This is a genomic window from Thalassospira australica, assembly GCF_044790785.1.
In the GTDB taxonomy this organism is placed as follows: Bacteria; Pseudomonadota; Alphaproteobacteria; order Rhodospirillales; family Thalassospiraceae; genus Thalassospira; species Thalassospira australica_A.
On sequence record NZ_CP085258.1, the window covers coordinates 1,595,594 to 2,056,966 of the forward strand.

General features: G+C 54.7%; 436 protein-coding genes, 11 tRNA genes, 1 pseudogene and 2 riboswitches (1 of these 450 running past the window's edge). Of the genes and pseudogenes, 260 read left to right on the plus strand and 188 right to left on the minus strand.

The features are described 5' to 3' along the window. Window positions 1–119 precede the first annotated feature (119 nt). From LG297_RS07610 to LG297_RS07640, 7 genes are all read left to right on the plus strand, one after another. The gene (locus LG297_RS07610; protein WP_404426323.1) at window positions 120–674 is read left to right on the plus strand and encodes a sugar O-acetyltransferase; all 555 of its coding nucleotides are present in this window, start codon (window positions 120–122) and stop codon (window positions 672–674) included. Between the two features lie 189 nt (window positions 675–863). After that, window positions 864–1,904 carry a LacI family DNA-binding transcriptional regulator gene (locus LG297_RS07615; protein WP_404426324.1) on the plus strand — a complete coding sequence of 347 codons (1,041 nt, stop codon included), beginning with the start codon at window positions 864–866 and terminating at the stop codon, window positions 1,902–1,904. Window positions 1,905–1,915: 11 nt separating this feature from the next. After that, window positions 1,916–2,920: an ABC transporter substrate-binding protein gene (locus tag LG297_RS07620; RefSeq protein ID WP_404426325.1), complete on the plus strand. Its 1,005-nt coding sequence runs from the start codon at window positions 1,916–1,918 to the stop codon at window positions 2,918–2,920. Further along, window positions 2,921–3,838, plus strand: coding sequence for an ABC transporter permease (locus LG297_RS07625; protein WP_404426326.1), 918 nt, complete (start codon window positions 2,921–2,923; stop codon window positions 3,836–3,838). It begins immediately after the preceding gene. A gap of 2 nt (window positions 3,839–3,840) precedes the next feature. After that, on the plus strand, window positions 3,841–4,659 hold the full coding sequence (locus LG297_RS07630) for an ABC transporter permease (RefSeq protein ID WP_404426327.1): 819 nt from the start codon (window positions 3,841–3,843) through the stop codon (window positions 4,657–4,659). Beyond that, complete coding sequence (locus LG297_RS07635) at window positions 4,656–5,732, plus strand: ABC transporter ATP-binding protein (RefSeq protein WP_404426328.1); 1,077 nt, start codon at window positions 4,656–4,658, stop codon at window positions 5,730–5,732. Before LG297_RS07630 ends, LG297_RS07635 begins: the two co-directional genes overlap by 4 nt. Before the next feature lie 25 nt (window positions 5,733–5,757). Beyond that, window positions 5,758–6,588 (plus strand): phosphodiesterase, encoded by an 831-nt coding sequence (locus LG297_RS07640; RefSeq protein WP_404426329.1) that lies wholly within the window; start codon window positions 5,758–5,760, stop codon window positions 6,586–6,588. A gap of 24 nt (window positions 6,589–6,612) precedes the next feature. Here the strand turns inward: LG297_RS07640 and LG297_RS07645 are convergent, their stop codons facing one another. After that, window positions 6,613–7,803 (minus strand): FAD-dependent oxidoreductase, encoded by a 1,191-nt coding sequence (locus LG297_RS07645; protein ID WP_404426330.1) that lies wholly within the window; start codon window positions 7,801–7,803, stop codon window positions 6,613–6,615. Between the two features lie 218 nt (window positions 7,804–8,021). On the opposite strand from LG297_RS07645, the gene LG297_RS07650 reads away from it, so the two are divergent. The 4 genes from LG297_RS07650 (at window position 8,022) to LG297_RS07665 (ending at window position 9,577) form a co-directional block, all read left to right on the plus strand. Continuing rightward, window positions 8,022–8,360 carry a DMT family transporter gene (locus LG297_RS07650; RefSeq protein ID WP_404426331.1) on the plus strand — a complete coding sequence of 113 codons (339 nt, stop codon included), beginning with the start codon at window positions 8,022–8,024 and terminating at the stop codon, window positions 8,358–8,360. Window positions 8,361–8,522: 162 nt separating this feature from the next. Further along, window positions 8,523–8,930, plus strand: coding sequence for a hypothetical protein (locus tag LG297_RS07655; protein ID WP_404426332.1), 408 nt, complete (start codon window positions 8,523–8,525; stop codon window positions 8,928–8,930). 46 nt (window positions 8,931–8,976) lie between these two features. Next, the gene (locus LG297_RS07660) at window positions 8,977–9,333 is read left to right on the plus strand and encodes a hypothetical protein (RefSeq protein WP_404426333.1); all 357 of its coding nucleotides are present in this window, start codon (window positions 8,977–8,979) and stop codon (window positions 9,331–9,333) included. A gap of 76 nt (window positions 9,334–9,409) precedes the next feature. Then, window positions 9,410–9,577: a DUF3309 family protein gene (locus LG297_RS07665; protein WP_097050541.1), complete on the plus strand. Its 168-nt coding sequence runs from the start codon at window positions 9,410–9,412 to the stop codon at window positions 9,575–9,577. Between the two features lie 3 nt (window positions 9,578–9,580). Here LG297_RS07665 and LG297_RS07670 read toward each other — a convergent pair whose 3' ends face one another. Continuing rightward, complete coding sequence (locus tag LG297_RS07670; RefSeq protein WP_404426334.1) at window positions 9,581–10,531, minus strand: NAD-dependent epimerase/dehydratase family protein; 951 nt, start codon at window positions 10,529–10,531, stop codon at window positions 9,581–9,583. A 110-nt stretch (window positions 10,532–10,641) separates the two neighbouring features. Between LG297_RS07670 and LG297_RS07675 the strand changes: the two genes are divergently transcribed. Both LG297_RS07675 and LG297_RS07680 read left to right on the plus strand, forming a co-directional pair. After that, window positions 10,642–11,004: an ArsR/SmtB family transcription factor gene (locus tag LG297_RS07675; protein ID WP_404426335.1), complete on the plus strand. Its 363-nt coding sequence runs from the start codon at window positions 10,642–10,644 to the stop codon at window positions 11,002–11,004. Beyond that, window positions 10,994–11,455, plus strand: a complete 462-nt coding sequence (locus tag LG297_RS07680; protein ID WP_404426336.1) for an SRPBCC family protein — start codon at window positions 10,994–10,996, stop codon at window positions 11,453–11,455. The genes LG297_RS07675 and LG297_RS07680 overlap by 11 nt, the downstream gene beginning before the upstream one ends. Before the next feature lie 255 nt (window positions 11,456–11,710). On the opposite strand, the gene LG297_RS07685 is transcribed toward LG297_RS07680, so the two are convergent. Continuing rightward, window positions 11,711–12,175, minus strand: a complete 465-nt coding sequence (locus tag LG297_RS07685; RefSeq protein ID WP_037987824.1) for a RidA family protein — start codon at window positions 12,173–12,175, stop codon at window positions 11,711–11,713. Between the two features lie 228 nt (window positions 12,176–12,403). On the opposite strand from LG297_RS07685, the gene LG297_RS07690 reads away from it, so the two are divergent. Together LG297_RS07690 and LG297_RS07695 are read left to right on the plus strand one after the other, a co-directional pair. Next, window positions 12,404–13,306 carry a DMT family transporter gene (locus tag LG297_RS07690; protein WP_404426337.1) on the plus strand — a complete coding sequence of 301 codons (903 nt, stop codon included), beginning with the start codon at window positions 12,404–12,406 and terminating at the stop codon, window positions 13,304–13,306. Window positions 13,307–13,401: 95 nt separating this feature from the next. Continuing rightward, window positions 13,402–14,022, plus strand: coding sequence for a TetR/AcrR family transcriptional regulator (locus LG297_RS07695; RefSeq protein ID WP_404426338.1), 621 nt, complete (start codon window positions 13,402–13,404; stop codon window positions 14,020–14,022). Between the two features lie 15 nt (window positions 14,023–14,037). On the opposite strand, the gene LG297_RS07700 is transcribed toward LG297_RS07695, so the two are convergent. Then, a complete protein-coding gene (locus LG297_RS07700; RefSeq protein WP_404426339.1) occupies window positions 14,038–14,460 on the minus strand; it encodes a secondary thiamine-phosphate synthase enzyme YjbQ in 423 nt (140 codons plus the stop codon). Window positions 14,461–14,637: 177 nt separating this feature from the next. On the opposite strand from LG297_RS07700, the gene LG297_RS07705 reads away from it, so the two are divergent. From LG297_RS07705 to LG297_RS07720, 4 genes are all read left to right on the plus strand, one after another. After that, on the plus strand, window positions 14,638–14,970 hold the full coding sequence (locus LG297_RS07705) for a hypothetical protein (protein WP_404426340.1): 333 nt from the start codon (window positions 14,638–14,640) through the stop codon (window positions 14,968–14,970). Between the two features lie 123 nt (window positions 14,971–15,093). Continuing rightward, window positions 15,094–15,660, plus strand: a complete 567-nt coding sequence (locus LG297_RS07710) for a plastocyanin/azurin family copper-binding protein (protein WP_404426341.1) — start codon at window positions 15,094–15,096, stop codon at window positions 15,658–15,660. A gap of 89 nt (window positions 15,661–15,749) precedes the next feature. Then, complete coding sequence (locus LG297_RS07715; RefSeq protein ID WP_404426342.1) at window positions 15,750–17,456, plus strand: copper resistance system multicopper oxidase; 1,707 nt, start codon at window positions 15,750–15,752, stop codon at window positions 17,454–17,456. 6 nt (window positions 17,457–17,462) lie between these two features. Continuing rightward, the gene (locus LG297_RS07720; RefSeq protein WP_404426343.1) at window positions 17,463–18,188 is read left to right on the plus strand and encodes a copper resistance protein B; all 726 of its coding nucleotides are present in this window, start codon (window positions 17,463–17,465) and stop codon (window positions 18,186–18,188) included. Window positions 18,189–18,246: 58 nt separating this feature from the next. Here LG297_RS07720 and LG297_RS07725 read toward each other — a convergent pair whose 3' ends face one another. From LG297_RS07725 to LG297_RS07745, 5 genes are all read right to left on the minus strand, one after another. After that, window positions 18,247–19,104: a DODA-type extradiol aromatic ring-opening family dioxygenase gene (locus LG297_RS07725; RefSeq protein ID WP_404426344.1), complete on the minus strand. Its 858-nt coding sequence runs from the start codon at window positions 19,102–19,104 to the stop codon at window positions 18,247–18,249. A gap of 153 nt (window positions 19,105–19,257) precedes the next feature. Further along, window positions 19,258–19,470, minus strand: coding sequence for a DUF3185 family protein (locus LG297_RS07730; RefSeq protein WP_404426345.1), 213 nt, complete (start codon window positions 19,468–19,470; stop codon window positions 19,258–19,260). Window positions 19,471–19,652: 182 nt separating this feature from the next. Next, complete coding sequence (locus LG297_RS07735) at window positions 19,653–21,536, minus strand: autotransporter outer membrane beta-barrel domain-containing protein (protein ID WP_404426346.1); 1,884 nt, start codon at window positions 21,534–21,536, stop codon at window positions 19,653–19,655. A 179-nt stretch (window positions 21,537–21,715) separates the two neighbouring features. Then, window positions 21,716–22,297, minus strand: coding sequence for an isochorismatase family protein (locus LG297_RS07740; protein ID WP_404426347.1), 582 nt, complete (start codon window positions 22,295–22,297; stop codon window positions 21,716–21,718). 64 nt (window positions 22,298–22,361) lie between these two features. Continuing rightward, a complete protein-coding gene (locus LG297_RS07745) occupies window positions 22,362–23,279 on the minus strand; it encodes a LysR family transcriptional regulator (protein WP_404426348.1) in 918 nt (305 codons plus the stop codon). 105 nt (window positions 23,280–23,384) lie between these two features. On the opposite strand from LG297_RS07745, the gene wrbA reads away from it, so the two are divergent. Continuing rightward, window positions 23,385–24,020 carry an NAD(P)H:quinone oxidoreductase gene (gene wrbA, locus LG297_RS07750; RefSeq protein WP_404426349.1) on the plus strand — a complete coding sequence of 212 codons (636 nt, stop codon included), beginning with the start codon at window positions 23,385–23,387 and terminating at the stop codon, window positions 24,018–24,020. After that, window positions 24,017–25,225, plus strand: a complete 1,209-nt coding sequence (locus LG297_RS07755) for a CynX/NimT family MFS transporter (RefSeq protein ID WP_404426350.1) — start codon at window positions 24,017–24,019, stop codon at window positions 25,223–25,225. The genes wrbA and LG297_RS07755 overlap by 4 nt, the downstream gene beginning before the upstream one ends. A gap of 90 nt (window positions 25,226–25,315) precedes the next feature. Here LG297_RS07755 and LG297_RS07760 read toward each other — a convergent pair whose 3' ends face one another. The 3 genes from LG297_RS07760 to LG297_RS07770 all read right to left on the minus strand — a co-directional run bounded on the left by LG297_RS07760 (window position 25,316) and on the right by LG297_RS07770 (window position 31,688). Next, window positions 25,316–29,032 carry a vitamin B12-dependent ribonucleotide reductase gene (locus tag LG297_RS07760; RefSeq protein WP_404426351.1) on the minus strand — a complete coding sequence of 1,239 codons (3,717 nt, stop codon included), beginning with the start codon at window positions 29,030–29,032 and terminating at the stop codon, window positions 25,316–25,318. Between the two features lie 854 nt (window positions 29,033–29,886). After that, window positions 29,887–31,065 (minus strand): M20 aminoacylase family protein, encoded by a 1,179-nt coding sequence (locus LG297_RS07765; RefSeq protein WP_404426352.1) that lies wholly within the window; start codon window positions 31,063–31,065, stop codon window positions 29,887–29,889. A 5-nt stretch (window positions 31,066–31,070) separates the two neighbouring features. Further along, window positions 31,071–31,688 (minus strand): GntR family transcriptional regulator, encoded by a 618-nt coding sequence (locus LG297_RS07770; RefSeq protein WP_404426353.1) that lies wholly within the window; start codon window positions 31,686–31,688, stop codon window positions 31,071–31,073. Window positions 31,689–32,154: 466 nt separating this feature from the next. Here LG297_RS07770 and LG297_RS07775 point away from each other — a divergent pair, with 466 nt between their 5' ends. The 7 genes from LG297_RS07775 (at window position 32,155) to LG297_RS07805 (ending at window position 36,242) form a co-directional block, all read left to right on the plus strand. Continuing rightward, window positions 32,155–32,517: an NADH:ubiquinone oxidoreductase subunit NDUFA12 gene (locus LG297_RS07775; RefSeq protein WP_404426354.1), complete on the plus strand. Its 363-nt coding sequence runs from the start codon at window positions 32,155–32,157 to the stop codon at window positions 32,515–32,517. 147 nt (window positions 32,518–32,664) lie between these two features. Beyond that, window positions 32,665–33,141: an outer membrane lipid asymmetry maintenance protein MlaD gene (gene mlaD / locus LG297_RS07780; protein WP_404426355.1), complete on the plus strand. Its 477-nt coding sequence runs from the start codon at window positions 32,665–32,667 to the stop codon at window positions 33,139–33,141. 145 nt (window positions 33,142–33,286) lie between these two features. Beyond that, window positions 33,287–33,532: a hypothetical protein gene (locus LG297_RS07785; RefSeq protein ID WP_404426356.1), complete on the plus strand. Its 246-nt coding sequence runs from the start codon at window positions 33,287–33,289 to the stop codon at window positions 33,530–33,532. A gap of 6 nt (window positions 33,533–33,538) precedes the next feature. Then, window positions 33,539–34,045, plus strand: a complete 507-nt coding sequence (locus tag LG297_RS07790) for a DUF2155 domain-containing protein (RefSeq protein ID WP_404426357.1) — start codon at window positions 33,539–33,541, stop codon at window positions 34,043–34,045. A 399-nt stretch (window positions 34,046–34,444) separates the two neighbouring features. After that, window positions 34,445–35,038 (plus strand): YceI family protein, encoded by a 594-nt coding sequence (locus LG297_RS07795; RefSeq protein WP_404426358.1) that lies wholly within the window; start codon window positions 34,445–34,447, stop codon window positions 35,036–35,038. A gap of 71 nt (window positions 35,039–35,109) precedes the next feature. Further along, window positions 35,110–35,664, plus strand: a complete 555-nt coding sequence (locus LG297_RS07800) for a cytochrome b (protein ID WP_404426359.1) — start codon at window positions 35,110–35,112, stop codon at window positions 35,662–35,664. A 2-nt stretch (window positions 35,665–35,666) separates the two neighbouring features. Then, a complete protein-coding gene (locus LG297_RS07805; RefSeq protein ID WP_404426360.1) occupies window positions 35,667–36,242 on the plus strand; it encodes a YceI family protein in 576 nt (191 codons plus the stop codon). A gap of 93 nt (window positions 36,243–36,335) precedes the next feature. On the opposite strand, the gene LG297_RS07810 is transcribed toward LG297_RS07805, so the two are convergent. Together LG297_RS07810 and LG297_RS07815 are read right to left on the minus strand one after the other, a co-directional pair. Then, entirely contained in the window at window positions 36,336–38,036 is a 1,701-nt protein-coding gene (locus LG297_RS07810) for a methyl-accepting chemotaxis protein (RefSeq protein WP_404426361.1), read from the minus strand. A 217-nt stretch (window positions 38,037–38,253) separates the two neighbouring features. Further along, window positions 38,254–38,952, minus strand: a complete 699-nt coding sequence (locus tag LG297_RS07815) for an alpha/beta hydrolase (protein WP_404426362.1) — start codon at window positions 38,950–38,952, stop codon at window positions 38,254–38,256. 589 nt (window positions 38,953–39,541) lie between these two features. Between LG297_RS07815 and LG297_RS07820 the strand changes: the two genes are divergently transcribed. Beyond that, entirely contained in the window at window positions 39,542–40,891 is a 1,350-nt protein-coding gene (locus LG297_RS07820; protein ID WP_404426363.1) for an MATE family efflux transporter, read from the plus strand. 32 nt (window positions 40,892–40,923) lie between these two features. On the opposite strand, the gene LG297_RS07825 is transcribed toward LG297_RS07820, so the two are convergent. Then, window positions 40,924–41,400, minus strand: coding sequence for an Lrp/AsnC family transcriptional regulator (locus LG297_RS07825; protein WP_007091953.1), 477 nt, complete (start codon window positions 41,398–41,400; stop codon window positions 40,924–40,926). Window positions 41,401–41,869: 469 nt separating this feature from the next. On the opposite strand from LG297_RS07825, the gene LG297_RS07830 reads away from it, so the two are divergent. Both LG297_RS07830 and LG297_RS07835 read left to right on the plus strand, forming a co-directional pair. Further along, complete coding sequence (locus LG297_RS07830; RefSeq protein ID WP_223305055.1) at window positions 41,870–42,367, plus strand: GNAT family N-acetyltransferase; 498 nt, start codon at window positions 41,870–41,872, stop codon at window positions 42,365–42,367. Between the two features lie 4 nt (window positions 42,368–42,371). Further along, on the plus strand, window positions 42,372–42,818 hold the full coding sequence (locus LG297_RS07835) for an Rrf2 family transcriptional regulator (RefSeq protein ID WP_404426364.1): 447 nt from the start codon (window positions 42,372–42,374) through the stop codon (window positions 42,816–42,818). An 86-nt stretch (window positions 42,819–42,904) separates the two neighbouring features. Here the strand turns inward: LG297_RS07835 and LG297_RS07840 are convergent, their stop codons facing one another. After that, window positions 42,905–44,869, minus strand: coding sequence for a DEAD/DEAH box helicase (locus LG297_RS07840; RefSeq protein ID WP_404426365.1), 1,965 nt, complete (start codon window positions 44,867–44,869; stop codon window positions 42,905–42,907). A gap of 214 nt (window positions 44,870–45,083) precedes the next feature. Here LG297_RS07840 and LG297_RS07845 point away from each other — a divergent pair, with 214 nt between their 5' ends. Next, window positions 45,084–45,644, plus strand: coding sequence for an isochorismatase family protein (locus LG297_RS07845; RefSeq protein WP_404426366.1), 561 nt, complete (start codon window positions 45,084–45,086; stop codon window positions 45,642–45,644). Continuing rightward, entirely contained in the window at window positions 45,641–46,378 is a 738-nt protein-coding gene (locus LG297_RS07850; protein WP_404426367.1) for an alpha/beta fold hydrolase, read from the plus strand. Before LG297_RS07845 ends, LG297_RS07850 begins: the two co-directional genes overlap by 4 nt. Here LG297_RS07850 and LG297_RS07855 read toward each other — a convergent pair. The 3 genes from LG297_RS07855 to LG297_RS07865 form a co-directional block, all read right to left on the minus strand. Continuing rightward, window positions 46,371–47,372, minus strand: coding sequence for a substrate-binding periplasmic protein (locus LG297_RS07855; protein ID WP_404426368.1), 1,002 nt, complete (start codon window positions 47,370–47,372; stop codon window positions 46,371–46,373). The two genes, LG297_RS07850 and LG297_RS07855, sit on opposite strands and share 8 nt — an antisense overlap. A 165-nt stretch (window positions 47,373–47,537) precedes the next feature. Continuing rightward, complete coding sequence (locus LG297_RS07860) at window positions 47,538–48,131, minus strand: hypothetical protein (protein WP_404426369.1); 594 nt, start codon at window positions 48,129–48,131, stop codon at window positions 47,538–47,540. Between the two features lie 172 nt (window positions 48,132–48,303). After that, on the minus strand, window positions 48,304–48,843 hold the full coding sequence (locus tag LG297_RS07865; protein WP_404426370.1) for a TetR/AcrR family transcriptional regulator: 540 nt from the start codon (window positions 48,841–48,843) through the stop codon (window positions 48,304–48,306). Between the two features lie 81 nt (window positions 48,844–48,924). Between LG297_RS07865 and LG297_RS07870 the strand changes: the two genes are divergently transcribed. Beyond that, entirely contained in the window at window positions 48,925–49,458 is a 534-nt protein-coding gene (locus LG297_RS07870) for a dihydrofolate reductase family protein (RefSeq protein ID WP_404426371.1), read from the plus strand. 24 nt (window positions 49,459–49,482) lie between these two features. On the opposite strand, the gene LG297_RS07875 is transcribed toward LG297_RS07870, so the two are convergent. Further along, window positions 49,483–50,403, minus strand: a complete 921-nt coding sequence (locus tag LG297_RS07875) for a glutaminase (RefSeq protein ID WP_404426372.1) — start codon at window positions 50,401–50,403, stop codon at window positions 49,483–49,485. 99 nt (window positions 50,404–50,502) lie between these two features. Continuing rightward, window positions 50,503–52,485 (minus strand): DNA topoisomerase IV subunit B, encoded by a 1,983-nt coding sequence (gene parE, locus LG297_RS07880; protein ID WP_404426373.1) that lies wholly within the window; start codon window positions 52,483–52,485, stop codon window positions 50,503–50,505. 272 nt (window positions 52,486–52,757) lie between these two features. Here parE and LG297_RS07885 point away from each other — a divergent pair, with 272 nt between their 5' ends. Continuing rightward, window positions 52,758–53,183, plus strand: coding sequence for an acyl-CoA thioesterase (locus LG297_RS07885; protein WP_404426374.1), 426 nt, complete (start codon window positions 52,758–52,760; stop codon window positions 53,181–53,183). A gap of 63 nt (window positions 53,184–53,246) precedes the next feature. Here LG297_RS07885 and LG297_RS07890 read toward each other — a convergent pair whose 3' ends face one another. The 10 genes from LG297_RS07890 to LG297_RS07935 form a co-directional block, all read right to left on the minus strand. After that, the gene (locus LG297_RS07890) at window positions 53,247–53,996 is read right to left on the minus strand and encodes an SDR family oxidoreductase (RefSeq protein WP_404426375.1); all 750 of its coding nucleotides are present in this window, start codon (window positions 53,994–53,996) and stop codon (window positions 53,247–53,249) included. Between the two features lie 166 nt (window positions 53,997–54,162). Further along, window positions 54,163–55,104 (minus strand): AraC family transcriptional regulator, encoded by a 942-nt coding sequence (locus tag LG297_RS07895; protein WP_404426376.1) that lies wholly within the window; start codon window positions 55,102–55,104, stop codon window positions 54,163–54,165. Window positions 55,105–55,186: 82 nt separating this feature from the next. Then, a complete protein-coding gene (locus LG297_RS07900; RefSeq protein ID WP_404426377.1) occupies window positions 55,187–56,209 on the minus strand; it encodes a dipeptidase in 1,023 nt (340 codons plus the stop codon). A 30-nt stretch (window positions 56,210–56,239) separates the two neighbouring features. Next, the gene (locus LG297_RS07905) at window positions 56,240–57,004 is read right to left on the minus strand and encodes an ABC transporter ATP-binding protein (RefSeq protein ID WP_404426935.1); all 765 of its coding nucleotides are present in this window, start codon (window positions 57,002–57,004) and stop codon (window positions 56,240–56,242) included. Between the two features lie 15 nt (window positions 57,005–57,019). Next, window positions 57,020–57,862: an ABC transporter ATP-binding protein gene (locus LG297_RS07910; RefSeq protein WP_404426378.1), complete on the minus strand. Its 843-nt coding sequence runs from the start codon at window positions 57,860–57,862 to the stop codon at window positions 57,020–57,022. Window positions 57,863–57,864: 2 nt separating this feature from the next. After that, on the minus strand, window positions 57,865–58,788 hold the full coding sequence (nikC, locus tag LG297_RS07915; RefSeq protein WP_404426379.1) for a nickel transporter permease: 924 nt from the start codon (window positions 58,786–58,788) through the stop codon (window positions 57,865–57,867). 6 nt (window positions 58,789–58,794) lie between these two features. Further along, the gene (locus tag LG297_RS07920) at window positions 58,795–59,862 is read right to left on the minus strand and encodes an ABC transporter permease (protein ID WP_404426380.1); all 1,068 of its coding nucleotides are present in this window, start codon (window positions 59,860–59,862) and stop codon (window positions 58,795–58,797) included. 15 nt (window positions 59,863–59,877) lie between these two features. Next, entirely contained in the window at window positions 59,878–61,467 is a 1,590-nt protein-coding gene (locus LG297_RS07925; protein WP_404426381.1) for an ABC transporter substrate-binding protein, read from the minus strand. A gap of 286 nt (window positions 61,468–61,753) precedes the next feature. Next, a tRNA-Asp gene (locus LG297_RS07930) sits at window positions 61,754–61,830 on the minus strand. 305 nt (window positions 61,831–62,135) lie between these two features. After that, window positions 62,136–62,212, minus strand: a tRNA-Asp gene (locus LG297_RS07935). Window positions 62,213–62,470: 258 nt separating this feature from the next. Between LG297_RS07935 and LG297_RS07940 the strand changes: the two genes are divergently transcribed. Then, entirely contained in the window at window positions 62,471–62,821 is a 351-nt protein-coding gene (locus LG297_RS07940) for a hypothetical protein (protein ID WP_404426382.1), read from the plus strand. Between the two features lie 34 nt (window positions 62,822–62,855). Here the strand turns inward: LG297_RS07940 and LG297_RS07945 are convergent, their stop codons facing one another. The 3 genes from LG297_RS07945 to LG297_RS07955 all read right to left on the minus strand — a co-directional run bounded on the left by LG297_RS07945 (window position 62,856) and on the right by LG297_RS07955 (window position 64,670). Continuing rightward, the gene (locus tag LG297_RS07945) at window positions 62,856–63,404 is read right to left on the minus strand and encodes a transcriptional regulator (protein WP_404426383.1); all 549 of its coding nucleotides are present in this window, start codon (window positions 63,402–63,404) and stop codon (window positions 62,856–62,858) included. After that, window positions 63,401–63,898: a response regulator gene (locus LG297_RS07950; RefSeq protein ID WP_404426384.1), complete on the minus strand. Its 498-nt coding sequence runs from the start codon at window positions 63,896–63,898 to the stop codon at window positions 63,401–63,403. Before LG297_RS07950 ends, LG297_RS07945 begins: the two co-directional genes overlap by 4 nt. A gap of 277 nt (window positions 63,899–64,175) precedes the next feature. Next, complete coding sequence (locus LG297_RS07955; protein ID WP_404426385.1) at window positions 64,176–64,670, minus strand: deoxycytidylate deaminase; 495 nt, start codon at window positions 64,668–64,670, stop codon at window positions 64,176–64,178. A 299-nt stretch (window positions 64,671–64,969) separates the two neighbouring features. Between LG297_RS07955 and pyk the strand changes: the two genes are divergently transcribed. The 3 genes from pyk to LG297_RS07970 all read left to right on the plus strand — a co-directional run bounded on the left by pyk (window position 64,970) and on the right by LG297_RS07970 (window position 69,138). Next, window positions 64,970–66,394, plus strand: coding sequence for a pyruvate kinase (gene pyk, locus LG297_RS07960; RefSeq protein ID WP_404426386.1), 1,425 nt, complete (start codon window positions 64,970–64,972; stop codon window positions 66,392–66,394). A 324-nt stretch (window positions 66,395–66,718) separates the two neighbouring features. Further along, window positions 66,719–68,194 (plus strand): DUF2336 domain-containing protein, encoded by a 1,476-nt coding sequence (locus tag LG297_RS07965; RefSeq protein WP_404426387.1) that lies wholly within the window; start codon window positions 66,719–66,721, stop codon window positions 68,192–68,194. 5 nt (window positions 68,195–68,199) lie between these two features. Beyond that, on the plus strand, window positions 68,200–69,138 hold the full coding sequence (locus tag LG297_RS07970; protein WP_404426388.1) for a hypothetical protein: 939 nt from the start codon (window positions 68,200–68,202) through the stop codon (window positions 69,136–69,138). A gap of 25 nt (window positions 69,139–69,163) precedes the next feature. Here the strand turns inward: LG297_RS07970 and LG297_RS07975 are convergent, their stop codons facing one another. The 3 genes from LG297_RS07975 to LG297_RS07985 form a co-directional block, all read right to left on the minus strand. Beyond that, on the minus strand, window positions 69,164–69,478 hold the full coding sequence (locus LG297_RS07975; protein ID WP_404426389.1) for a ribbon-helix-helix domain-containing protein: 315 nt from the start codon (window positions 69,476–69,478) through the stop codon (window positions 69,164–69,166). A gap of 102 nt (window positions 69,479–69,580) precedes the next feature. Beyond that, entirely contained in the window at window positions 69,581–70,162 is a 582-nt protein-coding gene (locus LG297_RS07980; protein ID WP_404426390.1) for a DJ-1/PfpI family protein, read from the minus strand. Window positions 70,163–70,341: 179 nt separating this feature from the next. Continuing rightward, window positions 70,342–71,337: a mechanosensitive ion channel domain-containing protein gene (locus tag LG297_RS07985; protein ID WP_404426391.1), complete on the minus strand. Its 996-nt coding sequence runs from the start codon at window positions 71,335–71,337 to the stop codon at window positions 70,342–70,344. A gap of 261 nt (window positions 71,338–71,598) precedes the next feature. On the opposite strand from LG297_RS07985, the gene LG297_RS07990 reads away from it, so the two are divergent. Both LG297_RS07990 and LG297_RS07995 read left to right on the plus strand, forming a co-directional pair. Next, window positions 71,599–72,501 carry an OmpA family protein gene (locus LG297_RS07990; RefSeq protein ID WP_404426392.1) on the plus strand — a complete coding sequence of 301 codons (903 nt, stop codon included), beginning with the start codon at window positions 71,599–71,601 and terminating at the stop codon, window positions 72,499–72,501. Window positions 72,502–72,675: 174 nt separating this feature from the next. Beyond that, the gene (locus tag LG297_RS07995) at window positions 72,676–73,317 is read left to right on the plus strand and encodes a hypothetical protein (protein ID WP_404426393.1); all 642 of its coding nucleotides are present in this window, start codon (window positions 72,676–72,678) and stop codon (window positions 73,315–73,317) included. Between the two features lie 85 nt (window positions 73,318–73,402). On the opposite strand, the gene LG297_RS08000 is transcribed toward LG297_RS07995, so the two are convergent. Further along, window positions 73,403–73,846 carry a CoA-binding protein gene (locus tag LG297_RS08000; protein WP_404426394.1) on the minus strand — a complete coding sequence of 148 codons (444 nt, stop codon included), beginning with the start codon at window positions 73,844–73,846 and terminating at the stop codon, window positions 73,403–73,405. A gap of 207 nt (window positions 73,847–74,053) precedes the next feature. On the opposite strand from LG297_RS08000, the gene LG297_RS08005 reads away from it, so the two are divergent. Beyond that, a complete protein-coding gene (locus LG297_RS08005; RefSeq protein ID WP_404426395.1) occupies window positions 74,054–74,935 on the plus strand; it encodes a sulfite oxidase heme-binding subunit YedZ in 882 nt (293 codons plus the stop codon). Here the strand turns inward: LG297_RS08005 and LG297_RS08010 are convergent. After that, window positions 74,907–75,542 (minus strand): LysE family translocator, encoded by a 636-nt coding sequence (locus tag LG297_RS08010; RefSeq protein WP_404426396.1) that lies wholly within the window; start codon window positions 75,540–75,542, stop codon window positions 74,907–74,909. The genes LG297_RS08005 and LG297_RS08010 overlap by 29 nt on opposite strands. 87 nt (window positions 75,543–75,629) lie before the next feature. Continuing rightward, complete coding sequence (locus tag LG297_RS08015; RefSeq protein ID WP_404426397.1) at window positions 75,630–76,439, minus strand: enoyl-CoA hydratase; 810 nt, start codon at window positions 76,437–76,439, stop codon at window positions 75,630–75,632. Window positions 76,440–76,593: 154 nt separating this feature from the next. Between LG297_RS08015 and LG297_RS08020 the strand changes: the two genes are divergently transcribed. From LG297_RS08020 to rpsI, 6 genes are all read left to right on the plus strand, one after another. Next, entirely contained in the window at window positions 76,594–77,496 is a 903-nt protein-coding gene (locus tag LG297_RS08020; protein WP_404426398.1) for a hypothetical protein, read from the plus strand. 214 nt (window positions 77,497–77,710) lie between these two features. After that, window positions 77,711–78,061, plus strand: coding sequence for a hypothetical protein (locus LG297_RS08025; protein WP_404426399.1), 351 nt, complete (start codon window positions 77,711–77,713; stop codon window positions 78,059–78,061). Between the two features lie 154 nt (window positions 78,062–78,215). Further along, complete coding sequence (locus tag LG297_RS08030; RefSeq protein ID WP_404426400.1) at window positions 78,216–78,998, plus strand: hypothetical protein; 783 nt, start codon at window positions 78,216–78,218, stop codon at window positions 78,996–78,998. 132 nt (window positions 78,999–79,130) lie between these two features. Beyond that, entirely contained in the window at window positions 79,131–79,589 is a 459-nt protein-coding gene (locus tag LG297_RS08035) for a PaaI family thioesterase (RefSeq protein WP_404426401.1), read from the plus strand. Between the two features lie 160 nt (window positions 79,590–79,749). Then, complete coding sequence (gene rplM, locus LG297_RS08040; RefSeq protein WP_007091636.1) at window positions 79,750–80,217, plus strand: 50S ribosomal protein L13; 468 nt, start codon at window positions 79,750–79,752, stop codon at window positions 80,215–80,217. Next, complete coding sequence (gene rpsI / locus LG297_RS08045) at window positions 80,217–80,702, plus strand: 30S ribosomal protein S9 (protein ID WP_007091635.1); 486 nt, start codon at window positions 80,217–80,219, stop codon at window positions 80,700–80,702. Before rplM ends, rpsI begins: the two co-directional genes overlap by 1 nt. A gap of 188 nt (window positions 80,703–80,890) precedes the next feature. Here the strand turns inward: rpsI and LG297_RS08050 are convergent, their stop codons facing one another. After that, entirely contained in the window at window positions 80,891–82,054 is a 1,164-nt protein-coding gene (locus LG297_RS08050) for an alpha-hydroxy acid oxidase (protein ID WP_354377098.1), read from the minus strand. A 387-nt stretch (window positions 82,055–82,441) separates the two neighbouring features. On the opposite strand from LG297_RS08050, the gene LG297_RS08055 reads away from it, so the two are divergent. From LG297_RS08055 to argC, 3 genes are all read left to right on the plus strand, one after another. Next, window positions 82,442–83,335, plus strand: coding sequence for a GNAT family N-acetyltransferase (locus LG297_RS08055; RefSeq protein WP_404426402.1), 894 nt, complete (start codon window positions 82,442–82,444; stop codon window positions 83,333–83,335). 27 nt (window positions 83,336–83,362) lie between these two features. After that, on the plus strand, window positions 83,363–84,691 hold the full coding sequence (locus LG297_RS08060; RefSeq protein WP_404426403.1) for a hypothetical protein: 1,329 nt from the start codon (window positions 83,363–83,365) through the stop codon (window positions 84,689–84,691). Between the two features lie 172 nt (window positions 84,692–84,863). After that, the gene (gene argC / locus LG297_RS08065; RefSeq protein WP_404426404.1) at window positions 84,864–85,910 is read left to right on the plus strand and encodes an N-acetyl-gamma-glutamyl-phosphate reductase; all 1,047 of its coding nucleotides are present in this window, start codon (window positions 84,864–84,866) and stop codon (window positions 85,908–85,910) included. Between the two features lie 55 nt (window positions 85,911–85,965). On the opposite strand, the gene LG297_RS08070 is transcribed toward argC, so the two are convergent. Beyond that, window positions 85,966–87,372 (minus strand): PLP-dependent aminotransferase family protein, encoded by a 1,407-nt coding sequence (locus LG297_RS08070; protein ID WP_404426405.1) that lies wholly within the window; start codon window positions 87,370–87,372, stop codon window positions 85,966–85,968. Between the two features lie 109 nt (window positions 87,373–87,481). Between LG297_RS08070 and LG297_RS08075 the strand changes: the two genes are divergently transcribed. Continuing rightward, on the plus strand, window positions 87,482–88,357 hold the full coding sequence (locus LG297_RS08075; protein WP_404426406.1) for a DMT family transporter: 876 nt from the start codon (window positions 87,482–87,484) through the stop codon (window positions 88,355–88,357). A gap of 15 nt (window positions 88,358–88,372) precedes the next feature. Here LG297_RS08075 and LG297_RS08080 read toward each other — a convergent pair whose 3' ends face one another. Continuing rightward, window positions 88,373–89,227: a substrate-binding periplasmic protein gene (locus LG297_RS08080; protein ID WP_404426407.1), complete on the minus strand. Its 855-nt coding sequence runs from the start codon at window positions 89,225–89,227 to the stop codon at window positions 88,373–88,375. 142 nt (window positions 89,228–89,369) lie between these two features. Between LG297_RS08080 and LG297_RS08085 the strand changes: the two genes are divergently transcribed. The 3 genes from LG297_RS08085 to LG297_RS08095 all read left to right on the plus strand — a co-directional run bounded on the left by LG297_RS08085 (window position 89,370) and on the right by LG297_RS08095 (window position 92,356). Beyond that, window positions 89,370–89,903 carry a gamma carbonic anhydrase family protein gene (locus LG297_RS08085; RefSeq protein WP_404426936.1) on the plus strand — a complete coding sequence of 178 codons (534 nt, stop codon included), beginning with the start codon at window positions 89,370–89,372 and terminating at the stop codon, window positions 89,901–89,903. Between the two features lie 137 nt (window positions 89,904–90,040). Further along, window positions 90,041–90,940 carry a DMT family transporter gene (locus tag LG297_RS08090; protein ID WP_404426408.1) on the plus strand — a complete coding sequence of 300 codons (900 nt, stop codon included), beginning with the start codon at window positions 90,041–90,043 and terminating at the stop codon, window positions 90,938–90,940. Between the two features lie 195 nt (window positions 90,941–91,135). Further along, window positions 91,136–92,356 carry a cytochrome-c peroxidase gene (locus LG297_RS08095; protein WP_404426409.1) on the plus strand — a complete coding sequence of 407 codons (1,221 nt, stop codon included), beginning with the start codon at window positions 91,136–91,138 and terminating at the stop codon, window positions 92,354–92,356. A 2-nt stretch (window positions 92,357–92,358) separates the two neighbouring features. Here LG297_RS08095 and LG297_RS08100 read toward each other — a convergent pair whose 3' ends face one another. Both LG297_RS08100 and LG297_RS08105 read right to left on the minus strand, forming a co-directional pair. Beyond that, window positions 92,359–93,234, minus strand: coding sequence for an NAD(P)-dependent oxidoreductase (locus tag LG297_RS08100; RefSeq protein WP_404426410.1), 876 nt, complete (start codon window positions 93,232–93,234; stop codon window positions 92,359–92,361). 71 nt (window positions 93,235–93,305) lie between these two features. Continuing rightward, entirely contained in the window at window positions 93,306–95,108 is a 1,803-nt protein-coding gene (locus tag LG297_RS08105) for a PHA/PHB synthase family protein (RefSeq protein WP_404426411.1), read from the minus strand. Between the two features lie 325 nt (window positions 95,109–95,433). Between LG297_RS08105 and LG297_RS08110 the strand changes: the two genes are divergently transcribed. The 5 genes from LG297_RS08110 (at window position 95,434) to LG297_RS08130 (ending at window position 102,178) form a co-directional block, all read left to right on the plus strand. Continuing rightward, entirely contained in the window at window positions 95,434–96,846 is a 1,413-nt protein-coding gene (locus tag LG297_RS08110) for an OmpA family protein (RefSeq protein ID WP_404426412.1), read from the plus strand. Between the two features lie 137 nt (window positions 96,847–96,983). Continuing rightward, window positions 96,984–98,225 carry an LL-diaminopimelate aminotransferase gene (locus tag LG297_RS08115; protein WP_404426413.1) on the plus strand — a complete coding sequence of 414 codons (1,242 nt, stop codon included), beginning with the start codon at window positions 96,984–96,986 and terminating at the stop codon, window positions 98,223–98,225. Window positions 98,226–98,349: 124 nt separating this feature from the next. After that, window positions 98,350–99,654: a homoserine dehydrogenase gene (locus tag LG297_RS08120; protein ID WP_404426414.1), complete on the plus strand. Its 1,305-nt coding sequence runs from the start codon at window positions 98,350–98,352 to the stop codon at window positions 99,652–99,654. Window positions 99,655–99,791: 137 nt separating this feature from the next. Beyond that, window positions 99,792–100,751, plus strand: a complete 960-nt coding sequence (gene glpX / locus LG297_RS08125; RefSeq protein WP_404426415.1) for a class II fructose-bisphosphatase — start codon at window positions 99,792–99,794, stop codon at window positions 100,749–100,751. A gap of 134 nt (window positions 100,752–100,885) precedes the next feature. Next, entirely contained in the window at window positions 100,886–102,178 is a 1,293-nt protein-coding gene (locus LG297_RS08130) for an Hsp70 family protein (protein ID WP_404426416.1), read from the plus strand. Window positions 102,179–102,192: 14 nt separating this feature from the next. Here the strand turns inward: LG297_RS08130 and LG297_RS08135 are convergent, their stop codons facing one another. Beyond that, window positions 102,193–102,510 carry a hypothetical protein gene (locus tag LG297_RS08135; RefSeq protein ID WP_404426417.1) on the minus strand — a complete coding sequence of 106 codons (318 nt, stop codon included), beginning with the start codon at window positions 102,508–102,510 and terminating at the stop codon, window positions 102,193–102,195. A gap of 203 nt (window positions 102,511–102,713) precedes the next feature. Here LG297_RS08135 and LG297_RS08140 point away from each other — a divergent pair, with 203 nt between their 5' ends. Together LG297_RS08140 and recJ are read left to right on the plus strand one after the other, a co-directional pair. Next, the gene (locus LG297_RS08140; protein WP_404426418.1) at window positions 102,714–103,250 is read left to right on the plus strand and encodes a peroxiredoxin; all 537 of its coding nucleotides are present in this window, start codon (window positions 102,714–102,716) and stop codon (window positions 103,248–103,250) included. A gap of 83 nt (window positions 103,251–103,333) precedes the next feature. Beyond that, entirely contained in the window at window positions 103,334–105,130 is a 1,797-nt protein-coding gene (recJ, locus tag LG297_RS08145) for a single-stranded-DNA-specific exonuclease RecJ (RefSeq protein WP_404426419.1), read from the plus strand. A gap of 40 nt (window positions 105,131–105,170) precedes the next feature. Here the strand turns inward: recJ and LG297_RS08150 are convergent, their stop codons facing one another. Continuing rightward, window positions 105,171–105,698 carry a hypothetical protein gene (locus LG297_RS08150; RefSeq protein WP_404426420.1) on the minus strand — a complete coding sequence of 176 codons (528 nt, stop codon included), beginning with the start codon at window positions 105,696–105,698 and terminating at the stop codon, window positions 105,171–105,173. Between the two features lie 474 nt (window positions 105,699–106,172). On the opposite strand from LG297_RS08150, the gene LG297_RS08155 reads away from it, so the two are divergent. From LG297_RS08155 to LG297_RS08175, 5 genes are all read left to right on the plus strand, one after another. Then, window positions 106,173–107,051, plus strand: a complete 879-nt coding sequence (locus LG297_RS08155; protein ID WP_404426421.1) for a substrate-binding periplasmic protein — start codon at window positions 106,173–106,175, stop codon at window positions 107,049–107,051. Window positions 107,052–107,198: 147 nt separating this feature from the next. After that, window positions 107,199–108,452 (plus strand): MFS transporter, encoded by a 1,254-nt coding sequence (locus tag LG297_RS08160; protein WP_404426422.1) that lies wholly within the window; start codon window positions 107,199–107,201, stop codon window positions 108,450–108,452. Between the two features lie 264 nt (window positions 108,453–108,716). Further along, a tRNA-Glu gene (locus LG297_RS08165) sits at window positions 108,717–108,792 on the plus strand. A gap of 32 nt (window positions 108,793–108,824) precedes the next feature. Beyond that, window positions 108,825–108,900 (plus strand) — tRNA-Glu (locus LG297_RS08170). A 38-nt stretch (window positions 108,901–108,938) separates the two neighbouring features. Next, window positions 108,939–109,014: transfer RNA gene (locus tag LG297_RS08175), tRNA-Glu, on the plus strand. 89 nt (window positions 109,015–109,103) lie between these two features. On the opposite strand, the gene LG297_RS08180 is transcribed toward LG297_RS08175, so the two are convergent. Both LG297_RS08180 and LG297_RS08185 read right to left on the minus strand, forming a co-directional pair. Continuing rightward, a complete protein-coding gene (locus LG297_RS08180) occupies window positions 109,104–110,474 on the minus strand; it encodes a DNA polymerase IV (protein WP_404426423.1) in 1,371 nt (456 codons plus the stop codon). Window positions 110,475–110,566: 92 nt separating this feature from the next. Beyond that, a complete protein-coding gene (locus LG297_RS08185) occupies window positions 110,567–111,817 on the minus strand; it encodes an EAL domain-containing protein (protein ID WP_404426424.1) in 1,251 nt (416 codons plus the stop codon). Window positions 111,818–112,139: 322 nt separating this feature from the next. Between LG297_RS08185 and LG297_RS08190 the strand changes: the two genes are divergently transcribed. The 3 genes from LG297_RS08190 to LG297_RS08200 all read left to right on the plus strand — a co-directional run bounded on the left by LG297_RS08190 (window position 112,140) and on the right by LG297_RS08200 (window position 115,245). Beyond that, window positions 112,140–113,552: a tetratricopeptide repeat protein gene (locus tag LG297_RS08190; protein ID WP_404426425.1), complete on the plus strand. Its 1,413-nt coding sequence runs from the start codon at window positions 112,140–112,142 to the stop codon at window positions 113,550–113,552. Between the two features lie 23 nt (window positions 113,553–113,575). After that, the gene (locus LG297_RS08195) at window positions 113,576–114,322 is read left to right on the plus strand and encodes an S-adenosyl-l-methionine hydroxide adenosyltransferase family protein (protein ID WP_404426426.1); all 747 of its coding nucleotides are present in this window, start codon (window positions 113,576–113,578) and stop codon (window positions 114,320–114,322) included. 98 nt (window positions 114,323–114,420) lie between these two features. Continuing rightward, window positions 114,421–115,245, plus strand: a complete 825-nt coding sequence (locus LG297_RS08200; protein WP_404426427.1) for an MBL fold metallo-hydrolase — start codon at window positions 114,421–114,423, stop codon at window positions 115,243–115,245. A 26-nt stretch (window positions 115,246–115,271) separates the two neighbouring features. Here the strand turns inward: LG297_RS08200 and LG297_RS08205 are convergent, their stop codons facing one another. From LG297_RS08205 to LG297_RS08215, 3 genes are all read right to left on the minus strand, one after another. Next, on the minus strand, window positions 115,272–115,964 hold the full coding sequence (locus LG297_RS08205; RefSeq protein ID WP_404426428.1) for a flagellar motor protein MotB: 693 nt from the start codon (window positions 115,962–115,964) through the stop codon (window positions 115,272–115,274). A 36-nt stretch (window positions 115,965–116,000) separates the two neighbouring features. After that, window positions 116,001–116,795: a motility protein A gene (locus LG297_RS08210; protein WP_404426429.1), complete on the minus strand. Its 795-nt coding sequence runs from the start codon at window positions 116,793–116,795 to the stop codon at window positions 116,001–116,003. Between the two features lie 279 nt (window positions 116,796–117,074). Further along, window positions 117,075–118,787 (minus strand): methyl-accepting chemotaxis protein, encoded by a 1,713-nt coding sequence (locus tag LG297_RS08215; protein WP_404426430.1) that lies wholly within the window; start codon window positions 118,785–118,787, stop codon window positions 117,075–117,077. A 261-nt stretch (window positions 118,788–119,048) separates the two neighbouring features. Here LG297_RS08215 and LG297_RS08220 point away from each other — a divergent pair, with 261 nt between their 5' ends. From LG297_RS08220 to LG297_RS08245, 6 genes are all read left to right on the plus strand, one after another. Beyond that, a complete protein-coding gene (locus tag LG297_RS08220) occupies window positions 119,049–119,315 on the plus strand; it encodes a hypothetical protein (RefSeq protein WP_404426431.1) in 267 nt (88 codons plus the stop codon). Window positions 119,316–119,399: 84 nt separating this feature from the next. Further along, window positions 119,400–119,552, plus strand: a complete 153-nt coding sequence (locus LG297_RS08225) for a hypothetical protein (protein ID WP_404426432.1) — start codon at window positions 119,400–119,402, stop codon at window positions 119,550–119,552. A 1-nt stretch (window position 119,553) separates the two neighbouring features. Next, window positions 119,554–119,775 (plus strand): hypothetical protein, encoded by a 222-nt coding sequence (locus LG297_RS08230; RefSeq protein WP_404426433.1) that lies wholly within the window; start codon window positions 119,554–119,556, stop codon window positions 119,773–119,775. A gap of 135 nt (window positions 119,776–119,910) precedes the next feature. Next, complete coding sequence (locus tag LG297_RS08235; RefSeq protein WP_404426434.1) at window positions 119,911–120,438, plus strand: adenine phosphoribosyltransferase; 528 nt, start codon at window positions 119,911–119,913, stop codon at window positions 120,436–120,438. 125 nt (window positions 120,439–120,563) lie between these two features. Beyond that, window positions 120,564–121,010, plus strand: coding sequence for a hypothetical protein (locus tag LG297_RS08240; protein ID WP_404426435.1), 447 nt, complete (start codon window positions 120,564–120,566; stop codon window positions 121,008–121,010). A gap of 114 nt (window positions 121,011–121,124) precedes the next feature. Continuing rightward, a complete protein-coding gene (locus LG297_RS08245) occupies window positions 121,125–121,667 on the plus strand; it encodes a Panacea domain-containing protein (protein ID WP_404426436.1) in 543 nt (180 codons plus the stop codon). A 29-nt stretch (window positions 121,668–121,696) separates the two neighbouring features. Here the strand turns inward: LG297_RS08245 and LG297_RS08250 are convergent, their stop codons facing one another. Both LG297_RS08250 and LG297_RS08255 read right to left on the minus strand, forming a co-directional pair. Then, window positions 121,697–122,797 (minus strand): ChaN family lipoprotein, encoded by a 1,101-nt coding sequence (locus LG297_RS08250; protein WP_404426437.1) that lies wholly within the window; start codon window positions 122,795–122,797, stop codon window positions 121,697–121,699. A 14-nt stretch (window positions 122,798–122,811) separates the two neighbouring features. Next, window positions 122,812–123,993 (minus strand): trans-sulfuration enzyme family protein, encoded by a 1,182-nt coding sequence (locus LG297_RS08255; RefSeq protein WP_404426438.1) that lies wholly within the window; start codon window positions 123,991–123,993, stop codon window positions 122,812–122,814. A gap of 69 nt (window positions 123,994–124,062) precedes the next feature. Here LG297_RS08255 and LG297_RS08260 point away from each other — a divergent pair, with 69 nt between their 5' ends. After that, window positions 124,063–125,385 (plus strand): NAD(P)/FAD-dependent oxidoreductase, encoded by a 1,323-nt coding sequence (locus LG297_RS08260; RefSeq protein WP_404426439.1) that lies wholly within the window; start codon window positions 124,063–124,065, stop codon window positions 125,383–125,385. A 2-nt stretch (window positions 125,386–125,387) separates the two neighbouring features. Here the strand turns inward: LG297_RS08260 and LG297_RS08265 are convergent, their stop codons facing one another. The 5 genes from LG297_RS08265 to LG297_RS08285 form a co-directional block, all read right to left on the minus strand. After that, window positions 125,388–126,431, minus strand: a complete 1,044-nt coding sequence (locus LG297_RS08265) for an MBL fold metallo-hydrolase (RefSeq protein WP_404426440.1) — start codon at window positions 126,429–126,431, stop codon at window positions 125,388–125,390. Between the two features lie 136 nt (window positions 126,432–126,567). Then, window positions 126,568–127,521: an ABC transporter substrate-binding protein gene (locus LG297_RS08270; RefSeq protein ID WP_404426441.1), complete on the minus strand. Its 954-nt coding sequence runs from the start codon at window positions 127,519–127,521 to the stop codon at window positions 126,568–126,570. 75 nt (window positions 127,522–127,596) lie between these two features. Next, complete coding sequence (locus tag LG297_RS08275) at window positions 127,597–128,400, minus strand: ABC transporter permease (protein ID WP_404426442.1); 804 nt, start codon at window positions 128,398–128,400, stop codon at window positions 127,597–127,599. Then, window positions 128,397–129,221: an ABC transporter ATP-binding protein gene (locus LG297_RS08280; RefSeq protein ID WP_404426443.1), complete on the minus strand. Its 825-nt coding sequence runs from the start codon at window positions 129,219–129,221 to the stop codon at window positions 128,397–128,399. The genes LG297_RS08275 and LG297_RS08280 overlap by 4 nt, the downstream gene beginning before the upstream one ends. Continuing rightward, window positions 129,212–129,323, minus strand: a riboswitch (TPP riboswitch). (Overlaps the previous gene by 10 nt.) Before the next feature lie 743 nt (window positions 129,324–130,066). Then, window positions 130,067–131,443: a CoA transferase gene (locus LG297_RS08285; protein ID WP_404426444.1), complete on the minus strand. Its 1,377-nt coding sequence runs from the start codon at window positions 131,441–131,443 to the stop codon at window positions 130,067–130,069. 100 nt (window positions 131,444–131,543) lie between these two features. Between LG297_RS08285 and LG297_RS08290 the strand changes: the two genes are divergently transcribed. From LG297_RS08290 to LG297_RS08320, 7 genes are all read left to right on the plus strand, one after another. After that, window positions 131,544–132,689: a citrate/2-methylcitrate synthase gene (locus LG297_RS08290; RefSeq protein ID WP_404426445.1), complete on the plus strand. Its 1,146-nt coding sequence runs from the start codon at window positions 131,544–131,546 to the stop codon at window positions 132,687–132,689. A gap of 107 nt (window positions 132,690–132,796) precedes the next feature. Then, the gene (locus LG297_RS08295) at window positions 132,797–132,985 is read left to right on the plus strand and encodes a DUF3008 family protein (RefSeq protein ID WP_404426446.1); all 189 of its coding nucleotides are present in this window, start codon (window positions 132,797–132,799) and stop codon (window positions 132,983–132,985) included. Between the two features lie 135 nt (window positions 132,986–133,120). Next, window positions 133,121–134,278 (plus strand): acetoin utilization protein AcuC, encoded by a 1,158-nt coding sequence (locus LG297_RS08300; protein ID WP_404426937.1) that lies wholly within the window; start codon window positions 133,121–133,123, stop codon window positions 134,276–134,278. Further along, entirely contained in the window at window positions 134,275–134,721 is a 447-nt protein-coding gene (locus LG297_RS08305) for a DUF192 domain-containing protein (RefSeq protein WP_404426447.1), read from the plus strand. The genes LG297_RS08300 and LG297_RS08305 overlap by 4 nt, the downstream gene beginning before the upstream one ends. Window positions 134,722–134,903: 182 nt before the next feature. Continuing rightward, window positions 134,904–134,980, plus strand: a tRNA-Pro gene (locus LG297_RS08310). 127 nt (window positions 134,981–135,107) lie between these two features. Next, window positions 135,108–135,401 carry an ETC complex I subunit gene (locus LG297_RS08315; protein WP_062951849.1) on the plus strand — a complete coding sequence of 98 codons (294 nt, stop codon included), beginning with the start codon at window positions 135,108–135,110 and terminating at the stop codon, window positions 135,399–135,401. Window positions 135,402–135,547: 146 nt separating this feature from the next. Further along, window positions 135,548–135,624: transfer RNA gene (locus LG297_RS08320), tRNA-Arg, on the plus strand. 3 nt (window positions 135,625–135,627) lie between these two features. Here LG297_RS08320 and LG297_RS08325 read toward each other — a convergent pair. The 7 genes from LG297_RS08325 to hisI form a co-directional block, all read right to left on the minus strand. After that, complete coding sequence (locus LG297_RS08325; protein ID WP_404426448.1) at window positions 135,628–136,278, minus strand: hypothetical protein; 651 nt, start codon at window positions 136,276–136,278, stop codon at window positions 135,628–135,630. Window positions 136,279–136,293: 15 nt separating this feature from the next. After that, on the minus strand, window positions 136,294–136,617 hold the full coding sequence (locus LG297_RS08330) for a HigA family addiction module antitoxin (RefSeq protein ID WP_404426449.1): 324 nt from the start codon (window positions 136,615–136,617) through the stop codon (window positions 136,294–136,296). Next, window positions 136,617–136,895, minus strand: a complete 279-nt coding sequence (locus LG297_RS08335) for a type II toxin-antitoxin system RelE/ParE family toxin (protein ID WP_404426450.1) — start codon at window positions 136,893–136,895, stop codon at window positions 136,617–136,619. The genes LG297_RS08330 and LG297_RS08335 overlap by 1 nt, the downstream gene beginning before the upstream one ends. A 192-nt stretch (window positions 136,896–137,087) precedes the next feature. Continuing rightward, window positions 137,088–137,726: a YitT family protein gene (locus tag LG297_RS08340; RefSeq protein ID WP_404426451.1), complete on the minus strand. Its 639-nt coding sequence runs from the start codon at window positions 137,724–137,726 to the stop codon at window positions 137,088–137,090. A 227-nt stretch (window positions 137,727–137,953) separates the two neighbouring features. Next, window positions 137,954–138,784, minus strand: a complete 831-nt coding sequence (locus LG297_RS08345) for an aldo/keto reductase (protein WP_404426452.1) — start codon at window positions 138,782–138,784, stop codon at window positions 137,954–137,956. A gap of 567 nt (window positions 138,785–139,351) precedes the next feature. Continuing rightward, the gene (locus LG297_RS08350) at window positions 139,352–140,476 is read right to left on the minus strand and encodes a CobW family GTP-binding protein (RefSeq protein WP_404426453.1); all 1,125 of its coding nucleotides are present in this window, start codon (window positions 140,474–140,476) and stop codon (window positions 139,352–139,354) included. 7 nt (window positions 140,477–140,483) lie between these two features. Next, window positions 140,484–140,894: a phosphoribosyl-AMP cyclohydrolase gene (hisI, locus tag LG297_RS08355; protein WP_404426454.1), complete on the minus strand. Its 411-nt coding sequence runs from the start codon at window positions 140,892–140,894 to the stop codon at window positions 140,484–140,486. Between the two features lie 134 nt (window positions 140,895–141,028). Between hisI and LG297_RS08360 the strand changes: the two genes are divergently transcribed. From LG297_RS08360 to LG297_RS08385, 6 genes are all read left to right on the plus strand, one after another. Further along, complete coding sequence (locus LG297_RS08360) at window positions 141,029–141,505, plus strand: Fur family transcriptional regulator (RefSeq protein WP_404426455.1); 477 nt, start codon at window positions 141,029–141,031, stop codon at window positions 141,503–141,505. Beyond that, entirely contained in the window at window positions 141,486–142,343 is an 858-nt protein-coding gene (znuC, locus tag LG297_RS08365; protein ID WP_404426456.1) for a zinc ABC transporter ATP-binding protein ZnuC, read from the plus strand. Before LG297_RS08360 ends, znuC begins: the two co-directional genes overlap by 20 nt. Then, complete coding sequence (locus LG297_RS08370) at window positions 142,328–143,143, plus strand: iron chelate uptake ABC transporter family permease subunit (RefSeq protein ID WP_404426457.1); 816 nt, start codon at window positions 142,328–142,330, stop codon at window positions 143,141–143,143. The genes znuC and LG297_RS08370 overlap by 16 nt, the downstream gene beginning before the upstream one ends. 77 nt (window positions 143,144–143,220) lie before the next feature. Further along, entirely contained in the window at window positions 143,221–144,222 is a 1,002-nt protein-coding gene (locus LG297_RS08375) for a homoserine dehydrogenase (protein ID WP_404426458.1), read from the plus strand. A gap of 78 nt (window positions 144,223–144,300) precedes the next feature. Then, window positions 144,301–144,531, plus strand: coding sequence for a type II toxin-antitoxin system HicA family toxin (locus LG297_RS08380; protein ID WP_244205018.1), 231 nt, complete (start codon window positions 144,301–144,303; stop codon window positions 144,529–144,531). After that, window positions 144,528–144,878, plus strand: a complete 351-nt coding sequence (locus LG297_RS08385) for a type II toxin-antitoxin system HicB family antitoxin (protein ID WP_404426459.1) — start codon at window positions 144,528–144,530, stop codon at window positions 144,876–144,878. Before LG297_RS08380 ends, LG297_RS08385 begins: the two co-directional genes overlap by 4 nt. A 23-nt stretch (window positions 144,879–144,901) precedes the next feature. On the opposite strand, the gene metC is transcribed toward LG297_RS08385, so the two are convergent. After that, window positions 144,902–146,086: a cystathionine beta-lyase gene (metC, locus tag LG297_RS08390; RefSeq protein WP_404426460.1), complete on the minus strand. Its 1,185-nt coding sequence runs from the start codon at window positions 146,084–146,086 to the stop codon at window positions 144,902–144,904. 224 nt (window positions 146,087–146,310) lie between these two features. On the opposite strand from metC, the gene LG297_RS08395 reads away from it, so the two are divergent. Further along, a complete protein-coding gene (locus tag LG297_RS08395; protein ID WP_404426461.1) occupies window positions 146,311–147,267 on the plus strand; it encodes a threonine/serine dehydratase in 957 nt (318 codons plus the stop codon). Between the two features lie 127 nt (window positions 147,268–147,394). On the opposite strand, the gene rpmF is transcribed toward LG297_RS08395, so the two are convergent. The 5 genes from rpmF to LG297_RS08420 form a co-directional block, all read right to left on the minus strand. Further along, window positions 147,395–147,574, minus strand: a complete 180-nt coding sequence (gene rpmF, locus LG297_RS08400) for a 50S ribosomal protein L32 (protein WP_062951864.1) — start codon at window positions 147,572–147,574, stop codon at window positions 147,395–147,397. Window positions 147,575–147,615: 41 nt separating this feature from the next. After that, the gene (locus tag LG297_RS08405; RefSeq protein WP_404426462.1) at window positions 147,616–148,290 is read right to left on the minus strand and encodes a GNAT family N-acetyltransferase; all 675 of its coding nucleotides are present in this window, start codon (window positions 148,288–148,290) and stop codon (window positions 147,616–147,618) included. After that, window positions 148,287–148,844, minus strand: a complete 558-nt coding sequence (locus LG297_RS08410; RefSeq protein ID WP_404426463.1) for a GNAT family N-acetyltransferase — start codon at window positions 148,842–148,844, stop codon at window positions 148,287–148,289. The genes LG297_RS08405 and LG297_RS08410 overlap by 4 nt, the downstream gene beginning before the upstream one ends. Window positions 148,845–148,863: 19 nt before the next feature. Beyond that, window positions 148,864–149,721, minus strand: a complete 858-nt coding sequence (locus LG297_RS08415) for a sulfurtransferase (RefSeq protein WP_404426464.1) — start codon at window positions 149,719–149,721, stop codon at window positions 148,864–148,866. Between the two features lie 180 nt (window positions 149,722–149,901). Continuing rightward, window positions 149,902–150,612, minus strand: coding sequence for an alanyl-tRNA editing protein (locus LG297_RS08420; protein ID WP_404426465.1), 711 nt, complete (start codon window positions 150,610–150,612; stop codon window positions 149,902–149,904). 282 nt (window positions 150,613–150,894) lie between these two features. Here LG297_RS08420 and LG297_RS08425 point away from each other — a divergent pair, with 282 nt between their 5' ends. From LG297_RS08425 to LG297_RS08435, 3 genes are all read left to right on the plus strand, one after another. Beyond that, complete coding sequence (locus LG297_RS08425) at window positions 150,895–151,635, plus strand: hypothetical protein (RefSeq protein WP_404426466.1); 741 nt, start codon at window positions 150,895–150,897, stop codon at window positions 151,633–151,635. Window positions 151,636–151,719: 84 nt separating this feature from the next. Beyond that, entirely contained in the window at window positions 151,720–152,241 is a 522-nt protein-coding gene (locus LG297_RS08430; RefSeq protein ID WP_404426467.1) for a hypothetical protein, read from the plus strand. A 368-nt stretch (window positions 152,242–152,609) separates the two neighbouring features. Next, window positions 152,610–152,897: a tyrosyl-tRNA synthetase gene (locus LG297_RS08435; RefSeq protein ID WP_404426468.1), complete on the plus strand. Its 288-nt coding sequence runs from the start codon at window positions 152,610–152,612 to the stop codon at window positions 152,895–152,897. Window positions 152,898–152,977: 80 nt separating this feature from the next. Here the strand turns inward: LG297_RS08435 and LG297_RS08440 are convergent, their stop codons facing one another. Continuing rightward, a complete protein-coding gene (locus LG297_RS08440) occupies window positions 152,978–154,081 on the minus strand; it encodes a PA0069 family radical SAM protein (protein ID WP_404426469.1) in 1,104 nt (367 codons plus the stop codon). A gap of 212 nt (window positions 154,082–154,293) precedes the next feature. Between LG297_RS08440 and rfbB the strand changes: the two genes are divergently transcribed. Next, a complete protein-coding gene (rfbB, locus tag LG297_RS08445) occupies window positions 154,294–155,349 on the plus strand; it encodes a dTDP-glucose 4,6-dehydratase (protein WP_404426938.1) in 1,056 nt (351 codons plus the stop codon). Window positions 155,350–155,458: 109 nt separating this feature from the next. Further along, window positions 155,459–156,091 carry a LysE family translocator gene (locus tag LG297_RS08450; RefSeq protein ID WP_404426470.1) on the plus strand — a complete coding sequence of 211 codons (633 nt, stop codon included), beginning with the start codon at window positions 155,459–155,461 and terminating at the stop codon, window positions 156,089–156,091. A 23-nt stretch (window positions 156,092–156,114) separates the two neighbouring features. On the opposite strand, the gene LG297_RS08455 is transcribed toward LG297_RS08450, so the two are convergent. From LG297_RS08455 to LG297_RS08470, 4 genes are all read right to left on the minus strand, one after another. Continuing rightward, window positions 156,115–156,300, minus strand: coding sequence for a hypothetical protein (locus LG297_RS08455; protein ID WP_404426471.1), 186 nt, complete (start codon window positions 156,298–156,300; stop codon window positions 156,115–156,117). A gap of 4 nt (window positions 156,301–156,304) precedes the next feature. Further along, window positions 156,305–157,876: an L-lactate permease gene (locus LG297_RS08460; RefSeq protein ID WP_404426472.1), complete on the minus strand. Its 1,572-nt coding sequence runs from the start codon at window positions 157,874–157,876 to the stop codon at window positions 156,305–156,307. Between the two features lie 201 nt (window positions 157,877–158,077). Further along, window positions 158,078–159,094: an LLM class flavin-dependent oxidoreductase gene (locus LG297_RS08465; protein WP_404426473.1), complete on the minus strand. Its 1,017-nt coding sequence runs from the start codon at window positions 159,092–159,094 to the stop codon at window positions 158,078–158,080. Between the two features lie 136 nt (window positions 159,095–159,230). Then, window positions 159,231–160,148, minus strand: a complete 918-nt coding sequence (locus LG297_RS08470) for a LysR family transcriptional regulator (protein ID WP_404426474.1) — start codon at window positions 160,146–160,148, stop codon at window positions 159,231–159,233. A 109-nt stretch (window positions 160,149–160,257) separates the two neighbouring features. Here LG297_RS08470 and LG297_RS08475 point away from each other — a divergent pair, with 109 nt between their 5' ends. Next, a complete protein-coding gene (locus LG297_RS08475; protein ID WP_404426475.1) occupies window positions 160,258–161,538 on the plus strand; it encodes an MFS transporter in 1,281 nt (426 codons plus the stop codon). 65 nt (window positions 161,539–161,603) lie between these two features. Here LG297_RS08475 and LG297_RS08480 read toward each other — a convergent pair whose 3' ends face one another. Next, window positions 161,604–162,602 carry a cysteine synthase A gene (locus LG297_RS08480; protein WP_404426476.1) on the minus strand — a complete coding sequence of 333 codons (999 nt, stop codon included), beginning with the start codon at window positions 162,600–162,602 and terminating at the stop codon, window positions 161,604–161,606. Between the two features lie 130 nt (window positions 162,603–162,732). Continuing rightward, window positions 162,733–163,362 carry an NUDIX domain-containing protein gene (locus LG297_RS08485; protein WP_404426477.1) on the minus strand — a complete coding sequence of 210 codons (630 nt, stop codon included), beginning with the start codon at window positions 163,360–163,362 and terminating at the stop codon, window positions 162,733–162,735. Between the two features lie 276 nt (window positions 163,363–163,638). Here LG297_RS08485 and LG297_RS08490 point away from each other — a divergent pair, with 276 nt between their 5' ends. Continuing rightward, complete coding sequence (locus tag LG297_RS08490) at window positions 163,639–163,914, plus strand: alanine-zipper protein (RefSeq protein WP_404426478.1); 276 nt, start codon at window positions 163,639–163,641, stop codon at window positions 163,912–163,914. 75 nt (window positions 163,915–163,989) lie between these two features. Here the strand turns inward: LG297_RS08490 and LG297_RS08495 are convergent, their stop codons facing one another. Continuing rightward, window positions 163,990–164,868: a L,D-transpeptidase family protein gene (locus tag LG297_RS08495; RefSeq protein ID WP_404426479.1), complete on the minus strand. Its 879-nt coding sequence runs from the start codon at window positions 164,866–164,868 to the stop codon at window positions 163,990–163,992. Between LG297_RS08495 and LG297_RS08500 the strand changes: the two genes are divergently transcribed. From LG297_RS08500 to LG297_RS08520, 5 genes are all read left to right on the plus strand, one after another. Further along, window positions 164,867–165,085: a hypothetical protein gene (locus LG297_RS08500; RefSeq protein WP_404426480.1), complete on the plus strand. Its 219-nt coding sequence runs from the start codon at window positions 164,867–164,869 to the stop codon at window positions 165,083–165,085. The genes LG297_RS08495 and LG297_RS08500 overlap by 2 nt on opposite strands. 22 nt (window positions 165,086–165,107) lie before the next feature. Further along, on the plus strand, window positions 165,108–165,641 hold the full coding sequence (locus tag LG297_RS08505) for an Hsp20/alpha crystallin family protein (protein ID WP_404426481.1): 534 nt from the start codon (window positions 165,108–165,110) through the stop codon (window positions 165,639–165,641). 500 nt (window positions 165,642–166,141) lie between these two features. Beyond that, window positions 166,142–167,716 (plus strand): diguanylate cyclase, encoded by a 1,575-nt coding sequence (locus LG297_RS08510; protein ID WP_404426482.1) that lies wholly within the window; start codon window positions 166,142–166,144, stop codon window positions 167,714–167,716. Window positions 167,717–167,763: 47 nt separating this feature from the next. Continuing rightward, window positions 167,764–168,273, plus strand: a complete 510-nt coding sequence (locus tag LG297_RS08515) for a GNAT family N-acetyltransferase (protein ID WP_404426483.1) — start codon at window positions 167,764–167,766, stop codon at window positions 168,271–168,273. 133 nt (window positions 168,274–168,406) lie between these two features. Continuing rightward, entirely contained in the window at window positions 168,407–169,867 is a 1,461-nt protein-coding gene (locus tag LG297_RS08520; RefSeq protein WP_404426484.1) for an aminoacyl-histidine dipeptidase, read from the plus strand. A 58-nt stretch (window positions 169,868–169,925) separates the two neighbouring features. Here LG297_RS08520 and LG297_RS08525 read toward each other — a convergent pair whose 3' ends face one another. Beyond that, window positions 169,926–171,278 carry a DnaJ domain-containing protein gene (locus LG297_RS08525; protein WP_404426485.1) on the minus strand — a complete coding sequence of 451 codons (1,353 nt, stop codon included), beginning with the start codon at window positions 171,276–171,278 and terminating at the stop codon, window positions 169,926–169,928. A gap of 185 nt (window positions 171,279–171,463) precedes the next feature. On the opposite strand from LG297_RS08525, the gene LG297_RS08530 reads away from it, so the two are divergent. Further along, window positions 171,464–172,510, plus strand: coding sequence for a methyltransferase domain-containing protein (locus LG297_RS08530; RefSeq protein ID WP_404426486.1), 1,047 nt, complete (start codon window positions 171,464–171,466; stop codon window positions 172,508–172,510). Between the two features lie 150 nt (window positions 172,511–172,660). Beyond that, the gene (gene ykgO, locus LG297_RS08535) at window positions 172,661–172,786 is read left to right on the plus strand and encodes a type B 50S ribosomal protein L36 (RefSeq protein ID WP_007090004.1); all 126 of its coding nucleotides are present in this window, start codon (window positions 172,661–172,663) and stop codon (window positions 172,784–172,786) included. 92 nt (window positions 172,787–172,878) lie between these two features. Here ykgO and LG297_RS08540 read toward each other — a convergent pair whose 3' ends face one another. The 3 genes from LG297_RS08540 to LG297_RS08550 all read right to left on the minus strand — a co-directional run bounded on the left by LG297_RS08540 (window position 172,879) and on the right by LG297_RS08550 (window position 177,145). Beyond that, a complete protein-coding gene (locus LG297_RS08540; RefSeq protein ID WP_404426487.1) occupies window positions 172,879–174,720 on the minus strand; it encodes an adenylate/guanylate cyclase domain-containing protein in 1,842 nt (613 codons plus the stop codon). Window positions 174,721–174,817: 97 nt separating this feature from the next. Then, on the minus strand, window positions 174,818–176,662 hold the full coding sequence (locus tag LG297_RS08545) for an adenylate/guanylate cyclase domain-containing protein (protein WP_404426488.1): 1,845 nt from the start codon (window positions 176,660–176,662) through the stop codon (window positions 174,818–174,820). 45 nt (window positions 176,663–176,707) lie between these two features. Beyond that, window positions 176,708–177,145 carry an Lrp/AsnC family transcriptional regulator gene (locus LG297_RS08550; RefSeq protein ID WP_404426489.1) on the minus strand — a complete coding sequence of 146 codons (438 nt, stop codon included), beginning with the start codon at window positions 177,143–177,145 and terminating at the stop codon, window positions 176,708–176,710. A 176-nt stretch (window positions 177,146–177,321) separates the two neighbouring features. On the opposite strand from LG297_RS08550, the gene LG297_RS08555 reads away from it, so the two are divergent. From LG297_RS08555 to LG297_RS08570, 4 genes are all read left to right on the plus strand, one after another. After that, window positions 177,322–178,404 (plus strand): saccharopine dehydrogenase C-terminal domain-containing protein, encoded by a 1,083-nt coding sequence (locus LG297_RS08555; protein ID WP_404426490.1) that lies wholly within the window; start codon window positions 177,322–177,324, stop codon window positions 178,402–178,404. Window positions 178,405–178,591: 187 nt separating this feature from the next. After that, a complete protein-coding gene (locus tag LG297_RS08560) occupies window positions 178,592–181,003 on the plus strand; it encodes a tetratricopeptide repeat protein (RefSeq protein WP_404426491.1) in 2,412 nt (803 codons plus the stop codon). Window positions 181,004–181,144: 141 nt separating this feature from the next. Continuing rightward, the gene (locus LG297_RS08565; RefSeq protein WP_404426492.1) at window positions 181,145–182,371 is read left to right on the plus strand and encodes an HlyD family secretion protein; all 1,227 of its coding nucleotides are present in this window, start codon (window positions 181,145–181,147) and stop codon (window positions 182,369–182,371) included. Continuing rightward, a complete protein-coding gene (locus tag LG297_RS08570) occupies window positions 182,368–184,377 on the plus strand; it encodes a glycosyltransferase (RefSeq protein ID WP_404426493.1) in 2,010 nt (669 codons plus the stop codon). Before LG297_RS08565 ends, LG297_RS08570 begins: the two co-directional genes overlap by 4 nt. On the opposite strand, the gene LG297_RS08575 is transcribed toward LG297_RS08570, so the two are convergent. The 3 genes from LG297_RS08575 to LG297_RS08585 form a co-directional block, all read right to left on the minus strand. Continuing rightward, window positions 184,372–184,878: a universal stress protein gene (locus LG297_RS08575; protein WP_404426494.1), complete on the minus strand. Its 507-nt coding sequence runs from the start codon at window positions 184,876–184,878 to the stop codon at window positions 184,372–184,374. The two genes, LG297_RS08570 and LG297_RS08575, sit on opposite strands and share 6 nt — an antisense overlap. A 238-nt stretch (window positions 184,879–185,116) precedes the next feature. Then, a complete protein-coding gene (locus LG297_RS08580; RefSeq protein WP_404426495.1) occupies window positions 185,117–185,875 on the minus strand; it encodes a TIGR02186 family protein in 759 nt (252 codons plus the stop codon). Further along, window positions 185,875–186,798: a sulfite exporter TauE/SafE family protein gene (locus LG297_RS08585; RefSeq protein WP_404426496.1), complete on the minus strand. Its 924-nt coding sequence runs from the start codon at window positions 186,796–186,798 to the stop codon at window positions 185,875–185,877. Before LG297_RS08585 ends, LG297_RS08580 begins: the two co-directional genes overlap by 1 nt. Before the next feature lie 119 nt (window positions 186,799–186,917). Between LG297_RS08585 and LG297_RS08590 the strand changes: the two genes are divergently transcribed. Together LG297_RS08590 and LG297_RS08595 are read left to right on the plus strand one after the other, a co-directional pair. Further along, a complete protein-coding gene (locus LG297_RS08590; RefSeq protein ID WP_404426497.1) occupies window positions 186,918–187,172 on the plus strand; it encodes a sulfurtransferase TusA family protein in 255 nt (84 codons plus the stop codon). A gap of 47 nt (window positions 187,173–187,219) precedes the next feature. Next, window positions 187,220–187,702, plus strand: coding sequence for a GNAT family N-acetyltransferase (locus tag LG297_RS08595; RefSeq protein ID WP_404426498.1), 483 nt, complete (start codon window positions 187,220–187,222; stop codon window positions 187,700–187,702). Between the two features lie 24 nt (window positions 187,703–187,726). Here LG297_RS08595 and LG297_RS08600 read toward each other — a convergent pair whose 3' ends face one another. From LG297_RS08600 to LG297_RS08615, 4 genes are all read right to left on the minus strand, one after another. Beyond that, window positions 187,727–189,097, minus strand: a complete 1,371-nt coding sequence (locus tag LG297_RS08600) for a DUF2336 domain-containing protein (protein ID WP_404426499.1) — start codon at window positions 189,095–189,097, stop codon at window positions 187,727–187,729. Next, complete coding sequence (locus LG297_RS08605; RefSeq protein WP_404426500.1) at window positions 189,094–190,833, minus strand: diguanylate cyclase domain-containing protein; 1,740 nt, start codon at window positions 190,831–190,833, stop codon at window positions 189,094–189,096. The genes LG297_RS08600 and LG297_RS08605 overlap by 4 nt, the downstream gene beginning before the upstream one ends. Next, complete coding sequence (locus tag LG297_RS08610) at window positions 190,830–192,668, minus strand: EAL domain-containing protein (protein ID WP_404426501.1); 1,839 nt, start codon at window positions 192,666–192,668, stop codon at window positions 190,830–190,832. Before LG297_RS08610 ends, LG297_RS08605 begins: the two co-directional genes overlap by 4 nt. A 185-nt stretch (window positions 192,669–192,853) precedes the next feature. Next, complete coding sequence (locus LG297_RS08615) at window positions 192,854–193,540, minus strand: GGDEF domain-containing protein (protein WP_404426502.1); 687 nt, start codon at window positions 193,538–193,540, stop codon at window positions 192,854–192,856. A gap of 149 nt (window positions 193,541–193,689) precedes the next feature. Here LG297_RS08615 and LG297_RS08620 point away from each other — a divergent pair, with 149 nt between their 5' ends. Both LG297_RS08620 and LG297_RS08625 read left to right on the plus strand, forming a co-directional pair. Next, entirely contained in the window at window positions 193,690–194,007 is a 318-nt protein-coding gene (locus tag LG297_RS08620) for a DUF5818 domain-containing protein (protein ID WP_404426503.1), read from the plus strand. A gap of 107 nt (window positions 194,008–194,114) precedes the next feature. Continuing rightward, a complete protein-coding gene (locus LG297_RS08625; RefSeq protein ID WP_404426504.1) occupies window positions 194,115–194,348 on the plus strand; it encodes a hypothetical protein in 234 nt (77 codons plus the stop codon). A 259-nt stretch (window positions 194,349–194,607) separates the two neighbouring features. Here LG297_RS08625 and LG297_RS08630 read toward each other — a convergent pair whose 3' ends face one another. The 10 genes from LG297_RS08630 to LG297_RS08675 all read right to left on the minus strand — a co-directional run bounded on the left by LG297_RS08630 (window position 194,608) and on the right by LG297_RS08675 (window position 205,785). Then, window positions 194,608–195,273 carry an SDR family oxidoreductase gene (locus LG297_RS08630; RefSeq protein WP_404426505.1) on the minus strand — a complete coding sequence of 222 codons (666 nt, stop codon included), beginning with the start codon at window positions 195,271–195,273 and terminating at the stop codon, window positions 194,608–194,610. A 42-nt stretch (window positions 195,274–195,315) separates the two neighbouring features. Beyond that, on the minus strand, window positions 195,316–196,482 hold the full coding sequence (locus tag LG297_RS08635) for a CynX/NimT family MFS transporter (protein WP_404426506.1): 1,167 nt from the start codon (window positions 196,480–196,482) through the stop codon (window positions 195,316–195,318). Between the two features lie 176 nt (window positions 196,483–196,658). Further along, window positions 196,659–197,399 (minus strand): SDR family oxidoreductase, encoded by a 741-nt coding sequence (locus LG297_RS08640; RefSeq protein ID WP_404426507.1) that lies wholly within the window; start codon window positions 197,397–197,399, stop codon window positions 196,659–196,661. A gap of 100 nt (window positions 197,400–197,499) precedes the next feature. Next, on the minus strand, window positions 197,500–198,648 hold the full coding sequence (locus LG297_RS08645) for an alkene reductase (RefSeq protein WP_404426508.1): 1,149 nt from the start codon (window positions 198,646–198,648) through the stop codon (window positions 197,500–197,502). A gap of 140 nt (window positions 198,649–198,788) precedes the next feature. Continuing rightward, the gene (locus LG297_RS08650; protein ID WP_404426509.1) at window positions 198,789–200,252 is read right to left on the minus strand and encodes an aldehyde dehydrogenase family protein; all 1,464 of its coding nucleotides are present in this window, start codon (window positions 200,250–200,252) and stop codon (window positions 198,789–198,791) included. Between the two features lie 140 nt (window positions 200,253–200,392). Continuing rightward, window positions 200,393–200,695 (minus strand): DUF1330 domain-containing protein, encoded by a 303-nt coding sequence (locus LG297_RS08655; protein ID WP_404426510.1) that lies wholly within the window; start codon window positions 200,693–200,695, stop codon window positions 200,393–200,395. Next, window positions 200,692–201,378 carry a type 1 glutamine amidotransferase domain-containing protein gene (locus tag LG297_RS08660; RefSeq protein ID WP_404426511.1) on the minus strand — a complete coding sequence of 229 codons (687 nt, stop codon included), beginning with the start codon at window positions 201,376–201,378 and terminating at the stop codon, window positions 200,692–200,694. The genes LG297_RS08655 and LG297_RS08660 overlap by 4 nt, the downstream gene beginning before the upstream one ends. A gap of 153 nt (window positions 201,379–201,531) precedes the next feature. Continuing rightward, complete coding sequence (locus LG297_RS08665) at window positions 201,532–202,137, minus strand: TetR/AcrR family transcriptional regulator (protein WP_404426512.1); 606 nt, start codon at window positions 202,135–202,137, stop codon at window positions 201,532–201,534. 492 nt (window positions 202,138–202,629) lie between these two features. Beyond that, a complete protein-coding gene (locus tag LG297_RS08670; RefSeq protein ID WP_404426513.1) occupies window positions 202,630–203,400 on the minus strand; it encodes an SPOR domain-containing protein in 771 nt (256 codons plus the stop codon). Continuing rightward, window positions 203,401–205,785, minus strand: a complete 2,385-nt coding sequence (locus tag LG297_RS08675) for a Lon protease family protein (protein WP_404426514.1) — start codon at window positions 205,783–205,785, stop codon at window positions 203,401–203,403. Between the two features lie 227 nt (window positions 205,786–206,012). Here LG297_RS08675 and LG297_RS08680 point away from each other — a divergent pair, with 227 nt between their 5' ends. Next, window positions 206,013–206,897, plus strand: a complete 885-nt coding sequence (locus tag LG297_RS08680; protein ID WP_404426515.1) for a hypothetical protein — start codon at window positions 206,013–206,015, stop codon at window positions 206,895–206,897. A 25-nt stretch (window positions 206,898–206,922) separates the two neighbouring features. Here LG297_RS08680 and LG297_RS08685 read toward each other — a convergent pair whose 3' ends face one another. Beyond that, the gene (locus tag LG297_RS08685) at window positions 206,923–208,365 is read right to left on the minus strand and encodes a PLP-dependent aminotransferase family protein (RefSeq protein ID WP_404426516.1); all 1,443 of its coding nucleotides are present in this window, start codon (window positions 208,363–208,365) and stop codon (window positions 206,923–206,925) included. Between the two features lie 139 nt (window positions 208,366–208,504). On the opposite strand from LG297_RS08685, the gene LG297_RS08690 reads away from it, so the two are divergent. The 10 genes from LG297_RS08690 (at window position 208,505) to LG297_RS08735 (ending at window position 221,109) form a co-directional block, all read left to right on the plus strand. Next, window positions 208,505–208,729 carry a DUF1127 domain-containing protein gene (locus tag LG297_RS08690; RefSeq protein ID WP_404426517.1) on the plus strand — a complete coding sequence of 75 codons (225 nt, stop codon included), beginning with the start codon at window positions 208,505–208,507 and terminating at the stop codon, window positions 208,727–208,729. A gap of 116 nt (window positions 208,730–208,845) precedes the next feature. Next, entirely contained in the window at window positions 208,846–209,814 is a 969-nt protein-coding gene (locus LG297_RS08695) for a threonine dehydratase (RefSeq protein ID WP_404426518.1), read from the plus strand. After that, on the plus strand, window positions 209,811–211,244 hold the full coding sequence (locus tag LG297_RS08700; protein WP_404426519.1) for a pyridoxal phosphate-dependent decarboxylase family protein: 1,434 nt from the start codon (window positions 209,811–209,813) through the stop codon (window positions 211,242–211,244). The genes LG297_RS08695 and LG297_RS08700 overlap by 4 nt, the downstream gene beginning before the upstream one ends. A 45-nt stretch (window positions 211,245–211,289) precedes the next feature. Continuing rightward, on the plus strand, window positions 211,290–212,117 hold the full coding sequence (locus LG297_RS08705) for a PhzF family phenazine biosynthesis protein (protein WP_404426520.1): 828 nt from the start codon (window positions 211,290–211,292) through the stop codon (window positions 212,115–212,117). A 279-nt stretch (window positions 212,118–212,396) separates the two neighbouring features. Beyond that, window positions 212,397–214,268: an SLC13 family permease gene (locus tag LG297_RS08710; RefSeq protein ID WP_404426521.1), complete on the plus strand. Its 1,872-nt coding sequence runs from the start codon at window positions 212,397–212,399 to the stop codon at window positions 214,266–214,268. Between the two features lie 161 nt (window positions 214,269–214,429). Next, window positions 214,430–215,635: a phosphoserine transaminase gene (locus tag LG297_RS08715; protein WP_404426522.1), complete on the plus strand. Its 1,206-nt coding sequence runs from the start codon at window positions 214,430–214,432 to the stop codon at window positions 215,633–215,635. Window positions 215,636–215,778: 143 nt separating this feature from the next. Further along, window positions 215,779–216,945 (plus strand): ATP phosphoribosyltransferase regulatory subunit, encoded by a 1,167-nt coding sequence (locus LG297_RS08720; RefSeq protein ID WP_404426523.1) that lies wholly within the window; start codon window positions 215,779–215,781, stop codon window positions 216,943–216,945. Window positions 216,946–216,981: 36 nt separating this feature from the next. Continuing rightward, window positions 216,982–218,277, plus strand: coding sequence for an adenylosuccinate synthase (locus tag LG297_RS08725; RefSeq protein WP_404426524.1), 1,296 nt, complete (start codon window positions 216,982–216,984; stop codon window positions 218,275–218,277). A gap of 225 nt (window positions 218,278–218,502) precedes the next feature. Next, window positions 218,503–220,623, plus strand: coding sequence for a protein kinase family protein (locus LG297_RS08730; protein WP_404426525.1), 2,121 nt, complete (start codon window positions 218,503–218,505; stop codon window positions 220,621–220,623). A gap of 9 nt (window positions 220,624–220,632) precedes the next feature. Then, window positions 220,633–221,109, plus strand: a complete 477-nt coding sequence (locus tag LG297_RS08735) for a hypothetical protein (protein WP_404426526.1) — start codon at window positions 220,633–220,635, stop codon at window positions 221,107–221,109. 116 nt (window positions 221,110–221,225) lie between these two features. On the opposite strand, the gene rpoH is transcribed toward LG297_RS08735, so the two are convergent. Both rpoH and LG297_RS08745 read right to left on the minus strand, forming a co-directional pair. Beyond that, a complete protein-coding gene (rpoH, locus tag LG297_RS08740) occupies window positions 221,226–222,092 on the minus strand; it encodes an RNA polymerase sigma factor RpoH (protein WP_404426527.1) in 867 nt (288 codons plus the stop codon). A 111-nt stretch (window positions 222,093–222,203) separates the two neighbouring features. Beyond that, window positions 222,204–223,205 carry an RluA family pseudouridine synthase gene (locus tag LG297_RS08745; RefSeq protein WP_404426528.1) on the minus strand — a complete coding sequence of 334 codons (1,002 nt, stop codon included), beginning with the start codon at window positions 223,203–223,205 and terminating at the stop codon, window positions 222,204–222,206. 192 nt (window positions 223,206–223,397) lie between these two features. Here LG297_RS08745 and LG297_RS08750 point away from each other — a divergent pair, with 192 nt between their 5' ends. Both LG297_RS08750 and LG297_RS08755 read left to right on the plus strand, forming a co-directional pair. Continuing rightward, window positions 223,398–223,763 (plus strand): hypothetical protein, encoded by a 366-nt coding sequence (locus LG297_RS08750; protein WP_404426529.1) that lies wholly within the window; start codon window positions 223,398–223,400, stop codon window positions 223,761–223,763. A 34-nt stretch (window positions 223,764–223,797) separates the two neighbouring features. Further along, a complete protein-coding gene (locus LG297_RS08755; RefSeq protein WP_404426530.1) occupies window positions 223,798–224,250 on the plus strand; it encodes a Mov34/MPN/PAD-1 family protein in 453 nt (150 codons plus the stop codon). Here LG297_RS08755 and LG297_RS08760 read toward each other — a convergent pair whose 3' ends face one another. Further along, on the minus strand, window positions 224,251–225,444 hold the full coding sequence (locus LG297_RS08760) for a glycosyltransferase (RefSeq protein ID WP_404426531.1): 1,194 nt from the start codon (window positions 225,442–225,444) through the stop codon (window positions 224,251–224,253). After that, window positions 225,441–225,941, minus strand: a complete 501-nt coding sequence (locus LG297_RS08765) for a MarR family winged helix-turn-helix transcriptional regulator (RefSeq protein ID WP_404426532.1) — start codon at window positions 225,939–225,941, stop codon at window positions 225,441–225,443. Before LG297_RS08765 ends, LG297_RS08760 begins: the two co-directional genes overlap by 4 nt. Before the next feature lie 326 nt (window positions 225,942–226,267). Here LG297_RS08765 and LG297_RS08770 point away from each other — a divergent pair, with 326 nt between their 5' ends. The 16 genes from LG297_RS08770 to rfbC all read left to right on the plus strand — a co-directional run bounded on the left by LG297_RS08770 (window position 226,268) and on the right by rfbC (window position 246,728). After that, the gene (locus tag LG297_RS08770) at window positions 226,268–228,055 is read left to right on the plus strand and encodes a type I secretion system permease/ATPase (protein ID WP_404426533.1); all 1,788 of its coding nucleotides are present in this window, start codon (window positions 226,268–226,270) and stop codon (window positions 228,053–228,055) included. Then, a complete protein-coding gene (locus LG297_RS08775) occupies window positions 228,052–229,434 on the plus strand; it encodes an HlyD family type I secretion periplasmic adaptor subunit (RefSeq protein ID WP_404426534.1) in 1,383 nt (460 codons plus the stop codon). The genes LG297_RS08770 and LG297_RS08775 overlap by 4 nt, the downstream gene beginning before the upstream one ends. 332 nt (window positions 229,435–229,766) lie before the next feature. Then, a complete protein-coding gene (locus LG297_RS08780; RefSeq protein WP_404426535.1) occupies window positions 229,767–230,561 on the plus strand; it encodes a calcium-binding protein in 795 nt (264 codons plus the stop codon). Window positions 230,562–230,631: 70 nt separating this feature from the next. Next, the gene (locus LG297_RS08785) at window positions 230,632–232,884 is read left to right on the plus strand and encodes a glycosyltransferase (protein ID WP_404426536.1); all 2,253 of its coding nucleotides are present in this window, start codon (window positions 230,632–230,634) and stop codon (window positions 232,882–232,884) included. Beyond that, window positions 232,881–233,726: a class I SAM-dependent methyltransferase gene (locus LG297_RS08790; protein ID WP_404426537.1), complete on the plus strand. Its 846-nt coding sequence runs from the start codon at window positions 232,881–232,883 to the stop codon at window positions 233,724–233,726. The genes LG297_RS08785 and LG297_RS08790 overlap by 4 nt, the downstream gene beginning before the upstream one ends. Further along, entirely contained in the window at window positions 233,723–234,985 is a 1,263-nt protein-coding gene (locus LG297_RS08795; RefSeq protein WP_404426538.1) for a glycosyltransferase family 4 protein, read from the plus strand. The genes LG297_RS08790 and LG297_RS08795 overlap by 4 nt, the downstream gene beginning before the upstream one ends. 21 nt (window positions 234,986–235,006) lie before the next feature. Continuing rightward, on the plus strand, window positions 235,007–235,789 hold the full coding sequence (locus tag LG297_RS08800; RefSeq protein WP_404426539.1) for a hypothetical protein: 783 nt from the start codon (window positions 235,007–235,009) through the stop codon (window positions 235,787–235,789). Between the two features lie 11 nt (window positions 235,790–235,800). Next, on the plus strand, window positions 235,801–236,730 hold the full coding sequence (gene rfbD, locus LG297_RS08805) for a dTDP-4-dehydrorhamnose reductase (protein ID WP_404426540.1): 930 nt from the start codon (window positions 235,801–235,803) through the stop codon (window positions 236,728–236,730). Continuing rightward, window positions 236,727–237,698: a glucose-1-phosphate thymidylyltransferase RfbA gene (gene rfbA / locus LG297_RS08810; RefSeq protein WP_404426541.1), complete on the plus strand. Its 972-nt coding sequence runs from the start codon at window positions 236,727–236,729 to the stop codon at window positions 237,696–237,698. The genes rfbD and rfbA overlap by 4 nt, the downstream gene beginning before the upstream one ends. Continuing rightward, the gene (locus LG297_RS08815; protein ID WP_404426542.1) at window positions 237,691–239,883 is read left to right on the plus strand and encodes a glycosyltransferase family 2 protein; all 2,193 of its coding nucleotides are present in this window, start codon (window positions 237,691–237,693) and stop codon (window positions 239,881–239,883) included. The genes rfbA and LG297_RS08815 overlap by 8 nt, the downstream gene beginning before the upstream one ends. Beyond that, the gene (locus LG297_RS08820; RefSeq protein WP_404426543.1) at window positions 239,870–241,192 is read left to right on the plus strand and encodes a glycosyltransferase family 4 protein; all 1,323 of its coding nucleotides are present in this window, start codon (window positions 239,870–239,872) and stop codon (window positions 241,190–241,192) included. Before LG297_RS08815 ends, LG297_RS08820 begins: the two co-directional genes overlap by 14 nt. A 36-nt stretch (window positions 241,193–241,228) precedes the next feature. Then, on the plus strand, window positions 241,229–242,419 hold the full coding sequence (locus tag LG297_RS08825; protein ID WP_404426544.1) for a polysaccharide pyruvyl transferase family protein: 1,191 nt from the start codon (window positions 241,229–241,231) through the stop codon (window positions 242,417–242,419). 98 nt (window positions 242,420–242,517) lie between these two features. Further along, a complete protein-coding gene (galE, locus tag LG297_RS08830; protein WP_404426545.1) occupies window positions 242,518–243,516 on the plus strand; it encodes a UDP-glucose 4-epimerase GalE in 999 nt (332 codons plus the stop codon). Window positions 243,517–243,610: 94 nt separating this feature from the next. Then, window positions 243,611–244,816: a polysaccharide pyruvyl transferase family protein gene (locus tag LG297_RS08835; protein WP_404426546.1), complete on the plus strand. Its 1,206-nt coding sequence runs from the start codon at window positions 243,611–243,613 to the stop codon at window positions 244,814–244,816. 82 nt (window positions 244,817–244,898) lie between these two features. Then, entirely contained in the window at window positions 244,899–246,089 is a 1,191-nt protein-coding gene (locus tag LG297_RS08840) for a hypothetical protein (protein WP_404426547.1), read from the plus strand. Window positions 246,090–246,101: 12 nt separating this feature from the next. Further along, entirely contained in the window at window positions 246,102–246,728 is a 627-nt protein-coding gene (gene rfbC / locus LG297_RS08845; RefSeq protein ID WP_404426548.1) for a dTDP-4-dehydrorhamnose 3,5-epimerase, read from the plus strand. Here rfbC and LG297_RS08850 read toward each other — a convergent pair. The 6 genes from LG297_RS08850 to proV all read right to left on the minus strand — a co-directional run bounded on the left by LG297_RS08850 (window position 246,701) and on the right by proV (window position 253,397). Next, entirely contained in the window at window positions 246,701–247,729 is a 1,029-nt protein-coding gene (locus LG297_RS08850; protein ID WP_404426549.1) for an HD-GYP domain-containing protein, read from the minus strand. The two genes, rfbC and LG297_RS08850, sit on opposite strands and share 28 nt — an antisense overlap. Before the next feature lie 192 nt (window positions 247,730–247,921). After that, window positions 247,922–248,941: a glycine betaine/L-proline ABC transporter ATP-binding protein gene (locus tag LG297_RS08855; protein ID WP_404426550.1), complete on the minus strand. Its 1,020-nt coding sequence runs from the start codon at window positions 248,939–248,941 to the stop codon at window positions 247,922–247,924. Further along, window positions 248,938–249,804 (minus strand): ABC transporter permease, encoded by an 867-nt coding sequence (locus tag LG297_RS08860; protein ID WP_404426551.1) that lies wholly within the window; start codon window positions 249,802–249,804, stop codon window positions 248,938–248,940. The genes LG297_RS08855 and LG297_RS08860 overlap by 4 nt, the downstream gene beginning before the upstream one ends. A gap of 205 nt (window positions 249,805–250,009) precedes the next feature. Then, a complete protein-coding gene (gene proX / locus LG297_RS08865) occupies window positions 250,010–251,026 on the minus strand; it encodes a glycine betaine/L-proline ABC transporter substrate-binding protein ProX (protein ID WP_404426552.1) in 1,017 nt (338 codons plus the stop codon). A 63-nt stretch (window positions 251,027–251,089) separates the two neighbouring features. Next, window positions 251,090–252,199, minus strand: a complete 1,110-nt coding sequence (gene proW / locus LG297_RS08870) for a glycine betaine/L-proline ABC transporter permease ProW (RefSeq protein WP_404426553.1) — start codon at window positions 252,197–252,199, stop codon at window positions 251,090–251,092. Beyond that, complete coding sequence (proV, locus tag LG297_RS08875; RefSeq protein ID WP_404426554.1) at window positions 252,192–253,397, minus strand: glycine betaine/L-proline ABC transporter ATP-binding protein ProV; 1,206 nt, start codon at window positions 253,395–253,397, stop codon at window positions 252,192–252,194. The genes proW and proV overlap by 8 nt, the downstream gene beginning before the upstream one ends. 239 nt (window positions 253,398–253,636) lie before the next feature. Between proV and LG297_RS08880 the strand changes: the two genes are divergently transcribed. Continuing rightward, a complete protein-coding gene (locus LG297_RS08880) occupies window positions 253,637–254,131 on the plus strand; it encodes a MarR family winged helix-turn-helix transcriptional regulator (RefSeq protein WP_404426555.1) in 495 nt (164 codons plus the stop codon). Between the two features lie 117 nt (window positions 254,132–254,248). Here the strand turns inward: LG297_RS08880 and LG297_RS08885 are convergent, their stop codons facing one another. After that, window positions 254,249–255,253, minus strand: a complete 1,005-nt coding sequence (locus tag LG297_RS08885) for an ABC transporter substrate-binding protein (protein ID WP_404426556.1) — start codon at window positions 255,251–255,253, stop codon at window positions 254,249–254,251. 384 nt (window positions 255,254–255,637) lie between these two features. Here LG297_RS08885 and LG297_RS08890 point away from each other — a divergent pair, with 384 nt between their 5' ends. The 17 genes from LG297_RS08890 to LG297_RS08970 all read left to right on the plus strand — a co-directional run bounded on the left by LG297_RS08890 (window position 255,638) and on the right by LG297_RS08970 (window position 276,692). Next, window positions 255,638–256,471 (plus strand): 3'-5' exonuclease, encoded by an 834-nt coding sequence (locus tag LG297_RS08890; RefSeq protein WP_404426557.1) that lies wholly within the window; start codon window positions 255,638–255,640, stop codon window positions 256,469–256,471. Window positions 256,472–256,664: 193 nt separating this feature from the next. Next, complete coding sequence (locus LG297_RS08895; protein WP_404426558.1) at window positions 256,665–257,681, plus strand: Fe(3+) ABC transporter substrate-binding protein; 1,017 nt, start codon at window positions 256,665–256,667, stop codon at window positions 257,679–257,681. Between the two features lie 226 nt (window positions 257,682–257,907). Then, entirely contained in the window at window positions 257,908–258,930 is a 1,023-nt protein-coding gene (locus LG297_RS08900) for a Fe(3+) ABC transporter substrate-binding protein (protein WP_404426559.1), read from the plus strand. Window positions 258,931–258,942: 12 nt separating this feature from the next. Continuing rightward, window positions 258,943–260,712: an ABC transporter permease gene (locus LG297_RS08905; RefSeq protein WP_404426560.1), complete on the plus strand. Its 1,770-nt coding sequence runs from the start codon at window positions 258,943–258,945 to the stop codon at window positions 260,710–260,712. A gap of 63 nt (window positions 260,713–260,775) precedes the next feature. Then, entirely contained in the window at window positions 260,776–262,080 is a 1,305-nt protein-coding gene (gene glp, locus LG297_RS08910) for a gephyrin-like molybdotransferase Glp (protein ID WP_404426561.1), read from the plus strand. A gap of 77 nt (window positions 262,081–262,157) precedes the next feature. Beyond that, window positions 262,158–263,738, plus strand: coding sequence for an MBL fold metallo-hydrolase (locus LG297_RS08915; protein WP_404426562.1), 1,581 nt, complete (start codon window positions 262,158–262,160; stop codon window positions 263,736–263,738). 126 nt (window positions 263,739–263,864) lie between these two features. Next, window positions 263,865–265,067 (plus strand): glycosyltransferase family protein, encoded by a 1,203-nt coding sequence (locus LG297_RS08920; protein ID WP_404426563.1) that lies wholly within the window; start codon window positions 263,865–263,867, stop codon window positions 265,065–265,067. Between the two features lie 21 nt (window positions 265,068–265,088). After that, window positions 265,089–266,357, plus strand: a complete 1,269-nt coding sequence (locus LG297_RS08925; RefSeq protein WP_404426564.1) for a glycosyltransferase family 4 protein — start codon at window positions 265,089–265,091, stop codon at window positions 266,355–266,357. A 74-nt stretch (window positions 266,358–266,431) separates the two neighbouring features. Continuing rightward, window positions 266,432–267,514, plus strand: coding sequence for a glycosyltransferase family 4 protein (locus LG297_RS08930; protein WP_404426565.1), 1,083 nt, complete (start codon window positions 266,432–266,434; stop codon window positions 267,512–267,514). Further along, window positions 267,507–268,112, plus strand: a complete 606-nt coding sequence (locus LG297_RS08935; protein WP_404426566.1) for a histidine phosphatase family protein — start codon at window positions 267,507–267,509, stop codon at window positions 268,110–268,112. Before LG297_RS08930 ends, LG297_RS08935 begins: the two co-directional genes overlap by 8 nt. After that, window positions 268,109–269,236, plus strand: a complete 1,128-nt coding sequence (locus LG297_RS08940) for a glycosyltransferase family protein (protein ID WP_404426567.1) — start codon at window positions 268,109–268,111, stop codon at window positions 269,234–269,236. The genes LG297_RS08935 and LG297_RS08940 overlap by 4 nt, the downstream gene beginning before the upstream one ends. Then, the gene (locus tag LG297_RS08945) at window positions 269,233–269,991 is read left to right on the plus strand and encodes a polysaccharide deacetylase family protein (RefSeq protein WP_404426568.1); all 759 of its coding nucleotides are present in this window, start codon (window positions 269,233–269,235) and stop codon (window positions 269,989–269,991) included. The genes LG297_RS08940 and LG297_RS08945 overlap by 4 nt, the downstream gene beginning before the upstream one ends. Continuing rightward, window positions 269,982–270,596, plus strand: coding sequence for a hypothetical protein (locus tag LG297_RS08950; RefSeq protein WP_404426569.1), 615 nt, complete (start codon window positions 269,982–269,984; stop codon window positions 270,594–270,596). Before LG297_RS08945 ends, LG297_RS08950 begins: the two co-directional genes overlap by 10 nt. After that, window positions 270,593–272,512 carry a dipeptide ABC transporter ATP-binding protein gene (locus tag LG297_RS08955; RefSeq protein WP_404426570.1) on the plus strand — a complete coding sequence of 640 codons (1,920 nt, stop codon included), beginning with the start codon at window positions 270,593–270,595 and terminating at the stop codon, window positions 272,510–272,512. The genes LG297_RS08950 and LG297_RS08955 overlap by 4 nt, the downstream gene beginning before the upstream one ends. Further along, window positions 272,509–274,449: an ABC transporter substrate-binding protein gene (locus tag LG297_RS08960; RefSeq protein WP_404426571.1), complete on the plus strand. Its 1,941-nt coding sequence runs from the start codon at window positions 272,509–272,511 to the stop codon at window positions 274,447–274,449. The genes LG297_RS08955 and LG297_RS08960 overlap by 4 nt, the downstream gene beginning before the upstream one ends. Before the next feature lie 78 nt (window positions 274,450–274,527). Further along, the gene (locus tag LG297_RS08965) at window positions 274,528–275,526 is read left to right on the plus strand and encodes an ABC transporter permease (RefSeq protein WP_404426572.1); all 999 of its coding nucleotides are present in this window, start codon (window positions 274,528–274,530) and stop codon (window positions 275,524–275,526) included. Beyond that, window positions 275,523–276,692 carry an ABC transporter permease gene (locus LG297_RS08970; protein ID WP_404426573.1) on the plus strand — a complete coding sequence of 390 codons (1,170 nt, stop codon included), beginning with the start codon at window positions 275,523–275,525 and terminating at the stop codon, window positions 276,690–276,692. Before LG297_RS08965 ends, LG297_RS08970 begins: the two co-directional genes overlap by 4 nt. Before the next feature lie 52 nt (window positions 276,693–276,744). Here LG297_RS08970 and LG297_RS08975 read toward each other — a convergent pair whose 3' ends face one another. From LG297_RS08975 to dusA, 5 genes are all read right to left on the minus strand, one after another. After that, window positions 276,745–277,926: an MFS transporter gene (locus tag LG297_RS08975; protein ID WP_404426574.1), complete on the minus strand. Its 1,182-nt coding sequence runs from the start codon at window positions 277,924–277,926 to the stop codon at window positions 276,745–276,747. Window positions 277,927–278,022: 96 nt separating this feature from the next. Further along, window positions 278,023–278,880 carry a class I SAM-dependent methyltransferase gene (locus LG297_RS08980; RefSeq protein WP_404426575.1) on the minus strand — a complete coding sequence of 286 codons (858 nt, stop codon included), beginning with the start codon at window positions 278,878–278,880 and terminating at the stop codon, window positions 278,023–278,025. 22 nt (window positions 278,881–278,902) lie between these two features. Then, a complete protein-coding gene (locus LG297_RS08985) occupies window positions 278,903–280,099 on the minus strand; it encodes a 3-phenylpropionate MFS transporter (RefSeq protein ID WP_404426576.1) in 1,197 nt (398 codons plus the stop codon). Continuing rightward, a complete protein-coding gene (gene mnmC, locus LG297_RS08990) occupies window positions 280,096–282,129 on the minus strand; it encodes a bifunctional tRNA (5-methylaminomethyl-2-thiouridine)(34)-methyltransferase MnmD/FAD-dependent 5-carboxymethylaminomethyl-2-thiouridine(34) oxidoreductase MnmC (protein ID WP_404426577.1) in 2,034 nt (677 codons plus the stop codon). The genes LG297_RS08985 and mnmC overlap by 4 nt, the downstream gene beginning before the upstream one ends. Then, entirely contained in the window at window positions 282,126–283,121 is a 996-nt protein-coding gene (gene dusA, locus LG297_RS08995) for a tRNA dihydrouridine(20/20a) synthase DusA (protein WP_404426578.1), read from the minus strand. Before dusA ends, mnmC begins: the two co-directional genes overlap by 4 nt. A gap of 142 nt (window positions 283,122–283,263) precedes the next feature. Between dusA and LG297_RS09000 the strand changes: the two genes are divergently transcribed. Further along, window positions 283,264–283,617, plus strand: coding sequence for an ArsC/Spx/MgsR family protein (locus LG297_RS09000; RefSeq protein ID WP_404426579.1), 354 nt, complete (start codon window positions 283,264–283,266; stop codon window positions 283,615–283,617). After that, window positions 283,614–284,309 (plus strand): HAD family hydrolase, encoded by a 696-nt coding sequence (locus LG297_RS09005; protein ID WP_404426580.1) that lies wholly within the window; start codon window positions 283,614–283,616, stop codon window positions 284,307–284,309. The genes LG297_RS09000 and LG297_RS09005 overlap by 4 nt, the downstream gene beginning before the upstream one ends. A 56-nt stretch (window positions 284,310–284,365) precedes the next feature. On the opposite strand, the gene ggt is transcribed toward LG297_RS09005, so the two are convergent. Together ggt and LG297_RS09015 are read right to left on the minus strand one after the other, a co-directional pair. Further along, a complete protein-coding gene (gene ggt / locus LG297_RS09010; protein WP_404426581.1) occupies window positions 284,366–286,141 on the minus strand; it encodes a gamma-glutamyltransferase in 1,776 nt (591 codons plus the stop codon). 148 nt (window positions 286,142–286,289) lie between these two features. Next, window positions 286,290–287,126: an alpha/beta hydrolase gene (locus LG297_RS09015; RefSeq protein ID WP_404426582.1), complete on the minus strand. Its 837-nt coding sequence runs from the start codon at window positions 287,124–287,126 to the stop codon at window positions 286,290–286,292. Window positions 287,127–287,392: 266 nt separating this feature from the next. Here LG297_RS09015 and LG297_RS09020 point away from each other — a divergent pair, with 266 nt between their 5' ends. Both LG297_RS09020 and LG297_RS09025 read left to right on the plus strand, forming a co-directional pair. Further along, window positions 287,393–288,073 carry a Crp/Fnr family transcriptional regulator gene (locus tag LG297_RS09020; protein ID WP_404426583.1) on the plus strand — a complete coding sequence of 227 codons (681 nt, stop codon included), beginning with the start codon at window positions 287,393–287,395 and terminating at the stop codon, window positions 288,071–288,073. A gap of 269 nt (window positions 288,074–288,342) precedes the next feature. Continuing rightward, window positions 288,343–288,720, plus strand: coding sequence for a DUF423 domain-containing protein (locus LG297_RS09025; RefSeq protein ID WP_404426584.1), 378 nt, complete (start codon window positions 288,343–288,345; stop codon window positions 288,718–288,720). Between the two features lie 96 nt (window positions 288,721–288,816). Here LG297_RS09025 and rpmG read toward each other — a convergent pair whose 3' ends face one another. From rpmG to LG297_RS09040, 3 genes are all read right to left on the minus strand, one after another. Then, window positions 288,817–288,984, minus strand: a complete 168-nt coding sequence (gene rpmG, locus LG297_RS09030) for a 50S ribosomal protein L33 (RefSeq protein WP_007089918.1) — start codon at window positions 288,982–288,984, stop codon at window positions 288,817–288,819. Window positions 288,985–289,078: 94 nt separating this feature from the next. Continuing rightward, window positions 289,079–290,695 (minus strand): S41 family peptidase, encoded by a 1,617-nt coding sequence (locus LG297_RS09035; RefSeq protein WP_404426585.1) that lies wholly within the window; start codon window positions 290,693–290,695, stop codon window positions 289,079–289,081. A gap of 74 nt (window positions 290,696–290,769) precedes the next feature. Further along, window positions 290,770–291,207 (minus strand): DUF983 domain-containing protein, encoded by a 438-nt coding sequence (locus tag LG297_RS09040; RefSeq protein WP_404426586.1) that lies wholly within the window; start codon window positions 291,205–291,207, stop codon window positions 290,770–290,772. Between the two features lie 137 nt (window positions 291,208–291,344). Here LG297_RS09040 and LG297_RS09045 point away from each other — a divergent pair, with 137 nt between their 5' ends. Next, entirely contained in the window at window positions 291,345–292,127 is a 783-nt protein-coding gene (locus LG297_RS09045; protein WP_404426587.1) for an Hpt domain-containing protein, read from the plus strand. Window positions 292,128–292,187: 60 nt separating this feature from the next. On the opposite strand, the gene rnr is transcribed toward LG297_RS09045, so the two are convergent. From rnr to LG297_RS09080, 7 genes are all read right to left on the minus strand, one after another. Continuing rightward, a complete protein-coding gene (gene rnr, locus LG297_RS09050; RefSeq protein WP_404426588.1) occupies window positions 292,188–294,617 on the minus strand; it encodes a ribonuclease R in 2,430 nt (809 codons plus the stop codon). A 48-nt stretch (window positions 294,618–294,665) separates the two neighbouring features. After that, on the minus strand, window positions 294,666–297,317 hold the full coding sequence (gene topA, locus LG297_RS09055) for a type I DNA topoisomerase (RefSeq protein WP_404426589.1): 2,652 nt from the start codon (window positions 297,315–297,317) through the stop codon (window positions 294,666–294,668). A gap of 166 nt (window positions 297,318–297,483) precedes the next feature. Next, window positions 297,484–298,797, minus strand: a complete 1,314-nt coding sequence (gene dprA, locus LG297_RS09060; RefSeq protein ID WP_404426590.1) for a DNA-processing protein DprA — start codon at window positions 298,795–298,797, stop codon at window positions 297,484–297,486. Window positions 298,798–298,816: 19 nt separating this feature from the next. After that, window positions 298,817–299,464, minus strand: coding sequence for a glycerol-3-phosphate 1-O-acyltransferase PlsY (plsY, locus tag LG297_RS09065; protein ID WP_404426591.1), 648 nt, complete (start codon window positions 299,462–299,464; stop codon window positions 298,817–298,819). Between the two features lies 1 nt (window position 299,465). Continuing rightward, complete coding sequence (locus LG297_RS09070; protein ID WP_404426592.1) at window positions 299,466–300,803, minus strand: dihydroorotase family protein; 1,338 nt, start codon at window positions 300,801–300,803, stop codon at window positions 299,466–299,468. Further along, on the minus strand, window positions 300,800–301,759 hold the full coding sequence (locus LG297_RS09075) for an aspartate carbamoyltransferase catalytic subunit (protein ID WP_404426939.1): 960 nt from the start codon (window positions 301,757–301,759) through the stop codon (window positions 300,800–300,802). Before LG297_RS09075 ends, LG297_RS09070 begins: the two co-directional genes overlap by 4 nt. A 140-nt stretch (window positions 301,760–301,899) precedes the next feature. Beyond that, window positions 301,900–302,823 carry an AEC family transporter gene (locus tag LG297_RS09080; RefSeq protein ID WP_404426593.1) on the minus strand — a complete coding sequence of 308 codons (924 nt, stop codon included), beginning with the start codon at window positions 302,821–302,823 and terminating at the stop codon, window positions 301,900–301,902. A 251-nt stretch (window positions 302,824–303,074) separates the two neighbouring features. On the opposite strand from LG297_RS09080, the gene LG297_RS09085 reads away from it, so the two are divergent. Continuing rightward, window positions 303,075–303,902, plus strand: coding sequence for a VOC family protein (locus LG297_RS09085; protein ID WP_404426594.1), 828 nt, complete (start codon window positions 303,075–303,077; stop codon window positions 303,900–303,902). Window positions 303,903–303,959: 57 nt separating this feature from the next. Here the strand turns inward: LG297_RS09085 and ruvX are convergent, their stop codons facing one another. Then, window positions 303,960–304,487, minus strand: a complete 528-nt coding sequence (ruvX, locus tag LG297_RS09090) for a Holliday junction resolvase RuvX (RefSeq protein WP_404426595.1) — start codon at window positions 304,485–304,487, stop codon at window positions 303,960–303,962. Between the two features lie 282 nt (window positions 304,488–304,769). Between ruvX and gatC the strand changes: the two genes are divergently transcribed. Genes gatC through gatB form a run of 3 tightly spaced genes read left to right on the plus strand, consistent with a single transcriptional unit; the run spans window position 304,770 to window position 307,996 of the window. Further along, the gene (gene gatC, locus LG297_RS09095) at window positions 304,770–305,060 is read left to right on the plus strand and encodes an Asp-tRNA(Asn)/Glu-tRNA(Gln) amidotransferase subunit GatC (protein WP_007089905.1); all 291 of its coding nucleotides are present in this window, start codon (window positions 304,770–304,772) and stop codon (window positions 305,058–305,060) included. After that, a complete protein-coding gene (gene gatA / locus LG297_RS09100) occupies window positions 305,060–306,538 on the plus strand; it encodes an Asp-tRNA(Asn)/Glu-tRNA(Gln) amidotransferase subunit GatA (protein ID WP_404426596.1) in 1,479 nt (492 codons plus the stop codon). Before gatC ends, gatA begins: the two co-directional genes overlap by 1 nt. A gap of 3 nt (window positions 306,539–306,541) precedes the next feature. Beyond that, on the plus strand, window positions 306,542–307,996 hold the full coding sequence (gene gatB, locus LG297_RS09105) for an Asp-tRNA(Asn)/Glu-tRNA(Gln) amidotransferase subunit GatB (protein WP_404426597.1): 1,455 nt from the start codon (window positions 306,542–306,544) through the stop codon (window positions 307,994–307,996). A gap of 72 nt (window positions 307,997–308,068) precedes the next feature. Here the strand turns inward: gatB and LG297_RS09110 are convergent, their stop codons facing one another. After that, window positions 308,069–308,827 (minus strand): AraC family transcriptional regulator, encoded by a 759-nt coding sequence (locus LG297_RS09110; protein WP_404426598.1) that lies wholly within the window; start codon window positions 308,825–308,827, stop codon window positions 308,069–308,071. Window positions 308,828–308,962: 135 nt separating this feature from the next. Here LG297_RS09110 and LG297_RS09115 point away from each other — a divergent pair, with 135 nt between their 5' ends. Then, window positions 308,963–310,168 (plus strand): MFS transporter, encoded by a 1,206-nt coding sequence (locus tag LG297_RS09115; RefSeq protein ID WP_404426599.1) that lies wholly within the window; start codon window positions 308,963–308,965, stop codon window positions 310,166–310,168. 64 nt (window positions 310,169–310,232) lie between these two features. Here the strand turns inward: LG297_RS09115 and LG297_RS09120 are convergent, their stop codons facing one another. Together LG297_RS09120 and LG297_RS09125 are read right to left on the minus strand one after the other, a co-directional pair. Continuing rightward, window positions 310,233–310,433 (minus strand): heavy-metal-associated domain-containing protein, encoded by a 201-nt coding sequence (locus LG297_RS09120; RefSeq protein ID WP_404426600.1) that lies wholly within the window; start codon window positions 310,431–310,433, stop codon window positions 310,233–310,235. Between the two features lie 70 nt (window positions 310,434–310,503). After that, a complete protein-coding gene (locus tag LG297_RS09125) occupies window positions 310,504–310,896 on the minus strand; it encodes a type 1 glutamine amidotransferase domain-containing protein (RefSeq protein WP_404426940.1) in 393 nt (130 codons plus the stop codon). Between LG297_RS09125 and LG297_RS09130 the strand changes: the two genes are divergently transcribed. Further along, complete coding sequence (locus tag LG297_RS09130) at window positions 310,783–311,436, plus strand: LysR substrate-binding domain-containing protein (RefSeq protein ID WP_404426601.1); 654 nt, start codon at window positions 310,783–310,785, stop codon at window positions 311,434–311,436. The genes LG297_RS09125 and LG297_RS09130 overlap by 114 nt on opposite strands. Before the next feature lie 78 nt (window positions 311,437–311,514). Next, entirely contained in the window at window positions 311,515–312,093 is a 579-nt protein-coding gene (locus LG297_RS09135) for a thymidine kinase (RefSeq protein ID WP_404426602.1), read from the plus strand. A 59-nt stretch (window positions 312,094–312,152) separates the two neighbouring features. On the opposite strand, the gene LG297_RS09140 is transcribed toward LG297_RS09135, so the two are convergent. Further along, complete coding sequence (locus tag LG297_RS09140; protein WP_404426603.1) at window positions 312,153–312,779, minus strand: LysE/ArgO family amino acid transporter; 627 nt, start codon at window positions 312,777–312,779, stop codon at window positions 312,153–312,155. Window positions 312,780–313,099: 320 nt separating this feature from the next. Here LG297_RS09140 and LG297_RS09145 point away from each other — a divergent pair, with 320 nt between their 5' ends. From LG297_RS09145 to LG297_RS09175, 7 genes are all read left to right on the plus strand, one after another. Continuing rightward, the gene (locus LG297_RS09145) at window positions 313,100–313,999 is read left to right on the plus strand and encodes a LysR family transcriptional regulator ArgP (protein WP_404426604.1); all 900 of its coding nucleotides are present in this window, start codon (window positions 313,100–313,102) and stop codon (window positions 313,997–313,999) included. A gap of 149 nt (window positions 314,000–314,148) precedes the next feature. Further along, window positions 314,149–315,435, plus strand: a complete 1,287-nt coding sequence (locus LG297_RS09150; RefSeq protein WP_404426605.1) for a paraquat-inducible protein A — start codon at window positions 314,149–314,151, stop codon at window positions 315,433–315,435. Further along, window positions 315,432–317,117 carry an intermembrane transport protein PqiB gene (locus LG297_RS09155; protein ID WP_404426607.1) on the plus strand — a complete coding sequence of 562 codons (1,686 nt, stop codon included), beginning with the start codon at window positions 315,432–315,434 and terminating at the stop codon, window positions 317,115–317,117. Before LG297_RS09150 ends, LG297_RS09155 begins: the two co-directional genes overlap by 4 nt. Further along, entirely contained in the window at window positions 317,114–317,710 is a 597-nt protein-coding gene (locus LG297_RS09160; protein ID WP_404426608.1) for a membrane integrity-associated transporter subunit PqiC, read from the plus strand. Before LG297_RS09155 ends, LG297_RS09160 begins: the two co-directional genes overlap by 4 nt. Window positions 317,711–317,970: 260 nt before the next feature. Next, on the plus strand, window positions 317,971–319,659 hold the full coding sequence (locus LG297_RS09165; protein ID WP_404426609.1) for a hypothetical protein: 1,689 nt from the start codon (window positions 317,971–317,973) through the stop codon (window positions 319,657–319,659). Window positions 319,660–319,823: 164 nt separating this feature from the next. Next, the gene (locus LG297_RS09170; protein ID WP_404426610.1) at window positions 319,824–320,855 is read left to right on the plus strand and encodes a GlxA family transcriptional regulator; all 1,032 of its coding nucleotides are present in this window, start codon (window positions 319,824–319,826) and stop codon (window positions 320,853–320,855) included. 52 nt (window positions 320,856–320,907) lie between these two features. Next, a complete protein-coding gene (locus LG297_RS09175; RefSeq protein ID WP_404426611.1) occupies window positions 320,908–322,083 on the plus strand; it encodes an MFS transporter in 1,176 nt (391 codons plus the stop codon). Window positions 322,084–322,228: 145 nt separating this feature from the next. On the opposite strand, the gene LG297_RS09180 is transcribed toward LG297_RS09175, so the two are convergent. Continuing rightward, the gene (locus LG297_RS09180) at window positions 322,229–322,450 is read right to left on the minus strand and encodes a hypothetical protein (RefSeq protein WP_404426612.1); all 222 of its coding nucleotides are present in this window, start codon (window positions 322,448–322,450) and stop codon (window positions 322,229–322,231) included. Between the two features lie 278 nt (window positions 322,451–322,728). Here LG297_RS09180 and LG297_RS09185 point away from each other — a divergent pair. Both LG297_RS09185 and LG297_RS09190 read left to right on the plus strand, forming a co-directional pair. Continuing rightward, window positions 322,729–322,821 (plus strand) — tRNA-Ser (locus tag LG297_RS09185). A gap of 149 nt (window positions 322,822–322,970) precedes the next feature. After that, window positions 322,971–323,438, plus strand: coding sequence for a hypothetical protein (locus tag LG297_RS09190; RefSeq protein WP_404426613.1), 468 nt, complete (start codon window positions 322,971–322,973; stop codon window positions 323,436–323,438). Window positions 323,439–323,527: 89 nt separating this feature from the next. Here LG297_RS09190 and LG297_RS09195 read toward each other — a convergent pair whose 3' ends face one another. Together LG297_RS09195 and LG297_RS09200 are read right to left on the minus strand one after the other, a co-directional pair. Then, window positions 323,528–323,770, minus strand: a complete 243-nt coding sequence (locus tag LG297_RS09195) for an Lrp/AsnC ligand binding domain-containing protein (protein ID WP_007089884.1) — start codon at window positions 323,768–323,770, stop codon at window positions 323,528–323,530. A gap of 97 nt (window positions 323,771–323,867) precedes the next feature. Then, complete coding sequence (locus tag LG297_RS09200) at window positions 323,868–324,743, minus strand: MurR/RpiR family transcriptional regulator (protein ID WP_404426941.1); 876 nt, start codon at window positions 324,741–324,743, stop codon at window positions 323,868–323,870. 507 nt (window positions 324,744–325,250) lie between these two features. On the opposite strand from LG297_RS09200, the gene LG297_RS09205 reads away from it, so the two are divergent. From LG297_RS09205 to LG297_RS09235, 7 genes are all read left to right on the plus strand, one after another. Further along, entirely contained in the window at window positions 325,251–325,760 is a 510-nt protein-coding gene (locus LG297_RS09205) for a TRAP transporter small permease subunit (RefSeq protein WP_404426614.1), read from the plus strand. Next, window positions 325,757–327,082, plus strand: a complete 1,326-nt coding sequence (locus LG297_RS09210; RefSeq protein ID WP_404426615.1) for a TRAP transporter large permease subunit — start codon at window positions 325,757–325,759, stop codon at window positions 327,080–327,082. Before LG297_RS09205 ends, LG297_RS09210 begins: the two co-directional genes overlap by 4 nt. A gap of 170 nt (window positions 327,083–327,252) precedes the next feature. After that, entirely contained in the window at window positions 327,253–328,305 is a 1,053-nt protein-coding gene (locus LG297_RS09215; RefSeq protein ID WP_007089880.1) for a TRAP transporter substrate-binding protein, read from the plus strand. Between the two features lie 255 nt (window positions 328,306–328,560). Then, window positions 328,561–329,928, plus strand: a complete 1,368-nt coding sequence (locus LG297_RS09220) for a glutamine synthetase family protein (RefSeq protein ID WP_404426616.1) — start codon at window positions 328,561–328,563, stop codon at window positions 329,926–329,928. 84 nt (window positions 329,929–330,012) lie between these two features. Next, window positions 330,013–331,404 carry an aldehyde dehydrogenase family protein gene (locus LG297_RS09225; protein ID WP_404426617.1) on the plus strand — a complete coding sequence of 464 codons (1,392 nt, stop codon included), beginning with the start codon at window positions 330,013–330,015 and terminating at the stop codon, window positions 331,402–331,404. Between the two features lie 29 nt (window positions 331,405–331,433). After that, window positions 331,434–332,603, plus strand: coding sequence for an iron-containing alcohol dehydrogenase (locus LG297_RS09230; protein WP_404426618.1), 1,170 nt, complete (start codon window positions 331,434–331,436; stop codon window positions 332,601–332,603). Between the two features lie 46 nt (window positions 332,604–332,649). Further along, window positions 332,650–333,507, plus strand: a complete 858-nt coding sequence (locus LG297_RS09235; protein WP_404426619.1) for a type 1 glutamine amidotransferase — start codon at window positions 332,650–332,652, stop codon at window positions 333,505–333,507. Here the strand turns inward: LG297_RS09235 and LG297_RS09240 are convergent. Further along, window positions 333,504–334,454, minus strand: a complete 951-nt coding sequence (locus LG297_RS09240; RefSeq protein ID WP_404426620.1) for a carbohydrate kinase family protein — start codon at window positions 334,452–334,454, stop codon at window positions 333,504–333,506. The two genes, LG297_RS09235 and LG297_RS09240, sit on opposite strands and share 4 nt — an antisense overlap. Window positions 334,455–334,600: 146 nt before the next feature. Further along, a complete protein-coding gene (locus LG297_RS09245; RefSeq protein ID WP_404426621.1) occupies window positions 334,601–336,196 on the minus strand; it encodes a bifunctional metallophosphatase/5'-nucleotidase in 1,596 nt (531 codons plus the stop codon). A 601-nt stretch (window positions 336,197–336,797) separates the two neighbouring features. Between LG297_RS09245 and LG297_RS09250 the strand changes: the two genes are divergently transcribed. Genes LG297_RS09250 through deoA form a run of 8 tightly spaced genes read left to right on the plus strand, consistent with a single transcriptional unit; the run spans window position 336,798 to window position 345,214 of the window. Continuing rightward, window positions 336,798–337,793 (plus strand): BMP family protein, encoded by a 996-nt coding sequence (locus LG297_RS09250; protein ID WP_404426622.1) that lies wholly within the window; start codon window positions 336,798–336,800, stop codon window positions 337,791–337,793. Between the two features lie 49 nt (window positions 337,794–337,842). Continuing rightward, window positions 337,843–339,417: an ABC transporter ATP-binding protein gene (locus LG297_RS09255; RefSeq protein ID WP_404426942.1), complete on the plus strand. Its 1,575-nt coding sequence runs from the start codon at window positions 337,843–337,845 to the stop codon at window positions 339,415–339,417. After that, a complete protein-coding gene (locus LG297_RS09260; RefSeq protein ID WP_404426623.1) occupies window positions 339,414–340,532 on the plus strand; it encodes an ABC transporter permease in 1,119 nt (372 codons plus the stop codon). Before LG297_RS09255 ends, LG297_RS09260 begins: the two co-directional genes overlap by 4 nt. After that, a complete protein-coding gene (locus LG297_RS09265) occupies window positions 340,532–341,503 on the plus strand; it encodes an ABC transporter permease (RefSeq protein ID WP_404426624.1) in 972 nt (323 codons plus the stop codon). The genes LG297_RS09260 and LG297_RS09265 overlap by 1 nt, the downstream gene beginning before the upstream one ends. A 51-nt stretch (window positions 341,504–341,554) precedes the next feature. Continuing rightward, the gene (locus tag LG297_RS09270; RefSeq protein ID WP_404426625.1) at window positions 341,555–342,565 is read left to right on the plus strand and encodes a BMP family protein; all 1,011 of its coding nucleotides are present in this window, start codon (window positions 341,555–341,557) and stop codon (window positions 342,563–342,565) included. A gap of 27 nt (window positions 342,566–342,592) precedes the next feature. Beyond that, the gene (gene cdd, locus LG297_RS09275) at window positions 342,593–343,012 is read left to right on the plus strand and encodes a cytidine deaminase (RefSeq protein ID WP_404426626.1); all 420 of its coding nucleotides are present in this window, start codon (window positions 342,593–342,595) and stop codon (window positions 343,010–343,012) included. After that, window positions 343,009–343,815, plus strand: coding sequence for a purine-nucleoside phosphorylase (locus tag LG297_RS09280; RefSeq protein ID WP_404426627.1), 807 nt, complete (start codon window positions 343,009–343,011; stop codon window positions 343,813–343,815). Before cdd ends, LG297_RS09280 begins: the two co-directional genes overlap by 4 nt. A 58-nt stretch (window positions 343,816–343,873) precedes the next feature. Beyond that, complete coding sequence (deoA, locus tag LG297_RS09285) at window positions 343,874–345,214, plus strand: thymidine phosphorylase (RefSeq protein ID WP_404426628.1); 1,341 nt, start codon at window positions 343,874–343,876, stop codon at window positions 345,212–345,214. A 71-nt stretch (window positions 345,215–345,285) separates the two neighbouring features. Here the strand turns inward: deoA and LG297_RS09290 are convergent, their stop codons facing one another. The 6 genes from LG297_RS09290 to LG297_RS09315 all read right to left on the minus strand — a co-directional run bounded on the left by LG297_RS09290 (window position 345,286) and on the right by LG297_RS09315 (window position 351,502). Continuing rightward, entirely contained in the window at window positions 345,286–346,890 is a 1,605-nt protein-coding gene (locus tag LG297_RS09290) for a GMC family oxidoreductase (protein ID WP_404426629.1), read from the minus strand. Between the two features lie 9 nt (window positions 346,891–346,899). After that, a complete protein-coding gene (locus tag LG297_RS09295; RefSeq protein ID WP_404426630.1) occupies window positions 346,900–347,886 on the minus strand; it encodes a branched-chain amino acid ABC transporter permease in 987 nt (328 codons plus the stop codon). A gap of 1 nt (window position 347,887) precedes the next feature. Beyond that, on the minus strand, window positions 347,888–348,769 hold the full coding sequence (locus LG297_RS09300) for a branched-chain amino acid ABC transporter permease (RefSeq protein ID WP_404426943.1): 882 nt from the start codon (window positions 348,767–348,769) through the stop codon (window positions 347,888–347,890). 10 nt (window positions 348,770–348,779) lie between these two features. Then, on the minus strand, window positions 348,780–349,490 hold the full coding sequence (locus tag LG297_RS09305; protein WP_404426631.1) for an ABC transporter ATP-binding protein: 711 nt from the start codon (window positions 349,488–349,490) through the stop codon (window positions 348,780–348,782). Then, window positions 349,483–350,226: an ABC transporter ATP-binding protein gene (locus LG297_RS09310; protein WP_404426632.1), complete on the minus strand. Its 744-nt coding sequence runs from the start codon at window positions 350,224–350,226 to the stop codon at window positions 349,483–349,485. The genes LG297_RS09305 and LG297_RS09310 overlap by 8 nt, the downstream gene beginning before the upstream one ends. A gap of 64 nt (window positions 350,227–350,290) precedes the next feature. Then, window positions 350,291–351,502, minus strand: a complete 1,212-nt coding sequence (locus tag LG297_RS09315) for an ABC transporter substrate-binding protein (protein ID WP_404426633.1) — start codon at window positions 351,500–351,502, stop codon at window positions 350,291–350,293. A gap of 300 nt (window positions 351,503–351,802) precedes the next feature. On the opposite strand from LG297_RS09315, the gene LG297_RS09320 reads away from it, so the two are divergent. Next, window positions 351,803–352,717, plus strand: a complete 915-nt coding sequence (locus LG297_RS09320; RefSeq protein WP_404426634.1) for a LysR family transcriptional regulator — start codon at window positions 351,803–351,805, stop codon at window positions 352,715–352,717. A gap of 126 nt (window positions 352,718–352,843) precedes the next feature. After that, on the plus strand, window positions 352,844–353,608 hold the full coding sequence (locus LG297_RS09325; RefSeq protein ID WP_404426635.1) for a DeoR/GlpR family DNA-binding transcription regulator: 765 nt from the start codon (window positions 352,844–352,846) through the stop codon (window positions 353,606–353,608). A gap of 16 nt (window positions 353,609–353,624) precedes the next feature. Here the strand turns inward: LG297_RS09325 and LG297_RS09330 are convergent, their stop codons facing one another. The 6 genes from LG297_RS09330 to LG297_RS09355 form a co-directional block, all read right to left on the minus strand. After that, window positions 353,625–354,449 carry an ABC transporter ATP-binding protein gene (locus LG297_RS09330; protein ID WP_404426636.1) on the minus strand — a complete coding sequence of 275 codons (825 nt, stop codon included), beginning with the start codon at window positions 354,447–354,449 and terminating at the stop codon, window positions 353,625–353,627. Between the two features lie 146 nt (window positions 354,450–354,595). After that, window positions 354,596–355,381 (minus strand): amino acid ABC transporter ATP-binding protein, encoded by a 786-nt coding sequence (locus tag LG297_RS09335; RefSeq protein ID WP_404426637.1) that lies wholly within the window; start codon window positions 355,379–355,381, stop codon window positions 354,596–354,598. 18 nt (window positions 355,382–355,399) lie between these two features. Beyond that, complete coding sequence (locus LG297_RS09340; protein WP_404426638.1) at window positions 355,400–356,503, minus strand: amino acid ABC transporter permease; 1,104 nt, start codon at window positions 356,501–356,503, stop codon at window positions 355,400–355,402. Between the two features lies 1 nt (window position 356,504). Further along, window positions 356,505–357,704, minus strand: a complete 1,200-nt coding sequence (locus LG297_RS09345) for an amino acid ABC transporter permease (RefSeq protein ID WP_404426639.1) — start codon at window positions 357,702–357,704, stop codon at window positions 356,505–356,507. A 115-nt stretch (window positions 357,705–357,819) separates the two neighbouring features. Beyond that, a complete protein-coding gene (locus LG297_RS09350) occupies window positions 357,820–358,839 on the minus strand; it encodes an amino acid ABC transporter substrate-binding protein (RefSeq protein ID WP_404426640.1) in 1,020 nt (339 codons plus the stop codon). A gap of 531 nt (window positions 358,840–359,370) precedes the next feature. Continuing rightward, complete coding sequence (locus LG297_RS09355; protein WP_404426641.1) at window positions 359,371–361,323, minus strand: acetoacetate--CoA ligase; 1,953 nt, start codon at window positions 361,321–361,323, stop codon at window positions 359,371–359,373. 418 nt (window positions 361,324–361,741) lie between these two features. Between LG297_RS09355 and moaB the strand changes: the two genes are divergently transcribed. The 5 genes from moaB (at window position 361,742) to LG297_RS09380 (ending at window position 366,236) form a co-directional block, all read left to right on the plus strand. After that, window positions 361,742–362,272: a molybdenum cofactor biosynthesis protein B gene (gene moaB, locus LG297_RS09360; protein ID WP_404426642.1), complete on the plus strand. Its 531-nt coding sequence runs from the start codon at window positions 361,742–361,744 to the stop codon at window positions 362,270–362,272. A gap of 52 nt (window positions 362,273–362,324) precedes the next feature. After that, complete coding sequence (locus LG297_RS09365) at window positions 362,325–363,095, plus strand: sulfite exporter TauE/SafE family protein (RefSeq protein WP_404426643.1); 771 nt, start codon at window positions 362,325–362,327, stop codon at window positions 363,093–363,095. Between the two features lie 234 nt (window positions 363,096–363,329). Further along, window positions 363,330–364,391 carry a methyl-accepting chemotaxis protein gene (locus tag LG297_RS09370; RefSeq protein WP_404426644.1) on the plus strand — a complete coding sequence of 354 codons (1,062 nt, stop codon included), beginning with the start codon at window positions 363,330–363,332 and terminating at the stop codon, window positions 364,389–364,391. A 205-nt stretch (window positions 364,392–364,596) separates the two neighbouring features. Then, complete coding sequence (locus tag LG297_RS09375; protein WP_404426645.1) at window positions 364,597–365,403, plus strand: hypothetical protein; 807 nt, start codon at window positions 364,597–364,599, stop codon at window positions 365,401–365,403. Window positions 365,404–365,474: 71 nt separating this feature from the next. Then, window positions 365,475–366,236, plus strand: coding sequence for an IclR family transcriptional regulator (locus tag LG297_RS09380; protein ID WP_404426646.1), 762 nt, complete (start codon window positions 365,475–365,477; stop codon window positions 366,234–366,236). 130 nt (window positions 366,237–366,366) lie between these two features. Here the strand turns inward: LG297_RS09380 and msrA are convergent, their stop codons facing one another. The 6 genes from msrA to thrS all read right to left on the minus strand — a co-directional run bounded on the left by msrA (window position 366,367) and on the right by thrS (window position 372,189). Next, entirely contained in the window at window positions 366,367–367,011 is a 645-nt protein-coding gene (gene msrA, locus LG297_RS09385; RefSeq protein ID WP_404426647.1) for a peptide-methionine (S)-S-oxide reductase MsrA, read from the minus strand. A gap of 134 nt (window positions 367,012–367,145) precedes the next feature. Next, window positions 367,146–367,334, minus strand: coding sequence for a hypothetical protein (locus tag LG297_RS09390; protein ID WP_404426648.1), 189 nt, complete (start codon window positions 367,332–367,334; stop codon window positions 367,146–367,148). A 228-nt stretch (window positions 367,335–367,562) separates the two neighbouring features. Then, window positions 367,563–368,879, minus strand: coding sequence for an SPOR domain-containing protein (locus LG297_RS09395; RefSeq protein WP_404426649.1), 1,317 nt, complete (start codon window positions 368,877–368,879; stop codon window positions 367,563–367,565). A gap of 165 nt (window positions 368,880–369,044) precedes the next feature. After that, complete coding sequence (locus tag LG297_RS09400; RefSeq protein WP_404426650.1) at window positions 369,045–369,434, minus strand: hypothetical protein; 390 nt, start codon at window positions 369,432–369,434, stop codon at window positions 369,045–369,047. Window positions 369,435–369,550: 116 nt separating this feature from the next. Continuing rightward, entirely contained in the window at window positions 369,551–369,868 is a 318-nt protein-coding gene (locus tag LG297_RS09405; protein WP_404426944.1) for a tetratricopeptide repeat protein, read from the minus strand. A 383-nt stretch (window positions 369,869–370,251) separates the two neighbouring features. After that, window positions 370,252–372,189: a threonine--tRNA ligase gene (gene thrS / locus LG297_RS09410; RefSeq protein ID WP_404426651.1), complete on the minus strand. Its 1,938-nt coding sequence runs from the start codon at window positions 372,187–372,189 to the stop codon at window positions 370,252–370,254. Between the two features lie 122 nt (window positions 372,190–372,311). On the opposite strand from thrS, the gene LG297_RS09415 reads away from it, so the two are divergent. Both LG297_RS09415 and LG297_RS09420 read left to right on the plus strand, forming a co-directional pair. Next, a complete protein-coding gene (locus tag LG297_RS09415) occupies window positions 372,312–372,530 on the plus strand; it encodes a hypothetical protein (RefSeq protein ID WP_404426652.1) in 219 nt (72 codons plus the stop codon). Between the two features lie 45 nt (window positions 372,531–372,575). Then, on the plus strand, window positions 372,576–373,763 hold the full coding sequence (locus LG297_RS09420; protein WP_404426653.1) for an MFS transporter: 1,188 nt from the start codon (window positions 372,576–372,578) through the stop codon (window positions 373,761–373,763). 51 nt (window positions 373,764–373,814) lie between these two features. On the opposite strand, the gene LG297_RS09425 is transcribed toward LG297_RS09420, so the two are convergent. Beyond that, window positions 373,815–374,492 carry a DUF599 domain-containing protein gene (locus tag LG297_RS09425; RefSeq protein WP_404426655.1) on the minus strand — a complete coding sequence of 226 codons (678 nt, stop codon included), beginning with the start codon at window positions 374,490–374,492 and terminating at the stop codon, window positions 373,815–373,817. 217 nt (window positions 374,493–374,709) lie between these two features. On the opposite strand from LG297_RS09425, the gene LG297_RS09430 reads away from it, so the two are divergent. The 3 genes from LG297_RS09430 to LG297_RS09440 all read left to right on the plus strand — a co-directional run bounded on the left by LG297_RS09430 (window position 374,710) and on the right by LG297_RS09440 (window position 376,429). Next, window positions 374,710–375,195: a hypothetical protein gene (locus tag LG297_RS09430; protein ID WP_404426656.1), complete on the plus strand. Its 486-nt coding sequence runs from the start codon at window positions 374,710–374,712 to the stop codon at window positions 375,193–375,195. Between the two features lie 89 nt (window positions 375,196–375,284). Then, window positions 375,285–376,079, plus strand: a complete 795-nt coding sequence (locus LG297_RS09435; protein ID WP_404426657.1) for a peptidoglycan DD-metalloendopeptidase family protein — start codon at window positions 375,285–375,287, stop codon at window positions 376,077–376,079. After that, a complete protein-coding gene (locus tag LG297_RS09440) occupies window positions 376,079–376,429 on the plus strand; it encodes a DUF1491 family protein (protein ID WP_404426658.1) in 351 nt (116 codons plus the stop codon). The genes LG297_RS09435 and LG297_RS09440 overlap by 1 nt, the downstream gene beginning before the upstream one ends. Before the next feature lie 79 nt (window positions 376,430–376,508). Here LG297_RS09440 and LG297_RS09445 read toward each other — a convergent pair whose 3' ends face one another. Continuing rightward, window positions 376,509–376,850 carry a peptidylprolyl isomerase gene (locus tag LG297_RS09445; protein ID WP_404426945.1) on the minus strand — a complete coding sequence of 114 codons (342 nt, stop codon included), beginning with the start codon at window positions 376,848–376,850 and terminating at the stop codon, window positions 376,509–376,511. 176 nt (window positions 376,851–377,026) lie between these two features. On the opposite strand from LG297_RS09445, the gene yaaA reads away from it, so the two are divergent. Both yaaA and LG297_RS09455 read left to right on the plus strand, forming a co-directional pair. Next, a complete protein-coding gene (gene yaaA / locus LG297_RS09450) occupies window positions 377,027–377,800 on the plus strand; it encodes a peroxide stress protein YaaA (protein ID WP_404426659.1) in 774 nt (257 codons plus the stop codon). Between the two features lie 21 nt (window positions 377,801–377,821). Continuing rightward, window positions 377,822–378,886 carry a glycosyl transferase family protein gene (locus LG297_RS09455; protein ID WP_404426660.1) on the plus strand — a complete coding sequence of 355 codons (1,065 nt, stop codon included), beginning with the start codon at window positions 377,822–377,824 and terminating at the stop codon, window positions 378,884–378,886. Between the two features lie 62 nt (window positions 378,887–378,948). Here the strand turns inward: LG297_RS09455 and LG297_RS09460 are convergent, their stop codons facing one another. From LG297_RS09460 to LG297_RS09495, 8 genes are all read right to left on the minus strand, one after another. Then, window positions 378,949–379,491: a DUF924 family protein gene (locus LG297_RS09460; protein ID WP_404426661.1), complete on the minus strand. Its 543-nt coding sequence runs from the start codon at window positions 379,489–379,491 to the stop codon at window positions 378,949–378,951. A gap of 60 nt (window positions 379,492–379,551) precedes the next feature. Then, a complete protein-coding gene (locus tag LG297_RS09465) occupies window positions 379,552–380,211 on the minus strand; it encodes an energy-coupling factor ABC transporter ATP-binding protein (protein WP_404426662.1) in 660 nt (219 codons plus the stop codon). Beyond that, complete coding sequence (gene cbiQ / locus LG297_RS09470; RefSeq protein WP_404426663.1) at window positions 380,193–380,969, minus strand: cobalt ECF transporter T component CbiQ; 777 nt, start codon at window positions 380,967–380,969, stop codon at window positions 380,193–380,195. Before cbiQ ends, LG297_RS09465 begins: the two co-directional genes overlap by 19 nt. Next, a complete protein-coding gene (locus LG297_RS09475) occupies window positions 380,966–381,634 on the minus strand; it encodes a hypothetical protein (protein ID WP_404426664.1) in 669 nt (222 codons plus the stop codon). The genes cbiQ and LG297_RS09475 overlap by 4 nt, the downstream gene beginning before the upstream one ends. Before the next feature lie 3 nt (window positions 381,635–381,637). Next, window positions 381,638–382,261, minus strand: a complete 624-nt coding sequence (gene cbiM / locus LG297_RS09480; RefSeq protein WP_404426665.1) for a cobalt transporter CbiM — start codon at window positions 382,259–382,261, stop codon at window positions 381,638–381,640. Window positions 382,262–382,468: 207 nt separating this feature from the next. Next, a complete protein-coding gene (locus LG297_RS09485) occupies window positions 382,469–383,254 on the minus strand; it encodes a DUF4198 domain-containing protein (RefSeq protein WP_404426666.1) in 786 nt (261 codons plus the stop codon). A gap of 167 nt (window positions 383,255–383,421) precedes the next feature. Next, the gene (gene secD / locus LG297_RS09490; RefSeq protein WP_404426667.1) at window positions 383,422–385,986 is read right to left on the minus strand and encodes a protein translocase subunit SecD; all 2,565 of its coding nucleotides are present in this window, start codon (window positions 385,984–385,986) and stop codon (window positions 383,422–383,424) included. Window positions 385,987–386,100: 114 nt separating this feature from the next. Next, on the minus strand, window positions 386,101–386,544 hold the full coding sequence (locus LG297_RS09495; RefSeq protein WP_404426668.1) for a hypothetical protein: 444 nt from the start codon (window positions 386,542–386,544) through the stop codon (window positions 386,101–386,103). 112 nt (window positions 386,545–386,656) lie between these two features. Between LG297_RS09495 and LG297_RS09500 the strand changes: the two genes are divergently transcribed. Then, entirely contained in the window at window positions 386,657–388,159 is a 1,503-nt protein-coding gene (locus LG297_RS09500; protein WP_404426669.1) for a hypothetical protein, read from the plus strand. 127 nt (window positions 388,160–388,286) lie between these two features. Continuing rightward, complete coding sequence (locus LG297_RS09505; RefSeq protein WP_404426670.1) at window positions 388,287–388,724, plus strand: MerR family DNA-binding transcriptional regulator; 438 nt, start codon at window positions 388,287–388,289, stop codon at window positions 388,722–388,724. Window positions 388,725–388,803: 79 nt separating this feature from the next. On the opposite strand, the gene LG297_RS09510 is transcribed toward LG297_RS09505, so the two are convergent. Both LG297_RS09510 and LG297_RS09515 read right to left on the minus strand, forming a co-directional pair. Continuing rightward, the gene (locus LG297_RS09510; protein WP_404426671.1) at window positions 388,804–391,494 is read right to left on the minus strand and encodes a bifunctional acetate--CoA ligase family protein/GNAT family N-acetyltransferase; all 2,691 of its coding nucleotides are present in this window, start codon (window positions 391,492–391,494) and stop codon (window positions 388,804–388,806) included. A 541-nt stretch (window positions 391,495–392,035) separates the two neighbouring features. Beyond that, the gene (locus LG297_RS09515; RefSeq protein WP_404426672.1) at window positions 392,036–392,845 is read right to left on the minus strand and encodes a DUF899 domain-containing protein; all 810 of its coding nucleotides are present in this window, start codon (window positions 392,843–392,845) and stop codon (window positions 392,036–392,038) included. A gap of 97 nt (window positions 392,846–392,942) precedes the next feature. Between LG297_RS09515 and LG297_RS09520 the strand changes: the two genes are divergently transcribed. Then, entirely contained in the window at window positions 392,943–394,181 is a 1,239-nt protein-coding gene (locus tag LG297_RS09520) for a hypothetical protein (RefSeq protein ID WP_404426673.1), read from the plus strand. Window positions 394,182–394,227: 46 nt separating this feature from the next. Further along, window positions 394,228–394,863 carry a hypothetical protein gene (locus tag LG297_RS09525; protein WP_404426674.1) on the plus strand — a complete coding sequence of 212 codons (636 nt, stop codon included), beginning with the start codon at window positions 394,228–394,230 and terminating at the stop codon, window positions 394,861–394,863. 3 nt (window positions 394,864–394,866) lie between these two features. Here the strand turns inward: LG297_RS09525 and LG297_RS09530 are convergent, their stop codons facing one another. The 6 genes from LG297_RS09530 to LG297_RS09555 form a co-directional block, all read right to left on the minus strand. Next, a complete protein-coding gene (locus LG297_RS09530) occupies window positions 394,867–395,184 on the minus strand; it encodes a hypothetical protein (RefSeq protein WP_404426675.1) in 318 nt (105 codons plus the stop codon). 83 nt (window positions 395,185–395,267) lie between these two features. Continuing rightward, window positions 395,268–395,343: transfer RNA gene (locus LG297_RS09535), tRNA-Asn, on the minus strand. A gap of 169 nt (window positions 395,344–395,512) precedes the next feature. Then, entirely contained in the window at window positions 395,513–396,436 is a 924-nt protein-coding gene (locus LG297_RS09540) for an aldo/keto reductase family oxidoreductase (protein WP_404426676.1), read from the minus strand. Window positions 396,437–396,540: 104 nt separating this feature from the next. After that, a tRNA-Asn gene (locus LG297_RS09545) sits at window positions 396,541–396,616 on the minus strand. Between the two features lie 4 nt (window positions 396,617–396,620). Beyond that, window positions 396,621–396,694, minus strand: a tRNA-Cys gene (locus LG297_RS09550). A gap of 160 nt (window positions 396,695–396,854) precedes the next feature. Next, window positions 396,855–399,296, minus strand: a complete 2,442-nt coding sequence (locus tag LG297_RS09555) for a methyl-accepting chemotaxis protein (protein WP_404426677.1) — start codon at window positions 399,294–399,296, stop codon at window positions 396,855–396,857. Between the two features lie 455 nt (window positions 399,297–399,751). Here LG297_RS09555 and LG297_RS09560 point away from each other — a divergent pair, with 455 nt between their 5' ends. The 11 genes from LG297_RS09560 (at window position 399,752) to ribB (ending at window position 411,825) form a co-directional block, all read left to right on the plus strand. Continuing rightward, on the plus strand, window positions 399,752–400,405 hold the full coding sequence (locus tag LG297_RS09560) for a protein-L-isoaspartate O-methyltransferase (RefSeq protein ID WP_404426678.1): 654 nt from the start codon (window positions 399,752–399,754) through the stop codon (window positions 400,403–400,405). Between the two features lie 68 nt (window positions 400,406–400,473). Further along, window positions 400,474–400,797: a rhodanese-like domain-containing protein gene (locus LG297_RS09565; protein ID WP_404426679.1), complete on the plus strand. Its 324-nt coding sequence runs from the start codon at window positions 400,474–400,476 to the stop codon at window positions 400,795–400,797. Between the two features lie 143 nt (window positions 400,798–400,940). Then, complete coding sequence (locus LG297_RS09570; protein WP_404426680.1) at window positions 400,941–402,293, plus strand: TolC family outer membrane protein; 1,353 nt, start codon at window positions 400,941–400,943, stop codon at window positions 402,291–402,293. 112 nt (window positions 402,294–402,405) lie between these two features. Next, complete coding sequence (locus tag LG297_RS09575) at window positions 402,406–403,014, plus strand: DUF2497 domain-containing protein (RefSeq protein WP_404426681.1); 609 nt, start codon at window positions 402,406–402,408, stop codon at window positions 403,012–403,014. Window positions 403,015–403,107: 93 nt separating this feature from the next. Beyond that, a complete protein-coding gene (locus LG297_RS09580; protein ID WP_404426682.1) occupies window positions 403,108–405,774 on the plus strand; it encodes a valine--tRNA ligase in 2,667 nt (888 codons plus the stop codon). A gap of 185 nt (window positions 405,775–405,959) precedes the next feature. Then, a complete protein-coding gene (pabB, locus tag LG297_RS09585) occupies window positions 405,960–407,357 on the plus strand; it encodes an aminodeoxychorismate synthase component I (RefSeq protein WP_404426683.1) in 1,398 nt (465 codons plus the stop codon). A 195-nt stretch (window positions 407,358–407,552) separates the two neighbouring features. Continuing rightward, window positions 407,553–407,876, plus strand: coding sequence for a putative quinol monooxygenase (locus tag LG297_RS09590; RefSeq protein ID WP_404426684.1), 324 nt, complete (start codon window positions 407,553–407,555; stop codon window positions 407,874–407,876). Window positions 407,877–407,979: 103 nt separating this feature from the next. Then, window positions 407,980–408,573 carry an anthranilate synthase component II gene (locus LG297_RS09595; RefSeq protein ID WP_404426685.1) on the plus strand — a complete coding sequence of 198 codons (594 nt, stop codon included), beginning with the start codon at window positions 407,980–407,982 and terminating at the stop codon, window positions 408,571–408,573. Continuing rightward, entirely contained in the window at window positions 408,573–409,436 is an 864-nt protein-coding gene (locus tag LG297_RS09600) for an aminotransferase class IV (RefSeq protein ID WP_404426686.1), read from the plus strand. Before LG297_RS09595 ends, LG297_RS09600 begins: the two co-directional genes overlap by 1 nt. A gap of 57 nt (window positions 409,437–409,493) precedes the next feature. Next, window positions 409,494–410,771 (plus strand): EAL domain-containing protein, encoded by a 1,278-nt coding sequence (locus LG297_RS09605; RefSeq protein ID WP_404426687.1) that lies wholly within the window; start codon window positions 409,494–409,496, stop codon window positions 410,769–410,771. A gap of 116 nt (window positions 410,772–410,887) precedes the next feature. Beyond that, window positions 410,888–411,037, plus strand: a riboswitch (FMN riboswitch). Between the two features lie 119 nt (window positions 411,038–411,156). Next, window positions 411,157–411,825: a 3,4-dihydroxy-2-butanone-4-phosphate synthase gene (gene ribB / locus LG297_RS09610; protein WP_404426688.1), complete on the plus strand. Its 669-nt coding sequence runs from the start codon at window positions 411,157–411,159 to the stop codon at window positions 411,823–411,825. 243 nt (window positions 411,826–412,068) lie between these two features. Here ribB and xth read toward each other — a convergent pair whose 3' ends face one another. Next, window positions 412,069–412,848 carry an exodeoxyribonuclease III gene (xth, locus tag LG297_RS09615; protein WP_404426689.1) on the minus strand — a complete coding sequence of 260 codons (780 nt, stop codon included), beginning with the start codon at window positions 412,846–412,848 and terminating at the stop codon, window positions 412,069–412,071. Window positions 412,849–412,972: 124 nt separating this feature from the next. Next, entirely contained in the window at window positions 412,973–413,314 is a 342-nt protein-coding gene (erpA, locus tag LG297_RS09620; RefSeq protein WP_404426690.1) for an iron-sulfur cluster insertion protein ErpA, read from the minus strand. Window positions 413,315–413,571: 257 nt separating this feature from the next. Between erpA and argS the strand changes: the two genes are divergently transcribed. The 14 genes and pseudogenes from argS (at window position 413,572) to LG297_RS09690 (ending at window position 426,558) form a co-directional block, all read left to right on the plus strand. After that, on the plus strand, window positions 413,572–415,323 hold the full coding sequence (argS, locus tag LG297_RS09625; RefSeq protein ID WP_404426691.1) for an arginine--tRNA ligase: 1,752 nt from the start codon (window positions 413,572–413,574) through the stop codon (window positions 415,321–415,323). A 5-nt stretch (window positions 415,324–415,328) separates the two neighbouring features. Continuing rightward, a complete protein-coding gene (locus tag LG297_RS09630; protein ID WP_404426692.1) occupies window positions 415,329–416,165 on the plus strand; it encodes an SPOR domain-containing protein in 837 nt (278 codons plus the stop codon). Beyond that, window positions 416,152–417,213: a beta-N-acetylhexosaminidase gene (gene nagZ / locus LG297_RS09635; RefSeq protein ID WP_404426693.1), complete on the plus strand. Its 1,062-nt coding sequence runs from the start codon at window positions 416,152–416,154 to the stop codon at window positions 417,211–417,213. Before LG297_RS09630 ends, nagZ begins: the two co-directional genes overlap by 14 nt. A gap of 20 nt (window positions 417,214–417,233) precedes the next feature. After that, window positions 417,234–417,920, plus strand: a complete 687-nt coding sequence (locus tag LG297_RS09640) for a site-2 protease family protein (RefSeq protein ID WP_404426694.1) — start codon at window positions 417,234–417,236, stop codon at window positions 417,918–417,920. 23 nt (window positions 417,921–417,943) lie between these two features. Next, the gene (locus tag LG297_RS09645) at window positions 417,944–418,852 is read left to right on the plus strand and encodes a segregation and condensation protein A (protein ID WP_404426695.1); all 909 of its coding nucleotides are present in this window, start codon (window positions 417,944–417,946) and stop codon (window positions 418,850–418,852) included. Continuing rightward, complete coding sequence (gene scpB / locus LG297_RS09650; RefSeq protein ID WP_404426696.1) at window positions 418,842–419,612, plus strand: SMC-Scp complex subunit ScpB; 771 nt, start codon at window positions 418,842–418,844, stop codon at window positions 419,610–419,612. The genes LG297_RS09645 and scpB overlap by 11 nt, the downstream gene beginning before the upstream one ends. Before the next feature lie 135 nt (window positions 419,613–419,747). Further along, window positions 419,748–420,791, plus strand: a complete 1,044-nt coding sequence (locus LG297_RS09655) for an ABC transporter ATP-binding protein (RefSeq protein WP_404426697.1) — start codon at window positions 419,748–419,750, stop codon at window positions 420,789–420,791. A 166-nt stretch (window positions 420,792–420,957) separates the two neighbouring features. After that, the gene (tatA, locus tag LG297_RS09660; protein ID WP_007089633.1) at window positions 420,958–421,188 is read left to right on the plus strand and encodes a twin-arginine translocase TatA/TatE family subunit; all 231 of its coding nucleotides are present in this window, start codon (window positions 420,958–420,960) and stop codon (window positions 421,186–421,188) included. Between the two features lie 35 nt (window positions 421,189–421,223). Next, window positions 421,224–421,616 carry a Sec-independent protein translocase protein TatB gene (tatB, locus tag LG297_RS09665; protein ID WP_404426698.1) on the plus strand — a complete coding sequence of 131 codons (393 nt, stop codon included), beginning with the start codon at window positions 421,224–421,226 and terminating at the stop codon, window positions 421,614–421,616. A gap of 2 nt (window positions 421,617–421,618) precedes the next feature. Next, window positions 421,619–422,380 (plus strand): annotated as a pseudogene (gene tatC / locus LG297_RS09670) (twin-arginine translocase subunit TatC); the annotation flags it as partial. A 328-nt stretch (window positions 422,381–422,708) separates the two neighbouring features. Beyond that, entirely contained in the window at window positions 422,709–423,986 is a 1,278-nt protein-coding gene (serS, locus tag LG297_RS09675; RefSeq protein ID WP_404426699.1) for a serine--tRNA ligase, read from the plus strand. Window positions 423,987–423,997: 11 nt separating this feature from the next. Continuing rightward, complete coding sequence (gene surE, locus LG297_RS09680) at window positions 423,998–424,765, plus strand: 5'/3'-nucleotidase SurE (protein WP_404426700.1); 768 nt, start codon at window positions 423,998–424,000, stop codon at window positions 424,763–424,765. After that, window positions 424,762–425,415, plus strand: a complete 654-nt coding sequence (locus LG297_RS09685) for a protein-L-isoaspartate(D-aspartate) O-methyltransferase (RefSeq protein ID WP_404426701.1) — start codon at window positions 424,762–424,764, stop codon at window positions 425,413–425,415. The genes surE and LG297_RS09685 overlap by 4 nt, the downstream gene beginning before the upstream one ends. Window positions 425,416–425,559: 144 nt before the next feature. Further along, window positions 425,560–426,558 carry a peptidoglycan DD-metalloendopeptidase family protein gene (locus LG297_RS09690; protein ID WP_404426702.1) on the plus strand — a complete coding sequence of 333 codons (999 nt, stop codon included), beginning with the start codon at window positions 425,560–425,562 and terminating at the stop codon, window positions 426,556–426,558. Window positions 426,559–426,616: 58 nt separating this feature from the next. Here the strand turns inward: LG297_RS09690 and LG297_RS09695 are convergent, their stop codons facing one another. Beyond that, window positions 426,617–427,480, minus strand: coding sequence for an ATP-binding protein (locus LG297_RS09695; protein ID WP_404426703.1), 864 nt, complete (start codon window positions 427,478–427,480; stop codon window positions 426,617–426,619). Between the two features lie 236 nt (window positions 427,481–427,716). Here LG297_RS09695 and yajC point away from each other — a divergent pair, with 236 nt between their 5' ends. The 4 genes from yajC (at window position 427,717) to LG297_RS09715 (ending at window position 431,259) form a co-directional block, all read left to right on the plus strand. Then, window positions 427,717–428,085, plus strand: a complete 369-nt coding sequence (yajC, locus tag LG297_RS09700; protein ID WP_404426704.1) for a preprotein translocase subunit YajC — start codon at window positions 427,717–427,719, stop codon at window positions 428,083–428,085. A gap of 134 nt (window positions 428,086–428,219) precedes the next feature. After that, window positions 428,220–429,794 (plus strand): protein translocase subunit SecD, encoded by a 1,575-nt coding sequence (gene secD, locus LG297_RS09705; protein ID WP_404426705.1) that lies wholly within the window; start codon window positions 428,220–428,222, stop codon window positions 429,792–429,794. A 19-nt stretch (window positions 429,795–429,813) separates the two neighbouring features. Then, window positions 429,814–430,743 carry a protein translocase subunit SecF gene (secF, locus tag LG297_RS09710; protein ID WP_404426706.1) on the plus strand — a complete coding sequence of 310 codons (930 nt, stop codon included), beginning with the start codon at window positions 429,814–429,816 and terminating at the stop codon, window positions 430,741–430,743. Between the two features lie 135 nt (window positions 430,744–430,878). After that, window positions 430,879–431,259, plus strand: coding sequence for an Mth938-like domain-containing protein (locus LG297_RS09715; RefSeq protein ID WP_404426707.1), 381 nt, complete (start codon window positions 430,879–430,881; stop codon window positions 431,257–431,259). Window positions 431,260–431,268: 9 nt separating this feature from the next. Here the strand turns inward: LG297_RS09715 and LG297_RS09720 are convergent, their stop codons facing one another. Further along, window positions 431,269–432,627: an amine oxidase gene (locus LG297_RS09720; protein ID WP_404426708.1), complete on the minus strand. Its 1,359-nt coding sequence runs from the start codon at window positions 432,625–432,627 to the stop codon at window positions 431,269–431,271. A 125-nt stretch (window positions 432,628–432,752) separates the two neighbouring features. On the opposite strand from LG297_RS09720, the gene LG297_RS09725 reads away from it, so the two are divergent. From LG297_RS09725 to LG297_RS09735, 3 genes are all read left to right on the plus strand, one after another. Further along, window positions 432,753–433,586: a mechanosensitive ion channel domain-containing protein gene (locus tag LG297_RS09725; RefSeq protein ID WP_404426709.1), complete on the plus strand. Its 834-nt coding sequence runs from the start codon at window positions 432,753–432,755 to the stop codon at window positions 433,584–433,586. A gap of 6 nt (window positions 433,587–433,592) precedes the next feature. Then, complete coding sequence (locus LG297_RS09730) at window positions 433,593–434,438, plus strand: phytoene/squalene synthase family protein (RefSeq protein ID WP_404426710.1); 846 nt, start codon at window positions 433,593–433,595, stop codon at window positions 434,436–434,438. A gap of 130 nt (window positions 434,439–434,568) precedes the next feature. Further along, window positions 434,569–435,138 carry a hypothetical protein gene (locus LG297_RS09735; RefSeq protein ID WP_404426711.1) on the plus strand — a complete coding sequence of 190 codons (570 nt, stop codon included), beginning with the start codon at window positions 434,569–434,571 and terminating at the stop codon, window positions 435,136–435,138. Between the two features lie 36 nt (window positions 435,139–435,174). On the opposite strand, the gene trmFO is transcribed toward LG297_RS09735, so the two are convergent. Further along, window positions 435,175–436,521: a methylenetetrahydrofolate--tRNA-(uracil(54)-C(5))-methyltransferase (FADH(2)-oxidizing) TrmFO gene (gene trmFO / locus LG297_RS09740; RefSeq protein ID WP_404426712.1), complete on the minus strand. Its 1,347-nt coding sequence runs from the start codon at window positions 436,519–436,521 to the stop codon at window positions 435,175–435,177. Window positions 436,522–436,708: 187 nt separating this feature from the next. Here trmFO and LG297_RS09745 point away from each other — a divergent pair, with 187 nt between their 5' ends. After that, on the plus strand, window positions 436,709–437,680 hold the full coding sequence (locus tag LG297_RS09745; RefSeq protein WP_404426713.1) for a hypothetical protein: 972 nt from the start codon (window positions 436,709–436,711) through the stop codon (window positions 437,678–437,680). A 28-nt stretch (window positions 437,681–437,708) separates the two neighbouring features. On the opposite strand, the gene uvrA is transcribed toward LG297_RS09745, so the two are convergent. From uvrA to LG297_RS09780, 7 genes are all read right to left on the minus strand, one after another. Further along, entirely contained in the window at window positions 437,709–440,537 is a 2,829-nt protein-coding gene (gene uvrA / locus LG297_RS09750; protein WP_404426714.1) for an excinuclease ABC subunit UvrA, read from the minus strand. A gap of 190 nt (window positions 440,538–440,727) precedes the next feature. Next, window positions 440,728–441,807: a class II fructose-bisphosphate aldolase gene (fbaA, locus tag LG297_RS09755; protein WP_404426715.1), complete on the minus strand. Its 1,080-nt coding sequence runs from the start codon at window positions 441,805–441,807 to the stop codon at window positions 440,728–440,730. 20 nt (window positions 441,808–441,827) lie between these two features. After that, complete coding sequence (locus LG297_RS09760) at window positions 441,828–442,895, minus strand: Gfo/Idh/MocA family protein (protein ID WP_404426716.1); 1,068 nt, start codon at window positions 442,893–442,895, stop codon at window positions 441,828–441,830. A gap of 43 nt (window positions 442,896–442,938) precedes the next feature. Beyond that, window positions 442,939–444,075 (minus strand): N-acetylglucosamine-6-phosphate deacetylase, encoded by a 1,137-nt coding sequence (gene nagA, locus LG297_RS09765; protein ID WP_404426717.1) that lies wholly within the window; start codon window positions 444,073–444,075, stop codon window positions 442,939–442,941. Continuing rightward, window positions 444,075–445,118, minus strand: coding sequence for an SIS domain-containing protein (locus LG297_RS09770; protein WP_404426718.1), 1,044 nt, complete (start codon window positions 445,116–445,118; stop codon window positions 444,075–444,077). Before LG297_RS09770 ends, nagA begins: the two co-directional genes overlap by 1 nt. A gap of 48 nt (window positions 445,119–445,166) precedes the next feature. Beyond that, the gene (locus LG297_RS09775) at window positions 445,167–445,928 is read right to left on the minus strand and encodes a GntR family transcriptional regulator (protein ID WP_404426719.1); all 762 of its coding nucleotides are present in this window, start codon (window positions 445,926–445,928) and stop codon (window positions 445,167–445,169) included. Further along, entirely contained in the window at window positions 445,925–446,818 is an 894-nt protein-coding gene (locus LG297_RS09780; protein ID WP_404426720.1) for a BadF/BadG/BcrA/BcrD ATPase family protein, read from the minus strand. The genes LG297_RS09775 and LG297_RS09780 overlap by 4 nt, the downstream gene beginning before the upstream one ends. A gap of 265 nt (window positions 446,819–447,083) precedes the next feature. Between LG297_RS09780 and LG297_RS09785 the strand changes: the two genes are divergently transcribed. From LG297_RS09785 to LG297_RS09845, 13 genes are all read left to right on the plus strand, one after another. After that, a complete protein-coding gene (locus LG297_RS09785; RefSeq protein ID WP_404426721.1) occupies window positions 447,084–447,971 on the plus strand; it encodes an N-acetylmuramic acid 6-phosphate etherase in 888 nt (295 codons plus the stop codon). A gap of 47 nt (window positions 447,972–448,018) precedes the next feature. Then, the gene (locus LG297_RS09790) at window positions 448,019–449,281 is read left to right on the plus strand and encodes an ABC transporter substrate-binding protein (protein WP_404426722.1); all 1,263 of its coding nucleotides are present in this window, start codon (window positions 448,019–448,021) and stop codon (window positions 449,279–449,281) included. 187 nt (window positions 449,282–449,468) lie between these two features. Then, a complete protein-coding gene (locus tag LG297_RS09795) occupies window positions 449,469–450,407 on the plus strand; it encodes a carbohydrate ABC transporter permease (RefSeq protein WP_404426723.1) in 939 nt (312 codons plus the stop codon). Between the two features lie 15 nt (window positions 450,408–450,422). Then, window positions 450,423–451,271: a carbohydrate ABC transporter permease gene (locus LG297_RS09800; RefSeq protein WP_404426724.1), complete on the plus strand. Its 849-nt coding sequence runs from the start codon at window positions 450,423–450,425 to the stop codon at window positions 451,269–451,271. A 27-nt stretch (window positions 451,272–451,298) separates the two neighbouring features. Further along, window positions 451,299–452,417, plus strand: coding sequence for an ABC transporter ATP-binding protein (locus tag LG297_RS09805; protein WP_404426725.1), 1,119 nt, complete (start codon window positions 451,299–451,301; stop codon window positions 452,415–452,417). A 304-nt stretch (window positions 452,418–452,721) separates the two neighbouring features. Continuing rightward, a complete protein-coding gene (locus LG297_RS09810; protein ID WP_404426726.1) occupies window positions 452,722–453,810 on the plus strand; it encodes an extracellular solute-binding protein in 1,089 nt (362 codons plus the stop codon). Between the two features lie 132 nt (window positions 453,811–453,942). Continuing rightward, window positions 453,943–455,055 carry an ABC transporter ATP-binding protein gene (locus LG297_RS09815; protein ID WP_404426727.1) on the plus strand — a complete coding sequence of 371 codons (1,113 nt, stop codon included), beginning with the start codon at window positions 453,943–453,945 and terminating at the stop codon, window positions 455,053–455,055. After that, entirely contained in the window at window positions 455,052–455,933 is an 882-nt protein-coding gene (locus LG297_RS09820; RefSeq protein WP_404426728.1) for an ABC transporter permease, read from the plus strand. Before LG297_RS09815 ends, LG297_RS09820 begins: the two co-directional genes overlap by 4 nt. Window positions 455,934–455,946: 13 nt before the next feature. Then, window positions 455,947–456,807: an ABC transporter permease gene (locus LG297_RS09825; RefSeq protein ID WP_404426729.1), complete on the plus strand. Its 861-nt coding sequence runs from the start codon at window positions 455,947–455,949 to the stop codon at window positions 456,805–456,807. Between the two features lie 445 nt (window positions 456,808–457,252). After that, the gene (locus LG297_RS09830) at window positions 457,253–458,551 is read left to right on the plus strand and encodes an extracellular solute-binding protein (RefSeq protein ID WP_404426730.1); all 1,299 of its coding nucleotides are present in this window, start codon (window positions 457,253–457,255) and stop codon (window positions 458,549–458,551) included. 80 nt (window positions 458,552–458,631) lie between these two features. Next, complete coding sequence (locus LG297_RS09835) at window positions 458,632–459,510, plus strand: ABC transporter permease subunit (RefSeq protein ID WP_404426731.1); 879 nt, start codon at window positions 458,632–458,634, stop codon at window positions 459,508–459,510. 11 nt (window positions 459,511–459,521) lie between these two features. Further along, a complete protein-coding gene (gene ugpE, locus LG297_RS09840; RefSeq protein WP_404426732.1) occupies window positions 459,522–460,376 on the plus strand; it encodes a sn-glycerol-3-phosphate ABC transporter permease UgpE in 855 nt (284 codons plus the stop codon). Window positions 460,377–460,439: 63 nt separating this feature from the next. Further along, window positions 460,440–461,373, plus strand: partial view of a sn-glycerol-3-phosphate import ATP-binding protein UgpC gene (locus LG297_RS09845; protein WP_404426733.1) — the 5' portion only. It continues 137 nt past the right edge of the window; the window shows 934 of its 1,071 coding nt (coding positions 1–934); it begins with the start codon at window positions 460,440–460,442; its stop codon lies beyond the right edge, outside the window.

The window sequence follows — 461,373 nt, forward strand, 5'->3', positions numbered from 1 at the left end:
ATGAACCTGTCATAAAAGCCCGCATATGCCCCCACATATGCGGGTTTCTTTTGTTTGCGCGAGATGCGGGCGGGGCGTAATCTGGGGCCCGCCATCGTCAACAACGTCGCCGGATGAAAATGCCCCAAAGCGAGCTTGAAAAAATGAAATCCGGGCAGTGGTATAGCTGCCTTGACCCGGAGCTTGATGCGATGCGCGCACGCGCCCATGAGGCGGTGCATGAACACAGCATGATGAGCCCGTCGGAGCGCGGCAATATCGCGCCGAAGCTGCGCACGCTGTTTGCATCCTGTGCCGAAGACGTTCGGATCGAAACGCGGTTTCATTGTGCATACGGGGTCAATATCCACCTTGGGCGCGAGGTGTTCATCAATGTCGGCTGCACGATCCTTGATACGGCTTCGGTGAGTATTGGTGATCATTCAATGCTGGGCCCGAATGTGCAGATTTACTGCGCGCAGCATCACAAGGACCCGGAGCTTCGCCGGCAGCATCTTGAAATCGCCCTGCCGGTGACGATTGGCAGGAATGTCTGGATTGGCGGTGGTGCCATCATCCTGGCCGGGGTCAGCATTGGCGATGATGCGATTGTCGGGGCGGGTGCGGTGGTGACGCGCGATGTTGCGCCGGGGGTCACGGTGGTCGGCAATCCGGCGCGCGTGATCGGCGGATAGGCCCTTTTCTGGTATGAAAACGCGCCCGATGCGGCGCGCCAGTCGCGAAAATCCGGTGCAATCGGGCAAAGCGGGAAGTGTCGGTTTTCCGCCGATGTAAACGTTTCAAATGTTCATAAAACGGCAATAAATGCGTTATCAGACTGACTTGTAACTTGCCTATGGTGGGGGCGTTACAGGAGTTCTGGTATGTCGTCAAAACCCACCATGCGCGATGTGGCGCGCAAGTCCGGTCTTTCGATTGCGACGGTATCGCGCGTGATCAATTTCCCCGGCGAGGTTCCGGCGGAAACCGCCGAAATCGTCAATACGGCGATGCGGTATCTGAATTACCGGCCCAACATCAATGGCCGCCGGTTGAAGATGAGCCAGACCCGCACGGTCGGCGTTCTGGTGCCGACCCTTGCCAACCCGGTATTTGCCACATCGGTGCAGGGGATCGAGCAGGAAGCCAATCAAGAAGGTTTGACCGTCCTTCTGACATCCTCGAATTATGATCCCGAACGCGAAATGGGGGCGGTTTCAGCCCTTTTGAACAATCGCGTCGACGGGTTGATCCTGACGCTCGCCAATGCGGATAACAATCCGGTGGTGGATTTGCTGCTGGCGGAGAAAATCCCGTTCGTGTTGCTGTTTAACCAGCCCGAACGCGCCGATATCGCCGCGATCAGTGTTGATAACGCAAAGTCCGCCTTTGACATCACCAATGCGATGATTGCCAAGGGGCACCGGTCGCTTGTGATGGTGGCAGGCCAGTTTGAAAGTTCGGACCGGTCGCGCCAGCGCTATGACGGGTTTTGCCGGGCGCTGGATCAGGCCGGGATTGAGAAAAAGCATCTGGTGCAGGTGCGGTTTGGCGAGACCGATCTGGTGGAGCCATTGCGCGATTTGCTGTTGGGGCCGGATGCGGTCACGGGGATTGTCTGTTCGACCGACATGCTGGCGATTGCCGCGATCAGCGCGTGCCGGGCGCATGGGTTATCGGTGCCCGGTGATGTTTCGGTTGGCGGTATTGACGGAATTTCGGTGGGTGGGCTGATCACGCCAAAGCTGTGTTCGGCAGTTCAACCCACCCAGGAGATGGGCCGGCAGGCGCTTGCATTCCTGCGCGGCCTGATCAAGGGGCAGACAAACCCGCAGAGTTTGTTGCTGCCTCATCATCTAAGCGACGGGGACTCCATTGGAACATTCCGCGGGGATTCCCGACGCCGTTCATCAACCCGAGTATAGGAAGATCAAAAGTGCGTTTCAAACAACTTGTCATGGGTGCGGCGTTTGCTGTTGCGGCTGCGCAGCCCGCCTTCGCCGAAGATGTTGCGATTTGCTATAACTGTCCGCCGGAATGGGCCGATTGGGGCGGGCAGCTCAAGAACATTGCGCACGACCTTAAGATCGATGTGCCGCAGGACAACAAGAATTCCGGTCAGACTTTGTCGCAGCTTCTGGCGGAAAAGGATAATCCGGTTGCCGATGTTGCCTATTACGGGGTTTCGTTTGGCATCACGGCCAAAGAGGAAGGCGTTGTTGCCGATTACAAACCGGCCAATTTCGACAAGATCCCGGCGGGCCTGAAAGATGAAAACGGCGCGTGGTTTGCCATTCATTCCGGCACAATCGGGCTTTTTGTCAATACCGAGGCCCTTGGCGGGGCGCCGGTTCCGCAAAGCTGGTCGGACCTTCTGAAGCCGGAATACAAGGGCATGGTCGGCTATCTTGACCCGTCAAGCGCGTTTGTCGGTTATGCCGGTGCGGTTGCGATCAACCGGGCGATGGGCGGGTCGCTTGACGATTTCACGCCGGGGATCGCGTTTTTCAAGAAGCTGAAAGCAAACGATCCGATCGTGCCGAAACAGACCGCCTATGCGCGGGTTCTGTCGGGCGAAATTCCGATCCTGATCGATTATGATTTCAACGCGTACCGTGCGAAATACAAGGACGAGGCCAATGTTGCCTTTGTCATCCCGACCGAGGGTACGGTTGCGGTTCCCTATGTCATGAGTCTGGTGAAAAACGGGCCGCATGCGGAGAATGGCAAAAAGGTTCTGGATTATGTGATGTCGGACGCGGGGCAGGCCCATTGGGCCAATGCGTTCCTGCGCCCGGTGATTGCATCGGCGATGTCGCCGGAAGCATCGGAAAAGTTCCTTCCGGCAGCGGAATATGAGCGTTCCCAGCCGGTCGATTACGCCAAAATGGCCGAAGTTCAGGCCGGTTTTGGCGAGCGTTATCTGTCCGAGGTGCGGTAAGTGTCGTCGGTTGAACATATCAAAGAGGGGCGTTCGCGCCCTTCTTTCCCATGGGCTTTATCCTCTTTATTCGGGCGGGCAACACCGGGGGCGGGAAGCCCGGCCATTCTGGCATTGTTGATGTTGCCCGGCCTGATCATTGTCGCGGCGTTTTTCATCATTCCGATGGCGCTGGTGGCGATGCGGGTGGCGGATGGCCCCGACGGGCTTGCGACCTATTTCGTGATCCTGACCCATGATCGGTATCTGGCAAGCCTGATCCAGACGCTTGTGATGTCGGGGGGGGTGACGGTGACGGCCCTTGTGCTGTGCGGGGTTTGCGGGCTGTTTCTGGTGCGTAACCGGTTTGCCGGGCGCAATGTGATTACCGCCCTTTTGACCCTGCCGCTCTCGTTTCCGGGGACGGTGGTTGGTTTCATGGTGATCATGCTGGCGGGACGGCAGGGTGTGATCGGATCGATCACGGATGCGCTTTGGGGCGAGAAGATCGTCTTTGCCTATGAGATCACCGGGTTGTTTGTTGGCTATCTTTATTTTTCGATCCCGCGGGTGATTTTGGCCGTCATGGCATCGGCCGAGAAGCTTGATCCGCAGCTTGAAGAAGCGGCCCGGTCGCTGGGCGCGCCGACATGGCGGGTGGTCCGGGATGTGATCCTGCCGGGGCTTATGCCCGGTCTTGTGTCGTCGGGTGCGATCTGCTTTGCGACCGCGATGGGCGCGTTTGGTACGGCCTTTACACTGGCAACCGATATCGATGTTCTGCCGATGGTGATCTATACCGAATTTACCCGAAACGCCAATATCGCGGTGGCAGCGGCGCTCAGCATCGCGTTGGGCGCGATGACATGGGCGGTTCTGGCCGCGGTGCGGGTTTTCGTTGGCAATGGTGCGACATCAGGCACCGGCGGGGGAGCGTGATCATGCGGCGTGACTGGAAATTTTACAGCCAGCTTGGTCTGACGATTGTGCTGTGCCTGTTTATCGTGGTGCCGGTGGTGATGTCGGCCCTGGCCGGGGTGACGGTCAATGTGTTCAAGGGGCTATCGTCGGGATTGACCCTGCGCTGGGTGTTTGAGGTCTGGGACCTTTATGCGCAAAGCATCCTGCTGTCGCTTGGCATTGCGATGGCGTGCCTTGTGGTGACGTTGGTCGCCGGTGTGCCGCTGGCTTATGTGCTGGTGCGACGGCCCAGCCGGATGATGCGGCTGTTTGAGGAATTGCTCACACTTCCGGTTGCCATTCCGGGGCTGGCATTGGCGCTGGCGTTGCTGATTACCTATGGCGGGGTTGGCGGGTATCGGTCGAGCTGGCTTTTCATCCTGACCGGGCATGTTCTGTTTACCCTGCCTTTCATGGTGCGCTCGGTCGCAGCCGTGATGGCGGCGATGGATATGAAGATGCTTGAAGAAGGGGCGGCAAGCCTTGGGGCCGGGTTCTGGCGGCGGTTCTTTGGCGTCATCGTGCCCAATGCCAAGCCGGGTATTCTGGCCGGTGCGCTGATGGTGGTGACGCTATCCATCGGGGAATTCAACCTGACCTGGATGCTGCATACGCCGCTTACCAAAACATTGCCGGTCGGCCTTGCCGATGCCTATGCCTCCATGCGCCTTGAGATCGGCAGTGCCTATACCCTGATTTTCTTTGTTTTGATCATGCCGTTGCTGATTGCGATGCAGGCACTTGCCAACCGGGGCAATCGCGCATCCAAGCGCATCGATACGGCGGAGGATACGTTATGAGTACGCAGATCAGACTTCGCAATTGTGCGAAAACCTTTGCCGATGGCACACGCGCCTTGGCCCCCTTTGACCTGACGATCGAGGGCGGGGAAACGATTGTTCTGCTGGGCCCGTCGGGATGCGGCAAGACGACGATTTTGCGCATGATTGCCGGGTTGGAATTTCCCGATGCGGGCGGTGTGATCAGCTTTGACGGGGATGATGTCACCCGCCAGTCGATTGAAAAACGCCGGGTCGGTATGGTGTTTCAGTCCTATGCCCTGTTTCCCAATATGACGGTGGCGCAAAACGTTGCCTATGGGCTTAAGGTGCATGGGGTGGCGCGCGCGGAACGCGATGCGCGCGTCGATGCGATGCTGGAAATGATGCATATCGATATGCTGGCGGATCGGCGGATTGATCAGCTTTCGGGCGGGCAGCGCCAGCGGGTGGCATTGGCGCGCGCGATTGCGGTGCAGCCGCGTGTCTTGTTGCTCGACGAACCCCTGACCGCGCTGGATGCGAAACTGCGTGTAAGGTTGCGCACCGAGATCAATGCGCTTCTGCGCAAGCTTGGCATTACCGCGGTTTATGTCACCCACGATCAGGAAGAAGCCATGGCGCTGGGTGACCGGATTGTCGTGATGCAAAAGGGCGAGATCGCGCAGATCGGCACCCCGCGCGAGATTTATCGCAAGCCGCAAAACCCGTTTGTTGCCGATTTCGTCGGGGCGGCCAACCGGATGACAGGGCAGATGCGCGACGGGCGATTGCATATCGGCGCCCACGTTTTTGATGCGGTCGATGCGTTTGATCCGCGCCATGGGGCGATTATCGATCAGGGCCCGGTGGAGCTTTATTTCCGGGCGGACGGGCTTTCGCCCTGTGATCTGAGCGAGGCGCATTTTACCGGCCGGGTCGAGGCGGTTTCGTATCTGGGCGAACGGTTGCGTTTGACCGTGTCGGGGATCGGCCCGCAGGCGGTGACAATCGATACCCATGCCGATGACGTGATTGAAGCCGGGGCCGATGTGCATTGCCGGGTCAATGCCGACCGGCTGACGGTTTTTCCCGCTGTTGCGGCCCATTCATAAGAACACAAGAAAGAAATCAAAGAAAATGCTGATTGCACAATTGACCGACCTGCATATCGGGGCGGGCCGCAGGCTTGCCTATCGCAAGGTGGATACCGCAGGCGCGCTTGAAAAGGCGGTTGCCCATGTCATGGCGATGGTGCCGCGCCCGGATGTGGTGCTGTTTACCGGCGATATCGGGGATCTTGGAAGCCGGGACGAATATGAACTTGTGGCCGATATCCTTGCCAAACTGACGATCCCGTATTTCATGGTGCCGGGGAACCATGACCGCCGCCAGCCGCTTTGTGATGCCTTCCCTGATGCCACCCCGGTTGGGGCCGATACCGGGTTTGTGAATTATGTGGTCGACGATTTTCCGCTGCGCCTGATTGCGCTGGATACGCTTGACGAAGGTAAGCCGGGTGGGGTTTTGGGGGCGGCACAGCTTGACTGGTTGCGCGATGTGCTTCTGGACGGGGATGGTCGCGATTGCGCGATTTTCATGCATCATCCGCCGATCCGGACCGGGATTGCCCATATGGACGCGCAAAATCTGGGCGCGGGGGCGGATGAGTTGGCGGCAATCGTTTCGGTGCATCGCGACCGGATCAAGGCGATTTTCTGTGGTCATGTGCACCGCCCGATCCATACGATCTGGGCCGGGGTGCCGTTGATGATCGGCCCGTCGGTTGCCCATCAGGTGGCGTTTGATTTACGCGCCGATGGACCATCGGCCTTTGTCATGGAGCCGCCCGCGATGCATCTGCATGTGTGGGATGCCGGGCAGCACAGCCTGATGACGCATCTGGCCTATCTTGACCGGTATGACGGACCGCATCCGTTTTTCGGGCCGGATGGGAAGCTGATTGTTTGAATGGTTGAACCGGGTGGGGCTAAGTTATTTCCCCACCCCGACCTTGATTGCGAGTTTGCGAAGCGGGCCGATGCGGTTGATCGCGGTCAGCCCGGCATAGCGCAGGTCGCGCAGTGTTTTGGGTTCGAACATGGATGCGCGGTTGAGCAAATCAATGCCACCAACCCGTGCGAGCGTTTTGGGGAGCTGTTTGCGTTCGTAGGATTTCAGAAGCGTGGTGGCCCCGATGTCATCGCCCTTGAGCCGTGCCTTTGCCATCAGGTCGGCCAGGGTTTCGATGTCATGGAGGCTCATGTTAAGCCCCTGCGCGCCAATCGGCGGGACGACGTGGGCGGCCTCGGCGACCAGCGCAAGCCTTGCCGAAATCAGGCGCGACGGGACCTGGGATATCATCGGCCAGACCGCGCGCGGGCTTGCGACCTTGAGCGGCCCGAACAGATGTATCGTGTCGTGGGTGATTTCAGCCGAAAGGGTGGCGTCATCCATATTGTAGAGTTGTTCGGCGCGGTTGGCGGGGGCCATCCAGACCACGGACGAGCAGGGTTTGCCATCGAGATCGGGCATCGGGACCAGGGTCAGCGGCCCGCCGGTGCGGTGGATTTCGGTCGAGATATTGTCATGCGGTTTGTCGTGGGTGACGACAAAGACCAATGCACTTTGATCATAGGCCCAGCGGCGATGTTTGATCCCGGCAAAGTCGCGAAGCGATGAATTGCGGCCATCGGCGGCCACGACCAGCTTGGCGCGGACGGTTTCACCGCCGGATAATGTGGCCTCGCCATAACGCGCGGTGCCGATGAAGCCGGTGACTTTGGTGGCAAAGCGGAAATCGACATTGGGTAGCGTTTCAAGTTTTGCCATCAGCGAAACACGGGCGGCCTTGTTCGACACGTTCCAGCCAAAGAAGCCCTGCGTGGTTTCAGCGCCGTCAAAATCGGCGGTTTCACGCGGGGTCATTTCATTGCCCCCGGCATCGACGATGCGCATGACGCGAAGTTCGGCACCCGTCGGTTTGATCGCGTCCCAGACGCCGGCCTTTTTAAGGGTTTCGATACCGGGTTGCAGGAAGGCGGTGGTGCGAAGGTCCGTTCCCTCGCCAATGTCGGCGGGGGCGGGATCGACGATCATGACCTTATGCCCGTCGGCAGCAAAGCGGGCCGCCGCACTCATGCCGGCGATGCCGCCGCCTGCAATCAGAATATCGGTTTCGATCATGTCTTTATCCCTGTTTTATTCGGGCTTCGAATGCGGATGCAGTGTCGCATGTTGGTGGTTGGGCCGCAATGTGCCCGCAATGTGCCTTGGCCCGGAATTATACGCAATGGCTTTGCGATGCGATTTGATGCAGATCGCGGGGCGTGGAAATATATGCATGCCAGTGGCTTGCCCCGCGTGGCGGTTTTGGCCATGTTGGGCGCACAAAATCTTTGACCGTGAAAGGGTTGGTTATGGTGGCGTGGATGTATCTGTTGGGCGCGATCTGCCTTGAAGTGGTCGGGACGGTGTCGCTTAAACTGTCGAACGGTTTTACCGACTGGCGGTTTGCGGTTTTGACCCTGTCGCTTTATGGCGTCAGTTTCTGGGTGCTTTCGCTGACCCTTCGCACCATACCGGTCAGCACCGCCTATGCGGTGTGGTCGGGCCTTGGCACGGCGGCGGTCGCGGTGATCGGCGTGATGTTTTTCAAGGAACCGATGAGCGCGTTCAAGGCGGTTTTCCTGTTGATGATCATTGGCGGGGTCGTCGGGCTTAATGCGGTGGGCAAGCATTAGAACCTTTTCATTCTAAAGGGAAAAGGCACTGGACCTAACCTGTATCAGTAAGAAGATCGCGGTTTTGGGCTAGACTGCCCGATATATGCTTTTTCCCAGCCCGGAGCATATCGGGGCGCGTCGACCCGGCGCACCCGAAACCTGCTGGTTAAGGGGCTTGCCATGACACATGCGCCATCGACCATCGGTCTGGACACGAAATACGACCAATTCCTGCAAACATCTGTCGGTGACGACAAAAAGGGAACCAGTGTTACGGTTCTGTCGATGCTTGCACGGCTTGGCCTTGATCCGTGGCAGGAAGCATCCGACCTTGCCGCGTTGCCCAAAAAATCCGCGTGGGACCGGCTTGACGGGCTGGCGGCGCGCTTTACCGATGTGCCGTCCCTGATTGCCGAACGGGCCGATGCCGTGACGCGGATGATTGCCTCCCTGCCTGGCGGGGAGAGGCACGACAATATCGGGCAGGCCGACGCGCCCGCGCCCGGCATTCTGGGCGGTCGCCTTTATCTGATCATCGCCATCGCGTTTCTTGTTGTCCATGTCAGCATACTCTGGTTCGGAAAGTAGGCAGCAGGGCGGGCACTATTCCGAAATTTTCGCATAAGGCCGTTTGATGACAGACAAGGACGATCTCTGGGCGCTGGAAAAGCGTTTCTGGACCGAGGGGGCGAGTGATGCCCATCACCTGACGGCGAAGGGCGCGGTTGCGGTTCTGCCCTATCCCGCCGGGATTCTGGTGAACGAAGCGATATGGCGCAACAATGCGGTGGCGCAAAGATGGCGGACGGTCGCGTTTGGCGATCTGGCGATCACGCGCAAGGGCGATGTTGCGGTTCTGGCCTATAGCGTGTCGGCAGAACGGGCCGATGTGCCGATTTACGAGGCGCTTTGCAGTTCGACCTATCTGAACGATGACGGCGTCTGGCTGCGGTTGTCGCATCAGCAAACGCCGTCCGGGCCGCATGATTAGGGTTCGGACCCTAAAGGTAGCGGTCGCGTTCTGATTTGCCTTTCAGATTATTTTCAACATAGCGGGAGACGACCAAATGTCGTTAGTCGGTACCATTCTTGTCGTATTGCTCGTGATTTTCCTGCTTGGCGGGGTCAGCGGACGTTTTGGCGGATATGGCTATGGCTACGGTCATGGCAGTATCGGTTTGCTTGGCGTCGTGCTGATTATTGTCATCGCACTGGTTCTGCTGGGCCGGATCTGATCCCTAGGCTGCTGCGGAAACCCCGCAGCAGCTTTGCAGGTCGCGCGTGATATCGGTATGGCGCGGCTGCCAGCCCAGTTCGCGGATCGCCTTTTGACTGGTCATTCGGTGGCTGTGCGCCAGACCACGCGCCCATTCGCCGTATTCGCGGGCGGCGTCATCGGGGCTGATAGGCTCGATCCGGCAATCGGCCCGGCCAAAGGTTTGGCCGATCTGACGGGCAAGGTCGCCGGTCGCGATACCTTCGATGCCAACCCCGATATAGCTTTGGCGGCGTTCGCCGTTTTCAAGCACCAGCCGGTAAAGGTCGGCCAGATCATCGGCATGGATCAGCGGCCAGATGACCGAACCATCCCCGACAATCCGGACGCGGTTTTCATCGCGCGCCGTGCGTGCCATGTCATGAAGCGCCCCGCCCGGCAAGGTCGGGCGTGTCCGAGACGGCGGATCGGTGCGATAGACGGTGGCGGGATAGATCACCATGCCATACAGGGCCGGATCGGACAGGATTTTGGTCAGGCCTGCGATCATCCAGTCAAAGCCCGCAACCGGGGCAAAGGGCGTTTTTTCATCATGGATGGCGTCATCGGATGTGGTGGCGGGGTAAAGCCAGCTTCCGCCGGTATAGATGAAGCGCGGCAGGGCGGGGGCCTTTGGCCCGGACTGGCGATGCAGGGTGCGGAGCAATTCGATCAGCATCCCGGCATCAACCGCGCCCATATCAGCCGAAAAATCACAGGCGGCATGAATGACGGCATCGACCACGGGCAGTTTATCGCACCACGGGCCGGGATTGTGAATATCGCCGCGGATCGGCCATGCCCCCATGACGGCAAGATTGGCGGCACTGTTTTCGCTTCGTGCCAGGGCAAAAACATGATGCCCGGCCAAAACCAGATTGCGCACGATGGCCACCCCGATCAGGCCGCTTCCGCCCAAAATAAAAACACGCATCGCAATTCTCCTGAATTCGTGATGCACTAGGTCATAGAACCTCAAGTAAGGGTAAGGTCAAGGGGGAATTTTTAGGGAAAAACAGTTTGCCAAACGGAGAACTATTTATTATGGTTCGCCAAATGGAAAACTATCAATCATCGCTTGATGCGGCCTTTCATGCGCTTGCCGATCCGACACGCAGGGCGGTGCTAAGCCGACTGACGAAAGGACCGGCATCGGTCAAGGAACTGGCGGAACCCTTTGACATGGGGTTGCCGTCTTTCATGAAACATCTGCGTGTTCTGGAATGTGATGGCCTGATCCGTTCGGAAAAAGTCGGGCGTGTGCGCACGTGCCGGATCAATGCCGAGAGACTGGCGGCGGCCGAAACGTGGCTTTCCGAACAGCGGAAACTTTGGCAGGCGCAGGCCGACCGCCTTGCCGATTATGTCGAAATCCAAATGACCGGGAGATCCGAAGATGGCAGTTAATCAGTCCGAACTGACGGTCGAGCGTTTCATCAAGGCATCGCCCGCAACCGTCTGGAAAGCATGGAGCACGCCCGAGCATCTTGAAAAATGGTGGATACCGGCCCCGATGGAATGCAGGGTGATCAAGCTGGACCTGCGCGCCGGAGGCGGGTTTGAGACACAGATGCGCCAGGGGGACGAAGATTTTCAGCCCCATGTCGAAGGCTGTTTTCTGGAAGCTGTTCCTGAAAGCCGGCTTGTCTGGACGACGGTTCTGCGCGAGGGATGGCGCCCCATCGAGCCGTGGCTGGCATTGACCGCGATCATCACCTTTACGCCAGAGGGCAGCGGAACACGGTACCGGGCGCATGTGTTGCACCGAAATACCGAAGATTCCCTGAAACATCAGGAGATGGGATTCTTTGACGGTTGGGGCACCGTGATTGAGCAGTTGGCGAAAACTGTCGAGTAACGAAAAAAGCCGGGCATGTGCCCGGCTTAATTTTGGTCCGAAGCCACGATCCACAAAGCAGCGTGGGATATGGATTCCCGCCTGCGCGGGAATGACGGTTTTGGGCAGGGCGCTTTCCATCCGTTCGTCACTCCCGCGCAGGCGGGAGTCCATGGGGCTGCGGGTTCTGTCGCGGGGTTTGAGGCTGTGGCACAACTGACTGGATTCCCGCTTTCGCGGGAATGACGGTTGTGGTTTGGCGGATGGATCGGGTCGTTATGCGACTTCGAAGATGCCGTCGATTTCGACCGCAACGCCGAGCGGCAGGGACGCAACGCCAACCGCGGAGCGGGCGTGTTTGCCGGCATCACCGAAAACTTCGACCATGGTGTCGGATGCGCCGTTGACGACCTTGGGCTGATCGGTGAAGGCGGGGTCGGAATTAACGAACGCGTTCAGTTTGACAACGCGTTTGACATTATCGAGATCGCCAATGGCGGCACGGACCTGTGCAATCAGGTTGAGCGCGCAGAGGCGGGCGGCTTTCTGGCCGTCTTCGACCTGATAATCGCGGCCAAGTTTGCCAATGAATTTCAGTTCGCCGTTTTCCATGGTGATCTGACCCGAAACATGCACAAGATTGCCCGAACGGACATAGGGCACGTAATTGGCAACCGGGGCGTTTGCCTGGGGCAGGGTGATGCCGAGTTCGGCAAGGCGGGCGTCGATTTTTCCGGCCATGGATTTGATCCTCGTGATTGGGTGTGGCGAAAACGGTTCCAACTTATCGGCGTTGGCGCGCAAACAAAACCATTTCTTTTGTGTGAAATGGCATGGTGCGGTGGGACCGTCCATAAGCAATGCTGATCGATTGATGAGAAATTTGGATTTGTCATAGACCCCAATCCGTCGCACAAGAAAGCCAAGTCGTAAACGGGTGGCATAAAACAATCAGAGGAAGCGGACGAAATGGGATCAGGACGGTTTAAAATTGCCGATTTGCACGGTGCGTGGCTTGTGCTGATCGGGGTTCTGATCATCAGTCCCGATGCGCTTTTAGTAAGGCTGGTCAAGGCCGACGACATGACGACCGCGTTCTGGCGGTTGCTGATCCTTGGGTCCACACTTGCCCTGATCGCGTTCTGGCGCGGGGTGCGGCGTCGCCAGTCATTGCGCCATGCGATGATGCCGACCCGTGATGAAATGCTGGCCGGGCTGTTTTATGGCGGCACAAGTGCGTGCTTTATCCTGTCGATCCGCAATACCGATGCGGCCAATACATTGGTGATCATTGCCGCAACCCCGTTATTATCCGCCCTGATTGCGGTATTTGTGTTCAAGCGTGTTCTGGCCGCGCGGACATGGATTGCGTCGGTTGTGGTGTTTGTGTCGCTTGCGGCGATTGTCGGGGCGGGGTTTGGCGGGGCCAATACGCTTGGCGATATTCTGGCCCTTGGGACGGCGATCTGCATGGCGTGTTATTTCAATGTGGTGGGCACGCGCATTCATATCGATGCGGTGCGTGCGATGATGGTGGGTGCGTTTCTGGCGACATTGGTAATGGTACCCAATGCCAGCCCGATGGCGCTTGAGCCGCTTGATCCGCTGTGGCTGATCCTGCTGGGCTGTGTGGTGTTGCCGCTGTCGTTCCTGTTCATTACCGCCGGTGCCAAGAAAATCCCGGCCGCCGAGGCGGGGCTGATCATGCTGAACGAGGCGATTTTCGGATCGCTTCTGGTGTGGCTGGTGGTCGATGAGGTGCCAAGCCGCACGACATTGATTTGCGGATCAATCGTGATCGCGACGCTGGCGGTACACAGTTACCTTGGGCTGCGCCAAAGTCGCAGGCTTCGCGCCGCAGAGGCGCGTTAGGGCGGTAATCCGCAGAACAGGCAATTGACAGCGAGTGGTATCGGGTTTAGTTGAGTTTACTCAATGAGTGTGCTCAATTTAATAAGGGATGTCTTATGAACAGCCGTGCCACCAGACGCGAACAGACACGTGAAAACATTCTGATCGCGGCGCGCAAATGCTTTGACGCGCATGGCTATGACGGGGCGTCAACGCGTGAAATCGCCAAAGAAGCCGGTGTTGCCGAGGGTACGATCTTCAGTCATTTCCCGACCAAGGAAGAATTGCTGATTTCAAGTGTTGGCGAACATCTGGCGGACGCGATCAGGCAGGGGCTGCATACGATGGAGCCTGAATGGTGCTTTGTCGACAAGCTGATGCATATTGCCGCCATCCGGTTTGCCCAGATCGCGCTGCAACCCGGCCTTTGGCAGGTGATTTTGCAGCAGTTGGTGTTTTCGCCGCGCAAGGGGGCGGTCAAGGAACTGATGCGCGGCAGCGGGATGATCGAGGCGGTGATGCGTCTGATCGAGGATGCGCAGCTTGACGGGGAACTGAACCCGGCAATTGAACCCGAGGCGATCCACAAGACTGTCATCGCCCTGTTTTTATTCACCATCCACGAACATGTCGGGGCGGAGAATTACGATTGCGAAGACATGTGCGCGACCTTGCGCGGCCTGCTTGACACCCAGATCAAGGGCATCTGGCTGCGTCGGCCGGAAATGGCGGCGTAAGGCGGCAAACCGGGCTTATTCCCCGATCAGATGCAGGGTGATCTGGCGGTGATGCGGGGCGTGGCGATGTTCAAACAGGTAAATCCCCTGCCACGTACCAAGGACGGCACGGCCATGCGCAACCGGGATGGTGAGTGACACATCGGTCAGCGCAGCCCGGATGTGGGCCGGCATATCGTCGGGGCCTTCGGCGGTGTGGCGATAGAGGCTGGGGTTTTCCTGTACCAGCCTTGCAAAGAAGGTTTCAAGGTCAAGCACCACATCGGGATCGGCGTTTTCCTGGATCGTCAGGCTAGCGGATGTATGGCGGCAATAGATCGTCACCTGACCGGTTTTGATGCCGGTTTGTTGCAGCCATGACTGGACCTGATCGGTGATTTCAAACAGGCCCTGACCGGTGGTGGCGATTTCAAGGGTTGTCTGGTTTTGCGACAGCATGGGGCATTCCGTCTTGCGAGGTTGATGTCTGAAAATGATCGTAATCGCCGGGGTGAACAATAACAAGGGCACCTAATCTTTTGAAATATAAGGATATGCGGCGTGCCGCAATATTGCCACTTGACGTTGCCCGTTGCCGGGCATAACGATTTGGGCGTTAGATTTTGATCGGAAGCCATGTTACGTTTCATTTCCTGCACACTTGTGATCCTGATGAGCCTGACAGTTTTGCTGTCGGTCAGCGGGAACGTGCGGGCGCATTCCGGCCATGACGGCAACAGCCATCATGGCATGGTCAGCGATATGGATGACATGTCCAAGCCGTTTTCCCACTATCCGTTTTCATCCCATGCCGATATTTGCGGCATGACGGTCTGCGGGCCGTTTGTCGAGGAACTGGTCGATCTGGTATCGGTCACGCTTGTGGTTTCACAAGCTGCATTCTGGATCACGGAGCGTTCGTTCGTTTCGATTGAGGCAGATGGCAGCTACAAGCCGCCGCGCGCCTGAAAATAATCCCGTCTTTGTCTTAAATGCCGTCATCTGGTCGTCCGTTTCGGGGATCAGTGCAGCTTGCGCAGATGTTTGTGCAGCAACGGCAATCATTCTGACGACTATTTTCAGGAGCATGATATGCCCAACGTCAAATCGAATTTTCTTACCCGTATTGCCGTTTCAAGCGCGATTGCAGGTGTCCTGCTGAGCGCACCGCTTGCCTTTGCAAGCCCGGGACATGGTCAGGGCCATGGTTCGGTCGCCCCGGAAATCGGTGCGCCGGGAAATGCCGCCGATGTTACCCGCACCATCAAGGTTGTTATGGAAGACAATTTCTTTGATGCGGAAACCATCGAAGTCCGTGCCGGTGAAACCATCCTTTTCCAGATTGAAAACAAGGGTGAGTTTGTTCACGAGTTCAATATCGGCACGGCCGCCATGCATGCCAGCCATCAGAAAGAAATGATGATGATGATGGAACATGGCGCGCTTGATGTGGACAAGATCCATATGGACAAGATGAAAATGGATATGGGGAACGGTATGACCATGGAACATGACGACCCCAACAGCGTCCTGCTTGAACCCGGCCAGACCGCCGAGATCATCTGGACGTTCCCAGCGGATGCGGAGCTTGAATTCGCCTGCAACGTACCGGGCCACTATGAAAGCGGCATGATGGGCAAAGTCCGTCTGAAGTCATAAGCCGGTCGGTTCGAGGTGCGAGAGGCGGGGCGGTGCCTTGCCGTCCCTGAGGCCTCTGGCGTTTCCGCAAGTTTTTGGGAATCCATGAAATGAAAATCAACTATGTCAAAGGCGTCCTTGCCGGGGCGCTGGCGATGGTTGCCCTGTCGACGGGAAGTCAGGCGGCGACCTATGACCTGACGGTCGATTATGTCACCATCGATACCGGAGATACCAAGACAAAGGGTATCGGCTATAACGGGGCATCCCCCGGACCAACACTTCGTTTCAAGGAAGGCGAAGAGGCGGTGATCAATGTCACCAACAATCTGAAAGAGGCAACCTCGATCCATTGGCATGGTCTTATCCTGCCCTATCAGATGGATGGTGTGCCGGGCATCAGTTTCCCCGGGATCGAACCGGGCGAGACATTCACCTATCGCATTCCGGTCAAACAAAGCGGCACATACTGGTTCCACAGCCATTCCGGTTTTCAGGAGCCGGACGGAGCCTATGGTTCGATCATCATCGAGCCGGAAAAGCGCGAACCGTTCAAATTCGACCGCGAATATGTGGTGGTCCTGAAAGACAAGCATCCCCATTCGGGTGATCGCATTCTGCGCAATCTGAAAATGATGCCGGACTATTACAACCGCAAACAGCGGACCCTTGGCGACTTCATTGATGATGTATCGAAGGACGGTCTGGGTGCGACGTTGTCAGAACGCGGCGACTGGGGTTCCATGCGGATGATGCGGACCGACATCGAGGATGTGCAGGGTTTTGTCGGCCTGATCAATGGCATGTCACCCGATCAGAACTGGACCGGATTGTTCAAGCCCGAAGAACGGGTGCGGCTTCGTTTCATCAATGCGTCGGCGATGACCTATTTCGATGTCCGGATGCCGGGGCTTGAAATGACCGTGGTACAGGCAGATGGCAATAATGTGCAGCCGGTCAAGGTTGACGAGTTCCGCATTGCGGTTGCCGAAACCTATGACGTGATTGTCCAGCCAAAGGATGACAGGGCCTATCCGATTTTGGCGGAATCCATGGGGCGGTCGGGCCATGCCTTTGCCACCCTGGCCCCGCGCGAAGGAATGCGGGCCGAGATGCCGGAATTGCGCACGGAATCACCGATGCTGACCATGGCCGATATGGGCATGGCGCATGGGGATATGGGCCATGGCGATATGGCGGGCATGGATCATGGTGCTGCTGCCACCGACAGCGGATCGCAAGGGTCGATGCCCGGAATGGATCATTCGAATATGCCTGGAATGGATCATTCCAGTATGGATATGGACGAGAAGGCCGATCCGTTCTATGCGGCGGGCAGTGGTCTTGTTCCGGCGGCAGCCAATGGCGGCAAGTTCCTGTCCTATAGCGATCTGAAAGCGCAGAAACCGCTTTATGCAGAACGTCCGGCCACCCGCGAGATCGAGCTTCGCCTGACCGGAAACATGGAACGGTATAGCTGGTCGATCAATGGTGTGAAATACGAAGATGCCGAGCCGATCCGCCTGAAATACGGGGAACGGGTCCGCTTCAAATTCGTCAATGAAACCATGATGACCCATCCGATGCATCTTCATGGCATGTGGTCGATCCTTGATACGGGGCAGGGTAAATGGAACCCGGTCAAACACACGCTCAGCATCAATCCGGGCACCACGGTTTATTCCGAAACCGAGGTTGATGAACCGGGCGAATGGGCATTCCACTGTCATCTGAGTTTCCATATGGCAACCGGCATGTTCCGCAAGGTCGTGGTCGAAGGCGGCCCGACAGTCACACAGCTTGAGAGCGGGAGTTGATCCATCATGAAAAAACTTGATCTGATGATGATCGGCGGGGGTGTCGCATTGGCACTCGGCCCGTTCGCGCGTGCCGGTATGGCGATGGATGCCAGTATTTATTACGGCTTTCAGGCCGAACAGTTTGAATATCGTGTCGGTGACGAAAGCGAAAAGCGCCTTGTCTGGGATGCGGATGCCTTTGTGGGCACGGACGAACTTAAACTGCGCTGGCAGGGGGAGGGCGAACGTGACCTTGATGCGGATAGTTACGAGAAACTTGAAAACCGGTTTGTCCTGCAAACCCCGATCAGCGACTTTTTCGATGCCAAGGGGGGCGTGCGTGTTGATACCCCCGAGGGGGCGGATCGCTGGTATGGCACGGTCGGTATTGTCGGACTGGCCCCGCAATGGTTTGAAGTCGATGCCGATCTATTTGTCAGCGAGACGGGCGATGGTTCAGCAAGGCTTGATGTCGAATATGAAGGGCTTCTGACCAACCGTTTGATCCTGACACCATCGTTCGAGATCAATGCGGCCTTCTCGGAAGACCGCGAGATCGAAGTCGGCAAGGGGATTTCCAGCGCCGAGATCGGTTTGCGACTGAGCTATGACCTGATTGATCGCGCCATCGTGCCCTATGTCGGTGTGGCCTATGAACGGAAGTTCGGGGATACCGCCGATTTCGCCAAACATGATGGCGAGGATTATGAGGCAACCTATATCGTCACGGGTATTCGCCTGATGTTCTAGACAAAAGGCCGGGAGGTGACGTCTCCCGGCCTTCTTGTTCTGGTCTGAATATGTCCGTTCAGGCCGCTTGCTGGATGCTTTGGGGATCGTCAAAGCGAAGTGCGGTCATGGCAAGGTTGCCGAACTCAAAACTGTCATGCAGGGTTTCGGGCACGAAGTCGTCGCCCGCCGCCCCCACCGCAGCCCCAAGTGCGATATAAAACGGCATCAGGTGATCGTCTTCGGGATGGGCCAGGGCGGCGTGCGGGGCCTGTGCGCGGTAATCGAGCAGGGCATCAATATCGCGGGTGGCCAGTTTGCCCAGCATCCAGTTGGTGAATTCCTGCGCCCACGGATCAATCGCACCCTCGTTACGGTCAAGGGCGCGCAGATTATGGGTCATCGCCCCGCTGCCAATCACCAGAACGCCAAGATCGCGCAAGCCGCGCAGCTTTTTACCCAGTTCATAATGGTCCGCCGGGCTGCCGTGACCCAGCATGGAGAGCTGAAACACCGGGATATCGGCGCCGGGGCGGGCGATGATCAACGGCATCCATGCGCCGTGATCAAGGCCGCGTTCGGCATCGGTTTTTGCCCCGATCAGACCGGCGATTTCACACGCCAGTGCCGGATCGCCCGCAACATCGTAATGCAGGTCATAAAGCGGTTTGGGGAAGCCGTAAAAATCGTGGATGGTTTCCGGGCGCGCGGCGGTCGAGATGGTCGGCGTGGCGGTTTGCCAATGGGCCGAGACAATCAGGATGGCACGCGCGCCGTCGAACTGCCCCCCAAGATCGCGGGCAAAGAAATCGAATGCCGGGGTGCTTTGGCGTGCGACCAGCATCGGGGATCCGTGCGAGATGAAGATCGGCGCAAGGTTGCCCTGCGGGGTGGTCGAAACAGGGTTGGCAACGGGACTGGTCATGGTGGCGGTCATGGTGGGGCACCTCGACATTCAAACAATATTGATTGCGAATATGTGCCTGTCCTGAGCGCATGACCAGCCCCGGTTCGTCAACAGTGTGTTGCCATTGTCAACGCCACGCGCGGTGTGGCGCGACACCGGCAACACACCGGTCAGGAGAGGAAATCAGCGTGCCTTGGCACCAAACAGCATCAGGACAAAGCCCCCGATGGCCGCCGCAGCGCCACCGATCAGATACCAGACGGTTTCATCGGTATAACGGCCAAGGAAGGTTTCGGACAACTGATCAGCGGCACTTTCGGATGCGTTGAAGCCAACGATCAAAAGGGCAATGCCGATGATACAAATGACGATGCCTGCGATACGAGTGATGGGCATGGGGGCTCCTGTTATTTTTGTTCAGGTTTGCGCGTGTCCCGAAATCGGGACTTGTGTAACTGAGATCACAACGCGGCTTTCGGCAAGTTGTTCCCGCGGGTAAATAATTGATCTGGCTGGATGTATGGTGAAATGCAAAACCCCCGGCCAGTGACCGGGAGCTTCTTGTTGCGTGCCAGAGATCAGAAAGGCATCGATATCTGGATTTCGAGCCTGCTGGTGTCGGTATCGTCATCTTCATTGGCAACCGACATCATATGGCTGAGCGCAAGTTCGCTGCTAAGCCTGCCGGTATCAAAACCAAATCCGGTGCGGATGCGCTGATTGCCATATTCGTTGAGGTTGCTGGAGAAGAACGGTTTGATGATCCCGATGGAGCGACCGTCATCGCCAACAAGTTCAAAGCCGTAAACGAGGGTGCCGCCGATGGTGTATTCGGTGTAATCGGCGCGCCCGGCAAGATAGTTGCCTTCAAGCGCGGCATTCAAGCCGGTCGTGGTATCGGACAGTCGCACACCGCCGCCGATATTGAACGCGGTTTTGTCATTGTTGATTTCATCGGTGAAATCATGGATCAGGCCGGTTTCAATAAAAGGCGAGATGATCAGGCCTTGGGTCGGGGTGAAATCATAGGCGGCCTCGATGGCCGGTCTGATCTGCCGGGTGTTAGACCGGGTTGTCGCATTGGTTGTGCCGTCGCTTTCGGTATAGGTATCGACCGTCTTGCGTGCGGTGATAAAGGCCAGCGACGGGGTCAGGGATGCGGGCAGGGTCTTGGCAGGGCGGACCAGATAGGATGTGGTCAGGGCGGCATACCACATATCGGAGTCCGTATTGCCCGACACCGCATCGTTATCGCGGGTGACATCAATGTCGCCCATGCCATATCCTGCTTCGGCAACGATGGAGAGGTTTGCGAGCGGGCGGTAGATGACATAGGGCGATGCGACCCAACCGGTTTCCTGATAGCTGCCAGTGTTAAAGGCGGTGGTCAGGTTGGTATCGTTATAGCCAAGTGACAGGCCCGCAATCAGGGCATCGGCAAAGCGATAATCCAGCCCGACATTATAGCCCCAGACATCACCGTCATAGCGGCTGTCATTGGTGCCATTGACATAGTCGTTATTGACCGAGGTAAAGGAGCCGTGGCCCCAAACCGTAAAGGGGGTTACGGTATCAAAGGCCGAGCGTCCATCAATGCCGCCAGCCCCGCCCACATCGCCCTGATCTGTCGGGCCAAGGCCCAGCATATCCATACCCTGGCCGGTGGAACTGTCAAAGCTGCCCATCATGGCGATGCGGTGCAGTGCATCATCGCGGTCGGTGATGCTGTTGCTGCTGCGATCATCATCATTATCGGTGCTGGTGGTGTCGATCAGGCTGGTGCGATGGGGGCCGGTTTCGCCTGTTAACGTGGTTGGGCCCGGTACGTTGTCCGTATTGGGATTGTTGGTCGGGCTGATCGCCGATGAGACCCGTGATGCGATATTCTGTTGAATGACCGCGGTTTGGGAGCGCGAGACGGCATTGATAACGGCGGAGGTGGTGCTGGCGGAGGATTTTGATTCTTCTTCGTCTTCTGTCTCCGCGACCGGTTCTGTTCCGGCAACGCAGGTTGCGGTCATGTTGTATCTTGCGGTCGTGCCCGAGGCATTAATGAAAAGCTTGCCACTTGTAGTATCTGCCGGGATCTGGATGGTGAGGGTGACAGTATCGCCGGTGGTGGTGCTGCCCGCTGTGGCGGAGCGTGAATTGGCGGCGTTTATATTGTCCGTATAGGTATAGGTGTAGTTGTTTGGTGATTGGCCGGTTACGTGTGTGAAGGTGACCTTGGCGACCTCCCAAGCGCTAAAAACTTCGTTGGAGGTCACTATGGCGCTGGTGCTGCTAATTGTAAGGTTCCAAAAACCGCAACCGACGCTAATGGCGAAGGCGCTGTTGGCAAAGGGCAGGGATAACCCCGTCAGGGCCAGCGCACAAAGCCCTTTTTTCACAACAGATTTGCACGCGGCGAGGTGCGAACGATCAGATCGTTCCTGTTTGAAGGTGCTTCTGATCTTATTCATTGTTTGCCATGCCCATATCCCTTTTGCCCGGTGCCGATGGATCGGTCCGTTGCAAGAGCTTTAGGGGCGGCGTATGGGGAGAGCTATGCTTAAAGGGAGGATTGTGTCGTTTTCTGACACTAAATGGATAGGTGTTGCGCAAAGTGGATAGAGGGCCCGGTTTTCGGGCCGCATTATCGTTATGCGGGCAGGGCGGCGATCACGTCATCCGTGGTCGACAGCGTGCAATATTCCGATCCCAGAACGGTGGCAAACAGGTCAAACACGGTTTGCGCATCGTGACGCACACCCTTGGCGTCGGTCACGTCAATCGCGGTGGTCGCATCAAGCGGCAGGATGACATCAAAGCCCAGACAATGGGCGACGCGGATCGAGGCATCCATCGAATTGTGGATGACGACACCGGTAAAGATCAGGCGGGTAATGCCATGATCATGCAGGTATTTTTCAAGATCGGTGGCGATGAAGGCGCAGTTGACGTTTTTGGCAATCACCGGTTCACCGGGCAGCGGGGCGACTTCGGGTTTGATCGCGTTGCCCGGACCATCGGTGTGATAGGTCGAGGCGGGATTGGGTTCGTCATGGCGGATATGGATCACCGGCAGGTTGGTCGCGCGAAAGGCGGCCAGCAGATCGACGATTTTATCGACGTAGCCGGGATTGTTTTTTGACGCCCATTTCGGATCGTCGATGGCCTTTTGCACATCCAGGATGATGAGGGCGGTATTGGCGGTGATTGGCGGCGTGATGGCGTTTGACACAGGTTTTCCATTAAATCGGGGCGGCAGATTTACCGGCCCAGATTATCGGGAAAGCGGCGGTAACTCAAAGATTTGATTGCGTTCGCGCCAGTATTTCGTGTCGCAACAGGCGGGCGGCGGGGCCCATTGCCTGATCGGTGCGATGGAGCAGATAACAGTGCAGCAGCGTTTCGCCGTCCTTTCCAAACGAGGCGGCAGGCACGCGGATCAGGCGGCCGTCTTCGAGGTCCTGCGATATGCGCCAGAACGGCATGCGGCCCCAGCCAAGCCCGGCCAGAATAAGACTGTGTTTCACATCCAGACTGCCAACCCGCCAGGTGCCGGGCGATAAAACGCCGATATCGGTTCCGTCGGAAAGCGGGCTCGGGTCTTCGATGACGATTTGCAGATGCTCGGCCAGGGCGGTTTTGGGCAGAAGGGTGTCGCCCCGGATGGCATGGGCCAAGGGATGTGTTGCGGCAGCCACGGCAATCATCGCGGTTGTGCCGACGGCCTCGGCCTCGATATGCGGGTTGCGGAATTCTTCGCCGACCGTAATGGCGAGATGGCATTTCTTCTGATCAAGGGCAGAGACCGGACCACCAAGTGGCAGGACCGACAGATTGACCGAAACGGTGGGAAAGGCGTTTCGCATCGCCGAAAGGGCGGCACCGATTTCGGGCAGGGGAAACAGCGTATCCACCACGATGCGCAATTCGAGTTCCACGCCCTGTTCCATGCCGCGTGCGCGGGCGCGCAATGCATCGGTTTTCAGAAGAACGGCGCGGGCATCCGACAGCAGGGCCTGGCCTTCGACGGTCAGGATCGGGCGGTGCCCGGATCGGTCAAAAAGGCAAATCCCCAGTTCGGTTTCAAGATTGCCGATGGCGTGGCTGATCGCGGATTGCACGCGGCCAAGCCGTTTTGCCGCGGCCCGGAAGCTCCCGGTTTCGGCAACAGCGATCAAAACGCGCATCTGATCAAGGGTCAATCCATCCAGCATGATCGATATTTTAGAACATTTTGATCGTTCTTTTGCCACTTATTTCGAACGGGTGGCTGTGCGATGGAAGGAGACCTTTTCGCAACAGTTTGAAAGAGACCGGTCATGACAAGGGTTCTGGTGCTTTATTATTCGTCCTATGGCCATATGGAAATCATGGCCAATGCGGTTGCCGAGGGTGCGCGCAAAACCGGGGCGATTGTTGATATCAAACGCGTGCCCGAAATTGTGCCCGAAACAGTGGCAGAGAATGCCGGATACAAACTGGATCAGGCAGCGCCGGTCGCGAAGGTTTCCGATCTGGCCGATTATGACGCGATCATTTTTGGCACGCCGACCCGGTTTGGCAATATGGCAAGCCAGATGAAAAACTTCCTTGATCAGGCGGGCGGGGTCTGGGCGCAGGACAAGCTTGTCGGCAAGGTTGGCAGTGTTTTTACATCGACCGGCAGCCAGCATGGCGGGCAGGAAACAACGATTTTATCGACCCATATCCCGTTATTGCATTTCGGGATGGTGATTGTCGGATTGCCTTATACCTTCAAGGGGCAGGGGCGGATGGACGAAGTTACCGGCTGTTCGCCATACGGGGCATCGACCATTGCCGATGACGGACAGGGCGGGGATCGCAGCCCGTCAGAAAACGAGTTGGACGGAGCCCGTTTCCAGGGGGAGCATGTGGCCCGGACCGCAATTGCCCTGTCCGAAGGGCGGCATCTGCTTAAAGCCCGAAGTGCATGATGAACATGATCGGTGACCGGCCGCGAACAGTGGCAATTGGCCGTTTCGTTGTGCCGGTGATTGTCGGTGCGGGCATCGTATCGGCATTCCAGGTCGGCAAGGTGCCGGTCGTAATGACGGCCTTGCAGGATGACCTTGGCGTCGGGCTGGCGAGTGCATCCTGGCTGTTATCGGCCTTTGCGCTTGTCGGCGCACTGGCGGCGGCACCGCTTGGCCTGCTGGTGGGCCGGTTTGGCGCAAAAGGCATGGCGTTGTCGGGGCTTTTGATGCAGGCCATCGGATCGGCGATTGGCGGGTTGAGCGATGTTTTCAATATCATCCTTGCATCAAGGGTGCTTGAGGGTATCGGTTTTCTGTTGCTGATTGTTGCCGCCCCGACATTGATCACGGCGGCCACGCGCGATGGCGGGCGCGAGAAAGCCATGGCGCTTTGGGCGACTTTCATGCCGGTCGGCATTTGTCTTGTCATGCTGGCGGCCCCGGTTCTGGGGCTGATCGGGTGGCGCGGATTGTGGCTTGGCAATGCGGTGCTTCTGGCGGGATATGCCGTTTTATTACGCGGATATATGCGGGCCATTCCCGATGCCGAACCAAGCGATGGCGTTGATAACCGTTCGATTGCTGATGACCTTGGCTGGGCATTGCGGTCCGGTGCGCCGTGGATATTGGGGGGCATTTTTGCCGCCTACACGGCGTGCTATTTTGCCGTGTTCGGATTTTTGCCGATGCTTTTATCCAGGGGCATGCAAATCGGACCGGAACTTTCGGGTGTCCTGGGCGCGGTGATTGTGTTGGCCGGGGCGGCGGGGAACATCGTTTGCGGTGTGATGCTGGCGCGGGGATATCAGGCGCAGCGTATCCTGATGACGGCATTTGCGATCATGACGGTTTGCAGTGCCGGTGTTCTGATCGACGGGATTTCGGTTCTGGTGCCGTTTCCTGCGGCCTTGATCTTTTCATTCGTCGGCGGGTTCATCCCGGTTGTGGTTTTTGATGCCGCCGGACGATCCGCACCGCGAAGCGCGCTTGTCGCGGTGACCATCGGTTTTGCCATGCAGGGCAATAATATCGGACTGATGGTCGGCCCGGCGATTGCGGGATCGATGGCCGAGCAGTTTGGCTGGGGCAGTATCGGCATCCTGATTGCCGGGATTGCCTGTGGCGCGGTTTTGCTGGGGCGCGGTCTTTTGGGACGAATGCGTTAGGTTCGCAAGCAGACGGGAAAAACAAAATCGGCCGGGAAATTAATCCCGGCCGGTTTTTGTTAAGTCGGTTTTGCGGTCGTGCCGGGGCTCTTACGAGCAGCCCGTGGTGCTTCCGCAAGAGTCGCATTTCAGGCAGGTGCCGTTGCGGACCAAGGTGAAGTTGCCGCATTCAGGGCATCCGTCACCTTCGTAGCCTTTCATGCGGGCTTCGCGGATGCGGTCCAGTTTGGCATCCGTTGCCGACATGACTTCTTCGCTGGCGTTCAGGATCGCGGTTTCGCTGCTGGTCGGGGCAGCGGTGGTTGCGATGCTGGCGGTTTCGGCCTGATGGCTGTGGCCGTGGTCATGCGAGTGGGCATGATCGGTGCCGGTGGCCTTCATCACCACGCGTTCTTCGACCGGCGCACCGCCATCGACAACGTAAAGGTTGCGACGGACGAAGCCGCTGGATGCGACCTTGCGGATGGTTTCGATCGCGCGGTCTTCGGCCTTGGCTTCCTCGCCAAGGTCGCCTTCGGCCACACCCTTGCCAACGGCGTCCGGCAGAACGTCGGACGGCTGGACATGGGCGAGGTCGTTACGACCCAGATAGGAAATCGCCAGTTCGCGGAACATGTAATCAAGGATCGAGGTTGCCATTTTGATGGCGTCGTTCCCGGAAACCATGCCCGACGGCTCGAAGCGGGTGAAGGTGAAGGCTTCGACATATTCCTCCAGCGGCACGCCGTATTGCAGGCCGATGGAAACCGCGATGGCGAAGTTGTTCATCAATGAGCGGAAAGCAGCGCCTTCCTTGTGCATGTCGATGAAGATTTCGCCAAGTTTGCCGTCTTCATATTCACCGGTGCGCAGATAGACCTTGTGCCCGCCGACGGTGGCCTTCTGGGTATACCCCTTGCGGCGCGACGGCAGCGAACGACGGTCGCCACGAATGACGCGTTCGATGATTTTTTCGACGATCTGTTCGGAAACAGCGGCCGCCTTGGTTGCGGTCGGCTGATCGGCGTAATCGTCTTCTTCGACGAGGGCCGCATTCAGCGGCTGGCTGAGTTTCGAGCCATCACGATAGAGCGCGTTTGCCTTGAGGCAGAGACGCCAGGACAGCATATAGGCGTCCTTGCAATCCTGGATCGAGGCATTGTTCGGCATGTTGATGGTTTTCGAAATCGCACCGGAGATGAACGGCTGTGCCGCGGCCATCATGCGGATGTGGCTTTCGGCCGACAGGTAACGTTTGCCGATACGGCCACACGGGTTGGCGCAATCGAATACCGGAAGGTCTTCGTCACGCAGATGCGGGGCCTGTTCAAGCGTCATCGCGCCGCAAACATAGGTGTTTGCCAGTTCGATCTGCTTTTTGTCGAAGCCAAGGGCAGCCAGCATGTCAAAGTCCATGCTGTTGAGCGCCTTGCTATCAAGGCCGAGCTGCTTGACGCAGTATTCTTCGCCAAAGGTGTATTTGTTGAAGACGAATTTGATGTCGAATGCGTTGGCAAGGGCGCCTTCGATTTTCGAAATCGCGTCATCGTCAAAGCCCTTGGCCTTGAGATCGTCATGGGTGATGGAGGGCGAACCCACCAGGGTGCCATGACCGACCGCGTATTTTTCAATGTCGCGGATCTGGCGTTCGGTATAGCCGAGCGTTGCCAGTGCGACCGGAACGGTGCGGTTGATGATTTTGAAGTAACCGCCGCCGGCAAGCTTTTTGAACTTCACAAGGGCGAAGTCCGGCTCGATCCCGGTGGTGTCGCAATCCATGACCAGACCGATTGTGCCGGTCGGGGCGATAACGGTGGTCTGTGCGTTGCGGTAACCGTGCTTTTCGCCCAGTTCCAGCGCCTTGTCCCAAGCCGCACGGGCGGCAACCGGAAGTTCGGCATAGGGGCTGTCGGCGGCAACCAGCGGCACCGGATTGATCGACAGGCCTTCGTAGCCTTCCTGTTCGCCATGCGCGGCACGACGATGGTTGCGCATGACACGCAGCATTTCCTTGGCGTTATCGGCATAGCCCGGGAAGGCACCGAGTTCGGACGCCATTTCGGCCGAGGTCGCATAGGAAACGCCACACATGATCGCGGTCAGGGACGCGCCAATCGCACGGCCTTCGTCGCTGTCATAGGGGATGCCCATGCTCATGAGCAGGCCGCCAATGTTGGCATAGCCAAGGCCAAGCGTGCGGTAACGATAGGACAGTTCGGCGATACGATCCGACGGGAACTGCGCCATCAGAACCGAGATTTCCAGAACGACAGTCCAGAGACGCACGGCATGTTCATATGCCGCGACGTCAACGCCACCGTCGTCAGAACGGAAATTCATCAGGTTGAGCGAGGCCAGGTTACAGGCCGTATCGTCAAGGAACATATATTCCGAGCACGGGTTGGACGCATTGATGCGACCCGAATTCGGGCAGGTGTGCCATTCATTGATCGTGGTGTCGTACTGGATACCCGGATCGGCGCACGCCCATGCGGCTTCGCCGACCTTGTCCCACAATTCGCGGGCGGGAAGGGTTTTGGAAACCTTGCCATCGGTACGGCGGATCAGTTCCCAGTCGCCATTATCGAGAACAGCCTGAAGGAAGTCGTTCGAGACGCGAACCGAGTTGTTCGAGTTCTGACCCGAAACGGTCAGGTATGCCTCGGAGTCCCAATCGGTATCATAGGTCTTGAAGCTGATTTCGGTGAAGCCCTGACGGGCGAATTCGATGATCTTGTTGATATAGCTGTCCGGGATCATCACCGCACGGGCGGCCAGCACGGCTTCTTTGAGCTGCGGGTTGGCACGCGGCAGGAAGCGATCCTCGGAATCGGCGGAGCCGTCCCAGTTGGTGCAGGCCGCGAGAACCTCGGTCAGGTGCTTTTCTGCCAGTTTCGAACCGGCGACGAGGGCCGCGACCTTCTGTTCTTCGACGACTTTCCAGTCAATATAGTTTTCGATGTCCGGGTGGTTGATATCAACCACGACCATTTTGGCCGCACGGCGCGTGGTGCCGCCCGACTTGATGGCACCGGCTGCGCGATCCCCGATTTTAAGGAAGCTCATGAGGCCGGAAGAACGGCCGCCACCCGAGAGGGTTTCGCCTTCGCCGCGCACGTTCGAGAAGTTCGAACCGGTGCCCGAACCGAATTTGAACAGGCGTGCTTCACGGGTCCAGAGATCCATGATGCCGCCCTCGTTCACGAGGTCATCGGAAACCGACTGGATGAAGCAGGCATGGGGTTGCGGATGTTCGTAAGCACTGGCCGATTTGGTCAGTTCGCCGGTTTTGAAATCAACATAGGAGTGACCCTGTGCCGGGCCATCAATGCCGTATGCCCAATGCAGACCGGTATTGAACCATTGCGGCGAGTTCGGCGCGCCCATCTGGTGGGAGAGCTGATAGCGCATTTCATCGAAGAAGGCCTGGGCATCGGATTCGGCATCGAAATAGCCGCCTTTCCAGCCCCAATAGGTCCAGGTGCCCGCGAGGCGGTCAAAGACCTGGGTGGCGCTGGTTTCGCTGGTGTAGCGGGACTCGGATGGCATTTTTTCGAGCTTGGCCTTGTCGGGCGCCTGACGCCAGAGCCAGGACGGAACGTCCTTTTCCTTGACCGGTTTCAGCGCGACCGGAACACCCGCCTTTCGGAAGTATTTCTGCGCAAGGACGTCACTTGCCACCTGCGACCAGGATGACGGGACGTCGATATCTTTCATTTCAAAGACCACCGATCCATCGGGGTTTTTGATGACGCAGGATGACTTACGAAAATCGATGTCTGCGTAAGGGCTGACACCTTCCTGGGTGAACTTTCTGCTGATCCGCATGGTCTGCTCCGTTATTGGTCAGACTTGATGTCGTGCGCATAAGCACCAACACGGCCTGAACATTATATAGTTTGCTCAACGCTCATACGCTGCCCCCTGGCCTTTATAAAATGGCCATGTTTGGGCGAACGGAATTCTGTAATCTCTGGTGGTGGTCCCCCCTTGGAACCATCCGGTCCGTGGCCAAGACTATAAGGCCAAAATTTCGGGGTAGTCCACTAAACTTTGTGGTTGACAGCGATTTTTATCACTACATGTAGTGGTTCAATCGATGTCGCGCATATTTGATGTTTGAAAAATCTCGTTAAGATTGTTTAAACGCGCCGCAAGCCCGCAGAATACTGCGCCTTTGCCGATGGGGTTGCCATCGCGAGCCCGTAAGACTCGGACTACATCTTGTGCCGGGACGAGATGACCCCCACAACGCAAAACAAAGCTAACGCCGTTTGCATCTGAAATCCAGCGCCAAGCACAAACATTCCTGTCCCGGCGATGTTGGTAACACGGAAAAGTCTGATAACATTTTGATATTTATATGAAAATGGATGTTTTCGGGCGGCGCGAATTTTCAAGCGGACAGGCCTTCGGTTTGGCCGGGATGGTTTGCCATGCTGTGGATAAACAGGTGGACAAGGCCGCGTGACGATTGTGTTGCAATGAGTCGGGCATACACAAGTGGTTGTGGGTTGTTTTGGCCGCCATTTCGCGGAGTCATACCCCATATTGTGTGGCGGCTGGTATAGACATCCGCAGTCCGAGTTTTTCTGAGGGATCAGGCTTATTGGTCCAAAGCGGCTTACGTTTGAGTGACAGCAGCTTTGGACCAGAGATGGTGACGAGAATTTGAGGCCGTTTTATAGAATCTGATTATGTCTCGCCTCGGCGAGGGAGGCAAAGTAAGACGCTCCGTAAGGTAACGCTTCGTCGTTGAAATCGAACCACGCGCTGTGAAGTATGCGGCCATTGTCATCTGGCCCGTTGCCAATCCAGCCATAACATCCGGGGCGATCTTCGAGCATGAAGGCAAAGTCCTCGACAATCATTGTTTGTGGCGGGTTGGTTTCGACCTTATTGAACACGGATGACCCGGCGGCTTCTGCTGTTTCTGCCGCAGATTGCGAATTGACGAGAGTGGGATATTGCTGCGTATAGGAGACTTGGCAGTCTGCGCCGGTCGATGTCGCGATTCCGCCGACGATGCGGCGTATTGCGGGTTCGGCTGCGGAGCGCGCTTGCGGAGAAAAGGCCCTTACGGTGCCGCGGATTGTAACTTCGTTAGGTAGGACATTGTAAGCATCGCCGCCGTGGATTTGTGTGGCGCTCACCACAAGAGCATCCAGAGGGTCGATGTTGCGTGCGGAGATTTGCTGAAGGGCGACAAGGATATGCCCGGCTGTCAAGACAACATCGACGCCTTTTTGAGGCTGGGCGGCGTGCATACCGGTAGATGAAATCACAATTTCAAAACTGTCACCCGACGCCATCATTGGCCCTGCTTTGACGGCGAATGTACCGATGCTCATACCCGGCCAATTGTGCAAACCGTATATTTCATCGCAATGGAATTTCTCGAACAAGCCTTCGCTGATCATGCGTGCAGCACCACCATCGTTACCCCCCATTTCCTCGGCGGGCTGGAAGATGAAAACAACACGGCCTTCAAAATTTCGGGTTTCGGCGAGATAACGGGCTGCGCCAAGAAGCATTGTGGTATGTCCGTCATGCCCGCAAGCATGCATGACGCCCTTGTTTACCGAGCGATGTATAAAATCATTCCGTTCTTCAATTGCAAGCGCATCCATATCTGCCCGAAGCCCGATAGAGCGCGCGCTTTTCCGGTTTCCGTAAAGAATGCCAACGACACCTGTTCCACCAATGTTTTCAGTCACGTCGATTCCATAGGAGCGGAGCTTTTCAGCCACAAATCTGGCGGTTTCATACTCCTGATACGAAAGTTCCGGATTGGCGTGAAGATGGTGCCGCCATTGGGTCATTTCGTCGTGAAAGTCGGCGATCCTATTGATGATGGGCATTGTTGTTATTCCCTGTTGCGGATGTCGTTATAGGCAAGCCGCAGATGCTCGCCCAGTATTGAGAGTGCGGTGGACTGGTCGCTATCTCGACAGGCTTGAAGGAGTGCGCGGTGTTCGGTTGCGGATTTTTCAGGGCGAATAATAATAGAACTCGCGATCACTTCTGCGAGGGCAGATGCTCTATTAAGTTGTTCGATGGTTTTTAGCAGCGTCTGCCGGTTCGACGGACGGTACAGGGCGGAGTGAAATTCCCAGTTCAGTTCAGAAAGATCAGATGGCTTCTGTTCTGCCTCCGCTTTGTCGAGCGCGATCTCGGCCTTGGCGAAATCAAGTTTAGTCAGATGCGGAAAGGCCGATTTGAGAGCAAGCGGTTCCAGTAGAAGCCGCATGTCGAACAAATCCTCGACCATTCCCTGATCGACCTTTGCTACTTTTGCTCCTTTGTAGCCCGTTGTCTCAACCAGCCCTTCCTCGGCAAGTGATTGCAGTGCATGGCGCAGCGGTGTGCGGCTTACATTTAGTTGTTCGGACAATGCTTCCTGCCGGAGCGGTTGACCCGGATGAAAGGAGCCATTGAGAATCAGAGTCTTGATTTGATCGGCAATCAGTTTTGCTTGTGTCATAAATTGTATCCTAAATTATAATTGTATCCAATATTGAATTTGGTCAAAAATGTCAACGTGTATTTGGAGTTCAGATATCTGGCGGTTGGACCGCTATGGACTGTAAGGGGCGCCGAATACTTTGTGATGCTGCTTTTTCCGTTGAGATGTTTTAGCCATGACGATGTTTTTCGGTATCGTGCAGGTGAAGAACTTATGTATACATATGAGGTGTTGGAGGCCGATGAGGCGGGGCTCTATCGGGTTGGTATGGATCAGAAGGGGAAATGCGGTGTTCGTTGCTGTCTGAAACATTGACTTTGCGCGAACATCACGACATATAGGGTCCTTATTGACCGCCGGACACAGGCCGCAAAATCAGGTCACGGACGCAAACACCGGTTTGCAAATAACCGGTTTGCACATACGGGCCTTTTGTCTGCGTGCCGCCAAAGGCGGAAGAACCAGATCTGGAGAGAGACCACACATGGCCACCGTCGGGACCCGCATTTTTACCGCGCTGTATGGCAAACGCGTCGGCGAAGACCGTTTTGGAAATGTCTATTACACCGAAAAGAAAGCTGCCAATGGGCGCCGTGCGAAACGCTGGGTGATCTATAAAGGTCTTAGCGAAGGGTCGAAGGTTCCGGCTGAATGGCATGCCTGGCTGCATTACACGATTGATGCGCCGCTGTCGGAAAAGGCCGAAGACCGTTACGAGTGGCAGAAAGAACATCTGCCGAACCTGACGGGGACCAAGCATGCCTATCGCCCGAAAGGCCATGAGTATAGCGGTGGCAAGCGCGCGAAAGCGACCGGTGACTATCAGGCATGGTCGCCGGAAGGCTGATCTGACTAAAATGTATTCTGCATCCGGGCGCGACATTATTGTTGGCGCCCGGTTGTGTTTTTGCCCTGTTGTGTCCGAGCCGGTTGTTTTTTCACACCGCACAGGACAATATGCAGATCAACAAGATATCAGATACGGATAAGGTCCATGAACAACAGACTGATCGAAACCCTTGCCGGGGCAGCCGTTATCGCAGTGGCGATCGGCTTTGCGGCCTATTCCTATTCCCGGGCGGGCATCGAGTCTGTGGACGGATACGAACTTTCGGCGAACTTCAATCGCATTGACGGTCTTTCGGTCGGGAACGATGTGCGGATTTCGGGCGTCAAGGTCGGCTCTGTCACCGGGCAGGAACTTGATCCGAAATCCTATATGGCAATCGTTAAAATGACGGTGCGCGGCGACATCGAATTGCCCGCCGACAGTTCGGCCAAGATCGCGTCCGACGGGTTGCTGGGCGGCAAGTTTGTCGCACTTGAGCCGGGCGGGGATATCGACATGCTGGCCCCGGGCGGCGAGATCGAATACACGCAAGGATCGGTCAATCTGGAAGAATTGATCGGGCAGGTGATTTATTCGTCCGGCGGTGGATCGGGTGGCAATTCTTCGGACAGTCCCCAATAGGGTCGCCTGCCGGGCAAACCGGCCATGATTTTGCCGGTTTTACCGGTCAGTTTCCCGGAATGTCGCCGGAACAGATCTGGCAGCTTGCGTGAAGCGATATCGACACCGATATCATGAGAAGATCGAAAGGCAGCGGAGCCGCTTGATGAGCAAGACCAACAGCACAGACAGGAATTTCCCCACATGGCAGGACCCGGAAGGGGCCCCGCTTTCGTGTGTGGAGAAAATCAAGGTTCTGAACGAGAATTTCGGCGAACTGCGTGAAATGATGCAGGACGCAATGGAAGACGCGTTGCTGATGGGCTGCGATGAAGAACAGTTCCGTCAGGTGATGCGCAGCGTTGTCGAAGAGCTGCAAAATCCCTATGGCAAGCCAGACGATCAGGACTGATTATTCATGAAAACCAAGATAGTGTTTGGCGCTGCGGTGGCTGCGTTCGTTTCCGCGGCGGCATTGCCGGTTGCGATCACATCGGCCTTTGCGCTTGATTATCAGCCTGCCAAAATCGCCCAGCTTCAGGGACTTGATAAAATCACTGCCCGCATTTCGACCTTCGAGGTGCCGGTCGGGCAGGCGGTAAAATTCGGCACGCTGTCGATCCGGGTCGATGCCTGTTACCGCACCCCGCCGGAAGAGCGCCCGGAAAGTGCCAGTTTCCTTGAAATCACAGACCTGCGCGACAGTGTTGACAATAACGTCGCACAGAATGCCGACAGCAGCACGGGCGGCGATGTTGATGGCGTGGATGACGAACTGTTTTCCGGCTGGATGTTCGCATCCTCGCCGGGGCTTTCGGCCCTTGAACATCCGGTTTATGACGTCTGGGTCAAGGAATGCCTGAATTCCGGCGATGCGCCGCCATCCGACGGATCCGAACAGGGGCAGGCCGCACCGGCCGAGTAAGCCGGGCCATTTCACACATGCATTGTTTCCGGTTTCTTGCCATTGATGGCAGGGAAGCCGACAGCGGGTTGAAAACCGGTAGAACACAATGATTTGTGACTGCCGGTTTTTTATCGGTTTGACGTTACGTCAGGCTGAGGATTCGCCGTACCTGTTTTTGGCAGTTTTCAGGCCTTTGACGGCAATGCGGGCGAGAACTGTTCGATTTTTATTCCAATATCACTGCGTTCTCATTTTGGATAAAATAAGGCGAAAGTGCCCGTTATTGTTTCCGCTGGAGAAAATGTGTGTTGCGTTCGGTTCGGCTTGAGGCAAAAGAGGACAAATGTCATTGTTTTTCCAGTTTTGTTGCGACGCGGCATTTCGCGTCGGGCGATTTTGCAACAAGGGATGTGAACAATGTTTACTTCGATTAAGAAGGCTGGCCTTGTGCTGGCGATTGCAGCGGGTCTTTCGGGGGCGGCGGTATCGGCACAGGCAGCGGAGAATTACAAACTCGATCCGACGCATACCAGCGTGATTTTCATCGTCAACCATCTTGGTTTTTCCAATTTTCAGGGCCGTTTTGGCGGGACGAGTGGCGAACTGACGCTGGATCGTGAAAACCCGTCGGCGTCGTCGGCGACCATCACCATTGATCTGAACCAGGTCGATACCGGTGTCGAGGGCCTCGACAATCATATGAAAACGGCTGATTTCCTTGATGTTGAAAACCACCCGACCGCGACGTTCAAAAGCACCTCGGTCGAGATGACCGGCGAGACGACCGCCAAAATCACCGGCGATCTGACCCTGCTTGGCGAAACCAAGCCGCTGGTTCTGGACGTGACGCTGACCGGTGAGGGCGACCACCCGATGACCGGCGATCATGTGCTTGGCTTCGGGGCGACCGGCACCGTGACCCGTTCGGAATATGGCATGGGCTATCTGGCTCCGGCGGTCAGCGACGAGGTCGAATTGCAGATTTCAACCGAGTTCCTGCTGCAGAAATAATTATCCGGCCAAACCGGCGGTGGTATATAACGGCCCCGCCGGTTTGACTGTTTTTTCAGAAAGGATCACATATGGCGCTTCGCAGTACGCAAACGGGTTTTGGTCCGGTGACCAAGGGCTTTCACTGGCTGATGGCGATCCTGTTTGCCACAATGTTTGCGATTGGCTGGTATATGGATCTTTTGCCGCTGGGACTGGAAAAGCTGGCGTGGATATCGCGCCATAAATCGATTGGCGTGACGATCCTTTTTCTTGCTGTTTTGCGCATTATCTGGCGTTTGGCCGAACAGACACCGGCGGGACTGGGTGAAAAGGCATGGGAACGTCAGGCGGCGAAACTGGCGCATTTTGCGCTTTATGCCGTGATGCTGGCGATGCCGCTAAGCGGGTGGCTGATGTCGTCGGCGGCGAATTTTTCCGTCAGTGTCTTTGGCCTGTTCACGCTGCCCGATCTGGTTGCACCGGACAAGGTGCTTTATGAACAGCTTCGCTTTACCCACTGGATATTGTCCTGGGTGATTGTCGGTCTTGTCGGGGTGCATGTTGCCGCCGCATTCAAACATCATTTCATCAATCGCGATGCGACGCTCCGCCGGATGCTTCCGGGGGCGGGGAAAGGAAATTGATCATGACGCATTCTTTCAAGAAACTTATGCGGGTTTCGGCGATTGTGCCGGTCCTTGCCATTACGGCCCCGGCCTTTGCCGCCGATCCATGGCAGGTCAAACCGGATGACAGCGATATCGAATTTTCCGGCACCCAGCTTGGCGCGGATTTTGACGGAGAGTTCGAGAAATTTACCGCCGAAATCAGTTTTTCGCCGGACGATCTTGCCGGATCGAAGGTCAGTGTTCTGATTGATATCGCATCGGCCAATACCGAAAATGCCGACCGCGACAGCCAGATTGTTTCGCCGGACTGGTTTGATGCCGCCCAGTGGCCGACCGCGAAGTTTGAAACCAAATCCATTACGGAAACCGCACCGGGCCAGTATGAGGCGGTGGCCGATCTGACGATCCGTGATGTGACGAAGGAAGTTATTCTGCCCTTCACGGTTGAAATCGAGGGCAATGAAGCGGAAGCCGAAGGGACGCTTCGCATCAAGCGGACCGATTTTGGCGTCGGGCAGGGCCAATGGAGCGATACCAGCCAGGTCGGTGACGATGTGACCATCCATATCGATATTGATGCGACCCGGTCGTGATGCCGATAGCGCGATAGTCTGATGATAGTCTGATGAACGAAAAACAGCCGCCCGGATGGAGCGGCTGTTTTCATTTGAGCGGAGCTGTCGATATCAGGCAGAGGCGTTTTTGCGCAGATCGGCAAGGAAGCTTTCGACGGCTTCGTCAAGGGCGACGGCCTCTGTCACGAGTTTTTCGGCTGACTGAGCCAACTGGGTGGTGCCCGATGATACCTTGCCCGCATTGTCATTGACGGTTTCGATCCGTTCGGACACTTCGCGCGTGCCATTGGCGGCTTCTTCGACGTTGCGGGCGATTTCGCCGATGGCGGCGTGCTGTTCCTCGACCGCGGCTGCAATCGCGGTTGAACTGTCGGCGACCTTGGCGATGGTTTCGGAAATCCGGCGGATGGCGTCAACTGCCTCGCCGGTTTCGTTCTGGACCGAGAGGATTTGCTGGTTGATTTCCTCGGTCGCCTTGGCGGTCTGGTTGGCAAGGTTTTTGACCTCGCTTGCGACGACGGCAAAGCCCTTGCCGGCATCGCCTGCGCGGGCGGCCTCGATTGTGGCGTTCAGGGCCAGAAGGTTGGTCTGTTCGGCGATGTCGCCGATCAGTTTGGCAACGTCGCCGATTTTTTGCGCCGCGTCGGCAAGGCCGGTGACGGTTTCATTGGTGCGGGTGGCTTCGTCATTGGCCTGATTGGCGATATCGGCGGAACGTGCGATCTGCTGGGCGATTTCATCGGATGAGGCGGTCAGTTCCTCGGTCGCGGCCGAGACGGTCTGAACGTTGCTCGATGTCTGGGCGGTGGCGGTTGCGACCGCGCCCGACAGTTTGCTGTTCATATCGGTGGCCGACTGCATGTTGGCGGTGGCCTTTTTCATTTCGGTGATCGATGCCGAAATCGACTGGATCAGGCCCTTGACCCGGCTTTCAAGCGCGCCGGCCATTTCAAGGATTTCCTTGCGCCGGTTTTGTTCGCTTTCGACTTCGAGCTTTTTCTGGCGTTCCTGCAATTGACGGTTTTCACGCGCCTGTTCGCGGAAGGCAACGACGGTGCGCGCCATGTCGCCAACTTCGTCACCGCGCTGCTGACCTTCGATTTCGCCGTCAAGATTGCCCCCGGCAATGTGGATCATGCGGTCGGAAAGTTTGCGCAGGCCGTTCGTGATGTCGCGCCCGACCCAGAAGCCGATCAGCATCAGAAGGGCAATGATCGCCACACTTAACGAGATGAACCAGATCGCCGAATCCCAGAAGGCAACGTCAACATCGTCGATATAGATGCCGGTGCCAAGAATGGCACCCCACGGCAGGGGATGCGCAAAGGAGATTTTTTCGAATGTCAGTTCCTTTGGCTCGCCGGGTTTGGGCCATTGATAGGACGAGAAGCCGCCATTCGGGTTGCTGCCGGCTTCGACCAGATCACGGATGAAATAAGCACCTGCCGGGTCCTGGACAGAGGTGAAATCCTTGCCGACCAGTGCCGGATTGGCACCGTGCATGACCATGATGTTATCCTTGGTCAGGGCAAAGAAGTAACCGATATCACCATCATATTTGCCGGTAGAAACGACCTTGTAAAAGGCGTCAATCGCGGCTTGCTGATCAAGCGTGCCCTCCTTGACCTGATTTTGAAAATCGTTGGCCTGCGATACGACATATTCGGTGATGGCGCGGATTTTTTCCTTGCGGTCTTCGAGCAGGGTGGTGCGCAAACCCATAAGTTCGAAGAATGAAATGACGATCAGGCCAATCAGGGCCACGATGGACAAACCGGCAATCTTGTAGCCGATTTTGATTTTCTGCAGCATGTAATGATTTCTCCCGACCCAAGCCAAATGTATAGATGCCCCGGCAATCTGATTGCAGGGCTTTCTGCCGCTGTCCAGACAGATTTCCTATACTTTGGGATGGGGAGGTGGTCTTTCAATAAGGTGCTGAAAAAATCCTGTAACATCACATACGAAAAACACCTGCCTTCGATGTGAGGGCAGGTGTCTGGCGAGGTGTCGGAATTGCGGGGCGTTTTCAGCCAAGATGTGATTGCAGGAACTTCATCGCCAGCAGAATGCCTTCTTCGTCGATGCCGTGTTGCAGGCCAGGGCGTTCATGCAGGGTGACGTCAAAGCTGTTGGCCGTCAGGGTATCATGTGCCATGTGGGATGCCTCGATCGGGACGACGGGATCGGCGGTGCCATGAACCAGAAGCACTGGTGGTCTGGTTTTGATCGCACTTGCAAAGGCTTCGTCGCCCAGAAGCGCACCCGAGAAACCGACGACACCGGCAAGGGCCGGATCGCGGTGCGGGGCGGTTTGCAAGGCCATCATCGTGCCCTGCGAAAAGCCGATCAGGGCAAGTTTGCTGGCCGGAAGGCCATGTTCGACCAGAAGGGTATCGATGAAGCGGTCGATATAGGCGGCGTTTTTCGCCGCTCCCTCGGCCATGGCGCGAAGCGCGCCGGACATGGTTTCGGGCTGCCGACGGAGAAATTCCGGATCATATTCGGCCAGACTGAACCATTGCCGCCCGAACGGCGACATTTCACACGGGAACGGCGCATTGGGCGAATAAAATGCGGTGTCGGGCAGGGCGCGGGCAAAATGCGGTGCCAGCCCGATCAGGTCATTGCCATCGGCGCCATAGCCATGCAGCAGGATCACGATGCTTTTGGTCGTACCCGATGCGGCCGGCAGCATCGGGCCGTTCAATGCGGTTTCGGCGGTCATGTCAGATCCCTTCGTTTGTCCTTGTCCCTGATTAGCAATGCTGCGTCGCAACGGCCAGTCTTTTTATTACGACCGAACGGTATCGCAGTGTATGGGGCATTTGTCGGACAAAAGCAGGCCGGAGGCCAAAATAAATGGCAATGACGGGTGCGGAACCCGATACCGCCTTCCTGTGGATAAGTTTGTGGATGATTGGGCCAGTAGGGAAAATATCCATCAGAATCAGCAGCCCGATATGCGTGTTTCCGTTCCGCGCCTTATGCATCGGCATAGGTATGAGGATAGTAATTATGACCATTCGGATGGAATTTGCGGTGCAAAAAATATTGCGGTTTCACAGTTGTTTGCCAGGAAATGTGAAAAAACCATGACATACAATTGCAAAACATGCCGGTTTTGGGCAAGTGCCGCGATTGCGAAAAAATAACCTGAAAGGTGAAGAAGCCGTAAGGGTTATTCCCCGATGTGGATTCTTTGATGCATAACAGTTCCAAAGGTGCCTTTTGTACCGGTATAAACTGTGGCACAAGAAATTCTCCGGCCTGTCCGGAATTCGCCCCATCCGATCAGACGATTTTCCGAGGCCCCGATGAGTTCCCCTGTGAGCCGCACGCGCCGCTGGTTCGGCAAGGGGGATCGACGTGTTCTGGCGTTGACCCTGCCGATTATTCTGTCCAATGCCACCGTTCCGTTGTTGGGCGCGGTTGATACGGCTGTGGTTGGCCATCTGGACAGCCCGCATTATATCGGGGCGGTTGCGGTCGGGGCGCTGATTTTTTCCTATGTGTTCTGGAGCTTTGGCTTTTTGCGCATGGCGACCACCGGGCTTGCCGCGCAGGCCGACGGGCGGCGCGACCCGAACGGGGTCAGGGCGGTGTTTGCCCGTGCGGCCCTGATTGCGGTGACGGCGGGGCTTGCGGTTATGGTGCTGCAATGGCCGATCATCGAGCTTGCGATGGCGTTGATCCGGCCGACCGCGGCGGTCGAGGCGGCAGCACGGGATTATTTCCATGTGCGCATCTGGGCATCGCCCGCGACATTGATGCAATACTGCATGCTGGGCTGGTTGCTGGCGATGCGCGACGCGCGGGCGGTGTTTATTTTCCAGGTGGTGTTAAACAGCCTGAACATGGTTCTGGATATCCTGTTTGTCCAGGGCTTCGGCTGGGACGTCAAGGGAGTGGCCGGGGCCACGGTGATTGCCGATTATTCCGGTGTGATGCTGGGCTGGTTTTTGATGCAGCCGCATCTGAGGCGGCTTGGCGGGACGTGGCGGGGGATTGGCATTTTTGATCGCAGGCAACTGGCACGCCTGATGAAAATCAACGGCGATATCTTTGTGCGCACGATGGCGCTGACATCGGCCTTTGCAATTTTCACCAGTTTCTCGGCACGTTTTGGCGAGGTGACACTGGCGGCCAATGCGGTTTTGCAAAACTTCCTGATGTTTGGCTCGTTTGCGCTGGACGGTTTTGCCCATGCGGCGGAAACGCTTGTCGGGCAGGCATACGGGGCGGAACGGCGCAAGCAGTTCCTTTGGGCAGTACGCAAGACCACGATATGGGCGATTGTATCGGCGGTGGTGATGGCGGCGATCTTCGGCCTTGCCGGACCGTGGATCATTGATGGCCTGACGTCGATCCCCGAAGTCCGCGATGCATCCTACAGCTATCTGTTATGGGCGGTGATGTTGCCGATTACCGGGGTGCTTGGTTTTCAGTTTGACGGGGTATTTCTGGGCGCGATGCAGACCAAGCACTGGCGCAACATGATGCTGTTGTCGGTGGCGATCTATGCCGGGATGGCATGGGGGGCGGTGATGGCAGACAGCAACCATTTGCTGTGGGCGTCGTTTAACGCGTTCTTCCTGCTGCGCGGGGCGACGTTGGCGGTGCTGTTCCCGACGATCATTCCCGCAGGTCGCAAGGCGACGGCCTAGGGTGGCAAGGCCGGACGCCGAAAAACCGGCGGTTATGCCTCCGGCACGGGCAGGGTGGTGCTGTTTTTGACTTCGTGCAGGGTGAAGCTTGATTTGATGTTGGCGACACCGGGCAGCTTCATCATGACGTCGGACAGGAAGCGCTGATAGGCGGCCGGGTCCTGCACGACGATGCGCATCATGTAATCCTGATTGCCGACCATGGCATAGCAATCAACGATTTCCGGGTGGGATTGCACCGCAGTTTCAAAGCGGCGCAGTGACGGCTCGTCATGCTGTGTCAGGGACACGGTTACAAAGACATTCACACCCAGACGCAGATGTGACGGGGCCAGCAGGGCGACATATTTGCGGATCACACCGCTTTCTTCGAGCTTGCGCAGGCGGCGCAGGCAGGGAGACACGGAAAGACCAACTTTGTCGGCCAGTTCGACCATCGAGATGCGCCCGTCTTCCTGAATCTCGCGAAGAATTTTGCGATCAATTGCGTCGAAACCGTTGCGCGCCATGGCGTGCCCCACTCCTTATACCCGATAGATGTTGCTGCAATTCCGGTCCATTTCGCGCCGGGTCGAACTTTGCGAAAGTTACCCGTTTACGCAAAATTTATGCTGGGCGATAAGCCATGACTTCGCGTTCCTGTCAATCCTTGCGTGATCGGGGCGTGATCTTTTTACGGTAACAAATTGTGATTTCGAAGCCGTATCAAAAGGCCCCGAAATTCCCGGTTGCCGGGCAGGGCTAAACAGTCCGGTTTGCAGTGCGAAAAGCGTTAGGACTTGCGCAGAACAAATATCGGGGTTATGTCGTTCAAATCCTTGTGTTGCTTTGCTTTGTGAGCAGATGCAGCGGAACTTATCATTGCCGCGCGCCGTGATGACAGTGTAGTATAATCGTACCAATTTACGTATTTTACTCCTGTCAGGAGCTGGGGGGTTGGGGTTTTGCCAACCTGCAGGATAAGAAAGGCATTACGTGGTGGACGCTGCGCAAGATACACCGGGATATAACCTGGTCTCGATTGGCGAGCATAAAATCAATATTCGTCCGGCGGTCAAGGATGACCTTGCCAATGTGGTCGCTCTTGACGACCGCACAACGGGCCTTCGCAAGCCGGAATATTGGGATGACCTGTTCACCCGTTATGGCAATCGCAAGGATTCCCGGTTTTTCCTGATTGCCGAAGAAGGCGATACATTGCTGGGCTGCATTTTCGGGGAAGTCCGGTCGTGGGAATTCAATTCGGTCCCGTGTGGCTGGGTCGGTACTGTCAGTGTCGAGCCGAATTTGCGCATGGGCGGGATCGGCAGCATTCTTTACAAGGAAATCTGCCGCTGTTTCCGCAAGGCCGGTGTGACCAAGATCCGCACCATGATCCCGCGCGATGCGACCGACCTTATGTCGTTCTTCCGGGCACAGGGCATGATGGCCGGACCCTTTATCCAGCTTGAAACCGATATGGACGAAGGGGTGTAACGCCATGATGTCTTTGCAAAAGGCGACCCTGTTCGCGCTGTATGCCGTGCTGGAACTGGCCGAGGATACCGACCGGCAGCTTTCGGCGTCCGAAATTGCCGAGAGATACAATATTTCGACCAACCATCTGGCGAAGGTCCTGCGCGATCTGGGCCGGGCGGGGCTGGTTGAATCGGTTCGCGGGGCCGGTGGCGGTTATCGTTTCTGCGGCAATGCCAAGCGCACGACCCTGCTTGATGTTGTGCGGCTGTTTGAAGAAGTCGGGGCTGGCCCGGCAAGCGGCATTGTGCAGGAAACCAATGCGGGTGTTGCCCTGTCGCTGGTGATGGACGAGATCGAGGAAATCACCCATGCGACGCTGCTGTCGATTTCGATTGAAACCATGCTGAAACTGATGCGTAAGCGCCGCCCGGAAAAACCAAGTTCGACCGGATTGTTCCGCGCGGTGTAATTCACCCTTTGCGATTGTCGCACCAAAATCAAAAGGCCGTCAGAGCAATCTGACGGCCTTTTGCGCATTCGATGATCCAGTAGGGATCAGCCTTCGCTGCCGGTCGTTTCGGCGTCCGCGGTTTCGGTTTTGGCAGCCTTTTTCGGCGCCGGTTTTTTGCGCGGACGGCGCGCGGCTTTCGGTTTTTCTTCCTTGGCAGGCGCGTCGGCTGCTTCCGGTGCCGGTGTCGGTGCAGGTGTTGCCGCCGGAGCTACAGAGGCAGCGGCTGCCTCGTCCTTGGCTTCCGGTGCCGGGCTTGCCTTTTTCGTGGCTGATCTTGCGGTTCTGGTCCGGGCCGGTTTGGCGCGGGCAGGTTTCGCCGCATCCGTTTTTTCCGAGGCAGGTTTTTCCGAAGCAGGCTTTTCCGTGGCGGCCTTTTCAGCCGTTACTTTTTGAGCGGGGGCCTTTGAGGATGTTTTTCTGGCCGGTGCCTTTTTTTCGACCTCGTCAGCGCGCGGTTTGCCGAGGCTTGAGGCCGGAACCGGGGTCAGCAGGAAGGCCGGAACATGATCAGCAAAGCCGATGACCGGCTTGTCGTCACGATCATGACGGTCATAACGATCATCGCGGTCGCGACGCGAGGAACGACCCGCAGAACGATCCTGGCGATCAGAACGTTCAGGACGGTTCGAACGTTCGTTGCGCGGTTTTGAGTCATGCTGCGGCGCGCTGTCACGCGGTTGCTGGGTCGGACGTGCGTCCTGCTGTTTTGTTTCCGGCGCGGCAGGGGCACTGGCCGAGGCACTGGCAGCCTTGTTATCGCGTTCGGAACGGTTGTCGCGGTTATTGTTGCGTGCCGGACGATCATTGCGCGGGGAGGCGTCGCGCACCGGTGCCTTGCGGCTTTTCTTCGTGCGGCGTTTTTTGCCGGTGAAGTCGAGTTCAAGCGTCTCGATGCCTTCAAGCTCGGTCAGCGGAATATCCATGTTGATGGACTTGTTGATCGCAGCAACCAGTTTGCCGTCTTCGGGCACGGCCAGCATGAAGGCCTTGCCTGCGCGACCGGCACGACCGGTACGACCGGTACGGTGGACGTAATCCTCGGCGTTGAAGGGCACGTCGAAGTTAAAGACGTGCGATACATCGGCAACGTCGATACCGCGCGCGGCAACGTCCGAGCAGATCAGCAGGGTGATTTCGCCCGACTTGAATTTATCAAGCGTTTCTGTGCGTTCGCTCTGGACCAGATCGCCATGCATGCGACCGGCATTGAAGCCGTGCTTGGTCAGCGATTTGAACAGGATATCGACGTCTTTTTTACGGTTGCAGAACACAAAGGCGTTCTTGACGTTTTCCTGACGGATAAGTTTGCGAAGGGCTTCGCGTTTGTCCATTTCATCCATGACAAGGAGTTTGTGTTCCACCGTGGTCGCCATGGTCGAGGGCGGGGAAACGGTGATTTCCTTGGGATTGGACAGGAATTTGTCGGCAAGGCGACGGATTTCCTTGGGCATGGTCGCCGAGAAGAAAAGCGTCTGGCGCTGCTTGGGCAGCATGTTGACGATTTTTTCAATGTCGGGGATGAAGCCCATATCAAGCATGCGGTCGGCTTCGTCGATCACCAGCAGTTTGCAGTCCGACAGAAGCAGTTTGCCGCGTTCAAAGGTATCGATCAGGCGACCCGGGGTCGCGATGATGACGTCGGCACCCTTTTCAAGGATTTTCTGCTGTTCGACGAAGGATTCCCCGCCGATGATCAGAGCCTTGGACAGCGACATGTATTTGCCGTAGGTGTCGAAGTTTGCTGCTACCTGGGTCGCGAGTTCGCGGGTCGGTTCGAGAATGATCGAACGGGGCATCCGCATGCGCGCACGGCCATGATGCAGGATATCAAGCATCGGCAGGGTAAAGCTGGCTGTCTTGCCCGTACCTGTCTGTGCGCAGCCCAGAATGTCACGTGCCATCAGGACGGACGGAATGGCCTGGCTCTGAATGGGGGTCGGGGTATCATAGCCGGCGTCTGCGACGGCTTTGAGGATATCTTCGCTCAGACCGAGATCGGCGAAATTCATATGGTTCGTTTTCCCGCAATAGAATGCGTTATGATGTGATTATCGCTGCGATAAAGCAGCTTGCGTCGTAAAGCGAAGCCTTAATTAAGTCAAGAAAAACGCCTCAAAAAAGGGTTAAAGAGGCAAATTAACCCGGTGCGAGAGGCTTGTTTGCCACAGGCCGGAAGCGTAATCTGGTGAAATACATAATGAAACGGGGAGAAAAACGGTGTTGATGGATGCATCACGTGCAAGTCTGGTGATTATCGATGTTCAGGAGAAACTTTATCCGGCCTGTCAGGACCCGGAACAGACGGTTGCGAATTGCTGCTTTCTTGTCAAATGCGCCAACCGTTTGAATGTTCCCGTCATTGTCACCGAACAATATCCCAAGGGCCTTGGCCATACGGCGGCCCCGATCCTTGATCTGATGATGAAGGCATCCGATACGACCGATGGCGGTAATGTTGTTTCCAAGGTCAGTTTTTCAAGCGTGCCTGCCGACGGTTTTATGGAAAAGATCGAGGAAACGCCGGGGCGCGACCAGATCGTCATTGCCGGGATGGAAACCCATGTTTGTGTGCTTCAGACCGTGATGGAACTGATTGATCGCGGGCGCGAGGTTTATGTGGTGGCCGATGCGGTATCATCGCGCAGCATCCATGACAAGATTTTCGGCCTGGAACGCATGCGCGATGCCGGGGCGAAAATCGTGACGCGGGAAAGCGTGATGTTTGAATGGTTGCGGGTGGCGGGGACCCCGGAATTCAAGGAATTGAGCGCGCTGATCAAATGACGGCCAATCCCCATACGGCCATTCCGGTTGTCTTTCTTTCGGGGATGCTGGCCGATCAGCGGATGTGGCAGCCGGTGATCGCGCAAATGGAAGCGCGCGCCCGTATTGGTGCGGTCCCGGCGATCACGCCGATTATCCCGGCACTTGATACCAAGGACGATGTGCAGGCCATGGCAAGGGATGTCCTTGAACAGGTGCCGGATCGTTTTGCGTTGGTCGGGATGTCGATGGGCGGGTATGTCGCGTTTGAAATCCTGCGCATGGCGCGGGAACGGGTATCGCACCTGATGCTGGTTAATACGCGTGCGACCGGGGATGATCGGGCAATGCGCAGGCGGCGTTTGTTACTGGCGCGGCTTTCCGGTGTGCATCTGCCGTTTCAGGGGGTGAATGACGCGATGCTTGATGACATGCTCCATCCCGATCACCGGCATGATCCGGAACTGATCAGCCTGCTTTCGGATATGGCGGAGGATCTGGGCGAGGATGTTTTCAAACGACAGATCACGGCCGTTGCCAACCGCCCGGACAGCATGGCGCTGTTATCGGAACTTGATATGCCCTGCACCGTGATAGTCGGGGAAGCTGATCGGGTGATCAGCCCGGCATCGCATCATGACATGGCGGGGCGTATTCCCGGTGCGCGCATGATCAAGGTTGCCGGGGCCGGGCATTATGTCCCGCTCGAACAACCCGGTATCCTTGCCGATGCGCTGCGCGATCTTGTCATTTAGAGTTTGATATCCCGGTGCCGGAAGATGTGAGCGTATCGCCCAAAACCATTTCGATGGTATTTTCATCAACCAGATATTGCGCATAAAGTGTTGCAAGTGCGCCGCTGCTGCGTTGTTTGGCAAGGTAGCTGTTAAAGCGGTGCATCAGGCGGGCATTGGCGGGGCTTGTCGGCAATGCAAGGCGGTTGAGCGTCTTCATCAGCGGTGTGCGGTGGATCGACAATGCGGCAATTTCATCATCGGTCAAACCGGCGATCTGTTTTAGCGACGCCTTTTGCGCATAGCCGCAATAGATCAGGACAGCATCGACACGTCCGGCCAGCAACAGGGCAATCGACTGGCGGATCGAGTTGACATATGTGACGTCAAAGCGCCCCTCGTCGTGAAAACGGGCCAGTTGATCATGCAATTGCAGCCCCCGCGCCATCGAGACCTGCAAACCGTCAAGATCGGCGGGGCGTCTGATCGCCAGATTGCGGTGATCAAGGGTTATGGCATGCAGGCTTGTGGTGCTGATCACGTCCGACAGGATGGCCGGGGTGCTTGCGGTGTTGCCGGAAATGCCGATGAAGCCGACCGGGTTGTTCTGGCTGTCTTCCAGTGCGCGTTTCAGCGGCAAATAGCGAAACGTCATGTCGATCTGCTGGCGTTTGCTGAAATCCTGAAGCAGGTCATAAAGCACCCCCCTGACATGACCATCAAGCTGATAGCTTTGCGGGTAGGCTTCCTGATCGGCAAGGATGGTCAGGTTCAGATCATACGCGTTGACCGGATCGGGGCGGGGGTCAGCGGCCTTTGCCAGCGAACCCGACGCACCGGCCAATGAGACGAGCATGACAAGGCCGGTAAAAACCATGCAGCGCAGATCTGGCAGGATCACAGTCCATGCAGAAAGGAAAGGCGGTTTGCGGTTAACCCTGTTTTTCATTTCCGCATCACCAGCCAGTGCCAAAGGCAACCAGACGGGCGCGCGCACTTTTCCGATACGTGCCATTGCTGGCAACGGTTGTTCCCCATTCGAGCAGTCTTCCCTGTTTTTACCGGCATTTATTTTTATGCCTGATGCCTACCCTTATGAGTAGTTAGAGACAGGTTGCCCGGAATAGAGATCAAGAGCAAGTGTGATGGTCGCGGAATTATACCAAATGCTATTTCGGATTCAGCAACCCGGACGGACCATGCCGCAACCACGATCATTATCGTCGGGGATGTCACGCGGGAAAAGCTGAATGATGATGCTGGCGCCGTTTCGCATAACCTGTTGTTCAAAATCATCTTTTACGAAATTCGCGCGCAGTTGCGAGATCGGCTTTTCGCCTGCGCAAAAGGCGATGCGAACCGGGACTTTGGTTGCATCTGCGGGATAGTCGGTAGTCTCGGGCGCAGTGCAGATTTTTTCGTTCATTGTCGTTTGGGACGGGCTGACGGCAACGACCACCCGATAGCCGTCACGCAGGGTTTGATTCGGGCCGGTTCTGGTGGCGTCTGTGATGAAATCAAGGCGCGGCGGAAATCCGTGACCGGACAGGGCCGACGCCCATGTTTCGGGCAAGACAGATGATTGCCGGTCATGGATTTCGAGCATCATGATTTGGCTTGGCGCGCCGTAGATCTTGAAGGCCTGGACATCGTTGACCTGATAGGTCGGCGGTTCAATCGTTGTGATATTTCCGCAGCCCGCCACAGAAGCCAGCCCGGCGGCCAGAATTGCGCCTGACAGGTTGCGTGCGCAGGCAGAGGACCGGATTCTCATGGGGGGCTCCTTGTCTCAGGTTCTTCATGGCCGCTTTAACCGCCCGGCATGGGACAATATAACGGGCATGGCCAGAATGCGTTTAAAGATCAATTGTTTGATAATCATATGTATGTCGCGCGTTGCGACACCGCCAGATCGCCAGCTTGTTATTCTGCCCTGATGTTTGCGGCTAAAAAACGGATATTCCGATGGCGCGCGTCATCCATTCCCGCAAGGCCGTCCGGATGGCGTGATCGGCGGGCTGATCACGTGTAAATGCCCACCATGTCTGTGCCCCTTGCCAGATGTTTGCCATTTGCCAGCCAAGCCGTCTGCCTTCTTCGGGATTTTCTGAGAGGCGGCGACCAAGTATTTCGGCAAGGCGGTGCCCCCAGGCGGCCCCGCGTTCGCGAAGTATCGGATTGCGGATATCTTCGCGGAGCAAAAGAAGGCCGTCAGTGGCATCGCGTTCTGCCGTTTCGGGCGGCATCAGTCGCATCAAAAGGGCGATGGCACCGTCCGGTGTTAGTGGTTCCTGCATGTCCGCAGCAGCGGTTTCAGCATCAAGCTGGTCCCATGCGCGTAGCAGAATGGCCAGAACCAGCGCATCACGATTGCCGTATCGCTGTACCAGTGTTGCGGGGGACAGGCCGCACGATTTTGCCGCGCGCGCAAAAGTCAGCCCGGCCGGGCCGGTTTCCAGCAAGGTTTCAAAAAGGGTGTCGAGCACCTGGTTATCGGGAATCGTCTTGTTTCTTGCCATAAATATTTATAAACGTATGTTTATTTATAAATCAATGGAGATTTCATCATGGCCAGAATTCTTGGATATATCGCCAGCAGCCTTGACGGAATGATTGCGGATCGGGACGACAATCTTGACTGGCTTTTTGCATATGACGGGATGGACCTTGGGGACCATGATTATAACAAGTTTCTCGAGCGCATTCGCACGGTTGTGATGGGGCGGGATACTTATGATTTCATTGCCCGGCAGCCATCCGGCTGGGCATATGGTGGGCAGCGTGTGATGGTTGTGACATCGCGCCCGATTGAGAATCCTGTTGCGGAAATTGAAGTGCGCAGTGATGTCGATGCCCTGGTTGAGGAGCTTCGCGCGCTTGATGACGGGGATGTCTGGATGATGGGCGGCGGGCAGTTGCAGATGGCGTTTCTGGAACGCGGGGCACTGGACGAAATCGAAATTTATGTCATGCCCGAAATGCTTGGCGGGGGAAGGCCGCTTTTTCCGATGACGGGATTTCGCGCCAGCCCGATGCTGATCAGCGCGCAGACACTTGATCGCGGATGTGTGCGGTTGCACTACCGGTTCCAGGCGACCTAATGCCGGGCAGGCGTTTTGCCCGGTTCAGAAAACCGACCGGCCAATAGCGCGGATCAGCATTTCAAGCGCCCTGATACCGGCGGCGGAATTGCCGCGTGCATCAAGACGCGGCGACCAGACGCAGACGGAGAACTCGCCGGGAATGACGCCGATGATGCCACCACCAACGCCGCTTTTGGCGGGGATGCCGACGGTAAAGGCAAAATCGCCCACCCCGTCATACATCCCGCAAGTCAGCATCAGGGCATTGATGCGGCTGGTTTCTTCGGGCGCGATCACGGTGCGGCCATCAATGCCGATACCCTTGTTGGCGAGGAAGAAGGCCGCACGCGCCATTTCACGGGCCGTCATCGCGACCGAGCATTGCTTGAAATAGGCGCGCACGACGTCCTCGACCGGGTTGTCGAGCTTGCCAAAACTTTTCATCAGATAGGCAATTGCGCGGTTGCGATCACCGTGCTGATCTTCGGACAGATAGACATCGTTATCGACGCGAATGCCGGGATTGCCACAAAGCTGCCCAAGGAATTCCGCAACCGAGCGGTCCGGATTGGCGTAGCGTGATGCGATCAGGTCGGCAACGCGGATCGCCCCGGCATTGATGAAGGGATTGCGCGGGATGCCATGTTCCTGTTCAAGCTGGATCAGGGAATTGAAGGCCGAGCCGGATGGCTCGCGCCGGACGGCTTTCCATAAATCATCACCATGCGCGCGCTGGGCCAGCACAAGGGCAAAGACCTTGGAAATGCTTTGGATGGAAAAGGGCAGGTCGGCCTCGCCAATGGCAAGTTCGTCTCCGCCTGCGGTGCGCAGGACCATGGCAAAATGATCGTCGGGGACGCTGGCAAGGGCCGGGATATAGTCGACCTTGCGGGCGTCGGCAAAATCGGCCTGCCTGATCGCGTCCGAGATATCCTGGAGGATGGCGGCATAATTGTGGGTCATTATGTGTCCGCTTTGCTTGGGTGTTATTTTTGGCAGGCCGTCAGGGACAAAAAACCCGGCGCAATGCACCGGGTTTGATGATGTGAAACTCTATGCCGATCAGACGTCGATATCCTCGACAAAGCGGGCATGTTCCTGAATGAACTGGAAGCGCAATTCCGGCTTTTTGCCCATCAGGCGATTGACCAGATCCTTGGTCTGGCCGCGCGCATCGGGTTCGGCGGCGTCGGGCAGGCAGACGCGCAGCAATGTGCGTTTTTTCGGGGCCATTGTGGTTTCGCGAAGCTGCTGGGGGGGCATTTCGCCGAGACCCTTAAATCGGGAAATCTCGACCTTGCCACGGTTCTTGAATTCGGTATCGAGCAGGACCTCTTTTTCCGCGTCATCCATCGCATAGACGGATTTGCCACCCTGTGTCAGGCGGTAAAGCGGTGGCATGGCAAGATACAGATTGCCGTTTTCAATCAGTCCCGTCATTTCCTGATAGAAGAAGGTCATCAGAAGGGAGGCGATATGTGCGCCATCGACGTCAGCATCGGTCATGATGATGACGCGTTCATAGCGCAGATCGGCAAGCCGGAAATCGGACCCGGAACCGCAGCCAAAGGCTTCGATCATGTCCTTGATTTCCTGGTTGGCCATCATCTTTTCGTAGGTCGCCGATGCCACGTTCAGGATTTTACCGCGCAGCGGCAGAACAGCCTGCGTTTCGCGGTCGCGTGCCTGTTTGGCGGAACCGCCTGCCGAGTCACCCTCGACCAGGAAAATTTCAGTGCCAGCCGCGATGGAACGTGAACAGTCGGCAAGCTTGCCTGGAAGGCGCAGGCGACGGGTGGCCGACTGGCGTTTGGTTTCTTTCTTTTCCTTGCGGCGCTGGCGTTCTTCGGCGCGCAGGATGATGCGTTCGAGCAGGCGTTTGGCATTTTCGGTATCACCGGTCAGCCAGTGATCGAAATGGTCTCGAACGGCGGTTTCAACCAGCTTCGTTGCCGATGCGGTGCCAAGCTTTTCCTTGGTCTGGCCCTGGAATTGCGGATCGGGAATAAAGACCGACAGCATGATGCAGCCACCGCCAAAGACGTCTTCGGCGGTGATGGCGGCGGCCTTTTTCTGACCGACCATGTCGCCATAGGTCTTGATCGCCTTGGTCAGGGCATAGCGGAAACCGGCTTCGTGGGTGCCGCCAAGCGGGGTCGGAACGGTGTTACAATAGGAATGGAAGTATCCTTCGCCGCCATCCGGCCATGCAATCGCCCATTCAACGCGACCGGCACTTTCGGAAAACTTGGCTTCGCCTGCGAACGGGCGTTCGGTGATCAGATCACGACCTTCGATGGTCATGTTCAGGTAATCGAGAATTCCGTTGGGGAATTTCAGGACTTCCTGCTGCGGGGTCGGATCATCGCTTGTCAGAAGCGAGGGATCGACCGACCAGCGGATTTCAACGCCCTTGAACAGATAGGCCTTGGACCGCGCCATACGGAAAATCGTGGCGGGTTTCAGCTTTGCCCGGTTGCCGAAAATCTCTGGATCCGGGCGGAAGATGACCGTGGTGCCACGGCGGTTATTGACCGCACCGCCATCCTGAAGCGGACCAAGCGGGGTGCCTTTGGAATATTCCTGAAACACCAGTTTGCGATCGCGCGCGACTTCGACACGGAACATATCGGTCAGCGCGTTCACCACAGACATACCCACCCCGTGCAGACCGCCGGAGGTTTCATATGCCTTGCCCGAAAACTTGCCGCCCGAATGCAGGGTGGTAAGGATGACTTCGAGGGCGGATTTATCAGGGAATTTCGGATGCGGATCGGTCGGGATACCACGACCGTTATCGCGCACCATGACGGTATTGTCGGTTCTGAGTTCCAGCTCGATCCAGTCGGCATGGCCGGCGACGGCCTCGTCCATCGAGTTATCGAGGATTTCGGCAACCAGGTGATGCAGTGCGGCATCGTCCGTGCCCCCGATATACATACCGGGACGGCGGCGCACAGGCTCCAGGCCTTCGAGAACTTCGATATCCTTGGCGGAATAGGCGTTTGTGGTCGATTGGTTTGAATCTTCGAAAAGGTCGGTCATGCCCCGGAACGCAACTTCTTTATTATGTTAAAACAAGGTCCAACGCCGTATATCTGTTGATCGATTTTACGAAGTTCTGACCCTAGGCTTAACGAGTATCATATGTTTTCAGATGCGGCCCATAAAAATGTTTTTTGGGCGTGAATGCAAGCAGTGGTCTTGCCAGAGATCATAATTTCGTTGTGGCAGCGCAGAAAACGGTGCCAGACTTGTCGCGAAAACCGAGACCGTCAGGTCCAATAAAAATATCGGCTCAGACAGGAGTAAGCCCGATGGCGAATGAGAGTGAGATCACACACGGTACCGACAACACCATGCCGCGCGGCGACATGTGCACCCGAACCCTTGCCATGCCCGCCGACACCAACCCGAGCGGCGATATTTTCGGCGGCTGGCTGATGTCGCAGATGGACATCGCGGGCGGCGTCATGGCAAGCCAGATTGCCGAGGGGCGCGTTGCCACGGTGGCGGTTGACGGCATGACGTTCCATCGTCCGGTCTATGTCGGCGATGTGGTGTGCGTGTATGGCGATATCGAACGGATCGGCAATACATCGATGGTGCTGCATCTTGAAAGCTGGGTACTGCGCAAAAACCAGCCGCCGCGCATCAAGGTGACCGAGGCAACCTTTACCTTTGTCGCGATTGACGCCGAAGGCCGCCCGCGCCCGGTGCGCAAGGACGAGGTCGCGGTTTAAGCCGAGGTCAATAGCGCAAAAAGCCCTTGCGGGGGAACCGCAAGGGCCATTGAACGTTGTCGGTTACCATTCCTGCTGCGTGGGCATGATAAACATTTCTGCCATGTTTACATGAGCCGGAGCTTCGAGGGCATAGAGAATGGTATTGGCGATATCCTCGCCCTCGAGGAACGTCATTTGTTTGCGCAGATCTTCCATCTGCTGGCGCGCGACGGGATCGCTGATTTGTTCGTACAACTCGGTCGATACGGCACCGGGTTGAATGCAGGTCACGCGTATATTGTGTTTTTTGCCGATCTCCATGCGCAGTCCGTCCGAAAAGGCGGTAACGGCGTGCTTCGTTGCACAATAAACCGTTAGTCCCTTGAATACTTTACGTCCTGCAATTGAAGACGTGTTGAATACGTGACCGGACTTTTGCGCGATCATATATGGCAGGGCGGCGGCCGTGGTATTGAGCAGCCCCTTCATGTTGACATCCACCATGCGATGCCATTCATCGATCTTGAAATCATCAACCTCTGAAAGTGGCATCAGGCCGGCATTATTGAACAAGATATCAATCGTTGTGCCTTCTGCGACGAGATGAGCGACCGCGTTTTCGACGGATTTGATATCGGTCACATCCATCTCGAGCACGATGGCTTTGCCGCCGTCTTCTTCGATCTGGCTTTTCAATTCTTCCAGCCGATCAAGTCGTCGGGCGGCGATTCCGACTGTGACGCCAGCGTTTGCTAGCTTACGTGCTGTTGCGGCACCAATGCCACTGGACGCGCCGGTAATCAGGGCAACTTTGCCTTCAAGGTTGGCCATTTTGAACTCCTGTCATTTGAAATAGGCCAGCCAGAACCAATCATCAGATCTGGCGGGTATGTTCGACAGGAGCAATCTAGTCTTTCTGCAAAATGCGATCTTTTGGCGGATTGCGCAAACTATTGTGATATTGCGATAATTTTATCCAACCTTTGGCGATGGTTGATTAATTCGTACGGTATTGCCGGGGCGTTAGTCCTGTTTCCCGTTTAAAAACCTGAGAAAAATGGCCGGGATTTTCATAACCAACCGTAAGAGCGATCTCGATGATGCTCATCTCCGTTTCCAGCAAAAGAAGTTGAGATTTTGCTATTTTTTGACGGATGAAGTATCGCGATGGGGAAATGCCGGTTGTTTTTTTGAACAGCCTCGTAAAGTGAAAAGGGCTTAGGCCTGCCTCTTTGGCACATTCTTCCAGATCGAATTTTTTGTCCAAGTGGGCTTTCAGATAGGCTTGGACCCTGCTGAGCTTGAAAGTGGGTAATCTTGAATCGCTAAGTGTTTTACCGGAATCCGAAAGGCCGTATTTCCGAACGAGATGAACAGCGATGCTTTGAGCAATCCCGGCTATATAGAGCGAACTTTTTGAGTATGGTGCACGAATTTCCTGAGAAAGCAGCATGAGGAGATTACCGATGATTTCGTCGCGTTCCCCAGATACTTCGCGAAGGGAGATCTGCTTTGCGGTTAATCCGAGTATTTCGGAGGCTGCGGCTTCCAGAAGAGGGATCGACAGATACACATGCATGACTTGGAAGGGGTGTTCGTCCCGAGCCTTCCAGCGCATTTCATAGGGTGTTGACGAATAGGTGAGAAAAAAATCCCCGGCACTTACGTCCGAGGATACCCATTCTCCGTCAAGTTCTCGTTCCGCAACAGTTGCTGCACCGCTTAGGACCCAAACAAGCATTGGTTCTGCTACTGCAGGAACCAGAAACGGTTTTCTGAGGCTCCGGTGGGAAAATATCTGGATCTGGATGTCTTTCCACGTACCGGCTTCTTCACGCAACAAGGTGTCTTCCTGCAGGAAAGACATTATCCCCTGTGGTGATGTCCGCGCGGGAAGGTCGATGTTTTCAGGCGACGAAAAATTATCATTTTCTGTCATTTACACAGGATACCAATTGATACCGGATAGCGGTGCTGGCTTCTGGAAGATCAGTTACCAGGATCGCTCCATGTCAACAGAATTACCAGCTTTCCCTCGCGACCCGGACAAAGTTTTCACCCATGATCTTGTCGACATCGTCAGGTTTGTAGCCCCCGGCGATCAGGGCGTCGGCAAGGGCGGGGAGTTTTTTCGGATCAAACACTGCGGCACCACCGGCACCGGGGCCATAGCCGCGTTCGGCGGGCCAGTAAAAGGCGCGGTCAACACCATCGGGGAAGTCGTTGGTCCCCGCGACACTGGGCATTGTATCAAGGCCGATGCCGACATGGTCCACGCCGACCAGTTTTACCGCATAGTCGATATGGCGGATCATGTCGGGGACTTCGGGGGCGTTGGGCGATTTGATGAAGCGCTGGAAGCCGCAAATGCCGATCACCCCGCCGGTATCGGCACAGGCTTTTATCTGTTCATCATCAACGCAGCGTTCATGCCCGCCCAAAACCTTGGGGTTGGCGTGGCTGAACACGACCGGTTTGGTCGATGCCTTCATGATATCAAGGCTGCTTTGGCGGCCGGTATGCGAGCAATCCATGATCATGCCGCTGTTATTGACGGCCCGGACCATCGCATATCCCAGCGCGGTCAGCGGGATATCATCATCATGGCAACCACCCGCCACCGAATTGTTGCGGTTATAGGCAAAGTGGATCTGCTTTACGCCCAGTTTGGCAAAGACCGGGGCCATTTCGGGCATGTCCTGCAACATGACCGAGCCTTCGAGGTCGAAACCAACCCCAAGCACGCCCTTTGATTTGGCGATTGCCAGATCATCAAAGCATTCGATCTGCATGTATTTGTCGGGGTTGGCGGCAATTTTCGCACGGAAGGCGGCAATCACGCGCAGGATATGGGCAACGGAATTCATATCCATGCCGACATTGACACAGACATAATCGACATGGCCTGCGACATAGTTATCGAGCAGGGTAATCGGTGTTTTGGGATCAAGCGGCAGACAGGCATGCGCATCCCACGTGAAGTTCGGGCGGTAGTGAATGTCGTCGGTATTTGGCCCGGCGGAAGTCTTGGTGGTGACGTTCATGATGTCCCTTGTTCTTGTGGCTTTGCGCGACTAGTCCCAATCCACGAAGCTGTCGATGATGGCACGGTCATATCCCCCGGCGGCCCTGAAAAGCTGCTGTGAATAGGGGTTTTCCAGTTTGCCTTCGGCAAGCTCGGTGGCGGTGGCGCGTTCGACGATGCGACCGTGGTTCATGATCGCGATATCGTCGCACATATGGGCGACCACGGCGAGATCGTGACTGACCATGATATAGGTAAGCCCCAGATCATTGCGCAACCGGGTCAGCAGGTTGAGCACTTCGGCCTGGATCGAGACATCAAGTGCCGATGTCGGTTCATCGAGCAGCAGGATTTTCGGTTCGAGAATGAGCGCGCGGGCAATCGCGACACGCTGGCGCTGCCCGCCGGAAAGCTGATGGGGGTAGCGGAAGCGGAAGGAATTATCGAGCCCGACCTGTTTAAGCGCCTCGACCACGCGGGCATCGGAATTGCCAAGCCCGTGAATATTGACCGGCTCGGTCAGGATGCGGTCGATGGTGTGACGCGGGTGAAGGGATCCGAACGGGTCCTGAAAGACCATTTGCGCCAGACGGTAAAATGTCTTGTCGCGCTTTTGGGTTAGTTCCTTGTTGTTGACGACAATGTTGCCTTCCCAGTCATCGACAAGACCGGTGATGGTTCGAAGGACGGTAGATTTGCCCGATCCGGACTCGCCCACCAGACCGAACGATCCGTTGGCCGGGACCGAAATATCGACATCCTTGAGCACGTGGTTGTCGTCAAACCAGGCATTGAGTTTGGTGATTTCAATCATGGCAGTCATTTTGTCTCAGGCCTCCGCCCAGCTGGCTTCGCGGCTCAGGATGGGGAGTTCGTCGTGATTGCCATCCATTTTCGGCAGGCAGTTCAGAAGGCCCTGCGTATAGGGGTGTTTGGCCTGATCCAGTTCGGATGCGCGGATTTCTTCGACGACATGGCCCTGATACATCACCAGAACCCGGTCGCAGAAGCTTGAGACCAGATGCAGGTCGTGGCTGATAAAAACCAGCGCCATGCCGCGTTCACGCACCAGATCATCAAGAATCGCCATCACCTGAAGCTGTACCGTGACATCAAGGGCCGATGTCGGTTCATCGGCAATCAGGATTTCCGGATCGGGGATCAGCATCATGGCGATCATGACGCGTTGGCCCATCCCGCCCGATACTTCGTGCGGGTAGGATTTGAATACGCGTTCGGGATCGCGGATTTTGACCGCCACCAGCATATCAAGGGCGCGGCGTTTGGCTTCTTGCGCGTTGACCTTGTGATGTTCGCGGTAGGCCTCGATGATCTGGTCACCGATGGTCATGACAGGGTTTAGCGAATATTTCGGGTCCTGCATGATCATGGAAATACGCGCACCGCGGACCTTGCGCCAATCGCGTTTGGACAGGTTGCGCAGGTCCAGATCATGGAACTGCATCTGATCGGCGGTGATTTTGCCGTTCGCCGCCGTCAGACCCAGAATGGCGCGCCCGGTCTGGGATTTGCCCGAACCGGATTCGCCGACAATCCCCAGCCGTTCCCGGCCTAGATCGAACGACACACCACGCACGGCATGGACCGGCCCCTTGGAGGTGGAAAAGGTAATGGCGAGGTTTTTGACAGACAGAAGGGGTTCGTTCGTCATGATCAGTCACCCCCACGTGGATCAAGAACATCGCGCAGGCCATCGCCCAGCAGGTTGAAGCCAAGGCTGACGATAAAGATCGCAAGGCCCGGCACGGTCGATACCCACCATTGTTCCAGAAGGAACTGGCGGCCTTCGGACACCATCGCCCCCCATTCGGGCATCGGCGGCTGTGCACCAAGGCCAAGGAAGCCAAGACCCGCTGCAATCAGGATCATGCCGGCCATATCAAGGGTGACGCGGACCACAAGCGAGCTTATGCACATCGGGGTAATATGGCCCAGGATCAGGCCCATATTCGAGACACCCTGCAAACGGGCAGCTTCGATATAGTCGGATTTACGGACCGTGATGGTTTCGGCGCGCGCAATGCGGGCATAGGGCGGCCACGCGGTCAGTGCGATGGCCAGAACCGCATTTTCGATCCCCGGACCGATGGCAGAAACAAATGCCAGGGCCAGGATCAATTTGGGAAAAGCCAGAAAGATATCGGTGATGCGCATCAGTGTTGCATCAATCCAGCCGCCAAAGAACCCGGCGGCTGTGCCGACCAGAAGCCCGACGGGGGCCGCGGTAATCACCACAAGGGCAACGATCATCAGGGTATATTGCGCGCCGTAAATCAGGCGCGACAGGATATCGCGGCCCAACTGGTCCGTACCAAACCAGTGTTCGGCACTTGGTGATTTGATGCGGTTGGCAAGGTCCGCGGCCAGCGGATCATAGGGGGCCAGAAGCGGGGCAAAGATGGTGACGAGGATCAGGGCCAGTACGATCGACAGGCCGATCATGGCGAGCCTGTTTTCAGTGAATTTAAGCCAACCCAGCCACGCCCGGCCGCATTTTGCCTGCCAGCGTGATTGCGGGGTGTCGGATGTCAGCCATTGTTTCAGGCCGGGTTTTGCAGTGTTGCTTGAGATATTCATGGTGACCTATCTCCGTGCGCGCGGGTCAAGCAGGCGATAGAGCACATCGGACAGCATATTGACCCCGATGAACACCGCACCCACGACGACGGTACCGCCCAGAACCGCATTCATGTCGGCCTTGAGCAGCGAATTGGTGATGTAAAGCCCCAGTCCCGGCCAGGCAAAGATGATTTCGGTCAGAACCGATCCTTCTAGAAGGTTGGCATAGGACAGCGCAATCACGGTAACCAGCGGCACCATCACATTGCCAAGGGCGTGACGCCAGATGATCCGGGTTTCCGAGATGCCCTTGACCCGTGCGGTCAGGATGTATTCCTGACTGAGCTGTTCGAGCATGAAAGAGCGCGTCATGCGCGCGATATAGGCCAGCGAGAAATAGGCCAGGATCGAGGCGGGCAGAATAATGTGCGAAACCGCATTCCAGAACAGGTCCATATCACCTTCGATCAGGGTATCGATCAGCATCAGGCCGGTGGTCGGTTCGATGAAGTCGATATAAAACGAATCAAGTCGTCCCGGACCCGCGACCCAGTCGAGTTTCAGGTAAAACACCAGAAGCCCCATCAGACCCAGCCAGAAGATCGGCATCGAATATCCGGCAAGTCCGATGATGCGTACGATATGATCGGGCCATTTGCCTTTGTTGATTGCGGCAAAAACACCGGCGGGAACCCCAAGGAAAACACCGATGATGGTGGCAAGGGTTGCCAGTTCCAGGGTTGCCGGGAAGACGCGTTTGATGTCTTCGAGGACCGGGTTGGCGGTGAGCACGGATCGACCAAAGTCGCCTTGCAGGACGTTGCCGATATAGACAAAGAACTGTTGCCATAAAGGCAGGTTCAGTCCCATTTCCTCGCGGGCACGGTCATAGGTGCTTTGCGATGCATGATCGCCAACGGCAGCCAGAACCGGATCGATCGGCAGTACACGTCCGATCAGGAAGGTGACCAGCAAAAGTCCGAAAAAGGTTATGGCGAGCGAGAAAAGAATACGCACAAGGCTTCCGCCCGTGCGGGAAAAGAGACGGGCGCGCGTGCGCCCGTCCCGTGATTTTCGCGTAGCTGCGGTCATTCGACCGTTGCCTCCCTAGTCCTTGGTGACAAAACGATAATAGTTGTTATCGAACGACGGACCGAGGACGAGATTGTTCACATTGTCCCGCATCGCGGCGATTTCGGTTTCCTGGAACATGATCACAAACGGGCCGTTTTCAAGAACCTTCTTCTGAAGGTCCATATACATTGCGGCACGTTTTGCATCGTCGCGTTCAAGGGTCGCGGCATCGGTTTCGGCTGTCAAAGGACCTGCATCCCAAGAGTTGCGCCATGCCAGCGGTTTGGCAGATGCATCGTCGGAATTGTCCGGGTTCCACGCGAAAGTGGAAGCATTGGTGTGCGGGTCCTGATAATCCGGGCCCCAGCGGCCGATATAGATATCGTGCTGACGGGCGCGGTATTTGGTCAGGGTCTGGCCACCGTCACCCGGAATGATTTCCAGATTGATACCGGCCTGTGCCCAGGTCGCCTGGATCGACTGTGCCATCGCCATGATGGCGGTGGTGTTACGTGTATCCATGGTCACCTTGAAGCCGTCTTCCAGTCCTGCTTCTGCAAGGATGGATTTCGCCTTTTCGACGTCAAGCGAATAGGGGTTCTCGTTATAGGCGCCAAGGAAACCTTCGGGCAGGAATGCCTGATGGATTTGTGCGCGACCGGCCATGATGGTTTCGGTGATGCCCTCATAGTCGACCAGATATTTCAGGGCCTCGCGAACTTCGGGTTTCGAGAGGAATTCGTTTTTCTGCGACAGGCCAAGATACCAGAGTGCGCCTTTGCCTTTGGACAGAAGCTTGATGTTTTCGTCATCCTTAACCGAGGCGAGCTGATCGGCTTCGAGGTTACGCGCGATATCGATATCGCCCTTTTCCAGCAGCAATTGCTGTGACGCGGCCTCCTTGACGTTGCGGATGATGACGCGCTTCATCGCTGGTGCGCCGTCCCAGTATTCCTCGTTCGCCGTCAGGCTGAGGCTTTCGCCCGGGCTCCATTTGTTCAGAGCGAACGGGCCGGAACCGGCATAGTTGGTTTTCAGCCATTCATGACCAAGGTCGCCGTCCTTTTCATGGGCAAGCACTTCTTTCTTGTCGACAACAGCGCCAACGCCGGCGGTCAGGCAATAGAGCACGAAGCTTGGCGCATAGGGCTGGTCGACCTCCATGACCAGCGTGCTTTCGTCGGTCGCGCGAATCTTCTCCTTGACATTATCGGGGGTAAAGCCGAACTGGCCAAGAATGAAGGCCGGGGATTGATCAAGAAGGACGACGCGTTGCAGCGAAAAGGCAGCGTCTTCGGCGGTCAGGTCATTGCCCGATGCGAATTTGATGCCGTCGCGAATCTTGAAGGTAAAGGTCAGGCCGTCTTCGGAGACTTCCCAGCTTTCGGCGATCACGCCATGGATTTTCGATACATCGTCATTATCGAAGCCAATCAGGCGGTCATATGTGTTGCCGGCATATTCGGCACCCGAAAATTCAAAAATCTGTGCCGGATCGAGTGTGATGATGTCGTCAATGGCAAAAGCCATGACAAGTGCGTTTTTCGGTGTTTCGGCCTGTGCTGCCATTGGGATGGTAGCCAGTGCGGTTCCCAGAACCAGCCCTGCGATCAGTTTGCGCATTTTGCGCCTCCCGTTTTGTTGCTTGTTGGATCACGGGCCATTCTAAGTGGGGCGACCTGCGTGATCTTCGACTAGAACATGCAGAGCGAAGCATAAATTATACGATTAATCAATGACCAGACGGTCAGGAATGCCTAAAAAGCACGCAAGATATTGTGTGGTATCTTGCCTGTTCGCGTATCGGTTGTAATGATCGGATCGGGAATGGGGGAGATGAGAAGGGGCTCTGATTTCCGGCATAAAAAAAGCCACTATGAAAGCGACTTTCCGTACTCTTTAAAAAGAGTGGCGCGAGTGACGGGACTTGAACCCGCGGCCTCCGGCGTGACAGGCCGGCGCTCTAACCAACTGAGCTACACCCGCTTGGTGTGGCGCGGTTTATATAAGGGGTGGTTCGGTCTGGCAAGGGCTTTTTTTCAAAAAAATGAACCCGCTATACCGGGGATTGGCGGCGGGGAGACAAAGCCCTTGAAAACAGGGTGCCGTGATGCGCATCCGGCGATGTTTTGTTCGTGCGATACGTGATTTTGCGACGGGATCAATGACGGAAAAGCGGGAGGGCGTTACCGGTCGAGCACCTGCATGGTGATGATGATCCGGGGGCAGAAACAAAAAAACGCCAGCGGTAAACCGTGGCGTCTTTTTTGTACTTTCCATTGGGTGGAAAGTGGCGCGAGTGACGGGACTTGAACCCGCGGCCTCCGGCGTGACAGGCCGGCGCTCTAACCAACTGAGCTACACCCGCTTGGTGTGTGGCGCGGTTTCTAACAGCAGGTCCGTGGGGGCGCAAGACCTTTTTTAACCGGTTTTGCCACTTTTTTGAATGTCGATACCATGGCGCGTTTTTAGGCGTGCAAAATATATCCTTTCGGTCATGGCAGAAGCGTATCTTTGCCGGTTTGATGCTGATCAAAGTGCAAACGCGTTAGCAGATGTAAAACTTTGGGATGATTCAAAACAGGGCGGGGCCCTGAAACGGGACAACCGAAAGCGGGGACGCTGCATGACCGATACGATCCTTGCCGTGCTTGACGATATTGATTCTGGTTTGGCAGCCCGTCTTGCTTCTGCCAAGGCGGCAGGAGAGGTGCCGTCTACAGACCAGGCAGACGACATAATGCTATGCGACCTCAGGATGCTGCGCAGTCTTGTGCTGCTTTGGAGCGGGCAGAATGCGGCATTAACCGGCGACAGTGACAATGTGCGGCGTTGGATGACAGACCGTTTGCCTGATATCAGCCAGCGTCTGGAACGGATTGATACCCGTGTCGGGCAGGCCCTTGCGGCCAAGAGATGTCATCCCGGCAAAATTGCACCATTATCGGCCGTGAACTGCAATATGGATGCGCTGTGATCGGGGATGTTGACTGCCGCACAGGGAAAACCCGTTATTCGCGCGGCAGTTCGTAACGTTCGGCAAGCTTGGTCAGGGCGGCAACGGTTGCCTGTTCAACGGTTGTTCCGAACCCGGTGACGCGGCTTGCGAGAATAACGTACAGAGAATCAATATGGAGCTGGATCACCAGAAGCTGCTTCATATTGGCGGTGGTTCGGTCGGCAACAAAGATTTCAAGCGATTTTGCGATCTGCGTCATCAGCGGATACTGGAACGTGCCGCCAAGAGCCTTGACCGAATAGGCGAGGTCGGCGCTGTTTTCCAGCGCGGTTGGTGCCTTTGAATTGTTGCTGACAGCATCGACTACAATGTTCCGGCAATCGGCCAGTTCCTTGCCGATATCGCGAACGAAAGTCTCGTTGCTGCGCTGAACGACTTTTTCGAGCTCTTCGAGCTGTTCGGGCGACAGATTGATGTCAAAGCCCTTGACGAAATTGACCGCACGCCGCTTCAGATCGGTCTGAGGCGGAATGATCTGGGCTTTTTTCTTTTTCTTTTCGGGCGTCACGATTGCTCCGGTCCCCCAATCATAGTGGGTCATTCGTCATCCGGGCTCCGTCTGTCGGGCCCATCAAAATCAACCTGTCTGCGGCGGCGATCCGGGCCGAAATAGGAACCGGTATTCACAAAATGCCGTGGACGGGTAATGACCGATACCAGCCGACTATAAAGTGCCTTGGCATTGAACGGTTTGGCAAGAAATTCTGTAATGCCGAGGTCACGGGCGGTTGTCACATAACGTGTTTCCGAATGTGCCGTCAACATGATCACCGGAATGAAGCGGTTGGGCGAATTGACCGAATTCCTCAGAACATCAAGGAATTCAAGGCCATCCATCCCGCGCAGGCGCCATTCGGTGACGATGATATCAATTTGCTGGGTTCGCAAAATCTCGAACGCATCGTTCGGGGATCGGACACGCTGAACGGCTGTCGCACCAAGATACGAAAGTGTATCGAAAACTACCTGGGCCGAAATCTTGTCGCCGTCGACGACCAGAAAACTGATTTTACTGAAATCGATCTTTGCGCTCATCCGGCCTTCTATCCTGTGCGTCGTCACGATCCCGGTCCTTGTTTGCGGTCAGGGCCTTTTCTGCGTGATGATCGTACTACCGTGGTCCTAAATGCTTATACCTTTGTCTGAGAAGCAGCAAGGCCAAAGCGGTCATCTGTCGGCAACAAAATCTGACAAATACTGACGCGTAACCTTGTGCAGACATTGAACAAACGACGATTATGTTCTTTTTGTTCATGCGCGTAATACCACGGAGCACCGTATATTGGGCGCACCGGAAAAAATAAAAGGGGTCTTATGAATGATCCGGAATTGTTTCGGCAAGCGGCTCTGTCGTGCCTTCGTTATCAATGACCTGAACCGCGACGCCGGCCTCGCCAAACATTTCGGTCGAGATGGCCATATCCTGTTGCCAGCGTTCCAGAAAATCAGGGGTCAGTTTGTTTTTGTCGACAAAAACCTCGGCGATGCCGGCCTGAATGATCGCCCGTGCGCAATCGCAGCAGGGGAAATGCGTCACATACAGTGCGCAGCCGTCAAGCGACGTGCCTGTGTAGCTGGCGTTATAGATCGCATTGCGTTCGGCATGTTCGGTGTAGGCATATTTTTCGGGGCGTTGATGGCGGCTTTCGATATTGTCATCGACACCGCGCGGAAAGCCGTTATAGCCAACGGCACGGATTTCCTTTTTCGGGCCGATCACAACGGCACCGACCTGGGTGCTGCGGTCCTTTGACCATTCGGCAATATGGGATGCCAGTCCCAGGAAACGATGGTGCCATTTGCTCATTTTGCCGGTCCCCGATTTGTACATGTGGCGCGGCTTGCAAATGCACCGGTCTTGCAGGCAGACGGGCAGGGCATTCGATGCTGCGCTGCTTCTTTAAAGAAGTGACGGCTTGTAATTGTCCAGTGAAAAATCACATTTTTGTAAAGGCATTTGGCGAAAAGCCCCTGTTCAAACAGGGTTCGATTGACTATTAAGGGGTTACCCCCAGAAAAAGATCAGGACGTCTCGACGCCTCGCCGGGAAAACATGGCCGAAGCGAAGGGACCCAATGGAAACCAAAAAACAAGAGGTAATAGCCGATGCGCCGTCAACGTAAGGCGAAGATCATCGCAACCCTGGGGCCAGCGAGCTCGCATCCGGAAACTCTGGAAAAGATCGTCAAGGCGGGTGTGGATGTATTCCGGCTGAATTTCTCGCATGGTGAGCATGCGGAGCATCAGGCGCGTTTTGAAACAATCCGCGAAGTCGAGGCCAAGCTTGGCCGTCCGATTGGCGTGCTGATGGATCTGCAGGGCCCGAAGATCAGGTGCGGTACTTTTGCCGACGAAAAGATCGAACTCGAAGCCGGTGCGACATTCCGTTTCGATATGGATAAAAAGCCGGGCGATACGACCCGCGTTTCATTGCCGCATCCCGAAGTTTTTGCCGCACTCAAGCCAGGGGCGAACCTGTTGCTTGACGATGGCAAGCTGCGCATGCGGGTGGAAAAATGCGATAGCAAGTCGGCCGAATGTACCGTCATTACCGGCGGGCCGCTGTCAAACCGCAAGGGCGTTAACCTGCCCGACGTGATGCTGCCGATGTCCCCCCTGACCGAGAAGGATCGCATCGATCTGGATTACGGTCTGGAGATGGGCGTTGATTTCGTCGCACTGTCCTTTGTGCAGCGTCCCGAAGACGTTGCCGAGGCACGCAAGATCATCAATGGTCGTGCGGCAATTGTCTCGAAACTCGAAAAACCGCAGGCGATTGAACATCTTGATGAAATCGTCGCCCTTTCGGACATCATCATGGTCGCCCGTGGCGATCTTGGCGTCGAATGCCCGCCGGAAGATGTGCCGATTTTGCAGAAACGCATCATCAAGGCCTGCCGCGAGGCGGGCAAGCCGGTGATTGTCGCGACCCAGATGCTTGACTCGATGGTGACCAATCCGGCACCGACCCGTGCCGAAGCATCCGACGTTGCGACCGCCATTTATGACGGTGCCGATGCGGTAATGCTGTCGGCCGAAAGTGCGGTCGGAAAATATCCGATTGAAACCGTCAGCATCATGGACCGGATCATGATCCGGGTTGAGCAGGACGAGCTTTATTATCGTATGCGCGATGCCAATCGCCCCGATCCCGAGCACAATTCCCCCGACGCCATCAGTGCGGCAGCCCGTCAGGTGGCCGGTACGATTGGTGCCAAGGCGGTTGTGACCTATACCACGTCGGGGTCGACGTCGCTTCGTGCGGCGCGTGAACGCCCGGAAGTTCCGATTCTGGGGCTGACACCGAAAATCCAGACGGCACGTCGCATGACGCTGTGCTGGGGCGTGCATGCGGTGTTTACCCGTGATGCGACCAATTTTGCCGAGATGGTTGGTATTGCCTGTGAAGTTGCCAAGCGTGAAGAATTTGCGACAACAGGCGATGCGCTGGTGATCACCGCCGGTGTACCGTTCGGCACACCCGGTGCGACCAATATCCTGCGGATTGCGTGGTTGTCGTCAAAGGATTGACCAATCACTGTATGATGACATGAGACGGGCGGCATATTGTCGCCCGTTTTTTTGTGATGATGTGCTGTTCACGCGCTATCCGGCTGTATTGTTAATGTTTTTTTGAGTGTTTGCCATAATAGTACAGAGTGTTCTGGTCCGTATTCTTGGTAATTTGCAGGAAGCGGCCATGACCATGAGTTTAAAAGTTTTTTGGCTCTTGTATTGTTGTTTGGGTTGGATTGCTTTGCTATAAGCAATCCAAGACCAGATAAAAAACGTCGGTGTTGCAAGGGGTTGACGCCGATATGCCGTAAGGCAGGGGACAGGGGAATTACTGCGATAATGCTGAACTGGATGTTCAATCGGCAGAAATCGAAGGATGACGGTGCGCTTGATGACAAGTCGGCGGCCAAACTTCGTGATCTGGCGGAAACGGTTCGCAGCATAGCGCCAGATGAATTTGGTGCAGCCGAGCAGGCAAATTCGCGGGCCAACCGAATTCCGCGCAAAAAAGATTCTGATGACCTGACAGCCGAAAGCGGTATCGATTATGCCGCGCGCCTGTCGGCCGATCTTGCCGAAGATGACGAAGATGAAGATAGCCGACCGGATTTTGACAGCGACGTCCGCATGGATGTTGCACGCCGCCTGCGGCGCCATCTGAGCGAGCTTAGCCCGTCCGAGCGCCTTGATATGGTCGAGGAGTTCGTGACGGCAATTGGCAATATGGCCGATTGTTATCGCCCGCAGGTCATTGCCCTGATCGAGCAGGAACTGAGCCATACACCTTATATGACCCGTCAGGCTGCAATGCGCCTGCGTCAGGATATTGCGGCGATTGGCCGGGTGTCGCTTGGCGAATATGTCGAACTTTTAAGCGATGCCGACTTCCTTGATATTCTGCGTGGGCGGGGTGAATTCGTTCAGACCGCAGCCGAAAAGCTTGAAGCCGAACAGGAAGCCGCAGCACAGGCGCGTCTTGCCCGGGATCGTTCGGAAAAGGAAAAGGGCGGATTGCTGAACCGCTTGCTTTCATCGGATGACGCGCCGCGCAATGTGGTTGCCCTGACCCCGAAATTCGGCAGCAAGAAAGAAGCCACCAGCAAGACGCCACGTGACGAAATGGCTGATGGCCGTAACAAGATTTCGCGTCAGGCGCAGCGCCGTATCGCACATTTCATTCTGGCGTCACTGTTTGATACCCTGGTTGAACGTGGCCGCATGCGCGCCGAAGTGGCGCGCGCCATGCGCCAGTCGGTACGTCAGCGCATTGAGAAGGCAAAGCTCGAAAACCGTATTCCAAACCGTATGGCACAGGCCCCGTCCGAACGCGATCTTGACGATGCGATGCATGATGAGGCTGGCGAGCAGGGTGGTGTTGCCGAGCCGGTGACCATCGATCATTACATTCTTGATGCACTATCGCGTAACGAAGACGCGATGGTGGTTCAGAGCCTGGCGCATTATGCGCAGATGCCTGCCGCAATCGTTTCCAAAATCCTTGATTCGGGAAGTGCGCGCGCGATTACGGCACTGGCCTGGCGTGCAGGCATGAGCGCCCCGTCGGCGGTTGTCCTTCAGATGAGTGCCGCAATCCCCGAAGACAGCATCGAGCGTCCGGCTGCGGGCGGTCGTTATGCCATGGCATCGACGGATATGGACTGGTATATCGATTTCTTCAACGAGCTTCAGCCGTCCGGGCCGCGTGGCCGTGCTGCTGCGGGTACGACAAGTACCGCGTCGTCACGCAGTCCTGAAAAGTCCGGTCGTACACGCCGTCTGCCGGATGATCGACCCCAGGGGCCGAAGGGAGAATAAACGGGATGCGCAAGGATCTCGGGATCTCCTATGACGGGCTGAAATATGCTCTTTCCATCAAGGATCATTATCGCAGTGGAGAACCGCTTACGGTTACCGGGGCGGGGGAACAGCAGCGCCTTTTGATGCCGGAACATCTGCTGAGCAATGATCTGGCCTTGATGCAGTATGACGATCCGCTGGCGCTGGCGGTGATTGCGACCAAGGACCCGGAAAGCCCGATGGCATTGGCCGCAGCCATCCGCATGGGGCCGCATGCCAAGTGCAAGGAACTGATTACCGGGGTTTTTGAAGTCGTATCGGATGCGACAAAGCATGAACTGGTTGCCGATTGCGCAAAGCTTTTGTCGCGCAATGCGTTCAGCCCCGAAGCGTTCCAGCTGGTGCGCAACCGTGCGACCAATCATGTCGTTGAAATTCGCGAAGCCTATCGCCGGGCGATGGCGGGCAATTTGCGCGCGCTTCTGGATGGGAAGATGGCAGCGCGCGAGTTTGTCGAGGAATTCATTGAACTGGCATCACATGGCAATCTGCGGATTGATATCTATCGCCGTCTGGTCATGAAGCTGATCCGGTCCGATGCGGTGCGGCCCAGTGTCAAATTCATGCTGCTTGAACGGCTTGATAAATTCCCGCAGATGGTCAAGTTGCAGATTGTCAAAGAAGTCAATTCTGCCCCGGATACGCCGGAATATCAGACTTTGAAGCAGGAACTGCGCTGGATATACGAAAGCAAGGCACGGGCGAAAACCGGCACCGGAATGCAGGAAACATCGAAAAACTGGTTTGGTGGTTCATCGCTGGATTATGGTGCTGCTGCCGGTTTGCAAAGCCGAAATGCGATCATCCGACCGCAGCAACCGACCCTGAGACGGCCAAGCGTTCCGTCAACGCAGCCCAGTGGCGGTTTCAGCACACGAGAAATTTCGTCCTGGCTGAACTGACCGGCAGCAACACCGAAGAACCTGATCAGCCCGCCAGACGTCTGGCGGGTTTTGTCGTTTCCGGCGTAACCGCAATACCGGCCTGATGTTCGAGATAGACGGTACAGACCACGCGCAGAAGCGATGCGAAATTGGGAATATCGCCGCGCTGGCTGACGACCTCGTCATGCAGTCTGCCCAGAAATTGCGGGGTGCTGAAACCTTCGCCGGCGGCGATTTCATCAAGGATCTGCCAGAAGCGCTGTTCAAGGCGGACACTGGTGACCAGGCCATTGATGCGAAGCGAGCGGCTGACGGATTGATAAAGTTCGGGATCGGTGCCGGAATAGATCTGACACATGATGACGACCTCTCCTGTTTGTGCCACCGGCGATATAACGCCGGTGGCCGGTTACAGGTTCATGGTCCGGCATCTGGTCCGGAAAGGCAATTGCCGATTGTTCTAGTGGCTGATTTCCGTACCGAGCAGGGTCAGGAAACCGGCCAGCCATTTCGGATGGGCGGGCCATGCCGGGGCGGTAACGAGATTACCGTCGATGCAGGCGTCATCAATCGCGATTTCGGCATAAGTGCCACCGGCAAGGCGAACTTCGGGGGCGCAGGCCGGGTAGGCCGATACGCGACGGTCCTTGATGATGTCGGCAGCAGCCAGTATTTGTGCGCCGTGACAGACGGCTGCAATCGGTTTGTCGGCATCGTTGAAGTCACGCACCAGACGAATGACATCCTCGTTCAGGCGCAGATATTCGGGCGCACGACCGCCAGGGATCAGAAGGGCGTCGTAATCCTCGACCCGGGCTTTCGCGAAATCGGCATTCAGCGCAAAATTGTGGCCGCGTTTTTCGCTGTAAGTCTGGTCGCCTTCAAAATCGTGAATCGCGGTGGCAACCGTATCGCCGGCTTTTTTATCCGGGCAGACGGCATCCACCGAATGACCGACAGCAAGCAGGGTCTGGAATGGCACCATGGTTTCATAGTCTTCGGCATAGTCGCCGACCAGCATCAGGATTTTTTTCGCTGACATTATTTTATCCTCCCGTGTGTTGTGATCGTGAAACTATAGACCATCGCAGGGGGCGGGGGGTAACAGCGGGCTACTACGCCGGAAAATGGATCAAGATGCATGTGACAAAACAGGGAATAGGCCCGAAAAAAGGCGGCCCGAAAAGGACCGCCTTTGGCAGATCAAATTTTTATGACAAATCAGCTTTTGGTCGGTGTCGGTTTGCTGGTAGCAGGTTTTTTGGCTGTTGTTGATTTGGTTGCCGGTTTTGCCGCCGTGCTGCGCGTGGCAGGCTTTTTCGCCGGTCCAGCTTTCGCCGGTGTGGATTTGGCTGATGTGGATTTGGCTGGTGCAGCGGTCGAGGCCGTTTCAGCGCCTTCCTTGATATGCAGGTCGCGCTGCGGGAAGGGAATCGAGAAACCCGCAGCTTCAAGTTCGGTTTTCGAACGACGGCTGAGGTCCCAGAAAGTTGCCCAGAAGTCGGGGGTGTTGGTCCAGCCGCGCGCTGTCAGGTCGACCGAGCTTTCACCAAGGGTGGCGACGAAGCTCATGGGTTCCGGGTCCTTGAGGACGCGCGGGTCGCTTGCGACCAGATTTTTCAGGAAATCGAGAGCGGCATCGACATCATCATCGTAGGAAATGCCGACCTTGATATCCAGACGGCGGGTCGGGTTGCGCGAATAGTTTTTGATCGCGCTGTTCCAGATTTGCGAATTCGGCGCCGAAATAAACACCCCGTCTGCGGTTTTAAACAGGGTGGTGAACAAGGTGATTTCAACCACTGTGCCCGAAACCGAACCGGCTTCGACGAATTCGTCCACCTTTAACGGACGCAGGACCAGAATCATTACACCGGCGGCAATATTGGACAATGTGCCCTGCAGAGCCAAACCGATGGCCAGACCGGCGGCACCGAGGACTGCGATGATGCTGGCTGTCTGTACGCCGAAGTTTGACAGAACGGCGATCAGGACAAAAATCAGAACGGTGTAGCGGACAATGCTTGCAGCAAGCGGTTTAAGTGTCGAATCGACAAATTTGGCATTGCGCAGTGCATGTCGAACAAGTGCGGATGCACGTCCTGCAACCCACCAACCGACAATAAGGATGAGAATTGCACCGACAATATCCATGCCAAAGCCAAGTGCAAAAGCTTTGAACATTTCTGCAATCGTATCGATTTCGGTCCCGATCATTTTTCCCTCTTTTGTTCTAGCCCTGAATATTCGCTATCCTTGAATATTCAGCTAACATAGGTTGTGGTCTTTGGTATCCATACTAGTGTATGGTATGTCAGCATCGCAGGTTTAATTGATCTTGAAAAGAAGCCCATGATACCCAAGTGACGGTAATGCCATGGAACTTTTCGTGTTTTAGTGCGTTTTGCGACATAATATGACCATCATTGGTGATATTGTAGGTTACTGAATAACAACCTGAACTATAGGGGCAAAAACATGCAGCTTCGTCCGTCTTTTGTTTGTGCTATCGGGGGCATCGCCCTTCTTAGCGCGTGTAGCAGTGTCGACAACTCGGGTACGGCCGTCATGTACGGTGGTAACCCGCTGACCTATGGCAGCTCTGTCAACAATGCCGTGACCGGTGCCGAGCCGACCACCGCATTTGGCAAGGCGCTTAAAGCTGAATATATCGCCTATGCACAGCGTGAAGCTGATGAATGGTACGATTTCTTCGATGCCGACTTCTTTGCGAAAAAAGCAGGTAAAGTCGCAGAAAATGAAACCATCCTTCCGGAAGATCCGGCCAACTGGCGTTTTGACGCCGAAGAAGTTGCACAGAAACGCGCTGTTCGTGATGAACTGATCGCGCTTCTTGACGATGGCAAACGTGAAGAAAAACCGGACACTGCCGCAATTGCGCAGGCCCGTTACGATTGCTGGATCGAGGAAAGCGAAGAAGGTTGGCAGACCGATCTGATCAGCCAGTGCTGGAAAGATTTCGAAGCCGCGATGACCGAACTCCGTGCCGAGCCTGAAATGGCAGCAGCAGAGCCGGAGCCGGTTGCAGCAGCACCGCGCCTGTTCACCATCTTCTTCGACTTTGACAGCACCGCGATCACGCCGGTTTCCGAGCGTGTTCTTGATGCCGCTGCCGAGCAGTGGGCTTCGAGCATGAGCAACGTTACCGTCGTTGGCCATACCGATGCGTCTGGCCCGGCAAGCTACAATATGGGTCTGTCCGAGCGTCGTGCGGATGCTGCCCTGTCCGAACTGGGCAGCCGTGGCGTTTCGGCCGACAAGGTTGAGACCGAAGCTGTTGGCGAGAGCGAATTGCTGATCCCGACTCCGGATGGTGTTCGTGAACCGCGTAACCGTCGTGTGACGATCTCGATCGACTAATTCGCGGTCATTTACCAAATCTTTGGCAACGGGGTGGCATATTGTCACCCCGTTGTTTTTTATGGATAGTTGATCGAATACAGGATCGCCCGTGTGAATAACGGTTGAAATCGGATGCAATACATCTAATTGTCTGCGGGATATCCCAGCCGCGAAAGGGAGAGACGGGGGAAAATGATCAGAAATTTGTGCCGTTCATTGCGCGGTGCCGGTATCTGCGCAATGGCCATCGTTGTAATGGCAGGAAGTTTTGCCCGGACAGGGGCTGCAGCAGATATCACACCGCCAGTACCGTTTGAAAAGTTTTATGCTGCCGAGCGCGGTGACGGCAAATATCTTCGTTTCAATGCATTTTCAGGCGAGATTCCCGGCAAACGGATCAAGGCGCTTTTGCGATCCGGGCAGGTGATTGGTGACCGTATTCTTCTTGCCGAAGATGTCGCGGTTTATTTCCCGGATGGTTATATCGTGCAGTCGCAGGTCCGGTTCGGCAAATATGTCCCGCGTCCGGGCTTGATTGCCGGTGCGGTCGCGAAACGCGATCATCTGATTGAAAATCCGCGCTATGGCCTTGTTGCCCAGTTTGACCAGATTCTTGGCAAAGAATGCGCGCGTACCGAATACGCCAATGGCTTTGCCGCCCTTCGGATCAAGTCGGACGGTGTTATGTCGCTGGTGATGGAAACTGCCGGTCTTTACGATCCGCTGGTGGATGAAGAAACCACCACCTATACGGTGACCAGCGCGGTGCAGCCGGACTTTATCGGCAATCAGGGGCTGGTTCCAGACCTTATGAGCAGGTGTGCCCGCGGCTGAATTTCAGTCAGCCGAGATCAAAAAAAGGGGAGGCACTGCGACGGGCAGTGCCTTTTTCTTTTGGCGCAGTTTAAAATCCGGTTGGTCAGGCGACTTTCCAATCCGGTGCAAACAGACGCGGGATTTCAATTGCCGGGCAACGGTTCATGACAACATCCAGCCCGGCTTCCTGTGCGCGGGTTGCGGCATTGATATTGATCACGCCAAGCTGCATCCAGACCGATTTGGCACCAATGGCAATTGCCTCGTCGATCACGCCACCGGCATCCTCGCTATTGCGAAAAATATCGACCATATCGACCGGTTCGGTAATGTCGGCCAGGGTGGCGACGACTTTCTGGCCATGGATTTCACCGCCCGCCTGACCGGGATTGACCGGAATCACGTGATAACCGCGTGACAAAAGGAATTTCATTACACCATTCGATGGCCGTTCCGGTTTGGGGCTGGCACCGACCAGCGCGATGGTCCGGGTGCGTTCAAGCAGGGCCTGTGTGGCATTGTCATCGGGATTGTTGAAATTGCTCATGTGATCTGCCTTTGGTTTGCAATGCGGCATCGTTATGTCTTTATGATACATAAGACGCTGATGTCTTACCGCAATCTTCTGATGTCCGGATTGTGCGATGCCGGGCGGCTCGCAGAAAGTTGATGGCAAATTTAACTGACGGATCAAACGAAACAGGGTTGAGTAGGGATATGTTGCCCATTGCCCCAAACACCGAAGGTGTCCCGTATGTTTCCATGGCTTGATCCGTCTGGCAGGTTTTCGGCTTTTAAGCTGACCGTGTTTGTGCTGCTGCTTGTGCCGGGCTGTTTCATTCTTTGGCCGGTGATTGTCGAAGCAGGCGCAACCATACCGGTCAAGGAAGCGATCCTTGAAAGCGGGGACTGGGCGATCAGAATGTTGCTGATATCGCTTTTGATCACCCCGTTGCGTCGGATTACCCGGGCAAGCAAATTGGTGCAAATCCGCCGCCAGGTCGGTCTGGCAGCATTGGGATATGCGGTAATGCATCTGCTGCTATATATGCTGAGCCAGTCGTGGGATGTGCTGCGCGTGGCCAACGAAATTCTGGTACGGATTTACCTGACCATCGGCTTTGTCGCGCTGACGGGGCTTGTCATTCTAGGCGTGACGTCAACCAAAGCGGCCATGCGCAGGCTTGGTAAGAACTGGACCCGCTTGCACAAGATCAGCTATGGCATCGGTATTCTTGCGGCACTTCATTTCTTCATGCAGTCCAAAATCGATGTCAGCGAAGCGACCCTGATGTCGGGCTTCTTTGTTGCCCTGATGCTGTATCGCGTGGCGCATGCGCGCGACTGGTCGCTGCGATCACCGCTTGTTCTGGTATCGATCGCGGTTCTGGCCGGGCTGGCAACGGCAGGGATCGAATATGCGTGGTACGGGCTTGCGACCGGTGTGCCGCCCTCTGCGGTCTTTGCCGCCAATCTTGACTTCATGTGGCCGTTGCGCCCGGCATGGAATGTTTTGCTGAGCGGGTTGTTCGTTGCAGTCATCAGTCTGTTCGGGCGTGATGCGATCGGCCGGGAATGGCTTGGCCAGATCGCATCGACCCTGTTTGTCAGGCCGCAGCGCTCGCGCGGCGGGTAAGGGCGGTCAGGAGACCGGCACCGATCATCACCGCACCGCCTGTACGCGTCAGGCGGCGCAGGGCAGTTGGTTTGCGGAATTTTTCGCGCAGGGCACCGGCCATAATCGCCCAGATCGCAACATTGACCGCCGCCAGCGAGACGAAGGTTGCGGTCATGATGACGAATTGCGGAACGAGCGGCATCGATGCATTAACGAACTGCGGCACAAAGGCGATAAAGAATATAATGCCCTTCGGGTTGAGGGCCGTCACGATATAGGCCTGCAGGAACATGCGTGACGGCCGGTTGCGTTTGGCATCCGGGTTATCTTCTAGCGATCCGGGCTTTTCGCGCCACATCTTGATGCCAAGATAAATCAGGTAAGCGGCCCCGCACAGTTTCAGTACGGTAAAGGCGTTTGCCGATGCGGCCAGCAGGGCACCGGCGCCGGCCAGCGAAATCGTCATCGCCGTCAGATCGCCAAGGGCCACGCCGGGTACGGTCGCCCATGCGGTCTGGCGTCCTTTACCGAGGGCATAGCTTACCACAAGCATGATGGTCGGGCCGGGAATGGCCAGCACGATGGAGCAGGCCAGAACGAAGGCCAACCAAATTTCAAGGTTCATCACGATACTCCCAGAGTTAAGTTTCCTGCTGTTATGAAGCCGCAGCCCCGGTTGGAAGTCGAGGGCAAAGTAGCCCGATACCGGCGATTATTCATGCCGCCAGTCGGGATGGCGTTTTTCAACAAATGCACCGATGCCTTCGCGGGCGTCATGTTTTTGCATGTTGTCGGTCATGACCCCGGATGCATAATCATAGGCGTCTGCCAGCGGCATTTCGAGCTGCCGATAAAACGCTTCCTTGCCAAGCCTGACGGTCATGCCCGATCTGGCGGCGATGCGGTTTGCAAGATCGCTGGTGGTGGCTATCAGGTCATCGTCTTCGACCACATCGGAAATCAATCCCATCTGCCACGCGGTTTCTGCATCAATCGAATCCCCGGTCAATAGCATGCGCATTGCATGCTTGCGCGATACATTGCGGCTGAGTGCGACCATCGGGGTCGAGCAGAACAGGCCGATATTGACCCCGGGTGTGGCGAATTTGGCAAATGTTCCGGCAACAGCAAGATCGCAGCTTGCCACCAACTGGCAACCGGCGGCGGTCGCCATGGCATGAACACGGGCAATCACCGGCTGGGGCAGGGTGACGATGCGCATCATCAGGGCACTGCATTGGGAAAACAGGGCAGCGTGACCGTCACAGGCCGAAATCCCGTTCATTTCCTTAAGGTCATGACCGGCGCAAAAGGCCGGACCGTTTGCGGCAAGGATGACGCAGCGAACGGATTTATCGGCCGCAATGTCATCAAGTACAGTGTGAAGGGCTGTCATCATCGCACCAGAGAGGGCATTGCGGTTTTGCGGAGCATTCAGGGTCACGATTGCAACCGGTCCGGTATCCTCGCGTAGAACGATGGCGGTTTGATCTGTGTTGCTGTCGGGTGAGATGCTGGTCATTTCGGCCTCCCTGTGATGGCGCGCACTGCATGTTTTTTACTTTTGCGTCAGTATATTGTCGTTGTAGAATTTCACGTCCCGGTTTTGTTGAAAACCAAAAAAGCATTATAATGGTTGATGCCGGTGTGACGGTCCCTTGTGAGGACGGTTGGGAATGAGCAACGACGAAAGACGCAAACCGCAACGGGCTCCTGGTCGTTTTGTGACCAGCAGGCAAATTGTCGAAAAGCAAAAACCGGTATCGCCGGTCGCCAAGACGAAAATGAAACGCTATGACCGCAAAGAGGTCATAGATTGGGACATGGAACGTCAACGAGCAGAAGCACGTGCCCGGTTGTTAAGCCGTGGCTTTGACGTGCCGGAAATCCTGCAACCCAAGCGCCCCGAAGCCGATCCCGATAACCCGGATGCCGGCAATATTGATACGGACGTGATGCGTGACATTTCCGGATCAGCCATGGCAGGGCCAAAACCGGCGGCCCCGAAAAAGGTGAGGCCGGTGACGCAGGCCGATATTCGCAGCAATGACAATCCGGGCGACCGGCCCAAACCGAACCGCCATTTCCTTGTCAGCAATGCGGCCCTGCAGCAGGCACGACCGGTTGTTGTGGGCCCGAATACCGCGCAGACTGTTTCGCAGGAGGGTCATGATACGCAAGGCAGCCCATACCGAGAATATCTTGACAGCCTTGGCGATGGCGCGAAAACCAGTCTTGATGCGCATAACGACATTACCGGGCGTGTGGATGACCTGAAATCCGCAAGCCAAACCGGATCGGGGAATATTGATTTGCCCGATAACCGCAGCAACTGGCTTAGTCAGGAAGAAGCCCGGCGTCGCAATTCGGTTCACAACTCTCCGGCGCACGCTGCACGCGCGAGCAGCCCGAAATCCGCCAAACAGCGCAGGGCCGATAAAAAGGTGGCGGAACGCGGAAACGCATTGGTGCTTGATAAAATCCTGCCAAAACTTGGGGCCTATATGGTGGCAGCCATTGCTGTTGGCTATATTCTGGTGCTGGTTTATACCGAACTTGGCAAACTGATTGGCAGTTAGAATCAAGAAAAACAATCGTCGATAGAATATCAATTTCTGAATCTTGCCTCAAACATGCCCAAATATAAGGGTTTATTATTAACTGTTGCACATTGAAACGTGCGGCAGAGGACCGGACGATGTGCGGTTATTGTCCGGGTTTCGAATTGCATAGCGGGGAGAACGCAAGACGAGGGGGAAGGTCCTTGTATCGGCTGGCAAGGGATGCCGGGCAATGCAAGGCCACCAGGATGTGGCATTAACCCTTGTTGCAGGAGACGGCGAAGGTAGCGCCGTAGTCGCCATGGAAAGTGACGTAAAAGGTCAGGAAGACCGCCACCCGGTTTATCTTCCGGAAAACCGGTATCGTTGGGCGTCCAACGATGAAGTGGACAAGCCCACAGTGGTTCTGCGCGGTCCGGTGCGTCCGCATTTCATAAGCAGGACATTCCCACGTAAAAAAGACAATCGTGACTGGATGGAGAAATATCTGCCGACCCTTGGGGCGGTGGCGATTGCTTCAGTTTCGGTGTTGTCGGTTCTGGCACTGGTCTACTACGAATTGATGCTTATCATTCGGGGGTAGGCCGGTTTCCCGAAAGTATTGGATTCCTGATAAAGAGGCGGCTGATAGTCCTTTATAGTCGTTGTTTTAATTGCCTGAGTGACCTTTGATATATGTCGTAAGACGACTGCAGCTGTCTTCGTTCCTGTAAGTGACATGGGCGGAGATCCGGATTATGAGAATCGGCAAATCTGACGGACAAGGGCGGGGGATTACATCGGTCCCGGCCATTCCATCGACCGGGTTGCGTCCGTCGCATCCCGGCGCAGGCAAAGACGCGTTCGAAAACAAGCTGCGCAGTGGGCAGGACCGTCCGGCAAACCGGCTGTCATCGTCATCATCACTATCTGCGGGTGAGTTGGAAAAGATCATAGACTGGGCGCGCGAGCGTCTGCGCAAGGATGATGGCGCGCAGGTTGTCCCCGCAAGTGCGGTAAGCTGGGGGATCAGCAGCGATCATCTTGGGCACCTTATTATTGCGCCAAAGTCAAATCCGGCCAATGACCGGGACAAGAATAGTGCCGGGTTCAAGGTTGCGGATTTTGCCGCTGGTCGCGTCAGGGAGCCGGACAGATCAGCCCTGACACGCATCGCGGCAGAGCATGTTTTTTCGTCCGAGGAAGTGGCAGATCATATTGCCTTTTTGACCGGGCGCATTCGCATCGGGCAAGAGGCGCGCGAAGCAGATCTGGCAAAACAGCAGAACGGAAAACGCGAGCGTATCGCAGATTTGCCACCAGTACACTATCGCTGGCTGAGCAACGAGGAAGCCCGGGGCAGGGTAGCTGTAATGGCACCGATGCCACAATCGCAAACGCCCCGCCCGGCTGTGCAGGCCAGGCCACGTCGCGGTTTGGCAAAATGGTTGCCCTCTATCGGGGCGACGTTGATTGCCGGTGTGATGATCTGTTCTGTATTGCTTCTGGCTGCACATGAACTGGCGATCATTTTGGGCTGAATCATTTTCCAACATCCATGATGCGCTTTAACTGTGTTGAAAATATTGACGTTAACGTAAACGTTATGTCAGGCTGTCGATCAAAGGGAACAGCGCCATCCGTGCAAGGCTGGCGACAGGGAGGAACCCGATATGAGAGCCATGCCGCCCCGCACGGGCATAACACTGGCGGATTTCGACGCCATTATGCGCGAAAAGGTCCCGTTTGTCGGGGATATGAACGTACGAACCGAAGAGCTTTCGGGGGACCGTGCCCTGTTGCGCTTGCCGTTCAATGAACGCCACATCCGGCCGGGCAATGTGATCTGTGGCCCGGCGATCTTTGCGCTGGCCGATATCGCGCTTTATGCGGTGGCGTGGCTTGTGGTACCCAAGGCCGATCTGGCGGTGACGACCGAGGCGACCGTGCATTTCCTTTCCGGGGCAAAGCCGGGCGATTTGCTGGCGGAGGCGAAAATCCTCAAGGCGGGCAAGCGGCTTCTGATTGCGGAATGTCATATCCGATCTGTCGTTGATGGTGCACTTTGCGCGCATGTCATCGGGACCTATGCGATGCCGCCCGAAAAGGGAGCAGAGCCAAAACCGGTATGAAAATGCTGAAAATCAGTGTGGTAAAATAATACCTATTGATTTAAGTCGTTGAAATAAAATGAAATATTCCTATTGCTTTCCTGTTTAATGCTGGCATACTGCGCCGACTTTCAACGAGGGGCGATTCCCTCCGTGGAACCCAGTTTTCGAGTATTAAATTATGAAAACCTTCACTGCGACACCGAGTGACATCGAGCGCAAATGGTTTGTAGTCGACGCAGAAGACGTCGTACTCGGCCGTCTTGCAGCCGTTGTTGCCAACCGTCTTCGTGGTAAACACAAAGCGATGTTTACCCCGCACATGGATTGTGGCGATCACATCGTCATCGTCAATGCCGAAAAAGTCAAACTGACCGGCCGTAAACTTCAGAACAAGAAGTTCTACTGGCACACCGGTTATCCGGGCGGTATCAAAGAACGCACCATGGACAAGCTGCTGAATGGCGAGCATCCGGAACGTGTGATCATCAAAGCTGTCGAGCGTATGATGTCCCGTGGTCCGCTGCGCAGCCAGGTTCTTTCCAAGCTGCACGTCTATGCCGGTACCGAGCATCCGCATGATGCACAGAAGCCGGAAGTTCTCGATCTTGCCGCAATGAACGACAAGAATAAGCGGAGTGCTAAGTAATGGCCGACACCAAAACTCTTGAAGATCTCAAGGATCTCGCACAGGGCGGTGAAGCTGCTGCTGCAGAAGGCACCCTGCCGGAACCGAAGATCGACGCACAGGGCCGTTCCTATGCAACCGGTCGTCGTAAGAACGCAATTGCACGCGTCTGGATCAAACCGGGCTCGGGTAAAGTTACCGTCAATGGCCGCGAATTCGAAGATTACTTCGCACGTCCGGTTCTGCGCATGGTGATCAACCAGCCGTTCGGCGTTGCCAATCGCAAAGACCAGTTCGACGTCGTTTGCACCGTTACCGGTGGTGGTCTTTCCGGTCAGGCCGGTGCCGTTCGTCACGGTATCTCGCGCGCGCTGACCCTGTTCGAGCCGGCACTGCGTCCGTCGCTCAAGGCAGGCGGCTTCCTGACCCGTGACTCCCGTGCTGTTGAACGTAAAAAATACGGTCGCGCCAAAGCACGTCGTAGCTTCCAGTTCTCGAAACGTTAATTCGTTTCCAGACATCTGGTTCGATTTGTTATCGGAAAAGCGTCACCTTCGGGTGGCGCTTTTTCTTTTTGCGGGTTTGCGGTCGGTAGGGGGCTAGCTTCCCAACAGAACCAAATAAAAAACGGCGTCTTCTGGTGCTGAAGACGCCGCTTTTATTTGATCTTGAAAGACGTAATGTCTCAGTCGCGTTATTGCCAGCGGTCCGAGAAATCGCGCGGGATCATCAGAATATCGCGATCGACCTTGGTCACGTCAGTATGGCCGCAAAGCGCCATGGAAACTTCGAGTTCCTTGTGAATGATCTCAAGCGCCTTGGTCACACCAGCTTCGCCCATTGCGCCCAGACCGTAAACATAGGCGCGCCCGATATAGGTGCCCTTGGCACCCAGTGCCAGTGCTTTCAGTACATCCTGGCCAGAGCGGATCCCACTATCAAGATGGACCTCGATCTTGTCACCGACGGCATCCATGATGGCTGGCAATGCACGGATTGAGGACAGGGCACCATCAAGCTGGCGTCCGCCATGGTTGGAAACAATGATGGCATCTGCACCAACGTTAAGTGCTTCCAGGGCATCACGCGGATCAATGATCCCCTTGATGATCAAGGGCCCATCCCACATTTTGCGGAACTCGCGAATACGGTCCCAATCAAGTGATTCATCGAACGCTTCGGCGGTCCAGGTGCTTAGTGATGAGGGGTCGGCAACCCCCTTGGCATGGCCGACGATGTTACCAAAGAAGCGGCGTTTGGTGCCAAGCATACCCAGCCCCCACTGCACCTTTGTCATCATGTTGGCGACTGATTTGACGGTCAGCTTGGGTGGGGCGGACAGGCCGTTCTTCAAATCCTTGTGACGTTGCCCCAGCATTTGAAGATCCACCGTTATGACCGCGGCCGAGCACTTGGCTGCTTTCGCCCGGTCAAACAGCCGCTTCATGAAATCGTCGTCTTTGAGTGTGTAAACCTGTAACCAGAAGGGCTTTGATGTGTTCTCGGCAACGTCTTCTATCGAACAGATCGACATGGTTGACAATGTGTAAGGGACGCCGAACTTCTCCGCCGCGCGGGCAGCCTTGATTTCGCCGTCTGCACATTGCATGCCGGTCAGTCCGACGGGGGCAAGGGCGACAGGCATGGCTACATCCTGACCGATCATCCGGCTTTTGGTTGAGCGCCCGGCCATGTCGATCGCGACCCGTTGACGGAGGTGAATATCCTGAAAGTCGGTGGTGTTTTCACGGAATGTTTGCTCGGTCCAGCTTCCGGATTCTGCGTAATCGTAAAACATGCGCGGTGCGCGACGTTTATAGATACGTTTCAGGTCTTCGACGCAGGTAATCACTGGCATGAGGTCAACTCCGAATAAAATGCGCTCGGTAATGGTAATACCAGTTTCGGAGGTTATCGCAAACCGAATTGAAAATCAGCTTCTTGCGGGGGCCAAACTGTTTCCGTATTCCGGAATCAGGGTGATGTTGTAGTCGCAAAAGAATTTTAAAAAGAAGGATCGAAAATTCGGAAGGTTATGATAATAAGAATCCATCAAAGAAAGATTTTTTGAATTTAAGGTGACATCCAATGGTTGGAACAATGCGACGAGCTTTCAAGACATAAGTGTTTGAACCTCTGTTGGATTACCTTGCGATATGTGAAGGACCGCTAATGGAGCGGTCTTTTTTTATGCCAATTCGGAAGGTTGGCAATTACCTGAAGCCCAAAGAAAGGGACCCCCGATATGCAGTACAGAAAGCTGCAAGATGACGATCTTCATGCCCTTGACGCATTTCTCGCGACCCATGCCGAAACCAGCATGGTCCTGCGCAGCAATTTGCGAAAAACCGGCATGAACCGACGTCATCATCCGCTTTCGGGCTGCTATTACGGCGAAGTTTCCGGTGATGGTGCGGTGACGGCGGTTTTGGCGATATTCGGCAATGGTAATGTCTTTGTGCAAACCGGCGGGAAACCCGTGCCGCGTGGTTTGATTCATCTGTTCCACGCCGAAAATGCGCAGGCGGTGGCCGGTTTCTATGGTCCGGCCGATCAGGCGCAAAGCGTGATCGAGATGCTTGGGCTTGGTGATGCGCAATTCGCAATAAATGCATGCGATGCTTTTTATCGTCTTGATCTTGCCCATCTGATCCTGCCGCAAAATGTGCGGTCGGACAGTTTCCAGATGGTGGATGCCGAACGGATTGATCGCAATACGCTGCTGCGCTGGCTGCGCGCCTACGAAATCGAGGCGCTGGGCAGGGAGGATACGCCAGCGCTTGATAGCCGGATCGCCAGTCGCCTTGTCCATGCGCTTAATGACCGCAACATGTGGGTGCTTGTGGTGGATGGCGTGCCGGTCAGCCTTTCGGGGTTCAACGCCGAACTGCCCGACATGGTCCAGATCGGTCCGGTCTGGACGCCGCCCGAACAGCGCAGCAATGGCTATGCGCGCATTCTTGTGGCGAAAACGCTTCTGGCGGCACGAGCGCGTGGCGTGACCCATGCGGTGTTGTCAACAGATAGCCCGGCGGCGGCAAGGGCATATGAGGCCATCGGGTTTGAGGGGGACGGCGCCTATCGCTTGGCGTTGCTGACGAGCCCGGTTAAGCTGACCGCACAGCTTTCATGTCAATGAGGTGCGCCCGTGACCGGGCCTGAGAGATTGCTGCGCTTTAAACAAATCCTGCTGCCGGTCCTTGGACTGGTGGCAGGGCTATTTGCCGGTACAATGCCGGTTCATGCAGCCGCACAGAATTTATCCCAGGTCCTGTATCGTTTTGAAGACAGGCCGCTGGTTTTGGGGAAATATGGCGCGGTTGCCGATTTTCAGGGTCGGTTGTTTGTGGCCGCGGCAAGTTGCAAGCGCGGTAGCACGTCGGCCTATGGGGCGACGGATGGCATCGTCGGGGCCAAGACGCGTCAGGCGATCATGGATTTACAGCCCTGTCTTGACCCGGCTGTCAAATCGGAAATCGGGGCTGCGACCCCCGGTGCGATTACGGTCGGTTTATGGAAGTTGCTGATGCCGGCAGAACAGCCATTTCCCGATGCGATTACGCGTGCCAATCATCTGACCTTTGCACTTGAAGGCACGGATTATGATGCCATCCAGTTCAATTTCTGCCAGTCGCGCAACCCGCGCAGTGGCAAGCGGTATCTGGAAGGTGATCCGTGGTGTTATACCAACGATCCCAATGCCTATCTGACATGGGGGCCGCGCGGGGCAACCGCCGGGGCCGGGGCGGAAATCCAGCAAATTGTCTTTGCCGCCGAACGGGCCAATCCCGGCTTGCTCAATGCCGTCTTTGGTCCGCATACGGATGCGATGCACCGGTTGGCGCTGGGCAACAATCAAAGTGCATTTGATATCCTGTGTGCGATCTGGATTGATCCGGATCGTCGGGCCGATTTTACCGCCCGGTTTGCACGGTACGGGGCACTGCCCGAGGTGCAGCGTGCCTATCGCCGGGTATATGATGCGGCCAATGCCGATGGCGGTAAAATCGCGCGGTTTTTCAAGATTTATGCTGCCTTAAAGCCCGTTATCGGGCGTGACCCGACCGAGATTGATCTGGCCTATTTCATCGATATGGCGACGCATGGCATGGCACCACCCGGCAATGTTTCCGACCTGTCGGCAAAGATGGTCAAGTTCGCCAGCCGGACGCGTAATGGACCAAGCCCCGGTGAATTGCGCCGCCAACTGGCGGCATGGTTGCCATCCCAGCATAAATATAATGACCGGATCGCACGCGATGCGATTTTTCTGATCGATGATCCCGAAATCACGTTATCGGATACCCATCGCCGTATTTGGCAGCAACGATCCGGGCTCAAGGCCAGCGATTTTGGCCTGTCGGATCATCGATATGTATCGGGCTATCCGGTGGCAGCCCCGACGGGGTTCGAGCAGATCGAGAGGTTTTATACCGTTCTGCCCGAGGATAAGCGCGCCTGTCCGGCCAATGTCCGCAAATCTCGACGACCGTGATTATCGGTTGCCAATGTGATGCATGTCATCGCTGCATGGGTCATGATCCCGCGATGCAGGGGAAAAGCCGCCTAAAGGCTTGCATCTGCGGGGCTTGTTTGCCAACATCCGCCCGTTAATCGCGCCCGCTGACCATAAAGGTTAGGGTGAGCCTAAAGGAGCAGGATTTGAAATGAGCGACGTTAAGGTCAAAGTCGGAATTCTCGGTGCCAGTGGATATACCGGGGCGGAACTGGTTCGTATTCTTGCGCACCATGCCGCTTCTGAAATCACCCTGCTGACCGCCGACCGACGCGCCGGACGTCCGTTCGGGGAGGTTTTCCCGCATCTTGCCCATCTGAAATTGCCGACCATGATCCGGATCGAGGATGCGGACTGGTCTATGGTAGATGTTATTTTCTGTGCTTTGCCACATGGCACGACGCAGGAAGTGATTGCCGGTTTGCCGGATCATGTCAAAGTTGTCGATCTGTCGGCCGATTTTCGTTTGTTCGATGCCGCGACCTACAAGGAATGGTACGGCGCAGAGCATGCCGCACAGGATTTGCAGAAGGATGTGGTTTACGGCCTGACTGAACTGCACCGTGAAAAGATCAAAAAGGCGCGCGTTGTTGCCAATCCGGGTTGTTATCCGACCCCGGTGCAGCTCTCGCTGACGCCGCTTCTGGAGCAGAAGCTGGTGCAGTCGGACGACATCATCATTGATGCAAAATCCGGTGTGACCGGTGCAGGTCGTTCGCCCAAGGAAGGCATCCTGTATGCCGAGGTCACCGAAGGCATTCATGCCTATGGCACCGGCGGACATCGCCATGCACCCGAGATCGAGCAGGGCCTTGGCTGGGCCGCAGGGCAGGATGTTGTGGTGAACTTTTCGCCGCATCTGATGCCGATGAGCCGCGGTATCCTTGAAAGCATCTATGTCAAAATGACCGATGGCACCAAGGCCGAAGACATTCAGGCCGCCCTTGAAAAACGTTATGCCGACGAGCCGTTTGTACGTGTTCTGCCGTTTGGCACAACCCCGCAGACCCGTCACGTGCGCGGGTCGAACTATGTTCTGATCGGGGTGGTCAAGGATCGCGTGCCGGGCCGTGTGATCATTGTTGCGGTCGAGGATAACCTTGTGAAAGGCGCATCGGGACAGGCGGTTCAGAACATGAATGTCATGCTGGGCCTGCCGGAAATCATGGGGCTTGAGATCGAGCCGCTGTTCCCGTAATCGCGCAAAAGCATCATGTCAAAAGGGGCGTGTCCGATCTGGATGCGCCCCTTTTTCATGGCCGCATCGCGCGTTCGAGAACGGTGAAAACACGGTCGTCCTCGCATTGCGCGATGTTAAAGCGCATCAGGTTTCCGGCCGATTGCGAGATGCTGAAAACATTGCCGGGTGCCAGAACCACCCCTTCGGTCAGCGCATTGCGGGCAAGTGTCGCGGCATCAATGGGGTCGGGCAGGCGACACCACAGGAAAATCCCGGCATCGGGTCTGATCACCGGTGTGATGCCAAGTGAACCAAGCCGGGCTTCGGTAACGGACATGGCTCGGATCAGCCGGTCGCGCAGGGTGTCCATATGTTTTCGATAGGTGCCGTCCTTCAGGACCGAGAAAATCAGTTCGGCCGAAAAATTCGGACTTGAAAAGCCGGTTGCGATCTTGAGGTCCGTCAGGCCTTCGATCCAGTCCGGGCTTGCCGCGATATAGCCGCACCGCACCGACGCCGAAAGCGTTTTGGAAAAGCTTCCGATATGGACAACCCGGTCAAGCCCGCCAAGTGCTGCCAGCCGTGGGGCAGGTGTGTTTTCGAAATCGGCAAAAATATCGTCTTCGATGATGATCAGGTCATGTTCTTCGGCAATGTTTAAAACGCGGTGGGCCACCATCGGCGACAGAGATGCGCCTGTCGGATTGTGCAGTCCAGAATTGGTAATGTAGAGACGCGGCTTGTGTTCCGCGGCAATCCGGGCAAAGGCGTCGATATCAGGCCCGGTGGCGGTAAAGGGCACGCCGATAATGTTGGCGCGATGTGCGCGCAGCAATGCCTGAAAATTGAAATAGCACGGATCATCGATCAGCACCGTATCGCCCGGTTCGATCAGGAACCGGCACAGCATATCAATCGCCTGGGTCCCGGACTCGGTCAACAGAATCTGGCCGGGATCGGCATTGATGCCATAGGTGCCCATTCGGCGCGACAGGAGTTGGCGCAGGGCGGACAGGCCAAGCGGTGTGCCGTAATCGACGAGCGTGGCATCATCAGCGCGTGACAGATTGCGAAGCGCGCGTCTGATGGCGGTTTCAGGCATCCAGTCCGCCGGAAGCCAGCCGCAACCGGGTTTGATCATATCCGGCCGGGCATCAAGTGACTGGCGCGAAACCCAGAACGGATCGATGGCCCGATCCAGTTTCGGGCCGATTTGGGCAATCGAAAGCGGTGCGGTATGACCCGACACATAAAACCCCGATCCGCGGCGGGCCTCGATCATGCCTTCGGCCACCAGTCGGTCATAAGCTTCGACCACGGTTGAATTTGAAACCTTCATCTGTCGCGCAAGCCCCCGGATCGAGGGCAACCGATCCCCGGCAAGCAGATTACGCGCCCCAATCCGGTCGTGGATTGCGGCCATGACGCGAGCGACAAGCGTTCCGTTGTCCGACTGTTTTGACGATCCGTCAGGTGCCACTGTATTGCTCCTGTAATCAGTACAGTTTGTTTGAATTGTACTTTATTGTGTCTGGTCGATGTGCGGCTGGCAAGCGATAGATAAACCTTCGAACATGACGGAGGTTTCGATGGCAATTGGAGTACAACGGACAAGTGGCGGCTGGATCAGCGGGATGATCGGCATCCTGATTTTCAGCGGGTCGTTACCCGCCACCCGGATTGCCGTCATGGATTTTGATCCCCTGTTTCTGACCGTTGCGCGCGCGGCAATTGCAGGTTTGCTGGCGGCGATTTTGTTGCTGGCATCGCGAACCGCCCGGCCGCAGGCATCGGACTGGATGTCGTTGCTGGTGGTGGCGGGCGGGGTTGTTGTCGGCTTTCCGTTACTGACCGCCCTTGCGCTTGAACATATCACTTCGGCCAGATCGATTGTGTTTATCGGTTTGCTGCCGCTGGCGACGGCAATTTTCGGTGTGCTGCGCGGTGGTGAGCGCCCAAAGGCCGTGTTCTGGCTGTTTTCGGTTCTTGGCAGTGCGCTTGTCGCCGGGTTTGCCGCAATGGAAAGCAATGCGGGATCGTTGCGTGGCGATCTTTATATGCTGGGGGCGATCATCGTTTGCGGGCTTGGCTATGCCGAGGGTGCGAAACTGTCGCGTCGTCTTGGTGGGTGGCAGGTAATCTGCTGGGCGCTGGTGATTTCGCTGGTGCCGATGCTTGCCCTGTGCGTTGCGACCTTGCCCGATAGCTTTGCCGGGATTGGCGGGCCTGCGTGGTTTGGTCTTGGTTATGTCTCGCTGTTTAGCATGCTGATCGGTTTTTTCTTCTGGTATCGTGGGTTGGCCCTGGGTGGGATCGCTGCGGTCGGGCAGTTGCAATTGCTGCAACCGTTCTTTGGTTTGCTGCTGGCAGGGTTGCTTCTGGCCGAGCCGGTTGGTGGCCTGATGATCGTGGTGACAGTCGGCGTGGTTGCCTGTGTTGCCGGGGCCAAACGATTTGCCCGATAGATTGTAAGAAACCAGCTATTCTGTCGGTTGCGGCCCGTCCGGATATTTCGCATCGTCACTGGCGGGCCAGTATCGGGCATGGACCCGGGCGATAAAACCTTCTTCACGCAGGTCCGTGACGATTTTCGATATCTGGTCGGTCTGGCTCATCAGCGGGGAATTGCGCGATACCGCAATATGGATGTCATTGTGATGGTCGGGGCGAAATGCGGCCTTCTCGATCATATCGCCAAGATCGTTGCGCCGGATTTCAAAATCGACATTGGCGTCCGAGCCGACAATGACATCGACACGGTTTGCCTCCAACATGCGCAACAACAGCATTTCGCTGCTGGCTTCGAATTTGTTCAGGGATCTGTCGCTGTCGAACGGCTCGAAATAGCGGGAATCAACGACGGACCCGATAGCAAGTGTCGACAGGTCTTCATATCGGAAAATATCGGTCTGCCCATCCTGACGGACATAAAATACCGGGCTGACGCGGCTGTAGGCAGGTTTGATGTAGAACGCGAATTTTTCACGTTCTGCGGTGTAGGCAAAGCTTGAAAGAACGTCGATATCGCCTTCTTCAAGCATTTTAAGGCATCGCCGCCAAGGGCATGGGTGAAGCACCAGAACCTTGCCCATTCGGTGCGACAGTTCGGTCAGGATACCCATGTCGATCCCGTGTTGTCCCGATGCGTCTTCGATTACAAACGGTTCCCATATCGAAAAGGCGGCATGCAATTGTCCGGGGCGACCGGGGGCTGACTGCGCGCGGGCATCCCTGGCGATTGTGACACCCCATATGATAATGAGCGCAGCCAGCAGAATGAAGCCGACAAGCTGCCTGGGGGCTTGGGAGCAGTCAGATTTCCGGTTTGCGGGCATGATCACGATTTGGATGAGAACGGGGTTTCCATATCCACATGTTAGAATTTAAACTAACAAGTCAAGATGCCGCGATTTTCCCGGTAACGGGCAAGTGCAGCGCCAGTGAAAACCGATCCCACAATTGAAAGGTCGCCAGACCATGATCCTGACCTATCGCGGGGTGCGCCCCACCATTGATGAAACGGCTTTTATCGCGCCGAATGCAACAATCATCGGCGATGTTGAAATCGGGGCGGAAACCGGGATCTGGTTTGGCTGTGTCATTCGGGGCGATGTCCATGAAATACGCATCGGATCGCGCACCAATATTCAGGACCTGACCATGGTGCATGTCGCCAAGGGAAAGTTCGGCACCTATATCGGCGATGATGTGACGATTGGCCATTCCGCCGTCATCCACGCCTGCACGCTTGAAGACAGAAGTTTCGTCGGCATGAGCGCCACGGTGATGGATGGCTGCGTGATTGAACAGGGGGCGATGCTGGGAGCAGGTGCGCTTTTGGCGCCGGGGAAACGCATCCCGGCGGGCGAACTTTGGGCCGGTGTTCCGGCGCGCAAAGTGCGTGACCTGACGCAGGAGGAAATCGAATTTTTCAAGGTATCGGCAGACCGTTATGCCGATCTGGCGCAGGAATATCGTGTGACAATTCCCAACGATCTTAAATCCGGCTGACAATCGGGATTGCCGAACGTGAAGGATCATCTTGCCTGCGAGGGGATGCTGCGCTAGCAAGCAATTCATAGACCCATAAAACCATATGAACAGGCCGCGCGCCACCACGCCCGGCGACCAGGAAGCGGAACCGGGAAATGATGCGTTGGCAGGCGAATGCCGTAATCGTCTTTGTGGCCCTGATCTGGGGCACGACTTTTGTCGTCCAGCAAACCGGCATGGACAATATCGGCCCGCAATATTTTACCGGTGTGCGGTTCCTTTTGGGGACGCTTGTCGTGTTGCCGTTTGCCCTTCGTGAATTGCGCAGAATGAAGCGCGAAGGACGGGCGCTTTCGAGGGCCGACAAGCTAGGCCTGATCTTTACCGGTATTTCGATGTATCTGGCGAGCATTCTGCAGCAGATCGGCATCATGGATACCACCGTAACCAATGCTGCCTTTCTGACAGCGTTTTATGTGCCGTTGGTGCCGGTTCTGGCGTTCATGGTGTTTCGGGCAAAGCCGCATTGGTCGGTCTGGCCGGGCGGGATGATGTGTGTTTTGGGCACGTATCTTCTGAGTGGTGGTAACCTGTCGGCTCTTGGGGCCGGTGATTTCTGGGTGATGGGAAGTGCGCTGTTCTGGGCCGTTCAGGTGGTGATGATCGGTGTGATGGTGACACGGACCAACGCCCCGGCACTGGTCGCCACGGTTCAGTTTTTTATTACCGGTCTGCTTGGCATGGCGATGGGCGGGATGCTGGAAACCTTCAGCTTTGCCGATATCCATAATGCCGGGTTTGAAATCCTCTATGCCGGGATCATGTCAGCCGGAATTGCCTTTACCCTTCAAGCCGTTGCACAAAATTATACCGAGGCTGCAGATGCCGCGATCATCATGAGTGCCGAGGCGGTATCTGCGGCAATTGCCGGGGCCTTCTTCCTTGGTGAACGTCTGGCGCCTGCCGAATATGCCGGTTGCGGGGTGATCCTTGCCGCGATTATCGGTGTGCAGTTGGTTCCCATGATGGGACGGCGTCCGAAGATTGCGATCTGACCGGAATTATCGGGCCGGGACCATTGACCTTTGTCAAGGCAGGGTGCAATTACATTGTTGTAAGTGATTATTGGTCGCGATGATGTGGCCAGTATTGAATGCCGGATATCGACGATGCCTGTCTTGCCGCTTGTTATCAGTTCCCCTGTCCGAAGGTTTCTCCGTCCTGGTTGTGTTTTCGCAACCATGATGCTGATGACCGTTGCCAGCGGTGGCTGGGTTGGCATCGCACGGGCGGCGGATGGCATCACATCGCAGAAATCGCCTGCTGCATTACTGGCCGAACTGGCAAGCAATACATCGCCGTTTGCCGATAAGGCAGCCTTGGGAGAGGCACTTTATTTCGATACCAATCTGTCAAAAAACAGAAGCCAGGCCTGTGCGAGTTGCCATGAACCGACAACCGCATTCCGCGATCCGCGTAGCGAGATAGCCAAGGGCGCCTTTTCGCTTGGTGATGACGGGGCATCGCTTGGTGATCGCAATACACCCATGGCAGCCTATGCGAAATTCGCACCTGATTTCCATTTCAAGGAAGACGGTACGCCGGTCGGCGGGCAGTTCTGGGACGGGCGGGCAAAGGATTTGGCCGAACAGGCAGGGGCCCCGCCGCTAAATCCGGTTGAAATGGGGATGCCGGACAAGACAACCGTGGTTGCGCGCCTGCAGGAAGATGACGATTACGTTGAGAGCTTCAAGGCGCTGTTTGGCGATGATGTCTGGCGCGATACGAATGGGGCCTACGGGGCGATGACTGATGCGATTGCCGCGTTCGAGCGCACCGATCAGTTTTCACCGTTTGATTCGAAATATGACCGCTTCCTGCGCGGGGAATACAAAATGACGCCGCAGGAAGAACTGGGTCGTGTGCTTTTCTTCTCGCAGCAATTCACCAATTGCAATGTGTGTCATCAGTTAAAAACCTCGCCGACGGCAGAGGGCGAGACATTCACCAATTACGAATATCACAATATCGGTGTGCCGCGGAATTTTGCCGTTCGTACGGAAAATGGCAAAGACCCGGATTTTACCGATAACGGCCTTTTGGATAATCCGGCGATTGATGATGTTGCGCACAAGGGCAAATACAAAACGCCGGGGCTTCGCAACGTTGCCGTAACCGGGCCGTATATGCATAACGGTGTGTTTGCCGATCTTCGTACCGTGATCAAGTTTTACAACAAATACAACAGCCGTGCGAAATCGGCCCAGTTGAACCCGGAAACCAAACAGCCGTGGGGCGATGCCGAAGTTCCCGAGACCATTTCCCTTAAAGAGCTGGAGCAGGGGGATGCCCTTGATACCAAGCGCATAGATGCGCTGGTGGCGTTTCTTAAAACCCTGACCGATGCGCGTTACGAACCGCTTCTGGCCGAGCAGGAAGAAGCGGCCATCGCGGCAAAGAAGAAAAAATAGGCTTACCTGCCGCGGATGGTTTCGAGCACCGCACTTTGTGCAAGGTCGCCAAGCCCGGCTTCGATGGCGCGGTCAAACATTTCGGTCGCGGACCGTCCAACCGGCAGATCAAGACCAAGTTCATCGGCAAGCCACATGGCATAACCGGCATCCTTGGCGCGTAACGCGGTGGTGAAATGGATGCCTTCGTTATGGTTGCCGCTGATCATGCCGGGCATGGTCATGACACCGGTGCGGCTGGCGACGGCGCCATTGGCAAATGTTTCGGCAACCAGATTTCCATCCAGCCCGGCTTTTTGGGCGACTGCAACCAGTTCGGCGGCAGCCGCGATGTGAACCGCGCCCAAAAGATTGTTCATCAGCTTGTAAACCGTGCCCGATCCGATCGGTCCAAAATGCACGATCCGGTTTGCGACGGCTTCCATGATCGGGCGGGCCTGTTTAAGGACAGCATTATCTGCACCGATCAGAAACATGGTTTCGCCCGCGGCAACCTGTGCCGGAACGGCGGTGACCGGTGCATCGATATAAAGGTAGCCTGCGGTCATGATCTTTGCCGACAGCTCCAGAACGAAACCGTGCGAAAGCGTGGAACATTCGATGGCAACTGCGCCCGGCATCATGGCACCCAGCGCACCGTTTTTGCCCAGCCAAACGGTTTCAGATGCAATATCGTCGGCCATGAAGGATATGACAGCGTCAACGTCGCTTGCGGCCTCGGCCGGTGTTGCGCAGGCAATCGCCCCCTTGGCAACAAGCGGATCAACTTTGGCTGGGCTGCGATTCCAGACCTTGACCGGATAACCCTGTTCCAGCAGTCGGGAAATCATTGCAGATGCCATGCGGCCGGCACCAAGGAAACCGATTTTCTGTGTCATGGTAATATCCTTCGGGCAAAGAAACGGCCCGCCACCTCGGGCGGGCCGGAAATTCCAGTTGTGACGGATGATCAGGAAAGCTGCACTTTGACATATTCACCCGGTGCCGGGCCAAGCACCTTGAGCTTGCCATCGCCGGGGTTACGCGCTGCGACCTGCTCGCCCGAACGGCGGCTGATCCAGTTTTGCCAATCGGTCCACCATGATCCTTCATGCTGGACCGCCTTGGCGAGCCAGTCATCGGGATTGGCGGGATTGCGGTTATAAGTCCAATAGCAATATTTCTTGGCTGCAGGCGGATTGACCACACCGGCAATATGGCCCGATGCCGAAAGGACGAATTTCACCTGGCCTGACATCAGTTGCGTTCCGGCATATGTTGCCTGCCATGGGGCGATGTGATCCTCGCGGGTGGACAGGAAATAGACCGGGATTTTGATATCGCGCAGGTCGATCTTTTCGCCCAGGATCGTAATGCCGCCGGGTTCACGCAGCAGGTTGCTGTTATACATATTGCGCAGATAGAAGCTGTGCATGGCTTTTGGCATCCGGGTCGAATCGGAATTCCAGTACAGCAGATCGAACGGGAAGGGGTCCTTGCCCAGCATGTAGTTGTTGACGACAAACGACCAGATCAGATCATTGGCACGCAGCATGTTGAACGACATCGCCATATCGCGACCGTCAAGATAGCCTTCTTTCGACATGCGGTTTTCAAGGCTTTCGATCTGTTTGTCATCGACAAAGACCGACAGTTCCCCTGATTTTTCAAAATCGATCAGGGTGGTGAAGAAGGTCGCGGACTTGATGCGTTCGTCCCCCTTCTTCGCCATGTAAGCCAGTGTGGAAGCCAAAAGCGTCCCGCCAAGGCAATAGCCGATCGCGTTGATGTCGTTCTCGCCGGTCGCCTGTTCGATCATATCAAGGGCGGCAAGAACGCCGTCTCGTGCGTAATCCTCAAAGCTTTCTTCGGCCAGTTTGCTGTCCGGGTTGACCCATGACAGCACGAACACCGTGTGTCCCTGTTCGACAGCCCATTTGATGAAGGAATTTTCAGGTCGCAGATCAAGAATGTAATATTTGTTGATCCATGGCGGCACGATTACCAGCGGGCGTTTGGCGACCTTGTCGGTTGTCGGCTTGTATTGCAGCAATTCCATCAGTTGTGTCTTGCCGATTACCGATCCCTCGGTGGTGGCGACATTCTCGCCGATTTTAAAGGCGTCCAGATCGGTCATTTTGATCTGAAGCTTGCCCTTGCCGCGTTCCAGATCATCCAGAAGGTTGCCAAGACCCTTAAGAAGGTTTTCGCCACCACTTTCGATGGTGGCGCGCAGGACTTCCGGGTTGGTCATCATGAAGTTGGTCGGTGAAATCGCATCGGCGAACTGGCGGGTATAAAATTCGACCTTCTGGGCGGTTTTGTCGTCCAGCCCGTCGACATCATGCACAACATTCTGCATCCATTGCGACGACAGCAGATAGGATTGCTTGATGAAATCGAAAAGTTCATTGTTTTCCCATGCCTCGTCGCGGAAACGGCGATCCCCTTTTTGCGGGGAGACAACGGGCTCGGATTCCTGACCCATCATCCGCATCGTGGTGTTATGCCAAAGCGTATAATATTGCTGCCACAAATCCATTTGAGCTTCGACCAGCTTGGCCGGATTTTGCATCATATGGGTGGTCAGTTCGACAAAGGCCGAGCCGATATTAAGCGGATCGGGGTCGGAAATTTCCGGGTCTTCTGCCTGCTTGGTCAGAAAATCAGAGACAAGTCTTTGACTTCTCTCGGCGATTTCTGCCATTGCTGTTGACAGTTCCTCGGGATCGGGAAGACGAATTTCGGTTTCTTTGGCCTGTTGATCGTTCATGGCGCATTCCCTTATGATACCGCCGCCGGTGCATCGGAACATAAAGCAGGAAATTTGATCTTTGCGATATCGCAATCCTTTTCCCGTTTTATGATCCAATGCCCTCAAACGGCGTGTCGGGTTGAAACTCTGCTTGATCCCAAGCTTATCATGGTCTTAGCCTAGCCCGCTGATGAGGGGTAATACAAGAATTATAAGGTGACGGATTTGTCGCAATCTTCAACGGCAACGTCGCATAAAACATAGTTTGGAGCAGCGAAATCAAATGGGCGTTCTGAAATCGACGACATGGCGGTGGTCGGAGCACGGATCCGCGAAAGTTAAATTGCGGCCCTTGCTGCATGCCGGGTCGGCGCTTGCTGTTGTGCTGATGCTGGGCGCCTGTTCATCGGTCCCGGATGCAATCAATCCGGTCGAGTGGGGAAAATCGATTGGGGATGCGTTTGACGGCGACGATGAAGCTGCTGCCAAGTCGGATCAACCGATTCCGGGGGAAGACGAGGATTATCCGCGTCTTGCCAATACACCAGCCAAGCCGGTTGTAACCGGCGATGCGGAACGTGACGCGCTGGTTGCCGGGCTTGCTGCGGATCGTGCCAATGCGCAATATACCCAGTCGGGCCGCCGTCAAAGCACCCCGCCGGTCAATGCGCTTCAGCCCGAAGCACCGGAAAATGAGGATGCGGATCAGCCGGTCATCACCCCGGCACCAACCGCATCGGTAAGCAGCAGTGCGATGGCCGAACCGGAAGTACAGGCAGCCGAAGCTCAATCGACTGCAACCGAGGCACGGGAAACAGTCGAGTCAACGGCAAAGTCAGCTGAAACCAAAGCTGCTGCTACTGCAGGTGCTGCCGGAGCTGCGACCAGAAGCGCTGTAACCTCGGCACAGTCGGGTTCAAGAATTGCGGATGAATGGAGTGCCAAGGCACCGGCTTCCGGCCCGATACCGACCCCGGCACCGGTACCGGAAAAACCGGATGTTCTGAAATCTGATGCAGCAAAAGCTGGCGCTGCGGGTGCTGCGGGTGCGGCCACGGCGACATCCGGAAATGATAATGAGCCGACCGAGTCTGCGGAAGCATCCCGAACTATGCAGAATAACGATCCGGTAATGAATCAGTACAACAGGCGCCTTGCCGAAGGTGAGGGCGTGTTTGCCAACGACCCGACACCGGGCTCCAGCCCTGCTGCGCAGACAGAAGCCTTCGATTATTCGGTTTATTCCGATAACGGGTCGGTGATTGTCGATGAAAGCCAGCTTGGCGGTGGCGGCAATGCCTATTTGTCCGATTCTGCCATGCCCTATGCTGAAACCGCGAACGAAGTTCTGGCGGCCCGCCTTGGCGTGCGTTCTGTCGATACGCTGGGACCAAGTGTGAATGGTGTCCAGATTGCCCAGATCCAGTTCGGACATGGTTCATCGAACCTGTCGGGCACGGATAACAATGTTCTGAACCAGGTTGCCCAGGCGTGGCGTCAGACCGGCGGCATCCTGCGCATTATCGGTCACGCATCGATGCGTACCGCGAATATGAGCCTTGAAGAACATATGGCGATCAACCGTCAGGTTTCCGAACGGCGTGCCTCGGCGGTAGTGTCGCAGCTTGTGTCTCTCGGTGTTAACCCTGATGCGATCTTTGTCGGGGCCGATGGATCGGCTGATCCGCGCTATTATGAAGGCGTTCCCGACGGTGAAGCCGGAAACCGCCGTGTTGAAATCTTTATGGATTATTGATCCTAAAAAAGGTACATCCTTCGAATTGTACGGCGCGCCACCCGCATTTTGTCGTGTGGCGCGCAATTTTTATCAATTCGACGATCCGGTTTTCGCAGAAAATTCGAAAATCGGCGAAGTGACGAGGATGTAGGATAATGTCCCAGGAATTCCACCGCATAAAACGTCTCCCGCCATACGTATTTGCAGAAGTAAATGCGATGAAAGCGGCAGCACGGCGAGCGGGAGAGGACATTATCGATTTCGGGATGGGCAACCCGGACCCGGCCACGCCACAACATATCGTCGACAAGCTGGTTGAAACGGTCCAGAACCCTCGCACGCATGGTTATTCCATGTCGCGCGGCATTCCCGGCCTGCGCAAGGCGCTGGCGGCTTATTACGGGCGGCGCTTCGGTGTGGATATCGACCCGGAAACCGAAACCGTTGTGACGCTGGGCTCCAAGGAAGGGCTTGCCAACCTTGCCGCGGCCATCACAAGCCCGGGCGACATCATTCTGGTGCCCAACCCGTCCTATCCGATCCATGCATTCGGTTTCATCATTGCCGGGGCGGCATTGCGCCATATTCCGATTGGCCATGACGAGCAGGGCGAATTCAACGCCGAAAGCTTTATGGAGCAGCTTCATCGTGCGGTGAAACATTCGGTCCCGAAACCGAGTGCGGTGGTCCTGAACTTCCCGGCCAACCCGACATCGCTGGTGGTTGACCTTGATTTCTATAAGGAAGTTGTCGATTTCTGCCGGGCGCAGGAAATCTATATCCTGTCGGATATCGCCTATTCGGAAATCTATTTTGATGGCAATCCGCCACCGTCGATCCTTCAGGTCGAAGGTGCGAAAGATATCGCCGTTGAATTCTATTCCCTGTCGAAAACCTATTCGATGGCGGGATGGCGTATCGGTTTTGCGACTGGCAATAAAAAGCTGATCAATGCGCTGACGCGTATCAAATCATACCTTGATTACGGTGCGTTTACCCCGATCCAGGTGGCGGCAACCGCGGCATTGAACGGCCCGCAGGATTGTGTCGAGGAATTCCGTAACCTGTATCGTGACCGTCGCGATATCTTTATCGAAGGCATGCAAAGTGCCGGATGGAACATTCCGGTCCCGGCGGCGACCATGTTTGCCTGGGCTCCGATTCCCAAGGCATTTGAAGAACTGGGATCGCTTGATTTCTCCAAGCTTCTTTTGCAGGAAGCAGGTGTCGCCGTGGCCCCCGGTCTTGGCTTTGGCGAATATGGTGATCGCCATGTGCGTATCGCGCTTGTTGAAAACAAGCATCGCATTCGGCAGGCCAACCGCAACATCAAGGCATTCTTCCAGAAATATCCCGATGCAGAATCTGCACGTGAACTGTTGAAGAAATCTGTCTGATATTCGATAAAGCATTCTATGTTTCGCCCGGGACATGTCCCGGGCGAAGTTTTGTGTGCGCACCGGATGTTGTAAAAGACTCCGTCACCTATGCGCAAATCCAACCACGGCATGAGGAGTTATCGTGCAAAACGTCGTAAAGATCGGTGTGGCAGGCCTTGGTACGGTCGGTGCCGGAACCGTTAAACTGCTGAGTGAACACCGGGATAATCTGACGGACCGTTCCGGTTCGCCGATGATTGTCACAGCAGTATCGGCGCGCGATCGAACTCGGGACCGTGGTTTTTCGACCGAAGGCATTACCTGGTACGAAGACGCCCGCGATCTTGCAACGGACAAGAATGTCGATGTGGTTGTCGAAACCATCGGCGGTTCGGACGGCATTGCCTATGACGTCTGCAAGGCAGCACTTGAAAACGGCAAACATGTTGTGACCGCGAACAAGGCGCTGATCGCGCTGCATGGCGTCGAACTGGCTCATATTGCGGACGCAAACAACGTTACCATCGCATATGAAGCCGCCGTTGCAGGCGGCATTCCGGTGATCAAGGCACTGCGCGAAGGTTTGGCAGGCAATGTCATTTCACGTGTGACCGGCATTCTGAACGGAACGTGCAACTATATCCTGACCACCATGCGCGAACAGGGCCGCGACTTTGCCGATGTTCTGGCCGAGGCGCAAAAACTTGGCTACGCCGAAGCCGATCCGACATTCGATGTCGATGGCATCGATGCCGCCCACAAGCTTGCGATCCTGACCAGCCTTGCCTTTGGGGTCGAGGTGGACTTTGACGCGATTGCCGTTGAAGGCATCCGCAGCGTTTCCGCACTTGATATCCAACTGGCCGAAGAACTTGGCTATCGCATCAAATTGCTGGCGATTGCCAAACAGACGCCGGAAGGAATCGAACAGCGCGTTTCACCGGTTCTTGTGGATCGCAATACCCAGATTTCAAAGGTCGAAGGCGTGTTTAACGCCGTCGTGCTGGAAGGCGATTATGTCGGACCGGTCGTCCTGCAGGGACGCGGTGCGGGGGAACGCCCGACGGCATCGGCCGTGGTTGCCGATCTTGTCGATATTGCAGCCGGGCGGAATGCACCGGTGTTCGGTGTTCCGGCAGATCGCCTGAAAAAGAACGTGCGTGCGTCGCTCGAAAAGCATGTCGGGCCTTATTACCTGCGTCTGATGGTATGGGATCGCCCCGGTGTGATGGCCGAGGTCACCGCGACCCTCGCCAAGCATGGAGTGTCGATGGCGTCCATGATCCAGCATGGCCGGGCCGAGACCGAAGGCGGGGTTGTTCCGGTGGTGTTTGTCACCCATGAAACCACCGAAGCGGCGATGTCCGGTGCGCTTTCCGATATTTCGGCATTCGAAAGCAATTCGCAGCCACCGGTCCTGATGCGGATCGAAGGATTTACTTCGTAACAAAACAAAAAAAAGACATATGCGCCTCGCAGGTATAATACCGCGAGGCGTAATTATAAGTCCCGGACCAAACGGGACGCGCCGGGAAACAAAGAGACGGGGCCCCCAGACCCCGCGTTAACGACGAGGATGAAGTTATGGATCGAAATCTCGCGCTTGAAACCGTTCGTGTTACCGAAGCCGCGGCACTTGCCTGTTCCGGGCTTATGGGGCGCGGTGATGAAAAGGCCGCCGATCAGGCCGCAGTCGACGCGATGCGCAATGCCCTTAACAGCATGGATATTCGCGGTACCGTCGTGATCGGCGAGGGTGAACGCGACGAAGCACCGATGCTGTTTATTGGCGAAGAAGTCGGTTCGGGTGAAGGCCCGGAAATCGATATCGCACTTGATCCGCTTGAAGGCACGACCATCTGCGCGACCGGCGGTCCGAACTCTTTGGCTGTTGTTGCCATGGCAGAAAAGGGCGGGTTCCTGAACGCGCCGGACACCTATATGGACAAGATCGCCGTTGGTGGTGGACTGCCAGATGACGTTGTCGATCTTGATGCCAGCCCGGCCGAAAACCTGAAAAGCCTGGCGGCGGCAAAGGGCTGCGATGTTTCCGATCTGGTGGTTTGTATCCTTGATCGTCCGCGTCATCAGGAGATCATCGCCAAAACCCGCGAAGCCGGTGCGCGCATCATGCTGATCGGGGACGGTGACGTTGCCGGTGTTATCGCAACCTCGCAGAAAACATCGGGTATTGATCTGTATATGGGAACCGGTGGTGCGCCCGAAGGTGTTCTTGCGGCCGCCGCCCTTCGTTGCATCGGTGGGCAGTTCCAGGGACGTTTGGTCTTCCGCAATGATGACGAAATCGCGCGCGCCAAAAAATGGGGCATCGAAGACCTGACCCGTAAATACAAACTGACCGAACTTGCCAAGGGCAATGTCATGTTTGCCGCAACCGGTGTGACCGATGGTGCGATGTTGCGTGGTGTACGTCGTTTTGCCAATGGTGCGGAAACCGAAAGCATTGTGATGCGGTCGCAGTCGGGCACGGTTCGCTATGTCCGCGCGGTTCACGATTTCAGCCGGAAAATCTGGTACAAGTAATTCGCCAAAGCGGATCGCGAAAACGGGGGAGTGCCTTTGCGCTCCCTTTTTTCGTTTATCGCTTGCGGGCTTGGGCTGTCCGGGTTACATCCTCCGCCCCCTTGAAAATGAAACGCCTTTGCCGGAGCCGCCATATGTCCGAGATTATCGCCCTTGATTTTGGTACGACCAATTCGGTGCTTGCCGTGGCCGACAGCAACGGCAATGTGCAATCGGCAACGTTCGAGGTTGGACAGAACAGCTTCGATACCTATCGAACCATCCTGTATTTCTGGGAAGAACAGAAGCTGACCACGCCAGGTGCGCCGATCAGTCTGCAAAGCTGTTCCGGGCCGTTTGCCATGGCCGAATATCTGAAGGAAAGCCAAGATTGCCGACTGATCCAGTCGATCAAATCCTATCTGGCGTCCAAGGATTTCGAAGGCACCGAGATTTTCGGCAATGTCTATACGATCGAAGATCTGATCGCAACGTTCCTGACCCAGATACATCATCACGCGCAATACAGCCTTGGGGGCCTTGGCTATCGGGTGATTTCCGGGCGTCCGGTCGCGTTTGCCGGAACAAATCCCGATAACGATTATGCCGAAATGCGCCTTCGGGCTGCCTATGAACAGGCCGGGTTCGAGGTCGAGGCCATGGTGTTCGAACCCTTGGCGGCAAGCTATTACTACGGCCGTCAGCTTGACAAACCCGAAACCGTTCTGGTCGCCGACTTTGGCGGCGGGACCAGCGACTTTTCGGTGATCCGCTTTACACCGGGCATGGGCATTCGCGGGGTAAAGGCGCTATCGCATACCGGTCTTGGCATTGCGGGCGACAGTTTTGATTACCGCATCATTCAGAAAGCCATCTGGCCGCGTCTTGGTTTTGGCAGCGAATATCGCACGATGGGGGCGGCATTGCCGGTCCCGCGCCAGTACTACACGGCGTTTTCGCGCTGGCATTACCTATCTATGATGCGCCAGCCCAAGGTGATCAACGAAATCCGAAGCCTGATCCGGACTGCCGAACAGCCCGACGATATCGAAGATCTGGTGACGATCATCGAAGAAGAACTTGGGTTCCATCTGTATCAGGCGGTGTCAAAAGCCAAGGCAGAGCTTTCAAGCGAGCAAAGCACGATCCTGCAATTCAACCATGCCGGTGTCGAGATCGAGGAACGCCTGACACGTGCCGATTTCGAAGCCGCGATTGCGCCTGATATCGCCGATATCGAAAAGGCCGCCAAGCTGTGTCTTGAACAGGCCGGCATTCAGCCGCACGAGGTTTCGCGCGTTTTCATGACTGGTGGTACTTCTTATGTCCCGGCCGTGCGTCGCCTGTTTGAAGAGGGTTTTGGCAAGGAACGGGTCGAAATAGGCCAGCCGTTCCTGTCGGTTGCGCACGGTCTCGCATTGATTGCAGCCGATGAAGGCATTGTTTGATCAAGTCTTGCGTTCTAGCAACTGAAACTGCCCTGGCATTGGGTTTCAAGCAGGATGACGGCGACCGTGATCAGGACAAACCCGATCACGCCAAGCCCGTAAAGCCAAAGTGATTTCGGGTGATTTTTTAAAATCCATGGCAGGATGCCGCCCATCAGGCACAGTACCGGAAATGACAGAACGGCAAAAAACAGAAACCAGGTCAGGTTGTTTTCGTCCGATCCCGGTGCATCGAATATCATCGGCGAAAACATGACAAGCGGGGCTGCCATCAGTGCGCCCAGAATGGAAAGGACAGTCAGTCCTATCCGCAATCCTTTTCTATGATCCATTGCGCGTACCCGTTTTTTGTTTATCCCGGCAGTCTGCACAGCTTTGGCGTGTATGCAAGCGATTGCGGGCAGGCGCATGTTTTTCACAATGCGAAATCGTCGCTTCTTTTGTCGCCGATTGATCACGCCTATCTTCAGAATATGAAGGGTTGGGTATTGTCCGACCTATCAAGTCCGGCGACCTGTTTCAGGGAGGATGATCAATGAGTTCGGAAAGTGATGCACATATTGTTGAACGGCTGACGGGGCAAATCCTGCCTTCTTTTGCGTTGGCGGCAACCAATGATCAGCCGGTTGATCTTGCGACCCTGAGTGGGCGCACGGTAGTTTATGCGTATCCCCGCACAGCCGAACCTGACAAACCATCCCTCGCAGGCTGGGATGAAATCCCCGGTGCCAAGGGATGCACGCCGCAATCCTGTTCGTTCCGTGATCACGCCAAGGAACTGTCGGCTGTTGGCGTGGATCATCTTTTCGGGCTTTCCAGCCAGGCGACCGACTATCAGAAGGAAGCGGCCGAACGGCTTCATCTGCCATTTGCGCTTTTGTCCGATGCCGATCACCGGTTCAAGGAATCGATGGCGATGCCCGATTTCGTTGCTGATGACATGCGGTTGTTTAAACGCCTGACCATGATCATTGATGACGGACGTATCAGCAAAGTTTTCTATCCGGTTGATGCCCCGGCCGAGGATGCCGAAAATGTTTTGCGTTGGTGCCGGGATAATCCGCGGGGCTGACGTGGAAGGGGAATTCGATCTGCTGTGCCTCAAGGTAAATTATCCGGTTTAAGCGCGGCCTGTATTACGCTATTTCATTGGGCATGACAGATCATGCGCAAGAAAAGACATTTTTGGGGATAGAGCGATCCGTTACCGGTAAATGGTGGCGTGAACGCAATCTGGACGATAGGCTGGCAATCACCATTGCCCAGCGTTTTGGCGTTCCCGAAGTCGTCGGGCGTGTGATGGCCGCCCGCGATATCGGGCTGGATGATGCCGAAAGTTTCCTGAACCCGACCTTGCGCGATCTGATGCCCGATCCATCGACCTTGAAGGATATGGACAAGGCCGCCGCCCGCATTGCCGATGCAGTCATCAAGGGCGAGAATATCGCAGTTTTTGGCGATTATGACGTTGATGGTGCAACGAGCACCGCGCTTCTGAAGCGCCTTTTCGCAGCCCTTGGGCGCGATGTGGTGGTTCATATCCCGGACCGTCAGAAGGAAGGATATGGCCCCAATAGTCCGGCTTTGCTGGATTTGCAGCGCCGGGGGGCCAATCTGATCCTTACGGTCGATTGCGGGGTTACGGCCTATGCGCCGCTGACCGATGCCAAGGAAGCCGGGATCGAGATCATTGTTGTCGATCACCATGCCGCCGAGCCGGAATTGCCGCCCGCTGTTGCCGTCGTAAATCCTAACCGCCTTGATGATGAAAGCGGCCTTGGGCATTTGTGCGCCGCGGGCGTTGCCTTTTTGCTTTCCGTTGCGATCCTGCGCGAATTGCGTTCGCGCGGCTGGCTGGAACAGGCAGGCGTTCGTGCACCCGATTTGCGCAACTGGCTGGATCTGGTGGCGCTTGGCACGGTTTGCGATGTGGTGCCGCTGCGCGGACTTAATCGTGCATTCGTGACACAGGGCATCAAGATCATGCGCAATCGCCATAATGTCGGCATGGTGGCGCTGGCCGATATTGCCGGGGTGAATGAAACGCCCAGTGCCTACCATCTTGGATTCATGCTGGGGCCGCGGGTCAATGCAGGTGGGCGTGTCGGGGAATCGTTCCTTGGGACAACGTTGCTTTCGGGCGATGATCCCGCCCAGGCGCTGGATATCGCGCGCAGGCTTGATGAATATAACCGTGAACGCAAGGCGATCGAGGATATCGTGCTTGATCAGGCGATCAGTGCGGTTGAAAGCCAGTCAAAGGTCGGGGCAATGGTTCTGGTCGGTGGCGAAGACTGGCACCCCGGGGTGATCGGCATCGTCGCCAGCCGTTTGAAGGATCGTTACCATGTGCCCGCCCTTGTGATGGGCATGGTTGATGGTGTGTTCAAGGGATCGGCGCGTTCGGTACGCGGGATTGACCTTGGGGCTGCGATCATTGCCGCGCGTCAGGCGGGCCTTCTGATCAATGGTGGCGGGCATGGGATGGCGGCCGGTTTTACCCTTGACCCGGAAAAACGTCCTGCGTTCGAGGAATTCCTTGAAACCCGCTTTGCCAAAATCATTGCTGAAAATGATATCCGCCCGACCATGACGGTTGATGGTGGTCTGCATGCGATGGGGGCGACGCTTGATCTTATTGATGCCCTTGAAAAGCTTGGCCCTTTTGGCGCGGGCAATGCGGAGCCGCGCTTTGTCTTTCCCGAATGCCGGGTGGTCAAGGCCGATGTTGTCGGCGCTGATCACGTGCGCTGCATTTTATCGGGCAGTAACGGCAAAGGGCGGCTCAAGGCCATCGCATTCCGCTGCCTTGACAATGATATGGGCCAGACCCTTCTGAAGCATGGCGGGCGGCCCCTGCATATCCTTGGTCATTTGCGGCGTGACAGTTGGCAGGGGCGCGACGGTGTACAGCTTATGATCGACGATGTCGCACTGCCGGTTTCGGGATAGGGTAAAAACCGGCAACGTGTCGTGTGTCGGCCTTTACTGTTTAGGTCGTCCCGTCATTGCGCTTTTGTTGCCGGATAATAATCGATGATATCGCCTGCGACAGGATGCTGACCATTTCGGCAGAATCGCGATTTTTTTCGACATTTTCGACAATTTCGTCATATGTTTCAATGATGTCGCGCGCAATCTGCGGACTGTTGGCAATTCCCTCGGCCGCAAGAAATCCACTGATAATAGCCATCAGAACGTCGCGTTCGGCCGGTTCGGTGCCCTGCAATTCCGAAGGTGTGTTATCTGACGTGTCTGGTGATTCCGTCCGGGCGTCAACACCGCCTTCACCGGTGGCAATCCATTCCATTCGCACGCCCTTCATGATTGCAAGGCGGGCAATGCCGACAAAACGGGGTTCGGATTGCGCCTGACACCATCGGTTCAATTGCTCCGGGATGACGCCGGCAATTTGTGCGGCATCCTTTTTGCGATCAAACAGTTCGACCACATGGCGAATGCGGTCCCCGAGCGCGCTGTCAAGCACGGGCAGCGGGGCGTCGGTATTCCGCCTATCCATGTGGCACGCTGCAACTTGCCGGAGAGAAATTGCAACTACCCGTTTTCCGGGAAAAACGGCAATGTCGAAATTTTTTAGTTGAATATCGAATTTTTTCGTTATAAATCTTGCTCATGTTCAACTTTAACTGGCTTTTTTAACCAAGGGGCTCGGTTGTGTTGTTCGGACTTGGGGATCGGCGAAGAGTGGGCGCCGACAGAATCATTGACAGTATACTACATCAACATGTTCTAAAATTAGACTGTTACCATTTCCGGGCGTGATCGCTCTTTCGCGTGATGTGAATATCGTCACGCGACGGGTTGTTCCTGTCCAAGTGGATAATTCCCTCCGAGTCTAGATATGTACGACGTCACTGGCAATCAACATGTCAGAATACATCGTTGATGAAACGGGTTTCGTTGCGGTTTGTTCTTGGGGTCTTGCAAGTTTCTTTTGCGGCTTTCTGCATTTTAACCGCTGACAGGGAAACGCATGCGACGGGCTGGCATCTTCTTCAAGTTTAAACAACGGCGAAGCGTCACAATCCTGCGCCGCATTTTGGTTATCGGCGCTTTTGCCATCGTTGCATTGTGGTCGCACGGGCTTTTTGCATCCCCGAAGGCCGACGGTTCAAAGATCACCGCCCGGACGGTAAAAATTTATACCGAGGATTTTGCGCCGTTCAATTATGCGACAGAGGATGGCCTGACCGGTGCCGGTGCCGACATGGTCCGGGAAATGGCCAAGCGTCTGGGTCACGACGGCAATTTTGAAATTCTTCCCTGGAAACGGGCCCTGCAGATTGTCAAAGCGAAACCTGGTACTGCCGTTTTTTCAATGGTGCGGACCTCGGAACGCGAGAACGAGTATAAATGGGTCGGGCCGATCCTGGTGACCCGTGGCTGGCTTTATAAAATGACCAGCAGCAGTCTTGAAATCCGGGAACTCGACGATGCACGCAAGGTCGCGGCAATCGGGGTGCAGGCGGGCGGTGCGGCGGAACGGATGCTCCATGAACAGGGTTTCAACAATCTTGCCGCCCTTTATACGCCGGGCAATGCGTTACAATTGCTCGCCAGCGACCGGATCGATCTATGGGAAGCATCCGATCTGGTGATGGAACATCAAAGACGGAAATTTGAACTTGCCGCATCGGAAATCGAACCGGTTATCGGTCTGGGAACTTACAGGCTTTATCTTGCCTTCTCTCCTCAGACGCCCGATTTCGTCGTTCGGCCATGGCAAATGGCGTTGGAAGAATTGTGCCGGGACGGGACCTTTGCTGCGATTGGCCGCAAATATGGTGTGACCATGCCCGATGACGATACAGCCATGGCACCGACAGACGAATTTGACCTGATGACACGATGAGTGCCTGAACGGGAATATGCACCAGACAGGGTGGGCCGGGTATCATGCCGGTTTTAGATATCGGGCATAACGTATCACCGCAATACATCCGATATATTGCGCAAAGGCTTGCGGGCATTCCGTGATCGGATTATGCCAATTGGCATCATGAATGATCATACAAAATCACCACAGCAGGCGTCTTATGGGCTTGGAACCTTTTTATGGATCCTGACACCCGTGGTGCTTGCCTTTTCGCTTAGTCAGTTTTTCCGTTCCGCGCAGGCTTTGCTGGCGGAATCGCTTCGGGTCGAAATTTCAACCACGCCCGAGGAGCTCGGCCTGATATCGGGCAGCTTCCATTTTGCCTTTGCCCTGATGCAAATCCCGGTCGGTGTGATGCTGGACCGGTACGGCCCGCGACTGACCAACGGGGTGATGATGATCATTACGGTGGCCGGTGTCCTGATCTTTGCCAATGCGCATAGTGTGCCGGGATTGATGATCGGGCAGGCGGTGATCGGCCTTGGCTGTTCGGCGGCCTTCATGGCGGCACTGGTGCTGGCATCGCGTTGGGTGGCGCCGGAAAAGTTTGCCGCAACCTCGGGTCTGATTGTGGCTTTCAGCCTGCTCGGCGTTCTGGCATCGGCAACGCCATTGGCGGCCCTGATCGAACTACGCGGCTGGCGCGAGGTTTATTACGGTCTTGCCGTGCTAAGCGCACTTTCGGTCGTCCTGACATTCGCCATGGTGCGCGATGCCCCACCAAACCACAGCTTCCATTCCCGCAAGGGCGAAACCGTGAGCGAGGCCCTGCGCGGCATGGTTTCTGTCTGGAAAAACCGGCAGGTCTGGTTTCTGGTCGGTGTCGCCTTCTTCAGCTATCCGGCGATCCTGACGGTACGCGGGCTTTGGGGCGGGCCATATCTGCATGATGTTTTCCATCTGGGGGCGGTGGATGTTGGCAACGTCCTTCTGGTGATGACAATCGGCATGATCATCGGCCCGCCCGCCTATGGGCATCTTTCGCGCCTGATGGGCGGGGCGGCACATCCGCTGATCGTCTTTGCCGTTCTGATTGCGGCTGTGCTGTGCCTGTTGCAGGCGCTGATGGGGACGACCGCCCTTTGGCTGGCGGCGGTCCTGATGGTCGCACACGGGCTTTTGGGGAGCTGTGCCACGCTGAATTATGCCGCATCGCGTGCTGCCGTACCCGAACATCTGATTGGTCGGGCCCTGACCACGGTCAATCTGGCGACCTTTGGCGGGCTGTTTGTCCTTCAGGGGATTGCCGGCGTGATCATTGGCCGGTTTGAGCCGGGCGCAACGGAGGGTTATCGCGTGATGTTTGCCTTTCTTGGCATCTGTCTTGCGATTGCCGGAACTGCCTTCTGGATGGGAACGCGCAAGCGGGCGAATTGATTTCAAACGGTTTTGTGCCGGATGCCTTTATGGTTGTCGTCGCGGGCATGCGTTCGCATATATGTTGAATCATATATGTTGAATGAGGATATTGAAGGATCGGGCTGTGATCCTTGCAGTTAAACAGGATGCTTGGATTTCCCGGCTTTTGGCGTGTTATCGCCCTATTTGCGGTGGGGGATTAAAAAAAACGTCACAGCGGCGAAAAACGCGCTTGACCTTACCCCACCCAATCGCTAAAAACCGGCCTCGTTAACGCGCTGCGTCCCCTTCGTCTAGAGGCCTAGGACACTGCCCTTTCACGGCGGCAACAGGGGTTCGAATCCCCTAGGGGACGCCACTCGTTAACACGGACTGCATTTTGGTGACTGTGTCCCCTTCGTCTAGAGGCCTAGGACACTGCCCTTTCACGGCGGCAACAGGGGTTCGAATCCCCTAGGGGACGCCACCAAAGCAGGCCATACATAAGATCGCACTGCGATTTGCGTCCCCTTCGTCTAGAGGCCTAGGACACTGCCCTTTCACGGCGGCAACAGGGGTTCGAATCCCCTAGGGGACGCCATCTTCTTTCAAAGACGATTATCCTGTTTGTAATGCTCGTTCGGTTCACGACGGGCATTTTTTGTTTTTGCTTTCCGGTCTTGGTAAAGTTCAGAACCCAAACCGGTGCTGGCGCGATGTTTTCTTGTGCTGGCGATATCGCCGCGTCAGGCTTTCGCGCAATTGTTCCGCCGTCGGGCGCGGGATTTGCGGGATCAGGCGGGCCGGAGGCAGGGTATTTTCGCCGTTATCCTCGATCAGTTCAACGGGTGCTGTTTCTTCGGCTTCGCCAAACAGGTCGGCAGGGTCGGCTGTATCGGCCGGGAAAAGATCGGCCACACCAACACCCAGCAGGCGATAACGCGTGCCATCGACTTCCTTTTTCAGAAGTGTCAGTGTGGTTTCAAGGATCAGATCCTCGCGCAATGTCGGGTAGGTCAGACGCATATTGCGCGTACGCGTCTTAAAGTCCGCTGATTTCAGTTTCAGCACAACGGTATGGCCCGCGATTTCCTTGCGTGCGAGGTCACTGGCAACACGCGCGGTCAGGCGCTTGGCGATATCGACCAGTTCGTCAAGGTCGGAAATGTCTTCGTTAAAGGTCGTCTCCGATGACAGGCTTTTACGTTCGCTGCTTTGTTCGACACGGCGATTGTCCTGCCCGCGTGAAAAATGGAAGAACCGTTTGCCAATGCTGCCGTAACGGCCCTGCAAGGCGTGTATATCAAGCTGTTGCATCTGTCCGATGGTGGTGATGCCATCCTCGCGCAGCTTGCGCTCCATCGCCGGGCCGACGCCCCACATCATGCGCACCGGTTTATCGGCAAGGAACGATACGGCTTCTGCCGTGCCAATCATTGAAAAGCCGAACGGTTTATTGAGGTCGGATGCGATCTTGGCCAGAAATTTGTTGTAGGAAAGCCCGATGGAAACCGTGATGCCGACCTCGCGCCGGATTTGCACCTGAAGTTCGATCAGGCATTCGGCGGCTGTTTTGCCATGCGCTTCCTGCGCGTTGGTCAGGTCAAGAAATGCCTCGTCGATTGAAAGCGGTTCGATGTCCGGGGTGATGGCGCGCATCATGTCGCGCACTTTGTATCCCTCGCGCTGATATTTCACCATGTCGGGTTTCAGGAAAACGCCATCCGGACACAATTCCCGTGCCTTGAAGGCAGGCATTGCGGATCGGACGCCGAATTTGCGTGCGACATAGCAGCAGGTGGAAACAACCCCGCGATGACCGCCGCCAATGATGACGGGCTGATCAATCAGTTCCGGCCGGTCACGCTTTTCGATCGAGGCATAAAACGCATCGCAATCAAGATGGCCGATGAAAAGGTCGGGGAGTTCGGCATGCGCAATCCCGCGTTTTCCGCCGCAAACCGGGCAGGGTGCATAGGCACCTTCGCCGCTTTTCGCAAGCGGCCGGTCTGTTTGAAAACGCCATTTGTGATGGCAATCGGGACAAAGTGCATAGATCATGTATATTTGTACCGCTTTTGTTCCTTCTCTGCCAAGAGGAGAAACGCGGTACATACCGGTCAGGTGACAGGAATTGTCAGGATCAGGCCGGATCAACGTTTCTGGGCGGCGGCCGCACGCTTGGCCCGGCGCTGGCGGGCGATCATGTTGTCGATATAGCGTCCCTGAAACAGGGTAATCCCCAGTGACTGGCCGAATTTGATGGCGGTAGGGCTATCGCAGCGGCACAGGATCACGCGTTCCCGGCCCGAGTTTTTTACAAGATTGTCCATTTCGGAATATTTCTTGCGAATGACGTTGTCGGTCATTTCCTCGCGCCAGGCGACCTTGATGAAATCGGCCTTGAGGCTTTTGCGATCCACAAACGAAAGGGCTTCGACAGTCAGGTTGTCGATCAAAACGCGATAGCCGCGTTCATGGAATTCATCACGCAGCCGCAAATAGGTTTCAAGGTTCGAGAACAGATCGACCTGATTAAGCTCAAGGATCACATTGCCCGGCCATTTTTTGCGAACGACTTCGTCAAAGCGTTCAAAATCCTTCGATGTCAGCGTTTCGAGATTAAGGTTGATCGAGAACGAGCTGGCATGTGTTTTGAACGTCCGCTTGCACAGATAATTCAGCATGCGTTTGTCGAGCACTTCGGTCATGTGCTGAAACAGCCAGCGGTTCGATGCCAGATCGATATTGGGCATGATCGCATTGCGCAGATCGGTGATCGAGACAAAGAACTCGTCAAAAACCGGATGCAGTTCCCTGGAGCCTTCGCGGGCAAAGACACAAACCGGCTGCTGGCGGATATGTTCGGAAAGATCGGCCGAATGAATGGTGTCTTCAAGCTGCGCCAGATTTTCGGCATTGATCGGATGCAGGATATCTTTCGGTTTTTGATTTGTGCGCAGATTGCTGTTCTGCTGCAGTTTCTTTGCCCGGTCGTCAAGATGCTGGCACAGCAGCAGGAATTCCTGAAACTCGGTATTGAGGTTGTACCAGGTACAGAAACCGGTTTCCTCGCTTTCATCCTGGGAAAGCGGATCGTCACGGAACAGATAGCGTAGCGTATCGACACCCGGTTCGACATCGGCAATCGATTTATCTTTCCAGATGAATAGAAGATCGTCGTTGCTGAGCACAAAGATGCGGCCAACATAAAGCTTTACATAGCTTTCGAAGGTGTTGGTTGCGACCCGGATATGATAATCGCGCCGGTGGAAGGGTTTAAGCCGCGACAAATGAATATGAACCGCGCGGTGCCCGAACTTGCGGGTTTCCAGGCGCTGGACATAGTCAAGCATCAGGTATTCCTGAAGGGCCTGTTGGCCATATTGTTTAGGCTCAATCAATCTACTTCCCCGAAAGATACAGGATTAATTCCTGATATTTTGAATTCATACAATGGTATGGAATCACCTATCAAACCATATTGTCCCTGAATGCCGTGTTAACAGGGGGCACCCGGTATATAGTATGATTTTGCGAACTATATTCTGAACATGTCCTATCGCATAGTTTCCGACATTGGAAAATGCTTTTAACGAATTGTTCGCAGCCATGGGGCAGACTGGATCACCATCAGGGAAACGATGGGGCGATGCGCGTTTGACTTGACGGCGGCCTGGGAAACATGCTCCCTGAATTGTCTTTCAATAATAGGGGGTTGACACCATGAAGGTATCCGCAATGCGGACCGGAGACTGGCTGAGGATCGGCGGCAGAAGCCTTGCCGTTATCGGCGTGGTTTCATGGGTGTCTGGCTGTGCGCCACTGCTTGATCAGGATTTCTGGGACGAGGCAACTTCGTTTACCGATGAGAATTATACCGCCAATGGCCTGCAGCAATTGGCCAGCGGTGATTATGCCTCGGCCGAGAAGTTCTTTGACGAGGCATTGCGTAAAAATCCCCAGGACGGTCATGCGCTTTTGTGGCGGTCTGTCTTGTATCAGAACACCAACCGGGGGGATCGTGCCCGCGACGGTTATGACACGCTGATTGCGATGAACCCGCCCGGCACGGTTTTGATGACAACCGCGACCGGTACGCAGCCCCGTCCGCTTAGCGATGCTGCCGAATTCAACCTGATGCGCCTGGATCGTGGTCTTCCGGGATCGCTTAGCATCAATGACCAGATCGCAACCGCCCCGGCGGGGCTTGGCAACACGTCCCAATCGACGATGGCGCAATCCTCGGCAGCACCTGTGATGACTTCCGCGCCTGTGCGCTCTTCCGCTATGCCTGCTGCCGGTACGGCGCTGAATGCCGGAGACGAAGCAATTGCCAAACGGTTCACCATTTTGCGCGATTTGCAGGCAGCGGGTCTTGTCACCCCCGAAGAATATTCCGCACGCCGGTCGAACAATCTGGGCGCACTTCTGCCCATGAGCCAGCAGGCGCCGGCGGCCTTTCTTGATAGTCCTCCCCCTGACAGCACCCAGGTCGAGCAACGCCTGAACCAGCTTAACCGCGCCCTTCAGATTGGTGCGATTACGGTGCAGGAACATGTCAACGAGCGAACTGCCATTCTTGATGCGCTTCTGCCGGCCCAGCCGCGCCAGCGTGCAACGCCGCCGCCCGCCCCACAGGGGTTGATGGACGCCGCCCGTCAGATCGCACGGATCGAGGATTTGTCACAGATGAAGCTGGTGACGCCGGATGAATTCAAGCGCGAACGTGATGCGATTGAAGCCGCTATCGTCGAACCGGCAAAGGCCAATGTCACAACATTGAATTCCGGCGAACCGGTGCGTCGTGTTGCCACGGGTGAAGGTCGGGCGGTTCAGTCCGGCGGCGATATGGCCGCTGCACCGGTTGCCAATCCGGCCCCGGCAACGACGGCTGCCAGCGGGGGCAAAAGCCTGCATCTGGCATCCTATCGCAGCGAGGCACAGGCACAGCGCGGCTGGCAAATCCTGTCGCAGCGTTATGCCGAGCTGGCTCCGCTGCAACACGGTGTCACGCGGGCCGACATTTCCGGGAAGGGGACGTATTATCGTCTGATGGCAACGGGGTTAAGTGACGGTTCCGCCAATTCAATCTGTGCCGAACTGAAACGTCGCGGCCAGTTCTGCGAAGTCAAATAAGACCGGAATACCGGAAAACCGAGATGATCCTGATTTTCAGCGATTTTGGTGTAACCGGCCCCTATGGCGGGGCAATGCGCGCCGTGATCGGGCGCAGGTCGCCTGATTTGGCTGTCTGTGATCTGATGGTCGATGCCCCGGATCGTAATCCGCGGGCTTCGGCCTATCTGCTTGCGGCACTGACCTGCGAATTTCAGCCCGGTGATGTGGTGCTGTGTGTTGTCGATCCGGGTGTCGGGAGCAAACGGCGCGGGATTGTTGTCGAATGTGACGGGGTATCGTATGTCGGGCCGGATAACGGGCTGTTTGAAATCCTGATCCGGCGGGCCAGTCATTGCCGTATCAGGGTGATTGACTGGCAGCCCGAAAATACATCGCCAAGCTTTCACGGACGCGATATTTTTGCCCCTGTTGCCTGTATGATTGCCAGCGGGGAACCCGTAAAGCTTGACGAAATCGATCCGGCCTTGCGTGATATTCCGGCCCAAAGCTGGCCGGATGAACTTTCCGAAATCATTTATATCGACAGCTACGGCAATCTGATGACCGGGCTTCGCGTGGCACCGGGCTGGCAGGACCGCGATCAGGTTATTCTGATTAACGGGCAATCTGTTTCGGCAGCCCGGACATTTTCCGATGTTGCCTTGGGGCAGGGTTTTCATTACCGCAATTCGATAGGTCTTTGCGAAATTGCCGTAAATTGCGGGCGGGCAGACCAGGTTTTCGGGGCTGAAATCGGAACTGTCGTCTTCGCAAGATCGCAAAAATAGAATGCGGGCAATTGGATTGCCAGAAATCAATGTTATATTTCAACCAAATGATCCTTATCCTGCATGTCAAAGCAGCAGGCAGATGTGGAAGGCGATGAATGGCAATTGATGTCAAGTTCTGGGGAGTCCGCGGAAGCATTGCCTGCCCGTCGCCCGATCATGTTGTTTATGGCGGCAATACCAGTTGTCTCGAAATGCGGATTGGTGATCAGACCCTGATCTTTGATGCAGGTACGGGTATTCGCAATCTGGGTAAGGATCTGATCCGACGCAAGGTGACCGGGGCCAGCATTTTCCTGACCCACACCCACTGGGATCATATCAACGGCTTTCCGTTCTTTGTTCCGGCCTATAATCCTGCGGCGCGGTTTCGCGTGCTTGCCGGGCATTTGACCGATCAGGGCGGGGTTGAACGGGTTTTTTCCGCCCAGATGGCCGACCCGACATTTCCGGTCCCGCTATCGGCCATGCAGTCGGAACTGACATTCGACGATTTCACCGTCGGCACGGTTTTGAACCCGGCACAGGGGATTGTGGTTCGCACTGCTCCCCTACGGCATCCGAACGGGGCCACGGCCTATCGGGTGGAACATGGCGGCAAATCGGTTTGCTATGTCACCGATACCGAACATGTCCCGGGTGAGCCCGATGAAGTGATCCTCGATTTCATCCAGAATGCCGATCTGGTGATTTACGACAGCACCTATACCGACGAGGAATTCCCGGCCAAGGTCGGTTGGGGCCATTCCACCTGGCAGGAAGGTATTCGCCTTTGCCGGGCGGCCAATGCCAAACGCCTTGCCCTGTTCCATCATGATCCCGATCACAATGACGCGGCGATGACCGTGATTGAACAGAAGGCACGCGCGCAATGGTCAAATGCCTTTGCCGCGCGCGATGAAATGGTTCTGGTCATCGAATAGGGAGCTTTCCCCCTGAACTCATACCGTCAGAATACACGCGAATATTTCGGGAAAATGCGGATATCGATGCGGCGGTTTTCCTCGCGATTTTCCTCGATCGGATTGCCGTCATCGTCGCGATTGGGCAGCTTCGGTTTGGTGTCGCCATAGGATATGGCCCGCATGCGGTCGCTGTCGGGATCGACCCCCACAGCGGTTAAAAACCGAACAACGGCAATGGCCCGCCCGGCGGCCAGTTCCCAGTTGGACGGGAAACGCGGCGTGTTGATCGGACTGTCATCGGTATGACCGGTGACTTCTATCTGAAAGCCAAGGTAGCGGGGCTCTCTCAGCAGATCGCCAACATCTTTCAGGAAAATAACCGCATCCTGTGTCAGATTGGCCGAACCGGGATGAAAGAACGGCCCGCTGCCCAGTTCCATCAGGATGCCTTCATCGTCGGTCGATACATTGACTGAATTATCCATCGATGTGTTGAACACGACATCCTGAAGGTCGGTTTCCAGAACCTGCGTCGGGCGGACGATTTCACGCTTGCCGATCTGTTCGGCGATGCCCGACTGGACCTTTTCAAAAAGCGGGATTTCAACCTTTGAAAAGCTGACCAGCATCACGAAAAACGCCATCAGAAGCGTGATAGCATCGGCATAGGTGGCCATCCAGTCTTCATCAACCGGTTCTTCCGGTCGTTGGCGCATCGGTGATTTGCGTCGGGCCATCATGGCCTCCTGTCGTCAAGGTATCGTCTGCAGCCGCTATTTTGCGGACTTGTCGATATTGAAATGGATCGCCGGATCAAGGAACGAATTCATTTTGTCCTGGATCGCGCGCGGTCCCTTGCGGTCGGCCAGCATGATCAGGCCTTCGGCAATCAGGTAATTGCGAAACCGCATGATTTCCTCACGCTGCTGGATCTTGTTGGCGGCCGGCATGAAAAAGAACCGTGCGGCAACAATCCCGTAAAGCGTCGTGATCAGGGCAATCGCAAGTCCCGCGCCAAGCTGTGTCGGATCGTCGGCCATTTTATCGAGCATGATCACAAGCCCGACCAGCGTGCCGATCATGCCAAATGCCGGTGCGGCACCGGCCATGTTTTTCAGGATGGATACAGGCACCAGATTGCGACTGAACGCGTTTTCAATCGCGTTATGAAGCATTTCGGCGGTTTCATCACCGTTATACCCGGTGATGACGACTTCCATCGCCCAGCCCAGAAACGGTTCATCCTTGCCCACACGCTGCGCTTCCTGTTCCAGGGCGTTGATGCCCTTTTTCTGAAGCAGATAACCCCATTTGACAACCCGGCCGACCTCGCCGGTCAATTGGCCTCGGCCCATCTGCGGTGCCCGGAAAATCTTGAAAATCAGTTTCAGCGCCAGGATCACATAGCGGGCTTCATAGGCAATAAAGGTTGCTGCCAATGTCCCGCCGATAACCATCAACGCGCTCGACAGGCTGACAAACACAAAATAATTGTCGGTCGAAATAAAGATGGAACCGATAAACAGCCCCAGACCGACCAGAATCCCCAAAATCGTCGTAAAAGACATTGTCTTTTATTTTCTCCAAGCGTGAACCGCTCGAATCCCCCCAACCCGATTAGAACTTTCAGAGGTTTAATACCTCTTTTTTCCAGAATAGACATATCGTCCGTTGCCGTCAGGTAAATTTTGCTATCCCGTCATCCACCAACGGCAAATTTTCCAATAATCGGCTATATCTATTCAACCTTTGATTTTGCAGGTCGATTGCAAGACACCCAAAAATAAACCCCGCACCATCAAAGACAGTGCGGGGGACAACATGCCGTATTTATAATGCTTTTGGCGTCAGGCCGCCCGGATGCTGATCAGGAAACGGTCAACCTCGCTGCGAAGTTCGGTTGAAAGCTGCCCGAGTTCTTCGGCAACCTTCAGAACCTGATGGGCTGCCTGATCGGTTTCGGCAACCGTATCGCTGACGCGTTCGATATTGCTGCTGACTTCCTGCGTGCCGATGGCTGCCTGTTCGACATTCTGTGCGATTTCGCCGGTGGCATCGGCCTGTTCGCGGACGGCATTGGAAATTGTGTTGGTGATATCGGTGATCCGCGAAATAACGTCGGAAATATCGTCCATTGATTGTACGGTTTTTCCGGTTTCTTCCTGTATCGCCAGGATTTGGTCGGAAATTTCACTGGTGGCGCGTGCTGTCTGGTTGGCAAGGTTCTTGACTTCGGCTGCAACCACGGCAAACCCTTTGCCTGCTTCACCTGCCCGTGCGGCCTCGATGGTTGCGTTCAGTGCCAGAAGGTTGGTTTGCCCGGCGATATCGCTGATCAATTCGACAATCTCGCCAATGCGACCGGCGGCATCCGAAAGACCGGCAACAGTTTTGCTGGAAATTTCCGCTTCGCGCGATGCCTCGGCGGTGATTTCGGTCGAATGGTGGGCCTGATCGCCAATCCGGGTGATCGACTGCGATAAATGATCGGCGGCATCCGCCACAGTGCGGACATTGACGGTGGCTTCTTCGGAGGCCGCGGCAACTGTGGTCGCACTTTTACTTGCAAGGTCGGCTGCCCCGACCAGCGCACGCGCGGTGCTTTGCATCCGTTCGGCCGATGTTGAAACCGAACCGACAATATTGGCAATAACGCCTTCGAAGCCGCCGATATGTTTTTCAAGGGTTTGCATGCGTTCTTCGCGTTTGCGCGAGGCGGCTTCCTGTTCTGCCTCCATGCGTTTCTTCGCCACCGCGTTGGTTCTGAACACATCGACGGATCGGGCCATCCGCCCGATTTCGTCCTTGCGATCCAGATCATGGATGATCAGGTCGGTTTTGCCATCGGCAAGCTCGGTCATGACCGAACCCAGTTTGCTGAGTGGCTCGGTCACGATTTTGGACAATAACAACCGCATGCCGATGATGGTCGCAATCGCAATGGCAATGCCGCCAATCACAATGCCGATCAGGATCTGATTGGTTTTCGCCTGTTCTGGCGCAACCGAAAGGCTTGATGACAGAACGGCAATCACGTCACCTTTTTCGGCGTCCATGGCGCCATGGCAGCTAAAGCAGACCTCGCGCTCCGCCCCTTTGGTAACGCCCAGAACAATCGGCATCGACAGGCGATAGGTGCCCTCGTCGGTATAGCGACCGATGGTTTGACCTGTTTCAATCGCTTCGCGGTCAATCGCATCGCGCGGCGTTTTCAGTTCCTTGTCCTCATTTTCCTTCATATAGGCCAGGGTCGTTGGTCCCCATGCTGACCAAAGCTCGCCGGGGTAATCCAGATTGCGGCTTTCAAACCAGTTGTTGAAAACATCGATACCGATATCGTCGGCATCGTCAGGGCGGGCCGCCATGACATTGACAATCAGCGCATGAAGCGATGTCAGTTCATTCTGGCTAAGTTGATGAAGTTTGGCATCCATTGCCTTTTCTTCGGCAAACATCATCATGGCAAGGGCGATGATTACGGTGGATGTCACGCCGAAGGCCGACGCCCACATAAAACGTTTGCGAATGCCCATGGCATTGAAAGCCGATAACAACTTCATCACTGATCCCCGATTGGATAATGCAAATGCATGCGAACGGGCCATCAATGATCCACTGATGGTCCGTATCAAACTGTCCCGGATGCAGCATCGGGCCATGCGGGGTGCAGGTCTTTGATTTGTCTCAAGTCGAGAGCCAAAATGCCCGGATCATTCGGATAGGTGGACGTCCGCCGGTATAGTTTGCAGGGGCGAAACCTTGTCATACGCGACACGGCAAGGCATAAGGCGGATGATCATCGTGCAGAACAGGAAAACATCATGAGCCTTTCATTTTCGGATGCGCAGAAAAAGCTCGAACAGATCACAGCCGAAATGCTGGAACTGATCCGCAAATACGGGCTGGATGCCGAAAGCCCGTTTGATGTGATTCCCGTCGCACGCGCCAAAATCGACAATCAGCAGGACTATATCCGGTTTCTTGAACTGTCCATCGAAGGTCGCATTTACGGCGAATATGCCGATGCCCTTAAAAAGAAACTCGATGAAGAAACCCGTCAGGCCGAAGCCAACAAAAAGATGCACTGAGCCGATCCGGGCATTTGCAAAATGGCGGATTTTTTCAGTTAGCCAGAATGTTGTTTTACAGAAACTTTTTTCGATTAAGGCGGGATGTCACAAAATATTCCCGATCTTGTCACCGTCCTGCCGTTGAGACGCGGCCTTTGGGGGATTATATCGCTGCTTGACGATGCGCTGGCAAAGCCGGGTGTCGTTTCCGAAGGGAATTGTCATTCGGAACATCACGAGCAACAGGATGGCTGACATGAACAAAAGTTATGTCCAGACCTTGATGGAAGTCGAAAAAGTATTTGGTCAGATCAATGACCATGATTATCGCCTTTACCGTGCCGTATGGGGTAACCGGCAGGCAGCCGGTACCGGGTTGCCGCGCGGCACGCGTGCCGAAATCAGCAAGAAACTTGCCAATGATTTTGTTTCTGCCAACAATGCGGTAACGCATCGGACAACCGCGCACGCGGCCTAGCGCCGGATCGCATTCAAAGGACGGCAACAATCCGCCCAATTCCGGAAAGCTTGATTTCAAACCGCCATCTGGTGTTAAAGATGGCGGTTTTGTTTTTCCAGTTTCGTTTTCGAAACGCCGTCCGGAGTTGCCACGATGTCGATCAAGTCGCTGATCCGTACCATTCCCGATTACCCGAAAAAGGGAATCATGTTTCGCGATATCACAACGCTGTTTGCCGACCCCGAAGGCCTGCGCGATGTGATCGACAGTTTTGCCGCCGAATTCCAGGACAAGAAGATCGATGTCATCGCCGGGATCGAGGCACGCGGCTTTATCATCGGTCCGGCGGTTGCGGTTGCCCTTGGTGTCGGGTTTGTGCCGATCCGAAAACGCGGCAAACTTCCGGGCGAAACCATCGAAGTCGAATATGAACTTGAATATGGCTCGGACGTGATTGAAATGCACATCGATGCGATCAAACCCGGCCAGCGTGTGTTGGTTATGGATGACTTGATTGCGACGGGCGGTACTGCTCTTGCCGCGATTGATCTGATCGAAAAGGCGGGCGGCGAGATTGCCGGTTGTGCCTTCATCATCGATCTTCCCGATATTGGCGGGGCGCAAAAAATCCGTGATCGTGGTGTGGAAGTGTTCCATCAGGTCGAATTTGAAGGCGATTGACGCCTTAAAACCGTTGCTGAGCCACGGAAAATGACGATTCTTGTCTCTTTTGGGCCGTAATTGGGATATAATCTTACAGTTGAACAATGCTGTAATATGTTCCGGTTCCGGCTGGAGAGAGGAAAATGGTCGTACCTGCCGTCAATAACCAGTCTATAAGCCAGGTCAGCCAGTATGGCCGACTTGCGGCTGCTGGTGCGCGCGGTGTGGCGACGGTTGACCGCAATAGCCAGGTCCAGGCACCCAGCGAACATTACACCTATGATCCCGATAATGACGGTATCCTGTTCAATGCCTATATCGACGGCAAAGGCAAACAGCAATCCGGTCAGGGCAGTGCGGGTGAGCAAAAAGACCAACGCGCCGAACAAAGCCGCCTGTCGGCCGCGCGCCGCGCAAGTGATCGCGAAGGCGCGATTTCACCCGAAAGCGATATCGATTTCGCAAGCTTGCTTGATCTGGAAATCCCGTTCAACCTTGGCACCAATAGCGGCACGTCATTCTATGCCGTGGTCAATGCCGTCGTGCATGGTGCGGGTATCCGCGGTACACGGGTGGATGCCTATATCTGATCGCCTGCCGGATTTTCTTCAAAATTAAATACACATTCCGTTCCGGTCCTTGTTGTCGTGCCAGCACGGCATTATGATCGTGATCCGCCATGCGTTTCGTTTGCTGGATCAGATATGCAGAACAAGCCGGTCCTCAATTCCGTATTCGAAGCCGTTTTTCGCCTGATTGATCATGCGTTAAACGACAACGAATATCTGCAGCCGCAAAAGCTTCATCGTCTGCTGTATCTCGCACAGGCCTATTACGGGGCGAACTATCATGGCCGCATGTTGATGCCGGCCGTGTTTATTGCCGACGATATTGGCCCGATTGAACCAAACGTCTATGCGGTGATGGAAGAAAGCCGCCCGGATGTCCGCCTTAAATCGGTTGATCCCAAAACGCAGCATTTCATCGAAAGCATCTGGTCGCAATTCGGTCATCACTCGGTCGAACATCTTAGTGAAACCGTGCGCAATCATCCGCCCTATCTTGATGCCTATAAACAGGCACCGGGGACAGTGATCCCGTTTCAGGTGATGGTCGATTTCTATACCTCGGTCCGCAAAAGTGCGACCACGCCCGAGGCCAAGGAAGTCGTCCGCCCGCGTGTCATGCGCTCGCACAAGGGCAAGCCGGTCGCGACCACCGACTGGCTGCCGCGCCGAATTAAATAATCGGATCAAATGGCTGTAAATTCAGTCGATTATTGGGCGATATTCAGGTCTTCGCATGGATCTTCGCGCGGCAGATCATTGGTAAACCACATGAAATCCACAACTTTTTCCGAGCCCATCCGAAGCGCATAATCACGCACACCCGGAAGGTTTTCGCCCGGATCGTCTGCCTCGATCAGAATGACGACTGCAATGTCATCATCGGGCAAATCGGGTGCATAACGCCGCAGGTGATAGGGGACGGCAATATCGTCACGAACATGCATTGCCCCGGCAATCAGGAATGCACCATCGATATTCCTGCGGGCGTCCGCATCGATCATCGCACGCGCCAGCGACGCATCGCGGGCAAATTGCACAAGTCCGAAGGCAGGCAATTGCGATTTGGGCAGCATGTTGCAATGCCCGTCGGCAATTTCCTTGTTGAAACGTTCGGCAATATCATCGGGCAGGGGCGGTAATGCCAGTTTCCCGGCCAACTCGGCGGGCAGGGCTTTGATGCCGTCGCGGATCATCGGGCGTAGAACGTCTTGTGGCAGGTTCCCGGCAATCATCGCCAGGTTTTGTGCCTTTGCCGCCTCGGCAATCGGGGCATAGTCGTGCCATAATGGCCAGCCGCTTTCAGCCCAGTTCATCTTGGGGCCAAGCTCCTCGGGGGAAACGGTCTGCCATGCCTGATCAAGGCTGTCCTGCTGGTCGCGATTGAACATTTCCCAGACAATTGCACGATGGTGATCATCGCGTTTGCCAAGCGCCTTGATCAATTCCGACTGATGATGATGGTGGATCGGGTTGTCATGCTTTTCCCCGATCAAAACAAACCGCTTTCCGGCAAGGCGCGAAACCATCTCGTCGAACATGACATAGCTTTGCGTATTCATGTCGAAAATCAGACCTGGTGCCGGGGGCAGGGAATTGGCATCGGGAATATCGCGCATGCCCGACGGTTCGGTGGCTGCGTCATTTTGTGCGGACGCAGAATTGACCGGAAATTCCAGAACCGGCACCAATGCCGTTATGGCAAGACCTGTCAAAAGGGAACGTTTAAAACAGTGCCGATTGAAGGCACGAGACGCAGTTCTCATCACGCGCGGAATATCCAGTCCATTCTTGCCAGTTCGCTCAGGCATCAAACAATCGGCTTTTATTTGCTCAAAGCCAAGGCCGTTTCAAGATCATTTATCAGGTCTTTGGCATCTTCGATACCGACCGACAGGCGCAACAAATCCTCGGGCACCGGGCTGGTCGGGCCTTCGACGGATGATCTGTGTTCGATCAGGCTTTCAACCCCGCCAAGCGACGTTGCGCGTTTGAACAGTTTGCACTGATTATGGAAATCCACGGCCCGTTTGCTGCCGCCCTTGACCCGGATCGACAACATGCCACCAAATCCGCCGTTCATCTGGCGTTTGGCGATGCCATGGCCGATATGGCTTTCAAGGCCGGGATACTGGACCTGTTCGATTTCGGAGTGGTTTTCGAAATGGCGGGCGATTGCCATCGCATTGGCACAGGCCCGTTCGACCCGGATTGACAGGGTACGCATGCCACGCAAAAGCAGCCATGCTTCGAACACACCCAGAACCCCGCCGCCGCCTGCATGCTGTTTGCAAACCCGTTGCCAGAATTCGCTGTTCTTGTCGGCGGTGGTAAGTGTACCGGCCAGAACGTCGCTATGTCCGTTCAGATATTTGGTTGCCGAATGCATGACGATATCGGCCCCCAGGTCAATCGGGCGGGTCAGAAGCGGTGTGGCAACCGTATTGTCGACCGCGACAATCGCCCCGGCCTTGTGCGCGGCATGGGCAACGGCGGCGATATCGGTGATCTGCCAATCCGGGTTGGCGGGTGTTTCCAGCCAGACCATTCTGGTTTTGCCCGGCTGGATATGTTTTACCCATTGGGCGGTATCGCCATTATCGACAAAATCAAATGTCAGTCCGGCGCGCACCCCGCTATCGAGCATGAAGCTGCGAAGTGCCCAGTACATCACCTTTGGCGCAACCACATGATCACCTGGTGATAACGCATGCAGCAAGGCAACTGCGGCGGCCATGCCCGATGCGAACAGGCGCGTCTGTGCGCCGCCTTCAAGTGCGTCAAGAACCGCGCAGGCCTGATCATAGGTCGGGTTGTCGGTTCGGGTATAGCAACGGCCGTCGTGATAGCTGAGGTCGGTATTGCGTTCAAACGTGGTCGAGGGATAGATCGGCGGGGTGACCGAACGGGTGGTTTCCTCGACCCAGCCCAGTGCCTGGGCCGTTATGGTTGCAGGTTGCTGTTTCCTGTTATCGGCAGACATGGTGGCACCTGATTTTGTTGTCATTTATTGCCACGCAACATAACGTGGAACACGCCACATCCCAAAACGAAAACAAAAGAACGACCTATTCAAATGCCCCACACAACGAACGATCCCCAAATTGACCTTCCCGAAGAATGCGATGTCGTGGTTATCGGCGGCGGTATTCATGGCTCCAGCAGCGCTTATTACTTTGCCAGGGCGGGCATGAAGGTTGTCCTTCTGGAAAAGGATACCATCGCCTCGCATCAGTCCGGTCGTGCCTGGGGCTTCGTGCGCCAGCAGGGCCGCGACCCGGTTGAATTGCCCCTGATGATCGAGTGCAATCGTATCTGGCAGGGGCTTGAAAAGGAACTTGATGCCGATCTGGAATGGCGGCAGGGCGGGGTCATGTTCGTTGCCCGCGACGATGTGGAAATGGCCGAATTTGAACAATGGATCGAAGACGCCAAAGGATTTGATATCGAAACGCAGGTGCTTGATCCCAAGGGCGTCGCCAGAATCGCACCGGGCATCACGCGCCCCGGAGTTGGCGGAATTTATACGCCTTCTGACGGGCAGGCCGAGCCAAAAAAGGCCGCCCCCGCCATCGCAAAACGTGCCGGTGAACTCGGTGCCGTTATTGCAGAGGGCTGCGGTGCCATCGGGATTGAAACAAGTGGCGGCGCAATCAGTTCGGTCATATCAGAACGTGGCGAGATCAAATGTAAATATGTCATCTGTGCTGCCGGTGCGGCGACGCATAAATTCGTCGCAAAATTCGGCCGTCGCCTGCCGCAGCAAACCACGCGTGGCACGGTGATCCGAACCACCCCGGTGCCTGATATCTCGGCCGCCGGTACATTGGCCGCCGGTCTGGCGTTTCGTCAACGTGCCGATGGCTCGATGAATATCGCTGACGAATTCATGACCGATCTGGATCTGACATTGGGCCGGTTCAAATATGCCCGCGATTTTGCACCGGGCCTGTTTGCCAATTGGGCCACCTTCAAATTCCATCTGAACAAACGGTTCATAGATGACCTTGTTGATCGTTTGCCGGGATCGGCGGCATCGAAACAACCACTGATCGGGCGGCGGGAAAATCAGGCGCAGCCTTACGAGGTGCGCGTCAAAAACGCGATGGCGAACCTGCAAAAGGTTTTTCCGCAAATCAAGCAGGTGGGTGTTGTTGATAAATGGGCGGGCGATATCGATGTCACCCCGGATGCCATACCGGTGATCGATCAGTTCGACAACCCCAGGCATTTCTTCGTCGCCACCGGCTTCTCCGGCCACGGGTTTGCCATGGGGCCGGTGGTCGGCAAGGTTTTGGCCGACTGGATCACAACCGGGCAGCCGTCGATAACCCTGAAGGGCATGGAACTTTCACGGTTTGAGGATGGCAGCATCCGCAAACCGCGCACGCGGGTCTGATGTCACTGGGCAGCGTCGGTTTGCGGCAAAACACCAGTCTGATGATCGGTTTTGCCGTCAAAAAGCCGTGTCGCCCCAATCGGGGCGGCAATGAAATCATCATCGGCAATGCCGGCATCCTTGAGCGCCGATGCCAATCGCACTGGCGGTTCGTCAACCGGTTCGGCGGTCAGGACGAAGGTGCCCCAATGAATGGCAAGCGCCTGTTTGACGCCCATTACCTGCATGATCTGAACGGCTTCTTCGGGGTTGGTGTGGGCGTTGCTCATGAAATCGCTGGGTTCATAAGCGCCGATCGGGATCAGGCCGAAATCGATCCCGCCATATTGTTCGCCCATTTCGGCAAACAGCCGTTCATTCCAGCCGGTATCGCCGACGAAATAGAAACGATAACCATCGGCGAATTCAAGGATGTAGCCGCCCCACAGCATTTCCTTGCGGTCCTTGGTGGTGCGCGCTGACCAGTGATTGCTGGGCACATGGGTGATGGTAACGCTCCCATGCGAAAGGCTTTGGTCCCAATCCATTTCGTCATACCGGTCGGGGGAGATTCCGGCCTTTTCCAGAAGAGTTCCGTTTTTTAGCGGCAGGATATAGCGCGGTGTATTGCCAATCTTTCCAAGGCTTTCGATATCGAAATGGTCGTAATGATTGTGCGACAGCAGCACCAGATCAAGATCTGGCAACTGATCGATCTGCAATCCCGGCTGGCTGTATCGTTTGGGGCCGACATAACGGAACGGCGATGCCCGTTTGGCAAAGACCGGATCGGTCAGGATATTGAGCCCGCCATATTGCACCAGAACCGTCGCATGGCCGATCCATGTGACTTGCAGACGTGCGGGATCGGGATTGTGGATCGCATCCAGATTTGGGGCCTCGGTCGGGATTTTTCCGTGCTGGTGCTTGGCTTTCGGCCAGTTTTCGGCACCGAAATAGCGCCGTTTCATAAACCGCCAGAAAGACCGTTTGACCCGATCAGGCAGGGGGTAGCGGTTTTCAAATCCGGAATCGGTGTGATGTGGTGGTCGGTTATCATTCGTCACGCGGTCAAATCCCCTGATCGGCTGATTGTTGTTTTCGATCTTATGAATGTGTCGCGGATCGGGAATTGTGCAAGTGCGGTCCGGTCAATGGAAAAGGCCGGAACCGCGTCGCGTTCCGGCCTGCATTCCCATCGGTCTATTCGATCACGGTTACGTAGCTGTCAAGCGGTGGAACGGTTTCGACAATTCCCTGATCCTTCAGATAATCGGCAAAGCGGGCATAACGGGTGCGGTCAACAGCAGCCGGACGGAGCGCAAAGCGTGGCAGGGTATCGGCCCATGCCTTGATGTTGAGTTCGTCATCAAGGTTTGGATAGGCCGAGATAAAGGCCTGCCAGCTGTCATCGGGATGGTTGATAAGGTATTGCACACCTTCTTCAAGGGCGGCCAGCATGCGGGCATAGCGCGGATCATCGACCTTGTCGTTGCGCACCGTCAGGATCAGCTCGTCATAGGGCGGAACGCCTTCTTCCTCGACATAAAATGCCTTGCCCGGCTTGCCTTCAATTTCCATCTGGTTGAGTTCGAAATTGCGGTAGCCACCGATGATCGCATCGACCTGCCCTGAATAAAGCGAGGGCGAGAGCGAGAAATTGACATTCACCAGTTCGACATCATCAATCGAAACCCCGTATTTGCCCAGCATCGTGCCGAGTAAGGCATCTTCGAAACCGGCCAGCGAATAGCCGATTTTCTTGCCCTTAAGGTCGGCAATTTCCTTGATCGGGCCGTCTTTGAGGACAATCAGGCTATTGAGCGGGGTCGCGACCAGCGTGCCGATCCGGGTCAATGGCAGGCCTTCGGCGGCCTGTACGTGAAGCTGTGGCTGATAATTCACGGCAACATCGCCCTGACCGGCGGCAACAAGGCGCGGCGGGGCGGATGGATCGGCCGGTTCGATCAGCTCGACATCCAGATCATGTTTGGCAAAAAAGCCCTTTTCCTTGGCGACAATCAGGGGCGCGTGATCGGGATTGACGAACCAGTCCAGCAGTATGGTGAGCTTGTCGGCGGCAAAGGCCGGGCTGGTCATTCCCATCGCGACGGCGCCAAGGGTGGCGGCGGTGATCATGGATTTCAGGCGTGACATGGTGGATGAACCTCCTATCGGATCAGGTGTGTATTTGTGATGTTTTGCCCCGCGGTTTCGGGCGGGGAATTGGCTTTATCTTGCCGGTTTCAGGCTGTCGGGCTGCCAGGGCAAAGCCGCGCGTAAGGCGCGGTCGACAAGGAAATATTGCGTGATTGAAAAGGCGCACAGGATCAGAAGGCAGGCAAAGACCATATCGATCTGAACCCGCGCATTGGCATGCAGCATCAGATAACCAAGCCCGTGGCTTGATCCGACCCATTCGCCGATCACCGCCCCGATGGGGGCAACCGCGGTTGCGACCCGAAAACCCGAGGCAAATGAAGGCAGTGCGGCGGGCAGGCGCACATGGGTCAGCAACCGCCAGCGGCTGGCACCCATGGTGCGCGCAAGATCGAGGAAGCCCGGTTCGGTGCGTGATAACCCGTCAAAAAACGCGACCGTGACGGGGAAGAAAATGATCAAGGCCGCCATCGCGATTTTTGAGCCCAGACCAAAGCCCAGCCATAATACCAGAAGCGGGGCCAGCGCAAAAAACGGGATCGCCTGCGACACGAGCAAGATCGGCATCAGCCAGAACCGAACGGGGGCAAAAAGCGCCATCGGAAGGGCCGCCAAGGCCCCCAATGCCGCCCCGGCAAAAAGCCCGATCACGGTTTCGGCAATCGTGTATCTGGCATGGTCAAGCAACACGTCATGACGCTTGATCAGGGTCAGCCAGACTTCATAGGGGGCGGGCAGCATATATTTCGGCGCGCCGGTGACGGTCACAACAAACTGCCATGTCGCGATCAGGGCGGCGATGATGATGATCGGACGGGCAAGTTTCAGCAGACGCCGTTCGGTCAGCGGGGTGCGGGATGTTGGTCGGTTGGTCATGCCAGATCCTCCGCCCGGTTGAGTTCTGCGGCGGTGGCGCCGAGCTGACGGAGCAGTTCGGCCTGATGGCGGAGGATTTCCGGATCGGTGACATCGCGCGGGATGGTGCCCGCCGGAAGCATGGCGTCGCTCAGTACGGCAGGGGTACCACGCAAGACATGAACGCGATCCCCGATCCGAAGGGCTTCGAGCGGATCATGGGTCACCAGCAAAACCGTTTTGCCGCGCAATACCCGTGCGGCAAGGTCCTGAAGGCGCATGCGGTTAAGCGGATCAAGGGCGGAAAAGGGTTCATCCATCAGGACGACCGGGCGGTCTTCCATCAGGGTGCGGGCAAGGGCGGCACGCTGCTTCATCCCGCCGGAAAGTTCGGCCGGGCGCAAATGTGCGGCGTCCGATAGTCCGACCTTGGCAATCAGCGCATCGGCGCGTGCAAGATCGGGGCGTTGATTGCGAAGCACCGCGCCCAGAACGACATTTTCCCGGACGTTCCGCCACGGCAGCAGCAAATCCTGCTGCGCCATATAGGCAACCCGGCCGAAAAGGGGCCTGCCATCCGAGCAGGCAATATCCCCGCCAGCCTCGCCATCGACCAGCCCGGCGAGATAGCGCAATAATGTGCTTTTGCCGACACCCGAGGGACCCAGCAAACAGGTGATGCTGTTGGCGGGTAGGGTCAGATCAAGATCATGGAAAATATCGTCGCCGTTAAAGGCCACGCGACCGCCGCGCAGATGAATATCAAACGGCGTCGTATTGCCCGACATGACGGGGGGATTTAAGGAGGCTGCCGGGGTCGGCGCTGGTTCTGTCTTGCGCATGCGATCCTTCCTACGCCGGTCTTAACCGGTTCAGGTTCAAAGGGTCGTCCGGCAACACCGAACCTCTCAGCCGATTCACGATTGGCCCCCCTGGAGATGACGGGACTATGCGCAGATCATGGCGGAACGTCAAGCATTGGAAAAAAGTTCTTGATTTGTTCTTTTGTTTGTGGCATAAGAGAAAAATCAACGGGAGAAATGCACCCGGACCAAAACCCGCAAAGCCATATAGGCTCTGCGGGTTTTTGCGTTTGGGGCCGGATTAGAGAGGGGGTCAGGATGCGGCGGCAAAGATACATACACAGACACGGACAGGGCGACAGAGCAATCCGCCGGATATTGATTGGCGGATGGCGGAGCCATTACGGCGGCATTCCGCGCCGGTTCTGACACGTTTCAAACACGCTTATTTGTCATGACGGGAGAGGTGCGTCTTTTTGGGAAAGGAGCGTTAAATTCGCCGGGAGCGGCGACAATGGCAGCAATGGCAGCAGTGGGTTATGGCCCGTCGGTGGTGGACAGGTTGGGGGCAGTGCGCCCGAAGACCGTCTGCTGGCGAAAATGGCGGTGGCCCGAGGTGTGTCTGGACGCCGGGGTGGCAAGTTGCCGCCGTGGCCGGAGCTGGCAGCGAGGCTGTGAGCGGTCCGTGGGTCGTCAGTTGGCGGGGCAGGCAGAGGCCCGTGGTATGTCCGGGCTCCGTGGTCATGGCATTGGCGGAAGTGGCCGGAGCAGGCAGCGAGGCTTGCGAAAGCCCGAGATTTGTTCGGGCTTTCCTGTTGTCGGAAATCCGGTTTGCGGCTGTGTGATTTGCTGTTGCATCCGTCAGGGCTCCGTTTGGAACCGCATCACCAAACCGGATCGGCCGTTCGAAGCTTGCCTGCCGGGTGATCCCAACCATGTGCGACGCCATCAATGGTGGCCGGGAAGCGAACGCGCCGGGCTTTGCCCCAGCTTGTGGTTTCGAGATGCGGGGCGATGTCGTTTTCGGTTTCGGGGGTGATGGTTTGGGGGCGGGTCGGTTGTGCGGTCTGGCAGAGCAGATGGGCGGTGCGGGCCAGTGAGTGGCGGGCGGTGGTGATCTGGCCGGTCTGGCTGCGGAGCAACAGGGCGTGGATGGTGCTTGCCGCCATCAGATAGCCGGTGGCGTGGTCAAGGGCCTGAACGGGAAGGGGCGTTGGTTTTTGCGCATGGGCCTGTTTCATGCCGAAATCGGCGATGCCACAGCTCATTTGTACCAGGCTGTCAAAGCCACGCCGTTTGGCCCACGGGCCGGTCCAGCCGTAGGCGCAGAGTGTGACATCAATCAGGCCGGGATTGATCCGGCGAAGTTCGTCGGCGTCATAGCCAAGACCTGGCAGGGCATCGGGGCGGTAGCCGTGCAGCAGGATATCGGCACCTGCCAGAAGGCTTTCGAATGTTTGGCGATCTTCGGCGGATTTGAGGTCAAGCCCGGCACAGCGTTTGCCAAGGGTGATTTCGGGGATTACCGCGCCCTCGTCCCAATGGGGCGGGTCGATGCGCAGGACATCCGCGCCATAGGCCGCGAGAAACCGCCCGGCGACCGGGCCAGCCAGAACACGGGTCAGGTCAAGCACGCGGATCCCGGCCAAGGGGCGGTCGGGCCGGATAACGTGGCGCGATTTGGCGGATGTGCCGTGATGCTGCCAGCCGATCAGCGGTTCGGCTGCAATTGCAGCCCCCTGCGGGTGGGATTGCCAAGCATCAAGGCTTCGCATGGTAGCCCCACAGCCGCCCGCCGCAAAGATTGCGGTTTCAAGGTCATCGGCCTTCCATCTGGCGACAATCGGGGCAAGGGCTTCGCGGTCGGTGTAATCACCCAGAACCGACAGGGCGGCGGCGCGGTGGTGCGGGGCGTTGGTGTGAAGCCGTATCCAGCCATCGGCGGTTTTATAATCGCCTGCAATCGCGTCCCATACCGGCGGCAGTTCCCAGCCAATCGGGCGGATCGTCATATCAAACCATTTCGATGCCAGCCGTTGATCAATGGTCACGTTTGCCAGATCACCAGTAGCAAGAGCGCGATAGCGCGAGATCATGGCGGCCGCGATGCCCATTGAGGCCGTTGCAAGATCAGTCACGGCAAAGAAGGATGGCAGGGCGTCCGTGCCGGTGATTTCGATGTCGGGCAGGGCATTTGTACCGCCCGGTAGATCAAGGGCATTAGCAATCGGGGTGATGAACGGGTTGGTCATGGCGGTCATGCTGGTTTCTCCTTTTTGACCCGCATGGGTGGCGCGGGGGTGATTGCCAAAGGATCATGCGGGGCTGGACAAATCGTCAATCTTGATCAAGATAATCAATATGAAAAATCTTGATGACCCGATGAAAGAAACGGCGTTTTTCACGCTATCGGCGCAGGAAGTCTGTGCGGCGACCGGCATATCGCGCGATACGCTTTATGCCTATGTCAGCCGCGGGATCGTGCGCGCCATTGCCCATCCCGGCGATGCGCGCAAAAGCCTTTATGACAATCGCGATGTGCGCAAAATCATCGCGGGCAAAAAACGCGGCCGGTCGCGGCAATCGGTGGCGGCATCGACGATTGACTGGGGCGAACCCATTCTGGTGTCGAAAATCACCCGCATTGCCGACGGGCGGTTTTTCTATCGCGGCAAGGATGCAGTGGGGCTTTCGGACAGCATGACGCTGGAGGATGCCGCGCGGCTTCTGGCGGGGTTGCGGGTCGATCAGGATCGGTGTTGCGCGCCCGATTTCATCCCGGCCAACCATGCCGCACCGTTTGACCGGATGATTGCGATGATGGCGGGCGAGGTGACAAACCACCCTGCCGGGGATGGCCGCCCGGTTGCGGCGAAGCTGATGCGGCTTGCGGCATTGGCCGCCGCCGGTATGCGCGATGACGGTGAAAGTCCGATCCATGTGATGCTGGCGCGGGCCTGGTCAAAACGGCCTGAGGCGGTGGATCTGTTGCGCCGGGCACTTGTGCTGTGTGCCGATCATGAATTGAATGCGTCGGCCTATGCGGTGCGGGTGGCAGCATCGGCGGGCGCAAGTGTCCCGGCATCGTTGCTGGCGGGGCTGGCGACTTTATCGGGCACGCGGCATGGCGGGTTAACACCGCGTTGCCGGGCATGGATGGACCGGGTGGAAAAACGCAATATCGATCCGGTACGCGATGGCGTGCCGCCCGGTTTCGGGCACCCGCTTTATCCTGATGGTGATCCGCGCACGCGCGCGATCATGCAATCCTGCGGACAGGTTGGTGATGCGTTCTGGGCGCGGATTGCGGACTGGGTGACGGATGAAACCGGGCAATATCCCAGCCTTGATTTCGGGCTGGCGTTGCTCGAACGCGAGCTTGATCTTCCGAAAGGTGCGGGGCTTGGCATTTTTGCCGTCGGTCGCATGGCAGGCTGGATCGCGCATCTGTTCGAGCAGCGCCAAAGCGGCAAGATCATCCGGCCAAGGGCGGCTGTGGCCGGGTGAGGGGGTGGGGCGGTGCAGCATGCGCCCGCGTTTTTATTGTCTTTTCGGAACACGTGCCGGTCTGGTTTGTTTGATAAACAGGGCAAACGGTAACGAAGGACGATACAATGCCTGCAAAATCGAAATCCCAGCAGAAGGCTGCCGGTCTGGCGCTTTCGGTCAAGCGTGGGGAGACGAAAAAGAGCGAACTGACGGGGGCCGCGCGCGAGATGGAAGAAAGCATGTCCGAGGAGGAGCTTGAGGAACTGGCATCCGGCCAGCGCAAGGGCAAGCCCGAGCACAAGTCGGACAGGTGATTTCCCGGCGGTCAGTTTGCCCGATGGCATGGCGCGGCATTCAGGAAGCGGTTTTTAAGGAAACAGAAAGTGTTCCCCGGGCAGAGTTCCGGGTTCATGCTGTGAACCCGCATTAACCATGTCTGTCTGGTGCCGATGTTATCTGATGATCCCGTCCTGAAGTATCCCGATCAACGGTGCGCAGATATTCGTCCGCGCATGATCGCGGCCGAGATTTATCGCGGGTCGAGTTACGGGCCGAAGCATCCGCTGGCGATCCCGCGGGTATCGCTGGTGGTTGATCTGGTGCATGCGATGGGCTGGGTCGATGGGGATAATTATCTGACCGGGCCGGTGGCGACGCCCGCGCAACTGGCGCGGTTTCATGATCCCGAATATATTGCCGCCGTCGCACAGGCCGAACGCGACCAGATGCTGCCCGAGGAAATGATGGTGCGGTACGGGTTGGGGAAAAACGGCAATCCGATCTATCCGGAAATTTTCCGGCGTCCGGCGACAGCCGCCGGATCATCGATTATGGCGGCGCGACTGATTGCCGATGGCGGGATCATCCATCATCCGGCGGGGGGCACGCATCATGGTTTGCGCGACCGGGCATCGGGTTTCTGTTACTTCAACGACCCGGTTCTGGGCATTCTTGAATTGCTCGATTCGGGGCTGGATCGGGTGCTTTATCTTGATATTGATGCCCATCACGGGGACGGTGTGCAGATTGCCTTTGCCGATAATGACCGTGTTCTGACCGTTTCCATGCATGAGGAAGGGCTTTGGCCGAAAACCGGGCATATCGATGATATTGCGGGGGGAATGGCGCGCAACCTGCCGATGCCAAGCGGCATGCATGACGATGAAATGCGCTATGTCCTGAACGAGTATTTCCTGCCACTTGCGCAGAAGTTTTCACCACAAGCCATTGTTTTACAATGTGGTTGTGATACATTAGCAGAAGATCCATTATCCAGACAGATGCTGGGAAATCAGGCCATTTGGGACGTGGTCGGGGCCATGATCAAAATGGCGCCCGGATGTCTTGTACTGGGGGGCGGAGGATATAATCCTTACGGGGTTGCGCGCTGTTGGTCCGGGGTGTGGGCGGTTGTAAACGAAATCGAAATACCACCTGTGTTATCCGTCACAGCGGAAAATATCCTGCGTGCCATAAAATGGGCACATAGCCGTGGAAAGCAGCCGGACGAAAAAATGCTGACCAGCATTAGAGATCCGTGGCGCGGCGGGGACATACGTGACGAAGTCAGGACACGCGTCCAAAGACTGAAGGGGTATGGGTTATGAAGTCGTTCATTCAAATGGCCTTGGTCGTTTGCTTTGTCAGTGCTGCCGTTGTGGCGGGACTGAATGCAAAGGCGACGGGGTTTGAACGATCGCGCCTGCTGGTGGATGGCAAGGTTTTCAATGTTGAATTGGCGGTTACACCCGATGAACGGTCGCGCGGATTGATGTTCCGCACCGAAATGGCCGAGGATGCCGGGATGCTGTTTGACTTTGGCCGCCCCAGCGACATTTCGATGTGGATGAAGAATACCTTCATCTCGCTTGATATGCTGTTTATCGACCAGAATGGCGTGATCGTCGGGATTGAAAAACGCACCGTGCCGAAATCCGAAACCATCATTCCGGGGCCAAAGCCGGTGCGCTTTGTTCTGGAGCTGAATGGCGGGGCGTCGGATCGCCTTGGTTTCGAGGTTGGTGAGAAGGTCGAGGGGCTGCCGCGCTAGGCGGTTTTGCGAGGGCTTTGTCACCGCCTTGTCATGGCGGCGCAATCAATCAGCAATAGCAAGGCCGCAGATGATCTCTGCGGCCTTTGGTTTTTGGCCTGCATTTTATTTCCGATCCGGGCAAAAAACGCATAATGCGGTCTTGCCCGTGCGGAATTATGGTGCTAAATCCACATCCGCGTCGGGGAGTAGCGCAGTCTGGTAGCGTACCTGCTTTGGGAGCAGGGGGTCGCGAGTTCGAATCTCGCCTTCCCGACCATTTTTCCCTTTTGTCATACGGACACGTTTTCATGTGTTGGCAAAAGGTGTAAAAGATGAAGAGACAGCGGGTGTTAGAGAGCCCCGCGATGTTATCATCTTATCCGACGGTCAAGACGAGGGTCCCGATGAAGGTCCGTGTTTACAAACCTGCCAAAAACGCCATGCAGTCCGGTCGTGCGGCGACCAAACACTGGGTGATGGAATTTGAACCGGGTGCAAAGAAGGTTGCCGATCAGCTTATGGGCTGGATCGGTTCGACCGATACCCGTGGCCAGGTGCGCATGTATTTCGATACCCTTGAAGAAGCACAGGCATTTGCCGCCCGTCACAAGCTGATTGCCGATATCGAACAGCCGAAATCGCGCGTCCGCCGGGTGCAGGCCTATGCCGATAACTTCGCGTTCAAGCGCGTCGTCTGATCCTTCGGCCAGCAAGGCGGTCGATCACCATTATCGGGGCGGTTTCCGCCCCGTTCGTCTGACAGAAGACGTTAAAGACTGAAATGATTATCATGCCGGGCAGGCGTCCAATGCTTTGCCCCGGGGCACCAACCGGCCCCCACAGCGGTCCCTTAGCTCAACTGGATAGAGCAACAGACTTCTAATCTGTAGGTTGCAGGTTCGAGTCCTGCAGGGATCGCCATTTTTATATGCTTGAGGGCAACGTTAGATGTTTGCCGAGTGCCTCTCGCAAGGCTTTTTCCGTTCCATGCTTATTGAACCATTCGTCCAGACTTTCAAGCCGTTGGCAATAGTGATTGATTCTTTTTTCTATGGCCGGAGTACGATCTGGTCGAGAAATATATCGGTTATATTTAAGGCTAGTGATTTCATAATCGTCGCATTTTTGAACTAGTTCTTTCAGGTATTCGAACGCGGACGACGGAAAGATAAAGTCTGCTGTTGAGATCAGCCGCTGGGCCTTGTTTCGAATTTCCTTGTCTGTCGTAATTTCGAACCGAATATAAAGTAGGTACTGCCGAGCTGCATGAAATGTTTCAACGCGCTTGTCGTGAAGCGATACCGAATAATTAGCCCTTGATACAATTTTTTGATGTTGTGAGTATTTCCATTGCAGGGCGCAAAGTGCAGCGGTGAATATTGCTATTGCGATTGTTGATGCCACCATCGGGGAGTCGATTTTATCTTCGTATTCCAAAATAGAATACACTGCTACTCCCGCGAACATTCCTAATACGAAGCCAAATAAAATCAGAAGGTTTGTGTTTGATGATTCATTTTTGTGTTTATCTACATCTTTCATGATTTTATGCCGTCTAATTTCATTGTCGCTCATATGAGCCCCAGGAATTTAGCTCGCAGCCCGTTCCGGCGGATACACCGTTTGCGGTTGCCAGTCGGCTTCGGCCTGTTCGCCGTCCCAGGCATCAACCGATGCCTGAAGGTTCACCCAGAACAGGGTGGTGGTGCCAAGGGTTTTGGCGATGCGGGCGGCCAGCGGGGCATCAATACGGGCATGGCCGTTGATGATACGGCTCAGGTGTTTTTCGCTGATTTCGACATCATCGGCGAAATTCTTTTGCAGGATTTTACGGGGCACAAGGTAATGTTCGCGCAGGATCACGCCCGGATGGGTCGGGCGGCGATTGCGGCGAAGCGGTCGGGGTGCGTTCATCAGTGATAATCCTCCAGATCAAGGATCACGATATCCTTGCCGTCCCATGTAAAGGTGATGCGCCAGTTTCCCGAAACACTCATGGCATATTGCCCGGCACGATTGCCGATCAGCGGATGAAATTTCCGAACCCCCATGCAGTCGGCGAGATCGGCGATGCCATCAAGATGATCAAGGATCAGCAGGGCATTTTTCTGGAAACGTTTGTCAACATAACGCGACCGTCCGTTTTCAAACAGTTCGCGCAGGCCCCTGTGCTTGATATCCCTGATCGGCAACGGGGTTCCTTCCGAACGGTTTGCGCATCACAAGATGACCAAAATGGTAAACTCGCCAATCATTCCTGTCCAGATTAATTTACCAGAATGGTAAATTAGGATGTGGGGAAGTTATATCCGTCTGGTGGTTGCGCCCGCTGATCCAGCGGCCTTTCGGCGGCGCAAATATCAGTAAGGTGGCGTTTGGACGGGTCATCGCGCGGCGAGGTAGCGGCCCGGGCGGTGGTTAAGTGCTATGATCAGGTTGAGCACGACCGCGCCGAGGATCGAGAGCAGGACCTTGTCAAACGGCAGGGTCAGGAAGGCGCAGGCGAGGATGACCAGATCGATGGCGAGCTGGAAATAACCCGCGCGGATGCCAAAATGTTCTTGCAGATACAGGGCGAGGATATTGATCCCGCCGAGCCCCGCGCGATGGCGAAACAGCATCAGAAGGCCGATCCCCATCAATGCACCCCCGGCAATCGCGGCGAAGATCGGGTTGAGCATCGAGAAATCGATCCACATCGGCATCAGTTTTGAAAATACCGAGACAAGCCCGACCGCGATGAAGGTCTTGATCGTGAAAGCAAGCCCCATGCGTTTAAACGCCAGTCCGTAAAACGGCAGATTGATCGCAAAGAAGATCACGCCAAAGCCGATGCCGGTGGCATGTTCGATCAGAAGGGCCGCCCCCGCCGTGCTGCCGGTGACGAGCACGCTTTCGCTATAGAGCATCACACCGAGCGACACGACCATGGTGCCGAGCAGAAGGGCCAGCACATCCTCGTACAGGCGATGGCCGAGATCGGGTTTGGTGGTTTCGGCTGTGTTGGTTGTGGTGCTGGTCATGAAGCGATCACGGGCCCAAGGATTGAATAGACTGTCAAATTACGCTTTTCGCATGTGCGAAACAAGCCGGGGGTGGTGACCGGGGGAAATTCGGCGGTTTTTGGCGGGGCGGGGGGATTTAACGCAAAAGACCGGCCTGTCGGGGGCCGGTCTTGGTGGTTTTGTTCTTTTCCGCTGTCTGGATTCCCGCTTTCGCGGGAATGACGGGGGTGGGCGGTGCCGCTGGTTCAGGCGGCCTGATCCCATTTCGGGGCGAATTCCGGATCGATCAGGCGGCCATCGGGCCGGGCGAGTTCGTGGATATCGGCCATGTCGGCGTCCGACAGCTCGAAATCAAAGATGTCGAAATTGGCCTTGGCATTTTTGGGCGAGCCCGATTTGGGGATCGCCATCACGCCATCCTGTTGCAGCAGCCAGCGCAGGGTGACCTGTGCCGGTGATTTGCCATAGGATTTGGCGATTGCGGCCAGCGTTTCGTCATTCATCACCTTGGCGCGTGCCAGCGGGCAATAGGCCGTCAGCAGCATGTCATGACTGCGCAGGCAATCAAGCACCTTGGACTGGTCAAGATAGGGGTGATATTCGACCTGATTGACCGCAAGGGGAAAATCGCTGTGGCCGACGGCGCGTTCGATCAGGGCGGTCGGGAAGTTGGAAATCCCGATCAGGCGCGTCATGCCGAGGTTTTTGACCTCGTTGAGTGCTGCGATGGTTTCGCGCAGCGGGATTTCATCATTGGGCCAATGGAGCAGCAAAAGATCGACATGATCAAGGTCAAGCTTGCGCAGGCTTTCGACCACGGAGGTTTGCAGATCGCCGCTTTGGAAATTGTCGGGCCAGATTTTGGTGGTGAGGAAATAATCATCGCGCGCAAGGCCGGATGATTTCAGGCCGCGACCGACCCCTTCCTCGTTATGATACATCTGGGCGGTGTCAAAATGGCGATAGCCGATTTTGGCGGCTTCGGCGACCATGTATTCGGCGGCTGCGTTATCGAGCTCGTATGTTCCCAACCCGAGGGCCGGAATTTCTGTACCCTGCCAGTTCCGGAAAATCATGATGTTCTACCCCCTTCGATTTGATTTGTTTGATTGTTTTGAGAGCTGTCACAAAGATAAGTCGTTGTTTGTGCCAAATTTAGTGCAGTGCAGCGGCATCGCAACCTGTACGGTTGGATGATTGAGGCTCTCTTTCGGTTTGGCGAGGGGATAGAATGCCGGTGAAAAACGGCAAGAAAAAGGGCGACCGCAATTAATGGGCCGCCCAAAGTTCAGGACTGAGGGTGCGGACTCGTTAATCTGACCGGAATGGCAGCCGTTATAATTGCGAGATACAAGGAAAAACCCGCAGAGCGGGATGCACCCCCGGTCAAGGGATTTGACGCAGGAGCTCGCAATTATAACGGTTGTCCTTCGGATCGCCCGGATTTGCACGGGCTGCTTTGTCGCAAAATCTTGAAAGATATATATCTTCCTGCGATTTCGCTTCGCGCATCCGCACAAATCCGGGCGACCATTTCGATCAGATTAACGAGGCCGCACCCTGGAGTGAGGCTGTATCAAGCCAAGATCAATTTCGTCCAATTGCCGGTTGAATGCCTTGATATGGCTCAAATGCCGAAAAAATCAGGATTTTTCGGCGGTTTCCGAGACGGCGGCATTCAGGTGATAGAGGGAATCGCGGATCACCTGTGGCCCGAGATCCCTGGTGATGAAGACGATTTTTGATCGGTGATCGTCATCGGGCCAGGCCGGCAGGGTGGCGGGCGGATGAAAAACATGCTGCACGGCATGGATCGCAACCGGGTTGCTTTCGCCCACAAGGTTCAGGATGCCCTTCACACGCAGAAGGCTTTCGCCGCGCATCTGGGTGAAGATTTCCGCCCAGGTGACAAACGCGTCCCAATGCAGCGGTTCGTCAAAGGTGATGCAGAAGGACCGGATATGGTCGTCATGCCGGTTGACGTCTTGTGCATGGGCGTGGTGGTGGTGATCATGGCCGTGGTGGTCATGCGCGTGATCATGCCCGTGACCATGATCCTGATGATCGTCGCCGTGCTGCTCATAGGCCTCGTCACGCAGCCATTTCTGCACATCCATGCTTTTGGTGGCCGGGTCATACAGCCCGGCATTGAACAGCTTGGCCGGGTCAATATCGCCCATGGTGACGGCATGGATCGGGGCGGCGGGGTTAAGCTGGCGCAGGCGGGATTCAAGGGATGTCCGTGTTTCAACGTCGGCCAGATCGGATTTGGTGATCAGGATGCGGTCGGCGACGGCGGCCTGTTTGACGCTTTCGGGATGGTCATCAAGCTGCCCCGCGCCATGCAGGGCATCGACGGTGGTGACAACGCTATCAAGGCGGAATTTCGCGGTTAGCAGCGGATCGGTCATCAGGGTGTGCAGGATCGGGGCGGGGTCGGCAAGACCGGTGGTTTCAATGATCACCCGGTCGAATTCCGGGACCTCGCCACGGGTGCGTTTGACAAACAGATCACGCAGACCGGAAATCAGATCACCGCGCACCGAACAGCAGATGCAGCCGGAATTCAGCAATACGACATCCTCGGACACTTCGCGCACCAGAAGGTGATCAAGGCCGATTTCGCCGAATTCATTGATCAGAACGGCGGTCTTTGCCATGCCATCCTGTGCCAGAAGGGCGTTGAGCAGGGTTGTCTTGCCACTGCCAAGGAAGCCCGTGATGACGGTGGTGGCAACGCGGTCAAACTGTTCGTCGGAAATCGCCATGTGATGCTTACTTTTTGCCGTAAAGGTCTTCGACGGCGATTTCGGGTTGGGAAATCACCACTTCCTCGCCATCGCGGGCGGCGAAATAGAAACAGTTGCGACGCCCGGTGTGGCAGGCGACGCCAAGCTGATCGACCTGTACCAGAACCGTGTCCTGATCGCAGTCATAGCGGAAATCGATCAGTTTCTGTACCTGGCCGGAGCTTTCGCCCTTGCGCCAGAGCTTGCCGCGCGAGCGCGAGTAATAGCACACCCGGCCGGTTTCAAGCGTTTCGATCACCGCATCGCGGTTCATCCAGGCCATCATCAGGACCTCGCCGGTGTCATGCTGCTGGGCGATTGCCGGGATCAGGCCGCTTTCATTAAATTTCAGTTTGTCGGCAATATTTGCGTTGGCGGCTTTTGTGGTCTCGGACATCGAAAGCTCCGGTCGATGGTTGTTGACTTTTCGCGGCAGTGGCGTCAAGAAATGATATATTATAACATATCACCCTGTGCCATGGCTTTTTGCAGATTAATGCAAATCGCCCGGCGTGACTTCGGATGTGCGACATGACCGATCTTTTCCCGAAAAAGGGCCACGATCACGACAGATGTATCGATAGCGCAATCGCGCAGGCAGAGAAAGTCTGCGAGGCGGAAAATGCGCGTTTTACCGATATGCGCCGAAAGGTGTTCAGCCTGATCTGGCAATCGCACAAGGCGGTGACGGCCTATGAACTGCTGGATGCGCTGCAATCCGAAGGGCAGCGGGTGCAACCGCCCACGGTTTATCGGGCGCTGGAATTCCTGACCGATCTTGGGCTGGTGCATCGTATTGAGTCGCTTAATGCCTATTTCGGCTGTGACCGGCCCGATTGTGACCATCTGGGGCAGTATTTCATCTGTACGAAATGCGGCCGGGTGGCCGAGGCGGTGGATGAGGATATGAGCATTGCGGTGCGCAAGGCATCCAGACAGGTCGGATTCAAGATCGAAGCCACAACTGTTGAAATCAAGGGCCTGTGCCATGACTGCACCACTCATTGAGGGGCGGGGGCTGATCCTTTCATTTGGCAATGAACGGGTGCTTGATAACGTCACATTGTCGATCAATGCGGGCGAGATCATGACCCTGATCGGGCCGAACGGGGCGGGCAAATCAACATTGGTCAAGACGCTTTTGGGCTTGCAGCGCGCCGATCACGGGGAGGTCGTGCGCAAGTCGGGCCTTCGTATCGGCTATGTGCCGCAAAAGCTTGCGATTGATCAGGTTCTGCCGATGACGGTCAAAAGGTTCCTGACGCTGACCCGTTCTGCATCGCGCAGCGATTGCCAGAAGGTTCTGGAACAGGTCGGTGCCAGCCAGGTGATCGATACTCAGATGAGCAGCCTTTCGGGGGGCGAGACGCAGCGCGTGATGCTGGCGCGGACCCTGTTGCTGCGCCCGGAATTGCTGGTGCTTGACGAGCCGACCCAGGGGGTGGATGTGACCGGGCAGGCGGAACTTTACCGCCTGATCGATGATATCCGGGCGGAGCTTAATTGTGCGGTTCTGATGATTTCGCATGATCTGCATCTGGTGATGGCGAAAACCGATCAGGTGGTTTGCTTTAACCGGCATGTCTGTTGTTCCGGCATTCCTGAAACCGTGCGCCAGCATCCTGAATACCGGTCGCTGTTTGGCGACCGGGCGGCGGATGCGATTGGCATTTATACCCATGCGCACGACCACGAACATGACCTTGCCGGGCATGTTGTCGATGGCGGGCATGATCATGGTCATGATCATGGGCAGGGCCATGTCCACGGGCCGGGGTGCGCGCATGGACATCATCATCATGAAGAAGAAATCGACGAAAAAGATCGGATATGGCGACCGCAATGATGGATGATTTTCTGACCCGTGCGGTGATCGGCGGGATTTTGCTGGCATTTGTCTGTGGGCCGTTCGGGGCGTTTATCGTCTGGCGGCGGATGGCGTTTTTTGGCGATACGCTGGCGCATTCGGCGTTGCTGGGTGTGGCGTTGGGGCTTTTGATGGGGGTGGATGTCCGGATCGGGATGATTGCCACCTGTCTTGCGGCGGCTCTGATCCTTGCCATCGGGCAACGGCAAAGCCGCCTTGGCAGTGATACGGTTCTGGGGATGCTTGCACATTCGACACTGGCCCTTGGCATGGTCGCCCTTGCCTTTGTGCAGGGGATTGCGGTTGACCTGATGGCTTATCTGTTTGGCGATATCCTGGCGGTTAATGTCAGTGATATCTGGCTTCTGGGGCTGGGCGGTGGATTGGCTCTTCTGGTGCTGGTCTGGATGTGGCGGCCGTTGCTCGCACTGACCGTCAGCCCGGAAATTGCGGCGGCCGAAAGCATCCCGGTCGAGCGGCTGCGTCTGGTGTTCATGTTGCTGATGGCACTTGTGATCGGCATGGCGATCAAAATTGTCGGGGTTCTTCTGATCACGGCCCTTTTGATCGTGCCGGCCGCCAGTGCGCGGTTTTTTGCCAGAACGCCCGAACAGATGGCAATCGGTGCGGCCCTGTTCGGGGCGGCATCGGTTATGGCCGGGATCAGCCTGTCATGGCATGTCGATAGCCCGGCGGGGCCCAGCATCGTGATTTCGGCGGCGGGGTTGTTCCTGCTGGTCGGGATGGCATCGCCGGTGATCAAGCATTTCCGGGGATAAGCCGGTATCGGTAATGTCTGGATTACGCGCAAGGCAGGCGAAAACGCGCTGTCAGATATGAAACAAGGACGGACAATATGCGGGTGATCAAGGTTGCGATTGCGGGTTTGGGGGGCGTTGGGCGCGCCACGGCAAATCTGCTTTTGGCACGGCGGGCGCATTACCGCAGCCTTTATGGTGCCGATGTTCGTCTGGTGGCGGTGTGCGGATCGCGTTCGGGCCTGTTTGATGCAAACGGGCTTAGCGCCGATCAGTTTGATGCGCTGGAGCCGGGCCTGAGCGGGCCGGACTTTATCGGCACGTCCGGGGCGGATGTCCTGATTGAAGCCGGGCCGAGTGATTTTCGCACCGGGGGGCCGGGGCTTGCCTATATTCATTCGGCCTTGTCAGCCGGGCGAGACACGATAGTGATTTCGAAGGGCGCACTGGTTCATAGTGGGCGGGAATTGCGCGATCTGGCAAAGGCATCGGGGGCGATTTTAAAGCTTAGCGGCGCAAGTGCCGCGGCCCTGCCGACCATTGATTTGGTTGAACATAGCCTGAGCGGATGCCGTATTTTGAGCGTCGAAGGCATTTTGAATGCCACGACCAATTTCCTTCTGGATGCGATGATGTCGCAAGGCGTTGGTTTTGACGCAGCGTTGAAAGAGGCGCAAAAAGGCGGTTTTGCCGAAGCCGATACGCGCAATGATACCGAAGGCTGGGACACGGCGTGCAAGCTGTTGCTTTTTGCCAATTTCGGTCTGGGGGCGGAGCTTGTGATGGATGACCTTGTTGTCGAGGGCATTCATGGCGTTACCCCGGACAGGATTGATGCGTGGCGGGCGCAGGGCCTTGTCCCGAAACTTGTCGGCAGTCTGGAATGTGCGGAGGATGGGACCATTTCTGCGCGTGTCGGTGTCAGGGCTTATCCCCATACGGACCCTCTGGCGCAGGTCAGCGGCAAGAACAAGGCGATCCGTATCACCACCGATGCGATGGGCGAGACAATCGCAATCGGCTGCGGTGAAGAGCCGCTGGCGACAGCCGCCGCGGCCCTGAAAGATTTCGAGCATATCCTGAAAGCCAGAGTGGCCTGATCTGATATCACATTATGATTGCGCTTTTCGATTTTGCTATCATATAATGATAGCATGCAGGGCAAGCACAGAAAAACCTTGATTGCAGTTTTTACCAATCCGGTATCCGCCAGTATTGAATGGCGGGCAATCGAGGCTTTGCTGAAAGCCACTGGTGCAAATGTGATTGAAGGCAGCGGATCGCGGGTCCGGTTTGAAAAGGATGGTGAAATCGCCACTTTCCATCGACCGCATCCGGCCAAAGAAGCCAAGCGGTATCAGGTGCGCGATGCGCGTGATTTTCTGATCCGCACAGGAGTAACGCCATGAATGCAATGACTTACAAAGGTTATATGGCGCGCGTCGAATTCGATTCCGATGACGAGATTTTCGTCGGCCATATTGCCGGTATTCGGGACCGTGTCGGATTTCATGCCGATACGGTTGCGGATTTGAAGGAAGCCTTTTACGAGGCGGTAGACGACTATCTTGATACTTGTGCCAAGATGGGCAAGACGCCGCAAAAACCTTATTCCGGCAAGATGATGCTGCGGGTTAGTCCCGATATTCACCGGAAGGCAGCGATTGCTGCAGAGCTGGCGGGTAAAAGCCTTAACCAGTGGAGCGAGGAAATCATCGAAAAGGCGGTCAAACGCCAGGAGCCTTCGACCGCCTGATATTCGTTCCGGGCTGAGAAAACTCAGGCCATTTTCAGCCGCGCAAACCCGGCTTCCAGATCGGCGATCAGGTCGTCGGTGTCTTCAAGGCCGATATGAAGGCGGATCAGTTGGCCGTCTTCGTCCCATTTGGTCGCGGTGCGGATGTTTTTCGGATCAGACGGCAGGATCAGGCTTTCGAAGCCGCCCCAGCTAAATCCCATGCCAAACAGATCCATGTGATCGACCATATTGGCAAGCTGCGCCTTTGTGACCGGTTTCAGGATAAAGGAAAACAGGCCCGATGCGCCGATGAAGTCGCGTTTCCAGATGGCGTGGCCCGGATCGTCGGGCAGGGCCGGATGCAGGACGCGTTTGACCTCGGGCCGGGTTTGCAGCCATTGGGCGACCTTAAGGCCGCTTTCATGATGCTGGCGCAGGCGCACACCAAGGGTGCGAAGCCCGCGTTGTGCGAGATAGCAATCATCGGGGCCAACCGCGTCACCCGATATGATGATCTGTTTCTTGATGGTCAGAAGGTCTTCTTCGGTTGCGGTGGTAATGGTGCCGAGCATGACATCGGAATGGCCGACGATGTATTTCGTGCCGGCCTGTATCGATACATCAACCCCCATGTCAAACGGGCGGCACAGCATCGGCGATGCCCAGGTGTTATCAAGCAAGACCTTGACCCCGCGTGCGTGTGCTGCGGCCGAAATCGCCGGGATATCCTGCATTTCAAAGGTCAGAGAGCCGGGGCTTTCGCACCAGACGAGGGCGGTATTGTCGCGAATGAGCCCCGCGATATCACCGCCGATGGTCGGATCGTAATATTCGGTTTCAACGCCAAAGCGTTTGAGAAACGTGTTGCACAGATTGCGTGTCGGGTAATAGGTGCTGTCGGTCACCAGAATATGATCGCCCGGTTTGACAAAGGCCAGGATCGCATTGGTGATCGCCGCCACACCGGACGATACGCACAGGGTGCCAAAGCCGCCTTCAAGTTCGGCAACCGCCTCTTCAAGCAGGAAGCGTGTCGGGGTGCCGTGCCGCCCGTAAGTCACCTTGCCCGGTGCGGATGCCCCGGCCTTTTCAAGATCGGCCAGGGTTTCAAACAGAATGGTCGAGGCATGCAGAACCGGCGGGTTGACCACACCGTGATATTCACTGGAACGGCGACCGGCATGGACCAGTTTTGTCGCGGGCTTTTGCGGGCGGTTATCTGACATGGGTGGCTTTTCTCCTTGGATGCGCCGGGGGTGAAGGCGCGCGGGGCCTTGAATTTGTTCTATAACTCAAAGCATTTCAGATCACCGGGTTCAAGGTTTTTTCACTGCAAAGAGTTGTGAAACCGGTATTCCGGGTTATTTCAAGCCTTATGCCTCGCGTCCGGTTCCGGGCCGCGTTACAACAGATAAAACCCGTTTAGACCACCCGACTTGCAGGAGGCCCCGTGCTCGAACTTCAGGATTTTCGCGCCGCGCGTCGCGCCATTTCCGATCACATGCGCCTGACGCCGGTATTTGCCGCCGGTATTTATAGCGACAAGTCGGTTTTCCCCGACCGGGATCGCATTCCGGACCTGTATCTGAAGCTTGAAAACATGCAGATATCAGGCTCGTTCAAGGCGCGTGGCGCAATGAATGCCGCCCTTGCCCTTGATGAAGACAAACGCGCCGTGGGGCTTTGTACTGCATCGGGCGGCAATCATGGCATGGGGGTGATCAATGCTGCCCGTGTGCTGGGGGTTCCGGTCAAAATCTTTTTGCCGACCAATACGCCAAAGCCCAAGGTCGAAAAGCTGCGCAAGCAGGGCGTTGATGTGGCCCTGATCGGGGCGGTCTGGGACGATGCCAACCGGGCAGCCATGGATCATGCGCGTGAAAGCGGCATGGCCTATATCCATCCCTTTGCCGATCCGAAGGTGATTGCAGGGCAGGGCACGATTGCGCTTGAGATGCTTGAACAGCAGGCCGACCTTGATACGCTGGTGGTGGCGATTGGCGGCGGCGGGCTTATTTCAGGGGTGGCGACGGCGGCCAAGCTTTTGCGGCCCTCGATCCGGGTGATCGGTGTCGAGCCGACAGGTGCCCCGACATTGTTCGAGAGCCTCAAGAATAACGAGGTCGCGACATTGCCAAGTGTGAATACGGCGGCAACCAGCCTGGCACCGCGTCAGTCGTCGGCATTGAATGTCGATCTGATTGGCCGGAATGTTGATCGGATCGTTCTGGTCAGTGACGATGAAATGCGCGATGCGGCGCGCTGGCTGTGGCGGGAGATGGGAATTGCGGTGGAGCTTTCGGCGGCGGCCGGGATTGCCGCGGTGCTGACCGACCGACTGGGCGTCGATAATCCCGGCAAGATCGGGATTGTGATTTGCGGTACCGGATCGGACGGAATGGCGTGATCAAATAAAAAAGGACGAAACCGCTGGGCTTCGTCCTTTTTTAAACCAAACGCCATCCGAAAAACGGATGGCGCGGAAACTTTTAGCGTCGTAAACCGCCAAAGAGCCAAAGCTCTCCGGTGCGGAATTACATCTTCGGCTCGACCACCTGACGACCACGGTACATACCGGTGTTCAGGTCAATGTGGTGCGGGCGATGCAGTTCGCCGGTTTCTTTGTCTTCGCGGTACGAGCCCTTGGCGAGCTTGTCATGCGAGCGACGCATGCCCTGACGGGACTTGGTCACTTTTTTCTTTGGCACTGCCATGGGTCATCATCCTCTGGCTTGGGTAAACTCAGGCGCGCTTGTTAACGTGCGCGCTCGGGAAAGTCAACGATCAAAGTGCCGGAATTTTCATTTTCCTGCGACCTTTCGGCATTTTTGCCGTTGCCCGGACCGCCATCATGATCAACATGATGGTCGATGGCCGGGATCAGGCCGGTATCACGCGGATCGTCAACAATATCTGTTCGCTGGTCGTATACACCAAAGCCTGCCTTCTGGTAAGCCCCCAAAGCACTTGGATGATCCAGCGAACATGTATTGACTGTTATGCGTTGCGGTTTAAGGCCCCAGGCGGTGTCAATCGCCCAGTTCAGCAGGTATTTGCCATAGCCCTTGCCGATGAAATCGGGGATCAGGCCCATATAATGCAGGTCGATCACGCCGGTTTCTTCGAGATCGGTCAGGTCAAGTTCGGCAAATCCGGCCGGGACGCCGGCGACATAAAGCACGTAAACATGGGTTTCGGGTTTTGCCAGGATTTCGGCAAGCTCGTCATCGCCCATCAGGCGGCGCAACCACCAAAGCCACGGTTCGCCGACCGTATTATAAAGGTAGCGGTAAAAGGACAGGGTGGGGTTTTCGGCGCGCACGATGGCGACCTTGCCCGGCGGGATGGTTGCCGCAGGGCGATCTGGCGGATCAAGCATTTCAAGGAAGGTAATGACGACTTCCAGCTTGCGCGGGTTGGATGCACTCATGACTTCAGCCTTTTTCGCATAACCACGAAATCGTTAACGATTTCAGATGTTTGCGGTTTGGTGTGTGGGGCGGTTTCGATAATTTCATAGCCGAATTTGCGATAAAAATCATGCACTGCCGGGTCTGTGACCGTGACCTTGTTTGCGACAAGGCCGGTGGCGGCAAGGATATCCTCGGCCAGTGCCAGAAGACCCGATCCAAGGCCGGTGCCCCGGGCATCGTGCGATACGGCAAGATAGTGAACCCAGCCGCTTTCACCGTCATGACCGGCCATGACAGTGCCGATGATTGTAGCGTCTTTTGCCGTTCGTGCCAAAATCACGCTGCCGCGCCCGGAATTCAGGCAGTCTGCGATATCGCGACCGGCATCGTGGCCTGGTCTGGTCAACCCGCATTTCTGCCAAAGTTCGCCGATGGCGGCGATGTCCTGCGCGGTCGGGGATTGCAGTCTTTCAAGAAAAACGCCCGGTTCGTCGTTCCTGTCACTTTTGCCGACCGCGTTGTTTCTGGCGGCATCGGTTTGGGACAGGGTGGTGGCACCGGGCGTTTTCATATCTGTTGTTGCGCGCGCGTCACGCCGGCCCTTTGTTGACCGGGCTTCCCTCCGTGCTGGCCCATTCGGCCCAGGAACCGTCATAGACCGCGACTTCCTTTTTCCCGGCGATATAGGCACCAAGTGCGAGGACGCAGGCGGTCACGCCCGAGCCGCAGGATGCGACGACCGATTTATCCAGATTGACACCGGCATCATGGAAGGCGGTGCGAATGGCATCGGCGTCCTTGAAGGTGCAGTCAGCATTCAGAAGCTTATCAAACGGCAGGTTGTAGGAACCCGGCACGTGGCCTGCCTTGCCCCACGGTTCATCGGCGTCGCCGGTGAAGCGGTCGGTCGCGCGGGCATCGACCAGCTGTTCGCGTTTGCTTTTGACGTTTGCCAGCACCTGATCATATTCGCGCAAAAGGAAGCTGTTGGCGCGCGCGGTGAAATGGCGTTCGCGCGGCGGGGTTGGTGCGTCGGTCACCGGGCGCTTTTCCGCCAGCCATTTTGGCAGGCTGCCATCAAGCACGGCAACATCGTGATGCCCGAAATGGCGCAGCATCCACCATGCCCGGCAGGCGGCAAGGGCCGATCCTGTCTGGCCGTAAACCACGATGCGCACACCGTCGCCAAGGCCAAGTTTGCGGACCTTGGCGGAAAATTTGATCGCGTCGGGCATCATGTGGGGAAGCGGCGCGCTATCATCGGCGGCGATTTCATCGATATCAAAGAATACCGCGCCCGGAATGTGTTGCGCGTTATAAATCTCGCGCGCGTTCTTGTTCTGGGCGGGCATGTACCAGCTGGCATCGACGACGCGAACGTCGGGTGCATCAAGGTGATCCGCAAGCCACTGGGTGGAAACCAGTGCGTCGGAAGTTGGGTTGGTCATCAAAGAGACTCCGGTTTGCAATGGTGGGTATTGCGCGATCCGGGGCGTTTCCGCAGATCTGTAACGTCAAATTCAAATGTTTCTTGTTTTAATTTCTATCCGTCCTGAAAGCGCATGGCAATATCCCGACTGGCATTGGGGATATGGCAGCATGCATCGTCGGGGCGATCATTGGGGCGATCATTCATCAAAGACGATATTGATGCGGCGGTTCTGGCGGCCTTTCTTTTCGATCTTGGCAACCAGAACCCTGCCGATTTCGGCCGTACTTTTGACATGCGTTCCGCCGCAGGGCTGATAATCGATCCCCTCGATCGTGACGGTGCGGATGCTGTTGCCGTCCATCGGTGGCTGTACCGACATGGTGCGGACCAGTTCCGGGTTGGCTTTGAGTTCGGCCACGCTGATCTCACCATCATAGACTTCGGCGTTGCGTGCGATCAGCTCGTTCAGTCTTGTGGTCAGTTCATCCTTGTCAGGGGCTTCATCGGGCAGGTTGAAATCAAGCCGGGCCTTGTGGGCGGCGATATTGCCGCCGGTGACGTCGCCCTTAACAATCGCGCACAGCAGATGCAGGCAGGTGTGAAACCGCATCAGGCGGTGGCGGGTTTCCCAATCCAGTTCGGCGGTGATCGTATCGCCGATTGCGGGCAGGTCATGCCCCTCGGCGATGATATGCAGGATTTTACCGCTGTCGCGGTCCTTGATCGTGGTTGCGACCGGTATTTCACGGCCATCCGCAGTTTTCAGCAGGCCGACATCGCCGGTCTGGCCGCCGGCGGTGGCGTAAAACACGGTTTGGTCCAGTTCGATGCCGCGGTCGGAAATCGACATGATTTTGGCGTCGCAGTTCCGGCGATAGGCATCTTCGCGAAACAAAAGGCGGGTCACAGACTCCTCCATCTTTGGTGGCGATCAGATCATGCGACCGTCAGATTGCCGCCAAAATCGGGGCGGCGAGGGATGTGCCTTTGGTGGGGCGGGGCAGCATCGCGGTGACGGTGCGGTCTGAAATCTTGCAGTGAAATCATGGTGATGTGCAAAGGGCTGTTTTGTCGAGGGGTTTTTATGAGTTCAGTTTATGTATTTATGGATACATGTTTCTGGAATTAATGTTGATAATGTTACGAAATGTATGGTATCCCCTTGGCCCAAACTGGGGGTGAAAGAAACTTGGCTGCTGTTATTCATGTCAAATTGACGGGCGAAGGTGATTTCGGGCCGGTGGATCTTGAATGTGCGATCCCGCCTGCGCGCCTGCCTTTGGTGATGGCGGCCCTGTTCGGGTCGCCGAACGGTTTGCGGGCGGGTGCGGCTGGTGCGGTTGATCATGCGGCTTCGTCTGCTTCGTCCGGGCCAGCCTCGTCATTCAGTCCTGATGGCAGGCAATTCCCTGTAATGGCCCGTCCGGATCGATCCGGGTCGGTTATTGTTGGCAAGGGGACGCCCGCATCGGAGAGCGCGCCGGGGCAGGGGGGCCAGGTGCCGGATACCCAAGGGTCGGACGCTGGCTTGATTGCTGCGTCCGGGCAGGCGAACAGAATGTTGACCGGGCAGAACTTTGGCGGGGCCGGTTTGGCAGGGGGATCAGACGCAATTGATCCGGCGAACTTCCTGATCGGATATGTCGGCAATCTGGGTGATCTGATTGCCCGGCTGCAGCCGCGCGGCTTTGCCGAAACGATCCTGATTGCCGCGATCTGGCTGCATTACCGTGACGGGCGGAGCTTTGTGACGCGTGATGACATCCGGCGGTTGCTGCGGCGGCAGGAACATCTGCGTATGCCCCGGAATTTCGGGCGCGATTTTCATAGCGCAATCACGCGGGGCTATATCGAACCGGTTGACGGGGACGGGGGATTTGCCGCGACCGGCAGCGGGTATCAGTGGTTTCGTGATGCTTGTATTAAGTGATACAAAAAACCGATAAAGTGATTGACGTTATGTATTAATAATGTATCATTCTTGACGTGGGACAAGAAAACAGGCGGGGACAAAATGCGGGAATGGGAAGTACGGACAAGCTGCAGGGTCTGGCGTGGGCGATATGTGATCCGTGGGGGCGTTGATCGCATCGCCAATGATATCGTCAGCCTGCAGCAAAGCCGCTTTCCGGGGATCGAAACCGGCAAGGTTTCTCTTCGGGTGGTAACCATGGCGGTAATGGCGGTTCTGGCCGAGGAATGCTGCGAAGACGGTGTAACGGCAGCGGAACTTTCGTTTTTGTTGACGACGTGCCTTGGCCGGCCGATTTCACCGGCCCGGATCGAACGCGAAATGGAAACGCTTTCGGGGCTGGTCTGGTCGGGGCCGTGGGGTGCGGAAACGCTTTATGTTCTTGAAAAGCGCGGCCTTCGCTTTTTTGAAAGTGCGCGCATGATGGCGATGAACGATACCAACGCCAAAAACCAGGATCTGACAGAATATACAGGCGCGGAGGAAGGCGGGGTTTTGCCGAAGATCGATCCGTCGATCGCAGCAAGCCCCGCCCCACACGCCCGGTACCGGGTGGTGGGATAGTCCGCCTTTATCCGGTTGATCAACAACACCCGCCTAACGGCTTTGCCGCGGCGGGTGTTTTGCTGTGTGTAGCATTGAACTGGTGCCCCGGTGGGCTGTTCGCAGCAACTGCATCTGCCCGTTGGCATCCCGGCGATCAAGGCCGCTGCAATCAGGAAACAGGGTTGACCTGACGGCATTGGATGCGTAATGCTTTAAAGATGGAAAACATTGTTACACATCAGAACGCCTATTTTACGTCGTGCACATAGCGCGGCGCCTGTTGATGTGTTTGTAAATTAAACCAAGACCGGCTGCCCCAGGGCGGCCTTTGTTTTTTCCATGAACCGGTTTGCCCGAGGTGGCCCCACCAACAAGGAAACCGGAAAATGACCCATATGACCCATATCTCCCTTGCGGATCGCACGCCGACACTTGATTTCACACCCAATGCGCTGAAAGACGGGATCGGGGTGGTGCCGCTTATTCTGATGGCGGGTTTTGCCGATACCATTGCGGCAGCGAGCGAGCTGATCGCCAGTGGTGCTGTCATGATCGAGAACAGACAGATTGTCGATCCTGATCATCATATCCTCAGTTACGCGTTTGATGATGGCGAGGTATTGCGCCTTACCGTTGGCGGTCAAAGAACGATGCTGATCCGTCGTGCGGAGTGATTGGGGCGGAGTGATCGGGTTGGTGTGCGCCGGTCGCGCGAGCAGGGTTTGGGGGCGAGGGGGCGATGTTGCTGGTGATCTCAGAACAGCGACATTTGCCCGTTCGCACTGGGGCGGACAAAGCCGCTGCAATCAAGGTTGAGCGACCGGCCGGTCATGCCGTGTTTTTTGCGTGCGGCATCAAATCGCCTGGCGATCAGATCGGCAATCGGGCCGGTGCCGCGCATGCGGGTGCCAAATTCGGATTGATAGCGTTCGCCGTCGCGCATCTGACGGATCAGGGACATGACCTTTGCCTTGCGATCAGGATAATTGGCTTCGAGCCATTCTTCGAACAGGTCGGCGATTTCAAGCGGCAGGCGGATGACGATGTGCGATACCGACGTTGCTCCGGCATCATGAACCGCCGCAACGAGATTTTCGATTTCCATGTCATTGAGGCCGGGAATGATCGGTGCGCACAGGGCCGTGACCGGAATGCCGGCATCGGCAAGTTTGCGAATGGCATCAAGGCGACGGTGCGGGGCGGAGGCACGCGGTTCGAGAAGGTTGGATAATCTGTGATCGAGGCTTGTGACCGATACTGCGACAGATGCACGGTTTCTGGCGGCCATTGGCGCGATCAGGTCGATATCGCGGGTGACAAGTGCGCCCTTGGTGATGATCGAAAAGGGATGCTGGCAATCGCCAAGTACCCTGATGATTGATCGGGTCAGTTGCTTTTCGCGTTCAACCGGCTGATAGGGATCGGTGCTGGTGCCGATCACGATGGGGGCAGGCATATAGCTTTTGACGGCGAGCTGTTTGCGCAACAGCGCCGGGGCGTCGGGTTTCCAGAACAGTTTTGTTTCAAAATCCAGTCCCGGCGACAGGCCGAGATAGGCGTGTGTCGGTCTGGCAAAGCAATAGATGCAGCCATGTTCACAGCCGCGATAGGGATTGATCGAGCGGTCAAACGGCACATCGGGGCTTTGGTTTCTGGTAATTACACTGCGTGCGCCATCAATGCCAAGGGTGGTGCGGATGCGTGGCATATCGGCCTCTTCCATAAGGTTCGATACCCAGCCATCATCATAGGCTTGGTGGCTGAATTTCTCGAAGCGGCCATCAATATTCGATATCGCCCCCCGGCCTTTCTGTTTGCGCGCAGGCAGGATATTGGGATCACGGGATGGGTCATCCAAGTCATCACCGTGTGGGAGTTGGGCTGCTGTTTCAGGCATCGGGACAGGACTGTTTTGCATGAATGCAGAATAAAGAACAAATAGGGAACATTCAAGCGTATTCAGAAATCAGGCCTTGGTCGGATCAGGTATGAGGGTCTGCCATTTCCGGGCCATTTTTCGATGTTCTTCTATCGAACAAGAAAAAGACGAACAGGATAAAGGTGTTAGTAATGCGCGTCATGGTGACTGGCGGGGCGGGATTTATCGGATCAGCCCTGTGTCGTTATCTGGTTCTTGAACGTGGCTGGGAAGTGCTTAACCTCGATAAACTGACCTATGCCAGCGATCTGCGCAGTCTTGATACCATTGATCATCTGCCGAACTATCAATTCATCAAGGCAGACATCGCCGATCCGCTTGCGGTTGCGGCGGCGCTTCATGATTTCGGCCCGGATGCGGTGATGCATCTGGCGGCGGAAAGCCATGTGGACCGGTCGATTGACGGGCCGGGGGCATTCATCAACACCAATATCGTCGGGACCTATCATTTGCTGGAAGCGGTGGCCGTTTACTGGCGCGGGCTTGACGAGCATCACCGGGACCGGTTCCGGTTTCATCACATATCGACCGACGAGGTTTACGGATCGCTTGGCCCCGATGATGGCCTGTTTACCGAACAGAGCCCGTACCGGCCCAATTCCCCCTATGCCGCGAGCAAGGCATCGTCGGATCATCTGGTGCGGGCGTGGTGCCATACCTATGGTCTGCCGGTGGTGATCAGCAATTGTTCAAACAATTACGGCCCGTTCCAGTTCCCCGAGAAATTCATTCCGCTGATGATCATCAATGCCCTGCGTGGCAAGAAGTTGCCGGTTTATGGCGATGGCAGCAATATCCGCGACTGGCTGCATGTTGATGATCATGCCCGTGCGCTGGCGCTGATCGTCGAGGAGGGCCGGATCGGGGAAACCTATAATGTCGGCGGGCGGAACGAGGTGCGCAATATCGATATCGTGCGCCAGATATTCGATCTGGTTTGCGATCTGGCCGATGATCTGCCGGTGACGAAGTTTGACGATATCGTTGAATTCGTTATCGACCGTCCGGGGCATGATCATCGTTATGCGATTGACGCGACAAAGATCGAGACCGACCTTGGCTGGAAGGCGATGCACGATATCGCATCGGGCCTGCGCGAGACGGTGCAGTGGTATATCGACAATCGCGATTGGTGGCAGCCGATCCTTGATCACAAATACGATCTGCAACGGCTGGGGCAGGGCTGATTTCTCTGCCTGCCGGAATAAGGGGCGATGTATCGGTACAATCGCGCGCTTGCCGGTTTTTACAATCCATCTATAGTTTCGTGGCCACCCTTTTTATGGAGCCATTCCGATGGATTGGACACAGTTTGTCAGCTTCACGCTTGTCACCGCCCTTCTGGTGATGTCGCCCGGTCCCAATGGCGTTCTGATTGCCAAAACCGTTCCGACATCGGGCCGTACGGCAGGCTTTGCCAATATTGCCGGTTTCGTGACCGCCTTTTACCTGCATGGCACATTGTCGATTTTGGGGATCTCGGTGATCCTTGTGCAGTCGGCACAATTGTTCATGATGGTGAAGATTGCCGGTGCGGCATATCTTTGCTGGGTCGGTTTCAAGGCGCTGCGCGAGGCGTGGCGCGGGGTTAAAACCGTTGCCGAAGTGGCGCCGGCCAAACGCCGCAGGACGCTTCTGGTGGCGTATGGCGAAGGGTTTCTGACCAATGCGCTTAACCCCAAGGTATCGATTTTCTACCTTGCGGCATTTCCGCAATTCATTCCGGTCGGTGACGGGGCCATTACGTCGGCCTTCATGCTGGTGTGTGTGCATGCCAGCATCAATATCATCTGGTTTTCGGCCATGATCATTTTGCTGTCGCGCCTGACGGGAATGGCGCGCAGCGGATCGTTCCAGCGGGCGTTAAAGGCCGTGACCGGCAGCGTGTTTATTGCGTTTGGCATCAAGCTTGCGATGTTCCGGCCCTGATATCGGGCCGGGCCGGAATACGATCATTTCCGGATGGCGATCAGGGCCATGACAGCGGTAAACAGGCCAAACAGGATGCCGCCCGCCGGAATGCCTGAGAGGACGCCAGACAGGGCGGCATCCTCGTTTATCAGGGCTTCGAACGCGACAAGCGGCAGGATCAGGGATGCCAGAAACAGAAAGACCGGATTGAACAGTTTGTTTTTCATTGTCTTAACCCCCGATCATCGCAATCAGCAACAGGCCCAGTGCCATGAAGCCGCAAAGGGCGGTCAGAAGCACACCGGTTTTAAGCACGACCGACAATACCGGTCCTTCCTTCCCTGAAAGTCCGACCGTCGAACAGCCGACCAGGATTTTTGACGGGGCCAGCATGCTGCCAAGCGATGCGCCGGTTGCCTGTGCGGCCAGAACAAGGGCGGTTGAAATGCCCGAAAGTTCGGCGGTGTGGCGCTGGAACATGCCAAAGACCACGTTGGAATTATTCGTGCTGCCGGTCATGAAGGCCCCCAATGCGCCGATGGCGGGGGCCACCACCGGATAGGCGATGGCAAAGGAGCCGGAAAACAGTGCAGCACCGCCTTCGGCGAGGGCATAGGTCATGCCCGCATGATCCATGATGATGGCAAGGCCGATGACCGGGACCATGCCGATGCTGGTCGGAAGGCCGCTTTTGACTGTGCGTTGCCAGATGCGTCTGGCAATGCCGTTGTCATAGCGTCCACGGACTTTGAAGAAGGCAAAGCTGATGGCGGCGGTATAAAGCAACAACGCGCCGGGATGGCCGAAAATGGCAATCGGCTTGGCGCTTTCGGCGTCGATGTTCCAGCCCAGATCGGTTGAGATTGCCGGGAAATCGAAGGTCAGGCGAAGGCCCGACAGGAAATCCTCGACCGAGGGGATGAAGGTTGCGATACCGACAATCAACATGAAAACCAGATAGGGGGTCAATGCCTCGATCAGGGGCATGTGGTGATGGTCGTCATCCCCGTTTGGTTCGGCAACGTCATCGGGATGGGGTTTCCAGAATCGGGTGACGATGATCGAGGTGACAAGCCCGGCAATCCCGGCGGTCAGCCCGCCCAGCGTCCAGACGCCGTAATTCGCCATCAGATATTGAACCACACCCATGACACCGGCAATCAGCACCAGCGGCACGATCCGGCGGCGCACGGTGCGAAAACCGCCATCCAGCCACAGAACCGCCGCCCCGCAGGTGAAGCCCGACAGGCCGAGCAGAATGGCGGAATAATGCGTCAGTTCGGTGCCGGGAATGCCGGTCACGCCAATCAGGGCCTCGAAAGAAGTCGCCATATTGCCAAACAGCACCGACCAGCTATGGCCGATCATCGGGGCGGCAACGGCGATCACCGGCGAGAACCCCATACCGAGCAAAAGCGGTGCGATCACCGCAATCGGCACCCCGAAGCCTGCGACACCTTGCAGGAAGGTGGCAAACACATAACCAAGGATCAGCAATTGCAGCGGGCGATCATCGGTCAATTGGCGGATGGCCCGCCCGATGGTTTTGATCGCACCGGCTTCTTCGGCAGCGAAATAAAGGATCAGAGCGGCCCAGACGATATAAAGAATGTATAGGGCCAGCATCACGCCCTTGGCCTGGGCTATGATCAGCATATCGGTCGGCGCACCAAACGCGATCATGGCGATGGCAACGGTGACGAACCATGCGGCCGCGCCGGCGCGTGCCGCGCCCCAGTTTGCCTTGATCATCAGAAACAGAATGGTGGCGATCGGCAGGGCAGCCAGAAGGAAGTCTGTCATGGGGGCGAGCCAAAACCTTTTGGAACAATGTGTTGCGGTTGATTTTCCAACCGGGCCGACATCTTGTCCCAGTGCATCTGCAAGCGCAAGAAAACAGTTGGGGTCAGTGCGGATGCATTTCATATGATGAAATACAAGAACGGGCCCGATCAGGATGGATCGGGCCCGGTGATTACCTGATGAATTGTTTCAGGAGCAGTTTCACGCGATTTTTTCGGCCTGTTCGGCGTCAAGTTCATCACGGAGTTCGGCCGCAATCGAGAATGATTTCAGCCGTGCCGCGTGATCAAAGATATTGGCGGTGACCATGATTTCATCGGCCTTGGTCATATAGATGAAATCGCGCAGTTTCTTGCGCACGGTATCGCGCGAGCCAATTGCGGCATAGCGCATGGTATGATCGACCCCGGCCTTTTCCACCCGGTTCCAGATGTCATCCATCGATGTGACCGGTTTGGGCAACTGGCCCGGCGAACCGCGCCGCAAATTCAGGAATTGCTGCTGCATGGAGGTGGCAATAAATTCGCCTTCCTCGTCGGTATCGGCCGCGAAGAAGCCCATTGCGGCAATGGCATAGGGTTTATCAAGCTGTTTGCTTGGTTCGAACCGGTGACGATACAGCGACAATGCATCCATCAGCATATCGGGCGCAAAGTGTGACGCAAAGGCAAAGGGCAGGCCAAGACGTGCGGCCAGATCCGCGGAAAACAGGCTGCTGCCCAGAAGCCACATCGGGACTTCGGAGCCATAACCCGGAACGGCACGGATTGGCGGGTTGCCTTCAAGGGGGGCAAGGAATTGCTGGACCTGAAGCACGTCCTGGATAAAGCGTTCTTCGGTGCCGTGCATGTCACGGCGAAGGGCGGCGGCGGTGCGTTGGTCGGTTCCCGGTGCGCGCCCGATGCCAAGATCGATACGACCGGGATAAAGCGCATCAAGGGTGCCGAACTGTTCGGCAATCACCAATGGCGCATGGTTGGGCAACATCACACCGCCCGAACCAACCCGGATGGTTTTGGTGCCCGCCGCGACATGCGATATGACAACCGAGGTTGCGGCACTCGCGATGCCGGGCATGTTGTGATGTTCGGCCAGCCAGTAACGATGAAAACCGAGTTTTTCGGCATGCTGGGCCAGTTCAAGCGTATTGCGCAAGGCATCGCGCGGATGTTCGCCCTCGTTAACGGGGCAAAGATCAAGAACGGAAAAACGGGGCATAGGCATAATCCCAATTGGGCGCAGGCCGAAAACGGCGCGCCGGATTTCAGTGTTGGGATTAATCTAGCCCAAAATCAGAGGCTTGCCAGTCCGGGAGTGATAATCCCTTATTTAAAAGTGGCGGAAAGGCTTTAATTCAGCCGGTTGGTTCCGTTTCCGGTTCCGCATTGTGATGCGCATTAAGTGTGCGGCCGACAAAGTTGCGCAGCACGGTCGAGATATCGTTGCTGCGATAGGCCAGTGCCAGATGTGCCATCGGGACATCACCTGCGACCTTGCGATAGACCACGCCATTGACCTGTAACTGTGCCATAGCGGCGGGGACGAGCGAGAAACCGAGTTCGGCCGCGACAAAATTGATGACCGATCCCAATTGCGGCGCGCTTTGGCCCATGACCGGTTCAAACCCGGCGGCACGGCAGGCGGCAACGACGATATCGAAATGGGTTGGCCCGACCTGACGCGGGGTGAGGATCAGGGCGTCATCGCGCAGGGTTTCGAGTGCCACCGTTTCATGCCGGGCCGCCGGATGACCCGCCGGAAGCACGATCAGCATCGGTTCGGATTTCAGGCGATGCAGTTTGATGGCATCGCTGTTGGCAGCACCCTGTCGCAGGAAAACGGCATCAAGCTGTTCATCCATCAATGCATGCAAAAGGCGGGCGGAATTGTTTTCCTCCAGCGTCATTTCAACGCCGGGATAGGCGCGCCTGAAATCGCGGAAAACACGCGGGACGCTGGGGCTGAAAGCGGCGGATGCGGTAAAGCCCACCCGGATCGAGCCGATTTCACCCCGACCGGCGCGACGGGCGGCCCGGATGGCGCGTTCCGCCAGTTCGGGGAAATGCTGCACGATATCGCGAAAGGCCATTCCGGCCTCGGTCAATTCCGCGCCATGCGGGACGCGGTGAAACAGCTGAGTGCCGATTTCGGTTTCAAGATCGCGGATCTGCTGGCTTAGGGGCGGTTGACCAATGCCGATGCGGGCTGCGGCACGGGTAAAGTTCCCCTCGCGGGCGACTTCAAGAAAATATCGAATATGACGCAGTTCCATCCGGTATATCCAAAACATATCAAAAATGACTGTGACATATATTGGACGGATATCGGGAAAGCTGCAATCCTTTCGGTCAGATCAGAATTCTTCAAAAGAGGCCGGGAATATGAGTGCCCACCGGGTGGAAAGCCCCGCAGCGCAGGCTGCCAGTGATGATACCAGACCGGTGGTCGAGGTGCCCGAGCCGGTTTATACCGAGCCGGGATCACCGGAATTCCGCCGGATCAGTCTGGCGCTGTTTCTGGCGGGCTATGCGACCTTTTCGCTGATTTACTGCGTTCAGCCGCTATTGCCGGAACTGGCGCGCGATTTTGCCGTTAGCCCGGCATCCAGTTCGCTTGCACTGTCACTGACGACCGGGTTCCTTGCCTTTGCCATCGTGCTGGCGGGGGCGGTGTCCGAGGCGTTCGGGCGCAAGCAGTTGATGTTTGCATCAATGTGCGGCGCGTCGCTTTTGAACCTGATTGCGCCGTTGCTTTCCGACTGGCATGCATTTCTGGTGGTGCGTGCGCTTGAAGGCCTGATTTTGGGTGGGGTTCCTGCGGTTGCGATGGCGTATCTGGCCGAGGAAATGCATCCGCGCGGCCTTGGCACCACGATGGGGATTTACATCAGCGGGACCGCCCTTGGCGGGATGAGCGGGCGCGTGGTGATCGGCATTCTGACCGATATGTTTGGCTGGCATCTGGCGCTTGGCGCGATGGGGGCACTTGGTTTGCTCGCCGCCCTTGGGTTTGTCATTTTGCTGCCTGCATCGCGTAATTTCGTGCGCCGTCCCGGATTTCAATTGTCGTATCATATCCGCGCGTGGGAAGGGCATCTGCGCCATCCCGGTCTGCCATTCGTGTTCCTGATCGGGGCATTTGCGATGGGTTGTTTCGTGACGGTGTATAATTATGCCGGGTTCCGTTTATCCGAGGCCCCCTATAACCTGAGCCAGGGGCAGATCAGTCTGATTTTTGTGGTTTATCTTTGCGGGATGGTGACGTCATCCATCGCAGGTGCCATGTCTGATCGGATCGGCCGGGCCCCGGTTTTGCTGTCGGGGGTTCTGATCGCCGGGGCAGGGGTGGCTTTGACCCTGCTTTCCAGCCTTTGGGGCATGATCGGTGGGATCATGGTCCTGACCAGCGGGTTTTTTGTTGCCCATTCGGTGGCAAGCGGCTGGGTCGGGCGGATGGCAAAGCAGTCCAAGGGACATGCGTCATCGCTTTATCTGCTGGCCTATTATCTGGGCTCTAGCATCATGGGATCGGTCGGTGGCTGGTTCTGGTCACATGGTGGCTGGGACGCGGTGGCGGCATTTGCCGGGGCACTTCTGATCGGGGCGGCGATTTGCGGGGTTTACCTTTGGCAGGCGGCAAGGCGCGCTGACGCGGTTGCGTAGCCAGTACAAAAAGAAACCCCCGCCATTTGGCAGGGGTTTTTCTTGATGGCCGGTAATAGGCGCGCCTAGAGCCAATCGGGGCTCGGCAAACCTTTTTCTTTGAGGAAGGCCGGGTTCCAGAGCTTGCTTTGATAGCGGGTGCCAAGGTCACACAGGATGGTGACGATGGTTTTGCCCGGGCCGAGTTCACGTGCCAGACGCACCGCACCGGCGATGTTGATGCCGGTCGAGCCACCCATGCAAAGCCCTTCTTCCTTGAGCAGGTCAAAGACGATCGGCAGCATTTCATCATCAGAAATCTGGAACGGGTGATCGATATCAATGCCTTCGAGGTTGGCGGTGATCCGGCCCTGACCGATGCCTTCGGAGATCGAGCTGCCTTCGGATTTCAGTTCGCCAAACTTGTAGTGGCTGTAAAGGGCCGCCCCCATCGGATCGGCAAGACCGATCTGAATGTCCTTGTTGCGATCCTTGAGCGCCATCGACACACCGGCAAGCGTCCCGCCTGTTCCGACCGCACAGATAAAGCCGTCAATCTTGCCGTCGGTCTGTTCCCAGATTTCGGGGCCGGTGGTGTCAAAATGGCCCTGACGGTTGGCGACGTTATCGAACTGGTTGGCCCAGATGGCCCCGTTCGGTTCGGTCTTTGCCAGTTCTTCGGCCAGACGGCGCGAGACGTGAACATAGTTGTTCTGATCGCGATAGGGGACGGCGGGGACTTCGCGAAGGTCGGCACCCAGCAAACGCAACAGGTCTTTCTTTTCCTGGCTTTGCGTTTCGGGAATGACGATCACGGTGCGATAGCCAAGCGCGTTGCCGACCACGGCAAGACCGATACCGGTATTGCCTGCCGTTCCTTCGACAATAACGCCGCCCGGCTTCAGAAGGCCGCGTTTTTCCGCGTCACGAATGATGGCAAGGGCGGCACGGTCTTTGACCGATCCGCCCGGATTGGCATATTCGGCCTTGCCCAGAATGTTGCAGCCCGTTAGCTCGGAAACCTTTTTAAGTTTCACAAGCGGGGTGCGGCCAATGGCTTCGATGGTGCCATTGCGAATGTCCATGACAGACTCCAAGCGTGGTTAGAATGTGTTTTGTTATCTGTTGATTGGGTCTTTTATACACAAAAGTCAAGATGGATTAAAAATTATCACGCAATTTGTGTGTTAATTAAATTGCATTCCGAAAGCGCGCCTAGACCCCGGAAACCCCGGCTTCCCGGCGAATACGGTCGCGATTGAGCATCAGCCACTGAATGGCAATCGTTGCCGTTGCATTGCAGAGTTGTCCGTCACGCAACATGGCAAGGCATTCATCGGACGATACCGTATAAACGCGAATGTCTTCGCCTTCTTCTTCAAGGCCATGCAGGCCATTGGCACCTGATGCATCGACCCGGCCATAATACATGGTGACCGTCTCGCTCGAACAGCCGGGTGTTACATAATAGCGTGAAATCAGTTCAAGGTCGCCGATGATCGAACAACCGGCTTCTTCCATGGTTTCGCGGTGCGCGACATCTTCCATTTCCTCGCCATCCTCGACGATGCCGGCAACAATTTCTGTCAGCCAAAGCGGCATTTCAGGGAAACGCTGATGCACCGAAATGGCGCCGGGGCGGAATTGTTCGATCAAAACGACTTCATCACGCACCGGGTCATAGGGCAGGACCGCAACCGCATGCCCGCGTTCAAGAACCTCGCGCTGCAGAACCGCACTTTGACCACCGTCAAACAACTTATGGCGGAGCTTATAGACATCAAGTTTGAAATGCCCGTCCCAGCCGCGCTTGCGTTCAAGAATTTCAACATCGGCTGCATTCATGTTCGGTCCCTTTTCCGGATTGGTCCTGTTTTCAAACAGAATTCGTGATCGGATGATTGATACAGACACTAGTGCGCCAACCGGTATCTGAAAACCGGTTTTCGACGGAATTGTCCGAAGAAGTTCTGTGAGAAATTTTAGCCTCCAGAATGCGGTTTAACCCAGATCAAGGCTGGCGTTTCGGGGGCATGCAAGAATTCTTTCGTCAATGCGCCTCGTCGTCATTTACCGGCGTTTTGTCAAATTCCGTTTCAAAGGAAACAGATGGAGGATGAAATGTTTGACGTCAGAAGGACCCTTTGCGGGGTTACGTTAGCCGTGCTTGTGCTGGGTGTGTCGGCGTGTGCCGGTACAGATCAAATGAGTTCACTTGAATCGCGTGTTGCCGTTATCGAGCAGCAGCAGTCCGCGACATCGACCAAAATCGATCAGCTTGAAACAACAGCCAATCAAGCCCTGGTTGCTTCGCAAGAAGCAAAACAGGCAGCACAGGATGCTGCCGAAACGAGTCGGCGTGTTGAAGAAATGTTCAAGAAGTCGATGCAAAAGTGATGCAATCGATCAGCCTATCGGAAATTTAACGAAGACAGGATTCCTTGAGAAAAAAGGAATCCTGTTTTTTTGGGGCTATCTTGCCTTAGGTGAGGGAGCTGTGAATATTTTGGTCGGGATACCGCGAATTTCATTGGCGATATCGTAAATTTGCGACCAATCAAGCATTCCGCCGACTATATCTTTTCGCAAAAGAGCGTTTGAAATCGCCAGTGTCAATGCATCCGCGTTGGCAGACCTGGCGGGACGTTCATTTTCGATATCGTCGGATTGCTGTTGATCCGGATGTATTTCAAGGTAAAGGTCATCCCCTATCCAGGCGGCTTTCACCGGTTGATCAACAATATGAACCGGGGTTCCGATGTCAACCAGATCGAAAAGTATTTCGATGTCTTCGGGGTAAAGCCTTACGCATCCGTGTGTTGCACGTCTTCCAATGCTGTGGGGCTTGTTGGTGCCATGTATCAGGTAGCCCGGCCAACCAAGATCCAGCGCATATTCCCCCAACGGATTGTTGGGACCAGGCCCGATGCTTGCCGGGAGTGTCGGGTTTTCTGCGCGTATGGATGGGGGTGGAAACCATGTCGGGTTTTTGCGTTTGCGGGTTACACGGGTGGAGCCGGTTGGCGTTTCCCATGCAAACCGCCCGATACCGATGGCCATTGTGAGGACTTCGCCATTCGATTGATAAAAATACAGGCGTTGTTCTGACAGATTTATAACAATGCCTTCATGCGGTGCGTCGGGCAGCAAATGCAGATTTGGCAGGGTGATAGGGGTTCCCGCACCGGGCAACCAGGGATCGACGCCCGGATTGGCGGCAAGCAGTTCGATATAGCCAAGTCGATAGTGACGGGCCAGTTCAATCAATGTGTCACTTTGGGTTGCAACATGGATGTTAAACAGTTCCAGATCGTTTTCGGTGATGTCGTTCGCATGGGATGGCTTTGCCATGGCTGCCAAAATGCAGAAGACAAGCACCCGCAGCATCGGGCACAGGAGGTTATTCCTCAACAAAATATGGTTTATGGATAGCATGATGGGCGATCATCGTATTGGGCAGTTGAGTTGTGTGCGTGAAGTTGCATTTTCTCAGGTAAAAGCACTTTGCGGTTTAATCCAGATCAAAGATTATTCTGCAAAAAAGGAGTGTACTTTGCCGGTTCAGTAATCCTTAGTTGGAGGATCTGGTTATGACCGAGAACAAGCAAGCTGTATCCGAAAAATCATCGGAAACCGCAGGAAAGCCTGAAGTCTGGCATCCTTTTAACAGTCTGCGCCGCCAGGTGGATCAACTGTTTGACGAGTTTTCCCCGACGGCCTGGCATTTCCCCTTCAGGCTCTCAAATGCGGCACCTTTGGATAAATGGTGGGCTACGGTTAGTCCTGAAAGCGCAATGTCGCCGGTGGATATTACCGAAGATGATGCCGTCTACAAATTGAGTATCGAACTGCCGGGCCTTGAAGAAAAGGACGTTCAGATCAGCGTTTCGAACGGTTACCTCGTCGTAAGTGGCGAGAAAAAGGAAGAGAAGGAAGAAAAGGAAAAAGGACGTTATCTGTCCGAACGGCGTTATGGCCGTTTCCAGCGTTCCTTCGCCGTGCCGGATCATGTTGATGTCGCCAAGGTAGATGCCGTGATGAAAAACGGCGTGCTTTCGCTGGTTCTGCCGAAAACGGCCGAAAGCAAAAGGGACGAGGTTAAAATTCCGGTCCGAAAAGGATGAGAAGCGATCCCTGTTAAGGGATTGGCACCTTTAAACCGTCTGCCGGAACCCGCCCTGTTTCAGGGCGGGTTCTTTCGTTATATCAATCCGGTAAATGCTGATACCGGTTTAATCCCGAGTGATCGGAGCTTATGGACAAAACGGGCGTCTTGTTCGGCAATTCCCACAGCTGATGCCATGATTATTTTTATATTTCACGCATTCTGTCTGGTCATGGTTCTGGAATTTCTATTTCGTCGACAACATATATCCAATGGCTTCACAACAGATTTGTGAAGAGAAGAGGGCAGAGGAGCTATTCGCAAGGATGTCAGGTGGCGTGCCGTATTTTAATGATTTTTAATATAGTGTAGCATTTGATCAGTTAGCGCGCGGAATGAACGCTGCCAAACCGGACAGGTAGCGCGTTAGATCGCATTGACGGGGATAACGGGGCATTGATGCGATTCGAACCGACAGAAATTGCGCGTCTTTACGGGCGGTCACGGGTGGGAGTTGTCGTGCACAGGGATTTGGTTGCTGTGTATGTCAATGATGCCTATGCGAAGATGCTTGGCCGCAAAGACGTGAAGGATTTCATGTCGGAGCCTGATCTGCGTCAGTATATCCCGCCCAGTTTTCATTACGAAGCCAGCAAACTTGCCTCGGAATTTCAGGACGCCAGCGGATTTCACGGCTGGAAGAAGGTCTATAACATCCGCACGGACGGAATCCCGGTCTGGATGGAAATCAGCGATGAAACCGTCGAATGGGACGAATATAATGCCGTCCTGACCACGGCCCAGCTGATTGACAATGGCACAACCGCCATGCAGGTCGACCATATGCTGGGCCGGTCTTTTATCGGTGTGATGGTCCATCGTGATATGACGGCCCTTTATGTCAATGATGCCTTTGCCCGCCTGATGGGGGCGGAAAATGCCAGCGCATTCATGGAAAAACCCAATGTCCTGCGGTTTATTCCCGAAGCGGATCGGGAACGGGCAATAAAGCATGTCGCCGATATTTTGCACGGCGCACGCGAAGGCGAACGTCATCGTGTGCGCGATATTCTTGATAATGGCAGCACGGTCTGGCGCGATCTGACCGACGAGCGGATTTTGTGGCACGATGGCCGCCCGGCAATCCTGACGACGGCACATGACGTGCGCGAAGAAGTCGAAATGAACGAAGCCCTGATGCGGACCAAGGCCGGGCTTGAAGAAGCCGTGACCGAGGTCATCCGCATGGTGCCATCGGCCGTTGCGATGCTTGATATCCATCAGAATGTTACGAACTTCAATCGTGAATTTGCCCGCCTGTTTGGCGAAGAACAACACAACAAAGATGACAATCCTGTCTTTGATATTGCCATTCTGTGCGGCATGTATGAGGCCATGATCAAAGGTGGCCACGGACACGCCAATGTTGACAGTGTTGAAACCCCGTCGGGCTGCCATGCGGATATTCGCATGAACCTGATGGAAGACGGCAGGGTGATGGTTTCGGCATTGGATATTTCCAGCCACAAGCGCAAGGAACAGCATCTTGATGCGCTGGCGTCGACCGATCCGCTGACCGGGGCGCTGAACCGGCGCGGATTTGAATCGGCGGTCAGTCGTCTTCGCGAAATCCGTCAGCTAAAAGGCAAGGTCTGGCAGTTCGGACTGGTGGTCCTTGACCTTGATTATTTCAAATATGTCAACGACACCTATGGTCATGCGGTTGGCGACCGTTTACTTGAAAAAATTGCCATTACCCTTCGGCAGGCGCTTCGCGATGACGACCTTGTCGTGCGTCTGGGCGGAGAGGAATTTGCCGTCCTCCTGCCATCCGCCACGGCGGCGGTGACCAAGCGCATTGCCGACCGCCTTTCGACGATGATCGGCGCGATTGAAATCCCGGTTGGCAATAGCGGGAATGAAAACGTCACCATCACGGCAAGTTTCGGGGTGACTGTCGGCGGGGAATTGCGCGGGCAGTTTATCGAGCTTGACCAGGCGCTTCTGACGGCGGACCGGGCGATGTATGCCGCCAAGGAAGCAGGTCGCAACTGCATCAAATTCCTGACATTCGATGACGATATCGACAATTGATCCAGCCTGAATTACCGTTTCGCTTTACGTAAAATGGCAGGCGGAACATGAACATTCGCGATATGCAGGCGATGGATGGAATTGCGGTTGTCGATATCTATGACCGGGCGCTGAAATCCGGTCATGCATCCTTTCAGCAACATGGCGGGACATGGGCCGACTGGGATGGCGGACATTTGCCAAAATGCCGCTATGTTGCGCTTGACGATGCCGGAAAGGTAACCGGTTGGGCCGGGTTATCCGCTGTTTCGGGGCGGTGTGCCTTTGCCGGTGTGGCCGAGGTATCGGTTTATGTCGATCCGCAATGTCAGTGGCAGGGGATCGGAAGCAGGTTGATGGAAGCATTGATCAAGGGTTCCGAACAGAACGGTTTCTGGTCGCTTGAGGCCGGAATATTCCCCGAAAATACTGGCAGTGTTGCCCTTCATCAAAAACACGGGTTCGAGATCCTTTGCCAGCGTAGCGGATTTGGCCGTATGGGATATGGGCCGATGGAGGGGCAGTGGCGCGATGTGCTGCTGCTGGAACGCCGCAGCAATGTAGTCGGGATCGACTAGATATCAGGCCAATCATTTATCACCGAGTTGCGTAAAAACCCTTAGATGATCTGGAAATTGCGGTGCCGATGCGCTAAGCAGCAGGGGCACCCGCGATAAATGCCGCGAATAAACGATACAGGAGAGCGCCACCGTGAACGAGATCCGTAAAATTGCCCCGGTCGCAATCTGGGAAAACTTCCAGAAACTTTGCGATACCCCGCGCCCGTCGACCAAGGAAGAAGCCGTTTTGCGGCTTCTGGAAAAGATGGCCGATGCCAAGGGATTTGAGCATTTCCGCGACAGCGGCAGTAACCTTGTGATTTCCGTCCCGGCCAAACCGGGGTTCGAGAATCGCAAGATGGTCATCCTTCAGGCCCATGTCGATATGGTAACCCAGGCCAATAGCGGATCGACCCACAATTTCGACACCGACCCGATCCGCATGATCATGGATGGTGAATGGATCACGGCCGACAATACCACGCTGGGTGCTGATAACGGTATCGGGGCGGCGGCCATGATGGGGTTCATGACCGAAGATAATCTGGAACATGGTCCGCTGGAATTGTTGTTCACGGTTGATGAAGAACGCGGCCTGACGGGTGCGATGAACCTTGAGCCGGGTCGGCTTAAGGGCGAAATCCTTCTGAACCTTGATACCGAGGATGAGTACGAGCTTTGCGTTGGCTGTGCCGGTGGCGGCGATCTGGTCGCGAGTTTTGCCTATACCCCCGAAGCCGTTGAAAGCGGGCAGGTTGCACGTGAAATCGCGCTGACCGGGCTTAAGGGCGGGCATTCGGGGATCGATATCATCCTTGGTCTTGGCAATGCCAACAAGCTGATGGCGCGGTTCCTGCGCACTGCCATTCGGGATATTGGCGCGCGGATCGTTACCATCAATGCCGGTACGGCACGTAACGCGATCCCGCGTGAGTCCTTTGCCACGGTTGTTCTGCCATCCGACAAGGTAGCGGCCTTTGATGCAGCACTGGCGGGATTTGCGGGCGAAGTCAAAGACGAGATCGGCGCAATCGAACCGAATTTTGCGATTGTCGCCAAAGATGTGTCGTTGCCGAAAACTGCAATGAGTGCCGCAGACTCCAAGCGTTTCAACAATGCGGTCGTCGGTGCGCCGAACGGTGTTCACGCCATGAGCACCAGTGTTGAAGGTGTGGTTGAAACGTCGATCAATCTGGCGATTGTCAAGCTGGCCGATGGCAAGGCGGATGTCACCCTGTCGGCGCGCAGTTCGATCAACTCGGCCCGTGATGCCCTTCGCGAGGCCGCGACATCGGTGTTTGAAAATATCGGTGCAACGGTGAAGTGGGGCGATGCCTATCCGGGCTGGAAGCCGAATGCCGATAGCGAAGTCGTCAATATGATGAAGGCGGTTCATCGTGACATGTTTGGCAAGGATCCGGAAATCCGGGTCATTCATGCCGGTCTGGAATGCGGTGTCCTTGGCGCGAAATATCCGCATTGGGATATGGTGTCGTTCGGCCCGACCATCAAACGCGCGCACAGCCCGGACGAATGCGTCCATGTGCCAAGTGTTCTGCGCTTCTGGGATTATCTTCTGGCGGCGTTGAAAGCTGTTCCGGTCAAAAATTGATTTCGGTTTTTGAGCACCCTACAGATTAGAAGTCTGTTGCGACTGATCGTATCTGCGGTCAGTCGCAACTGTTTGTGGCACACCATTCATCACGGGCCTTGGCGCCACTGCCCGGCACAAGGGCATCCAGATTGACAAAGCCCGTTTCATCAAGGGCTGTTTCAATCTCGATCCAGAAATCGTCACTCGATCCGGCGATATAGACGGTTTCAAACCGCGCCAGGCGCCGGATGACCGGATATTCAATGCCGGGGCCTTCGCGCATGTTCAAAAGATCGCGATCAATGTAGTAAGGATCGCGATCCTCGCCGATGAATTGTTCGACCTTGCGGGTCAGTTCACTGGTTCTTTCGGCGACGATTTTCGGGATGTCGTGGCTGACAAAGCCCTGACCGGGGCCAAATGCCACGAGAAGGCCGAAAATCACAACGAATACCGGGCTTAGATGCAAAAGCGCGTCCAGCATCCCGGCCTGTTTCCATTCACTGCGCACCCGACGCAGCGGCTTGCCGTCATCCAGACGTCGCAGATTGGCACGGATTTGTTCGGCCAGTACCGACCGGTTACTGCCAATGAAATCATTGGCCTGTGACAGGACCGCGCGTGCCAGCGGTTTATTGCCGCTCCGTTCGAACGCGGTGGCCTGTGTGAACAGAAGCTTGGCATTGCCTTCCGGCGGCAGGATGCCGCCCCGCATATTGCCGATGATCGCCCGCCATGCCGGAATGAAACTGCGCCAGCCCCAGAAACCGTGCAGCCATGTTTTGAAACTGGCCTTCAGTGCCATGCGCTTTGCCCCCTTCGGGGCAAGATTGGCGGTGATTTTTTCGATTCTCAGCGAATTCAAAAAACCGCGCACGATGGTGAATTCGACCAAGCGGGGCTGTGCCGATACGACCTCGGTCACGGCACAGCGCACGAACCCTGCCTGATCGGGGGTGGGGCGGTGCTTTGCATGGCGTTTGACGCCGGGATGAATGGTTGATTTGCGCGTCGCATTGCGTTCCTGCTGTTGGCGATAGGCCTCGTTGGCGCGCGCAAATCGATCTTCCTCGCTTTCGGCCTTGCGGCCGGTACCGGCAAAACCCTGACGGGTGCGCTGCGTATTGGCATTCTTGGTTCCGGCGGCCTGCGGGCCATAAGGGCCGCTTTGCTGTTTGCCCGCCGCGTCGGTCGCGCTTGTGCCGTTCTTGCCGTTGCGCGATGCATTCGGCGGTGCCTTGCGCGTTCCGGTCAGGATTTCATAGGCTTCGGTGATGTCCTTGAATTTTTCTTCGGCATCGATATCTGTATTGCGATCAGGATGAAATTCAAAGGCCAGCTTGCGATAGGCAAGCTTGATTTCCGTCGCGCTGGCACCCGGCGCAACTTTCAACAGGCGATAATAGATCCCGAGGTGATCCTGGCTCATTCGTGAAAAGGCATCCCGCACATAAATATTATCCCGAAGCCGGGCAGGTAAATCATGTCCAATTTATATTCGTCTTAACGCAGGGATCATATGGTCGAAATCTTAACACGTTGTCACTTTTGCGTATTTGCCATATTTTGCAAGAATTGATCCGTCTACCGCGAACCGCTTAGCGAGTATCAGCATTGAAACTTAAATTCTGGCAACGCAATGCCGACCATGACGGCGATGTCCTTGACCGCGAAGGCGGTTACGGGGGGGATATGCCGGAATTCGTGATGCCGGAAGGCCACAAGCTGAGCCTCGCGACAAAGCTTCGCGCCCGTTGGCAAGGCTATGACAACCCGGTTGAATATTATCTTTTGCAAAAAGAAATTGATGATTACCGGGCGTGGCTGCACAGGATGCGCCTGTTTCTTGCCCGGCCGGTCGAGCCGGAACTGGGCGAACTTGACCTTGATGATGAAATCGGCCGCTGGCCGCCAGAACGGATCAAACTTTATGCCAAGCTGTTTGATCGTGGGATCATGATCCCCGGTGGCCATGATTATGCACTGGAACTGGCAAAGCCCCTTGCGCTTGACGAAACCATGAGCTGCCTTGAAATCGGCGCGAAGCTTGGCGGGGTGGCGCGGTTGCTTGCCGATAAGCTGGGTGTCTGGGTCACAGCCTATGAACGTGATGGTGAATTGGCGTTGCTGGGTATGGAGCGATCTGTTCAGGCCGGTGTTCAGAAAAAGGTCCCGGTGCAGGCATTTGACCCGTCCAGCCCGGAATTGCGCAAAGCCTATTTCAATGTGGTCTATTCGTTTGGCGATCTCTTCCACATTGAAAACAAGGATGTTCTGCTGGTGTCGCTGGCGGAAACGCTGCGCGATCACGGTCAGATATTGCTGACAGACTATGTCCTGACATCCGAAGGCCATGAAGATGCCGTTGCCGAATGGGCAAAGCACGAGGACTTTAAACCGTATCCGTGGACGGCGGACCATTACAAGGCGGCGCTGGGCAAGCTGAAATTCGATATCCGCATTGCCAAGGATGAAACCGACGTGCATGTCAGCCAGATCAAAGCATCATGGATGGCGATGCTGGCCGATATCCAGAACAGCGGCCTTGACCCGGATGTCCTGACATATCTGGTGCCGGAGATGGAAATGTGGATGAACCGCGTAAAAATGCTTGAAAACGGAACGCTGGCATTTTATCGGTTCTACGCAACGATCAGGTGATTGACCGGTTTCATGCCTGCTGCTGGCGACGAATGAATGGACTTTGTCCGGAATTCTGTTGTCACCCCCTGTTTTAGGTGTTGACAGGGGCAGGGTGTACTTCTATTTTCCGGCTTCCTCGAAGGGGCCAAGTTTCTAAGGTTTACTGTTATGAAGATCCGGAACTCATTGAAATCCGCGAAGCTGCGGGAAAAAGGCTGCCGTATCGTGCGCCGCCGTGGCCGCGTATACGTGATCAATAAAAAGAACCCGCGTTTCAAGGCACGCCAGGGTTAATTCCCGGTACCTTGTTCTCACAGGTTTTACAAAACGCCGCATCGGTTTATCCAATGCGGCGTTTTGTGTTTTGCGGCTTGCCAACCCTTTTCTTAATCAATGCCATCTATCGGAATGGTATAGACAGCGGTTGTTTCACTGCGACCGCGCAGCAGAATTTCATCGGCAAGACGGGCCTGTGACGGGTCTGAAAGCTGATCGAATGTGGTGCTTGCGATCAGGATGCGCGTGCCCAGTTCCTTGTTTTTGGCTTCCAGTCGGGCGGCACTGTTGACCGCATCGCCGTGTACGGTGAATGTCAGGCGGTCCGGCGCACCGACATTTCCCGCAACCAGCAAGCCGGTATTGATCCCGCAACGACAGCGCAGTTCTTCGCCGTCGAACAGATCATTGTGAACCAGCTTTTGCAGGGCAATAGCCGTACGGACTGCCGCATCGGCGTGATCGGGCACATCATCAAAAGCATTGAATACGGCAAGGATGGCATCGCCCTGGAACTGGGTGATGATGCCGCCATTTTCTTCGATGATTGCAGTTGCCTTGGCGAAATAGGCATTGAGGATGGTGACGATACGTTGCGGAGCAATCTTTTCGCTTAGGGTCGTAAAGCCGACCAGATCGACGAACAGGATGGATGCCTCGCACTGGCGGGATTGGACATTGCCGGTGTCATCGTCAGACGCCAGCAATTGCTGGGCGATGGCCGTTGGCAGGAATTTGCCAAACAGCCGACCGATGCGTTCCCGGTCGCGCAGGGTAATTGCCATATTGTTAAATGACCGGGATGCATCATTGAATTCGATGATATGGCTGCCGGGCAGGATCGGCAGGTCGTCAAGAATGCCGGTTTCAAGTTGCCTTGTTGCGGCCGAAAACCGTTTCAGGGGGCGCGTGAAATAATGCGCGATCAGGATCGCCAGAATGACGGCAAGAACCATGATTGCCGTTCCGATCAGTGTCGCGAGCTTCAGGCGTTCCCATTCGCGGGTAAAAACGGTCGGATCAAAATGCATGCCCATCAGAACGGGAAGGCTTGCCGATTCTTCGAATTGCCGGGTGATGATAACGTGATACCCATCCGCGGTTTCAAGTGCGGCGGTCTGCGAACCGCTGGTTCCGTCGGACGAGGGGCCACTGTCATCAAAGTCAAATGTTTGCCATTGATCCATCCGGGCGAGAACCGGATCGGCAAGGCCGTCAATTCGGGGCAGGACGCCAAGAACATCATTGGTTCCAGGATTTTCGGGCGGGTGCAACTGGTGCCAGTCGGACAGGGAAGGATGGGCAATGACGTGGTCATTGACGATGACAAAAGGGGTGCGCCCGGCCTCGGTCGGGTCGGGTTTGAGATCGCGTGAAAAATCGCCAAGCGAGACAAGCTGCACAAGCGAGCCGATATATTGCCCGCTTTGAAACAACGGAATCATTTCACTTATCACGACCTGGTTGACCAGACTGTTCCAGCGCGGAAACTGCGTGATGCTTTGACCCGGGCCATAGGCGATCAGGGATCGGGCGATGATGTCTTCTTCGGGGTCGGCTTTGCCGGAAACAGGTTTGTCCGACCGTGGATCGTATCCCCGAAAACGGCCATCGGGCGTCAGAAGTCCGATGGCTGTGACGTCGCTTTCATTGGTCACAAGGGCGGCCAGAGTGTTGTCCCACACTGCAACGTTATCAGGTGAAAGATCGCCATTTGCCACTTCGCGGGCGACCCAGATATTGCGGCGTTGCATCCGTTCGATCCGGGCGCGCATGGCGTTTTGTGCGTCTTTCAGATCGGCATGGGTCATTGTAATCCAAAGACTTCGGGTATTGTCATAGGCCGTATCAAGGCCAAGGTGAAGTGCAAGCCCCACACCCAGTACACTGGTAACAAAAAACGCGCCCAGCAATACGCCAAGTATTGAAAAACGCCCCCTGCGTTCAGTCATCATATTCCCCGTATGCCCCCGATGACCCGGTTTGTCTTTCCGGGTTATCGGCAAAGCTTACTGATGAATGATCGCGATGGAAAGAATATCGCGTGCATCAGGGGCGACAGGTGTAAAGCAGGGTTTCTGTATGGCGGCCACGTAACTGGATTTGACCGGCCTTTACCACCCGTTCCGGATCCGAAAGCAGATCGCGCGTGCTGTCCGAGAGCAGGATACGCGTCCCAAGCACCTTGTTTTCGCGTTCAAGCCGCGATGCTGTATTGACGGCATCACCGTGAACGGTAAAGGACAGGCGCGCACTGGCGCCGACATTCCCCGCAACCATACGCCCGGTATTCACGCCGCAACGACACCGGATCGACAACCCGTCGAACTGCCGGGTTTCGACCGCATTCTGAATGGCGATGGCGGAATCAAGGGCAGCATCGGCGTGGTCCTGCAATTCGTCGAATGCGTTGAATACCGCAAGAATTGCATCGCCTTGGAACTGGGTGATGATGCCGCCATGTTCCTCGATAATGTTGGTCGCACAATCGAAATAGGCGTTCAGCATCGAAATGATCTGCTGGGGATCAAGTTCCTCGCACAGACTGGTGAAATCTTCGATATCGACAAACAGAACCGTGGCTTCGCATTGTTGCGGGGGCAGAACCCCGGAATCCGTTCCGGATGCCAACAATTTTCTGGCAATCGATGCGGGCAGGAATTTACCAAACAGGCTGCTGATCCGTTCGCGATCATGTACCGCCTTGATCATGTGGTTGAAGGACCGGGCAGCATCATCATATTCGCGAATACGGCTGCCTTTCAGGTCGGGGAAATCTTGATTGTCGATACTGCCGTCTTCAAAGGTGCGTGCAGCCGCGGCAAAGCGGCGGATCGGTTTGGTAAAGTGGCGGGCTATGATGATTGCCACGATGATCGACAAAAACAGGACGGCCCCGCCGATCACCGAGGCCAGAATCAGCCGGTTCCATTCATCGTCAAACAGTTCTTCTTTGAAATGAAGGCCGATGATGATCGGTGAAAACGGGGTGTCCATCATCTGTTTGGTGACGATCATCGAATAGCGACCGTCAAGATCAAGCCCGGAAAGGCGAAGGTTCTGGCTTTGACCGCGCGGGTTGCCACTGTTGCTGATATCAATGGCTTCGGATTTGCCGATATTGGCCAGCACCGGATCACCGATATCGTTGATCGTCGGAAGCGGTATCGGGCTGCGCGCGACGTCGGCCCCGTTCACCAGTGCGGATGCCGTACTATCCCCCCATTCGCGCAAACGCGGATGGGCCATGACGCGGTTGCCTGCAATCAGGACAAAGGGAACGCCGGGCAAATCTTCGCGTCCGCGGATCAGGCTGTTGGAAAGGTTGGACAGCGACAGATACTGGATGAAAGTGCCAAGATAACGTCCGTCAAGGAACAGTGGAATCCAGTCGGCAATCACCGTTTGTTTGAAATAAGGGTCCCAACGCGGGAAGCTGGTGTGATTGACGGTTGGCCCGCGCAAATGCGCCAGTTCCGAGAAAAGCACATCATCAGCAGGCAGGGTGCGGCGGATTTCGCGCATGTCTTCGGGGTCATAGCCGATGAACTGGCGATCACCCGTGATCAGGCCATAGGCCATCACATCCATTTGGGATGCCGAAAGCGCGCGCATCGCATTGTTCCAGCCGTATTGGAAGCTTGGATCAAGTGCACCACTGGCGACCTGATCCGCGACCCATATGGCCCGTTTACCCACATTTTCCATTCGTTCATGCATGGTGCGCTGGACCGATGTCAGGTCCAGATCGCTTAGCATGACCCAAAGGTTTCGGGTATTTTGATAGGCTGCGCCAAGCCCGACATAAAGTGAAATGCCGACGCCGAGAATGCTGGTGACGGAAAAGCCGGCAAGCAGAACAGTCAGGACGGAATATCTGCGTTTTTCAGCCAATTTTTTGAAAATTCCTGAACAATGGCTCCCCAACCCGTGAGCAGTCTATCGACGATCGAACTTCGTGGAAAGGATGATTGAGCTTGCGGTGCGTTTAATGCCGGGCAGGGCGCCGATCCGGTCCAGTACTTTATCGAGTTCTTCGGACGTATCGGCAGCGATTTCGGCAATCAGATCATATTCTCCCGAAATCGCAAGACAGCGAATGCAATGGGTTATTTTCTGAAGCGCGCCGACGACCCCGGCCGATTGTTTCTGTTCGACCTGTATCATGACTTCGGCAAGCAGAAGCGATCTGGCTTCTTCGCCAAGCTGCACGGTATATCCCGTTATGATTTTTGCCTTTTCAAGGCGTTCAAGGCGTTCCTGAACGGCACTGCGCGAGAGATCGACATCGCGGGCAAGGGCCGCAATCGGCGTGCGGGCGTTTTGCTGCAACCGGGCGATCAGGCGGCGGTCAATATCATCAAGGTTTCGTTTCATCGGTATTGCCCGTCATTTTAACGGTTAAATCATGGGAAATGACAGTATCGCCGGGTTGTAACCGGCAGTCCAGCGGAAGACCATTAAAGCAGCATAACAATAACGTTATCAGGGCCGTATCAGGCAGGACAGCGCATCACATGCGGTCTCAGACGTCAAAATGGGAGTTTGCCAAAATGAAAAAGGTTTTGATTCTTGGTGCCGGTAAAATCGGTCGTATTGCTGCTGTCATGCTGCATGAAAGCGGTGCATATGCGGTGACACTGGCCGATTCCAACGGCCATATGCTTGAAATTTGTGCCAGGGACGACGCGGCAACACTGGTGAAGGTCGATGTCACCGACGAGGTTGCCCTGACCGAGGTTGCAAAGGGGCATGATGCGATCCTGTCGACCTGTCCGTTTTACCTGAATGTTGCAATTGCGCGTGTCGCACGGGCTGTTGGGGCATCCTACTTCGATGTTACCGAAGATGTCGAAACCACCCGTGCCATCCGTGATATTGCCAAGGATGCCGACGGGGCGTTTGTACCGCAATGCGGTCTGGCACCGGGCTTTATTTCAATCGCCGCCCATGATCTTTTCAAGCGGTTCGATAGCGTTCAGAACCTGCGTCTTCGTGTCGGTGCCCTGCCGCAAAACCCGACCAACCGGTTGAAATATAACCTGACCTGGTCGACCGATGGCCTGATCAACGAATATCTGAACCCGTGCGAAGCGATCCATAAGGGCAAACGCATCGAAGTTCTGCCGCTGGAGGGGTATGAGCGTTTCACCATTGATGGCACGGAATATGAAGCCTTTAACACATCGGGCGGGGTCGGTGCGCTTTGCGATATGCTGGAAGGCAAGGTCGAAAACCTTGATTACAAGACAGTGCGCTATCCCGGTCATCAGGAAATCCTGAAAATCCTGATCGAGGACCTTGGCCTTGGCAAACGCCCCGATCTGATGAAGGAAATCTTTGAAAAGTCTCTGCCGATTACAAGCCAGGACGTGATTGTGATCTTTGCCGATGCCATCGGCACCCGTGACGGCGAACTGTGCGAGGAAAACTTCATCCGCAAGGTTCACGGAACGGTTATCGGTGGCAAGAACTGGTCGGCGATCCAGATTACAACGTCGGCCGGGCTTTGTGCCGTCATGGATATGGTCCTGACCGGGAAGCTGGCGGGCAGGGGGTATATCCGCCAGGAACAGGTTGCGCTTGACGATTTGCTTGCCAACCGCTTCGGCCGTTATTTCAGCCACGAGGGCTGATCAATAACCCTTCACATCATGCTTTTTGGCATGATGACGAACTTTGCCACCCGGTCTTGTCAGGCCGGGTGGTTTTTGTGTGTGCTTGCCATAGTCAGGACCCATATTTTGTGGCAAAGACGTGGTTTGTTAACGCTTGGTCACTATGGTGATCGATTAAACAAACTCTCGGGTGGCGATACGATCCTTGTCTGATCTTGGCGAGATGTTCCGGTTTGCAATCGACCTGTTTGAAACGGGTCAACTGGCGGAGGCTGAAAGCGCCTGCCGCAAGATGACGCTTGCCTATCCGCAAGCGGCAGAAGCCATGCATCTGGCCGGTCTGGTTGCCATGAAACAGGGCAATAACGACATTGCTGCCGAACGCATGGGCCGTGCGGCAATCGCCGATGCCAACAATGCCGAAATACAGCATGATCATGCACAGGCCTTGAAGGCAGCAGGGAAATTGCGCGAAGCAATCGGTGCGTTCAAGCGTGCGATTCGCCTGTGCCCGGATTCTCCGGCGCTTTACTGCAATATCGCCAATACCTATCGCCAGCTTGATGAACTTGAACTGGCGCATGAAAACTACATGCAGGCGCTTGGACTGGCGCCCGATGTTGCCGAAATTCACGCCAATCTCGGGGCCTGCCAATATGCCATGGGCGATATCGCCGGGGCAGAGGTATCCTGTACGACGGCATTGAAGCTGCGTGACGATATCGTCAATGCGCTGGTTCTGATGGGGCAGATCAGGCTCGATCAGGGGCGAACTGTTTCCGCATCCGAACCGCTTTTACGTGCGCTTGAACTGCAACCCGGCCATCAGCGCGCCCTGACAGCCTATGGCGACGCGCTTTTCAGGCTGGGCCAGTTTGCTGGTGCCTTGCATTGCTTGCGACAGGTTCTTGCCCTTGATCCGCAGGATGCGGGTGCCAGACGCACACTGGCGCTTTTGTATTTGCGCACCGGCCAGGGGACCGAGGCAATTGGCGCATTGGAAGCCCTTTTGCATGCCAACCCGGAAGATGCAGAACTTCTTCTGATGATGGGGGAGGCATTAAGCCTGGCCGGGCGTCATAGCGAAGCGGTTGAACGGTTCGGTGCCGCCATCGGTGCGGGCGGCGGGGATGATGCGGTTTTCCGGCTGGCGGTTGAATTGGCCGAAGAAGGCGACGCTGCATCGGCCCAATCGGTTTTGCAGAACGCGATTGATCGCAAGATCGCCCTTGGCGATAACACGGCCCTGTTCCGTACGGCGCGCCGTTTGCTGTTTGCGCCGGTTCCGGCCGATCTGGCGGCGCAGAATGATGAAGTTGTGCGCGATCTTCTTGATGATACGCTTGATGACGATGATCTTGACTTTGATCTGGGCCAGACGGATCTGATCGATCCGATCACCCTGACACGTTTCCCGCCGGTTTGGCGTGCGGCCCTTCGTCCCGAAGGTGATGCGCAATTGCGTGCGGTCGGCCATTATTGGGAACGTCTGGTTTCGGGCTATGACGTGCCTCATGTCACCGAACGTACCCGCCATGCGGACGGCAAGGTCCGGTTGGGTATAGTATCGTCCAATATGCGCGATAACGGTATCGGGCGCTGGATCGCGGGGCTGGTTCGCGCCATTGATCGCGACCGGTTCGATATCACCGTGATCCGCCCGCCGCTGGGCGAGGATGACGTGACCGCACGGATTGATGCCGAGGCCGATCTGGTGGTGCCATTGCCGCTTGATCCGCTGCATTCTGCGCGCGTGATTGCGGGGCTTGATCTTGATGTTCTGCATTATGTCGATCCGCAGGCCGATGCCTATACGATGTTGCTGGCAGCGTGGCGTTTGGCGCCGCTGCAGATTGCCGGGGGCGGAATTGCCGCGACCACCGGACTTTCCAACATTGATTGCCACCTGATTGCCGAAGATTGGGAAACCGCAGGTGGCGAGACCCGCTTTAGCGAGGAACTGATCCGTTTACCGGGCCTGTTTGTAAATGCTTCCTGCCCGGAAGAAATCATCTTGTCGCCTGGCGATCTGCAACGACGCTGGCGGATCGATCCGGATCGCAATACCTATCTTTGTCCGCAGCCGCTTGATGTTCTGACCGCTGATTTCGATCCGCTGATTGCCGAAATCCTGCGGCTGGATGAAACTGCGGAACTGTTGCTGATCGCGCCTGAGCGCGATAGCTGGGACGCGGCATGGGGGCGGCGGTTTGCGGTCAATTATGCCGATGTTGCCGGGCGCATGCGCTTTGTCTCGGTTCATAGCCGTGCCGATCTTCATTCGTTGCTATGTGCGGTGGATGTCGTTCTTGAAAGTCCGGCATGGAACGATGCCATGCTGGCATTCGATTGCCTTGGCCTTGGCGTGCCGTTGGTGACCCTGCCGGGCAAGGCTGCACGTTCACGGCGCAGCCATACCTGTTATCGACAGATTTCCGTCTTCGATTGTGTTGCCTACCATCCGGCGGATTATGTCGAGACAGCGCTGACACTGGCGATGGACAAACGCCGCCGGTCGGTCGTTTCGCAGGCAATCCGTACGCGTGCCCATATTCTTTTCGGGCAACGGTCATCCTTTGACGCCTATATGAACTTCCTTGAAGATCGCACAAACTGATCTGAAAAGCGGTTATTTGCGGTCTGGATTGCGGAAAATATCATTTAATATCAGCTGTCAATCTTGAAAATTGCTGGTGACACTCTCAAACTTGGTTTGTTGCGTGCATTAATACGCAACCAAAAGTAGGTGGAGAGGCTGATGAAATTCGGACTGACTCCGGGGCATATGGTCCGCTTGGGTTTTGCCGGTGTCGTATTGATTGTTGCGGTTTGGCAATTGGCACCGCTGACGCTTTCAAATATCCGTTCCAACGGAGTTGTCAATGCGCGTCTTGTCACCATGCAGGCACCGATCAGTGGTCAATTGGTGCGGGCGTTACCCAATGTTGGAGAACAGGTAATATCGGGGCAAGCCGTTACGCGAATTATTGATGACACTGAACCGCGCGCTTTGCTTGCACAGCTTGATTCCGAAAACCAGTTGCTTAGGTCACGCGCAGAGGCTCTTCAGGAAAAACTTGATGCCATGACAGCGATCCGTGCCGAGCTTGAGGAACGGGTAAGTGACATGATTTCAAGTTCCCAGGAGAATCTGCATTTCCGCCTGATTGAACTTGAAGCCCGCCAGAAAAGCTGGGAGGCAGTCGTACGCGAACGCCGTCTTGCTCTTGATCGTAGCCAGGCACTTTTAGCGGACGGTCATGTCACCCGTGTGCGGGTCGAGGAAAACCAATCCCTGCTGGAACAGGCAGAGCAGGAAGTGCTGCGTGCCAAGGCAGATTCAGAACGGTTGCGCCGTGAAAGTGAATCGATTGGTCGCGGGGTTTTTGTTGGCGACGGTCAAAATGACGTTCCCTATTCGCGCCAGCGCCTTGACGAGGTTGTCTTGTCTGTCGCAGATTTGAAAGTCCAGCTTGCCGAAACACGTGGTCGTATGGCTGCGGTTGAACGTCAGTTCAGAGAGGAAGCCGAACGGGCGGGGCGTAGAGAATCCACGCTGGTCCGCAGTCCTCTTGACGGTATTGTCTGGCGCCGGATCGCGGCCGAACTTTCGACGGTGACGCGTAATGATGATCTGGCAAAGGTGCTTGATTGTTCGCAGATTTTTGTCGAGGTGCCGGTTGACGAGGGGATGGCAGACAAGCTTTCTACGGGAAGCAGTGTCGAAATCAGGCTTCAGGGGGCGCAATCAACATATCAAGGCATTGTCGCGGGAATTAGGGGGACACGTGCCGTGTCACCCGACATAGAATTTGCTGCGTTGCCGCCACTTCTGAAAAAAGATGAAGTCTTGCTGGTAATTGATATCCCTGATTCCGGCTTCGATCAGCAGATCGGTACTTTTTGCAATGTCGGTCGCCGGGTTGAAGTTCAGATTCCAAGCCGCCTGTCAGGTTTGTTCGGGTCTGAAGAGGATGAAGGATGACCGGCTGGCTTGAATTTGCGCCGTTGGCAATTGTTGTTTCGCTTATGGTACTTGTCGCGCCGGTGCTCCGGCGTGATGCATTGTGGGCACGCTGGCTGATTATAATCTTTCTAATCGTGCTGGTTGCCCGCTATTTACCCTGGCGGATCAACGTCACCGTCTTGCCGGCTGACCTGGCAACGTTTCAGGGATGGTGGATATGGTTTCTATTCGTCATCGAGATTGTCTTTCTGTGCGATATGCTCCGCCAATCGGCATTGCATTTACGGATTGTGGATCGCAGTGCAGAGGCCAGTGCGGCCTTTGCCCGATTGGAGGCCCGTCCCGAGGACGACTGGCCATCGATTGACGTGTTTATTCCAACCTATAACGAACCGCTTGATGTGGTGGAGCGCAGCATTGTCGGCGCACTTTCACTGGATTATCCCAATTTCAGAGTTTGGGTGCTGGATGATGGCAAGCGAGACTGGCTGCGTGATTTTTGTGCGCAGAAGGGAGCTAAATACATCACCCGCCCGGACGGTACACATGCAAAGGCCGGAAATATCAATAATGCGCTGAAACAGACGGATGGTGATTTTGTTTGTATTTTCGATGCGGATTTCGTGCCTTATCGTCGTTTTCTGAAACGTGTTACGGGCCTGTTTGAAGATGACACCGTAGGGGTCGTACAAACACCGCAGCATTTTTTCAACAAGGACCCGATGCAGCGCAATTTGTGGATTGCGGACCGTTGGCCTGATGAACAGCGACTTTTCTTCGATCATATCGCGCCGTCTCTGGACGCTTGGGATTCAATGTTTTGTTGTGGTTCCTGCATGGTGATGCGCCGCAAAGCACTGGATGCAATCGGTGGCGTGCCGACCGCATCAATTACCGAAGATATTTTGACAACGCTAGAAATGCTGCGAAAGGGATACAGGACCCGCTATCTGAATGAAAAACTGTCAATCGGACTTGCTGCCGAGAGCCTGCTGGCATTTTACACACAGCGTGAACGCTGGTGCCAAGGCGGAATTCAAACGCTTTTCCTCAAGTCAGGTCCGTTGGGGCCAGGGCTTGGTCTGTGGCAGCGGATATTACTGTTTCCGATCTATTGGGTTTTTCACATACCGGCACGATTGCTGGTGGTTCTGATTCCGATACTTTATTTCTGGTTTGATCTGCAGCCCCTTGAGAACGCCCGAAGCTGGGAAATATTTTACTGGCAATTACCTGTATTGGCTGGTGGATGGGGCGCGGCCATGTGGCATAACGGGCGGCAGGCTTATCCCATTCTGAATGACGGTCCTGCCATTCTGGTTTCCCTGCGGCTTTTTCCTGTTGTGGTGTCATCGTTGATCAGGCCATTTGGCACACCGTTTAAGGTAACACCCAAAGGATCTCAGTCAGGACTGGGCAACTCCCTAAACGAAGCCATCCTGATTTTTGTTCTTCTGGCGCTTACTGTTGCCGGTTTTCTGGTTAATATCAGTTCGGATATTCGAATTATCGAGAACGCCGATTTTATGGCGGTAGGCGGTCTTTGGGCCGTAATTAACGCCGCAACTCTGATGCTGGCGTTGTTGATGTGTTTTGAAAGTCCGGTCCAGCGCAGTCAGGAAAGGTTTCCGGTGCGCCTTCCGATCTGCCTTCGCAGTGATGACGATATCGCGCTTGTCGATATCAGGGTTCTTGATATTTCGCTGGGCGGTGCCCGTCTTGAAACCAGTGATCCGCGAGCGGCAGGCTCGGGGTTTTCAGAAGGACAGCACGTCGTAGTGGTTTCCGAATTTCTGCCAAAAATCGAAGGGACTTTGACACGGTCCTTTTTGGACAAAAAGACCGGAAAATACGTTCTGGCATTGGATTTTGAACCCGAGCCCACCGGGAATGCACGTGACTCTCTTATCCGTGTCTTATACACAACCGGTTACGACAACGCTGCTCAGGCGGGGAAAAGTTCCAGTTTATGGCAAGGTGTCCTCCGCCGATTCTTTGGTAAAGGACCACATCGCCGATCATGAAAGCGCATCGATGTCTGCTTCCGACAATGCCGCCGGGACAATGGTCAGGGGCAGGCGCAACTGGCCGACAACATCCCGGTTGGTCAGGGCGGTAATCAGCGGGCCGGGGCCGTCGCTGTTGGTGCCGGCGGCCAGAACCAGAATGGAAATCTGTTCTTCTTCTTCCAGAACCTTGAGAAGTTCGTCCTTCAGACGGCCCTCACGAATGAACAGAAGTGGCATCGAGCCGGTTTGTTCATGCACATAGGCGGCCAGTTCGTTGATACGGTTTTCGGCATTTTCGCGGGCCTCTTCCTGCATCAGATCGCCAACGGCCATCCAGTGCTGAAATTCGGCTGGTTCGATGACGCTTAGCAATGCAACGCGTCCGCCGGTATGTTGTGCGCGGCGACAGGCATATCGAAGTGCCTTGGTCATTTCGTCACTGTCGTCAACCACTACAAGGAATGTGCGATCCGAGGTGGCAGCGCGCAGTTCATGGTCGGCATCAAATGAATTCATGTCGTCCTGCCCTGGATAAAAAAGGGGTTCGGATGCGTTGGCACCAATTTGCGGGGCGAGGCGCTAGCATACCGGAGGGAAAGTTTGCCGTAACTTAGCGCCGGTTTCCAAGCTATTTTTCGTATATCCCGACGAAGAAAATATCATTTCGCGTTCGCACAGTTAAATTTTGCACGTGCGAATATGCCCGTAGAGGACGGCAATTCCGCAATAGTTCAATCGGTGACTGAATCCCGGATTACCTTCTGCGGAACATGACGCTCGCAACCCACCCGGCGGCAACCGCGATGATCACGGCGATGATACCGTAAAGTGCGGAATAGCGATGTGCGAAGTCAAAAACCTCTGCACTGACACCGGTTTTGGACACGACCAGCGGTGTCGTCTTAACGCTGGCAATACGCCCGTCCCGGATCAGATAGACATTGATGGTATAGGTGCCGGTTGGCGTGTTGGCTGGAAAGTGGATATTGGTTCGGAACAACTGGTTGGACAGGAAACTGATTTTTGCCGGGCGCTGATTGAAAAGACCGGCCGCGCGCATATTCCGCAGCAGGGCATCGCGGTAATCGCTGCTGCTGCGGTCCTTGTCGTCGATTTCGGTAACAAACCGCTGATGTTCTAGCCCGATGCGATAATCGTTATAAAGCTTGGAATTGGCGATGATTTCCATCGGCCGGTTCGAAGCGCTGGCATAATAGGCCGGCACATTACGGAAAGTAGCACTTTCGCTGTTGACCCAGATGCCAACTTTACGCTCCTTGCGCCGCACAACCATGTTCTGGTCCGGCCCCTTGACCGTGACAATTACATCGCCTTCGCTTTGTACCGCGCCAAACAAAAGCACGTCGGTCCCTGTAAAGCCGGTGGTGATCGCGACCAGATGATTTGAAAGATCGACAACCAGTGCTTCGGCGCGCGCACGTTCCGGCAGGATCACGGCAAATACCGTAACAACGGCAAGCAGCGAGCCAAGAATTGCACCGGGTTTGCGCATTACAAGTTCTCCGGCGCGATGGAATAAAGTTCGGTCGGTGTGATCACCAGATCGAACAGAAGCTTCAGACAGACCGAAAGAACCAGGAGGCCCAGCATGGCACGCAGATGTTCGGCTTTCAGCTTCGATCCGAATTGTGCGCCGAATTGTGCGCCGATAACCCCGCCGATCAGAAGCAGGATGGCAAGGGCAACATCGACAGTCTGTGTCTGAACCGATTGCAGAAAGGTCACGTTGGCAGTTACGAAAATAATCTGGAAAAGCGATGTTCCGATCACAACACTGGTCGGCATGCCAAGGATATAGATCATCGCCGGAACCATGACAAAGCCGCCGCCAACGCCCATAAGTGCGGTCAGAAGCCCGACAAACAGCCCGACAACAAGCGGCAACAGCGCGCTGATATAAAGGCCGGAGCGATAGAACCGCATTTTAAACGGCAGGCCGTGGACAAAACTGTGCTGATGTTTTTTGGTTCGGCGGATTTGCCCGCCGCGGCGCCGGGTACGGAAAATGGCGCGCGATGCCTCGATCAGCATCATGCCGCCGATGATCCCCAAAAAGATTACATAACAAAGTGAAATGACCAGATCGATCTGGCCAAGGGATCGCAACCAGGCAAACAGCCACACCCCGACTGTCGATCCGGCAATACCGCCAGCCAAAAGGACAAGACCCATTTTAAGATCGACATTGCCACGCCGCCAATGGGCGAAAACACCCGAAACCGAGGATGCAACAATCTGGTTTGCCGCCGTTGCAACCGATACAGCCGGAGGGATACCATAAAAAATCAAAAGCGGCGTGATCAGAAACCCGCCACCAACGCCAAACAGCCCGGACAAAAATCCGACGCCGCCGCCTAGCCCCAATATAAGGAAAATGTTTACCGACATCTCGGCAATAGGCAAATAGATTTGCATCGCAGGCGGGCAACAGCGTTTGATTGATTTTAGGAAATCAGTCTAACATATTGTGCAAATGCAACAATCGCCAATTCACTGATTGGCGGCGTTAAATCCGATTTTTTGTAAGGTTTTTCATGTCTCCTGCACCAGATGATCCTTTTGACCTTGTTCTTGACGCCCGCGGGTTGATTTGTCCGATGCCGGTACTAAAGGCAAAAAAGGCGTTGCGCGATGTTCCGGCGGGCGGTGTGCTCAAGGTTCTGGCAACCGATCCCGGTTCTGTCGCCGATATGAAATCCTTTTGCGAAATGACCGGAAACCGCCTGTTGTCATCGACACGGGAAAATGATGTGTTTATCTATCATATCGAACATCTGGCCGCGAAATAACCAGAAGACGCGCGACCCACCACGTCCGGAAATGAAAGTTGCCGCCCATGTCCGCCTCATCCTCGACCTTGCAATGGGTGCATTGTGCCTTTGACGACATGACGCCGCGTCAGGTTCACGACCTGTTTCGCCTGCGGCAGCAGATTTTTATCGTCGAACAGGAATGTATTTTTCCCGATATCGACGGGCTGGATCCGCTTTGTCAGCATGTTCTGGGATTGCTGGATGGCAGGGTGGTTGCCGCTGCGCGCATTGTGGCACCGGGTATCGATCCGGATCATTCCGCACAGGGACAACATCCGGCAATCGGGCGTGTTGTTGCCAGCCCGGATTTGCGCGGGCAGGGGATCGGGCGGAAACTGATGTTGCAGGCGATTGCATCCTGCGACGACAGTTTTACCGGCAAGGGCATATTCCTGAATGCCCAACTGTATCTGAAAAATTTCTACGAGGGGCTTGGCTTCATACAATTTGGCGAGGCGTTCTATGAAGATGGCATCGCCCATATTTCAATGCTGCGCACAGCCTGATTTTGGCAAGGCATCCGGGGCAGCCTAACGCAAGCCCACAGTTGCCATCCCGGTAAAGAATTCAAGCTGCCACTTCATGTCTTCTTCGCTAAGCGGGTATTCATTGCCCCGCGGATTAAGCGTCTGCCCCGGCGGTACATGGCCCAGTTTGACCTGTATTTTAACCGCGAGTTCCGCAGGAAGCCCCGCCTTCCATGTGAGGGAGACCACCCCCTTGGCCGAATGGGTGTTCAGGACCTTGCTGACTGCTTCTGGCGGGATTCCGGCAAGAACAGCCAGAGCCGCGCGTGCAAATTTGATATCGTTTGCCGCAAGTGCCTTGGAAACTTCCTGATCGGTCAGTTTGCCTTTGGCATGCAAGGCCAATGCCTTTTCATAGGAAGATTCTTCTTCCTCGTCGGCGGGCGCGGTTTCCGTACCCCCAGCATTGCCAGCAGCTTTCTTTTCGCGTTCTTTTTGTTTGGCCTTGCGGGTTTCAACCGATGTTTCGTCGCGCTTGTCGAATTCGCCCGATGCGATACGGCGGTTAACGACTTCACGCACAGCGTCGAGCTGATCTTGTTTAATGTCTTTGCGGCGTTCCAGCACGCTGATCAGGTTTTCGGCAACGAAGCGTGCCAGTTTGCCAGCAGCAGTTGGCGGCAATTGCGGGCGTTCGACCAGCGGCTCATGCCATTCCGGATAATCCGGGGCACGATCAATCAGCTGATCAAGGGTTTCTTCGCGGATCTGGGCCGATTTGTTACCCAAAAGATGGGAAATCGCATCCTTGTCGCTGCTGGCTGCAATCGCATCGGCCAGTTTTTCGCCAACATTACGCCGACGCGAGATAAAGCTGAGCGATCCACGCCCCACACTGCTTTCTATGATTTCAAGCAGGTCGTTTTCGGTCAGGACCGGCGAATATTGCAGAACGGGTCCGCATACGACACTTTCGGTATCGCGTGCCAGTTGCTGTATGACCGGCTGCGGCGCGTTGGCAATGTCCTTGAGCGTTTCGGAAATGACCTGCCGGACATGAACGGCCTGATCGCGGGCGAGTTTATCGAGCGCCTCATACGTCATCCGGCGCAGTTTATCGGTTTCGTTCGGTGTCAGTCCGGCCGACAGGTTGGCGATCTTCTCGGCAAGGCTGCCGCGAACGCTGTCGTCCTTGTCATCGGTCAAAAGGACATCGGCTTGCACCGGGGTTGCGTGGTTTGCCGCAATATGCCGCCGCACTGCAGAATCCGTATCGGTCGCAAGGTAATACAGGATTTCCGGTTTGGTATCGTGGCGCTGGGCCAGAACACCGCGAACATTCGCATCCGGGCTGGCAGCCATTTCCTTGGCTTCGTCATAAGTGATCGGGGTTTCCCGTCGCTTGGTGAATACCCGTTGCAAAAAACCCTTCATTGGGGTGTCTCCTGATCTTCTATTCTTGCCGGATCATTCGATCCGGGAGGGGCGGCAATACCGAAACTGCCTTTACCGTGTTTTTTGACCTGATACATGGTCTGATCGGCACGAAGCACAAGTTGCTCAAGCGGTTCTTTCGAACCGGCATCGCGTACAGCAATACCGACCGATATGCCAAGCGGGCGATCTTTGGCACCAGAAAACGAAGATAAGGAGGCACTTTTGTCAAGCAGGATGCGCGCGCGTTGCGATGCGGTTGCCATGTCGGCCCCGTCCAGCCAGATGACAAATTCATCGCCACCAAGTCGCGCAACCAGATCGACCGAACGCGTATTGTCCAACAGGATGCCGGTCAGGGCGAGAATGGCTTGATCCCCGGTCTGATGGCCGTGGACATCATTGACCAGCTTGAAATTGTCCATATCGACATACATCAGGGCCGCGGGCATATCGTCATGCACAAGGCGCGCATGACGGCGGCCAAGCTCGTCAAAAAAGGCCCGCCGGTTCAAAAGCCCGGTCAGGCCGTCGGTGCGCGACAGGGTGACAATCCGGTCGTGCTGGGCGGCCTGTTCAATGGCAATGCCGATCTGGTCGGACACTTCGGACATGATGGCGCGTTCGCCTTCGTTGGGGGCAGGATGATCCGCGTTGAAAATAAAGATCACCGCACCATTCACGGCCTGATGATAGTGGCAGCGCTGGGCAAGAACGCGATAGCTTTCTATTTCTGCCTCGAATACATCCTCGGCCTTGCCAAGCTGGTTCAAAGCCTGTTTGGCAATCGGATCGATATCCTCCGACCCGTGGCAGGCGACCATCTCGATCTCGTCCGTTTCCTCGTTGCGCCGGAAAATTGCACATCCTGCGCAAGCCAAAGCACGCGCGCTGGCGTCGGCGGCACCCTTAAGCACAAGTGTGGGATCGATTTCATCGCGCATGGTTCGTACGATATAGGTCATCAGCCGGTCGCGGTTTCGCGCGGTTGCGACCTCGCTTTCGCGGCGGCGTTGTTCGGTGATGTCATGGGCGAGGCCGCGCGTGCCGGTCCAGCGACCGTCGCGCGTGTAAACCGGGGTCGATGAGACAGCCAGACAGGCAGCATTGCCATTGGCCCGTTTAAGCCAGATCGGTACGTCACGTACCGCCTTCTGGCTGCGAAACACTATTTCGCTGTCCTGATCGGCGGTATCAAGAAGGAAATCAAGCGGTGAACGACCGACAAGGTCGTCGGCCTTGTATCCCAGCGCACCGCGCGGCGAGACAAAAATGAAATTGCCGCTTTCGTCGGTTTCCCATGCAAAGGCCGAGGATACCTCGACAATATCGCGATAGCGTTGCCGGGAATCGATGAGGGCATCGCGCAGATTGCGATCCATGCTGACATCGCGCGGCAATAGCAAAACACGATTGTCCGCCATCGGCAGGGCCGTCAGTTCAAGGGTTGCCGTGCCACGCTGCACCTCGAATGTCAGCAATTCAACAACCCCGCCCGGGGTCGTGATCGCGCGCAGCACAAGCTTGTTAATTTCGGGAAACAGGCCGTCACGAATGCCTTCGGCAAAGCTTCGGGCATTTTTGTTGGCAAACAAGGGCGTGCCGTTTGTATCCATCACCAGAACGGGGGCCTCGGCATCTGCCATTGTCTGCGGGTCCAGAACGAAGCCCTGGCCTGATGTCATATCGAAATGTTCCGACATTGCCTTGTCAGGATCCTTGTGGTGCCGGTTCATTTTCCGCCTCCGGCAGTATTGGCAGTCTGTTTCGAATGTGTCGATCCATGGGGGAGGGTGCCAAGGGTTATGGGTTTGCCAAGATGATAGCCTTGTCCGTAATCAATTCCCAGATCGCGCACCAGTTCGAAACTTTCCTGATCATAAATCATTTCGGCAATCGTATGGATGCCAAGGTCGCGGCATAAAAGCGCGGTTGCCTTGATAAAGGCGCGGCCTTTCGGGTTGGCAAGGGCCGTGCGCATTGCACCGCCGTCAAATTTGATAATGTCGACGTCAAGCGCACTCAGATATTCGAAATTGGCCGCACCCGCCCCGAAATCGTCAAGACAGACAAGATGGCCACGGGCGCGCAATCGTTGCAGGCCGTCATTGACATCGCGAAGCCCCTGAATGCGCGAGGTTTCGGTGACCTCGAACATGATCCGTGCCGGATCGATGTCATAGCGATCCAGAAGCTGTTCCAGTGCGGGCAGGAAATCCTGCTGTTCAAGGGAATGACCCGATAGGTTGACCGCGACCGAATGGCTGATCAGGTCGGCTTCATATAATGCATGATCCATAACTTTCTGGCACATCGCCAGATCAAATTCGGTAATCAGTCCCGTACCTTCGGCAAAATGGATGATCTGGTCTGCGGCAAGGGTGCTGCTGCCGTCATTGAAACGTGCAAGTGCTTCGTAATGATGCATTTTCCGGCTATCAAGATGCACAATTGGTTGCAATGCCACGGCAAAGGAGCCGTTCTGAACGATCTCGCGAAAGGCGCGAACCGATTTCAGGGTTTCCTGAATCAGATGCGGCAGGCTGGCCGAAAGGCGTTCGGCAGATACATCAGCATCGCTGCGATGTTGCAAACGGTGCAGCGCATAGGCAACTGCCCGCGTCAGGTTTGTTTCCCTTTCCCCGCTTGCAGCGTGTTGACGATTGTTTTGTGTCAGACGGTGAATGCCGCTGGCAAGGTCATAGTCGCGGCCAAACAGGTCATAGGCACCGGGCGGTGTGTCAGACGGGGCGGCTGTCAATTTCCCGGAACTGCCACGGACAAGGTTCGGATCGTTATGCGGCGAAGGGGCGCTGGCATCGTCGGTTTCTTCGATATCGCCAAGATCTGCACGCAATGCGCTGGCATAGGCGACGATCCGTCGTTCCAGTTCGATCATCGGCTCGTCAAGCATGCGGGTGTGGTGCAATTGGTCGTCGGCATTCCTGCGCGGGCCAATTCCGATACCGATCAAACGTGCAAGTTCGCCGGTTGCGTCGGTTTCTGCCTGACTGCGCAATGCCGCAAGATTTTCAAGGACGACAAGTGCTTCGCTGTGGTTTGACGGGCTGTGCAGGCCGGTTGCGTTTGCCATATCGGCCTTGTCCGTTCTGGTCACGGCCGAGGACAGCGCATTTTGCAAAATCAGCCGATCAATGCCCGATCGTGCCCGCGGCCGAATGGCCCGGTGGCGGGCGGCAATGAAATAACGCCTGACCGGTTCGGAAATCATATAGCCGCTAAGCGACAGGGGAACCGGACTGCCCGGGGCTGTGCCGTCATCCTCGGTCAGTTGGAAGTCAAGATCGAGTTCTTCAAGCCGCTTGATCCCCGAGCTTGCATGCAGATAGGCGCGTAAAAGCGGCCGTTCGGACCGGATGACCAGTTTGTCGAGCGCCTCGCCAATCAGTCGTTCCGGCGGGCAGCCCAAAAGGCTTTCGGTCGCACCAGCCACAAACAGGATATATCCGTTCTCGTCGACCTCAAGCAACATATCCGCCCAGCAGAACGCCATGGCAGCCAAAAGGTCGCGATCGTTCATTTCCGCTGAATAGCCGATATCGTCTGTCATACGAGAACCATCATCATACCTACCCCCCGAAAGCTTCGGATATGTTCCGAAGTCGTCTTTATCCCGTTCCTTTTAAATAGCGATCATAAGGGGGAATATGAAGGAAAAGCACTTAATAAACAAAAAATGCCTGTCGATACCGGGTATGGGGATCTGGCAGGAGGTTTCAGGCCGGATAATCGTGTTCAGGCCGCGTTGTGGCTGCTTTGGGGAAGGGCGCGTTTTGCATGTTTGTTCGCATACATCGCATCATCGGCCTGTTTCAGAAGATCGGTGATGTCGCTGTCGGCATGATAAACGGTAAAGCCGAAGCTGGCCCGGATTGGAAGGGCCGCGCCCTGCCAGATCAGCGGGAAACGGGCCGTTGCCTTTTCAAGGTCCCTGATCCGTGGTTCGGCGACTTCGGGATTGCTGCCAACCATCAGAATGGCAAATTCATCGCCGCCAAAACGGGCGACAAAATCATCGGCCCGTGTATGGGTGCGAAGGTTCTGGGCGAAATGGCGCAGGATCGCGTCGCCTGCCGCATGACCGTGATGGTCATTGATCAGCTTGAACCCGTCCAGATCGGCAATCACCAGAAGTCCGTTTTCCTGATAGCGCGCGGCCCGCGCCATGGCTTCGCGAGTACGGCGCAGGAAACCGCGACGGTTATAAAGACCGGTCAGTTCGTCGGTCTCGACCATCTGTTCAAGCTGCCGTATACGGTTCTGTTGCTGATCAAGGCGGTTTTGCATATCGCGGGCAAGATCGACAAGCGTTGCAAACGCATCTGTGCTTTCGGTTTCAACGGTCGCACGGGTATTGGCATCCGTACGCGGTTGAAATTCGTCAGCCAGCTGTTTCAAAAGCTCTAGATGCGAGTTGTTCATCTTCGATCTTGTTATCAATGACAATACGAACTGAAACGCGTAAAACGTTTCCAACGATCCTTTTTAAAATCCAGTGCGTTACAACATCCTTAACGAGGGACATAAGGTTTTGTGACGATAAGAACCCGCACGAGCACAGGAGAACGATAATGAAAACCGGATTTGGCGCTGTTTCAGGCAAGTTTGCCGCGATCCTGACCGTCGGAATGCTGTTGTCGGCATGTTCGGCATTTCAAAAAGAAAATGTGACCATGTCCGGCGAAATCACCGATAATGGTCGGGAATGCGTTACTTTCCGGGCCGAAGACGGCACGCTTTACGCCTTGGCGAACAAGGCAACCCGATTCCGCCCCGGCGACAAGGTTCGTGTGACCGGCCACGGCGCATTGATGACGACCTGCACCGAAGCCGAAACGCTGATCGTCGACAAGATCGTGCTGCTGGGCGGGGAAGACAACCAGGACTAATCAACATTTAATTGATCGGATTCCCAAAGCGGCCCAATTTTGATTCACTGTCGCCGTTTTAACGGTCGGTGAAGAAGGGATGAACCGCAGCCACTCTATGGATGGAAATGTCGATTCAGCCTAGTCTGTTTCTCTACCGGTTCATTGAAATCAAAGGCTTCACGCTGCTCGAGTACCTCGACAAATATCCCGAAATCCTTGCTGAAATGACCCCGCTGGTAGCCAATGGAGCAATTAAATATAGAGAGCAATTCGTCGAAGGTTTTGAAGAAATTCCGGAAAACTTCCTACAGCTATTTGCGGGTGGTAATAGTGGAAAATTGATTGCGAAAGTCGGGTAACGCCCTGATTCATCAAGATCGCGCCCTGTCGGGACGGAAACCGTCAAACAACAATTCTTGTCCCGGACAGGCGCGAATTTTTCACAAAACTATTCTCACACTATGTCAAACACGGAACGCCATCATGTGGCAGAACGGGTCTTGCCTGTTGTTCCCATAAATATCCTTGGAAACCTGAACGAAACGGCATGACTATTGGAAGGTTTCTGCCCTGACAACGTTCGAAGTTGTCGGGGTTCTGATCCCTTTGATTCGTCGCTCACTGTCGCTTGGCATTCTTGAACGTATCGATTGCAGCCTCGACTGCAATGTTTCCACCAGTCACTTCTATGATCTCCCGATTAAGTTCAGGGGTTCGCAGTAGTGCTGTAATCGTTGTCGCAAGGTCGTCTCGGGCGATCTGCGTGTGAATTTTGGCGAGGCCAAGATCGACCCGTCCCGTGCCTGGCTCGTTCGTCAGTGCAGAGGGACGCACAATTAACCAATCGAGATCAGTTCGTACCAATTCGGTCTCTGCTCTTTTTTTCTCGACCATATAATGTTCGAACGACGCATTCATGTGCCGTTCGCGCCATGCTTCAGGAAAGACGGAGACCAGTATGAAGCGGCGTATACCTGCTCGTTTCGCTGCTGCAGCCAACTTGCCCGGTCCGTTGCCATCAACCTGTGTCGTGGCCTCTGGTCCCCCTTTCCCACCCGCTCCAGCGCTGTAGACCACGGCATCGCATCCGAGCATTTTTTCAGCCAGTTCGTCGACGGACATCGCGACCACGTCGCCCATCGTCGTCTGGATTCCGTTGGCGGCCAGGGCCTCGGCCTGTTCTGGTTTTCGTACGAGACCGACGGGTTCATCCCCCGACCTGGCAAGCTGTTTTGCTATTCGACGACCAACACCGCCAGCAACACCGATGATAAATATCTTCATTTTGGCTCTCCTTATTGCGCGAAATTATCTTGGGTCAGGCTGTCACCTGGCAGTCTGGCGATGATGGTATGGCTGAAGAAGTGGCGTGGTAGCGAGCATCGCTGCACTCACCGCGACAAGAACCCACAAAGGCATATGGAACGTACCGGTCAGGTCGCGAAGAAAACCAACCAGTACCGGTCCGGTAGCGCCGATAAGATAGCTTACCATCATGACAAAAGCGTTCCACGCAGTTGCCTCTCCGTCTGTTTTGGCGTTGTCGAGTGGCAAGGTCATTGACAGTGTGAACGCGCCGCCGGTGCCGAATGCGGCGAGTGATATGGCAACCAGCGGAAAAACATCCGGTGCAACGGCTATCCAGATAGAGCCAGCCAGGCTGATGGCGGCCCCCAGTGCAAGGTATAAACGCCTGTCTTCGTTGCGGCTGATTGCGCCGAATAAAGGGTTTGCAGCCATAAATGCCAAGGTAAAGCAGGCCAGTATCACACCGGCTGATGACGAGGAATACCCAAGGTCGACATAGACTGGCGCGATCCAGGATATGTAGCTATAGAACATCACATTATTGAGGGCAAAGAACGTAGCCACAAACCAAGCTGTACGGTTGCGCACCGGCAGCTTTGAGCTGGATATTTTTGTATTCAGTCGGGGAGTCTTTCTACCGCGCCTTTCAATATGGATCCAGGCAATGACGCCAAGGATTGCCGGTATGGCCCAAGCCCCGGCAGGCACGCGCCAGGAGCCGAAAAGATCGGTCAGAATGCCTGTCGCGCTGGCCGCAAACGTACTGCCCAGTGACAAGGCCATGGCATAGATTCCCATTAACATGGCAACGCGGCTAGGAAAGCTCTCCTTGACAAAACCGGGTGCGAGAGCACCGGCAATCGCAATGCCCACACCGACTGCTGCGGTGGCAACAAACAGGACGGTTGCCGATTCCGACACGGCCCGGCCGGTGGTTGCGACTGCGAGCAAGAAAAGGGCGGCAATGATTGCAAGATCCCGGCCGAAGCGGCGGGAGAGCCACGGTGTAGGCAGCGCGAGCAGCCCCATTAATAAGGTGGGGATGGCAGTTAGCAACGATGCCTGGGTATGTGAAAGTGCAAAGTCATTGATCATGTCGGGCAGGATCGGGCCGATTGATACGATTGCGGGCCGAAGTCCCAGCGCGATAAGGATCAGGCAGACAATTCCGATACCAAGCGGCATCCGCGCACCCGGCACAATGCCGGGTGCCTCTTCGGTAACGGTAAGCGTGGAGAGGGGGGGCACGCAGGAGTACTTAACTCTGTGCACCTGACGACCTTCGAGGTCACTGACATCTTGCGTTCCAATCATTCAATTCCGAAAGGTGGCGTGATGACAACGACACGCCGGTTAGAGTTTTAGAACTGCTGGCTGGTTGGCCGCAGTTCAATTGCGTTGATGTCGACGTTTGCGGGTTGTTCGATTGCAAATGCAATCGCGCGTGCGACCGACGACGCAGGAATTGCGTTCTTATAGAAATCAAGCACGGTGTCTTTGGCGGTCCCCGACGTGCCAAGTTTGAGATCGCTTTCAACCGCGCCTGGCTCAATTGAGGTTACGCGCACTTTTTCGCCGACTTCCTGGCGCAGGCCTTCGGAGATCGCGCTGACAGCGAACTTGGTGCCCGAATAGACAGTCCCGCCTGGTGCGAACACCTTGATGCCAGCGACCGAACTCAAGTTAATGATGTGACCGCTTTCCTGTGCAAGAAAACGCGGCAGTGCGGCCGCAATACCATAAAGGACACCCTTGAGATTCACGTCGATCATCTGGTCCCATTCATCGGTGTTTACCTCCGACATGGGGCGGATCGGCATTAGCCCGGCGTTGTTGATCAATACGTCGAGTTTTCCAAAGTCGGTGATCACATTCGCAACCACGGCCTCGACCTGGTTTTTGTCGGTCACGTCCAAGGCATAGGCTTTGGCAATGCCGCCGGCTGCCTCAATCTCGGCTACGACATTATCAAGCTTGTCTTTCCGACGGGCTGCGACAGCGACCTTGGCGCCGCGTTCAGCAAGCAATTGTGCGGTTACGGCACCCAGGCCGGTGCTGCCACCGGTTATCAGGACGACTTTTCCTTTTATTCCTTCGTTCATTTCTATCTCCATATCCATACGTCGGGGGTTTGTTTGGGGAACATCCCGTCAATGAGCTTTCGCCAGAGTTTCTGGGGCGCGTCTCATTGACGGGAATATGTCAAATCGCTGTTTTGAGTGCCGGAACCTTGTAGGTTGGGTAATCGGTGAACCCTTTTTCGGCACCGCCATACAGTGTGGCGGGGTCAAGCTGGTTCAGCGGCCAGTCGTTGGCGATACGCTCTGGCAGATCAGGATTGGCGATGAAAGTTCGGCCAAATGCGATCATATCTGCCAGCCCCGTCTCAAGCAGGCGTGCGCCGCGTTCAACGGTGTATTTTCCGGCATAGATGACACGGCCGGAATAGGTGTCACGCACAGCCTGACGAAAGGTCATCGGCAGATCGGGAGCATTTTCCCAGTCAGCTTCAGCGATCGATAGATAGGCGACACCAGCATCTTCAAGTATCTTGATTGCCTCGATGTAGGTGTTGTGCGGATCTGTTTCGACGAGACCGATATAGACTCGGTCCTGGTCGGTGGTCTCAAACAGTGGTGTGAAACGCACACCCATTCGATCAGCACCGATCACATCGGCTACGGCATCGACAATCTCGCGCAGGAAACGAAGTCGGTTCTCTAGCGAGCCACCATATTCGTCGGTGCGGGTATTGGCATGCTCCGAGATGAATTGATTGACCAGATAGCCATTTGCACAGTGCAGTTCCACACCATCGAAGCCGGCCTCAATCGCATTGCGCGCAGCTTGGGCATATAAACCCACCAGTTCCTTGATCTCTGGTACGCTCAGTGCGCGGGGCTGCGGTGGCAAGACGAGCTTGCCTTCACCTGGCGCGGTTTCGATGAATGCTTTCACCTTCTCCGGTGTGATCGCCGATGGGGCGACCGGAGCTTCTCCATTGGGTTGTAGCGCATGGTGCGAGACACGGCCGACATGCCAGAGCTGGGCGAAGATGACGCCACCTTCTTCATGCACGGCATTCGTGACCTTGTGCCACCCCTTGATCTGTTCTTTGGTGTAAATGCCAGGCGTCCAGGAATAGCCCTGCCCGCGCGGTTCAATCTGGGTGCCTTCGGTTACCATGAAGCCCGCACTTGCGCGCTGACGGTAATATTCGGCCATGAGGTCGGTTGCAGTATCACCCGGCTGGGCCGCGCGTTGGCGGGTCAGGGGCGGCAGAACGATACGGTTGGCCAGTGTATGGCAGCCTAACTGTACCTGATTGAAGTAAATCTGATTGGATGTCATTTCATGTCTCCATCTCATCTATGCGGGCGCACTTCGGCCCTCGCTCCGAACGAGAGGGTTCTGGAGCCGTTGTTTTTTAAAAGATGATGGGGGGGGCTTACAGGACGGCTCCTGTTGGAGCCGTCCTGATGAGAGACCGCTTACTTGTGGATCAACACAGTTTTCGGGTTCGTGAAGAGCAGACGGCCCTCATGGCCTTGCTCGGTTCCGATGCCCGACTGTTTGACACCACCAAACGGGATATCGACGCCCTGGGTGTGGATCTCGTTGACCCAGACCATGCCGGCTTCTATCCGGTTGGCGACTTCGACAGCAACCTTGGTGTCGCGGCCCCAGACCGAACCGCCAAGACCCCAGATTGAGTCGTTTGCGCGGTTCACTGCATCGTCCACATCGTCATAGGCGATGATCGGAACGATTGGACCAAACTGTTCTTCCTGAACGATCTTGCTGTCCTCGGGCGGATTATCAACGACGGTGATCGGGAAGAAATAGCCTGACTGGTTTTCGTCGATCTCGCCGCCGAGGACAATCTTCTGGCCATTGGCCTTGATGTCGTCGAGGAAGGTTTTCAGTTTGTCGAACTGCATCTTGTTCTGGACCGGGCCGACACCAACTTCCGGATCAAGACCATCGCCAACTTTTACCGTTTTGGCATAGTCGACAAATGCCTTCACGAAGTCAGCATGGAACGAGCGGTGAACATAAAGACGTTTAATGCCTACGCACCACTGACCCTGATGGCCCAGTGCTCCCCAGAAGAGTTGAGGAATGATTGTTTTGTAATCAGCGTCGGGCAGAACAATGGCTGCATCGTTGCCACCCAATTCCAGGGTTACGCGTTTGACCGTTCCCGCTGCGGCACGAAGGACGTGCTTGCCGGTCTCGGTTGACCCGGTAAAGCTGATCTTCGCGATATCCGGGTGATTGGTCAGTTGCGGGCCAAGTTCATCGAGGCCCGTGACGACAGACAGTACGCCTGCCGGAAGGACGCTTTGTGCGATTTCACCGAAACGCAGCGCTGTCAACGGCGTGAAAGGTGTCGGCTTGAGCACGAACGTATTACCGGTGATCAATGCAGGTGCGATCTTCCACAAGGCGAGCAATACCGGGAAGTTCCACGGCGTAATGCCGCCGACCACGCCAAGGGGGACGTGATGCAGTTCGACGATATGAGAGTCATTTTCCTCGACGATTTCGACGGGAACGCGACGGTTGGCAATCTGGCGGATATATGAAATCGCCTGATCAACTTCGGGTGCGGCCATCGTTTCGAGTGGTTTACCCTGCTCAAGAGTCAGGAGGCGGACCAGATCGTCACGATTTTCCTGAAGTGCATCGGCATAGGAATTCAAATAGACCTGACGTGCGTCATAGCTGAGCGCGGACCAGTCCTTGAAAGCGGCTTTGGCTGCTGCGATTGCATCATCAAGCTGCTCGGCACTGGCGGCAGGTGCTTTGGCGAAAACTTTGCCTGTTGACGGGTTGATGACATCAAAGGTGTTCTTCGCTTCAACCAGTTTACCTGCTATAGTAAGATAAAAGGTACCAGTGAAGAAATTGTTGCTGGAGGTCGGCTGGCCGACTGTGGTAATGGCATTCATGATACTGCTCCTTGCGGTGTTTCGGGCTGGCGCTAGTTGAAAATCATTTTCGCCAGTCCGGAGTTAGAGGACGCGACATGCGGCCCCTGCTTGGCGGGCAGTCACTGTTGGCGCAGTGCCTGCCCGCAAATTTAGTGACGTTATTGTTCCTGGGCGTCGGTTCCCTCAACGAGATACATCTTGCCCGTGCTGCCCTGCAGACGATGAGGGCGTGCTGCTTGATATTCCCGGCTCATATACCAGGCGCGTGCTTCGGCCATTGAGGGAAACTTCAGGATCGCCAACCCGTCGACCGGTGCGCCCTCAAGCACCTCATGGGCACCATAGAAGGCCAGAGGCTCGAGCGGGTGGGCTTCTCGCGCCGCAGGTGTATGTTCCCGGTAACGCTCAAGAGCTTGGTCATCGGTTACCGTTTCCCGAACGAAGATGACATAGGCGCTCATGACGATACCTTCAGCGCTTCAATCAAACGCTCGGCCGCACTGGTGGACGATGCCGGGTTCTGGCCGGTGATGAGCAACCCGTCCTGAACAACATAGGACGCCCAGTCTGGTCCGTTGGAATAGACACCGCCCTTGGCCTTCAGTTCGTCCTCGACGAGGAACGGGACGACATCGGTAAGACCGACGGCAGCTTCTTCGGTATTGGTAAAGCCTGTGACTTTCTTGCCCTCTACCAGTGCGCGGCCGTCAGCGGTTTTCACGTGACGCAACACGCCTGGTGCATGGCAGACAAGTGCGACGTGTTTGTTCGCAGCGATGAAGCTTTCGATCAGACCGGACGAGTCCTTGCTTTCGGCCAGATCCCAAAGCGGGCCATGTCCTCCGGGATAGAAGACCGTATCAAAGTCCTCGGCAGAAACCTCTGCCAGCTTTACGGTGTTAGCGAGTGCTTTGTTCGCTTCGGCATCCGCCTCGAAACGGCGGGTTGCGTCGGTCTGGAAGTCAGGCTCGTTACTCTTGGGATCAAGCGGCGGCTGGCCACCGTTCGGCGAGGCGAGCGTGATCTGGTAGCCAGCCTCCTTGAATACGTAATAGGGGGCGGCAAGTTCCTCAAGCCAGAAGCCGGTTTTACGGCCTGTATTGCCGAGCTGATCGTGCGATGTCAGAACCATAAGGACCTTCATGTTTATTCTCCTTCGGTAAAAATCTGCTGCGGTGTCATTGCCGCGTGTTGCGATAAAGTTAGGTGGTGTAGGCGTGTCTTTCGTGCGCTTGCGATGTTAAATTAGACCGGTCGTCTACAAAGAGTCAAATAAAATTATGACTCCTATTCATTTTTAATTCCCCGACAGCATCTGATCGGTTGCGGCCATCGCCGCGTCGAAAGGGCTTGGGTTACGGGCGATTTTGGTCATGATGCTCGCACCAAGCCAGAGCTGGTATAGCGTTTCGGCCAGATCGTAGGGATTGCGTGTGCTCTTGATCGAGCCATCCGCCAACCCTTGTTTGACGACCTTGGATAGTCGGCCGATGATCGCTGATGTACCATTTTTCAGCGCGATTCGCATGTCCTCGGAAATGTCTGATACCTCTGCGCCAAGCTTGACCGCAAGGCATTTTCCGCACGGGTCTTCGCTTTCCTGATTGTTCTTCCAGAAGCGCCAATAGTTCGCCAGTCGCGAGCGGGCGGGCACATTTTCGTCGGCGAGTAATGCGTCGAGCTCGGTCAAATACTTGCTAAAGTAGTGCTCTAGCAGGTCGCGGCCGAAAGCCTCTTTCGAAGAAAAATAATAATAGAACGAACCTTTCGGGACGCTCGCACCGGCCAGGATCTCGTTCAAGCCCACGCCAGAAAAGCCGCGCGCGGCGATCAACCGTTGGGCGGTATCAAGGATGTGAGACTTTACATCGGTGGCTTTGTCAGGCTTCGCTGCGGCAGGCATCATTTTTTCCAATTAATATACGACTGGTCTATTTTTTATATGATGTTTGACTGTATCGGTCAAGGGCGAAAGTGAGGAAGTCGATATCGTGAGGTCTCGGTTTGGTCTAACTTCTTGACTTTCGTGGGTGAGTTTCGTTTGCGGCTATCGGCTTTTCTGTCATATGACAAAAATTCCCTGAGCTATCTTCGACTAGGCAGAATCGATATTTCCATCCATAGAGTGGCTAGTGGCTGCGGCGAGATATATACCAGATAGTGGCAGACCTTGCGGTCATATCTTGTAGCCCCGTCTACGCCAGTGTTTGAGCTTGTTGAACGTCCGCTCGACAACGTTTCTGTGCTTATAAATTTCCTTGTCGTATTCCTGCTGCACCACCGGTCCCCCTTACCGGGAATGATGGATGCAATTCTTCTCCACTGACCGTTAAAACGGCGACAGTGAATCAAAGTTGGCCGCTTTGGGAAATCCCATCAGTCCTAGGGTGAAAATTCAACGATCCGGTGTTGCAAAGCAATCTGTGCCGTCAGCCAAAAGCTGGCGGCATTTTGTTTCGGCACTGATCATGTCGGCAAATCCGCCAAGTCGTAACCGGTGGAATATGCCTTTGGTTCCCAGATCGGCGGTCGTAAGGCTGCGCGGATGGGATTCTACCAGATCAGGATAACGGATCATGAAGCTTGCCCAATAGGTTTGGGCGCTGATCGTGTCGTGAAATGCGCCAAGCTGGATCGCAAAAAGATCGCCGTCCATACCGGTTTCAGTTCCAGCGCTTGAGACAACCACTGTGACAGGTGCAGATGCCGACCCTTTTCCCGCACGAGATGTTGCCTCTATTGCGTGTTTTCCTGAAACGGATTTTGTCACAGCGTCGCGCCGGACGGAGGTTGCGCGCGATGGCGCACGCTTTATCCCCTGTTTTTCCATCCGGTATTGCTCGGCAAGGCTGGGACGGTCTGTATCCTCAAGCATAACTGGCTGGGCCGGGATGGTGCCGGGCAGAAGGCTGAAGGGGCGATTGACCGGCGGTGAGGGGGTGCTGGCATGAACCGGAAGGTCGGTCGGGATCGCATTCAGACCGGATTTCATTTCTTCGGTTTGCGAAACTGTCATATCAGAAGCGCCGCTTCTGCCGATATATTGAGCACCGCCGTGATCCATCATCAGCAGCAGAAAAAGACCGGCGGCAATGCATCCTGTCGATGTTCTGGCCGCATAGGGCCAGCGCATGCGTCGGACAGGGAGCATTGCCGTCTGCAACATTTATTGCTCCGTCCATGCCGGGAAGGCATGGCGTTCACGCAGGATGCGATCATTCTGGCGCAAGCGTTCCATCGCCTTGCCATAAACGCTGTCGGCGGTGTATTGGCCTTCTGGATGATCGCCGCATGGCTTGCCTGCCAGCAATTCAATAGCGTCGTTGATATGTTCGACCGTCCAGATATTGAATTTGCCCTGACGGATCGCCTGAACGACTTCTTCACGCAACACGACGTTTTCGGCATTGGCAAGCGGGATGATCACGCCCTGGTCGCCGGTAAAACCCTGATCGGCGCAAATGCGATAGAACCCTTCGATCTTGTGCGAAATGCCGCCCACAGGCTGGGCCTGACCGAACTGGTTCATTGATCCGGTGACGCCGATATTCTGGCGCATCGGGATGTTGGAAATCGCCGAAATGATCGCACAAAGTTCGGCCATGGATGCAGAATCTCCCTCGATCCCGCCATAGTTCTGTTCAAATGTGACATTGCACGCAAAAGATAACGGGAATTCCTGCGCAAAGCGCGATTTCAGGAAGCCTTCGATCGTCATGACCGATTTCTGTTGCAGGGGCCCCGACATATCAACCATGCGTTCGATATTCAGAACCCCGAGGCTGCCGACATAGGATCGGGCCGAAACACGCGCGGGCAGGCCAAAGGCATGATCGCCATAATCCAGAACGGTTAGCGCGTTGACTTGCCCAACGACCGCGCCATAACTGTCGATCAGGATTTCGCGACGCTGAACCCGTTCGTGGGACCGGTCTTCAAGGCGACTGTTGCGATGACGGCGTTCTTCAATGGCGCGTCTGACATCGGCCGCCCGGATGCTGCTTCGCTTGTCAGTCTTGGCCAGTGCGCCTGCTTCGATGGCAACATCTTCGACCCGCTCGATCTGTGCGGTCAGCTTGTCGCGTTCCCCGGCCCAGCGTGCCGCCTGACCCAGCAATTGCCGGATCGCCCCGTTATCAAGCGGGATGCCGGTCCGTGACAGGGCAGAATCGCGCAGTAACCCGGTATAGATCGAAATGTTGCGACCTGCGGCGGGCATATCGGCATCGATATCGGCCTTGACCCGGAAATGGTTGCGAAAATCAACATCCAGCGAGAAGAAGGTATAGTAATATTTGGGGGCCCCGACGATGACGACCTTGACATCAAGCGGGATCGGGCGCGGTTCCGGCGCGCCTGCTGTGGGTGGGCCGGATTTATGGGTTTCCTCGATCCGGATTTCGCCATCGCGAAGGGCTGCTTTCAGGAATGCCCAGCTGTCTTCGTGTTCGACAAGTGATTCCGCACGCAAAACCAGAACGCCACCATTGGCACGATGCAGGGCACCGGGCTTGATCAGGCTGAAATGCGGGTGCATGCCGCCGGCCATCGGACGATACTGGATTTGGCCAAACAGGTTATCGTAGCTTGGGCTTGGCTCCAGAACGACATCTGGATGTTTGTCGCGCGAATGGTCGATCAGAAGATTGACCGCATAACGATCATCGACCGTTTCGGGCATTTTGCCATCACCGCTGTCGATGGCGGGTTGGTCACTGGATTCTTCGAATGCGTCGATATTATCCAGAATGTCTTTTTCAAGTGCTTCGAACCATGCCTTCATGCCCGGCGCGGTAAACTTGTCGCGGATTTTGCGAATGCGTGGTTTCAGAACAACCTTGGCCGCGCCACGGCGCAGCGCATCAAGCGTATCGGCGATCTGTTCTTCAAGATCGCGGGTCGAAAGCAGCGTCTTGCGGGCTTCTTCGGCGACTTCTTCAAATGCATCTTCGGCCTCGGCTCGACGTTCTTTCGGGATTTCGTCCAGTGAAACCGGCTCGCCCTCGTCATTCAGGGCGACAATCATCACGCCTTTTTCGTTTTCCTGAACATCCAGCCCCTTTTCGCGGGCATATTCGCGCAATGCGTCGAATTTCTCGCGAAGTTGTGTTCGGGCTTCTTCGGTCTGGGTCTGGGTTTCGGTCAGGTGAGCGGGGGCGTTGAATGCGGATGCAAATGCCTCGCGCAGGTGTGATACCAGCGTTTCCATCGCATCGGCCAGCTTGCGGCCCTCGCCAGCGGGCAAGGCATAAGGGCGCGGGCGATTGGTGCGCGAAAAATTGTTCAGATATACCCAGTCCTGCGGGGCGGGGCGCTCCTCCATGGCCTTTTTCAGGTAATCGAGCGTTGCGGTCATGCGACCGGCACGATCAAGGCCCAGAACAAAGATGTTAAAGCCCGGCTCAGACATTGAGAGGCCGAACTTCAATGCTTCTGCGGCTCGGTAATGCGATGAGAAATCGAAAATTTCAGGCGACTGGTCTTTGTGCGGGCTGCGAATCCGGAAGTGGGGGAAACCACAATCATCAGCGTCGAGGCGGGAAACTGGCATTTGCTGTCTTTCTGCTGCCCAAAAGGGTGTGATCCGACAGGGGCGTCGATCACGAAATCTTATTTTGGAAGCAACGCGATAGACCGGTCAAGTGCAGCTTGCCGATTTTGCATTTGCAGATGATTGACGCCGGTGCCTCATGCTTCTGTCGACCTTGACGCGGAGAACTGTTGTCCCCATTGATTGAATAGGGACCCAACGAGGCGTTACAAAGGATTTGGGGCAGCATGGGACATTTGTCTCGCATTCGGAGCGGCACAATCTTTGTTTTGTATCTGCTTGCCTCGATTGGCGGGGGTATTGGGGTTTCCGGCGCACAGGAAACCGTCATCACCTATCGCCCGCCGCCAGAAGCCGCCGATAATCATGTTTATCCGCAACGCCTTCTGGCCGAGACCCTTGACCGGACAACAGATCGTTACGGCGATGTGCGCATTGCCCAGGCCTTTGCCACGGTGTCGCGCGACAGAACCAAACTTCTTCTGGAAGAAGGCCGGTATTTGCATGTCATTGCCGAAGTACCAAGGCCGGGCTGGGAAGAGGATCTGATTCCGATTTATATTCCGCTTCGCAAAGGGCTTCAGGGATACCGACTGTTCTTTATAAACCGGGAACTTCAGCCCGTGATGGACAAGGTTGAAACGCTGGATGATTTAAAACGGTTTTCGACCGGATCTGGCGCACAATGGTCGACTACCCTGATCCTTGAAAAGGCTGGGTTCGATGTTGTCACCGGGCATGATTACCAGACAATGTTTGATATGTTCAGCCTGCGTCGTTTCCAGACATTCAGTCGTGGCATCAACGAGATATTTTTTGAATTTGATACCATGTCGGACAAATATCCCGACATGTATATTGAAACCGGGCTAGCCCTGCATGTGCCGTTACCGGTGTATTTTTTCGTAACACCGACAAAGCCGAAACTGGCCGAACGGATCGAGCTTGGCCTGCGCGAAATGATCGCAGATGGCAGTTTCGATCAACTGTTCATGGAATATCACGGCGACCTGATCAGGCGGGCAAATCTTGATAACCGCAAGATTTTTCGCCTTGATAACCCTAATCTGGGCAACCTGACGCCGCTTGCCAATCCGGAATTGTGGTACTGATTGCGTGGTTCTTTAGGGGCAGCCCCTACATTACGACCGTATTGCCAAACTCGCTGGTTTGCAGCAGGCGTTCGACAATCTGAACGCCATGGCGCAGGCGTTCTGTCGATTTTTCGGCACCGAAACAAAGCCTGAGCCCGCGTTTCGGATGCCCGACCGAAAACTGCTGTGCCGCGGTCAGAAGAACACCGTTATTGGCGGCATTCATGACCAGTTCGCCCGGATCGATATGATCGGGCAAGTCGAGCCAGATATGATAATTGGTTGGGTGGAACCGCACATTATAGCCTTTAAGCGTGCCCAGAATGATCGATAACCGTCTTGCCGCTTCCTCGCGGTGCCAGGCTTCGTATCGTTTCAGGCTGCCATCTTCGATCAGGCGGGACACCAGTTCCAGATTGATCGCCGATACCATCCAGCAGGTCGAGCGGATCGCGCTGGCGAGTTTGGCGATCATTTCACCCGGCGCGTGAATATATCCGACGCGAAGGCCGCCACCGATGCTTTTGGAAACCCCGTCCAGATAAATGCTGCGTTCGGGGGCAAAGCATGAAAGCGGCGGCGGCGCGTCGGGATTAAGGAAGTGATAGATGCCATCCTCGATCAGAAGCAGATCATATTTGCGTAGAATTTCGGCGATTTCCATGCGTCGCTGTTGGCTCATTGTGCAGCACAGCGGATTGTGCAGGGTCGGCATCAAGTAGATCGCGCGTGGGTTTTGTGTCCGACAAAGGGCTTCAAGTACGTCCGGAATGATGCCTTCATCGTCCATGGCAACACCGCGCAGACGGAATTGCAGCAGATTGGCAAGGCTGCGCAGATTGGGGTAGGTCAGTTCCTCGCACAGGACCAGATCCCCCGGTCGCACGGTTGCCAGCAATGACACCGTCATGCCGTGCTGAACGCCCGCGGTTGGCAGAACACGTTCCGGGTTGTCATCCAGCCCAAGCGAGCCGGCCATAGACGCAAGCGCGCGCCGGTGACCGGGCATGCCATATTCCGACTTGTAGGTGATCATGTCATCCAGAGGGGTGCATTTGGCGACATCAATCAGGACATTGCGAATATGGTCTTCTCTTGGGGGCAGAGGGCAATTCATGCGGAAATTTATCGGCCCGATATCCTCGTCATCGTCATTTGCCGTTTCGCGGGCCATTTTCCCGATATTGTTACTGAAGTGTCCCGGTGCGGAAACCGTCACCGCCATATCCAGTTCGCTTTGCAAATTGCCCAGCACATATGTGCCACGCCCGACTTCCCCGGCAACAAGACCCAGTCTTTCCGCCTCGCGATACGATCGCGTAATTGTGCCGACGGTAACGCCCAGATGATAGGCAAGATCGCGATGGGTCGGAAGACGGTCGCCGGGTTTGAGTGATCCGTCATTAACCGCGCCGCGGATAGCGTGTGCGATCTGCCGATAAACAGGACCGCTGCCGCCTTCAATGTTTGGAAGCCATATTGTCATGGTGACAATGTTTAAATTGACACAATGTTAATGTCAATGACAAAACAAAATCGGTACAATTAATCGACAGGAGGAAGTGATGGTAAATTGTAACGATACAATCCGGGTTTCCGAACTCAATGTCAAAGGAAACGTACAGATGAACACCGAAGGCGCCGTAAAGGCGACTGACTGGCGTTCTGCTGTTGCCGGCATCGCTGTCTTCGTCGTCGAATATCTTCGCGTCTGGCAGGAACACGCACGCGACCGCAGGATGTTGGAAAAGCTTGATGATAACCTTCTGAAGGATATCGGAATGACGCGATCAGATCTGGATCACGAATTGTCAAAGCCGTTTTGGACAGGGTTCCCCCCGCGCAACTAGATTATGTTGCGCCGAACGGAGGTTCACGCTCCCTCGTGCCTCCGTTCGAACCTTGTCTGGAGTTGTACCAATAATTCACATTCGATTGTACTCATAAACTATCCTGAAGGGTGACAATGTCGTTGTTTACGGTAAACGAACTTCGCGAGGCTGCGGCTTATGTCCACGAGTATGTGGCACCGACGCCGACTATTCGCTGGCCGTTGCTGGATGGGGCGACGGGATTGTCCCTGTATGTGAAACATGAAAACCATACCCGCCTTGGGGCGTTCAAGATTCGCGGCGGGCTGACATTTTGCCGTTATCTGAAAACCTCGCTTGGCGTATCGCGCGGTATCATAAGCGCCACGCGCGGCAATCATGGGCAAAGCCTTGCGCATGCCGCCAGTCAGTCGGGTATTTCGGCAACCATTATCGTTCCGCATGGCAATTCTGTTGAAAAGAACGCAGCGATGCGGGCCTGGGGGGCCGAAGTCATCGAGTATGGCGATGACTTTCAGGACGCAGCCGAATATGCCGCCCAACATGCCGTGGCCGAGGATCTGGTCATGGTGCCGCCATTTCATCCGGAACTTGTGCGTGGTGTTGCGTCATACGGGCTGGAACTGTTTGATGCGGTCAAAAATTTGGATCGGATTTATGTGCCGATTGGCATGGGGTCGGGCATCTGTTCGCTGATTACGGTGCGCGATGCGCTGGGTCTTGATACCGAAATTATCGGTGTTGTTGCGACAGGGGCCGACGCGGTGTTGCAATCCTTCCGGGCGGGCAAGGTGATCACAAAACCAACGGCGAATACGTTTGCAGATGGCGTTGCCTGTCGCAGTCCTGACCCGGCCGCATTTGAAATCATCAAAAACGGTGCGTCAGATATTGTTGCGGTAAGTGATGATCAAATCCGCGATGCCATGCGCCTTTATTTCAGTTCCTGCCACACACTTGCCGAAGGAGCCGGTGCCGTGTCACTGGCGGCGGCAATCGCGGATCGTGAACGCAATATCGGCAAGAAGACAGCCGTCATTCTGAGTGGTGCCAATATTGATCGGGTCGACTATGCCCGCATCCTGAACGGAGATACCCAATGAGCCGCCCGTTAAATCGTGCCGAAAGCAGCCCCACTGCAACACCGGCGCGTCATCTGATGTTTGATGATCTTGAACAGCTTGACCAGATACTGGCCGCAACCAGCGATATGGCACGCGACTTTGTTCAGGGTGCGGATGACACGGATGTAACCTGCCGCGACTTTTCTGCCTTTGATCCCTCGCGCCCGATGCCGGGGCAGGGTCGCGGTACGCTTGATGCGCTGCGGGCAGCGCAGGAGGAAATTCTGCCGCTGCTCGCCGCATCAATCGGTCCCCGTTATCTTGGTTTTGTGACCGGTGGAACCACGCCGGCTGCCCTTGCCGGTGACTGGTTGACCGGTGCGATTGACCAGAACGCCACCGGACCGGAAGGCAGCGTTACAGCAGCCGTCGAAGAACAGGTCATCAACTGGCTTTGCGAAATGGCCGGGCTGGCGCATGGACGTTTTGACGGTGTTCTGACCACCGGTGCAACGGCATCCAACCTTTTGGGGCTTGTTACCGGGCGTCAATGGTGCGGTCAGCAGATCGGCGTTGATGTGGATGCCGATGGAGCGGGGGTACTGTCAGGTTTTGAAATCTTTGCGGCGAGTCCTCATGCCAGCATGATCAAGGATTTGTCCGTTACGGGGATCGGGCGCAACAATTTTACAAAGGTCGCAACCCGACCGGGGACCGAGGAAACCGATATCGCCGACCTTAAAAAACGGCTTTCGGCCAGTACGGCCAAGGCCAAGCTGGTTATTGCGTCTGCGGGTACGGTGAACGCGACTGATTTTGATGATCTGGTCGCGATTGCCGATTTATGTGCGGCTTTTGGGGCGTGGCTGCATGTCGATGCGGCGTTTGGCATGTTTGCTGCCCTTGATGATCGACGCGCCCATTTGCTCGCGGGGCTTGACCGGGCGGATTCCATCACGTCCGACGGTCATAAATGGCTGAATGTCCCTTATGATTGCGGGATTTTCCTGACACGGCATATCAGGGTGCTTGAAACCAGTTGCCGTGCCTTTGCGCCGTATTTGCAGACGGACGCGGTTGGAAATATGTATATCAATCGCGGGGTGGAAAATTCCCGCCGGTTCCGGGCGTTGCCGCTTTGGCTGGCGATGGTGGCCTATGGGCGTGATGGTTTTGCCGGGATTGTTCGGGCGAACTGTGATCAGGCTGCTGATCTGGCGAAATGGGTGCGTGATCATGAACGACTTGAATTGCTGCGTGAGCCGAAACTAAACGTGACCATGTTTACCGGGCCGGGCAGCGATGATGACAATCGCGCCTTGCTGGCGCGTATAAATGCGACCGGGAAACTGTTCATGACGCCTACGGTTTATGGTGGACGGTTCGGGTTTCGGGCTGCGTTCAGCAACTGGCGGACACGCGATCACGATCTGCAAATCGCCAAGGCTGCGATTGACAGTGTGCTGTAAAGACGCTGTTTGCCGGTATCAACGACTATTCAGGATAAAAGACGCATGAAGACGCTTCCGATTTATCAGATTGATGCTTTCACCAACCGGATGTTTGCCGGTAATCCGGCGGCAGTTGTACCGCTTGATGCCTGGCTGCCAGAGGCGGTGATGCAAAATGTTGCGATGGAAAACAATCTGTCGGAAACAGCCTTTGTGGTGAAACTTGATCCGGCACAGAATGACGGGGCCGATTTTCATATCCGATGGTTCACACCAACGGTCGAAGTGCCGCTTTGTGGTCATGCGACGCTGGCTAGTGCGTTTGTTATTTTCAATATGCTGGGCTTCAAGGGCGATTTGATCAGGCTACAAAGTGCCAGCGGAATTCTGACTGCTCGGCGTGATGACGATATGATTGTGCTTAATTTCCCCAAACAATCGATTGCTCCTGACGATGTTCCGGCGCACGTCCTTGCCGCCATATCCGACGCAATTCCGCGGGGGACCTTCAGGGTTGCCAGCCGGGATACGGATTTTGTCGTGGTTTATGACGATGCATTGGTGGTGCGGAACATGAAACCCGATATGTCGGCGCTGGGGAAGCTTGCCGAACGTGGTGTGATTGTTACCGCACCAGGCGATCAGCCGGGCATTGATATGGTATCGCGATACTTCCTGCCCGCTCTTGGCATCGATGAAGACCCGGTAACCGGCTATATGCATTGCGTCGTTTCGCCATATTGGGCGGAATGCAGCGGTAAATCCAATGTTGTCGGGTATCAGGCATCCAAGCGTGGCGGGATCGTTGATTGTACGATTGATGGGGAACGCGTCTATCTGAAGGGCAATGCACTTTTGTATCTTAAGGGCGAGATTTATCTGCCCGATTGACGGTAGGCAGACGAACGCAAAATGATCGCTTTGATGGCGGGCAGGGTACAATGCTGTCCGCCATTTTTGCAGGCAAAAGGCCGGTTTGGCGGTTCTGTCATCTTCTTCTGACCTACCCAATATCTCGGATGTCGATGAGCAGACGTTTGATTTTTATTGACCTCTTGCGGGGGCTTTCGTCTAAGTAAGGACAAAATACGACTTTCGGGGAATGGACGGGCGATAAAAACGGCCTGCCAAAACCCCGTATCAAAGCGCTGTTGCAGGGGAAGATGGATCGTGATCGATAGTGTTGTCGCCAGTTCTGCGACGCCGTTGCAGATGTGGGTGGTTCTGGCGTTGGTCGCCGGATCGCTGGTCCTGTATGGGCTGGAGCGTATATCGCTTGAGCTGACCAGCATGGCGCTGATTGCCACATTGCTACTGTTCTTCAATTTCTTTCCGCTGTCGGATGCCGATGGCAACAACCTGCTTGATGCGGGCGCGCTGATGTCTGGTTTTGCTAATCCGGCCTTGCTGACAGTGCTTTCATTATTGGTTGTCGGGCAGGGGATGGTGCTGACCGGCGGGGTCAGTTATATCGCTGGTCTGATTACCGAACATGGCGGCAAGAACGCATCGATGGCGATTTTTATCGGCTTGTTTGTCGTGATGTTGATGTCGGCATTCCTGAACAACACGCCCGTCGTTGTTATCTTCATACCAATCATTCAGGCGCTGTCGGAGCGTATTCAGCGTTCGCCCAGTGCGTTGATGATACCGCTGTCCTATGTTGCCATTCTGGGCGGTATGACGACCCTGATCGGGTCTTCGACCAACCTTCTGGTATCAAGTTCGCTGATCGAACTTGGCATGCCGGCACTCGAGTTTTTTGAATTCACGGTGATTGGCAGTGTGCTGGCGCTGGTTGGCTTTTTTTATGTGCTGTTCGTCGCGCCCCGCCTCTTGCCTGCGTTGGCATCAATGCGCAGCAAGCTTACCAACCCGGATAGCAGCGGCAAACAGTTTATTGCCCAGATCACGGTTGGTCCGGCATCGCAGATGATCGGGACCCGTCCAGTGGCCGGGTTCTTTAAAGACCTGCCCAATATTACGATCCAGATGATTGTGCGGCGTGAACATGCCGATCTGCCACCGTTTGACGAAGATATGGAAATTCAGGCCGGTGACGTTCTTGTCGTTGCCGCCACACGCAAGGCCCTGACCGAAGCGTTGCAAAAAGACCCGGGTCTGCTGCATGCCGAGGCCGCAGCCGTCCATGATGGTGCGGAGGAAATCCCGCAGAAATCGACCCAGCTTCTGGCGGAAGTCATGCTGCCGCCGGGGTCGCGTCTGATCGGTTTCAACCTTGAGCAAATCGGTTTCCGCTATCAGTACAAATGTCTGGTTCTTGGCATTCAGCGTCGTTCGCGGATGATCCGTACCCAGATGACCGAAATCCGCCTTGAAGCGGGTGACGTTCTTCTGGTGCAGGGGCGGTCCGAGGATGTCGAGGCGCTACGGACCATTCGCGATGTGGTTTTGCTGGAATGGTCGACGCGCACCTTGCCGCGTCCGTTCCATGCGCGACGTGCTGCCACTATTTTTCTTGGTGTGATTGCCGTTGCCGCGACCGGTCTGGTGCCGATCATGGTTTCAAGTTTCATCGGTGCGGCGCTGATGATTGCGTCGGGTGCGCTTAACCTGCGTCAGGCATCGCGTGCGATTGATCGAAAGATCGTATTACTGGTGGCGGCGGCATTGGCGTTGGGCAATGCATTGCAGCTGACCGGCGGGGCGGAATTCGTTGCCGATCAGTTGCTGGCGGCGACACGCGGGGCACCGGCACCGGTGATCCTGTCGCTGTTCTTCCTGATTGTTGCGGTGTTTACCAATGTTCTGTCGAACAATGCCTGTGCGGTTCTGTTCACGCCTATCGGGATTGGTATGGCCCAGAATCTTGGGGTTGAGCCGCATATCTTTGCCATTGCGGTGGTCATGGCGGCCAACTGTTCGTTTGCATCGCCGGTCGGGTATCAGACCAACCTTCTGGTGATGGGGCCGGGGCATTATCGATTTGTCGACTTCCTCCGCGCCGGGACGCCGTTGATCATCATTTTGTGGCTGGCATTCAGTCTGTTTGCACCGTGGTATTACGACATCCCGTTCTGATCCTTTTTTTGGATGCGCGATTGGCTTATCTGTCATGCAAATGCGGGCAGTTATAATGCGCCAAAGGCGTTTGACTTTTGGGCGTGCAGCAATAGGATCGGGCTCTGATTTTGACGCAGAATAGTGCGCCTGCACCGTTCGATTATCTCAGGAATATGCCGATGGCCCAGAATGCCAATGTAACCGCCAATTCCACTGATGCCTTTGCCAAACCGGACCAGCGCCCCGAAAGCCCGAATTTTTCGTCGGGCCCGTGCAAAAAACGTCCGGGTTGGTCGGCAGATGCACTTGATACCCGTGTTCTTGGCCGGTCACATCGTTCCAAATTCGGCAAGGAACGCATGGAAGAGGTCATTGATCGTTCGCGTGCGATACTGAACCTGCCTGATGATTATCTGCTTGGTGTTGTTCCGGCGTCCGATACCGGTGCGGTGGAAATGGCGTTGTGGTCACTTTTGGGGCCGCGTGGCGTTGATATGCTGGCATGGGAAAGCTTCGGGTCGCTTTGGGTAACGGATGTTTTAAAACAACTTAACCTGCCTGATGTTCGTGTCATGGAAGCCGATTATGGCAAGCTGCCCGATCTTGGTGCCGTTGATTTTGACCGGGATGTTGTCTTTACCTGGAACGGCACGACAGCCGGTGTGCGGGTGCCAAATGGCGACTGGATCGCATCGGATCGCAAGGGTTTGACAATCTGCGATGCGACATCGGCGATTTTTGCCATGGAACTGCCGTGGGAGAAGCTCGACGTTGTGACCTATAGCTGGCAGAAAGTTCTGGGCGGTGAAGGTGGTCATGGCATCATTATTCTGAGCCCTCGTGCGGTTGAACGCCTTGAAAGCCATAATCCGTCGTGGCCGATGCCAAAAATCTTCCGCATGACCAAGGGCGGCAAACTGATTGACGGCATTTTCCGTGGGGAAACGATCAATACCCCGTCGATGCTGGTGGTTGAGGATGCCATTGACGCCCTGAAATGGGCCGAAGATATCGGTGGTCTTGAAGGTTTGCTGAAACGTACCCGGCAAAATCGCGCCCATCTTGATGAATGGCTTGCCAAAAGTGACTGGGCGGCTGATTTGTCGGAAAAGCCGGAAACGGCATCAAATACCTCGATGTGCATCAAGATTGTTGATCCGTGGGCATTGTCGTTGTCGGCGGAAAAGCAGGCAGCATTGCCCAAACGCATTTCGCAGATCCTTGAGGCCGAAGAAATCGCAATGGACATCAATGGCTATCGCGATGCGCCTCCGGGGCTTCGGATTTGGGGCGGTGCGACGGTGGAACCCAGTGATGTCAAGGCGTTGCTGCCGTGGCTTGACTGGTCATATGCGACGGTCAAAGCTGAAATTCAGGCTGGATGATCGGTAATTCGTAAGTATTATTTGCGTCTTCGGGGGTTTTCCCGTTGCCCTGTCCGGAACAAAGCGTTAGTAACCGCTACCGGATATATAGATCAGGCACGACCTGAACCGATTTTGCGCGCCTTGTCCGGAAAGCACACATAATGACCGAACTTGCCAGGAAAGCTCTTTTGCCCGCCGGCCTTCAGGATGTTCTGCCTGGAACCGCCGCACGGGAAGCTGACATCCGTGAAAAGCTGATGAGCAGTTTCGCACATGCGGGCTATGACCGGGTCAAGACGCCGCTGGTCGAATTCGAAGAAAGCCTTCTGGAAGGTGCTGCGCCGGAGCTTGCCACCCAAACTTTCCGCCTGATGGACCCGGTGTCGCACCGGATGATGGGCGTTCGTTCCGATATGACCCCGCAGGTGGGGCGTATTGCGGCAACCCGTCTGGGGGATGCGCCGCGTCCGTTACGGCTTTCCTATTCCGGTGATGTATTGCGTATCAAGGGCACACAGTTGCGCCCGGAACGCCAATTTGCCCAGGTCGGGGCGGAATTAATCGGTGTGTCCAGTGCCGCAGCAGATACCGAGATCGTTCTGCTTGCGCTTGAGGCGTTGGAACATGTCGGTCTGCCGGATGTTTCCGTCGATCTGAATTTGCCGACCTTGCCGGTGCGTCTGTTTGATGCCTTCGGTGTCGCGGCTGATGATCGCGAGACGCTGATTGCCGCGCTTGAACATCGCGATGTGGCGGCGGTCAAAGCCGTTAGTGGCAATGTGACCGATGTGCTGGTGGCCTTGCTTGAAGCAGCCGGTCCGGCACAGGCAGCATTGCCAAAGCTTAAAAAACTTGAACTGCCGTTGGGCGCGTCCGAAGAATTGCACCGTCTGATCGAGGTTGCCGAACGTATTCTGGCATCCGATCTTGATGCAGCCTTGACCATTGACCCGGTTGAAATGGCCGGTTTCCGGTATCAGACCGGTGTCAGTTTTACCCTGTTTGCCAAGCATGTTCGCGGTGAACTTGGTCGTGGCGGTCGTTACCGTGCGGGTGGTTCGGGCGGCGAGGCCGCAACCGGCATGTCGCTTTTCATGGATACGATTTTGCGCGGCCTTGCAGATGTAAAGCCGGTTGAACGGGTTTATTTGCCGTTAGGTACGCCGCAGCGCGAAGCGCGCCAATTGCGTAAAGACGGCCATTATACCGTGGCGGCACTTGAAGGTGCAGCCGAAGCCAAAACAGAAAATGCGGCGCGCAAGGAAGCACGCCGCATGGGATGCAGTTTTATTTATCTTGGCGGCCAGATCGTGCCGCTGGGTGCGTAACCCAGAACCATTTCTTATCGCGCAAGGAGTTTTGCGATGACCAATGTTGCCGTGATCGGTTCCCAATGGGGGGACGAGGGGAAAGGCAAGATCGTCGACTGGCTGTCCGAACGGGCAGACGTCGTTGTGCGTTTCCAGGGCGGTCATAACGCCGGTCATACTTTGGTGATCGACGGAACCACCTATAAGCTCAGCCTTCTGCCGTCGGGCATTGTTCGCAAGAACAAGCTGTCTGTGATCGGCAACGGCGTTGTCGTTGATCCTTGGGCGCTTCTGACCGAGATCGATCGCCTTAAGGGGCAGGGTGTTGAAATTACGCCTGAAAACCTGCGCGTTGCCGAAAACGCCTGTCTGATCCTGCCGTTGCATGGCAATCTGGACAAGGCGCGCGAAGCTGCGGCAACCGGCAACAACAAGATCGGTACGACCGGTCGCGGGATCGGCCCGGCATATGAAGACCGCGTTGGTCGTCGTGCGATCCGGGTTGGCGATCTGGCCGATGTCGAACTTCTTGAAGCCAAGGTCGAAAACCTTCTGACCCATCACAATGCGCTTCTGCGCGGTCTGGGGCAGCCAGAAGTTGACGGTGCGGAGCTGCTGGCGCAGCTTAGGGAAATCGCACCGAAAATCCTGCCATTCTCGGATACTGTCTGGAAGTCGTTGAACCAGTTCAAGGAAGCCGGTCAGCGTATCCTGTTTGAAGGTGCGCAGGGAACGATGCTGGACATTGATCATGGCACCTATCCGTTTGTGACCTCGTCCAATACGGTTTCCGGTCAGGCTGCTGCGGGTTCTGGCATGGGCCCGTCGGGTGTCGGTTATGTTCTGGGGATTACCAAGGCATACACCACGCGCGTCGGCGAAGGTCCGTTCCCATCCGAACTGTTTGACGCGGACGGCGAACGTCTTGGCGAACGTGGTCATGAATTCGGTGTTGTGACTGGGCGCAAGCGGCGTTGTGGCTGGTTTGATGCGGCTCTTGTCCGTCAGTCGGTCAAGGTTAACGGTATTACCGGTATCGCATTGACCAAGCTTGATGTTCTTGACGGGTTCAAGGAAATCAAGATCTGTACCGGTTATGATATTGATGGCAAGATTTATGACCATCTGCCGGCCAACCAACGTCTTCAGGCCAAAGCCAAACCGGTTTACGAAACCATTGAGGGCTGGTCTGAAACCACGCAGGGCGCACGCAGCTGGGCCGATCTTCCGGCTGCGGCGATCAAATATGTCCGCCGGATCGAGGAATTGATCGAGGCACCGGTTGCGTTGCTGTCGACTAGCCCGGAACGTGATGACACCATTCTGGTTCATGACCCGTTCAGTGCCTGATCGCATGTTTGACTGAAAATGCAAAAGCCATCGGAAAAATCCGGTGGCTTTTTTGTTGTATGTGAATGATTTGGCCGATCATGTTCTTGGCAGAGGTGCCGATAACGGCTTGCCCCGCTTTGTTATCGGAAGTATCGTTTCCGGGTATAAAAGGACGTGCCGAAGCCGCTTTCCAGGTAGGGAATGGCGGTTTGCGTTGCCTCCAGCAAAGAAAAACCGGGACTCATGGCACAAGAAGCGGAAAAGCAGAAACAGGATGTTTCCGAGGGCGCTGATGCACAGAGCGCGACCGAGAAGGAACAATCATCCGATAATCCTGGCCCCGGCCTAGGGGGCGAGGGGCCGCTTCCCGGCGGTGGGCGCAGTATAGAAGTCGGTAATTTCAGGGTTTTTTCCGATTTGCGTCTCCCGGAATACGATATGGGCAACTGCAAGGCCTATGCTGCGGATAATTTGCGCCGTGAAGAAGGAGGCGCTTTTGCCCTTGTGACTGATCCGACTGTCCCGACCCGTTATGATCTGATGCGGTTTCTGGCCGGGGTACATATCGGTGGTCAGGTTGACCTTCTGGATCATGAAATAGCCCACTGGCCGCTATTTGATCGCAAGACGATGGTGCTTTTCTATGAAAAGCCTGTGGGCGGTCGTGTTTTGGTGCCTGGTGAAAAACAGCGCAAGATCGACGAGCACGACTTTGCCAGAGTAGTTGTTGAACCCTTGATGAATGTCCTGCAGGCCATGGCCGACAAGGGGCTTACGCATCGCAATATTCGGGCAGACAACCTGTTCTTTGGCGATCCGTTATCCGAAAAGGTGGTGGTCGGAGATTGTTGTTCTGCACCGGCCGGATACAATCAGCCGCTGGTTTACGAGACCATATCACGCATGACGGCCGATCCGGCGGGGCGTGGATTGGGGACGTTGCTGGACGACCTTTATGCGCTAGGGATGACGATTGCTGCTCTTGGTATCGGGCATACGCCGCTTGAAAAGTTGCGCGAACAGGACATCATTGACGTCAAGCTGTCCAAGGGGTCGTTCCAAGCCGTTGTCATGAATGAAAAATTGCCACTTGTGCTGATCGAGCCGGTGCGCGGTCTTTTATGTGACGACCCGGAAGAACGTTGGGGGTTTGCCGAACTGCATGCATGGATTGACGGACGCCGGGCAAAACCGGTTCAGTCCAATACAGAACGCCGTGCTGCCAGATCGCAAAATATATCCGGCAAGGATTATTATACCGCCCGGTCGCTTGCGCAGGGGATTTCGAAAAACTGGGTGAATTCACTGGTGCCGTTGCGCGATGGCAGTGTTGAAATCTGGCTGCGTCGCGGCCTTGCCGACAATGAACGGGCAAAACACATGTCCGAAGCATTGCGGCAGTTGCAATGGGCCGGTGCGGATAAACGTGCCGCCGAAGATATCCTGATTGCCAAATCAATCATTATTCTCGACCCGACAGGTGCGATCCGCATGAAGGGGTTTGCCGCCATGGTCGATGGTCTTGGCAGCATGTTGTCCTATGACGTTCAGCATGGCCGCGGCCCCCAACGCTTTGCCGATATCGTGGTACGCGACATTCCGTCTTTCTGGTTCGGGCGTCAGGTCGGGTACAGTCCTGAAATTCAGAAGCTGCAGCAGGCCTATAAAAACCTGCGTTATTATGTGCAGCAGCAAAGTGCCGGTTACGGTTACGAGCGTTGCCTTTATGCCATGGTGCGCAATCAGCATTGTCTGAGCCCGATGATCGAAAAGGATTATGTTGTCGACATAACCCAGCTTTTACCAGCGCTGGAGAAAGCAGCCGAAAGCATGTCGGATGATGGCTGGCCGGTGGATCGTCACATTGCGGCCTTTATTGCGGCCCGGCTGGAAGATGATGTCGAGGCACAGCTTCTGGCATTGCAAAATCCGGCGGATGAAGTGGAATACAGTCGTGCGGTCATCAGCATGCTGGCGCTGGTTCAGTGGCGGCATGGACCTGACAATCTTCAAAACCTGTCACATTGGGTAGCCCGGCTTATGGAGCCGGCGGTCAAGGTATTCCACAGCAAGGCGCGCCGTGAACGAGTTGAACATGAAATTCCGAAACTGGCCAAGCGCGGAAATCTGGTTGAGCTTTATAACCTGATCAATGACGAGCAGGAACGCCGCAAGGACCAGACAGAATTCATTACCGCGGTCGAGGAATATTCCGAGGCGGAAAGCGAGGTTTTCGATCTTGAATCATCAGGCCCCGCAAGACTTGAAATGGCAGAAAAAGTCGGCCAGCAGGCAGCGGCCTTTGCCGCGACCATGATTGCGTTACTGACGGTGTCGGCGCTATTTCTGATGCATATGTGGTAGGGGACAGGAATGGCGAGACAGTCAGGCGGCCGTAAAAAGAAAAGCGCATTTTCCGGTTTGTCGGTGGTGGCGTCTGCGGTGCTTTTGTTCATGGTCGCGTTGCCGACCTTTATCACACTGGCCGTCGGTTTGTTGCCTTCGATGGTGGCGTTCATGTTCGACCGCAGTCAGGGTCGAACCATGGCGCGCTGTATCTTCGGTCTGAATTTTTCGGGGGTCGCGCCCTATATCATGGAGCTTTGGCAACAGGGTGCCCAGACTGTCGGGCTTGCCACGCAGCAGATTTTTCAGCCGGTTGCCCTGTCGATCATGTATGGCGCAGCAGGTCTTGGGTGGCTTTTGTATCTGGCGATGCCACCGATTGTGGCCAATGTGCTTAACCTGTCGGCCCAACGCCGGGTGTCAGAACTGCGTAAAAAGCAGCGTGGATTGATCAAGACCTGGGGCGACAGTCTGATCAAGGAAATTGACCGTTCCGGTGGCTGACGGAACTATTGCCACCGGGCCTATTCCGATAAAGTTTTCAGATAAAATGAAACATAACAAAAGCGGCGGACAAAATGTCCACCGCAAGTTTGTTGGGTAGAGAGTAAGAAGTTTCTTTAGATCGGCAAATCGGTGTGGATCGATTTGCGTACTTTTTCAAAGGCACGAACTTCTATCTGGCGAATGCGTTCGCGAGAAATGCCATATGCCACGCTGAGATTTTCGAGTGTTACCGGAGAATCCAGCAAACGACGCTGTGTGAGGATGTCGCGCTCACGTGCATTCAGATGCGACATTGCGCTTTTCAGCATATTTATGCGCTGCAGGAATTCTTCGCGTTTGCCATACAGGGTTTCCTGGTCTTCGTCTTCGCTTTCGATCCAGTCGACCCATTCACCGTCGCCGTCGATGCGTACCGGCGCATTCAGGGAATGGTCCGGACCGGCAAGACGACGGTTCATCATGATCACGTCATCTTCGGAAACATTGAGTTTGGTCGCTATGAGTTCGACCTGTTCGGGGTGCAAATCCCCTTCATCAATTGCCTGCATCTGGCTTTTGAGTTTGCGAAGGTTGAAGAAGAGTTTTTTCTGGGCGGCAGTCGTGCCCATTTTTACCAGAGACCATGAATGCAGGATGTATTCCTGGATCGCGGCCCTGATCCACCACATTGCGTAGGTCGCAAGGCGGAAACCTTTGTCGGGGTCAAAGCGCTTGACCGATTGAAGCAGGCCAACATTGCCCTCGGAGATCAATTCGTTTATCGGAAGCCCATAACCGCGATAGCTCATGGCTATCTTGGCAACCAGTCGCAAATGGCTTGTTATCAGCTTTTCTGCGGCAGTTGAGTCGTCATTGTCACGGTATTCACACGCAAACGTCGTTTCCTGTTCAGGTGTAAGCATGGGGTAACGGCGGATGCGCTGCAAATAGACTGTCAGACCATCTTGGGAGATGATTGGAAGTGCATTTCCCTGTTTCATTGAAGCCTCCCGTTACGCTTCGTATAAGGTGCGGTTTATCCCCTAGCACCTTATTCAGGGTATACGTGGGTATTAGAAGGCGTCAACAGATTTTCGACCAGAAAGGTTAGGTCATACTATTCCAACGGGTAGGTCAAGGCAGGTGATGAGTTCCTGTAGGTCGTCGGGGAGAGGGGCTTTGGTCAGGACGTAATTGCCTGTTATTGGGTGCAAAAATCCCAGTGTTCTGGCATGTAGCGCCTGCTTTTCAAAACCGTTCAGGACCGTGTGCACCCGCGGGTTGAACTTCTGGGTAAGTTTGCTTCGACCATAGACAGGATCACAAATAAGTGAGTGACCGAGATAGGTCATATGAACGCGAATTTGATGTGTTCGACCGGTTGCCAGGCGGCACTCGACAAGAGATGCCAACGAGTCGTCACGTTTTGCCAAAACCCTGTAACGTGTAAGGGCCGGTTTTCCGCCATTTCGAAGTACAGCCATTTTCTTGCGGTTGCGCGGGCTTCGACCGATATTCCCCTCGATCACGCCTTCGCTTTGGCGTGGTACGCCCCAGACAACGGCGATGTATGCCCGTTCGATATTTTCCTTATCCTCGGAAAACAGTTTCGATAATGCGCGATGGGTTATGTCGTTCTTGGCGACGACCATGGCACCGCTGGTGTCCTTGTCCAGCCGGTGCACAATGCCGGGACGCTTAACACCGCCAATGCCGGACAGGCTGTCGCCGCAATGGGCCAGCAACGCATTGACCAGTGTGCCGCTTTCATTGCCCGCTGCGGGGTGAACCACCATTCCGGCAGGTTTGTTGATGACCAGCAGGTCGTTATCTTCAAACAGAATATCAAGCGCAATTTCCTCTGCCACCGGATCGGCTGCGACGGCAGCCGGGATTTCCAGTGCAAAGTGATCGCCGGTTTTGACCTTGTGCGACATCTTGGCAATCGGAGTGCCATTCAACAGCAGATGCCCGTCCTCGATCAGGCTTTTGATGCGTGATCGGGATTGCTCGGGCCATGCGGTTGCCAGAACCTTGTCGAGCCGTGCGCCTTCATCCGAGGGCAGGGCGATATATTCAAGATGTTCTGCGTTCAACCCGCTATCCATATTCATGTCTGCTATTGTTGTCAGCCATATGCTGCAGGGCGGTTTTAATCGCTTGCCGGTGAAATGCAATCCTGCTTTGCAAACTTGCAATTGGCTTGTCTTGTCGCTATGGCCTTCAATATTGTCCTGTCGGGTCTGTCATTGATGATAGCGTGATACAAGACAGGGCTGTTGATCAACTTATCAATCGGAAATGTGATGCGCGTTATCAAGATTCTGGTCGCTTTTATGGGAGTGCTGATCGTCGCGGGCGTCGCACTTGTAGTTTACGGCGTGTCACGTCAGGAAGATGGCAATATTGCAACCGGTGGCGCAATGCCGTCTGCACCGGTTGCCGGGCAAGCAGACGCATCGTCCGGGTCCGATCCAAAACCGGTTGCCCAGCTGGCACCGTTCGGAACGATCAATGTCGATCTGGCACCGGGCGAAACGCTGGTTGATTTTTCCCGTCAGGGGAGCGAGGCAACCCTGCGTCTTGAGGGCCGACAGGGCAGCCGTCTGGTCATTGTTTCCCTGCGCGATGGAACGGTCCTTGGGCAAATCCTGCTGGTGGAGCCACAATAGGCCCGTTTAGCGCAAATTAGTGCAAGGTGGTTCAATGACCGGGACCGGATATGTTGCAAAGTTGCCAGCCCGTTTGCTGGACGAGGTCGCGGACCTTGCGGTCAGGGCCTGGCCGGAGGAATGCTGCGGCCTTTTGATCGCCAATGCTGACGACCCGGCCACAATTACCCGGTTTGTTGTTTCCGATAACGTTGCCCCTGATCCCCGAAAAACATTTGAAATCGATCCGCAAATCCTGATCGCGACGTATCGTTCCGTGCGCGATAGCGGAGAAATGATTGTCGGTTGTTATCACTCGCACCCCAATGGCGATTTCCAGCCCTCGAAAACCGATCTTTCACGTGCCGAGGAAGCCGGTTTTCTGTGGCTGATTATTGCCACCGGTGAAACAGGCGTTACCGGATACGGGCTTTATCGCCGGATGCCGGAACATTCCGATGATAAAGACCCGCGCTATTTCATGGGCTGCGAGATTTCCGAAACCTGATCATCGCTTTGCCAGCCGTTCGATCAGACCGGTTTGTTTTTCAAGGCATTGTTGCAGGGCAAAATTTTGCGTGATCGTGCGGCGTGCCAACTGCCGGATTCCACGGAGACGTTCGGGATGGCCCAATGCTTCGGCCATTGTGCTTGCAAGCTGGTCCTCGTCCCAGAAACCGCACATCAATCCGTTTTTGCCGTGCCGGATAATATCCCGGCAGGGGCCGGTATCCGATGCAATGATCGGCGTGCCGCAGGCCATGGCTTCAAGCACCGACCATGACAGAACGAACGGATATGTAAGATAGACATGGGCCGAACTGATCTGGAACAGACGGATCAGCTGATCGTGCGGGATCTGCCCCAGAAAGACGATGCGTGAAGGATCCATACCTGTTTCGGCCATCATCGCATCACGCCATTTCTGACCGTCGCTGCGCGGGGTACCGTAACTGACGCCGTCACCGCCTGCGACGACAAAGGTCACATCCGGGTTCTGGCGCGCAAGCCTTGCCGCAGCCCGCATGAATTGCGGAAACCCGCGATAAGGTTCCAGATCGCGCGCAACATAGGTAATTACCGGGTCGCCCGGCCTTAATATCCTGCCATCGGGCAGGGTGATTTCCGCCTTGTCATTCGGACGGCAGCGATGGATATCTATGCCGTCATGGCAAATGCCGATCTTGTTGTGAAAACTCTCGGGAAAGGCCGATTTTTGCCATGCGGTTGGGCTGATACCGGCATTGACCGCTTCCAGACTTGAAAGCTGCGCGATGTTGCGCAGCCGAAGCTGCGTTCGTTTGGCAAGGGTAACGGTTTCGGTCGGTTCAAAACCGACATCGCGGCCTTCGGCGTGGTAAAAATGTTCGCAATATCCAATTAGCGGCGTTTTGCGCAGGACATCGCGTGCAAACATCATACTGCCCCATCCGATATGTCCATACACGATATCGGGCGGACCTTCCTGAGCAACAAGCGCATCAAGTGTGGTGGCAGCCTGCATGCCGATCTGATGGTGGTATTGGGGAAATGGGGTGGCAGGCGGGGGTGGGGTTGCGCGTTGTCGCAAGACGCGAATACCGGGAAGCTGAACGTTCATTGCCTCGCAAAGGAAGGAAACCTGCCATCCGGCGTTTGCCAGATGACAGGCGAGGTGAACGAATTGTCCCGGTCCATGGCGGTGGACGAAGACAATTCTCATCGGCGACTGCGAAGCTCGTGGGTTATGGCGGCACTTGTTACAGGTACGCCGCCATATCGCAGGGTTTGAGTCCAGAATTCTTCAAGACGCCGCAGCGTGCGAAGTGCCGTTTCCATTTCCTGCTGGTCTTGCAGGTCAGTGGTCAGGGCGTTGTGATATTCCTCGTGGAATTCATGCAGGGCCTCGCAAAGCTCGTGACCCTTTCGCGTCAGTTTTATTCGGGCCGACCGTCGATCACGGGCCATGACATGCCGTTCGACATAGCCCGATTCAGCCAGTTGTTTCAGGTTATAGGATGCATTCGATCCCATGTAATGGCCGCGATCCAGAAGATCCCGTACCGAAAGTTCGTCGTCGCCGATGGTAAACAGCAACGCGACTTGTGCGGGGCTGATGTCATCTTTGCCGAGTCGAATCAAGTCGACACGTAATAGATCGGCAAAGCGCCGATAAATACGTTCCACTGTATTTGCAAGTTCAAGATGTGTGACGGTCATGTTGTTCGATCCGTTATCTGGTCCCAAGCGAGAGTTGATGCCGTGGTTGATATCCACAGCAGGTCTTTCGTGTGGGGAAGATAACAGGACGTTGCTCTTGAACGATTTTTTCCGCACGCCCAATTCTTCCCTCAGTTTGCTCGTGTTTTTGAAGTATTTTCAAAGTGTTTTTATTTTTAAAATACTTCAATTTACTTTGCTTTTACATTGTCCAGTCATGAACATGAGATCGACATATTTAATTTTATTGTAGATCATCATGACGACGCAACTATGTGATTAGATTGCGGAAAAACTATGACTTTTGGCTGATTGGATGAAATTCAATGCATTTTGGTCGTAAAAAAACGCCAAAAACCGCAGAAAGCGGTGGCTCCAGGCCAACACTCGATGCGAAGTCGGTAATCCGCGAGGCCAGATACACTTTTGTCCGCGGTTTGGTGTGGGCCGGTGTACTGAGCGGGTTTATCAATGTGCTTCAATTGACGGTCCCGCTATTCATGCTGCAGGTGCATGACCGCGTGATTAACAGCCAAAGCATCGAAACGCTGGTTCTTTTGCTGACGATTGCGGCCGGGGCCATCGTTCTTTACGGCATCCTTGATTTCATCCGGGCTCTGATTTTTCAGGAAATGGCCAAGTCTCTTTTGCGCCGTATCAATCTGCCGGCGATTTCGGCGGCGATGAGCGTGGCTCTGGAAAAGGGTTCGATTCAGGGCACGCAGGTTTTGCGGGACCTTTCGGATCTGCGTAATTTTATCAATGGCAACACGATTGGTGCCCCGCTTGAGGCAATATGGTCGCCGATCTTCCTTGGCGTAATGTTCGCACTGCATCCATGGTACGGTATTGCCGGTCTGGTGGCCGTGCTGATCCTGATCGGGCTTAGCCTGTTGGGGGATTTACTGGTTCGTCAGGTCACCAAGGAAGGGTCGGACGCCAATTTGCGCAATATCGGTGATATCGGCGCAACTGTATCGAATGCCGAGGCGATTGAGGCGATGGGCATGTTGCCGGCCCTTGCCATGCGCTGGCGTCAATCGCAAATACACGCCAGCGAGTTGCTTGATATCGGCAATACACGCAGCAAAGGCATGTATTCCGTGTCGCGTTCGGCCCGTTTCGGCCTGCAGATTTGTGTGCTGGCGATGGGGGCGTACCTTGTCATTCAGGGTGAAACAACACCTGGTGCGATGATCGGCGGTACTGTCATTATGGGGCGTCTTTTGCTGCCGTTTGATAATGTCACGCGTGACTGGCGTGCCTGGGTCAGCGCATTGTCTTCCTGGTCGCGCATCCGGAATATTCTGGAAGAGCGCCACTCCGAGCGCGAGATTGAGCCGACACCGCGTTCCGAGGGACCGCTTGTCGTTGATAATCTGGTCTATGCCATTCCGGGGTCGAATGTCCCTGTTCTGAGGGGGGTCAGTTTCGATCTGGCACCAGGAGAAATTCTTGGTGTGGTCGGGCCGTCGGCTGCAGGTAAATCGACACTTTCACGACTTTTGGTCGGGGCTGCCAAGCCTTCTGCGGGCGGTATCTTCCTTGATGGTCACAGTACCTATCTTTGGGAACGCAGCTCGTTTGGTGACATGGTCGGCTATCTGCCGCAATCGGTATCGCTTTTGAATGGTACGATCCGTGAAAATATCGGTCGTATGCGCGAAGCAAATCCCCGCAAAGTGATTGATGCCGCCCGTGCCGCGGGCGTGCATGAAATGATCGGTCGCCTGCCGCTCGGTTACGATACGCCGATCGGGGCCGGGCGTCATACCCTGTCGGGCGGCCAACAGCAGCGGATTGCGCTGGCACGTGCCTTGTATGGCTGGCCACGCCTTCTGGTGCTGGATGAACCAAATGCCAATCTTGATGCCGAGGGTGAGGCATCACTTATCCGGGCCGTGCGTCAGGCCGCCGACGGCGGTGCGATGGTGATCCTGATCGCTCACCGTCAGAGCATCATGCAATACGCCCACAAATTGCTTGTGATGCAGGATGGTCGGGTCAAGCAGTTTGGCGAGCGAACAGATGTGATCCGTTCGATGACGCAGGATGACGACATCAAGAGTTTGCCAACTGTCAAACGCAATCAACAGAACGGGGGTGCGGCATGAACCGCGTGATCAATGTCGACAATCGGGGGGAATTGATTGTTCCCGATGATCCGCAACCAGCCTGGTATCAGGTTCTCGACGAAGAGAGGACTGCGTCGCGCCAAAGCTTGCGCAAACCGATTATTGCCGGTGTTGCTGTGATCCTTTTGGGGTTTGGTGGTTTTTTTTCCTGGGCATTTACAGCAGAACTGGACAGCGCGGCCGTTGCGTCGGGATCGGTGATTGTTGATTCACGCAAAAAGGTCGTGAACCATTTCGAAGGCGGCATATTGAGACAGTTGCTGGTCGAGGAAGGGGAGCGCGTAAGGCAGGGACAGGTTCTGATGCTGCTTGATGGCACGCGAAGCGAGTCCGAGCTTGAGCAATTGCGCGGCGAACGATACGGGCTTTGGGCCAAACTGGCACGCCTTCGCGCTGAACAAAGCGGACGTGACGAGATCGATTTCCCGCAACAATTGCTTGATGCGGATCAGGATTATGTTGACGACATCCTGCTTGACGAGAAGCGCCTTTTTGGCAAACGCAACGAAGTCTATAACGCCAAGCGTGATGCGCAGGCGAAGCAAATCGAACAGTTTGAAGCCGAGGCAAGAGCACTTGATTCCCAGATCAATGCCCGTACGCGGCAGGAAAAACTGGTGGCCGAGCAACTGAACGGCATTCGAATGTTGGCCAAAAAGGGCTATGCCACGCGTACCCAACTGGTCGAGATCGAGAACAGTTGGTCTGATCTTGTCGGTGATATGGGGGAATTCAAGGCGCAAAGAGCTGCTGCCGAACAGCAAATGGCAGAGGGCGAAATCAATCTGGCGTCGATTGAAATGGAATGGCAAAGCGATATCGCGACCCAAATTCAGGAAGCGCAACTTGCACTTAACGATGTCAGCCAGCGAATCCGGGCAAGTGAAGATGTTCTGAACCGGTTGGAGGTCAAGGCACCACAGGCCGGCACTGTTGCCAATATCCAGGTTCGCACGCCTGGTGGCGTGATCAGTCCGGCGGAACCGATCATGGATATTATCCCCGAAGATGAACCGCTTTTGATCGAAGCCATGATCAACCGTCAGGATATCGATTCAGTTCATGTCGGATCAAAGGCGCAGATCAAACTGACAGCCTATAGTCAACGGCGTTTGGCACCCCTTCCGGGCGAGGTTCGCTATGTCGCTGCGGACCAGACAGTCGATGAGCAACGCGATTCGTCTTATTACATCGTTCGGGCAGCAATTGATCCTGATGCACTGGCCGAACGCGATGATATCGAAATTCGTCCGGGTATGCCGGCCGATATTCTGATTTTGAAATCGCCCCGGAAAGCGATCGACTATCTGGTCGATCCGATCACGGAAAGCATGGACAAAGCCTTCCGCGAGGATTGATTGCAGAAATGCTGCAAGCGCGAAAGTCGCGGTTCGAAAGGACTGCGGCTTTTTCTTTTTAAGTATTGTTCAAAAATAAAACTAAACAGAAAACAAATAATAAATGAATAGATGTGAAATAATTCTGGAATTATAATGTATTTGCTGCCTTAATCCATAATGTTGACACAATAAAAACACCAGAATATCTTCCTAAGATAAAAGAAAAGAATATAGGGTTGCTGTGTGGCCGATCTCAGGGTGGCCTCTAGCTGCCTTGAGGGAACGGCCAGCCTCTCGTGAGGGGATAACCCCCGCGATGTCAATAATGTTGGGACACGAAGGAGGATTACATGGCAACTCTCGAAGGCGGCGCCTTTGATGATGCGCTTCTAGGGTCTCGTTTCAGCGACGTGATTTTCGGACGTGGCGGTGACGATACAATCTTCGGACAAGGTGATGATGATGTTCTGTTCGGTGAAGAGGGCGATGATGTCCTGTTCGGCGGTGCAGGAAACGATGTCGCGCTTGGTGGCGAAGGTGACGATATCCTTTTCGGTGGATCGGGTGACGATGTGCTGATGGGGGATTCCGGCAGCGACCTGTTGATGGGTGGCTCTGGGGAAGACGTGCTGTCTGGTGGTGCCGGTGACGACACCATGCTTGGCGGTTCGGATAATGATGTCCTCGACGGCGGTGCCGGCGATGATCTCATGATCGGTGGTTCCGGTGATGACATCATGCTTGGCGGCGATGGCGACGACCAGATGCTGGGCGGTTCTGGTAACGATGTTCTCCAGGGCGGTGACGGTAATGATCTGATGCTTGGCGGTGCAGGGGACGATGTCCTTGACGGCGGTGCCGGTGACGATCTGATGATCGGTGGCTCGGGTAGCGATACCTTTGTCTTCACCGGTGGCGGCGGCAATGACGTCGTACTCGACTTCACGGTTGGCGAAGACCTGCTTTCCATCAGCAACAACATCAACGATACCGGCATTGAAACTGCCGATGATGTTGCTGCGCGTGCAACGCAGGATGGTGCCAATACTGTTATCGACCTTGGCAACGGGGATTCCATCACCCTGAACAATGTCGATGCAGAAGACGTCCAGGACAATCCGGACAGCTTCTTCAGCGTCCAGTAATCCGAGCGCTGGCGTCCGCAACTCCGGTTGCGGGCGTCACCCTGATCTTCTTGTGAAGTGAAAAATCGCCATGCTTGAATTTGCCTCGTCCGATGCTGTGCGGACGACCGGTGATGCGCCGGAAGTTTGCCTGCTTAATCAGGATACTCTGCTTTTGATCTGGGATATGCCTACCCGTTTATGGGCGGTCCCTAAACTTGAATCCACCGAAGGCAAGGCAATCTCGCCGCAGGCCACTTTGCGGTTGCCGTTGAACGGTGGCGGTACCCGTTTGCTGCGGGTTATCCGTCGGCCCAAGGACGCACCCGTATCGTTTCTGGCCGAGGCCGGAACACTTGGCCGCAAAGACGAAATCACCATCGATCCCGAAGGAGATTTCGAATTCGCCAGTGCTGATATGGTGCTGGAAGATGTGACGCCATCTGGTCGTTTGTCCCTGATGTCTGCGATGCTTGGTGCATGGGCCAGCATGTTTCGCACCCGCCGCAGCAAAAGCTATACGATTTTCCTTAATAAACTGGTTTCGGAAATTGTCGATACGCCCCAGCGCGCCAAAGCGGTCGCGAAACTGTCCGATCAGCAAATCCTGATTTCGGCCGGGCTGCCGGTGGCATTCGGCGATATCGAAGCGGTTTATATCGTTTCTTCCTTTGGTTTCCGTCGTTTGGCCCTTCAACCGCATGAAAGCAGCGAAGGACCACAGGGAAAGAAACAGACCTACCTGATCGCTGATCGCGACGGCACCGAGAACGGTGCCTATCTCGTCGTGACCGGCGGACGCGCGCTGGCCATTCGCCATCTGGCGGCGACGCCAGTTTTGCCCTCGTTGTCGCGATGGTGGCTGGCGCGCGGCAAATCCGATGCCGATCTGCGCGAATATATCATTGGCGCGATGGCACGTGGCGATACCAAGGCGCGCAAGGCCGCCCTTGAATTCCAGTTGCGCTGTCCGCTTTCAAGTCAGCGGGTAACGGGTGGGGGCGGTTTGCCAAGTGGCGAGGTTGATCTTGCCGTAACCACGGCACGCGGCACCCTGATCGGCGGCTGGTATCGTGATCCCGCGGAAATGATTGCCGGGATTGATCTTCTCGACAGCAAGGGGACGGCCCATCCGTTTGGTGACGGGTTTTACCGGTATGCCGGGAACGTCATGGATGACGACCGCACCGTTTCGGCAACGGGATTTGTCGGGTTTTACCGCGAAATTCAAAGTCAGGTGCCGATCCTGCAGCCGCGCAGCCTGATGCGTCTGACATCGGGCAGCCGTCATCTGATGGTGCCGACCGCACAGCCGATTGATCCCGCCGAGGCGCGTGCCCGCATTTTGCGCGCGGTTCCGCCGCAACATCTGACCGATGAAATTATTGAAAACTGCCTGTCGCCGGTAATTGGTGATCTGCAACAAAAACTACTGGCCGCAGCCAAGGTTGATCGTACCATCGAATTCGGCGAACCGCGCAAGGAACCCGCAGTTTCCATTGTCGTGCCGCTTTATCGCGTGCTGGATTTCCTGCGTGCACAGGTGGGGGCTTTTGCCTGCGATCCGTGGGTTTCGCAATATTGCGAAGTGATCTATGTGCTTGATTCCCCGGAACAGGCCGAAGAATGCGAACACCTGCTGCGTGGGTTGCATCTGCTTTATGACATGCCGATGCGTCTGGTGGTCATGGCCCGCAACGGAGGTTATGCCCGTGCCTGTAATTCGGGGGCGGAACATGCCCGTGCCGACCTGATTGCGATGTTGAATTCCGATGTCATTCCCCATCAGACCGGTTGGCTGGAATTGCTGGCATCCAAGATGGGCGGCCCGCAGGATGTGGCTGCTGTCGGACCAAAACTTCTGTTTGAAGACGGTTCATTGCAACACGCGGGAATGTATTTTGCCAAAAATGAACGCGAGCAATGGCTGAACCATCATTTCTATAAAGGGCTGCCCGAACAGTTCCCTGACGCCAATGTCGAACGTTCCGTTCCGGGAATTACCGGGGCCTGCATGTTGTTGCATCGCGGTACGTTCAATGATGTCGGTGGCTTTACCGAAGATTACGTGATTGGCGATTACGAAGACAGCGACCTGTGCCTCAAAATCCGCAAGGCTGATTTCGATATCAAATATATCCCCGATGCCAGCCTTTATCATTTCGAGCGCAAGTCGATCTCGACCCATACCGATTACATGCTCGGCGTGGCGACACAATACAACGCCTGGCTTCATGCCTCGCGCTGGCATGATATGCTCGAAGATTTTCACAAAAACGATGTTCCGCAGAACCGGCCGCAAAACCGCGTTTCGGATGATGACGACCAGGGAGAAGCGGCATGAGTCAGGTTTTGGCATTTTCCAATCACGATGAGCCGGTGCTCGACGCCAGAAGTGAACAGCATCTTGACTGGCTGTGTCAGCAGATCATCGCCAATCGTTTCCTGCCGGTTCCTCCCGAAGAGGCCGTTTTTGTCGGGGATGGCGACTATCGTGCCATCGGGGCCGAATTCCTTGGCCATTTTGTTCGGCGTGCCGGATTGATGCCTGATCATGACGTGCTTGATATAGGCTGTGGCATTGGCCGAATGGCGGTGCCGTTGACCCAGTATCTTGATCCGGCCAATGCTATTTACCAAGGCACCGATCCGGTTGCCAACGGGATTGAATGGTGCAAACGCACGATTTCACCCGTTTATCCAAATTTTGGCTTCCAGACGCAGGACGTCAAAAACGCGCTGTATAACCCTGAAGGATCCATTGGCGGGCGTGGCATGCGGTTGCCTTATCAGGACGGTGCATTTGATTTCGCTGCAATGATCTCGGTGGCAACCCACTTGCCGCCTGAAGAAATCGAAACCTATTGCGCCGAGGTGTTCCGTGTGCTGCGCCCGGGTGGGAAGCTGTTTCTGACGGCCTTCATCATTCGCAATCCAGAAGAACTCTCAAAGCCCGGTTGCGATCCGCGACTGACCAGTCTGGAAAAACTTGAAAACCAGCCATGCTGGCATCTGAAGGGTGAAAATCCGATGGCGGCTGTCGGTTTTGATGACGGCTTCATTGACGGTGCCATGAACGCAGCCGGTTTCACCCTGAAATCCAAAAGTTTCGGAACCTGGCACGGTGATCAGGCTGATCACTATCAGGATTTCCTGATTGCTGAAAAACCGCGGAGGAATGCATGAACCCCCGTATTATGGTTTTGGCGCATAATCATCCTGACCTGCATCCCGGTGGGACCGAGATTTTCGCCCATGATTTGTTTTCTGCCTATAAGCGGGCAGGGTGCGACGCAATTTTTGTTGGTGCGACCAACGATATCCATCGTGAACGCCGCCCCGGGACAAGTTTTCAGGCGATCAATGACGCCGGTGACGAGATGCTGTTCTGGGCAGGGCATTTCGACCGGTTCAACATGTCGCAGACCGATCTTTATGCCGTTGCGCCGAACTTCACAGAATTGCTGAAAACCTGGGACCCGGATGTGGTGCACATTCATCATCTGGTCTTATGGGGGATCGAACTTCCGATGCTGATCCGGCGGGTTTTGCCGCATTGCCAGATCGTGATGACTTTGCACGATTATTATCCGATCTGCCCCAATGACGGGCTGATGATCCATCGTGGTACCCGGCAGCGTTATCTGGAAGCGGATCGTATCGGCAAACGTTGTGGGTTGGATGGCATTGCGCCGGATCGTTTTTCGATGCGGTCGGTCAATCTGCGCAACCATTTGCGTATTGTCGACCGGTTCCTGTCACCCAGTGAATTCCTGCGTGACCGCTATGTCGATTGGGGTATCGATCCGGCAAAGATCGAAGTCATGCATAACGGTCGCCCATTGGTGCCTGCCGCACCAAAGCGCGATCTGGGTTCGGGCATGCCCAATGTGTTTGGTTATTTCGGTAATCTGAACCCTTGGAAGGGCGCGGATGTTCTGCTTGAAGCCAGCCAGAAACTGGCTGCCGATGATATCGATTTCGAATTGCGCATTCATGGCGGGGCACCGTTCCAGACGGTGGCATTTAACGAAAAGATTGACGGCCTTTTCGATGCGTCGGGTACGAAAGTACGCAGGATGGGGGCCTATGAACGGGGCGATATCCCCGAACTGATGGCGCGCGTCGACTGGGTCGTGGTGCCGTCAATCTGGTGGGAAAATGCCCCGCTGGTCATTCAGGAAGCGTTCCAGCATGGCCGCCCCGTCATCACCAGTGGCATCGGGGGCATGGCCGAAATGGTTCGTGATGGTTATGACGGTATCCATGTGCGTGCCGATGATCCGGCCGATCTTGCCCGCGTGATGAAGGACTGTGCCACCAATCCGAAACTCTGGAAGAAGCTGTCGGGCCATGTGCGTCCGCCGGCCGATATCGACGATGTCGCGCAAAAGCACCTTGTGCTGTTTCGCAAGATGATCCGTCCCGATTTCGTCGCGGCCTGACACAGATAAAAGGAGGCATTCATGGCGATTGCCCAGAAAGACCTTACAGATACACCGGCAAAACCCGTTGCCAATGACGCGGGAAAAAGCGATGCCGAACAGGCAATCCCGACAATCGAGGGACGGGTTGACGCGATTGACCGTCAACGTCTGTTTGGCTGGGTCTGGTGTCCGGAACGACCAGATGCACGGGTTGAAGTTATTGTGCGGCTGAACGGTCATACGCTGCTGCGCATGAAAGCCGAAAATGAACGCGTCGATTTGCGTCGTAATGGCATCGGCGATGGAGCCCACGCATTCGAGGCAGAATTGCCCGAAGCCGCCCTTGCGACGGTCGAAAACGTTACCGTCATTGCGATTACACCTGAAACCGGCGACCAGATCGAACTACGCATTCCATCACAAAGCGAACAGCATGCGCAGTCAGCCGTCAATGCGCCGCTCAGTAAAATTCTGGACCGGCTTGATCGTTTGCTGGCGGCCCAGCACATCCTGCAAAACGGGCAGCGTGAGGCCGCCAAGCGTCTCGTTGATGCGTCCAAGCGCATGGATGAACTGGCATCCGCCGATGACGGGATCGAGGCAGGTGTGAAACTGGTACGTACCGGGCAGGATCAACTGACCCGTCGTGTCGAGGAACTCGAAGTCTTTCTGGTCCGCTTTGACAAATCGCTGGGTGGATTTGACGAACGCCTGTCCGTGTTGACCGAGCAGCACCGCAACGACCTTAAAACACCGCTGCTGGTTCTGTCCTGCCTGATTGGTGTGACTGTCGGGATTTCCATCGGCGCGATGGTGTGGTGAGGCAGGGCATTATGGCATTCATCACCCATCCCGTTTTGTCCGAACTTGCCGCACGACGATATGTCCTTTTGCTGGGCGGATCCGGACGTCTGGGTCAGGAATGCAAGGCGCAATTGCGCAACCTTGGCATTCCGTTCTGGGCCCCGGTTCGTTCAGAAATCGATCTGGGCAATCTGAACGGGATTTCGCGCCTGTTGGCGACAACTCCGCCGGGGCTGATTGTCAATACGGCGGCTTTTACTGATGTGGATGCCGCAGAAACCAAACGTAGTGAAGCACGCCAGATCAATGCCGATGTTCCGGCCGTTCTGGCCGAAATCGCCAGCAAGCTTGACATCCGCCTGATCCAGATTTCGACCGATTTTGTCTTTTCCGGTCAGGCGGGCCGCGCTTATCACGAAGATGATGAACCAGATCCGGTCAATTGGTACGGCGCGACGAAGCTGGCCGGAGAACGTGCTGCCCTGATGGCATCACCGGGAACTATTGTTCTGAGAACCGCGTGGCTGCACGGCAATCAACGGCCAAGTTTTGTTCATGCCTTTGCGCGCAAGCTTGCCAATGGTGAACGGATCAGGGCCATCGCCGACCGGTTCGGATCGCCGACATCGGCAACGGCACTGGCCGGGCAGGTTGTGGGAATTTGCAATGCTGTTCTTGGGGGACATGACCTGCCGGGCGGAATTTATCATGCGGTTGGCAAGGGATCGGCAAGCCCGTTCGAGATCGCCCATGTGATTGCGCGTGAACTGGAGGCCGATATCGGTCTGATCAGGGCAAGCAGTACAGCCGATCAGCAGGATATTGCACCGCGTCCGGTCTATGCGGTTCTTGATTGCCAGAAAATCGATGAAACCCTTGGTCTGCCCTGCCAGCATTGGCAGGACGGTATTTCCCATACCATTTGTCATGCCGGTATCCGGCGCAGGAGGGTCGCATGAAGGGCATCATTCTTGCCGGGGGCACCGGTTCGCGCCTGTGGCCGATTACCCATGCGACCAGCAAACAGCTTTTGCCTGTATGGGACAAGCCGATGGTTTTCTATCCGCTCAGCACCCTGATGCTGGCGGGTATCCGCGATATCCTGATTATCACTGCCAAGGGGCAGACAGAGGCTTTTGTCGGGTTGCTGGGGGATGGCAAACAGTTTGGCATAAACCTTACCTATGCCGAACAGGACGCGCCCAACGGCATTGCCGAGGCGCTTCTGATCGGGCGGGAATTCCTGAATGGCGAACCCTGTGCCTTGATTCTTGGCGATAACCTTTTCCATGGTGACAGCCTTGGCGAACGATTACGCGGTGCAGCAAAACGTCACAACGGGGCGACGGTGTTTGTTCATGCCGTGCGTGACCCGGAACGTTATGGCGTGATGGCATTCGATCCTGACGGTCAGCCGCTCGATATTATCGAAAAGCCGTCCAACCCGCCGTCCAATCTGGCGGTGACGGGGCTTTATTTCTTTGATGCGACGGCACCTGATCGTGTTGCCGATCTTCAGCCATCCGCACGCGGCGAGCTTGAGATTACCGACCTTAACCGCAGCTATCTTGAAGACCGGGAACTGACGGTCGAAATGCTTGGCCGTGGTTGTGCGTGGCTTGATACCGGCACACCGGCAAGTCTGTTGCAGGCTGCCCAGTTCGTTTATTCGGTCGAGGAACGTCAGGGCCTTAAAATCGGCAGCCCTGAAGAAACCGCATGGCGGTTGGGCTGGATTGATCGCGAGGCGTTAACGCGCAGTGCAGGTTTCAGTGCCGCAAGCGATTACGGTCGTTACCTCAATGATATGGCCAACAGCCCGGAATTTTCAGCACCGTCATTTGGAATGGCGCTGTCTTCCGGTCAGGCCGAGCTGTTTTTCAATTCACAATCACAAGAAATGACAAGGAGGGCAGGGCATGACTGAACCGTCTGGAATGCCGCTGGACGGTAGGACCGTTGTGGCCGCTTTGGTCGATGACGGGCTTGCGCTTATGGCGGGTGTCGGTGCTGCGATGCCGGCGACAATCGATGTATTCCTGAACGGTCAATCCGATGCCAAGGTTCAGGCATCAATCATCAGCTGGCGTCGTGCCGATGGACCACCCGAGGCCGCTTTTGGTTTTGTCGCACTTCTGCCGATGCAGAATGTATCGCAACGCCGCCTGAAAACGGCCTTGTTCAAGGCACCGGGCCAACCCGGTGAATACCGGATTGAAAGTCGTTCACAGGGACTTGAATCCATTTTGTCTGCTGTGGCTGAACAATCCGGATCAGCATTCGCCAATGTGATTGACGGCGTTATCGAGGCCCTGCTGGCCGGGAACCCGAACAAGAAGCGTCTGCGCACTGTGGCGGTCCTTGTCCGGATTGCCGCACGAAGCAACGGCTTTATCGAGGTTCTGGGGGGCCTGGAAGAGGGAGACATTTATATTCAGGGCTGGTCCAGCAATTTCCCCACAGGGCGTACCCGCGTTATCGCGATTGACGAGGGGCCGGTTCTTGCCGAATTGACCAGTGCCGAATTTCAGCGCGATGATCTTGGCGACCATGCTTCGGGCGTTACCGGTCTTATGACTGGCGATACCAAGATCAATCCGAACAAGCTGCAACGCGTTTATTTCCGCGGTCGTGATGGCTGGTTCTCGATCGAGGTTTATCAACAGCGCGTGCTGGTTGCCTTGCCAGACGTGCCTGCGCATATCCGTTCTGTCCTGGATCGGGTGAAGGCGCCCGACAACATCCTTGCGCAAATCCGCATGGCCGCCCATCGCTTTGACGGTCGCGATACGGTTTCCGAACTCAATCGTCCAGTGCGGATCGGGATTGACTTTTCGCTGGTGATTGAAGGCAGCGGTATTCTGGTGTCGGGCTGGATGCTCGACCCGGATCGTGCGGTTGAAACCGTCATGTTGCGCGTTGGCGGTGAAGCGGTTCGGATTGATGATCGCTGGACCCGGCAGTCGCGCCCGGACGTTACCAATGCATTTCTGAATGATCCGATGTTTTCCGGGCTCAACCCGGCACGCAACAGCCATGGTTTTCTGGTGTTCTGTCCGTTGGAAGATACCCCGTCATCCGATCAGCCGGTTTATCTGGAACTCGCCATATCCGACGCATTCCCGGCCTATTGCCCGCTAAACCCGACCCGTGCGTCGGCACGGCAGGCCTTGTCGCGGGTTCTGCCGTCGCTTGATCCGCGTTCGGTCACGGCATCGAACAGCATCGAACGCCAGTTCGGGCCAATGTTGCAGAACATGACGGCGCAAAGCCCGTTTGCCATCGATACCCATGATATCGGCAATTTCGATGAAGACGCGCCAGTTGCCCTGATCGTTGGTGTTGACGACACGATCAGCGATATCGGTGTCACGATTGCATTGCTTGGCCTTGATGAGGTCACGCGCCATCTGCCGATTGTGATTGCCGGTCCGGCCGAAAGCTTTGATCAGGTCGGCAGCGACATGATGAGGCTGGCGGCATTTTACAAACTCAATGTCCGCATCGTTTTTGCCGAGGGCGTCGAGGATTTCTGCGATGCACTTGAGGTTGGCGTTGCTGCAACGAATTCCGAAACAATCGCGTTGGTGTCAGCACACATCCTGCCGCACGACACAGGCTGGTTCGAACCGTTGCTGGCGGCCTATCGCAAACGCGGCAGCAAATGCGTCGTCTGTCCGACGATCCTGTTTGAAGATGATTCCGTTCGTTGGGCGGGGACATGGATCGAGGGCGATGTCGATGGACAGTATTTGTCGGATCGTTATGTCGGCTATCCGCGTGCGGTTCTGGCCGATGCCGAACCGACCGAGGTCAGTGCCGGAACCCCCGAATGCTGCATCATGCCGCGCAAGGCATTCGAAGACATCAACGGTTTTACCCGTGGCTATATCGGCCCGTCGGAAAAGGGGCTCGACCTTGCGCTGAAACTGCGTATGGGCGGAACGGCGTCATGGTGGATTCCGGAAATTGAAGTATTGGGGAGCGAACAATCAATAACAAGCGCCCCGGCCTGGGAGGAACTTTCGCATCGTCTTGACCGCTGGGCGTTTGATCGCCGCTGGTCATTGGTCGTCTCAAATTTGCGGAGCCACAATCATGCCGTCGACTGACCTGCGTGTCCTCATCATTTCGCACGGACATCCCAGCATGTCGCTGGGCGGGGCCGAAGTGGCCTCCTACAACCTGCACAAGGGTTTGAACGAACTGGACGGGGTGGAAAGTTTCTATCTGGCCCGCGTCGGTCATCCGGTGCCGCGCCATGGTGCATCGGCACTGATGAGCCTGCGCCAGAAAGACAATGAAATCCTGTATCACGCTGAAAATTATGATCATTTTTTGCTATCGAACGGGAATACCGATGAAATAGACCGCGATTTGCTGCGGTTCGTACGTGATTACGAGCCCGATGTGGTGCATTTCCATCATTATCTTGGTCTTGGGCTTGAGACGATCTATGCGATCCGCGAAGCCATGCCGGATGCGGCGATCTTCTTTACCTTCCACGAATTCCTGACGATTTGTCACAACCACGGGCAGATGGTCAAAAGTGGTGGAACGAAGCTATGCAACCGGGCCAGCCCGATTGAATGCAATGGCTGTTTCCAGAATATCTCGCCGGCATCCTTCCTGCGTCGGGAACGGTTCATCAAGGCGATGCTTAATCTGGCCGATCATTATGTGTCGCCCAGTGATTTTCTGGCCGACCGGTTCGTCGACTGGGGCTTGGATCGTGACAAGATGTCCGTGATCGAAAACGGTCTGGACGTCAAGGAAGCGGCAAATACCCGAGCCCTTTCCAAGGCGCAGCCACGCCGGTCGCGTTTCGCATTCTTTGGCCAACTGACTATGTTCAAGGGCGCCGATATCCTGCTCGATGCGGTCGGTCGCGTACCTGATGACATCTGGGGAGATGATGCCCGCATGATGATCTTTGGTGGTAACCTTGAGCGGCAACCCATTGAATATCAGGAAAAAGTTCATGACCTGATCGAAAAGGCCGGTGAACGTGTCCGGTTCTATGGTGCCTATCAGAACAGCGAAATGCCCAAGCTGATGGAACTGGCCGACTGGACAATTATTCCATCAATCTGGTGGGAAAATTCCCCGATTGTCATTCAGGAAGCCTTCTTCCACGGACGTCCAATGATCTGTTCGAATATCGGTGGCATGGCTGAAAAAATCACCGATGGCGTCAATGGTCTGCATTTCCGTGTCGGCAGTGCCGAAGACCTTGCCGACCGTCTTGTTGATGCCCTTACCGATAATAAAATCTGGGATCGGATGCGCGAGGGAATCCCGCGCCCGCCGACCTATATCGATTGCGCCGAGCAACATCTCGCGCAGTACCGGGAGGTTCTAGAGACCCGCCCGATGTCTGTGACTCCTGTGTCGCAGCACTCCGTCGCCAGCACGGCATAACGATAATCAGAAGTCACCTAGCCAAGGAGAAACACTATGGCGCGCGTTCTCGTAATGATTCCATCGGGCGAAGTCTACGACCACGACAGCGTCCGTTGGTACAATTATCAGCAGATTCAACGCTATATCGACCACTATCACAACATTGGCGATGCGTTTGTATATGACTCGTCACTGAAGCTGATGAATTTCGAAAAGCTTGGCGTTGTTGAAATCGCCAATCCGGATATGGCCCAGATCGACAAGCTGCGCGAGGAATATGACTATGTCTTCCTGCGCGGGTCGAACTACATCCATTCCGACATGCAGTGGCGTGACACGATCGAGGTTCTCAAACGGCTTCGTTTGCCGGTTCTGGGGTTCGGTTTGGGCGCGCAGGCACCGGTCAAAGGCAAGATCAACCTGTCCGAGCAGACCAAGACTGTTTTGCATATGATGGCGAACTCAACCACGTCCATCGGGGTGCGTGGTGCCTACACCGCACAGGTTCTTTGGGATATCGGCATCCGCAATGTGCGTATCGTCGGTTGTCCGACGGCATTCCGGTCGAACAACCCGAACATGCGGATCAATTTGCCGGAACTCGATACCGTCAAGAATGTCGGTATCACGCTTCGCCGCGAAGTTTCGTCGTCCTATGCGCAGAACATCGAGCGTTACCTGACCTTCCACCGTGATCTGGTCAAGGACCTGGCGCACCGGTTCGACAATGTCACGCTGATGGCGCAAGGCGAACCCGAAGAAAAGAAACTGGTCTTCGGAACTGATGAGCAGAAAGAGCAGGCCATCGCCCAGCTACGGGGTAACCCGAATGTCGGAAAATGGTACATGGACGATGAAATGGAACGTCTGTATCGCTCCAAAATGTTCTATTCCGACGTGGTTGCTGATTACGAAAACCTTGTGCGTCAGAAAGACTGCGTTCTGGGCTATCGCCTGCACGGCAACCTGATGGCGTTGTCGAACGGGGTTCCGTCGATCTATTTCACCTATGACAGCCGCACGGTCGAATTCGCGGAGACCTATCAGATTCCGTCCTATGACGTGTTCTCGAAAAAGGAATTCGTGCTTGAGGATTACTGGAATCAGGATCTGTTCGACAAATTCAATCGCGCCTGGTTCCAGACCTATCGCGAGATGGCAACGTTCCTGACGGAAAACAATATCGATCACAAAATGATCGATGTGATGACCCGCGACGCTCAGCCCGAGCGCAAGGTCGCCTGATCAAACCCGGTGCAGCCATCCCGCACCGATATCGGGCGGAATGGCTGTGCCACCACAAGCATGTCCAAAACGGACAGCGATAACAAGGAGACACGGCAATGACTGTACTTGTAACGGGTGGCGCAGGTTATATCGGTAGCCACGCAGCGCTTGCACTTCTGGATGCCGGGCGAAAGGTCGTCATCCTCGATAACCTCAGTCAGGGGCATCGTTGGGCCGTTCCGGCCGGGGCAGCCTTTGTTGAAGGTGACTGTGGCGATTATGAACTGGTCCGCAAAATCATCACCGATCATGATGTCACGGCAATCATGCATTTCGCCGGATCGATTATCGTGCCGGAATCGGTCGTTTATCCGCTTGATTATTACTATAACAACACCGTGAATTCCCGTGCCTTGGCGCAGGCCGCGGTTGATGCCGGTATCGGGCATTTCATCTTTTCCTCGACGGCGGGTGTTTACGGTGAACCGGCCAAAACCCCGATCCTTGAAGATTTCCCTTCAAAGCCGATTTCGCCTTATGGCACGTCGAAAATGATGACGGAAAAGATGCTGGCCGATGCCTCGGTTGCCCATGACATGAATTATGTCGCATTACGCTATTTCAATGTTGCCGGTGCCGATCCCAAGGGTCGGGCAGGGCAGACATCGCGCAAGGCAACCCACTTGATCAAAATTGCAAGCCAGGTCGCTGCCGGTGTCCGGTCGCATCTGGAAATCTATGGCGAAGATTACGAAACCCCTGATGGCACCTGCATTCGCGATTACATCCATGTTTCCGATCTTGCCAATGCGCATGTGCTTGCATTGGAATATCTGGAAAATGGTGGTGAAAGCGACGTGATGAATTGCGGTTACGGACGCGGTTTCTCGGTCAAGGAAGTGATTTCTGCGGTGAAGAAAGTATCGGGTGTCGATTTCCCGGTCAAACTGGCCGAACGCCGGCCGGGTGATCCGGCGGCCTTGATTGCGGGTGCGGATCGTGTTCGCGAAAAACTCGGCTGGGTGCCGAAACATGATGACCTTGAAATCATTGTGCGTCACGCCCTTGATTGGGAAGAAAGCCTGAAAACCCGCGAGGTGGTTGACGCCGCATAGGATCCAAGCGCCAGGAAGGGAGGAAACGTCCATTACGAGCAAGCGGTTCAGAAGGACTAAAAAGGCCCGAACCGCCACAGCAGGAGTACCAGAAATGAGCCAGAAAACCCCCTCTACTGGCCCAAAGCCCCGTATCGGCGTTCTGATGCCGGCAGGCAGAGTTGTCGAGAATATAGGCGTGGTCACACATACATTCCGATCCCCGGAAAAAGCGACCAGGCTGTTCACAAATATCGGCGACTGCTTTGTCTATGATTCGTCCCTGCGAATTCTTGATTATGCCGAACTTCACCCGATCTATGCCCCCGCCAGCGGTGATTTGCCAAAGGCACAGATCGAAAAAATCAACCAGCTTGATTACCTCTTTCTGCGTGGGTCAAACTATATCCATACCAACGGTCAGTGGGACCCGATCAACCGTGTTCTTGAACAGACCAAAGTCCCGGTAATCGCGTTTGGCATTGGCGTGCAAACACCGGACAATTCCGAAGATTACGTCAATGAGTCGACCAAACGTTTCCTTCAAATCGTATCTCATCGATCAACAACGCTTGGTGTCCGCGGATATCTGTCGAAAAAGGCTCTGAATTCGATTGGTATCAGGAATGTGCGGGTTTTCGGGTGTCCGACCGCATTCAGGCATTGCAAGCCAAAACTCAGTCTACCGCGCCTCAAGGCGGCAGATATCAAAAAACTCGGCTTTACCCTGCGACGAAAAACACATGGTTTCGGGATGTTGCAGAGATACCTGATGCGCACACTTGCTGAAAGATATCAGACCGAATTCCTGTGTGCCGGCGAGCTTGAAGAAAAGGCGATTTTCTATGCCCGCTGCAACCAGATTGCCAACGCAGACGAAGTGATGGCAAAGGCTGTCAATCAGCTTATCAAGGAACGCTGGCTTTACGGTGAAAACGACCCGATCCTGCAACTGTATAAATCGTCACTGGCGGTTTTCGAAACGGTGGCGGATTTCGAAGAAGCAGAACAGCATCTTGATGCCGTAACCGGCTTCCGTCTCCATGGTAATCTTCTAGCGCTCGCCAACGAAGTGCCAGCGCTTTACATCACCTATGACACGCGAACCCGCGAATTTGTCAAAACGCTTGGCATTCCGCATGTCGATGGGCGTTATATCGACAAGTTTTCCTTCGAAGAAGCGTGGGATCAAGCCGATTTCGGTCATTTCGAGGAAACCTACCAGATGCGATTTGGCGAACTGAAAACCTTCCTTGAAGAAAACGGCATGGCACATCGCCTCGGCACTACCCCGACCCCTTACGTGGCTGAGGCGGCGTAACCATGCTGCTCGGGCATGACCGGTTTCCTCGTTCCGGTCATGCCCGGGTTTCTTTTCATTTTGTACGGCTATGGATGGATAAGTGTTAAACAGATCGCATATCCGCTACGCGACGATATTGATTGCAACCGTGCTGTCGGGCGGCGGCATCCTTGCTTTTTCATCGCTGAATTCTGTGGCGCTGGAACTTACTGTCACCGGGCCGGAAAAGGTCATTTTCGATAGCGACGTTGCCGGATGTGACGGGCATCATCTACCCGATGCGCCCGCACGCGCCTTTCGCGACGACCGGGGGCGCATGATAATGTTTGCCCCCAACTTCCAAAATCGCGCCTTTGTCGGCTATGGTTTTGACAGCCTGAAACCCGATTGCGACAGCCGGTTCATGGCGGCCGGTAAAGCACAACCCGATCTTCTGGATGACCGCACCTGGATTCACGCGATCTATACCAGCGACGGCAGGGATGTTTACGCGCTTGGCAGTGCCAGCTTTATGCCGTATCGGCACGAAATGCCGTGCAAGGACAGAACCAAGCGCATTGATTGCTGGATCAATGGACTTGTGACCCTGAAATCAACCGATGGCGGCAAGACGTTCAGCTATCTTGGCAAACCGCCACACCATGCACCTTTCCCGCCACCCGAGCCGTATCGCGATGATCGCAAACGTGCGCCAAGCTATGTAACCGTGACCAACATCATCAATTGGCAGAACTATCTTTACGCCATTGTCTGGCGTCGGGAAAAGGAATGGAAAAATTCGCGCAATTGTTTGGTCCGCGCGCCGGCCAATGACCCGTCAAGCTGGCAGGTCTGGGATGGCAAGGATTTCATTGATGCTGCCCACCTGACTGATGACGGGTGGCAGGTCAAGCAGACCGATTGTGCCCGCGTTGGACCAAGTGGCATTACCTCGATCCGGGGGCTGGTGCGCCATGAAGGCAGCAATACGTTTATTGCGATTTATCAGCATCGCCAGCGCAACAAGGACGGTACAGATCGTCACGGCATCTTTTATTCGACGTCAGCAGATATGAAAAACTGGTCGGGTCCGCAGTTTCTGCTCGACGAAGATCTGGACCCCGATGCCGGGCCGGGGGATCCGTTTGCCGCCTATGCCACCATGATTGATGAAGACAGTCAGGATCGGCTTTTCAGCACTGTCGATGACGAGGCCAGCCTTGTTTTCGTGCGCCTGATCCCCAAACCCCATAACGGCAAGTGGCGGGTGCCGCGACAGTTGGTGCGTTTCCCTGTTTCCATCAGGAAGTAAAAGGACAAGGTCATGGAATTCGACCGATTTGATATCGACGGGCCGGTGTTGTTCGTTCCCAACCGTCATCGTGATCCACGCGGGACATTTGCCGAAACCTTCCGCGAGGATGAATTTCGCGCTGCTATCGGCGATGTGACACTGGTGCAGGAAAACCAGTCGATTAGCAAACCGGTCAACACCATTCGCGGATTGCATTATCAATCCGAACCCCGTGCGCAGGGAAAACTGGTGCGGGTGACCACAGGAGCGATCATGGATATTGCTGTTGATCTTCGCCCGCATTCACAGACATTCGGGCAGCATATCAAGATCGAGCTGTCCGAAGAAAACTGGTATCAGCTTTGGATACCGGCGGGGTTCGCCCATGGTTTCCGTACCATGCGGCCCGATACCACCGTGATTTACAAGGTGTCTGATTATTACAGTCACGAACATGATCGCGGCATTGCCTGGAATGATCCGGACATTCGCATCGATTGGGAATTGTTTGGCCAGCAACCGGTTTTGTCGGAAAAGGACAAAGCGCAACCATCGTTAATGGAACTGTTTTCAGCTGATATGGCGGGCGTAACGACCACACATCGTGCGCTTGTTGCCGATATGGGGCATTACAAGGACGCGGTCGGTGACAGATAAAGGGGTGCCAGTGCGATCAGACTTTCATCCGGGGTCTCGTTGATCGCGTTGACATTCTTTTCCATCACCTTGCCAAGGGCATGAACCAGAACCTTTTCAAGCTTGCCCTCCTGTGCCATGCGCAAAAGAATGGCAAGGGATTCTGCCACTGTAAACGGTTCCTTGTAGGATCGCCGTTCAAGCAATGCGCCCATGATATCGCATACCGTCAGAATACGGGTCAGGTCGCGAATCTGGTCGCCCGCCAGACCATCGGGATAACCCGTGCCATCCAAAAATTCGTGATGGTGCAGGATGGCATCGAGAACGTCTTCGGCAATGCCGCTTTGCCGGGCGAGAAACCTGTATCCCGCCGGAGGATGGCCGCGGATAACATCAAATTCCTCGGGTGTCAGTTTCCCCGGTTTATCAAGGATTTCCGCCGGGATATCGACCTTGCCGATATCGTGTAGCAATCCGGCAATGGTCAGCTTTTCAATATCCGCACGTCGCATACCCATCGCGGTTGCAAACGCACAGGCAAGACCTGTCACGATCAGGATATGCTGAAACGTGGTCTGGTGATAGGCCCTGACAGTCGACAGCCATTCACTGACACCGATATCGCTGATGGTTTTGGCGATTTCCTTGCCGGTTGCGGCAATTTCGCCCAGATCGACCGGCCTGTTGGCACCGAATTGGACAAAGGTGTTTTCAAGTGTCTTTGCCGCCGCATTGACGGCTTTGCTTGCCGTCGGTGTGGAAATACCCTCGGCTTCACGCAGGTCTTCGATGATCTTTGCCAATCCGGCATCGCCAAGCGGCTTGTGGACCGTTTTGCGCGCGCCAAGAGTGGTTGCCTGCAATTCTTCCTGCAGATTGCCTTTGGTAATCGCGAAAATCTGTTTGCAACGGGCAGGGGCGGTTTTACGAAACACGGTCAGCTTCGTGATATTCTCGGGCTTGCCCAGATCGATGTCGAGCACAATGGTTTGGGCATCGTGCGGAATTTTGTCCGCCATAGACGACACCCGGATATCGAAGCCAAGCAGGGAAGCCGGCATCAGGGCCGTGCGGTCGCTTTCACATACGACGTGCAAAATGTTATGGTTGTCGACGGTCAAAGGAATGCCATGAAAGTGGTATCTTGCCTGATTCTATTATTCGTATGAATATAAACTTTTTATCAAGCAATTATAAGCCACTAATAAAAATTATGCGGCAAGGGCGGCAATCACCTGTTCCTTGCTCAGTACCCCGATGGGTTTCTTTTCGACGTTGATCACCGACATAGATCCCTCCGTCGCCAATGCGACAGGCAGGATGTCTTCAAGTCGCATGTCGCCCGCAATCTCGGGCCAGTTTGCATTGACTTCGACGCCCTTGACCAGCGGCTGCATCAATGTCCGGGCACGCAACACACGCGATCTGTTAACATCACGCGTAAAGGCGCGGACGTAATCATCGGCCGGTCGCATGATGATTTCTTCCGGTCGGCCGACCTGGATCAGCTTGCCGTCTTTCAGGATCGCAATCCGGTCACCCAGTTTAAGTGCCTCGTCCAGATCATGGGTGATAAACACGATGGTTTTGTGGAGCTCCCCCTGAAGCTTTATCAACTCATCCTGCATGTCATTACGGATAAGCGGATCAAGGGCTGAAAATGCCTCGTCCATCAAAAGAACTTCGGGATCCGTGGTCAGCGCGCGGGCAAGGCCGACGCGCTGCTGCATACCGCCTGATAACTGATCGGGAAACTTGTCCTCGTATCCGGCAAGGCCGACCCGTTCGATCCAGTTGCGTGCCGCATTCTCGCGCGTGCGGCGATCCACATCCTGAATTTCAAGGCCATAGCCGACATTATCCATCACACTGCGATGGGGCAGAAGGCCAAACCGTTGAAACACCATGCCAAGCCTTTTGCGCCGGAATGCATTCAATTCGTTGATGCTCATGGCAAGGATATCGGTGCCGTCAAAAAGGACCTCGCCCGATGTCGGATCAATCAGCCGGTTCAGATGTCGGATCAGGGTTGATTTTCCTGATCCCGAAAGCCCCATAACCACAAATGTTTCACCCCGTTCGATAGAGAGTGATACATCATGCAGGCCGACCGTATGGCCGGTTTTGGCAAGGATTTCATCCTTGTCGGCACCGTCTTGTGCCAGTTTAAGTGCTGCTTGCGGATCCGGCCCGAAAATTTTGAAAATATTACGGATTTCAATATAACTCATGGTTTTTCCTCCGCCTTGTGACTGCGTTGGGACCTTCTGCCATAAGCCTGACCTATCCGGTCAAACACAACCGCCAGAAGCACAATCGCAATACCGGCTTCCATACCCGCACCAACGTCAAGGCGCTGGATGCCCATCAATACCTGTTCACCAAGGCCACGCGCACCGATCATGGATGCAATCACCACCATCGAGATCGACATCATTGTCGTCTGGTTGATCCCGGCCATTATATTAGGCAGGGCAAGGGGAAGTTGCACTTTCCAGAGGATTTGCCTGCGGCTGGCCCCGAATGACCGGGATGCTTCAAGAACCTCGGCATCGACCAGCCTGATGCCCAGATCGGTCAGACGGATTACCGGCGGGGCCGCGTAAATCACAGTTGCAAGGATAGCGGGAACCTTGCCCAGCCCAAACAGCATCAGGGCAGGGATCAGATACACAAAGCTTGGCATGGTCTGCATGGTGTCCAGGATCGGCAGCATCACGGCACGCAGCCGGTTTGACATCGCCATCGCAATGCCGACCGGAACGCCTATGACTACCGAAAGTGACGTCGCCACGATCATCAGGGCTAGGGTCTGCATCGCCTTATCCCAAAGCCCTAGCGATCCGATGGCAACCATCGCAATTGCCAGTCCTGCAGCAATTTTCCAGTTGCGGCTGGCATGAAATCCGATGATCGCAACCGCGATCACAATTATCCACCAGGGCGTCCCGCGCAGAATCTGTTCCAACCAGACAAGCACTGTCAGCAGGCTGTCGGCAAACGCCTCGAACGCGTCACCATAATTCACCACCAGCCAGTCGACAAAGCGATTGACCCATTTCCCCAAGGGCACATTCAATTGTTCTGGAAACATCGCGCGCGTCCGACCGGTTGTGCTCAGAAAACCAATGAACGTAGGAGCCTAGCAATATGATCCAGCCAACGCACGATTAAATGCTGTGGCGGCTGACATCTCCTGACAGTTTTTTGCGTTAGGAACTGAAAATAAAACAGCCCGCACCATTCGGGCGGGCTGTTTTACACGTCAACGACGTTCAGGCTTCAAAGCCGTAACGCGATTACATTGCAGCTTTGCGTGCTTCTTCAAGCCAGCCATCGAATTTCGCCTGGTTGGCTTTGATCCAGGCATCGGCATGACGGTTGATGTCTTCGGCCGACTTTTCACCATCGCGCATACGAAGGTTCTGGGCCGAGATGTCGTTGGCCGACAGTTCCATGATGGCAAACAGTTTCGCCGCAGCCGGGTTTTCTTCGGCCCATGCCTTGTTGGCGATAATCTGCTGGTTGTTCACCTGGAAGCCATAGTCGGTGCCATCCGGAAGCGAGGTATCGGCATCCTGATTTTCACCGGGCTGCGAAGAGAACGGAACCTGCAACCAGGTCACGTCTTTGCCTGGAACCAGAACGCCCGAAACCCAATACGGGGTCCAAGTGTAATACAGGATCGGTTCACCGGCTTTGTAACGGGTGATGGTATCGGCGATGATGGCCGAATAGGAACCCTGATTGTGGGCTATCGTGTCACGCAGGTCATAGGCATCAAGGTGATGTTCGATCACACCTTCACACCCCCAACCCGGGTTGCAACCGGCAAGGTCGGCTTTGCCGTCACCGTTATTGTCGAAAATCTTGGCAATTTCCGGATCGGACAGCTGGCTGATATTGGTGATGTTGTGTTCATCAGCTGTTTTCTTGTCGATCAGGTAACCCTGCAACGCGCCCGGTGAATAAACGCCTTCGCGATAGATTTTCTCGTCACCGCCAGCAGCCTTGTAGAAATCGGCATGCAGCGGATTCCAGTGATCGGCCAGGAAGGTTGCATCGCCATTGCCGATGGCAACATGGCCCGCAGCGTATTCGATTTCCTGGATGTCATTGACGTCATAACCCAGCTCTTCAAGCGCCTTCATGACCAGAACGGTCTGGAATGTTTCTTCGGCGATTGAGCTTTTAAGAGGCTGAACCTCAACGCCTTCGCCCGGCTTCATATCGTCAGCAAAAGCTGCACTGCTGATCAGAAGCGAGCTGGTGACAGCAATGGCTGCACCGGTGGAAAGTTTTTTCAGGATCGTCATTAGCTTCTCCTTGTTGGTTGCTGTGGGCAGTTTGCTACCCTTGTTTTCAAACCGTGATGACGGTTATTTTTTGCCCATAAGGGAACGGATAAGTGCGGCAGGGCCGCTTTCATACCAGTGGCGTGTGCCCTTGCTGCGGCTATCCTGACCAAGCGCCTGCGTCATGCGGTCAAGCACGATGGCCAGAAGCACAATCCCGACACCGCCAACTGTGGCTAGGCCCATATCAAGGCGGCCGATGCCGCGCAAAACCATCTGGCCAAGGCCACCAACAGCGATCATCGAGGCGATCACCACCATCGAAAGCGCCAGCATCAGGGTCTGGTTCACACCGGCCATGATTGTCGGCATGGCAAGCGGGAGCTGCACGCGGAACAGAAGTTGTTTCGGGCTGGCTCCAAACGAACGGGCCGCTTCAACCAGATCGCCCGGTACCTGTCGGATCCCAAGGATGGTCAGACGGATCAGGGGCGGCAGGGCAAAGATAATGGTGACCACCACGCCCGGCACATTGCCAATACCAAACAGCATCACAATCGGGACGAGGTAAACGAAGGCCGGTGTTGTCTGCATCGCATCAAGGATCGGGCGCGCTGTGTTTGAAGCCCGTTCGTTACGTGCAAGCCAGATGCCGGTTGGAAGACCGATAACCACGCAGAACAGAACCGATGTTATCACAAGCGACAAGGTCACCATCGCCTCGGACCATGCGCCGATCAGGCCAACGACAATCATCGAAATCAGCGTGCCGATGGCAAGGCGTCGCCCCGCCACCTGCCACGCGATCAGTGAAAGCACAAGAATGACTATGATGGCCGGGGTCGCCAGTAACCCGGTTTCAACACCGGACAGAACCGCATCAATCGGCCAGCGGATCGCCTGAAATACACTGCGGAAATTATCGACAATCCATTCAAGGCCCTGATTGACCCAGATATCAAGCGGGATCACGGCATCCTGAAACGGGTGGAGGATATCAAAATGATGCTCCGGGGCGGGGGCGGCATTTGAAAGCCAGTCGCCCGCCGTGTCAGAAGCGGCATCGCCACCCCAAGGATTGGATGCGCCACCTTGGGCCGTCGTATCTGCGGCACCGGAAGTTGCAGGACCATTCGTTGCATCTGTCGCACCGCTATCGGTAGCTGTACCCCACGGATTGCTGTCATCAGCCATTTGCGCCATCTCCTTCGCGGTCGAGAGTCGCCAAAAGATTGGCCCTGTTTATTACGCCAAGATATTTGCCGTTTTCATTAACCACCGGCACGCCGCACGGCGTATGCGCCACGGTGCCGATCAAATCTGAAAGTTGGGTGTCATGGGAAACAGCCTGGATATCAGGCAGGAAGGCTGCGGAAAGTTTGTCTGCGCCGGATTTGATTGCCTGATCGACGCTATCGACGGAAATAATTCCGTGGAAATCAAGCTTGTCACCAACGATATAGCCATATTCGCGATCTTCGTTACGCAGGCGGTTAAGGGCCGTTTTAAGGCCAACACCTTCACGTTCGATCACGGTAACCTGGCGTTTTACAACGATATCCTTGGCCGTAAGAATTGTGGATACATCAACCCCCCGGAAGAAGGACTTGACGTAATCATTAGCCGGATTGTTGAGGATTTCCTCAGGCGTTCCGACCTGTACGACAATGCCGCCTTCCATGATCGCGATCCGGTCACCGATGCGCATTGCTTCATCCAGATCGTGCGAGATAAAGATGATGGTGCGTTTGTGTTCGCGTTGCAGGGTCAGAAGTTCATCCTGCATTTCGGTCCGGATTAGAGGATCGAGCGCGGAAAATGCTTCGTCCATCAGCATCACGGATGGATCATTGGCAAGGGCGCGGGCAAGGCCGACGCGTTGTTGCATGCCACCTGAAAGTTCATCCGGATAGGAATTGGCCTGCGCTTTCAGCCCTACCTGATCAAGCGCATCAAGTGCGCGCGACTGGCGTTCGTCTTCGGCAACGCCTGCCAGTTCAAGGCCGAATGCCGCATTGTCGACGACGCTCATATGCGGCATCAGGGCAAAGGACTGAAATACCATCGACATATCGCGACGTCGCAGTTCACGGAGTTCCTCGTCATTCATGGCAGCGATATCTGTGCCGTCATAAAGTACTTGTCCCGCAGTCGGTTCGATCAGGCGGTTCAGCAGGCGAACCAGCGTTGACTTGCCGGAGCCCGAAAGCCCCATGACAACGAAAATCTCGCCCTGGCGTACGGTAAAGCTTGCGCCGCAAACACCGACGGTTTGTCCGGTCTTGTCAAAAATTTCGGCTTTGTCGATTCCGTCATTGATCATCTGCATTGCCTGATCGGGACGGTCGCCAAAGACTTTGTAAAGGTCCTTTACAACGATTTTATCGGTCATTGGCCCTTGTCATTTGTTGTTAACGGACAGCAGACGACGATGATCCCGGGGTCTTGGAAACCACGCGATGCCATCCGTTGAAATGTCATGTCGAGACAGGTGTGATCGTTGCGCCTGATCGCGCCTGCTCCCCCAATTTCGTCACATTCTGTATTTTGATAGTTACAGATCAAAACATTTGATGTCAAATTATAATGGCGTTAAGTTGGCCCGGTTGCATAACAGGGAGAATTGCGCGCATGATCACAGATCAGCAGAAAAGAAGGGAATTTCTGGACGTTCTGGTCGCATTGCGACAAATCATTCGCGCAACGGATCTGCATTCAAAGCATGTGATGAAGGTTTGTGGTCTTACTGTTCCACAGCTTGTCGTGCTTTTGGCGATAGAGGAATTGGGGGCTGTAACCGTCAAGGAAATCTCGCGGCATGTGTCGCTTAGTCAGGCAACTGTGACGACAATCCTGAACCGGCTTGAAGATCGCGGTTTTATCGAGCGGGCCCGCAATGCCGATGACAAACGGGTGGTCAATAGTCGCCTGACCGGCAAGGGGCTTGCCGTACTAAGTGATACGCCACCGCTGATGGACGGTGAATTCATGCAGCGCTATGAGATGCTCGACCTGAACGAGCGCAGCCGCATTCTTGCTTCCCTGCAACATGTCGCCCGCCTGATGGATACCGAAGAAGTCGATCCCAGGCCGCCGACTGGTACGGCCCGGTTTTCAGCAGACTGAACTTGTCGGCAGACGGCGTACCCGGTTTGGTATGCGTAATAAATAAGGGGCAGATTATAAAACCTGCCCCGTATCGTGATCCGAAAGTACCTTTAGAAATCAGCTTTTAAGCTTGATTTAAAGTGCAGCCTCAACCCGTTTTGCAACATCTTCGGGCACCCAGGATTTCCATATTTCCGGCTTCTCTTTCAGGAAATAAAGGGCGGTGCCTTCGGGTTTTTCTTCGTTTTCCTGCATATAGGCCAGCATTTCCGAAACCATTGCATTGCTGGTTTCATAGTGCGTCAGGAACTCGATCAATTTGGGGGCTGATTTCATGAATTCCGAATTGACCCCGACTGTCACCGTGCTTTCGGGATAGGCAGTTGCCTTTGTCGGATTTGCATCGGTTTTCAGTTTGTCAAAAATCGACTGATCATAGGCGGGCTCCTCAAGACGGTAGCTGTCATAAAGCCCCAGCACCCAGGTCGGGCCCCAGTAATAGTAAAGGGCTGGTTCGCCGCGTTTATGTGCCGATGCGATGGCCGCAGAAAGAGCGGCTCCTGTACCCGGACGGAAGTTGGTGAAGCTATCATCAAGGCCATAGGCCGAGAGTTTCGCCGAATTGACCTTTTCACAGACCCAGCCAGCCGGGCAGTTATAAAAACGTCCCTTGTCCGGTTCTTCGGCATCTTCAAAGAGCTTGGCGTATTTTGGCAGATCTTCGACAGATTTCAGATCGGGTGCCATCGGTTCGATCCCGCGTTCGGCATCGCCTTCGATGACATAGCGCGGCACGAACCAGCCTTCGACGGCATCATCGAAATTCACCCCGATCTGGGTAACATTGCCATCGGCTTCTGCCTTTTTCCAGGCATCGGCGACGTTATCACGCCAGATTTCCATGACGACATCAATGTCACCTTTGCCCGCACCGGTCAAAAGCGGAATGACATCGCCGGGCAGGGCATCTGTCTGGCAACCGTAACCTTTTTCAATGATAAAGCGCGCGACGGCATTGTGGAAAAGCGCGCTGTCATAATTCAGCCCGGCGAACATCACCGGGCGATCAATCTCGCAACTGGCATTCTGTGCCTGTGCGGTTGTGTACGTGGAAAATGCAAGGCCAGCGGCCATAAGCATTGCGGCTCCGGTAGGCAGGATGTTCATCATGTTTCCCTTTGACTATCTTCTACGGTCCGGAAGCGCATCAAATGCAATGTCCGACGGTTTGATGCCGTCATGTCACCAGTGGTTGCTCGTTTGGTCCCCTGACTGGACTTTGCCCCTGATACAGGTGGGGCAAAGTTTAACCTTGGGTCCAAAGAGGACGCAACCCTGCTTGACGATATTTGCCGGACTTGTGATGTGCCATAATGGCTTGCAGTCTATAATGATCCTCCTGACAGCCGTGTCAGGAGATGTCAGTGCGTATGTGATTGCGGGTATGGAAATTTGCCTGGAAGTTCGTGAAACTTTTGCCAAGCATGTTTATGCTGCGTGAAACGCATTTCTGCCGGGGGCACCATGACACATGACAGTCTGTTTGTTTTTGATATCGAAACTGTTCCCGATATCGATGTTTTGCCGCAACTGACCGGTGAAACTGCACCAGATCCGGTGACCGGGCGCGAAATGCTCGAAAAATATCATCTTGATATTACCGACGGTCGAAACGGTTTCCCGCGCCAACCCTTTCACAAGGTCGTCGCGATCAGTTTCCTGCGCGCAACGATCCAGCGCGATGGCAATCTCGAAACCTACGAGATTGAAGAACTGCGTTCCGGCGGGGATCTGACCAGCGAGGAAAAGGACCTTGTAAACGGCTTCTTTGCCTATTGCGGTAAACTTTATCCTAGGCTGGTCAGTTTCAATGGCCGCGGGTTCGATCTGCCGGTTTTGAAGTATCGTGCGATGAAGCATGGGGTGTCTGCACGATGGTTGCATCAGTCGGCCAACAAATGGGAAAACTATACGTCGCGCTATGCCCCCAACTGGCATTGCGATCTGGCTGAAGTTCTTTCCGACTATGGCGCATCCGCAAGGACCAGGATGAACGAGGTTTGTGCCGCTCTTGATCTTCCGGGTAAGACGGGCGTTGATGGCAGCAAGGTTTCGGACATGTATGACAATGGCGAGATCGAAGGCATTCGCCGTTATTGCGAAACCGACGTGCTTAATACCTATCTTCTGTATCTGCGTTATGTGCTGCACACCGGGTTAAGCGACCATGACGGGTATAATCACGCGATCAATCTGACGGTGGAGTGGCTCGAAGAACGGGCAGGGGATGTTCCCGCCTATAAGGAATTCCTTGATGCCTGGAAAAGCGCAAGCAAAGGATCGTTCAACCTGCTTTAGGTTGCGTTTTCCGGCTGGCGGTACTCTTTGGAAATATATTGATATTTCTATATGTGAAATGCATCACATCGCCGGGTTGAATTGGGATGATCTCTGTTGAAATCGTGTCGCAGGGCGCTTAATTGCTTCTTTGCGTTTGCAACTGATTTGCAGATGCATGCGGATTTCATGGATTTCAACGGGGAACGTTCACATGGACATCAGAAAGATTATTTGCGGGACTGTATTGGGCGCATCAGCAATCACCGCCAACGCTGCTTCCGCACAGGAAGTCAACGTTTATTCGCTGCGTCAACCTTTCCTTGTCGAACCTCTGTTCGAGAAATTTACCGAAGAAACCGGTGTTAAAGTCAATGTGATCTTTGCCGAAAAGGGGTTGGTGGAGCGCATCAAGCAGGAAGGTGCCAATAGTCCTGCTGACCTGCTTCTGACGGTTGACATCGGTCGTATTCAGGATGCGGTTGAAGCGGGTGTTACCGCACCGGTTGACAGCGATGTTCTCGAGGCCAATATCCCGGCCAACCTGCGTGATGCCGATGGTCATTGGTTCGGCCTGACCCAGCGTGGTCGTGTGATTTATGCTTCCAAGGATCGCGTTTCCGAAGGTGAAATCACCAGCTACGAAGAACTGGCCGACCCGAAATGGAAAGGACGTATCTGCACCCGTTCCGGGACCCAGGTTTACAACGTTGCACTGTTTGCCTCGATGATTGCCCACCATGGTCCGGAAGAAGCCAAAACCTGGCTTGAAGGACTGAAAGCCAACCTTGCACGTAAACCGCAGGGTAACGACCGGGGGCAGGTCAAGGCGATCAAGGAAGGCGAGTGTGATCTGTCACTGGGCAATACCTACTACTTCGGCAAAATGATGGACGATGAAGAACAGCGTACATGGGCTGAAGCCGTCAATATCGTATTCCCGAATCAGGGTGATCGTGGCACACATATGAACATTTCCGGTGTGACCCTGATCCAGGGGGCTCCGAACCGTGACAATGCTGTCAAGCTGATGGAATTCCTGTCCGATGACGTTGCGCAGAAAATCTATGCCGAGGTCAACTACGAATATCCGGTCAAACCGGGTGTCGAATGGGCTGAAAATGTCAAATCGTGGGGCGAGTTTAAAGCTGATGATTTGCCGTTGAACGAAATCGCAACTCTGCGCACCGATGCAGTTCGCATGGTTGATGAAGTCGGCTACAACGAATAAACGAATTTTCGTTTTTCGAACGATTCTTGAAAGGGACGGTAACCATTGCCGTCCCTTTCTCGTATTTGGAATTCAAGCCGTTTGGCCGGGCAAACATGAATGGACAAGCCGGTTATGTGCTATTCGCTCTTGCAAAACAGGGTAGCTGCCCTTTAATTTCCCCGGCAGCGAGTACAAATCATTCTTACTTGCCTTAACGCTTTGCGAACACTTCAGGAGAATAATGATGACGTCACTGCGCAACAAGGTCTTTGGCATAGTGGGCGCAGTGGTCGGGTTGAGCGCATTTCAAGTGAATGCTGCCGAAGAAGTCAATGTATACTCCTTGCGCCAGCCTTTCCTGATCGAACCGATGTTCGAACAATTCACCAAGGAAACCGGCATTCGGGTCAATACCCTGTTTTCGCAAAGCGGTCTGGTCGAGCGTATCAAGCATGAAGGCCGCAATAGCCCGGCTGACCTTCTGCTGACAGTCGATATCGGGCGCATTCAGGATGCGGTGGATGCCGATATCACAGCACCGATGCAAAGTGATGTTATCGATACAAATATTCCTGAACAATTTCGTGATCAGGATCATCTGTGGCTGGGGCTAACCACCCGTGCGCGTGTTCTTTACACGTCGCTTGATCGGGTTAAACCCGATGCCATCGCAACTTACGAAGAACTCGCCGATCCGCAATGGAAGGGGCGCATATGCGTGCGTTCAGGCATGCATGTCTATAACATCGCACTGGTTGCTTCGATAATCGCCCACCACGGTGAGGAATATACGAAAACCTGGCTTCAGGGCCTTAAAGACAACCTTGCGCGCAAACCGCAAGGGGCTGATATCGACCAGATCGAAGCTGTGTCGCAAGGCGTTTGCGATCTCGCAATCGGCAATTCCTATTATTATGGCAAGATGCTTGATGACCCGAACAAGGCCAATGCGGCCAAGGATGTCCGGATTGTTTTCCCCAATCAGGGGGATCGCGGCACGCATGTGAATATTTCGGGCGTGGCGCTGATCAAGAACGCGCCGAACAAGGAAAATGCGATCAAGCTGGTCGAATTCCTCTCGGGGGATGAAGTCCAGCATATGTATGCGGATGTCAATTTTGAATATCCGGTCAAGCCGGGCGTGGCATGGTCGGATATGGTCCGGTCCTGGGGGACTTTCACATCCGACAAACTGCCGCTTAATGAAGTTGCCAATAATCGTGGCGCTGCCATTCGTCTGATCGACGAAGTCGGCTTTAACGAATAGGGCGCTATCTGCGTGAACAATTCCTGTCAGACCGAAAATGATCGCGATATCCGGCCTTCTGCAGTAACCGAAACGCTTGATCCGTTGCGCGAACGCTCACTTGGAACCTCGATGCGGTGGTTGCCGCGCGGGCAATCCGGCTTTTGGCTGGCCGGGGCGTTTATTATAGCGCTTCTTGTGGCGACGCCGTTGATTGCGGTTGTTTATCTGGCATTGTTCCCGACAGAAAATATCTGGCCGCATCTGGCATCGACCATGTTGCCGCGATATCTGAAAAACACCGGTATTCTGATGCTGGGCGTTGGCGTTGGTGTAACGTTGATCGGGGTTTCGGCGGCATGGGTCGTGACGATGTGTCGTTTGCCTGGCAAGCGGTTCTTTGAATGGGCGATGCTGCTGCCGATGGCGGTTCCGGCCTATATTGTTGCCTATGTTTATACCGATCTTCTGGAATATGCCGGTCCGGTGCAACGCATGCTGCGCGACATTTTCGGCTGGCAAACTGCGCGCGATTACTGGTTCCCCGATATCCGGACTAAGGGCGGGGCGATTATAGTGCTCAGTCTGACGCTATATCCCTATGTTTACATGCTTGCACGTGCGGCGTTTCTGGCACAATCGGTCTGTGTCCTCGAAGCAGCGCGTGTTTTGGGGCGCTCGGCTTGGAATTCATTTGTCACAGTTGCCTTGCCTCTGGCGCGACCGGCCATTGTGGTTGGCGTCGTCATTGCGCTGATGGAAACCCTGAACGATTTCGGAACCATCGATTTCTTTGCGGTTCACACTCTGACGGCCGGAATTTTCAATGTCTGGCTGGGTATGGGGAATGCAGGCGGGGCGGCGCAGATTGCGCTGACCATGCTCGCCGTCGTGATTGTCTTGATCGTGGCCGAACGTTATTCGCGCCGTCGCCAACGGTTCCATGATACCACCAATCGTTTTCAGGAATTGCCGGGCTATGAACTGGGGCCGGTTGCCAAATTCTTTGCGCTGGCCGTTTGTATCCTGCCGATTGTGTCGGGCTTTGTAATTCCGTCGATGGTGCTGATCTATTATTCAATCGGTTATTTTGACCAAAGCTGGACATCGGACTTCTTTGAATTTGCGGGCAACAGTTTGCTTGTGTCGGGGCTTGCAACCATCGTTGTGGTTGGTTGTGCGGTATTCCTTGGCTATGCCTTGCGCCTGTTCCCGCAACCTCTTTTGCGGTTCTGCATCCGTATGGCATCGGTTGGTTATGCTGTGCCGGGTGCGGTTCTGGCGATTGGGGTTCTGATCCCGTTTGCGCGGTTTGACAATGCAGTCGACGCCGTGATGCGCGAAACGTTCGGCATATCTACCGGCCTGCTTCTGAGCGGTACGGTCTTTGCCATCGTCTTTGCCTATGCCGTTCGGTTTATGGCGGTATCCTATGGTTCGATCGAGGCCGCCCTTGGCAAGGTTCGGCCCAGCATGGATGACGCAGCCCGGACCTTGGGGGAAAGCCCATGGGGAACATTGAAGCGCATTCATTTTCCGATGGTGCGCGGCGGGATTCTGGCAGCGGCGGTTCTGGTCTTTGTTGATGCGATGAAAGAACTCCCGGCGACACTGATCCTGCGGCCATTCAATTTCGAAACACTTGCTACGCATGTCTATCAGTTCGCCAAGGATGAAATGATCGAACAGGCAGCCCTTGGTGCATTGACCATTGTCATTGTCGGCGTCGTACCGGTGATTATGTTAAGTCGGGCAATTTCGCGATCCCGCCCAGGGCATGATGGCGTGTCGTCGCGCCATTGACGTTCCCGTTCCGGCGGATCACTATCGCCGCTACATGATCCCGTTACGTTCTACAGGCTGCCGATGATCACGCCACAAAATAATCCTGCCATCCCAGATATTTGCCATCAGCCGGGTCTGACCCGGCTGGAAGATGCGCTGCGGATTGCATTTGACGAAGTCAATATTCGTGCGACGGTGATGGAAGCGCCGATAAGTAATTGTTACGGCGCAATCTTGCGTAAGGATATTGTTGCAAGGGTCGATGTGCCGTCAGCCGATAATTCGGCAATGGATGGGTATGCATTTTGTCATGCCGACCTGCAGGAACTCGTCGGAACGGGGGATGCGCAAATCACTGTGGGCGGTGTGTCGCTGGCAGGACATCCTTTTGCTGGAAAAATCCCGCAGGGGCAGGCAATCCGCATTGCGACCGGGGCGTCTATTCCTGATGGGGCGGATTGCATCATCATTCAGGAAAATGTCACGGCGAATGCCGATGAAACGCTTTTGATCGTCTCGCGAGACGTGATTGCAAAGACTGTCCTTCATCAGCATATCCGTCGTCGTGGCGAAGACGTTGTGACCGGTGTGGTTGTTCTGCCAGCCGGCAAGCGTTTGCGCCCACAGGATATTGCGGTTGCCGCCGGGCAGGGATACCAATCACTGCCGATTTCCAGGCCATTGTCGGTTGCGGTTTTCTCGACCGGGGATGAACTGGCAAAGCCGGGCGATCCGTTGCCACCCGGTGGCATTTACGATTCCAACCGGTTTGCCATGATCGGCATGCTGCGTGCTTGCGGGTGCGAGGTGACGGATCTTGGCCTTTTGGCAGATGACTTTGACGTTCTTAAATCCGCCTTGAAGGATGCTGCCGAAACGCATGATGTCATCATGACATCGGGTGGCGTATCGGTTGGCAAGGCTGATCTGCTTAAACCCGTCGTGGATAGCCTTGGCGAAATTCAGGCGTGGAAGCTGGCGATCAAACCCGGAAAGCCATTGATGCGGGGCCGCATCGGGGATTGTGTGGTTATCGGTTTACCCGGAAATCCGGTTTCGGTGATGGTTTCGGGCCTGCTTTATGCCGTGCCGTTGCTTTTGCATATGATGGGGGCTGCCGAGGCGGTTTGTACACCTGTGCGATTACCGGCAATCGCCGGATTCGATTTCAAACGCGGTACCGGGCGTCGTGAATGGTTGCGCGCGCGCCTTGCTCAGGATGACGATGGCAACTGGCTTGCGATACCGTATCATTCAGCCAGTTCAGGCATGTTGTCCTCGATGGTATGGGCCGAAGGGTTGATAGAAATTGCCGAGGATTGCGGGCAGGTCAAAAAGGGCGATACCGTGCTTTACCTGCCATTTGGTGGTTTGCAGGCATTTTAAAAACTGATCCAGATCATGGAATTCAAATCCTTTTCCGGCGATGTTGAACAAAACAACCGAACAAGGGTGGAAAGCAAATGACTGTATCAGTGACTTTTTGCGGGGCTGCGGGTGGCGTTACCGGTTCGTGTTATCTGCTGCGTACCGATGGTGGTGATATCATTGTCGATTGCGGCATGTTTCAGGGCAGCAAGACGGTTCGTGAACTGAATTATGGGGCTTTTCCGTTCAAGGCTTCTGATATTCGTGGCGTTCTTCTGACCCATGCGCATATCGATCATTCCGGGTTGCTTCCCAAACTGGTGAAGGCCGGTTTTAACGGGCCGATCTACGCGACCGAACCGACCTGCGATCTTCTGACCTACATGCTGCCCGATTCTGGTTATATCCAGGAAACAGAGGTTGAACGTCTTAACCGCCGCAATGTCCGGCGCGGTCGGCCGGAAGTCACCCCGATCTATACCCGCGAAGACGCGGAAAAGACCCTCAAACGTTTGCAGCCTGTTGACTATCACGAATGGCGCGAAGTTCTGCCGGGCTTGCGGGCGCGCTACTGGGATGCAGGGCATCTTTTGGGATCAGCCTCGATTGAGGTCGAAGTGGATGACGAGGCACCGGACGGCGAGCCGCGCACATTGCGCTTGCTGTTTTCCGGGGATATCGGCACGGGCGAGGCGGTGTTTAACGATGCGCCAGAAGGCCCCAAAAATATCGATTATCTGTTTGTTGAATCGACCTATGGTGATCGTAACCGTCCTGAAGTCAGCGACGCCGAACGCCGCGAAATGTTGGCTGTCGAAGTTCGCAAAGCCATTCAGGCCGGTGGTAATCTTGTGATCCCGAGCTTTGCCGTTGCCCGGACGCAGGAATTGCTGGTTGATCTGGCAACCCTGTTTAATCGTGGAAAGCTTCCCAAGGCGGATGTTTTTGTCGATAGCCCGCTGGCCCAGCGCGCGACCGAGGTTTTTGCCAAACATCTGTCTCATGACGATGCACGTGCCTTGGCGCATCCCAATTTCCATATGGTGCCGGATGTCGAGGCAAGCATGCAACTGGCCCGGGTCAAAAGCGGGGCAATCATCCTGTCCGCAAGCGGTATGTGTGATGCCGGGCGTATCCGCTATCATTTAAAAAACAATCTGTGGCGGCCTGAATGCACGGTGCTGATGGTCGGTTTTCAGGCTGCCGGGTCGCTTGGCCGCGTGTTGCAGGAAGGGGCCAGACATGTCCGCATTCATGGCGACGAGGTTGATGTCCGTGCCCGGATCAGGACGCTTGATATCTATTCCGGTCACGCCGATCAGGAAATGTTGCTGCGCTGGATCGGGGAGCGCATGCCGGTGTCACGCCGTATCTTCCTGACCCATGGTGAAGATGGCGCACGCGAGGGCATGCGTCAGGCGATGATCAATAACGGGTTCGAGGAAACCAAAATCGGCCTTCCGATGCTTGATGATACCGTAATGCTTAAACGCGGGCAGGCAAAACAAGCCGAATTCAAACCGCGCCTGCCAGCCGGCGAGATGTCGCGAGATGACTGGCATAACCGCTATGCCTATAGTGTCACAGAACTTTCGGAAAAACTTCGCGCCCTTGATAGCAACGAAAAACGCGAGGCCCTGCTCGAAAAAGTCTTGCAAGATATCGCATCGGCATGAGAGCAATAGCCCGATGGCAGGTTTTCAATACCGTAAAATACGGAAATACTTGCCAACAGGCGATATCATGTCACCCTGTATAGGGTTGAGAAGGTATCGAGGGACACTACGAGAGCGGGCGGATATATGTCGATCGTGGGGAATACCGGATATCGTGTTCTGATTTATAGTCACGATACATTCGGCTTGGGGCATTTGCGCCGCTGCCGGACCATTGCGCATGCGCTTGTTTCGCGTCGTGACGATGTATCTGTGCTGATCCTTTCCGGATCGCCGATTATCGGCAGTTTCGAATTCCGCTCGCGAGTCGATTTCGTGCGTATTCCGGGCGTAATCAAGCTGTCGAATGGCGAATATACGTCGCTAAACCTTAACATCGATGTCGATCAGACACTGGCAATGCGTGAATCCATCATTCAGCATACCGCCGATGTGTTTAATCCCGATCTTTTCATTGTCGACAAGGAACCGCTCGGCTTGCGCGGTGAAGTTGAATCGACACTTCGGATGTTGCGCCATCGCCGTACGCGCCTTGTCATGGGATTGCGTGATGTGATGGATGACCCGGTCAACCTGCGCGAGGAATGGGACCGCAAAAAATGCGTTCCGGCCCTTGCCGACCTTTATGACGAAATCTGGGTCTATGGCCTCAAGGACATCTGCAATCCTCTGGAAGGCATCGATTTGCCGCCTGGTGTCGAGGAAAAGATGACCTATACCGGCTACCTGCCGCGCACAGCCACCCGCAAACCAACCCCGGAACATGGTGCGCTTGGTCTGGAAGAACCCTATTATCTTGTCACAACCGGTGGCGGCGGTGACGGGGTTAATCTGGTTGATTGGGTCATCGGCGCCTATGAAGCAGATCCCGATATTCCCGTTCCTTCGCTTGTTGTGCTGGGCCCGTTCATGGCACCAAATGACCAGCACGCTTTCATGGAACGCGCAGAAAAGATCGACAAGCTTTCGGTCATCACCTTTGATGCCAATGTCGAAATGCTGATGGATCGATCCGCCGGTGTCATCGCAATGGGCGGATACAACACTTTTTGTGAAATCCTGTCCTTTGACAAACCGGCAATCATTGTTCCGCGCACTGTGCCGCGGCTTGAACAATATGTTCGTGCCTCTGCCGCCGAAAAACTTGGTCTGGTCAAAATGCTGACCGAGGATGGCGGTCGACCGCCGATGGAAATGGCCCAGGCCCTTCGTGGTCTGCTTGATCAGCCAAAGCCGTCACATGTGACCGTGCCAAACCTGATGGGTGGTCTAGACAGCGTTGGTGATCAGGTTGAACGCTGGCTGCCGCCGCAGCTGGCTGCCGAGTAAGATTTTCCGGGATAACAACAGATGACATGCGACAAGCTTGCAATCGTGGTGAAAGGATATCCACGATTGTCGGAAACCTTTATTGCCCAGGAAATTCTCGGTATTCAGCAGGCAGGTATTCCTTATCGCATTGTGTCGCTGCGCCATCCGACCGATAAAAAACGCCATCCGATCCACGAACGGATCACGGCTGAAATCGATTACCTGCCGGAATATGTTTATCAGGAACCGGTGCGTGTGCTTCGCGGCTGGTTAAAGGCGCGCAACATGCCGGGATATCGTCGGGCAAGAAACATCTGGTGGCAGGATTACCGTCGGGATCGCACGCCGAACCGTGCGCGTCGTTTTGCACAGGCGCTGGTCATGGCCGCCGAACTTCCCCATGATATCACTCGCATTTATGCCCATTTCCTGCACACCCCGGCATCGGTTGCGCGATATGCCGCGATCATTCGCGGTCTTCCATGGTGTTGTTCGGCGCATGCCAAGGATATCTACACCAGCGAAGATTGGGACATGCGCGAAAAGCTGGCCGATATGGATTGGCTGGTGACTTGTACCAAGGCCAATGTCGATCATCTGCAAAAGCTTGCCGATGACCCTGCAAAGGTGAATTTGCTTTATCATGGCCTTGATTTTTCCCGCTTCCCCGAAGATTTGCCGGATCGGCCACCCCGTAACGGGCATGACGCCGATAACCCGGTGACAATCCTCTCGGTTGGTCGACTGGTCGGCAAAAAGGGCTATGACGATCTTCTGCGGGCTCTTGCCGACCTGCCAAAAGACCTGCACTGGCGGTTTGTTCATATCGGTGGGGGAAATGGCGATAAATACAAATTGCTGTCAACTGAACTTGGCATTGCAGATCGTTGTGATTGGCAGGGGCCGCGTGACCAGAAGGAAGTGATTACCGCCTGTCAGTCCGCCGATCTGTTCGTGTTGGCCAGCCGGGTCGAAAAGGATGGTGACCGCGACGGATTGCCCAATGTCCTGATGGAAGCCCAGCTTTGCGGGCTTGCCGCAGTCTCAACCGCGATTTCAGCCATTCCCGAACTGATCACGGATGACTTGAACGGCAAACTCGTTCCCGAACGTGATCCGAAGTCTTTGTCGGTAGCCATGGCAGGTCTGATTGCCGATCCAGTGAAGCGCGATCAGATGGGTCGTAAGGGAAATGAAATCGTTCGACGGGATTTCTCGTTCTATACAGGCATGAAGGAACTGGCGCATCGCTTTGGTGTTGATGCCCCGGTGGCCGGGATGGCCGCGCAACAACCGGCAGCGGAGTAGGGGCAAACGTGCAGATTGCCTTTTATGCACCGTTAAAGCCGATTAATCACCCTGTGCCGTCCGGGGATCGTTTGATGGCGCGCCTTCTTTGCGATGCGCTTTCGTATGCCGGACATGACATTGATATCGCATCACGCCTGCGCAGTCGTGTCGGGTATGGCAATGTCCTGCGTCAGTCACAGATCGCCGAACTGGCGTCAAAGCTGACCGCCCGACTGCTGCGGCAATATCAGAACGGCACACGCAAACGGCCAGATATCTGGTTTACCTATCACCTGTATTACAAGGCCCCGGACTGGATCGGTCCGATCATCGCGAATGCGCTTGATATCCCCTATGTCGTGGCCGAGGCATCCTATGCCCCCAAACGCGCCAAAGGCCCTTGGGCGCAAAGTCACGCGGCGGTCGAATATGCCTTGCGGCGCGCCGATGCGGTGTTTTCTCTTAATCGTGCGGATATGAAATGTCTGGTGCCGTTATGCGGGCAGGACCGTCTTCATTACCTGCCGCCGTTCACCCATACCGAAAACTGGCATGCTGCCGATCGGGGCATGCTTGATCCGGATTTACCGGTTCAACTGGTAACCACTGCGATGATGCGACCGGGGGATAAGCTGCAATCATATGAATTGCTGGCGAAAGCCCTTGGCAAATTAAACACCCGGAATATCAAAAACTGGCATTTGACCGTGATCGGTGACGGACCGGCAAGGGCGGAAGTCGAAAATGCTTTTGCCAGAAATGCCATCGCCGACGATCAACTTGATTTTGCCGGGCTGTGCGACACTGATCGAACCCGTATTCTGTTGGCCCGGTCGGACATGTTTGTCTGGCCCGCGATTAACGAAGCCTATGGCATGGCATTGCTGGAAGCCCAAGCGGCTGCATTGCCGGTTCTGGTAGGCGATTGTGGCGGTGTTTCGGGAATTGTCGAAAATGGCGAAACCGGGTGGCTGGTGCCTGTTGGCGATATTGATGCGTTTGCCAATCGATTGGCTGAATGCCTTGGCAGTCGTTGCAACGAACTTCGACGGACCGGCCACGCTGCATCGCAAAAGGCAGAACGCATTCATACCCTGAGTGCTGCTGCAGAAATGCTTGGTGCATCACTTCATCGCGTTGTCGAGAACTACAAAATCAGGAGCAGGGATGTGTAACTTTCATTTTGCCCTGCTGCGCCATGGCCCAACGGCGTGGAATAAGGAAAAGCGCATTCAGGGGCACAGCGATATTCCACTGTTGCCGGAAGCGGTGGATGCCTATCGAAAACTGCGTCTTCCGGAAAAATGGCGATCTGTGCCGTGGTATGTCAGTCCGTTGATCCGGACGATCCAGACTGCCGATGCCATCGGGGTCGAGGATGTCACCCCCGACGAACACTGGATTGAAATGAACTGGGGCGTATGGGAGGGGCAAACGCTTCCCGGTTTGCGCCATCAGTTGGGATCGGTTATGCAGGAAAACGAAGATCGCGGTTGGGATTTTTGCCCTGATGGCGGGGAAAGTCCGCGTGATGTCCTTTCGCGCATCCATGCTGCCTTGAAAAGCCATTCTCGCGGTGATTTCGGTGTCGTAACCCACAAAGGCGTCATTCGCGCGGCTTATGCCGCGGCAAAGGGCTGGGATATGACGGGAAAAAGCCCGGACAAACTTGATTGGCAAGCCATGCATATCTTTTCATGGTCGCATCAAAACGGGCTTGGCATTGTTACCATTAACCAGCCGTTGGATCATTTGGACGGGCCGCCCGCATGACTGATGTAATGATTTATGTGCAGCATTTGTTGGGGATTGGCCATGTGCGGCGTATTGCCCTGATCAATACGGAACTTCAACGCCTTGGTATTACAACAACCGTTGTAACCGGCGGTATTCCTGATGCGGTGCTTGATTTCGGAAGCGATGAAGTCATTCAATTGCCCCCGTGTCGCAGTGCCGATAGCGGCTTTTCCGGGCTAGTCAATGAAAACGGTGATCCGGTTGACGATGCATGGAAAGAGATCCGTAAACAGGCTTTGCTAGATGCGTTTGAAACCGTTGCGCCAAAACTTTTGCTGATTGAAATGTTCCCGTTCGGGCGGCGTGCCTTTCGGTTCGAGCTGTTGCCATTACTCGATCATGCCGGACAATCGGGTACTCCGCGTATCTGTTCAGTTCGTGACCTTCTGGTGCGTAAATCGGATCGTTCCAAAGAATCCTGGATGCGTGATACCGCGCGCAGCCATTTTGACGGTGTACTGGTCCATGGCGATCCGGAATTGTTCGATTTCGGGCGCAGTTTTCCTTTCGCCGATGATATCGCCGATATGATCGAATATACCGGTTATGTTGCCCCGAAGGCCGATTTTGTAGTTGGCGAACGAAGGGGCGTGATTGTTTCGGCTGGTGGCGGGGCAGTGGGGACTGCGTTAATTGATGCCGCGATTGCGGCGCGGCCGTTATCACGGCGTTTTGCTGATCAGCCATGGGATATCGTCACCGGGCCTCATTTTCCGGCAGATGCATTTTCCCGGCTTGTGCGGGATTTGCCGGACGGCATTACACTACATCGCTTTTTACCCGATTTTCGAGACCGTATGGCGCGGTCCTGTGTGTCTGTTTCGCAGGCTGGCTACAACACGCTGATGGATGTTCTGGCGACCGGAACAGCATCGGTCATGGTGCCATTTGCCGATGGGGGTGAGAGCGAACAAAGTGAACGCGCTGCCATTCTGGCGGGTAAAGATGTGCTGTCATTACTTGATCCCGGGGAATTGACACCACAATCCTTGGCAAATCAAATAGATCGGGCGAAAAAACCTGCTAAATTAGATATATCTCTGGACGGGGCGGGGATAACTGCGGCTAAAATCGCAGAAAGAATAAGAGGGAAGGCATGAGTACCTGGGATCAACTTCGCGCAGAACTGGATCTGTGGCAATCCGAAGAACGGATCGCCACGATGTGGTGGCGTGACGATGACGCCGTTGCAGTGACATCCGCGCTTGAGACCATTCTTGCGTTTGAACAGGATTTCAGTGTTCCGCTTGCCCTTGCCGTGATCCCGGCTGATCTTGAACACGACTTGGTGCTGCGTCTGGCCGAGACACTCGATACCCGGGTGTTGCTGCACGGTTGGTCGCATACCAACCACATGCCTGCCGGCCGCAAAAAGCAGGAACTGGACGATGTGCGTGATATCGGGGCGGTGGTTGCCGATATTCGGCGCGGATCAGAAGTTTTGTCATCGCAATTCGGTAACCGTTTTTTGCCAGTTATGGTGCCGCCCTGGAACCGGATTGCCGATGACGTGATGCGCGCGTTGCCATCGCTTGGCCTGCGCGGTATCAGCACTTTTAATCCGCGACCATCTGCGTATCCGGTGCCCGATCTTTTGATGGTCAATACGCATGTGGATGTCATTGACTGGCGGGGGACACGCGGTTTTGCCGGCGAAGACCAATGCCTTAATACGATGATTGCCCATTTGTCTGCACGCCGGACCTATACAGTCGATGATGCAGAAAATACAGGTCTTCTCACCCACCATCTCATTCACGATGTCGCGACAACAAGATTTCTTGAAAATCTGTTTTCGTTTGAGCATGCCGCGCTCAAATGGTTGCGAATTCCCGGAGTTTTCCCATGGCAATAAGCCCGATTGAAGAAACTGGCGGTATCGAAACAGCCGATCCGGTCAAACCGGCCGGTGTCCGGGATCGTGATGTTCAGATCATGGGATATCCGCCGCGCCTTATGGCACCTGATATGGCGAAATCGGTGGTAGGGTTGCTGATTTGCGGTGTGATTGCCCTGATCCCGGAGATGCTGCCGATCATTCAATGGACGGCAGCCGGGCTCTCTTTATTGTTCATTTTGTATTTTGCGCGCACGCTGCTGCGGTTTCAGTCAAAGATTTACGTATCGGAATATGGTATCCGGATCAGCAACTTCCGCGGTGGCACTGCCTTTGCCTGGTCGGAACTTTCCAAGTTCCGGTTGCGTTACTTTTCCACCCGGCGTGATGGCAAAAAGGGATGGTTCGAACTGACCTTGCAGGCAGGGGATGCAAAAATCGTCACAGAATCAACATTGGACGGTTTTGACGAACTGCTTGAAATTGCGCGGGATTGGGCCAAAGATAACCAGCTACTGGTCGACGATATAACAAGAACCAATCTGATGCGAATGGACGAGGCCGAAACAATGGTCCAGGCCGCGGCATCAAGTCGGACAGGCGGCATTGGCGAGGGAAGATGACCGATATACTGCGTATACGCGATTTGAAAGTTGAATTCGTTTTGCCTCATATGCGGGTCAAGGCGGTCGAAAATGTCAGTTTTCGCATCGGTGCGCAGGAAACCGTCGCCCTTGTCGGGGAGTCCGGATCGGGCAAAACCACCATTTCGCAGGCAATTATGGGCCTTTTGCCCAAATCAGCCCAGATTACCAACGGATCGATTGTCTTTGCCGATCCGAAAAAGCCCGGAACCCGGGTCGATATCGCGATGCTTGACCGCTCGGGTTCTGAAATACGCTCTATCCGCGGCGGTCGGATTTCGATGATTTTTCAGGAGCCGATGAGTTCCCTTTCGCCTCTTCATACCATCGGTGACCAGATTTGTGAGGCCGTGCGTCTTCACCGCAAGGTCGGGCGGGCAGAGGCAAGGGAGCTTGCCAGCGAAATGCTTGCCCTTGTCGGGTTCCCCAATCCGAAAAGGTCGCTTAAAACATATCCGTTCGAGCTTTCCGGCGGGTTGCGTCAGCGCGCAATGATTGCAATGGCAATGGTTTGCCGCCCGGCTTTGCTGGTGGCGGATGAGCCGACAACCGCCCTTGATGTGACAATACAGGCCCAGACCCTTCGTCTGATCAAGGATGTGCAGGCCGAATTGCAGATGTCGGTTTTGCTGATTACCCATGACCTTGGTGTGGTCGCCAACATGGCCGACCGGATGGTAGTGGTTTATGACGGTCGTGTGGTTGAAAGCGGCCTGACCCACGATGTTTTTATCAATCCCGGTCATGCTTATACCCAATCGTTATTGGCGGCTGTCCCTCATTTCGACATGGGTCCGGGCGAACGGTTGCGCCCGCTGCGCGAGATTAAGCCGAAAATCGACAGTCTGATGACTTTCTGCGATGACAAAACGGGCGAGGGAGATGTTCCCCCCGCGCTGGCATTGCATCCTTCGATGGCGAGCGAACCTGTTCTGGCCGTCCGTCACCTTTATAAAAGCTTTGCAGTGCGCAAGGGTAACTGGTTCAAGGCCGAGGAACAGGAAATTGCCGCTGTTGCCGATGTATCACTGACGATCAATCGTGGCGAATGTGTCGGCTTGGTTGGTGAAAGCGGCTGCGGCAAAACCACTCTTTCCAAACTGATCATGCGTGCGATGGCACCCGATAGCGGATCAATTCTGTTTCGTGGTGAAAGCGGTCAGATGACCGAATTGACCGGGCTGAACGAAGATCAGCTCAACCCGTATCGCAAACGCATCCAGTTCGTGTTTCAGGACCCGTTCGGGTCACTTAATCCGCGCATGACGGTTCAGGACATCATTACCGAACCGATGACTATCCACGGCATTGGCGATTCATCCTATCGCAAGAAAATGGTGCTGGAACTGATGGAACTGGTTGGCCTCGACGCCCGGTTCCTGAACCGCTATCCACACAGTTTCTCCGGGGGGCAGCGGCAGCGTATCGGCATTGCGCGTGCACTTTCGCTGAAACCCGATCTTCTGATTTTTGATGAGCCTACATCGGCGCTTGATGTTTCTGTTCAGGCGCAAATCCTTAATCTTCTTAAGGATTTGCAGCGTGACCTTAAACTGACATATATGTTCATTTCACACAATCTGGCGGTGGTCGATTATATTGCAGACCGGATTGCGGTGATGTGTGCTGGACGGATTATTGAATCAGCTCCGCGCGAACAATTGTTTAGAAATCCGGTGCATCCTTATACTCAGGCTTTGCTGAATGCGGTGCCGTTTGCCGATCTCGATCATCTTCTGGATTTCACCAAGATTGTCGACGGCAAGGCATCCGATCCGCGTCGTTGGCCTGCACCCTTTACCATTGACGCCCAGTCGGACCCGCGCATGGTCCAGTTCGCCGAGGACCATTTTGTCCGCGCCGCCCGTGCCGATTATCAGGAGATAGCCATATGAACTCGATGACTGCTTTTGCTGAGCGGTATAACCGCTTGTGCGCATGCATGATGCGTGCAGGAGTGACGGCATTGATGCTGGTCGGGATGCTTTCGTCTGGCAATCCGGCACAGGCCGAAATTCCGTATTTCAAGGATGCGGTGTCAAAGGGTGATTTGCCGCCGATGGCAGAACGTTTGCCAGAAAATCCCAAAATCATCGATTTTACCGCTGAAAACAAGGAAATCGGCAAATATGGTGGCGATCTGGTTACCATCATGGGACGGTCGCGCGATATTCGTATGGCGGTGGTTTATGGCTATACCCGTCTTGTCGGATATGATGAAAACCTCAACCTGCAACCCGATATTCTTGAAAGTATTGACGTCAACGATGCGGGCAATGCCTTTACCCTGCATATTCGCAAAGGTCATAAATGGTCGGATGGCGAGCCCTTTACCGCCGAGGATTTCCGCTATTTCTGGGAAGACATCGTCAATAACGATGAACTGTTTCCGGTCGGACCGCCACGTTTCCTGTTCGTTGATGATGAACCGGCAACGTTCGAAGTTCTGGATGAATATACCGTTCGTTACAGCTGGTCGCAGCCCAACCCATTCTTCCTGACGGAACTGGCGGCAACGCGCCCGCCTTTCATTTATCGTCCTGCTCATTACCTGAAACAGTTTCACGAGAATTACCGTGATGCGGCGGAACTTGATGCGATTGTCAAGGAGCGCGGGTTACGCAGCTGGGCTGTTCTCCATACCGATAAAGACCGCCCTTACAAGCTCGAAAATACCGAACGCCCATCGCTCGAACCATGGTTGATCCGGACCGAAGAGCCGTCTGATCGCTTCATATTCGAACGCAACCCGTACTATCACCGGACGGATCCGAACGGCAATCAGCTGCCCTATATCGACCGGATGATCTTCAATATTTCCAATGCCAAACTGGTTCCGGCCAAGGTCGGTGCGGGCGAGGTCGATTTGCAAAGCCGTATCCTGTCGTTGCAGGACTACACCTTCCTCAAGCAGTCCGAAGCCCAACAGGATTTCAAGGTGCGTTTGTGGGATGTCGGCTCTGGGGCTTATGCCGCTCTTTATCCGAACCTGACCTGTTCCGATCCGGTCTGGCGCAAATTGTTGCGCGATGTAAAGTTTCGTCGTGCCTTGTCGCTGGCGATCAACCGCACGGAAATCAATCGTGTGATGTTCTTTGGATTGGCGACACCGACCAACAATACGATTCTGCCCAAAAGCCCGCTTTTCAAACCGGAATATCGTGAAAGCTTTATCGATTTTGATGTGAAAAAGGCCAACGCACTGCTTGATGAGATCGGCCTGACCAAGCGCAACGATGATGGCATCCGTTTGATGCCCGATGGTCGTCCGCTTGAAATCATTGTCGAAACCATGGGCGAAAATCCTGAACATGACGACATGCTGGAACTGATCGGTGACAGCTGGAAAAAGATCGGGGTGAAACTGTTCGTCAAGGGATTGCAGCGCGAAGTTCTGCGCAATCGCGCCTATAGTGGTGAAACGATCATGTCGATCTTCAATGGCGTTGATAGCGGCCTTGCAACCCCGGCAACGGCTCCTTCGGAATTTGTTCCGGTTCTGCAAGATAGTCTGCAATGGCCGAAATGGGGGCAATATTTCCAGACCAATGGCGAGGCGGGCGAGGCACCGGATATGCCAGCGGCCAGGGAACTCATGGAACTTTACGGCAAATGGGTGAAGGGCAATGAAGTGGCCCGCAAGGAAGCCTGGCAACGTATTCTTGATATCAATGCTGAAAACATGTTTTCCATTGGTCTGATTGGCAATGTGCCGCAACCGGTCGTGGTTGATAACGATCTGCGCAATGTCCCGGAAAAAGGCATCCATAGCTGGGAACCGGGCGCATTCTTTGGCATTTACCGTCCCGATACATTCTGGTGGGACCGTTGATCGAAATGATCTGAAAACGAACGCATCACTCCGGATAGGGAAACCGGAGCCGATGCGTCAGGGGGAGCTTAACCGCCGATGCTGACTTTCTTGGCAAGACGGCTTTTTGTCATGATGCCCACGCTGTTTTTCATCAGCGTGTTGGTGTTCGTCATCATTCAATTGCCGCCGGGCGACTTCCTGTCCACCTATCTGAATGAATTGCAGGCTCAGGGCGAGGCCGTCGATCCTGCCAAAATTGCTTTCCTCAAACAGCAATATGGTCTGGATCAACCGCTCTGGCAGCAATATTTCGACTGGGCATGGGGATTGCTGCATGGCGACCTTGGCTTTTCGTTCGAATATAACCTGCCGGTCACCGAGGTGGTTGGTGATCGTCTGTGGCTATCTGTTGTTCTGAATTTCAGCACGGTTCTTTTCATCTATGTCGTCAGCTTTCCAATCGGGATTTATTCTGCGACTCGTCAATATAGCTGGGGCGACTATGGCTTTACCTTGCTAGGGTTTCTTGGGCTTGCCATGCCGAACTTCCTGTTCGCGCTGATTCTGCTCTATTACGCCAATGTGGTGTTCGGGACATCAATTGGTGGCCTGATGGATCCGGAATTCATCAATCAGGGCTGGTCCTTTGCCAAGATAATGTCGGTTGTTGAACATCTTTGGGCACCGGTGCTGGTGATCGGTACATCGGGAACGGCATCCATGATCCGGCGTTTAAGGGCCAACCTGCTTGATGAACTTGGCAAGCAATATGTCGTAACCGCCCATGCCAAGGGCCTTTCACCGGGGCGTGTGTTGTTCAAATATCCGCTGCGTATGGCCTTGAACCCGTTCATCGCCGATATCGGTAACATCCTGCCGCAGGTGGTATCGGGATCCGTTCTGGTATCTGTCGTGATGTCCCTGCCAACCACCGGGCCGATGTTGCTTGCCGCCCTACAAAGTCAGGACATGTATCTTGCCGGGTCGTTCCTGATGTTTCTTGCCCTTCTGACGGTGGTCGGCATGTTTGTGTCCGATATACTTCTCGCGTGGCTTGATCCCCGAATTCGTTTGCAAGGGGGGGTATCGCAATGAGCCGCAGTGACGACAAGCGTAACGAACATTTCGTCGATACCGCGCCCTTTGATCCCTGGGATCGCGAGGAACTGACACCCGCACAGGAAAAATACTATCTCGCCTCGCAGTGGCAACTGATCTGGTGGCGGCTCAAACGTCATCGCTTGGCCTATGTTTCGCTGATCATTCTGGCGATCATGTATGCGTCGGTTTTCATTGTCGAGATCCTGGCACCCTATGCGCAGGAAACACGAAATTCGGAATATATCCATCATCCGCCACAGGGCATCCATCTGTTCCATGACGGGAAATTCGTCGGGCCGTTTACCTATGGCACGGATTTCTCGGTCGATATGGAAACGCTGAAACCGATCTATACGCCAAGTGACAGCCGTATCGAAAAAATCCGCTTCTTCTGTTCCGGTGATCCCTATGAATTCTGGGGCCTGTTCGAGGCAGATTTTCATATCATGTGTCCGGCCGAGGACGGAACCCTGTTCCTGCTGGGCACGGACCGGTTGGGCCGCGATATGCTGTCGCGCATGATTTATGGCGCGCGTGTGTCGCTGACCATCGGTCTGGTCGGTATCGCTGTAAGCTTCATTCTGGGAATCCTGATCGGCGGCGCGGCGGGATACTACGGCGGCTGGGTTGATGCAACCGCGCAGCGCCTGATCGAAGTCATCCGTTCCATGCCTGAAATTCCGTTATGGATGGCGCTATCGGCGGCCTTGCCGGTAACCTGGAGCCCCATTCTGATCTATTTCGGGATCACGATCATTCTGGGCCTGATTGACTGGACGGGGCTTGCCCGTGCGGTGCGCTCGAAACTTCTGGCATTGCGCGAAGAAGACTACGCCCTTGCCGCACGCCTGATGGGGGCAAAGCCCAAACGCATCATCGCCCGTCATCTGTTACCGAACTTTGCCAGCCACCTGATCGCATCCGTGACCCTCTCGATCCCGAACATGATCCTTGGTGAAACTGCGCTCAGTTTCCTTGGCCTTGGCTTGCGCGCACCTGTTACCAGTTGGGGGGTCCTTCTGAACGAGGCCCAGAACATCAACGCCGTTGCCGTCTATCCATGGCTCATGTTGCCTGTGGTACCCGTCGTCATTGTCGTTCTGGCATTCAACTTCCTTGGTGATGGCCTACGTGACGCAGCCGATCCCTACAAGAACTGAACTGCCGGCCAAACGCAAAACAGCCCACCATATATCGGCGGGCTGTTTTGCTTTAATGCGCAATAGATTTGGATCGTAGTTGCCCCATGGATGGGATCATCGCAATCACCGAAAGTGCCAGCCCGAAACTGCACACCGCAGGCCAGCCGCCCAGTCCCCAGGCATAAGTCGCCCCGGCCGAACCGAAGGAACCGCCAAGGAACATACCGGTCATATAAACCGTGTTGATCCGGCCGCGGGCCTCTGGTAATAGGCCGAAAATCACATGCTGGTTGGAAATCATCGCGCTTTGCACGCCGAAATCCAGAATGATCACCCCGACGATCAATCCGGCAAGAGCCGTCCACAGCCCGAATGCCAGCCATGAAATCACACAAATGATAACACCCGCGGCAATGACGCGGGCCGGGCCGTAACGGTCGGCAAGCCGGCCAGAAAGCGGCGCTGCCAGAACGCCAATTGCGCCCAGAACCCCGAACAGCCCGGCGATATCCGCCCCCAGTTGATAATCGGGTTCCTGAAGATGCAGTGCTAGTATGGTCCAGAAAGCCGAAAATGATCCGAACAGGGCGGCTTGCGTCAATGTCGCCCGGCGAAGGGCAGGCAGCTGTTTACACAGGAACAGCACGGATAAAAGCGCCTCGCCATAGCCGATGGATGTTCGCGCCTTGTCCTTTGGCAACATCACGGCCATCACGATGGCGGCAAGAACGGCCAACGGTGCGGCAAGCCAGAACATCTCGCGCCAACCAAGATGGGTTGATACAAACCCCGCCAGTGTCCGGCTAAGCAGGATACCGCACAGCAAACCCGCCATGACCGTGCCGATAGTCTTCCCGCGGCTTTCGGGCGGGGTTAGGGCGGTTGCATAGGGGATGATCTGTTGGGCCACGGTTGAACAGGCACCCAGCAGGACCGACGAGGCAAACAGAATGTAATCTGTCGGCGCCGATCCCTCGATCACAAGTACAAGGGCCAGCAACAGAAACTGCAAAACAATCAGTTTGCGCCGGTCAAACAGATCGCCCAAGGGCACCAGCAAAAACAGGCCGATGGCATATCCCAGTTGGGTGGCAGTCGGGATCAGTGCTGCCGTGCCGCTTTGATTGAACTCGGCCATGATGATGCCAAGCATCGGTTGGTTATAATAGATATTGGCAACGGCCAGGCCGGCAGCAACCGCCATGACAAAAGCCAGTCCCCGGCCAAGACCCGGAGTATCTGTTCGCGACATCGAATTAATCCTGATTAACCGCGTTTTGGTTGGAAAGACGTTTTCCCGCAGGCTTGCGGGGCTTTTGCCCCGTCCTTTCCATAAATACGGTTTGAATTACTTTTTACGCAACCACAAGCTGGTTTCATGCGCCCCGTCTGGCAGATGAATGCCATTGGCGATGGAGTTTGCAATAAGGTCATTCAGGCGTGTGCTGGCATAGGCACTCGACCACAGGATTTCAAACCCGTTCCCGGCCAGCAACGCTGCAACACCCTGCTGTTCATTGTATCCGCGCCATTGCCAGATTGTCGGATAATCATCGGGTAGGGTGATGTCATGGATATGAATGATCGCCCCACTGGGCAATGCCGGTATGACCGTTGAAAACAGCAGATCAACATCCGTGCCCGGCATCAGGATATGGCTTGAATCAATCGAAAGAATATCCGCACCCGACAGGGTTCCAAAAATCGTCGGATCGGCCTTTTGCACAATGGTCCGTTCAACCGTAATCGGAAGGGCGGCAATATCGGCGCGTGGTGCCGGATCAATCGCGTGAAAGATGGTTTCAAGTTTACCATCAAGAATGGCGCGATAATAAAACCGTGTTGAATGACCAGACCCGATTTCAATAATCCGTTCCGGGCGAAATTCACGCGTCAGCACATAGGCCATCATTCCATCCAACCGCGGGAACCAGCTTTGCTGCCAGCGCGGATCGGGTGGGGTGGCATTACCGAAACTGGCAAATGCGTCCTGATATTTGTTGGCTTTGGTCAGCCATGCCTTCATGGTCGGTGTCGCGTGGTCCATCATCGCCTCGATGGCCGGGTAATACGGTCTGCCAACGGCACGGGCCGTTTCGGCAGCATAGCGATAAGGGATGAAATAACCGGCAGGCGAGGCCCCAAACAGCGTCTTGAGCCCCAGTTTCAAACGGCGCCATTTCCGTGAAAGCGGAAGATTGGTCATCAAATTCCCCAAAGGTTCAAGGTCAGTCGCAAAACATGTTGTCTTCACCGCGCCAGCGCTTGATCAGCCAAAACGCAAACAAAAGCGCAAGCACCGAAAGTCCGGTCATCGCAAAATAGGCCTGTGATCCGAAATGATCATAAAGCGGCCCGGATGCCCAGATCGAACTGCCAAGGAAAACCCCCATCGACAAGGTCGCCATCAGACTTTGCGCCGATGTCGCCAGTTGCGGCGGTACCGCGCGCGCAATAAAGCTGACAGCCGCCAGATGGGTAATGCCAAATGTCATGGCGTGCAAAGGTTGCACCAGAACAATCAGCCAGAAATTATCGGTCATGCCCAGAACGGTCCAGCGCAGAACACCAGATGCCGCGCCGATGGCAAACAGGATGCCTGGATGCCGCCCGCGAACATATTTCCCGGCAAAGGCAAACAGGGCGATTTCTGCGATTACCCCGATGGACCAGAATGCCCCGATCATATCATGGGGATAGCCGACATTTTCCCAATGGACAGACGCAAAGCTGTAATACGTGCCATGCGACCCTTGCGCAAAGCCGATACAGCCCAGATAAATCAGAAAGACCGGTTTGCGCAGCAGATAGATGATCGACGAACCGGACCGCAACGGTCGGTCGGTTTGCGGATCTGGCATACGGGTAACAATGGCAAAATTTACAATCCCGGCAATGAACAGCAACCAGACAATCCACGCGGTCGAAGTGCCATCAAGAACCCATCCTGCGCCATAGGATGCCGCGATAAATGCAAGTGACCCCCACAGTCGCACTCGCCCGTAATCAAGTTCCTTGGCCTTGCATTCATGCACCGTAATCGTCGTGCCCAACGGCAATAACGGGGCAAAGGTAAAGCCGATGACGATGGATAGTCCGGCAAGCCACCAGAAATTGTTCGATACGGGAAAGGCCAGAATGGTGACGACATAAATCCCCGCCAGCCACAGCATTGGTGTTTTTCGGTTGCCGGTGCGATCTGCACGCTGCGCAATCAACGGATCTGCAAAGACACGTACCCAGTTGGGCAGAGACAGCAAAATACCGATTTCTGCGGCCGAAAGCCCCTGACTTTTAAGCCAGACCGGCCAATAAGGCAGAAATACCCCCTGAACCAGAAACAATCCGACGAAAAACAGCGCCAGAATGGTCGCCGTCTTCATGCGCGGATCGTCAAAGGATGGCAGGGTTGACTTGTTGTTCATGGAGCAATCTGGCGCCGTTTCAGACCACGCACGATGAACCGTGCCGGATGCACCGCATCCATCAGGGATTTTTCAAGCGGCAGGAGCATATTGCAAATCTCGCTGGCTAGTATTTCGGCGGCAAGTGGTGCTGCAATCAGCCCGCGCGCGCCAAATCCGGTACAGATATACACGTCTTTGTGGTAAGGCGCATCGATATATCGCGCAGCTTTTTTCCCTTTATCTATATCGTGATAGGCCGAAAGATAGGCATCGTAATCCGGTGCCGGACCAATCATTGGCAAGTGATCGGGGGTTGTGGTCCGCAGTGCCGCCCGACCGTCAAGTTTTATCGCTTCCAGCCTGTCGGCAAGTTCGGGCAGGACGCGGCCCAACTGGTTGCGGTTATATGCATGATCTGTTTCGCGCAGGTCGGTCTGATCATCATCGCGATCAAACGTCGCACCAAAAACGTGGATGCCCGCACGCGCTGGCGTCAGGTAGCCTTTATGACTTAGTACGCAGCGAATTTTTGCATCGCCATAGCATTCGTGCAATGTGCTGTCGTCAAAGTAACTGATCTGTCCGCGTACCGGGCGCAAATAGGCTGAAAGCCATGCGGTTTGATCGAGCCCGGTTGTCTCGGTCGCACCGGCAATGACCACGACGTCAAAGGGGCCAAATTCCTGCCCCTCAACCGAATGCAGGACTTTGTCTGTGCCATCTTCGGAAATTGCAGCAATCGGGGTATTGGTGTGGCACTTGATCCCGCTGGCAAGGCAGGTCACCAGCGATGGTGGATTGACCCAGCCAGCACCAGGATAAAACAAGCCACCATGGGGTAGCGGCAACCCAAAGGCGGTACTCGTAGCTTCACGGGTCAGAACATGAACCAGATCGGGACTGTCCGGCAGACGCTTCATCATACCTGCCTGCCGCTCTTCGTCGCGCTGGCTGGAAATTAAATCCAGTACGCCGCAAAAATCGGCTTCGATCTTCCCTGCATCGGACAGGCTGCGCACCAGTCGTTGGCTGTATCGGAAGCCCGCTTCGTAAAAGCGTCCTGTTATGGCGTTATCAGCGGTGAAATAGGGTTCAAGCATTCCGATGGGATTGCCAGATGCCGCATTTGCCAGGCGTTCGGATTTTTCAAAAAGCGTAACCGCACATCTGCGATTTTGAAGAGCTCGTGCACAGGCAGCTCCGGCCATACCGCCGCCAATGATCGCGATACGTTTGTTATCCGTCACCTTTGGCAATACAAACCAAGGGTTTTCGTCCATTCCTTTGCCGTGATCTGCGCTTTCATCGGTCCCTTTCGGGGCAAGACGGGCCGTGATCATATCGCGCTTATAGGCATATCCCTTGCGCTTGGCGACTTCAAACCCGGCCTGTTCCAGCCCGTCACGCACGATGCGTGCTGCACTGAATGTCGCAAGGTTCGCGCCATCACGGCTTGATGCCGCGGCAAGGGCGGTGAACAATTCCGGTCGCCACATATCGGGATTGCGCGACGGGGCAAAACCGTCAAGGAACCAGCAATCGACCATTCCGTGATAATCGCAATAACAGTCAATCGCATCCCCGATCAGGAGTGTCAGCGTCACCGAACCATCGCCCAGATCAAACCGGTGCACACCGGGCAACATCGTGCCGGCCGGCCATTGCGTGACAAGTTGATTCGAAATTTCTGCCAATTCCGGCCAGTTCTGATGTGCGCGTGCCATCGCATCACGCGTCAGCGGGAATTTCTCGACCGATACGAAATGCAAACGCTTGGACCGCGCCGGGTCCTTTTGCCAGCAATCCCATACGGCAAGGAAGTTCAGGCCCGTGCCAAAGCCGGTTTCACCAATCGTGAAATTCTCGCGTCCCCGCCATGCTTCGGGCAGGTTATTGCCCGCAACAAACACATATTGCGTTTCGGCCAATCCGTTTTTCGGATTGTAATAGATATCGCCAAATTGCCGGGAATAGGGGACATTCCCGTCGCGCCAGGTAATGCCGCTGGTTATTTCGGCGTTTTCGCCGGATGGTTCATCTGCGCTCATGCAGACAGTGCCTCGGCATCTTCTTCAGGTACCATAGCCAGTGCCTCGCGCACCGTATCAACACCTGCACCCTTGCGATGGGCATTTTCACTTAAATAACGTCGCCATTGTTTGGCGCCACGCATATGCTGAAACAGTCCCAGCATGTGTCGCGTCACATGGCCAAGCGTGCCGTTGTTCGATTTCAGATGTTCATCGATATATGGCAACATCGCCTCGACCACCTGATGGCGGCTTAAGGCTGGGGTGTCGTCGCCATAAAAACGACGATCCACATCCGAAAGCATATAGGGATTCTGATAGGCTTCACGCCCGATCATTACGCCGTCCACCTGTTTAAGGTGCTCTTCGGTTTCCTCCAGTGTCCTGATGCCGCCATTGATCAGGATTTCAAGTTCCGGAAATTCCTGTTTCAACTGGTAAACCAGCTCATATTTAAGCGGCGGAACTTCGCGGTTTTCCTTGGGGCTAAGCCCGTTCAGCCACGCCTTGCGGGCATGTACGATAAAGGTCCTGCATCCTGCATCCGCCACGGTTTCGACAAACCGTTTCAGTGACGGGTAATCTTCCTGATCGTCGATACCGATACGGTTTTTTACCGTTACCGGCGCGTCACTGGCACCAATCATCGCCTGGACGCAATTTGCCACCACATCGGGCGTCGCCATCAGACAGGCACCAAATGCCCCGTTCTGCACGCGATCCGACGGGCAGCCGCAATTCAGGTTGATCTCGTCATAGGTATAGTCATTGGCAATCTCGCAGGCACGCGCCAGATCATCGGGGTTGCTGCCACCAAGTTGCAGGGCAACGGGATGCTCTGCCGCGTCATAGCGCAAATGCCGGTCTGCGCCGCCATGGATGATCGCGCCTGTCGTGACCATTTCGGTATAAAGCAGCGCATGCCGACTGATCTGCCGCAGAAAATAGCGATCATGCCGGTCCGTCCAATCCATCATCGGGGCGACGGAAATACGCCGATTGACAGTCATACCGAGTTGTTCCTGATCCTGCATATCTGAATGGGGTTGCCGTTTTCCGGGTGGGGTCTTTATATATGTTCCGGGATTTAGGGTCAAAACCCATTCGGCGATGCATGGCTGCATCGCACATTGCGACATACAGGAAGCATTCATGATTACGGTCTATGGCATCAAAAACTGCGACACAGTCAAAAAATCCCTGAAATGGTTCGACGCCAAGGGGATCGATCACAAGTTTCATGATTTCCGCATTGACGGAATTGATGCCAAAACCATCGAAAGGTGGCTTGCCGAAGTCGGCGGCAAGACCCTGATCAACAAACGCGGGCCAAGCTATCGCAGTCTTTCCGATGAGGACAAGGCCGTGCTTGAAAATGACGATGCGGCGGCCGCTGCCATCCTTGCAGCCAATCCGACCGTGATCAAACGTCCGGTTGTCGATTTCGGTGCGACCCGCACGGTTGCCTATGATGAAGGACGCTGGTCCGAACTGGCTAGGGCATGAGTGACAGGGTGATGGATGCGATTGTGGCCAAACCTGTCGTACGTGGCGTGATTTTTGATTGCGACGGTGTTCTGGTGGATACCGAACATCTGGCAAACAGGGTCCTGACCGATCTGCTGTGTGAATATGGCTGTGACATGACCCCGGCACAAAGCCACGAATTTTTTATTGGTGGCACGCTGGCGGCGGTTGCACCCAAAATGGCAGAATCTTTTGGTGTGACGCTTCCTGACGGCTGGATTAAGGAATGTTATGCCAGAACATTCAAATCATTTGAGAAAGATCTGAAGCCGTACGCTGATCTGGACCCTGTTCTTGACCTTCTGGATGCCAAGGGGATCCCGATGGCAATCGGCAGCAACGGCCCGCATGACAAGATGGGTGTGTCGCTTGGCAAGGTCGGATTGCTGGATCGTTTTCGTGGTCGGATATGTTCCGCCCATGATGTCCAACACGCCAAACCGGCACCTGACGTTTATTTGCTGGCCGCTGAAAAAATCGGCATCGACATCACCGAATGCGTGGTTGTCGACGACAGCATCAGCGGTGTGCGTGCCGGTGTTGCATCGGGGGCGACGACAATCGGTCTGGTCGATCTGACATCGGCGGATGCCCTGCGTGGGGCAGGGGCGCATTACGTCGCTGAAAATCATCTGGTATTGCGCGATTTTCTGGCCAATTGGATCGGTTGACAAAAAAGGCGGCATCGCGATTGATGCCGCCTGTCTTCAAATCATCGATATCTATTTTACTCGCCGATAACAATGCCCTCGCGTCTCGGGTCGGCCCCGCCAATCAGGCCCTGATCGGTAATCCGGATGATGTGCAAACCGGAATTAAGATCGCGGATCTCGGTTTTGAAACCGCGTTGCTGAAGATAAGGCGCAAGTGCCTCGGCCTCTGTTCCGGCCTCGATATCGAACGTGCCGAACCGGTTGATCAGATGAGGCATGTTGATGGCCTGCTGCGGGTCCATGCCCCAGTCAATCATCCCGATCAGCGACTGTGCGACATAACCGATAATTCGTGATCCGCCCGGTGATCCGGCGGCAATAACCGGTTCCCCGTCCTGCATGACGATTGTTGGTGCCATGGAAGAACGCGGGCGTTTGCCCGGTTCCAGCCGATTGGCAATCGGCACACCATTACTGTGTGTCTTGAACGAAAAATCGGTTAGTTCGTTGTTCAGCATAAAGCCCCGAACCATCAGGCGTGACCCAAAGCCGTTTTCAATGGTGGTTGTCATCGACACAACGTTACCCATGGCATCGACAATGGAAAAATGGCTGGTACTGGGGAATTCGATTGCTTCGTCATCGGCAAGCCGCATGGCGTGGCTGAATGCGGGCATTCCCGGTTCGACATTTTCCAGCGCCCGGTCGCTTTCCAGGAGTTTCGATCTTTGCGCCAGATAATCCTTGTCCAGCAATCCGGTCAACGGCATCGGCACAAAATCGATATCGGCCATATATCGCCCGCGATCGGCAAAGGCCAGACGTGATGCATCACCAATCAATCGCCAGCTTTCCGGCGATTTCGGGCCAAAATCACCAATATCAAACGGTTCGATCAGCCCAAGTATCTGCCCGACCGTCAGGGCGCCGGATGATGGCGGGCCCATTCCACATATTTCATATCCGCGATAATCGGCGCAAACCGGATCACGTTCCTTGACAGTATAATTGGCAAGGTCTTTCAGGGACAGAACACCGGGGTTCCAGCTTGCCCCCTGAACCTTGTTAACGATGTCATTGGCAATCGGCCCAAAATAAAACCCGCCAGTACCGTTTTGCGCCAACGCCTTAAGGGTATTTGCATATTCCGGGTTTTTCAGAAGCGCACCTTCTTTGATTGGCGCACCATTGGCGTCGAAGAAATATCCCTTTGCCGTATCATCGCGCGAAAGTTTTTCGGTATCTTGGGCAATCAGTCCGGCAAGGCGCTGTGAAACGCTGAAACCGATTTCAGCGCGCTCGATGGCAGGTGTCAGCAATGTCGGCCATTCAAGCTGCCCCCATTTTTCATGGGCAGTTTTCAGCAATGCCGGTGTCCCCGGTGTTCCGACCGAACGACCGCCGACAACCGCATCATAAAATTCCATCGGCTGGCCGTTTGCGTCCTGAAACAAGGTCGGGGTTGCTGCCATCGGTGCAGTTTCGCGTCCGTCAAGCGTGGTCAACTTGCCACTGCGCGCGTCAAAATAAACAAGAAACGCGCCGCCACCCAGACCCGATGATTGCGGTTCAACCAGCCCCAGCATGGTTTGAACCGCCACCATGGCATCAATTGCATTGCCACCTCGTCGTAAAACATTGGCACCGGCCTCTACCGCCAGCGGATTGGCCGCGCTGATCATCCAGTTTTCCGATTGCACCGAACTGCGTAATTCGATCGGCATCGTCGAACTTTCCGGGGCGACGGCATCGGTTGCCTGCTGCGCCGTTGTTGGCATGGCAAGAAGGGCCGTGATCCCGAATGTGATCATTGATGTTTTAAGCCGGAAGCATCCTGTCATACGAACCATGTCACCAACCTTTTTGTTGTGGTTATGTGGGGGCATGCTTCCAGAAATTGCGGTGATTGAAAAGAAAACAGTTCCGCGGCACTAAAAAACAAAAGGCAGAATGCGCGAACATCCTGCCTTTAAAACTGCATTTGGTTTTTGTGATCAATCAGGCCGCAGACTTCTTTGTCGTGTTGTCCTGTTTTTCGATCACATGCTTTTCAAGCCATTCGACAATGCCGGTTGCGGCCTTTTCCCAATTTGCATCCAGCATCATCGCGTGTGCGATATTGTCAAGCAGCACGCAATCCGCCCCAAATCGCCTGGCGGTATGGTTGACGACCTCGCTTTGTATGATTTCGTCATTGCGCGCCCCGATGGCCAGCATCGGCGGCAGATCGGTTTGCGACAGAAACACCGGATTTCCGCCCATCATGTCCATAAGGGCTCGGTGGCTTTCGGTTTCAAGACGGCCGAAATAGATCATGCCTTCGTCTTCGGCGATGTCAGGGGACAGCATGGCACGGCCAAGCCGGTCACGCAGCAATGTGTGCGGCCCGATGGCCTGAAGCCAGAACATCTGAAGGTAAAGATCGGGCTGGGCCATCGCCATCATGGTGTTGCTGGCAAGAAGGCCTTCTGGCGGGACGGATGCCATCAGCACCGCAGCGGCTGCCTTATGTTTTTCAAGATATTTCTGAATGATATAGCCGCCCATTGAATGACCGATCAGGATCGGCTTCTGGCCCAGCGTATCGACAACCGTTTCAAGGTCTTCAACATAATCGTCAATCGATGCCAGGCTGCGCAGGTGACGTCCGCCGCTTCCACCATGGCCGCGCAGCGAAAACGAAATGGTCTCGAACCCCTGATCGGCAAACCATGTCAGGAAATGCTCGTTCCAGCACCATGCACCTGTAAATGCACCATGGATAAAAACAATAGGGTTTTTGCATTTCGGCTTGTCGCTTGGGCTGCGGCGAAAAATCTCCAATTCGGGACTCATGGCAGGCCTCCTGCATGCGAATTATGTGGGGATCGCTATAATCTAACATGAAAATTACGGTTTCGCATCTGCAGCATTCGCTTGGATGCTGTATAATCATACAATTATATTGTAAATTGCCGTGGGGAATTACCCGCGATGATTGCCAGAGTCATATGCTTTGCATATGATCTTTCCGGGACAGCATTCAAAAGCAGTACATGTGTTAAGCCTGACCATGGCACTGACAAGAAAATGATAGCGAAAGCATAGAAAAGCTGGGGTAGATGGTAGAATTATCGGTGGTCGGTATTCTTGCGGGGCTCGATCAGGTCGCCCTCGCAGATGTCGAGCGGCACATCAACCGAAAAACATTTTCGGCGGGGGCGCAGATCATTGAACCCGAATCCGACAGTTCGGATGTTTATCTGATTTTGTCGGGTAAGGTTCGGATCGTGAATTATTCTTTATCCGGCCGTGAAATCACACTGGAAGAAATCGGGGCAGGTGGCTGTGTTGGTCAGCTTTCGGCAATAGATGGCGAGCCGCGTTCAGCCTGTGTGCTGGCTGTTACCAATACGGATGTCGCGATTGTAAGCCCCGCCAATTTCGAGAAAATTGTCAAAAACCACCCCTCCGTTGCCTGGAGCGTCATCCGGGAGTTGGCACGAATTGTCCGGACATCGACCCGCCGCATTGTTGATGTTAGCACACTTGGGGCAAATGAACGGGTTGTTGCCGAAATATTGCGTTGCGCACAGATCGGGATCGCAGAAGACGGATCTGCGATGTTAAGTCCCGTGCCCGTGCATTCAGAAATTGCCAGCAGGGTCAGCACCTCGCGCGAGACGGTAGCGCGTGTCATGGGGACTCTCGCCCGAAATGGCTTGATCGCCAAAGTCGAGTTGGGTTTGTATGTGCCTAACGTGCAGCGTCTTGAAGAATTCCTCAGTGAATCGATCCACTAGGCCAACATCGACCACAAAATAATGAAATATTGGCAGAAAGTTGAAAATGTTTCGTAAATTGTGACGGGTGTCACAGAACTCGTCTGCCCTACAGGATAGAAAAACAGGGTGACGGACATTTAACAGGTTCGGCACATCTCCCCCAAGAGAGTTTACTGGCCGTACATTTATGTACGGCCATTTTTTTGCGTTTCCTCATGGTGCGGCACTTCATCGCCCGATAAAGTAACGGTCTGTTTGAAACCATCACCAAATCAGGAAACAACTTCATGCGGTTATCTGTTGTTATGGCGGGCCTGAACGGGGCAATCGCGGTTGCTCTTGGTGCGTTCGCGACCCACGGAATGGCGGGCGAAGAAATGAGCCATGCCCGTGATCTTGTCGAAACTGCCGCCCATTATCAGCTGGTTCATGCTGTGGGGCTTGCGGCCATCGCGGCCCTTGCTCATCAGGTGCCGGATGAACGGCTTTTGCGCTGGGCGGCCTATGCGATGCTGGCGGGGGTTCTGTTCTTCTGCGGGGCGCTTTATATCATCGCCTTTGCCGGGATCAACACGTTTGGAATGGTTGCACCGATTGGCGGGCTGTCTTTTATTACGGGTTGGCTGATGCTGGCCGGGGCAGGCTGGAAGCGGTTTTCCGCCTGACGCGTTTTTGCAGGCCTGATCAGTCAACAAAAAAGACGTGGCCCGAAGGTCACGTCTTTTTTTATTCCGGTAATCCAATCAGCCGAAGCTGAAAGATTACTTCATTTTCGCTTCTTTGAACTCGACGTGCTTGCGCACGACCGGGTCGTACTTGCGAAACGAGAATTTCTCGGTGGTATTCCGCGGGTTCTTCTTAACGACGTAGAAGTAACCGGTATCAGCGGTGCTTACCAACTTTACGAGGATCGAAGCGGGCTTCGCCATGTCTCAGCTTCCTGTGTTCAGGTGTATCTCAGGCCGCGGAACATAAAGGTTATGAGCCGGGTGTCAAGCCATTTTGGCAAAAAGAATGCCATTTTTAATGTGTCGCAAAAGTATCGGCAATTTCCTGATATGGAAGCTGTGCCAAATCCTTGTAACCTGGCAGGTTTTTGATCAGTTCAAGCGCTACATCGATATCTGTTTCATCGCTTGTCTGGCGTGCCGGGCAAACATTTCGAAGGTCCCGTCGCGCTTGTTCATTCTGATAATCAAGGTTGCGCCACTTTGTCATCGTCATGACCATGTCCTCGCGATGTGCAAGGGCGGATTTGATCTGATCATTCGGATCAAGCCCGGCAGCGGTCGTGCAGATTGACGGGAAAAGACCGATTCGATCAAACGTATAACCCGACGGGGCCGTCATTCGTGACCAGGTAAAGGTCAATGTCCCCTTGTTTGCAAGGTCGTTGATCGCCTGAACCGACCCCTTGCCAAAGCTGGTCGACCCGATCAGAACCGCCCGATTGCGATCCTGCAGGGCCGCAGCTACCAATTCGGCCGAGGATGCGGTTCTACCGTCAATCAGGACGACAAGCGGCGCACCGCGCGTCAGATCCTCGGTATCAGCCTTGAAGATATGGCGGGCAGCCATCACGCGTGATCGGGTATTGGCAATCGGGCCGCCTGCAATAAACAGATCGGCAACCTCGACCCCCTGCTGCAAAAGCCCCCCGCGATTGCCGCGAAGGTCAAGGATCACCCCGCGCAAGCCCCCCGGGAAAAGATCAGCTTTGAGGATTTCATTACCAAGAGACTGTGCCGTCGCACTGTTAAAGCTGGCGATGCGGGCAATCAGGACATTTTCGCGAATTTCGGCAAATACCGTTCGGTTGATGACGCGCTCGCGCATGATTTCGACTGGTGTGATGATCTGGCTGTCGGCACCGTTGATCTCGATGGTGACCCGCGTGCCTTCCTCGCCATGCAGCAGGTCGCTGGCATAGGTCGCGGTTCGGTTATAAAGGTTGACCCCGTTTACCGAAATCAGCTGATCACCGATATTAAGTCCGGCCTTGGCGGCGGGGCTGTCGTCGTGCACTTTTTTGATTACCGGATAGCCATCGCCGCCGATCAGCCGCACACCGACCCCGATATAACCATCGCGCCGCGTGCGTGCCGTTTCGGCCTGATTGGGGCCTTCATAACGGCTGTAACGATCAAGGTTCCTGATTGATCCGCTGACAAGGGCTGACTGCACCGAAAGTGCGTCGGCATGGCGTAAATCGGGTGAATAAACCCGGTAAATGCCAACCCCCTTAAGCGCCAGTTCGGTCCACAAAAGTGTATCCTGTTCCTCAGTCCCGGTCGAAGGCAGGGGGAGGTTGCGGACAGTTTTGCCATTATATCCAAGGATAATTTCATCCGGCGTCATGCCGATGCGGATATTTGGATCAATCGTCGAAAGCCCGTCCAGTGCATTGACGACAATCTGTTCGCGTCCGACCGGATCGATATAACGTGTCGTGACCAGATCAATTGCCTGCGACATCACATCGCGGGTTTGCTGATCATCATTTGAAATGATCGCATCGCCACGCTGGGTGGCACAACCGGCCAGCAAAAGGCAAACCCCGACAATCCCGGCAATGCGCTTTATCGGGCGCAATGCCGGACGGGAAATGACAGTACCGAAATCTTGTGCGGCTGATGCCAAAATCTGCTCAATCCGAAAGGGGATGGATCAACATGAACGTTATTGTACTGCGAATGACGCGCAGCCGACAATGACTATCCCTTGATCTTCATCGCCCATTGGGTGCCAAGCACAGCGCCCTTGATAAAGGGTAGGAAGCCAAGGCACAGCAAAACGGTTGTCGGAAGCCAGACAGACAATTGCAACGCCATAGATGGCTGCATGGATTGTTCCATCGAAAGAGCACCGCCAACGACAATATGGCCGACAATGAAAATCGTGAAATAGGGCGGGGCGTCGTCACAGCGATATTCACCAATCGGATGGTGGCAACAATCGCATTCATCGCGCAGCTTCAGGTACCCGCCAAAGGCAAAGCCATGCCCGCAATTTGGGCATTTGCGCCGAAAGCCGCGGCAAAGGCCGGTCAGCAGGCGCGATCCGCTGCTTTGTTCACTGTATTCAGGCTGCATGGTGGCATTCGTTCCTGTTTCTTGATCCAGCCCCTTGATAAGGTCGGAAAAAAGGGGCATTGAAACGGTTCGCTATCATCATGAAGTTGAAGTGATCGGGCAAGTGTTTTTCCGGCATGGCTGAAAACTGTGCCGAAAGTCGTTATATTATCGATCCTTTGATACTGATGTCTTCAACCCGGTACAGGAGCGCCCAGATGGGGAATGCAGACGATATCGTCGCCCGACTGAAACAGGATTTCATTGAAGACACCCTTGAACGTACAGATCGTATCGAAACGACGATTGATCGTGTGGCGGGCGGCATGGACAAGGCCGAAACCGGCATTGCCGAACTAAGGCGGGAAGCTCACACGGTCAAAGGTCTGGCCGGTTCGTTCGGTTTTCCGCTGGTCGGCGCGATTGCTCACCGCATGGAAGATTATATCGCCGAACTGACCGAGATTGATGACCTCGAAGCCGCATCGCTTGTCGATTTTACGACATGGATCCGCGAAATCATCGAAAGCGGCACCAATCCTCCGGCCGAGGAAGAAACCCGTATCCTGCGGTCGCTTCCGACCCGAAGTGCGAAAAAGAGGGGCAAGGAAACTGCATCGGACAAGCCGACAGCGCATGACAAGGAAGTTCTGATCGTCACCGCAACGGTGGTTCAGGCCCATTTCCTGCAACGGGAACTGCGTGAGAAGGGGTATCGTACCATCACCGCACGCAATGCGGTCGAAGCATTCGAAACCGTTGTGCAATCGCGCCCGGATGCGATCATAACTGCTGCGGTTCTGGACGGGCTAAGCGGCATCGAGTTGATCCGTGCCCTGGCTGCGATGAAAACGATGAAGGGCAAGGCGCTTGGCCTTCTGACCAGCTTCGATGCATCTCATCCCGATCTCGAAGGTCTGCCGTCAAATGTCGCGATCATTTCAAACCGTGGCCAGCAAACGGCCGAACATCTGGCAAAGTTCATTGAAACGCTGGGCTGATTTTCTGACGTCGAATGCGATACGCAAAACGGGCGGCCATCAAAAGGCCGCCCGTTTTGTTTAATCTTCGCGTTTGGTGGTGTTTCGTGCAACCCGGCTTGATGCCACCAGCTTGCGTTGTTTTTTCGGTGTGGTTTTCTTTTTACCCGCCACCTTGGCGCCGGGCTTGCCGCCCGGTTTTCCGCCACGTGGTCCGCCACCCGACGCACCGCTTTTATCCTGTGGATTGGCCCGGAAGCCGGGCTTCGTCCCATGACGATGGCTGCGATCACCGGGGCTGCCACGGCGTTTTCCGCGCCCACGCGGTCGTTCAATCAGGTCACGGTCGGTAATGTCGGCATGCCCCGCCAGACGTAGCGCAAGCGACCCGGTTGCGGCATCTGCCTCGGCTATGCGGACAACAACATCATCGCCCAGACGGAATGTCTTGCCGCGATTTTGCCCGACCAGTGCATGACCGATGGCATCATGCACATAATAGTCATCGGGCAGGGTGGATATCGGGATCAAACCATCCGCACCGGTTTCATTAAGTGATACGAACAGACCGAAATGCGTGACCCCCGAAACGCGACCGGGGAACTCCGCGCCGACCTTGTCGGCCATATAGGCCGCGACATAACGGTCAACCGCATCACGTTCGGCCATCGCCGCACGGCGTTCGGTGCCGGAAATGTCTTCGCCGATCTGTTCGAACCGCTCTCCATCTTCGGGCGGCAATCCGCCTTCGCCAAGTTTCAGACCCGCAATCAGGGCACGATGCACCAGAAGATCGGCATAACGTCGGATCGGGGATGTGAAATGGGCATATTTCTTAAGCGCCAGACCAAAATGCCCAATATTATCGGGGCTATACATCGCCTGTGACTGACTGCGCAGCACGACGGTGTTGATCAGTTCGGCTTCGGGCGTATCCTTCGCCTGTTCAAGGATGCGGTTGAAATCGCGCGGGCGCAGGACCGCCCCTTTGTTCAGCTTGTATCCAGCCCCCTCAAGGAATTCATGAAGCGCTTCAAGCTTTTCCTCGCTCGGCGCATCGTGAATACGATACATGCAGGGCTGCTTGATCCGTTCAAGTTCTTCGGCCGCACACACATTGGCCGCGACCATGAATTCCTCGATCAGCTTGTGGCTGTCAAAGCGTGCCCGCGGGGCAATGGCAATGATCTGGCCTTTGTCATTCAGCTCGATCTTGCGTTCCGGAAGGTCAAGTTCCAGAACGCCGCGGCCTTTGCGGGCTTCAAGAAACGCCTCATACGCCCCGTAAAGCGGTTTGATGATGGTTTCAAGCAACGGCCCCGTTGTGTCGTCGGGATAACCATCCATTGCGCGCTGAACCTGATCATAGGTCAGGCGTGCTGCTGATCGCATCATTCCGCGACAGAATTTGTGTCGCAGTTTGGTGCCGTGCCGGTTCAACCACATCTCGACGGCCATACAGCCGCGATCTTCATGCGGTACCAGCGAACACCAGCCGTTTGACAATTCAAACGGCAACATCGGCACAACCCGATCCGGGAAATAACAACTGTTGCCGCGCTTTACCGCTTCACGGTCGAGCGCATCATGCGGACGCACATACCAGGACACATCGGCAATCGCGACCATAATGTGCCAGCCGCCCTCGTTCTCCGGGTCGGGATCAGGTTCGGCCCAGACGGCATCGTCAAAGTCGCGTGCATCCGCACCGTCAATCGTCACCAGCGGGATATCGCGCAGATCGGTGCGCTTGCCCATTGGCGTTGCCTTGGACTCGCGGGCCTGCAATTCGACCTCGGGCGGAAATTCAAACGGAATGCCGCGTGCATGGATCGATACCAGACTGATCGATTTCGGCTCGTTGATATTGCCCAGAACCTCTGTAATCCGTCCCTTGCGCAGACCAAAATGCTTGCCCGGCAGAATTTCCGTCAGAACCAGCGAACCACCTTCAAGATCGGGGTGATCATCCAGCGGCACGGCGATCTCGCCGCTATCCTTGCGGTCCGTCGGCACGACCCGGCCTTCACGTTCATTGGGACGGAAAATGCCCAAGACACGTTGCGGGCCGCTGCCCAGAACCCGCATGATGCTGGCTTCATAGGTCTGCTTGCCGGTATAGCGCAGTTTGGCAAGGATTTTGTCGCCAATTCCCGGTGCGCTTGGTCCGCCGCGCCGGATCGTTTTCACGTAAATGACCGGCGGTTCATAATCTTCTTTCCAGACATTGGGGCGCGCAATCACTTCGCCATCATCATCAATGCCGGTGATTTCCAATACTTCAACCGGTGGCAGGCGGTCGGGTTTGTCAAACCGTTTGCGGCCCTTGACCACATCCCCACCAAGTTTCAGATCCTTCAGGATCTTTTTAAGCTCGATCTTCGCTGCACCCTTGATGTTAAAGGCGCGCGCAATTTCGCGCTTGCCCACCGGGGTGGGGCTCATATCAATGAATTCCATGATCTGTTCCCGGGTGGGGAACGGGGTTTTATTTTCTGTGTCGTTCGCCAACTTCGCGGCGTCCTTTCAATTTCATAGTCAAGAAAAGGAAGGCGGCGATTAGTTCGCCGCCTCTTTCTTGGTTGTTTTCTTCGCTGCGGGTTTCTTTGCAGCGGTCTTTTTGGCGGCCGGTTTCTTGGCAGCCGCTTTTTTCGTCGTTGTTTTCTTTGCGGCGGTTTTGGTTGCCTTGGCCTGTTTCCCTGATTTGGCTTCCTTTTCCTTCAGTGCCGCAATGGCCATTTCCAGCGTGACATCTTCCTTTTTGGTGTCACGCGGCAGATTGGCATTGGTTTTCTTGTGTTTGACAAACGGCCCCCAACGGCCATCAGCCAGGAATATCGGTTCGCCGTCATCGGGATGTTTGCCGATTTCCTTGCCCGCTTTTTCGCGTTTGTCCGCAATCAGGGCAATGGCACGGTTTTCACCAATGGTCAGAACATCATCCTCGGCCTTGAGCGATGCAAAGATGCTACCTGCCTGAACATAAGGACCAAATCGGCCGACATTGGCTTTGATCTCCTCGCCTGTGTCGGGGAATACGCCCACCAGACGCGGCAATGTCAGCAATTTTTCCGCCTTGGTCAGATCGACAACCGATGGCTCCAGCCCTTTCGGAAGCGATGTCCGCTTCGGTTTGACCTTTTTGGGTTTGCCATTCTTGCCTTCGACTTCTTCTTCCTCGCCCAACTGCACGTAAACGCCATACGGGCCTTTGCGCAGCGTGATTTCCTTGCCGGTTTCCTTGTCAATACCAAGAACCTTGGGACCGGCATCAAGTTCGGAATCGCCGCCATTTTCATTGGCAACCAGCGGACGGGTAAAGTTGCATTCCGGATAATTCGAACACCCAAGGAATGCGCCAAATTTGCCAAGCTTGAGGCTGAGCGTCCCATCGGCACATTTCGGGCATTTATGCGGGTCCGTACCATCTTCGCGCACTGGGAACAGGTAATTTTCAAGCATCACCTGAAGCGCATCAAGCACATCGGTGATCTTCAGTTCCTTGGCTTCGTCAACATTGCCCTTGAAGGCCGACCAGAACTGGTTCAGCACATCGCGCCATGCAAGGCTACCGTTGGAAACGTCATCGAGCTGGTTTTCCAGATCGGCCGTAAAGTTATACTGCACATAACGTTCAAAGAATTTCGACAGGAACGCCGTGACCAGACGGCCACGGTCCTGTGCGACAAAGCGACGCTTGTCCAGCGTCACATAATCGCGATCCTGCAAAACCGAAATGATCGATGCATAGGTCGATGGTCGGCCAATGCCCAGTTCTTCCATTTTCTTGACCAGGCTCGCCTCGGTATAGCGGGGCGGGGGCTGGGTGAAATGCTGGTCGATACTGACTTTGCCAAGATCAGGCTTCTGCCCTTCTTTCAGCGGCGGCAGACGACGATCATTTTCGTCCTCGGTCTCGTCATCCTTGCCTTCCTGATACAGTTTCAGGAAACCGTCGAATTTCACGACCGAGCCATTGGCACGCAAAACCACGTGATTGTCATTCGATGACAGGTCAACCGCGACCTGATCGAATTTGGCGTCTTCCATCTGGCAGGCGACGGTACGTTTCCAGATCAGGGTATAAAGCGCAAGCTGATCCTTATCGAGGTGACGCGCAACCTGATCGGGGCGGCGGAACAGGTCCGTCGGGCGGATGGCCTCGTGGGCTTCCTGTGCGTTCTTGGCCTTGTTTGCAAAGCTGCGCGCACTTGGCGGGAGGTAATTTTCACCGTAATCCTTGGAAATCAGGCGGCGTGCGGCGGCCAATGCCTCGCCCGACAGGACAACCGCATCGGTACGCATATAGGTAATCAGACCTACCGTCTCGCCACCGATATCAACCCCTTCATAAAGGCGTTGCGCAAGCTGCATGGTGCGTTTCGCGCCAAAGCCAAGCTTGCGCGATGCTTCCTGTTGTAGGGTCGATGTCGTGAAAGGCGGCTGCGGACGACGTTTGACGTCCTTGCGCTCGACCTTCGAAACGGTATAGCTGCGGCTTTCTACCTTTTCTTTGGCAATCGTTGCAGCACCCTCATTGCCCAGTGCCAGCTTATCGAGCTTCTCACCGTTCAGATGGGTCAGGCGCGCGGTGAAGTTGCCTTCAGGCACCTTGAAACCGGCTTCGAGTGACCAGTATTCGTCTGGGCGGAATGCTTCGATCTCGATCTCGCGCTCGCAAATCAGGCGAAGGGCGACGGACTGCACGCGACCAGCCGACCGCGAACCGGGCAATTTGCGCCACAGGACCGGCGACAGGTTAAAGCCCACCAGATAATCAAGAGCACGGCGCGCGAGATAGGCATCGACCAGTTCCTGATTAAGCTCGCGCGGATTGGCAATCGCGTCCGTTACGGCCTTTTTGGTGATCTCGTGGAACACGACACGATGAACGTCGCGACCGCGCAAAAGCTTTTTCTGTTCCAGAACTTCCAGAATATGCCACGAAATCGCTTCCCCTTCACGATCCGGGTCAGTCGCGAGATAGATGGTGTCGGCATCGCGTGCGGCCGATGCGATCTCGCGGATCTGTTTTTCCGAACGGCCATCGGTTTCCCAGACCATCGAAAAGTCGTTGTCGGGATCAACCGATCCATCCTTTGACGGAAGATCGCGGATGTGACCAAACGAGGCCAGCACCTTGTAATCGTCACCGAGATATTTATTGATCGTCTTGGCTTTGGCCGGGGATTCGACGATGACAAGATTCATTACGTTTTTCGTGTCCGGTTCTTGCGCCCTGGGGCGATAATGTATGTCGTGCTGCGAATGATCCGAATGTCCGACACTTATATATAGTATGACCGCATTTCAGATCAGATTGCGCAAATTGCGGCAAATCACAACAATATTGTCGCAGCACAAATGTCTGCGACACTCATTCGGCGATACGCGATACCCTATTTCCGGGGTGACGTTCAACCCTTCCTGCAAGCTCAAGCTCAATCAGCATGGTTGAAATCACATCGGCAGGCATCCCCGATGCCCGGATAAGCTGATCAATCAGGAGCGGGCTGGTCGACAATAATTCAAGGATATGGTCCGTTTCGCGGTCTGCGTTTCGAGCCGGGGCAGGTGCCCCTGTTTCTTCTTGGTTGTCAACGCTTTCAGGGGTGCCAACAATGATCGCGGTTTGGGCATCGCGTTCGATGGAATTGGTGATGTCGCTGAAATCATCTGATGAACCGCTTATGGTTGCCGCGCGTCTGTCGATGGCAAAATCATGAATTCCTTCACGCAGATGATTGTTTCGCTCCGAAATGCGCAAGGCATCGAAGATCACATCAACGGAGTCGCATAGGATCGCCCCGTCGCGGATCAGACTGTTAGGGCCTGCCGCGCGCGGATCGGTTGGACTGCCCGGAACGGCAAAAACATCGCGCCCCTGTTCTCCTGCAAATCGGGCGGTGATCAGCGATCCGGAATTACGCCCTGCCTCGACCACAACAATGCCATGCGACAGTCCGGAAATGATCCGGTTGCGCCTTGGAAAATGCCGTGCCTGCGGATTTAACCCCGGTGGCATTTCCGAAATCACGCAGCCATTTTCGCAAAGCTTGCGATACAGATCGGCATGTTCCCGCGGATAAATCACATCCACACCCCCGCCCAAAACCGCAACGGTGCCACCAACTGTATTTGCGACCTGCAGGCAGGCATCGTGAACCGCGCCATCAATCCCGCGCGCCATACCCGATGCAACGACATATCCTGCCTCGGACAGGGCGGCTGCTAACCGCCGGGCAAAACCGCATCCATTGGCTGATGCATTCCGGGCGCCGACGATTCCGATGGTTGGCTGATTTAACAATTCGACGCGGCCCAACGCATAAAAATAGGGCGGGGCATCTTCAATCGCGGCTAGCATCGCCGGATATTCCGGATCACCGATAATCACCGGCTTGGCATCGCAGGCGCGCGCCTGTTCAATTTCGGCAATCGTGTCTTCGCGCGTTGCCAGAACAATCTTCCGCTTGCCACCGGTGCGCGCGATGATATCGGGCAGGGCATCAATGGCATTGCGTGCCGTTCCGAACCGCTCGATCAGCTTGCGGAATGTGACCGGCCCGACATTGGTACTGCGCGCCAGTCGCATACGTGCGAGACGTTCGGATTGCGGTAATCGTATCGGTTGTTGCGTGTCTGAAACCATAACGCCCGGATTGTGATCATCCGGGCGTTGTCTCGTCAAGCTATTCCAACTGCACAGCTTATTCTTCGCTGGTGGCTGCGGCTTCTTTTTTCTTCTGGCCGATTTTCGGCTCTTCGCCTTTGAGAAGGCGTCGGATATTGCTGTGATGTGCTGCCCAGACAATCACCGCAAGGAAGATTGCAAGCCATCCGGCACCCAGATCATTGGCGATCAGGAAGGCGGCAATCGGGGCAGCAATCATTGCAATCAGGGCAGAAAGAGATGAAATGCGGAAAATCAACGCCATGACAAGCCACGTCGCTGCCGCGACAAGCCCCATGATCCAGTTGACCGCAATAAGAGTGCCAAGGGTGGTGGCAACACCCTTACCGCCCTTGAAGCGCAGCCAGACGGGAAACATATGCCCGATAACGGCGGCACCACCGGCAAAAATACCGGCCTCAGGGCTGACAAAATGGGTAAATAGCAGGGCTGCCGCTGCACCCTTGCCGACATCGCCGACAAGTGTCAGGAACGCCAGAAATTTGTTGCCGGTACGCAGTACGTTGGTCGCACCAATATTGCCCGATCCGATCTTGCGGATATCGCCAAGTCCGGCCATCCGCGTCAGAACCAGACCAAACGGGATCGAGCCCAGCAGATAACCGCAAACGGTCGCAATCTGCAGCGACATCAGGGTTGCCTTGTAAGTGGCATCAAGTTCCATATTACGCGCCTTCCGCGACAGAGGGGGCGGCAAAAACCTCGCGGCCATCAATGATGGTACGCAGGACACGGCCTTGGGTAAGGCGGCCATCAAATGGCGAGTTTTTCGATTTTGACTCGAACTGATAAGGATCAATCTTCCACGGGCGATCCGGATCAAACAGCACCAGATCGGCTGCCGTCCCGATTTCAAGCGTACCGGCACCCTTGATGCGCACCAGTCCCGCCGGGGCCGTCGTCAGTTTGGTAATCACATCAAGCATCGACATATGCCCGTTGTGATAAAGCTCCAGCGTGATCGGCAGAAGTGTTTCAAAGCCGACACCACCGGCGGCGGCCTGTGCAAAGGGCAGGCGTTTGGAGTCAACATCCTGCGGGTTATGGTCAGATGCGATGGCATCAATCGTGCCATCGGCAAGGCCCGCCACAATCGCCTGACGGTCATCTTCGGACCGAAGCGGCGGCGACAGTTTGGCAAAGGTCCGGTAATCCGAAACCGCATTTTCGTTAAGCGCGAAATAGAACGGGGCGGTATCGCACGTGACCTTAAGGCCGCGTTTCTTGGCCTTGCGGATCACCTCGACCGACTCTCCGGTCGAGATATGGGCAAAATGCAAACGTCCGCCTGTCATTTCTACCAGCCGCAAATCGCGCTCTATCTGCATGACTTCGGCAAGGGGGGAAACACCGCTAAGGCCAAGGCGCGTGGCAAGTTCGCCGCTATTCATTGCCGCACCCTTGGAAAGTTCCGGCTCCTCGGGATGCTGGACGATCATGCCGTCAAAGAAGGTCGAATAGGACAACGCCTGTCGCAGCAACCGGGCACTGGCGATGGTTTTCACGCCATCGCAAAATGCGACCGCACCGGCCTGATGCAAAAGACCCATCTCGGTGATTTCACCACCTTCGATGCCCTTTGATACCGCACCATAGGCAAAAACCTTGGCCAGGCCAACCTTGCGTGCCCGGCGTGCGATAAATTCGACCCCGGCCACATCGTCAATCACCGGATCGGTATTGGGCAGGGCGATGATCGTGGTGATCCCGCCTGCTGCCGCCGAACGACCGGCGGTTTCAATGGTTTCCTGATGCTCGAACCCCGGATCGCGCAATTGTGCGCGCATGTCGACAAGTCCAGGCGCAAGGCACGCACCCGCGGCATCAATAATCTCGCAATCCTTGGGCAGGTTGTCGCGCGTAACCTTGGCACCGCAATCAATGATCTTGCTGTTCTCAATCAGGATGCCGCCCGTACTGTCGGTCTGTGCTGCCGGGTCAAGCAGTCGGGCATTGATGATGGCCTTGCGGCCCGTACCCTTTACGCGAATGGCTGGGGTCATGCCTGGCCTCCTGCCTGTCTATGGTTCTGCACCAGCAATTCAAGGGCGGCCATGCGCACCGCAACCCCCATTTCAACCTGTTCGCGGATGACGGACCGTTCAACGTCGTCGGCGACTTCACTGTCGATCTCTACCCCGCGGTTCATCGGGCCGGGATGCATGATCAGCGCATCGGGCTTGGCATTAGAAAGCTTGGCGCGATCAAGGCCGTGGAAATGGAAATATTCGCGGACCGACGGGATAAAGCTTCCTTCCATGCGTTCAAGCTGAAGGCGCAGCATCATGACGATGTCGCAATCCTTAAGGCCTTCTTCCATGTCGTGGAAAATCTCGACCCCCATCCGGTCGATCTTGGACGGGATCAGGGTCGGAGGGGCCACAAGCCGCACGCGCGACCCCATGGTATTGAGCAGCAGGATGTTGGACCGTGCAACACGCGAATGCGCGATATCGCCGCAAATCGCCACATTCAGCCGATGCAGGCGGCCCTTGTGGCGGCGGATGGTCAGCGCATCAAGCAAGGCCTGTGTTGGATGCTCGTGTCGGCCATCCCCGGCATTGAGAACCGCACAATTGACCTTTTCGCTCAGAAGCTTGACCGCACCGCTGTCACCGTGGCGGACCACAAGTGCATCGGGGTTCATCGCATTGAGCGTCATTGCCGTATCAATCAGGGTTTCACCCTTTTTGACCGAACTGGTGCCGACCGTCATATTGATGACCATCGCACCCAGCCGCTTGGCGGCAAGTTCAAACGATGTCAGCGTTCTGGTCGAATTTTCATAGAACAGATTGACGACCGTGGCCCCGGCAAGAATGTTGCTGGTCTTGTCTGCCGTGCGGTTCTTTTCCGCATAATGCTGGGCGCGATCAAGAATAAGGGTGATTTCCCCCGGGGTAAGACCTTCGATACCGAGGAGGTGAGGGTGCGGATAGTGATCCGCCGCTGGTCCCATGACACTCATGGCGTTGCACATATTCCTTAAATGGTATGGGCAGAATTTCGCGCGGAGCATACCCAATTGCCCCTGTCACGGAAAGTTAAAATATTGCCCAAACATCCTGACCGGATGGTCAGTATTTCACCTGGTTTACATCACACCACATGCAGCAAAACCGCAAGGATCGGGATGCTGACAATCGCGACAAGCGTATGAACCGTAATGATGCTGGCCATCATCGGTGCATCACCGCCCATCAGGCGGGCCAGTACAAACGCGCTGGCCGAACACGGCAGCCCGGCATACAGCACAACCGCCGCCAGTTCTACCGGTGGCAGCCCCAGCAAAAGACAAAGCCCCGCTGCAATCGCCGGGCTGATGACAAGTTTGCCAAGCGTTGAAAACCCGACCGGCCCCCCGGCACGCCGTGCCGCCGAAAGATCAAGCCCGGCACCAACCGCCAGAAGCCCGATCGGCAATGCCGCCCGTCCCAGAACTTCCAGAAACGGTCCAATCACCGGCGGCAGGCCAAAGCCCGTCATATTGATCGCAATGCCCAGAACACACGCCATCAGCAATGGATTGCGCAAAACATCGCGCAAAAGCGACACCACACCGGGCGTGCGATCATTATCCCCCCAATGCGCACAGGCCAGAACCGACAGCACATTGACCGTCGGCACGACAAGGGCAACGCAAAGGGCTGTCACTGTTAATCCGGCTTCGCCCAGAAGGGCAGCGGCAACTGCAAGCCCGATATAGGTATTGGGCCGGATCGCCCCCTGAAACAGCGATGAAAACGCCGGGTTGCTGATTTTCAGAACCGGCTTGGCAATCAGGATAAGAACGGTACAGATAAAAACCGTGCCCAGCATCGCGGTTGCAATCCCCGCCAGCGGCAGGCTGCCCAGATCGGCGCTGGCCGTATTGGAAAACAGCAATGCCGGGAACGTCACATAATAGGTCAGCTTTTCCGCCCCCGGCCAGAACGCATCAGGCAGGAATTTGCGTTGTCGCAGGATGAAACCAAGCACGATCAGGGCAAAGGTCGGGATCAGGGCGGACAGGATGGCAATCATGGGGTGCTTTCGAATGTATCTTCCGGTAGCAGGGTTCGGTCATTAATCTGTTATTAGGCGATTTGCTGTGATGGTTGACATTGTGAAATCGATCCTTGTCGTCGTATCGACAAGACTGTCTCTTTCTTCGCATGTCCATCCCGTGATAATGAGCATGGGTCAGATAATGCGTGCAACGCACTGATTTATCAATTGAAAGAAATTCCTGACCGTCATCACGGCAAACGGGAATGCCAATCAGGGGAAAGCCCATGAGTCGCGCCATCGATCATCTGGTTTTATGTGTCAATGATCTTGACGCGGCCTGCGATGCCTATCGCAGGCTGGGCTTTACCGTCACCCCGCGCGCCAATCATCCATTCGGTACCGGCAATGCCCTGATCCAGCTTGACGGCATGTATATCGAATTGCTTGCCGTGGTCGAGCCGGGAAAAATCGCTGAAACCGATCTTTCGGCACCTTTTTCCTTCCCGATTTACAATCGCGATTATCTGCGTCATCGCGAAGGCATGTCGATGCTGGCCCTGCAATCGCGCGATGCCGAAAAGGACCGGGAGGATTTCATTGCCGCCGGTGCCGCCGTGCCCCGTGTTTTCAAATTCGAACGCGAAGCTACCCGCCCGGATGGCTCCCAGACCGACGTCGCCTTTTCCCTGGCCTTTGCCAATCATCCGTTGCTGCGCCACGCGGTAACATTTGTCTGCCAGCATCGCCATCCGCCGCAGAATTTCTATTATCCGGAATATCAGACACACGCGAACGGGGCTTATGCCATCGGCAAGGTGTTTCTGATGCATTGGGCGGCCGATGCGGTAACCGATTTTGTCGAGGAAATCGGAACCGACAAAATTGTCGAAGCCCTGCACAGCGATGAAATGGTGATCCGTTTTGGCATTGATGATCCGCTTTTCCCGACAGACGGCTTTGCCGGATACGAAATCATCGTCGACAAGATCGACACCATCGCCAAAGCCGCCCAATCCATGGGGGCAATTCATAAAAAGGGTCGGCTGATCCTGCCGCCGTCCAAATTCTTCGGAACCCTGGTTGTCTTCAAGGCAAAAGACAAAGCCGCCTGAAATATCAGGCGGCCTTATCGGAAATTTTGAAACTGCCCGGTTTCATGTGACAGAAAATCAGGCTTCTTCGTCACCAAATTCATCTTCATCATCGTCATCTGGGTTCGCACCCGGATCGGTATGAAGATTAAGGTTATCAAGCGCCCCCTGAAGGATATAGGCAGCAGCCGTTTTATCGACGACCTGCGCCCGGCGTTTGCGCGTCATGTCGACATCCTCGATCAGGATGCGTTCAACCGCATTGGTCGAAAGACGTTCATCCCAAAGCAGGATCGGCAGATCGATATATTTCTGCATTTCATCGACAAAGGCATAAACCCGGTGACATGCCTTGCCGATTGTACCGTCAAGTTCACGCGGAAAACCGATGATGATACCACCGACATTCTGCTTGGTGACGATTGCCGAAAGTTCGGCAATATCACGCGTGAATTTCTTGCGCGAAATCAGAGAATAGGGTGACGCGATCTGTAGCCCGACATCCGAAAGGGCCACGCCAATGGTCTTGGTGCCGAGATCCAGCCCCAAAACGCGTGCTGCCGGTGTTAGAAACCGCAGCAATTCCTGTGTGTCATTGCAAATCATGGCGACCTTATAGGTGCGTTGCCAAAAAAACGCCAGCGCATTTCAACCGGCGAAACGCAATACTGACATGCCTGAAACGTCGGTGAAAGCATGGCTTTGCCTCTGATGCCAGCCATGATCGGGCGGCATCTTTCCCAACAGTTGGAAAAGTTGCCGAAATTGGCTGTCTCCGGCCCTTGCGGCGGGGGCGGCGGGGTGCTAGTTTCCGCGCTGTAATTTCAGGTTCCGGCAGGCCGCCTGCCTGCCGGGTGTTTTGTCATTCCTTAAGAGAGACTTTCATCCATGTCGTCTTTGGATAAGGAAACAGTTCGCAGGATCGCCTTTCTGTCGCGTATCAACGTGTCCGAAGAAGGGCTTGGCGAACTGGCGGGAGATTTGACCCGTATCCTCGATTTCGTCGAGGAACTGCAAGAAGTTGATGTCGAGGGTTGTGATCCCCTGACGTCGGTTGCCGATCTGACCCTGCCGATGCGCAAGGACGAAGTCACCGATGGCAATATCCAGCAAAAAGTCCTGTCAAACGCACCGATGACCGATGCTGGCTGTTTTGTTGTGCCGAAGGTGGTTGAATAATGACTGATCTGACAAATCTGACACTTGCCGAGGCCCGCGACGGGCTGGCAAAGGGCGATTACACGTCGGTCGAACTGACCGAAGCCCACATCAAATCAATGGAAGCGCACCGTAATCTGAACGCTTACATCACCGAAACCCCGGACAAGGCCATCGACATGGCCAAGGCTTCCGATGCCAAGCGCGCCAAGGGTGACGCGGGCAAAATGGAAGGCCTGCCGATTGCGATCAAGGATCTGTTCTGCACCGAAGGTGTCCAGACGACCGCAGCCTCGCACATTCTTGAGGGTTTCAAACCGGAATATGAATCCACCGTCACCACCAACCTGTTCAATAACGGCGCGGTGATGCTCGGCAAGGCCAACCTTGATGAATTTGCCATGGGGTCGTCCAATACCTCGTCCTATTACGGCAATGTCATCAACCCGTGGAAGGGCAAGGATGGCAAGGATCTGGTTCCGGGTGGCTCGTCCGGTGGTTCGGCGGCTGCTGTTGCCGCGGGCATGGCGTTGGCGGCGACCGGTACTGATACCGGTGGCTCGATCCGTCAACCGGCATCCTATTGCGGTATTGTCGGCCTGAAGCCGACCTATGGCCGTTGCTCGCGCTGGGGCATTGTTGCCTTTGCAAGCTCGCTTGATCAGGCTGGTCCGATGACCAAAACCGTTCGTGACGCTGCGATCATGCTGGGCGCAATGGCTGGTCACGACGCCAAGGACAGCACGTCCGCCCCGGTTGCCGTTCCTGATTTCGAAGCCGCCCTGACGGGTGACATTCGCGGCATGAAAATCGGTATTCCGAAAGAATACCGTGTCGATAACATGCCCGAAGAAATCAACAGGCTGTGGGATAACGGTATTGCGATGCTGCGCGATGCGGGCGCCGAAGTGGTCGATGTGACTCTGCCGCACACCAAATATGCGCTTGGCACCTATTATATCGTCGCCCCGGCCGAGGCATCCTCGAACCTCGCGCGTTATGACGGCCTGCGTTACGGCCAGCGCGTCATGGACGAAGGCGACAGCCTGGACGATATGTATATGAAGTCCCGTGCTGCCGGTTTCGGCAAGGAAGTCCAGCGACGCATCATGATCGGCACTTATGTGCTGTCGGCTGGTTACTATGACGCCTATTACAACAAGGCGCTTAAAGTCCGTCGTCGCATTTACGAGGATTTCGCAACCGCATTTGGCACCGTTGATGCCATTCTGGCACCGACCGCACCGTCGGCCGCCTTTGCGATTGGCGAAAACGAAGACGATCCGGTCAAAATGTATCTGAACGACGTCTTTACCGTTCCGGCAAGTCTTGCGGGTCTTCCGGGCCTGTCCGTTCCGACCGGCCTGTCTGCCGAAGGTCTGCCGCTTGGTTTGCAGCTGATTGGTAAACCGTTTGACGAAGAAACCGTTCTGCGTGTCGGTGGCGTGCTTGAAACTGCCGCCAACTTCACTGCGAAACCGGCCGGGCAGGAGGGCTGATCCATGACCTATATCATCGAAGGTTCAACCGGCCCTTGGGAAATCGTTGTCGGTCTGGAAGTCCACTGTCAGGTGGTTTCCAAATCCAAACTCTTTTCCGGTGCATCGACCACATTCGGTAACGAACCGAACACCAATGTCAGCCTCGTTGACGCGGCCATGCCAGGCATGTTGCCGGTGATCAACGAGGAATGCGTGCGGCAGGCCGTCAAGACCGGCCTTGGCCTCAAAGCAAAGATCAATCTTGAAAGCGTCTTTGCGCGCAAGAACTACTTCTATGCCGATCTGCCGCAGGGCTATCAGATTTCGCAGTTCGACAAACCGATTGTCGGCGAGGGGACCATTATCCTCGACATGCCTGATGGCTCGACCAAATCGGTTGGCATTGAACGCCTGCATCTTGAACAGGATGCCGGTAAATCGATGCACGATCAGGACCCGAAATATTCGCATATCGATTTGAACCGTTCAGGCGTTGCCCTGATGGAAATCGTGTCCAAGCCTGATATCCGCACCCCGGAAGAAGCCGGTGCCTATCTGACCAAGCTGCGCGCGATTGTACGTTACCTTGGTACATGCGATGGCAACATGAACGAAGGTTCGATGCGTTGCGATGCCAACGTTTCGGTCCGTCGTCCGGGCGCTGAATTCGGCACACGCTGCGAAATCAAGAACGTGAACTCCATCCGTTATGTGATGCAGGCGATCGAGATCGAAGCAAAACGCCAGGTCGAAATCATCGAAGCCGGCGGTGAAATCGTTCAGGAAACCCGACTTTACGATCCGCGTCTGGGGGAAACCCGTTCGATGCGGTCCAAGGAAATGGCACATGATTACCGCTATTTCCCGGACCCGGATCTGCTTCCGCTGGTGTTTGATCAGGCATTCGTTTCCGAAATCGAAAAGACCCTGCCGGAACTCCCGGACGAGAAAAAAGCCCGCTTCATGCGTGAAAACGGCCTGTCGGCCTATGATGCCGGTGTTCTCGTCGCGGATCAGGAAAAGGCCGCCTATTACGAAGTCGTTGCCAAGGGCCGCGATGGCAAACTTGCCGCAAACTGGGTGATTACCAACCTGTTTGGTGCGCTCAACAAGCTGGAAGTTCCCGTCACCGAAAGCCCGGTTACGGCCGAAAGTCTCGGCAAACTTCTGGACCTGATTTCGGATGACACTATTTCGGGCCGTATCGCCAAGGACGTCTTTGAAATCATGATCGAAACCGGCAATGACCCGGAAAAGATCGTGGAAGAAAAAGGTCTGAAGCAGATCACCGATACCGGTGCGATTGAAACAGCAATCGACGAAGTCATTGCGGCCAATCCGGACAAGGTTCAGGAAATCCGCGACGGCAAGGACCGCATGCTGGGCTGGTTCGTTGGCCAGGTCATGAAATCCACGGGTGGCAAAGCCAACCCGGGCATGGTCAACCAGATGCTCCGCGACAAAATCCTCGGCTGATTTCAATCATCAGACGATGCGTAAAAGCCGCCCGTTTCAGATCGAAACGGGCGGCTTTTGTCATTATCAGGCTTAAATGTCATTGGTCCGGTAACCGCGCGGCGATGCGCCAAGGATGCGTTTGAACATGTTGCTGAATGCGGCGGGATTGTCATAGCCAAGGTCCATCGCAATCGTTGTGACGGCTTCACCGGCGGCCAGTCTTGGCAGGGCGGCAAGGATGCAGGCCTGTTGACGCCATTCGACAAAGCTTGATCCGGTTTCCTTGCGAAACTGCCGGGTAAAGCTTCGACGGCTCATGCCCAGATGATGGCACCAGTCATCGATTGTTTCATGCGGGGTCGGGGATGCCAGAAAGGCACGGCACTTTTCCCGTAATGCGGCCTGTTCCGGTAGTGGAAGCGACAGCGGCAGGACCGGCAACCGTTTGATTTCATGTTCGATCAGCGCCATCAGCGCCCCATCACGACCCGCCATGTCATATTCCGCTGGGACGGCAACCGCTTCGATCAGTAAATGGCGCATCAACGATGAAATGCCGACCACCTTGCACTGGTTGTCCGTCGCACCAAGCCGGTTCGGGCGCAGATACAGCGACCGCATTTTGACATCGCCAAACAGGCGGACCTCGTGGATGACCCCGGCGGGGATCAGCATGCCGCGCTGGGGTGGCATCATCCATGCGCCGTGCGGGGTTGATGCCATCAAAACCCCGGTCATGCCATATAGCAACTGATCGCGATCATGGCGGTGGGCGGCAATCACATGACCATCGGGATAATCCGTCCCCAATGCGATGACCGGTCTTGGAACTTCGCGAAATGATGACATCAATGTCTGCCTGCGTTGATTGGCCCAGTCTCGTAATAAATTGACCCTAACGCGGTGGTGGGCCGATTTGCAATTTTTATAATGATGATCAACGCACCAAGGTCTGCGTTTAATGTCATTTCAATGAGGTCCCCGATGAACGAAGCCGTTCTCAACCGTCCGCGAGTGGCCCGAACCGTTTTGCCGGTTCTGGGCGCGGCCAGTTTCTGCCATTTGCTGAACGATATGATCCAGTCGCTATTTGTTGCGGCTTATCCGGTGTTCAGGGGCGGCTTTGACCTATCCTTTGCCCAGCTTGGTCTCTTGACCCTGACCTATCAGGTGACGGCATCGTTGCTGCAACCCTTTATCGGCCAATTCACGGACCGTCGACCGCAACCTTATTCCTTGCCATTCGGCATGGGGACGTCGATGGCGGGGCTTTTGGTGCTGTCCTCGGCAACGAGTTTTTCGATGCTTCTTATGGGCAGTGCGATGTTGGGTGTGGGATCGTCGATCTTTCACCCGGAATCCTCGCGTCTGGCGCGGCTGGCCTCCGGCGGGGCACATGGCTTTGCGCAGTCGCTGTTTCAGGTGGGCGGTAATGTCGGTTCGGCCATCGGGCCGTTGCTGGTGGTGGCGGTTGTTTTACCACACGGGCAGGGCAGTCTGGCATGGTTTGCCTTTGCCGCATTGGCCGGTGTCGTCATCCTGACGCTGCTTGGGCGCTGGTATAAACGCAACGGCCATGCCGTGCGACACCCGCGTGTTGTTCATCTGGCGGCAAATCTTCCGGCACGGCGGCAGGTGATTGGTGGCCTGTCGGTTCTGTTCTGCCTGATGCTGTCGAAATGGTTCTATCTTGCCAGTTTCACCAGCTATTACGTATTTTACCTCATGGAAAAATTCCCGATCTCAGAAGGCGAAGCCCAGATTTATCTGTTCATTTTCCTGGCTTCGGTCGCGGCGGGGACCCTGATCGGCGGATCGGTGGGCGACCGGATTGGCCGCAAAAAGGTGATCTGGGGTTCGATCCTTGGGGCACTGCCCTTTGCACTGATCCTGCCCTATGTCGGGCTGGGGGCGACAGTGATGCTGTCGATTGCCATCGGTCTGATCCTGTCATCGGCATTTTCGGCGATTATTGTTTATGCGCAGGAACTTGTGCCGGGGCGCATTGGTATGATTTCCGGCCTGTTCTTTGGTCTTGCCTTCGGGCTTGGCGGGGTTGGTGCGGCCATTCTTGGTCTGACGGCCGATCATTTCGGGTTGGGGCCGGTCTATCAGCTTTGCGCATGGTTGCCTGCCATCGGCTTCCTCGCGATTTTCCTGCCCGATATCGAACACGGCGATAATGCGTGAATGCCGGATGCCGAAACAAAAAAGGCCGCCCTTGGGGCGGCCTTTTCATTCGTGGGGTGTGCGATCAGGCCAGTTCACGGGCCGGGTAACCGGCATCGTCAATGGCGGCGATCAGGGCTGCGACATCGGGATTGCCGGTTACGGTTACTTCGCCTTTGGCAAGGTCGATATCGGCTTTTTCAACGCCTGAAATGCCTTCGGCGGCTTTGGTAACAGTGGCAGCACAATGGCCGCAGCTCATGTCATCGACTTTCAGTTTCAGCATTCCGGTGGCTCCATAAGTTTGGATTCGATGACCTGACTATGGGGCTTCCAGTTGCTGGAAGGTCAAGCGATTATTTACCCAGCAATCTGATAGCCGCGTCGGCGGCCGCATCGCTGGATGCCGGGTTCTGGCCGGTCACCAGTTTGCCATAGACAACCGCATGGGACGCCCACATATCGCCGCGTTCATAAAGACCGCCCTGTTTGGTGAATTCGTCCTCGATCAGAAGCGGCACGACTTTTTCAAGGCCGACGGCCTTTTCCTCGTCATTGGTGAAACCGGTGACTTTTTTACCAGCCACCAGCGGCTTGCCGTCCTTGGTTTTGGTATTCACGAACGCGGCCGGGCCGTGGCAGACGGCGGCGACCGGTTTATCCTGTGCGACAAATGCCTCGATCAGTGCGATGGATTTGGCATCAATCGCCAGATCCCAAAGCGGCCCGTGGCCACCGGGATAAAACAGCGCGTCATAATCGTCGGCTTTCAGGCCATCAAGCGTTACGGTATTGGAGAATACCTTCTGGGCGTCGGCATCACCTTCGAACCGTTTGGTGGCATCGGTCTGTGCGTCGGGAACCTGGCTGTTGGGATCATTGCGGCGTCAGAAGGCTACGTTGCACGCGCTGGGTTACCCGAAGCCCCCGAGCAGCTCGCCGATCATGACTGGGTGATGTATAGCCGGGTACCCGAAACCCTGCGTCTGACCTGCGATGATCAGGAAAAATCCATTAGGGTTTCGGGCAGCGTCCGGGTTGATAATGCAACCGCCCGCCTGCAATTCCTGCGTGGTGGGCATGGGCTTGCGGTTGTGCCGTTTTGTGATATTGCCGATGAAATTGCGCGTGGTGATCTGGTGCATGTTCTGCCGAACTGCAAATTGCCCGATCTTGAAGTCTTTGCCGTGTTTCCGACCGGAGTGACGCGCAGTGCCAAAATCCAGTCGTTGCTTGATTTCATGCGCCGCGAATTGCGTGACATCGATGTGGGCCGCAATGGCGGATAACCGTTTTTGGCTGCCGTTGTCATATTGATCAATCCCGATTGATCGGCTATTCCCCAATAACGATCTTGAGGGGGAATCATGGCCAAGCTGTTCTTTTATTATTCGTCGATGAATGCAGGCAAATCGACGACGCTTTTGCAATCCAGTTTCAACTATCAGGAACGCGGCATGCAGACGCTTCTGCTGACCGTGGCGTTTGATGATCGGTTTGGTGTTGGCAAGATCGCATCGCGCATTGGCCTTGAAGCCCCGGCGGTTCTGTTTGACGGCAATACCGACCTGTGCGCCCTGATCAAGGAAAAGCTTGATGAAGGCCGGATTGATTGCGTGCTGGTGGACGAGGCGCAGTTCCTGACCAAGGATCAGGTCTGGCAGCTTTCCGATGTCGCCGACAAGCTTGGCGTGCCGGTGCTGTGTTATGGCATTCGCACCGATTTTCAGGGGCAGCTTTTCGAAGGCTCAAAATGGCTTCTGGCCTGGGCCGACAAGCTAAGCGAGCTTAAGACAATCTGCCATTGCGGACGCAAGGCCGGGATGGTTCTGCGGGTTGATGAAAACGGCAATACGGTGCGCGAGGGGGCCCAGGTCGAAATCGGTGGCAATGATCGTTATGTCTCGGTCTGCCGGCAGCATTTCAAGGAAGCAATGAGCAAATAAGCTGCCCGATCCTTATTTTTCACAAAAAGTGTTTAATCGCATGGATTGCTCATTTTTTCTTAGGAATGAAGCAGGAGCATGATTTCCGGCGCGATCAATGTATAGGCCACCAGCCACATCACCGCACAGGTCACCCCGTCAATGATTTTCCACGTAATCGGTCGCGCCACATAGGGGGCCAGCCACGCCGCCCCAAGAGCGATGGCAAAGAACCAGACAAAGCTCGCACTCATCGCACCAAGCGCGAAGGTCAGACGTTCATCAGCCGGGAATTGCCCGCCAATCCCGCCCAGCATGACAACGGTATCAAGATACACATGCGGGTTCAGAAGGGTCACGGCCAGTGTGGTCGACAGTACCGCCTTCCAACCGGCTTGTTTCACATCGCTTTCTGACAGGGTTTCGGTTTCAAACAGACGTCTCAGCGCGCCAAATCCGTACCAGATCAGAAAGGCCGCACCGCCCCATGCCGCGATTTTGGTCAGGATCGGGTAGGTGGCAACCAGCGTTCCCAGACCGGCAACACCGGCGGCGATCAGCACGGCATCACACAGCGCACAGACAAATGACACCATCACCGGATGGTTGCGGCGCAATCCCTGTCCCAGAACAAAGGCGTTCTGCGCCCCGATCGCAATGATCAGTCCGCCGCCAAGGCCAAATCCGGTCGCAAAGGTCAGAAGCATTTTTCATCCCGCAAAATCGCTGTTGATGGGGCAGGGATAGCAGCTTTAAGAAATAAGAAAATCGAATTATCATGATATAGTATTAGTAAATTTTATGATTGAAATGCGCGAGGCAGCGTATGACCAACCCCGTTATCATTCGGCTCACAAGCTGTTTAAGTAGCACGGCAGCATAGTCGTGACGACGGGGGATACAGTCCTGATGGGGGCGATATATCATTGCTGCCAGCGAGCTGCTCTATGCGGGTGATACATTATTGGAGACAGGTGATGCATCGATGAAGAGGCATGTGGCTGGTGGATGAGGCAAGGATAATAAAATGATCGATTACAAGCTGTTGCAAGCCAGCGCCGAAGTGATTCGTCATGGCAGTTTTGAGAAGGCGGCGCGTGATCTTGGCCTGACGCAATCGGCGATATCGCAGCGGGTCAAGTTGCTGGAAGACCGGTTGGGGCAGCCATTGATCATCCGCTCCAAACCGATAGCCGCGACTGATGCCGGAAAGCGGCTTTTGCAGCATTATCAGCGGGTCAGTCTGCTTGAGCAGGAATTGTATGAGGAATTGCCAAAGCTGCATTCGGCCAACCGGTTTGGCCAGATCGCGATTGCGGTGAATGCCGACAGTCTGGCGACATGGTTTGTCAATGTGCCCAAGAAGCTGTTTGATGAGCTTGACCTGCTGGTGCATCTGACGGTCGAGGACGAGGCACTTAATCACGAGGCACTTCAGGCCGGCACCGTGCTGGGTGCGGTCAGTTTGCGGCCCGATCCGATACAGGGGTGCCGGGTGCGGCCATTGGGGGCGATGCGCTATATCATGGTGGTGTCACCGGAATTCCGCGACCGGTACTTTGCCGATGGTGTAACGGCGGATGCGTTGCGATCCTGCCCGGCGGTGAATTTTTCACGCCATGACGAACTGCAGAACCAGTTTTTAAACCGGTATTTCGGATTGGTGCCGGGCGAGTTTCCGGCCCATACGGTGCCGAGTTCACAAGGCTTCGTCACCGTGGCCGAGCAGGGCATTGCCTATGCCGTGGTCGAGGAGCATCAGGCAACGGACGGTTTGAAAAGCGGGCGTCTGGTGCAGCCATGCCCGCATGTGATCGAACGACCACTTTATTGGCATCACTGGAACATGCAAAGCGGGTTGCTGTCGCAGGTGAACGAGATTGTTCTGGGCGAAGCGCGCCATTATTTGCCCCAAATCAGGAACTAAAGGGTTGGGATCGCGTTTGTTTTCAGGTTTGCCGATATGCCTTTCAGGCCATTTTGCGGGTGATCGGATTTGACAGGGGATGAATTCTGCCGCTTACTCATATGACTTCCAGATTGTGCGCTAACGCCTTATGGAAACAGGAAGATTGAATGTCGCATCGCCTTGTTGCCTGTGAACATTGCGATTACCTGCATGTCGAATACGACATCCCGCCGGGCTTTGTCGCGCGGTGTACGCGGTGCGGGTCGCCTTTGTATCAGGCGCAGAAGGGGACGGTCGAACGACCGCTGGCATTTGCCATCACTGCACTTGTCCTGTTTCTGATTGCCAATTCATTCCCGATCCTGACCTTTGCCATGGAGGGGAGAACGGAAAGCAACACACTGTTAAGCGGAGTTGCGACCTTCTGGCAGGAAGGGTTCCCGTTTCTGGCCTTCATGGTGGCGTTGACCTCTATCGTTGCTCCGCTGATGCTAATCGGAGCCTATATTTATGTCTTGGCCCCGCTTTATCTCGGGTTCGTGGTGCCGGGTTTGCGGGCAGTCTGGCGTGTTTTGGCTGTTATTCGGCCCTGGTCGATGCTGGATGTGTTTCTGATCGGGCTTCTGGTTGCGCTGACGAAGCTGACGGATTTTGCTGATGTCATTGCGGGGCCAGCCTTTTATGCAGTTTGTTTTCTGATCCCGACGACATTGCTGATGAGCACGACGCTGGATACAAGGACGATCTGGCGGAGACTGGCGCCGGAAAATTTGCGTTATGCGACTTTAGAGGATCTGGAAGAATTGCGTGCCGGTACCGGGCAGGAAAAGGCAACAGGCTGGATGACCTGCGAGACCTGTGCGTTTGTCGTAACGGACAGTGCCGCACGGGAAACCGGGGGCAAATGCCCGCGTTGCGGGACGCATCTGCATCATCGCAAGTCGGGCAGCCTGTCGCGGGCCTGGGCGCTGCTGGTGACGGCGGTCGTTTTGTATATCCCGGCCAACATTTTTCCGATCATGACGATCACCTATCTGGGGCGCGCGGAATCCGATACGATCCTTTCCGGGGTGGTGGTGCTGTTGCAATCCGGGCAATGGCCGATTGCCATTGTCGTCTTTACCGCCAGCATCGTGGTGCCGATCATGAAGATTATCCTGCTGGGCTGGGTTTATGCCGCAACGGGGCTGGGGCTTGCCGGGCCGCTTCGTGAACGGACATTGATCTATCGCGTGACCGAACTGATCGGGCGCTGGTCGATGATCGATGTGTTTATGGTGTCGATACTGGCAGCACTTGTGAAATTGGGTAACATTGCAACCGTCGCACCGGGTTTTGGTGCCGTGGCCTTCTGTGCCGTGGTCATTTTGACCATGCTGTCGGCGATGGCATTTGATCCGCGGCTGATCTGGGATCGGGCGGGAATGCAAAAGGAACAGGGGATGTCAGCATGACGGACGACACCAGCCGGACTGCCGGTCAGGGGCAGCCAGGCCGACCCGATGTGAAAAAGGCGTTTCAGAACCTGCCGATCATCTGGATTGTGCCGATTGTGGCGTTGATCATCGGCGGCTGGCTGTTATGGCGCGATGCCGTTTCCAAGGGGCCTGAAGTCACTGTTACATTCGAGACAGCCGAGGGACTGACGGCTGGAAAAACCGCCGTGCGTTATCGCGATGTCGATGTCGGGCAGGTCACCGAAATCAATCTGAGTGACGATTTCGAACAGGTCGTTCTGACCCTGCGAATGAATGCCGATTTCGAACCTTATCTGACGGACAAGACCAAATTCTGGGTTGTACGTCCGCGTGTTTCGGCACAGGGGATTTCAGGACTGCAAACCATCGTTTCGGGTGCTTATATCGAAGTGGTTCCTGACAGGTCGGGCCAGGAGGCCCGCGAGTTTACCGGATCGGAAGAACCGGAATATGTGCCTGATGGATCGGACGGAACACGGTTTATCCTGATGGCGGAGGAGCTCGGTTCGATCGCGTCGGGAACACCGGTTCTTCTGCGCGGGGTCGAGGTTGGCGAGGTTCTTGATACCAGTCTGGACACGTCGGCCGAGAAGGTCTCGATCCCGATTTATATTCGCAAACCGTTTGATGCATTGGTTAAGCGGGATACCCGGTTCTGGAATTCCAGCGGCATCAGTCTTGATCTGAATGCAGAGGGCTTTTCCGTGCGTGCGCAATCGGTGCGGTCGGTTTTGGCCGGCGGCATCAATTTCTATACGCCGGAAGAAAGCCTGGATTCCGAAACGGCAAAGTCCGATACGGTGTTCCGCCTGAATGATAACCGCAAGCAGGCGGAAATTCTGGCACACGGGATTACCCAGAAATACATGCTGTATTTCGATTCATCGGTTCGCGGACTGACACCGGGGGCACCGGTGGAGTTCAATGGTATTCGCGTGGGTAAGGTCAATAGCGTCAATCTGGAATATGTTGTACCGAACCAGTCGTTCCGGGTGCCGGTCGAGGTCACACTGGAACCGGAACGGGTGCAGATGGTCGGCGGGCAGGGTCCCGAAAATACCGACTATGCGCAGATCATGGATGTTCTGGTCGAGCGCGGCCTGCGGGCACGCCTGAAAACCGGAAGCTTCATCACCGGTCAGCTATTTGTCGATCTTGGTATGCATCCGGTAACACCGGCCCGGTATCTGGGCGACGGGCAGGGGAAAATTCCCGAACTGCCAACATTGCCGCAGAAAATCGACGAGATCAGCAATTCGCTGTCCTCGTTGCTTGAAAAGGTCGAGACATTCCCGATTGAGGAAATCGGTATTCGTCTGCTGGGGACTGTCGAGGGCATGGAGAATATCGTTACATCACCTGCAATCATCGAAGGGATGGACAGCCTGAAACAGGCCGCCGCCGGGGTGAACCAGCTTGTGACGAACCTTGATACCAGCGTGTTGCCGGCAACCCAGAAAGCACTGGAAACCGCACAGATAGCGCTTGGCGGGGTGCGCGATGTGACATCGCCCAGTTCGCCGGTCCGCTATAATTTCGAGGAAACCATGAAGGAATTGTCGGCCGCAGCCCGGTCGTTGCGCGATCTTGCCGAATTCCTTGAACAAAATCCGAATGCCCTGATTTTGGGTAAACCGGGCCGCCGGGAGGAAGAATGATGCAGATGACAACGATCCGAAACCGGTTGGCCGGTGCAATGCTGGCGATGTCGATCGGGATGCTTGGTGCATGCAGTACCCCGGTTCAGGAACGCTATTTCGTGTTGTCACCGGACGACGTTTCCGGCCCGTCAGGCAACGGCAAGACCGCGGTGATGGGGATCGGGCCGATTACCATCCCGAGCCATCTGGATCGCAGCCAGATTGTGACGCGCAGCAGTGACAACCGTCTTGTGATCAATCAGTTCGACCGTTGGGCCGAACCTCTGGATGAAAATATCCAGCGGGTGCTGATTGAAAATCTGGATCGTCGGCTGCATCCGCAACGGATCGAGACATTCCCGTGGAATTCGCGCGATGGTGTCGTCTGGCAGATCGTTGTCGACATTGGCGGTTTCGAGCGCCAACCTGACGGATCGGTGCAAATATCTGCACGATGGAAAATCGTCAATTTCGATAGTGGCGAAACCGTTGTATCGGAACGATTTTCTGATTCGATGATGCCTCGCGATACGACAACCGAAGGGACGGTTGCCGCGATGAGCGATCTTTTGGTACGTTTGAGTGATTCGATTGCCCGTTCCTATCAATAGGGCCGGAAGGCAGATTCCTTAGACTTAAGAACATGTATCTAAGGTTGTGATGATGTATCATTGATCATCGTGGATTGCAGGATTTCACCGAAAAGCAATGATTTTCGGTGTTATTGGAAAAGTTCGAGTTCGCCCTATTGTTTTCAGAATCAGAATTACCTTATAAAGAAGTATAAATATAAAAAACGGGACACGCGCCTGACTGAGTTTTGGCATGTAAATGCCGCCCCAAACAGGAAGTTAGGGAGCCAGTGCGCGTTATGTCGGATACGACATTTGAAGTACGGGTCCAGCGTGGGGAACGCTGGATTATTCATTCGACCTTTGATGTCGAAAAAGAGGCGGTTAGCGAGGCTGAAAAGCTTTTAAAGACCAAGGTCTCTGCCGTTAGGGTTGTTCGCGATTGGGAACGCGCTGATGGTCGACATATCGAAAAGGTTCTTCTGGAAAAGCAGGGTGCCGGCGACGACGACGACAAGGATGTCCGTGTCTCGGCCATTGATGATGCGCCGCTTTGCGATTCCGATAACGACCTGTTGCAGTCGGAAAGCCGGGCAACGATCAATCGTCTGCTGCGCAAATATTTCGAACAGGAAATCCTGACACCTTGCGAGGTAATGTATAATTACCAGAACCTGCGCAAGTTGATGTTCCACGATACCCTGATGCCAACCGCAGTCGACAAGGTGGCCGGCATTCATGCCAAGGCGACCGACGGCGATCATATCGAGGCCATGAACAAGCTGCATGGCGCGATAGAACAGTTGGCTGCCCGCGCGCGCGAGGTCGAGAAGGTTGACCTTCCGGCGTTTGAAGATGCCACCATTTCCGAAGTTCGCGATGAAATTCGCCGTCTGAACCTTGCGGAAGATACCGACTTTCTGACCATGGTCGCGCTGACCCGGGTATTGTCATCAAGCCGCAACTGGGTGGGCAAGCTTGATTTGGCACTAAAGGTCAAGGGTGACGAGAAAGACGAGGCCGCGCGCAAGCTTCTGGATGATGTTATTGCCGATATTCTTGGATCGCCGGTGGCGTTGAAGGAATTGCTTGGCAGTTCGCGCAGTTTTGGCGATGCGGTGATCCTGCATATCGACCTGGCGATGGGGCGGGCGCGTGGCAATCGCGGTTCTGCCGATGATATTCTTGAACTGCTGAACCCGCTGTTCGGGTCCGGGTTGCTGGCGACGTCGCAGGACGCGCTGTTTGACTATATCGTTCGCGAATTGCGTAGTGCGAACAGCCTGACCCGTCATGAAAGTGATCCCGATCCGCTGGTTGGCATTCTGGACCGGCTGGTGAACGAGAAGGGCGTTGTTTATGGCGCGCCAATGGTATCTGCTCTTGCCGAGCGCGGGGCGCGTATCCGCAATGTCGGCGGTCCCCGTGCCTTGATTGACGGAGTGGCGGAAATCAACAGCCGCATGGGGCCGAACTTCCGCAAGATGGCGTGGCTTCTGGCAGTTGTGAATTCGGGGATTGTCGAAGATTTCGAGGATGAGTTGTTCGATATGCTGATCGATACGGTCAAGGATATGCGGGCATTGCGTGCATTCTGTGACAGTGAAGCCAAACCGCGCGACAAAATGGCGACGGTCACGATGATGAATGATGCGCTTCAGGCATCGAAACTTTCCGACGAGCAGAAGCAGCGCATTGGGGACAAGCTGGACGAGGGACTGGCCGATTATCTGGTGCGCGAAAAGGTGATCGAGCGCATCGATAATCCGTCACTTCATCTGCGCAAGCGTGCCTATATGCTGGTGCAGTTCTGTTCAAGCGGCGTTCTGATCGAAGGCAAATCGGCATCGATGGCGCGAAAAAGGGTTGTCGGATACCTGAAGCAACCCAATTTTACGGACAAGCTGGTTGATGACATCAAGGATATGACAGCCAAGGAAGGCACGATACGTGACTTCTATGCCCTGCTGCAGCGAAGCGGTTTTTAGGGCGGTCGATCCGGAGTTTGGTGGGGAGACGCAGTAAAAACTGCGAAGAGACACACCCCGCGAAAATTGTGACAACAGATGTTGTGGCAAGATTCGTGGGGTGTTTGTCATTGTTGCCAACAACATCCTGAGGCATGCTGTATTCCTGATGAACGGGGATTGCCATGCCAGACCGCAAAACCAGTAGCAAAACCATTGCCTGCCTTGCCTTTGACGACGTCATGAGCTTTGACGTTGTCGGGCCGTTGCAGGTTTTTGCATCGGCCAATAGCGAACTGGAACGGCAGGGACGCGAACGGGCCTATGAGGTGCTGGTGATTGCCGATGCCGCCGGGCCGGTACCGACATCGGGCGGGTTTAAACTTTATGCCGATCTGGATTGGCGGGACCTTGATCTGTCGGCGACCGATACCGTCCTGATTGCCGGTGGCGATGGCGTTACCCGGTTGCGTCAGCGTCCGGATATACTGGAATGGCTGGCGCGGGCAGACGGTCATGTCGGGCGGCTTGGTTCCGTCTGTTCGGGTGCGCTGATCCTGGCCGAGGCAGGGCTTCTGGATGGCAGGATGGCAACCACGCACTGGTCGCGCTGCGACGAGATGCGCGCGCATTTCCCCAAGGTCAATGTGATCGAGGATCGGCTGCATAGTTATGACGCGACTGGCCTGGACGGTGATCCGCATATCTTTACATCCGCCGGGGTAACGGCGGGTATTGATCTGGCGCTGGCACTGGTGGAGGCCGATCACGGGCGGGCGATTGCCCTTGCCGTGGCGAGGCGGCTGGTGATGTTTTTAAAACGGCCGGGCGGGCAGGCACAGTTTTCGGCCTATCTGACACCTGCCATCGGGGCGACTGCCCAGCTTGCCGGATTGCTGGAATGGATACCGGGCCATCTGGACAGTGATCTGTCGCTGGAAGTTCTGGCAAATCGTGCGGGGATGTCGGCACGGACATTTTCACGGGTATTCACCCGTGATCTGGGCATGACACCGGCACGTTATGTTGAACGGGTCCGGATCGAAGCCGCGCGTGCCCTTTTGCAGGATGATGGCATGACGGTGACGCGTGTGGCGCGGCTTTGCGGTTTTGGCCATCCGGAAACCCTGCGCCGGGCCTTTCAACGCCATTTATCTGTCAGTCCGCAGGAATATGCTGATCGTTTCGGGCGAAGGCCGGTGGCCGTTCCGGTTTAGGGGAACGGCGAAGATATTTTCGTAATCATCTGTTTTTATTGGAGTTGGCAACATGCTGTTACTGACCAATGGATCGGTGCGTCTGCTGTTTATTGCCCAGGCGCTTTACTGGTCCTGTTCGCTGATCGGGATAACCCTGACATCACTGATCGGAATTGATCTGGCACCCGTGCCGGAACTGGCGACCCTCCCATTGGCGTTATTGCTGCTGGGGAACCTTGCCTGTGTGCATCCGTTGGCGATGATCATGCAGTATTATGGCAGGCGGACCGGATTGTTTCTGGGCGCGGTCAGCGGGGTTCTGGGCGGTACCGTGGTGGCGGGTGGTGTTTATCAGGCAGAGTTCAGCCTGGTGTGTCTCGGCACGTTGCTGATTGGCGGCTATCAGGCATCGGCGATGTATTACCGTTATGCCGCACTCGAAGCAGTGCGCGATGATCAGAAGGGCCGTGCGGCGGCACTGGTGGTTGGCGGCGGTGTTCTGGCAGCCCTGATTGCGCCGGAAATTGCCAGCCATACCCGCAATATGGTGGCGATCCCGTTTGCCGGATCGTATCTCGCACTTGCCGGGTTGGCAGCAATAGCGGCGCTTATCATGTTGATGTTGCGTGATGGCGGGGTTCCGGCAAAAACCCGCACGGGCGGGGCGATCATGCTGGAACTGTTACGCCGTCCAAGGTTGCGCGGGGCGATTGCAGTCAGTGCGGCGGGGCATGGCATCATGATCCTTGTGATGACGGCAACACCTCTTGCCATGAAGTTTTGCGGGTTTGATGTCGACACGGCGGCGAATGTCATTCGCTGGCACATTATCGGCATGTTTTTACCGGCCTTTTTCGCTGGACCGATGATTGACCGGTTCGGGGCGCGTTTGATGGCGATGGTCGGTGCGCTCGCACTTCTGTTCAGTGTCGCGTTTGCCGTATCGGGGATCAGTTTTTCGGCATTTCTGATCAGTTCGTTTCTGCTGGGGATCGGCTGGAATCTGATGCTGCTGGCGGGGACGACGCTTTTGGGCGAGGGGCATGATGCATCGGAACGCGGCCATGCGCAAAGCCTGATGGAACTTGGTAACAGCATTACCGGGACGGTGGCATCGCTGGTGGCTGGTGCGCTGATTGCCGGGGCGGGATGGAACATCATCAATTTCGGGGTTCTGCCGATACTGGTGATGGCCATGGTCCTGATGTGGCTTGGCGGGCGGAAGGCGGTTACGCAGCGGGCATAAGCCGGATAAAGAAACCGCCGGTCAACAGACCGGCGGTTGGAGTTGCAGGGCGAACGGGGAGTTTCGCCCCGGCGCGATCTCGTATCGCGTGGTGTACCGGGCGAGAATAACCGCGCCCTGTATCCGGGCAATAAAAAACCGGCCATCAGGCCGGTTGGGCATTCATTGTCGGGCTGTTGGCCGCGACGAATTCCTTGATCTTCTGCAGGACAAACTCGCGTGACGAGTTTTCACGGGTGCGGAACAGAACTTCGCGATCGTGAATGACGAGGCCAAGATAGACCGGACTATTGTGGCCTTCCTTGTTAAGCTTCAGGGCTCGAAGGGTATGACCAAGGTCATCCGTGCTCTGATAAACGGTACGCATGATGCTTTAACCTGCTTTCTGTCTCAAACGGGAAAAAGAAGATTACCGTGATCTTATGACAGGCAAGTTTTTCGGTGCGATGACAGCAATATGATGGTTTGAAGACTCTTTTGATCCTCAACCGCAAAAGGCAATGGCAAAGCCCTTCAAAAAGCTGGTGGTTTCATTCGCCCGGTTTGATAAAAGAAAACGACCAAGTCGCCTGTTTCCGGCATTGACATGGATTGATGCGATGTTTAAGAAAGGCGTCGTTCCGCACGGAACACCAAAGAGATAAAGGGCAAGTGGCCGAGTGGCTGAAGGCGCTCCCCTGCTAAGGGAGTATAGGGTCAAAAGCCCTATCGAGGGTTCGAATCCCTCCTTGCCCGCCATTGATCAAGGCATCCGAACAGGGTGCCTTTTTCTTTTGGGCCGGGAATAAAACAATCATTCCAAACGTTATCGTAACAGGCGGGCTCACTAATGGCGTTCCCGAACATCATCTATGATGGATCAGCTTTAATAATTCGATGAGGTTGCGATGATGTATTTCGATCAGTTCAAGTCCATCGCCAAGCGATTGTTACTTGCGGGTTCGACCTTGCTGGCAGTGATGGTTCTGACGGCAACGGCGGCTGCGAGCAAACCGGCTGCCGCACCAGTTTACGAAATCGCGCAATCGGGCGGTTTTAGCCAAGAAGAACGGCGCATCATTTATGACGTGCTTGATGCGGTTGACCGCAATATTGGCGATGACGAAAATCGCGGCAAAGGTGGCAAGAACAAGGGCAACGGGAAAGGCGGATTGCCACCAGGCATTGCCATGAAGCTTGAACGCGGCGGCACCTTACCCCCGGGGATTGCCAAGCGCGATCTTCCGGTGGATTTGCAGTCGCGTCTGCCATATCGTTCGGATGCCATTCGCCAGATTGTTGGCAACGATGTGGTCCTGATTGAAAAGGGGACCGATATCATCCTTGATGTGATCCGCGATGTGGTGCGCAATTAGCCCCGACGCCTGTCTGGACACGTGATCCGGACAAAGAAAAACGCGGTGTAAATCTCACCGCGTTTTTGTTTGCGTTCTTCGCCCGATGATCAGGTGAAGGCGTTAAAGGTGATAATCGTCTGGGTGTCCTTGATATGGGGCAGCAGATGGATTTTTTCGTTCACATAGCGCCCGATGTCCTGACCGTCCTCGATATAGACCTTGACCAGCAATTCAAACGGGCCGGAGATCGAATAGACTTCAGAGACCCCTTCGATTTCCTCGACCAGTGCTGTGGCAACGTCATAGGCTTTGCCCAGATCGCATTTCACGAAAATGAAAAAGGGGTGCATCGGTGCGGCTCCGGTATTTGGGGGTACAATTTATGCCCCAAGCTATCGCGGTGCGGCGGTGGTTTCAATCATTACTGCGGCGAATGTACGCTGCGTATTACGATTGCGGCGGGCGGCGCAGCATTTCAAGATGTTTGATGCGCGCACGCACCTGTTCGGGATTATGTTGCCCGACACCTTCAAGCAGGGTTTCAAGCATCACCATGCTGGCTGCCGAGCTATCCCATGTGGCGCCGGTCTCGATGCGGACCGGAAAGACATGCCGGGCGAATTGCGCAATCGGGCTGAGCCATTGATCGGTAAACAGGATGATTTTGGCATCCTGCTTTGCCGCGGCTTCGGCAAAGGCGATGACATCGGCCTGATAACGCCGGACGTCAAAGACCAGCAAAACATCGCGTTTGCCGACATCGAGAAGGTCTTCGGCCCATTTGGCACTTTGACCCGAAACGCGGCGCACATGGCTTCGCATGGTGCGCAGATGTTCATAGGCGTAAACCGCAAGGGCGGATGTAAACCGCCCGCCCAGCAGATAGACCGATCCCTTGCAATCGCCGATCAGTTCGATGGCACTTTGCAGTTCGGCCGGATTGATATTGGCAAGGCTTGTGCGGATGTTGCTGATGGTGGCTTCGGCCATGTCATGAAGCAATTCGCCCATCGGATGGTCCGACCGGTTACGCGAACGGGGCAGGCTGCTTCGGGTCAGGGGCGATTGCAGGCGGGCTTCGAGTTCGACGCGCAGGCGCGCCTGCATATCGGGGTAACTGTCAAAGCCGATCTTGCTGGCAAAGCGCAGCACCGTCGGAGCGGAAACACCGCACCGTTCGGCAAAGGTCGCCACCGTTTCCAGACCGGCCATCGGATAGTTGCCAAGCAGGGCCTGGGCCAGCTTGCGTTCCGATGCGGTCAGTGTATCGGCTTTTTGCGTGATCTGTTCGGCGACTGTCGGTTTCGTTGCCTGCTGCTTCACATTCAAAGGCGATATTTCCCCGGTTATGCCATTCACACGGAATGGCCAAACACCCGCAAAGTGCGCTTATGCATTGTTCGGGCGCGGTTTACCTTGTCTGACCTACAAATACAATGATTGTAATGAATTTTACAATATTTGATATTCTTGTCATCAAAATTGAAATCATGTAACGTTCGTTACAGAAGGGATAAAACCCGTACCGCGAAAAGCGGTGCAACAATTCAACGGCTTGGCAAAAGCCGGTCGCCCGGGAGGCGGTTCATCACACGGTACGGCCTTGCAAAAGGTTGTGCAGACAAGGGGATGCAATATGGGTTGTCAGGGCTGCGGATACTTCCATCCAGATTTGGTGACGATGTCGAGCGTGCCGGTTTTTCCCCGGCGGTAAGGCATTTCGCATCACCGTTCGCCGCCATCGGATGCGAACGGAGGGAATGGTATTTGCAGATGACAACCAGCCATTATTGCATCCGATAGAACAGGGAGATTTCGGGGTGGCGTTAGATGCCTGAATTTATCAAGACCTATGTCAGATGGGTCGATTGCGTGAACCGGATCATCGGCCGGTTTGCGATGTATCTGATCTTTGCGATGCTGGCGGTGCTTTTATATTCTGCTGCGACCAAAATGATGGATTTTCCGGCCCTTTGGACACTGGAAACCGCGCAGTTCCTGATGGTGTCCTATTTCCTGCTGGGCGGGGGATATTCCATGCAGCTGGACTCGCACGTTCGGATGGATTTGCTGTATGGCGCCTTGTCGCAGCGCAAACAGGCCGGGCTTGATGCGATCACCATCCTGTTTCTGATCTTTTATCTGGCGTTTCTGCTGTATGGCGGCGTGTCATCGACATTCTATGCGTTCGAATATGGCGAAACCAGTTATTCGGCGTGGTCGCCGCCGATGACGCCGATCAAGGCGATCATGACCTTTGGCGTGTTCATGATGTTGCTTCAGGCCATCGCAACCTTCTTCAAGGATCTGGCAGCCGCCCGCGGGGAGAGCCTTTCATGAGTTACGAGATGATCGCTCTTCTGATGTTTTCCACGATGATGCTGATGCTTCTGACCGGGAAACGGGTTTTTGGTGCCATCGGTTTTGTTGCCGTTGTTTTTGCCCTTGGCATGTGGGGGGATGGCGGTTCTGAAATGGCGTTCAGTGCCGCGATGAAGCTGATGAAGTGGTATCCGCTTCTGACGCTGCCGCTGTTTGTCTATATGGGATACATGCTTTCGGAATCCGGTCTGGCAGATGACCTTTACCGGATGTTCCATGTCTGGATGGGACCGGTCCGCGGTGGCCTTGCCATCGGGACGATTGTCCTGATGGTAGCGGTTTCGGCCATGAACGGGCTAAGCGTTGCCGGAATGGCAATCGGGGCGAGCATTGCACTGCCCGAACTTTTGCGGCGTGGCTATGACAAGATCATGGTGACCGGGGTTATTCAGGCGGGCAGTTCGCTTGGTATTCTGGTGCCGCCAAGTGTGGTTCTGGTGCTGTATGGCATGATCGCGCGTCAGCCGGTCGGACAGCTTTGGCTGGCGGGGGTGTTCCCCGGGCTGCTGATGGCGGGCATGTTCATCGTCTATATCGCCATTCGCTGCTGGCTGCAGCCCAGCATGGGCCCGGCACTGAGCAAGGAAGAGCGCGCGGAAATCACATGGGGCGAGAAGGTCGGCCTGCTGAAAGCCGGGATCGTTCCGCTGTTCATCTTTTTCTCGATGACCGGCCTGTTCCTGATGGGGATTACCTCGCTTGTTGAAAGTTCGGCGGTGGGTGCGCTTGCCGCGACCCTAGCTGCCTTGTTCAAGCGTCGTCTGAACCGCGTTGTCATGGAAGAAACCCTGCGCAAGACGCTGTCGATCAGCTGCATGTTCATGTGGATCATTCTGGCGGCGCTGGCATTTGGCGCGGTGTTTGACGGGCTGGGTGCGGTTCGCGCGATCGAAAGCTTCTTTGTCGATCAGATGGGTCTTGGTCCATGGCAGATCCTGATCATGATGCAGATTTCCTTCATCCTGATGGGCATGTTCCTTGATGACACGGCGATGCTGGTGATCGTAGCACCGCTTTATGTCCCGCTGGTCGGGGCACTTGGTTTCGATCTGGTCTGGTATGGCGTGCTTTATACCATCACCTGCCAGATCGCCTATATGACGCCGCCGTTCGGTTACAACCTGTTCCTGATGCGTGCCATGGCCCCGCCAGAGGTGACGTTAAAGGACATCTATAAATCGATCACACCGTTTGTGATCATCATGGCGTTGGCGTTGGGCATTGTGATGGCGTTCCCGCAAATCGCGCTGTGGCTGCCGGAATGGCATTACGCCCGGTAAACGAGACGAACCCGATCGCGGCGGGGGCATAACAGGCCCCGCCGTTAAAAACAAAATCAATTCAGGGGAGGTTTGAATTTCCAGCAAGAGGAGGCGCTGCCAGACCCGTTAGGCGGGCAGGGTAGTGAATTAAAGCGTTAACGAACTTCATCGATCAGGGAGATGATACAATGACGACGAGACGCGACTTTATGAAGAAAGCCGGTGTTGCAACCGCAGCAGCGGGTACGACCGCCTTTGCCGCACCTTATGTCAAGGCGCAGAATGCCAAGATCACCTGGCGTTTGCAGACCTATGCCGGTCCGGCACTGGGCGAGCATGTGATCAAGCCGGCAATTGATGCCTTTAACAAGGTCGCCAACGGCGAAATGGAAATCGAACTTTATTATGCCGATCAGCTGGTTCCGACTGGCGAGCTGTTCCGTGCCATGCAACGCGGCACCATCGATGCGGTTCAGTCCGATGATGACTCGATTGCGGCCCCGGTCGATATTTCGGTCTTTGGCGGCTATTTCCCGTTTGCAACCCGTTACAGCCTTGATGTTCCGGTCCTGTTTGAAGAGTACGGCCTGAATGAAATCTGGGACGAGGCATATGGCGAAGTCGAAGGTGTCAAATGGCTTTCGGCCGGCTCCTGGGACCCGTGCCATTTTGCAACGGTTGATCCGATCAACAGTCTGGAAGACCTGAAAGGCAAGCGTGTCTTTACCTTCCCGACGGCAGGTAAATTCCTGTCGCGCTTTGGCGTTGTTCCGGTCACCCTGCCGTGGGAAGACATCGAGGTTGCGGTTCAGACCGGCGAGCTTGACGGGATTGCATGGTCTGGCATCACCGAGGATTACACGGTCGGTTGGGCCGATGTGACCAACTACTTCCTGACCAACAACATCTCCGGTGCATGGTGTGGTTCTTTCTTTGCCAATGAAGAACGCTGGAACGAACTTCCGGAACATCTGAAAGTTTTGTTCAAGCTGTGCATGGATAGCTCGCACTATTATCGCCAGCATTGGTATTGGGGTGGTGAAGCCAAACTTCGGACCCAGGGGACGAAGCTGAAGCTGACTTCGATTCCCGATGCGGAATGGGCGACGGTTGAGGCCGAAGCTCATAAATTCTGGGACGAGATTGCACAGACCAGCCCGCGTTGCGCGCGGGTTGTGGACATCTTCAAGCAGTATGCGGCCGTGATGGAAAAAGCGGGCAAACCGTACCGTTACAGTTAAGCCGAACGGGAATGGTCGCATTTGACCGGGCAGGGGCGCAGACGCATTATTTGTGTCTGTGTTCCCTGTAATCCCTTGGATTTAGATGATATTCCGATTTGTAACAAATAATACAAATCAATAATATTTATGTTTATTTATTGCGTGATGTAATTTATGTTACACAATAAGACGTCACAAGACGCGATGATCAAAAACGGGCAGGAACCGGTCAATCCGATACAATAACAAAGCCCAAATCACAGGAGGCCGCCGATGCAGGCGAAGGATGTCAAAACCGCCGATGACGCACGAAAACTGATTAAGGAACGCGACATCAAATTCGTCAAAATCGGTATTTTCGACGTCGACGGGATCATGCGCGGCAAATACATGCATCGCGACAAATTCCTGTCGGCGCTTGATTCGGGTTTTGCGTTTTGTGATGTGGTTCTGGGCTGGGATTCAAATGACCAGCTTTATGACAAGTCCGAATTTACCGGTTGGCATACGGCATATCCGGATGCCCCGGTGCGCGTGATCCCCGAAAGCTGCCGCGAATTGCCGATGGAGGACAGTACGGTTCTGTTTCTGGGCGAGTTCGAGGGACGGGCGGAAACCGTGTGCCCGCGGGGCACATTGCGCCGTGTCCTCGATAAAGCCGATAAGATGGGATATGACGTTTCGGCCGCCTGCGAGTTCGAGTTTTTCCTGTTCGAGGAAGACCCGCATTCTGTGCGCGAGAAAAACTATCGCAATCTGAAGAACATCACACCGGGCTTTTACGGTTATTCGATGCTGCGCAATTCCGTGCATTCGGAATTCTATCATGACCTGCTTGAACTGGGTGAAAGCATGGATTTCCCGATTGAGGGACTTCATACCGAAACCGGCCCCGGTGTGCTTGAAGCCGCCATCGGTCATGATGAAGCGTTAAAGGCCGCCGATAAAGCCGCCCTGTTCAAGACTTTTACCAAGGTTCTGGCCCAGCGTGCCGGTTGGATGGCGACCTTTATGGCGAAATGGTCGCCCGATTGGCCGGGGCAGTCGGGGCATATGCATGTTTCAATCAAGGGCAAGGACGGCCGGGCGGCATTTTATGATGCCAACAAGCCGCATAATATGTCCGATGAAATGCGCTGGTTCCTTGGCGGTCAGCAGAAGCTGATGCCGGAACTGCTGTCGATGGTGGCCTGCACGGTAAACAGTTATTCGCGACTGATTCCGGGTTTCTGGGCACCGACGACGGCAACGTGGGGTGTTGAAAACCGTACCACGGCCCTGCGGGTTATTCCGGGTAGTGCCAAATCGCAGCGTATTGAATATCGCATTGCGGCGGCGGATATTAACCCATATATCGCGCTTTCAGCCGCCATCGGTTCGGGGCTTTGGGGCATTGAAAACAAGGTGGAGCCGGGCGAAATGGTCGTCGGCAACGCCTATGCACAGGAATTTCCCGAAGATACGACGTTGCCAGCCACCCTTTACGAGGCAGCCGGACGTTTGCGCAAATCCGCAGCGGCAAAATCGCTGTTTGGTGAAGAATTCGTGACCCATTACGCCCAGTCGCGCGAATGGGAAGAACGCGAGTTCCGCAAGGCGATTACCGACTGGGAAATGCAGCGTTACTTTGAAATCATTTGATCTGTTGCGCGGGGCGACGCATCGTCGCGTCGCGCCCGATCACATATTTTAGCGCCCTAACTCATTCTCCAATTGTGAGGCATTATGTCCGAGAGTTTACGCACCATCTCGCCTGTTGATGGATCCGTTTATGTCGAGCGTCCGCTTGCCAGCGCCGCCGAGATCAACAAGGCACTTGATATTGCCCGCGCCGCGCAGGCCGAATGGCGCACTGTGCCGGTCGCAACCCGTCAGGAAATCCTGCGCAAGGCGGTTGCCGCCTTTGTTGCGAAAAAGGATGAAATTGCCGCTGAAATCAGCTGGCAGATGGGCCGGCCGATTTCGCAGGCCGGTGGCGAGGTTAACGGTTTCAAGGAACGCGCTGATTATATGATCGATATCGCGCCTGAGGCGCTTGGCGATTACAATCCGGGCGAGAAGGCCGGTTTTAACCGTTTCATCCGTCGCGAACCGCTGGGTGTTGTTGCGATCATCGCGCCGTGGAACTTCCCGTATCTGACGGCGGTGAATGGTGTTGTTCCTGCCCTTATGGCGGGGAATGCGGTGGTGTTGAAACATTCGCACCAGACCCCGCTTTGTGCCGAACGCTTTGCCGAGGCGTTCGAAGCCGCCGGTCTGCCCAAGGGATTGTTCCAGTATCTGCATCTGAGCCATGCGGATGCGGAAAAACTGATGGGTGATATCCGTGTTGATTTCGTCAATTTCACCGGTTCGGTGCCGGGCGGCCATGCGGTTCAGAAAGCGGTTGGTGGCAAGTTCATCGCGACCGGTATGGAGCTTGGCGGCAAGGACCCGGCCTATTTACGGTCGGACGTCAATATCGATCATGCGGTGGAAAACGTCATTGATGGTGCGTTCTTTAACACCGGTCAGTCGTGCTGCGGGATTGAACGTATTTACGCCCATGAAAGCGTGTTTGATGCCTTTGTCGAAAAGGCAGCCGACCTTGTTTCGCAATACCGCCTCGGCAGCCCGATTGATACGGAAACCAATCTTGGCCCGATGGTGCGTGCATCGTCGGCAGCCTTTGTGCGTGGCCAGATTGCCGATGCCATCCGTGACGGGGCAAAGGCATTGATCGACCCGTCGAAATTTGCCGCAAACAAGGAAGGCACCCCGTATCTTGCGCCGCAGGTATTGATCAATGTCGATCATTCGATGCGCGTCATGAGCGAGGAAAGCTTTGGCCCGGTTGTCGGCATCATGAAAGTGACGTCCGACGAGGAAGCCATTGCCCTGATGAATGACAGTGAATTCGGCCTGACGGCATCGATCTGGACGGCGGATGAAGATGCCGCCCTTTCGATTGGTGACCGGCTTCAGACCGGAACGGTTTTCATGAACCGTGCAGATTACCTTGATCCGGCACTGGCCTGGACGGGTGTGAAAAATTCGGGACGTGGATGCACGCTTTCGAAACTGGGTTACGAATCATTGACCCGGCCGAAAAGCTTCCACCTGCGGACCAAGATTTAACGTCGCGTTTGCGCGCAAAGGATACAGAAATGACCAAGAAGATTGTTGGAAACTGGAACTTCCCGACCTCCGTGCGTTTTGGTCCGGGCCGTATTTCAGAACTGGCAGATGCCTGCAAGGCAACCGGCATGAAGAAGCCGTTGCTGATCACCGACGAGGGCCTTAAGGACCTGCCGATGGTGCGTGATGCGATTGCCGCAAACGAGGCCGCAGGGCTTCCGACCGGGCTGTTTGCCGGGGTGAAAGGCAACCCGACGGGCAAAAACGTTGAAGACGGTCTGGCGGTATATCGTGCAGGCGGTCATGACGGTGTGATTGCGTTTGGCGGCGGTTCGGGCCTTGATGCGGCCAAGGCCGTGGCCCTGATGGCCGGGCAGACCCGCCCGATGTGGGATTTCGAGGATATCGGCGACTGGTGGACCCGTGCCGATCCGGCCGGTATCGCCCCGATTGTTGCGGTTCCGACCACGTCGGGGACCGGTTCCGAAGTGGGCCGTGCCAGCGTGATCACCAAGGAAGACACGCATGAAAAGAAAATCATCTTCCATCCGAAGATGTTGCCAGCCATCGTGATTTCCGATCCGGAACTGACCATTGGCCTGCCGCCGCATGTGACGGCGGCAACCGGTGTCGATGCGTTTGTGCATTGTTTCGAAGCCCATTGTGCGCCGGGTTATCATCCGATGGCGGATGGTGTTGCTCTTGAAGGTATGCGTTTGATTGCCGACGCGCTGCCGCGCGCCTATGACAATGGCAAGGATATCGAAGCCCGTGCCGATATGCTTTCGGCGGCGTCGATGGGGGCGACAGCCTTCCAGAAGGGACTTGGCGGTGTTCACGCACTGGCCCATCCGATCGGGGCGATTTTCGATACCCACCACGGCCTGACCAATGCAATCCTTCTGCCGTATGTCATGCGGGCCAACCGCCGTGCGATTGAAGGCAATTGTGAAACGATTTGCCGTTTGCTGGGCCTTGCTGCACCGAGCTTTGACACCCTGTTTGAATGGGTTCTGGCGTTCCGTAGCCGTCTTGGCATCGTCAATACGCTGGCGGAAATCGGTGTCGACGTAAACCGTGCCGAAGAAGTCGCGACGAAGGCCAAGGGCGACCCGTCCGATGGTGGCAACCCGATTGATCTTTCGGTGGCCGATTATGCCGAAATCTTCCGTCGGGCCTGTGTCGGCGAACTTGGCTAGGCCGAAGAAACGATAACCAGAACAATAACGGGATCAGGGTGTCATTATGGAAAACGTCAGAAAAATCCTGATTGTCGATGGCAATCGCCATGAGGTGAATGAGCTGAACCGTTCACTGGGTGGATCGCCATCGGGCGAGGGATATGAAACGGCCCTGCGACACCTTGATCCTGAACTTGATGTTACGATTGTCCGGCCTGCGGATGATGGGCCGGACTGTCTTCCCGATGGTGTCAAACTGTCGGATTTTAACGGGATTGCGTGGACCGGTTCGGCGCTGAATGCCTATATCGATGAAGATGCGGTTTTAAACCAGTTGCCATTGGCAAGGGCAACGGTTGAATCCGGTGTGCCGGTATTTGGCAGTTGCTGGGGCATGCAGATTGTTGCCCGTGCGTTTGGCGGTGAAGTGCGCGCATCGCCCAATGGGCGCGAGATCGGCGTGGGCCGCATGATCCGCCTGAACCGGGCGGGGGTAGCGCATCCGATGTATCGCGGGAAGTCGATTTGTTTTTCGGCACTGACCGTGCATATGGATGAGGTATCGATTCCGCCCAAGGGGGCCGTAATCCTTGCGGGGAACGAGCACAGCCATATTCAGGCATTGGTGATGGAAAATGACGGCCTGAAATTCTGGGGCGTGCAATACCATCCCGAATATACGCTCGCGGAACTTGCCGCCATTTTTCGGCGGTATGGGCAGCGCCTGATTGACGCCGGGTTGTTTGCTGATCAGGGGGCGCTTGAAACCATGGCAGCCAACTGGATGACCTTGCACGAGAACCCGGATCGACGGGACCTGGCGTGGCAATACGGGATTGATAATGATGCGCTACGTTATGAACGCCGGTTAATTGAACTTGGTAACTGGTTGAAATATTCCGTCGGAGATGGTCGCAGCTAAATCGTTTTCTTATAAGCGTTTAAAGCCCGTTCCTGAACCGTTTTGCCATCGAGGTTCCAGACGGTTGTACCGCGGGTTTCCGCCGTCAGACTTGCCATCGCAAGGCCGGTGCCAATCGCGGCGTCAAAGCCGGATTCCAGTTTGCTGAAAGCCGACAGGAAGCCCGAATAAAACGCATCCCCGGCTCCATTGACGTCAACGACCTTGGTTGGCAAAGGACGCCAGAAGGCAGTTTCACGGCCATCGGCAGATACGACACCCTTGGCACCCAGCGTGATGACAATATGGGGAATGCCATGATCGCGTAGAACCGTGATTGCGTTTTTGGCATCATCAATGTCGTTGATTTCAATACCGGATAAAACTTTTGCCTCGGCCCGGTTGGCGATCAGGAGATCAAGTTTGTCCAGAATCGGCCTCAAACGTGCCGATTTTGACGGGGATACGGTCGCGGCACAAAAGTGTGATGTGCCTTTCTGGTCGGCCAGCCAGATCAGCGTTTCGGTCGGCAGGTTGGCATCGACCATCCACCAGGGCCAGTTTTGAATATTTGCCAGTTGATCAGCCAGAAGGTCGCACGTCAGGCGGTCATAGATTTCGGCATCCATCAGCCCAAGGGCCAGTTCGCCGGTTTCATCAAGAATGGCGGTGTAACCCGCAGTGTGACCGCCGGGAATTTTGCGGATTTGCCGAGTATCGATACCGATTTCGGACAGGGACTGGATGATTTCATCGCCGTCGCCATCTGCGCCGACCGCACCCAGCATGCCGACATTGCAGCCGAGCAAGCGCAGGTGAACCGCGATATTACGGCTTACACCACCCGGTTTGCGATGCAGGGTCCGCACAGGGTTCGACGCCGCAGGCACGAATGTTTCCGTGCATTGCAGGGTTCGGTCAAAATGAGCGGCACCAAGGCAAAGGATGTTGCTGGCCGGGTTGATCAAGATGATGCTCTGTTTCTTATTGAATGGATCGTTGGCGACAGGTGCGAAGTCATAAGCCGCAGGGCCAACGCAACGCAAGTAAAACAAGAAGGGCGATGCACGAGATTCTCGTGCATCGCCCTTTGGTCAAACCCGTTGGCTCGGGCTTATTTCATCATGATGCGATCATGGGTTGCAGGGGTCATCGGCGAATTCATGCCGATATATTCCGCAACAGCCTGTTCAAGGTTCGGACCGAAATCATAGACATCGGTTGCATTATCGCGGAACAGGGCATAGCCATCCCCGCCATTGCGCATGAAGTCGTTCGAAACAATCCCGTATGTTTTGGTCGGATCAATCGGGGCGAAAGTGCCGCCTTCATCAACCATGACGTTGGATACGCGCGATCCAACCGGTGCGTTAAGGTCCAGATCGAATTTCAGACCGGAAACCTGCGGGAACTGGCCTTTGCCCTCGGACACCATTGATACGCCATGTTCAAGCGATGCCACGACATCGGCACCCGACAGTTTGAAGGTTGCCAGAGCATTCTGGAACGGCAGAACCGTCAGGACTTCGCCCATTGTCACGGTGCCTTCGTCAATGCTGGCACGGATGCCGCCGCCATTCTGAATGGCGATCTGATACCCTTCGCCAGCTTTCCACAGCATCGCATCGGCAATCAGTGACCCCATGGTGCATTCCATCGCCCGGCAGGTTTCACGGGATCCATCGGCGGCCGTGGTGAAGCTTCCGACCTCGACAGTGCGAACGGCATCGACCGCATCGCTGACTTCGGCGATTTTCGCCAGAACGTCTTCGGCGGGTTTGATGCTGGCATCAAGGGTGATCGGTTCACCCGACCATGCTTTTGCAACACCGTCATCGTCAAAGGTGACCTCAAGCGCGCCGAGATAGCGGCTATAGGCGTAGGCCTGAACGACAAGAACAGGTTTGCCATCCGGTGCGGTTTCAACAACCGGGTAGGGATAGTCGGCCTTTTCATTGGTGTTCGAGAATAGCTGGTTATCGTGGCCACCGACGATGACATCAATCCCGCTGACGGTTTTTGCCAGTTCAAAATCCTTGTAGGACCCGGAATGGCTCATGACGATGATTTTGTTGATGCCCTTCAGGCGCAGGCGGGCCACGGAATAGCGCAACGCCATTTCGGAATCGGTGATGCTGACATGGTCGCCCGGGCTTGAGATATCCGGGGTTTCTTCGGTGGTGATGCCGATCAGGCCGATTTTCTCGCCACCGACTTCGACGATGGTGTCAGGCTTGATGAAGCCTTCAAGGCCGGAACCGCCAAGTGGTTTTACGTTGGCCGACAGAACCGGAATTTTGCTGGCCTTGATGAAGGCGGCAAGAACATCGGGGCCGTCGTCAAATTCGTGGTTGCCGATGGTCATGGCATCATAACCCGCCATTGCCATCAGTTCAGCGGTCAGTTCGCCCTTGTAGGTCGAATAATAAAGCGACCCCTGGAACTGATCGCCGCCGTCCAGGACAAGGACATTGCCGCCCATGGCGCGATTGTCGCGAATGGCGGTTGCAAGGCGCGCGTAACCGCCAAAGCATTTGCCTTCGGTTTCGTCTTCCGCGCTGCAGCTGTTGTTGTATTTGGTTACCGATTCAACGCGGTCGTGAACGTCATTGGTATGCAGGATACGAAGATCATAATCCGCAAGTGCCGAACCGGCACCAAAAGTCAGCATCGTACAGGCCGAAAGCAGCCCGGCAATTTTCCGTTTCATTTTTATCTCCAAACCAAGCCATTTTGCCGGGATCCCTCGACCCGGCGTGGCATGAAAAGTCAAATCCCTGAACGCACGCGATCCTAGCATTAAAATTCCGGCGGGGGTACGTCCGGTTGATGACGTGAGGGTTAAATTGTCGATCCGCACCAGGACGATGAAGAAGGGGAATTTTCATTGCAATGCAGAATCGGAAGCCGCTGTTTTCCGGGCAATAGACCGGATTGCGGAAATAGCGCGCGGTGCGATTATGAAATTCTTCGAGAAATAGTATCGGCGGTGGTTGAAATGTCAGCATTTTCTAATGCGTGAAAAACTAAGGGAAACCCCGCAGATAGACGGCAAAAAGGCAAGCTGGGGTAGAATGAATTCTGACCGAATGGACAGGTTTTGTGTCAATGGTCCGTGCTCGGCTATTTACAGAGTACTGTATTTTGTAGTTACCATAGGCGTTCTGCAGCAGAGACGCACAGGGGCGTACCGTCAATCGGTGCCGAAATCGCGGCAATGTTGCATAAAACACTTTTTCGATGAGGGAGTCCTGCCGGTTAAGGGCACCGGCGGGATATAAAAGAGAATCAAGCAATAGAAGGGCATCGGAATGAAAAAGCTTCTGACCACCATGGTCGCGGCTGTTGCATGCTATGCAGGTGTAGCGAGCGCAGCAGAAATCAAGCCGGCAGTCGTTTATGATCTGGGCGGCCGTTTTGACCGTTCGTTTAACCAGGGCGCATATAACGGTGCCGAAAAATACAAGGCCGACACCGGGACCGAGTATCGCGATTTCGAAATCCAGAACGATTCGCAGCGCGAACAGGCCATGCGCAACTTTGCACGTCGCGGCATGAACCCGATTGTCGCAATCGGCTTCTCGCAGGCATCCGCCCTTGAGAAAGTTGCAACCGAATTCCCCGATATTAAATTCACGATTGTTGACATGGTTGTTGACCTGCCGAACGTTCAGTCGGTGGTTTTCAAGGAACATGAAGGTTCGTTCCTGGTTGGTGTCCTGGCAGCCATGGCATCAGAAACCGGCAAGGTCGGTTTCATTGGTGGCATGGACATTCCGCTGATCCGTAAATTTGCCTGTGGTTATGCGCAGGGCGTTAAGCACGCCAATGCCGATGCCGAAGTTTTCCAGAACATGACCGGCACCACCGGTGCGGCATGGAACGACCCGGTCAAGGGCGGCGAGCTTGCGAAATCGCAGTTTGATCGTGGTGCGGACGTTGTCTATCACGCGGCAGGCGGCACCGGTGTCGGTGTTCTGCAGGCGGCGGCTGATGCCGGCAAGCTTGGTATCGGCGTTGACTCCAACCAGAATGCCCTGCATCCGGGTTCGGTTCTGACCTCGATGCTCAAGCGCGTTGACGTTGCGGTTTACGAGGCGTTCGATGCGGCGGCCAAAGACACATGGGAACCGGGCGTTACCGTTCTTGGCCTTGCAGAAGGCGGCGTTGACTGGGCACTTGACGAAAACAACGAAAAGCTTATCACCGACGACATGAAAGCGGCTGTTGCCAAGGCCAAGGAAGACATCATTTCCGGCAGCCTTGAAGTCCATGATTACATGAGCGACAGCGCCTGCCCGATGTAAGGCAGGACGAACAAACCGGGGATTTGTAGTGTCGGATACGATGCATCAAATGCACGGCGCCGGGGAGACCGGTGCCGTGCAACCCGCTATTGAACTGCGCGGTATAGACAAGCGGTTCGGTGCGGTACACGCCAATAAATCAATCGATCTGAAAGTCGAAAAGGGTACGATTCACGGCATCGTCGGGGAAAACGGTGCAGGAAAATCGACCTTGATGAGTATCCTGTACGGTTTTTATCAGGCCGACGGGGGCACCATCCATGTCGATGGCAAACTTTGCGATATCAAAGGATCGGAAGACGCCATTGCTGTCGGGATCGGCATGGTCCATCAGCATTTCATGCTGGTTGAACCTTTCACGGTTCTTGAAAACGTTATTCTGGGTGTCGAGGGCGGCGCAATCCTGCGCGAGGGCGTTGATAAAGCCCGCGAGGAGCTTAAGCGTCTGGAGCGTGAATATTCGCTTGACGTTAATCCCGATGCCATTGTTGGCGACCTGTCTGTTGGCTTGCAGCAGCGCGTTGAAATTCTGAAGGCCCTTTATCGCGGGGCCGAAATTCTTATTCTGGATGAACCGACCGGGGTTTTGACCCCGCAGGAAGCGGATCATCTGTTCCGCATTCTGGAAACCCTGAAACAGCAGGGTAAAACGGTTGTTCTGATCACGCATAAATTGCGCGAAATCATGGCGGCAACGGACAATGTTTCCGTGATGCGCCAGGGTGAAATGGTGGCCCATCGCAAAACGGCCGAAACCAGCCCCGAAGAACTTTCCGAACTGATGGTCGGCCGCAAGGTGCTTTTGCGCCTTGAAAAGGGTGAAGCCGCACCGGCGGCAACTGTTCTTGAGGTCGATAATCTGTGCGTTGAAACGTCGCAGGGTGTGCGCAAGGTAAAGAATGCCAGCTTTACGGTGCGCGCCGGCGAGATCGTCGGCATTGCCGGGGTTTCCGGCAATGGGCAAAGCGAACTTCTTGAAGCGCTTGGCGGGATACGGGCGGTAACCGAAGGGCAGGTCCTGTTAAACGGGCAGGATGTGACGCCGGGTCGTGGTGTTGATGCGGCCGAACTGCGCAAACGCGGTGTCGCCCATGTGCCCGAAGATCGCCATCGCATGGCAATGGTGACGTCATTTTCGGCCAAGGAAGCCGCTATTCTCGGTTATGAGGATGATGCGGCCTATCAGAAGGGCATGTTCCTGAACTGGCATGCGATTTCCGAGGCGACGAAGCATTTGATGTCAGAATTCGACGTGCGCCCGAATGATCCTGATCTGAAAGCTGCCAATTTTTCCGGCGGAAACCAGCAGAAACTGGTTCTGGCGCGTGAAATCATGCGCGATCCTGAACTTCTCCTAGTTGGTCAGCCGACGCGCGGTGTCGATATCGGCGCCATCGAATTCATTCACAAACGTATTGTTGCGATGCGCGATGCTGGCAAGGCCGTTTTGCTGGTGTCCGTCGAACTGGACGAAATCATGTCTCTTGCCGACCGCATACTGGTGATGTGTGATGGTTCCATCATCGGTGAAGTTTCTGCTGCTGATGCCAATGAACGGGTGCTTGGCCTGATGATGGCCGGGGTTGACCCCCATGAAGCCAAAGCCGCGGAGGGGCAGGCATGAGTGACAGTGTTCAACTGCCGCGCTGGATTGATGTCGGCGCGTTGCCGCTGCTTAATCTTTTGCTGGCACTGATTGTTTCGGGGCTTGTTGTTCTGGCGATTGGTGAAAGCCCGACGCAAGTCGTTGAAATCCTGCTTTATGGTGCGTTCGGCTATGAAGAGGCGTGGGGTTATACGCTTTATTACACCACCAACTTCATTTTTACCGGTCTGGCTTTTGCCGTGGCATTCCATTGCGGTCTGTTCAATATCGGTGCCGAGGGGCAGGCTTATGTCGGGGGGCTTGGTGTCATTCTGGCGGCCCTTTACCTTGATTTTCTGCCATTCCCGATCATGCTGGTCGTTGCTATTCTGGCGGCGGCAATTTTCGGCGCCGCCTGGGCCTATATCCCGGCCTATCTGCAGGCACGTCGCGGGTCGCATGTCGTGATCACCACGATCATGTTCAACTTCATTGCGTCGTCGCTGATGGTTTATCTGCTGGTCAATGTTCTGCGTCCGCAGGGATCAATGACCCCGGAAACCGAACAGATCGCTGAACATCTGCGTTTGCCGTTCATTCATGACATCGCCGCAAGCCTTGGTCTGGAGATGGCAAGCAGCCCGCTGAACCTGTCGTTTGTTTATGCGCTTGTCTGCAGTATTCTGGTCTGGCTGTTCATCTGGCATACAAGATGGGGTTATGCGATCCGCACTGTGGGGGCCAATGCGGTTGCCGCGACCTATGCCGGGATCGAGCCGGGGCGATATATCATCATGGCGATGATGATTTCAGGTGCGCTTTCGGCCTTCATGGCGCTTAACGAAGTAATGGGTGTTCAGCACCGCTTGCTGATCGATTTTACGGCCGGTTACGGCTTTGTCGGGATTGCGGTTGCCCTGATGGGGCGCAATCATCCGTTTGGTATTTTCCTGGCGGCATTGCTGTTTGGGATGCTGTATCAGGGCGGGGCAGAGCTCAGCTTTGAAATCCCGACGATTTCGAACGATATGGTTGTGGTTATTCAGGGGCTTGTGATCCTGTTTACCGGTGCGATGGAACATATGTTCCGTCCGCGCGTGACCCGGATTTATACAGCGTGGCATTTGCGCCGCCGTGCCCAGGAGGCCGCATAATGGATAATTTTGAACTGGTTATCCTGCTTCTGGATGCGACGCTTCGGACATCGACCCCGCTTATTCTTGCCGCACTGGCCGGGATGTTTTCGGAACGGTCGGGCACGATCAACCTGGCACTTGAAGGCATGATGCTGGGCGGGGCGTTTTCAGCTGCTGCCGTGGCTTATTATTTCGGAAATCCCTGGGCCGGGTTGCTGGCGGCAATCGCAACGACGATCTGCCTTTCGCTTCTGCATGGTTTTGCCTGCATCACGCATAAGGGCAATCAGGTCGTATCGGGCATGGCGATCAATATCCTGATGTCGGGTCTGACGGCACTTGTCGGGATTGCCCTGTTTGCGCAGGGCGGCAAGACCCCGTCGCTTGATCATGAGTCACGGTTCCAGCCGATTACCTTGCCCGGCGCGGATGCCGTTGCCGATGTCCCGGTTCTGGGATCGATATATTCGGAATTGCTGAGCGGTCATAACATTCTTGTTTATGTCGCGTTTCTGGCAGTACCAGCCGCGTGGTGGGTGATGTATCGCACCCGTTTCGGTTTGCGTCTGCGCGCGGTTGGCGAAAATCCGGGGGCGGTTGACACCGCCGGTATTGGCGTGGTCGCCATGCGGTATCGCGCGGTGATTTGCAGTGGCATTCTTGTCGGTATGTCGGGTGCGTATCTTTCTACCGCGCAGGGGGCGTCGTTCCTGCAGGATATGACGGCGGGCAAGGGCTATATTGCGCTGGCGGCGATGGTGTTTGGTAAATGGCGGCCTTTCCCGGCACTGTTTGCGTGCCTGCTGTTTGGTTTCCTTGATGCCGCGGCAACCCGCATGCAGGGTGTTATCCTGCCGGGGATCGGCGAGGTGCCGGTGCAACTGGTGCAGGCATTGCCCTATGTTTTGACGGTGATCCTGCTGGCGGGCTTTATTGGCCGCGCCATTCCGCCCAAATCGCTTGGTCGTCCGTATGTGAAGGAACGCTGATCGCATTGCGATCAGCTTCCTGATCCGGCATATCTGGCAAACGAGGCTGTGATGAATTGCAAACAGGTCTTTTCCATCATTGCTATTCTGGCTGTTTCGCTGCCTGCCACGGTTTGCGCCGTGCAGGCCGCCGAAATCGCGCCGGCAGTTGTTTATTCGACCGGTGGCAAGTTTGACGGCTCGTTCAATCAGTCGGCTTTCGAAGGGGCGGAGCGTTTCAAACAGGAAAGCGGTATTGAGTATCGCGAGTTCGAATTGCGCAATGATACGCAAAGCGAGCAGGCGATCCGGAATTTTGCCCGCGAGGGACGAGACCCGATTGTGGTGATCGGGTTTCAGCAGGCGACGTCGCTTGCCAAAGTTGCGCCGGAATTTCCCGATACCCGTTTTGCCATCGTCGATATGGTTGTTGATCAGCCCAATGTGCAATCGGTGGTTTTTCGGGAACATGAAGGCACATACCTTGTCGGTATGCTGGCGGCCATGGCGTCAAAATCAGGGACGATTGGCGTTATTGGCGGTATGGATATTCCGCTGATCCGTCGCATGACCTGTGGGTACGTGCTGGGCGCATTGCAGGCGGGGCCGGGCACCAAGGTGCTGGAAAATATGACCGGAACGACGGGGGCGGCATGGAACGACCCGGGCCGCGGTGCCGAACTGGCAACCACACAGATCGGTCTTGGTGCGGATGTTGTTTTGCAGCTGGCCGGTGGCACGGGAATTGGCGTTTTGCAGGCAACAGCGGATGCCGGAAAGCTTGGGATTGGATCGGATGCAAACCAGAACGGACTGCATCCGGGATCAGTTCTGACATCAATGGTCAAGCATGTCGATGTTGCCGTGTTCGAGGCATTCAAGGCGGCGCGAGATGGGAGCTGGAAGCCGGGTATTCGCAGTCTTGGCCTTGCCGAAGGCGGGATTGACTGGGCGTTAGACGATTTTAACAGGGACCTGATCACGCCTGCGATGAAGGATACGGCCGATGCGGCGCGCAACGATATCATCAGCGGCAAGATTACGGTTCATGATTATATGCAGGATGGAACCTGCCCGCGATAATCGGCAGGAAAAACAGGATCAAGACACATGACATCGCAAACTGTAACCGACGCCCCGCGCGATTTGATTGATGCGGCACTTGCCGCGCGTGACAGGGCATATGCGCCCTATTCGAAATTCCACGTTGGTGCAGCCCTTAGGACCGAGCGCGGGCAGATCATTGCCGGATGCAATGTTGAAAACGCGGCCTATCCCGAAGGTGTTTGCGCCGAGGCCGGGGCCATTTCGGCGATGGTCCTGTCTGGTGAAACCAGGTTTGATGAAATCGTCGTTGTCGGGCTTGGGGATGTTGCCTGCACGCCATGTGGTGGGTGTCGTCAGAAAATTCGGGAATTCACCGGATCGGATGCGACGATTTATATCATCAATGATGCGGGTAAAACGCTTCTGACCCTGACGCGTGAAGAACTTATTCCCCATTCCTTTGGGCCGGAGAATTTGAAATGAATAATGTCAAAGCCGCATTGGACATCATTGCCGCCAAGGCACCGGGTTTTAAGGCCGAGGTTGCGCTTGTTCTTGGCAGTGGCCTTGGCGGCGTTGTCGACGCGGTCAGTGATGCCATCAGGATTTCCTATACCGACCTGCCGGGCTTTCCCAAGCCGACGGTGGTGGGCCACGGCGGGCAGTTGGTACTTGGCCGGATTGGCGGTGTATCGGTTGCCGTCATGCAGGGGCGGGCGCATTATTATGAACATGGCCGTTCGGATTTGATGAGCGAGCCGCTTGAAACATTGCGTGAATTGGGGGCAGAGCGGCTTATCCTCACCAATGCGGCAGGGTCGCTTATCCCCGAGGCATCACCGGGGAACCTGATGCTGATTACGGATCATATCAGCCTGTTTGGGCCCAATCCGTTGATCGGATATCATGGCGATGATCGTTTTGTCGGCATGGATGTGCCGTATGATCCGGAAATCGGATCGGGTTTGAAAAATACTGCGGCCGAACTTGGCATTAACCTGTTTGAAGGTACTTATTGCTGGTGCACCGGGCCGAGTTTCGAAACGCCGGCCGAAATTCGTGCGCTTAAGGTCCTGGGGGCGGATGCGGTCGGCATGTCGACTGTACCGGAAAACATTCTTGCCCGGCGTCTGGGATTCCGGGTGGCGGCTGTTTCAAACATCACCAATCTGGCCGCGGGCATGAGCCCGACGGCCCTTAGTCATGAACAGACCCTTGAGATGGCGAAAGAAGGATCTGCCAATCTGATCAAGATCCTGCTGCGTTATTTTTCAAGTGATGCATGAAGATGTTTTGATCGGGTTTGGAAACGTAATTCAATAATAAGCGCGCAGGAGACAGCATATGCTGCCGCAGGAAATCATTCGCCGGAAACGTGAAGGCGAAGTTCTGACAGACGCCGAAATCGCCTTTTTCGTGAAAGGCATTGCGGATGAAAGCATCAGCGAAGGGCAGGTTGCAGCCCTTGCCATGGCGGTTTTCTTTAACGGCATGACCATGGATGAACGCGCAGCCCTTACGCGCAATATGCGTGATTCCGGAACCGTTCTTGATTGGAAGGCGCTGGGCCTTGACGGGCCGGTTGTCGACAAGCATTCAACCGGTGGGGTTGGCGACAAGGTCAGTTTGATGCTGGGGCCGATTGTTGGCGCGTGCGGTGCATTTGTTCCGATGATTTCGGGACGCGGATTGGGCCATACGGGCGGGACGCTGGACAAATTTGACTCCATTCCCGGCTATCGCACGGCACCGACCTTGGATGAATTTGCCAAAGTCACACGTGAAGTCGGTTGCGCCATCATCGGGCAGACCGCGGATCTTGCCCCTGCGGACAAGCGTTTCTATGGCATTCGTGATGTTACCGCGACGGTGGAAAGCATTCCGTTGATTACCGCATCGATCCTGTCGAAAAAACTGGCGGCGGGTCTGGATGCGCTGGTGATGGATGTCAAATTCGGATCGGGTGCGTTCATGAATGAATATGATCGTGCGCGCGAACTGGCCGAAAGCATCACCGAAGTCGCAACCCGCAATGGTGTACCGACAACGGCCCTTTTGACCGATATGGAGCAGGTTCTGGGCGATACGGTCGGTAATGCGCTTGAAATGCACGAGGCGGTTGATTTCCTGACGGGCAAACATCAGGAAAAGCGTGTTTATGATGTCACGATGGCGTTGGCAGCGGAAATGCTGGCACTGACCGGTGTTGCAACCGATGTTGCCGATGGTCTGCAAAAAGCCAGCGACGCCCTGACATCGGGCAAGGCAGCCGAGGTATTTGGTAAAATGGTGTCGGCCCTTGGCGGCCCGGCCGATTTTGTTGAAAACACATCGGCCCATCTTGAGACGGCACCGATGGTCGAGCCGGTACGCGCCGCAAAGACCGGGCGGGTGGTATCAATGGATGCGCGCAAGGTGGGGCTTGCGCTGGTTGCGTTGAAAGGTGGCCGGACACGTGCCGATCAGAAGATCGACTTTGCTGTCGGCTTTACCGATTTCATCAAGGTCGGACAGGCGGTTTCAGCCGAAACGCCGCTTTGTAACGCTCATGTCCGTGATCAGGCACAGCTTGACGAAGCGACGACCCTTTTGCGCGAGGCAATCGTCATTGGCGATGGCGAGGTCGCCAGAACCGGTTCGGCAGCAGCAGTTCGCGAACGGATTGTTGCCCGTACCAAAGGGTAATTAATCGGGCGCGCAAAAATGCAGAAGGCCGGGCAGGATGATTGCCCGGCCTCTTTGTTTGGTCTGTGTGGCTAGTTTCGTGTGCTTTCCATGATCATGGTAGCTGCCTTTTCCGCGATCATGATGGTTGGTGAATTGGTGTTGCCCGATGTGATGGTGGGCATGATTGAGGCATCCGCTATCCGAAGACCGTCAAGCCCGCGCAGGCGCAATTGCGGGTCAACCACCGATGCCGGGTCCGCACCCATGCGACATGTGCCCACAGGGTGGAAAATTGTGGTGCCGATATTGCCCGCGGCTTTGACCAGATCATCCTCGGTCTCGTATGACGGGCCAGGTTTGAATTCTTCGGGCCGGTACGGGGCAAGGGCGGGCTGATTGGCAATTTTGCGGGTCAAACGGATTGAATCAACCGCGACCTTTTTATCGGCATCCGCACTGAGGTAATTCGGTGCGATAGCCGGTTGGTCACGAAAATCGGGTGATTTCAGGTGGATGCTGCCGCGACTTTGCGGGCGCAGATTGCAGACACTTGCCGTAAAGGCCGGGAAGGGATGGACAGGATCGCCGAACTTTTCAAGTGACAGCGGCTGCACATGATATTGCAGGTTTGCCGTTTCGAACGATGCATCGGATTTGGTGAAGATGCCAAGCTGGCTTGGGGCCATCGACATCGGCCCTGATTGATTAAACAGGTATTCCAGCGCGATCCCGGCCTTGCCGACAAGGCTGCTGGCCTGTTCGTTCAGGGTACGGATGCCACTGACCTTGAAGGCGCAGCGCAGTTGCAGGTGGTCCTGAAGGTTTTCACCGACCTGTGCGCTTTCATGGATGGTCTGGATACCATGTTTTTGCAGAACATCGCCCCGGCCAATACCCGACAGTTCCAGAATATGCGGTGATCCGACAGATCCGGCCGACAGAACGATTTCACGACGTGCCGAAACAGTTTCAATCTGGCCACTGCGGTCATATTCAACACCGGTCACACGACCGTTTTCAATGATCAGGCGACGAACTTGGGCATGGGTGCGCAGTTCCAGATTTTTGCGCGATAGGGCAGGATTCAGAAATGCCTTCGAGGTATTCCAGCGTATGCCACGTTTCTGATTGACCGCGAAATAGCCCGACCCCTCGTTATTGCCGCGGTTGAAGTCCGGAATCTTCGGGATGCCGGCCTGTTCGGCGGCATCCTGAAACGCATCAAGAATTTCCCAGCGCACACGGGCCTGTTCAACCCGCCATTCGCCACCTGATCCGTGCATGTCATCGGCACCGAGATAGTAATCTTCGGACTTTCTGAAATGCGGCAACACATCGTCCCAGCCCCAGCCGTTGCACCCCGATTGCCGCCATTGATCATAATCGGCGGCCTGACCGCGCATATAGATCATGCCGTTGATCGACGAACATCCGCCCAGAACCTTGCCTCGGGGATATCCCAGAGAACGGCCATTCAGGCCTTCTTCGGCCTCGGTCTTGAAGCACCAGTCGACATTCGGATTGCCAATGCAATAAAGATAGCCCACCGGAATATGAATCCACGGATTGGTGTCTTTGCCACCGGCCTCCAGAAGGAGGACGGTGGCGTTTTCGATTTCGGACAGCCGGTTTGCAAGGGTACAGCCAGCCGATCCTGCACCAATAATGATGTAGTCGAATTGTTGTGTGGTCATGCTGCTTCCCTAGTTTCTGGACCGAAGGCCCAGCTTGGCAGCAAGGCGTGACGCATTGAACTCGCCGACAATGCCACGGCGGAACAGCAACACACAGACAATGAATATAAGCCCGGTAAGGACCGTTACCGGGAAGCCGGTTGCCGAAAGATAGTTCTGTACGGTGACGACAAAAGCCGCGCCGAAGATCGGACCGAAGATCGTTCCGATCCCGCCAAGCAGGGTCATCAGGATGACTTCGCCCGACATTTGCCAGGCTACATCGGTAAGGGTGGCAAACTGGAACACCAGTGCCTTGAGCCCGCCTGCAAGACCGGCAAGGGCAGCCGACATGACAAAAGCCGCAAGTTTGTAAAGGTTGACCGAGTAACCCAATGAAATTGCCCGGTTTTCATTTTCCCGAATGGAACGCAGGATCATACCGAACGGGGAATGCACAATCCGCCATACCGCAAATACCCCGGCTGCGAACACCACCAGCACGAAGAAATACATGTTCAGCGGCTGGTTCAGATCGATAAAACCAAGAAGATGCCCGCGTGGTACGCCTTGCAATCCGTCTTCGCCTTTGGTGAATTCCGATTGCAGGCAGAAGAAAAAGAACATCTGCGACAAAGCTAAGGTGATCATCGCGAAATAGATGCCCTGACGCCGGATGGCGAAAAACCCGATGATCAGCCCCATTAAAGCCGCCCCGACAACGCCCAGGAGAATTCCGGCCTCGGGCGGGAAACCCCATTCCTTAACCGCATGGGCCGTGAAATAGGCAGCTCCGCCGAAAAAGGCGGCATGGCCGAATGACAGCAATCCTGTGAAACCCAAAAGCAGGTTAAAGGCACTGGCGAACAGGGCAAAACACAGGATCTTCATCAGGAAAACCGGATAAAGAACGAAGGGGGCAATCACAAGCCCGATGATCAATACAGCGAGAAGGGCAAGCTGTATCCGGTGCGCCGACTGGCGGCGGGCTTCCGATGTCATTGTTATTTCTGTCATATCACGCATCCCGACCAAACAGACCCGCAGGCCGGACCAAAAGAACGATTGCCATGATCACAAAGATCACGATGTTCGACGCTTCGGGGTAAAAGACCTTGGTCAACCCTTCGAGGATGCCAAGCATATAGCCCGTGACAATTGCCCCCATAATCGATCCCATGCCGCCGACAACCACGATGGCGAACACCACAATGATCAGGTTCGACCCCATCAACGGACTCACCTGATAGATCGGGGCGGCCATAATTCCGGCCAATGCGGCCAAACCCGCGCCAAGGCCGTAGGTCAGGGTCAGAAGGAACGGCACATTGACGCCAAATGACTGAACAAGTGTCGGGTTTTCGGTTGCAGCACGCAAATAGGCACCGAGTTTGGTCTTTTCGATCAGAAGCCATGTGCCGATACAGATTACCAGCGAGGCAACAACGACCCAGCCGCGATAAATCGGCAAATACATAAAGCCGAGATTAACCCCGCCCGAAAGCAAGGCAGGCGTGGCATAGGGTTGGCCCGATGTGCCATAGAAATAGCGGAAGCCGCCTTCGATCACCAAGGCAAGGCCAAAGGTGAACAGAAGCCCGTACAGATGATCAAGATTGTAAAGACGGCGCAGGGCAAAGCGTTCGATCACAATGCCGGTAATGCCGACAATGACCGGTGCCACCAGCAAGGCCAGCCAGTAATTCACACCGAGCCATGACAGCAGAAGAAAACCAACAAACGCCCCCATCATGTATTGGGCACCATGCGCGAAGTTGATAACGCGCAGAAGGCCGAAAATAATCGCCAGACCAAGGCTTAGCATGGCATAGAACGACCCATTGATCAGACCGATCAGAAGCTGGCCGAGAAATGCCTGGATCGGAATTCCAAATATCATTGTCACGGCATCATACTCCCAGAACTTCGTGCAAGGTGTCCATTCTGGCGGGCAGCTCCGCCACGTCGAAACCTTCTTTCACCACGCCATGATCCATGATGTAGAATCTGTCGGCAATTTTGCTGGCAAACCGGAAATTCTGTTCGACAAGCAAAATGGTCATGCCACGCTGTTTCAGGGTTTGCAGCACCTCGCCAATACGCTGGACGATAACCGGGGCGAGGCCTTCGGTCGGTTCGTCCAGCAGCAGCATTTTGACCCCGGTACGCAGCATGCGTGCCATGGCAAGCATTTGCTGCTCGCCGCCGGACAATTTGGTTCCCTGACTGTTACGCCGTTCCAAAAGGTTGGGGAACAGGTCATAGATTTCATCAACCGACATGCCGTTCGGGGAAACGACAGGCGGCAGCATGAGATTTTCCTCGACGCTGAGGGTTGCGAAAATGCCCCGCTCTTCGGGAACAAAACCGATCCCGGCACGTGCAGTGTGATGCAGTGGCCGGTTCATAAGGTTCTTGCCGTCAAATTCGATTGTACCGGTGCGTTTGCGCAAAATGCCCATGATAGAGCGCAAGGTGGTGGTTTTTCCCATGCCGTTGCGGCCAAGGATGGTAACCGTCTCGCCTTGGCGAACGTCAAGATTGACGCCATGCAGGATATGGCTTTCATCGTACCAGGCATTCAGGTCCCGGACGGAAAGAAGCGGTTTTCTATCAGTCATGATCCGTCCCCATATAGGCGACCTTTACGCGCTCGTCTTTGCTGACGGTGGCGTAATCGCCCTCCGCGAGGATTTCGCCGCGTTGCAGAACGGTAATATGATCGCACAGATCGGCGACAACCTTGAGATTGTGCTCAACCATCAGAACAGCGCGCGTTTTGGCGACTTCGCGAATGATTTCGGCAACCATCCCGACATCCTCGCCGCCCATGCCGGCCATCGGTTCGTCCAGCAGCAGTACCTTTGGGTCAAGTGCCAGTGTGGTGGCAATTTCAAGCACACGCTTGCGGCCATAGGAAAGGTCTGCGGCCTGACTGTCACATTCGTTCTCGAGCCCGACGGACTTCAAAAGCTCCATCGCGCGATCATTGAGAACATCAAGCTTGCCAAGCGGCAACCAGAACTGCACGGCGAGATTGCCGGGGCGTTGCAGTGCGATGCGGATATTTTCCAGAACTGTAAGATGGGGAAAAATTGCCGATATCTGGAATGAACGTACCAGCCCCATACGCGCCACACGGGCGGGGGCCATATTTGTAATATCATGATCCAGCAGGGTGATCTTTCCGCTGGTCGGTTGCAGGAATTTCGTTAGAAGATTGAAAACGGTGGTTTTGCCTGCGCCATTCGGACCGATCAGCGCATGCACCTTGGCGTGATGGACGTCAAGATTGACGTTATTGACCGCGGTAAACCCGCCAAAATCGCGACGGAGGTCACGAGCGGTAAGGACCACTCGTGACTCAGCCGGATTTTGATGGTTACCGGGTTTTTCGTTAACTCCGGTCGCCGTCATGTTCTTAGTTCGATACCAGAGTACAACCGCTTTCGGCCGGATCAATGAAGGCCTTGTCACCAGGGACGGTCGCGAGAACATTGTAATAGTCCCATTCGCCTGCCATCTCGTCCGGTTTTTTGACTTCCATCAGATACATGTCATAGATCATGCGGCCATTTGCACCGACCTTGCCGTTTTTGGCAAAGACGTCATTGACCGGCATTTCATGCAGTGCCTTTGCAACAGCCTCGGTTTCGTCTGTGCCGGTTTCCTCGATCGCCTTGAGGTACTGGAGCACAGCGGAATAGGTGCCTGCCTGAACCATATTGGGCATGCGGCCCGTACGATCAAAGAAGCGTTGACCGAATTCACGCGTTTCATCGTTACGGTCCCAATAGAACCCTTCGGTCAGCGACAGCCCCTGTGCGGCTTCTGCGCCCAGGCCATGAACTTCGGCAAGGGTGAAAAGCAGGGCAGCAAGACGCTGGCCACTTTGAACGATGCCGAACTCGGATGCCTGTTTGATGGCATTGGCGGTATCAAGACCGGCATTGGCCAGACCGATTACTTTCGCACCCGATGCCTGTGCCTGCAGAAGGAACGATGAAAAGTCGGTGCTTGCCAACGGATGCCGGACGGAACCGACGACGGAACCGCCATTTGCCTTGACGAAGTTTCCGGTCTGCTCTTCAAGCGAATAGCCAAAAGCATAGTCCGCAGTCAGGAAGAACCAGCTATCGCCACCGTTATTCACCAACGCACCGCCCGTGCCGACAGCCAGCGCATGGGTGTCATAAGCCCAGTGGAAGCCATAGGGCGAACATTGCTTCCCGGTCAGCTCCGTTGTCGCCGCACCGGTAACGATATCAATTTTTTTCTTTTCCTTGGAAATACCCTGGACAGCCAGTGCAACCGACGAGGTCGTCAGTTCCATGATGCTGTCGACCTGATCCTCATCATACCACTGGCGGGCAATGTTGGCGGCGACATCGGGCTTGTTCTGATGGTCGGCAGTGATGACTTCGATCGGTTTGTCCAGAACGGTGCCACCGAAATCCTCAACAGCCATCAGGGCCGCTTCATACGACCATGTTCCGCCAAAATCGGCATAAACACCGGATTGATCATTCAAAATACCGATCTTGACGACATCGTCGGAGACCTGTGCCTGTGCTGGCAGTGATGCAGCAGCGGCAGCCATGATCGCAACGGATGCGATTGCAATTTTCTTCATCTAGGTTCCTCCCTGATGGAACTTTATGTTCAGATACGCTCAAAACGTATCGGGCAATTCTTCCGTGCCGTTTGGATATTTGATCCGTTCTTTGGCCCGGATGGCTGGTTGTGCATTGGGTGCACATTTTTGTTGTTTTGTATCGGGTGTTGTCTGTTTCTCGTTAAGTCACTGAAAAAGAACAATTCATTTTTATTTCTTTTCTTGGTCTCAGGACCGTGAACTACGCTAGCATTGACCAAAACGCGGTCAAATATATAATTTTGGACAGAAGCTGTACAAAAATGAACAGGATGGCAAATGCGTCAATTCACATGGGACGATTTACAGTATTTTCTTGCGGTCGCCCAGGACGGTAAATTGTCATCTGCTGCGCGGCGACTGCGCACCAGCCATGTAACGGTCGCCCGCAGGATTGAGCGTCTTGAGCAAAGCATTGGTGCAAAACTGTTCGAGCGCAGTCCACAAGGATATGCCCTGACACCGCTTGGCCAGCGACTGATGGAACCGGCCGAGGCCATGGCCCAAGAGGCCGTCAAAATGTTAAGCGTCGTAGGCGACGGCACATTGCCGCTTAGCGGGGTTATTCGCCTGAGCGTCCCGGAAGGTTATGGCAATTTTTTCATTGCGGAAAAACTGCCTCATTTTGCCAGCCAACATCCAAACCTGACCATTGAAATGGTCAATATACAGCAAATTGTTTCGCTATCCCGGCGCGAGGCGGACATATCGGTTTCTTTAAGCACACCAAAGGCCGGTGCCTATCATTTCGAGAAAATTTCCAGCTATATTCTGTATGTCTATGCTTCGCGCGATTACATTGCAAAAAATCGTGCGATCAAACGGCGAGAGGACCTCGCAAGCCATCCTTTCATTGGATATATCGAGGATATGATTTTTACCCCGGAACTGAATTATCTGGGGGAGATTGTACCTGGTTTGCGGCCATCCTATCAGACGTCCAGTGTCTTTGCGCAGCTAAAGGCGTGCAGGGCGGGGTACGGACTTTGTGTGCTGCCGTATTATATGGGGACGATGTTTGATGATCTGGTTGCGGTGATGCCCAAGGTTGTGCCGATCCATCGCGATTACTGGCTGGTGTGCCACAACGATATGATAGATGCGGCACGCGTGCGGCCTCTGATCGAGTTTATTCGACGCGAAACACATGCAGCCCGCGACCTGTTTAACGGTTTTCCCGAGAGTTTCGTTTGAATGGTTTACTATATGCGGTTGGAACTGCTCTGACGGAGGGCTTGCATCTTATGACCATTGGCGTCATTTTGACCGGTAACGAAAATTAACAATCAAAGACGAAAATTCAGGGCGGAAGGAAATAATATGGGCAAGCTTGATCGACGGCGTCGCGAAATCCTGGAGCTGGTCGCGTCGAACAGTTTCATGACCATTGATACACTGGCCGATCATTTTGCTGTAACGCCCCAAACCATCCGTCGCGATATCAATGAAATGGCCGAAGAAGGTCTGGTTGCCCGTTATCACGGTGGTGCGGCAAGCCTTTCGACCACCGAAAACACCGCCTATACGGATCGTCAGGTTCTTAACCTTGGCAGCAAGCGTGAAATCGCCAATCTGGTGGCGCAACACATCCCGGAAGGCGCATCGTTATTCATCAATATCGGAACCACGAACGAAGAAGTTGCGCGGGCATTATCGTCACACAAGAGCCTGAAGATCATCACCAACAATCTGCATGTCGCCCAGATTTGTGCCGCCAATCCGGGTTTTGAGGTGATTATCGCGGGGGGCGTCGTACGTCAGCGTGACTTTGGCGTGATCGGCGAGGCGACAATTGATTTCATCAACCAGTTCAAGGTCGATTACGCGATTGTCGGGATTTCCGGCGTTGATGAAGACGGCAGCCTGATGGATTTCGATTATCGCGAAGTCCGGGTGGCACGCGCGATCATTTCCAATGCGCGCCAGACCTTCCTGTGCACGGATGCGTCCAAATTCGGTCGGCGCGCGATGGTCCGGCTGGGACATCTGTCGGAAATCGATGCATTGTTCACCGACCGTCATCCGGGCCCTGTCTGGTCCGATGTCATCCGCGAGGCGGATCTTTCGGTTTATACCGCGAACTGACCGCAACGAGGCGCGATCAGGCGACCATATGGTCGCCGCGCTTGTTCATGCGCATGGTAATCGGCCCTTGCGATGAACCACTCAGCATCTGGGTCAGATGGTCATTATGTGCATCATCAATATCATCGGTTGGGCCAGCCCAGTAAATCTTTCCGGCATGCATCATCACTAGATTTGCGTAGCGCGTACGCGCGATCTGCATGTCATTGGTGATGGTTATGACAGTGGTGCCGCGCTGGGTTGCGATCTTGCTGATCATGAGTTCGATATGGTTTGACAGAACCGGATCAAGGCCCGCAGTAGGGTTATCAAGCAGCAGGATTTCCGGATTACTTGAAATGGCGCGCGCAATGCCGACACGCTTTTGCATCCCACCCGATAAATCACCAGGCGACAGAAAAGCACTGTCTTCGGACAGGCCGACATGACCCAGTAATTCGATGGCGTGATCCTTGGCTGCCATGCGCGTCATGGTGCCGCGTTCAATCTGACGAAAACAGATATTTTCCCAAACCTTCATGCTATCGAACAGGGCATTTTGCTGAAACAGCATGCCGATCCGTTCTGCCCATTCTTTACGCGCAGGGGCATTGGTCTGGCTGACATCGTCGCCCCCCAACATGATTTTACCGCTATCCGCACCGTGAAGGCCGACAAGACATTTCAGCAACACGCTTTTGCCTGCTGCCGATGGGCCGATGATCGCCATGGTTTCACCCTTGCCAAGCGACAGACTGACATCATCAAGCACGGTATTGGCACCGAACTTTTTGATCAGTGACTGAACGGTGACGAAACCGGATGTCGAACTGGTGGCTGCTGTCTCGGAAGGCGTAGTCATAAAGCTGGTTATCCATTGCTGTTTGCCTGCCGATCTTCGGCATTTGGCGGGCAGGGGGCAAGTCCGAAATTTGCAAAAAAGAAAACGGCCCCGTCTCCGGGACCGTTTCCGGTATGCAATTAGCGGAAATCCGCAGTGCGTTTTGATTAATGTGACAGGATCTGGCTGAGGAACAGCTTGGTCCGTTCACTTTTCGGGTTCGCAAAGAATTCCTGCGGTCCCGCCATTTCAACGATTTCACCGGCGTCCATGAACACGACGCGGTCAGCAACCTCTTTGGCGAAGCCCATTTCGTGGGTCACGCAAAGCATGGTCATGCCTTCCTTGGCGAGTTGAACCATCACGTCGAGCACTTCCTTGACCATTTCCGGGTCAAGGGCGGATGTCGGTTCATCGAACAGCATGATTTTCGGCTGCATGCAGAGCGAGCGGGCGATTGCCACACGCTGCTGCTGGCCGCCGGAAAGCTGACCCGGGAATTTGTGGGCCTGCTCTGCAATCCTGACACGTTCCAGATAGTGCATAGCCAGATCATTGGCTTCCTTTTTGGGCATTTTACGAACCCAGATTGGTGCCAGCGTCAGGTTTTCCAGAACGGTCATATGCGGGAACAAGTTGAAATGCTGGAACACCATGCACACCTCGCGGCGGACCGCTTCGATGTTTTTGATGTCGTCACCCAACAAAATACCATCCACCGTGATTTCGCCGCTCTGATAGGTTTCAAGCCGGTTCAGGCAGCGGATCAGGGTGGATTTTCCCGAGCCGGATGGTCCGCAGACCACGATACGTTCGCCCTTGCGGACTGTCAGGTCGATATCTCGTAAAACGTGAAAGTCACCATACCATTTGTTCGCCTTTTTGACGACAATCACATCCTCGTCCGAAGGTGCGGGTATGTTGGTTTCTGTTGCTTGATCAGTTGCATTCATTGTCGTTTTCCTTACGCCTTACCTGTTTTCACCCTTGCGCAATTCTTTCTCGAGATAGATCGAGAATCGCGCCATTGAGTAGCAGAACAGGAAGAAAATCACGGCGGCAAAGGCATAGCCTTCAACATAGTAGCGGGTCCATGCCGGGTCGCTACGCAGGGCCAGCTTAACGGTGTTCAGCAGATCGAACAGGCCGATAATCACAACCAGTGTCGTATCCTTGAACATCGAGATAAAGCTACCTACCGTTGGCGGGATAACCAGACGCATTGCCTGAGGCAATATGATCAGACGCATCGCCTGCCAATAGGACAGACCAAGACTGTTGGCCGCCTCGAACTGTCCGCGTGGTACCGCCTGCAAGCCGCCACGAAACACCTCGGCCAGATAGGCAGCCGTGAACAGGATGATCCCGATTTGGGCACGCAGCAATTTATCAATGGTAATCCCTTCGGGAAGGAACAGCGGAAACATGACGGATGCCATGAACAGTACCGTAATCAGCGGTACGCCACGGATGATCTCGATATAGACTACACAGATCGACCGTATGGCGGGCATATCGGAGCGCCGGCCAAGAGCCAGCAGGAGCCCTAGAGGAAAAGCAAAGATGATGCCGTTTGCCGACAGCAGCAGGGTCAGCGGCAGGCCTCCCCAATAGCTGTTCTGGACATAGGTCAGGCCAAAGACGCCCCCCCACATCAGAATGGCGATGACCGGAACCCCTATAACCCACATAGGGACGATCCAGCGACGAAGTCCGGCATAGGGAACTGCGCCAAGGCTTCCAACGATGATGCCGACCAGAACCAGCATTGCGACAAGTGGTCGCCACTGTTCGTTAAACGGGTAGGTGCCAAACAGGATCAAACGCAAATTGGCGTTGACAAAACCCCAGCAGGCACCGGCAACTTCGCGACATGCCTCAACCGATGGTTCCAGGGTGGCGTTGGTCACAGCCCAGTTAAACAGGGTCGGAACCAACCATAAGATGAATGCCAATGCGCCAATGGTTAGAAGCGAGTTGAACCAGCCGTCAAATAGGTTCTTTTTGGACCAGTTAATAGCCCTATGGGTGAAAGTGCCTGCCGGTCCGGGAGGCAGTTGGGTGCTGATTGCCATCTTACCTCTCCACCAGAGCCATTTTCTTGTTAAACCAGTTCATGAACAACGAAGTCAGCAGGCTGAGGCCAAGATAAATCGACATGAAAATCGAAATTGCCTCAATCGCCTGACCTGTCTGGTTCATGGTGGTGTTCGATACTGACACCAGATCGGGATAACCGACAGCAACGGCCAAAGAGCTGTTTTTGGTCAGGTTCAGATACTGGTTTGTCAGCGGCGGAATGGTCACACGCATCGATTGCGGCAAAATTATCTTGCGCAAGGCAATCGAACGGCGAAGGCCCAAGCTCTCTGCGGCTTCCCATTGTCCGTGTGGGACGGCTTCGATCCCGGAACGGACCACTTCGGCAACATAGGCCGAGGTATAGACCGTCAGACCGACCAGAACGGCAAGAAATTCCGGGGAGACGTTTGTGCCGCCACGGATGTTGAAACCACGCAGTTCTGGAACATCCATCACGGACGGTGCCCCGCTGATCAGCCATGCAAGTATCGGTAAACCGATGATCAGGCCGATGCCTGTCGCAACAATCGGGAACGGCTGACCCGTTGCATCCTGTCGCTTTCTGGCCCACTTCGAGAGGAAATAGACCGCGACAATCGCGATTGCGAACGCGATGGCCATGATGTCAAAGGCAATATGAGCTTCGGGGACAGGCATATACATACCACGGCTGGTCAAAAGAACGCCGGGCAAAAGTTCGATAGCATCGCGGGGATGCGGGAATGCATTGGGTATTAGCGCATACCAGAAAAACAGTTGCAGAAGGACCGGAATGTTGCGGAAAAATTCAACATAGACGGTCGCAAGTTTCCGGACAATCCAGTTCGATGACAGGCGCGCGACACCAAAAATCGTTCCGATAATGGTACACAGAATAATGCCGAGAAGTGAAACCTTCACGGTGTTGAGCAGACCAACCATAAGCGCCGTGCTGTACGGGCTTTGGGCGGAATACTCGATCATGCTTTCGCTGATCTCGAATGATGCTTCCCGATCAAGGAAGCCATAACCGGTTGAGATGTTTTGCCGTTCCAGGTTTTCCAAGGTGTTGGAAACCAGATACCAGCCTGCCAATATAACAAGTCCGATCGCAATGATTTGATAGATTATGGCGCGAACGTTCTCGTCGTTCAGGTAATCGGCGAGGCTTTTTGGTGAACGGACACCCCCCGGGGCATTTTGAGTCTTACTCATCTGACCCTCAGGCGTAGATTGTATCCAATTTTCAAAGGCCCTAACGAAAAGCTCCGCCCATGCGTTCAGGCAGTGGGGCGGAGCTTCGTTTGGCTGTACGAACCGTCGCTAGTTCTTAGCGGACCGGCATCGCATACATCAGACCACCATCGGTCCAAAGCGCATTAAGACCACGCTCCAAGCCGAGTTTCTCGGTAACGTTGGTGGTATAGCTTTCGCCATAGTTGCCAACCTGTTTGATGATGCGATAAGCCCATTCTTCGTCAAGACCAAGGGCTTCACCCATACCGGCCGACACGCCCAGAAGGCGCTGAATGCCCGGATTGGTGCTGCTCTTCATTTCGTCAACATTTTCCATGGTGACGCCGTATTCCTCGGCTTCGACCATGGCCATGAAAGCCCAGCGAACGGAATCGGCCCACTGTTCGTCACCCTGTGCAACAGCCGGACCAAGCGGTTCTTTGGAAATGATTTCCGGAAGAATTGCATAATCGTCCGGGTTTTCAGCCATTGTGGTGCGGATCGATGCAAGGCCCGAGGCATCCGTGGTGTAAACGTCGCAACGACCCGAGAAGAATGCTGCGGTTGCTTCGTTGATGTTTTCGATCACGACGGGCTCGAAGCTCATGCCTTTGGCGCGGAAGTAGTCGGCCAGGTTGAGTTCGGTGGTGGTGCCAGGTTCGACGCAGACAGTTGCACCGTCAAGCTCGGTCGCGCTGGAAACACCAAGGGCGGTCGGGACAAGGAAGCCCTGGCCGTCATAGTAGTTAACACCAAGGAAGGTCAGACCGAGGCTGGTATCACGGGTCAGAGTCCAAGTTGTGTTGCGCGAAAGGATATCGACTTCGCCGGACTGCAGAGCAGTAAAGCGTTGTGCCGCTGTCAACGGGGTATATTGCACCTTGTTGGCATCCCCGAGAACGGCAGCAGCAACTGCGCGGCAGATATCAACGTCGATGCCTTCCCACTTGCCTTCGGCGTTAGCAGCAGAGAAACCCGGAAGACCCGTGTTTACACCGCACTGAACGAAACCTTTGGCCTTGATGCCGTCAAGTACAGCGCCCGCCTGGGCATTGTTTGCGGCGATGGCTGCAACAGACATTGCGCCAGCGGCCAGGATCGTTTTGATTTTCATTAGATGAGCTCCCTTATTAGCAAAGCATTCTTCAAGGCTTTGGTAATTTTATGCCACCCTGGATATGCCAGAGCAGCATATCCCACTGTCCTGTTTTTATCGGACCACCAAATTAAGAAATTTTCGGCTGGTATGTGTCAAGTCCGAAAAATTTTGTGTGCAGGTATTGTTGTGAAATTTGACACTATTTACGGGCCAAGGCGAGATGCAGACAATCGTCATTTTACCCGCTACAGTACCTGTTTAGGTCAAAAAAACGCCATAAATCAAAAGGTTGAAATCCTGTGCGAAAGGTCAGGATTGTGAAAGTTACAAATCTCAAAATTTTTTTGTTGCCAGAAATGAAATGAGCATTTTTTAACCAAAGTTAACTGTTGCTCAAAAAATAAACTCTGTTGCGACGCGGAATCGATCTCCGATATCGATTTCGATTGCCGTGCACGCTTTGTGGTTCTGATTAATTTTTCGCAGAAACGAAAACCCCGTCGGCGATGCGACGGGGTTTGATCGGGGGGTATCGGAAAAATCCGTTTAACCGCGCAGTTCCGGCAAATTCGAGAAAAGCTCAAGCGCTGCGGGGTTTGCCAGTGCTTCCTGGTTCTTTACCGGGCGACCATGAACGACATCCCGAACAGCCAGTTCGGTGATTTTTCCCGACTTCGTGCGCGGTATGTCGGCGACGGCAATGATCTTTGCCGGGACATGGCGTGGTGTGCAATTATTCCTGATCTGTTGGCGTATACGGTCGATCAGAAGGTCGTCGAGCTGATATTTTTCGCGCAGCACAACGAAAAGAACGACCCGGACATCGTTATCCCATTCCTGACCGATAACGATGGATTCTTGAATTTCGGGAAGCTTTTCGACCTGGCGGTAAATCTCGGCGGTGCCAATGCGAACACCACCGGGGTTCAGCGTTGCATCGGATCTGCCATAGATGACCATGCCACCATCGTCATCAAGTTCGACATAATCGCCGTGACACCAGATGTTATCAAAGCGATTGAAATAGGCATCTTTGTAACGCGCACCATCAGGATCGTTCCAGAAGCCAATCGGCATGGACGGGAAGGGCGCGGTACAGACCAGTTCGCCCTTTTCGTTACGAATTGGCATTCCGTTATCATCAAAAACATCAACGGCAAGGCCAAGCGCACGGGTCTGGATGATGCCCCTCCTGACCGGCAAGACCGGACAGGCAAGCACAAAACATCCGAGAATATCCGTGCCCCCCGAGATTGATGCCAGATGGATGTCCTGCTTTATGTCGCGATAGACATAATCGAAACTTTCCGGGGCCAATGGCGATCCGGTCGATGTCATGGCGCGCACGGTCGACAGATTATGGGTTTCGCGCGGTTTAAGTTCGGCCTTGGCCAATGCGTCTATATATTTGGCAGATGTCCCGAACAGGGTCATGCCCTCGGCATCGGCATAGTCAAACAGGATATTGCCACTGGGGTAGAACGGCGATCCATCATAAAGCAGCAATGTCGCACCGGCTGCGAGCCCGCCCATCAGCCAGTTCCACATCATCCAGCCGCATGTGGTGAAATAGAATACCCGATCGCCGGGCACCACATCGCAGTGCAGGACATGCTCCGACACCTGTTTAAGAAGGGTGCCGCCTGCGCCATGCACGATGCATTTCGGCTTTCCGGTCGTACCGGAAGAAAACATCACATAAAGCGGGTGATTGAACTCGACCTGTTCAAAGGCGATCTTTTCCGCGCTGAAGGGGGCAAGGAAATCATCATAGGAAACGGCACCGCGGATACCGGTCGTGTTGGTGCCATCAAAGGCATATTTGACAATCACAACCTTCTGGATCGACGGGATGCGATCAATAACATCGCGGACCTTTTCGCGGATGTCGTGGCTTTTGCCATTATAATGATAACCATCGACCGTGATCATAAGCTTCGGCTCGATCTGACCGAACCGGTCAACGACGCCCTGAACCCCGAAATCGGGGGAGGCCGACGACCATGTCGCGCCGATGGCCGCCGTGCCCAGCATGGCAATCACGGTTTCGATCATGTTGGGCATGTATCCGCAGACGCGGTCTCCTTTGGTAATTCCCTCGGCACGAAGTGCTTGCGAGAATTTCGACACTGCGATGTTCAGGTCGCACCATGAAATCCGGGTTTTGACCTTGTCTTCGCCCCAGAATACAAGCGCGTCGGTATCGTCATCGCGCACCAGCAGGTTTTCGGCAAAATTCAAACGTGCATTCGGGAAGAACTTGGCGCCAGGCATTTTGTCGCCATCGACAAGCACCTTGTCGCCCCAGCTTTCGGCTTTCAGGCCAGCATAATCTATGATTGCAGGCCAGAAATCTTCCTTGCAGGTAACGGACCAGTCATAGAGCGCGTGGAAGCTGTCCAGTTTCAAGCTGTGCTTTTCGTTCACCCAATTGCGAAAACGGGTGACATTGGCATTTTCAACGCGGGTTGGACTGGGCTGCCAAAGCAAATCGCTCATAATGGATCCTTTGTTTCATGCCTGTTTTCTTGCAACTACCGACCATTTTTAAATCTCAAATCGGTATCTCCCTACCACTTTTTTACGGGGAATTATGTTGCACGGCAAGAAAAGTCATGGGGCAGGGGACAAGATGCATGAATAACCTTGCGAAATGCCCTTTTATTGTGCTTTCAAATTATTCATCAGTTTATTGAAAACAATGCATATTTTATGACTTGAATTTGATTTTGGTAAGGCGCGTGAAGCTGTAAGCCTTCGTCAAAGATGTTAATCAAGTACCCAAATAAGTACGAAATTTTGTTCTATTATAATGTGATTAAAGGGTTTTGTGCGCCGCGGTATTCCGAAACGGCTTGCGCTTGTCAATATGCTGATTACTCTGTCGCCAATGATGCCACCATCCGGAGTTATTGCCATGTCCAGGATCGACGAAAGCCGCGTATTTGTACCTGTAAATATTGCCGTTCTGACGGTGAGCGACACCAGAACGCTGGAAAATGATACATCTGGCCAAATCCTTGTCGAGCGGATAGAGGCCAAGGGGCACAAGGTCGCTGCACGCAGCATTGCAAAAGATGATTTCGATGCGATTGTATCGCAGTTCAGGCAGTGGTGTGATGATTCCGAAATTGACGTGATCATCAGCACGGGCGGGACTGGCGTTACCGGGCGCGACGTTACAACCGAAGCCCATCAGAAGGTCTACGACAAGGAAATACCGGGATTTGGCGAATTGTTTCGCTGGCTTTCATATGCAAAGATTGGCACATCTACCGTTCAGTCGCGCGCAACCGCCGGGGTGTCGGGCGGGACTTACATGTTTGCCCTGCCGGGATCAAATGGTGCCTGCAAGGATGCTTGGGATGATATCCTGTTCTATCAGCTCGACATTCGACACCGGCCTTGCAATTTCGTCGAACTGATGCCGCGCCTGACCGAAAAGTGACCTGTCGTTTCGACGGGTGTCAGGCACGATTAGCTTCCTACAGGACGATTTCATGGAAATTATCACTGATCCCTTCTTCTATCTTGTCGGGATTCCGGCGGTTTTGATTGCCGGTGTGTCAAAAAGCGGTTTTGGTGGCGGGCTTGGTGTGATGGCTGTGCCGCTCATGGCGCTTGCATTGTCCCCGCAGGCTGCCGCCGCGATCATGCTGCCGATATTGTGCCTGATGGATGTTGCTAATGTCTGGGCCTATCGAAAGAACTGGGATCGGCGCAACATGATGATCCTGATACCGGCCGCACTTCTCGGTATCCTGATCGGCACATTATCCTTCAGCTATCTGAATGAATATGCCGTGAAGCTGATCATTGCCCTGATTGCCATCGGCTTTACGCTTGATCACTGGTTTCGCGGAAAGAAACGTGGCGATGAAGCCAGGCCTGCCAATTGGGCCAAGGGATCATTTTGGGGGACCATCGCCGGTTTTACCAGCTTTGTCGCACATGCCGGCGGCCCGCCGGTTTCCGTGTTCCTGTTGCCGCAGCGAATGGACAAAACGGTTTTTGTCGGTACGACCGTCATGTTCTTTATCGTTGTCAATTATGTGAAACTGATTCCGTACTGGTATCTGGGGCAATTCGGTGGTGCCAATCTTGGTACCGCGCTGGTTCTGGTTCCGGTGGCATTGTTTGGCACGTGGCTTGGGCTTTGGGCGCATGACAAGGTGAATGCAAAGCTGTTCTACCGGGTGTGTTATACATTGCTGTTTGTGACCGGTCTGAAGCTGTTGTTTGATGCTGTATTGCATTTCGCGGGCATTTGATCAGATGTTTTGGATATCAAACATATCAAGGGTTGAATTTTAGGGCAGGATTTATCCTGTCCTTTTTTGTTTGGTCCGGTCTGACCGAAAAATGATCGAAATACTGTTATGTAAGCATTTTTTCATTAACCAATTACGCATTAATTGCATATAAATTGCACGCATAAGAATGATGCGTAAAAAAAATGCATCAGCACAGGGTGAAGCCGAATTTCACAAGTGGAGCTTGCAGGAATGCCTGAACGAATTTTGCAGGTGGCAACAGACATGTCGCAGCTTGCCAACGAGAAGATCACGGAAATTAAAGGAGTGACCCGGGCGACGAGGACGCTGGCGCTGAATGCACTAATCGAAGCTGCACGTGCGGGGGAAGTCGGACGCGGTTTTGGCGTTGTTGCTAACGAGGTAAAAGAAATTTCGCAGCGGGTAACCGTGATCACCGAAGAGCTTGAGCAGATGTTCGACAGGCTGGCACTTGATCTTGAGCGTACTGCCCAGACGGCGCGCGGTGACCGGTTCTCGGATTTGTCGCGATATATTGTCGAGCTTATGGATCGCAACTTGTACGAACGATCCTGCGATGTTCGCTGGTGGGCCACGGACGGTGCCGTTGTCGATGTCTGTGAAAATCCCGACAATGGCGAGATTGCAGCCCATACATCACAGCGTCTGGGCGTGATTCTTGATTCCTACACCGTCTATCTGGATTTGTGGGTGGCCGATTGCAATGGGCGTATCATTGCCACCGGACGCCCGGATAAATATCGTCTTGTCGGGACGGATATCAGCCATATGCCGTGGTTCCGCGATGCCATGCGGTGCCGGAATGGCGGGGAATATGCGGTTGCAGATATTGCGCGCAACGAGCTTCTTGGCAATGCGGCAACAGCGACCTATGCGACCGCTGTGCGGCGTGGCGGCAAAGCCGACGGAGACGTTATCGGTGTCATGGGGGTATTCTTTGATTGGGAAAATCAGGCACCTATGGTTGTGAAGGCGCTGAATTTCAGTGATGAAGAGCGCGCACGCACGCGTGTAATGCTGATTGATTCCAAAAATCGCATCATTGCGGCCTCGGATGGTCAGGGTGTTTTGTCTGAACAGATGAAGCTGGAGGTCAAAGACCCAAAGCGCGGCTCTTATCTTTTGGCGGATGGCGCGCTTGTCGCCTATGCGTTGACGCCGGGTTATGAAACCTATCAGGGGCTCGGTTGGCGCGGGGTGATTGTCCAGCAATCACGGAATGCGTCAAGGAATGGGGATAAACCGGCACCGAAACTTGCTGAGGCCTCCTAGCAGACTGCTAAACCGGGCCTGTTGGTAGAGGCAGAATAAAAAGCGGGTACCTTCGGGGCCTGCTTTTTTGTTACCGGTTAACATGACCGTCAAAAGGCTCTGAAATTGGTTCGGGCTTGCGCCATAGGGAAAAAGGGGATAGCGGTAAAAATAATATTACGACAATTCATCGATGAATTGTTAAAATAAATTCCGGGAGGTTCCTGTGACGTTGCTGTTTGCCAAGCTTGCAGTATCCATTTCTGTTGTGCTGGGGTTGTCTATCCTTGCCGAGCGGGCAGGTCCGCGCGCCGCAGGAGTATTGTCCGGATATCCGCTCGGGACGGCAATTCTGCTGTATTTCATCGGGCTGGAGCAGGGGATTGCCTTTGCATCGGAAAGTGCGGTCTATGCCTTGCCGGGATTGATCGCAACGCTTGCCTTCCTTTATGCATATTACATGGCATCCCGGTTGTTGATCAGCCGGAGCTTGATCGTTCAGTTGCCGATAAGCTCGTTTGCAGCATTCGGCGCATTCATGTTCGTATCATGGATCTGTCAGCAGATTGCGTTTACCCGTCTTTCCGGGGCCGTTACCCTGCTGATTGCCATGATCGCGGCCCTGATCCTGTTTCGGGGGATCGAGAATGTCCGCATTCTGAACCGGGTGCGACTGACAAGACGTGTGGTTTTATTTCGCGCCGTCCTCGCATCGTTGATTGTCCTTGGGATCAGTGGCATCGCCGCCTGGATCGGCCCAAAATGGGCCGGGCTGTTTTCCGGTTTCCCCGTAACCCTTTATCCGATGATGCTGATCCTGCATGTGTCTTATGGGACCGGTCCATTGCATACCGTGATCCGCAACTTCCCAAGGGGGATGGGCGCACTCTGGATTTATATTCTGGCCGTGACGGTGACCTATCCGCTTTGGGGAATCAATATCGGGACGCTCCTGTCCTTTGCGGTAGCGACCACTTATCTGATTGCATATTCCACTTTGGTCTGGATGCGCGAAAAGTCCGTGCGCGCGTGACGCCAATCCCATAACATTACGATATATCAGTTCCTAAGGCATCGAAGCCTGCGACCGGAAGGATGATCTGCATGCAGCAGGTTCAGTCATTGGTAAGGGCGATCAGCATTCTGAACACGCTTGCCGACAGCGAGTATGGAATGACTTTGACCGAAATTGCCCATCAGGTGCATCTGCCGCCTTCAACTGTTCACCGGTTGCTGACAACGATGCAGCATGAACGCTACGTTACTTTCGATGGCGAAAGAACCCTTTGGTCAATCGGTGTGCAGGCTTTCAGTGTTGGCAATGCCTTCACCAAAAACCGCAATTTAAGCCAGATCGCCCGCCCTTACATGCGTGCCCTCATGGAAGACAGTGGCGAGACGGTAAACCTGGCTGTGGCCGATGGTGGAGAAGTCATTTTTCTAACACAGGTGGAATGCCGCAAGATGATGCGTGCATTGGTGACACCGGGCCGGCGTGCGCTGATGCACTGCTCGGGGGTGGGCAAGGCGCTGCTTGCGTTTTTGCCCGATGAAGAAGTCAGCGCCATCATAACACAGCATGGATTGCCAAAAATCACAGAACGCACCCTGATCAGCGAGGATACGCTTAAAACCGATCTGGATAAGTCAAGACGGCGCGGATATGCCCTTGATGACGAGGAACATGCGGTTGGGCTGCGTTGCGTTGCCGGTGTGGTTCGCGATGAAACCGGATTGCCGATTGCTGCCTTGTCACTTTCAGGGCCGGCCGCGCGCATTCCAAATGACCGGATCGAACAGTTTGGCCTGAAAGTGCGCCGGGTTTGTGCTGACCTCAGCCGCGAGTATGGCGGGATGCCTGTCTGAACGAATTTACCTGTTCACGATGCGGCTTGATTAACAAAGCCGTTGTCGGACATATCAATGTTCGGGCCCGTCTGCTTCCAGTCAACCTGTGTTGCTTAACTGCAGGCTGACTGAAAAACACAGGTTACATTTACATTCCCGGGCAGGAAACACCGGTTCCACCAAGGCCGCAATAACCATCGGGGTTTTTCTGCAGATATTGTTGATGGAAATCTTCGGCGTAGAAGAAAGTCGGCGCATCTTTGATTTCGGTGGTGATCGCGTTGTGACCGGCCGATTTCAAAGCAGCAAGATAATTCTGCTTTGATGCAATTGCCGCTTCTTTCTGTTCATCATTGAAAGTATAGATCACGGAACGATACTGGGTGCCAATATCATTGCCCTGGCGCATACCCTGGGTCGGATTGTGATTTTCCCAGAACAGCCGAAGCAATGCCTGATAGGAAATCACAGCCGGGTCGTAAACCACCTGAACAACTTCGGCATGGCCGGTCAAGCCGCTGCAAACTTCACGATATGTCGGATTTTCAGTATAGCCCCCCGCATAACCGGCAGCCGTTGTATAGATACCATCCTGTTTCCAGAACAGGCGTTCCGCACCCCAGAAACATCCCATGCCAAACACAGCTATTTCAAGGTTGTCGGGGAACGGTCCCGTCATTGGATTGCCGGTAACGATATGGCGGTCGGCAACCTGCAACTTTTCTGTGCGACCGGGCAGGGCGCTTTCAGCAGACGGAATAGTAATTTTTTCGGGGGCAGTCGAAGAGAACATGTCAAAAACCTGACTTGTGTTGATACTTTGATCAGCAATTTAACCCAGATCGGCGCTTTGGCAATTGTCTTCACGGGAAATTGTCTTTGAACCTTCTTTTGGCGAGGCCCCTCAAGGCGGTAATAATCTGAACTCTATACACCCATTTCCCTGGATGTCGCCGGTTTGTCACGCTCAAGATACTGGAAATCGACGCTATTGATGGTTGGCGGGGTGATCAGCCTGCTTATTGGGTGTGTATTCCTGCCCTTGCCACCCCCATTTTTTGGAATGGTCTTCATCGCAATCGGCATACCGATGCTGGCCGCCGGATCAAAACGCACCAGGCGATTTATCCAGTATCTGCGTTGGCGATATTACCGCCATAACAGCAAGATAGAGGCGGTTTTGTCACGCCTTCCGAGCTTTCTTCGCAGACATGGGCGCAAGACACGGCCAGAAGCCCTTCATCGTCACCGGGCCTTCGGCCTGTGGACGAATAAATCATCCGGCATCGCTTCATCGCCAAAAAATAAAACCAGCTCATAATATCGTTGGCTGGCTGCACGGCATCAGGGGTTTATTTGGCGGATCAGGCAGTCAATGCCTGCGCGTTTCAGTCCGTTGCAGGCCGATTGTGCTTCCGACTGGCTGGCATATTGTCCCGTCATCAGACGAAAGAACAGACCTTTGCCTTCTATCGCAATGCTCTGCACTTCGTGGTCTGCTCCGCTTAGAATACCATCGCCCATCTCTTGAAACCGCGGCCAACGTGATTCGGCCATTTCCCGCGAGCGGTAGGCCGCCAGTTGTACTGTATAATATGCAGGCAATATCGTGGCCGTTTGTGATTGCCTCGATACAGATGCCGAACGCGGAGCCGGATCCGGAGCTGTTTCCGGTACGTTTGTCACTCTCAAGGGTTCAGGCTGCACCTCTGCCCGGTCAACCATCGGCACTTCTATCAAGGTGCTGCTGGTGGCAGGTGTCTCATCGGCCAGTTCGAGCGTACCGCTTTCAACCGGGTGTGTCGTCGACAACAGGGCATTGTTCGACGCACTTGGTTTCATCGCGTCACCTTTGATTGTTCGCGGTGCTGCAGGTTCGTTGGCAACAGCCATAGGTACTGTTTTTGACGCTGGGGATGCTATTTGTCTGGCTGGCCTGTCGACCGATGTCAGGCGCGCGGTATTGCTGCTGACATCCATTTCCATAACGGGTCTGGGCCCTGTCGAATCTTCGGGCGGAGCATTTACGGGAATTGTGTTTTTGTAAAAATCACGATTCCTTTGCACGGATGGCGGATCAGGAAGCTCAGGACCGGGGGCAACGATTGCAGATGCGACAACGGCATCAATTTCGCGCGAACGGGCAAGATCCGGATTATCGGTGTCCAAGGCCTCCAGGCGTTTTTGGGCAAGACTGGTGATTGATCCGGTCAGCATGATGCCATTGCCGCAATTAATCGTGGTCGATGCATTGGGGTCGGCTGCGGTCAGCCAAAGATAAAGGCGGCGCGCCTTGGCATGTTCAAGTGACAGATCAAGTGCAAGGGCATGGCGCAGGTCCGATGCTGGATCTCCCAGAAGTGAAACGGGTTCCTCAGCGTTATCGACAGCCAGCGACCGGACAGGCGCTGCACCGGGGGCGGGCGCGCCAAAAAACAGGCCGCACGCGGCACTATCAATGCCTGATAACGTGGTTGCTGCCGTTGCAAGCTCGCCGGAATTATCGCTTATGGTTATCTGTTCCGGGGAATTATTATCGGTAAAAAGCGACATCATATCGTCGCTTGAACATCCGGAAAGCAAAGGGGCAAACAGGGCCATCGACAGACAGCCATATTTCCAGCGTGACGATATGGCGGATTTGGCGCTTTTATTGTTCAATTTGCACCTGATTTCCCTTTGATCTGCCGAAGCGTCCATGACATGGACCTCGCCAATTTTGCAATCGGACGGAACACTGTCAAGCAGTCAGCGAAAACAGACGGTTGATTTATCGTCTGAAGTTCCGATATCTGCGGATTGCCCGGAAAACAGAGATCGGGTTGATCAGCGGCTTATCAGGGGGATTATAATTCCGGCTAGAAGAACAAGAACCGTAATCGCCAATACGATATTGACGATGCTTTTGCTTGCCTGACTGGCGGCTTCACGGCTTACGGCGGTCTTCTGGCCCCGCGATTTTGAGGCGCTATTGCCACCATTCCCGTGGCTATTTTCACGGGTAAGGATTTTTACAACCTGCTTTTTATCGCGTTTGGTCGCATCGTCATACTTGCTTTCGATGACACGGACTTCGGTATTGTTGTTGTTTGCCAATGCGTTTTTAGCTGATGTTATCGCGCTTTGATAATCTGAAACTGTTTCCAGTTCCATTTGCTGTCCGGTACTGCGAACGACAGCAACAGTATAGCTTTTACGCATCACAGCATCAGACATCGGCAAAACCCAGTTCCATGTATTACCCAAAGTGGGCTAATACATGGTCGTAAACATCCAATTTGCAAAGCTATCCTAACGAATAGTTTTGACCGATTTTTCGGGTATCCACCAAACTATTGCGGGATTTTTGCAGCAAGTTCTTTGTATTCGGCACAATCCATGCCGCAAACGTTTTCCAGTCGTGCAAGGTTCTCGCGTGCCATGTCGGGCTTTCCGGTCTGCAGGAAAAGCTCACCCTGATATTCCAGCGCGCCTTTATGCTCCGGATCAATCATCAATGCACGCTCGTAATTCTGTGCTGCACTGTCAAAATCGCCGGATTTACGCTGGCTATAGGCGAGATAGTTCAGAAGATCAGCGTTTTTCGGATCATCTTCAAGCATGGTTTCCAGGCTATCAATGGCCGTATCATATTTCCCGGCATCGATCATTTCAGTCACACTCGAAAGATCCGGTGTATCGCTGCCCCAGCTGCTGCCACTTCCCATGGCAATGGCGGATGAGGATGCTGTGCCTAACGCAAACGCAATTATCAACGATGCAACACAATATCGGATTTTATCTTTAGAATTCATTGTCGCTACCTTTTCCGGAATGGTCACATGCGTCAGCTACGTTGGGGACGCGATTTCAGTTTCGGATTTAGCATAACTTTGCGTTAATTGAAGTCACGAGTTGGTGAAATCATTGCATTATAAAAGACTGAAATAATTGATCATGGGTGAATCATCAACGAAGCCTGCGGTTATCTAGAATGCAAAGGGCCCGCAACATTTGCCACGGGCCTTCATCGCTTAGTATCGGGATCATCAGGTTAGAAATCCGTTTCGATCACGCGATCACGGATTTCAGCTGCCATTGATTCTGCCAATTCCGCTATCCCCATGGTTTTTTGATGCTGGAAACCGAGACGCCGGACCGAAGCGGTTTTTTCTTCTGCTTCGCGTTTGCCAAGGGCCAGGATCAGCGGGATTTTGGCATGGCTATGTTCACGAACCTTGTAGCTGATCTTCTCGTTGCGAAGATCAAGTTCAACGTTCAAGCCTTTGGCTTGCAGCGATTTTTTAACTTCTTCTGCATAGCTGTCGGCTTCGTTGGTGATCGAGCAGATCACGGCATGAACAGGTGAGAGCCAAAGCGGCAGGCGACCGGCATAGTTTTCGATCAGAATGCCGATAAAGCGTTCAAGCGAGCCAAGGATCGCGCGGTGCAGCATGACCGGGCGATGCTTTTCGCCATCTTCACCCATATAGGACGCATCAAGGCGTTCGGGCAGAACAAAGTCGGCCTGAAGCGTGCCGCACTGCCAGTCACGGCCAATCGCATCACGCAGGACGAATTCAAGTTTCGGTCCGTAGAATGCACCTTCGCCCGGGTTGATTTCAAGCGTCAGACCGGCTTCTTCAGCAGCTTCGCGAAGGGCGGTTTCCGCCTTGTCCCAGATTTCATCGGAACCGGCACGGACTTCCGGACGGTCCGAGAATTTGACGAGGATGTCGGTAAAGCCGAAATCCTTGTAAACCGATTTCAGAAGGTCACAGAAAATCTTGGTTTCCGAGACGATCTGGTCTTCGGTGCAGAAGATATGCGCGTCATCCTGAATGAACTGGCGCACGCGCATGATGCCATGCAGGCCGCCGGACGGCTCGTTACGATGGCAGCAGCCAAATTCCGCCATACGCAGCGGCAGGTCACGATAGGACTTGCTGCCCATACGGAAAATCTGAACATGGCACGGGCAGTTCATTGGCTTGAGTGCCAGAACCTTTTCCGGGTCGCCTTCATCCGGGGTCGTGGTGAACATGTTCTCGCGGAACTTTTCCCAGTGGCCGGATTTTTCCCAAAGGATACGGTCAACAAGCTGCGGCGTGCGGACTTCCTGATAGCCTTCGGCATCAAGACGTTCACGGATATAGGTTTCGACCTTGCGATACAGTTTCAGGCCCTTGTCGTGCCAGAAAACCGAACCTTGCGCTTCTTCCTGCATGTGGAAGAGGTCCATTTCGCGGCCAAGGCGGCGATGGTCACGCTTTTCGGCTTCTTCAAGCATGTGCAGATAGGCATCAAGGTCTTCCTGCGTTTCCCAGCAGGTGCCATAGATACGCTGCAGCATCTCGTTATCCGAGTTGCCACGCCAATAGGCACCGGCAACCTTCATCAGCTTGAAGGCCTTGCCGATCTTGCCGGTGGACGGCGCATGCGGGCCACGGCACAGGTCAATGAAATTGCCCTGGCGATAGCAGGTGATCGTTTCGGTTTCCGGCAGATCGCGGATGATCTCGGCCTTGTAGTCTTCGCCCTTGTCGAGGAAGAATTTGATCGCCTCATCACGATCCCAGACTTCGCGTTCGATTTTCTCGTTCCGCTCGACAATCTTGTGCATCTGCTTTTCGATCTTGATCAGATCGTCCGGTGTAAAGGGCGTCTTGCGGGCGAAGTCGTAATAGAAACCGTTTTCGATGGACGGGCCGATGGTGACCTGCGTGTCCGGGTACAGTTCCTGAACCGCTTCGGCCATGACATGGGCGCAGTCATGCCGGATCAGCGGCAGAACTTCCTTGTGTCCCTTGGTTACGATTTCGATGACGGCATCAGTGTCGATTTCGCGCGACAGGTCGCGCAATTCGCCGTTAACGATGATGGCAAAGGATTTCTTTGCCAGCGAGGGACTGATGCTTTTGGCAACATCGAAACCCGATACAGGGCCGTCAAATTCGCGTACGGCGCCGTCCGGAAGGGTGAGGGCAATCATGTCTGGCTCAACTCTGCTTTATCTGCGGGCATAAATGTCATGTGCGCATTTTTCAAACCCGCATGTTTACGCGGGCTTTAGGCACAAGAAAAGGAATTTCAGGATGAGGTCAAGTTCGCTCTTTGAAAAAAGCGACCGGGGAAACAGCACAAAAAGCCGCGACGCCCGGAAGACGTGCAGCGATTGCGCATTCCATCAATTTTTTGTCGGCGATGCCGTGCATTGATGCTATCCCGTTAATTGATATGGCCAATATAGCACCAAAAGAGAGCAGGGCAAGCCGCAACCCGGTTAAGATTTTACAGCAGTTCCTTGTTTTTGTAGGTTTCCAAAATACCTGATTGAAACGGCGCCACCACGCCAAAGCCTGATAAGGTAAGCCCCACATGTCCAGCCCCGAAGTGCGTCGAAACATTCTGTTTTTGAGTTTATGCGTTGCGTTGTCAGCCAGTGCGATGTCCCTGCTGTTTACCGTTGCCGCCGTGATCGGTTATTCGCTGGCGCCGGATAAATCACTGTCGACGTTACCGGTGGCCTTCACCATGATCGCGATGATGGCAACGACCGCCCCTTCGGCATTAATGATGAACAGGTTTGGCCGTCGCACGGGGTTCTGGATCGGATCCTTGATTGGCATGTTGGGCGCTGTTTCCGGCATGGGGGCGGTTTATTTCGGCAGTTTCTGGCTTCTGTGCGTGGCATGTGCCTGTATCGGGTCTGCCAATGCCATTGCCATGCAGTATCGTTTTGCTGCCGCAGAGGCCGCCCCGCCAGAGTTCCGTTCGCGGGCGATTTCGCTGACCATGCTGGGTGGGTTTGCCGCGGCCTTTGTCGGACCGAACCTCGCAAGTTTTGCGCGCAACTGGTTTGATACGGTGCCGTTCCTGGGGACTTTCGTAGCTCTGATCTGTTTGCAGGTGCTTCTGGTGCTGGCGATCGGGCAGTTGCGCCTGCCTGATGCACGTTGCCGTCAGCATGATGAACCCGCACGTCCGCTTAAAACCGTTTTAGGGCAACCACCGGTGATCGTCGCAATGATTGCAGGGGCGCTCGGCTATGCGGTCATGAGCTTTGTGATGACGGCAACACCGCTTGCGATACTTGATTGCAATTACGAGTTCGGTGATGCCGCCTTCATCATCCAATGGCATGTGGTTGGCATGTATGCGCCGGGATTCTTTACCGGCAATCTGATCCGCCGCTTTGGCGCGCTTACCATCATTCAGGTCGGTGCCGTTCTGAACCTGATCTGTCTGGCGTTTGGGCTCGGGGGCGAGGATCTGATCGGCAACTTCTGGCCGTCTCTTGTGCTGCTCGGGGTCGGATGGAATTTTATGTTTGTCGGCGCCACGACGTTCCTTACGGAAAACTATCGACCGGCCGAGCAGGCTCGCGTACAGGCGATCAATGAGTTTGTGGTGTTTGGCACTGTTGCGATTGCGTCACTCTCAGCTGGCTCGATCTATGCCGGGGCAGGTTGGGCGACCTTGCTGTATTCCGCTGCATTGCCGGTTGGGCTGGTGATGCTTGTTCTTGCCGGTTATGCATTGCGTTACCTCCGTCAACCGGCTTGAAAACAGAAAAATGCAAAAAGGCCGCTGCTTGATGCGGCCTTTTTTTTCGTGTCAGTGATGACCGCCAAGAATATCAAGTGCGTGGGACCGAAATTCGCGATTGTACAAAACCAGGGTCACCCATGTGGCACCAATGATAAATGCGATTGGGTGATAGAACCACGCAAGTGCTGACAGTGCGAAGAAATAGGCACGAATGCCGCGATTGAAATTGTGCGCCGACATCATGCTCATGCGTGATGCCCGGGCAGCTGCCCTGGCCGCATCGGGTGCGCTCGGGTCCGGGGCAGCACCGATCAGGATCGAACAATAGTTCGACAGACGGAATGCCCATGTGAATTTGAAGAACGCATAGATAAAGATCAGAATCAGCAGAACGACCTTGCATTCCCAGACTGCCGCCGTCGTTTCGACGGCAAAGGGCAGGGCGGATACCGTCTGGATCGCTTTTTGGGTGTAGCCAAGAAGTGCGATCAAACCAATCAGGACCAGAATGGTGGTCGATGAAAAGAAGCTGATGCCGGTGATCAGGTTGCCCGCGATGGAGGTATCAACCATGCGCAGATTACGTTGAAGCATCTGTTCCATCCAGCGATGGCGATTGCGGGCCATATGGGCTGAAATTGAATTGCGCCGTCGCGGACTGGCATCGGCAAAAATAGTATAACCGACCCACCAGATAAAGGCCCAGCTGACGGCGGCGATGTCGAGTAACGTAAATTCGGGCATAATCTGATCCGTCTGTGAAATTGTTTCGACCATAAAACATTGAGACCTGCGGCGGCCATCCTAATGAGGATACATGTTTCTTCGCAATCGGCTTTAATGTTTCCTGTATTCATTCCGGTCTGTGATCCATGCATGTCTGATCCCTGATGAGCCGGTGCGGGTTGTGTTTTTCACCGATACGGAGTATGAGCGGCGCAAATTTTCACTGGAGAGCGACATGAGCGACCTCGAAAACGATCTTGGCGATGACATCGACTTCGAAGAATTCGAAGCGCACACCGAACAGCTTCTGGCCGAGGGCCGAAACAAGGACGACCTGTTCGAATTTATCGGCTTCCTGAACATCAATGAAGTCGGCACGCATATGATCGCGGCCGAGATGGTTCTGGACGAAGATGCCATCGACCAGATGAGCAAGACGCTTCGCAAGCTTGATGTCGATCTGGGACCGCTTGGTGAATTGACAGGCGGGCTCAAGGGCGGCGAAGATGTCAAACGTGCGATGGCGGCCCTGTTCCTGGAACTGGTCGAACTTTGCGAACTTGACGAAGACGATGAAGATGCCGGCGAACTTTCAGAAGAAGCTCTGGTGCTTCTGAACTTCGTTAAACGCTTTAATCCGCAGATGCGTCGTCTGACGGTGGCATTGACTGACACTGACGATGACGATGTCGTGTGCGAGTACGAAGTCACCAATTGGTAAGTCTTGGCGCTTGCCCTTGTGGCAAAATATCATGTAGGCAAAGGCAGGGTGTTTTCATCCTGCCTTTATTCTTTGCCGGAGCCAGCATTGTGACCACAGCCATCCTTGATGAAGCGTCTGCACGTTTTCAGTCCTATCTTGATCGTCACGCACATGGGCAGGAGCCGATGGAAGATGCATCACGTCTTCGCCAATGGATCATTGACCATCAGGCAGAATTTGCCGCAATCATGGATTGCGACCTGAAAAGCTGTGCAAAAATTGTTTATGACTTTTCAGTGAATGGTGACGTGGTGATTGGTGGCACCAGCGATCCGGCCGGGCAGACCGAAATCATGTGGCGGCAAATGGCCGATGCGCATGCGCCGGTCGGGATCGGTCGTTATCGCGAAGACCGGATATGTTATCAATCCGATCAGTTCAAAAATGATGGCGAGGCACGCAGCCAGCATCTTGGCATCGATCTGTTCGCCCCGGCGGGAACGCCTGTTTATGTGCCACTTGATGGTGTCGTGCACAGCTTTAATGATAACAATCTGCACCTTGATTACGGGCCGACCATCATCCTTGAACACAATCCGGAACCGGATGTGACATTCTATACGTTGTATGGGCATCTCAGCCGTGAATCACTTGACGGATTATATGTCGGCCAGCCGGTCGAAAAAGATCATCTGCTGTGCACATTTGGCGATTTCCCGATTAATGGCGACTGGATTCCGCATCTGCATTTTCAGATCATTTTCGATATGCTGGGTAAAAAGGGTGACTATTTCGGGGCGGCCAAGCCATCGGAATGGGAAATCTGGGAAAGCATTTGTCCCAATGCCAACCTGATCCTGCAAATGCCGGAAAATGTTACAGCAAATCGGAATGGCCAGTGATGCAGCCAAGGCTCAAGGCTGGTATCTGGGTGCGCGGGCAAATTGCAATCTGTCAGTCAAAGCTGATTACGGCCATGGTGGCGCACAAGGGCAACGAAGATGCCGGTGCGGTTCTACTGAAGCTCAATCGTTTTGCGGCGGGGTGTTATGTCTATTCGCGGGTAACGACACTTGATGGTGATATGGGCTGGATGAAGGTAGCCGGTGGACCTGACGGCGGGCGCGAGACTGAATTCGCCTGTGACGAATATTGGCACAAACAGGTGAAATTTGATCGCGATGTTTGGGTGCTGGAGATCGAGGATCACAAGGGCGAGTATGAACTGGACGCGCCGTTGGTTGATTTTTGATGGATGAAATTTCTAAAACACTAAATCAAAAAGGGCCCGCAAGTTATTGCGAGCCCTTTGGTATTTTGGCGATCACCAATCAGGCGGTGCGCTGCAGGAGGTGGTAACCGAAATCGGTTTCAACCACGTCGGACGTGGTGCCGACTTCCATATTGAAAGCAGCGGCATCGAATTCCGGAACCATCATGCCACGGCCAAAGAATCCAAGGTCGCCGCCTTGCTGACCGGACGGGCAGTCAGAATTTGCCTTGGCGACTTCACCGAAGTCAGCACCATTTGCAATCTGCTCTTTGAGCGCATTGATTTCGGTAAGCGCTTCTTCCTTGGTGCGGGTTGCACTGGAACGTGCCGAACCGGCATACATCAGAAGAATGTGCGACGCGCGAACTTGTTCACTCATAACTCGTCCTTTCTTCCACAGCCGGGTTGTATGCTGCGGATTTTCTGCAAGATTAGAAATTTATGGAATAGGTGAAGGGTCCAAACCGATGTGCAGGCGTATATACACGTGTACATGGGCTTGGACCCTAGACTTTCTCCATGCCTTGTGGCTTGTTACGACAAAATGATCAGAGATGAAAGAGAAGAGGCGTTTTAATGCTTGCTGTTGTTTCTCCAGCAAAGAAACTTGATTTCGAAACGGATGCACCTGAAATGCCCGTTTCAGAACCGCAATTTCTTGACGATACCGAACAACTTGTTGAAGTCGCGCGTAAAAAAAGCCGCAGCGACCTGATAAAGCTGATGGGCATCAGCGAAAATCTTGCTGATCTGAACTATCAGCGCTTTGCCCATTTTTCACGTCCTTTTGATCGGACAAATGCCAAACCGGCAATTTACGCGTTCCGCGGTGATACCTATGTCGGGCTTGATGCCGACACGATGGATCAAAAAGACATCGATTGGGCCGAAAACCATTTCCGGATGCTTTCAGGCCTTTATGGTCTTTTGAAACCGCGTGATTTGATGCAGCCTTACCGCCTTGAAATGGGAACGCGACTTTCGAACCCGCGAGGTAAGGATCTTTATGCGTTCTGGGGCGACAAGCTTGCCAGACAGATCAATGAGATTACAGTTGATCACACGGATCGCAGCCTGATCAATCTGGCGTCGCATGAATATTTCAAGTCGGTGAGAAAGGATGTGCTTGAGGGGCCGGTGATCACGCCGGTCTTCAAGGAAGTCAAAGCAGGCGTTGGCAAGGTCATTGGTTTCTCGGCCAAGCGTGCTCGTGGCATGATGGCGCGTTACATGATCGACCACCGTCTGGAAAAGCCCGAAGACCTTAAATCGTTCGATGTTGAGGGTTATCACTATCAAAAAGATCAGTCGAATGATAACGAGTGGGTCTTTACACGCGAACATGACTGATAACAGAACAGGTGCGATCGTATGACCGACGATCATCTTGAGCAGCTTGAAGATGACAATCATCTGCCGGAGGCTCATCCGTTTTCCGGCTATCTGCGGACCTTTTTCCGTGGGCCGGGGCGTTCACGCAGCCTGACACGCGAAGAGGCATTTGACGCCTTTTCAATGATCCTGCGCGACGAGGTGGAACCGATCCAGCTGGGCGCGTTTCTTTTGATGCTGCGTTACCGGGCCGAAACGCCCGATGAATTGGCCGGTATGATTGAAGCCGTACGCAAGGCTGCCCGGCTTGAACTTGATGACGAAAGCCTGCTTCCGGAAAAATGTCATCCGATGCTTGATTGGCCGTCCTATGCGGCAGGGCGTTCACGCGGGTTGCCGTGGTTCGTACTGTCGGCTATGTTGCTGTCACGCAATGGTATTCCGGTTCTGATGCATGGTTATAATTCGCATCTGACCAATGGTGTCGGGACCGAGGCCGCGGTCAAGGCTCTGAAGCTGCCCTTGGCGATGTCGGCTGACGAGGCGCGTTCCGATATTGCATCGAAGGGCTTTGCCTATTTGCCATTGCGCCATATTCACCCGAAACTTCAGGAACTGATTGGTTTGCGGCCCTTGCTGGGACTGCGCAGTCCTGTCAACACCCTGCTGCGTTTGCTTAATCCGTTGCAGGCGGGTGCGGCGTTTCTTGGAGTATTTCATCCGGCGTTTCTTGATGTCCACCGGGAAACCGGCAAACTGCTGGAGCTGCCACGCATTGGCGTGATCAAGGGTGGCGGCGGCGAGGCGGAACGCACACCCTTCAAGCATGTCGATCTTCGTATGCTGGATAATGGCGTGCTTAGCGATATTCGCTGGCCGGCACTTCTGGGGCGGATCGAAAAGGATGATGAAGATAATAGCCCGGTGACCTTGCAGCATTTTCTGGCCGTCTGGCGCGGGGAGGTCGAAGACAGCGCCGCTATCGCGCGCATCAAAGGAAGTGCGGCAATGGGCGCGTTTCTGGCGGGCAAAGCCGATTATATGGACGAGGCCGAGGCCTTGGTCGAAGGTTGGTGGGGCAAGCGTGACCGCAAGGTCGGTTGACCTCTGTTGGTCTTGAGGCGAAGTTGGAAGGGGATGGTCTGGGCCATCCCCTTTTTTGATGTTCAGAACGAAGAATTGGGCTCTTTCAGGAAGGTTGCTTCTTCCGGGGTGGATTCCCGGCCAAGAATTGCATTGCGATGGGGATAGCGACCGAAACGATCAATGATCTGTTTGTGCTTGATTTCATAGTCATGATTTTTTTCCAGCCCAGGCTGGTCAAACAATTTTAGTGCAACTTCGTGGATCGATTCTGATTCCGAATGCATATAAGGCATATAGAGGAAGCATTTTTCCGCAGGTTTGGTCAATTTGGCGTCGAATCCCTGAGCAACGGCCTCTTGAGCCAGAACAAGTGCCATCGCATCGGTCGCAAAGGCATGGGGTGTGTCGCGATAGATGTTGCGTGAAAACTGATCAAGAATGATGATTTCCGCCAGTCGGCCATGTGCGGTTTTGCGCCAGCGATATAGCTCCCCGGCTGCCGCGGCGGCATGAAAATCGGCAAAGCGTTCCGCAACATGACGATCAAACGCAATATCTTTTTCAAACCATTGTTTTGGTTCTAGTTCCTTGAACCAGAAAACGAGGATGGATTCAGGTTTCATGGGGCGTTTCCCGTTTTTTGATGTTGCGGCAGCATAGGGGAGTACGCAGGTGGCAGCAAGTCAGGCTTGGGATAAGATGCCGTCCTGAAGGCGGACTGAACGCGTTGCGACCTGATCAAGAAACGGCCGATCATGTGAAATGATCAGCATCGCCTGTGGCAGGGACCGCAGAATTTCGATCAGACGTTTTTCAACATCGGCATCGAGCCCGTTGGTTGGTTCGTCAAGCAGCAGAATTTCGGGCGACATTGACAGTACGGTTGCAAGTGCCACCAGCCGTTTTTCACCACCGGAAAGCTGATAGGTGATCCGGTTTTCAAATCCCTCCAGCCCCAGGTCGGATAGCGTTTGCAGTGCAATTTTTCGCGCATCATCGCGTGATTGACCAAGGTTAAGCGGGCCAAACATAACGTCTTCAAGAACGGTTGGGCAGAAAAGCTGGTCATCGGAATCCTGAAACAGTAATCCGACCCGGCCGCGAATGGCGCGGAATTCTGCCTCGGACCAGCATATCTTGCCAAGAAGACAGATTTCACCCCTTGTCACAGGCACCAGTCCCATCAAACAATGCAGAAGGCTGCTTTTGCCTGCACCATTTGCCCCCAGAAGTGCCAGTTTTTCCCCGGCGCACAGGGACAGGTCCACACCATTCAACACCTTGCGTCCGGTGGGAAAGGTGAAATGCAGGTTTTTGACAGTGATCAGATCAGTGCCGGACATGCGACCTCCAACCCGATCAAAGCACCGGTGAAAAGAATGATCGCGGTCGCAAACAGATAATCCTGTGGACTTAACCGGGGCAGGGAACCGAAATGCATGTGGCCATGATAGGCACGACATTTCATTGCCCAAAGAATGCGTTCCGAACGATCATGACCGCGTACCAGCAGCATCCCCAGCAAATATCCGAAACTGCGCCAGCAATGGCGATTGTTGCGCGCGACAAAAGCGCGTGTCCGCATGGCAAGCCGCAGGCGCAGATATTCGCGCCGCAAAACATCGATATAGCGAATGGTGAACATGAAAAGCGTCACCAGCTTTGCCGGGACGTAAATCCCCTGCAAACCTCGGCCCAGAAGGATCGCATCCATTCCACCCACCAGTGCGATCAGAACAAGGATCGCGGCATTTGCCTTAAGCGCGATCAGCACAGCCTGAAACAGCCCCTGATAACTGGCGCCAAAACCCCAGATGATGAACATCACCTGACCGGGAACGGTAAAGGGCAGCATGATCAGCATCACAAGGATGAAACCATCCATGGCCAAAACCATTTTAAGCGTTCTGGGCCAGTCGGGTTTGGCAAAACCGGTGAGGATCACAGCTACCAGAACGAGCATTGTCAATGGTTGCCAGCTTGAAAAGCTGACAGCGGTTATGATCAGCGCGAGAGCAGCGAGTAAACGAAATCGTGGATCAATCCGTGACAGAACCGAATTGGATCGTGACGGCACAAGGACATTTGTTGCCCTGATCATGTTTTTTTATTCTCTTGATTGGAGCGTGATCTTGCGGCCTGGAACCATGCAAAGGCCCCGAATATTCCGACGATGACACCGATGCCGCCCAGAAGATCGGAAAACCGGACTTTATCCTCATAAGCGACTAGCTGTTCGCGCAAGGGCCGGAAATGGCGGGATACAGCCGCGTCAACCAGGCTATCCAACTCGTCCCGCGAAAGGGTGATCATCGCGTTGGAACGATCCATAGCGATGGTTGTCGATGAGGTGCGTGTTTTTTCGCTTTGGAAGGATGACGCCGTGTCAATCTGGCTGACGTCGATATTGATGTCTTCGTTACCTGACGGCAAATGATCGGAAAGCTCATTACCATTGATTTTGAAGCTGGCGATATGACCGTCACCGGAATTGGCTTCGATGACATAATCCTGCCGGTGACTGACGCGTAGTTTGAATTCGCCCTGATCATTGGTCTTTCCGGCAAAGATAACGCGGTCTGTACCGTCGAGAAGCTGAATTTCTGCATCGTGCGGCCGGACACCCCCCCCGAAATAGGCATAGCCGTCGATGACGTCGCCGCTTCCCATCGCAAAAACATGCAGGCTGTGTGCCTGGGCATTGCCGTATATGAAGAGCGCGCCGATCAGAACGGTAATTGCATATAAAGCGGAAAGTCGAGGCATCGGTCAGGCAACGCTTCGAAGCGAACCGGCGGGTGTCAGCATGACCGGACGGACTTTTTTGACCAAATGTACGGCAGCTGCCGTCAGGATGCCTTCAACCACCATTACCGGTATGTGGCTGATGATCACAAGCTTTGCCGTCGGAATAAATTCCTGTCCGCTGGCTGCAAGAGACAGGCCGACCAACATGCTTGAAAGGGCAATGGCCCCAGACCCGGCGACGAACCCCGCCAGCAAGACCGCCTTACCATCGGCACGTGCCAGAAACGGCGAAACCAGCCACCACAGCAAAACGGCGGGCAGGGCGATATTGATTGTATTGACACCCAGAACGGTAATACCGCCGAAACCAAAGAAAATCGCCTGTAACAACAGTCCGATGAATATCGCCGGGAAAACAGACCAGCCCAGCATCAAACCCGCCAAACCGTTGACGATCAGATGCGTACTGCTTGGCCCGACAGGAACATGGATCAGCGAAGCAACAAAGAAGACCGCACTCATCATCGCCACGCGGGGCATCGCATCAATATCGATTTTACGAAGTCCGTAACCGATGCCGACAACAGCAAGAACCGCGCCGGTCACAACGACTTCACTCGATAGGGCTCCGTCGACGATGTGCATGGTCAAATCCCTGTAAAGCGCATTTGCAATCCATCAGCTCACAGGCAGGCCTGTAAACGGATAGAACGGCGCATTCATTTTATTCCGGTGGGGCAGAAAGGCTATGAAGCCTACCTGGAAAGCGTAGCGATTTCTCAGTCGCGAAGTCAAGCGGGTTTCATATTTTTTATAAATAAGTATGACAATTCGATCGTGCTGCTTGGAACATCAGTCCATTGTGTCGGCTTTGACCCAGATAACACCGCCGCGTTCGACCGGAACCTGATCATCCGATCCGGGAGCCGCCATCGTGCCATCTTCGATCAGGGCAGCAAACGCCCACCAACCATTACGTGGCATGGCATAGGTAAAAACACCATTACTATCGGCCTTGATGACCTGTGTTGAAAAACTGTCGTTCGGAAGTGTGATATTGCCGTCATTGGCATATTCAACCTCAACCTCGGCAAACGGTACCGGTTCGCCGTTGTGTCGGACGATTCCGCTAAACACATTACCGGCCCAGATGCCATAGGGGCGGGTCAGGGGCTCTATCTCGACCGGGAAGCCGACCATCTGGTCCCATTCCTCACCTGAGCCAAAGGCATCTATGATCGTCTTGGTGTACTGGATGATGTACTTGCCTTCGGACGGTTCGAAATAAGGCACCGGCTCGACATAAAAAGCGTAACCCCCCGGTCGGGGCAGGGAAACTTCGGCGTCAAAAGCGGATTTACCATCAACCTTTTTTGGTTTCAGGCTGCTGCGCAGATCTGACTTTTGTCCGCCGGTTTGCACGCCGAATTGCAGCGGCATCGCCATCTCCATGGCCGGACCATTGGTCATTGGATGTGTAAAGGTCAGATCAAATGTCACATCACGGCCGGTTTCCTGTGTCACCACATTGGTTGACGGGATCATTTTCTGGAAATGGGCCTGTGCCGCACTATGCGCAGTGCCAAGCAGGGCGAGCGACAAGACGGAGGCAGTGACCAAACGTACGGAAAGCGACATGTATCTGTCCTGTGTTTCAAAATTGATACTGAAACCTAAAACCGTATTCTAGTCTGGTCAATCCATTGAAATTAAATATTTCATAAAATATTTAAAAAGATATGATAGCAGGTGCCGCCAGAATAATGACTGTAAAACCGATTCTGGCGGCACCATAGCATGTGAAATCAGCTGGACGGTTCAGACAAAGGCTGATCATGCATTTCACTATTGGCCAAGTGCTTCTGGCGCTGTTTTTGCCGCCATGTATCAAGGAACAGCAGAATCGGAGCGGCGATAAAGATCGACGATGTTGTCGCGATCACGACCCCGAATACCATCGCTACGGCAAAACTTTCGACTGCACTGCCACCCCAGATTGCCATCGGCAACATGGCAAGTAATGTGGTTAGCGACGTGAACAGGCATCGCGCGAGCGACTGGTTGATCGACATGTCGATGATTTCACGCATCGGCATTTTTCGATAAAGGCGCAGGTTTTCACGCATCCGGTCATAGACTACCACCTTGTCATTCACTGAATAACCGATCAGGGTCAGCAGGGCTGCAATGGCTGTCAGGTTGAAATCAAGCCCCATAATCGCAAAAAAGCCGATGGTTTTGGTCACATCAAGTATCAGGGTCACAATCGCGCCAACCGCAAATGGCCATTCAAACCGCCACCAGATATACCCAAGCATCGCAAGGCTGGCAAAGATCACGGCACTGATGCCCGATTGCGCCAGTTCACCACTGACTTTCGGTCCGACGACTTCGGTGCGCTTAAAATCTGCTGATGAATCAATTGATTGCACCGCTTTCTTTACGGCTTCAACTGCGGTGGTCTGTGCCTGTTCGCCTCCCGGCTGGCGTTCAACCCGGATCAGGATATGCCCGTTTGTACCTATATCCTGAAGGCTAATATCGCCAAGTCCGAGCGTCGAAAGTCCCTGTCGCAAGGATGCGAGATCAAGAGCCTTGCCACCCGTTTCCGTGCTGTCGCCTGCAACTTCGATCTGGATACCACCCTTGAAATCAACGCCGTAATTCAGGCCGGGTTTGATAAATAGACCAATCGAGATAGCCGAAAGCAAAAGCGACATGCCAATGCCCAGAAAACGCGCGCGCATAAATGAAATGCCGGTCTTTTCGGGCATGAACCGCCAAAGCGGTTCGATGATCAGCGTCTTCATACGCTTGCGCCAGACGATTTCGGTCATAATGACCCGAACAACGGCAACAGCCGTAAACATCGAAATCAGAATGCCAAGCCCCATGGTAATGGCAAAGCCGCGCACCGGACCGGATCCGAATTCAAACAAAAGAGCGGTGGCAATCAGGGTGGTGATGTTGGAGTCAACAATCGTGGCATAGGCCCGCTTGAAACCGGCATCAAGTGCCATAAATGCCGAAAGTCCCTTTTTCGTTTCCTCGCGAATACGTTCATTGATCAGAACGTTGGCGTCAACGGCAAGGCCGATACCCAACACAATCCCGGCAATACCGGGCAGGGTCAGTGTTGCTCCCATCAGGCTCAGTGCGCCGAATGTCAGCATGACGTTAAGGCCAAGTGCCAGATTGGCGATCATACCCCATCGCCCATACAGGAAAAACATCAATCCGGTGACCAGTGCCAACCCGATCAGGCCGGTATAAAGCCCCATCTCGATGGCATCAGCGCCAAGGTCCGGGCCAACGGTCCGTTCTTCGATTACAGTCATCGGTGCGGGAAGTGAACCTGCACGCAAAAGTGCCGAAAGCGTAACAGTCTCGCCGACGGTGAAATTGCCGCTGATTTGGCCCGATCCGCCGGTAATGGCCTCGCGGATGACCGGCGCACTAAGGACCTCGTTATCCAGAACAATGGCAAACGGTTTTCCGACATTGGCACGCGTGATATCGGCGAACTTTGCTGCACCGGCCGTATCAAACCGGAAATTGACAACCGGCTGATGGCTCTGTGGCTCGAACCCGGCATGCGCATCGGTTAGGTGGTCACCGGAAAGGGCCGGTGTGCGACGCAGGTGATAGCTTTGGCCATCCTTGTCACGCAATGTCAGAACGGTAGTGTTTCTATTTTTGGTACCGGCATTTTCGGCCAGCATATAAAATCCGAGCTTCGCCGTACTGCCAAGCAACTGCCGAACCTGCGACGGGTCCTGAATACCGGGTAACTGCACCAGAACGCGGTCACTGCCGATGCGCTGGATTGTCGGTTCAGAGACACCGATCTGGTCGATACGGCTTCGAATGATTTCAAGACTTTGCTGGGCACTGGCATCGACGCGATTGCGAATACCCTGATCGCTCAGCGCGATATGAATACTGTTATCCGACGGCGTGGTCATCAGGAATTCGGATGTCGCGCCGTGTCTCGGTGTTTCGACCTGTGCGGAGGTGAAATCCTTCAGTGCATCAAGGGCTGCATCATGTTCACGACCATCGGACAGAGTAATTACCACCTGATCATTGCTGATCCGGACGCTATTTGCATCTATATGGGTTTTGCGAAGGGCTGTTGCCGCGTCGTCACGTGCTATTTCAAGCCGCTCTGCGATCATTGCGGCCGTATCAATCTCCAGAACCAGATGCGATCCGCCTTTAAGGTCAAGGCCAAGTGCAACCTGTCGAGCGGGTAAAAATGAGGGCCAGTTTGCAAGCTGCGCCGGGCTGAAAAGGTTTGGCAAGGCGGTCAGAAAACCTGTCAGAAGGATCAGGGCATAGACAACGACACGCCATCTTGATGTACGCATGAAAAATGAACTCCGGACAGCAAGGAATCCGGGCGATCAAATGCCCGGTATTGCTGTCACCTGATGTTTCTGGAAAAGCGGCGTTATTTTGCCGCGATATTGTTAACCCGAAAATCAGGCCGCAAAAGGCGGGGAACGTGGGGCAAATGGCAGGATTGCGGCACGTTGGCTGGCGATCTGGCCAACAGAAAGCAGGCGTTTCGTAAAATGTCCTGACGCATGAACCGCGATGGATGCGAATGCTGCTGTATCATCGGGGAATGTCGGTTGATGCGCTGGCGTGTCATCCGGGTTTTGGCGATTGCCAATAACAGCTCGATCCGTTGCTATCGGAAGGACCGCTTGCGACGGGCGGCTATCGTGATTGACGCTATTGAACGGATAGGGGAAAGTTGCAGCATCGGAAAACGACTGGGCGGTAACTGTTAAACCACCGCTAAACATCACAAGCGCACAGGCGACAAGACATAACGCAAAACGCCGTGACGGGCCGAATAGTGGCCAATCACGGTTGAATGCGTTTACTGCCTTTATGGCTGTTTGGCTTGATTGCTGCATTTTGATCCGAAGGACACGAAACAGCAACAGATATGGCGTGCCTGCAGGAAAAATACAAGCCTGATAAATGTAACGCATATCGGGAAAGTTCGGGATAAGAAGGGGACGTGGAATGCTCAGGATGGTTTATGTCTCGCCGGATGGAGGACGGCATTGGGTCGATAGTGAATGGCGGGAAACCGCAACGCTGCACAAGGCCGTAGCCGATTGCGCTCCTGGCGATCTGATCCGCTTGCTGCCGGGTAACTATTTTCTTCCCGAACCGGTTGATATCCCGACCAGCGGCCTCGAAGATCAACCGGTTATCATTCGGGGTGAGTATGGTGCGGTCATTGATGGCAGACGCCCGCCAAATCCTGAAATATCCGCCACCGATCCCGGCAACGTCAGATATGCCGCGTTTCGAATTATCGGGAAACGACATATTCGCCTCGACAATATCCGGATTGAACGTGCATGGCCTAGTGCCGTCTATATTCGCGACAGCAACGATCTGATCTTTAAAAACTTGCAGATCAGGGGCGGGACATATGCATTCTATGCAACAGGCGAACATACATCGCACATCATCGTCGAAAACTGCGACTGGATTCAGGATGACGTGATGTGGCGATATCTTGACTGGGCGATGATCCATGACGGCGAAATCACACCGGGCAAAGAAGCTCCATATCGATATCTCAACGGTGCCTTCTTCGGTGCGGATGACATTGCTGGTGACATCATCATCCGTGGCAATGACATTCGACATTGCTATAACGCGATCCGGATGGATGTCTCCGTAGCCAATTTGCAAAAGCCAATCGGCAGTTTTAACCGCAATGTCCGGATTATAAATAACCGGTTCAGCTTCGTCCGCGATAACCCGGTGGAGCCGGAGGCAACGGCTATTGGCTGGTGGGTGGCCTATAATCAGTTTTACAACTGCCACAAGCTGTTCTCGCAGGATAATCTGGCTGGCGGCTACTGGTATTATTTTGGTAACCGAGGTTGGTTCGACAGCCGTCCGGGGCCAGAAGGTGATGAAAACAATGGTGGTGCCGTGTTCAAATTCGGCAAGGCTACACACGCGCAACCAAGCCTTCCGTTCGAATGTTTCCACAACAGCTTTTTCCTGCGCCAGAAATACGTGAAAAAGGGCACTACCATGCTGTGGAAGAACCGACGAAACGCCATTGGTTATGCAGACCTTACGACATTACCTATCAATCTGATGTCTGCGGACCAAACCTTGTTCGGGCCGGTTGAAGAACTTGATCTGGGACGAGATGAAGATCGTGGTGTGAGATTTTCCGGTGATTTGTGCAACCACGCGACTTATCCGTCGGTGTTCGATGCCTGGCCCGGTGTGCTAAGCAACCCGCGTCCGGCGCGTGGTCCTATCTTCAAGGCAGGTATTTGCGGCGATCTGGAACTGATTGAGACACATGGACAGGGATATGACAATGTTCTCGAAATTCCAATGCCCGACGGTACAATATGGAAATCCGACCCGGACAACTGGCCGGGGGCGATGACTGGCAGCAGCCTGTTTAAGGGCCCGGAGTATGTTGCGGTTGACCTTGCGTATGTTCGCGCCAGAGTCGGACAAAATAATTCAAATACAGCAGATTAAGCCAAATGGCGACGTGGTCGTAATCTTGGGAATGGTTCGCAGCGATGTGACGTAAGCGTAAATATATTGACTTGCAAGTCCCAATATTGCGATGCTGCGCAATTACATTCATTCAACAAGAAAAAACATGAACGACAAGCTGTACAGCATTACCGAACTTGCCGAAGAGTTCGATATCACGCCACGCGCCATCCGATTCTATGAGACAAAAAGCCTGCTTTCGCCGCAGCGGGCCGGTGCGACGCGAGTATACAATTACCGGGATCGTGCGCGTCTTATGCTGGTGCTGCGCGGCAAACGTCTTGGTTTCTCACTTGAAGACATCAAGGAATACATTGATTTGTATGACGCCGAACGGTCGGGTGCCGATCAGTTGGCTCATTTGATGCTGGTGGGGCGTCGCCGTATTTCCGAACTGGAACAGCAGCTTGAAGACGTTCAAACCACCTTGGGCGAGCTTCGTAAAATTGAAAGCGAAGCAGCCGAAGCCCTGCGCGAAAAGGGCATCGACCCGGAAAAGGCATTGGCAAACATCAAAGCCAAACTGATGCCTGAAACCGCGTGACCTGCTGATACTACCCGATTAAACCAAAGCCAGATCATATTGGCCGGGCTTTGGTTGTGAGTGTTTCACCAGTAAGCGATCAGGCAGCGTCTCGCTGCAAGGGCAGGGTGACCTCAAACACTTCCTCATCGGCGAGATATTTGCGTGAGAAGCCTAGTTTTTCGCAAAGCGTCAGCATCCGTCGGTTATCCGGCAGGACCTGACCGATGAAGGTCCCGGTGCCCTTCTTGCGGCAATATTCGATCATCTTTTCCATCAATACGCGGCCAAGTCCGCGCCCTTTGATGTCCGAGCGCACCATGATCGCGTATTCAGCATGTTCATTGTTCGGATCGATCACGACCTGAACAATACCGTGAATTTCGCCTGACTCCGGTCCCTCTGGCACGATGGCAAGGAATGCCATGTCGCGGTCGTAATCAAGCTGTGTCTGGCGGGCCATTTCAGAATGCGGTAATTCACGGACCGAGCCAAAGAACCGGAAATGAATGTCTTCCGGTGTCAGTTTCGACATGAATTCATAGTGCTTAGGCTCGTCTTCCGGCTTGATCGGACGCAGAAGGTATTTTGTCCCGTCTTCAAGGATCAGTTCCTGTTTCAGATGACGCGGATAGGGATGAATTGCCAGACGTTGATCATCGCTAACCACTTTTGGTGTCACCTTGATCCGTGCATCCAGTGCAATCACCCCGGTCTGATCAATCAGAAGCGGGTTCATGTCGAGTTCAAGCACCTCGCCAAGATGCACAACCAACTGCGACAGCCGCACCAGCGTGACGTAAAGCTGTTCCAGATTGACCGGCGGCACATCGCGATAACCGCGCAGCAGGTTATAGATACGCGTTCCTTCCACAAGCTCGCGCGCCAGCTTCATGTTCAGCGGTGGTAGCGCCATGGCCCGGTCGCGGACCACTTCAACCTCGACGCCGCCATGACCAAACAGGATCACCGGGCCGAAAATCGGGTCGGTAGTCATGCCTACGATCAATTCACGCGCGCCGGCACGCTTGATCATTTCCTGAACGGTGAAACCGCGTACCCGTGCATTCGGGAATTTCTGTTTGACGGTCCGAAGCATCTTGTTGCCGGCTGCGCGCAGTTCATCATCACTGTCGATATTCAGAACCACACCGCCGACGTCGGATTTGTGGCTGATATCATCCGAGAGAATTTTGAGCGCGACCGGATAACCGATGGCATCTGCCGTTTCGACGGCGTCATCAACCGATTCTGCGGCTACGGTTTTGACCGTATTGATGCCATAGCATTCCAGAACGGCTTTTGCTTCCGGTTCGGTCAGCATATCGCGCCCCGAATGAATGGCCGTATGGATGATCTGGCGCGCCTTGTCGGTTTCCGGCGTGAAGTCCTGCGGAACTGATGGTGGCGTTTCCATCAGGACTTCCTGCAATTTGCGGTAATTGACCATATGCTGGAAGGCGGCAACGGCATTTTCAGGCGTGCGATAAGTCGGAATCCCTGCGGCGTAAAACAGGTTGCGTGCCTTGGCAACCGTTGCCTCGCCAACCCAGTTGGTCAGGATGTTTTTGCGGCTATCCTTGATTGCGTCAATCACGCCTTGGGCAACCTCGACCGGATCGGTAATGGCCGTTGGCGCGTGCATGACCAGAAGGCTGTCGATATTGGGATCTTTCAGGACCGCATCAATCGACTTTGCATATCGTTCTCCCGGGGCATCGCCGATAATGTCGATCGGGTTTGCATGTGACCAGGTCGATGGCAAGACACCGTTAAGCGCCTCAATGGTGCCGTCTTCAAGTCTGGCAAGATGGCCATGGCGTTCAATCAGGGCATCAACGGCCAAAACGCCAATACCACCCCCGTTGGTGATAATACCAAGCTTGTCACCCCGGAACGGGCGCATCCGCGATAGCGTTTCTGCGGCTGAAAACATTTCCGAAACCGTATAAACGCGCAAAACTCCGGCACGTTTGATGGCTGCATCAAATACGTCATCGGCACCGGCCAGCGCGCCGGTATGCGATGCGGCTGCGGCTGCTCCCTCGGCAAAGCGGCCCGATTTGATGCAAAGGATCGGCTTGTTGCGCGATGCGGCGCGTGCTGCGGAGATAAAACCGCGACGTTCCTGAATGGATTCGATATACAGCATGATCGCGCGCGTGTCGGGATCGGAACCCAGATAGTCGATTACATCACCGAAATCGACATCGTCGCATTCGCCGAGCGATATAAAGTGCGAAAACCCGATGCCGCGTGCCGCCGCCCAGTCGAGAACAGCAGTGCAAAGTGCGCCTGACTGCGACACAAATGCGATTTTGCCACTGCCGATGCTTTGATGACTGAAACTGGCATTGAGCCCAATACCCGGTACCATCAGGCCAAGGCAGTTTGGACCCAGCAGGCGCATTTTATGACTTGCGGCAATTTCAAGCATCGCCTGTTTGACACTGCGGTTATCGTCATATTGTTCGGCACCAAGACCCGCGGTCAGCACAATGGCGGCCATGCAGCCTTTGGCGGCAAGGCATTCCATGGTTGGCACAACGGCCTTGGGAGGAACGCAAATAACGGCAAGTTCGGGAACAACCGGCAGGTTTTCAACATCAGGGTAGGCCAGAACACCACCAATTGACTGGCTGTGCGGATTAACCGGCATGATCGGTCCGTCAAAACCGCCCGCAAGAAGATTGCGCATGATAACCTGACCAACCGAATGGGACCGGTTGGATGCGCCGATAACTGCGACCGACTTGGGTTTGAAAAGGTGGTCCAGATTAATGGTACTCATCGCCGAATTCCCGCTTTGCCTTTTGGCTGCGCGTCCTGTTGACATGACGGCTGCCCGGATAAAATTGGTTTGGCATCAAACCACCCGGCGGATGGAATGTGTGCACGTGCGAGATCGTATTACGGTGACAAGTATATTGATTTGTTATGAGTCAATAAAGCACTGATGACCCGAAGATTTTACAGGAGTGTCACATCCTGTTCGTATCGAAACGATCATGTATTTCCCGGCCGATGTTGTGCGCCACCGGATAGGACCTTCAGCCACGGTAGCAGGTGAAAAAAGCTCATGAGCAGATACATCACAACCATGTCGTTAAAGTACGATGTATCGTCCGTCGTCAGGCAAATTATATCCGTCCTGCCTGCCTCTGATATGCCGGTGACAAGCGCCATTAGCACAAAGACCGGGGATGCGGCAAATGGAAGCCATCGAACTATCCGGAGGATGGCGGTATATCCGCCATCCTCCGAAGTCATACCGCCAATATATCTGCATTGGTGATGCACTTTGCCCATTTTGTATCTCCTGCCTGATAGGCTTAGTGGCATGCCGTCTTCTTGACGCTGTCGAACAGACCTTCGACCGAACCGGTTTCGGTTTTCATTGCTGCTGTTTCATACAGGTCATGGTGACGCACCCATTCCATTTTGTTCGGGACATCTTTTTCGTTCCGCCCCTTGGGCATAAGGTCCAGCAGTCTGTATGTACCCATCATGGCGTCGACCCCGCGACCATAGGTCGAATAGGTATGAAAAACCTCGCCGTGGTCATTTTTGATGAAAGCACTCAATCCCGGCCATTCTTCGAAGGCATATGGCCATTTGCCATAGTTGTAGTGAATTTCACCCTTGGCTGTTTCTTCGGGGGTGAGACTGACGTGGAAGTCATAGTTGAAATCACTTTCATGGGAAGAAACCCAGTTGAATTTCCAGCCCATCCGCGCGCGAAAGCGTTCAATATTTGCAAATGGCGCACGTGAAACGGCGGTAAAAGTGACATCGCGCTGGGCCATATGGATCGTGATACCGTCCATATGATCCGCCATGAACGAACAGCTCGGGCAGCCTTGCTCCCAATCGGGTCCGAACATGAAATGCTGGACAAGCAACTGACTACGACCGTCAAACAGGTCAGCCAGAGACCGTTTTCCATCAAGTGTATCGAACACATAGTTTTTGTCGATACGGACATAGGCGAGTTCGCGGCGTGCAGCGGCGATCTCGTCGCCAAGACGTGTCAGTTCCTTCTCGCGTGCGAGAAGTGCCTTGCGTTCGGAAAGCCATTCATTGCGGCTGACGATACGGAAGCTTTCCTTGTTAGATTTGGAAATCATTTTGGCATTCGTCATTTCTGTTTTCCTATCTTTCGGTTGACGATAGGCAAAGGTTAGGCGAAGGGACTTTCAGCCGGGGAGTAACAAACGTGACGCAATTTGGGATGCCTGAATGGCAGTAATGGATTCCCTGATCACAGCTGCCGCACGGGCTTTGTCAGCCGGGGATCCCCTTGGCGCGTTAAAATGCGTTGGTTTGCGGGATGATCCACCGGCATTGGCTCTGCGCGGCATTGCTTTGGCCCAGTTAGAGGATTTTGATCGGGCCAGAGCTCTTCTGAAACGCGCCGCACGTGATTTTGGTACATCGGAGCCAGTCGCACGTGCGCGTTGCGTTATTGCCGAAGCTGAAATTGCACTGGTGTCTCGTGATCTGGGATGGGCCGAAAAGGCCCTTGATAACGCACGGCAGACGCTTGAACGGTGTGGCGATCATGTGAATGCCGCGCATGCAAGGCAGCTTGAAATCAGGCGTATTTTATTGACAGGACGCCTTGAGCAGGTCGAACGAATGCTCGGTGAGATCAATCCGGACATTTTGCCGCCGATCTTGCAGATTTCTCATGAAATGATCCTTTTCGGGATCGCTGTGCGGCGTATTCAGGCCGGGGCCGCCCGCGCGGCTCTCGAACGGGCAAACCATTTGGCGCATACGGCCAATCTGCCGGTCCTGATTACAGAAATCGAAAAAGCATATGTAACTTTGAATGCTCCGGTGGCGCGGCTGATTGCAATGGGTGAGGAGCGGCTTGTCATTCTGCAAGAAGTCCAGGATCTGATGGCATCGGACATACTTGTTATTGATGCGTGCCGATATAGCGTTCGTCAGGGGCAGCTGGCAATTTCGCTTTCAACCCGGCCTGTGCTTTTCAACCTTTTACGTATTCTTGGCGAAAGCTGGCCAAAAGATGCCTCGCGAGATTCTCTTTTGTCCAGGGCATTTGGTGCTCGGTATGCCGATGAAACGCATCGTGCCCGATTGCGGGTCGAAATCGGGCGGTTGCGCAAACTGATCCGGGCTTTCGCAAATATTACGGCAACGAGTTCCGGTTTTATATTGAAGCCCAAATCTATCGAAAAATATCAGTCCGTAATGGTTCTGCTTCCTCCGATGGAGGATAAAAACGCGAACATTCTTGCGCTTTTGGCTGATGGCGAAGCGTGGTCTAGTTCGGCATTGGCGATCGCGCTTGATACCAGTGCACGCACCGTGCAAAGGGCACTGGAAGAATTGGCGTATGTCGGCAAGGTTCAAGCGATTGGCCGCGGGCGTGCGCGACGATGGACGTCGCCATCACCACCCGGTTTCACGACAACATTGTTACTCCCGGGTCGACTTCCCGTTGACTAGCCTGTGTCTTGCGTCAGCGAAACACAATCATAGAAAGGGCTTGAAAATGACCGATCTAAAAGCTGAAATTCTTGCAGAATATGGGCCTTTCCCGGGTGTCGATCAGGTGCATGGCGTAACATATGATGGACGCCATGTGTGGGTTGCGGCTGGTGAAACGATCCATGCGATTGATCCTGACAACGGAACACCGGTACGCATGATTGAAGCTGCTGCCGATGCAGGGACGGCCTTTGACGGTAGTCACATTTTTCAGATCGCCGGGGATCGCATTTACAAAATCGATCCGGAAAGCAGTCATGTGCTGGACTCCATTCCGGCACCAGATGGTGGCAATTCCGGCATGGCCTGGGCGGAAGGCAGCCTTTGGGTGGGCCAGCATCGCAATCGGAAAATCCATCAGGTCGATCCGCAAACGGGCGAAGTCCTTCGCACGATTGAATCGGACCGTTTTGTCACTGGTGTTACCTGGGTCAATAGCGAGCTTTGGCACGGAACATGGGAAGGTGATGAAAGCGATGTTCGCCGGATCAACCCGAAAACCGGCATGGTTCTGGATAGGTTGAAAATGCCGTCCGGTGTCGGTGTTTCCGGTTTGGAAAGCGACGGTGTCGCGCGTTTTTTCTGTGGCGGTGGTCCCAGCGGCAAGGTTCGGGTCGTCGGGCGTCCGGCACGACCGTAATTGTCAGTGAATCTGCCCGTGATGACCTTCGTCATCAAAACGATCGGACTGTTCTATCCATTCCTCGACTTCGCCGGCACTTTGCATCGCCAGCGCAATTTCAAGATCGTTTTGAACATGGGCGAGACTGTCAAACATCGGGCACCAGCCAAACGCCTGAATACGTTCGTCTGTCGTGGATGATATCGTAAACAGATCACCATCGATCCGGTGCACAAGGCCGTGAATAACGCCATCTTCACCGACAATCATCCAGCCATCCGTTGCACCTGCAAGCGTGCCAAGCTTTACTTGCTTCAACTCGATTTTGGCGGTTTTCATATCTGGTTGATCCGGTTTTGAGACAGGTGAAACAACATCAAAAGAAAAAGGGACCGAACAATTTGTTCAGTCCCTTTTTTAATTGGCTCCGGCAGCAGGACTCGAACCTGCGACCCAATGATTAACAGTCATTTGCTCTACCAACTGAGCTATGCCGGATCAGGGTTGGCGTTCCGTTCGAAGCGCGTGGCAGGGGTATAATAAAACGGCTTTGTTCCCGCAAGACCTTTTTATGAAAAAATGATCCGAAAGTTATCTTTTTTCACTGTGCCTGAATATCTGTCGCTCTGCGGTTTATTGAATGCCGGTTTCCTGTGCCTTTAAATGCTTACGGGACAGGATGCCCCTGTGCGGCGACCAGAATTTCAAACCAGTCCTGACGGTCAAACTGAACGCGGCATGACATTGTCGCGTCTGCAATGCGATGTGCTTTCATGGTGCCAAGTACCGGCAGCGGCTGACAGGGCAGATGAAGCAACCAGGCTATTGCAACTTCGGCAATGCCGGGCAGGGTGTATTTATTGCGCATTCGTTCAAGAACGGGACGCACCCGTTCGGCAGTCACGTCATTTGCGGTGTTAAACAGTCGTGCCCCGCCCAGCGGCGACCAGATCATCGGGTGAATACGATTTTGCTGCATCTGATCGAATGTCCCATCAAAGATCGGGGCAAGCTCAAAAACCGAACATTCAACCTGATTGGTGGCAAGTGGTGCATCAAGGCGGCTTTGCAAAAGATTGAATTGCGACGGGGTGAAGTTTGAAACACCGAAATGTCGTACTTTTCCCGACTGGCGAAGATCGTTGAACGCGTCGGCTACTTCGTCAGCGATCATCAATGGATCGGGGCGGTGGATCAAAAGCATGTCGATATGATCGGTGGCCAGATTTCGAAGCGAATTTTCGACCGACTGCAAAATATGCGTTTTGCTCGTATTGTAGTGATTGATTCGATGTTCGGGGCGGGCATCCTTGACCAGCGCGACATCGCATTTGGTGACGATTTCCATGCGTTTGCGCAAATCAGGTGCCTGTGCAAGCGCCTCGCCGAAATAGGCCTCGCATCCGTAACCACCATAAATATCGGCGTGATCGAATGTGGTAATGCCAGCATCGAGGCAGGCATGAATCAGCGCCAGAATATCATCGGTATTTTTGATATCCGCACTTTCGCGCAATCGCCATGCTCCCCAGGCAAGCTGCGAGAAGCTCATATCGTCGGTCATCTGGTGGCGCAATACAGGGGATGGCATGGGCTGTTCCTTTTCGGGGTATTGTCATTGATTGCGCAATTGTTAGCAATTCGTGGGGCAGGGCACAAAAGCAAAAACCCCCGGAACAGAGTTCCAGGGGTTTGTGGCTCCGGCAGCAGGACTCGAACCTGCGACCCAATGATTAACAGTCATTTGCTCTACCAACTGAGCTATGCCGGATTAGTGGAGGCGCGAGCCGGAATCGAACCGGCGTGCAAGGATTTGCAGTCCTCTGCGTAACCACTCCGCCATCGCGCCATTGCGCTGGCTGGCGGGTGTATAGCCCTATCGAATACAGGCCGTCAAGCACCCAATTTTACATTTTTGGGCACAACCTTGTTCGGTTGTTCAAAAGCAAAGAAACCGTTCGGACAAATCCAAAGAACGGCTTCTCTGGGTTTTATTTCATGCCTGGCGGTCAGCCGACAATAGGATTGCCTCGCTTTTGAAGCCATGGTCCAAGAATTGTGTCCCGTTCACCGGCTGGAGCGAAATCAAGGTTGGCTACGGTGTCAAGAGCGTGTTCCACCTCGAACGATAGCGTAACTTCAGGTCCATCAATCCGGATCGTGCCTTTGGTGCCGTTTTTAATTGGTTCCGGCAGCTTAATCTTGGCGCCACCTTTGGAAATATCGATAGTTTTCCCCTTTAAAACCTTGCCGGCAATCGTAACCGTTACGCCTAGCTGCAGATCATGGCGCGGGTCCTTGCGGCGATTAACTTCCGGTGTTGCCGTACGAACGATTCGAACCAGGCTGGCGCGCAATTCGGCAATGCTTTCATCGACTTCAGCAGCAATCTTGTTCATCTGCTCTGATCTGGTCAGGTTTTCTTCTGCTTCCCGGGCGACATCACCGATTTTCTCGGATACCTCGTTCGATGCTTCGGCTGTTTGGACAACATTTCTGGCAATTTCCTGCGTTGCATCGTCTTGCTGTCGTACGTTGACAGCAACATTCGATGCCACTTCGTCGATGCGGCGTACGCTTTCAGTCATTTGCTTAACCGTGGCAACGACCGATTCGGTAACGTTTTGGATGTCACCCAGTTGGCGGGTGATTTCCTCGGTCGACCTAGCTGTCTGGGTGGCGAGATTTTTGACTTCTTGTGCAACAACGGCAAAGCCTTTTCCTGCATCTCCGGCACGTGCAGCTTCAATCGTTGCATTTAAGGCCAGAAGGTTGGTCTGGGCTGCTATATCACTGATCAATTCAGCGACTTCACCAATACGATCGACACTGTTTTTTAGCGACATAACGGTATGTTCTGCATTCTGGCCCGCGGTGTTGGCCTCGGCTGTAATCGTTGTTGCTTCGTCAATCTGGCGGGTAATTTCACGGATGGATGCGGCCAGCTGCTCTGATGCACCCGATACAGTTTCGGCATTGGCCAATGCTTCGTGCGCGGCCGCGGCAACACTTTCCGAGTTCGCCGATACGCGCTCGGACGAGCTCGCCATTTCGCCCGCGGCTGCATTCAAACGTAATGTTTGATTGATGATCGACTGAACAACTTTCTGTAGTTCGGTCTCTATTGTTTCAGCAAGACCCTGCAGGGCGCCAACACGCCGTGCGTTCGCTTTTTTATCGTTATCCTCGCGTTCTAGCTTGGCATATATCAGTTTGGCATGCAGTGCACGAAGCTGTTGGATAACAGGTTTGAAATCATGAACAGACGGAAGCTCGATGTTATATGAGGTGTCATTTCGGGCAATGGCCTCGAAATGCGCTCCCATACGAACAAGGGGCCGTTGCAATTTACGGATCAACCATATCCCGTAGGCAATAGTCAGCAGGATGGCAACGACCATCAGAATAGCTGCTATGATCACCGTAATCAGAAAATGCTCTTCAGCGGATGCGACTTGGGACGCTGTAAGCTCGTTCTGGATGATCGATAGATTGCCGAGTTGCTCTGTCAGCGGGTCGATCTTCTGGTAAAGTTCGTTCTTTACGAACGCGTCAAGCGCCGGGCTGTCCTTTGTTTGGAAAATGACCTTTAACCTTGCAACCATTTCATCCGCAATAGGCAACATCCCTTGGATCTCCGCCATTATCGGCTTTTCGCGCGCGTCCAGTTCTCGTTGCTGATAAAGGGCAAGATTTTGGGTAATGCGTTTTTCAGCCTGATCGATGCTTTCGATACCTTCCTGCCAATTAAAATTTCCGTTGCGCACTTTATGGGATGCATCGACAACAAACACGGCGTAATCGTCAGAAATCTGTTTCAGCAGGTTAAGCGGCCGTACCCGGTTCTGATTGACGCTTTCAAGCATCCTTTCTGTTTGGTATTGGCCCCACAGGCCGTAACCGCCGATCAAAAGCATCAACAAAATCATGTTGCCAAATGCAAGGGTCAGGCTCCCCTTGATGCTAGATAAAAAGTTGCCGATTCTGGCTTTGCCGCCGGTCGAAATAATTTCACCGGAATCAAGAACATGATTTTTTGCCTTGTTGTTTCTAATATCGGTATAAACCGATTCCGCATGCCGTTTTTCAGCTTCCGAAGGTTTCGACCGTATCGAAATATAGCCGGTTGTTTGTCCGTCCTGAATCACAGGCGTCACATTAGCCCTTACCCAGTAATAATCACCACTCTTGGACCGGTTCTTTACCAATCCTTGCCATGGAAGGCCGGATTTGACGGTTGACCAAAGATTGGCAAAGGCCTCTTTGGGCATGTCTTTGTGACGTACGAGGTTGTGGGGCGCACCAAGCAGTTCCTGTTCGCTATAACCGCTGATGTCGACAAAAGACTGGTTGGCAAACTCGATCTTGCCGCCGGTATCGGTTCTGGAGACAAGGATATCCTTGTCCTTCATCACGATTTCACGGTTCGTCACTTCACCATTATCACGCATAGAAATAGTTGACCTCAAATATGACGCTTCAAATCCGGGGCTACCAATGTGGCTGCCTAGCTAATTCGGCGAATTGAATACCCAAAAGTATAGTTTATGTATACTATTGAGTTATGTTTATCTGATTATACTTTTGAGTAAATATGCCGAAGTATGCTGAGGAAATACCAGTTTCGCGATCTTTCAGTTTTGATCTGGATTAATTTTATTTTCCCTTTCTTCAGGCGGTAACCAAAACGTCAAAGATGGGAAAGGTTGTGTCATGAAAATTTGACCGCGAGAGTTTTAAAGGGTTGATTCAACGGATTTCGGGGATGATTTGCCATGGCACCATTGATCCGTTGTTGTCAGTAGCCCATGTGCTGACTATAAACAGGACAACATCTGCATTCCGGTTTTGGGGACAAAGACCGGTTGCAGGATTTTTCTCGCGAGAATTTTCAGGTCAGATAAACATGGATTACCAAATCGCACGCCATAATATGGTGGAAAATCAGGTTCGGACCAACAAGGTCACCGATCCCTTGGTCATCGCTGCGATGGAGGAGGTTCCGCGTGAACTGTTCCTGCCGGAAGGCAAACGTGGCATTGCCTATGTCGATGAAGATATTCCTGTCGGAAATGGCCGTTATGCGATGGAGCCGATGGTGATCGCGCGTCTGATGCAGTCCGCCGAGATCGCGCGTACTGACGTCGCCCTCGTGATAGGAGCCGGGTTCGGTTATACTGGCGCGGTTCTGTCGCGCGTTGCCGAAACAGTTGTCGCGGTCGAAAGTGACAAGGAAATGGCTTCGATCGCCGAAAAAACCTTCCAGATCAATAGCTACGACAATGTTATCGTGGTCGAGGGTAATCTGGCCGACGGCTATGCCAAGCAGTCACCCTATAATGTAATTGTCTTTGACGGTGCTGTTGCCGAGGTTCCGGCCAATATTCTTAATCAGCTGTCCGAAGGTGGCCGTTTGCTCGTTGTGGTGCGTGCGCCGGGCAAGGTTGGCGTTGCGCGTCTTTACGAACGTGAAAACGGTGTCGTTGGGCATCGTGATCTGTTTGATGCGAATATTCCCTATCTTCCCGGTTTTGAACCTGCGGAAAGTTTCGTATTCTGATGTACCATGTTTTGCCCGGGGTGATCTCCGGGCAAAATTTTTAAAGGCTGGAATTACGGAACGGGGTAATGGTGCGCGATCTGAGATGCAGTGAACTGGCCGCTAGTCTGGACGGGGCCGATCCTCTTGCGCTTGTTGACGTGCGCGAAGGCTGGGAACTTGATATTTGCACAATCGAAGGTGCGATCCATATACCTTTGGGCGAGCTGGCCGACCGGACAGGGGAACTTGACCTTGAAAAACCGGTCGCACTTCTTTGCCATCATGGCGTTCGCAGTCGCCATGCGGCGATGCTGCTTGAGGATCGCGGATTTAAAGATGTTTTTAATGTTGCTGGCGGTATAGATGTCTGGGCGTTGGAAATCGACCCGGATATGACACGTTACGATTGATATTCTGACGGCGGAAAAGTTCGGCATTTTTATTTTTTCTCAAACATATGCCTCTTTTCTTGGAAATTTTTCGTTCCGTCGTTACCATATGCGAAACTGCGCCGGGGTCGGGACTTGGTGTAGGATCTTACAAGGGTAGATAAATGTTAAAACGGTTCTTGCTGACCTGCAGTATTCTGGCCACCGGCGGCATTGTTGCCAACGGAGCCTCTGCAGAGAGCCTTGAAGACGCTTTGATCAAGGCATATCAAAGCAACCCGACGCTTGAAGCCGGTCGTGCGTCGCTGCGTGCTACAGATGAAGAAGCCTCGCAGGCGCTGTCCAACTGGCGCCCGAATGTTTCGCTTTCGGGCGAAGCCGGCTTTCGGGAATACAACACTGATGTAGACGGTACTGAAGAAGATAACAGCCTGACGCCCTATACCGTCGGCGCAGAAGTCACCCAGCCGCTTTATCGTGGCGGACGTACCATAGCTGAAACTGATCGTGCGGAATCGCGTATCCGCGCGGCACGTGCAGCCCTGCGTTCTTCCGAACAGGATGTTCTGCTTCAGGTCGCAACCGCCTATTTCAACGTCTTGCGCGATACGGCCGTTGTCGAGCTTAACCAGAACAACGTTCGCGTTCTCGAACGTCAGCTCGAAGCAACGCGGGATCGTTTTTCGGTCGGTGAAGTGACCCGTACCGATGTATCCCAGGCTGAAGCGCGTCTTGCCGGTTCGAAGGCCGATCTGATTTCTGCACAGGGCGATCTTGCTAACACCAGTGCCCAGTATGAGCGTCTGGTTGGGAATAGACCGGAAAACCTTGAAATTCCTAATTCTCTGGCTGGTCTGCCGACCAGTGTTACGGATGTTCTGGCTATCGCGCAGGAACAGCATCCTGACGTGGTCCAAGCCCAATATACCGAGGATGCCGCGAAGTCCGACATCCGGTTGAGTGAAGGGTCGCTTTATCCGGAAGTCAATCTGACGGCTGGTGTTCAGCGTGCCTATGAAGCTTCGCAAGACGACCTGACCGCTGACAGTGCGGAAATTCTCGCACAGGTCACCGTGCCTCTCTATCAGCAGGGGGCAGTTTACTCGTCGGTTCGTGCGGCCAAGCAAACCGCAGGTCAGGCCCGAGTGCAGGTGGATGAAGCACGTCGTGCGGTGATTGAAAACGCGACCAGTTCCTGGGAAACCCTTGTTACGGCCCGCGCCAGTATCGAATCACAGCAGGCTCAGGTATCATCGGCCGAAGTCGCCCTTGACGGTGTCCAGCGTGAAGCATCCGTTGGTTCGCGTACCGTTCTTGACGTTCTCGATCAGGAACAGGAATTGCTGACAGCACGTGTGAACCTTGTCGGATCGCGTCGCGATGCGGCGGTCGCCGAATTCCAGGTCAAAGCCGCGATGGGTGCCCTAAGCGCCCAGGTTCTCGGCCTGCCGGTCGAAGTGTATGACACTGAATCCAACTATAACAAAGTCAGAGATCAGTGGTGGGGAACGGATTGACCTGAATTCTGACAGGGCCTTCGGGCTCCGTCGGACCTTGGGGAAGGGTCGGTTCGGTAACGAAATCTAGTGCGGAAGTTAAAAAATGAGTGACGGGCAACAAGAACCTTCAATGGAGGACATCCTCCAGTCCATCCGCAAGATTCTTGCTGATGAAGGGGATGACGAGAAGAAACAGGCCTCTCCCAAATCCGAACCGATGCCGGAACCCGAACCGGAGCCTGAAGTCGAGGAAGAAATCGACGCGCTCGAACTTGATGAAGAGCCCGAAGAACTCGAATTCGATGAAGAACCCGAAGAACTGGAACTTGATGAACCTGAGGAAGAACTCGAACTCGACGATATGCTCGATTTCGATGAAACCCCGGAAGAAGACGAGTTTGAAGAGCCCGAACCGGCTTTGATGGATGACTTCGACGAACCGGAACCCGAACCGGCAATGCCGGCGGTTTACGAGGATGACGAAGATGACGAGCCGCTGATTTCGCGCGTTACCGAAAACACGGCAACCGGTACCATCTCGGATTTGGCACAAGCTGTTGCAAAGAAACGCGCAGTGGCGCTTGGGCTGAATGCCGGACACATCACCCTTGAGGATTTGGTACGTGATATGTTGCGTCCGTTGCTTAAGGAATGGCTTGACGAAAACCTTCCCTATATGATCGAACGCCTTGTGAAAAAGGAAATCGAGCGGATTGTGAACCGCGCCGAAGACCTGTAGGCGAGCCGAAATATGATTTACAGCGGCGCGCCAACGGTGCGCCGCTTTTTCTTTGTGTATTGTGTTAAAAACCCGCAGCGGATCAAAAAGACCATGTTGGAGAAGACATACAGCCCGGCCGACGTTGAAGGCAGACTTTACGATAAATGGGAAAAATCGGGGGCATTTGCCGCCGATCCGGCATCGAATGCCAATCCCTATGTCATCATGATGCCGCCGCCCAACGTGACCGGCAGCCTCCATATGGGGCATGCGCTGACCTTTACGCTGCAGGATATCCTAGTGCGCTATAACCGGATGTCGGGCAAAGACACCTTGTGGCAGCCCGGTACAGACCACGCTGGTATCGCAACGCAGATGGTTGTTGAACGCCAGCTTGGCGAACAGAACGTCACGCGCCATGACCTTGGCCGTGAAAAGTTCGTCGAAAAGGTCTGGGAATGGAAAGAAAAGTCTGGCGGGACCATCACCAATCAGCTTCGCCGTCTGGGCGCATCACCAGATTGGCCGCGTGAACGTTTCACTATGGATGACGGCCTGTCGGCTGCCGTGCGCAAGGTATTCGTTACCCTGCACAAACAGGGACTGATTTACCGTGACAAGCGTCTGGTCAACTGGGACCCGAAACTTCTGACCGCGATTTCTGATCTTGAAGTCGTTCAGAAAGAAGTCAAAGGCCATTACTGGCACTTCAAATACCCGATCGAGGGCAAGGAAGGCGAGTTCATCACCGTTGCGACCACGAGGCCTGAAACCATGCTGGGCGATACCGGTGTTGCCGTTCATCCGGATGATGAACGTTACAAGGACCTGATCGGGCAGTATTGCATTCTGCCGATCGTTGGCCGTCGCATCAGAATCGTTGCTGATGAATATGCTGATCCTGAAAAAGGGTCGGGGGCGGTTAAAATCACCCCGGCGCATGATTTCAACGACTTTGAAGTCGGCAAACGCAATGATCTGGAAAAGATCAACATCATGGATGATCATGCGCGCATCAATGATGAAGCGCCCGAAGAATATCGCGGACTTGATCGTTTCAAAGCCCGCGAACTGATCGTTGCCAGAATGGAAGAACTCGGTCTTCTCGAAAAGATCGAAGATACCGTTCACATGGTGCCTTACGGCGACCGATCAAATGTCGTGATCGAGCCTTACCTGACCGATCAGTGGTTCGTGAATGCCGAAGTTCTCGCCAAACCGGCGACCGAGGCAGTTGAAGACGGTCGTATCAAATTTGTGCCCAAGAACTGGGAAAACACCTATTTTGAATGGATGCGCAATATCCAGCCATGGTGCATTTCACGTCAGCTATGGTGGGGCCATCGCATTCCGGCATGGTTCGGTCCGGACGGTGAAATCTTTGTCGAGGAAACCGAAGAAGAAGCCTTGGCGGCGGCCAAGGCGCATTTCGGCAAGGATGTTGAACTGACTCAGGAAACCGACGTTCTTGATACGTGGTTCTCGTCGGCACTGTGGCCGTTCTCGACCCTTGGCTGGCCGGATAAAACCCCGGAACTGAACAAATACTATCCGGGCGATGTGCTGGTTACCGGTTTTGACATCATCTTCTTCTGGGTTGCCCGCATGATCATGATGGGCATGCATTTCATGGACGGTAAAGTTCCGTTCAAGGATGTCTATATCCACGCACTGGTCCGTGATGAACACGGTCAGAAGATGTCAAAATCCAAAGGCAACGTGATTGATCCTCTGGAACTGATTGACGAATATGGCTGTGATGCTTTGCGTTTGACCCTGACGGCATTGGCTGCACAGGGCCGCGACATCAAGCTTGCCGCATCCCGCGTCGAAGGGTACCGGAACTTTGCGACCAAGCTTTGGAATGCGGCCCGCTTTGCCGAAATGAACGAATGCATGCCGGTTGATGGTTTCAATCCCGCCAATGTCAATTCGACACTGGCGCGCTGGATTGTTGGTAAAACCGCCGAAGCTGCCAAAACCGTTGCATCGGGTATCGAAAGCTATCGTTTCAATGATGCCGCAAACGGTGCGTATCAGTTCGTTTGGGGAACTTTCTGCGACTGGTATTTGGAACTGGCAAAGCCGGTTCTGATGGGACAGGACGAAGGAGCCAAGGCCGAAATCCGCGCGGTGACCGCATGGGCTCTCGATCAGATTCTTCTGATCCTGCATCCGATCATGCCTTACATCACCGAAGAACTTTGGGAGAAGTCGGCCGACAATCGTGCGACGCTTCTGATGTCGCAGGATTATCCCAAATTTGACGATGCCCTGATTGACCGTGCCGCCGAGGATGAAATTGATTTTGCGATCCGCCTGATCGGTAACATTCGTGGCGTTCGTTCCGAAATGAACGTACCGCCCGCGGCCGAGGTTCCGATCTATCTGGTCGATGCATCCGATGCCATGAAGGCCGTTGTTAGTGCACAGGAAGCCCAGATCAAACGCTTGGCACGTGTGGCAGCGGTTGAATTCAAGGAGCAGGGCGATGTTGAAATCATCGCCAAAGGGGCAATCCAGACCGTTGTTGATGGTGTGACGGTGTTTGTTTCGGTAGCCGATTTCATTGATGTTACGGCTGAAAAATCCCGCCTTGAAAAGGAAATCGACGGCAAAACCAAATATATCAAGGGGCAGGAAGGCAAGCTTTCCAACGAAAGTTTTGTGAGCCGCGCACCTGATCATATTGTCGCGATCGAAAAAGCCAAGCTTGAGGAAGCCCGCGATACTCTTGCCAAATTGCAGGAAGCACACGCCCGCATTGCGGCGATGTAATTCCGGTTGATGTCATTACGTCAAAGGGCCAGTCCATCGGATTGGCCCTTTTGCGTTGCGGGGATCAATATCTTTGACAGATTTTTGAAATTCATCCTCGCCAGAATGCCAGAATCGCATAAATTGGCGACCATCCCGTCACGCCACGATCCGCCGCGACGTTATCCACAGGTCAAAACCGTAAAATGCTGATTGAAGAATGCCCCTATATCGAACCGCTTGACGCTTATGGCGCTTTTGCCGGGTTCGCAGATAGTCATTTTCTTGATTCCGGTGACCGGGACCGATTTGCTTATGTCGTTGCATCTCCGTTGCATAAACTGACGGCCAAGAACGGGCAGGTGAAGCTTGACGGTTTTTCTGTTCCCGGTGATCCCTTCACGGTTCTTGCCGATCTGATGGCGCGCTATCGCGTGGAAGCAGATCCGGATTTGCCACCGTTCCAGGGGGGGGCTGTCGGTTATTTCGGTTACGAGCTTGCACAACAGCTCGAATCGCTTCCCCAAGCCCCGCAAGACTGGCTCAACATGCCCGACATGGCGGTTGGTATCTATGACCTTGTCATTGCATTCGATCAGCTTGACCGCCGCATGTGGCTTATTTCGACGGGTATTCCCGAAACATCCGTACAGGCACGGAAAAAACGCTCTGCGGACCGCATGGGATTGATTCGCAAATACCTGCGTCTGGCGCGCCCCATGGGCGAGATACCCGATGCACCGCATGTTCCCGATATCATGCCATGGCAATCGAACTTTAATCGCACCGGGTACGAAGATGCCGTTCAGACCGTCGTTGATTATATCCATGCCGGGGATATTTTTCAGGCCAATCTGTCGCAAAGTTTCCGGGCGGAATATGCCCATGATGCCATCCCGAAACGGTTTGACCTTTATCGCCGTCTAAGTCTTGCCAGCCCGGCACCTTTCGCGGCTTTCCTGAATTTTGGTGATGTGGCGGTTCTATCGAACTCGCCGGAACGCTTCCTGAAAGTTACCGACGGTCAGGTTGAAACCAGACCGATCAAGGGAACACGCCCCCGTGGCATGTCCCCCGTCTTGGACGCAGAATTGGCTCAGGAATTAATGCTATCTGCAAAAGATCGTGCGGAAAATATTATGATTGTTGATCTTTTGCGAAATGATCTGTCGAAGGTCTGCAAACCTCACACAGTCGAAACGCCGCAGATCTGCATGCTTGAAAGCTATGCGAATGTCCATCATCTGGTTTCGACCGTGACCGGGAAATTACAGGATGGCAAAACTGCCGTGGATTTATTGGCTGCCTGTTTCCCGGGCGGTTCGATCACCGGGGCCCCAAAAATCCGCGCTATGGAGATCATTACCGAACTTGAAGGGACGACCCGCGGGGCTTATTGCGGGGCAATCGGGTATATCGGTTTTGATGGGGACATGGATACCAATATCGCAATCCGCAGTATTTGCGCGAACGGCGGGCGCATGGCATTCAATGTCGGTGGCGGCATCGTTGCTAATAGTATTCCGGAAGCGGAATACGGCGAAACGCTGGTCAAGGCCGCCAAGATATTTGAAGCATTGGGGATCAGTCCTGATGCATTGTAAAACCATTGAAGCCAAGCAGTATCATCAAGCATGCGAGAGGTTTTAGCCGCTTTGCCTGCCTGTCAGGACGATTATGGCCTTGGCTATAATTTGATTGCTGCTGTGCATGTTTTTGGAACATAATAAGAACAAATTCGGTCATCCAAGGATTGGTATGCAGGCTTTCGTCTGCTGACTGGCAGGAGTTAAGCTAAAATGCCTTACAATGACTCAATTGCCTCAAATCTGAATAACGGGTTTGCTGTTGCTATCAATATCATCGCCAAAGAGGGCAAAGGCGATGCTGTGGCAGCAATTCTACAAGGGCTGATTGAGCCAACAATGGCGGAAGAGGGGGTAAAATTCTTCGTGCCATATCGTTCGCCAACTGATCCTTTGTCATTCTTTGTTTATGAGCTCTATGTCGACGAGGCAGGATGGGAAGCGCATAATAATGCACCTCACTTCCTGAACGTTGTTGATGAACTGGTTTCTCTGGCAGCTCATCGTCAGCGTATACCATTCGTTCCTTTTGCCTAACGCAGATAACCCGCAGCGTATATATAGAATTAATCCCGATGTGCTTTAATATCACCACGCTTAAACAATACCCTGGGCAATTTCACAGACGGATTGGATCAAAATGATCCTGTTGATCGACAATTACGATTCCTTTGTTTTCAATCTGGCGCGCTATTTCGTCGAGCTAGGTCAGCAGGTTGAGGTCGTGCGCAATGACCGGATCGACGTTGCCGAGGTCCGTCGTCTGAATCCTGATGCCATCGTTTTTTCACCCGGTCCGTGTGGCCCGGACGAGGCCGGCAACAGTCAGCCCCTGATTACCGCATTGGCAGGCGAATATCCGATGCTGGGTGTCTGTTTGGGACATCAATCCATCGCACAGGCTTTCGGTGGCACCGTTAAACGCGCCAGCCGCCCTGTCCATGGCATGACATCGGCAATTAAGCATGAGGGGGCGGGGCTGTTCAATGGTCTCAAATCGCCCTTAACCGTCACGCGCTATCACTCCTTGATTGTTGATTTGCCAACGGATGACGTGCTGATCGAAACTGCAACCGGGCCGGAAGGTGAAGTCATGGCCTTTGCCCATCGTGATCTTCCAATCTTTGGAGTTCAGTTCCATCCCGAGGCCATCCTGACCGAACAGGGGCATGATCTGCTGTCAAACTTTCTCGTACTTGCAGGGGCAGTTGTTACGCACAAGGCAGCATCCTGATGAAAGCCTGGCTTAACGGAAAAATTATCGAACGGACAGATGCGCATATCGCGATATCTGACCGCGGGCTGTTGCTGGGCGACGGGTTTTTTGAAACCATGCGGGCCCATGATGGCAAAGTAGCGTGGCTTTCAAGACATTTGGAACGGCTTAACAGCCATGCCGAAATGATTGGGCTTGATCCGGTTCTTTTACCGAATGCTGACGAAACTGCACGTGCGGTCACGAGCCTTTGGGAAAATCTTGATGGTTCTGACGCTGTGATCCGTCTGACTGTTACCCGTGGCAGTGGCCCGCGGGCAGTGTTGCCGCCAACAGACTGCAATCCAACCATCCTGATGACTGCGGCATCCTTTGCCAAACCGTTGCCTGATAATGGCTTGGTCCTTGCCACGTCAAAATCGATCCGGCGAAATCCGTGGTCAGTGGCAAGCCGGATCAAAAGTCTGAATTATCTTGATAATATTGTGGCCCGTCGCGAAGTTGCCGCCTATGGCGCGGACGAGGCACTTATTCTATCGGTCGATGGATCGGTGGGCGAAACCACAATTGCCAATCTGTTCGCCGTTCGGGATGGAGTGTTTTACACACCTGCTTCCGATTGCGGCATTCTCGCCGGTCTGGCGCGGCAATTTGTGATCGACTGGTGTCGTGCAAATGATCTCGTCGTGCATCTGACATCAATCGATCCTGCAGATTTGGCATCAATGGATGTAGTGTTTATCTGTAACGCATTGCAGGGAATACGCTTTGTCCGGACGGTTGACGGCGTTTCATTCGATCTGGGCCGGGCATCCGATAGCATGCTTGTACAATTGGCGGGTATGCTGGAAAAATCACTATGCCTTGGTATAGAATTTTAACGAAAATTAACTTCATTAAGGCATCTTCATTTCCCACGCCTTTGGACGGGAATGAATATGACCGCGTCTTCAACAAAATCGGAATTGAGCCTCGCCAGGTTCGTTGAAAGCCTTCGCAAACATGCCTCGAACGGCAAACGACCGCTTGTTGCCATTCTAGATATTCCCGTATCTCTGCGTCTCGAGTTGCAGGATTATCAGGATATTTCACGCGACGCATTTCATCACTTGCCCGAGAAAACGCAAGAATACCGTCTCGAAAACGGGATGGTGGCTTTCATTCGATCTGCCAAATCCTTCGGGGAAATCGACACTTTCCTCACCTGCGTAACCGAGACGTTAAAAGAGGTCATCGCCCGTCAGGGACTTGGCGATATACCCGAAAAGCTGTGGAATGAATTCCGCTGGCCTGAAGATCGCAGCGCCATGTATGCATTGCTGGACCTTTCTGCAGAAAACCATTTCACGACCGAAAGTCTGCATCGCTTTGATATGGCTGAAATGCTGCGTGGGGCAATTAACGAAGAAGCCGTTTTCGATTCCTGCCGCCGTCAGGCCATTCTTGAATTTCATGACAGTCGCCGTGAAATCCTTGGTCATGAACTTTACTGTTCGCTCGACTATCTGCGTCAGCATCACCTGGCAAGTTTTCTTCTGGAAGGACCGGGAGAGGTTGAAATCCTCTCACGCGTACTTGATGAAAAGGTGATGGATGTCACCAAAAGTCTGGCACCGCAGATGCTGCCCGATACCCTGCATCTGAACATGATGGTTCAGACGGTATTCAGTGATCGCTTTACCGAGTTTCTCGGTTCTGAAGACAGCCGATTTGCGGAAAACCTGGCGATTGAAATATCGCTTGAAAACGCGATTGCCGATTGGTGGGAATTCGAAGATGCCTGCAATCTACTGCATTCAGCCGGTGTGCGTGTCGGGCTTGACCGTATCACGCTGCCATCGCTTGAATTCCTGTCACCGCGCAAGATCAATGTCGATTTCATCAAGGTGATCTGGGATCAGAATATCATTGGTTCCAAACGGGCCGAGGCAACGGACCGCCTACGTGAATTTGCATCGGTCTTTGTTGATCGAAATTTGATTCTGACCCGGTGTGACAGCCGCACCGCATTGCGTATGGGTCGAAGCCTTGGTGTTGATGCCTTTCAAGGCAGCTATATCGATGCGCTTCTGGGAAAGTATCTGAATAAGGAATGCAAGTCCCACAACGCATCCTCGGATCGCAAATGTGCCGTATGTCAGTGGGCACCGCGAGAATTGCACAAGAATGGCTGTAACTTCCACTTCAAGGCCGGAAAAATCCTAGCTGAAATCTAATACGGCAACACAGTGTTTCCATGCGTTCCGGATCACGGTGTTTGACAACAATCTTTCATTTTTCTAAAGTGTCGATGCCTGATCAAGGGTGATCAGGCATGTCGTTGAAACACGGCGCTTATTCTCAGGGCAGGGTGAAATTCCTGACCGGCGGTAATCCTGATTAAGGAAAGCCCGCGAGCGCCTGCCAAAGCAATTTGGTAGGGTCAGCAGATCCGGTGTAACTCCGGAGCCGACGGTAACAGTCCGGATGGGAGAGGATAAAGCGTGACGGGCAACGGGGGAACCTGTTGCCGTCTGCCTATGACTGGCGTGCGGCTTTGTCGTGCGTTCAGGCCTTTCTTGTGGTGCCTTGATTCGTAAGCTCCTTAAACGGAGAACCGTTATGAATCAGAGTGTTCATCAGGAACCGGAACTTTCGATCTTTGGCGATCCGATTACACGTATGGAACGTGCAATTTCGGATTTGCGCAATGGCAAGGGGGTTCTGGTCGTCGATGATGAAGATCGCGAAAACGAGGGCGATCTTATTTTTTCCGCAGAAAATCTGACCAATGAACAGATGGCGATGCTGATCCGCGATTGCAGCGGCATTGTCTGCCTGTGCCTGACCGATGAAATGGCAACGGCACTTGATCTTCCGCCGATGGTTGCCAACAACACGTCAAGCATGGGGACCGGCTTTACCGTTTCCATCGAGGCAAAGGTTGGTGTGACCACCGGTGTTTCCGCTGCTGATCGCGTTACCACGGTCAAAACCGCAATAGCCGATGGAGCAAGGCCGGATGATCTTGCCCGTCCGGGGCATGTCTTCCCGCTACGTGCGCGTGCCGGTGGTGTCCTGGAACGTCGCGGTCATACCGAAGGAACGGTTGATCTGATGCGTCTGGCGGGCTTTAAACCGGCAGGTGTTCTGTGCGAAGTCACCAATCCGGACGGCACCATGGCGCGTTTACCGGAACTGATTGCCTATGCACAGCAGCACGACATTGTCGTGATCAGCATCGAAGATATCGTTGCCTATCGCGGCGTTTTACAGCGTGCTGCGGAATAGATATGTCGCACAGGGACCGTCTGGGGTGAAGTTCAATCTGACTTTGCGCTTCTTGGGCCGTTGGCGACCGAGTAGCCCGACAAAGTTGCGCAGCAGGTGCCGATTCTCCGTTCCAGTTCCCGTGAAGTCGCGCACTTGGCAAGGCTTGCTTCATGCTTTGCCCAAGTTAAAAAGGCAGCAGAAAAACTCTGCTGCCTTTTGCATTTGGTGACTTTGTCCTGCCGGGCCGCGAGCGATCCTTGATCAGTCGTCGATCATGCACCAGACCGGGGTGTGGTCCGACGCCTTTTCCTTGGCGCGCGGGGCGCGATCAATATCCGATGCGCTGAGCCGGTCGGCAGCTGCCGGGGTTAGCAGCAAGTGATCAATCCGAAGCCCGTTATCCTTGTTCCACGCACCCGCACGGTAATCCCACCAGCTATATTGGTGGCCCTGCGGATTGAAGGTCCGAAATGCGTCGGTGTAGCCCATATTCATCATGGTGCGCAGTTTTTTGCGTTCCACGGTCGAACATAGAACGGTTTCGTGCAGTTTGATCGGGTCGTAAACATCCGAGTCATCCGGCGCAATATTGTAATCACCGCCCATAACGGCGGCGTCGCCACTTTCACGGATTTTCTCGAAACGCTTGATCAGGCGATCCAGGAAGCTCAGCTTATATTCGAATTTCTCCGATCCGACCTCGCTTCCCATCGGGACGTAGATCGATGCCACACGAATCGGACGATTTCCCGATATAGTGGCTTCGATATAGCGGGCCTGTTCGTCGTTGTCATTGCCCGGCAGGCCGCGTTCTACATCTTCAATCGGGAATTTTGACAGGATCGCCACCCCATTATAGGTCTTCTGGCCGTGCAGGGCGATGTTATAGCCAAGATCCTCGATTTCCATGGTCGGGAAGCCGTCATCGACAGTTTTGGTTTCCTGAAGCAGGACAACATCGGGCTTTGCGTCGCCAAGCCATTCAAGGATATTGGGCAGACGGGCCTTGATCGAGTTGACGTTCCAGGTGGCGATTTGCATGGGGACCTCGATGTTCGGGATGAATTTTGCAGTTTTATGCGCAGACATAACAACATTATGTCCAAACAAAAACGGGGTCCATGAAACATGAACCCCGTTTTATAGATCGTTTTCCTGATGCGGATCAAACCGAGAAACTGGATCCGCAACCGCACGATGATGTTGCGTTTGGATTATTCACACGAAACGCTGCACCAACCAGTTCGCGGACAAAATCGATTTCCGCACCGCCGAGCAGGTCGAGCGATACGTCATCAATTACCATTCTCGCGCCGTGATTTTCGAAAATGTGGTCTTCATCGGTCTTGTTGGAATCAAGCGAGAATTCATACTGAAAACCGCTGCATCCGCCGCCGGATACCTGAAGGCGCAGCATCTGGTCTGATGCGCCGTTGCTGGCGATCAGTTCCTGAATACGCTTTGCTGCACTTTCGGTCATCTGGACTTGCCGGGCAGTTTCCGTCATTCGACACTCCTTGATGTACTATCCCCGGATATTCAATCCTTGGGCAACCCATAGGGTATATTGATGATCATGATGCCAACTTTAACACAGCCTGATCGTGTTCCTTAAGGCTCTATTTAGCGCGCATGGCAGAAATGTCAAAACCTGAGAGCAGGGCAACCAAGCGGTTGCTTGCGTTTTGATGCGAAATGTCCCAAAACAGCCTCATCAAAATGGTCGTGATGGACCATGAACGAAATTTGCAAAGACCAAAAGTGATGAATGTTTTCAGCCTGTTGAAAAGCGACATCGAGAACCAGATTCTCGCCCTTGAAAAAGACGGCGTTCTGCCCGCTGGCAGCGATACAGCACGTATCACGGTCGAACCGCCGCGCGATGCCGCGCATGGCGATGCCGCGACCAATGCTGCGATGCTGCTTTCCAAGGCTGCGGGGATGAAACCGCGTGATCTGGCTGAAAAACTGGCTGAAAAGCTTGGTACACTTGACCATATCGAACAGGTCGAAATTGCGGGTCCCGGTTTCATCAATCTGCGCATGGCCGATGATTTCTGGTTGTCGCAGATCACCGAAGTGCTTGAAAACGGCAAGACGTATGGCAACAGCAACCTTGGCGCAAACACCAAGATGAATGTCGAATATGTGTCGGCCAACCCGACTGGCCCAATGCATGTCGGCCATTGTCGCGGGGCGGTTGTCGGTGATGTTCTGGCAAATCTGCTGGCGAAGGCCGGTTATGATGTGACCAAGGAGTATTATATCAACGATGCCGGTGCGCAGGTTGATGTGCTGGCGCGTTCCCTGCATCTGCGTTACCGCGAGGCGCTTGGCGAAACCATCGATGAAATCCCGGTCGGCCTGTATCCCGGCGATTATCTGGTGGCACCGGGGAAGAAGCTGGCAAAGCGTGATGGTGATAAATGGGTCAATGCGCCTGACGAAGAATGGCTCGAAGAATTCCGCGGCTTTGCGATCATCGAAATGATGGAACTGATCAAGGAAGACTTGCGTCTGTTGGGCGTTGACCACGATGTTTTTACATCCGAAGCGGGGTTGGTGGCCGCCGGCAAGGTACAGGCGGCGTTCGAGCATCTGGAGAAGAAGGGCGACATTTATGTCGGCGTTCTGGAACCGCCAAAAGGCAAAACGCCCGATGATTGGGAGCCGCGTCCGCAGACCCTGTTCCGGGCAACCGAATTTGGGGACGATGTCGACCGTCCATTGAAAAAGTCGGATGGCAGCTGGACTTATTTCGCGTCTGACATTGCCTACCACTTCGACAAATACGAACGTGGTTTCAATCACATGATCGACATTTTCGGTGCCGATCATGGTGGTTACGTCAAACGTATGAAAGCTGCGACGAAGGCAATCACCGGCGGCGAGGGCGACCTTGATGTCAAACTGTGCCAGTTGGTCAGCCTGTATGACAATGGCGAGCCGGTCAAAATGTCGAAACGTGCGGGAACGTTCGTCACGCTGCGCGATGTAGTCGAACGTGTCGGCAAGGATGTCGTGCGCTTCATCATGTTGACGCGCAAGAATGATGCGACGCTTGATTTCGACTTTGCCAAGGTGACCGAGCAGTCCAAGGACAACCCGGTATTTTACGTTCAATACGCCCATGCCCGGGTCAATTCGGTGTTCCGTCAGGCGCGTGAAGCCTTCCCGAGTCAGGATTTCTCGGATGCGGCATTGGTTGGTGCCGACCTTGGGGCATTGACGTCGGAAGATGAAAAAATGCTGGTGCGTCGCATGGCGGAATGGCCCCGTATTGTAGAACAGGCTGCGGTTGCACACGAGCCGCATCGTATTGCCTTCTTCCTGTCCGAACTTGCCGCTGAATTCCACGCATTGTGGAACAAAGGACGCGATAATACGGCACTACGCTTTATCGTTGCAGATGATCTGCCGGTAACGCAGGCGCGTCTTGCCATGATCCGTGCCGCTGCCCTGGTTATTGCGTCTGGTCTTGATGTGCTGGGTGTCGCCCCGGTCGAGGAGATGTAGTCACGATGAATGAAGAACAGGGTTTCGGCCTTCGCGCAGAGCAACGCCACCGGGGGGCTGGTAAGAAAGCCTCGGGTGGCGGCTGGGTGAAAGGGGTGGGAACCGTTGTTCTTGGTCTTGTGATCGTTGGCGGCGGACTTGGTGGTGCAGGATACTGGTTTTACAATCAGGGTCAGCCATCACAGGAAGAGGGCAAGTTGCCGATTCTTCTGCCGGACCCGTTGCCGATCAAGCTGCGTCCGGATGATCCCGGCGGGATGGAAGTTCCGCATCGCGACACGACAATTTACGAACAGCTTGATGATACCCAGCCCGCGGATCAGGTGGTTCTTCAGGAACTGCCCGATATGCCAAAGGCACCTGATATCATGCCGTCGCCCGATAGCGCTGCGGAAACCGGCCTGATCGAACAGACTCCCGAGGCAGAAGTTGCTGGTGCACCACCCGGTGAAGCGGCTACTTCAAAACCGGCAGAAGTGGTAGCTGCACCTGCACCCAGTGATGCCGAAAAGGCAATCGCAGCCGCCAACACCAAGGAGCAGACCTCATCGTCCGCAACGCAGGTCATGGCTGGCACCGGCAACATGTCGGAGCAGGATTTCCGTATTCAATTGGCATCGGTTCGAGATGCATCTGGTGCCGAAGCGGAATGGAAAAGATTATCTTCAAAAAACAACGATTTGCTGGGTAATCTTCAGATGTTTGTGAAGCGTACTGATCTTGGCGATAAAGGCGTTTTTTACCGCCTCCAGGCTGGTCCGCTGTCAGATGCTGCTGCGGCTGAAACGCTTTGTGGCAATTTGAAACAACGCAATGTGGGGTGCCTGATTGTCCGGCCTTGAGGTAAGAAAACCGCGTGCCTGTATTCTTGGTGTTGAAGGTACAGAACTGAGCAACTGGGAGAAGGGCTTTTTCCGCGAAGCCGATCCTTATGGCTTTATCCTGTTTGCCCGCAATGTCACGGATCAGAAGCAGGTCAAGGCGCTGAACAATCAACTGCGTGAGGTTGTCGGCAATATCAATGTGCCGATTTTCGTCGATCAGGAAGGTGGGCGCGTTATGCGTCTGAAACCGCCGCACTGGCGTAAAGTTCCCGCAGCCGGTGTATTTGGCCAATTGTTTGAAACGGCACCGGAAGATGCCCGCGAAGCCTCCTATATCAATGCGCGGCTGATGGCGGCCGATTTGCGCGATGCCGGGTTTAATATTACCTGCGCACCGGTTCTCGATATCCGGTTTCCGGGTATGAGCGATGTGGTCGGTGATCGTTCCTATGGGGCCAAGGTTGAACAGATTGTGACGCTGGCAAGTGCAGTTGCGGCAGGGTTGCTGGATGGCGGTATCGTGCCGGTCATCAAGCATATTCCTGGCCATGGTCGCGCGTCGGTAGACAGCCACAAGGATTTGCCGGTCGTTACCGCGTCATGCGAAGAACTGAGCCGACTTGATTTCGAGCCGTTCCGCCAGATGAAGGATGTGGTTGCTGCGATGTCGGCCCATTTGCTGTTTACCGCCATTGACGATCAGCGTCCGGGAACGGTTTCGGCCAAGGTGATTTCCGAAATCGTGCGCGGCGATATCGGCTTTGAGAATCTTTTAATCAGTGATGATCTGTCGATGGAAGCACTTGGAGGATCGATTGCCAGCCGGACCCACGAATGCCTTGCTGCGGGTTGCGATATTGCCCTTCATTGCAATGGCAAACGCACAGAAATGGAAGAAGTCGTTTCAATGGCACCGAAACTTGCCGGTGAAGCCCTGACACGTTCGCAGTTGCTGAGCAACCAGATCGCCGGTTTCAATATTGTACAGCCATCCCCGGCGCAAATTGCCGACTGGAAGGTCCGACTGGACGAATTGCTGTCACCGGTCTGGTCGGCAGAAGAATAAGCGCAAGGGAAACAGAATACGTGAATGGCATTATCGACATTATCATTTCCGCATCCACGTGGGTTTTGCCGGTATTGATGGCAGTGACGTTGCATGAGGCGGCACACGGATTTGCCGCCAAACTGTTTGGCGATGATACTGCTCAGCGCGCCGGGCGGCTGAGCCTTAATCCAATCCGTCATATTGATCCGGTCGGTACGGTTCTGATTCCCGGTTTGCTGTTGCTGACCGGTGCGCCGTTCCTGTTTGGTTATGCCAAACCGGTTCCAGTCGCGTTTCATCGTTTGCATCCTCAGCGCCTTGGCGTGATCGGGGTCGCGGTTGCAGGCCCCGCAACCAATGTCGCGTTGGCGATTGTATCAATCCTGTTGCTGGTCGGCTTGCCGTCGCTTTCACCGGCGGTCAATGACTGGCTCGCAACCACGTTACAGCAGTCAATCTGGCTGAACTGTATTCTGGCAGTGTTTAATATGCTGCCGATACCGCCACTGGATGGCGGGCGGGTATTGACTGCCATCTCACCGATGCCCATAGCGCGGGTCTTGGCGCGCATGGAAAAAACCGGCATGATCCTGTTGATTGCGCTGATTTTCCTATTGCCTTATGTCACAGGGCTTCTTGGCGTTAATTTGCCGATATTCCATTGGCTGGTGATTGAGCCAGCATCGGCACTTGTTGATTTTCTGGCCGGTATTTTCGCCCGATAATTGGCGGACGGTCCGGGGGAATTATGGCCAAACAGTTCGAACTCGATATTCCGGACGAGGTATTTGACAAGGCCCCCGTTGATGACGGGCCGAGCCTTGCCGAACGCCTGATGCTGGATCTGGACGGCTTTGAAGGTCCGCTTGACCTTTTGCTGGAGCTGGCACGCGACCAGAAAGTCGACATTATCAGGATTTCGATCCTGGAACTTGCCGAGCAGTATCTGACTTTCATTAATACCGCGCGTGAATTGCGACTGGAACTGGCGGCCGATTATCTGGTGATGGCAGCGTGGCTCGCCTATCTGAAGTCGCGGTTACTGCTGCCCAAGCAAGACAGCGACGAGGAAGAACTTAGCGCCGAGGAAATGGCGGAACTTCTGGCGTTCCAGCTGAAACGGCTGCAGGCCATGAAAGCCGCCGGTGAAAAATTGCTGGAACGGCCCAACCTGGGACGGGATTTCTTTGGTCGAGGAGATCCTGAAGAAGTCCGGGTTACGACGGCATCGGTTTACGATGCATCGCTTTATGACCTGTTGAAAGCCTACGCACAGATTATGCTGACATCAGAGTCCAAGACGCTTGAGATCGAAGCATTCGATCTTTATGCCATGGATGATGCGATCCGGCGTTTGCGCGATCTTTTCGGGCGGCGCGTTGTGCCGACCTGGACGAAACTTTTGGAGTTCATGCCGCACGGTCTTGGCACGCCGTTAAAAGCACGGTCAGCACTGGCTGCACATTTTGTCGCCAGCCTTGAAATGTGCCGCGATGGCGAGCTGGAAATCTCGCAGGAACAGGTGTTTGGACCGATCATGTTGAGATCACCGCAAAAAAGACGCGATCCCGAACTGGCTATCACATCCGGGGATTACAGTGATATGGACACATTCGGAACCAAACCCGGGGCAGGGACAGAGAGCAATGGCGATTGATACAGTGACCGATCCGCAATTTGAAATCGACGGCATTGAACACGCACCGCAGATCGATTTTCAGCATCTTCGCATTGTTGAGGCCGTATTGTTTGCATCTGCCGAACCGGTCAGCGAACGGGTACTTGCCGCCCGCCTGCCAGACGGAGCCGATGTTGCCGTTCTCCTTAAGGAATTACAGGCAAATTATTCTGAACGCGGGATAAATTTGAACCGTGTTGGTGAAAAATGGGCATTTCGAACTGCTGTCGACCTTGCGGGTGATCTTCATATCGAGGTCGAAAAAGCCAAGAAAATGACGCGTGCGACACTAGAAACGCTGGCGATCATTGCCTATCACGAGCCGGTTACGCGTTCCGAGATCGAAGAAATCCGTGGAGTGGCCCTGTCCAAAGGGACGCTTGATATTCTGCTGGAAGCGAAATGGATACGTCCGCGCGGTCGCAAACGTGTACCGGGACGTCCGGTTCTGTGGGCCACAACCGATGATTTTCTAGATCATTTCGGCTTGGAGCATCGCGACGACCTGCCGGGGCTTGCCGATTTGAAAGCGGCCGGGTTGCTTGACAGCCGTCCGGGCATGGGCCGGTATGGTGCCAACTCCGACGATGAGGCCTTGCCCGATCTGGTCGATGACGGCGAGGTCACCGATGCCGTTATCGAGGAAGCCCTTACGACCCGCAATCTCGCCGATCTGGACGAAACCATTTATAGCGACAATCCCAATCTGGAAGAAGAATACGACGCAGAGAACCGTTAAAGAGGCTCTTTGGCCATCTTTTATCAATCTTCTTTGATCCAGCTTCTTGCATGCGCTGTTCGGTAGGATTAAATCTGGGAAAGATTTTGCAACTTATTTGCACGGTTCCCGGCAAAAGAATTAAAGAGAGATTTGATGCCAGACGGCTTGAGAATGTCCAATGTCAGCCATAATTTCGGCAGTATCAAGGTTCTCAAAGAGATAAGCTTTGACGTTGCACCCGGCGAACTGGTTTGCCTTTTGGGGCCTTCGGGATGTGGCAAGACAACCGCATTACGCATCGCCGCCGGGCTTGAAAAGCTTCAGCAAGGCAGCGTTTCCATCAATGATCAGCTTGTTGCTAGGCCCGGGGAATATCTTGAACCCGAAAAACGCGGTGTCGGCATGGTGTTTCAGGATTACGCCCTGTTTCCCCATCTAAGCGTTGCAAAAAATATCGGGTTTGGTCTGCGATCCCAAAATGATGCGGAACGCAAGGAAGCGGTTGAACGTGCCCTTCTGCAGGTTGGCATGGCCGATTATTACAATGCCTATCCGCATGAATTATCAGGCGGGCAGCAACAGCGTATTGCGCTTGCCCGTGCCTTGGCACCAATACCGCGTGTGATGCTTTTGGACGAGCCGTTTTCGGGGCTTGATGTCGCGCGCCGGGCCGAGCTTCGCGATACTACGCTGCATGTTTTGAAAAATGCCGGGATTGCGACGATCATGGTGACCCATGATCCGGAAGAAGCGATGTATATGGCGGATCGGATTATCGTGATGAATGAAGGGCAGGTAATGCAGGATGGCACACCCGAAAACCTTTATTTCAATCCGCAGAACCGTTTTGTTGCGTCTTTCTTTGGTGAAGTAAACCGTTTTGCCGGAACGGTGCAAGACGGTGTCATCGCAACACCGCTTGGCGACGTGTCCCATGATGCATTAACCGATGGTACCAAGGTCGAAGTGCTTGTCCGGCCTGAAGGATTGCATGTTGGCGAGGCAATGAATGGTCACGATGTTCTGGCCCGTGTTGATGCGGTTCGTTCGCTTGGTGAAATCAGCCTGATGCATTTATCACTGCATAAAGGCGGCCATGTTCATGCCCGCGTGCCTCGTAGACTCTCGTCTGTTAATCAAGGTTCTGTTGCTATAACACTTGATCCTGACATGACCTTCGTGTTTCCTGTGAATTAGGATGGTTTCATGTGTGAAGCGGGTCTGACGAGACTAAGAAACAAACATATTGGTTCGTAGCAATGCACGCTATATTCACAATCGTTGCATTGCACAGTGGGGGGCTTTCTGCCATTATCCGTGCATTCTCGCCAGTTGGCAGATTGGATCTTTGGAGATAGAAATTATGGGTATTGGCGTTTGGCAAATCGTTCTGATTCTGGCGATTGTCCTGATTATCTTTGGTGCGGGAAAGTTGCCGAAGGTCATGGGTGACATGGGCAAAGGGATCAAGAGCTTCAAAGCTGGCATCAACGAAAAAGACGAAGACAGTGCTGCTTCGGCCAAAACCATCGAAAACAACACGTCTGCTTCGGTTTCTGCCGAAAGCAAAGACAAGGATTCCGTGAAATCCTGATCGTCTGTCGGGTTTCCTTCAGATAGGCGTGTTCCATGTTTGATATCGGCTGGACCGAAATGGCACTTGTGGCCGTCGTCGCGTTGTTTGTCGTCGGCCCCAAGGACTTGCCCCATGTGCTGTACAAGCTAGCAGGCTACTGGAAAAAAGTGCGTGGTATGGCGCGCGAATTTCAGGGCGGCATTGATAATCTTATTCGTGAGGCCGAGCTTGACGATCTGCGCAAGCAGGTTAACGATGCGCGTTCAAGCACAAAGGATTTTATCGACAACAAGATTGCCGAACCCAAGACGGCAACCAAACCCGATGAAACCAAGACCGATACCAAATCGGAAAGCAAAACCACGGTGCCAAAGCCCGATACACCTGCAGTGGCTAAACCTGCCGCTGCGGGCAAGAAGACAGATCATCCGGAGAGCCAGGCGTGAACATGCAGTCGCATGACAAGCAGATGCCCATCATGGAACATCTGATCGAGCTTCGGAATCGTCTGACCTGGGCGGTTCTGGCACTCTTTATCACCTTCGGCATTTGCTATTATTTCGTCGAAGATATTTATGGATTTCTGGTAAAGCCACTGGCCGATGTCATGGGGCCGGATCGGCGCATGATCTATACCGCGCTGACCGAGGTATTCTTCACCTATGTAAAAGTCTCGTTCTTTGCTGCGTGCTTTGTTTCGGCACCGGTATTTCTTGGACAGTTCTGGGCGTTTGTTGCACCGGGGCTTTACAAAAACGAACGTTCGGCATTCATGCCGTTCCTGTTTGCAACGCCGATCCTGTTTTTGGCGGGTGGGGCGCTGGTTTATTACCTGATCATGCCGTTGGCCTGGAAATTCTTCCTGAGCTTTGAAAGCGCAGGCGGGGCATCAGGGCTGGCCATTCAGCTTGAAGCAAAAGTTGGCGAGTATCTTTCGCTGGTAATGAAGCTGATCTTTGCGTTTGGCTTGTGCTTCCAGTTGCCGGTGTTGCTGACACTAATGGCGCGTGCCGGGATCGTGACCGCTGATTCACTTGCCAAACGTCGCAAATATGCGGTTGTGATTGCGTTTGTCTTTGCCGCGGTGCTGACACCACCCGACCTGATTTCGCAGGTTGGTTTGGCCATTCCGATCATCATTCTTTACGAGATATCGATCGTAATGGCGCGGATGTCCGAACGCAAACGTGCCAAGCGCGAAGCGGAAGAAGAGGCAGAGCTTGACGGTGACGACGGGGATACCGATAGAAAAGAAGACGATGTCGACGCCCAGGGTTCGGCTGCTGCGGCAGCAGATTATGGAGATGGTGAGGACGACAAGGGCGATTTCAAAGCACTTTCCGGTTCTGCGCCAAAGTCTGATGCGTCTTCGTCATCCCGATCTTTGGGAGCCAAAAAAGGCGACGATGACGAGGATGATTTCAACAGCGCGCGCTGATTGAATTATCCGGTTCTCGAACGACCGATCTGGCGGGGTGGACCAAGCGTCCACCCCATCGTATAAAAGCCCAAATAGTTGAAGAATAAGGTGCCGTTTCATGCACGATATTAAATGGATTCGTGACAACCCCGAGGCCTTTGACGCGGCGATGACCGCGCGCAAGGTCGAAATGACTGCCCAGCGTCTGATCGATATCGATGCAGACCGTCGTCGCCTGATGACCGAACATCAGGAAATGCTGGCGCGCCGCAAATCCATTTCGGGTGAAATTGGCAAATTGCGCCAAAGCGGCGGCAACGCCGACTCGCTGATGGCCGAGATGGGGACGCTCAAAGACCGGATCAAGAATGCCGAAGACGGGCAGGCTGCCTTGAACGAGCAGCTTGATCTTCTTCTGTCGTCGCTTCCGAATATTATCGATGCGGAAGTCCCTGCGGGTGAAAGCGAAGAAGACAATGTTGAGGTTCGCAAATGGGGAACCCCTGGCGAATTCGACTTCCAGCCGCTTGAACATTTCGAGATCGGCGACAAGCTTGGCATGATGGATTTCGAAACTGCGGTCAAACTCTCGGGTTCGCGGTTTGTCATTCTGCGTGGCGGGCTTGCCAAACTTGAACGCGCGCTTGGCCAGTTCATGCTGGACCTGCATGTCAACGAGCATGGATATGAAGAGACCATTACGCCGATGTTGGTGCGTGACGATGCGATGTTTGGCACCGGTCAGCTGCCAAAATTTGCCGAAGATTCGTTCAGAACCACCAATGACATGTGGCTGATCCCGACGTCTGAAGTGACGCTTACCAATCAGGTCGCGGGCGAGATCATTGATGGAGCCAAACTGCCGCTGCGCTATACCGCGCTGACCCAGTGTTTCCGTTCGGAAGCCGGTTCGGCCGGTCGGGACACGCGCGGCATGATCCGCCAGCACCAGTTTTCGAAGGTTGAAATGGTATCGGTGGTCGCTGCCGAAAAATCGAACGAGGAACTTGACCGTAAAACAAGATGTGCGGAAACGATTCTGGAACGTCTTGGGCTTCCATACCGGACGGTGGTTCTGTGCTCGGGCGATATCGGTTTTGCCGCGCGAAAAACGTTTGATATTGAAGTCTGGCTGCCGGGACAGGGAAAATATCGCGAGATTTCGTCCTGTTCGAACACCGGCGATTTCCAGGCGCGCCGCATGAATGCGCGTTACCGTGCCGCAGGCGACAAGAAAACCAGCTTTGTTCATACCCTGAATGGTTCGGGGCTTGCGGTCGGTCGTTGCCTGATTGCGGTGATGGAAAACTATCAGCAGGCTGATGGCTCTATCCGCGTTCCCGATGCATTGAAGCCCTATATGGGCGGTGTCGAGGTTATTTCACCGCGCGGATAGGGTTAACGAAGATGGTCGATTTGAAACATGCCCGTATTCTGATCAGCAATGATGACGGGATTGATGCGCCGGGGATCAGGCTTTTGGAAAAGCTTGCCTGTTCGCTTTCCAATGATGTCTGGGTTGTGGCACCGACGACGGAGCAAAGCGGTGCCGGGCATTCATTGACCCTGCGCCATCCGTTGCGTATTCGCAAACGTGACGAACGGCATTTTTCAGTCGACGGCACGCCGACGGATTGCGTTCTGCTGGCGTTGCAGCAGATCATGCGTGACAGTCCGCCCGATATTGTTCTGTCGGGGATCAATCGCGGCGGCAATCTTGGCGAGGACGTAACCTATTCCGGGACCATCGCGGCGGCGATGGAGGCAACCTTGCTGAATGTACCGGCAATTGCCTTTTCGCAGTATTTCTCTGGTAACCTGATTGACTGGTCGGTCGCGGAAAAACATCTTTTGCCTTTGGCTGAAACCCTTATTCAAACGACCTGGCCACGTGGTGTTCTGATTAATGTGAATTTTCCGGAAACCGAACGAGAAGGCGGAGCGCGGATCGAAGTTTCCCGGCAGGGGCAACGCAAGATCGGCGATCATATTGCCGAACGCCTTGATCCGCGTGGCGAGCCCTATTACTGGATCGGGGCGATCAAATCGGAATTGCCCAAGGATGAAAATGCGGACTTGCGGGTCATTGAGAGGGGCGATATCTCGGTAACTCCGATCAGTCTCGATTTCACCCATTACGAGACGCACGCAAAACTGACGAAGGCATTTCCGTGAACGAGCCTGTCATTGCCCGAGAAGCCGAAATCGAACAACTGCTTGCGATCCTGCGCAATGACGGGATCCATGATGAAGACGTTCTGCGTGCGCTGGCCAGCATCCCGCGCGAAATTTTCGTCGCCGAGCCCTTTGTCAGCCGTGCATGGGAAAATGTTGCTCTTCCGATCAGCAAAGGCCAGACGATTTCACAGCCCTATATCGTTGCCCTGATGACGCAGGCGCTTGAATTGAATGACCGCATGAAGGTGCTTGAGGTGGGGACGGGGTCGGGCTATCAGGCCGCGATCCTCGCCAAACTTGCTCGTCGGGTTTACACGCTTGAACGACACAAACCGCTTCTGCGCGAGGCGGAAGACAAATTCCGCGAGCTTGGTTTGCATACGATTTCGACCCTGCATGGTGATGGCGGGCTTGGCTGGAAGGCACAGGCACCGTTTGATCGCATCATCGTAACCGCGGCCGCACAGGATGTGCCGCCGGTTCTGGTTGATCAGTTGGCGATTGGCGGGATCATGGTGGTACCGGTCGGTGAGGTATCCCACACCCAGTTGTTGTTGCGCGTTTTGCGCACGCCGACGGGCATTGATGTGACCGAACTGATGCCTGTCCGGTTTGTTCCGATGTTGCCGGGTACCGAAGAATTCTGAGCCGAATGCTGCATCTGCTTACGGATTGTTAACGGCTGATCGCAGACAATCCTTCCCATGATGGAAAATAGTGTCAAACAGGCTGTTCGAAGAATACGGACGCTGGCGTTTGTCTGTGGGACAACGGCGGCGCTGGGGGGCTGTTTGCTCAATTCTGTTCCGGTGCCGGTGGTTTATGGCGAGGGTGCGACATACAGCCCTTATAGCATGCCGGAACTCAAAAACGGTGAGCGGGTCATTACCGTCGAACCGGGTGACACTGTTTCGGGCCTTGCCAACCGGTACCGTACCGATTTTGGCCGGTTTACTGACCGCAACAAATTGGCAAAGCCCTATGTGATCTATCCTGGCCAGCGCCTTGTCCTGCCGCCGTGGGATCCTTCCTATGACACCAACAGCCAGACCGCAGTTGCCAGTCGGTCGCCATCCGGCACGACAAATTCCGCCCCGCGCAAAACCGTTACCATTGGTGGCAAGCGCGAAGTTGTCAGCGTTCCGCTGGGAGCACCCGGAGCAACGCCTGTGCCAGAACGTTCAGCAACTGTTCAGACCGCGCGCATCAGTCCGAATAATGGTGGCAGCATTCCGACGCCGGGCCTGAAACCTCAGGACTTTGCCGCGCGTGCGGAACAACGCTATGCCTCGGTCAATACCTGGAAAACAGATACACGTGAAATGCCCCAGGCAACACCGGTCGCCGGACAGGGTAGTGCTGTGCGCAAGAATGTTGTGATTGCCGAACCGGATGGTCGCAAGGGATTTGTCTGGCCGGTGCAGGGCGACATCGTGCTGAAATACGGCGCAAGCGCGGGCGGGCTTTATAATGACGGGATTAATATCAAGGCGGATCGCGGCACACCGATCCTTGCTGCCGATAATGGTGTTGTCACTTATGTCGGCAATGAATTGCGTGGCTTTGGCAACCTGATCCTGATCAAGCATGCCGACGATTATGTCACTGCATATGCCCATACAGAGAACCCGATGGTGGCGCGTGGTGATATGGTTGAACGCGGTCAGAAGATTTCAAGTGTCGGCAGCACGGGGGCCGTCAATCAGCCGCAACTTCATTTTGAAATCCGGCGCGGACGCAAGTCGGCCGATCCCATGAAATACCTGCCGCAAATGATGGTGTCGCGATAAAAAAGCGCCCGGGCCGCATACTTCCGGGCGTTTTTCTTGGGATACCGGCGGGCGTCAGTCAGCCAATTTTCTTGCCCATTTCACCGGCAATTTCCTGAATGAACTGCCATGCCACGCGACCCGAACGGCTGCCGCGTGTTACGGTCCATTCCTTGGCGCGTGCGCGAAGGTCTTCTACCGGGATATTAAGCCCGAATTCCTTGGCATAACCTTCGATAATCTCGAAATAAATGTCCTGCGAGATATTGTGGAAACCAAGCCACAGCCCGAAACGATCCGACAGGGATACCTTTTCTTCGACCGCCTCAGACGGGTTGATCGCGGTTGATCGTTCATTTTCGATCATGTCGCGTGCCATCAGGTGACGCCGGTTGGATGTGGCATAGAAAATCACATTGTCCGGTCGACCTTCTATCCCCCCTTCAAGTACGGCTTTGAGTGATTTGTAGGATTCATCTTGTAAATCGAATGAAAGGTCATCACAGAACAAAACCGTCTTGCGGCCACTTTCTTCAAGAATATGCAAAAGATGGGGAAGGGTCGGGATGTCTTCGCGGTGAATTTCCACCAGTGCCAGTGCACCGGCCCTTTCAGCGTTAATTTTGGCATGCATCGCCTTGACGATTGAACTTTTCCCTGTACCGCGTGCTCCCCATAGCAAGGCGTTGTTGGCAGGCAAGCCATCGGCAAAACGCTTGGTATTGTTATAAAGAATCGTTTTCTGCTGTTCGATTCCCTGCAAAAGATCGATATCGATACGATTTACATTGCGTACCGGTTGCAGATATCCGCTTTCGGCCTGCCAGACAAAAGCATCGGCAGCAGCCAGATCATTGGATTTGTGCGCAGGTGGGGCCATGCGCTCCAGCGCGGCGGCAATGCGTTCAAGGGCTGGCAAAAGGTGGTTGAGATCGTTGGTCATCAAGGCCTCTTGAATGTTTCTTTTTATGATGGCGTCAGCATGTACAGGTAAAACGCTATCACAAGGCGTTCTGGCAATAACAGTGCCATGTGATGTAACGCGTGTTCACAGGGGTGAACAGAACCACAGAATAAGGGATTTAACAGATAAAAATCCGGTTCTTCCTTGCGTTGACGGAACACACCGGTATATTCCGGCAGTTGATTTGTTTTGTTGTATGGGATTAGGAGTTCCTAATGTTGATTTCGCCGGCTTACGCACAGGCCGCTGGTGGCGGCGGTGCAGATATGCTCACGAGCTTCCTGCCGCTGATCCTGATTTTTGTCGTATTTTATTTCCTGCTTATTCGTCCGCAGCAGAAAAAGCAAAAAGAGCATAAAGCGATGCTTGCTGCTGTCCGTCGTGGTGACAAAATCGTCACGGCTGGTGGTCTGATCGGTACCGTTGCCAAAGTTATCGGCGATGACGAGCTTTCGGTCGAGATCGCTGAAGGCGTTAAAGTCAAGGTTGCGCGCGGCATGGTTTCGACAGTTCTGTCGAAAACCGAGCCAGCCAAAGGCGACGACAAAGACGAAGAAGATACCGAAGAGACCAAAAAAGACTGATCTCTTCCACGACTTGCAAGGCGGGGCGAATGCTCCGCCTTCTTGTTTCCAGCCGGTGGCCTGCGGGGCAAACAGCACCCGATGTTCGACAGAACCAGACCTAGGTTTTCCAGACAAATCTGGTTAAAGGACACATGCTTTATTTTACGAAATGGAAGGCAGCACTGGTTCTGCTGGTGTGCGCTTTGGGCGTTATATACGCCGCACCGAATTTCCTGCCCAAGGGCACATTCGCGACTGACGCCAGCTATCTGCCAGGCAAACAGATCAATCTTGGTCTGGATTTGCGCGGCGGCTCGCACATGCTGCTTGAGGTTGATATCAACAGCGTCATTCGCGAGCGATACGAAGCGCTAGGCGATACGATCCGGTCAACCCTGCGCGAGGAACGCATTCGTTACCGTCCGCGTGATGCAGGTCTGAACGGTGCCGAAGTCACGGTGGTCAATGCCGACGAAGTCGAGAAAGCCCGCGATCTGATCCGTGATGTTGAACCCGATACCGTGATGAGCGGCGAGGGTAACAACATTATCGTTTCCTATACCGATCTGGCCCGTAAAGAGCTTATTGATCGCGCTATCAGCCAGTCGCTTGAAGTCGTGCGTCGTCGTGTTGACGAATTGGGGACGACCGAACCATCGATCCAGCGGCAGGGCGAAGACCGTATCGTGGTACAGGTTCCGGGGCTTGATGACCCGTCACGTTTGCGCGCGATCCTTGGTCGTACCGCGAAAATGAACTTCCATCTTGTAAACGAGGAAAAAACCGCGTCCGAGGCGCGTGCCACGGGCATGCCGCCGGGAACAATGATCCTGCCGTCAGCGGATGAAGGCGACCGGACTGCTGGTATCAACGAATATCTGATTGATCGCCGCGTTGTGGTTTCGGGTGACAATCTTATTGATTCACAGCCGACCTTCAATGAAGGGCGCCCGGTTGTATCATTTCGCTTTGATGCGGCAGGTGGTGCACGTTTTGGTGATATGACATCGAAAAATGCCGGTCGACGCCTGGCGATCATTCTTGACGGCGAAGTGATCTCGGCACCACGCATCAATGAACCGATCCTTGGCGGTAACGGCATCATTACCGGCCAGTTCAGTGTTCAGGAAGCCAACGATCTTTCACTGCTGCTGCGCGCCGGTGCTTTGCCTGCGCCGATGCAGATTCTTGAAGAACGTTCGGTTGGTCCGGGTCTTGGGCAGGATTCGGTCGAGGCTGGCGAAATCGCGGCCATTCTCGGTCTGGTATTTGTGATTGCCTTCATGGTGATCAGCTATGGCCGGTTTGGTATTTATGCCGATATCGCGCTTCTGATGAACCTGATCCTCGTTCTGGCGGTGATGTCTGTCCTGCAGGCGACGCTGACGCTGCCGGGGATTGCCGGTATCGTTCTGACGGTCGGTATGGCGGTTGATGCCAACGTGCTGATTTTTGAACGTATCCGCGAAGAACGGAACAATGGCCGTACCATCATCAATGCAATTGATGCCGGTTATCGCAGTGCGATGTCGACCATCCTTGACGCCAACCTGACTACGCTGATTGCAGCCCTTGTGCTGTTCAGCTTTGGTTCCGGTCCGATCAAGGGCTTTGCCGTGACGCTTGCGATTGGCATTATCACGTCGATGTTCTCGGCAATCTGGGTGACCCGACTGTTGATTTCAGTCTGGGTTAAACGTCGTCGTCCGACGGAACTGGTGATTTGAGGAAGGGAGCAGGAAGAATATGAAACCGTTGCATCTTGTTCCGGATGACGTGAACATCCCGTTCCTCAAATTCCGGAAAATATTCTATATCTTTTCGCTGGTTTTGGTTCTGGCGTCTGTCGGATTGTTCATGACCAAGGGGCTGAATTTCGGGATCGATTTCCGGGGTGGTATTCTGGTTGAAATCAAAACCGATGGTCCGGCCGATATTGGCGCACTGCGTGACAATCTTGGCTCGCTTGGTCTTGGTGACGTTTCGATTCAAGAATTCGGTGAGCCCGATGATGTCCTGATCCAGTTACAGCGTCAGGACGGTGATGAACAGGCCCAGATGGCAGCCCTTGCCACGGTGACCGAGGCACTTGGCGATAACGTCACTATTCGCCGCAGTGAGCTAGTCGGCCCGAAGGTCGGTGACGAACTTAAGGAAGCCGGGGTCTATTCGGTTGTCATCTCGTTGCTGCTGATCATGATCTATATCTGGTTCCGCTTTGAATGGCAGTTTGCCGTGGCGTCCGTTGTGGCACTTCTGCATGACGTTCTGATCACAATTGGGTTCTTTGTGATCACGGGTGTTCAGTTCGATCTGGCGACTCTTGCTGCGGTTCTGACTGTTGCCGGCTATTCGATCAACGATACGGTTGTTGTCTTTGACCGCATCCGCGAATATCTGCGCAAATTCCGCAAGATGGAAATTCCCGATCTGCTGGATATTTCGATCAACTCGACCCTGTCGCGTACCACCATGACGTCCTTTACCACCTTGCTGGCGCTGATTGCATTGTTTGCATTCGGTGGAGAGGCCATTCGTGGTTTCACGATGGCGTTAATCTTCGGTATCGTAATCGGAACTTATTCCTCGATCTGCGTAGCATCTCCGCTGCTGATCGTCTTGCGGTTGCGTCGTAAAATACCGGAGGGTGAGGAAGCCCGAGAAGCCGGTGCCTGATCATTCGATCTGCTGACAGGCATTTACAAAAAGGCCGGGTTTGTGCGACAACAACCTGGCCTTTTCCTTTGGGTTTGTCACGGCAAGATGTCTTTGCAAACTGATCAAATCCCAGCCTGATTAAAAGGGGCCGATATGTCTCTGGAAGTAAGTCCGCTGGTCGCAGAAGGCCGCAAGATCGTTACCAGTTATGGAGACGGCCTGTTTCGGTTTGGGGAGGAAGTCGTTACCGGCTCCGTTTTGCTGTTCCCGAAGAATGTTTATTCTTGGCCCTATGCAAGTATTGATGATGTGGATGTCGATGGATTTAAACACGTCATCAAGGCATCCGGAGAGATCGACATTCTTCTGCTTGGTATGGGTAATTCAATGAAGCCTGTACCTAGCGCATGGCGCAATGCCCTTCGCGAGAAGGGGATCGTCATCGAACCGATGGATACAGGTGCGGCCTGCCGAACCTACAACGTTCTGGTATCCGAAGCGCGCCGGGTTGCTGCCGCCCTGATTGCCGTCTGAGCAGAACAATCATGCGCTGCGCAGTTTAAGAAATTCATGTAATTGTTCCCGCACGTCTAACACGCTTGCCATCACTGCGGCCGGGCCAGGTGGATAATCAGGCGGAAAAGCATCACCACATAAAAACAGATTCTTCCAAGGCGGCACAAGCCGATGGCGAAGGGCTGCAACACCTGGGCTGAGTTCGGGAAAAGGCGCCTCGCAATCGACATAGCTGAATGTCGGGCACTCGCTATCCGGGCCAATCTTTGTGCGTAGGGAAAGATCAAGGTCGAGATGCTGGTCGCACAGTTCTACAACTCGATGCCAGATGGTAGTCGCAAGCTGGTCGGCGGTACCATCGCTTGGCAAGATCAGGCTGCTGTTCATACTGACCTGAATGTGACGGCGATTACAATAGATGGCGCGAACCAGATCATCGCCTGTCAGTACGCAACAAGGTTCTGCAAAGCTTTTGCTGGCCTGAAAGACAAAGGTTCTCCGATGAGCTGGGGCCGGAGGCATACCGATATCGGGAACGGCATCGCAAAGCGGTCTAGGATGAAGGGCAAGCACAACAGCATCTTCGGGATGAATTTCAACGTGATTATCGCCAAAAAACAGATCGGTGGCGAAATTGGCAGTGCTGTCGATATCTCCAAGGGCAGCACCACTGACGATATTTCCACCTGCATTGATAAACTGATCGCGAAGAACGGGCAGGGCAATATCATTCAGAATAATCGGATCAATGGCCGCGAATGCGTGGCTGCTATTGTGTCGGCGCAAATCGCGCGAAGACGGTAGCAATACCCGTCCCAGCAGCGCCGCCGAACAGTTGTGGGCAGGCATGGAAAACAGAACTTCTGCCAGTGTCGCAAGAGCATCCTGATGATAGGTCGGGGTCATGCCGTCCTGCATTTCCTCCGAGCCAATCGATATTCGGTTTTGCGGGCTGACCCGCCTGTCTTCGGCAGCGTACCGCGAGAGCCATAAATTCCAGGCAGTGAACAGGCGTGCAAAAACAGTTGGACGTCTTGCGATCAATGCAGCAGCGATCCCGTGATCAAGATCAATGATCGCAGGGTTGCGTTTTGGATGTTTCAGACCGAGAACCGCATGGGCCGGTCTTATCAGTTTTCTTGGAATCTCGGGCCATTGAGTGAAAAAACTTCGTACCAGTCCTTCGGGATCGTAGAAGATTTCCGGTTCAGCGACCTTGTGATCTTCGGGCGAGGTATTCATGCCGCGCGTCCAGCGGCTGACAAATGGCTCACTGGCATCATAAAGCGTGACGGGCACACCATCCTGCGCCATTTGTGTGGCAAGGGCGGACCCGGCCAATCCGGCCCCAATGACGTGAAGTCCTGGTGCAGAGAAGGATGCCATATGCCTGTCCTGTTTTAATTGTTATACAGGGGCCGCAAGAAACAATCCGAAGCGGTAATCGTTAGGGTATTGTCCCTAAGCCATTGTTTGATTTCAAACCTTAACAGCAGATTACACGTGAAGTCATGGATGAAATTACAACCGAAATTGATAGCCTGAACAGCGAAGTGATTGATTACATGACCAATTGGGTCGATATGCTGGGCGGCGGAGAAATCGGCAGATATGTCGTTGCGGGTGTTGTTCTGCTATTCGTATTGGTTCTGAAACGTGTTCTGGCGCATGGTGTAATCGGCGGGCTGCGGAAACTGGCACATCAGCGCAAACACAGTACAGCCGCCCATGTTCTGGATGCCTTCGAGGCCCCGGTTCAGCTTCTGGTTATTCTCGGTGGCGTATATTTTTCTGTTGAAATCCTTGACCTACCGGAAAATGTTGATGCCGTTCTATTTGAATTGATCGGCATCTTTGCGACCTTCTCGGTTTTCTGGGCATTGTTCCGATCAATAGAGCCGCTTGCCATGCCGTTCAACAATCTGGCAGGTCGTTTTGGTGGCGGTCTTGGTGACGTTTTGCGCCAGTTTTTTATCCGGGCTGCCAGAACGCTGATCGTTGTGATCGGCGTTGTTGTTTTGTTGGAAAACTGGGGCATTGATGTGTCGGCGTTTCTGGGCGGGCTTGGTCTTGCCGGGATGGCCGTGGCGTTGGCCGCAAAGGATTCGGTCGCCAATATTTTCGGCGGCCTGACTATTCTCGCCGATAACCGTTACAAACGAGGCGACTGGGTAACATGGCGCGATATCCGCAATCGGCATATCATTGCATTCAAACATATTGTCGAGGCTAACGACGCCGCGTTTGCTTTTCCGTCGCAGTCGCTTTATGTCGAAACCCTGCCTGAAAACATGCCAGATAAATCCAGTGGTGACCGCGATGAAACGACGCGCAAGATCGGATGACGTGCGATGACTGACACGCCAACGCTTTCCTATTGCGCGGACTATGTCCGCCGGAACGACAAAGACCGGTTCCTGTGTTCGCTTTTTGCCACGCCGGAATCGCGCGAATCCCTTTTCACGCTTTATGCCTTTAATCAGGAAGTCTCGAAAACGCGCGAAATGGTCAGCGAGACCATGCTGGGCCATATCCGGTTGCAGTGGTGGCGCGATACGCTTTCCGAGATCGAACAGGGCAAAATCCGCAAACACGAGGTCGTTGAACCGCTTGCGGTGCTGATCCAGTCAGGGCGGATCAATCCGCCTGATCTGGAAATCCTGATTTCCGCGCGCGAGTTTGATCTTGTCGACAAGGCCCCGGCAAATCAGGCAGAGCTGGATCACTACATCGATCAGACATCCGGCCATCTGGCTGTAATGGCTGCCGAATTGCTGGGCGCAAGCGGCGCGGATGCCAAACATGCCGCCCGGCTTGCAGGTAATGCATACGGGTTGGTGGGAATCCTGCGCGCAATGGTGTTTCATGGCCGGGCAAAACGACTTTATTTACCACAAGACCGGATTGCGCATTACGAGGTCGGGCAGGGCGATATTTTCGAGTTTCGCAAAACCGATGCTATCAAGGCGCTAACGCGCGAGATCGCCGAACTGGCGCAGGAACGTATCAGGGAAGCCCGCAGGCACCGCAAAAATCTGCCATCAAGGGCATTGGCCGCGGCACTGCCGGTGGTCTTGGCTGACGGCTATTTACGCAAACTGTCAAAGGCTGGCTTTGATCCGTTCAGTGCCGAATTCGGCCTTGCCCGTCCGGCAAGTTTCCGCATGACGTTAAACGCAATGTTGCATCGTTACTGATATCAGGCTGGATATTGGCAAAATCTTGTCTAAATAGATGTAATGGGTAAGACATTTTCGCACGGTCCGTGATAGCGTCCGATAGTGATACCGATAACCGGCATACAGATTTAACTTAACGAGGTCGAACATGATCAATGTGTATGCGCCAAAAAAGGCTTTGGGGCTGTTGGGTGTGCTTCTGATCATGTGTCTGGTCGCACCGCAATCCGCTCAGGCAGCCAGTATCACCCCGTTTGTCGGGGATTATCATGGAACATCAATCGATAATGCCGAGGAAGAACTTCAGGCACGCGACCTTGACGTTAAAATCAAGGAAACTGATCGGGGCGGGTTTATTATCGACTGGTCGACTGTGATCCATAAAGCCGATGGTCGTGAAAAGAATGTCTCGCTCAGCATTGAGTTCTTTGCCACTGATCGCCCGGATATTTATGGTAGTGCCATGCGTTCCGGCCTGTTTGGCAAGCGAGTGCCCAATGACCCGTTGCAGGGTGAACCGTTTGTTTGGGCGCGCATTGTTGACAAGACCTTGACCGTGCATGCGCTTTACATCACCGACGACGGTGGTTATGAAATGCAGGTCTATGAACGCAGCCTTGATGAAAAGGGTGACATGGATCTGGTATTTAAACGCTTCCGCGACGGTGAACCGATTCGTGATGTGACCGGTAATCTCCAGCGCCAGAGCAAGTATTAAGCAATTAAGGCCGCATCGTCCGATGCGGCCTTGGTCTTATGCGGCGTTGATACCGGCAAGCCATTCGTCAAACAGCGGAATAGCGCGGTCGCTGTAAAGTTTTTTGCGATCACGGCCTTTGACCCGTTTGGTCAGCTCAAGTTCCGGAAACAGTCCGAAATTGACATTCATCGGCTGAAAGGTGCTTTCGTCGGCACCGCCGGTGATGTGGTTTAAAAGGGCTCCCATGGCGGTGGCAAGCGGCGGTGTCGGGATTGTTCTATCCTGCTTTTCCGCCGCGGCAAAACGCCCGACCATCAGGCCGACGGCTGCACTTTCCACGTACCCCTCGCAGCCGGTAATTTGTCCGGCAAAACGAATATCGGTACGCGCCCTCAAACGAAGTGTGCCATCCAGAAGACGCGGGGAATTCAGGAAGGTGTTGCGATGAATACCGCCAAGACGGGCGAATTCGGCATTTTCAAGCCCCGGGATCATGCGAAACACATCGGCCTGCGCGCCATATTTCAGTTTCGTTTGGAAACCGACCATATTGTATAGCGTGCCCAAAGCATTGTCCTGGCGCAACTGTACGATGGCACGTGGCTTGCGGGTTGGATCGTGCGGATTGGTCAACCCGACCGGCTTCATCGGGCCGTGACGAAGAGTTTCACGACCACGTTCGGCCATAACTTCAATCGGCAGGCAACCATCGAAATAGGGGGTGTCTTTTTCCCATTCCTTGAATTCGGTCTTATCGCCTTCGATCAGGGCATCGATGAAGGCATTGTATTGATCTTCATTCATCGGGCAATTGATATAGTCCTTGCCATCGCCCTTGTCATAGCGCGACTGGAACCATGCCTTGGAAAAATCGATGCTCTCCTTATAGATGATCGGGGCAATCGCATCGAAGAAGGCAAGGCTTTCCTCGCCGGTAACCTTGCGAATGTCTTCGGCCAGTGCGCTTGAGGTCAGTGGGCCGGTTGCGATGATCGTACTTTCCCATTCAGCGGGCGGCAGCCCATCGACTTCACCGCGTTCCATGGTGACCAGCGGATGATTCATCAGCGCATCGGTTACCGCCTGCGAAAAACCTTCGCGATCAACCGCAAGGGCGGCACCGGCGGGAACCTTGTGCGCATCGGCACAGCGAATGATCAGTGATCCGGCGCGACGCATTTCATCATGGATCAGGCCGACCGCGTTATATTCTTTGTCATCAGACCTGAACGAGTTGGAACAAACCAGCTCCGCGCATTTGTCGGTGTGATGGGCGTCGGTTGGACGGGTCGGGCGCATTTCATGCAGGATAACCGGAATACCGGCTTCGGCCAGTTGCCAGGCGGCTTCGCTACCGGCCAGACCGGCACCGATGATATGAACGGGTTTGACCGTGCTCACGGTTGCGAACTCCTCAGCGAAAACGGGTTTGACTTTTTCTGGCACACACATAGCGGTGCAGACAGCCAGATTTCAAGTGAATTGCATCATTTCGACCATTAATACCACCCATGCGGGGACAAAATATTCACAAACCGGCGGCGAATGCGTCCTTGATCCCAGACACAGCCATCACAAGGACGGCGCCATGAGCTATCCGCACCGACCCTATGGTTACGATCCGGCCCATTGCCCTGTGATGGGCTTGGTGCCGATCCGGCGATCACGGCAGCCCGTTACGATTGATTATACGTCCGATGATGGCGCGGAAACTGGGCGAGGCGGTAATGCGACGCCACGCAACAATGCTGCAGCCACGATAGGGCGGATTGCCTTTCCGTTTGGCGACATTGGCGCCAATAAGTTTGGCAGCAGTGATGTAGAAAACATGATCGATTACGTTGTCGCGACACGGCAAGGATGGCGGGCATCACTTGTGATGCGAACTTTCCTGCGCTGGTGGCGCAAGGATGACGAACTTGATGCCGATGCCCGGATGAGAAAGACATCGGATGCGATTGTCATGCTGCTTGCGCTTAATCAGGGGCGCGACGGCTTTGTGCATGGTTATCTTTCCGATCTTTCTGGCGGGCGTGATCATTTGGACAGCACGCAGCGTGCTTTTTTCCGGTCACTTCGGGTGGCCGCCATTGCATTGGCCCTTTCACCGATATTGCTTGTGTTATCTGTGATGCTGTTCTTGCAGGCAGATCAAGTAGTCAGTGCCGGGAACGGCAAACTGTTTGGATTCAGCTATGATCTGTTATTCTTTGTTGGCAGTTTTGGCGCGATTGGTGCATTGGTCAGCATAATGATGCGACTGGGCAAGGATGTCGACTGGGCAGAAATGGAACCGGCGTCGGTTTTCTTCAACTTTTTATTCCGACCGTGCCTTGGCTTTTGTTTCGCGCTGATCGTGTTGCTGGCATTGCGCGCCGGTATCCTGCCGATCCCGCTTGATCAGCTGCACAATATTTCCGACATGGATCAGATCGGCGCAGTTGCCGGTGCCGGGCAGCAGATATCCATCGTGCTTGTGCTGGCATTCCTGTCGGGATTCAGCGAACGGTTAAGTTCGGCACTTGTCAAACGGGTCGAAGACCGGGTCGATGCGGACTAGGGTGGAGGCCCGCATCCCGTCATGTAGCCTATTTTTGGCCGAGATGGCGTTTAAGGTATTTGCCGGTATAGCTTGCCTCGTTGGCCATGATGGCTTCAGGCGTGCCAGAACCTACCAATTGCCCACCACCATCGCCACCTTCGGGACCGATATCGATGATCCAGTCGGCGGTTTTGATGACATCAAGGTTATGCTCGATCACGACCACCGTATTGCCCTGGTCGACAATGGTGTGCAGAACTTCCAGAAGTTTTCGGATATCGTGGAAATGAAGCCCTGTGGTCGGTTCATCAAGGATATAAAGCGTTCTGCCGGTGGCCCGCTTTGACAGCTCCTTGGCAAGCTTTACGCGCTGCGCTTCACCGCCCGAAAGAGTGGTTGCCTGCTGCCCCAGATGGATGTAACTCAGCCCCACCTGTTTCAGGGTTTCCATCTTGTCGCGAATGGACGGTACGGCCTTGAAGAAGTCAGCACCTTCTTCAACTGTCATATCAAGAATATCGGATATGGATTTTCCTTTAAACGATATTTCCAGCGTTTCGCGATTGTATCGTTTGCCCTTGCACTGATCGCAGGTAACATAAACGTCGGGCAAGAAGTGCATTTCGATCTTGATCACCCCATCGCCCTGACAGGCTTCACACCGCCCACCCTTGACGTTAAACGAGAAACGTCCGGGCTTGTACCCGCGTGTTTTGGCTTCGGGCAGTTGCGCGAACCAGTCACGGATCGGTGTAAAGGCCCCGGTATAGGTGACCGGGTTGGAACGCGGGGTGCGGCCAATCGGGCTTTGATCGATATCGATGATTTTGTCGATATGTTCGATGCCGGTGATGGTGTCATGGGCACCGGGATGATTGCGCGCATTATGCATCCGCTTGGCAAGCGCCTTATACAGCGTTTCAATGACAAGGCTGGATTTGCCGCCTCCCGAAACACCTGTAACGCAGATGAATTTACCAAGCGGGAATTTGGCGTCGACATTTTGCAGGTTGTTGGCGCGTGCGCCCTTGATTGCAATCGATTTGCCATTACCCTTGCGGCGTTCCTTGGGAACAGCGATTTGTTCAACCCCGACAAGGTACTTGCCGGTCAGGCTGTTCGGGTTCTGCTGGATTTGTTCCGGTGTGCCTTCGGCAACAATGCGGCCACCATGTATCCCGGCACCCGGGCCCATATCGACGACATAATCGGCGGCACGAATGGCGTCTTCGTCATGTTCAACAACAAGAACGGTGTTGCCCAGATCGCGAAGACGTTTCAGGGTGTCAAGCAGTCGATCATTGTCACGTTGGTGCAGGCCAATGGACGGTTCATCAAGCACATAAAGAACACCGGTCAAGCCTGAGCCGATCTGCGACGCCAGCCGGATGCGCTGGCTTTCGCCACCTGAAAGGGTGCCAGATGTGCGTGACATCGACAGATAATCCAGCCCGACATCCCGAAGAAAGCGCAGACGATCATTGATTTCACGAAGAATACGTCGCGCGATTTCGGTTTCTTTTTCGTTCAGCTTGCTTTCAAGGGCCTGGAACCAATCGGCGGCTTTGCCAATCGAAAGGTCGGTAATTTCCGAAATCGTACATTTGTCGATCTTTACGGCCAGTGCTTCGGGTTTCAGGCGATGGCCTTCGCAGGTCGGGCAGCTTGAAACCGTCTGATACTTCGAAAGTTCGTCGCGTGCCCACTGGCTGTCGGTTTCGCGCCAGCGACGTGACATGTTGGGGATGACGCCCTCGAACGGGCGGGAAACCTTGTAGCTGCGCGAACCGTCATCATAGGTCACCGTGACATCTTCATCACCCGAACCGTACAAGATGATGTCCTGTGCAGTTTTCGGCAGCTTTTCCCATGCGACATTGGTCTTGAAGCCGAAATGCTTGGCGACCGCCCGTAGGGTTTGAAGATAATATTTCGAGGTGGTGCTGGCCCACGGCGCAACGGCACCGTCGTCAAGGCTTTTTCCTTCGTCCGGGACGACCAGTTCCGGGTCGAATTCCATCTGGGTGCCAAGACCATCGCAAGCCGGGCAGGCGCCAAACGGGTTGTTGAACGAAAACAGGCGTGGCTCGATTTCTTCTATCGTAAAGCCGGAAACCGGGCAGGCGAACTTTGCCGAGAACACGGTTGTTTCGCCGGTTTTGGCATCTTCGGTCAGGACGATACCGTCTGTCAGTTCAAGGGCGGTTTCAAAGCTGTCTGCAAGGCGGGTTGCAATCCCTTCCTTGACGATCAGACGGTCAACCACGACCGAGATATCGTGCTTTAGCTTTTTGTTCAGTTCAGGCGCTTCGTCGATGTCATACATTTCGCCATCGATCTTGACGCGCTGGAAGCCGCGCGTGCGCAGATCACGCAGTTCCTTTTTGTACTCGCCCTTACGTCCCCGAACAAATGGTGCCAGCAGATAAAGCCGAGTGCCTTCGGGCATTTCCATAACGCGGTCAACCATCTGCGATACGGTCTGGCTTACAATCGGAAGACCGGTTACCGGGGAATAGGGAATACCAACGCGCGCCCAGAGAAGACGCATGTAGTCATAAATTTCGGTGACCGTTCCCACAGTCGAACGCGGGTTGCGCGATGTTGTTTTCTGTTCGATGGAAATCGCAGGAGACAGGCCGTCGATATATTCCACATCGGGTTTTTGCATCAATTCAAGGAATTGACGTGCATATGCTGACAGGCTTTCGACATAGCGGCGCTGTCCTTCTGCATAAATCGTATCGAACGCTAGCGAACTTTTGCCCGATCCCGACAGGCCGGTGATGACCACCAGTGAATCGCGGGGCAGTTCAACATCGATATTTTGCAGGTTATGTTCTTTCGCACCGCGAACCGAAATTTTCGTCAGCATGTCGGGCCTTTGTTCCTGTAATGTTCGGAAAAGGTATAGAGGAGCCAAACCTGATACGCAAGCGCGCCCCTGACAGTTCCTGTCAGTATCTGTCAGGAGTAGTTTATTTTTGCCGCAGCGCAAGATGATGTACGAAAAAACCCGCCGGAAAAACCGGCGGGTTGATCTGCTTTGGGCAATCCATAAAGGATCAGCCTTTGGTAACCGAACGGCCGGTTGCCCCAAGATCCTTGAAAGCTTCTTCGAGGCGTGCGGCCATCGAAATTTCGGCTTCGCGAACCCATACGCGCGGGTCGTACTGTTTTTTGTAAGGCTGATCGGTTTCCGGATCGACCTGATATTTGAACGCACGTGCATTGGCTTCGACATACTCGCCAACCGGGCGCGCATAGGCAAACTGGGTATCGGTATCGATATTCATCTTGAAGACGCCGTAACTGACGGCTTCTTCGATTTTTTCTTTTTCCGAACCCGAACCGCCATGGAACACGAAGTCCAGCGGACGGTCGCCAAGGTTATGCTTTTCTGAAACGTATTTCTGGGATTCCAGAAGGATTTCCGGGCGAAGCTTTACGTTGCCCGGCTTGTAAACACCGTGAACGTTACCGAATGCCGCCGCGACCGAGAAATGGCCAAGCGGGGCAAGACGGCGATAGGCTTCTTCGACTTCTTCGGGACGGGTATAAAGACGCGGATCGATTTCTTCGACACTGGTGTCAAGGTCATGGCCGATACCGTCTTCTTCACCGCCGGTCACACCTAGTTCAATTTCTAGGCTCATCTCGATCCGAGACATGCGTTTAAGGAACTCTTCGCAGGTCGAAAGGTTGTCTTCGAGCGATTCCTCGGAAAGATCCAGCATATGGGAGCTGTAAAGCGCCTTGCCGGTTTCGGCATAGGCCTTTTCGCTCCATTTCAGCATCTCATTGACCCACGGAACGAATTTCCGGTTTGCGTGGTCGGTATGCATGACGACAGCAACACCATAATACTCAGCCAGAAGCTGGGCGTGACGTGCTGCCGATACAGCGCCCAAAACACGGGCTGCTGCGGCGTCCTTGATGCCCTTGCCGGCAAAGAACTGCGCACCACCATTCGAAAGCTGAATGATGATGTCAGAGCCGGCATTTGCAGCGGCTTCAAGGGCGGCATTCATCGTGCTGGACGATGTGATGTTGACGGCGGGAAGGGCGTAACCGTCCTGCTTGCAGGCAGCGACGAGGTCACGGTAGGCAGAACCGGTAACAACACCGGGTTTAACGGAAGGCATGTGGGTACTCCTCCTGGGGGTCAGAGTATTATTGTTTCCCCCGTGCGCACCGACTGATCCGCAGCGAGGGCAATCCGTAAGGAGCCCAATGCATCTTCCATATGCTGCGTAAGGTCAAGGTTTTCCGTTATAGACTTTAGGAAAAATTGCTGTTCACGCAGACACAGGCCGTCGTGATCGGGCTCGTCGTCTGTGCGGATGATTTCGTCAGATTGTGTAAATTTTCCGGCAGCATCTGTGGCAGCATGGTGAAGCTTTAAGGCATTCGTTTTTGTGTGGGTGTCGATATCGGCTGAACCGGCACCTTTTTCTTCAACATCGGTGATGGAAACGCAGCCTTTCGGTCCGATCACATCTTTGACGAAAAAGGCGGTTTCGCTGATCATCGGCCCCCACCCAGCCTCGTACCAGCCAACTGAACCGTCATCAAAACGCACCTGCAACTGACCATAGTTATACATTTCAGGTGCAACTTCATCGGAAAGGCGCACACCGATTGCACTTACTGATACCGGTTTTGCACCGGTCATCAGGCACATCATATCCAGATAGTGCACGCCGCAATCAACAATCGGGGAAACGCTGTTAAGTAACCGTTTGTGGGTTTCCCAGAAGGCGCCGCTGCTTTGCTGGTTCAGGTTCATGCGCATGACGAGCGGCTTGCCGAGTGTCTTTGCAACTTCAACGAACTTTGCCCAAGACGGATGATGGCGCAGGATATAGCCGATCACCAGTTTGCGGTCATGCTTTTTAGCCGCATTTACCACACGCTCGGCATCTTCGGCGGTCGCTGCCAATGGCTTTTCAATAAAGACATGCGCCCCGGATTCAAATGCGGAGATAGCGAAGTCGGCGTGGGTTTCTGTGTAGGTATTTATAGAAACTGCATCGGGTTTTGTTGCCGCCAGTGCAGTGTAAAAATCGGTAAATTGCGGGTAGGTGGCAAAACCATTCGGAAGGGTTTCTACCGGAATTTCAGATCGGGTGCACAGTCCGACGATTTCGTATCCGTCAAGCGCGTGATAGGCCTTGGCATGGGATAAACCCATATTGCCAAGACCGACGACAAGGATACGAACCGGTTTCATGTAGTGCCTCCTAATTAGTTCTTAGTGCCTTGTTATAGCGATATTATTCTACACCCTTGATCCAGCTGCGCGTGACGTTGTAGTCATCATCAAACAGGATCATATCGGCCTGATAGCCCGGTGCGAGGTGCCCCATGATATCATCGAGTTTCAGGAATGCAGCAGGATACAGGGATGCCATGCGAAGGGCTTCACCAAGATCGATGCCGACCATTTCAACGCAATTCTTAACCGCAGCGATCATATCGAGGTCCGATCCGGCCAATGTACCGTCAGCCAATGCGCAGCGTCCATCGGTAGCAATGATTTCCTCGCCACCCAGAACAAAGCGTTTTTCGTTTGCTCCGACCGTTGGCATGGCGTCGGTCACCAGCATGATCTTGCCTTTAGCCTTGGCGTGAATGGCAACTTTCAGAACGGCAGGATGTACATGATAGCCATCTGCGATCAGTCCGCACCAAGTGCTATCATCGGCCATCGCCGCACCCGCAACACCGGGTTCACGGTGGGTCATCGGGCTCATGGCATTAAACAAATGCGTGAAGCCCCGCATGCCTTCGGCAATGGCAGCCTGTATGTGGCTATAAGTGCCCGCGGTATGACCGGCGCAAACCAGAACGCCATGATCGGTCAGCTTTTTAATTGTGCCTTTGGCGGCCTTTTCCGGGGCCATGGTCACCAGAATGCGACCGTTGGGCAATCGGGTAAGCAGATCAATAGCGTCATCTTCCATCGGGCGGATGATGGTCGCGTCATGCACGCCTTTGCGTTCGGCATTCAGGTACGGGCCTTCCAGATGGATGCCTACAATGCCCGGCACTTCCTGATTGATTGCATCGGCGACGGCCGTAATCGCGGCTTCCATTTTGTCGCGGTGATCGGTGATCAGGGTCGGCAGCATGGCCGTTGTGCCATATTTGCGATGACCTGCCATGATCGCGCGAATGCCGTCGACATTCGGTTCGTCATTAAGCAATACACCGCCGCCGCCATTGACCTGAACATCGATAAGGCCCGGAGCAAGTGTCTGATTTTCTGCATCAATTACTGCAATATTTCCCGGAATGTCGCGGCTTTCAACAATCGCATCGACCTTGCCGTACCGAACAATGACAGCTTTGCCGTTATGGAAATCTGTACCGTCAAAGACACGTGCATTGGTAATGGCAAAATCGGTCATCAGTGCGTCTCCGTGACTTTGGACAGGTGTGGCGGCGCATCAGGATTGCAACCACGTTCCAGAGCAACATGTTCTGCCAGCGTATAGAATGTCTGGATCATCGCGATGGGGGCCAGAAGCGGGTGGATATCCTCGACCACCGGAAGATGACCTTTGATATCGGCATGGCCGGTTTCGGCCGCAAACAGGTTATCGGTTTTCGCCCGCATTTCTTCGAGGAAACCCTCTACACTCTCGCGCGACGCATCCTGTTGGGAAAAGACCAGCAACGGGAAATCCTTGGTCACCAGTGCCATCGGGCCGTGTTTGACCTCTGCCGCGCTGAAAGCTTCGGCATGTAGGCTGCTGGTTTCCTTGAATTTTAGGGCGGCCTCCTGTGCGATGGCGAAGGCCGGACCACGACCGATCACATAAAGACCGTTTGATTTTGCAATTGCATCGGCGGCATCAAGCCAATCCTTGCCAAGGGCCTGTTCCAGCGATGCGGGCAGGGTGGCAAGCGCCTTGTTAAAGGTGGAATTCCGAGTCCAGCGCCCAACGATCTGCGCGATGGCGGACAATGTTGCAATATAGGATTTGGTGGCAGCAACACTGCTTTCAGGACCCGCCATCAGCGGGATAACGTGATTGACCATATCGGCCAATGGGGAATCGACTACATTGACCAATGCCACGGTGCGGGCACCCGCATCACGGGCGGCCTCGGCATTTTTAACCAGATCCGGGCTTTTACCTGATTGGGATACGGCAATGAACAGGGCATCCTTGCTGGCGATTGACCGCTTATAGATCGAAACGATAGACGGGGCCGCAGATACGACCGGAATGCCAAGCTGGCTTTCAATCAGATATTTGGCATAAAGCGTTGCGTGATCGGAACTGCCGCGCCCGCAGGTCACAACGAATTTCGGCGGATTGGCGCGAAGGTCGGTGACCAGAGCATCAATTGCAGCCTTGTTGTGATCAAGCTGCTTGGCAACGATGGCCGGGGCTTCGGCCAGTTCGCGGCCCATCTGGGTTTTCGCTGTCCAGCGTGTGCTCATATCGAGTGTTTCCTCAAACTTTTGGGACGACGTGCAACGCGATCATTGTCAGCGTGTGTCGACCTGCATTTCGGCGATGAAGTCGTAACTGTCGCCTCGATAATAGGAACGGGTGAATTCGACCGGTGTACCATTGGCAAGGAAGGAGCGGCGTTCGATATAAAGGGCTGCACTGCCACCGGGCACACCAAGGATTTTGGCGGTTTCGTCATCAAACAACTCAGCACGAAGACGCTGAAGGGCGCGTTCAGGCTTTTTGCCATACGTCGCCAGCGCATCGTAAAGCGATTTTTCTACTTCATCGGGGCTTGGCAGGAAGGCGCGCGGCACGACTGCGTATTCGAGCGCCATCGGCTTATCATTGGCCGTGCGTAAACGCCGCAGCCTTGTTACCTCTGTACCCGGCGAAAGATTAAGCGCCATGGCTTCTTCGGGAGAAGCATGGCCAAGGGTTTTTTCAATCCAGATCGCACCGGGATTCATGCCGCGCGTGATCATGTCTTCGGTAAAGGATGTCAGGCGCGAAAGGGCCTGTTCAACGCGAGGGGCAACAAATGTGCCCGCACCATGACGCTGTACAAGAACGCCTTCCTCGACAAGGGCGCGCATGGCATTGCGGACGGTAACGCGGGAAATGCCAAGTTCGTTGGCCAGATCGCGTTCGCTTGGCAGTGCGTCATCGACTTTCAGGATACCATCATCAATTACGGCTTTGATTGCCGTTTGCAAACGGCGATAAAGCGGGCCGTGGCCGATATTTTCGATGTCCCGCGCATGCAGGCTTGCAATAACGTCAGCTGTACTGATCATGCGTGCATCACCTTTTGGTGTTTCCTGGCCATGATGATTGCCCCATGCAGGGCATCGTTATGTGCCGGAACCAGATGTGACCGGATATCATCGGGCATGCGTTTTGCCATCTGTTCGGCAAGGCCGCCCATCAAGCTCAGCCTTTTCGCCCCGAATTCCTGAAGCTTGCGCAAAATGTTGCGATTAGCTGTTGCAGCAACATCAATGATGGCGGCGGCAGCCGAGTCACCGTGGCTGTCCGCGTCGAACACCATCGGGCAAAATGCGCCATAATCTGCCGGTCGTGCTTTCTCGGCGAAGGCAACGATTTCTTCGGGGTTGTTGTTGAAATGCAGCATGACGGCGCGCGTCAGTTCGGATGGCATTACCAGATCTTCGTGAGCGAGAAGGGCTGTTTCAATTGCAGAACGGCCAATACGGGCACCACTTCCGATATCTGAAATCTCGAACCCCCAACCGGCAAGTGCCAGCTCTCGATCTGCGACAATTGCCTGTCCGCACGTCCCGGTTCCAACAATCAATATCCCACCATCACCCCCATCATGCGCACCAAGGCATGCCGTATAGGCATCCGTCGCGAAACAGGCACTGGCGAAAGGATGCTTATAGGACTCGGCAAGTTTGCGTTCGCGCTCAAGTGGCAAGCCGGCTAATCCCAGACCGGCGTGCAAATCCGAAAGGCGGTCATCGGGAAGGCCGGATTCTTTGAGCGCCATCGTCGCGGCGGCAATGATTTCACCAAAGACATGGTCGATACCAAGGCGGGTGTTTGCCCCGCCGCGCGTTGCTTCACCAAGGGTATCGCCCGAATTGTTTACAATGCGTGCCCGACAGCGCGTGCCGCCACCATCAATGCCAAGGTAAAGCTTTTCTTTTTGTGTATTCTGCATTTCGACCATCCCTAACTCACAGGATCATAGCAGAGTGGTATCATAAGAAGCAATACCAATATAAATCCACTGGTTCTGTTGATGGTCTCATTTTGGCATTATACAAATAGGGTGAAAGCTATAATAGGAAATTCAAAATGTGACTTATGTAACTGAAAAATAATACATTAAGCAATGATTTGGTGTTGATTTTGACAATTGATCAGGAAGTATCTTGCCTTGCTGGTATCATAATGGTATTTAATTGCTGGAGGGAGATTGGAAAATGGCATCACGCACTGAAGAATTTGATATGCGCTTTGCCGGGTTGGATCAGTGGTCCGACGCCGATTTCCTTATGGCTTTGTGGGAAGGCCAGATGCGCGCGGTCGCATCGCTGGGTCCGGTCCTGACGGATTTGGCAACAGCTGCAAACGGGATAGCACATCGCCTGGGCCGTGGCGGGCGTCTTGTTTATGTTGGTGCCGGAACTTCCGGCACGGTGGCCTGGCAAGATGCCAAGGAACTTGGCGGAACGTTTGGCTGGCCCGAAGACATGACCATCGTCATGCTGGCGGGTGGCTTGCAAAGCGAACCGGGCGCCTTCAATTCCGCCGAAGATGATATAAAAGCAGCCGAAGACGAGATTGTCCGATATCGCATTAGTGAAGGTGACGCGGTTATTGCCGTCGCCGCCAGTGGTTCGACACCTTATACACTGCGCGCGGTTGAACTGGCTCGTGAACGCGGTGCCTATACTGTGGGTATCTGCAACAATCCAGATGGCAAACTTCTGAGCGCGACCGAATGCGGCATTTTTCTTGATAGCGCACCCGAGGTTATCGCCGGCTCAACCCGTATGGGGGCAGGAACCGCGCAGAAGGCCGCTATCAATATCCTTTCATCGCTTGTCATGAGCAAGCTGGGGCGACTTTTTGATAATCTGATGGTTGGCATGCGTGCCGAAAACATCAAGTTGCATGATCGTGCAATCCGCATTACGGGGCATATTGCCGGTTGCGATGCGAGGAATGCCGAAAATGCCCTTGAAAAAGCACAGTTTGATATCCGCACCGCGGTCCTGATTGCTAAAGGGCATGGGACCGCGAAAGCCAAAGAAATTCTTGCGATGTTTAACGGAAATCTCCGGGCAGCGCTTGAGTATAAGGACTGACATCTGCAGGGATAGCAGTCCGCCGACATTGATCAGAGGAGGCATAAATGTCGAATAAAGTGTTTGCAAAAGGCCTGGCAGCGACCCTGGCGGCAAGTGTCGCCCTGGTCCCGTTGATGGCATCTGCTGGCGAACTCGTGATCGAGAGCTGGCGTAACGACGATATCGATATCTGGAATGATCAGATTATTCCGGCCTTTAACAAGGAATACCCTGAAATCAAGGTGACTTTCTCGCCGACCCCACCGACCGATTACAACGCGCTGATCAATGCGAAATTCGCTGGCGGCACGGCTGGTGACCTGATCACGTGCCGTCCTTTCGATGCATCGCTTGAACTTTACAAGCAGGGTAATCTTGCACCGCTTGATGATATCAAAGGCATGGACAATTTCTCGAATGTTGCGAAGTCTGCATGGCAGACGGATGACGGCTCGGTCACCTTCTGCCTGCCGATGGCATCAGTTATTCATGGCTTTATCTATAACAAGGAAGCCTTCGAGGCAGCCGGTGTAGAAGTACCGCAAACCCGTGAAGAATTCTATGCCGCCCTTGATAAAATCAAGGAAGAAGGCAGCTATATCCCGATGGCAATGGGCACCGCCGATCAGTGGGAAGCCGCAACCATGGGATTCCAGAATATCGGCCCGAATTACTGGAAAGGCGAGGAAGGCCGTAAAGCCCTGATCGATGGTAGCCAGAAATTCACCGACCAGCCTTATATTGATACCTTTACCGAACTGGCAAGCTGGGCAGATTATCTGCCGGACGGTTATGAAGCCACATCCTATCCGGATGCGCAGAACCTGTTCTCGCTTGGTCGTGCGGCAGTTTATCCGGCTGGTTCGTGGGATATTTCGTTGTTCAACAGTCAGGCTGAGTTTGAATTCGGCGCATTTCCACCGCCCCCGGCAGAGGAGTCGGATACCTGCTATATCAGTGACCATACTGATATTGCGCTGGGCTTGAATGCCAAATCGCCGAATGCTGCCGAAGCGAAGTTATTTCTTGAATGGATGACCGGTTCGGAATTTGCGTCCCTTTATTCGAACGCGTTGCCAGGATTCTTCTCGTTGTCGAACCATAAGGTCGAAATCGGCGACCCGGTTGCCAACGAGTTCGTCAGCTGGCGCCAGAAATGCGAGTCAACCATTCGTAACTCGTATCAGATCCTTTCACGCGGCACGCCGAACCTTGAAAACGAGCTGTGGAACATTTCCGCACAGGTTATCAACGGAACTGTTACCCCGGAAGAGGCAGGCAAAGCCGCCGAATCCGGACTTGCGAAGTGGTATGCTCCGCATCAGTAAGGCCTGAATACAGATGGCAGGCGATTTCTTGCGCCTGCCATCCTTGTATCTGTCGGATATCCTGCAGTTTAGAAAATCACGCCGATTGACAAACCGGGCGGACAGGACTGCAATCAGGCGCTCAGATGAACGCTTTCGACCGGGGCGCGTTCCCCGTACGCTTAATCTCAGAAAGACAGGATAAGGTATGGCGCATTCCGGGCCCATGACCGATTGGCGCAAGGCAAAATTGCCAGTGTTTGCCTTTCTGGCACCAGCGACGATCATCTACACATTGTTCATGATCTATCCGCTGATCGATTCCATTCGGCTTAGTTTCTACACTACACCCAGCGGCGGGGAGATGGCCTTTGTCGGTCTTGATAACTATCGGACCATACTGGGTGATCCGGACTGGTCAGCGACCTTCTGGAACAGTTTCTGGAACAATATGAAATTCTTTGCGGTTCACATGCTGGTGCAGAACCCGATCGGGATCGCGCTTGCGGGTATTTTGAGCCTGCCGCAACTAAGGTTCCGCAATACCTATCGCACGATGATGATCATGCCGACCATGCTATCGGTGGTAATTGTCGGTTTCATCTGGCAGTTGATCCTGAGCCCTGTCTGGGGAGTGGGTGTCGATATCCTTGATATTTTCGGGCTGAAATCCCTGTTCGGTCCATGGCTGGGCAAGGAGGGTTCGGCGCTGATCACGCTTTCCTTTATCTCGGTCTGGCAGTGGGTCGGCATTCCGTTGATGTTGATTTATGCTGCTCTTTTGGCGATCCCTGATGACCTTGTCGATGCGGCAATTGTCGATGGTGCGACCCATTTTGAAGTGTTCATGCATATCAAGCTGCCGCTTGTTCTGCCGACAATTGCGATGGTTTCCATCCTAACATTTGTCGGAAATTTCAATGCGTTCGATCTGATTTATGCCGTAAAGGGTGCGCTTGCCGGGCCCAATTTCTCGACCGATATCATGGGTACCTTGTTCTACCGCACATTCTTTGGCTACCAGTTGCAGCTTGGTGATCCAAGCCTGGGGGCGACGGTCGCGTCACTGATGTTCCTGATCATTCTTGCCGGTGTTCTTTTCTATCTGTTCGCCGTACAGCGCCGTCTGGCGCGCTATCAGCTGTAAGGAGGCGGCAAGATCATGATGACTAAAAATATCCGTCGTGAAGACATGTCGCGTGCCGTGATCGTGCATGCGATCCTAATGACCTACACGCTGGTGGCGCTGTATCCGATCTTTCTCGTGATCATCAACGCCTTCAAATCCCGTAAGGGGATTTTCAGCGCCCCTATGAGCCTGCCGAACGCTGAAACCTTCAGTCTTGAAGGCTTCACCAAGGTTCTGGCGAGATCGAATTTCGAGTTGTTTTTCTTTAACAGCTTCACCGTAACGGTCGTGACCATCGTCATTGTTCTGCTGCTTGCTTCCATGGCGGCCTGGGCGCTTTCGGAATACAAGTTTCCCGGCAATACCTGGCTTGCGCTGTATCTGGCGGTTGGCATCATGGTGCCGATCCGGCTCGGGTCGGTTTCAATACTGAATCTGATTGTTGAATTGGGTCTGATCAATACGCTGACCGCCCTGATACTGGTTTATGTTGCGCAAGGATTGCCGCTGGCGATCTTTATCCTGACGGAATTCATGCATCAGATACCCAAGGATCTGAAAGAAGCCGCCCGTTGCGACGGGGTCGGTGAATTCAAGATTTTCTTTGCGGTTATCCTGCCGCTGATCCGTCCGGCCGTGGCAACGGTGGCCGTATTTACCATGATCCCGATCTGGAATGATCTGTGGTTCCCGCTGATCCTCGCACCGGGTGACGGCAAGCAGACAATCACACTGGGTATCCAGCAGTTTATCGGTCAGTACGTTACCGACTGGAACGCGGTTCTGGCGTCGCTGAGCCTCGCGATCATTCCGATCCTGATCCTTTATCTGATTTTCTCCCGACAACTCATTCGCGGCCTGACATCTGGCGCGGTGAAATGAGTATGGGTGTGACAGGAGCTTACCTAAATGGCTGATTTGAAACTGGACCAGATACGCAAAAGCTATGGCGCTGTTGATGTGCTGCATGGCATCGATCTGGATGTGAAGGACGGCGAGTTTGTCGTATTTGTTGGACCGTCAGGCTGTGGCAAATCGACACTTTTGCGCATTATTGCCGGTCTGGAAGATATCACTGCGGGTGATCTGATGATCGACGGGGATATCGTCAACACAAAAAGCCCGCGCGACCGCGGGATTGCGATGGTGTTCCAGTCCTATGCGCTTTATCCGCATATGACAGTCTATAAAAATATGGCGTTCGGCTTGAAGCTGGCCAATCACGACAAAAGCGCGATCGACCAGCGAGTGCGAGAAGCCGCCCGCATTCTGCAACTTGACAAGCTGCTGGATCGTCGTCCTTCTGAATTGTCGGGCGGGCAGCGTCAGCGTGTCGCAATTGGTCGTGCCATTGTGCGTCAACCGAAAGTTTTCCTGTTTGACGAACCGCTATCGAACCTTGATGCCGCCTTGCGTGTCCAGACGCGCCTCGAAATCGCCAAGCTGCATCAGGAACTGAAATCGACGATTGTCTATGTCACGCATGATCAGGTCGAAGCCATGACGCTTGCCGACAAGATCGTTGTGATGAATGCAGGCAATGTCGAGCAGGTCGGATCGCCGATGCAGCTTTATCATCACCCGCAAACCCGTTTTGTCGCCGGCTTTATCGGTTCGCCCGCGATGAATTTCACCACCGTGCATATCGATGCGGTCGAGCAGGGCAAGGTGACGGTTACTGTCCCCGGTGGTGCCAAGGCTGTCTTGCCGTTCGATATACCTGCCAGTGATGTTGGCAAAGATGTTGAGATGGGTATCCGCCCCGAACATCTTTCACTGGGAGAGCAGGGGACGGTATCGGTTACCGGAGAAGTCGACGTTGTCGAGAAACTTGGCGACTCTACCTATTTGTATCTGAAGCTTGCCAATGGCGACCGTTTTACGGTTCGTGCGCCAGGCCATAGCCGCGTTAAAATCGGCGAAACCATCAATGCCGCGGCGGAGGCCGGAGCGGCCCATCTGTTTGACCCGAATGGGCAGGCCTATGCCAAGCTTGAATGTCCGGCAGAATACAGTGCGGACGATTAGGGCTTTTCTTCCAGATATTTAGATACGAAGGGTAGCTATTTGGGCTGCCCTTTTTCGTTCATAGACTGATGACGTTGCATCTCAGCAGCCCGAAAAATTGTTGCATAAGTTTAACTTGCGGAAAATCGGTTTTGGCGGCGAGAATTGAAACGAATTGTTCAAAAGAACGAAAAATGATCGTTTTTGCTTTCGTTTCAACAGAGTTTCTTGCGATACTGGTGCTGTCCCGGAACGTTACCAGTGCCTTAGAATGCATTGACGCCGGACAAGGGAAGTGCCGTCACGTCAACAGAGAGGTAGAATAATGTCGAAAAAGCATGGCGCACTGCGCGGTTCTCTGCTCGGGCTTACCGCCCTTGCCGGAATGGTGATGCTTGGCACAAACGCACAGGCCGAAGAACTCCGCTTGCTGACTTGGGGCGGATATGCTCCGGATGATGTCGTCGAGATGTTTGAAAAAGAGACGGGCATTGATGTCGAGGTTACGCTTTCAAATAACGAAGACATGATTTCCAAACTGCGTGCAACGGGTGGTGGCGGTTTCGACCTTGCACAGCCGTCGCAGGACCGCATTTCCGGTGCACAGCTTGAATATGGTATTTACAAGCCAATCGACATTTCCAAAATTGATGCTGCCAAATTCATCCCCTCGATGCTGGAAGCGACCAAGAAAAATACTACGCTTGACGGAGAAGTTTATGGTGTCCCGCATGTCTGGGGGACCAGCGGCCTGATCGTTGACACGACTAAAGCTGGTGACGTCAAAGATTATACCGATCTTTGCAATGCCGATATTTCGGGCAAAGTTTCCTATCGCCTCAAACGTCCGACCCTGATCGGTTTTGCCTTTGCAATGGGTATGGACCCGTTTGCGGCCTATGGCGATGAAGCCAAGTATCAGGAAATTCTTGATGCCGTTGAAAAGAAACTGGTCGAGTGCAAGCCGAACGTAAAAACCTATTGGGAAGGGGGCGATGCGCTTCTGAATCTGGTGCGTTCCGGTGAAGTGGTTGCCGCGATGGCATGGGATACCGGCGGCTGGAAGCTCAATAACGATAACGCCGATATCACGTTTGTTGCCCCGGCATCGGGAGCATTGGGCTGGATCGATACCTTCGTGCTACCGCGCAAATCCGAAAACGAAGATGCCGCCTATAAGTGGATCAACTTCGTTATGCAGCCTGAAATTGCTGCCAAAATTACCGCAAGTGCTGGTAACTTTACTGCATCGAAGGGAGCGGACGAGTTTGCCGACGACAAGCTGAAGGCACAGTTCCAGAACAGCTTCCCGGCAGAAGCCCTTGATAACATTAAATGGTATCCGACGGTTCCGGCTGGTCTGGAAACCCTTGAAGGAAAAACGCTTGACCGTGTGAAAGCAGCACAGTCGTAAGCCAAGCAATTCTGATCCTGTTTGGATCGGATGATATTGTCCCCGGCAGAAGCTGCCGGGGACATTGCATTTTTCCTTTCTGTGATGACCGGCATCAAACGGACATCGGTAATTCATTTCATGCAGGCTCCTATGGCAGATCAATTCGACCTTGAATGTCGCGACGTGGTCAAAAAGTTTAATGCTTTTACCGCGGTAGATTCCGTCTCGCTCGCGATCCCAAAAGGCTCTTTCTTTTCCATCCTGGGGCCAAGCGGCTGTGGCAAAACAACACTTTTGCGCATGTTGGCCGGGTTTCAGGCTCCGACATCGGGCGATATCCTGATCAATGGATCATCGGTACTCGGTGTACCGCCAAACCGTCGACCGGTGAATATGGTGTTCCAGCATCTGGCGCTGTTTCCAATGATGAACGTCGCGGAAAACGTGGCATATGGCCTGAAACGCCGCGGCACTGACCGGGCGACAATTGAGAGAAAGGTTAATGATACACTGGCGCGTGTGGGACTGCCGGATGCCGGGTCAAAGCAGGTCAGTCAGCTTTCAGGTGGCCAGAAGCAACGCATTGCAATCGCACGTTGCCTTGTGCTCGATCCCGCAGTGTTGTTGCTTGACGAACCATTGGGCGCGCTTGACCTGAAATTGCGTGAACATATGAAGGTCGAACTCAAGCAGTTGCAGCATGAAATAGGCACGACATTCGTTTACATCACCCATGACCAGTCCGAAGCACTCGTGATGTCAGATCAGGTAGCGGTTATGAATGCTGGCCGGTTCGAACAGGTCGGCGCCCCGCAGGACCTTTACTACAACCCGCAAACAGCTTTTGTTGCAGGGTTCGTGGGCGAAAGCAATCGCTGGAAAGGGACTGTTGGCACGACGCAAGGCAATCAGATTGTGATCAACTTAGCAACCGGTGGCTCGATACTGGCATCCCGTACAATCCATCCGGCATTGGCACAAGGGCAGTCGGTTGATGTTTTTGTTCGCCCAGAAGCCATTGCGATTGACGGGCAGGGCAAGACCGATAATGCAGTCGCTGCAAAGGTCGAAAACGTTCTGTTTAATGGTGCCGCCAGTAGCGTTCAGGTTCGTGACAGTGCGACCGGCCACGAAATGACAGTGGCGCTGCCTCAAACCGGTGCATTTGCCAACCTGAAAGCCGGTGACGCGGTCAATTTGACCTGGGGCACCGAACAAACCCGCTGCTTTGTTACGACAGGAAAACAGGAGGCCGCAGCATGACGACCTCTGCGCCTGTCAGTAAAGGTGGTACGGTGAGTTTCGGTGCATTGTTGCTCGCCATGCCCTTGTTACTCTGGCTGTTCTTGCTGGTGATCCTGCCACATATTGATCTGCTTTTAGTGTCGTTGCGCGAACGGATTTCATACGGCAAGTATGAATTCAGCCTGATCAATTATATCGAATTTTTTGTCGAGCCACTTTACTGGAACACTTATGTCCGGACGGCGGTGATGTCGACCCTGGCAACTGGCCTGACTTTGGTGATCGGTTTCCCGGTTTCCTATTACATTGCCAAGGTAATAGGGGGAAAAGGCAAGAATGTTCTGTTTTTGCTGTGCCTGATCCCGTTCTGGGTATCGGAGCTGGTGCGTACCTTCGGCTGGATGATCCTGCTGCGGGAAAGCGGCGTGATCAGCAATTTCCTGCAATGGGCAGGGATCGCGGAAGGCCCGGTCGAAATGCTTTACAATGATGCGGCCATCATGGTCGGGCTTGTTTATACATCAATGCTGTTCATGGTTGTGCCTCTGGTGTCGGTACTCGATAGTCTTGACGACAGCCTGATCGAAGCCGGATACGACCTTGGCGGCAATGCCTTTACAGTGACGCGTGATATTGTCATTCCGCATGCCATGCCCGGTATTGCATCGGGCTGCATAATTGTTTTCATGCTGACTCTTGGTAACTACCTGACGCCCAACCTTTTGGGCGGCAAGGATAGTCTTTGGTTCACCGAACAGATTTATACCCAGTTCATTACCCGCTTTAACTGGGAATCCGGATCGGCATTCGGGTTCCTGTTGCTGGTTCTGTCATCTCTGATTGTCTGGTGCGGTTTGAAAATGAGCCGCCAGACACTTTCAGAAACCGTGAGCTAAGGAGGAAGCGGCCATGATTCCAAGCATTCCCCAGCCGCGTTTCTATAAAGGCATCTATGCGAGCTATATCGCGCTGTTTTTCATCTATCTCAGTGCGCCATTGATTGTTGTTGGCGTCTTCGCCTTCAACGACAGCCTGTTTCCATCCATGCCGTGGGAAGGCGGGACGCTGCAATGGTTTTTGGGCAATGAAGGTCCCTATATCGGGATATTCAACGACAGCAAGCTGCTTGAAAGTGTTGGAGTTTCCGCCTTTGTCGCCTTCTGGGTGACCTTGTTGTCGGTCATTGTCGGGACATGTAATGCATTTCTGTTTGAGCGAGCGCAATTTCCGGGAAAAAACCTGCTTTATGTGATCGCATTATCGCCGCTGGTTATTCCAGGGGTCATTCTTGGTATATCGATCCTGGTTTTTTCCAATGCCATTGCAAACGGGGTAGAAGAAGCCATTGGCTGGGATCTTGATTTCCTGCGACCGGGCCTGTTTCTGGTGATCATCGGCCAGTTCGCGTTTATCACAACCATCACGACTCTGGTGATTTCCGCGCGCCTTCGGAAATTTGATATCAGCCTTGAAGAAGCCGCCCTTAACCTTGGCGCAACCCGGCAGGCTGCCCTTTGGACGGTCACCATTCCGTTCCTGAAACCGGCTTTGGTCGGAGCAGGCATTGTTGCATTCCTGATGTCGTTTGAAAACTTCAATACAACCCTGATGCTGGTCGGGTCGGACGCGCCATTGACGATTGCGATGTTTGATCGGCTCAAGCAGGGATCGACACCTGTTCTAAATGCGCTGTCATTATTGCTGATGTTGGTTTCCGGCGGTCTGGCGTTGCTTTCGGTGTTTGTGCAGCGGGATAAAAACACTGGCTGAAGAGGGCAGGGTTTGCGATTGGAAAGCATGTTCGCGAATGAACATTAAACGGGCGGCTTAATGGCTGCCCGTTTTGCATATCCAAGTGAAACTTCTGCACTGTAGTGTTACGAATGCATGGCGTCGTAACAATTGTGAAAATGCCAGAAATGCTAGGAAAATGGAGGATGCGCAGAATCGCCGTAAGTCAAGGACAGTTATGATGATTGAAAGTCTTTGCAAGATGTTCGATTTATGAGATGTTCATCTGAACATTTGAAGGGGTCGAATGCAAATAAAAAACTAGAAAACGGCGGTTTATAAGGTTATTTCGCGCATCAAAAGTAAATTTCCGAAAACTGTCACTTGAGGAAACGTCCCCCTCGAATGAAAACAATTGCGTTGCGTCAAACTGATCAACAGGCGGTGTGGCGCGTACAAGTTTTTATTTGGGAGATAGAAGATCATGTTTCGTAAAACCCTGATGGCTGCAGCAGCCGTGTTTGCCCTTGGCAGCACCGCCAATGCCGCAACCGAGATCACGTGGTGGCACGCAATGGATGGCGCACTTGGGGGTGTTGTTGATCAGATTGCTGCCGATTTTAACGCCAGCCAGGACGAGTACAAAGTTATTGCTGTCAACAAAGGCGGCTACGAAGATACGATGACAGCCGGTATTGCGGCATTCCGTGCGAAAAACCAGCCGCACATCATTCAGATTTTTGACGCCGGTGCTGCAACCATTATCAACGCAAAGGGTGCCACCTATCCGGTTGAAGACCTTATGCAGAAATACGGTGTCGGCTTCGACATCAACGATTATATCCCGGGCGTTCGTTATTTCTATGCGGACTCCAACGACAAAATGATCGGCATGCCGTTCAACAGTTCGACCCCGCTGCTGTATTTCAACAAGGATGCGCTTGCCAAAGCCGGTGTTGAAGTGCCGAAAACCTGGCAGGAATTCGAAGAAGTCGCGCCGAAGCTGAAAGAAGCAGGCTACGAAGGCCTTTCTGAGTCGCACAGCCCGTGGATTTTCTTTGAGAACTTCATGTCCCGTCACAACCTGCAGATGGCAACAGCCAATAATGGTTATGATAGCACTGATGTAAAACTGCTCTATAACAACGATGCGCTGAAAGATCACTGGCAGCATCTCAAAGAGTGGAAAGATGCGGGTTACTTCGGTTATTACGGTCGCGCATGGGGTGCAAACCAGGATGCCTTCCTGCAACAGAAAGCCGCAATGTGGATCGGTTCGTCCGGCTCGTTCGGGGGACTGAAACAGTCCGCACAGTTCGAATTCGGCACATCGACCCTGCCATATTGGGAAGGTCTTGGTGATGCACCCAAATCCACCTTTATCGGCGGCGGTTCGCTGTTCGCCTTTGCCGGTCATACCGATGAAGAATATAAAGGCGTTGCCAAATTCTTCGAATTCCTGACCAAACCGGAAACCCAGTATTACTGGCACAAGGAAACCGGCTATGTTCCGATCACCACGGCTGCTTACGAGCTGGCCAAGAAAGACGGCTACTACGAGGAAAGCCCGGACGCCGAAGTCGGAATCCAGCAGCTGTCTGAAGAAGGTGGCGAGTGGACAAAAGGTTACCGTCTTGGTTTCTATGTCCAGATCCGTGAAGTCATCTATCGTGAAGTCGACAAGATGATGAATGGTGAAGCAACCATCGATCAGGCATTTGCCGCGATCGAAGAAGAAGGCAATGCGTTGCTGAAACGCTTCAACGACACCTATTCGAACTAATCAGCACTTCGCTGACAGGGCGGCTTCAGACAGCCGCCCTGTTTTTCGATTCCTGGACCAGTCTTGGGGTTGCGTCAGCAATGAAACGCGTACAATTCGGGCATAGCCCGATTCCATACTTTTTTATCGCACCGCAAATTTTGATTATTGCGATATTTTTCCTGTGGCCTGCGGCCCAGGCAGTTTATCAGTCTTTCCTGCTTGAGGACGCCTTTGGCCTGTCTTCGCAATTTGTCGGGTTCCGCAATTTCAAAGATGTGCTGGCCAGTGGGGCCTGGTTGCAATCTGCGATCTTTACGGCGGTATTTTCCTTCCTTGTGGCGTTCTTTTCCATCGCCATCTCACTTTTTTTGGCCGTGCGTGCGGACGAAGTGATTCGTGGGGCGAAATCGTACAAAACGCTTCTGATGTGGGGCTATGCCGTTGCACCGCCTGTGGCGGGCTTGCTTGGCAATATGCTGTTCAATCCGCTGATGGGGGACCTTTACAAGCTGTTCAACAGTTTCGGTTTTGAGTTCAACCACATCCAGAATGCCGGGGATGCAGCCTTTGTCGTGACGCTGATTGCGGTCTGGAAACAAGTCAGTGTGAATTTCATCTTCTTCCTGTCGGGGTTACAGGGCATTCCGAAATCCGTGACCGAAGCCGCGACGCTCGATTGCAAAAGCGCCGAACGCCGGTTCTGGACCATCACATTTCCGCTTCTGGCACCGACCACCTTCTTCCTGATGGTGATCAACCTGACTTATGCCTTCTTCGAAACATTCGGGATCATCGACGTTTCGACCAAGGGGTCGCCCGGCGGTTCAACTGCAACCCTTGTTTACAAGGTGTATGTCGATGGTTTCCTTGGCGCGGATATGGGCAGCAGTTCTGCGCAATCGGTGCTGCTGATGATCATGGTGAGCGTGCTGACGGTGTTCCAGTTCCGCTTTATCGAACGCAAAGTGCATTATTAGGGGCGCGCATCATGTATCAGTCAAAATGGCGTTCAATCACCAATCATGTGATCCTTATCCTTGGATCGCTGTTCATGATCCTGCCGGTCTGGATCGCGCTGGTGTCATCTACCCATACCCGTGAATATCTGTTCCAGCACGGTTTGCAGTTCTGGTTTGGCGGGCATTTCATCGAGAATTACGGGGCCATACTGTTTGACCCCGATGCAACAAAGGGACGGGTTACCGCCCTTGAAATGCTATTTAACAGTATGGTGCTTGGTCTTGGCTTTGCCATCGGGAAGGTCATCATTTCAATGATGGCGGCCTATGCGATTGTCTATTTCCGGTTCAGGTTGGCGGTACCGCTGTTCTGGGTGATTTTCTCGACCCTTTTGCTGCCGCTTGAGGTCCGTATCGTGCCGTCTTATGAGGTCGTATCGGAACTGGGTCTGCTCAATACCTATACAGGGTTGATTTTACCATTGATCGCCTCTGCCACGGGAACATTCTTCTTCCGGCAGTTTTACCGTTCTGTTCCCGATGAACTGCTCGAAGCTGCACGTCTGGACGGGGCAGGGCCATTACGTTTCTTCCTCGATATTCTGGTGCCGCTTTCGGTTACCATGATTGCCGCGATCTTTATCATCATGTTTGTCGTCGGCTGGAACCAGTATCTTTGGCCGTTGCTGATGACGACCGATGACCAGCTTTACACCATCGTGATCGGGATCAAACAGGTCTACAACTCGCTGTATGAAGGCGGACAGATCCCGCAATTCCCCAAAGCATTCGCACTGACGATCATGGCAACCATTCCGCCGGTACTGGTAGTGGTGATTTTCCAGCGCATGTTTGTCAAAGGTCTGGTCGAAACCGAGAAATGAGTTCGATCAACTATTTGATATCAGTGATTTAAAGATACACAGATCCGCATACAGGATACGAAAATGGCAACTGTTACCCTAAATCAGGTTGAAAAAACCTACACCAACGGCTTCAAGGCGCTGCATGGTATTGATCTTGAAATTGGTGACGGGGAATTCACCGTTCTGGTAGGCCCGTCCGGCTGCGGAAAATCGACACTTCTTCGCATGATTGCCGGGCTTGAAGGCATTTCAAGTGGCGAGATCAAGATCGACGAACGCGTTGTGAATAATGTCGCACCCGCTGATCGCGATATCGCCATGGTGTTTCAGAACTACGCTCTTTATCCGCATATGACCAATTATGCGAATATGGCCTATGGCCTTAAGAACCGCGGGTACAGCAAGATCGAGATCGATACCCGCGTTCGCGATGCTGCCAAGATTCTGCAACTCGACGATTATCTGGAACGTAAACCGCAGCAACTTTCAGGTGGTCAACGCCAGCGCGTTGCCATGGGGCGCGCGATTGTACGCGAGCCAAAGGTCTTTCTGTTTGACGAACCGTTATCCAACCTTGATGCCAAGTTGCGTGTCGATATGCGACTTGAAATCAAAAACCTTCAGCAACGTCTTGGAATTACATCTGTTTATGTAACGCATGACCAGGTCGAAGCCATGACGCTGGCTGATCGGCTGATCGTTATGAATGCTGGCATTGCCGAACAAATCGGCTCACCGATCGAAATTTATGAAAAGCCGGCCAGTCTGTTTGTCGCGAGCTTTATCGGGTCGCCGTCGATGAACTTCCTTGACGGTAAGGTTGCCGATGACAAAAGCCATGTCGTCCTGGGGGATGGCAGCAAGATTGACTTGGATCATGTTATTGACGCGGGCCGTGATCTTGTAGTTGGTGTCCGTCCTGAGCATTTTACGCTTAAAGTCGATGGCAGCGGCGCGCTGAAAGCCCGCGTTCGCATGATCGAGTCACTGGGGGCAGAAACCCTGATATACTTGG

Bases quoted from the DNA above. Each gene is read 5' to 3' on its own strand.
- LG297_RS07610 (WP_404426323.1), top strand. From the start codon at position 120: ATGCCCCAAAGCGAGCTTGAAAAAATGAAATCCGGGCAGTGGTATAGC.
- LG297_RS07615 (WP_404426324.1), top strand. From the start codon at position 864: ATGTCGTCAAAACCCACCATGCGCGATGTGGCGCGCAAGTCCGGTCTT.
- LG297_RS07630 (WP_404426327.1), top strand. From the start codon at position 3,841: ATGCGGCGTGACTGGAAATTTTACAGCCAGCTTGGTCTGACGATTGTG.
- LG297_RS07635 (WP_404426328.1), top strand. From the start codon at position 4,656: ATGAGTACGCAGATCAGACTTCGCAATTGTGCGAAAACCTTTGCCGAT.
- LG297_RS07640 (WP_404426329.1), top strand. From the start codon at position 5,758: ATGCTGATTGCACAATTGACCGACCTGCATATCGGGGCGGGCCGCAGG.
- LG297_RS07645 (WP_404426330.1), bottom strand. From the start codon at position 7,803: ATGATCGAAACCGATATTCTGATTGCAGGCGGCGGCATCGCCGGCATG.
- LG297_RS07655 (WP_404426332.1), top strand. From the start codon at position 8,523: ATGACACATGCGCCATCGACCATCGGTCTGGACACGAAATACGACCAA.
- LG297_RS07660 (WP_404426333.1), top strand. From the start codon at position 8,977: ATGACAGACAAGGACGATCTCTGGGCGCTGGAAAAGCGTTTCTGGACC.
- LG297_RS07665 (WP_097050541.1), top strand. From the start codon at position 9,410: ATGTCGTTAGTCGGTACCATTCTTGTCGTATTGCTCGTGATTTTCCTG.
- LG297_RS07670 (WP_404426334.1), bottom strand. From the start codon at position 10,531: ATGCGTGTTTTTATTTTGGGCGGAAGCGGCCTGATCGGGGTGGCCATC.
- LG297_RS07675 (WP_404426335.1), top strand. From the start codon at position 10,642: ATGGTTCGCCAAATGGAAAACTATCAATCATCGCTTGATGCGGCCTTT.
- LG297_RS07680 (WP_404426336.1), top strand. From the start codon at position 10,994: ATGGCAGTTAATCAGTCCGAACTGACGGTCGAGCGTTTCATCAAGGCA.
- LG297_RS07685 (WP_037987824.1), bottom strand. From the start codon at position 12,175: ATGGCCGGAAAAATCGACGCCCGCCTTGCCGAACTCGGCATCACCCTG.
- LG297_RS07690 (WP_404426337.1), top strand. From the start codon at position 12,404: ATGGGATCAGGACGGTTTAAAATTGCCGATTTGCACGGTGCGTGGCTT.
- LG297_RS07695 (WP_404426338.1), top strand. From the start codon at position 13,402: ATGAACAGCCGTGCCACCAGACGCGAACAGACACGTGAAAACATTCTG.
- LG297_RS07700 (WP_404426339.1), bottom strand. From the start codon at position 14,460: ATGCTGTCGCAAAACCAGACAACCCTTGAAATCGCCACCACCGGTCAG.
- LG297_RS07705 (WP_404426340.1), top strand. From the start codon at position 14,638: ATGTTACGTTTCATTTCCTGCACACTTGTGATCCTGATGAGCCTGACA.
- LG297_RS07710 (WP_404426341.1), top strand. From the start codon at position 15,094: ATGCCCAACGTCAAATCGAATTTTCTTACCCGTATTGCCGTTTCAAGC.
- LG297_RS07715 (WP_404426342.1), top strand. From the start codon at position 15,750: ATGAAAATCAACTATGTCAAAGGCGTCCTTGCCGGGGCGCTGGCGATG.
- LG297_RS07720 (WP_404426343.1), top strand. From the start codon at position 17,463: ATGAAAAAACTTGATCTGATGATGATCGGCGGGGGTGTCGCATTGGCA.
- LG297_RS07725 (WP_404426344.1), bottom strand. From the start codon at position 19,104: ATGACCGCCACCATGACCAGTCCCGTTGCCAACCCTGTTTCGACCACC.
- LG297_RS07730 (WP_404426345.1), bottom strand. From the start codon at position 19,470: ATGCCCATCACTCGTATCGCAGGCATCGTCATTTGTATCATCGGCATT.
- LG297_RS07735 (WP_404426346.1), bottom strand. From the start codon at position 21,536: ATGAATAAGATCAGAAGCACCTTCAAACAGGAACGATCTGATCGTTCG.
- LG297_RS07745 (WP_404426348.1), bottom strand. From the start codon at position 23,279: ATGCTGGATGGATTGACCCTTGATCAGATGCGCGTTTTGATCGCTGTT.
- wrbA (WP_404426349.1), top strand. From the start codon at position 23,385: ATGACAAGGGTTCTGGTGCTTTATTATTCGTCCTATGGCCATATGGAA.
- LG297_RS07755 (WP_404426350.1), top strand. From the start codon at position 24,017: ATGATGAACATGATCGGTGACCGGCCGCGAACAGTGGCAATTGGCCGT.
- LG297_RS07760 (WP_404426351.1), bottom strand. From the start codon at position 29,032: ATGCGGATCAGCAGAAAGTTCACCCAGGAAGGTGTCAGCCCTTACGCA.
- LG297_RS07765 (WP_404426352.1), bottom strand. From the start codon at position 31,065: ATGCCCATCATCAATAGGATCGCCGACTTTCACGACGAAATGACCCAA.
- LG297_RS07770 (WP_404426353.1), bottom strand. From the start codon at position 31,688: ATGACACAAGCAAAACTGATTGCCGATCAAATCAAGACTCTGATTCTC.
- LG297_RS07775 (WP_404426354.1), top strand. From the start codon at position 32,155: ATGGCCACCGTCGGGACCCGCATTTTTACCGCGCTGTATGGCAAACGC.
- mlaD (WP_404426355.1), top strand. From the start codon at position 32,665: ATGAACAACAGACTGATCGAAACCCTTGCCGGGGCAGCCGTTATCGCA.
- LG297_RS07785 (WP_404426356.1), top strand. From the start codon at position 33,287: ATGAGCAAGACCAACAGCACAGACAGGAATTTCCCCACATGGCAGGAC.
- LG297_RS07790 (WP_404426357.1), top strand. From the start codon at position 33,539: ATGAAAACCAAGATAGTGTTTGGCGCTGCGGTGGCTGCGTTCGTTTCC.
- LG297_RS07795 (WP_404426358.1), top strand. From the start codon at position 34,445: ATGTTTACTTCGATTAAGAAGGCTGGCCTTGTGCTGGCGATTGCAGCG.
- LG297_RS07800 (WP_404426359.1), top strand. From the start codon at position 35,110: ATGGCGCTTCGCAGTACGCAAACGGGTTTTGGTCCGGTGACCAAGGGC.
- LG297_RS07805 (WP_404426360.1), top strand. From the start codon at position 35,667: ATGACGCATTCTTTCAAGAAACTTATGCGGGTTTCGGCGATTGTGCCG.
- LG297_RS07810 (WP_404426361.1), bottom strand. From the start codon at position 38,036: ATGCTGCAGAAAATCAAAATCGGCTACAAGATTGCCGGTTTGTCCATC.
- LG297_RS07815 (WP_404426362.1), bottom strand. From the start codon at position 38,952: ATGACCGCCGAAACCGCATTGAACGGCCCGATGCTGCCGGCCGCATCG.
- LG297_RS07820 (WP_404426363.1), top strand. From the start codon at position 39,542: ATGAGTTCCCCTGTGAGCCGCACGCGCCGCTGGTTCGGCAAGGGGGAT.
- LG297_RS07825 (WP_007091953.1), bottom strand. From the start codon at position 41,400: ATGGCGCGCAACGGTTTCGACGCAATTGATCGCAAAATTCTTCGCGAG.
- LG297_RS07835 (WP_404426364.1), top strand. From the start codon at position 42,372: ATGATGTCTTTGCAAAAGGCGACCCTGTTCGCGCTGTATGCCGTGCTG.
- LG297_RS07840 (WP_404426365.1), bottom strand. From the start codon at position 44,869: ATGAATTTCGCCGATCTCGGTCTGAGCGAAGATATCCTCAAAGCCGTC.
- LG297_RS07845 (WP_404426366.1), top strand. From the start codon at position 45,084: ATGGATGCATCACGTGCAAGTCTGGTGATTATCGATGTTCAGGAGAAA.
- LG297_RS07850 (WP_404426367.1), top strand. From the start codon at position 45,641: ATGACGGCCAATCCCCATACGGCCATTCCGGTTGTCTTTCTTTCGGGG.
- LG297_RS07855 (WP_404426368.1), bottom strand. From the start codon at position 47,372: ATGGCACGTATCGGAAAAGTGCGCGCGCCCGTCTGGTTGCCTTTGGCA.
- LG297_RS07860 (WP_404426369.1), bottom strand. From the start codon at position 48,131: ATGAGAATCCGGTCCTCTGCCTGCGCACGCAACCTGTCAGGCGCAATT.
- LG297_RS07870 (WP_404426371.1), top strand. From the start codon at position 48,925: ATGGCCAGAATTCTTGGATATATCGCCAGCAGCCTTGACGGAATGATT.
- LG297_RS07875 (WP_404426372.1), bottom strand. From the start codon at position 50,403: ATGACCCACAATTATGCCGCCATCCTCCAGGATATCTCGGACGCGATC.
- parE (WP_404426373.1), bottom strand. From the start codon at position 52,485: ATGACCGACCTTTTCGAAGATTCAAACCAATCGACCACAAACGCCTAT.
- LG297_RS07885 (WP_404426374.1), top strand. From the start codon at position 52,758: ATGGCGAATGAGAGTGAGATCACACACGGTACCGACAACACCATGCCG.
- LG297_RS07890 (WP_404426375.1), bottom strand. From the start codon at position 53,996: ATGGCCAACCTTGAAGGCAAAGTTGCCCTGATTACCGGCGCGTCCAGT.
- LG297_RS07895 (WP_404426376.1), bottom strand. From the start codon at position 55,104: ATGACAGAAAATGATAATTTTTCGTCGCCTGAAAACATCGACCTTCCC.
- LG297_RS07900 (WP_404426377.1), bottom strand. From the start codon at position 56,209: ATGAACGTCACCACCAAGACTTCCGCCGGGCCAAATACCGACGACATT.
- LG297_RS07905 (WP_404426935.1), bottom strand. From the start codon at position 57,004: ATGATTGAAATCACCAAACTCAATGCCTGGTTTGACGACAACCACGTG.
- LG297_RS07910 (WP_404426378.1), bottom strand. From the start codon at position 57,862: ATGACGAACGAACCCCTTCTGTCTGTCAAAAACCTCGCCATTACCTTT.
- nikC (WP_404426379.1), bottom strand. From the start codon at position 58,788: ATGAATATCTCAAGCAACACTGCAAAACCCGGCCTGAAACAATGGCTG.
- LG297_RS07920 (WP_404426380.1), bottom strand. From the start codon at position 59,862: ATGACCGCAGCTACGCGAAAATCACGGGACGGGCGCACGCGCGCCCGT.
- LG297_RS07925 (WP_404426381.1), bottom strand. From the start codon at position 61,467: ATGCGCAAACTGATCGCAGGGCTGGTTCTGGGAACCGCACTGGCTACC.
- LG297_RS07940 (WP_404426382.1), top strand. From the start codon at position 62,471: ATGACCGATACGATCCTTGCCGTGCTTGACGATATTGATTCTGGTTTG.
- LG297_RS07945 (WP_404426383.1), bottom strand. From the start codon at position 63,404: ATGACCCACTATGATTGGGGGACCGGAGCAATCGTGACGCCCGAAAAG.
- LG297_RS07950 (WP_404426384.1), bottom strand. From the start codon at position 63,898: ATGAGCGCAAAGATCGATTTCAGTAAAATCAGTTTTCTGGTCGTCGAC.
- LG297_RS07955 (WP_404426385.1), bottom strand. From the start codon at position 64,670: ATGAGCAAATGGCACCATCGTTTCCTGGGACTGGCATCCCATATTGCC.
- pyk (WP_404426386.1), top strand. From the start codon at position 64,970: ATGCGCCGTCAACGTAAGGCGAAGATCATCGCAACCCTGGGGCCAGCG.
- LG297_RS07965 (WP_404426387.1), top strand. From the start codon at position 66,719: ATGCTGAACTGGATGTTCAATCGGCAGAAATCGAAGGATGACGGTGCG.
- LG297_RS07970 (WP_404426388.1), top strand. From the start codon at position 68,200: ATGCGCAAGGATCTCGGGATCTCCTATGACGGGCTGAAATATGCTCTT.
- LG297_RS07975 (WP_404426389.1), bottom strand. From the start codon at position 69,478: ATGTGTCAGATCTATTCCGGCACCGATCCCGAACTTTATCAATCCGTC.
- LG297_RS07980 (WP_404426390.1), bottom strand. From the start codon at position 70,162: ATGTCAGCGAAAAAAATCCTGATGCTGGTCGGCGACTATGCCGAAGAC.
- LG297_RS07985 (WP_404426391.1), bottom strand. From the start codon at position 71,337: ATGATCGGGACCGAAATCGATACGATTGCAGAAATGTTCAAAGCTTTT.
- LG297_RS07990 (WP_404426392.1), top strand. From the start codon at position 71,599: ATGCAGCTTCGTCCGTCTTTTGTTTGTGCTATCGGGGGCATCGCCCTT.
- LG297_RS07995 (WP_404426393.1), top strand. From the start codon at position 72,676: ATGATCAGAAATTTGTGCCGTTCATTGCGCGGTGCCGGTATCTGCGCA.
- LG297_RS08000 (WP_404426394.1), bottom strand. From the start codon at position 73,846: ATGAGCAATTTCAACAATCCCGATGACAATGCCACACAGGCCCTGCTT.
- LG297_RS08005 (WP_404426395.1), top strand. From the start codon at position 74,054: ATGTTTCCATGGCTTGATCCGTCTGGCAGGTTTTCGGCTTTTAAGCTG.
- LG297_RS08010 (WP_404426396.1), bottom strand. From the start codon at position 75,542: ATGAACCTTGAAATTTGGTTGGCCTTCGTTCTGGCCTGCTCCATCGTG.
- LG297_RS08015 (WP_404426397.1), bottom strand. From the start codon at position 76,439: ATGACCAGCATCTCACCCGACAGCAACACAGATCAAACCGCCATCGTT.
- LG297_RS08020 (WP_404426398.1), top strand. From the start codon at position 76,594: ATGAGCAACGACGAAAGACGCAAACCGCAACGGGCTCCTGGTCGTTTT.
- LG297_RS08025 (WP_404426399.1), top strand. From the start codon at position 77,711: ATGCAAGGCCACCAGGATGTGGCATTAACCCTTGTTGCAGGAGACGGC.
- LG297_RS08030 (WP_404426400.1), top strand. From the start codon at position 78,216: ATGAGAATCGGCAAATCTGACGGACAAGGGCGGGGGATTACATCGGTC.
- LG297_RS08035 (WP_404426401.1), top strand. From the start codon at position 79,131: ATGAGAGCCATGCCGCCCCGCACGGGCATAACACTGGCGGATTTCGAC.
- rplM (WP_007091636.1), top strand. From the start codon at position 79,750: ATGAAAACCTTCACTGCGACACCGAGTGACATCGAGCGCAAATGGTTT.
- rpsI (WP_007091635.1), top strand. From the start codon at position 80,217: ATGGCCGACACCAAAACTCTTGAAGATCTCAAGGATCTCGCACAGGGC.
- LG297_RS08050 (WP_354377098.1), bottom strand. From the start codon at position 82,054: ATGCCAGTGATTACCTGCGTCGAAGACCTGAAACGTATCTATAAACGT.
- LG297_RS08055 (WP_404426402.1), top strand. From the start codon at position 82,442: ATGCAGTACAGAAAGCTGCAAGATGACGATCTTCATGCCCTTGACGCA.
- argC (WP_404426404.1), top strand. From the start codon at position 84,864: ATGAGCGACGTTAAGGTCAAAGTCGGAATTCTCGGTGCCAGTGGATAT.
- LG297_RS08075 (WP_404426406.1), top strand. From the start codon at position 87,482: ATGGCAATTGGAGTACAACGGACAAGTGGCGGCTGGATCAGCGGGATG.
- LG297_RS08080 (WP_404426407.1), bottom strand. From the start codon at position 89,227: ATGCCCGCAAACCGGAAATCTGACTGCTCCCAAGCCCCCAGGCAGCTT.
- LG297_RS08085 (WP_404426936.1), top strand. From the start codon at position 89,370: ATGATCCTGACCTATCGCGGGGTGCGCCCCACCATTGATGAAACGGCT.
- LG297_RS08090 (WP_404426408.1), top strand. From the start codon at position 90,041: ATGATGCGTTGGCAGGCGAATGCCGTAATCGTCTTTGTGGCCCTGATC.
- LG297_RS08095 (WP_404426409.1), top strand. From the start codon at position 91,136: ATGACCGTTGCCAGCGGTGGCTGGGTTGGCATCGCACGGGCGGCGGAT.
- LG297_RS08100 (WP_404426410.1), bottom strand. From the start codon at position 93,234: ATGACACAGAAAATCGGTTTCCTTGGTGCCGGCCGCATGGCATCTGCA.
- LG297_RS08105 (WP_404426411.1), bottom strand. From the start codon at position 95,108: ATGAACGATCAACAGGCCAAAGAAACCGAAATTCGTCTTCCCGATCCC.
- LG297_RS08115 (WP_404426413.1), top strand. From the start codon at position 96,984: ATGTCCCAGGAATTCCACCGCATAAAACGTCTCCCGCCATACGTATTT.
- glpX (WP_404426415.1), top strand. From the start codon at position 99,792: ATGGATCGAAATCTCGCGCTTGAAACCGTTCGTGTTACCGAAGCCGCG.
- LG297_RS08130 (WP_404426416.1), top strand. From the start codon at position 100,886: ATGTCCGAGATTATCGCCCTTGATTTTGGTACGACCAATTCGGTGCTT.
- LG297_RS08135 (WP_404426417.1), bottom strand. From the start codon at position 102,510: ATGGATCATAGAAAAGGATTGCGGATAGGACTGACTGTCCTTTCCATT.
- LG297_RS08140 (WP_404426418.1), top strand. From the start codon at position 102,714: ATGAGTTCGGAAAGTGATGCACATATTGTTGAACGGCTGACGGGGCAA.
- recJ (WP_404426419.1), top strand. From the start codon at position 103,334: ATGACAGATCATGCGCAAGAAAAGACATTTTTGGGGATAGAGCGATCC.
- LG297_RS08150 (WP_404426420.1), bottom strand. From the start codon at position 105,698: ATGGATAGGCGGAATACCGACGCCCCGCTGCCCGTGCTTGACAGCGCG.
- LG297_RS08155 (WP_404426421.1), top strand. From the start codon at position 106,173: ATGCGACGGGCTGGCATCTTCTTCAAGTTTAAACAACGGCGAAGCGTC.
- LG297_RS08160 (WP_404426422.1), top strand. From the start codon at position 107,199: ATGAATGATCATACAAAATCACCACAGCAGGCGTCTTATGGGCTTGGA.
- LG297_RS08180 (WP_404426423.1), bottom strand. From the start codon at position 110,474: ATGATCTATGCACTTTGTCCCGATTGCCATCACAAATGGCGTTTTCAA.
- LG297_RS08190 (WP_404426425.1), top strand. From the start codon at position 112,140: ATGAAGGTATCCGCAATGCGGACCGGAGACTGGCTGAGGATCGGCGGC.
- LG297_RS08195 (WP_404426426.1), top strand. From the start codon at position 113,576: ATGATCCTGATTTTCAGCGATTTTGGTGTAACCGGCCCCTATGGCGGG.
- LG297_RS08200 (WP_404426427.1), top strand. From the start codon at position 114,421: ATGGCAATTGATGTCAAGTTCTGGGGAGTCCGCGGAAGCATTGCCTGC.
- LG297_RS08205 (WP_404426428.1), bottom strand. From the start codon at position 115,964: ATGGCCCGACGCAAATCACCGATGCGCCAACGACCGGAAGAACCGGTT.
- LG297_RS08210 (WP_404426429.1), bottom strand. From the start codon at position 116,795: ATGTCTTTTACGACGATTTTGGGGATTCTGGTCGGTCTGGGGCTGTTT.
- LG297_RS08215 (WP_404426430.1), bottom strand. From the start codon at position 118,787: ATGAAGTTGTTATCGGCTTTCAATGCCATGGGCATTCGCAAACGTTTT.
- LG297_RS08220 (WP_404426431.1), top strand. From the start codon at position 119,049: ATGAGCCTTTCATTTTCGGATGCGCAGAAAAAGCTCGAACAGATCACA.
- LG297_RS08225 (WP_404426432.1), top strand. From the start codon at position 119,400: ATGTCACAAAATATTCCCGATCTTGTCACCGTCCTGCCGTTGAGACGC.
- LG297_RS08230 (WP_404426433.1), top strand. From the start codon at position 119,554: ATGAACAAAAGTTATGTCCAGACCTTGATGGAAGTCGAAAAAGTATTT.
- LG297_RS08235 (WP_404426434.1), top strand. From the start codon at position 119,911: ATGTCGATCAAGTCGCTGATCCGTACCATTCCCGATTACCCGAAAAAG.
- LG297_RS08240 (WP_404426435.1), top strand. From the start codon at position 120,564: ATGGTCGTACCTGCCGTCAATAACCAGTCTATAAGCCAGGTCAGCCAG.
- LG297_RS08245 (WP_404426436.1), top strand. From the start codon at position 121,125: ATGCAGAACAAGCCGGTCCTCAATTCCGTATTCGAAGCCGTTTTTCGC.
- LG297_RS08250 (WP_404426437.1), bottom strand. From the start codon at position 122,797: ATGCCTGAGCGAACTGGCAAGAATGGACTGGATATTCCGCGCGTGATG.
- LG297_RS08255 (WP_404426438.1), bottom strand. From the start codon at position 123,993: ATGACAACAAAATCAGGTGCCACCATGTCTGCCGATAACAGGAAACAG.
- LG297_RS08260 (WP_404426439.1), top strand. From the start codon at position 124,063: ATGCCCCACACAACGAACGATCCCCAAATTGACCTTCCCGAAGAATGC.
- LG297_RS08270 (WP_404426441.1), bottom strand. From the start codon at position 127,521: ATGTCACGCCTGAAATCCATGATCACCGCCGCCACCCTTGGCGCCGTC.
- LG297_RS08275 (WP_404426442.1), bottom strand. From the start codon at position 128,400: ATGACCAACCGACCAACATCCCGCACCCCGCTGACCGAACGGCGTCTG.
- LG297_RS08280 (WP_404426443.1), bottom strand. From the start codon at position 129,221: ATGCGCAAGACAGAACCAGCGCCGACCCCGGCAGCCTCCTTAAATCCC.
- LG297_RS08285 (WP_404426444.1), bottom strand. From the start codon at position 131,443: ATGACCGCCATGACCAACCCGTTCATCACCCCGATTGCTAATGCCCTT.
- LG297_RS08290 (WP_404426445.1), top strand. From the start codon at position 131,544: ATGAAAAATCTTGATGACCCGATGAAAGAAACGGCGTTTTTCACGCTA.
- LG297_RS08295 (WP_404426446.1), top strand. From the start codon at position 132,797: ATGCCTGCAAAATCGAAATCCCAGCAGAAGGCTGCCGGTCTGGCGCTT.
- LG297_RS08300 (WP_404426937.1), top strand. From the start codon at position 133,121: ATGTTATCTGATGATCCCGTCCTGAAGTATCCCGATCAACGGTGCGCA.
- LG297_RS08305 (WP_404426447.1), top strand. From the start codon at position 134,275: ATGAAGTCGTTCATTCAAATGGCCTTGGTCGTTTGCTTTGTCAGTGCT.
- LG297_RS08315 (WP_062951849.1), top strand. From the start codon at position 135,108: ATGAAGGTCCGTGTTTACAAACCTGCCAAAAACGCCATGCAGTCCGGT.
- LG297_RS08325 (WP_404426448.1), bottom strand. From the start codon at position 136,278: ATGAGCGACAATGAAATTAGACGGCATAAAATCATGAAAGATGTAGAT.
- LG297_RS08330 (WP_404426449.1), bottom strand. From the start codon at position 136,617: ATGAACGCACCCCGACCGCTTCGCCGCAATCGCCGCCCGACCCATCCG.
- LG297_RS08340 (WP_404426451.1), bottom strand. From the start codon at position 137,726: ATGACCAGCACCACAACCAACACAGCCGAAACCACCAAACCCGATCTC.
- LG297_RS08345 (WP_404426452.1), bottom strand. From the start codon at position 138,784: ATGATTTTCCGGAACTGGCAGGGTACAGAAATTCCGGCCCTCGGGTTG.
- LG297_RS08350 (WP_404426453.1), bottom strand. From the start codon at position 140,476: ATGGCGATTTCCGACGAACAGTTTGACCGCGTTGCCACCACCGTCATC.
- hisI (WP_404426454.1), bottom strand. From the start codon at position 140,894: ATGTCCGAGACCACAAAAGCCGCCAACGCAAATATTGCCGACAAACTG.
- LG297_RS08360 (WP_404426455.1), top strand. From the start codon at position 141,029: ATGACCGATCTTTTCCCGAAAAAGGGCCACGATCACGACAGATGTATC.
- znuC (WP_404426456.1), top strand. From the start codon at position 141,486: ATGACTGCACCACTCATTGAGGGGCGGGGGCTGATCCTTTCATTTGGC.
- LG297_RS08370 (WP_404426457.1), top strand. From the start codon at position 142,328: ATGGCGACCGCAATGATGGATGATTTTCTGACCCGTGCGGTGATCGGC.
- LG297_RS08375 (WP_404426458.1), top strand. From the start codon at position 143,221: ATGCGGGTGATCAAGGTTGCGATTGCGGGTTTGGGGGGCGTTGGGCGC.
- LG297_RS08385 (WP_404426459.1), top strand. From the start codon at position 144,528: ATGAATGCAATGACTTACAAAGGTTATATGGCGCGCGTCGAATTCGAT.
- metC (WP_404426460.1), bottom strand. From the start codon at position 146,086: ATGTCAGATAACCGCCCGCAAAAGCCCGCGACAAAACTGGTCCATGCC.
- rpmF (WP_062951864.1), bottom strand. From the start codon at position 147,574: ATGGCAGTGCCAAAGAAAAAAGTGACCAAGTCCCGTCAGGGCATGCGT.
- LG297_RS08405 (WP_404426462.1), bottom strand. From the start codon at position 148,290: ATGAGTGCATCCAACCCGCGCAAGCTGGAAGTCGTCATTACCTTCCTT.
- LG297_RS08410 (WP_404426463.1), bottom strand. From the start codon at position 148,844: ATGAAAACGCCCGGTGCCACCACCCTGTCCCAAACCGATGCCGCCAGA.
- LG297_RS08415 (WP_404426464.1), bottom strand. From the start codon at position 149,721: ATGACCAACCCAACTTCCGACGCACTGGTTTCCACCCAGTGGCTTGCG.
- LG297_RS08430 (WP_404426467.1), top strand. From the start codon at position 151,720: ATGCGGGAATGGGAAGTACGGACAAGCTGCAGGGTCTGGCGTGGGCGA.
- LG297_RS08435 (WP_404426468.1), top strand. From the start codon at position 152,610: ATGACCCATATGACCCATATCTCCCTTGCGGATCGCACGCCGACACTT.
- rfbB (WP_404426938.1), top strand. From the start codon at position 154,294: ATGCGCGTCATGGTGACTGGCGGGGCGGGATTTATCGGATCAGCCCTG.
- LG297_RS08450 (WP_404426470.1), top strand. From the start codon at position 155,459: ATGGATTGGACACAGTTTGTCAGCTTCACGCTTGTCACCGCCCTTCTG.
- LG297_RS08455 (WP_404426471.1), bottom strand. From the start codon at position 156,300: ATGAAAAACAAACTGTTCAATCCGGTCTTTCTGTTTCTGGCATCCCTG.
- LG297_RS08460 (WP_404426472.1), bottom strand. From the start codon at position 157,876: ATGACAGACTTCCTTCTGGCTGCCCTGCCGATCGCCACCATTCTGTTT.
- LG297_RS08465 (WP_404426473.1), bottom strand. From the start codon at position 159,094: ATGCCCCGTTTTTCCGTTCTTGATCTTTGCCCCGTTAACGAGGGCGAA.
- LG297_RS08470 (WP_404426474.1), bottom strand. From the start codon at position 160,148: ATGGAACTGCGTCATATTCGATATTTTCTTGAAGTCGCCCGCGAGGGG.
- LG297_RS08475 (WP_404426475.1), top strand. From the start codon at position 160,258: ATGAGTGCCCACCGGGTGGAAAGCCCCGCAGCGCAGGCTGCCAGTGAT.
- LG297_RS08480 (WP_404426476.1), bottom strand. From the start codon at position 162,602: ATGGACATTCGCAATGGCACCATCGAAGCCATTGGCCGCACCCCGCTT.
- LG297_RS08485 (WP_404426477.1), bottom strand. From the start codon at position 163,362: ATGAATGCAGCCGATGTTGAAATTCTTGAACGCAAGCGCGGCTGGGAC.
- LG297_RS08490 (WP_404426478.1), top strand. From the start codon at position 163,639: ATGTTTGACGTCAGAAGGACCCTTTGCGGGGTTACGTTAGCCGTGCTT.
- LG297_RS08500 (WP_404426480.1), top strand. From the start codon at position 164,867: ATGGCTGCCAAAATGCAGAAGACAAGCACCCGCAGCATCGGGCACAGG.
- LG297_RS08495 (WP_404426479.1), bottom strand. From the start codon at position 164,868: ATGGCAAAGCCATCCCATGCGAACGACATCACCGAAAACGATCTGGAA.
- LG297_RS08505 (WP_404426481.1), top strand. From the start codon at position 165,108: ATGACCGAGAACAAGCAAGCTGTATCCGAAAAATCATCGGAAACCGCA.
- LG297_RS08515 (WP_404426483.1), top strand. From the start codon at position 167,764: ATGAACATTCGCGATATGCAGGCGATGGATGGAATTGCGGTTGTCGAT.
- LG297_RS08525 (WP_404426485.1), bottom strand. From the start codon at position 171,278: ATGAGCCAGGATCACCTCGGGATCTATTATCGCCTGTTGAAAGTTGCG.
- ykgO (WP_007090004.1), top strand. From the start codon at position 172,661: ATGAAGATCCGGAACTCATTGAAATCCGCGAAGCTGCGGGAAAAAGGC.
- LG297_RS08540 (WP_404426487.1), bottom strand. From the start codon at position 174,720: ATGACTGAACGCAGGGGGCGTTTTTCAATACTTGGCGTATTGCTGGGC.
- LG297_RS08550 (WP_404426489.1), bottom strand. From the start codon at position 177,145: ATGAAACGAAACCTTGATGATATTGACCGCCGCCTGATCGCCCGGTTG.
- LG297_RS08555 (WP_404426490.1), top strand. From the start codon at position 177,322: ATGAAAAAGGTTTTGATTCTTGGTGCCGGTAAAATCGGTCGTATTGCT.
- LG297_RS08565 (WP_404426492.1), top strand. From the start codon at position 181,145: ATGAAATTCGGACTGACTCCGGGGCATATGGTCCGCTTGGGTTTTGCC.
- LG297_RS08570 (WP_404426493.1), top strand. From the start codon at position 182,368: ATGACCGGCTGGCTTGAATTTGCGCCGTTGGCAATTGTTGTTTCGCTT.
- LG297_RS08575 (WP_404426494.1), bottom strand. From the start codon at position 184,878: ATGAATTCATTTGATGCCGACCATGAACTGCGCGCTGCCACCTCGGAT.
- LG297_RS08580 (WP_404426495.1), bottom strand. From the start codon at position 185,875: ATGCGCAAACCCGGTGCAATTCTTGGCTCGCTGCTTGCCGTTGTTACG.
- LG297_RS08585 (WP_404426496.1), bottom strand. From the start codon at position 186,798: ATGCAAATCTATTTGCCTATTGCCGAGATGTCGGTAAACATTTTCCTT.
- LG297_RS08590 (WP_404426497.1), top strand. From the start codon at position 186,918: ATGTCTCCTGCACCAGATGATCCTTTTGACCTTGTTCTTGACGCCCGC.
- LG297_RS08595 (WP_404426498.1), top strand. From the start codon at position 187,220: ATGTCCGCCTCATCCTCGACCTTGCAATGGGTGCATTGTGCCTTTGAC.
- LG297_RS08600 (WP_404426499.1), bottom strand. From the start codon at position 189,097: ATGAAGGGTTTTTTGCAACGGGTATTCACCAAGCGACGGGAAACCCCG.
- LG297_RS08605 (WP_404426500.1), bottom strand. From the start codon at position 190,833: ATGAACCGGCACCACAAGGATCCTGACAAGGCAATGTCGGAACATTTC.
- LG297_RS08610 (WP_404426501.1), bottom strand. From the start codon at position 192,668: ATGACAGACGATATCGGCTATTCAGCGGAAATGAACGATCGCGACCTT.
- LG297_RS08615 (WP_404426502.1), bottom strand. From the start codon at position 193,540: ATGAACAACTCGCATCTAGAGCTTTTGAAACAGCTGGCTGACGAATTT.
- LG297_RS08620 (WP_404426503.1), top strand. From the start codon at position 193,690: ATGAAAACCGGATTTGGCGCTGTTTCAGGCAAGTTTGCCGCGATCCTG.
- LG297_RS08625 (WP_404426504.1), top strand. From the start codon at position 194,115: ATGTCGATTCAGCCTAGTCTGTTTCTCTACCGGTTCATTGAAATCAAA.
- LG297_RS08630 (WP_404426505.1), bottom strand. From the start codon at position 195,273: ATGAAGATATTTATCATCGGTGTTGCTGGCGGTGTTGGTCGTCGAATA.
- LG297_RS08635 (WP_404426506.1), bottom strand. From the start codon at position 196,482: ATGCCGCTTGGTATCGGAATTGTCTGCCTGATCCTTATCGCGCTGGGA.
- LG297_RS08640 (WP_404426507.1), bottom strand. From the start codon at position 197,399: ATGAACGAAGGAATAAAAGGAAAAGTCGTCCTGATAACCGGTGGCAGC.
- LG297_RS08645 (WP_404426508.1), bottom strand. From the start codon at position 198,648: ATGACATCCAATCAGATTTACTTCAATCAGGTACAGTTAGGCTGCCAT.
- LG297_RS08650 (WP_404426509.1), bottom strand. From the start codon at position 200,252: ATGAATGCCATTACCACAGTCGGCCAGCCGACCTCCAGCAACAATTTC.
- LG297_RS08655 (WP_404426510.1), bottom strand. From the start codon at position 200,695: ATGAGCGCCTATGTCATCTTCGTTCGGGAAACGGTAACCGATGACCAA.
- LG297_RS08660 (WP_404426511.1), bottom strand. From the start codon at position 201,378: ATGAAGGTCCTTATGGTTCTGACATCGCACGATCAGCTCGGCAATACA.
- LG297_RS08665 (WP_404426512.1), bottom strand. From the start codon at position 202,137: ATGCCTGCCGCAGCGAAGCCTGACAAAGCCACCGATGTAAAGTCTCAC.
- LG297_RS08670 (WP_404426513.1), bottom strand. From the start codon at position 203,400: ATGTTGCAGACGGCAATGCTCCCTGTCCGACGCATGCGCTGGCCCTAT.
- LG297_RS08675 (WP_404426514.1), bottom strand. From the start codon at position 205,785: ATGCCAGTTTCCCGCCTCGACGCTGATGATTGTGGTTTCCCCCACTTC.
- LG297_RS08680 (WP_404426515.1), top strand. From the start codon at position 206,013: ATGGGACATTTGTCTCGCATTCGGAGCGGCACAATCTTTGTTTTGTAT.
- LG297_RS08685 (WP_404426516.1), bottom strand. From the start codon at position 208,365: ATGACAATATGGCTTCCAAACATTGAAGGCGGCAGCGGTCCTGTTTAT.
- LG297_RS08690 (WP_404426517.1), top strand. From the start codon at position 208,505: ATGAACACCGAAGGCGCCGTAAAGGCGACTGACTGGCGTTCTGCTGTT.
- LG297_RS08695 (WP_404426518.1), top strand. From the start codon at position 208,846: ATGTCGTTGTTTACGGTAAACGAACTTCGCGAGGCTGCGGCTTATGTC.
- LG297_RS08700 (WP_404426519.1), top strand. From the start codon at position 209,811: ATGAGCCGCCCGTTAAATCGTGCCGAAAGCAGCCCCACTGCAACACCG.
- LG297_RS08705 (WP_404426520.1), top strand. From the start codon at position 211,290: ATGAAGACGCTTCCGATTTATCAGATTGATGCTTTCACCAACCGGATG.
- LG297_RS08715 (WP_404426522.1), top strand. From the start codon at position 214,430: ATGGCCCAGAATGCCAATGTAACCGCCAATTCCACTGATGCCTTTGCC.
- LG297_RS08720 (WP_404426523.1), top strand. From the start codon at position 215,779: ATGACCGAACTTGCCAGGAAAGCTCTTTTGCCCGCCGGCCTTCAGGAT.
- LG297_RS08725 (WP_404426524.1), top strand. From the start codon at position 216,982: ATGACCAATGTTGCCGTGATCGGTTCCCAATGGGGGGACGAGGGGAAA.
- LG297_RS08730 (WP_404426525.1), top strand. From the start codon at position 218,503: ATGGCACAAGAAGCGGAAAAGCAGAAACAGGATGTTTCCGAGGGCGCT.
- LG297_RS08735 (WP_404426526.1), top strand. From the start codon at position 220,633: ATGGCGAGACAGTCAGGCGGCCGTAAAAAGAAAAGCGCATTTTCCGGT.
- rpoH (WP_404426527.1), bottom strand. From the start codon at position 222,092: ATGAAACAGGGAAATGCACTTCCAATCATCTCCCAAGATGGTCTGACA.
- LG297_RS08745 (WP_404426528.1), bottom strand. From the start codon at position 223,205: ATGAATATGGATAGCGGGTTGAACGCAGAACATCTTGAATATATCGCC.
- LG297_RS08750 (WP_404426529.1), top strand. From the start codon at position 223,398: ATGCGCGTTATCAAGATTCTGGTCGCTTTTATGGGAGTGCTGATCGTC.
- LG297_RS08755 (WP_404426530.1), top strand. From the start codon at position 223,798: ATGACCGGGACCGGATATGTTGCAAAGTTGCCAGCCCGTTTGCTGGAC.
- LG297_RS08760 (WP_404426531.1), bottom strand. From the start codon at position 225,444: ATGAGAATTGTCTTCGTCCACCGCCATGGACCGGGACAATTCGTTCAC.
- LG297_RS08765 (WP_404426532.1), bottom strand. From the start codon at position 225,941: ATGACCGTCACACATCTTGAACTTGCAAATACAGTGGAACGTATTTAT.
- LG297_RS08770 (WP_404426533.1), top strand. From the start codon at position 226,268: ATGCATTTTGGTCGTAAAAAAACGCCAAAAACCGCAGAAAGCGGTGGC.
- LG297_RS08775 (WP_404426534.1), top strand. From the start codon at position 228,052: ATGAACCGCGTGATCAATGTCGACAATCGGGGGGAATTGATTGTTCCC.
- LG297_RS08780 (WP_404426535.1), top strand. From the start codon at position 229,767: ATGGCAACTCTCGAAGGCGGCGCCTTTGATGATGCGCTTCTAGGGTCT.
- LG297_RS08785 (WP_404426536.1), top strand. From the start codon at position 230,632: ATGCTTGAATTTGCCTCGTCCGATGCTGTGCGGACGACCGGTGATGCG.
- LG297_RS08790 (WP_404426537.1), top strand. From the start codon at position 232,881: ATGAGTCAGGTTTTGGCATTTTCCAATCACGATGAGCCGGTGCTCGAC.
- LG297_RS08795 (WP_404426538.1), top strand. From the start codon at position 233,723: ATGAACCCCCGTATTATGGTTTTGGCGCATAATCATCCTGACCTGCAT.
- LG297_RS08800 (WP_404426539.1), top strand. From the start codon at position 235,007: ATGGCGATTGCCCAGAAAGACCTTACAGATACACCGGCAAAACCCGTT.
- rfbD (WP_404426540.1), top strand. From the start codon at position 235,801: ATGGCATTCATCACCCATCCCGTTTTGTCCGAACTTGCCGCACGACGA.
- rfbA (WP_404426541.1), top strand. From the start codon at position 236,727: ATGAAGGGCATCATTCTTGCCGGGGGCACCGGTTCGCGCCTGTGGCCG.
- LG297_RS08815 (WP_404426542.1), top strand. From the start codon at position 237,691: ATGACTGAACCGTCTGGAATGCCGCTGGACGGTAGGACCGTTGTGGCC.
- LG297_RS08820 (WP_404426543.1), top strand. From the start codon at position 239,870: ATGCCGTCGACTGACCTGCGTGTCCTCATCATTTCGCACGGACATCCC.
- LG297_RS08825 (WP_404426544.1), top strand. From the start codon at position 241,229: ATGGCGCGCGTTCTCGTAATGATTCCATCGGGCGAAGTCTACGACCAC.
- galE (WP_404426545.1), top strand. From the start codon at position 242,518: ATGACTGTACTTGTAACGGGTGGCGCAGGTTATATCGGTAGCCACGCA.
- LG297_RS08835 (WP_404426546.1), top strand. From the start codon at position 243,611: ATGAGCCAGAAAACCCCCTCTACTGGCCCAAAGCCCCGTATCGGCGTT.
- rfbC (WP_404426548.1), top strand. From the start codon at position 246,102: ATGGAATTCGACCGATTTGATATCGACGGGCCGGTGTTGTTCGTTCCC.
- LG297_RS08850 (WP_404426549.1), bottom strand. From the start codon at position 247,729: ATGGCGGACAAAATTCCGCACGATGCCCAAACCATTGTGCTCGACATC.
- LG297_RS08855 (WP_404426550.1), bottom strand. From the start codon at position 248,941: ATGAGTTATATTGAAATCCGTAATATTTTCAAAATTTTCGGGCCGGAT.
- LG297_RS08860 (WP_404426551.1), bottom strand. From the start codon at position 249,804: ATGTTTCCAGAACAATTGAATGTGCCCTTGGGGAAATGGGTCAATCGC.
- proX (WP_404426552.1), bottom strand. From the start codon at position 251,026: ATGACGATCCTGAAAAAACTTTCCACCGGTGCAGCCATTGCTGTCACC.
- proW (WP_404426553.1), bottom strand. From the start codon at position 252,199: ATGGCTGATGACAGCAATCCGTGGGGTACAGCTACCGATAGCGGTGCG.
- proV (WP_404426554.1), bottom strand. From the start codon at position 253,397: ATGACCGATAAAATCGTTGTAAAGGACCTTTACAAAGTCTTTGGCGAC.
- LG297_RS08880 (WP_404426555.1), top strand. From the start codon at position 253,637: ATGATCACAGATCAGCAGAAAAGAAGGGAATTTCTGGACGTTCTGGTC.
- LG297_RS08885 (WP_404426556.1), bottom strand. From the start codon at position 255,253: ATGCTTATGGCCGCTGGCCTTGCATTTTCCACGTACACAACCGCACAG.
- LG297_RS08890 (WP_404426557.1), top strand. From the start codon at position 255,638: ATGACACATGACAGTCTGTTTGTTTTTGATATCGAAACTGTTCCCGAT.
- LG297_RS08895 (WP_404426558.1), top strand. From the start codon at position 256,665: ATGGACATCAGAAAGATTATTTGCGGGACTGTATTGGGCGCATCAGCA.
- LG297_RS08900 (WP_404426559.1), top strand. From the start codon at position 257,908: ATGACGTCACTGCGCAACAAGGTCTTTGGCATAGTGGGCGCAGTGGTC.
- glp (WP_404426561.1), top strand. From the start codon at position 260,776: ATGATCACGCCACAAAATAATCCTGCCATCCCAGATATTTGCCATCAG.
- LG297_RS08915 (WP_404426562.1), top strand. From the start codon at position 262,158: ATGACTGTATCAGTGACTTTTTGCGGGGCTGCGGGTGGCGTTACCGGT.
- LG297_RS08920 (WP_404426563.1), top strand. From the start codon at position 263,865: ATGTCGATCGTGGGGAATACCGGATATCGTGTTCTGATTTATAGTCAC.
- LG297_RS08925 (WP_404426564.1), top strand. From the start codon at position 265,089: ATGACATGCGACAAGCTTGCAATCGTGGTGAAAGGATATCCACGATTG.
- LG297_RS08930 (WP_404426565.1), top strand. From the start codon at position 266,432: ATGGCGCGCCTTCTTTGCGATGCGCTTTCGTATGCCGGACATGACATT.
- LG297_RS08935 (WP_404426566.1), top strand. From the start codon at position 267,507: ATGTGTAACTTTCATTTTGCCCTGCTGCGCCATGGCCCAACGGCGTGG.
- LG297_RS08940 (WP_404426567.1), top strand. From the start codon at position 268,109: ATGACTGATGTAATGATTTATGTGCAGCATTTGTTGGGGATTGGCCAT.
- LG297_RS08945 (WP_404426568.1), top strand. From the start codon at position 269,233: ATGAGTACCTGGGATCAACTTCGCGCAGAACTGGATCTGTGGCAATCC.
- LG297_RS08950 (WP_404426569.1), top strand. From the start codon at position 269,982: ATGGCAATAAGCCCGATTGAAGAAACTGGCGGTATCGAAACAGCCGAT.
- LG297_RS08955 (WP_404426570.1), top strand. From the start codon at position 270,593: ATGACCGATATACTGCGTATACGCGATTTGAAAGTTGAATTCGTTTTG.
- LG297_RS08960 (WP_404426571.1), top strand. From the start codon at position 272,509: ATGAACTCGATGACTGCTTTTGCTGAGCGGTATAACCGCTTGTGCGCA.
- LG297_RS08965 (WP_404426572.1), top strand. From the start codon at position 274,528: ATGCTGACTTTCTTGGCAAGACGGCTTTTTGTCATGATGCCCACGCTG.
- LG297_RS08970 (WP_404426573.1), top strand. From the start codon at position 275,523: ATGAGCCGCAGTGACGACAAGCGTAACGAACATTTCGTCGATACCGCG.
- LG297_RS08975 (WP_404426574.1), bottom strand. From the start codon at position 277,926: ATGTCGCGAACAGATACTCCGGGTCTTGGCCGGGGACTGGCTTTTGTC.
- LG297_RS08980 (WP_404426575.1), bottom strand. From the start codon at position 278,880: ATGACCAATCTTCCGCTTTCACGGAAATGGCGCCGTTTGAAACTGGGG.
- LG297_RS08985 (WP_404426576.1), bottom strand. From the start codon at position 280,099: ATGAACAACAAGTCAACCCTGCCATCCTTTGACGATCCGCGCATGAAG.
- mnmC (WP_404426577.1), bottom strand. From the start codon at position 282,129: ATGAGCGCAGATGAACCATCCGGCGAAAACGCCGAAATAACCAGCGGC.
- dusA (WP_404426578.1), bottom strand. From the start codon at position 283,121: ATGACTGTCAATCGGCGTATTTCCGTCGCCCCGATGATGGATTGGACG.
- LG297_RS09000 (WP_404426579.1), top strand. From the start codon at position 283,264: ATGATTACGGTCTATGGCATCAAAAACTGCGACACAGTCAAAAAATCC.
- LG297_RS09005 (WP_404426580.1), top strand. From the start codon at position 283,614: ATGAGTGACAGGGTGATGGATGCGATTGTGGCCAAACCTGTCGTACGT.
- ggt (WP_404426581.1), bottom strand. From the start codon at position 286,141: ATGGTTCGTATGACAGGATGCTTCCGGCTTAAAACATCAATGATCACA.
- LG297_RS09015 (WP_404426582.1), bottom strand. From the start codon at position 287,126: ATGAGTCCCGAATTGGAGATTTTTCGCCGCAGCCCAAGCGACAAGCCG.
- LG297_RS09020 (WP_404426583.1), top strand. From the start codon at position 287,393: ATGGTAGAATTATCGGTGGTCGGTATTCTTGCGGGGCTCGATCAGGTC.
- LG297_RS09025 (WP_404426584.1), top strand. From the start codon at position 288,343: ATGCGGTTATCTGTTGTTATGGCGGGCCTGAACGGGGCAATCGCGGTT.
- rpmG (WP_007089918.1), bottom strand. From the start codon at position 288,984: ATGGCGAAGCCCGCTTCGATCCTCGTAAAGTTGGTAAGCACCGCTGAT.
- LG297_RS09040 (WP_404426586.1), bottom strand. From the start codon at position 291,207: ATGCCCCTTTTTTCCGACCTTATCAAGGGGCTGGATCAAGAAACAGGA.
- LG297_RS09045 (WP_404426587.1), top strand. From the start codon at position 291,345: ATGGGGAATGCAGACGATATCGTCGCCCGACTGAAACAGGATTTCATT.
- topA (WP_404426589.1), bottom strand. From the start codon at position 297,317: ATGAATCTTGTCATCGTCGAATCCCCGGCCAAAGCCAAGACGATCAAT.
- plsY (WP_404426591.1), bottom strand. From the start codon at position 299,464: ATGGAACTTGATGCCACTTACAAGGCAACCCTGATGTCGCTGCAGATT.
- LG297_RS09070 (WP_404426592.1), bottom strand. From the start codon at position 300,803: ATGACCCCAGCCATTCGCGTAAAGGGTACGGGCCGCAAGGCCATCATC.
- LG297_RS09075 (WP_404426939.1), bottom strand. From the start codon at position 301,759: ATGGGACCAGCGGCGGATCACTATCCGCACCCTCACCTCCTCGGTATC.
- LG297_RS09080 (WP_404426593.1), bottom strand. From the start codon at position 302,823: ATGATTGCCATCCTGTCCGCCCTGATCCCGACCTTTGCCCTGATCGTG.
- LG297_RS09085 (WP_404426594.1), top strand. From the start codon at position 303,075: ATGAGTCGCGCCATCGATCATCTGGTTTTATGTGTCAATGATCTTGAC.
- ruvX (WP_404426595.1), bottom strand. From the start codon at position 304,487: ATGATTTGCAATGACACACAGGAATTGCTGCGGTTTCTAACACCGGCA.
- gatC (WP_007089905.1), top strand. From the start codon at position 304,770: ATGTCGTCTTTGGATAAGGAAACAGTTCGCAGGATCGCCTTTCTGTCG.
- gatA (WP_404426596.1), top strand. From the start codon at position 305,060: ATGACTGATCTGACAAATCTGACACTTGCCGAGGCCCGCGACGGGCTG.
- gatB (WP_404426597.1), top strand. From the start codon at position 306,542: ATGACCTATATCATCGAAGGTTCAACCGGCCCTTGGGAAATCGTTGTC.
- LG297_RS09110 (WP_404426598.1), bottom strand. From the start codon at position 308,827: ATGTCATCATTTCGCGAAGTTCCAAGACCGGTCATCGCATTGGGGACG.
- LG297_RS09115 (WP_404426599.1), top strand. From the start codon at position 308,963: ATGAACGAAGCCGTTCTCAACCGTCCGCGAGTGGCCCGAACCGTTTTG.
- LG297_RS09120 (WP_404426600.1), bottom strand. From the start codon at position 310,433: ATGCTGAAACTGAAAGTCGATGACATGAGCTGCGGCCATTGTGCTGCC.
- LG297_RS09135 (WP_404426602.1), top strand. From the start codon at position 311,515: ATGGCCAAGCTGTTCTTTTATTATTCGTCGATGAATGCAGGCAAATCG.
- LG297_RS09140 (WP_404426603.1), bottom strand. From the start codon at position 312,779: ATGCTTCTGACCTTTGCGACCGGATTTGGCCTTGGCGGCGGACTGATC.
- LG297_RS09145 (WP_404426604.1), top strand. From the start codon at position 313,100: ATGATCGATTACAAGCTGTTGCAAGCCAGCGCCGAAGTGATTCGTCAT.
- LG297_RS09150 (WP_404426605.1), top strand. From the start codon at position 314,149: ATGTCGCATCGCCTTGTTGCCTGTGAACATTGCGATTACCTGCATGTC.
- LG297_RS09155 (WP_404426607.1), top strand. From the start codon at position 315,432: ATGACGGACGACACCAGCCGGACTGCCGGTCAGGGGCAGCCAGGCCGA.
- LG297_RS09160 (WP_404426608.1), top strand. From the start codon at position 317,114: ATGATGCAGATGACAACGATCCGAAACCGGTTGGCCGGTGCAATGCTG.
- LG297_RS09165 (WP_404426609.1), top strand. From the start codon at position 317,971: ATGTCGGATACGACATTTGAAGTACGGGTCCAGCGTGGGGAACGCTGG.
- LG297_RS09170 (WP_404426610.1), top strand. From the start codon at position 319,824: ATGCCAGACCGCAAAACCAGTAGCAAAACCATTGCCTGCCTTGCCTTT.
- LG297_RS09175 (WP_404426611.1), top strand. From the start codon at position 320,908: ATGCTGTTACTGACCAATGGATCGGTGCGTCTGCTGTTTATTGCCCAG.
- LG297_RS09180 (WP_404426612.1), bottom strand. From the start codon at position 322,450: ATGCGTACCGTTTATCAGAGCACGGATGACCTTGGTCATACCCTTCGA.
- LG297_RS09190 (WP_404426613.1), top strand. From the start codon at position 322,971: ATGATGTATTTCGATCAGTTCAAGTCCATCGCCAAGCGATTGTTACTT.
- LG297_RS09195 (WP_007089884.1), bottom strand. From the start codon at position 323,770: ATGCACCCCTTTTTCATTTTCGTGAAATGCGATCTGGGCAAAGCCTAT.
- LG297_RS09205 (WP_404426614.1), top strand. From the start codon at position 325,251: ATGCCTGAATTTATCAAGACCTATGTCAGATGGGTCGATTGCGTGAAC.
- LG297_RS09210 (WP_404426615.1), top strand. From the start codon at position 325,757: ATGAGTTACGAGATGATCGCTCTTCTGATGTTTTCCACGATGATGCTG.
- LG297_RS09215 (WP_007089880.1), top strand. From the start codon at position 327,253: ATGACGACGAGACGCGACTTTATGAAGAAAGCCGGTGTTGCAACCGCA.
- LG297_RS09220 (WP_404426616.1), top strand. From the start codon at position 328,561: ATGCAGGCGAAGGATGTCAAAACCGCCGATGACGCACGAAAACTGATT.
- LG297_RS09225 (WP_404426617.1), top strand. From the start codon at position 330,013: ATGTCCGAGAGTTTACGCACCATCTCGCCTGTTGATGGATCCGTTTAT.
- LG297_RS09230 (WP_404426618.1), top strand. From the start codon at position 331,434: ATGACCAAGAAGATTGTTGGAAACTGGAACTTCCCGACCTCCGTGCGT.
- LG297_RS09235 (WP_404426619.1), top strand. From the start codon at position 332,650: ATGGAAAACGTCAGAAAAATCCTGATTGTCGATGGCAATCGCCATGAG.
- LG297_RS09245 (WP_404426621.1), bottom strand. From the start codon at position 336,196: ATGAAACGGAAAATTGCCGGGCTGCTTTCGGCCTGTACGATGCTGACT.
- LG297_RS09250 (WP_404426622.1), top strand. From the start codon at position 336,798: ATGAAAAAGCTTCTGACCACCATGGTCGCGGCTGTTGCATGCTATGCA.
- LG297_RS09255 (WP_404426942.1), top strand. From the start codon at position 337,843: ATGCACGGCGCCGGGGAGACCGGTGCCGTGCAACCCGCTATTGAACTG.
- LG297_RS09260 (WP_404426623.1), top strand. From the start codon at position 339,414: ATGAGTGACAGTGTTCAACTGCCGCGCTGGATTGATGTCGGCGCGTTG.
- LG297_RS09265 (WP_404426624.1), top strand. From the start codon at position 340,532: ATGGATAATTTTGAACTGGTTATCCTGCTTCTGGATGCGACGCTTCGG.
- LG297_RS09270 (WP_404426625.1), top strand. From the start codon at position 341,555: ATGAATTGCAAACAGGTCTTTTCCATCATTGCTATTCTGGCTGTTTCG.
- cdd (WP_404426626.1), top strand. From the start codon at position 342,593: ATGACATCGCAAACTGTAACCGACGCCCCGCGCGATTTGATTGATGCG.
- LG297_RS09280 (WP_404426627.1), top strand. From the start codon at position 343,009: ATGAATAATGTCAAAGCCGCATTGGACATCATTGCCGCCAAGGCACCG.
- deoA (WP_404426628.1), top strand. From the start codon at position 343,874: ATGCTGCCGCAGGAAATCATTCGCCGGAAACGTGAAGGCGAAGTTCTG.
- LG297_RS09290 (WP_404426629.1), bottom strand. From the start codon at position 346,890: ATGACCACACAACAATTCGACTACATCATTATTGGTGCAGGATCGGCT.
- LG297_RS09295 (WP_404426630.1), bottom strand. From the start codon at position 347,886: ATGACAGAAATAACAATGACATCGGAAGCCCGCCGCCAGTCGGCGCAC.
- LG297_RS09300 (WP_404426943.1), bottom strand. From the start codon at position 348,769: ATGATATTTGGAATTCCGATCCAGGCATTTCTCGGCCAGCTTCTGATC.
- LG297_RS09305 (WP_404426631.1), bottom strand. From the start codon at position 349,490: ATGACTGATAGAAAACCGCTTCTTTCCGTCCGGGACCTGAATGCCTGG.
- LG297_RS09315 (WP_404426633.1), bottom strand. From the start codon at position 351,502: ATGAAGAAAATTGCAATCGCATCCGTTGCGATCATGGCTGCCGCTGCT.
- LG297_RS09320 (WP_404426634.1), top strand. From the start codon at position 351,803: ATGCGTCAATTCACATGGGACGATTTACAGTATTTTCTTGCGGTCGCC.
- LG297_RS09325 (WP_404426635.1), top strand. From the start codon at position 352,844: ATGGGCAAGCTTGATCGACGGCGTCGCGAAATCCTGGAGCTGGTCGCG.
- LG297_RS09330 (WP_404426636.1), bottom strand. From the start codon at position 354,449: ATGACTACGCCTTCCGAGACAGCAGCCACCAGTTCGACATCCGGTTTC.
- LG297_RS09335 (WP_404426637.1), bottom strand. From the start codon at position 355,381: ATGAATGCAACTGATCAAGCAACAGAAACCAACATACCCGCACCTTCG.
- LG297_RS09340 (WP_404426638.1), bottom strand. From the start codon at position 356,503: ATGGCAATCAGCACCCAACTGCCTCCCGGACCGGCAGGCACTTTCACC.
- LG297_RS09345 (WP_404426639.1), bottom strand. From the start codon at position 357,704: ATGAGTAAGACTCAAAATGCCCCGGGGGGTGTCCGTTCACCAAAAAGC.
- LG297_RS09350 (WP_404426640.1), bottom strand. From the start codon at position 358,839: ATGAAAATCAAAACGATCCTGGCCGCTGGCGCAATGTCTGTTGCAGCC.
- LG297_RS09355 (WP_404426641.1), bottom strand. From the start codon at position 361,323: ATGAGCGATTTGCTTTGGCAGCCCAGTCCAACCCGCGTTGAAAATGCC.
- moaB (WP_404426642.1), top strand. From the start codon at position 361,742: ATGTCCAGGATCGACGAAAGCCGCGTATTTGTACCTGTAAATATTGCC.
- LG297_RS09365 (WP_404426643.1), top strand. From the start codon at position 362,325: ATGGAAATTATCACTGATCCCTTCTTCTATCTTGTCGGGATTCCGGCG.
- LG297_RS09370 (WP_404426644.1), top strand. From the start codon at position 363,330: ATGCCTGAACGAATTTTGCAGGTGGCAACAGACATGTCGCAGCTTGCC.
- LG297_RS09380 (WP_404426646.1), top strand. From the start codon at position 365,475: ATGCAGCAGGTTCAGTCATTGGTAAGGGCGATCAGCATTCTGAACACG.
- msrA (WP_404426647.1), bottom strand. From the start codon at position 367,011: ATGTTCTCTTCGACTGCCCCCGAAAAAATTACTATTCCGTCTGCTGAA.
- LG297_RS09400 (WP_404426650.1), bottom strand. From the start codon at position 369,434: ATGTCTGATGCTGTGATGCGTAAAAGCTATACTGTTGCTGTCGTTCGC.
- LG297_RS09405 (WP_404426944.1), bottom strand. From the start codon at position 369,868: ATGATCGATGCCGGGAAATATGATACGGCCATTGATAGCCTGGAAACC.
- thrS (WP_404426651.1), bottom strand. From the start codon at position 372,189: ATGATTGCCCTCACCCTTCCGGACGGCGCCGTACGCGAATTTGACGGC.
- LG297_RS09420 (WP_404426653.1), top strand. From the start codon at position 372,576: ATGTCCAGCCCCGAAGTGCGTCGAAACATTCTGTTTTTGAGTTTATGC.
- LG297_RS09425 (WP_404426655.1), bottom strand. From the start codon at position 374,492: ATGCCCGAATTTACGTTACTCGACATCGCCGCCGTCAGCTGGGCCTTT.
- LG297_RS09430 (WP_404426656.1), top strand. From the start codon at position 374,710: ATGAGCGACCTCGAAAACGATCTTGGCGATGACATCGACTTCGAAGAA.
- LG297_RS09440 (WP_404426658.1), top strand. From the start codon at position 376,079: ATGCAGCCAAGGCTCAAGGCTGGTATCTGGGTGCGCGGGCAAATTGCA.
- yaaA (WP_404426659.1), top strand. From the start codon at position 377,027: ATGCTTGCTGTTGTTTCTCCAGCAAAGAAACTTGATTTCGAAACGGAT.
- LG297_RS09455 (WP_404426660.1), top strand. From the start codon at position 377,822: ATGACCGACGATCATCTTGAGCAGCTTGAAGATGACAATCATCTGCCG.
- LG297_RS09460 (WP_404426661.1), bottom strand. From the start codon at position 379,491: ATGAAACCTGAATCCATCCTCGTTTTCTGGTTCAAGGAACTAGAACCA.
- LG297_RS09465 (WP_404426662.1), bottom strand. From the start codon at position 380,211: ATGTCCGGCACTGATCTGATCACTGTCAAAAACCTGCATTTCACCTTT.
- cbiQ (WP_404426663.1), bottom strand. From the start codon at position 380,969: ATGATCAGGGCAACAAATGTCCTTGTGCCGTCACGATCCAATTCGGTT.
- LG297_RS09475 (WP_404426664.1), bottom strand. From the start codon at position 381,634: ATGCCTCGACTTTCCGCTTTATATGCAATTACCGTTCTGATCGGCGCG.
- cbiM (WP_404426665.1), bottom strand. From the start codon at position 382,261: ATGCACATCGTCGACGGAGCCCTATCGAGTGAAGTCGTTGTGACCGGC.
- LG297_RS09485 (WP_404426666.1), bottom strand. From the start codon at position 383,254: ATGTCGCTTTCCGTACGTTTGGTCACTGCCTCCGTCTTGTCGCTCGCC.
- secD (WP_404426667.1), bottom strand. From the start codon at position 385,986: ATGCGTACATCAAGATGGCGTGTCGTTGTCTATGCCCTGATCCTTCTG.
- LG297_RS09495 (WP_404426668.1), bottom strand. From the start codon at position 386,544: ATGCAGCAATCAAGCCAAACAGCCATAAAGGCAGTAAACGCATTCAAC.
- LG297_RS09500 (WP_404426669.1), top strand. From the start codon at position 386,657: ATGCTCAGGATGGTTTATGTCTCGCCGGATGGAGGACGGCATTGGGTC.
- LG297_RS09505 (WP_404426670.1), top strand. From the start codon at position 388,287: ATGAACGACAAGCTGTACAGCATTACCGAACTTGCCGAAGAGTTCGAT.
- LG297_RS09510 (WP_404426671.1), bottom strand. From the start codon at position 391,494: ATGAGTACCATTAATCTGGACCACCTTTTCAAACCCAAGTCGGTCGCA.
- LG297_RS09515 (WP_404426672.1), bottom strand. From the start codon at position 392,845: ATGACGAATGCCAAAATGATTTCCAAATCTAACAAGGAAAGCTTCCGT.
- LG297_RS09520 (WP_404426673.1), top strand. From the start codon at position 392,943: ATGGCAGTAATGGATTCCCTGATCACAGCTGCCGCACGGGCTTTGTCA.
- LG297_RS09525 (WP_404426674.1), top strand. From the start codon at position 394,228: ATGACCGATCTAAAAGCTGAAATTCTTGCAGAATATGGGCCTTTCCCG.
- LG297_RS09530 (WP_404426675.1), bottom strand. From the start codon at position 395,184: ATGAAAACCGCCAAAATCGAGTTGAAGCAAGTAAAGCTTGGCACGCTT.
- LG297_RS09540 (WP_404426676.1), bottom strand. From the start codon at position 396,436: ATGCCATCCCCTGTATTGCGCCACCAGATGACCGACGATATGAGCTTC.
- LG297_RS09555 (WP_404426677.1), bottom strand. From the start codon at position 399,296: ATGCGTGATAATGGTGAAGTGACGAACCGTGAAATCGTGATGAAGGAC.
- LG297_RS09560 (WP_404426678.1), top strand. From the start codon at position 399,752: ATGGATTACCAAATCGCACGCCATAATATGGTGGAAAATCAGGTTCGG.
- LG297_RS09565 (WP_404426679.1), top strand. From the start codon at position 400,474: ATGGTGCGCGATCTGAGATGCAGTGAACTGGCCGCTAGTCTGGACGGG.
- LG297_RS09570 (WP_404426680.1), top strand. From the start codon at position 400,941: ATGTTAAAACGGTTCTTGCTGACCTGCAGTATTCTGGCCACCGGCGGC.
- LG297_RS09575 (WP_404426681.1), top strand. From the start codon at position 402,406: ATGGAGGACATCCTCCAGTCCATCCGCAAGATTCTTGCTGATGAAGGG.
- LG297_RS09580 (WP_404426682.1), top strand. From the start codon at position 403,108: ATGTTGGAGAAGACATACAGCCCGGCCGACGTTGAAGGCAGACTTTAC.
- pabB (WP_404426683.1), top strand. From the start codon at position 405,960: ATGCTGATTGAAGAATGCCCCTATATCGAACCGCTTGACGCTTATGGC.
- LG297_RS09590 (WP_404426684.1), top strand. From the start codon at position 407,553: ATGCCTTACAATGACTCAATTGCCTCAAATCTGAATAACGGGTTTGCT.
- LG297_RS09595 (WP_404426685.1), top strand. From the start codon at position 407,980: ATGATCCTGTTGATCGACAATTACGATTCCTTTGTTTTCAATCTGGCG.
- LG297_RS09600 (WP_404426686.1), top strand. From the start codon at position 408,573: ATGAAAGCCTGGCTTAACGGAAAAATTATCGAACGGACAGATGCGCAT.
- LG297_RS09605 (WP_404426687.1), top strand. From the start codon at position 409,494: ATGACCGCGTCTTCAACAAAATCGGAATTGAGCCTCGCCAGGTTCGTT.
- ribB (WP_404426688.1), top strand. From the start codon at position 411,157: ATGAATCAGAGTGTTCATCAGGAACCGGAACTTTCGATCTTTGGCGAT.
- xth (WP_404426689.1), bottom strand. From the start codon at position 412,848: ATGCAAATCGCCACCTGGAACGTCAACTCGATCAAGGCCCGTCTGCCC.
- erpA (WP_404426690.1), bottom strand. From the start codon at position 413,314: ATGACGGAAACTGCCCGGCAAGTCCAGATGACCGAAAGTGCAGCAAAG.
- argS (WP_404426691.1), top strand. From the start codon at position 413,572: ATGAATGTTTTCAGCCTGTTGAAAAGCGACATCGAGAACCAGATTCTC.
- LG297_RS09630 (WP_404426692.1), top strand. From the start codon at position 415,329: ATGAATGAAGAACAGGGTTTCGGCCTTCGCGCAGAGCAACGCCACCGG.
- LG297_RS09645 (WP_404426695.1), top strand. From the start codon at position 417,944: ATGGCCAAACAGTTCGAACTCGATATTCCGGACGAGGTATTTGACAAG.
- scpB (WP_404426696.1), top strand. From the start codon at position 418,842: ATGGCGATTGATACAGTGACCGATCCGCAATTTGAAATCGACGGCATT.
- LG297_RS09655 (WP_404426697.1), top strand. From the start codon at position 419,748: ATGCCAGACGGCTTGAGAATGTCCAATGTCAGCCATAATTTCGGCAGT.
- tatA (WP_007089633.1), top strand. From the start codon at position 420,958: ATGGGTATTGGCGTTTGGCAAATCGTTCTGATTCTGGCGATTGTCCTG.
- tatB (WP_404426698.1), top strand. From the start codon at position 421,224: ATGTTTGATATCGGCTGGACCGAAATGGCACTTGTGGCCGTCGTCGCG.
- serS (WP_404426699.1), top strand. From the start codon at position 422,709: ATGCACGATATTAAATGGATTCGTGACAACCCCGAGGCCTTTGACGCG.
- surE (WP_404426700.1), top strand. From the start codon at position 423,998: ATGGTCGATTTGAAACATGCCCGTATTCTGATCAGCAATGATGACGGG.
- LG297_RS09695 (WP_404426703.1), bottom strand. From the start codon at position 427,480: ATGACCAACGATCTCAACCACCTTTTGCCAGCCCTTGAACGCATTGCC.
- yajC (WP_404426704.1), top strand. From the start codon at position 427,717: ATGTTGATTTCGCCGGCTTACGCACAGGCCGCTGGTGGCGGCGGTGCA.
- secD (WP_404426705.1), top strand. From the start codon at position 428,220: ATGCTTTATTTTACGAAATGGAAGGCAGCACTGGTTCTGCTGGTGTGC.
- secF (WP_404426706.1), top strand. From the start codon at position 429,814: ATGAAACCGTTGCATCTTGTTCCGGATGACGTGAACATCCCGTTCCTC.
- LG297_RS09715 (WP_404426707.1), top strand. From the start codon at position 430,879: ATGTCTCTGGAAGTAAGTCCGCTGGTCGCAGAAGGCCGCAAGATCGTT.
- LG297_RS09720 (WP_404426708.1), bottom strand. From the start codon at position 432,627: ATGGCATCCTTCTCTGCACCAGGACTTCACGTCATTGGGGCCGGATTG.
- LG297_RS09725 (WP_404426709.1), top strand. From the start codon at position 432,753: ATGGATGAAATTACAACCGAAATTGATAGCCTGAACAGCGAAGTGATT.
- LG297_RS09730 (WP_404426710.1), top strand. From the start codon at position 433,593: ATGACTGACACGCCAACGCTTTCCTATTGCGCGGACTATGTCCGCCGG.
- LG297_RS09735 (WP_404426711.1), top strand. From the start codon at position 434,569: ATGATCAATGTGTATGCGCCAAAAAAGGCTTTGGGGCTGTTGGGTGTG.
- LG297_RS09745 (WP_404426713.1), top strand. From the start codon at position 436,709: ATGAGCTATCCGCACCGACCCTATGGTTACGATCCGGCCCATTGCCCT.
- uvrA (WP_404426714.1), bottom strand. From the start codon at position 440,537: ATGCTGACGAAAATTTCGGTTCGCGGTGCGAAAGAACATAACCTGCAA.
- fbaA (WP_404426715.1), bottom strand. From the start codon at position 441,807: ATGCCTTCCGTTAAACCCGGTGTTGTTACCGGTTCTGCCTACCGTGAC.
- LG297_RS09760 (WP_404426716.1), bottom strand. From the start codon at position 442,895: ATGAAACCGGTTCGTATCCTTGTCGTCGGTCTTGGCAATATGGGTTTA.
- nagA (WP_404426717.1), bottom strand. From the start codon at position 444,075: ATGACCGATTTTGCCATTACCAATGCACGTGTCTTTGACGGTACAGAT.
- LG297_RS09770 (WP_404426718.1), bottom strand. From the start codon at position 445,118: ATGAGCACACGCTGGACAGCGAAAACCCAGATGGGCCGCGAACTGGCC.
- LG297_RS09775 (WP_404426719.1), bottom strand. From the start codon at position 445,928: ATGATCAGTACAGCTGACGTTATTGCAAGCCTGCATGCGCGGGACATC.
- LG297_RS09780 (WP_404426720.1), bottom strand. From the start codon at position 446,818: ATGCAGAATACACAAAAAGAAAAGCTTTACCTTGGCATTGATGGTGGC.
- LG297_RS09785 (WP_404426721.1), top strand. From the start codon at position 447,084: ATGGCATCACGCACTGAAGAATTTGATATGCGCTTTGCCGGGTTGGAT.
- LG297_RS09790 (WP_404426722.1), top strand. From the start codon at position 448,019: ATGTCGAATAAAGTGTTTGCAAAAGGCCTGGCAGCGACCCTGGCGGCA.
- LG297_RS09795 (WP_404426723.1), top strand. From the start codon at position 449,469: ATGGCGCATTCCGGGCCCATGACCGATTGGCGCAAGGCAAAATTGCCA.
- LG297_RS09800 (WP_404426724.1), top strand. From the start codon at position 450,423: ATGATGACTAAAAATATCCGTCGTGAAGACATGTCGCGTGCCGTGATC.
- LG297_RS09805 (WP_404426725.1), top strand. From the start codon at position 451,299: ATGGCTGATTTGAAACTGGACCAGATACGCAAAAGCTATGGCGCTGTT.
- LG297_RS09810 (WP_404426726.1), top strand. From the start codon at position 452,722: ATGTCGAAAAAGCATGGCGCACTGCGCGGTTCTCTGCTCGGGCTTACC.
- LG297_RS09815 (WP_404426727.1), top strand. From the start codon at position 453,943: ATGGCAGATCAATTCGACCTTGAATGTCGCGACGTGGTCAAAAAGTTT.
- LG297_RS09820 (WP_404426728.1), top strand. From the start codon at position 455,052: ATGACGACCTCTGCGCCTGTCAGTAAAGGTGGTACGGTGAGTTTCGGT.
- LG297_RS09825 (WP_404426729.1), top strand. From the start codon at position 455,947: ATGATTCCAAGCATTCCCCAGCCGCGTTTCTATAAAGGCATCTATGCG.
- LG297_RS09830 (WP_404426730.1), top strand. From the start codon at position 457,253: ATGTTTCGTAAAACCCTGATGGCTGCAGCAGCCGTGTTTGCCCTTGGC.
- LG297_RS09835 (WP_404426731.1), top strand. From the start codon at position 458,632: ATGAAACGCGTACAATTCGGGCATAGCCCGATTCCATACTTTTTTATC.
- ugpE (WP_404426732.1), top strand. From the start codon at position 459,522: ATGTATCAGTCAAAATGGCGTTCAATCACCAATCATGTGATCCTTATC.